General features: G+C 68.8%; 427 protein-coding genes, 7 tRNA genes, 1 other RNA gene and 7 pseudogenes (2 of these 442 cut by a window edge). 194 read left to right on the top strand and 248 right to left on the bottom strand.

The genetic code is table 11. The features are described 5' to 3' along the window. From R2J75_RS07260 to R2J75_RS07135, 26 genes are all read right to left on the bottom strand, one after another. Positions 1-1,216, bottom strand: the 5' portion of a protein-coding gene (locus R2J75_RS07260) for a hybrid sensor histidine kinase/response regulator (RefSeq protein ID WP_243333690.1). The gene continues 437 nt to the left of window position 1, outside the view; the window shows 1,216 of its 1,653 coding nt (coding positions 1-1,216); it begins with the start codon at positions 1,214-1,216; the stop codon falls past the left edge of the window. Beyond that, on the bottom strand, positions 1,217-2,383 hold the full coding sequence (gene ercA / locus R2J75_RS07255; RefSeq protein ID WP_316411422.1) for an alcohol dehydrogenase-like regulatory protein ErcA: 1,167 nt from the start codon (positions 2,381-2,383) through the stop codon (positions 1,217-1,219). 64 nt (positions 2,384-2,447) lie between these two features. Continuing rightward, entirely contained in the window at positions 2,448-2,729 is a 282-nt protein-coding gene (locus tag R2J75_RS07250) for a hypothetical protein (RefSeq protein WP_243333685.1), read from the bottom strand. A gap of 9 nt (positions 2,730-2,738) precedes the next feature. Beyond that, positions 2,739-4,280, bottom strand: coding sequence for a sensor histidine kinase (locus R2J75_RS07245; RefSeq protein WP_243333683.1), 1,542 nt, complete (start codon positions 4,278-4,280; stop codon positions 2,739-2,741). Positions 4,281-4,391: 111 nt separating this feature from the next. Further along, positions 4,392-5,525 (bottom strand): TlpA family protein disulfide reductase, encoded by a 1,134-nt coding sequence (locus R2J75_RS07240; protein ID WP_243333680.1) that lies wholly within the window; start codon positions 5,523-5,525, stop codon positions 4,392-4,394. Positions 5,526-5,588: 63 nt separating this feature from the next. After that, entirely contained in the window at positions 5,589-8,573 is a 2,985-nt protein-coding gene (locus R2J75_RS07235; RefSeq protein ID WP_316411421.1) for a TonB-dependent receptor, read from the bottom strand. Positions 8,574-8,803: 230 nt separating this feature from the next. Continuing rightward, a complete protein-coding gene (locus R2J75_RS07230) occupies positions 8,804-9,514 on the bottom strand; it encodes a response regulator transcription factor (protein WP_243333676.1) in 711 nt (236 codons plus the stop codon). A gap of 40 nt (positions 9,515-9,554) precedes the next feature. After that, positions 9,555-9,875 carry a thioredoxin gene (gene trxA, locus R2J75_RS07225; RefSeq protein ID WP_243333674.1) on the bottom strand — a complete coding sequence of 107 codons (321 nt, stop codon included), beginning with the start codon at positions 9,873-9,875 and terminating at the stop codon, positions 9,555-9,557. Continuing rightward, positions 9,859-10,791: a LysR family transcriptional regulator gene (locus R2J75_RS07220; protein WP_243333671.1), complete on the bottom strand. Its 933-nt coding sequence runs from the start codon at positions 10,789-10,791 to the stop codon at positions 9,859-9,861. The genes trxA and R2J75_RS07220 overlap by 17 nt, the downstream gene beginning before the upstream one ends. 16 nt (positions 10,792-10,807) lie before the next feature. Continuing rightward, positions 10,808-11,782 carry a thioredoxin-disulfide reductase gene (trxB, locus tag R2J75_RS07215; protein WP_243333669.1) on the bottom strand — a complete coding sequence of 325 codons (975 nt, stop codon included), beginning with the start codon at positions 11,780-11,782 and terminating at the stop codon, positions 10,808-10,810. A 13-nt stretch (positions 11,783-11,795) separates the two neighbouring features. Next, positions 11,796-13,547 carry a protein-disulfide reductase DsbD family protein gene (locus R2J75_RS07210; protein WP_316411420.1) on the bottom strand — a complete coding sequence of 584 codons (1,752 nt, stop codon included), beginning with the start codon at positions 13,545-13,547 and terminating at the stop codon, positions 11,796-11,798. 8 nt (positions 13,548-13,555) lie between these two features. After that, positions 13,556-15,028, bottom strand: a complete 1,473-nt coding sequence (locus R2J75_RS07205) for a M16 family metallopeptidase (RefSeq protein WP_316411419.1) — start codon at positions 15,026-15,028, stop codon at positions 13,556-13,558. Then, on the bottom strand, positions 15,028-16,536 hold the full coding sequence (locus R2J75_RS07200; RefSeq protein WP_316411418.1) for a M16 family metallopeptidase: 1,509 nt from the start codon (positions 16,534-16,536) through the stop codon (positions 15,028-15,030). Before R2J75_RS07200 ends, R2J75_RS07205 begins: the two co-directional genes overlap by 1 nt. A 213-nt stretch (positions 16,537-16,749) precedes the next feature. Beyond that, complete coding sequence (locus tag R2J75_RS07195; RefSeq protein ID WP_316411416.1) at positions 16,750-17,253, bottom strand: hypothetical protein; 504 nt, start codon at positions 17,251-17,253, stop codon at positions 16,750-16,752. Positions 17,254-17,311: 58 nt separating this feature from the next. Next, the gene (locus tag R2J75_RS07190; RefSeq protein WP_316411415.1) at positions 17,312-18,430 is read right to left on the bottom strand and encodes a permease; all 1,119 of its coding nucleotides are present in this window, start codon (positions 18,428-18,430) and stop codon (positions 17,312-17,314) included. 118 nt (positions 18,431-18,548) lie between these two features. Next, a complete protein-coding gene (locus R2J75_RS07185; RefSeq protein WP_316411414.1) occupies positions 18,549-18,965 on the bottom strand; it encodes a rhodanese-like domain-containing protein in 417 nt (138 codons plus the stop codon). Between the two features lie 19 nt (positions 18,966-18,984). Then, entirely contained in the window at positions 18,985-20,061 is a 1,077-nt protein-coding gene (gene arsB, locus R2J75_RS07180; protein WP_243333655.1) for an ACR3 family arsenite efflux transporter, read from the bottom strand. Between the two features lie 11 nt (positions 20,062-20,072). Further along, on the bottom strand, positions 20,073-20,909 hold the full coding sequence (gene arsM / locus R2J75_RS07175) for an arsenite methyltransferase (RefSeq protein ID WP_243333653.1): 837 nt from the start codon (positions 20,907-20,909) through the stop codon (positions 20,073-20,075). An 11-nt stretch (positions 20,910-20,920) separates the two neighbouring features. Continuing rightward, positions 20,921-21,244 carry an ArsR/SmtB family transcription factor gene (locus R2J75_RS07170; RefSeq protein ID WP_243333651.1) on the bottom strand — a complete coding sequence of 108 codons (324 nt, stop codon included), beginning with the start codon at positions 21,242-21,244 and terminating at the stop codon, positions 20,921-20,923. 71 nt (positions 21,245-21,315) lie between these two features. Next, complete coding sequence (locus tag R2J75_RS07165) at positions 21,316-22,032, bottom strand: cytochrome c biogenesis CcdA family protein (protein ID WP_316411413.1); 717 nt, start codon at positions 22,030-22,032, stop codon at positions 21,316-21,318. Next, positions 22,029-22,412 carry a thioredoxin family protein gene (locus R2J75_RS07160; RefSeq protein ID WP_243333647.1) on the bottom strand — a complete coding sequence of 128 codons (384 nt, stop codon included), beginning with the start codon at positions 22,410-22,412 and terminating at the stop codon, positions 22,029-22,031. Before R2J75_RS07160 ends, R2J75_RS07165 begins: the two co-directional genes overlap by 4 nt. A gap of 16 nt (positions 22,413-22,428) precedes the next feature. Beyond that, a complete protein-coding gene (locus tag R2J75_RS07155; protein WP_243346488.1) occupies positions 22,429-22,662 on the bottom strand; it encodes a thioredoxin family protein in 234 nt (77 codons plus the stop codon). Positions 22,663-22,671: 9 nt separating this feature from the next. Beyond that, positions 22,672-23,748 carry a permease gene (locus R2J75_RS07150; RefSeq protein ID WP_243333643.1) on the bottom strand — a complete coding sequence of 359 codons (1,077 nt, stop codon included), beginning with the start codon at positions 23,746-23,748 and terminating at the stop codon, positions 22,672-22,674. After that, positions 23,741-24,121: an ArsR/SmtB family transcription factor gene (locus tag R2J75_RS07145; RefSeq protein WP_243333642.1), complete on the bottom strand. Its 381-nt coding sequence runs from the start codon at positions 24,119-24,121 to the stop codon at positions 23,741-23,743. Before R2J75_RS07145 ends, R2J75_RS07150 begins: the two co-directional genes overlap by 8 nt. A gap of 76 nt (positions 24,122-24,197) precedes the next feature. Continuing rightward, entirely contained in the window at positions 24,198-25,829 is a 1,632-nt protein-coding gene (locus tag R2J75_RS07140) for an ATP-dependent nuclease (RefSeq protein WP_243333639.1), read from the bottom strand. 61 nt (positions 25,830-25,890) lie between these two features. Further along, positions 25,891-26,529 (bottom strand): pentapeptide repeat-containing protein, encoded by a 639-nt coding sequence (locus R2J75_RS07135; RefSeq protein ID WP_316411412.1) that lies wholly within the window; start codon positions 26,527-26,529, stop codon positions 25,891-25,893. Positions 26,530-26,652: 123 nt separating this feature from the next. On the opposite strand from R2J75_RS07135, the gene R2J75_RS07130 reads away from it, so the two are divergent. Then, on the top strand, positions 26,653-28,014 hold the full coding sequence (locus R2J75_RS07130; RefSeq protein ID WP_316411411.1) for a rhodanese-like domain-containing protein: 1,362 nt from the start codon (positions 26,653-26,655) through the stop codon (positions 28,012-28,014). A gap of 45 nt (positions 28,015-28,059) precedes the next feature. On the opposite strand, the gene R2J75_RS07125 is transcribed toward R2J75_RS07130, so the two are convergent. Genes R2J75_RS07125 through R2J75_RS07110 form a run of 4 tightly spaced genes read right to left on the bottom strand, consistent with a single transcriptional unit; the run spans position 28,060 to position 34,842 of the window. Then, complete coding sequence (locus tag R2J75_RS07125; protein WP_316411410.1) at positions 28,060-28,608, bottom strand: hypothetical protein; 549 nt, start codon at positions 28,606-28,608, stop codon at positions 28,060-28,062. Next, on the bottom strand, positions 28,605-29,738 hold the full coding sequence (locus R2J75_RS07120) for a DUF2157 domain-containing protein (protein ID WP_316411408.1): 1,134 nt from the start codon (positions 29,736-29,738) through the stop codon (positions 28,605-28,607). Before R2J75_RS07120 ends, R2J75_RS07125 begins: the two co-directional genes overlap by 4 nt. Positions 29,739-29,788: 50 nt before the next feature. Beyond that, positions 29,789-32,851 (bottom strand): patatin-like protein, encoded by a 3,063-nt coding sequence (locus tag R2J75_RS07115; protein ID WP_316411407.1) that lies wholly within the window; start codon positions 32,849-32,851, stop codon positions 29,789-29,791. 8 nt (positions 32,852-32,859) lie between these two features. Further along, positions 32,860-34,842, bottom strand: a complete 1,983-nt coding sequence (locus R2J75_RS07110) for a hypothetical protein (RefSeq protein WP_316411406.1) — start codon at positions 34,840-34,842, stop codon at positions 32,860-32,862. Between the two features lie 871 nt (positions 34,843-35,713). Between R2J75_RS07110 and R2J75_RS07105 the strand changes: the two genes are divergently transcribed. The 3 genes from R2J75_RS07105 to istB (R2J75_RS07095) are packed head-to-tail and all read left to right on the top strand — an operon-like array spanning position 35,714 to position 38,713. Beyond that, on the top strand, positions 35,714-36,664 hold the full coding sequence (locus R2J75_RS07105; RefSeq protein WP_316411405.1) for a tyrosine-type recombinase/integrase: 951 nt from the start codon (positions 35,714-35,716) through the stop codon (positions 36,662-36,664). Positions 36,665-36,689: 25 nt separating this feature from the next. After that, the gene (gene istA / locus R2J75_RS07100; RefSeq protein ID WP_316411404.1) at positions 36,690-37,943 is read left to right on the top strand and encodes an IS21 family transposase; all 1,254 of its coding nucleotides are present in this window, start codon (positions 36,690-36,692) and stop codon (positions 37,941-37,943) included. Beyond that, the gene (gene istB, locus R2J75_RS07095) at positions 37,937-38,713 is read left to right on the top strand and encodes an IS21-like element helper ATPase IstB (protein WP_316411402.1); all 777 of its coding nucleotides are present in this window, start codon (positions 37,937-37,939) and stop codon (positions 38,711-38,713) included. Before istA (R2J75_RS07100) ends, istB (R2J75_RS07095) begins: the two co-directional genes overlap by 7 nt. 583 nt (positions 38,714-39,296) lie before the next feature. On the opposite strand, the gene R2J75_RS07090 is transcribed toward istB (R2J75_RS07095), so the two are convergent. The 4 genes from R2J75_RS07090 to R2J75_RS07075 form a co-directional block, all read right to left on the bottom strand. Beyond that, the gene (locus tag R2J75_RS07090) at positions 39,297-41,222 is read right to left on the bottom strand and encodes a hypothetical protein (protein ID WP_316411400.1); all 1,926 of its coding nucleotides are present in this window, start codon (positions 41,220-41,222) and stop codon (positions 39,297-39,299) included. Beyond that, positions 41,212-45,786 (bottom strand): esterase/lipase family protein, encoded by a 4,575-nt coding sequence (locus R2J75_RS07085; RefSeq protein WP_316411603.1) that lies wholly within the window; start codon positions 45,784-45,786, stop codon positions 41,212-41,214. Before R2J75_RS07085 ends, R2J75_RS07090 begins: the two co-directional genes overlap by 11 nt. Before the next feature lie 220 nt (positions 45,787-46,006). Continuing rightward, positions 46,007-46,378, bottom strand: coding sequence for a hypothetical protein (locus R2J75_RS07080; protein WP_316411399.1), 372 nt, complete (start codon positions 46,376-46,378; stop codon positions 46,007-46,009). Between the two features lie 515 nt (positions 46,379-46,893). Then, positions 46,894-47,916: a hypothetical protein gene (locus R2J75_RS07075; protein ID WP_316411398.1), complete on the bottom strand. Its 1,023-nt coding sequence runs from the start codon at positions 47,914-47,916 to the stop codon at positions 46,894-46,896. 464 nt (positions 47,917-48,380) lie between these two features. Here R2J75_RS07075 and R2J75_RS07070 point away from each other — a divergent pair, with 464 nt between their 5' ends. Further along, positions 48,381-49,400 (top strand): potassium channel family protein, encoded by a 1,020-nt coding sequence (locus R2J75_RS07070; RefSeq protein ID WP_316411397.1) that lies wholly within the window; start codon positions 48,381-48,383, stop codon positions 49,398-49,400. Positions 49,401-50,043: 643 nt separating this feature from the next. On the opposite strand, the gene istB (R2J75_RS07065) is transcribed toward R2J75_RS07070, so the two are convergent. Together istB (R2J75_RS07065) and istA (R2J75_RS07060) are read right to left on the bottom strand one after the other, a co-directional pair. Then, on the bottom strand, positions 50,044-50,820 hold the full coding sequence (gene istB, locus R2J75_RS07065; RefSeq protein WP_316411396.1) for an IS21-like element helper ATPase IstB: 777 nt from the start codon (positions 50,818-50,820) through the stop codon (positions 50,044-50,046). Beyond that, positions 50,814-52,067 carry an IS21 family transposase gene (istA, locus tag R2J75_RS07060; RefSeq protein WP_316411394.1) on the bottom strand — a complete coding sequence of 418 codons (1,254 nt, stop codon included), beginning with the start codon at positions 52,065-52,067 and terminating at the stop codon, positions 50,814-50,816. The genes istB (R2J75_RS07065) and istA (R2J75_RS07060) overlap by 7 nt, the downstream gene beginning before the upstream one ends. Before the next feature lie 83 nt (positions 52,068-52,150). Here istA (R2J75_RS07060) and istA (R2J75_RS07055) point away from each other — a divergent pair, with 83 nt between their 5' ends. The 3 genes from istA (R2J75_RS07055) (at position 52,151) to R2J75_RS07045 (ending at position 56,009) form a co-directional block, all read left to right on the top strand. Continuing rightward, positions 52,151-53,098, top strand: a complete 948-nt coding sequence (istA, locus tag R2J75_RS07055; protein WP_316411393.1) for an IS21 family transposase — start codon at positions 52,151-52,153, stop codon at positions 53,096-53,098. After that, complete coding sequence (istB, locus tag R2J75_RS07050; RefSeq protein ID WP_243336033.1) at positions 53,092-53,868, top strand: IS21-like element helper ATPase IstB; 777 nt, start codon at positions 53,092-53,094, stop codon at positions 53,866-53,868. The genes istA (R2J75_RS07055) and istB (R2J75_RS07050) overlap by 7 nt, the downstream gene beginning before the upstream one ends. Positions 53,869-54,641: 773 nt before the next feature. Beyond that, on the top strand, positions 54,642-56,009 hold the full coding sequence (locus tag R2J75_RS07045) for a tyrosine-type recombinase/integrase (protein ID WP_316411391.1): 1,368 nt from the start codon (positions 54,642-54,644) through the stop codon (positions 56,007-56,009). A gap of 7 nt (positions 56,010-56,016) precedes the next feature. Here R2J75_RS07045 and R2J75_RS07040 read toward each other — a convergent pair whose 3' ends face one another. Then, the gene (locus tag R2J75_RS07040) at positions 56,017-56,478 is read right to left on the bottom strand and encodes a hypothetical protein (RefSeq protein WP_316411390.1); all 462 of its coding nucleotides are present in this window, start codon (positions 56,476-56,478) and stop codon (positions 56,017-56,019) included. Between the two features lie 283 nt (positions 56,479-56,761). Here R2J75_RS07040 and R2J75_RS07035 point away from each other — a divergent pair, with 283 nt between their 5' ends. The 10 genes from R2J75_RS07035 to R2J75_RS06990 all read left to right on the top strand — a co-directional run bounded on the left by R2J75_RS07035 (position 56,762) and on the right by R2J75_RS06990 (position 63,266). Further along, positions 56,762-57,034, top strand: a complete 273-nt coding sequence (locus R2J75_RS07035) for a hypothetical protein (RefSeq protein WP_316411389.1) — start codon at positions 56,762-56,764, stop codon at positions 57,032-57,034. Then, complete coding sequence (locus R2J75_RS07030; protein WP_316411387.1) at positions 57,031-57,294, top strand: hypothetical protein; 264 nt, start codon at positions 57,031-57,033, stop codon at positions 57,292-57,294. The genes R2J75_RS07035 and R2J75_RS07030 overlap by 4 nt, the downstream gene beginning before the upstream one ends. A 77-nt stretch (positions 57,295-57,371) precedes the next feature. Next, positions 57,372-57,689, top strand: a complete 318-nt coding sequence (locus tag R2J75_RS07025; RefSeq protein WP_316411386.1) for a hypothetical protein — start codon at positions 57,372-57,374, stop codon at positions 57,687-57,689. A gap of 319 nt (positions 57,690-58,008) precedes the next feature. Continuing rightward, positions 58,009-58,233 carry a helix-turn-helix transcriptional regulator gene (locus R2J75_RS07020; protein WP_316411385.1) on the top strand — a complete coding sequence of 75 codons (225 nt, stop codon included), beginning with the start codon at positions 58,009-58,011 and terminating at the stop codon, positions 58,231-58,233. Between the two features lie 63 nt (positions 58,234-58,296). Then, on the top strand, positions 58,297-58,719 hold the full coding sequence (locus R2J75_RS07015) for a hypothetical protein (protein ID WP_316411384.1): 423 nt from the start codon (positions 58,297-58,299) through the stop codon (positions 58,717-58,719). 53 nt (positions 58,720-58,772) lie between these two features. After that, positions 58,773-59,054 carry a hypothetical protein gene (locus R2J75_RS07010; RefSeq protein ID WP_316411382.1) on the top strand — a complete coding sequence of 94 codons (282 nt, stop codon included), beginning with the start codon at positions 58,773-58,775 and terminating at the stop codon, positions 59,052-59,054. Continuing rightward, entirely contained in the window at positions 59,051-59,248 is a 198-nt protein-coding gene (locus R2J75_RS07005; protein ID WP_316411381.1) for a hypothetical protein, read from the top strand. The genes R2J75_RS07010 and R2J75_RS07005 overlap by 4 nt, the downstream gene beginning before the upstream one ends. Beyond that, a complete protein-coding gene (locus R2J75_RS07000; RefSeq protein ID WP_316411380.1) occupies positions 59,241-62,048 on the top strand; it encodes a DUF927 domain-containing protein in 2,808 nt (935 codons plus the stop codon). The genes R2J75_RS07005 and R2J75_RS07000 overlap by 8 nt, the downstream gene beginning before the upstream one ends. Positions 62,049-62,327: 279 nt before the next feature. Next, the gene (locus tag R2J75_RS06995) at positions 62,328-62,600 is read left to right on the top strand and encodes a hypothetical protein (RefSeq protein WP_243347384.1); all 273 of its coding nucleotides are present in this window, start codon (positions 62,328-62,330) and stop codon (positions 62,598-62,600) included. Positions 62,601-62,954: 354 nt separating this feature from the next. Beyond that, positions 62,955-63,266, top strand: a complete 312-nt coding sequence (locus R2J75_RS06990; protein ID WP_243347383.1) for a hypothetical protein — start codon at positions 62,955-62,957, stop codon at positions 63,264-63,266. Between the two features lie 214 nt (positions 63,267-63,480). On the opposite strand, the gene R2J75_RS06985 is transcribed toward R2J75_RS06990, so the two are convergent. From R2J75_RS06985 to R2J75_RS06965, 5 genes are all read right to left on the bottom strand, one after another. After that, positions 63,481-63,603 (bottom strand): hypothetical protein, encoded by a 123-nt coding sequence (locus tag R2J75_RS06985; protein WP_316411379.1) that lies wholly within the window; start codon positions 63,601-63,603, stop codon positions 63,481-63,483. 320 nt (positions 63,604-63,923) lie between these two features. Next, positions 63,924-64,000: transfer RNA gene (locus R2J75_RS06980), tRNA-Lys, on the bottom strand. Positions 64,001-64,215: 215 nt separating this feature from the next. Next, on the bottom strand, positions 64,216-65,328 hold the full coding sequence (gene trpS, locus R2J75_RS06975) for a tryptophan--tRNA ligase (protein ID WP_243335704.1): 1,113 nt from the start codon (positions 65,326-65,328) through the stop codon (positions 64,216-64,218). A gap of 16 nt (positions 65,329-65,344) precedes the next feature. Then, positions 65,345-66,106: a site-2 protease family protein gene (locus R2J75_RS06970; protein WP_316411377.1), complete on the bottom strand. Its 762-nt coding sequence runs from the start codon at positions 66,104-66,106 to the stop codon at positions 65,345-65,347. 64 nt (positions 66,107-66,170) lie between these two features. Next, complete coding sequence (locus tag R2J75_RS06965) at positions 66,171-67,412, bottom strand: NAD(P)/FAD-dependent oxidoreductase (protein WP_243335698.1); 1,242 nt, start codon at positions 67,410-67,412, stop codon at positions 66,171-66,173. Between the two features lie 156 nt (positions 67,413-67,568). On the opposite strand from R2J75_RS06965, the gene R2J75_RS06960 reads away from it, so the two are divergent. The 6 genes from R2J75_RS06960 to R2J75_RS06935 all read left to right on the top strand — a co-directional run bounded on the left by R2J75_RS06960 (position 67,569) and on the right by R2J75_RS06935 (position 75,104). After that, positions 67,569-69,179 (top strand): aldehyde dehydrogenase family protein, encoded by a 1,611-nt coding sequence (locus tag R2J75_RS06960; protein WP_243335695.1) that lies wholly within the window; start codon positions 67,569-67,571, stop codon positions 69,177-69,179. A gap of 282 nt (positions 69,180-69,461) precedes the next feature. Then, positions 69,462-71,546, top strand: a complete 2,085-nt coding sequence (locus tag R2J75_RS06955; protein ID WP_243335692.1) for a SpoIID/LytB domain-containing protein — start codon at positions 69,462-69,464, stop codon at positions 71,544-71,546. A gap of 1 nt (position 71,547) precedes the next feature. Next, the gene (gene aat / locus R2J75_RS06950; protein WP_243335690.1) at positions 71,548-72,228 is read left to right on the top strand and encodes a leucyl/phenylalanyl-tRNA--protein transferase; all 681 of its coding nucleotides are present in this window, start codon (positions 71,548-71,550) and stop codon (positions 72,226-72,228) included. Between the two features lie 10 nt (positions 72,229-72,238). Beyond that, positions 72,239-72,919, top strand: a complete 681-nt coding sequence (locus tag R2J75_RS06945; protein WP_243335688.1) for a protein kinase family protein — start codon at positions 72,239-72,241, stop codon at positions 72,917-72,919. Between the two features lie 57 nt (positions 72,920-72,976). Continuing rightward, positions 72,977-74,416, top strand: coding sequence for a NapC/NirT family cytochrome c (locus R2J75_RS06940; protein ID WP_243347381.1), 1,440 nt, complete (start codon positions 72,977-72,979; stop codon positions 74,414-74,416). Positions 74,417-74,489: 73 nt separating this feature from the next. Beyond that, positions 74,490-75,104: a YigZ family protein gene (locus R2J75_RS06935; protein ID WP_243335685.1), complete on the top strand. Its 615-nt coding sequence runs from the start codon at positions 74,490-74,492 to the stop codon at positions 75,102-75,104. A 3-nt stretch (positions 75,105-75,107) separates the two neighbouring features. On the opposite strand, the gene R2J75_RS06930 is transcribed toward R2J75_RS06935, so the two are convergent. Further along, positions 75,108-77,405 carry a hypothetical protein gene (locus R2J75_RS06930; protein ID WP_316411374.1) on the bottom strand — a complete coding sequence of 766 codons (2,298 nt, stop codon included), beginning with the start codon at positions 77,403-77,405 and terminating at the stop codon, positions 75,108-75,110. A 335-nt stretch (positions 77,406-77,740) separates the two neighbouring features. Here R2J75_RS06930 and R2J75_RS06925 point away from each other — a divergent pair, with 335 nt between their 5' ends. The 5 genes and pseudogenes from R2J75_RS06925 to R2J75_RS19840 form a co-directional block, all read left to right on the top strand. Beyond that, a complete protein-coding gene (locus R2J75_RS06925) occupies positions 77,741-78,457 on the top strand; it encodes a LiaF transmembrane domain-containing protein (RefSeq protein WP_243335681.1) in 717 nt (238 codons plus the stop codon). 1 nt (position 78,458) lies between these two features. After that, the gene (locus tag R2J75_RS06920) at positions 78,459-79,523 is read left to right on the top strand and encodes a sensor histidine kinase (protein ID WP_243335680.1); all 1,065 of its coding nucleotides are present in this window, start codon (positions 78,459-78,461) and stop codon (positions 79,521-79,523) included. Further along, positions 79,520-80,281, top strand: a complete 762-nt coding sequence (locus tag R2J75_RS06915) for a LytR/AlgR family response regulator transcription factor (protein WP_243335678.1) — start codon at positions 79,520-79,522, stop codon at positions 80,279-80,281. The genes R2J75_RS06920 and R2J75_RS06915 overlap by 4 nt, the downstream gene beginning before the upstream one ends. An 88-nt stretch (positions 80,282-80,369) precedes the next feature. Then, positions 80,370-81,124 (top strand): IS5 family transposase gene (locus R2J75_RS06910; RefSeq protein WP_316411373.1). Its coding sequence is split into 2 segments (ribosomal slippage): positions 80,370-80,703 and positions 80,703-81,124, totalling 756 coding nucleotides; the frame shifts between segments, so codons are not numbered across the junction. Positions 81,125-81,260: 136 nt separating this feature from the next. Continuing rightward, positions 81,261-81,455 (top strand): annotated as a pseudogene (locus tag R2J75_RS19840) (GxxExxY protein); the annotation flags it as partial. A 198-nt stretch (positions 81,456-81,653) separates the two neighbouring features. On the opposite strand, the gene R2J75_RS06905 reads toward R2J75_RS19840, so the two are convergent. From R2J75_RS06905 to R2J75_RS06810, 20 genes are all read right to left on the bottom strand, one after another. Next, positions 81,654-82,346 (bottom strand): nitroreductase, encoded by a 693-nt coding sequence (locus R2J75_RS06905; protein WP_243335068.1) that lies wholly within the window; start codon positions 82,344-82,346, stop codon positions 81,654-81,656. A gap of 37 nt (positions 82,347-82,383) precedes the next feature. Further along, a complete protein-coding gene (locus R2J75_RS06900) occupies positions 82,384-83,091 on the bottom strand; it encodes a class I SAM-dependent methyltransferase (RefSeq protein WP_316411372.1) in 708 nt (235 codons plus the stop codon). A 488-nt stretch (positions 83,092-83,579) separates the two neighbouring features. Then, positions 83,580-84,278 (bottom strand): biotin--[acetyl-CoA-carboxylase] ligase, encoded by a 699-nt coding sequence (locus R2J75_RS06895; protein ID WP_243335064.1) that lies wholly within the window; start codon positions 84,276-84,278, stop codon positions 83,580-83,582. Continuing rightward, the gene (locus R2J75_RS06890; RefSeq protein WP_243335063.1) at positions 84,275-85,069 is read right to left on the bottom strand and encodes a type III pantothenate kinase; all 795 of its coding nucleotides are present in this window, start codon (positions 85,067-85,069) and stop codon (positions 84,275-84,277) included. Before R2J75_RS06890 ends, R2J75_RS06895 begins: the two co-directional genes overlap by 4 nt. Before the next feature lie 42 nt (positions 85,070-85,111). Beyond that, the gene (locus R2J75_RS06885) at positions 85,112-85,633 is read right to left on the bottom strand and encodes a hypothetical protein (RefSeq protein ID WP_316411371.1); all 522 of its coding nucleotides are present in this window, start codon (positions 85,631-85,633) and stop codon (positions 85,112-85,114) included. Between the two features lie 82 nt (positions 85,634-85,715). Beyond that, positions 85,716-86,306: a thymidine kinase gene (locus tag R2J75_RS06880; protein ID WP_316411370.1), complete on the bottom strand. Its 591-nt coding sequence runs from the start codon at positions 86,304-86,306 to the stop codon at positions 85,716-85,718. A gap of 67 nt (positions 86,307-86,373) precedes the next feature. After that, positions 86,374-88,344: an ABC-F family ATP-binding cassette domain-containing protein gene (locus R2J75_RS06875; RefSeq protein ID WP_243335060.1), complete on the bottom strand. Its 1,971-nt coding sequence runs from the start codon at positions 88,342-88,344 to the stop codon at positions 86,374-86,376. A gap of 47 nt (positions 88,345-88,391) precedes the next feature. After that, positions 88,392-88,467 (bottom strand) — tRNA-Ala (locus R2J75_RS06870). Between the two features lie 50 nt (positions 88,468-88,517). Beyond that, positions 88,518-90,479 (bottom strand): LysM peptidoglycan-binding domain-containing protein, encoded by a 1,962-nt coding sequence (locus tag R2J75_RS06865; RefSeq protein ID WP_316411369.1) that lies wholly within the window; start codon positions 90,477-90,479, stop codon positions 88,518-88,520. Continuing rightward, on the bottom strand, positions 90,480-90,866 hold the full coding sequence (gene gcvH, locus R2J75_RS06860; RefSeq protein WP_243335058.1) for a glycine cleavage system protein GcvH: 387 nt from the start codon (positions 90,864-90,866) through the stop codon (positions 90,480-90,482). It lies immediately after the preceding gene. 24 nt (positions 90,867-90,890) lie between these two features. Then, on the bottom strand, positions 90,891-91,994 hold the full coding sequence (gcvT, locus tag R2J75_RS06855; RefSeq protein ID WP_243335057.1) for a glycine cleavage system aminomethyltransferase GcvT: 1,104 nt from the start codon (positions 91,992-91,994) through the stop codon (positions 90,891-90,893). A 71-nt stretch (positions 91,995-92,065) separates the two neighbouring features. Further along, a complete protein-coding gene (gene sfsA, locus R2J75_RS06850) occupies positions 92,066-92,803 on the bottom strand; it encodes a DNA/RNA nuclease SfsA (RefSeq protein ID WP_243335056.1) in 738 nt (245 codons plus the stop codon). Between the two features lie 60 nt (positions 92,804-92,863). Beyond that, positions 92,864-93,985 carry a DUF4382 domain-containing protein gene (locus R2J75_RS06845; RefSeq protein WP_243335055.1) on the bottom strand — a complete coding sequence of 374 codons (1,122 nt, stop codon included), beginning with the start codon at positions 93,983-93,985 and terminating at the stop codon, positions 92,864-92,866. Between the two features lie 82 nt (positions 93,986-94,067). Beyond that, positions 94,068-95,228, bottom strand: a complete 1,161-nt coding sequence (locus tag R2J75_RS06840) for an MFS transporter (protein ID WP_316411367.1) — start codon at positions 95,226-95,228, stop codon at positions 94,068-94,070. Further along, complete coding sequence (locus tag R2J75_RS06835) at positions 95,225-95,806, bottom strand: D-glycero-alpha-D-manno-heptose-1,7-bisphosphate 7-phosphatase (protein ID WP_243335070.1); 582 nt, start codon at positions 95,804-95,806, stop codon at positions 95,225-95,227. Before R2J75_RS06835 ends, R2J75_RS06840 begins: the two co-directional genes overlap by 4 nt. A 49-nt stretch (positions 95,807-95,855) precedes the next feature. Next, positions 95,856-96,551, bottom strand: coding sequence for a carboxypeptidase-like regulatory domain-containing protein (locus tag R2J75_RS06830; RefSeq protein ID WP_316411365.1), 696 nt, complete (start codon positions 96,549-96,551; stop codon positions 95,856-95,858). Between the two features lie 215 nt (positions 96,552-96,766). Then, on the bottom strand, positions 96,767-97,522 hold the full coding sequence (locus R2J75_RS06825; RefSeq protein WP_316411364.1) for a hypothetical protein: 756 nt from the start codon (positions 97,520-97,522) through the stop codon (positions 96,767-96,769). A 330-nt stretch (positions 97,523-97,852) separates the two neighbouring features. Next, positions 97,853-98,329: a hypothetical protein gene (locus tag R2J75_RS06820; protein ID WP_243335051.1), complete on the bottom strand. Its 477-nt coding sequence runs from the start codon at positions 98,327-98,329 to the stop codon at positions 97,853-97,855. Positions 98,330-98,331: 2 nt separating this feature from the next. Next, positions 98,332-100,164, bottom strand: coding sequence for a proline--tRNA ligase (locus R2J75_RS06815; RefSeq protein ID WP_243335049.1), 1,833 nt, complete (start codon positions 100,162-100,164; stop codon positions 98,332-98,334). Positions 100,165-100,228: 64 nt separating this feature from the next. Next, on the bottom strand, positions 100,229-100,678 hold the full coding sequence (locus R2J75_RS06810) for a GatB/YqeY domain-containing protein (RefSeq protein WP_243335047.1): 450 nt from the start codon (positions 100,676-100,678) through the stop codon (positions 100,229-100,231). Between the two features lie 135 nt (positions 100,679-100,813). Between R2J75_RS06810 and R2J75_RS06805 the strand changes: the two genes are divergently transcribed. Beyond that, a complete protein-coding gene (locus R2J75_RS06805; RefSeq protein ID WP_243335045.1) occupies positions 100,814-101,278 on the top strand; it encodes a chemotaxis protein CheX in 465 nt (154 codons plus the stop codon). Positions 101,279-101,393: 115 nt separating this feature from the next. Here the strand turns inward: R2J75_RS06805 and R2J75_RS06800 are convergent, their stop codons facing one another. Next, on the bottom strand, positions 101,394-101,597 hold the full coding sequence (locus tag R2J75_RS06800; protein WP_243335043.1) for a ferredoxin: 204 nt from the start codon (positions 101,595-101,597) through the stop codon (positions 101,394-101,396). A 150-nt stretch (positions 101,598-101,747) separates the two neighbouring features. Between R2J75_RS06800 and R2J75_RS06795 the strand changes: the two genes are divergently transcribed. The 4 genes from R2J75_RS06795 to recR are packed head-to-tail and all read left to right on the top strand — an operon-like array spanning position 101,748 to position 104,149. Then, positions 101,748-102,683: a thiamine-phosphate kinase gene (locus tag R2J75_RS06795; RefSeq protein ID WP_316411362.1), complete on the top strand. Its 936-nt coding sequence runs from the start codon at positions 101,748-101,750 to the stop codon at positions 102,681-102,683. Then, positions 102,667-103,239 (top strand): DUF2062 domain-containing protein, encoded by a 573-nt coding sequence (locus tag R2J75_RS06790; RefSeq protein ID WP_243335040.1) that lies wholly within the window; start codon positions 102,667-102,669, stop codon positions 103,237-103,239. The genes R2J75_RS06795 and R2J75_RS06790 overlap by 17 nt, the downstream gene beginning before the upstream one ends. Before the next feature lie 9 nt (positions 103,240-103,248). Continuing rightward, complete coding sequence (locus R2J75_RS06785; protein WP_243335038.1) at positions 103,249-103,551, top strand: YbaB/EbfC family nucleoid-associated protein; 303 nt, start codon at positions 103,249-103,251, stop codon at positions 103,549-103,551. Position 103,552: 1 nt separating this feature from the next. After that, entirely contained in the window at positions 103,553-104,149 is a 597-nt protein-coding gene (gene recR / locus R2J75_RS06780; RefSeq protein ID WP_243335036.1) for a recombination mediator RecR, read from the top strand. On the opposite strand, the gene R2J75_RS06775 is transcribed toward recR, so the two are convergent. The 5 genes from R2J75_RS06775 to R2J75_RS06755 form a co-directional block, all read right to left on the bottom strand. After that, complete coding sequence (locus R2J75_RS06775) at positions 104,146-105,288, bottom strand: sensor histidine kinase (RefSeq protein WP_243335033.1); 1,143 nt, start codon at positions 105,286-105,288, stop codon at positions 104,146-104,148. The genes recR and R2J75_RS06775 overlap by 4 nt on opposite strands. A 44-nt stretch (positions 105,289-105,332) precedes the next feature. Continuing rightward, positions 105,333-106,811, bottom strand: a complete 1,479-nt coding sequence (gene pap, locus R2J75_RS06770) for a polyphosphate:AMP phosphotransferase (RefSeq protein ID WP_243335032.1) — start codon at positions 106,809-106,811, stop codon at positions 105,333-105,335. Positions 106,812-106,878: 67 nt separating this feature from the next. Next, positions 106,879-108,096, bottom strand: a complete 1,218-nt coding sequence (locus R2J75_RS06765) for an AmpG family muropeptide MFS transporter (RefSeq protein ID WP_243335029.1) — start codon at positions 108,094-108,096, stop codon at positions 106,879-106,881. A gap of 18 nt (positions 108,097-108,114) precedes the next feature. Then, positions 108,115-108,432: a flagellar basal body rod C-terminal domain-containing protein gene (locus tag R2J75_RS06760; protein ID WP_243335027.1), complete on the bottom strand. Its 318-nt coding sequence runs from the start codon at positions 108,430-108,432 to the stop codon at positions 108,115-108,117. A 48-nt stretch (positions 108,433-108,480) separates the two neighbouring features. Further along, a complete protein-coding gene (locus R2J75_RS06755; protein WP_316411359.1) occupies positions 108,481-109,575 on the bottom strand; it encodes a D-alanine--D-alanine ligase family protein in 1,095 nt (364 codons plus the stop codon). Between the two features lie 40 nt (positions 109,576-109,615). On the opposite strand from R2J75_RS06755, the gene coaD reads away from it, so the two are divergent. Continuing rightward, positions 109,616-110,113, top strand: a complete 498-nt coding sequence (coaD, locus tag R2J75_RS06750; protein WP_243335023.1) for a pantetheine-phosphate adenylyltransferase — start codon at positions 109,616-109,618, stop codon at positions 110,111-110,113. Between the two features lie 13 nt (positions 110,114-110,126). Here the strand turns inward: coaD and R2J75_RS19835 are convergent, their stop codons facing one another. The 8 genes from R2J75_RS19835 to R2J75_RS06720 form a co-directional block, all read right to left on the bottom strand. Further along, positions 110,127-110,546 (bottom strand): GxxExxY protein, encoded by a 420-nt coding sequence (locus R2J75_RS19835; RefSeq protein WP_394365886.1) that lies wholly within the window; start codon positions 110,544-110,546, stop codon positions 110,127-110,129. Between the two features lie 136 nt (positions 110,547-110,682). Continuing rightward, complete coding sequence (locus R2J75_RS06745; protein ID WP_316411358.1) at positions 110,683-111,171, bottom strand: IS5 family transposase; 489 nt, start codon at positions 111,169-111,171, stop codon at positions 110,683-110,685. A 407-nt stretch (positions 111,172-111,578) separates the two neighbouring features. Beyond that, complete coding sequence (locus R2J75_RS06740) at positions 111,579-112,703, bottom strand: IS91 family transposase (RefSeq protein ID WP_316410089.1); 1,125 nt, start codon at positions 112,701-112,703, stop codon at positions 111,579-111,581. Between the two features lie 4 nt (positions 112,704-112,707). Further along, a complete protein-coding gene (locus R2J75_RS06735) occupies positions 112,708-113,547 on the bottom strand; it encodes a tyrosine-type recombinase/integrase (protein WP_316410090.1) in 840 nt (279 codons plus the stop codon). A 111-nt stretch (positions 113,548-113,658) separates the two neighbouring features. Further along, positions 113,659-113,826 (bottom strand): transposase, encoded by a 168-nt coding sequence (locus R2J75_RS19830; RefSeq protein WP_394365911.1) that lies wholly within the window; start codon positions 113,824-113,826, stop codon positions 113,659-113,661. A 115-nt stretch (positions 113,827-113,941) separates the two neighbouring features. Then, positions 113,942-116,032: an ATP-dependent DNA helicase RecG gene (recG, locus tag R2J75_RS06730; RefSeq protein WP_316411357.1), complete on the bottom strand. Its 2,091-nt coding sequence runs from the start codon at positions 116,030-116,032 to the stop codon at positions 113,942-113,944. After that, complete coding sequence (gene dnaB / locus R2J75_RS06725; RefSeq protein WP_316411356.1) at positions 116,032-117,399, bottom strand: replicative DNA helicase; 1,368 nt, start codon at positions 117,397-117,399, stop codon at positions 116,032-116,034. Before dnaB ends, recG begins: the two co-directional genes overlap by 1 nt. Before the next feature lie 9 nt (positions 117,400-117,408). Then, positions 117,409-120,615 carry a CehA/McbA family metallohydrolase domain-containing protein gene (locus R2J75_RS06720; RefSeq protein ID WP_243335355.1) on the bottom strand — a complete coding sequence of 1,069 codons (3,207 nt, stop codon included), beginning with the start codon at positions 120,613-120,615 and terminating at the stop codon, positions 117,409-117,411. A 263-nt stretch (positions 120,616-120,878) separates the two neighbouring features. On the opposite strand from R2J75_RS06720, the gene R2J75_RS06715 reads away from it, so the two are divergent. Then, positions 120,879-121,406, top strand: a complete 528-nt coding sequence (locus R2J75_RS06715; protein WP_243335353.1) for a SanA/YdcF family protein — start codon at positions 120,879-120,881, stop codon at positions 121,404-121,406. Between the two features lie 213 nt (positions 121,407-121,619). Here R2J75_RS06715 and R2J75_RS06710 read toward each other — a convergent pair whose 3' ends face one another. The 3 genes from R2J75_RS06710 to R2J75_RS06700 all read right to left on the bottom strand — a co-directional run bounded on the left by R2J75_RS06710 (position 121,620) and on the right by R2J75_RS06700 (position 125,147). Further along, positions 121,620-122,867: an MFS transporter gene (locus tag R2J75_RS06710; RefSeq protein WP_316411355.1), complete on the bottom strand. Its 1,248-nt coding sequence runs from the start codon at positions 122,865-122,867 to the stop codon at positions 121,620-121,622. A 61-nt stretch (positions 122,868-122,928) separates the two neighbouring features. Continuing rightward, positions 122,929-123,225, bottom strand: coding sequence for a hypothetical protein (locus tag R2J75_RS06705; RefSeq protein WP_243335349.1), 297 nt, complete (start codon positions 123,223-123,225; stop codon positions 122,929-122,931). Between the two features lie 77 nt (positions 123,226-123,302). Beyond that, the gene (locus R2J75_RS06700) at positions 123,303-125,147 is read right to left on the bottom strand and encodes a serine/threonine-protein kinase (RefSeq protein WP_243335347.1); all 1,845 of its coding nucleotides are present in this window, start codon (positions 125,145-125,147) and stop codon (positions 123,303-123,305) included. Between the two features lie 166 nt (positions 125,148-125,313). Between R2J75_RS06700 and rpsU the strand changes: the two genes are divergently transcribed. From rpsU to R2J75_RS06650, 10 genes are all read left to right on the top strand, one after another. Further along, the gene (rpsU, locus tag R2J75_RS06695; protein WP_243335345.1) at positions 125,314-125,520 is read left to right on the top strand and encodes a 30S ribosomal protein S21; all 207 of its coding nucleotides are present in this window, start codon (positions 125,314-125,316) and stop codon (positions 125,518-125,520) included. Between the two features lie 203 nt (positions 125,521-125,723). Continuing rightward, positions 125,724-128,159, top strand: coding sequence for an endonuclease MutS2 (locus tag R2J75_RS06690; protein ID WP_243347232.1), 2,436 nt, complete (start codon positions 125,724-125,726; stop codon positions 128,157-128,159). A gap of 31 nt (positions 128,160-128,190) precedes the next feature. After that, positions 128,191-129,621 carry a DUF4139 domain-containing protein gene (locus tag R2J75_RS06685; protein ID WP_243335343.1) on the top strand — a complete coding sequence of 477 codons (1,431 nt, stop codon included), beginning with the start codon at positions 128,191-128,193 and terminating at the stop codon, positions 129,619-129,621. 281 nt (positions 129,622-129,902) lie between these two features. Further along, positions 129,903-132,080 (top strand): NADH-ubiquinone oxidoreductase-F iron-sulfur binding region domain-containing protein, encoded by a 2,178-nt coding sequence (locus R2J75_RS06680; protein ID WP_243335341.1) that lies wholly within the window; start codon positions 129,903-129,905, stop codon positions 132,078-132,080. Between the two features lie 25 nt (positions 132,081-132,105). Beyond that, positions 132,106-133,872 (top strand): NADH-dependent [FeFe] hydrogenase, group A6, encoded by a 1,767-nt coding sequence (locus R2J75_RS06675; RefSeq protein ID WP_243335339.1) that lies wholly within the window; start codon positions 132,106-132,108, stop codon positions 133,870-133,872. Further along, a complete protein-coding gene (gene nuoE, locus R2J75_RS06670) occupies positions 133,869-134,408 on the top strand; it encodes an NADH-quinone oxidoreductase subunit NuoE (protein WP_243335338.1) in 540 nt (179 codons plus the stop codon). The genes R2J75_RS06675 and nuoE overlap by 4 nt, the downstream gene beginning before the upstream one ends. A 114-nt stretch (positions 134,409-134,522) precedes the next feature. Further along, entirely contained in the window at positions 134,523-135,293 is a 771-nt protein-coding gene (locus R2J75_RS06665) for a DUF58 domain-containing protein (protein ID WP_243347224.1), read from the top strand. After that, positions 135,293-136,000 (top strand): hypothetical protein, encoded by a 708-nt coding sequence (locus R2J75_RS06660; RefSeq protein WP_243335334.1) that lies wholly within the window; start codon positions 135,293-135,295, stop codon positions 135,998-136,000. Before R2J75_RS06665 ends, R2J75_RS06660 begins: the two co-directional genes overlap by 1 nt. Next, positions 135,997-136,959: a VWA domain-containing protein gene (locus R2J75_RS06655; RefSeq protein ID WP_243335332.1), complete on the top strand. Its 963-nt coding sequence runs from the start codon at positions 135,997-135,999 to the stop codon at positions 136,957-136,959. The genes R2J75_RS06660 and R2J75_RS06655 overlap by 4 nt, the downstream gene beginning before the upstream one ends. Next, positions 136,956-138,440, top strand: a complete 1,485-nt coding sequence (locus tag R2J75_RS06650) for a vWA domain-containing protein (protein ID WP_316411354.1) — start codon at positions 136,956-136,958, stop codon at positions 138,438-138,440. The genes R2J75_RS06655 and R2J75_RS06650 overlap by 4 nt, the downstream gene beginning before the upstream one ends. On the opposite strand, the gene R2J75_RS06645 is transcribed toward R2J75_RS06650, so the two are convergent. The 7 genes from R2J75_RS06645 to R2J75_RS06615 form a co-directional block, all read right to left on the bottom strand. After that, positions 138,437-138,961 (bottom strand): YkgJ family cysteine cluster protein, encoded by a 525-nt coding sequence (locus R2J75_RS06645; protein WP_243347213.1) that lies wholly within the window; start codon positions 138,959-138,961, stop codon positions 138,437-138,439. The two genes, R2J75_RS06650 and R2J75_RS06645, sit on opposite strands and share 4 nt — an antisense overlap. A gap of 57 nt (positions 138,962-139,018) precedes the next feature. Beyond that, positions 139,019-139,396, bottom strand: a complete 378-nt coding sequence (locus tag R2J75_RS06640; RefSeq protein ID WP_243335993.1) for a hypothetical protein — start codon at positions 139,394-139,396, stop codon at positions 139,019-139,021. A 41-nt stretch (positions 139,397-139,437) separates the two neighbouring features. Beyond that, positions 139,438-139,755: a hypothetical protein gene (locus R2J75_RS06635; protein WP_243335992.1), complete on the bottom strand. Its 318-nt coding sequence runs from the start codon at positions 139,753-139,755 to the stop codon at positions 139,438-139,440. 127 nt (positions 139,756-139,882) lie between these two features. Continuing rightward, on the bottom strand, positions 139,883-141,118 hold the full coding sequence (locus tag R2J75_RS06630) for a hypothetical protein (protein ID WP_316411353.1): 1,236 nt from the start codon (positions 141,116-141,118) through the stop codon (positions 139,883-139,885). 87 nt (positions 141,119-141,205) lie between these two features. Next, positions 141,206-141,976, bottom strand: coding sequence for a hypothetical protein (locus tag R2J75_RS06625; RefSeq protein ID WP_243335988.1), 771 nt, complete (start codon positions 141,974-141,976; stop codon positions 141,206-141,208). Positions 141,977-141,991: 15 nt separating this feature from the next. Then, entirely contained in the window at positions 141,992-142,744 is a 753-nt protein-coding gene (locus R2J75_RS06620; protein ID WP_243335986.1) for a hypothetical protein, read from the bottom strand. 80 nt (positions 142,745-142,824) lie between these two features. Next, positions 142,825-143,238 carry a thioredoxin family protein gene (locus R2J75_RS06615; protein ID WP_243335984.1) on the bottom strand — a complete coding sequence of 138 codons (414 nt, stop codon included), beginning with the start codon at positions 143,236-143,238 and terminating at the stop codon, positions 142,825-142,827. A gap of 130 nt (positions 143,239-143,368) precedes the next feature. On the opposite strand from R2J75_RS06615, the gene R2J75_RS06610 reads away from it, so the two are divergent. The 4 genes from R2J75_RS06610 to R2J75_RS06595 all read left to right on the top strand — a co-directional run bounded on the left by R2J75_RS06610 (position 143,369) and on the right by R2J75_RS06595 (position 146,411). Next, positions 143,369-143,707: a hypothetical protein gene (locus tag R2J75_RS06610; protein WP_243335981.1), complete on the top strand. Its 339-nt coding sequence runs from the start codon at positions 143,369-143,371 to the stop codon at positions 143,705-143,707. A gap of 4 nt (positions 143,708-143,711) precedes the next feature. After that, the gene (locus tag R2J75_RS06605; RefSeq protein WP_243335977.1) at positions 143,712-144,113 is read left to right on the top strand and encodes an acyl-CoA thioesterase; all 402 of its coding nucleotides are present in this window, start codon (positions 143,712-143,714) and stop codon (positions 144,111-144,113) included. Between the two features lie 9 nt (positions 144,114-144,122). Beyond that, entirely contained in the window at positions 144,123-145,568 is a 1,446-nt protein-coding gene (cysS, locus tag R2J75_RS06600; protein ID WP_243347208.1) for a cysteine--tRNA ligase, read from the top strand. 88 nt (positions 145,569-145,656) lie between these two features. Continuing rightward, a protein-coding gene (locus R2J75_RS06595) for an IS5 family transposase (RefSeq protein ID WP_316411352.1) occupies positions 145,657-146,411 on the top strand; the annotation gives its coding sequence in 2 pieces (ribosomal slippage) (positions 145,657-145,990 and positions 145,990-146,411; 756 coding nt in all). A 227-nt stretch (positions 146,412-146,638) separates the two neighbouring features. On the opposite strand, the gene R2J75_RS06590 is transcribed toward R2J75_RS06595, so the two are convergent. Both R2J75_RS06590 and R2J75_RS06585 read right to left on the bottom strand, forming a co-directional pair. Next, positions 146,639-147,760 carry a DUF5808 domain-containing protein gene (locus R2J75_RS06590; RefSeq protein ID WP_316411351.1) on the bottom strand — a complete coding sequence of 374 codons (1,122 nt, stop codon included), beginning with the start codon at positions 147,758-147,760 and terminating at the stop codon, positions 146,639-146,641. Between the two features lie 44 nt (positions 147,761-147,804). Continuing rightward, positions 147,805-148,071 carry an autorepressor SdpR family transcription factor gene (locus tag R2J75_RS06585; RefSeq protein ID WP_243346383.1) on the bottom strand — a complete coding sequence of 89 codons (267 nt, stop codon included), beginning with the start codon at positions 148,069-148,071 and terminating at the stop codon, positions 147,805-147,807. A gap of 330 nt (positions 148,072-148,401) precedes the next feature. Between R2J75_RS06585 and R2J75_RS06580 the strand changes: the two genes are divergently transcribed. After that, a complete protein-coding gene (locus R2J75_RS06580; protein ID WP_243333241.1) occupies positions 148,402-149,379 on the top strand; it encodes a C1 family peptidase in 978 nt (325 codons plus the stop codon). On the opposite strand, the gene R2J75_RS06575 is transcribed toward R2J75_RS06580, so the two are convergent. Then, positions 149,369-150,358, bottom strand: a complete 990-nt coding sequence (locus tag R2J75_RS06575; RefSeq protein ID WP_316411350.1) for a glycosyltransferase family 9 protein — start codon at positions 150,356-150,358, stop codon at positions 149,369-149,371. The two genes, R2J75_RS06580 and R2J75_RS06575, sit on opposite strands and share 11 nt — an antisense overlap. Before the next feature lie 138 nt (positions 150,359-150,496). On the opposite strand from R2J75_RS06575, the gene R2J75_RS06570 reads away from it, so the two are divergent. The 4 genes from R2J75_RS06570 to ruvC all read left to right on the top strand — a co-directional run bounded on the left by R2J75_RS06570 (position 150,497) and on the right by ruvC (position 155,356). Continuing rightward, on the top strand, positions 150,497-151,414 hold the full coding sequence (locus tag R2J75_RS06570) for a sensor domain-containing protein (protein ID WP_308220508.1): 918 nt from the start codon (positions 150,497-150,499) through the stop codon (positions 151,412-151,414). 90 nt (positions 151,415-151,504) lie between these two features. Beyond that, positions 151,505-152,440: a hypothetical protein gene (locus R2J75_RS06565; protein ID WP_243333245.1), complete on the top strand. Its 936-nt coding sequence runs from the start codon at positions 151,505-151,507 to the stop codon at positions 152,438-152,440. Positions 152,441-152,532: 92 nt separating this feature from the next. Next, positions 152,533-154,848: a ribonuclease R family protein gene (locus R2J75_RS06560; RefSeq protein WP_243333247.1), complete on the top strand. Its 2,316-nt coding sequence runs from the start codon at positions 152,533-152,535 to the stop codon at positions 154,846-154,848. 1 nt (position 154,849) lies between these two features. Beyond that, entirely contained in the window at positions 154,850-155,356 is a 507-nt protein-coding gene (gene ruvC / locus R2J75_RS06555; RefSeq protein WP_243333249.1) for a crossover junction endodeoxyribonuclease RuvC, read from the top strand. Here ruvC and R2J75_RS06550 read toward each other — a convergent pair. Next, positions 155,347-156,624, bottom strand: a complete 1,278-nt coding sequence (locus R2J75_RS06550; protein ID WP_316411349.1) for an ABC transporter permease — start codon at positions 156,622-156,624, stop codon at positions 155,347-155,349. The two genes, ruvC and R2J75_RS06550, sit on opposite strands and share 10 nt — an antisense overlap. After that, positions 156,621-157,838, bottom strand: coding sequence for an efflux RND transporter periplasmic adaptor subunit (locus R2J75_RS06545; RefSeq protein ID WP_243333253.1), 1,218 nt, complete (start codon positions 157,836-157,838; stop codon positions 156,621-156,623). Before R2J75_RS06545 ends, R2J75_RS06550 begins: the two co-directional genes overlap by 4 nt. 129 nt (positions 157,839-157,967) lie before the next feature. Between R2J75_RS06545 and R2J75_RS06540 the strand changes: the two genes are divergently transcribed. Beyond that, a tRNA-Leu gene (locus tag R2J75_RS06540) sits at positions 157,968-158,053 on the top strand. A gap of 72 nt (positions 158,054-158,125) precedes the next feature. Here R2J75_RS06540 and R2J75_RS06535 read toward each other — a convergent pair. The 46 genes from R2J75_RS06535 to R2J75_RS06310 all read right to left on the bottom strand — a co-directional run bounded on the left by R2J75_RS06535 (position 158,126) and on the right by R2J75_RS06310 (position 192,221). Further along, entirely contained in the window at positions 158,126-158,275 is a 150-nt protein-coding gene (locus tag R2J75_RS06535; protein WP_316411348.1) for a ribbon-helix-helix protein, CopG family, read from the bottom strand. Between the two features lie 662 nt (positions 158,276-158,937). After that, positions 158,938-159,102, bottom strand: a complete 165-nt coding sequence (locus R2J75_RS06530) for a hypothetical protein (RefSeq protein ID WP_316411347.1) — start codon at positions 159,100-159,102, stop codon at positions 158,938-158,940. After that, entirely contained in the window at positions 159,102-159,665 is a 564-nt protein-coding gene (locus tag R2J75_RS06525; RefSeq protein ID WP_316411346.1) for a hypothetical protein, read from the bottom strand. Before R2J75_RS06525 ends, R2J75_RS06530 begins: the two co-directional genes overlap by 1 nt. Next, positions 159,662-160,027, bottom strand: a complete 366-nt coding sequence (locus tag R2J75_RS06520; RefSeq protein WP_316411345.1) for a hypothetical protein — start codon at positions 160,025-160,027, stop codon at positions 159,662-159,664. Before R2J75_RS06520 ends, R2J75_RS06525 begins: the two co-directional genes overlap by 4 nt. A 31-nt stretch (positions 160,028-160,058) precedes the next feature. Beyond that, a complete protein-coding gene (gene gpJ, locus R2J75_RS06515; RefSeq protein WP_316411344.1) occupies positions 160,059-164,540 on the bottom strand; it encodes a TipJ family phage tail tip protein in 4,482 nt (1,493 codons plus the stop codon). A gap of 8 nt (positions 164,541-164,548) precedes the next feature. Further along, positions 164,549-165,244, bottom strand: coding sequence for a tail assembly protein (locus R2J75_RS06510; protein WP_316411343.1), 696 nt, complete (start codon positions 165,242-165,244; stop codon positions 164,549-164,551). Then, positions 165,241-165,903 carry a C40 family peptidase gene (locus R2J75_RS06505; RefSeq protein WP_316411342.1) on the bottom strand — a complete coding sequence of 221 codons (663 nt, stop codon included), beginning with the start codon at positions 165,901-165,903 and terminating at the stop codon, positions 165,241-165,243. The genes R2J75_RS06510 and R2J75_RS06505 overlap by 4 nt, the downstream gene beginning before the upstream one ends. Then, positions 165,903-166,574, bottom strand: coding sequence for a phage minor tail protein L (locus R2J75_RS06500; RefSeq protein WP_316411341.1), 672 nt, complete (start codon positions 166,572-166,574; stop codon positions 165,903-165,905). The genes R2J75_RS06505 and R2J75_RS06500 overlap by 1 nt, the downstream gene beginning before the upstream one ends. Next, a complete protein-coding gene (locus R2J75_RS06495; protein ID WP_316411340.1) occupies positions 166,571-166,912 on the bottom strand; it encodes a phage tail protein in 342 nt (113 codons plus the stop codon). The genes R2J75_RS06500 and R2J75_RS06495 overlap by 4 nt, the downstream gene beginning before the upstream one ends. Continuing rightward, the gene (locus tag R2J75_RS06490; protein WP_316411339.1) at positions 166,912-169,398 is read right to left on the bottom strand and encodes a phage tail tape measure protein; all 2,487 of its coding nucleotides are present in this window, start codon (positions 169,396-169,398) and stop codon (positions 166,912-166,914) included. Before R2J75_RS06490 ends, R2J75_RS06495 begins: the two co-directional genes overlap by 1 nt. Continuing rightward, positions 169,395-169,739, bottom strand: a complete 345-nt coding sequence (locus R2J75_RS06485) for a phage tail assembly chaperone (protein ID WP_316411338.1) — start codon at positions 169,737-169,739, stop codon at positions 169,395-169,397. Before R2J75_RS06485 ends, R2J75_RS06490 begins: the two co-directional genes overlap by 4 nt. Positions 169,740-169,747: 8 nt before the next feature. Beyond that, entirely contained in the window at positions 169,748-170,116 is a 369-nt protein-coding gene (locus R2J75_RS06480; protein WP_316411337.1) for a hypothetical protein, read from the bottom strand. 11 nt (positions 170,117-170,127) lie between these two features. After that, on the bottom strand, positions 170,128-171,288 hold the full coding sequence (locus R2J75_RS06475; RefSeq protein ID WP_316411336.1) for a phage tail tube protein: 1,161 nt from the start codon (positions 171,286-171,288) through the stop codon (positions 170,128-170,130). A gap of 8 nt (positions 171,289-171,296) precedes the next feature. Then, positions 171,297-171,674 (bottom strand): phage tail terminator-like protein, encoded by a 378-nt coding sequence (locus R2J75_RS06470; protein WP_316411335.1) that lies wholly within the window; start codon positions 171,672-171,674, stop codon positions 171,297-171,299. Then, a complete protein-coding gene (locus R2J75_RS06465) occupies positions 171,671-172,048 on the bottom strand; it encodes a hypothetical protein (RefSeq protein WP_316411334.1) in 378 nt (125 codons plus the stop codon). Before R2J75_RS06465 ends, R2J75_RS06470 begins: the two co-directional genes overlap by 4 nt. A gap of 50 nt (positions 172,049-172,098) precedes the next feature. After that, complete coding sequence (locus R2J75_RS06460) at positions 172,099-172,482, bottom strand: hypothetical protein (protein WP_316411333.1); 384 nt, start codon at positions 172,480-172,482, stop codon at positions 172,099-172,101. Beyond that, entirely contained in the window at positions 172,479-173,003 is a 525-nt protein-coding gene (locus R2J75_RS06455) for a DnaT-like ssDNA-binding protein (RefSeq protein ID WP_316411332.1), read from the bottom strand. The genes R2J75_RS06460 and R2J75_RS06455 overlap by 4 nt, the downstream gene beginning before the upstream one ends. Positions 173,004-173,005: 2 nt before the next feature. Beyond that, positions 173,006-173,242, bottom strand: a complete 237-nt coding sequence (locus R2J75_RS06450; protein ID WP_316411331.1) for a hypothetical protein — start codon at positions 173,240-173,242, stop codon at positions 173,006-173,008. A 3-nt stretch (positions 173,243-173,245) separates the two neighbouring features. Continuing rightward, on the bottom strand, positions 173,246-173,776 hold the full coding sequence (locus tag R2J75_RS06445) for a hypothetical protein (RefSeq protein WP_316411330.1): 531 nt from the start codon (positions 173,774-173,776) through the stop codon (positions 173,246-173,248). A 1-nt stretch (position 173,777) separates the two neighbouring features. Then, positions 173,778-174,755, bottom strand: coding sequence for a major capsid protein (locus R2J75_RS06440; protein ID WP_316411329.1), 978 nt, complete (start codon positions 174,753-174,755; stop codon positions 173,778-173,780). 12 nt (positions 174,756-174,767) lie between these two features. Further along, positions 174,768-175,550, bottom strand: a complete 783-nt coding sequence (locus tag R2J75_RS06435; RefSeq protein ID WP_316411328.1) for a hypothetical protein — start codon at positions 175,548-175,550, stop codon at positions 174,768-174,770. 100 nt (positions 175,551-175,650) lie between these two features. Then, positions 175,651-176,793, bottom strand: coding sequence for a minor capsid protein (locus tag R2J75_RS06430; protein WP_316411327.1), 1,143 nt, complete (start codon positions 176,791-176,793; stop codon positions 175,651-175,653). Then, positions 176,790-177,101: a phage fiber-tail adaptor protein gene (locus R2J75_RS06425; RefSeq protein WP_316411326.1), complete on the bottom strand. Its 312-nt coding sequence runs from the start codon at positions 177,099-177,101 to the stop codon at positions 176,790-176,792. Before R2J75_RS06425 ends, R2J75_RS06430 begins: the two co-directional genes overlap by 4 nt. Further along, complete coding sequence (locus tag R2J75_RS06420; protein WP_316411325.1) at positions 177,098-178,771, bottom strand: hypothetical protein; 1,674 nt, start codon at positions 178,769-178,771, stop codon at positions 177,098-177,100. The genes R2J75_RS06425 and R2J75_RS06420 overlap by 4 nt, the downstream gene beginning before the upstream one ends. A 3-nt stretch (positions 178,772-178,774) precedes the next feature. Continuing rightward, on the bottom strand, positions 178,775-178,927 hold the full coding sequence (locus tag R2J75_RS06415) for a hypothetical protein (protein ID WP_316411324.1): 153 nt from the start codon (positions 178,925-178,927) through the stop codon (positions 178,775-178,777). After that, positions 178,927-179,892, bottom strand: coding sequence for a hypothetical protein (locus R2J75_RS06410; RefSeq protein WP_316411323.1), 966 nt, complete (start codon positions 179,890-179,892; stop codon positions 178,927-178,929). The genes R2J75_RS06415 and R2J75_RS06410 overlap by 1 nt, the downstream gene beginning before the upstream one ends. A gap of 1 nt (position 179,893) precedes the next feature. Beyond that, positions 179,894-180,352 (bottom strand): hypothetical protein, encoded by a 459-nt coding sequence (locus R2J75_RS06405; protein ID WP_316411322.1) that lies wholly within the window; start codon positions 180,350-180,352, stop codon positions 179,894-179,896. A 9-nt stretch (positions 180,353-180,361) separates the two neighbouring features. Next, positions 180,362-181,744: a DUF4055 domain-containing protein gene (locus tag R2J75_RS06400; protein ID WP_316411321.1), complete on the bottom strand. Its 1,383-nt coding sequence runs from the start codon at positions 181,742-181,744 to the stop codon at positions 180,362-180,364. Further along, the gene (locus R2J75_RS06395) at positions 181,744-181,995 is read right to left on the bottom strand and encodes a hypothetical protein (protein WP_316411320.1); all 252 of its coding nucleotides are present in this window, start codon (positions 181,993-181,995) and stop codon (positions 181,744-181,746) included. The genes R2J75_RS06400 and R2J75_RS06395 overlap by 1 nt, the downstream gene beginning before the upstream one ends. An 85-nt stretch (positions 181,996-182,080) precedes the next feature. Then, entirely contained in the window at positions 182,081-182,734 is a 654-nt protein-coding gene (locus tag R2J75_RS06390; protein WP_316411319.1) for a hypothetical protein, read from the bottom strand. Continuing rightward, entirely contained in the window at positions 182,727-182,981 is a 255-nt protein-coding gene (locus R2J75_RS06385; protein WP_316411318.1) for a hypothetical protein, read from the bottom strand. Before R2J75_RS06385 ends, R2J75_RS06390 begins: the two co-directional genes overlap by 8 nt. Beyond that, positions 182,974-183,159 (bottom strand): hypothetical protein, encoded by a 186-nt coding sequence (locus R2J75_RS06380; protein ID WP_316411317.1) that lies wholly within the window; start codon positions 183,157-183,159, stop codon positions 182,974-182,976. The genes R2J75_RS06385 and R2J75_RS06380 overlap by 8 nt, the downstream gene beginning before the upstream one ends. After that, a complete protein-coding gene (locus tag R2J75_RS06375; protein ID WP_316411316.1) occupies positions 183,152-183,607 on the bottom strand; it encodes a D-Ala-D-Ala carboxypeptidase family metallohydrolase in 456 nt (151 codons plus the stop codon). Before R2J75_RS06375 ends, R2J75_RS06380 begins: the two co-directional genes overlap by 8 nt. A gap of 179 nt (positions 183,608-183,786) precedes the next feature. Beyond that, positions 183,787-184,119 (bottom strand): Mor transcription activator family protein, encoded by a 333-nt coding sequence (locus tag R2J75_RS06370; RefSeq protein WP_316411315.1) that lies wholly within the window; start codon positions 184,117-184,119, stop codon positions 183,787-183,789. A 1-nt stretch (position 184,120) separates the two neighbouring features. Beyond that, positions 184,121-185,467 carry a phage terminase large subunit gene (locus tag R2J75_RS06365; RefSeq protein WP_316411314.1) on the bottom strand — a complete coding sequence of 449 codons (1,347 nt, stop codon included), beginning with the start codon at positions 185,465-185,467 and terminating at the stop codon, positions 184,121-184,123. After that, positions 185,464-185,979 (bottom strand): terminase small subunit, encoded by a 516-nt coding sequence (locus R2J75_RS06360; RefSeq protein WP_316411313.1) that lies wholly within the window; start codon positions 185,977-185,979, stop codon positions 185,464-185,466. Before R2J75_RS06360 ends, R2J75_RS06365 begins: the two co-directional genes overlap by 4 nt. Beyond that, positions 185,972-186,262 (bottom strand): hypothetical protein, encoded by a 291-nt coding sequence (locus R2J75_RS06355; protein WP_316411312.1) that lies wholly within the window; start codon positions 186,260-186,262, stop codon positions 185,972-185,974. The genes R2J75_RS06360 and R2J75_RS06355 overlap by 8 nt, the downstream gene beginning before the upstream one ends. After that, positions 186,259-186,708 carry a hypothetical protein gene (locus R2J75_RS06350; protein WP_316411311.1) on the bottom strand — a complete coding sequence of 150 codons (450 nt, stop codon included), beginning with the start codon at positions 186,706-186,708 and terminating at the stop codon, positions 186,259-186,261. The genes R2J75_RS06355 and R2J75_RS06350 overlap by 4 nt, the downstream gene beginning before the upstream one ends. Next, the gene (locus R2J75_RS06345; RefSeq protein WP_316411310.1) at positions 186,705-187,124 is read right to left on the bottom strand and encodes a hypothetical protein; all 420 of its coding nucleotides are present in this window, start codon (positions 187,122-187,124) and stop codon (positions 186,705-186,707) included. The genes R2J75_RS06350 and R2J75_RS06345 overlap by 4 nt, the downstream gene beginning before the upstream one ends. Next, a complete protein-coding gene (locus tag R2J75_RS06340; RefSeq protein WP_316411309.1) occupies positions 187,121-187,585 on the bottom strand; it encodes a hypothetical protein in 465 nt (154 codons plus the stop codon). The genes R2J75_RS06345 and R2J75_RS06340 overlap by 4 nt, the downstream gene beginning before the upstream one ends. Continuing rightward, positions 187,579-187,782, bottom strand: coding sequence for a hypothetical protein (locus R2J75_RS06335; protein ID WP_316411308.1), 204 nt, complete (start codon positions 187,780-187,782; stop codon positions 187,579-187,581). Before R2J75_RS06335 ends, R2J75_RS06340 begins: the two co-directional genes overlap by 7 nt. 159 nt (positions 187,783-187,941) lie before the next feature. Further along, positions 187,942-188,244: a hypothetical protein gene (locus R2J75_RS06330; RefSeq protein WP_316411307.1), complete on the bottom strand. Its 303-nt coding sequence runs from the start codon at positions 188,242-188,244 to the stop codon at positions 187,942-187,944. An 80-nt stretch (positions 188,245-188,324) separates the two neighbouring features. Then, positions 188,325-188,486 carry a hypothetical protein gene (locus tag R2J75_RS06325; RefSeq protein ID WP_316411306.1) on the bottom strand — a complete coding sequence of 54 codons (162 nt, stop codon included), beginning with the start codon at positions 188,484-188,486 and terminating at the stop codon, positions 188,325-188,327. Between the two features lie 74 nt (positions 188,487-188,560). Then, positions 188,561-189,511 carry a DUF7146 domain-containing protein gene (locus tag R2J75_RS06320; protein WP_316411305.1) on the bottom strand — a complete coding sequence of 317 codons (951 nt, stop codon included), beginning with the start codon at positions 189,509-189,511 and terminating at the stop codon, positions 188,561-188,563. Further along, a complete protein-coding gene (locus R2J75_RS06315; RefSeq protein ID WP_316411304.1) occupies positions 189,508-191,127 on the bottom strand; it encodes a DEAD/DEAH box helicase in 1,620 nt (539 codons plus the stop codon). Before R2J75_RS06315 ends, R2J75_RS06320 begins: the two co-directional genes overlap by 4 nt. Continuing rightward, positions 191,124-192,221, bottom strand: coding sequence for a ParB N-terminal domain-containing protein (locus tag R2J75_RS06310; protein WP_316411303.1), 1,098 nt, complete (start codon positions 192,219-192,221; stop codon positions 191,124-191,126). The genes R2J75_RS06315 and R2J75_RS06310 overlap by 4 nt, the downstream gene beginning before the upstream one ends. 195 nt (positions 192,222-192,416) lie before the next feature. On the opposite strand from R2J75_RS06310, the gene R2J75_RS06305 reads away from it, so the two are divergent. Beyond that, on the top strand, positions 192,417-192,668 hold the full coding sequence (locus tag R2J75_RS06305) for a hypothetical protein (protein ID WP_316411302.1): 252 nt from the start codon (positions 192,417-192,419) through the stop codon (positions 192,666-192,668). An 18-nt stretch (positions 192,669-192,686) separates the two neighbouring features. Here R2J75_RS06305 and R2J75_RS06300 read toward each other — a convergent pair whose 3' ends face one another. The 8 genes from R2J75_RS06300 to R2J75_RS06265 all read right to left on the bottom strand — a co-directional run bounded on the left by R2J75_RS06300 (position 192,687) and on the right by R2J75_RS06265 (position 196,068). Then, entirely contained in the window at positions 192,687-193,046 is a 360-nt protein-coding gene (locus R2J75_RS06300) for a hypothetical protein (protein WP_316411301.1), read from the bottom strand. Next, positions 193,043-193,222 carry a hypothetical protein gene (locus R2J75_RS06295; protein ID WP_316411300.1) on the bottom strand — a complete coding sequence of 60 codons (180 nt, stop codon included), beginning with the start codon at positions 193,220-193,222 and terminating at the stop codon, positions 193,043-193,045. Before R2J75_RS06295 ends, R2J75_RS06300 begins: the two co-directional genes overlap by 4 nt. After that, complete coding sequence (locus tag R2J75_RS06290) at positions 193,219-193,374, bottom strand: hypothetical protein (RefSeq protein ID WP_316411299.1); 156 nt, start codon at positions 193,372-193,374, stop codon at positions 193,219-193,221. The genes R2J75_RS06295 and R2J75_RS06290 overlap by 4 nt, the downstream gene beginning before the upstream one ends. Next, the gene (locus R2J75_RS06285; RefSeq protein ID WP_316411298.1) at positions 193,371-194,168 is read right to left on the bottom strand and encodes a phage antirepressor KilAC domain-containing protein; all 798 of its coding nucleotides are present in this window, start codon (positions 194,166-194,168) and stop codon (positions 193,371-193,373) included. Before R2J75_RS06285 ends, R2J75_RS06290 begins: the two co-directional genes overlap by 4 nt. Before the next feature lie 348 nt (positions 194,169-194,516). Then, positions 194,517-194,645, bottom strand: coding sequence for a hypothetical protein (locus tag R2J75_RS06280; protein ID WP_316411297.1), 129 nt, complete (start codon positions 194,643-194,645; stop codon positions 194,517-194,519). A gap of 54 nt (positions 194,646-194,699) precedes the next feature. After that, on the bottom strand, positions 194,700-194,855 hold the full coding sequence (locus R2J75_RS06275; protein WP_316411296.1) for a hypothetical protein: 156 nt from the start codon (positions 194,853-194,855) through the stop codon (positions 194,700-194,702). Positions 194,856-194,922: 67 nt separating this feature from the next. Then, on the bottom strand, positions 194,923-195,309 hold the full coding sequence (locus R2J75_RS06270) for a hypothetical protein (protein WP_316411295.1): 387 nt from the start codon (positions 195,307-195,309) through the stop codon (positions 194,923-194,925). A gap of 564 nt (positions 195,310-195,873) precedes the next feature. Next, positions 195,874-196,068: a hypothetical protein gene (locus tag R2J75_RS06265; RefSeq protein WP_316411294.1), complete on the bottom strand. Its 195-nt coding sequence runs from the start codon at positions 196,066-196,068 to the stop codon at positions 195,874-195,876. Positions 196,069-196,241: 173 nt separating this feature from the next. Between R2J75_RS06265 and R2J75_RS06260 the strand changes: the two genes are divergently transcribed. The 32 genes from R2J75_RS06260 (at position 196,242) to R2J75_RS19820 (ending at position 211,988) form a co-directional block, all read left to right on the top strand. Further along, positions 196,242-196,874, top strand: coding sequence for a hypothetical protein (locus R2J75_RS06260; RefSeq protein WP_316411293.1), 633 nt, complete (start codon positions 196,242-196,244; stop codon positions 196,872-196,874). A gap of 4 nt (positions 196,875-196,878) precedes the next feature. Beyond that, positions 196,879-197,337 carry an ImmA/IrrE family metallo-endopeptidase gene (locus tag R2J75_RS06255; RefSeq protein ID WP_316411292.1) on the top strand — a complete coding sequence of 153 codons (459 nt, stop codon included), beginning with the start codon at positions 196,879-196,881 and terminating at the stop codon, positions 197,335-197,337. A 369-nt stretch (positions 197,338-197,706) separates the two neighbouring features. Continuing rightward, entirely contained in the window at positions 197,707-197,970 is a 264-nt protein-coding gene (locus tag R2J75_RS06250; protein WP_316411291.1) for a hypothetical protein, read from the top strand. A 250-nt stretch (positions 197,971-198,220) separates the two neighbouring features. Next, positions 198,221-198,566, top strand: a transfer-messenger RNA (tmRNA) gene (gene ssrA, locus R2J75_RS06245). Positions 198,567-198,813: 247 nt separating this feature from the next. Next, positions 198,814-199,170: a hypothetical protein gene (locus R2J75_RS06240; RefSeq protein ID WP_316411290.1), complete on the top strand. Its 357-nt coding sequence runs from the start codon at positions 198,814-198,816 to the stop codon at positions 199,168-199,170. After that, a complete protein-coding gene (locus R2J75_RS06235; protein ID WP_316411289.1) occupies positions 199,170-199,412 on the top strand; it encodes a hypothetical protein in 243 nt (80 codons plus the stop codon). The genes R2J75_RS06240 and R2J75_RS06235 overlap by 1 nt, the downstream gene beginning before the upstream one ends. A gap of 80 nt (positions 199,413-199,492) precedes the next feature. Continuing rightward, entirely contained in the window at positions 199,493-200,215 is a 723-nt protein-coding gene (locus R2J75_RS06230) for an ERF family protein (protein WP_316411288.1), read from the top strand. Then, positions 200,212-200,904: a lambda exonuclease family protein gene (locus R2J75_RS06225; protein ID WP_316411287.1), complete on the top strand. Its 693-nt coding sequence runs from the start codon at positions 200,212-200,214 to the stop codon at positions 200,902-200,904. Before R2J75_RS06230 ends, R2J75_RS06225 begins: the two co-directional genes overlap by 4 nt. Continuing rightward, a complete protein-coding gene (locus R2J75_RS06220; protein ID WP_316411286.1) occupies positions 200,904-202,103 on the top strand; it encodes a hypothetical protein in 1,200 nt (399 codons plus the stop codon). Before R2J75_RS06225 ends, R2J75_RS06220 begins: the two co-directional genes overlap by 1 nt. Positions 202,104-202,429: 326 nt before the next feature. Continuing rightward, complete coding sequence (locus R2J75_RS06215) at positions 202,430-202,633, top strand: hypothetical protein (RefSeq protein ID WP_316411285.1); 204 nt, start codon at positions 202,430-202,432, stop codon at positions 202,631-202,633. A gap of 2 nt (positions 202,634-202,635) precedes the next feature. Beyond that, complete coding sequence (locus R2J75_RS06210; RefSeq protein WP_316411284.1) at positions 202,636-203,220, top strand: hypothetical protein; 585 nt, start codon at positions 202,636-202,638, stop codon at positions 203,218-203,220. Positions 203,221-203,222: 2 nt separating this feature from the next. Continuing rightward, positions 203,223-203,564, top strand: coding sequence for a hypothetical protein (locus R2J75_RS06205; RefSeq protein WP_316411283.1), 342 nt, complete (start codon positions 203,223-203,225; stop codon positions 203,562-203,564). Continuing rightward, the gene (locus tag R2J75_RS06200; RefSeq protein WP_316411282.1) at positions 203,561-203,785 is read left to right on the top strand and encodes a hypothetical protein; all 225 of its coding nucleotides are present in this window, start codon (positions 203,561-203,563) and stop codon (positions 203,783-203,785) included. The genes R2J75_RS06205 and R2J75_RS06200 overlap by 4 nt, the downstream gene beginning before the upstream one ends. Next, the gene (locus R2J75_RS06195; protein WP_316411281.1) at positions 203,782-203,928 is read left to right on the top strand and encodes a hypothetical protein; all 147 of its coding nucleotides are present in this window, start codon (positions 203,782-203,784) and stop codon (positions 203,926-203,928) included. The genes R2J75_RS06200 and R2J75_RS06195 overlap by 4 nt, the downstream gene beginning before the upstream one ends. After that, positions 203,925-204,200, top strand: coding sequence for a hypothetical protein (locus tag R2J75_RS06190; RefSeq protein WP_316411279.1), 276 nt, complete (start codon positions 203,925-203,927; stop codon positions 204,198-204,200). Before R2J75_RS06195 ends, R2J75_RS06190 begins: the two co-directional genes overlap by 4 nt. Continuing rightward, entirely contained in the window at positions 204,193-204,882 is a 690-nt protein-coding gene (locus R2J75_RS06185; protein ID WP_316411278.1) for a hypothetical protein, read from the top strand. Before R2J75_RS06190 ends, R2J75_RS06185 begins: the two co-directional genes overlap by 8 nt. Beyond that, entirely contained in the window at positions 204,875-205,318 is a 444-nt protein-coding gene (locus R2J75_RS06180; protein ID WP_316411277.1) for an HNH endonuclease signature motif containing protein, read from the top strand. Before R2J75_RS06185 ends, R2J75_RS06180 begins: the two co-directional genes overlap by 8 nt. Continuing rightward, positions 205,315-206,118 carry a hypothetical protein gene (locus R2J75_RS06175; RefSeq protein ID WP_316411275.1) on the top strand — a complete coding sequence of 268 codons (804 nt, stop codon included), beginning with the start codon at positions 205,315-205,317 and terminating at the stop codon, positions 206,116-206,118. Before R2J75_RS06180 ends, R2J75_RS06175 begins: the two co-directional genes overlap by 4 nt. Before the next feature lies 1 nt (position 206,119). Further along, complete coding sequence (locus tag R2J75_RS06170; protein WP_316411274.1) at positions 206,120-206,434, top strand: hypothetical protein; 315 nt, start codon at positions 206,120-206,122, stop codon at positions 206,432-206,434. Continuing rightward, a complete protein-coding gene (locus R2J75_RS06165; RefSeq protein WP_316411273.1) occupies positions 206,431-206,568 on the top strand; it encodes a hypothetical protein in 138 nt (45 codons plus the stop codon). Before R2J75_RS06170 ends, R2J75_RS06165 begins: the two co-directional genes overlap by 4 nt. Then, positions 206,565-207,323, top strand: a complete 759-nt coding sequence (locus R2J75_RS06160) for a DNA cytosine methyltransferase (protein WP_316411272.1) — start codon at positions 206,565-206,567, stop codon at positions 207,321-207,323. Before R2J75_RS06165 ends, R2J75_RS06160 begins: the two co-directional genes overlap by 4 nt. A 17-nt stretch (positions 207,324-207,340) precedes the next feature. Continuing rightward, a complete protein-coding gene (locus R2J75_RS06155) occupies positions 207,341-207,496 on the top strand; it encodes a hypothetical protein (RefSeq protein WP_316411271.1) in 156 nt (51 codons plus the stop codon). Next, positions 207,493-207,747, top strand: a complete 255-nt coding sequence (locus R2J75_RS06150; protein ID WP_316411270.1) for a hypothetical protein — start codon at positions 207,493-207,495, stop codon at positions 207,745-207,747. The genes R2J75_RS06155 and R2J75_RS06150 overlap by 4 nt, the downstream gene beginning before the upstream one ends. Then, positions 207,744-208,061 (top strand): hypothetical protein, encoded by a 318-nt coding sequence (locus R2J75_RS06145; RefSeq protein ID WP_316411269.1) that lies wholly within the window; start codon positions 207,744-207,746, stop codon positions 208,059-208,061. Before R2J75_RS06150 ends, R2J75_RS06145 begins: the two co-directional genes overlap by 4 nt. Next, complete coding sequence (locus R2J75_RS19825) at positions 208,061-208,228, top strand: DUF6011 domain-containing protein (protein WP_394365885.1); 168 nt, start codon at positions 208,061-208,063, stop codon at positions 208,226-208,228. Before R2J75_RS06145 ends, R2J75_RS19825 begins: the two co-directional genes overlap by 1 nt. After that, positions 208,225-208,860: a hypothetical protein gene (locus R2J75_RS06140; protein WP_316411268.1), complete on the top strand. Its 636-nt coding sequence runs from the start codon at positions 208,225-208,227 to the stop codon at positions 208,858-208,860. Before R2J75_RS19825 ends, R2J75_RS06140 begins: the two co-directional genes overlap by 4 nt. Positions 208,861-209,292: 432 nt before the next feature. Next, complete coding sequence (locus tag R2J75_RS06135; RefSeq protein WP_316411267.1) at positions 209,293-210,228, top strand: DUF5131 family protein; 936 nt, start codon at positions 209,293-209,295, stop codon at positions 210,226-210,228. A gap of 21 nt (positions 210,229-210,249) precedes the next feature. Continuing rightward, positions 210,250-210,450: a hypothetical protein gene (locus tag R2J75_RS06130; RefSeq protein WP_316411266.1), complete on the top strand. Its 201-nt coding sequence runs from the start codon at positions 210,250-210,252 to the stop codon at positions 210,448-210,450. 41 nt (positions 210,451-210,491) lie between these two features. Continuing rightward, positions 210,492-210,695 carry a hypothetical protein gene (locus tag R2J75_RS06125; RefSeq protein ID WP_316411265.1) on the top strand — a complete coding sequence of 68 codons (204 nt, stop codon included), beginning with the start codon at positions 210,492-210,494 and terminating at the stop codon, positions 210,693-210,695. An 18-nt stretch (positions 210,696-210,713) separates the two neighbouring features. Further along, positions 210,714-210,974, top strand: a complete 261-nt coding sequence (locus tag R2J75_RS06120) for a hypothetical protein (RefSeq protein WP_316411264.1) — start codon at positions 210,714-210,716, stop codon at positions 210,972-210,974. A gap of 8 nt (positions 210,975-210,982) precedes the next feature. Next, on the top strand, positions 210,983-211,162 hold the full coding sequence (locus R2J75_RS06115; RefSeq protein ID WP_316411263.1) for a hypothetical protein: 180 nt from the start codon (positions 210,983-210,985) through the stop codon (positions 211,160-211,162). Positions 211,163-211,580: 418 nt separating this feature from the next. Continuing rightward, positions 211,581-211,988, top strand: coding sequence for a helix-turn-helix transcriptional regulator (locus R2J75_RS19820; RefSeq protein WP_394365884.1), 408 nt, complete (start codon positions 211,581-211,583; stop codon positions 211,986-211,988). Here R2J75_RS19820 and R2J75_RS06110 read toward each other — a convergent pair. After that, on the bottom strand, positions 211,963-213,135 hold the full coding sequence (locus R2J75_RS06110; RefSeq protein WP_316411262.1) for a tyrosine-type recombinase/integrase: 1,173 nt from the start codon (positions 213,133-213,135) through the stop codon (positions 211,963-211,965). The two genes, R2J75_RS19820 and R2J75_RS06110, sit on opposite strands and share 26 nt — an antisense overlap. Before the next feature lie 410 nt (positions 213,136-213,545). Here R2J75_RS06110 and R2J75_RS06105 point away from each other — a divergent pair, with 410 nt between their 5' ends. Next, complete coding sequence (locus R2J75_RS06105) at positions 213,546-214,634, top strand: TonB family protein (protein WP_316411261.1); 1,089 nt, start codon at positions 213,546-213,548, stop codon at positions 214,632-214,634. Positions 214,635-214,649: 15 nt separating this feature from the next. Here the strand turns inward: R2J75_RS06105 and R2J75_RS06100 are convergent, their stop codons facing one another. The 4 genes from R2J75_RS06100 to R2J75_RS06085 all read right to left on the bottom strand — a co-directional run bounded on the left by R2J75_RS06100 (position 214,650) and on the right by R2J75_RS06085 (position 216,991). Next, the gene (locus R2J75_RS06100) at positions 214,650-215,258 is read right to left on the bottom strand and encodes a MarC family protein (RefSeq protein WP_316411260.1); all 609 of its coding nucleotides are present in this window, start codon (positions 215,256-215,258) and stop codon (positions 214,650-214,652) included. 37 nt (positions 215,259-215,295) lie between these two features. Beyond that, a complete protein-coding gene (locus R2J75_RS06095) occupies positions 215,296-216,069 on the bottom strand; it encodes a methyltransferase domain-containing protein (protein ID WP_243333257.1) in 774 nt (257 codons plus the stop codon). A gap of 62 nt (positions 216,070-216,131) precedes the next feature. Beyond that, positions 216,132-216,272 (bottom strand): hypothetical protein, encoded by a 141-nt coding sequence (locus tag R2J75_RS06090; protein ID WP_316411259.1) that lies wholly within the window; start codon positions 216,270-216,272, stop codon positions 216,132-216,134. A gap of 44 nt (positions 216,273-216,316) precedes the next feature. After that, on the bottom strand, positions 216,317-216,991 hold the full coding sequence (locus tag R2J75_RS06085; RefSeq protein WP_243333259.1) for a DUF2461 domain-containing protein: 675 nt from the start codon (positions 216,989-216,991) through the stop codon (positions 216,317-216,319). Positions 216,992-217,047: 56 nt separating this feature from the next. On the opposite strand from R2J75_RS06085, the gene pgi reads away from it, so the two are divergent. Both pgi and R2J75_RS06075 read left to right on the top strand, forming a co-directional pair. Further along, positions 217,048-218,685, top strand: a complete 1,638-nt coding sequence (gene pgi / locus R2J75_RS06080; protein WP_243346380.1) for a glucose-6-phosphate isomerase — start codon at positions 217,048-217,050, stop codon at positions 218,683-218,685. A gap of 49 nt (positions 218,686-218,734) precedes the next feature. After that, on the top strand, positions 218,735-219,178 hold the full coding sequence (locus R2J75_RS06075; RefSeq protein ID WP_243333263.1) for a CBS domain-containing protein: 444 nt from the start codon (positions 218,735-218,737) through the stop codon (positions 219,176-219,178). Between the two features lie 75 nt (positions 219,179-219,253). Here R2J75_RS06075 and R2J75_RS06070 read toward each other — a convergent pair whose 3' ends face one another. From R2J75_RS06070 to truA, 3 genes are all read right to left on the bottom strand, one after another. Beyond that, positions 219,254-220,831, bottom strand: coding sequence for a methyl-accepting chemotaxis protein (locus R2J75_RS06070; protein WP_243346379.1), 1,578 nt, complete (start codon positions 220,829-220,831; stop codon positions 219,254-219,256). A gap of 105 nt (positions 220,832-220,936) precedes the next feature. Continuing rightward, positions 220,937-222,649, bottom strand: coding sequence for an NAD(+) synthase (gene nadE, locus R2J75_RS06065; protein ID WP_316411258.1), 1,713 nt, complete (start codon positions 222,647-222,649; stop codon positions 220,937-220,939). Positions 222,650-222,653: 4 nt separating this feature from the next. Further along, positions 222,654-223,454 carry a tRNA pseudouridine(38-40) synthase TruA gene (gene truA, locus R2J75_RS06060; protein ID WP_243333268.1) on the bottom strand — a complete coding sequence of 267 codons (801 nt, stop codon included), beginning with the start codon at positions 223,452-223,454 and terminating at the stop codon, positions 222,654-222,656. 372 nt (positions 223,455-223,826) lie between these two features. On the opposite strand from truA, the gene R2J75_RS06055 reads away from it, so the two are divergent. The 5 genes from R2J75_RS06055 (at position 223,827) to R2J75_RS06035 (ending at position 227,427) form a co-directional block, all read left to right on the top strand. Then, positions 223,827-224,123, top strand: a complete 297-nt coding sequence (locus tag R2J75_RS06055; RefSeq protein WP_243333269.1) for an HU family DNA-binding protein — start codon at positions 223,827-223,829, stop codon at positions 224,121-224,123. 328 nt (positions 224,124-224,451) lie between these two features. Next, positions 224,452-225,051: a flagellar basal body-associated FliL family protein gene (locus R2J75_RS06050; RefSeq protein ID WP_243346377.1), complete on the top strand. Its 600-nt coding sequence runs from the start codon at positions 224,452-224,454 to the stop codon at positions 225,049-225,051. Positions 225,052-225,126: 75 nt separating this feature from the next. After that, positions 225,127-225,432, top strand: coding sequence for a FliM/FliN family flagellar motor switch protein (locus R2J75_RS06045; RefSeq protein ID WP_243333271.1), 306 nt, complete (start codon positions 225,127-225,129; stop codon positions 225,430-225,432). 13 nt (positions 225,433-225,445) lie between these two features. Continuing rightward, entirely contained in the window at positions 225,446-226,255 is an 810-nt protein-coding gene (locus R2J75_RS06040) for a bifunctional hydroxymethylpyrimidine kinase/phosphomethylpyrimidine kinase (RefSeq protein WP_243333273.1), read from the top strand. Then, positions 226,252-227,427, top strand: coding sequence for a hypothetical protein (locus R2J75_RS06035; protein ID WP_243333275.1), 1,176 nt, complete (start codon positions 226,252-226,254; stop codon positions 227,425-227,427). Before R2J75_RS06040 ends, R2J75_RS06035 begins: the two co-directional genes overlap by 4 nt. Here the strand turns inward: R2J75_RS06035 and R2J75_RS06030 are convergent. From R2J75_RS06030 to R2J75_RS06015, 4 genes are read right to left on the bottom strand one after another with little or no spacing between them, the layout of a single operon-like run. Further along, entirely contained in the window at positions 227,400-228,353 is a 954-nt protein-coding gene (locus R2J75_RS06030) for a YihY/virulence factor BrkB family protein (RefSeq protein WP_243333277.1), read from the bottom strand. The genes R2J75_RS06035 and R2J75_RS06030 overlap by 28 nt on opposite strands. Before the next feature lie 5 nt (positions 228,354-228,358). Beyond that, a complete protein-coding gene (locus tag R2J75_RS06025; RefSeq protein WP_243333279.1) occupies positions 228,359-228,559 on the bottom strand; it encodes a hypothetical protein in 201 nt (66 codons plus the stop codon). Then, positions 228,556-229,245, bottom strand: a complete 690-nt coding sequence (locus R2J75_RS06020) for an NUDIX hydrolase (protein WP_243333282.1) — start codon at positions 229,243-229,245, stop codon at positions 228,556-228,558. The genes R2J75_RS06025 and R2J75_RS06020 overlap by 4 nt, the downstream gene beginning before the upstream one ends. Beyond that, positions 229,229-231,355, bottom strand: coding sequence for a RelA/SpoT family protein (locus R2J75_RS06015; protein ID WP_243333284.1), 2,127 nt, complete (start codon positions 231,353-231,355; stop codon positions 229,229-229,231). The genes R2J75_RS06020 and R2J75_RS06015 overlap by 17 nt, the downstream gene beginning before the upstream one ends. A gap of 159 nt (positions 231,356-231,514) precedes the next feature. Here R2J75_RS06015 and R2J75_RS06010 point away from each other — a divergent pair, with 159 nt between their 5' ends. After that, positions 231,515-232,636, top strand: coding sequence for a molybdopterin molybdotransferase MoeA (locus tag R2J75_RS06010; protein ID WP_243333286.1), 1,122 nt, complete (start codon positions 231,515-231,517; stop codon positions 232,634-232,636). Here the strand turns inward: R2J75_RS06010 and R2J75_RS06005 are convergent. The 7 genes from R2J75_RS06005 to R2J75_RS05975 form a co-directional block, all read right to left on the bottom strand. Next, a complete protein-coding gene (locus R2J75_RS06005) occupies positions 232,633-234,657 on the bottom strand; it encodes a hybrid sensor histidine kinase/response regulator (RefSeq protein ID WP_316411257.1) in 2,025 nt (674 codons plus the stop codon). The genes R2J75_RS06010 and R2J75_RS06005 overlap by 4 nt on opposite strands. 239 nt (positions 234,658-234,896) lie before the next feature. Next, on the bottom strand, positions 234,897-235,214 hold the full coding sequence (locus tag R2J75_RS06000) for a YtxH domain-containing protein (RefSeq protein ID WP_243333290.1): 318 nt from the start codon (positions 235,212-235,214) through the stop codon (positions 234,897-234,899). Positions 235,215-235,238: 24 nt separating this feature from the next. Next, positions 235,239-235,388, bottom strand: coding sequence for a lmo0937 family membrane protein (locus R2J75_RS05995; protein ID WP_243333297.1), 150 nt, complete (start codon positions 235,386-235,388; stop codon positions 235,239-235,241). Between the two features lie 13 nt (positions 235,389-235,401). After that, complete coding sequence (locus R2J75_RS05990) at positions 235,402-236,166, bottom strand: BON domain-containing protein (protein WP_243333298.1); 765 nt, start codon at positions 236,164-236,166, stop codon at positions 235,402-235,404. 244 nt (positions 236,167-236,410) lie between these two features. After that, positions 236,411-237,574 (bottom strand): glycerate kinase, encoded by a 1,164-nt coding sequence (locus tag R2J75_RS05985; protein ID WP_243333300.1) that lies wholly within the window; start codon positions 237,572-237,574, stop codon positions 236,411-236,413. 12 nt (positions 237,575-237,586) lie between these two features. After that, positions 237,587-239,212 carry an L-lactate permease gene (locus R2J75_RS05980; protein ID WP_243333310.1) on the bottom strand — a complete coding sequence of 542 codons (1,626 nt, stop codon included), beginning with the start codon at positions 239,210-239,212 and terminating at the stop codon, positions 237,587-237,589. 294 nt (positions 239,213-239,506) lie between these two features. Further along, positions 239,507-239,599, bottom strand: a tRNA-Ser gene (locus tag R2J75_RS05975). Between the two features lie 260 nt (positions 239,600-239,859). Here R2J75_RS05975 and R2J75_RS05970 point away from each other — a divergent pair. The 3 genes from R2J75_RS05970 (at position 239,860) to R2J75_RS05960 (ending at position 243,693) form a co-directional block, all read left to right on the top strand. Beyond that, the gene (locus R2J75_RS05970) at positions 239,860-241,440 is read left to right on the top strand and encodes a M4 family metallopeptidase (protein WP_316411256.1); all 1,581 of its coding nucleotides are present in this window, start codon (positions 239,860-239,862) and stop codon (positions 241,438-241,440) included. A 159-nt stretch (positions 241,441-241,599) separates the two neighbouring features. Then, on the top strand, positions 241,600-243,375 hold the full coding sequence (locus tag R2J75_RS05965) for an AMP-dependent synthetase/ligase (protein WP_316411255.1): 1,776 nt from the start codon (positions 241,600-241,602) through the stop codon (positions 243,373-243,375). A 228-nt stretch (positions 243,376-243,603) separates the two neighbouring features. Continuing rightward, positions 243,604-243,693 (top strand) — tRNA-Ser (locus R2J75_RS05960). Between the two features lie 41 nt (positions 243,694-243,734). Here R2J75_RS05960 and R2J75_RS05955 read toward each other — a convergent pair. Together R2J75_RS05955 and R2J75_RS05950 are read right to left on the bottom strand one after the other, a co-directional pair. Continuing rightward, complete coding sequence (locus R2J75_RS05955) at positions 243,735-244,214, bottom strand: tyrosine-type recombinase/integrase (RefSeq protein WP_316411254.1); 480 nt, start codon at positions 244,212-244,214, stop codon at positions 243,735-243,737. A 96-nt stretch (positions 244,215-244,310) separates the two neighbouring features. After that, positions 244,311-244,703 (bottom strand): hypothetical protein, encoded by a 393-nt coding sequence (locus R2J75_RS05950; protein WP_316411253.1) that lies wholly within the window; start codon positions 244,701-244,703, stop codon positions 244,311-244,313. A gap of 261 nt (positions 244,704-244,964) precedes the next feature. Between R2J75_RS05950 and R2J75_RS05945 the strand changes: the two genes are divergently transcribed. Further along, positions 244,965-246,545, top strand: coding sequence for an AAA family ATPase (locus R2J75_RS05945; RefSeq protein ID WP_316411252.1), 1,581 nt, complete (start codon positions 244,965-244,967; stop codon positions 246,543-246,545). Between the two features lie 33 nt (positions 246,546-246,578). Then, positions 246,579-247,271 carry a hypothetical protein gene (locus R2J75_RS05940; RefSeq protein ID WP_316411251.1) on the top strand — a complete coding sequence of 231 codons (693 nt, stop codon included), beginning with the start codon at positions 246,579-246,581 and terminating at the stop codon, positions 247,269-247,271. A gap of 265 nt (positions 247,272-247,536) precedes the next feature. Here the strand turns inward: R2J75_RS05940 and R2J75_RS05935 are convergent, their stop codons facing one another. Next, entirely contained in the window at positions 247,537-249,411 is a 1,875-nt protein-coding gene (locus tag R2J75_RS05935) for a HEAT repeat domain-containing protein (RefSeq protein ID WP_316411250.1), read from the bottom strand. 40 nt (positions 249,412-249,451) lie between these two features. Continuing rightward, entirely contained in the window at positions 249,452-249,826 is a 375-nt protein-coding gene (locus tag R2J75_RS05930) for a PilZ domain-containing protein (RefSeq protein ID WP_243333317.1), read from the bottom strand. A 169-nt stretch (positions 249,827-249,995) separates the two neighbouring features. Here R2J75_RS05930 and R2J75_RS05925 point away from each other — a divergent pair, with 169 nt between their 5' ends. Together R2J75_RS05925 and R2J75_RS05920 are read left to right on the top strand one after the other, a co-directional pair. Beyond that, on the top strand, positions 249,996-252,506 hold the full coding sequence (locus tag R2J75_RS05925; protein WP_316411249.1) for a DEAD/DEAH box helicase: 2,511 nt from the start codon (positions 249,996-249,998) through the stop codon (positions 252,504-252,506). Positions 252,507-252,665: 159 nt separating this feature from the next. Next, positions 252,666-255,740, top strand: coding sequence for a response regulator (locus R2J75_RS05920; protein ID WP_316411248.1), 3,075 nt, complete (start codon positions 252,666-252,668; stop codon positions 255,738-255,740). 15 nt (positions 255,741-255,755) lie between these two features. Here R2J75_RS05920 and R2J75_RS05915 read toward each other — a convergent pair whose 3' ends face one another. From R2J75_RS05915 to R2J75_RS05905, 3 genes are all read right to left on the bottom strand, one after another. Then, on the bottom strand, positions 255,756-256,208 hold the full coding sequence (locus R2J75_RS05915; protein WP_316411247.1) for a bacteriohemerythrin: 453 nt from the start codon (positions 256,206-256,208) through the stop codon (positions 255,756-255,758). Positions 256,209-256,866: 658 nt separating this feature from the next. After that, on the bottom strand, positions 256,867-257,181 hold the full coding sequence (locus R2J75_RS05910; RefSeq protein WP_316411246.1) for a hypothetical protein: 315 nt from the start codon (positions 257,179-257,181) through the stop codon (positions 256,867-256,869). A gap of 228 nt (positions 257,182-257,409) precedes the next feature. Continuing rightward, the gene (locus R2J75_RS05905) at positions 257,410-257,850 is read right to left on the bottom strand and encodes a hypothetical protein (RefSeq protein ID WP_243333327.1); all 441 of its coding nucleotides are present in this window, start codon (positions 257,848-257,850) and stop codon (positions 257,410-257,412) included. Positions 257,851-258,923: 1,073 nt separating this feature from the next. Here R2J75_RS05905 and R2J75_RS05900 point away from each other — a divergent pair. Both R2J75_RS05900 and R2J75_RS05895 read left to right on the top strand, forming a co-directional pair. Continuing rightward, positions 258,924-260,144, top strand: a complete 1,221-nt coding sequence (locus R2J75_RS05900; RefSeq protein ID WP_316411245.1) for a hypothetical protein — start codon at positions 258,924-258,926, stop codon at positions 260,142-260,144. 5 nt (positions 260,145-260,149) lie between these two features. Continuing rightward, entirely contained in the window at positions 260,150-261,148 is a 999-nt protein-coding gene (locus tag R2J75_RS05895; protein WP_316411602.1) for a DUF1573 domain-containing protein, read from the top strand. 629 nt (positions 261,149-261,777) lie between these two features. Here the strand turns inward: R2J75_RS05895 and R2J75_RS05890 are convergent. Continuing rightward, positions 261,778-262,725: an IS91 family transposase gene (locus tag R2J75_RS05890; RefSeq protein ID WP_449405576.1), complete on the bottom strand. Its 948-nt coding sequence runs from the start codon at positions 262,723-262,725 to the stop codon at positions 261,778-261,780. A gap of 55 nt (positions 262,726-262,780) precedes the next feature. Between R2J75_RS05890 and R2J75_RS05880 the strand changes: the two are divergent. Beyond that, positions 262,781-263,197 (top strand): annotated as a pseudogene (locus tag R2J75_RS05880) (transposase); the annotation flags it as partial. Positions 263,198-263,679: 482 nt separating this feature from the next. Here R2J75_RS05880 and R2J75_RS05875 read toward each other — a convergent pair. Genes R2J75_RS05875 through R2J75_RS05865 form a run of 3 tightly spaced genes read right to left on the bottom strand, consistent with a single transcriptional unit; the run spans position 263,680 to position 265,107 of the window. Then, positions 263,680-264,351, bottom strand: a complete 672-nt coding sequence (locus tag R2J75_RS05875; RefSeq protein ID WP_243334129.1) for a JAB domain-containing protein — start codon at positions 264,349-264,351, stop codon at positions 263,680-263,682. A 1-nt stretch (position 264,352) separates the two neighbouring features. Beyond that, a complete protein-coding gene (locus tag R2J75_RS05870) occupies positions 264,353-264,832 on the bottom strand; it encodes a hypothetical protein (RefSeq protein WP_316411244.1) in 480 nt (159 codons plus the stop codon). Next, positions 264,829-265,107: a ComEA family DNA-binding protein gene (locus tag R2J75_RS05865; protein ID WP_243334124.1), complete on the bottom strand. Its 279-nt coding sequence runs from the start codon at positions 265,105-265,107 to the stop codon at positions 264,829-264,831. The genes R2J75_RS05870 and R2J75_RS05865 overlap by 4 nt, the downstream gene beginning before the upstream one ends. Positions 265,108-265,216: 109 nt before the next feature. Here R2J75_RS05865 and R2J75_RS05860 point away from each other — a divergent pair, with 109 nt between their 5' ends. After that, a complete protein-coding gene (locus R2J75_RS05860; protein WP_243334122.1) occupies positions 265,217-266,473 on the top strand; it encodes an HD-GYP domain-containing protein in 1,257 nt (418 codons plus the stop codon). Positions 266,474-266,524: 51 nt separating this feature from the next. Here the strand turns inward: R2J75_RS05860 and serC are convergent, their stop codons facing one another. The 6 genes from serC to R2J75_RS05830 all read right to left on the bottom strand — a co-directional run bounded on the left by serC (position 266,525) and on the right by R2J75_RS05830 (position 272,563). After that, positions 266,525-267,628, bottom strand: a complete 1,104-nt coding sequence (serC, locus tag R2J75_RS05855) for a 3-phosphoserine/phosphohydroxythreonine transaminase (protein WP_243334120.1) — start codon at positions 267,626-267,628, stop codon at positions 266,525-266,527. Positions 267,629-267,638: 10 nt separating this feature from the next. Beyond that, positions 267,639-268,511 carry a hydroxyacid dehydrogenase gene (locus tag R2J75_RS05850; protein ID WP_243334118.1) on the bottom strand — a complete coding sequence of 291 codons (873 nt, stop codon included), beginning with the start codon at positions 268,509-268,511 and terminating at the stop codon, positions 267,639-267,641. 70 nt (positions 268,512-268,581) lie between these two features. Continuing rightward, on the bottom strand, positions 268,582-269,820 hold the full coding sequence (locus tag R2J75_RS05845; protein ID WP_243334115.1) for a DUF1015 domain-containing protein: 1,239 nt from the start codon (positions 269,818-269,820) through the stop codon (positions 268,582-268,584). Between the two features lie 84 nt (positions 269,821-269,904). After that, complete coding sequence (locus tag R2J75_RS05840; RefSeq protein ID WP_316411243.1) at positions 269,905-270,549, bottom strand: histidine phosphatase family protein; 645 nt, start codon at positions 270,547-270,549, stop codon at positions 269,905-269,907. A 1-nt stretch (position 270,550) separates the two neighbouring features. Then, positions 270,551-271,291, bottom strand: a complete 741-nt coding sequence (locus R2J75_RS05835; RefSeq protein WP_243334111.1) for a response regulator — start codon at positions 271,289-271,291, stop codon at positions 270,551-270,553. A 12-nt stretch (positions 271,292-271,303) separates the two neighbouring features. Next, a complete protein-coding gene (locus R2J75_RS05830) occupies positions 271,304-272,563 on the bottom strand; it encodes a glycoside hydrolase family 113 (protein ID WP_243334109.1) in 1,260 nt (419 codons plus the stop codon). A 100-nt stretch (positions 272,564-272,663) separates the two neighbouring features. Between R2J75_RS05830 and R2J75_RS05825 the strand changes: the two genes are divergently transcribed. Next, positions 272,664-273,026, top strand: coding sequence for a response regulator (locus R2J75_RS05825; RefSeq protein ID WP_243334106.1), 363 nt, complete (start codon positions 272,664-272,666; stop codon positions 273,024-273,026). Position 273,027: 1 nt separating this feature from the next. Here the strand turns inward: R2J75_RS05825 and R2J75_RS05820 are convergent, their stop codons facing one another. From R2J75_RS05820 to R2J75_RS05805, 4 genes are all read right to left on the bottom strand, one after another. Next, a complete protein-coding gene (locus tag R2J75_RS05820) occupies positions 273,028-274,233 on the bottom strand; it encodes a hemolysin family protein (RefSeq protein WP_243334105.1) in 1,206 nt (401 codons plus the stop codon). Positions 274,234-274,273: 40 nt separating this feature from the next. Then, complete coding sequence (locus R2J75_RS05815; protein WP_243334103.1) at positions 274,274-275,674, bottom strand: heparan-alpha-glucosaminide N-acetyltransferase domain-containing protein; 1,401 nt, start codon at positions 275,672-275,674, stop codon at positions 274,274-274,276. 24 nt (positions 275,675-275,698) lie between these two features. Beyond that, positions 275,699-276,127, bottom strand: coding sequence for a universal stress protein (locus R2J75_RS05810; protein WP_243334101.1), 429 nt, complete (start codon positions 276,125-276,127; stop codon positions 275,699-275,701). Positions 276,128-276,367: 240 nt separating this feature from the next. After that, positions 276,368-276,847: a hypothetical protein gene (locus R2J75_RS05805; RefSeq protein ID WP_316411241.1), complete on the bottom strand. Its 480-nt coding sequence runs from the start codon at positions 276,845-276,847 to the stop codon at positions 276,368-276,370. Between the two features lie 149 nt (positions 276,848-276,996). Between R2J75_RS05805 and R2J75_RS05800 the strand changes: the two genes are divergently transcribed. Next, the gene (locus tag R2J75_RS05800; protein WP_243334096.1) at positions 276,997-277,695 is read left to right on the top strand and encodes a pirin family protein; all 699 of its coding nucleotides are present in this window, start codon (positions 276,997-276,999) and stop codon (positions 277,693-277,695) included. 126 nt (positions 277,696-277,821) lie between these two features. Here R2J75_RS05800 and R2J75_RS05795 read toward each other — a convergent pair whose 3' ends face one another. Further along, a complete protein-coding gene (locus tag R2J75_RS05795) occupies positions 277,822-278,367 on the bottom strand; it encodes an outer membrane beta-barrel protein (protein ID WP_243334094.1) in 546 nt (181 codons plus the stop codon). Positions 278,368-278,477: 110 nt separating this feature from the next. Continuing rightward, on the bottom strand, positions 278,478-279,881 hold the full coding sequence (locus R2J75_RS05790; RefSeq protein ID WP_243346366.1) for a replication-associated recombination protein A: 1,404 nt from the start codon (positions 279,879-279,881) through the stop codon (positions 278,478-278,480). Positions 279,882-279,978: 97 nt separating this feature from the next. Between R2J75_RS05790 and R2J75_RS05785 the strand changes: the two genes are divergently transcribed. From R2J75_RS05785 to R2J75_RS05725, 13 genes are all read left to right on the top strand, one after another. Beyond that, positions 279,979-281,709 (top strand): ArnT family glycosyltransferase, encoded by a 1,731-nt coding sequence (locus R2J75_RS05785; protein WP_316411240.1) that lies wholly within the window; start codon positions 279,979-279,981, stop codon positions 281,707-281,709. Positions 281,710-281,719: 10 nt separating this feature from the next. After that, positions 281,720-282,103: a DMT family transporter gene (locus R2J75_RS05780; protein WP_243334088.1), complete on the top strand. Its 384-nt coding sequence runs from the start codon at positions 281,720-281,722 to the stop codon at positions 282,101-282,103. Positions 282,104-282,148: 45 nt separating this feature from the next. After that, positions 282,149-283,261: an HD domain-containing phosphohydrolase gene (locus tag R2J75_RS05775; protein ID WP_243334087.1), complete on the top strand. Its 1,113-nt coding sequence runs from the start codon at positions 282,149-282,151 to the stop codon at positions 283,259-283,261. Positions 283,262-283,322: 61 nt separating this feature from the next. Then, on the top strand, positions 283,323-284,399 hold the full coding sequence (locus R2J75_RS05770) for a VanZ family protein (RefSeq protein ID WP_243334085.1): 1,077 nt from the start codon (positions 283,323-283,325) through the stop codon (positions 284,397-284,399). Between the two features lie 38 nt (positions 284,400-284,437). Further along, positions 284,438-284,998 carry a DUF4136 domain-containing protein gene (locus R2J75_RS05765; protein ID WP_243334083.1) on the top strand — a complete coding sequence of 187 codons (561 nt, stop codon included), beginning with the start codon at positions 284,438-284,440 and terminating at the stop codon, positions 284,996-284,998. A 35-nt stretch (positions 284,999-285,033) separates the two neighbouring features. Then, positions 285,034-286,467, top strand: coding sequence for an HD domain-containing phosphohydrolase (locus R2J75_RS05760; RefSeq protein WP_243334082.1), 1,434 nt, complete (start codon positions 285,034-285,036; stop codon positions 286,465-286,467). After that, positions 286,467-286,859 carry a response regulator gene (locus R2J75_RS05755; protein WP_243334081.1) on the top strand — a complete coding sequence of 131 codons (393 nt, stop codon included), beginning with the start codon at positions 286,467-286,469 and terminating at the stop codon, positions 286,857-286,859. Before R2J75_RS05760 ends, R2J75_RS05755 begins: the two co-directional genes overlap by 1 nt. A gap of 1 nt (position 286,860) precedes the next feature. After that, positions 286,861-287,874 carry a glycoside hydrolase family 3 N-terminal domain-containing protein gene (locus R2J75_RS05750; RefSeq protein WP_316411239.1) on the top strand — a complete coding sequence of 338 codons (1,014 nt, stop codon included), beginning with the start codon at positions 286,861-286,863 and terminating at the stop codon, positions 287,872-287,874. A gap of 64 nt (positions 287,875-287,938) precedes the next feature. Then, complete coding sequence (clpP, locus tag R2J75_RS05745; RefSeq protein ID WP_243334079.1) at positions 287,939-288,535, top strand: ATP-dependent Clp endopeptidase proteolytic subunit ClpP; 597 nt, start codon at positions 287,939-287,941, stop codon at positions 288,533-288,535. Between the two features lie 539 nt (positions 288,536-289,074). Further along, positions 289,075-290,208 (top strand): histidinol-phosphate transaminase, encoded by a 1,134-nt coding sequence (gene hisC / locus R2J75_RS05740; RefSeq protein ID WP_243334078.1) that lies wholly within the window; start codon positions 289,075-289,077, stop codon positions 290,206-290,208. A 46-nt stretch (positions 290,209-290,254) separates the two neighbouring features. Continuing rightward, positions 290,255-291,130, top strand: a complete 876-nt coding sequence (locus R2J75_RS05735; RefSeq protein ID WP_243334077.1) for an aldose 1-epimerase family protein — start codon at positions 290,255-290,257, stop codon at positions 291,128-291,130. Between the two features lie 61 nt (positions 291,131-291,191). Then, on the top strand, positions 291,192-292,292 hold the full coding sequence (gene ychF, locus R2J75_RS05730) for a redox-regulated ATPase YchF (RefSeq protein WP_243346364.1): 1,101 nt from the start codon (positions 291,192-291,194) through the stop codon (positions 292,290-292,292). 72 nt (positions 292,293-292,364) lie between these two features. After that, positions 292,365-293,648 carry a PilZ domain-containing protein gene (locus tag R2J75_RS05725; protein ID WP_316411238.1) on the top strand — a complete coding sequence of 428 codons (1,284 nt, stop codon included), beginning with the start codon at positions 292,365-292,367 and terminating at the stop codon, positions 293,646-293,648. Here the strand turns inward: R2J75_RS05725 and R2J75_RS05720 are convergent. Together R2J75_RS05720 and R2J75_RS05715 are read right to left on the bottom strand one after the other, a co-directional pair. Next, positions 293,635-295,803, bottom strand: coding sequence for a protein kinase domain-containing protein (locus R2J75_RS05720; protein ID WP_279341964.1), 2,169 nt, complete (start codon positions 295,801-295,803; stop codon positions 293,635-293,637). The genes R2J75_RS05725 and R2J75_RS05720 overlap by 14 nt on opposite strands. Positions 295,804-295,805: 2 nt before the next feature. Further along, positions 295,806-296,651 carry a zinc metalloprotease HtpX gene (locus R2J75_RS05715; protein WP_243334071.1) on the bottom strand — a complete coding sequence of 282 codons (846 nt, stop codon included), beginning with the start codon at positions 296,649-296,651 and terminating at the stop codon, positions 295,806-295,808. 133 nt (positions 296,652-296,784) lie between these two features. Here R2J75_RS05715 and R2J75_RS05710 point away from each other — a divergent pair, with 133 nt between their 5' ends. Continuing rightward, a complete protein-coding gene (locus R2J75_RS05710; protein ID WP_243334069.1) occupies positions 296,785-297,429 on the top strand; it encodes a hypothetical protein in 645 nt (214 codons plus the stop codon). 17 nt (positions 297,430-297,446) lie between these two features. Here R2J75_RS05710 and R2J75_RS05705 read toward each other — a convergent pair whose 3' ends face one another. Genes R2J75_RS05705 through R2J75_RS05695 form a run of 3 tightly spaced genes read right to left on the bottom strand, consistent with a single transcriptional unit; the run spans position 297,447 to position 299,818 of the window. Continuing rightward, positions 297,447-299,024, bottom strand: a complete 1,578-nt coding sequence (locus tag R2J75_RS05705; RefSeq protein WP_243334067.1) for a PP2C family protein-serine/threonine phosphatase — start codon at positions 299,022-299,024, stop codon at positions 297,447-297,449. Between the two features lie 8 nt (positions 299,025-299,032). Continuing rightward, on the bottom strand, positions 299,033-299,464 hold the full coding sequence (locus tag R2J75_RS05700; RefSeq protein ID WP_243334064.1) for an ATP-binding protein: 432 nt from the start codon (positions 299,462-299,464) through the stop codon (positions 299,033-299,035). After that, positions 299,465-299,818: an STAS domain-containing protein gene (locus R2J75_RS05695; protein ID WP_243334062.1), complete on the bottom strand. Its 354-nt coding sequence runs from the start codon at positions 299,816-299,818 to the stop codon at positions 299,465-299,467. 123 nt (positions 299,819-299,941) lie between these two features. On the opposite strand from R2J75_RS05695, the gene R2J75_RS05690 reads away from it, so the two are divergent. The 11 genes and pseudogenes from R2J75_RS05690 to R2J75_RS19805 all read left to right on the top strand — a co-directional run. Continuing rightward, positions 299,942-300,967 (top strand): hypothetical protein, encoded by a 1,026-nt coding sequence (locus R2J75_RS05690; RefSeq protein ID WP_243334060.1) that lies wholly within the window; start codon positions 299,942-299,944, stop codon positions 300,965-300,967. Between the two features lie 74 nt (positions 300,968-301,041). Next, entirely contained in the window at positions 301,042-301,335 is a 294-nt protein-coding gene (locus tag R2J75_RS05685) for an FYDLN acid domain-containing protein (protein ID WP_243334058.1), read from the top strand. Next, positions 301,332-302,303 carry an adenosine deaminase family protein gene (locus R2J75_RS05680; protein ID WP_243334056.1) on the top strand — a complete coding sequence of 324 codons (972 nt, stop codon included), beginning with the start codon at positions 301,332-301,334 and terminating at the stop codon, positions 302,301-302,303. The genes R2J75_RS05685 and R2J75_RS05680 overlap by 4 nt, the downstream gene beginning before the upstream one ends. 46 nt (positions 302,304-302,349) lie before the next feature. Further along, positions 302,350-302,426, top strand: a tRNA-Arg gene (locus tag R2J75_RS05675). A gap of 23 nt (positions 302,427-302,449) precedes the next feature. Beyond that, a tRNA-Leu gene (locus tag R2J75_RS05670) sits at positions 302,450-302,534 on the top strand. Positions 302,535-302,567: 33 nt separating this feature from the next. Next, a complete protein-coding gene (tig, locus tag R2J75_RS05665) occupies positions 302,568-304,019 on the top strand; it encodes a trigger factor (protein WP_243334054.1) in 1,452 nt (483 codons plus the stop codon). A gap of 98 nt (positions 304,020-304,117) precedes the next feature. Then, positions 304,118-304,645: a molybdopterin adenylyltransferase gene (mog, locus tag R2J75_RS05660; protein WP_243334051.1), complete on the top strand. Its 528-nt coding sequence runs from the start codon at positions 304,118-304,120 to the stop codon at positions 304,643-304,645. Between the two features lie 8 nt (positions 304,646-304,653). Beyond that, entirely contained in the window at positions 304,654-305,076 is a 423-nt protein-coding gene (locus R2J75_RS05655; RefSeq protein WP_243334049.1) for a DUF6526 family protein, read from the top strand. 127 nt (positions 305,077-305,203) lie between these two features. Beyond that, positions 305,204-305,443, top strand: a pseudogene (locus R2J75_RS19810) (transposase); the annotation flags it as partial. Then, a complete protein-coding gene (locus tag R2J75_RS05650; protein WP_316411237.1) occupies positions 305,443-305,976 on the top strand; it encodes an IS5 family transposase in 534 nt (177 codons plus the stop codon). The pseudogene R2J75_RS19810 and the gene R2J75_RS05650, both read left to right, overlap by 1 nt. A 136-nt stretch (positions 305,977-306,112) precedes the next feature. Beyond that, a pseudogene (locus tag R2J75_RS19805) lies at positions 306,113-306,307 on the top strand (GxxExxY protein); the annotation flags it as partial. Positions 306,308-306,500: 193 nt separating this feature from the next. Here R2J75_RS19805 and cmk read toward each other — a convergent pair. The 8 genes from cmk to R2J75_RS05610 form a co-directional block, all read right to left on the bottom strand. After that, complete coding sequence (gene cmk, locus R2J75_RS05645; protein ID WP_243334680.1) at positions 306,501-307,181, bottom strand: (d)CMP kinase; 681 nt, start codon at positions 307,179-307,181, stop codon at positions 306,501-306,503. Between the two features lie 56 nt (positions 307,182-307,237). Continuing rightward, positions 307,238-308,077 (bottom strand): YhjD/YihY/BrkB family envelope integrity protein, encoded by an 840-nt coding sequence (locus R2J75_RS05640; RefSeq protein WP_243334678.1) that lies wholly within the window; start codon positions 308,075-308,077, stop codon positions 307,238-307,240. 91 nt (positions 308,078-308,168) lie between these two features. Next, a complete protein-coding gene (locus tag R2J75_RS05635) occupies positions 308,169-310,286 on the bottom strand; it encodes a M3 family metallopeptidase (RefSeq protein ID WP_243334676.1) in 2,118 nt (705 codons plus the stop codon). 124 nt (positions 310,287-310,410) lie between these two features. Further along, positions 310,411-310,887, bottom strand: coding sequence for a biotin/lipoyl-containing protein (locus R2J75_RS05630; RefSeq protein ID WP_243334674.1), 477 nt, complete (start codon positions 310,885-310,887; stop codon positions 310,411-310,413). A 4-nt stretch (positions 310,888-310,891) separates the two neighbouring features. Beyond that, positions 310,892-312,364, bottom strand: coding sequence for a pyruvate carboxylase subunit B (locus R2J75_RS05625; protein ID WP_316411236.1), 1,473 nt, complete (start codon positions 312,362-312,364; stop codon positions 310,892-310,894). Between the two features lie 22 nt (positions 312,365-312,386). After that, entirely contained in the window at positions 312,387-312,719 is a 333-nt protein-coding gene (locus R2J75_RS05620) for a cupin domain-containing protein (protein ID WP_243334669.1), read from the bottom strand. Between the two features lie 10 nt (positions 312,720-312,729). Continuing rightward, positions 312,730-314,280, bottom strand: a complete 1,551-nt coding sequence (locus R2J75_RS05615) for an acyl-CoA carboxylase subunit beta (RefSeq protein WP_243334667.1) — start codon at positions 314,278-314,280, stop codon at positions 312,730-312,732. Between the two features lie 322 nt (positions 314,281-314,602). Continuing rightward, entirely contained in the window at positions 314,603-315,319 is a 717-nt protein-coding gene (locus R2J75_RS05610) for an exonuclease domain-containing protein (RefSeq protein WP_243334665.1), read from the bottom strand. Positions 315,320-315,438: 119 nt separating this feature from the next. Between R2J75_RS05610 and R2J75_RS05605 the strand changes: the two genes are divergently transcribed. After that, positions 315,439-315,717 carry a histidine kinase dimerization/phospho-acceptor domain-containing protein gene (locus R2J75_RS05605; RefSeq protein ID WP_243334663.1) on the top strand — a complete coding sequence of 93 codons (279 nt, stop codon included), beginning with the start codon at positions 315,439-315,441 and terminating at the stop codon, positions 315,715-315,717. 79 nt (positions 315,718-315,796) lie between these two features. Then, positions 315,797-316,660 (top strand): PIG-L deacetylase family protein, encoded by an 864-nt coding sequence (locus R2J75_RS05600; RefSeq protein WP_243334662.1) that lies wholly within the window; start codon positions 315,797-315,799, stop codon positions 316,658-316,660. On the opposite strand, the gene R2J75_RS05595 is transcribed toward R2J75_RS05600, so the two are convergent. After that, positions 316,650-317,312 (bottom strand): TetR/AcrR family transcriptional regulator, encoded by a 663-nt coding sequence (locus R2J75_RS05595; RefSeq protein WP_243347245.1) that lies wholly within the window; start codon positions 317,310-317,312, stop codon positions 316,650-316,652. The two genes, R2J75_RS05600 and R2J75_RS05595, sit on opposite strands and share 11 nt — an antisense overlap. Positions 317,313-317,472: 160 nt before the next feature. Here R2J75_RS05595 and R2J75_RS05590 point away from each other — a divergent pair, with 160 nt between their 5' ends. The 3 genes from R2J75_RS05590 (at position 317,473) to R2J75_RS05580 (ending at position 322,255) form a co-directional block, all read left to right on the top strand. Further along, entirely contained in the window at positions 317,473-318,972 is a 1,500-nt protein-coding gene (locus R2J75_RS05590) for an OmpP1/FadL family transporter (protein WP_243347243.1), read from the top strand. Positions 318,973-319,131: 159 nt separating this feature from the next. Next, positions 319,132-321,717, top strand: a complete 2,586-nt coding sequence (gene acnB, locus R2J75_RS05585; protein ID WP_316411235.1) for a bifunctional aconitate hydratase 2/2-methylisocitrate dehydratase — start codon at positions 319,132-319,134, stop codon at positions 321,715-321,717. An 85-nt stretch (positions 321,718-321,802) separates the two neighbouring features. Then, a complete protein-coding gene (locus R2J75_RS05580; RefSeq protein ID WP_243334658.1) occupies positions 321,803-322,255 on the top strand; it encodes a hypothetical protein in 453 nt (150 codons plus the stop codon). Positions 322,256-322,267: 12 nt separating this feature from the next. Here the strand turns inward: R2J75_RS05580 and R2J75_RS05575 are convergent, their stop codons facing one another. Further along, positions 322,268-323,443 carry an alanyl-tRNA editing protein gene (locus R2J75_RS05575; RefSeq protein ID WP_279342190.1) on the bottom strand — a complete coding sequence of 392 codons (1,176 nt, stop codon included), beginning with the start codon at positions 323,441-323,443 and terminating at the stop codon, positions 322,268-322,270. 85 nt (positions 323,444-323,528) lie between these two features. Here R2J75_RS05575 and R2J75_RS05570 point away from each other — a divergent pair, with 85 nt between their 5' ends. Genes R2J75_RS05570 through R2J75_RS05560 form a run of 3 tightly spaced genes read left to right on the top strand, consistent with a single transcriptional unit; the run spans position 323,529 to position 325,674 of the window. After that, positions 323,529-324,446 (top strand): lysine exporter LysO family protein, encoded by a 918-nt coding sequence (locus tag R2J75_RS05570; protein ID WP_316411234.1) that lies wholly within the window; start codon positions 323,529-323,531, stop codon positions 324,444-324,446. Between the two features lie 2 nt (positions 324,447-324,448). After that, positions 324,449-324,895 carry a hypothetical protein gene (locus tag R2J75_RS05565; protein ID WP_243334650.1) on the top strand — a complete coding sequence of 149 codons (447 nt, stop codon included), beginning with the start codon at positions 324,449-324,451 and terminating at the stop codon, positions 324,893-324,895. 29 nt (positions 324,896-324,924) lie between these two features. Continuing rightward, a complete protein-coding gene (locus R2J75_RS05560; protein ID WP_243334649.1) occupies positions 324,925-325,674 on the top strand; it encodes an SDR family NAD(P)-dependent oxidoreductase in 750 nt (249 codons plus the stop codon). Between the two features lie 78 nt (positions 325,675-325,752). Here R2J75_RS05560 and R2J75_RS05555 read toward each other — a convergent pair whose 3' ends face one another. Beyond that, on the bottom strand, positions 325,753-326,466 hold the full coding sequence (locus tag R2J75_RS05555) for a hypothetical protein (protein WP_316411233.1): 714 nt from the start codon (positions 326,464-326,466) through the stop codon (positions 325,753-325,755). 437 nt (positions 326,467-326,903) lie between these two features. On the opposite strand from R2J75_RS05555, the gene R2J75_RS05550 reads away from it, so the two are divergent. The 3 genes from R2J75_RS05550 to R2J75_RS05540 all read left to right on the top strand — a co-directional run bounded on the left by R2J75_RS05550 (position 326,904) and on the right by R2J75_RS05540 (position 329,364). Beyond that, complete coding sequence (locus tag R2J75_RS05550) at positions 326,904-327,992, top strand: sensor histidine kinase (RefSeq protein WP_243334647.1); 1,089 nt, start codon at positions 326,904-326,906, stop codon at positions 327,990-327,992. Next, positions 327,989-328,711, top strand: coding sequence for a LytR/AlgR family response regulator transcription factor (locus R2J75_RS05545; protein ID WP_243334645.1), 723 nt, complete (start codon positions 327,989-327,991; stop codon positions 328,709-328,711). The genes R2J75_RS05550 and R2J75_RS05545 overlap by 4 nt, the downstream gene beginning before the upstream one ends. Before the next feature lie 116 nt (positions 328,712-328,827). Next, a complete protein-coding gene (locus R2J75_RS05540) occupies positions 328,828-329,364 on the top strand; it encodes a Spy/CpxP family protein refolding chaperone (RefSeq protein WP_243334643.1) in 537 nt (178 codons plus the stop codon). Here R2J75_RS05540 and hppD read toward each other — a convergent pair. After that, positions 329,361-330,470: a 4-hydroxyphenylpyruvate dioxygenase gene (gene hppD, locus R2J75_RS05535; protein ID WP_243334642.1), complete on the bottom strand. Its 1,110-nt coding sequence runs from the start codon at positions 330,468-330,470 to the stop codon at positions 329,361-329,363. The two genes, R2J75_RS05540 and hppD, sit on opposite strands and share 4 nt — an antisense overlap. A 106-nt stretch (positions 330,471-330,576) precedes the next feature. On the opposite strand from hppD, the gene R2J75_RS05530 reads away from it, so the two are divergent. Continuing rightward, positions 330,577-331,698 (top strand): homogentisate 1,2-dioxygenase, encoded by a 1,122-nt coding sequence (locus R2J75_RS05530; RefSeq protein WP_316411232.1) that lies wholly within the window; start codon positions 330,577-330,579, stop codon positions 331,696-331,698. Between the two features lie 64 nt (positions 331,699-331,762). Continuing rightward, entirely contained in the window at positions 331,763-332,371 is a 609-nt protein-coding gene (locus tag R2J75_RS05525) for a tetratricopeptide repeat protein (RefSeq protein WP_316411231.1), read from the top strand. A gap of 77 nt (positions 332,372-332,448) precedes the next feature. Here the strand turns inward: R2J75_RS05525 and R2J75_RS05520 are convergent, their stop codons facing one another. From R2J75_RS05520 to R2J75_RS05510, 3 genes are read right to left on the bottom strand one after another with little or no spacing between them, the layout of a single operon-like run. Next, complete coding sequence (locus R2J75_RS05520; RefSeq protein ID WP_243334639.1) at positions 332,449-333,048, bottom strand: hypothetical protein; 600 nt, start codon at positions 333,046-333,048, stop codon at positions 332,449-332,451. A 59-nt stretch (positions 333,049-333,107) separates the two neighbouring features. Next, a complete protein-coding gene (locus tag R2J75_RS05515; protein ID WP_243334638.1) occupies positions 333,108-333,968 on the bottom strand; it encodes a flavin reductase family protein in 861 nt (286 codons plus the stop codon). Beyond that, complete coding sequence (locus R2J75_RS05510) at positions 333,965-334,936, bottom strand: fumarylacetoacetate hydrolase family protein (protein ID WP_243334636.1); 972 nt, start codon at positions 334,934-334,936, stop codon at positions 333,965-333,967. Before R2J75_RS05510 ends, R2J75_RS05515 begins: the two co-directional genes overlap by 4 nt. 101 nt (positions 334,937-335,037) lie before the next feature. On the opposite strand from R2J75_RS05510, the gene R2J75_RS05505 reads away from it, so the two are divergent. Both R2J75_RS05505 and R2J75_RS05500 read left to right on the top strand, forming a co-directional pair. Beyond that, positions 335,038-336,426, top strand: a complete 1,389-nt coding sequence (locus R2J75_RS05505; protein ID WP_316411228.1) for an MFS transporter — start codon at positions 335,038-335,040, stop codon at positions 336,424-336,426. A 25-nt stretch (positions 336,427-336,451) separates the two neighbouring features. Beyond that, a complete protein-coding gene (locus R2J75_RS05500) occupies positions 336,452-336,952 on the top strand; it encodes a DUF2059 domain-containing protein (RefSeq protein WP_316411227.1) in 501 nt (166 codons plus the stop codon). An 18-nt stretch (positions 336,953-336,970) separates the two neighbouring features. On the opposite strand, the gene R2J75_RS05495 is transcribed toward R2J75_RS05500, so the two are convergent. The 3 genes and pseudogenes from R2J75_RS05495 to R2J75_RS05485 all read right to left on the bottom strand — a co-directional run bounded on the left by R2J75_RS05495 (position 336,971) and on the right by R2J75_RS05485 (position 338,851). After that, positions 336,971-337,552: a YdeI/OmpD-associated family protein gene (locus R2J75_RS05495; protein WP_243334633.1), complete on the bottom strand. Its 582-nt coding sequence runs from the start codon at positions 337,550-337,552 to the stop codon at positions 336,971-336,973. Between the two features lie 267 nt (positions 337,553-337,819). Beyond that, complete coding sequence (locus R2J75_RS05490; RefSeq protein WP_316410066.1) at positions 337,820-338,044, bottom strand: GxxExxY protein; 225 nt, start codon at positions 338,042-338,044, stop codon at positions 337,820-337,822. A gap of 38 nt (positions 338,045-338,082) precedes the next feature. Continuing rightward, positions 338,083-338,851: pseudogene (locus tag R2J75_RS05485) on the bottom strand (IS5 family transposase). A 165-nt stretch (positions 338,852-339,016) separates the two neighbouring features. Here R2J75_RS05485 and R2J75_RS05480 point away from each other — a divergent pair. Further along, on the top strand, positions 339,017-339,454 hold the full coding sequence (locus R2J75_RS05480) for a hypothetical protein (RefSeq protein WP_243335364.1): 438 nt from the start codon (positions 339,017-339,019) through the stop codon (positions 339,452-339,454). Positions 339,455-339,508: 54 nt separating this feature from the next. Here R2J75_RS05480 and R2J75_RS05475 read toward each other — a convergent pair whose 3' ends face one another. Beyond that, positions 339,509-340,564 carry a bifunctional methionine sulfoxide reductase B/A protein gene (locus tag R2J75_RS05475; RefSeq protein ID WP_316411225.1) on the bottom strand — a complete coding sequence of 352 codons (1,056 nt, stop codon included), beginning with the start codon at positions 340,562-340,564 and terminating at the stop codon, positions 339,509-339,511. 212 nt (positions 340,565-340,776) lie between these two features. On the opposite strand from R2J75_RS05475, the gene R2J75_RS05470 reads away from it, so the two are divergent. The 6 genes from R2J75_RS05470 to R2J75_RS05445 all read left to right on the top strand — a co-directional run bounded on the left by R2J75_RS05470 (position 340,777) and on the right by R2J75_RS05445 (position 349,713). Continuing rightward, entirely contained in the window at positions 340,777-342,063 is a 1,287-nt protein-coding gene (locus R2J75_RS05470) for a citrate synthase (RefSeq protein ID WP_243335368.1), read from the top strand. Positions 342,064-342,295: 232 nt separating this feature from the next. Continuing rightward, positions 342,296-343,441, top strand: a complete 1,146-nt coding sequence (locus R2J75_RS05465; RefSeq protein ID WP_243335370.1) for an acyl-CoA dehydrogenase — start codon at positions 342,296-342,298, stop codon at positions 343,439-343,441. A 3-nt stretch (positions 343,442-343,444) separates the two neighbouring features. Next, positions 343,445-345,052, top strand: coding sequence for a carboxyl transferase domain-containing protein (locus tag R2J75_RS05460; RefSeq protein WP_308220520.1), 1,608 nt, complete (start codon positions 343,445-343,447; stop codon positions 345,050-345,052). A gap of 7 nt (positions 345,053-345,059) precedes the next feature. After that, positions 345,060-346,931 (top strand): acyclic terpene utilization AtuA family protein, encoded by a 1,872-nt coding sequence (locus R2J75_RS05455; protein WP_243335372.1) that lies wholly within the window; start codon positions 345,060-345,062, stop codon positions 346,929-346,931. Beyond that, positions 346,928-347,773, top strand: coding sequence for an enoyl-CoA hydratase-related protein (locus R2J75_RS05450; RefSeq protein ID WP_243335374.1), 846 nt, complete (start codon positions 346,928-346,930; stop codon positions 347,771-347,773). Before R2J75_RS05455 ends, R2J75_RS05450 begins: the two co-directional genes overlap by 4 nt. After that, positions 347,773-349,713, top strand: a complete 1,941-nt coding sequence (locus R2J75_RS05445; RefSeq protein ID WP_316411224.1) for an ATP-binding protein — start codon at positions 347,773-347,775, stop codon at positions 349,711-349,713. Before R2J75_RS05450 ends, R2J75_RS05445 begins: the two co-directional genes overlap by 1 nt. Before the next feature lie 23 nt (positions 349,714-349,736). Here the strand turns inward: R2J75_RS05445 and R2J75_RS05440 are convergent, their stop codons facing one another. Next, positions 349,737-350,510: a YdcF family protein gene (locus R2J75_RS05440; RefSeq protein WP_243335377.1), complete on the bottom strand. Its 774-nt coding sequence runs from the start codon at positions 350,508-350,510 to the stop codon at positions 349,737-349,739. Positions 350,511-350,656: 146 nt separating this feature from the next. Beyond that, positions 350,657-351,778 (bottom strand): AmmeMemoRadiSam system protein B, encoded by a 1,122-nt coding sequence (amrB, locus tag R2J75_RS05435; RefSeq protein ID WP_316411223.1) that lies wholly within the window; start codon positions 351,776-351,778, stop codon positions 350,657-350,659. Between the two features lie 92 nt (positions 351,779-351,870). On the opposite strand from amrB, the gene R2J75_RS05430 reads away from it, so the two are divergent. The 5 genes from R2J75_RS05430 to R2J75_RS05410 all read left to right on the top strand — a co-directional run bounded on the left by R2J75_RS05430 (position 351,871) and on the right by R2J75_RS05410 (position 357,182). Then, positions 351,871-352,359, top strand: coding sequence for a hypothetical protein (locus R2J75_RS05430; RefSeq protein ID WP_243335379.1), 489 nt, complete (start codon positions 351,871-351,873; stop codon positions 352,357-352,359). Next, positions 352,356-353,024, top strand: coding sequence for an ABC transporter ATP-binding protein (locus tag R2J75_RS05425; protein WP_316411222.1), 669 nt, complete (start codon positions 352,356-352,358; stop codon positions 353,022-353,024). Before R2J75_RS05430 ends, R2J75_RS05425 begins: the two co-directional genes overlap by 4 nt. Further along, on the top strand, positions 353,021-355,513 hold the full coding sequence (locus tag R2J75_RS05420; protein WP_243346941.1) for an FtsX-like permease family protein: 2,493 nt from the start codon (positions 353,021-353,023) through the stop codon (positions 355,511-355,513). Before R2J75_RS05425 ends, R2J75_RS05420 begins: the two co-directional genes overlap by 4 nt. Further along, entirely contained in the window at positions 355,510-356,565 is a 1,056-nt protein-coding gene (locus R2J75_RS05415; RefSeq protein WP_316411221.1) for a lipocalin-like domain-containing protein, read from the top strand. Before R2J75_RS05420 ends, R2J75_RS05415 begins: the two co-directional genes overlap by 4 nt. Before the next feature lie 68 nt (positions 356,566-356,633). Then, complete coding sequence (locus R2J75_RS05410) at positions 356,634-357,182, top strand: NADPH-dependent FMN reductase (protein WP_243335396.1); 549 nt, start codon at positions 356,634-356,636, stop codon at positions 357,180-357,182. Positions 357,183-357,200: 18 nt separating this feature from the next. Here the strand turns inward: R2J75_RS05410 and R2J75_RS05405 are convergent, their stop codons facing one another. Both R2J75_RS05405 and R2J75_RS05400 read right to left on the bottom strand, forming a co-directional pair. Next, positions 357,201-358,532 (bottom strand): sigma-54-dependent transcriptional regulator, encoded by a 1,332-nt coding sequence (locus R2J75_RS05405; protein WP_243335381.1) that lies wholly within the window; start codon positions 358,530-358,532, stop codon positions 357,201-357,203. Positions 358,533-358,696: 164 nt separating this feature from the next. Then, positions 358,697-359,356 carry a methyl-accepting chemotaxis protein gene (locus tag R2J75_RS05400; protein ID WP_316411220.1) on the bottom strand — a complete coding sequence of 220 codons (660 nt, stop codon included), beginning with the start codon at positions 359,354-359,356 and terminating at the stop codon, positions 358,697-358,699. 93 nt (positions 359,357-359,449) lie between these two features. Here R2J75_RS05400 and lpdD point away from each other — a divergent pair, with 93 nt between their 5' ends. Continuing rightward, the gene (lpdD, locus tag R2J75_RS05395; RefSeq protein WP_243346944.1) at positions 359,450-359,872 is read left to right on the top strand and encodes a prenylated flavin chaperone LpdD; all 423 of its coding nucleotides are present in this window, start codon (positions 359,450-359,452) and stop codon (positions 359,870-359,872) included. A gap of 22 nt (positions 359,873-359,894) precedes the next feature. Further along, a complete protein-coding gene (locus R2J75_RS05390; RefSeq protein ID WP_243335386.1) occupies positions 359,895-360,314 on the top strand; it encodes a bacteriohemerythrin in 420 nt (139 codons plus the stop codon). Here R2J75_RS05390 and R2J75_RS05385 read toward each other — a convergent pair. Next, complete coding sequence (locus R2J75_RS05385) at positions 360,308-360,814, bottom strand: hypothetical protein (protein WP_243335388.1); 507 nt, start codon at positions 360,812-360,814, stop codon at positions 360,308-360,310. The genes R2J75_RS05390 and R2J75_RS05385 overlap by 7 nt on opposite strands. A gap of 61 nt (positions 360,815-360,875) precedes the next feature. Between R2J75_RS05385 and tsaA the strand changes: the two genes are divergently transcribed. Next, positions 360,876-361,388 carry a tRNA (N6-threonylcarbamoyladenosine(37)-N6)-methyltransferase TrmO gene (gene tsaA / locus R2J75_RS05380; protein ID WP_243335389.1) on the top strand — a complete coding sequence of 171 codons (513 nt, stop codon included), beginning with the start codon at positions 360,876-360,878 and terminating at the stop codon, positions 361,386-361,388. A gap of 228 nt (positions 361,389-361,616) precedes the next feature. Here tsaA and R2J75_RS05375 read toward each other — a convergent pair whose 3' ends face one another. Both R2J75_RS05375 and R2J75_RS05370 read right to left on the bottom strand, forming a co-directional pair. Continuing rightward, on the bottom strand, positions 361,617-362,879 hold the full coding sequence (locus R2J75_RS05375; RefSeq protein WP_316411219.1) for a hypothetical protein: 1,263 nt from the start codon (positions 362,877-362,879) through the stop codon (positions 361,617-361,619). A 978-nt stretch (positions 362,880-363,857) separates the two neighbouring features. Next, positions 363,858-365,669 carry an AMP-dependent synthetase/ligase gene (locus R2J75_RS05370; protein ID WP_394365882.1) on the bottom strand — a complete coding sequence of 604 codons (1,812 nt, stop codon included), beginning with the start codon at positions 365,667-365,669 and terminating at the stop codon, positions 363,858-363,860. A gap of 123 nt (positions 365,670-365,792) precedes the next feature. Between R2J75_RS05370 and R2J75_RS05365 the strand changes: the two genes are divergently transcribed. From R2J75_RS05365 to R2J75_RS05345, 5 genes are all read left to right on the top strand, one after another. Next, the gene (locus tag R2J75_RS05365) at positions 365,793-366,173 is read left to right on the top strand and encodes a PilZ domain-containing protein (RefSeq protein ID WP_243335629.1); all 381 of its coding nucleotides are present in this window, start codon (positions 365,793-365,795) and stop codon (positions 366,171-366,173) included. Further along, the gene (locus R2J75_RS05360) at positions 366,170-366,772 is read left to right on the top strand and encodes a carbonic anhydrase (RefSeq protein ID WP_243335627.1); all 603 of its coding nucleotides are present in this window, start codon (positions 366,170-366,172) and stop codon (positions 366,770-366,772) included. Before R2J75_RS05365 ends, R2J75_RS05360 begins: the two co-directional genes overlap by 4 nt. A 25-nt stretch (positions 366,773-366,797) precedes the next feature. Beyond that, positions 366,798-367,628: an acyltransferase gene (locus tag R2J75_RS05355; protein WP_243335626.1), complete on the top strand. Its 831-nt coding sequence runs from the start codon at positions 366,798-366,800 to the stop codon at positions 367,626-367,628. A gap of 192 nt (positions 367,629-367,820) precedes the next feature. Continuing rightward, complete coding sequence (locus R2J75_RS05350) at positions 367,821-369,443, top strand: SpoIIE family protein phosphatase (protein WP_316411217.1); 1,623 nt, start codon at positions 367,821-367,823, stop codon at positions 369,441-369,443. A gap of 10 nt (positions 369,444-369,453) precedes the next feature. Next, positions 369,454-371,091 carry a serine/threonine-protein kinase gene (locus R2J75_RS05345; protein ID WP_243335623.1) on the top strand — a complete coding sequence of 546 codons (1,638 nt, stop codon included), beginning with the start codon at positions 369,454-369,456 and terminating at the stop codon, positions 371,089-371,091. A gap of 528 nt (positions 371,092-371,619) precedes the next feature. Here R2J75_RS05345 and R2J75_RS05340 read toward each other — a convergent pair. Beyond that, the gene (locus R2J75_RS05340; protein ID WP_243335622.1) at positions 371,620-372,795 is read right to left on the bottom strand and encodes a pentapeptide repeat-containing protein; all 1,176 of its coding nucleotides are present in this window, start codon (positions 372,793-372,795) and stop codon (positions 371,620-371,622) included. 82 nt (positions 372,796-372,877) lie between these two features. Continuing rightward, positions 372,878-373,984 carry a S1C family serine protease gene (locus tag R2J75_RS05335; protein WP_243335621.1) on the bottom strand — a complete coding sequence of 369 codons (1,107 nt, stop codon included), beginning with the start codon at positions 373,982-373,984 and terminating at the stop codon, positions 372,878-372,880. Positions 373,985-374,068: 84 nt separating this feature from the next. Between R2J75_RS05335 and R2J75_RS05330 the strand changes: the two genes are divergently transcribed. The 3 genes from R2J75_RS05330 to hypD are packed head-to-tail and all read left to right on the top strand — an operon-like array spanning position 374,069 to position 380,515. Further along, complete coding sequence (locus R2J75_RS05330) at positions 374,069-377,275, top strand: S41 family peptidase (protein ID WP_316411216.1); 3,207 nt, start codon at positions 374,069-374,071, stop codon at positions 377,273-377,275. Between the two features lie 25 nt (positions 377,276-377,300). Continuing rightward, positions 377,301-378,158 carry a glycyl-radical enzyme activating protein gene (locus R2J75_RS05325; RefSeq protein WP_243335619.1) on the top strand — a complete coding sequence of 286 codons (858 nt, stop codon included), beginning with the start codon at positions 377,301-377,303 and terminating at the stop codon, positions 378,156-378,158. Next, a complete protein-coding gene (gene hypD, locus R2J75_RS05320; protein ID WP_316411215.1) occupies positions 378,155-380,515 on the top strand; it encodes a trans-4-hydroxy-L-proline dehydratase in 2,361 nt (786 codons plus the stop codon). The genes R2J75_RS05325 and hypD overlap by 4 nt, the downstream gene beginning before the upstream one ends. A gap of 116 nt (positions 380,516-380,631) precedes the next feature. Here hypD and R2J75_RS05315 read toward each other — a convergent pair whose 3' ends face one another. From R2J75_RS05315 to R2J75_RS05305, 3 genes and pseudogenes are all read right to left on the bottom strand, one after another. Then, positions 380,632-380,865 carry a GxxExxY protein gene (locus R2J75_RS05315; protein WP_316411214.1) on the bottom strand — a complete coding sequence of 78 codons (234 nt, stop codon included), beginning with the start codon at positions 380,863-380,865 and terminating at the stop codon, positions 380,632-380,634. A gap of 136 nt (positions 380,866-381,001) precedes the next feature. Then, a pseudogene (locus tag R2J75_RS05310) lies at positions 381,002-381,729 on the bottom strand (IS5 family transposase). Between the two features lie 166 nt (positions 381,730-381,895). After that, entirely contained in the window at positions 381,896-383,704 is a 1,809-nt protein-coding gene (locus R2J75_RS05305) for an AMP-dependent synthetase/ligase (RefSeq protein ID WP_243347503.1), read from the bottom strand. 240 nt (positions 383,705-383,944) lie between these two features. Here R2J75_RS05305 and fadB point away from each other — a divergent pair, with 240 nt between their 5' ends. The 7 genes from fadB (at position 383,945) to R2J75_RS05270 (ending at position 394,992) form a co-directional block, all read left to right on the top strand. Continuing rightward, positions 383,945-386,101, top strand: coding sequence for a fatty acid oxidation complex subunit alpha FadB (gene fadB / locus R2J75_RS05300; protein WP_316411213.1), 2,157 nt, complete (start codon positions 383,945-383,947; stop codon positions 386,099-386,101). A gap of 3 nt (positions 386,102-386,104) precedes the next feature. Further along, entirely contained in the window at positions 386,105-387,268 is a 1,164-nt protein-coding gene (gene fadA, locus R2J75_RS05295; RefSeq protein ID WP_243335736.1) for an acetyl-CoA C-acyltransferase FadA, read from the top strand. 241 nt (positions 387,269-387,509) lie between these two features. Continuing rightward, on the top strand, positions 387,510-389,327 hold the full coding sequence (locus R2J75_RS05290) for an acyl-CoA dehydrogenase (RefSeq protein ID WP_243335738.1): 1,818 nt from the start codon (positions 387,510-387,512) through the stop codon (positions 389,325-389,327). A 13-nt stretch (positions 389,328-389,340) separates the two neighbouring features. Then, on the top strand, positions 389,341-391,365 hold the full coding sequence (locus tag R2J75_RS05285; RefSeq protein WP_243347506.1) for a (Fe-S)-binding protein: 2,025 nt from the start codon (positions 389,341-389,343) through the stop codon (positions 391,363-391,365). A 17-nt stretch (positions 391,366-391,382) separates the two neighbouring features. Beyond that, positions 391,383-392,147: an electron transfer flavoprotein subunit beta/FixA family protein gene (locus R2J75_RS05280; protein WP_243335743.1), complete on the top strand. Its 765-nt coding sequence runs from the start codon at positions 391,383-391,385 to the stop codon at positions 392,145-392,147. After that, complete coding sequence (locus R2J75_RS05275) at positions 392,147-393,103, top strand: electron transfer flavoprotein subunit alpha/FixB family protein (protein ID WP_243347507.1); 957 nt, start codon at positions 392,147-392,149, stop codon at positions 393,101-393,103. Before R2J75_RS05280 ends, R2J75_RS05275 begins: the two co-directional genes overlap by 1 nt. 140 nt (positions 393,104-393,243) lie before the next feature. Continuing rightward, the gene (locus tag R2J75_RS05270; RefSeq protein ID WP_279342252.1) at positions 393,244-394,992 is read left to right on the top strand and encodes a sensor histidine kinase; all 1,749 of its coding nucleotides are present in this window, start codon (positions 393,244-393,246) and stop codon (positions 394,990-394,992) included. A gap of 4 nt (positions 394,993-394,996) precedes the next feature. Here the strand turns inward: R2J75_RS05270 and R2J75_RS05265 are convergent, their stop codons facing one another. Further along, the gene (locus R2J75_RS05265) at positions 394,997-397,135 is read right to left on the bottom strand and encodes an FUSC family protein (RefSeq protein WP_316411212.1); all 2,139 of its coding nucleotides are present in this window, start codon (positions 397,133-397,135) and stop codon (positions 394,997-394,999) included. 9 nt (positions 397,136-397,144) lie between these two features. Further along, positions 397,145-397,735, bottom strand: coding sequence for an isochorismatase family protein (locus tag R2J75_RS05260; RefSeq protein ID WP_316411211.1), 591 nt, complete (start codon positions 397,733-397,735; stop codon positions 397,145-397,147). Positions 397,736-397,846: 111 nt separating this feature from the next. Between R2J75_RS05260 and R2J75_RS05255 the strand changes: the two genes are divergently transcribed. After that, positions 397,847-398,601 (top strand): IS5 family transposase gene (locus R2J75_RS05255; RefSeq protein WP_316411210.1). Its coding sequence is split into 2 segments (ribosomal slippage): positions 397,847-398,180 and positions 398,180-398,601, totalling 756 coding nucleotides; the frame shifts between segments, so codons are not numbered across the junction. 395 nt (positions 398,602-398,996) lie between these two features. On the opposite strand, the gene R2J75_RS05250 is transcribed toward R2J75_RS05255, so the two are convergent. After that, positions 398,997-399,599 carry a PAS domain-containing protein gene (locus R2J75_RS05250; RefSeq protein WP_243346894.1) on the bottom strand — a complete coding sequence of 201 codons (603 nt, stop codon included), beginning with the start codon at positions 399,597-399,599 and terminating at the stop codon, positions 398,997-398,999. Positions 399,600-399,654: 55 nt separating this feature from the next. Then, positions 399,655-400,554: a LysR family transcriptional regulator gene (locus R2J75_RS05245; protein WP_243333914.1), complete on the bottom strand. Its 900-nt coding sequence runs from the start codon at positions 400,552-400,554 to the stop codon at positions 399,655-399,657. Positions 400,555-400,686: 132 nt separating this feature from the next. On the opposite strand from R2J75_RS05245, the gene leuC reads away from it, so the two are divergent. The 5 genes from leuC (at position 400,687) to R2J75_RS05220 (ending at position 407,177) form a co-directional block, all read left to right on the top strand. Further along, complete coding sequence (leuC, locus tag R2J75_RS05240) at positions 400,687-402,099, top strand: 3-isopropylmalate dehydratase large subunit (RefSeq protein ID WP_243333915.1); 1,413 nt, start codon at positions 400,687-400,689, stop codon at positions 402,097-402,099. A gap of 2 nt (positions 402,100-402,101) precedes the next feature. Further along, positions 402,102-402,710: a 3-isopropylmalate dehydratase small subunit gene (gene leuD, locus R2J75_RS05235; protein ID WP_243333916.1), complete on the top strand. Its 609-nt coding sequence runs from the start codon at positions 402,102-402,104 to the stop codon at positions 402,708-402,710. Between the two features lie 31 nt (positions 402,711-402,741). Beyond that, on the top strand, positions 402,742-404,199 hold the full coding sequence (locus R2J75_RS05230) for a DASS family sodium-coupled anion symporter (RefSeq protein ID WP_243333917.1): 1,458 nt from the start codon (positions 402,742-402,744) through the stop codon (positions 404,197-404,199). A gap of 111 nt (positions 404,200-404,310) precedes the next feature. Next, positions 404,311-405,516 (top strand): PilZ domain-containing protein, encoded by a 1,206-nt coding sequence (locus tag R2J75_RS05225; protein WP_243333918.1) that lies wholly within the window; start codon positions 404,311-404,313, stop codon positions 405,514-405,516. Between the two features lie 53 nt (positions 405,517-405,569). After that, positions 405,570-407,177, top strand: coding sequence for a M20/M25/M40 family metallo-hydrolase (locus tag R2J75_RS05220; protein WP_243333919.1), 1,608 nt, complete (start codon positions 405,570-405,572; stop codon positions 407,175-407,177). Positions 407,178-407,196: 19 nt separating this feature from the next. Here the strand turns inward: R2J75_RS05220 and R2J75_RS05215 are convergent, their stop codons facing one another. Continuing rightward, entirely contained in the window at positions 407,197-408,135 is a 939-nt protein-coding gene (locus R2J75_RS05215) for a hypothetical protein (RefSeq protein ID WP_243333920.1), read from the bottom strand. Between the two features lie 561 nt (positions 408,136-408,696). Here R2J75_RS05215 and dctA point away from each other — a divergent pair. Next, the gene (gene dctA / locus R2J75_RS05210; RefSeq protein ID WP_316411209.1) at positions 408,697-409,968 is read left to right on the top strand and encodes a C4-dicarboxylate transporter DctA; all 1,272 of its coding nucleotides are present in this window, start codon (positions 408,697-408,699) and stop codon (positions 409,966-409,968) included. A gap of 385 nt (positions 409,969-410,353) precedes the next feature. Here the strand turns inward: dctA and R2J75_RS05205 are convergent, their stop codons facing one another. The 6 genes from R2J75_RS05205 to R2J75_RS05180 all read right to left on the bottom strand — a co-directional run bounded on the left by R2J75_RS05205 (position 410,354) and on the right by R2J75_RS05180 (position 424,196). Next, the gene (locus R2J75_RS05205) at positions 410,354-411,700 is read right to left on the bottom strand and encodes a GH1 family beta-glucosidase (RefSeq protein WP_316411208.1); all 1,347 of its coding nucleotides are present in this window, start codon (positions 411,698-411,700) and stop codon (positions 410,354-410,356) included. Between the two features lie 2 nt (positions 411,701-411,702). Further along, on the bottom strand, positions 411,703-415,515 hold the full coding sequence (locus R2J75_RS05200; RefSeq protein WP_243333926.1) for a GH36-type glycosyl hydrolase domain-containing protein: 3,813 nt from the start codon (positions 415,513-415,515) through the stop codon (positions 411,703-411,705). A gap of 43 nt (positions 415,516-415,558) precedes the next feature. Continuing rightward, positions 415,559-418,657, bottom strand: coding sequence for a discoidin domain-containing protein (locus tag R2J75_RS05195; protein ID WP_316411207.1), 3,099 nt, complete (start codon positions 418,655-418,657; stop codon positions 415,559-415,561). 8 nt (positions 418,658-418,665) lie between these two features. Beyond that, entirely contained in the window at positions 418,666-420,174 is a 1,509-nt protein-coding gene (locus R2J75_RS05190; RefSeq protein ID WP_243346887.1) for a glucoamylase family protein, read from the bottom strand. Positions 420,175-420,197: 23 nt separating this feature from the next. Next, positions 420,198-423,053, bottom strand: coding sequence for a TonB-dependent receptor (locus R2J75_RS05185; protein WP_316411206.1), 2,856 nt, complete (start codon positions 423,051-423,053; stop codon positions 420,198-420,200). 81 nt (positions 423,054-423,134) lie between these two features. Further along, on the bottom strand, positions 423,135-424,196 hold the full coding sequence (locus R2J75_RS05180) for a LacI family DNA-binding transcriptional regulator (RefSeq protein ID WP_243333934.1): 1,062 nt from the start codon (positions 424,194-424,196) through the stop codon (positions 423,135-423,137). Positions 424,197-424,370: 174 nt separating this feature from the next. Between R2J75_RS05180 and R2J75_RS05175 the strand changes: the two genes are divergently transcribed. Further along, positions 424,371-425,780: an MFS transporter gene (locus R2J75_RS05175; protein WP_243346885.1), complete on the top strand. Its 1,410-nt coding sequence runs from the start codon at positions 424,371-424,373 to the stop codon at positions 425,778-425,780. 206 nt (positions 425,781-425,986) lie between these two features. After that, positions 425,987-427,504: a UbiD family decarboxylase gene (locus R2J75_RS05170; RefSeq protein ID WP_316411205.1), complete on the top strand. Its 1,518-nt coding sequence runs from the start codon at positions 425,987-425,989 to the stop codon at positions 427,502-427,504. Between the two features lie 76 nt (positions 427,505-427,580). Here R2J75_RS05170 and ribD read toward each other — a convergent pair whose 3' ends face one another. The 5 genes from ribD to R2J75_RS05145 form a co-directional block, all read right to left on the bottom strand. Further along, positions 427,581-428,729, bottom strand: a complete 1,149-nt coding sequence (gene ribD, locus R2J75_RS05165; protein ID WP_316411204.1) for a bifunctional diaminohydroxyphosphoribosylaminopyrimidine deaminase/5-amino-6-(5-phosphoribosylamino)uracil reductase RibD — start codon at positions 428,727-428,729, stop codon at positions 427,581-427,583. Between the two features lie 24 nt (positions 428,730-428,753). Beyond that, complete coding sequence (locus R2J75_RS05160; protein ID WP_316411203.1) at positions 428,754-429,959, bottom strand: bifunctional 3,4-dihydroxy-2-butanone-4-phosphate synthase/GTP cyclohydrolase II; 1,206 nt, start codon at positions 429,957-429,959, stop codon at positions 428,754-428,756. A gap of 165 nt (positions 429,960-430,124) precedes the next feature. Further along, on the bottom strand, positions 430,125-430,349 hold the full coding sequence (locus R2J75_RS05155; protein ID WP_243333939.1) for a non-oxidative hydroxyarylic acid decarboxylases subunit D: 225 nt from the start codon (positions 430,347-430,349) through the stop codon (positions 430,125-430,127). A 48-nt stretch (positions 430,350-430,397) separates the two neighbouring features. Then, the gene (locus tag R2J75_RS05150; RefSeq protein ID WP_243333940.1) at positions 430,398-431,870 is read right to left on the bottom strand and encodes a non-oxidative hydroxyarylic acid decarboxylases subunit C; all 1,473 of its coding nucleotides are present in this window, start codon (positions 431,868-431,870) and stop codon (positions 430,398-430,400) included. A gap of 152 nt (positions 431,871-432,022) precedes the next feature. Continuing rightward, on the bottom strand, positions 432,023-432,946 hold the full coding sequence (locus R2J75_RS05145; RefSeq protein ID WP_243333941.1) for a LysR substrate-binding domain-containing protein: 924 nt from the start codon (positions 432,944-432,946) through the stop codon (positions 432,023-432,025). Positions 432,947-433,435: 489 nt separating this feature from the next. On the opposite strand from R2J75_RS05145, the gene R2J75_RS05140 reads away from it, so the two are divergent. The 3 genes from R2J75_RS05140 (at position 433,436) to R2J75_RS05130 (ending at position 436,853) form a co-directional block, all read left to right on the top strand. After that, positions 433,436-434,863: an SLC13 family permease gene (locus R2J75_RS05140; RefSeq protein WP_243346882.1), complete on the top strand. Its 1,428-nt coding sequence runs from the start codon at positions 433,436-433,438 to the stop codon at positions 434,861-434,863. 81 nt (positions 434,864-434,944) lie between these two features. After that, the gene (locus R2J75_RS05135; protein WP_243346879.1) at positions 434,945-435,547 is read left to right on the top strand and encodes a UbiX family flavin prenyltransferase; all 603 of its coding nucleotides are present in this window, start codon (positions 434,945-434,947) and stop codon (positions 435,545-435,547) included. Continuing rightward, positions 435,540-436,853 carry a protoporphyrinogen/coproporphyrinogen oxidase gene (locus tag R2J75_RS05130; protein WP_243346878.1) on the top strand — a complete coding sequence of 438 codons (1,314 nt, stop codon included), beginning with the start codon at positions 435,540-435,542 and terminating at the stop codon, positions 436,851-436,853. The genes R2J75_RS05135 and R2J75_RS05130 overlap by 8 nt, the downstream gene beginning before the upstream one ends. Before the next feature lie 5 nt (positions 436,854-436,858). Here the strand turns inward: R2J75_RS05130 and R2J75_RS05125 are convergent, their stop codons facing one another. The 5 genes from R2J75_RS05125 to R2J75_RS05105 all read right to left on the bottom strand — a co-directional run bounded on the left by R2J75_RS05125 (position 436,859) and on the right by R2J75_RS05105 (position 442,084). Further along, on the bottom strand, positions 436,859-437,302 hold the full coding sequence (locus tag R2J75_RS05125; RefSeq protein ID WP_243333949.1) for a Dps family protein: 444 nt from the start codon (positions 437,300-437,302) through the stop codon (positions 436,859-436,861). 226 nt (positions 437,303-437,528) lie between these two features. Beyond that, the gene (locus tag R2J75_RS05120; protein ID WP_243333951.1) at positions 437,529-438,950 is read right to left on the bottom strand and encodes an MFS transporter; all 1,422 of its coding nucleotides are present in this window, start codon (positions 438,948-438,950) and stop codon (positions 437,529-437,531) included. Positions 438,951-439,008: 58 nt separating this feature from the next. Next, positions 439,009-439,698 carry an ABC transporter ATP-binding protein gene (locus R2J75_RS05115; protein ID WP_243333952.1) on the bottom strand — a complete coding sequence of 230 codons (690 nt, stop codon included), beginning with the start codon at positions 439,696-439,698 and terminating at the stop codon, positions 439,009-439,011. Beyond that, positions 439,695-440,933, bottom strand: coding sequence for an ABC transporter permease (locus R2J75_RS05110; protein ID WP_243346876.1), 1,239 nt, complete (start codon positions 440,931-440,933; stop codon positions 439,695-439,697). The genes R2J75_RS05115 and R2J75_RS05110 overlap by 4 nt, the downstream gene beginning before the upstream one ends. Next, positions 440,930-442,084: an efflux RND transporter periplasmic adaptor subunit gene (locus R2J75_RS05105; RefSeq protein WP_316411202.1), complete on the bottom strand. Its 1,155-nt coding sequence runs from the start codon at positions 442,082-442,084 to the stop codon at positions 440,930-440,932. Before R2J75_RS05105 ends, R2J75_RS05110 begins: the two co-directional genes overlap by 4 nt. Before the next feature lie 44 nt (positions 442,085-442,128). Here R2J75_RS05105 and R2J75_RS05100 point away from each other — a divergent pair, with 44 nt between their 5' ends. Next, positions 442,129-442,719: a TetR/AcrR family transcriptional regulator gene (locus tag R2J75_RS05100; protein ID WP_243333959.1), complete on the top strand. Its 591-nt coding sequence runs from the start codon at positions 442,129-442,131 to the stop codon at positions 442,717-442,719. 25 nt (positions 442,720-442,744) lie between these two features. Here the strand turns inward: R2J75_RS05100 and R2J75_RS19800 are convergent, their stop codons facing one another. From R2J75_RS19800 to R2J75_RS05090, 3 genes and pseudogenes are all read right to left on the bottom strand, one after another. Continuing rightward, positions 442,745-443,206: a GxxExxY protein gene (locus tag R2J75_RS19800; protein WP_394365881.1), complete on the bottom strand. Its 462-nt coding sequence runs from the start codon at positions 443,204-443,206 to the stop codon at positions 442,745-442,747. Between the two features lie 136 nt (positions 443,207-443,342). Beyond that, positions 443,343-443,998, bottom strand: a pseudogene (locus R2J75_RS05095) (IS5 family transposase). 88 nt (positions 443,999-444,086) lie between these two features. Beyond that, positions 444,087-444,140, bottom strand: the 3' portion of a protein-coding gene (locus R2J75_RS05090) for a hypothetical protein (RefSeq protein WP_243331672.1). The gene runs 120 nt beyond the window's last position; the window shows 54 of its 174 coding nt (coding positions 121-174); the start codon falls outside the window, past its right edge; its stop codon occupies positions 444,087-444,089.

The raw sequence follows: 444,140 nt of genomic DNA, 5'->3' as shown, positions 1-444,140 counted from the left end.
GCCGGAACGTCGTGCCCGCCCCGGGCGCGCTGTAGACCGTGATGAAGCCCCCGTTCTGGCGCACGATGCCGTAGACCATGGCCAGGCCGAGCCCGGTGCCCTGCCCCACCTCCTTGGTGGTGAAGAACGGCTCGAAGATCCGGTCCAGGACCTCCGGCGGCATCCCGGCCCCGTTGTCGGTGACGCCTACCACGACGTAGTCGCCGGGGATCGCGTCCGGGTGGGCCCGGGCGTAGGCGGGGTCCACGGTCTGGTTGCAGGTGGCCAGGGTGATCACGCCGCCCTGGCGGGTGGCGTCCCGGGCGTTGACCACGAGGTTCACGAGGACCTGGTTCACCTGGGAGGGGTCCACCCACACGTTCCAGAGGGTGGAGGCGGGCTTCCACACCAGGGACCGGTCCTCGCCGATGAGGCGGCGCAGCATGCGCTGGAGCTCGTCCAGAAGGAGGTTCAGGTCCTCCCGGCGGGGCTGGATGGTCTGCTTCCGGGCGAAGGCCAGCAGCTGCCGGGTGAGCTCGCTGGAATGGAGCGCGGCCTGGCGGATCATCCCCAGCTGGGCCCGGGCCACCGGATCCTGGATGGCGGCGTTCTCCAGGAGGATGTCCGAATAGCCGATGATGACCCCCAGCATGTTGTTGGTGTCGTGGGCGACGCCGCCGGCGAGCTGGCCCAGGGACTCCAGCTTCTGGGCCTGGCGGAGGTCCTGCTCGGCCTGCTTGCGCTGGGTGATGTCGCGGACCACCGCCACGAGGGCCTCTTCCCCGTACCAGTGGGCGGGTCTCAGGGTCACTTCCACGTCCAGGGGCCCCTCGGCGTCGGGCCGGAGCAGCTGCCACTCGAGGACGTGGAACCCGCGGGCCGCCACCTGGGCCCAGTGACCCTCGAGCTGGGCCCGGACCTCCTCCCGCCCGGCGGGGATGTACGTGAGGTCCAGGACCGTGCTGGCCAGGAGCGCTTCCCGCGGGAGCCCGAACAGGGCCTCCGCCGCCCGGTTCGCCTCGAGGAAGCGCCCCGCCTTGTCGTGGATGACGATGCCGTCGTGGATGCTGTTGAACACGGCCACCAGGTTGGCCTCGGACGCGCGGAGGCGCTCCCGGGTCTCCTCGAGCTGGCGGAGGCGCTGCTGCAGTTCCGGGTAGAAGCTCTTCCGGGCCGAGTCCTCGCCGAGGCCGATGATCCGGTCCCGCATCTCGTTCCAGTCGCGGCGTCCGGCCATCTACAGCGCCTCCCGGAAGACCGTCTCCAGGTCCCCCTGGGCGGGGGGCCTCGGGTTGGTCGCATTGCAGGGATCCTCGATGGCCTTGGCGGCGAGCCGGGCCGTGTCCGCGACGCCCACCCCCCGCTCCGCGAGCCCGCCCCGGATGCCGCAGGCGGTGCGCAGGTCCAGCAGGTGGCGCACCAGCGCCTCGCGCACGGACGGGTCGGGCCCGTCGGCCCCGGGGCAGCCCACCAGCTCCGCCACCCGGCGGTAGCGCTCCGGCGCCGCGGGGAAGTTGAAGGCGACCACCGGGGCCAGGAGGAGGGCGTTGCACTCGCCGTGGGGGAGGTCCCGGTACCCGCCCAGGCTGTGGGCCATGGCGTGGACCGCGCCCAGGCTCGCGTTGGAGAAGGCGAGACCGGCCTGGAGGCTGGCCTGCATGACCCGGGTCCGGAGTTCCAGGTCCCCGGGCCGCTCCGACGAGGCGCGGAGGTGGGCCGCCACGAGCCGGATCGCCTCGGCGGCGTGCACGTCGGTGATGGGCGAGTGGGCGTTGGACACGAAGGCCTCGATGGCGTGCACCAGCGCGTCCATGCCCGTGCAGGCCGTCAGGTAGGGATCCAGCGTCACCAGGGTCCGGGGATCGATGAGGGCCACGTCGGGCACGACCGCCTTGCTGATGATGGCGATCTTCACCTTCTCGGCCACGTCGGTGATGATGGCGAACTGCGACACGTCCGCCGAGGAGCCCGCCGTGGTCGGCACGCAGATCAGGGGCGGCATGGGCACCCGGACGCGGTCCACGCCCTCGTAGTCCAGCACGCTCCCCCCGTTGGCCACGACGATGCCGATGCCCTTGGCGCAGTCCATGGGGCTCCCGCCGCCCACGGCGACGATGAGGTCGCTCTGGGTCGCGTGGTAGCGCTCCACCCCGGCCATGACCTGGTGGTCCCGGGGGTTGGGGCTGATGTCCAGGAAGGTCGCGACCTCGAGGCCCTCCGCCTCCAGGAGGTCGGCCGCCTCGGCGGTCCAGCCCGCGGCCGCCACGCCCGGGTCCGAGACCAGCAGGGCCCGGCCCGCCCCCAGGGTGCGGGCGTAGCGTCCCACTTGCAAACGGGCATCCAGGCCGAAGAGGAATTCGGGGGCGACGAATTTCCGCAGTTCGGTGACCACCGGCTCGAACATGGAAGGCCTCAGGATGGCCTAGACCATACCCGAAGAGGCGCCCGCATGCCCGCTGAAATTCGGGTCAGCCCCGCCCGAAGGGCAGGATGTTGGTGGGACCCTCCCGGGGCGGTTCGGCCTCGGCGAGGTCCTCCTCCCGGTAGCTGTTGCCGGCCCCGTTGTCCCAGGTCACGTAGTAGGGCCTGGGCTGGGCCCCGGGCCGGTGGGGGCGCTCCCCCGCGAAGGCCACGGTGCCGGCCGTGCCGCCCCCCTGCCCCTCGGGGACCCACCCCGGGGCGCCGCCGTAATAGAGCACCGCCTGCGGCGCGAGCCGGACCCTGTCCCCCACCTTGAATCGCAGTTCCATCCGCCCATCCTAACCGACGGGGACGTCGATCACCGCCTCGAAGCCCGCCGGAACCGCCCGGAAGGCGAGGCCCCAGCCCTCCTCCCGGGCCAGGTCCGCGAGGACGGTGAGCCCGAGGCCGCCCCCTTCGCGCCGGGCGCGGTCCGGCGCCCCGCGGCGGTGCGCCAGGTGTTCCAGGACCGGGCCGGGGATGCCGTCGCCCTCGTCCGAAACCCGGATCTCCATGTGGTCCGCCAGCCGCTGGGCGTGGACCTCGACCCTCCCGCGCCCGTGCATGAGGGCGTTCTCCACCAGGGTCGAGAGGGCGGAGTCGAGGGCCGTGGGGCTGCAGGGGAAGGCCTCCCCGGCGGCGTAGACCTCCAGGACCCGGTCCCGGGCCTCGAAGGCGGGGCTGGCCTTCTCGTCGAGGCGTTCGAAGAAGTCCGGGCCCACCAGGCCCTGGGACCGCCCCCCGCCGGGGCAGCGCATCTCCTCCAGGCAGGCCTCGATGGTCCGGGCCATGTGGTCGGCCCCGTTGCGGATCTCCAGCAGGCGCGCCTCGCGCTCGGCCTGGGCCAGGTCGGGGTTGAGGGCCGTCTCGCAGCGCAGCTGGAGCACCGCCAGGGGGGTCTTGAGGCTGTGGGTGAGGGAGGCCAGCCGGTCCGCGATCCGGCGCTCCCGCTTCCGGGTGAAGAGGACGGCGGCGAGGGCGAGGCCGGACCCCGCCACGACGAGGCCGTAGGCGGTCCAGGCCAGCCCCCGCCGGCGCAGGTCCTCGGCTCGGAAGGCCCGGAACGTCGCGGGCGACATCTGGAGGTAGACGTTCCAGGTCCCCCCGAAGGCCGTGCTGAGATCCCGGTCGACCAGGAAAGGGGCTTCGTCGGGGTTCTGGAAGGCCACCCGGCCGCTGTCGGGCGGCTGGGGCCGTCCCAGGTAGGCGGCGAGGGGCCGGGGCCGCGGGTGCCCCCCGGCGCTGCGGTGGTTCAGCGCCCCGAACCGGTAGGTGGCGGCGGAACCGAGGGTGCCCTGGAGCCAGCGCTCCACCTCGGGGCTGCCGGGCACCCACTGCTTCACCAGGCACCACTTGCCGAAGTAGGCGACGATGCTGCCCCGCTCCACGAACTGGGGATCCTGGTTGCCGGGCAGCCACCCCACGCCGGCGTCGAAGCCCCGGTCCCGCCGGATGGCCATGGGCCCCGCGACGGGGGTGCCCCGCACCGCCCAGGCCGGGCAGACCTGCATGGCCCGCCAGGCCCAGTCGGCCGGGACCCGGCGCTCCCCGGCGTTCCGGGGCTTCCGGAGGTGGTCCCCCTCCCGGATCCACACCGTGCCGGTCTCGGCATCCACCAGGGCCGTGAGGAGGGCCTCGCGGGCCAGCCAGGCCCCCACCTCGGGCTCGTCCCCGCGGGTGAAGGGGGGCACGGGGGCGGTCCAGTGCTCCCATTCCTGCGTCAAGCGGGTCGCCCGTTCATGGGAGGCGGTGTACCAGGCGTTCAGGCTTGCCTGCCGGGCGTCCCGCACGTAGCCGTGGGGAATGACGGCCAGGATGGCGCAGAGGACGGCCCAGGCCACGCCCAGGAACCAGAACGGAGCCCGCGGGCCCCTGTGGGCCCGCGGGCGGGATCCCGGCCGCAGCCAGCGCGGCCGGGGTTTGACGATCCGGACGGGTTCCATGGGAGGAAGCTACTTGTTCCCGAGGTATTTGCCCAGGGTTTTCTGCAGGTCCTCGCCCCGCAGCCCTTCGGTGGCGAGGATGGTGCCGTCGGGCCCGACGAGGACCATGTGGGGAATGCCGCGCACCTGGAAGGCCCGCATCACCGCCTCCCGGGCCTCCCCTTCGGGGAAGGCGTGGCGCCAGGGCATGGGGTGGTCCTTGTCCTTGCGGAACGCGACCACGTCCGCGGCCTTGCGGTCGCTGGAGATGCTCAGCACCTCCAGGCCCCTGGGGTGGAAGGCGGCGTAGGCCTTGTGCAGGTTGGGCAGCTCGCCCCGGCAGGGCGCGCACCAGGTGGCCCAGAAATCCAGGAGGACGTACTTGCCCTTGAAGGAGGCCGGCGTCAGGAAGGCACCCGGGTGCTCCACGTCGGGGAGCTTGAAGGCGGGCACGGGCCGGCCGGGACGGGGCACCAGGAGGTCCTCCTTCTCGGCCGTCACGAGCCAGGCCTTCCACGTCCGGATGGCCGGAGCCTGGGGGTCGAAGGCCTCGAGGCGGGCCAGGTCCGCGCGCACCTCGGCCAGCATGCGGGGCCGGCTGTGCAGGTCGATGGCGGTCTCCAGGGCGCGGCGCTTCACGGCCGGGTTGGGGTGGCGGGCGAAGACCGCGTCCAGGAACGCGAAGGCCTTCTGGGCCGCCGCGGCCTCGGTCTGGGCCACGAAGCCGCCGCCGCTGGCGTGCCAGGCGATGTAGCCCATGGCCTCGGGATCGAAGGCCTCGAAGAGGTCGAAGGCCGGCGAATCCGGCGTGATCTGGCCGGCCAGCTCCAGGCCCGTGGCGTATTCCACGGTGCTCGCGAGGGAGGCCGCCTCCTTGGGCAGGTCCTTGGGGAGGGCCTGGAGCATGGCCTTGAACATCAGGTAGCGCGCGGCGAGGAGGACCTGACGCTCAGCCGGGCGCGTCTCGTGGCCGATGGCCACCGACAGGCCCTCGGGGGTATCCGCCAGGGGGAGGCGCTGGTTGCGGGCGGACGCGTCCTGGGCCTTCTGGCCATAGGCCTTCAGGAGCAGGGTGTAGCGGGCCACCATGGCCTTGGCGTCCTCGGCGGGGGCCTGGGCCGTCAGGACCGCGGGGAGAAGAAAGAGAGGGGCAAGTGAACGCATGGGTGCTTTCGAGGGGGTGCGGCCGGGCGCCAGAGGCGCCCGGCCGGTTGGGAATGGAAGGACCTAGAACCGGAAGCCGAGGCGGACCTGGATCTTGCGGGGCGCCGTGTAGTCCCCGACCTGGCCGTCGGCCATGATGTAGGGGTTGTTGCTGGGATTGGGCGCGTTGTAGGCCACCGGCCGCAGGGCCGGGTTGGACCACCACGTGGGGTAGGCGGCGGCGATGGACGGATCGTAGGGCGCGAAGGTGCGGGTCCCGTCCGTCAGGGCCGTGGCGTGGTAGACGTACATCGGCTGCATGTGGTTGAAGAGGTTCGTCACATCCAGGGCCGCGAAGGCGCACACCTTGCGGTAGAGGGGCACCTCGTAGCCCAGGTGCAGGTCGAACCGGTACTGCTCGGGCCACCACAGCTGCTCGCCGGCGTAGACGCGGGTGACGGAATCCGAGTAGCCGTAGCTCTGGATCTCGGCGGTGGTGGGACCCGAGTACGAGCGGTAGCCGCTGAAGGACTTGGACCAGAAGTGGCCGAGGAGGGAGACGGTGGCCTTGCCGGCCTTGCCGAAATCATGGGTCCAGGCCACGTCCAGGTGGGCGGTGAAGGGCGTGGAGGAGGAGGACCACTGCCCCGGCTGGGGGCCCGAGGGATCCAGCAGGTCATTGGAGATGAAGTCGCCGTACTGGTTCCGGGTGCTGTTGCCGATGCCCTGGCCGGCGTTGGCCCGGGTGTAGGACCAGGTCAGGTTGCCCCCGGCCTGGAGGTCCGTCATGACCTGGCGCCTGTACTGGACTTCCAGCGCCTGGTAGCGGGTCTTCATGCCGCTGTCGGTGAAGTACTCCTGCCTGGCCTGGCCCGCGGCGGTGCCGGCGGCGCCCAGGTAGCGGAGACCGACGTAGTTGTCCTGGACCTTGTGGAGGAGGGTGGCGGTGAGGGACTGGACGTTGTCGGTGTAGCGGTACGAGAGGGTGGCCTCCCGGGAGCGCGGGGCCTTGGTGTCGGGATCCGCCACGACCTTGCGGTTCGTCAGGGGGTTGGTGGAGGCGAGGTAGGGATTGGCCGCGCCGAGCTGGGTGGCCGACTTGCCCCAGACGTTCCAGTTGATCGTGCCGTCGGCGTTGAGGGCGTCGCTGCCGTTGCCGGTGCCGTAGTACTTGTACAGGCGCACGGGGACGGTGTTGGACACGCTCGTGGCCGAGAAGGTGGAGACGTTGTACTGGCCCGAGTACTCCGCCAGGCCCAGGGAGAACACGTGCTTCCGGTCGCCGTTCAGGTCGAACGAGGCCGAGAGGCGGGGCGTCAGGATGGAGGCGGTGAATTTGTCGCCCTCGGGATCCAGCTTGACCTCGTTGCGGTCGAAGCGCAGGCCGGCGCTGGCGGACCAGTGGTTGTCGATCGTCCAGACGTCGTTGACGTAGAGGCCCAGGATGTGGGTGTCCGCGCCGCCCTGGAGGGGATCGAACAGGACGAGTTTGGTGGAGCTGGAGCTGTCCCGAACCAGGTTCCGGTAGAGGCGGTCCATGGAGGGCGGGGCCGCGACGGTCCAGCCGTAGAAGCGGATCTCGGCGCGGCTCGGGGTCATGGCCAGGTAGCTGCCGTCCGCGCCCGCGTAGCTGCCCATGGAGTCGATGCGGCTGTGGTAGTACTGCACGCCGGTCTCCAGGGCGTGCTGGGCGCTGTTCCAGGCCAGGTTGGCGCCCAGGGTGCGGATCTTCTCCTGGCGGCGGATCGGGGCCACGACCCCGTTGTCGTACCGGTCGCCGTTGCCGGCGCCCTTGGTGTCGATCCAGGTCACGACGTCGTCCCCGCCGGGGGAGCCGGTTCCGGGGCCGCCGGACTTGGTCAGGGTCTCGCTGGCGATCACGTCGAGCAGGAGGGAGGGGCTCAGGATGCTCGTGTACGAGACCGACTTGTAGGACTTCTCGGAGCGGCTGGGCCCCGCGCCCGTCTCGATGGTCGACATGCCGCGCCCGTTGGTGGGGCCCGTGCTGGACGATACATAGCGGCTCCAGGAGCCGGAGAGCTTGTTGGAACCGTTGATCTGCCAGTCCAGGCGGATGTCCTTCAACTCGCTCGTGGAGGTGGAGGTGAAGAGGTAGGGCTTGAAGAGCCCGCTGCCCACGGAGCCGGTCACGACGGTGGTGGTGCTCGGCGTGGTGGTCTTGTAGCCCACCGCGAAGAACAGGGTGTCCTTGATGATGGGGCCCAGGAACGTGTAGGACTGGACGTCGGTGACCCGGCGGGGCACGCGCATGCTCGTCGTGTAGGCGGACTGGCGCGGCAGGGCGTTCCAGGAGTTGCTGGTCAGGTCGTGGCGCGCGGACCCCTCGAAGGTGTTGCTGCCGCTCTTGGTGACGGTATTGACGACGCCGCCGACGAAGCGCCCGTACTTGGCGGAGATGCCGCCGGTGAGGACGTTGAACTGCTCGATGAGGTCGGGGTTCAGGGGCAGGAGCTGCGTGCCGCCGCCCGCGGAGCGGGACTCGACGCCGTTGATGGTGTAGGCGTTGCCGCCGTCCTCCGAGCCGTGGAAGTTGTACCCGCCGCTGGGGGTGCCCGGGAGGGTGACGAGGGCGGCCGCGTACGGGTCGGAGCCGATGAGGGGCAGGCTGGCGATGGTCGCCGAGTCGAAGTTGACGCCCGTGGCGGCCACGGTGGGGTCGACGCCCACTTCGCGGTTGGCCACGGCCACCACCTCCACCCGGGCCTCGGCCACGGGGCTCAGGGGCACGGCCAGGACCGTGTTCTGGTTGGCCACCACCGTCACCTGGGAGGCGAAGGTCGCCAGGCCGGGGGCCGTCACCCGCACTTTCACGGTGCCGGGCAGCAGCTGCGCGAAGAAGAACTTGCCGTCCTCGCCGGTTCGGGCTTCCCGGATGCCGCGGCCGGTGTCGACCTGGACGACCGCGCCGGCCAGGGGCTTGCGGCCGGGCCCGGCGACGGTCCCGGCGAGGTTGCCGACGGAAGCGCTCTGGGAGAGGAGGAAGGGGGATGCGGCGGCCAGGATGCAGCAAAGCTTTCCTAGGCCCGCCAGTCGGTCGGGTCGGATCATGGCATGGCTCCTTGGGAGGTGAGGTTCGGTTGAGGCCGAGGGCTTGAGGCCATGGTCACGGTCCTGTGGCAAATCCTCAAGATTATTTCAAGTGAAATGACGGCGCTGGTTTTAAGCAGGAGCCAGTCCCTCATTAAACCATGAGAAAAGAAGGTTTGCCGTCGGCACGAAGCCCGCGGCGCGCCCCACAAGCCGGGCTTTTCACGGGCCCTCCGGGACCCGCCGAAGGGTCAGCGCTTCACCGGCAGCGTCCACCGGTAGCCTTCGCGCTCCAGGGTCTGGATGGCGGGGTTCTCGTCCGAATCCCCCAGCTTCTTCCGGAGCGCGTGGATGTGGCGGTCCACCGTGCGCAGCGTGGGGCGCGCGTCGGCCTCCCAGGCCAGGTTCACCAGGTCGGCGCGGCTGTGCACGCGCCCGGGATGGGCGACGAGCACTTCCAGCAGGCGGAATTCCTTGAGGCCCAGCCCCAGGTCCGTGCGGCCGCGGAAGACCGTGAAATGCAGGTAGTCGATGCGGTAGGGGCCGCTCCGCGCCGTGCGCTGGAACGGGGCCTCCGGCTCGGAGCGGCGCAGGATCGCCTGGATCCGCGCGACCAGCTCGAGCATGGCGAAGGGCTTGGTGACGTAGTCGTCCGCCCCGGAGGAGAGGCCCCGCACGCGGTCCTCCCCGCCGGAGCGGGCCGTGAGGATGATCACCGGCACCTTGTCGGCGCGGCGCCGCAGGGTGGCCAGCACCTCGAAGCCGCCCATGCCGGGAAGGTTCAGGTCCAGGACCACCAGGTCCGCCGATTCCCGGCCATGGGCCGCGAGGCCGCCTTCCCCGCTGGTCTCCCAGGCCACGGCGAACCCTTCCGCCTCGAGGTTCGCCTTCACCATGGCGCCCATGTCGGGCTCGTCCTCGACGAGCAGGATCCTCCGGGACCGTGGCGTGGCAGGGCTCATGGGCTCCATTCAAGCACACCCCGCGGGGCGCGGGGCGGAATCAGGCCAGCGAGGCCGTCAGGAAGGCCTTCACGCCGGAGAGGCCGCCGGGATTCCCGGTGCGGGCCGCGACCTGGCCGTCCCGGAAGAGCACCAGGGCGGGAATGGACATGATCCCCAGGTCCGTGGCCGTGTCGGGGTTGGCGTCGATGTCCATCTTGACGATGCGGACCTTGTCCCCGAATTCCGCCGCGGCGGTCTCCAGGACGGGCGACAGGGCCTTGCAGGGTCCGCACCACGGGGCCCAGAAGTCCACCAGCACGCAGCCCTGGGCGGTGGCCTCCCGGAATCCGGCGTCCGTGATCTCAGCAAGCTTCGACATGGTCTCTCCTCGTGTCCTGCTCGGCGGGATGGGCCGCGAACCGGGCCAGGAGCAGGTCCTGGAAGGCCCGGGCGGCGGGGCACCACCGGGGCTGCCGGCGGTGGACGACCCGGATGTCCCGGGCGATGGGGGCGCCCGGCAGGGGGATCGCCGCGAGGCGCCCCTCGGCGCGCTCCGCCTCCAGGCAGAGGCGGGGCAGGATGGCGATGCCCGCGCCGGCGGCCACGAAGTGCTTGATGGCCTCCAGGGAGGGCAGTTCCATGGCGTTGGCCAGCCCGATTCCCGCCTGCTCCAGCTGGAACTCGAGGCGCCGGCGCGTCGGGGTGGGCCGGGAGTGGGCGATGAGGGGCCAGCACCGCAGGTGGGCCCAGGTGACGTTCGGCAGGCGTTCCAGGGGATGCCCCGGCGGAACGCAGAGCATGAGCGGGTCCACGAAGAGGGAGCGGTGGACCAGATCCCCCGAACCGGGCGCGAAGGCCAGGAACCCGAAGTCGAAGTCGTCGTCGGCCACCCCTTTCAGCACGTCGCTCGAGGGCCCCTGCACCACCTCGATGCGCACCCCCGGCGCGCGCGCGTGGAAGGCCTCCAGCAGGGGCGGCAGCAGGTAGGTGGCCAGGAGCTCCGGCGCCACGATGCGGAGCAGGCCGCGCCCGCCGCCCTCCAGGTTGCGGAGGCCCCGCTGGGTGGCCTCCCGGAGCTGGAGCACCCGCTCCGCCATGGCGAGGACGAGCCGCCCCGCCTCGGTGGGCACCACCCGGTGGGAGTTCCGCCCCAGGAGGCGCTCGCCGAACGCCGCCTCCAGGCGGCGCACGGCCATGCTCACCGCGGGCTGGGACCGGTTCAGCTTCCGGGCCGCCCAGGTGAAGCGGCCTTCCTGGGCGATGCAGAGGAGGATTTCCAGATCGGCGAAGTGCATGGCCGGCCCCCGGGGTTCAGCAGACGGCCGCTTCGCGCTCGGCGAGCCAGCGCTCGGCCTCGAGGGCCGCCATGCAGCCCCGCCCCGCGGCGGTGATGGCCTGGCGGTAGGTGGGATCCGCCACGTCGCCCGCGGCGAACACCCCCTCGACGGCGGTGCGGCAGGTCCCCGGCTCCACCTTCAGGTAGCCGCCCGCGTCCACGGGCAGCTGGCCGCCCAGGAAGGCCGTGTTGGGCTGGTGGCCGATGGCCACGAACAGCCCCTGGACCGGCAGGAGGCTGGTGGCGCCGGTGACGGTGTCCTCCAGCACCAGGGCCTCGAGCCGCTCCTGGGCCCCCCCGGCCAACTCGGCCCGGGCGGTGCGGAGGTCAGCGACCCGCTTGTTCCAGTGGAGGGTGATCTTCTCGTGGGCCAGGGCCCGCGCCTGCATGGCCTTGGAGGCCCGGAAGGCGTCCCGGCGGTGCACCAGGTGCACCCGCGTGGCGAAGCGCGTCAGGTACAGCGCCTCCTCCAGGGCCGTGTCGCCCCCGCCCACCACGGCCACCTCCCGGCCGCGGAAGAAGAAGCCGTCGCAGGTGGCGCAGGCCGAGACCCCGCCCCCGGCGCGGCTCAGGGCCTCGTCCTTGCCCAGGCCCAGCCACTTGGCCGAGGCGCCCGTGGCGAGGATGACCGTCTCGGCCAGGACCCGGCCCTGGTCCGTCTCCACGGCGAAGGGACAGGCCGAAAGATCGGCCGAGGCCACGGTGGCGGCCAGGATCTCGGTCCCGAAGCGCTCCGCCTGGGCCCGCAGGGTCGCCATCAGCTCCGGGCCGGCAATGCCGTCCCGGAAGCCGGGAAAGTTCTCGATGTCCGTGGTGATGGTGAGCTGGCCCCCGGGCTGGGGCCCCTCCAGCAGGAGGGGCTGCAGCCCCGCCCGGGAGGCGTAGATGGCGGCGGTGTACCCGGCGGGGCCTCCGCCGATGATCAGGACATTCCGGACCGGTTGGGACATGGGGACCTCGGGTTCAGGAGCGTAGCCAGGCCAGCATCTCGGCCGGCTTGCGGAAGCCCAGGCTGCGCCGGATCTCCCGGCCCTCGGCGTCCATCAGGATCACGGTGGGGAAACTGCGGATGGCGTAGGTCTTCGCCAGGTCGGGGCGCACCTTGTCGGCGTCCACCTTCACGGCGATGGCGTTGGCCTTGATCCAGGCCGTCACCTCGGGATCCGGCCAGGTCTTCTCGTCCAGCTCCCTGCACTGGGCGCACCACACGGCCCAGGTGTCCAGGAGGACCACCTTCCGGGAGGCCTTGGCCTCGGCGAGGGCCTTCTCGAAATCGGTCCCCCAGGCGGAGGCCTCGGCCTTCCCGGCCTGCGCGGCGCCTCCGGCGGGCAGGAGCTGCACGTCCAGGCCCGTCTCCACGGCCTTCAGGGCGAGGACCGCGGCGAGCACCAGGAGGACGGCGGCCAGGGCCCTGCGCGCCTGGGCGGCCAGGCCCTCCGCGGCCTCGAAGACCCCGAACACCGCCGCGCCGGCGAGGGCGGTCGCGGTCCACAGGGCGTAGTTGGCCCATCCGGGCACCACGAAGCGCACGTTCCAGGCCGCGAAGCCCAGGACCACCAGGCCCATGACGTGCTTGAGGCGGGTCAGCCAGTCGCCGCTGCGGGGCAGGCCCGCGCTGAAGGTGCCCACGGCCATGAAGAGCACGCCCATGCCCAGGGCGAAGACAAAGAGCTGCAGGCCGCCCAGGACCATGCTGCCCTTCTGGGCGATGCCCACCAGCACGGTGCCGATGATGGGGCCGACGCAGGGCGCGGCCAGGGGACCCAGGACGAGGCCCATGAAGAAGGCGCCGGCGTAGCCCTTGCGGGGGCCGCCGCCCTGGAGGCGGTTCTGGAGGCCCTGGGGCAGGCTGATCTCGAAGGCGCCGAAGAGGGACAGGGCGAAGACCGCGAAGAGCGCGGACACGGGCACGAGGAAGGCGGCCTTCTGGGCGAAGGCCCCGAAGGTGGCGCCGCTCCGGGCCGCGACGACGCCCAGCACCGTGTAGGTGACGGCCATGCCCAGGACGAGGACGAAGGAGAGGGAGAAGCCCTTCAGCCTGCCGCCGCCCTTGGCGCCGATGATGGCCATGGTGATGGGGATCATGGGGTAGACGCAGGGCGTGAGGGAGGCCCCGAGCCCCGCCAGGAAGACCACGAGGAGGCCCAGGAGGAAGCCTTTATCCTTGGCGGCCGGCGCGGGGGGCTCGGCATGGGCGGGGGCCGCGGCGGGCGCGGGCTGTGCGGCTTCAGGGGCGGGCGCGGCCTGCGGAGCCGGGGAGGCCGCGGCGGCCGGGGAGGCCTGGGCCGGAGCGGCCCCGGCCTTCGCCTTGGGCTCCGGCATCGGCTTCAGGTCCGCGGCCCTCACGGTCAACGGCACGTCGGTGGGCGGGTAGCAGTTGCCGCCCTCGCCCTCCGTGCAGGCCTGGTAGGTGACCACGAGCCGCGCCTCCCCCTGGAGGCCCTGGCCGGCCACGGGGATGCGCACGATGCCGTGGAAGACGTCGTCGCCGAGCTCGTCCTTGCCGTCGGCCCTGGGCAGGGGCCCCGCCTGGATCCGGCCGGCGCCCTCCAGGCGCACCTCGGTGAAGGATTTCTTGATGTGGGTCCCCTTGGGGACGGTGAGGACGACCTCGCCCTTCTCGAAGGCGACGCCGATCCTGGGATCGGCCGCGAGGCCCCGGCCCGCCCATGCGAAGACGAGGAGGAGGACCGGCAGGAAACGGGACAGGAGCATGGACGACCTCAGGAAAGGGGGTTCAGGGTCAGGGGGTCGCGCAGGGGCAGGCGCACCACGGGGAGCGGCGCCACGTCCGCGAGGGCGCCGGGATGGTCCCGGTCCCCGGCCAGGACCTCGTCGGCCTTGCCCACCACGAGGAGGACCAGCTTCGCGGGGTCCAGGTACGTCCGGGCCACCCGCTGCACATCCTCCGCCGTGACGGCCTGGATGCGCGCGCGGTAGTCGGCCCACCCGTCCTCGGGCCAGCCAACCAGGCGCTCGCTGGCGAAGAGGTCCACGACGCCGGCCTTCCGGCCCCACCGGGCGGGGAAGGCTTCCACGATCCCGGCCTGGATGGAGGCCAGCTCCTCGGCGGGCACGGGCTCGCGCTTGATGCGCTCCACCTCGGCCAGGAAGAGTTTCAGGGCGTAGGCGACGGAGGCGTTGCGGGTCTGGAACTGGCCGCTCCAGTTGCCCCGCCAGTAGGGACCGTCGCCGAAGGCGCCGCCGATGCCGTAGGTGAGGCCCTCGTCGCTGCGGATCTTCTTGGTGAGGCGGGCCGTGAAGTCGCCCCCGGCCAGGATGCGGTTGAGCACGGTCGCGGCGGCCCAGTCCGGGTCGGTGCGGCGCAGGCCCGGGAGGCTCCAGCGCACCAGGCTCTGGGGCACCGCCTTGTCCATCACGTAGATGCCGGGCCTGGCCCGGTAGGCCGGGGCGGGCACCGCGGGGCTCACCCGCGCGGCGGACCCGGCCGTGAGCCGGCCCAGGGTCGCGTCGAGGCGGGCCAGCATGGCTTTGCGCTGGAACTTGCCGGAGACGGAAACGACCAGGTTGGCGGGGTGGAGCAGCCGCGCGTGGAAGGCCGCCAGATCCTCCCGGGTGATGGCGTCCACGCTCGCGGCGGTGGCCCCGGCGCGGGTGAAGTGCCCCTCCCCGTAGAGGAGGCGCGGCATCTCCAGCCCCGCGATGGTGTCGAGCCGGTCGTTCCGGGAGGCCAGGCCCTGGCGGAGGGCGCGCTTGGCCTCCGCCAGCCGCTCCGGGGCGAAGGCCGGCTGGGTCAGCACCTGCATGAGCAGGTCCAGCCCTTCCGGCAGGTCCTTGTCCAGGATGTCCAGGGCGAGGGAGCCCGAGGTCTCGCCCAGCTGGGCCTGGAGGTCGGCGGCCAGGAACTCGAGCCGCTCGTCCAGGGCCGCGGCCGGGGTGCGGCGGGTGCCGCCGGCGCGCATCTGGGCCCCGGCGAGGGCGGCCAGGCCCTCCTTGCCCGCGGGATCCAGGTAGGAGCCGCCCTTGATGAAGACGCGGATCCGCACGAGGGGGAGCCCTCCGGGCTCGTCCGCGATGTAGACCGGGATGCCGTTGGAGAGGGCGGCCTTGAAGGCGCCCGCCTTGGGGACGGTGAAGGCGAGGGGCTTGAACGCGATGGCCTCGGGCCGGGGCGGGATGGCCTGGGCCTGCAGCGCCAGGCCCGCGGCCAGGGCGAGGAGGAGGGGGCGGTACATCACTTGGTCTCCTTCCGGCGGACCACCAGGGTGTTGCGGCCCTCGCGGGCGAAGTAGGTCCGGGCCACCCGCTGCACGTCCTCGCGGGTCACGGCCTGGAGGCGCTCCGGCTCGGCCAGGAAGTCCCGCCAGGTGCCGGCGGACACCGCCTCGGCGAGCTGGTCCCGCAGGTCCCCGTTCCGCTCCATGCGCCGGTACGTGTAGGCGGCGATCTGGTTCTTCACCTTCTGGAGCTCGTGGTCCGTGACGCCCTGGTCCTGGACGGCCCGGATCTCGTCGAGCAGGAGGGCCTCCAGCTCCTCCGGGCCCTTCCCGGGCACCGGGGCCGCGTAGAGGCGGAAGGTGCCGCCGTACTTCTGGCCCTCGAAGCCGCAGCCCGCCTCGATGGCGGCGCCCCGGCCCTGCACGAGGGCGCGCTTCAGGCGGCCCGAATCCCCGTTCAGGATGGCCGCGAGGATGTCCAGCGCCGCGGCGTCCCGGTGGACGGAGGGCACGGCCTTCTGGGCGATCAGCACGAAGGGGGTGGCCTCGACATCGGCGGTCAGGCGCTGCTCCCCGCCCTGGGGCGGTTCCAGCACGGTGACCGGCGGCGGCGGGACGGGGTTCGCGGGGACCCGCCCGAAGTAGCGGGTGAGGGTCGCCATGGCCTCCTCGGCCTTGAAGTCGCCCACCAGGATGAGCGTGATGTTGCCGGGGGCGTAGTACGTCGCGAAGAACGCGTCGGCCTGGTCCCGGGTCAGGCTGGAGATGTCGCTGGGCCAGCCGATGACGGGCCAGCTGTAGGGGCTGGCCTGCCACTGCATGGCCTGGAAGGTCTCCATGGCCCGGCCCGTGGGCGTCGCCTCCACGCGCATGCGGCGCTCCTCCAGGACCACGTCGCGCTCGCTGTAGAACTCCCGGAACACCGGGTCCAGGAGCCGGTCGGACTCCAGCCACGCCCAGAGCTCCAGCTTGTTGGCGGGCACATCGATGTGGAAGAAGGTGCGGTCGGTGGTGGTGTTGGCGTTCAGGCCCGTGGCCCCGGCCTGGCCGTAGACCTTGGGCAGCTCGTCCTTCACGATGAGGGCGCGCTGGGCCTTCACCAGGGCGTCCAGCTCCGCCAGGGCGGCCTGGAGGCGCGGCGTGCGCGCCGCGGGGTCCCGCAGGTCCTGGATCTCGCCGCGGCGCAGGCGCTCGCAGAGGAGGGCCTGTTCCTCCCGGACGGTCTTCATCACCTCGTCCTGCTTCCGGTTCAGCTCGCCGTCGCGGACCGCGTCCCGGGTGCCGATGGTGCGGGTGCCCTTGAACATCATGTGCTCGAAGAGGTGGGCCACGCCCGTGATGCCGGGCCGCTCATTGGCGCTTCCGGCCCGCACCACCCACCCACAGGAGATGGACGGCTCGTCATGGCGCTCCACGAGCAGCACCTGGAAGCCATTGGGCAGGGTGCGCTCCAGGATGGGGGGGGCCTGCGCCGCCAGGGAGGCGCACAGCGCTGCCGCTGCGGCCGCTTGAATGAAGCCGTTCATGCTCGCTCCGACTGTGGGATGGGGGGCCCGGAAGTCCAGGCGTGGACGGGGTCGCCGCTCCCTTGATGGTTTTCCGCTTCCGGACGGGCGGCAACGAGATCTTTGGTGAAGTTTCCGGGGTGTTTTAAGAGCGCTTCGACTGAAACGCAACCCGTTCATTCACCTCATTTAAAGACTCGGTCCGCCACGGGTCCCGGGCCGGAAAGCGCAGCCTCAGCGGCGGCCGCCCTCCGCGGGCGCGCGCCGGTAGACCAGGGTGTACACCAGGGGCCGGCGCAGCAGCAGCCCCTTGCTCTCCACGCGCACCCTCAGGACCAGGCCCTCGAGGCGGTAGGTCCAGGCGCGCATGCCGTCCTCGCCCATCAGGGTCTGGACGAGGGCCTTCCCTTCCCGGCGGACCGCGGCCAGGTAGGTCCCGCCGTCCGGCCCGGTCCAGGGCACGGCCCGGCCCGTGTCGGGCACGTCCAGGGCGGGCTCGCCCTCGGCTTCGGCGTGGAACCGGCCCCCCGCGTGGCGGAGGGTGATTCTCCGGGGGGCCGCCCGGACCACCTGAAGGCGGCGGCGCGCCCGGTCCGCTTCGGCGGGGCGCAGGCCTTTCGTCGCCGCCGCCACCTGCGCCTCCAGGTCCGGGGCCTGGACCAGGTCCCAGGTCCCCTCCACCTGGGCCAGGGCCGGCAGGGCCAACATGCAGAGCAGGCAACAGGAACGCAGGGTCAAGGCGGAGGCTCCGATTGAAGGGGAAACATCCATTATCCCCCCGTTCCCCTTCCGGCGGCTACAGGCGCGCGTTGAAGAGCCACCCCACGCCGATGATGCCCACGGTGACCACGCCGAGGAACAGCGCGATGAGGCGCGGCCGGAGCACCCGCCGGAGCAGGATCACCTCGGGCAGGGACAGGGCCGTCACCGCCATCATGAAGGCCAGGACGGTTCCCAGCGCGGCCCCCTTGGCCAGCAGGGTCTGGACGATGGGCAGCACCACGGCGGTGCTGGCGTAGAGGGGCACCCCGATGAGGACCGCCAGGGGCACCGTCCACCAGGAGCCGCGCCCCATGAACCCCGCCAGGAGGCCTTCGGGAATGTAGCCGTGGAGGAAGGCGCCGACACCGATGCCGGCCAGGGCGTAGGGCCAGACCTTCCCCACCGTCTCCCGGGCGCCCGCCAGGGCCCGGTCCAAGCGGACTGCCAGCCCCAGGGGCCCCGCGGGGGCCGTCCCGGAATCGGCCCGGCCCTCCGCCACCCAGGGCTCCACCGCCGAGGCGAGGTCGAACCGCCCGAGGATCCACCCCGACGCGGCCGCCAGGGCCACCCCGGTCCCCGCGTAGAGCAGGGCCAGCTTCCACCCGAACATGGCCAGGAGCAGCACCAGCGCGACTTCGTTGATCATGGGCGCGGCCACCAGGTAGCTGAACGTCACGCCCAGGGGCACGCCGACCCGCACGAGCCCGATGAAGAGGGGCACGGCCGAGCAGGAGCAGAAGGGGGTGAGGATGCCGAAGAGGCTGGCCAGGAGGTTGCCGGCCGCGCCCCGGCGCCGGGCCAGGAGCGCCCGGGTCCGGGCCGGGTCGAGGAAGCTCTGGAGGAAGGCCACCGCGAACGTGACCGCGCCCAGGAGGAGGAGCACCTTGGGCGCGTCGTAGAGGAAGAAGGCCACCGCCCCGCCCAGGCGCGAGGCGGGGTCCAGCCCCAGGACGCGGGCGGTGAGGAACCGGGCCAGGGGTTCCAGGCCCAGGTAGAGGGCCACGCCCGCCGCGAGGACCGGAGGCGCCCACCGGACCCAATCCGCGAGCCCCCGCCCCGCCCCGGCGGGCGGGACCGAGCAGCCGCAGCCCCCCGCCCCGCCGCAGCAGGCCTCCGTCAGGACCGCCCTGGATTCACGTCGAACGATGCGCATGGAAACTCCCTGGAAAGGACGGGCACCGGCCCATTGTTTCCATAATTCTAGTTCTATCGAAATATCTGTCAACCCCCGTGGCCGCCCCGTCGGCGGAGGGGTGCCCTGGGGGCTCCGGTCAGGGGCGGCGGTCCTTGCGGGACCGCATGACGCAGGCGCAGTCGCCGTGGAGGAGGGCGTCGGGATCGGTCACCAGGGGCAGGCCCTCCTGGTCCCAGGCCAGCATGCCCCCGTTGAGGCAGGCCACCCGGTCGAAGCCCGCCGCCAGGAGCGTCCGGGCCGCGGCCCGGGTGTAGACCCCCGAGGCGTCGGCCAGGATCAGCAGGACCGCCCGGGGCAGGTCGCCGGCGCGTTCCGCCACCTGGAGGTGGGGCACGCGCACGAGGCGGGGCACGGAGAAGGCCTTCATCTCCACCAGCGCGTCGCTGCGCAGGTCCACGAGGACCGCGCCGGCGCTGAGCTGCTCCAGGGCCTCCCGGGGCCCCAGGAACCACAGCCCCTGGATCACCATGCCCGGTCGCGCGCCGTCCGCCATGGCGGCCTCCTTTCCCCGGTCAGCCGCAGCAGCCGGCCTTCGCCACCGTCTCGTCCGAATCCGGCCACCAGCGCCTGCGCAGCCACAGGGCCACGTTCACCAGGCCGATGAGGGCGGGGACCTCCACCAGGGGGCCGATGACGGCGGCGAAGGCCGCCCCGTGGTGGATGCCGAAGGTGGCCACCGCCACCGCGATGGCCAGCTCGAAATTGTTGCTCGCGGCGGTGAAGCTGAGGGTGGCCCCCTGCGGGTAGGTGGCCCCCGCCTTCCGCGACAGCCAGAAGCTCACGAGGAACATGACGACGAAGTAGATGAGCAGCGGCACGGCGATGCGCACCACGTCCAGGGGCAGCTTCACGATCGCCTCCCCCTTGAGGCTGAACATCACCACGATGGTGAAGAGCAGCGCCACCAGGGTCAGGGGACCGATGCGCGGCACGAACGCGCGGTGGTACCAGTCGAGCCCCTTGATCCGCCCCAGGACGGTCCGGGTCAGGAAACCGGCGAGGAAGGGGATGCCCAGGTAGATGAGGACGGACCGCGCGATCTCCCCGATGGTGACGTTCACGGCGGCGCCCTGGAGCCCCAGCTTCGCCGGCAGGACCGTGGCGAAGAACCACGCGTACACGCTGAAGAAGAGCACCTGGAAGATCGAGTTGAAGGCCACCAGCCCAGCGCAGTACTCCGTGTCGCCCTTGGCCAGGTCGTTCCAGACGATGACCATGGCGATGCACCGGGCGAGGCCGATCATGATGAGGCCCAGCATGTACTCGGGCCGGTCCCGCAGGAAGATCACCGCCAGCGCGAACATGAGCACCGGGCCGATGACCCAGTTCTGGACCAGGGAGAGCAGCAGCACCCGCGGGTTCCGGAAGACCAGGTGCAGTTCCTCGTACCGCACCTTGGCCAGGGGCGGGTACATCATCAGGATCAGCCCCGCCGCCAGCGGCACGCTCGTGGTGCCCACGTTCCAGGCGTTGATGGCCCGGTTGAAGCCGGGCGCGGCGTAGCCCAGCAGGACGCCCAGGCCCATGGCCAGGAAGATCCAGAGGGTGAGGAACCGGTCCAGGAAGGAGAGACGGGGCGTGGCGGTCATGGGCACCTCGTTCAGGCGGGTCGGCGGGCGGAAAGGATGAGGCTGGCCACGAAATCGGCGGGGCGCGTCCCCTCCGGGAGGAGCGCCCGGAGCCGCGCGGCCATGGGATCGTCCTCCGGAAGCATGGCCTCCAGGGCGCCTTCCTTGGGCAGGAGCCGGACCTCCTCCAGGCCCGCCTCCCGCATCATGCGCGCCACGTCGTCCGCAAGGGAGGCCCCGGCGATGCATCCCACCAGCGCCTCCACGTCCCCGCGGACCTCGTCGGGGAGGGGCCGCAGCAGCACCATGTCCGAGATGGAGACGCGGCCCCCGGGACGGAGGACCCGGGCGATCTCCCGCCAGACCCGGGGCTGGTCCGGACTGAGGTTCAGGACGCAGTTGGAGAGGACCACGTCCACCGACGCGTCGGGAAGGGGGATCGCCTCGATCTGGCCGAGATGGAAGGTGAGGTTGGCCAGGCCGGTGCGGCGCTTGAACTCGGCGGCGTTGGCGCGGGCCCGGGCCACCATCTGCCGGGTCATGTCCACCCCGTGCACGTGGCCCGAAGCGCCGACACGCTGCGCGGCGAGGAAGGCGTCCATTCCCGCGCCGGAGCCGAGGTCGAGCACCGTCTCGCCGGGCCGGAGCTCCGCCATGGCCGTGGGATTGCCGCAGGAGAGGCCCAGGTTCGCCCCCTCGGGCAGGCGCGCCAGGTCGTCGCCGGCGTAGCCCAAGCCCAGGGCCACCTCGGAGGGCCGGGCGCCGCCGCAGCAGGAGGAGCCGGGCCCGCAGCATCCCGCGCCGGCGGACGCGATCTTCCCGTAGGCCTTGCGGACGGTCGTGTGGGTTGGATGGTCGGACAGGGGCATGGGGCCTCCTTTCACGGGCAGTCCGGGCCGCAGCGCCCGCTGCCGCAGCAGTTCTCCCAGACGTAGTCGGTGAGGGCCCGCAGATGGTCGAAGCAGGCCGCGTACCGGATCGTGGTCCCCTGGCGCGAGGGCTGCAGGAGGCCCGCCTGGGTCAGTTCCGAAAGGTGATGGCTGAGGGTGGAACCGGGGATGCCGAGCCGGGCCTGGATCTCCCCGGCCGGCGTGCCCCCCTCGGGGCCCTGGACCACCACCCGGACGATGGCAAGGCGGGCCGCGTGCCCCAGGGCCTTGAGGCGCCGCACGTGGAGGTCGAGGACGGGGTCGGAGGGTGCCATGGCCCCAGTGTATATTTCGACAAAACTAGAGCAATAGAAATCTAGGCGAAAGCCCCCGCCGGCGCGAAGGGTCAACCGGCCACAGCCGCCTGCCAAGCGAGCACCAGCACCCAGGCCGCGCAGGCCAGCAGGAGCAGGCCCATCCCCCGGGAAAAGGCCGTGGCCAGGGCCGCGGAGCGCCGGTTCCGGGTGAACCGCTGCACCCAGCCCGACGAGGTGCCGGCCAGGAAGAGGAGGAGGCCGTGGCCCAGGGCATAGGCGAACAGCAGCGCGCCCCCCCAGAGGATGCGCCGCTGCAGGGCCACCAGGGTCAGCACCGCCGCCAGGGCCGGGGTCGCGCAGGGGGCGGACAGGGTGCCCGTGAGGCCCCCCAGGGCGAAGGCCCCCAGGAGCCCCGCGCCCTGGAAGCGCCGCAGCCGCGCGGGATCCGGCGCGGGCAGCCAGCGCACCCAGCCCGCGAGGTGCAGGCCCACCAGGAGGAGCACGACCCCGAGGGCAGCCTTCCAGCCCCACCCCACATCGCCGAGGAGGGTGCCCGTCAGGGCGGCGGCCAGGCCCAACAGGGTGAAGGCGCCGGCCAGGCCCAGGACGAAGGCGCCGGACAAGAGGGCGGGATGCCGGCGGCCGGCCTCCGTGCCCCCGGCGAAGCCGACCACGAGGGGCGCCGCCACCAGGACGCAGGGATTGGCGGAGGTGAGGAGCCCCCCCGCGAAGGCGATCCCCACCTGCTGGAGGGGCGGGGCCTGGGTGACGCCCTCCGCGAGCCGCTCCAGGAAGCCGGGAATCATTCCAGCCCGGCCTTGGCCAGGGCCGCGAGGAAGTCGGCCTGCTCCCAGTAGCCCACGTGGCGAAGCACTTCCCTGCCCCCGGGGGCGAAGACGACCTGGGTGGGCATCACCATGACCTTGTGGGCGCCGGCCACCTTGGGGTGCTCGGTGAGGTAGACGTTCCGCACGACGGCCTTGGCGCCCAGCCGCGCCTGAACGGCGGCGAGGACCGGCTGCATCCGCTTGCAGGGGACGCAGGCGGGACCGCCGAACTCGATGACGGCCCAGGTTCCGCCCTTGAGGGCCTGGGCCAGGCCCGCCGGGTCCAGGGCCGGGACCTGGGCGGAAAGGGCGAGGGGCGCGATGGCGGCGAAGGCCGCCGCGGCAAGGCGGGGACGCATGGGGAACCTCCTGGTCTCAGCCGCGGATGAGGGCGGCGATCTCGTCGGCGCTGGCCACCTTCCCCTGGAATTTCACCTGGCCGTCCAGGGCCAGGGCCGGGGTGGAGAGGATCCCGCGGGCGGCCATGGCCGCGTAATCGTGGATCTTGACGACGGCGTGGTCGCCCCCGGCCTGGGCCGCGGCGGCCTGGGCGTTCCGGAGGAGGGTCTCGCACTTGGCGCAGCCGGGGCCGAAGACTTCGATGAGCATGGGGATCTCCTAGAGGATGGCGTTGAAGAGGTAGCCGACGGCGAGGATGCCCGCGGCGACGACGCCCACGAAGGCGCCGATGAGCCGGGGCTTGAGGACCTTGCGGAGGATCACCGCCTCCGGCAGCGACAGCCCGATGACGGCCATCATGAAGGCGAGGGTGGAGCCCAGGGCCGCCCCCTTGGCGAGGAGGGCCTCCACGATGGGCAGGATCCCGGCGGCGTTGCTGTAGAGGGGAACGCCCACGAGCACCGCGAGGGGAACGCTGTACCAGGCCTGGCGTCCCAGCACCCCGGCCATGAGCCCCTCCGGCACGAACCCGTGGATGAAGGCGCCCACGGCGATGCCGGCGGCGATGTAGGGCCAGACCTTGCCCACGATGTCCCGGACGCCGCGGACCGATTCGTCGACGCGCTCCGTCCATCCGGGCCGCGTCTCCTCCCCCTCGCCCAGGACCGGCGCCGCCAGGGCGGCCTGGACCCAGTCCTCGAGCTGGTGCTCCATCCGGAGGCGCCCCAGCACCAGGCCCGCGAAGACGGCGATGGCCACCCCCGTCCCCGCGTAGAGGGCGGCGATCTTCCACCCGAACATGGCCAGGAGCAGGCCAAGGGCCACCTCGTTGACCATGGGGGCGGCCACCAGGAAGCTGAAGGTCACGCCCAGGGGCACCCCCGCCCGCAGGAATCCGATGAAGAGAGGCACCGCCGAGCAGGAGCAGAAGGGCGTCACGATCCCGAAGAGGGCCGCCATCACGTTCCCCGCCCCCGCCGCCCGGCGCGCGAGCGCGTCCCGGACCCGGCGGGGGCTCACGAACGTCTGGAGGAAGGTCACGCCGAACACCACCGCCGTCAGGAGCAGCAGCACCTTGGGCAGGTCGTAGGCCAGGAAGGCCACGGCCTCGCCCAGGTGGCTGCCCGGGGCGAGCCCGAGGCCCCGGAAGGCCAGGGCGTCCGCCAAGGGTTTCAGGGCCCGGTAGGCCAGGATCCAGGCGGGAAGCGCGACGAGGAGCCAGCCGCCCCGGCGCCAGAACCCGGCGCGGGGGGCGGGATCCGGCTGGGCAGGTGCGCAGCAGGTGGGCTCAGGCATGGCTCCCCTCCGCCGCCTGGGCCTTGCAGCAGACCTCCTGAACCGGCCGGGCGTTCACCTCCACCGCGCGGCGCCGGTCCTCGGCGGCCTCGGGCGTGGCCATGGCCTCCCCCACCAGGGCCCGCTGGAGGGGGCTCAGGCCTTCGGCCGGCACGGAGACGTGGACCCAGCGGCCCGCCTTCCGTTCCACGATGTAGCCGGCCCGCCGGAGTTCGCGCAGGGCCTCGGACACGGAGGAGAGGGGCACCTGCAGGGTCTCGGCCACCTGGCACACACAGAGCTCCCCCGCCCCCACGAGGGCGAGCACCCGCAGGCGGAGGGGATTGGCGACGGCCTTGAGGCGGTCCGTCAGCGAAGGCAGGTGTCGATCCACGGCGGCTCCGGCGCCCCCATCGGGGCTCGGGGCCAGCATAATTCGGAATTTTCCGAATTACAAGTCCGAGATCCCCTCAGGGGTGGACGGCCTTCTCCCGGAGGATCCCGAAGAGCCGCCCCAGGAGGCGGGGGATGCCCGCGGGGCCCCGGCTCCCGGCCGCCTCGGCCACCTCCAGGGCCATGCCCGGCTTGGAGCAGGCCCGGAGCGCCTGGTGGATCACCGTCGACGCGTCCGCCCCGGGCGCCGCCGGTCCCGCGGCGCGCCGGTAGACGTCCTCGTACCCTTCCCGCCACAGGAAGTGCTCCAGGTCCAGGTCCGGGAGGGCCGTGATGTGGCGCGCCTCCGGGCGCCCCCGGAGGAGGCCCCGGGCCTTGGACACGTAATGGCGGCCCGCGTCGTCCCCGTCGGCCACCAGGTGCCAGGGGATCCCGAAGCGGTCCGCGAAGGCCACCAGGGGCCCGAGCCCCGCCTGGGCGAAGGGGACGCAGTGGACCCCCTCCAGGGGGAAGTGGAGCCCCCAGACCCGCGCCAGCTCGGGCAGGAGCCAGCTCTCCGTCTCCCCCTCCACCAGCAGCCACACCCGCGCGAACAGCGTGTCCGCGTGGTGCGTGCGCACGTGGAAGGCCACCCGGCGCACGTCGGTGGGGCCCAGGGCGGGCCCGTCCGGATCCGGGAAGACCGCCGTGTCCCCGCTGCGGCGCACCAGGCGCCGCAGGGCCCGCAGGGGGAAGCCGGCCATGAGCGAGGCGCTGGCGCTGGTCACCACCTTCTGCACCGAGAGCTGGGCGACCAGGTTCCAGGCCGTCGCCAGCTGGATGGGATGCAGGTGGGTCTCCGGGTCCTCCAGGACCAGCAGGGGGCTGGCGCCGTCGCCCTGCGGCGCCGAGGCCTCCGCCTCCAGCATGGCGCCCACCAGCGTCAGGAGGGCCACCTGGCGCATGCCGGCCCCCGCGTGCCGGGCCAGGTCCGCCAGGGAATTGCCTTCCTGCAGCCCCAGCGGCGCGTCCGCGATGTCCGAGGCCCGGCGCAGGGGCGCCTCCCCGTCGCCGTGGAGGGCGCGGAAGAGGTCCGGCCGGCGCTGGGCGACGCGCTTGAGGGCCTCGAGCCCCCGGGCCAGCTCCCCCGGGTGCACCTGGTGGGGCACGGCCAGCAGGCGCTGGAAGACCCGCCCCACGGCCTTCTCCGGATCCTCGTGCAGCTCCAGGTCCGTGGCCATGGCCGGCGCCAGGATCCCGTCCGCCAGGCGCAGTTCCCGGAAGACCACGAGGGGATGGGTGCGGACCACCTCCGCCGCCCGGGCAGCGACCGCCTCCTCGTCCAGGGGCAGCTCCCGCCCCAGCCGGTCCAGGAACCGCAGGCGCACCCGGCACTGGCCCCGCGCCATCCGGCGCCCCGCCCACTGGAGCACCACGTGGAAGGCGCCCTGGCCGTCCCGCCATCCGGCCTCCGCCAGGCCGGGTTCCGGCTCCCCCTGGAAGGCCAGGGTGACGCTCAGGTGCCGGGCGATGGTGGTGCGGTCGTTGGCGACCCGGTGGAAGTCGGCCTCGGTGAAGCCCCGCCCGCCCAGCGTGCTCTGCAGGGCCGCCACCAGGCTGGTCTTGCCCCAGGCGTTCTCCCCGAAGAGGACCGTGGCGTCCGGCTCCAGCTGGACCCGCAGGCGGGCGATGCCTTGGTAGTTGACGATCTCCACGTGGTCCAGGTGCATGCTGGGAGCATGAACCGGCCGGGCGTCACGATCAAGCCGCTTCGCTTGTCTGTTTCGCCGCTCAGGGCAGGATCCGGAGCCCCATCAGCCCGGCCAGGTACGCCGCCTGCACCGGATCCACGATCAGCCCCTTCAGGTCCTCGATGCGCACGCGCAGCCCCTCGATCCGGGCCCCCCGCAGATCCGCGCCGCCCAGCTTCGCGAAGGAGAGCTGGCATTCGGCCAGGTCGCAGCCCGCGAAGGAGACCCCCCGCAGGTCCGCGCCCTGGAAGGAGCTGCCGCGCAGGTCGCAGTCCTGGAAGCGCACCTCCCGGAGGGAGGCGTCCCGGAAGCACGCCAGGGAGGCGTTGCACGCCTCCAGCCGGCACCGCCGCAGCAGCGCCCCCGTGAGGTCGAGGCCCACCAGCCGGCATCCCGAGAACCGCGCCCCGGCCAGGTGGGCCCGCTCCCAGCGGGCGTTGGCCAGATCGCAGGCCTCCAGGACCGAGTCGCCGAACTCCACCCGGGACAGGGTCCCGTTGGCGAAGGAGACCCGCCCCAGGTCGCAGCCCCGGAAGGCGACCAGGTCCGACGACTGCCCCCCGAAGTCCTGCCCCTCGAAGGCCATCCCCTCGAAGGCCGTCTCCGGGACCAGGTCCTGGCCGCCCCCGTAGGGGGTCCGCGGCGCGCGGCCAGGGTGGGTCGGAGAGGGGGTCCGCATGCTCCCGCCAAGGTACCAGCATCCCCGGGGGATCGAAACCCGACCCCATCATCGACAATTAGGTATTCAAACAAATGGTTATTTGATACAACCTCTCCATCCCCATCCAGCCCCGGAGCCCCCATGCGAACCCTCACCGCCCTCCTCCTCGCCGCGTCCGCCCTCCCGGGCACCGCCCAGGCCCCGCCCCGCCCCGTGATGGCGAAGATCTGCGCCAACTGCCACACCACGGCGCCGGGCAACCTGCGCGGCAACTTCGACAACCTCATCGCCAAGAACGGCGCCTTCCAGCTCAGGATCGACGACGCCATCGAAGTGCTCCGCTACGACAAGGCCGCCCTGAAGGTGGAGGCCCGGGAGGCCGGCGCGACCGCCGAGGACACCCTCAAGCTCATCAAGAAGGGCCACGAGGTGCGCGTCGAGTACGTCGAGAAGGACGGGATCCGCACCGCCACCCGCGTGTCCGTGAAGCCGCCCGTGGCCCTCGCCGCCAACGAGACCCTCGCCTTCGCCGACCTGGAGAAGCTGGTGGCCCTCGGCCCCGAGAAGGGGAACTACCTGCTCGTGGACTGCCGGCCCCAGCCCCGGTTCCAGGAGGGCAGCATCCCCACCGCCATCAACCTCCCCTTCCCCGCCTTCGACAAGCTCACCGACCGCCTTCCCGCGGACAAGCACAAGCTGATCATCTACTATTGCAGCGGCAAGACCTGCAACATGAGCCCCGGCTCCTCCCGGAAGGCGCAGAAGCTGGGCTACACCAACGTGAAGGTGTTCGTGGACGGCATGCCGGGCTGGTACACCCGCCACGCGGGGGTCATCAGCGCCGACAGCTTCAGGGAGGCCTTCCTGGCCAAGGCCATGCCCGCCGTCATCCTGGACCTGCGCGGCGCCGCCGCCGAGCAGGGCGCGCCCGCGGGGGCGGTGGCCGCCGATCCGGCCCGGCTGGAGGCCCTCCTCCAGACCTTCCCCGCCCCCAAGGTGAAGCCCCCCGTCCTGGTCGTCGACGCCGACGGCGGCCCCGCCGCCAGGGCCCTGGCCGAGCGCATCGCCCAGGCCGGCTACCCGGGCGTGAACACCCTCCTCGGCGGCTTCGGGGCCTGGCGCGCGGCGGGCCTCCCCACCACCACCGGCAAACTGGCCCGGACCGTCGACTTCGTCCCCAAGCTCCGGCCCGGCGCCATCCCCGCCGCCGAGTTCACCCGCATCGCGGCCCTCGCCCCCGCCGACCGCAAGGCCGTCATCCTGGACGTGCGAAATCCGGACGAGGTGGCCACGGGCCGCCTCAAGGGCGCCCTCGCCATCCCCGAGCCGGAGCTGCGCGGCCGCCTCGCGGAGGTCCCCCGCGGCCAGCGCGTCCTCGTCCACTGCTCCACCGGCATGCGCGCGGAACTGGCCTACCACCTCCTTCGGGAGCAGGGCTACGACGCCGCCTTCCTGAACGGGGAGATCGCCATCCTGGACACCGGCGAGTTCATCGCCGACTGAAGCCCGGGCGGGACCCGCGGGGCCGGCCCCGCGGGCCCCGCGCGCTCAGGGCTTCCAGGGCCGCAGCTCGCCGTCCTTCTTCACGCCGAGCCGGATGGGCCGGAGGGGCCCCCGGCGGGGCAGCGTCGCCTCCACCCACAGTTCCTCCCCCGCCGGGCGGAGGGAGGGGTCCCGCGCCGTCGCGGGGAAGAAGAAGGCCATCCCCTCGGAGATCCGCACGTAGCGGCGGTCCTCGGGCAGCGCCAGGGCCGCGTCCGGGAGGGTCGCCCAGTGCAGGTCCGGCCCCCGGGAATCCGCCGGCGCGGCCACCGCGTGGATGCCCCCGTCGGCCTCCAGCCGCACCGGGAACGAACGGGACCCGAAGAGGCCGGGACGCGGGGGCGTCAGCGCCGACGCGGGCGCGGCGCCCCGCAAGGGCACCTCCAGGGCCAGGGCCACGTACCGCCCGCGCACGGGCAGCATCGGGTCCACCGGGGCCGCCCGGAACCAGCCCCGGGGCCGGGTGGCCCTGTCCACGAGCAGCTTCCCGCCCAGGCTGAGGAGCAGGGCGAGGTGGACCCCCGCCAGCAGAAGGGATCGGCCCGCGAGCCTCATGCCGCACCTCCCCCGATGCGCGCGTTGAGCCGGCGCCGGACCCGCTCCAGCCCCCAGCCCCCCGCCAGGAAGACGATCCCCAGGCCCATGAGCCCCAGGCTCCGGCCCAGCATGTCCATCACGTCCGAGAAGTAGAAGCAGAGCACCGTGAGCGCGAAGCCCGCCACCCCGAGGTTGACCCGCTCCCGCCGCCCCTCGCGGAGGCCCCAGGCCGCGAGCCCCACCGCGCCCAGGGCGCACCAGCCGTAGACGAACCAGGCATGGTTGGCGAGCCTCAGGAGCCCCAGGATCCACAGGGCCGCGACCCCGTTCAGCCAGGCCTCCCGGCCCCGGAGGGCCCAGGCCGCCGCCAGCGGAATGCCCAGGGCCCCCAGCCATCCCGCCCAGACCAGGCCGGGCGCCGGATCCGGCCCGGCCACGTAGAACAGGCGCTCCGACCCCAGGGCCGCCGCCAGGATCCCCAACGGAAGGAGGCCCAGGCCCCCGGCCCAGGCCAGGGCCTTCCGCATCAGCCCGTCGCCGGGTCCCCTGCGGGCGGAGAGGTAGGTCACCGCGAAGCCCAGGAGCCCCGCCGCCAGCACCCGCTGGGACACGTGGTGCGCGCGCACCCCGGCGTCCATGGCCTCCACCCATTCCGAGCCCAGCCACGCCGGCGCGAGGAGGGCCAGCAGGAGCCCCTGCACCCAGTCCCGGAGGATCAGCCACCCCGCGAGGGCCCCCAGGGTCCACAGGAGGAGGCCCGCGGGCCAGTGCTCCTCCAGGTTGAAGATCTGGCCCGCCAGGTAGATGCCCGCCCCCAGCACCCCGGTCCCCACCCCGTGGAGGGCCGTGGCCAGCCGCGGGAACCCCTCCCTGGCCGCCCCGCCCAGCAGGTGGAAGCCCGCCCCGAGCGCCAGCACCAGCCCGAAGCGCGTCCCCGGTGCCAGGGCGTTCCAGTGGGCCGCCACGAAAAGGAGCACCCCGGCCCCCACGAGCACGACGCCCAGCGCCAGGGCGAGGATCACCGGCCACCTGAGCCGCCCGGCCCCCTCCCCTTCCGTTTCAAACCGGCGGATGGCCTCCGCCTGGCCCGGCTCCAGGAGGCGGGCCTCCAGCCAGCGATCGAGCGCAGCTTCGAGTTGGCGATTCATGGGAGGAGTATGGCGCCGAAGCCCGCCCGGGACCAGCGCCCCATCGGGGGCTAGCGGACCAGCCCATGCACCTTGGCCTGGACCTGGGGCAGCAGGTACCAGCCCAGACCGAGGAGGACCAGGATCCCCCCGAGGGCGGCGAGGACCCGGGCCCAGGGTCGCCCGAGGAGGCGGTAGCGGACTGCGCGCGTGAGGACATGGAGGGCCACGGCGAGGACGAGGATGGCGTAGCCCGCCTGGGTCACGGGCAGGGAGAACGCCAGGCCCGTCGCGACCATCAGCGCCCCGAACAGGCAGGCCATGGCCGTGAAGTGGCGGAACACCGCCTCCGCCATGGAGCCCGGAATGGACACCTGCACAAGGCCCCAGAGGAAGCTCCCGGCCTGCGCGAGGTGCGCGCCGAGTTGGCCGTGGAGCTTATTGGCCTGCCCGATGTCCTCGAGGATCCGTCCCAGGATGCGCACCGACCGGGAGAGGTAGGCCAGCGCGTTCTTCCGGTTCGGCTCGCGGGAGGGCGCGTACTCCTGGAGCGCCCGCCGCAGCCCGGCGGGATTCAGGGCCCCCAGGAGGAACGCCATGAGCCCGGGGTTGGGATCCGGACTCCCCACGGGAAGTCCGGTCAGGCGCTTCACCAACTCCCGCTGCTCCCGCGCCGCCGGGCCGCTCTGCCGGCCCGAGGGCGCCAGGTCCTCCAGCAGGGATCCCAGGACGAGCCCGGCCGCGTCGGCCTGCGCCTGCGCGGACAGTTCCTCGGCAATGATCCTCTGATGGGCCTTGTCGATGAGCCGGTCCACCAGCGCCGGGCTCCCGATATGACCCGCGGCCAGGGTGCGGATGAGGCGCTCGGCGCCGTCGAGCCGGCCCCAGAGCAGGTCGTTCCTGCGCCAGGACCGCTCGAGGAAGGCCCCGAAATGGGCCAGGGCCGTTCCCGCAAGCTTGGGCCGGCGATCCTGGACCTCGTTCCGGATGGCGACGGCGTCCTCCGGACTGATCCTCGCGACCTCCACCGGGACCAGCTCCCCGGCGTCGGTTCCCGTGGTGATGGGGAGAATGGCGGCGTCGAAGTAGTCGAAGTTGTCGAAGAAGAGGAAGGCGGCGCGGCGCACCATCGCCCGGGGAGAGCCGCCCGTCCTGTCCGCGAGCTCCTTCCTGATGTGCTGCCGGGAGACCTCCAGAGCCGGCCTGTAGTGGTTGACGATCGCGTCCCGCACGCCGTCGAGGCCCAGCCGGATCGCCTCCTTGCGCAGGAGTTCCCGGGCCCGCTCCTCCCGGTGCGAGATCTGTTCCAGGTCGGCGGGAACGGCCGATCCCGCCAGGACCCCCCACTTCCCGGTGAGGATGTAGTACAGGTCATCCGGGGCCAATTTCAGGTCCCGGATCGCCACATGGATCCCGCCCGCGGCGTCCGACTGGGCCTTGCGGGAGCATTGGAGCAGCACAAGATACTCATGATTGAGGTGGTGCCAGAGGTCCATGGCCTCGCTCCGGAAGGCGGGGGTGCCCACCTCGGAGGCGGCCTGGCCGAAGAGTTTCGCCGCCAGGCGCAGGGCCTCCGGATCCTTCCGCAGCAGGGCCTGGATCCGGCCCTTCACGAACTGGATCCGCCGCAGCCGGTAGCTGATGTCCACCTCGATCAGGAAGGCCATGGTGTCGTGGCCATACTCCACTTCGAACCATGCCCGGACCAGGGCCTGGAGGGAGAGGACTTCCTCCGAGCGGTCCGGGTAACCCAGGACCCGGGCCACGCGACGGGCCAGGTCCTCGATCACCGTAGCCGTCTTCAGGCCCTGGTAGGCCCGGAGCGCGGGATGGGTGGCCACCTCGTCACGGAACCGCCCGGTGTCGAAGGCCCGGGCCTCGTAGTCCTCCCCCAGGTCCAAGGAACCGAGCAGGGTTTCCACCACGTCCGTGACGATCGTCCCGATCCGGCGGATCAGGGCGTTGCGGTCCTTGAGCTGGAGAAGGCTGTCGCGGATCGGCTGTTTGCTGGGCAATCCCACCAGGGCCGCGAGGGCGTTCTGCAGGGCATCGGGCCTTTTCGGCCTGCCCTCGGCGTCCTTCCCGGAGGGGTCCCATTCCGGATGTTCAGGGGAGGGTTCGATGTAGAACAGCTTCCGCTCGTGGGGCACATCGGCCTTCACCCGGTCCAGGGCCTCGAGGATGGGCGAGAAGGGCCGGTTGTTGAGCACCCCGCCGTCCGTGTAGTAGCGGTCCGCGTCCCGGACCCCGCCGCAGGGCTCCCCGAAGAAGACCTGCCAGCGCGCCAGGGATTGGTCCCAGACCGCGGGAGCGGAGAGGGGGTAGGCGCCGGGGCTCACCTTCCCGAATCCGACCAGGTTCCGGACGGTGGCCAGTTGCATGGGTTCAAAGGCCACCGGGAAGCTGGAGGTGCACCGCGCGGCGAAGGCAAGGAAGGGGGTGTCGGCCTGGCCGAAATCGTCCGCGCCGTCCTCGGACGAATAGCGGAACCTGAAGACATGCTTGTGCTTGCGCTCCCACACCAGCCCGTCCGAAAGGGAGAGGGGCACCACCCGGCCCAGGAGGTCGGTCGCGGTCACGGCCAGTTCCAGGTCCTCCACCAGCGGTCTGGCGGGGACCGCCGCCGCGTCCATCCGGGCCAGGGCCTCGAAAAGCTTCACGTACATCCGCTCCCCGCTCAGGAGGGAGCGGGGCGGGACCTGGGGGGGCACGCACGGGTCGGCGGAGAGCCCGTCGTTGAGCAGCTTGCCCAGGTCCCCCTCCTCGATCCATACGTCCTTGAGGGGGGCCAGGTCGCCACCCTTCGCCAGGGCCTTGGCCAGGAAGACCCCGTTGATGCCGCCCGCGGAGGTCCCGGAGATGAGGTCCACCACGAACCGGGCCCATCCAGGGCCGTCGTGGCCGCCGCCGAGGTGGCGGGCCAGTTCGAGGTACACCGCCTCCGTGCTCCCATCCCGGGGCGGATCCCCGCTCGTGGCCCGGACGAGGGACAGGAGTTCCTGGGTCACGCCGTTCATGTAGATGGCCAGGGAAACACCCCCGTACATCACCACCGCGATCCGGATCTCCTTCGTCGGCGGGATGTCGAACCCATGCGGCCGGGACTTCGGTACTGCCGCGATCGAGGCGTCCATGCGTCCTCCTATCGGCCCGAGGCCGGGGTCTTGCTGCTTGCGGGTGCCTTGAAGAGACTCGTGAGGCTCAGGACCATCCCCGCCCGGAGGGAGCCCACATCCTTGGTGATGTGCCCGGGGTCGCGGCGGGCGCCGCCGAAGCCGTTGTTCAGCTCGCCCTCCAGATAGAAGGAGAAGCTGCTGTCCGGAGCCCGGTAGGTCAGGCGCCCCAGGGCCGAGAAGCGCCACGGCTGAACAAAGAGCGAATCCTTCTGGCAGGTAAGTTCAGCATAGGAATCCAGGTGGGTGGAGGCCCCGTAGGCCCACTCCAGGCGCAGGCCGGCCCGGGGGATGCTGCGGATCCTGTCTTCCTGGCCCTCGCTGGAGGTGGTCTGGGGGTACGAGGCCCAGGTCACGCCAACGATCGGTCCCGCGGCGATCCCGCCGGCGTCCAGCGCGGCCGGATTCCGGGAACGATCCCTGAGCCACATGGGAGCGAACGCCAGAGAGGCCCGGAAGGCGCGCGTCGCCGAGGCGATGCCCGCCACCGTCGAGCCCGTGTCGTCCTTCCGGGTGTCGGGACCGAACGCGCCTCCCAGGCCGACGTTGAGGGCGAGCATGCAGTAGTCGGGCCTGCCCCACTTGAATCGGTGGTCCAGGTCCAGTTCGAGCATGCCGGCGCTCTTGGACAGGAACCCGTCCTTGGGATCTGTCCGGTACATGTTGCTGTATTCGGTGCCCAGCATCAGGGAACCCCGCAGCAGGGATGACCGGAGACCCATGGGCGCCGCGATCCCCGCGGCCGGGTCCGGATCGGCCCCTGCCCCCGTCTGGCCCGGGTACACCACCATGCGCCGCTCCGGGGCACCGGCGACCGGAGTGAAGGCGAGGTCCAGGACCTGGGGAAGGGTGACGAGCTTTTTCGGGGTCGCCCGGAGCTGGAGCCGGGGCGTGAGGCGCGCGGGGTCGAGGGCCGCCGGGGTGCCGGGGACGAGGTCGGCGAGCTTCACCCCCTCCTTTCCGGCCTCCGCGGTGGCCAGTTCCAGCGACACGTCCTCCAGCTTGCCGGTGACGGCAAGGCTGAGGGAGGCGGGGGGCCGGCCCTGGAACGGGTTTTCGAAGACGCAAGTCGCCGGCCCCTTGCCGTCGGCGGGAAAGGCGAGTTGCAACGCCTCCGAGCCCGATGGCTCAGGCAGGGCGGTGAACGCGACGGGGCACAGGATCACCTGGGTCGATCCCCCCGCCTCTGCCTCGAGGCGGAGCCAACCCGCCCCCGCCGTTGGTACGTTCCGCCCAGCCCGCATCCGCAGGTCCAGGTTCGCGGTCCGAAGGGCCGGGGTGACGGGCAGATCCTGGCCTTCGCCCCCAGGCAGCCCGCACAAGCGAACGGCGCCCCCAGCGTCCACCTGCCACAGGTCCGCGCGCACATCGCCCAGGGCCCCTTCCAGGGTCGCCCGGACCCGGACGAGGTCAGGCAGGGCGCCGAAGGGGGCCGGGATCGCCGCCCGGGCCTCCTGGGTCCCCGTGGCCGCAAGGGAGAAGGGGGAGCCCTGCCGGGTCGGGACGGACCGGGTCAGCACCAGGGCGCGGGCGTAGGACCAGGGTAGGACCCCGGCGCCCCCCGGGCTGTGGAAGGTCAGGACCAGGGTGCCCTCCAGGCCCGCGCCCGCCGGCGGGGTGAGGCGCAGGGCCAGGAGCGGAGCGTTCCGACAGGCCGAAAGGTCCCCCGCCGCCAAGCCCAGCGGCGGCTCCCCAGGTTTCAGCGCGCCCAGCTTCCGCGCCTCCCCCTCCTGCTGTGCCACCAGCACCAGGACCAGGCCCGGCAGCGGCGGGTCCGCCTTCAGTGCCACCGTCACCCCCGCCAAGCTCGCACGGCCGGCCATGGGGTTGGTGATCAGCACTTCTGTCACCCCCTGCCCCGCCACCCGGACCGGGAGGGGCGCCGCCTCCTCCGCAGGCAAGGGCACCCCCAGGACCCCTGCCACCAATAAGCAGTTCGCCAAACGCTTCATACGACCTCCGCGAAGGGAAGCCGTCGGGGCCCGGAGGCCCAGGCGGGCGTGGATGAGTCAGGACGGTTGAAGAACCTAACACAAAACCAGGCCTCAATCGGCAAAAAACAGCGCCCGATCCCCCGGATCCGCGCCTTTCCCCCCCCAGGAGCCTCCCCCTGGCCCCTTAACATTTATCTCGGTCCTAAACAGTGGGGACAGGCCACCTGGTCTGGCAGGAGTCAGGCCGATGGCCCTTTCTTCTTATGGTGGAGAGCGACCGTGAGAACGTCCCGTCACCATTCGGCTTACCCAGGCAAGACAACCTTAGGCCGATCCGTCAAAATGGCTGCGGCCATCGCAAGCATTCTGCCGCCACCCCCGTCAGGACCCCCAGCCTCGTCTAAATGCCTGCAACGGTCGCGACCATTCTGATGCCCTGCACAAGCAGGCGATGACGACCCGTGGAATTCATTCTGCCGCCCCTTTGCCCCGACAAACACGGCCCAAACACAGTGCCTACGCGCCTTTGAGCAAGCGGCATCACCGGGCGTCAAATCGAATCATTCTGACGGGCCACAAGGAGCGCGGATTCCCCAAGCCGCGTTACCAACTCCCGCGAAGTCTGCCCAGGTCGGTGCGTGGTCGGTGCAAATTGGAAAGGGGTCAGAGATTTTCATCTCTAACCCCTTTGTTTCTGGTGGTTCCTCAGGGACTCGAACCCTGGACCCTCTGATTAAGAGTCAAGCAAATGCCCTCTAGCCAGAAAATTCCCCATTGCATCTAAACGACTTAAAAATTCCTGCGTCTACCTGGACCACCTCTTCGAGGTAACCGCGTGGTAATCGTGCGCCCCACCAGTGCATCCAAGAGGGATCTGTGAGGCGGTTTCATGAGGGCGAACGAGAAGAACATCCTCGCCCTGGTTCCAGTGCCAGACAAGAAAGTCCAGAGATATCCCATTGATGGCTGCCCGAGCCTTTACATCCAGGTGACCGGGAAACCGGAGGCACCCATTCGATCGTGGCTATTCAAATACCGCGATGCCAGCGGGAAGCCGCAGTGCTACACGATCGGACGCTACCCAAGCGTCAACTCCATTGCAGCCAAAAGCGAAGTGGAGAGGCTTCGGCGTCGGCTTTCGGATGGCGAAGCCCTGGTCGCCCCCCGCAAGGCTAGGCAGGCGGAGAAGTTGATCAAGGAGGCCGAGAAATTGGTTCAGGCCCCTGCCCCGCCCGAGGAACCGAAGCATCCCCTTTTCAGGTCAATGGCGGAGGATTTCTATAGCAAGTACTGCCTCGTGAAGAACAAGCCATCAACCCAGCGAAACAACGGGTGGATGCTTGACCGTCACGTCCTCCCCGCTTTAGGCGCCGTAAAAATCGCCGAGTTGAACTCCTTCAAGGTGATCGCCTTTCTCGACACGCTAGCTGATCGGCCGGTGCTCATGAACCGAGTGAAATCCCTGCTGTCCAAGATGTTCAACTGGGCCGGCCTGCGCTTCCCCGAGGTCTCCGGAAACCATACGAAGGGGTTCGAGCGACACACCGAGATGGCGAGGGAGCGAAGATTGACAGAAGAGGAGATTCGAACGCTCGGTAAGTTCTTTCGGGAGAAGAAGGAACCACTCCAGACGGCCGCCATCTTTCTTTTGCTGACGGGCGCCCGCGAAGGCGTGGTCTTGCACATGACCAAGGAACACCAGTTCCCCGAGGAGGGACTTCTCCGATTCCCTGCAGGTATGGCTGGCCTCAAAGGGTGTCGGCGCGTCTATCTCTCCACAACGGCCAAGGCAATTATCGGGCGACATCCGAAACTGACCCACTTGCGACACGAATTCTGACCCACCCCCCCGAAAGGAGGAGGGCATGGAGTTCGAACCGCGGGACGCTGGTCTCCATAAGCCGGAGGCCAGGATGCTCGGAGACGGTGCAGTGGCCCAAATATTTGCTTTGCAGAACTTGGGCTGGTCGATCCGAAAGATCGCCCGGGAGGTCGGCCTCTCTCGGAATACGGTTCGGGACTGGGTTCGCGGAGGGCCGGACAGAAGCTATGGAAACGGCTCCCGGGCCGGCCTCCTGGACAGGTATTACTTCTGGATCCAGAACCAGTTCAACGCCGGGGTGCGCAACGCCGATGTCCTCCGCCAGGAACTGGAGGCCATCGGCGTTTCCGTGAGCCTGCGGACCGTCGAGAGAGCCCTCCGCCCTTTCCGGCAGAGCTACGAAAGGGCTGAGCAGGCCACGGTCCGGTTCGAGACCCCGCCTGGCAAGCAGATGCAGGTGGACTTCGGGGAGAAGTGGTTGCAGATCGGGGGCGTCCGTCAGAAGCGTTATGTGTTCGTGGCGACCCTCGGCTACAGCCGGCGGTGCTATATCGAGATCTCCGGAAGCCTCCGCCAGCGGGATTGGATCATGGGCATCGAACGGGCCTTCCAGCACTTCGAGGGCGTCCCGGAGATCCTCCTAACCGACAATGCCAAGCCACTGGTGGACAGGCGCAAGGCTGGTATCCCCGTCTTCCACCCGGAATTCGACGCCTTCTGCCGGCACTGGGGCACAGTTCCCAGGGCCTGCCAGCCGTTCCGGGCGAAAACGAAAGGCAAGGTGGAACGGAGCGTCGGCTATGCCAAAGGGAATGCCCTTGGCCGCGAGGGCTGGGAATCCGATGAGGCCCTGGACGAGCACCTGGTCTGGTGGATGCTCAACGTGGCCGACACCCGGATCCACGGGACCACCGGCGAGAGGCCGATAGATCGATTCCCGGCGGAGAAGGCGGCCTTGCGCCCGATGGGAAACCATCCCAGCTACCTCCGGGTGCGCCACCTGTCCAGGACGGTGGCCGCGGATGGGCGGATCGATGTGGATACCAACCGCTACAGCGTCCCGCCCCAGTTCATCGGGGCCACCCTGGAGGTGACCATTGAGGCCGACACCATCCAGGTGTTCTGCCAGGACCAAGTGATCGCGGAGCATCCGGTCCATCCTGGACGCCGCCAGGTCATCGAGGATCCCGGTCACGTCGTCAGCTTCACCAACGGCATCGCCCGGGTGGGCAAACCCGGCGAGATCCGGCGGCCGCTCTCCCACTATGCCGCCATCGTGGGAGGTGAGGCATGGTAGATCCCCGCCTCGAACGCCTGGAGCGTCACCTGACCCGGCTGAAGCTGGTCAGCACCCGGGAACGCCTGGACACCCTCCTGGACCGCGGAGCTCAGAACGAAATGAGTTTCCTCGACTTCCTGGACCTGGTGATCAAGGAGGAAATCGAGAGCAAGGACCAGAAGCGCGCCCGGATGCGGATCCAGATGGCCAAGTTCCCCTTGGACCGGCGCATGGAGGACTACGACTTCAGCCTGCAGCCCAGCCTGGACCGGCGCCTTGTGGCGGAGCTGGAGACGGGACGCTACGTCGCCAACGCAACGAATGTCCTGCTCCTGGGGCCGCCGGGCGTGGGAAAGACCCATCTGGCCATCGCCCTAGCCCGGAAAGCCATCGAGCAGGGCTACAGCGCCCGGTTCATCCATGCCGCGGACCTGGTCTACCAGTTGGCGGCGGCCTCGGACCACGGGGCGCTGGATGAGGCCCTCAGGGTTTTCGCCCGCCCCCATGTCCTGGTCGTCGACGAGCTCGGCTACCTGCCCATGGAGCGCAGGTCAGGGCATCTGTTCTTTCATCTGGTGAGGAAGCGATACGAGAAGGGCAGCCTGATGATCACCAGCAACCAGCCCGTGGGCTCCTGGGGGGAGATGCTGGGGGACGAGGTGGTCGCGACGGCCATCCTGGACAGGCTCCTGCACCACAGCCACATCGTGACGATCAAGGGCGAGAGCTACCGCCTCAAGGAAATGCGCCGGGCTGGCGTCGTGCCAGCCAAGGAAGTGGCCGGATGATGGTCGCGCCCGCCGGGATGTCCTCCGCTACGGCCTACGGCCTCCGCTCCGGACACCCCGGCGGCTTCAATTTCCAACTACCAGGTGGGTCAGTTTTCGTGTCGCCTGGTGGGTCGATTCTGATGTCGCTTGACACAATTCTAGGCAGCCTTCCGCCTACCGTCCTCAAACGATCCCTTTGGCGTTCCTGGACCAAGCTCAGAGATGCGTCCGCGATAGGTGAAAGCAATCCCCAGGGCGCGGTCTCCCTTCACGACCTGCGCAGAACCTTTGGTTCAATTGGCGTTGACCTCGGCCATGACGAGGCCGTCGTGGATGCCCTCTTGGGCCACTCCAGAGGCAAGATCAAAGATACCTATCTCCGACGGTCGGATCCGATTCTTGCTCAGGTGGCTGAGGAAATCGGTGAATATATTGCTGGACTTCTCGGGATTGGCTCAGAAATTAAATAATAGCCTGATCAACACCCTGGAACACAGAGATGGACGGTCCTATAACGTCAATTTCAATAACAACGAAAAATACCTAAAAACAATATATCACCCGATTGGGTTTATAATCATATAGGAAATAGCCATAAAATCTATTTTACCATCGAAAGAAGTGCAGCATCGGCCCTTCCGCAATAAGGTGACAAGCTTGCTTCAAGCTCGCACATACAGCGCAAATCCTCCAAAAGCCTTTTTGCATCATCAATTGAATTAACATTAAAGGCCAACTCGGTGAACCAGTCACCAACGAAAGTTGCCCAATTTTCTCGTTCCGAGTGAGCGGCAGCCAGAATCAACCCAATCCTCAGTTCCGGACCGACACGGTCCCTCTTACCATCACGTTTCCGAATAACTCGATTTAAAATGCTAACTTCTTCCGCAAGTTCAACACTTCTAGTAACAGCTGCAACGACTGCAAGGCCATTTAGCAGTCCAAATACCTCTTCCTCATCCCCAGCTTCATTCAACCTATATTTTGCTGCACGTAGAGCATTTACAGCAAGCCTAGCATGGTCTGCCTCCAGGCGTAGAATAAGCGCTAGATTCACTAAGCCAGCAAATGAATTGGGACCAAGGTCCTTTGAGGATAATTTTTCCTCAATTAAGGCTAGATATTCGTCAGGCATCGAAGTTTCAGACCTTACTCCACCTTCAATGGGGCCCGGCAAAAAGGGATATGGGAACTCTATTTGAGACTTTAAACCTCCTTGATTTGTGTCAGCCAGCAAGATTTCTCGGAGAGCGGAAGAAGAAATCTTTGCCTCATTGGCCACTGCGGCATTTAGAATCCTACCCAGGAATTCGGACTTTAACTGCCGGGGACTGACAAAATCCGGGAGCCACCGCGGCTCTATTCTTAGATCGATTAAAGTCTGCAAATAGAATCTCTTCCCTCCAAATTCATGAGCCCAAGCTATGAAATCAGAACGCTTAATTCCCGAGGCGATAATTGCACGCTCTATAACTGATGCTTGGGCAATCGCAGCAAGACGAATCCAAAAAGGGGGCTTTCCATACAGCAACCGAGTGCGAGCCAATTCATTACAAACAAACACAACAAGGGTAGACAACGCATAAAATCCGCCATCTTCGTCATTAATATCATCACGCAAAATACCAGAAACAATGTTCTCAATTAACGATTCGATCCGAGGGTGCTTATCTATTATACCAAGCCCTAGTTCAATCGCGCCTAATTTTGACAGAAGACAACCTTGCTTTAAAACCCACGAAAAGATTTCATCAATTTCCAGATCGCTAAATTCATGTTTCTCAATTGTTACATTTAATCCCCGATAAGAGGAAATAAGAAATGCCAACTTCAAACCGTCTATCCGGCTCCAATCGATAAGTTGATCAATGAGGTGCTTCGCCCCAGAACCAGCAAACGAGGAAAGATCCTCTTGCGCTTCGATAGAACCAACTAACCGATCGTAATACCAATGCTTATTGGGAACCAAGTCCTGAAGGCCGCAAGCCCCCGACCGCAAAAGAGAGGCCAAAAAACCGGTTTGACGGAATGGAGTCAAGCGAAATTGTTCTACCAATTTTTCATGATCCTCATTTTCAATTGGCGCCCTCAAAAGACGGTCCCGCCACTCGTTCGCGACATCGCCGATCAAATTAACGGAATGCGCGTCTCGTTCAAACCCATTACTTCTTACGGCCTGATCTTCCGAAAATGCCCAGCTTTGCGGTAGCCAAGCCCTTTTATCTTCCAAACTTAAGCAAATGCGGCAATCCCCATCGGACTTTTCAAATATAATTTGCCAACTACACCCATCTTTATCATCAACATATGTACAATCAAGTTTTTCTCGCAATGCTTCCCGAATCGCAGAGAAAAGAGCCTCTCGACTGAAAGAAGTGCCAAGATCCCTGAATTGAATATTAGCCGTCGTCTGCAGGTTATGTTTATACATAAAAGCGCTTTCTTCAATCAAAGCCGATTTAACAAGTGGTGGCATATATGCCAAAGCTGAGTTCATCAATGCGTATCGGACAAGATCATTTGTCATTTTGTGCCTCATTGGCGTATATATTTTTTAGACAGCTATCAATCAAGTTAGCTGCCCCTGTAACAATCAGACTAAACAACGGATGATCCCGCTCTTTGATTTCTTTCAATATTTCGTTTTCAAACCAATCAAAATACTCCCTTCTAACCTCATTAGATTTACATGTCGGGAGAACCATCAGAGCTGCAACCTGCAATCGATAACGGTCTTCAGCATTGGGGACAAGCCCCTTATAGCTATGAGCCCATCGTCGAAAATTCATCAGATCAAATAACCAATTCGATTTGACACGAATCGAACAATAATCCGCTCCCTCCTGCCACTGTGACTGAAGGACCCTGTGGCAAGCATGACAGAATGAATCAAGCCACGAAACCTCCAAAGGTATCTGCAAAACGTCAGCCATTCTGGCCAAAAGAATATTTTCTTTAATCGCTCTCAATTCTGCTGTTTCGATAAGCTTGCCATCCTTTACATGAGCGTTTAACAAGCAAGTTGCAAGTTCACCTTCACTAAGGGGAACATGGATCATCCCTGCCAGGCGTAGTGTTGTCTTATGGGTTAATGCCTGTTCATTATCCAGGGCCCCAGAATCAACGAGCAGGTCAATTACATCAATTGTAGTTAACAGGGGCTTTTCAACCCCATCAAATGAAACAGTTGCATGCTGATTAAAGAATCGATCATCAATAACGATGGCATCCGTTGAAACCGACAAAGGAAGCATGGCGAGCGTAGGATGTTGCCCAATCCGGAGTTCACCCTCCTTGTCATCTCCGGTTAATCGTTGGCCAACTCGGACCTTGCCACACTCGATACCCGCCCGCAAATGCAACCGCAGAGCTTCAACTACCGCCACTGCCTTTTCAGCATAGTGTTCATGACGAATTAGTGCGTCAGCTTCTGCAATTTTTGAATTTGACACAAATGCAGTCAGGCCACATCTCTCCAACGATGCAAGAAGCTTGAGATGCTGTAAGTGGGAAACAGCAATATCATCCAAATATATTTGGGCTGGCTCATTGATTTCATTTTTCTTCGGCCATGGCTGCTCTTGAAGCATCAAGTATGCTTTGCAATCCTTATAGGTGCTGGCCGTAAGTTCACCTTGATTTGCTAGCCTTTCAACAACAGCCATACACCCACACAAATAGTCTTCATATTGTGAAAGGTCAGCCTCTTCTTGCATGAGTGAGCCCGTAAAGACCGGAAACGGGTGGACAACAAACCTTGGCTTCCCGTCCAAAGAATGGTTAGTTTTTGCATCCGCCACCATTGCAGCTAGAGCGTCCCCTATCAGACCAGATAACTTGGCTTCAGGCAAAACAGAAGGTTCGAATGCTTTTAAGCATCCCGTCGATAGCAAGCGCCTCAGCTCATGTGCATCCGCAACCAGACTCGGCTGATGGAAAAGAATCTTCCGCTTCTCTTCAAGCAACAAACCGAGCGTCCCATGAGGAATAGCTATTTCTCGAAAGTGTTCTAACACTACTTCCGACAAGCCAAGGAGCTCAATGGTGAGCAAGGCCGTCGCGTCAATTGCAATACAACGAGGCGTAGCCGTATTTCGTCCCCTCGCCCCACTGAAAGAATTAATAACCACCCTTTTCCGAATATCAGCCTCGCCTTGGTTAACTAAGGCCGGAACCAGAAAAAGATTCAAAAGAGAACGATTTAACATCTGCGCAGCCGCCAAGATCGGAGCCTGACCCTTCCTAAGCACTCTAAATACCTGGTTCGTTTGCGCTTCCCAGGAAGGCTGTCGATTGATCAACTCTTCCATGGACATATGCCGAATTGGACCATCCTCTCCAGAAAGACCAGCCGCCTTTTGCAACCAGGCCGAAGCCTCCACAGAGTCCTCCCAACCCAGTTCTGTTGCTATCACGTAGCATCCAATCAAAATATTTGGATCCTCGGAACCGAGTCGGGCCGATTCAAAGACCAAGTCCCTTGACCTTGAAGAGCCAACCATTTGAGCCAATCGGGCTGCACGAAGGAGCTCCATCGGCCTTCGAGTGCTCCGGGCGGCCCACTGCTCCTCAATAAAAACATGAAGTGATTCCCAATCTCCAGATGCTATAGCTATGTTAGCGAACAATTCAGCACCAGTATCATTCAATTCACCTGCACGCGTTCCCGGCAAGGAAAGTCGGGCTTCATTAAGCCGCCCCTGCCGATAAAGCGCCCAACATCGTATAGCCCTTAAATTTTCAGATTGATCAATAATCTCAGGGAATTCATTAAACAGTTTTTCCAATGAGAGAAATTCATCATTTTCATACAGAGCTTTTGCATAACTGACCGCATCAGACAAATCCCGGGTCAATTCAAACATCTTAGAACCGAATAGAATTAACCTCTTCCAATCTTTGCCCTCTTCCAAGGCATTAACCAAGTTTCGCAGATCCGTAATTGATCCGCTTTTCTCATACAGCGCCAGAAGATGAGTTAACGGTTCTACCCCAGCTGCTTCGTCCATTATTTTGCGGATTCGCAATTCTTCTAAGCTAGTAATCCCTAGAGAAATCATTTCCTGAAAACGCAAGCTCGCCTTCTGAAGTTGCCCCGAGCGCGAAAGCATCTCAACCTCAATAAACCCAATTGCTTTTGAATCTAAATGCTGTAATAGCTGTGATCGGTGCTGATCTAGATAACTTGCCACTTCGGCAGGACTTTTTTTTGCCAAAGCTAGTGCAAACCTGGCGATTGCCGCCTCCGCAGAAGTGCCCCCACTCAATACAGTCTGCCGGTCAACCTGGATTTCCGCAGCTGCAAGATCGACATCCAAACCATACTGAATCGCCAAGGGAAGTCTACGCAAAGAGCATTCTGGATCACGCATGCTCTTTTCCAGCTCAAGCCTTGCCATTGCTTCGCGATCGACATCCCGAAGTGCAAGACATAGAGCCTTATCGCTCGAAATATTGGCCGCCCTTTGAAATCCCAAATCCATGGCAAATTGAGCTACCCTTTCATACATGTCCTGAGCAGAACGCCTGAAAGAAAGGGCCTCTGCATCACTCGCCAGAGGGAATTGGAAGATTCCATATTGAAGTTGTTGCAAGACTTTGGCCCTTAACTCAACCGGAACCGCCCTTGCAAGGAATGCATCACCAACAGCATGCATCAATATCGGAGTATGTTCAAAATCACTTTCGACCATCCCATCTGCCAACTTCAAAACCATGTCCCATGCCTCTTCCTGCATGCATCCCTGAAGGGCGATAAATCGCCCCTCGGAGTCTAATTGGTCAACAGAAATTCCCGTTTGCTCCAGCCATTCAAATGCATACTGCAGACCTTGGTGATTTCTTAGAATCATGAACGCAGCCGATCTTGCCACGCAAGAATCAATGGATGCGAGCAAGCCAAGTGCTGTCGGAATACCGCTCGTTTGCACTTCAACAAACGCACGTGCGATTATTAGTGTTTGGCTGTCTCCATAGATTGACGCACGGTTAAGGATTTCTCGCGCCCTATGCAAGTCAGTCAGGGAGAGAAAGCGCGAGCACCATCCCAGAATTTCAAGCTTTACGACATCGGAGACATTCCCCAGATCCCCGCCTTCAACGCTTGTCAGCAAAGCGTTAATCGAAGCAATTAAATTGAATTCATTAAAAAATCTTGAAATTTTTATTTTTCTGAGCCTTTTTGTTGCCTCGGAATCAATAATCTGCCTGCCATAGGCCCCCATAACCTGCGGATTCTCACAACGGGGCAGCTCATCCAGGAGAATATGCCCCAATCTATCAATAGCCTGTGCCTGTTTTTCGGATATATCTGCTAACGCTCTGACTTCCAAGGAATTTTGCTTAATTGATTCTGACAATAATATGTCCGAGTGGATTCCATTGAAAGGGCCATTAATAAATTCAATCAAATGCTTGTAGACCTCGGCCTTACGGTTCATTGGCTTTGCAATTCCGACATGATCAGCATCAATTGGGATCGGCGCGACCCCAACCCCGGGGTCCGAACTATCAGGCGTGACAATTACAAGCCCGAGCCTCTTCATCGGCCGCATTTCCACCAAAACAAGATTTTGAACTTGATTTGTAGTGCAAAAAGATCTATACCAAAGGTTTAATTCACGTAAAGCCGGATTGTTACGTTCGAGAATTGCAGCTGCTGGTGACATGCGGAGCAGAGACCCGAGCTTCCTGGCCACACCAGCCCAAGCAGACCCAAAGTGAGGGGTTCCCAAGAAGGCAACCCCTTTAACCCGGTGTAAAAACAATTCTGCGGCTTTACTAAAATTTTTTTCCCTGTCCGCACATCGTAGCAACTGTTTAATTACTAAGCCACCGAGGCTATGACCAACAAAGACTATATTTCCAGTCGATAAGCCCTTTTCATTTATAATGAGAGGAAGTAAGTTTTCTGCTCTGTCTTGGAGGGCCATACTGAAGCCATGCCACCTTGTGGGTGACGCATCGTAACCGATAGTCCAGGTGCAGGCGCTTTCAATATCTGCAGTCAACCAACATGGCCACAGCTCTGGCTGCTCGGTTTGAGTTAGCCAAGTCTTTCGCTTGTCTCCATTCAGGCCATGGATAAACACAACATGAACAGATGCCTCTCCCGGGCTTCCAGATAATGCCAAAAGGTCGGCCAGGGCTTCCTCCTATTGCTCCAAAGCGGTCTTATCAAGCATGAATTGATTAATTCTACCAAACTCTGACGCATGCCTTCCAGACGTAATGTCCAACCTTTTGATGAATCAAGCCGTTTTCCGCAGGGGGCAAGGACAGGTGGTCCTGGCGGACGCCCTCATCTTGCCGTCAGGTTCCGGTCGCCCTGAGTTGGATGCCCTGGGGCGAGCCATCCGGGCGCTGGATGAACTTGCCGAAAGGGGCGGCGCCTTGAGGGCCGGCGTGGTCCTGAACCATTTCCGGGAGACGACCCGGAATCGGGTTGTCGAGGAGGGGCTCCGGCTTGCCAAGTTGCCGCTGCTGGGTCGGCTTTCGGAGCGCGCCGCATTCCCTGAAGCCTTCGCGGACGGAAAGAGCCTGGTCCACCTGGGGGGCGCCGCCGCGCACGAGGCCAAGACCCTTTGGTCCCGGATTGAATCCTGGCTCCAAACCGTCTAGATTTTTTGATGTCAAAAATCCTAGACGCTCGGAATTTTCAATGTCCCCTTCGAAACAGATCAAGAAGGACGCCCTACTCCAGGAGGTTCTGAAGGCAGGGTCCGGAAAGGCCGCCGCAAGCGCCCTGGATACATCCAAGGATCCATCCCCAGAGCGCCGGGCTGTGGGGCGGCCAACGAAGGAGCCGACCATCCCCTTCACCCTTCGACTCCGACAGGGACCGGCCGAACTCCTTCAACTTCTGGTTGCAGACCTCCAGGCCCGAGCGATTCGCGGAGAACTCGCCCGGGGTGAAGCAACCATCGGCACCGTAGTCGAGGAAGCGCTTGCACTATATGCCGATCGCCATGGGCTGGCGGCGGGATCAGCCACGAAGAGCAGCGATGGGAAGAAGCGCTAGGCCAAGAATCTACGACATTGGCTAGGTCGAGCAGGCCGGGCTCCAACAAGTTCCTGCACGATTTTGTTCGGAGAGATCCGGGGCACACAAGCCTGCTCATCCTGCGGGCTGGGCAGGGAGGCCCCCATTGGGAAGGCCAATGTCGTTGCCATTCGCCATTTAGACGGAGATGGATGGTTCAAACGGCCACCCGAAGCAACCGGGAGACTTGGGATTCCAGGTTCTCCACCAAGGAATCCCATTCCATCCCGGAGAGCCCCTTTTTTTCAGGGCAGGCTCTCCCCGGATTGGACAGGAGAGTTTCTAAAACTTCTGCGGAAACCGCCTTAAGTAATTCCGTCCTAAGATGTTCAAAATCATAGACAACAGTCCAGGCGCGGTCCCCATTCCTGCAATATAAGTGATGGAGTTGAATGGGATTCGAGAGTCCCAATAGCGGTCGGTCAAACGTTAGCAGATGCGGGATCAGGAATTCTCCTTGGCCCAAGTGTGCAACAAGGCTCCGTTCGGCAAAGCGGGGAAGGAGAAGGTCTCTGGCAGAGCCTCGCAATTTCCTTCGAAGACCAGATTGGCGAATATTCTTAAATATGAAATCCCTCGCAGGTTGGCTGCGTCCCTCCATGTAAAGGGCTGCGAAAATTTTCTCTCGCATGAAACTTACACCAAGCACTTCAAGTTCGAACTCCCAAAGAAGTTCCATTTTTTCAACGGTTTCCTTTGCGGAATCGGCACCCAACTGTACAGCCTTAAGGAGCATCACATAGCTTGCGGATTCCCAATGTTTGAAAGTCACAGCCATACCGTTTTTCCATCGGGCGAGGAGCATATCTATATGAACCTTGGCCAAGCCCCTGAAGTCCTTCACTCCTGCTTCCTCAAAGACCTGTTTCGCAGAATTCAAATCCACGACCCTTTTCCGCTCTCTTATCCATGGCTCTTGCTGGCAATTTTGCAACTTAAACAGTTGTTCAATCGGGTCAACAAGTCGTTCAAGCACCTCTTTGGAAATACCGTTTGTCATAAATACTTCGTAAACATAGAAATCTATATTCAAGCCATACCCTGAAGCCACGATGGCGTTCTCAAGGTCCCAATTTGAACCAGCCCCGGCCTTTTCTTCATTCTCAGCCCGTGAAGGGTGGATCATGAAGTCGATGGCATTGGAATCGAACATGATGATGGGCCTGATGCGGTGTTCCATGGGCTCTGAGAGGCTCTCACGATCCAACAGAAGGCAGGTCCGTTGGCCAAACGAATCGATGAGGCGATTTGATTTTGCGATCTCTTCTGGATAGGGAGACATCCCGACAACCCGATCAGGTTCCCGGAAAAGCAGGATCCTGAGTTCACCATCCGGATTGCAGGGGTGCTCACGCCAAAAGTAAATATCTGCCTCGGTTACATCGGCGTGGACCCACCCGTCAAACGGATTCCGATTGCCAACCACCTAGGGTCCTCCATTAAAGCTTCTGTCTCCTGTGGATCCTTCACGTCACGTGCTGTTGATAGGTACGCAGTGACGGTAATCTCGATGGGTTTTCGGCAGCAATCGCTCAAAATAAGCCGACACAGCCATCCAGATTCAAGAGGAAATGTGCCAAGATATAGTATCGCACCTTCTAATACCTGCAGGGTCGGATTCGTATTGTCCGCACAATCATTCGAATGAGTCTCAATTTGCACTTTCAAGGGGAGACCGTGTTAACCAAGATAATCGACAAATCGAATACCAGAACTTGGGTTTTAAGTTTAATTTGCAACATATTATTTTTTACAGCCTATTACTACAACTTCTCATCAGGAACGAATGGAATTAGAAATGCAAGCAATCCTAACGAACCGATCACAATTTTAAACTGTTTATATTTTAGCATAACCACTATCACAACTCTTGGATATGGTGACTATATTCCCCTAGGCTATGGACGCCTCTTTGCATCCTTCGAAGTAATAAGCGGCATCATAATAATGGCGATTATTGTATCAAAGTTAGCATCTGACCGGACTTCTACCCTAATTAAATTGCTTTACACCAGCGACAATGAAAGAAGACTGAGTTCTTTCTTCATTGCTATCGAAGAATGCGGAAAGGGCCTAAAAAATGCGATGCTAAATCATGACCATATTTCAAAAATGAGATACATCGAAGAACTCGAGACAATTGTCGCCAATCTGAATCATTATTATGGATATCAACTTAGGGTTGGTGCTATCGGAGAAGGATGGGCAAAAAAAGGTTCATTAAAAGTGGCTCGCACGATTATTCGAGCTGCCGAATTTGCTTCCATGGCCGGCATGGAAGCATTTGCAACCCCAAGAGAGCAATCTCGAATCGAACGGTTGATGAGGCAGATCAAAAAGACCCTAGCCTTGCTATACCAGGAAGATCAACCAGACATCTTTATTCCAATCAATAACCGTATTCAACGAATTTTTGACCACTACAATAAATCCAAAATAAACAACGAGCAAATTCATTATTATTCTGAGATAACACCAGAACTAGTAAAATCAGTAAACAATCTATTACCACTCCAGCCCTGGCCAAAAAACATTCACAAGACCATTGCTAGTAAATTAAGAATATCTAACAGACTTTGCCACAAAATTATTGACAGTATCATCAACCCAAGCCAAGCACAAGCTTCAACGGGAGACGTAATTCTCGAGGCAGACCAAGAGTAGGTCAACCAAGCAGAGTAAGCGGAAAGCAGAATTTCAACTTGGCCGCCCTCCAGAATCAGACCACGCCTGCTCCCCACAAGCAGGCCACTCCTGGACAGAAATCGGCCACCGTGCCCTCTTGGCTTTCATAAATGTAAACCATGTATTCATTATCTTTAGATAAAGACTAGACCGCAGGCGCGCGCCAAGGATCCTCTCCTGGCACAACACTTCACTTTCTCGACATCGTCCTGTTGACCAGGAAGGCAAGACCTTCGGGTGAAGCGCCTCGGGAAGGGGGGAGAACCGGAGGGCATCGAGGATGCGCCTGCCAAAGCCTATCGACCCGGCACGGGTGCGGCTCCCGTGCCGGGCGAGCGCAGCGAAGAGCGACTGGAAAGGCGGTTGGGACCCAGGCCAGCGGACCGAAGGGAGCAGCCCTGGGTCGCCTCGAAAGGAGCGGGGCAGGTGCGCCCTGGATGCCCGAAGGCTTGGACCTCGGACCGGGGGGGGTGGGCGTGTTGCCCTCTGTCAAGCGACATCAAAATTGACCCACCAGGCGACACGAAAACTGACCCACCTGGTAGTTGGGAACTGAAGCCGCCGGGGTGTCCGGAGCGGAGGCCGTAGGCCGTAGCGCAGGACATCCCGGCGGGCGCGGCCATCATCCGGCCACTTCCTTGGCTGGCACGACGCCAGCCCGGCGCTTTTCCTTGAGGCGGTAGCTCTCTCCCTTGATCGTCACGATATGGCTGTGGTGCAGGAGCCTGTCCAGGATGGCCGTCGCGACCACCTCGTCCCCCAGCATCTCTCCCCAGGAGCCCACGGGCTGGTTGCTGGTGATCATCAGGCTGCCCTTCTCGTAGCGCTTCCGCACCAGATGAAAGAACAGATGCCCGGACCGTCGCTCCATGGGCAGGTAGCCGAGCTCGTCCACGACCAGGACATGGGGGCGGGCGAATACCCTCAGGGCCTCATCCAGCGCCCCGTGGTCCGAGGCCGCCGCCAGTTGGTGGACCAGGTCCGCGGCGTGGATGAACCTGGCGCTGTATCCCTGCTCGATGGCCTTCCGAGCCAAGGCGATGGCCAGATGGGTCTTTCCCACGCCCGGCGGCCCCAGGAGCAGGACATTCGTTGCGTTGGCGACGTAGCGTCCCGTCTCCAGTTCCGTCACAAGGCGGCGGTCCAGGCTGGGCTGCAGGCTGAAGTCGTAGTCCTCCATGCGCCGGTCCAAGGGGAACTTGGCCATCTGGATCCGCATCCGGGCGCGCTTCTGGTCCTTGCTCTCGATTTCCTCCTTGATCACCAGGTCCAGGAAGTCGAGGAAACTCATTTCGTTCTGAGCTCCGCGGTCCAGGAGGGTGTCCAGGCGTTCCCGGGTGCTGACCAGCTTCAGCCGGGTCAGGTGACGCTCCAGGCGTTCGAGGCGGGGATCTACCATGCCTCACCTCCCACGATGGCGGCGTAGTGGGAGAGCGGCCGCCGGATCTCGCTGGGTTTGCCCACCCGGGCGATGCCGTTGGTGAAGCTGACGGCGTGACCAGGATCCTCGATGACTTGGCGGCGTCCTGGATGGACCGGATGCTCCGCGATCACCTGGTCCTGGCAGAACACCTGGATGGTGTCGGCCTCGACGGTCACCTCCAGGGTGGCCCCGATGAACTGGGGCGGGACGCTGTAGCGGTTGGTATCCACATCGATCCGGCCATCCGCAGCCACCGTCCGGGACAGGTGGCGCACCAGGAGGTAGCTGGGATGGTTCCCAATCGGGCGCAAGGCCGCCTTCTCCGCCGGAAATCGATCTATCGGCCTCTCGCCGGTGGTCCCGTGGATCCGGGTGTCGGCCACGTTGAGCATCCACCAGACCAGGTGCTCGTCCAGGGCCTCATCGGATTCCCAGCCCTCGCGGCCAAGGGCATTCCCTTTGGCATAGCCGACGCTCCGTTCCACCTTGCCTTTCGTTTTCGCCCGGAACGGCTGGCAGGCCCTGGGAACTGTGCCCCAGTGCCGGCAGAAGGCGTCGAATTCCGGGTGGAAGACGGGGATACCAGCCTTGCGCCTGTCCACCAGTGGCTTGGCATTGTCGGTTAGGAGGATCTCCGGGACGCCCTCGAAGTGCTGGAAGGCCCGTTCGATGCCCATGATCCAATCCCGCTGGCGGAGGCTTCCGGAGATCTCGATATAGCACCGCCGGCTGTAGCCGAGGGTCGCCACGAACACGTAGCGCTTCTGCCGGACTCCGCCGATCTGCAGCCACTTCTCCCCGAAGTCCACCTGCATCTGCTTGCCTAGCGGGGTCTCGAACCGCACCGTGGCCTGCTCAGCCCTCTCGTAGCTCTGCCGGAAGGGGCGGAGGGCCCTCTCGACGGTCCGCAGGCTCACGGAGACTCCGATGGCCTCCAGTTCCTGGCGAAGGACATCGGCATTCCGGACCCCTGCGTTGAACTGGTTCTGGATCCAGAAGTAATACCTGTCCAGGAGGCCGGCCCGGGAGCCGTTTCCATAGCTTCTGTCCGGCCCTCCACGAAGCCAGTCCCGGACCGTATTCCGAGAGAGGCCGACCTCCCGGGCGATCTTTCGGATCGACCAGCCCAAGTTCTGCAAAGCAAATATTTGGGCCACTGCACCGTCTCCGAGCATTCTGGCCTCCGGCTTATGGAGACCAGCGTCCCGCGGTTCGAACTCCATGCCCTCCTCCTTTCGGGGGGGTGGGTCAGAATTCGTGTCGCAAGTGGGTCAGTTTCGGATGTCGCCCGATAATCGGCGTTTCCGTGAGCCTGCGGACCGTCGAGAGAGCCCTCCGCCCTTTCCGGCAGAGCTACGAAAGGGCTGAGCAGGCCACGGTCCGGTTCGAGACCCCGCCTGGCAAGCAGATGCAGGTGGACTTCGGGGAGAAGTGGTTGCAGATCGGGGGCGTCCGTCAGAAGCGTTATGTGTTCGTGGCGACCCTCGGCTACAGCCGGCGGTGCTATATCGAGATCTCCGGAAGCCTCCGCCAGCGGGATTGGATCATGGGCATCGAACGGGCCTTCCAGCACTTCGAGGGCGTCCCGGAGATCCTCCTAACCGACAATGCCAAGCCACTGGTGGACAGGCGCAAGGCTGGTATCCCCGTCTTCCACCCGGAATTCGACGCCTTCTGCCGGCACTGGGGCACAGTTCCCAGGGCCTGCCAGCCGTTCCGGGCGAAAACGAAAGGCAAGGTGGAACGGAGCGTCGGCTATGCCAAAGGGAATGCCCTTGGCCGCGAGGGCTGGGAATCCGATGAGGCCCTGGACGAGCACCTGGTCTGGTGGATGCTCAACGTGGCCGACACCCGGATCCACGGGACCACCGGCGAGAGGCCGATAGATCGATTTCCGGCGGAGAAGGCGGCCTTGCGCCCGATTGGGAACCATCCCAGCTACCTCCTGGTGCGCCACCTGTCCCGGACGGTGGCTGCGGATGGCCGGATCGATGTGGATACCAACCGCTACAGCGTCCCGCCCCAGTTCATCGGGGCCACCCTGGAGGTGACCGTCGAGGCCGACACCATCCAGGTGTTCTGCCAGGACCAGGTGATCGCGGAGCATCCGGTCCATCCAGGACGCCGCCAAGTCATCGAGGATCCTGGTCACGCCGTCAGCTTCACCAACGGCATCGCCCGGGTGGGCAAACCCAGCGAGATCCGGCGGCCACTCTCCCACTACGCCGCCATCGTGGGAGGTGAGGCATGGTAGATCCCCGGCTCGAACGTCTGGAGCGTCACCTGACCCGGCTGAAGCTGGTCAGCACCCGGGAGCGCCTGGACACCCTCCTGGACCGCGGGGCCCAGAACGAGATGAGTTTCCTGGACTTTCTCGACTTGGTGATCAGGGAGGAAATCGAAAGCAAGGACCAGAAGCGGGCCCGGATGCGGATCCAGATGGCCAAGTTCCCCTTGGACCGGCGCATGGAGGACTACGACTTCAGCCTGCAGCCCAGCCTGGACCGCCGCCTTGTGACGGAACTGGAGACGGGACGCTACGTCGCCAACGCAACGAATGTCCTGCTCCTGGGGCCGCCGGGCGTGGGAAAGACCCATCTGGCCATCGCCTTGGCTCGGAAGGCCATCGAGCAGGGATACAGCGCCAGGTTCATCCACGCCGCGGACCTGGTCCACCAACTGGCGGCGGCCTCGGACCACGGGGCGCTGGATGAGGCCCTGAGGGTATTCGCCCGCCCCCATGTCCTGGTCGTGGACGAGCTCGGCTACCTGCCCATGGAGCGACGGTCCGGGCATCTGTTCTTTCATCTGGTGCGGAAGCGCTACGAGAAGGGCAGCCTGATGATCACCAGCAACCAGCCCGTGGGCTCCTGGGGAGAGATGCTGGGGGACGAGGTGGTCGCGACGGCCATCCTGGACAGGCTCCTGCACCACAGCCATATCGTGACGATCAAGGGAGAGAGCTACCGCCTCAAGGAAAAGCGCCGGGCTGGCGTCGTGCCAGCCAAGGAAGTGGCCGGATGATGGCCGCGCCCGCCGGGATGTCCTGCGCTACGGCCTACGGCCTCCGCTCCGGACACCCCGGCGGCTTCAGTTCCCAACTACCAGGTGGGTCAGTTTTCGTGTCGCCTGGTGGGTCAATTTTGATGTCGCTTGACACCCCCCACCTCCTTCCGCATCTGCAACCGTGTTCGAGCCCGAATCCCTCTGGCATCAAACCGAGGCGAGCAATGGGCTGGCCCTAATGGGCACATAGGTGTTACGCAGCCTTCTGGAAACAGAGGAACGCCACCGGGCTGCCCGAGAACCGACCGTCCCCGGCCGGGTGGATGCATCGACCTGATATGCCATCGGAATGCCCCGGCGATCCCATGCCCGCCCTGCCCTCGACCGGAAGCCCGCCAACGCTTTTGAGAACCCCATACAAAGTTCCGGGAGTTCTCCCCAGCCAGGGAGTGCCTCTACCTAGCCGCAATCCTCACTGTGGTAACGGGGTATCGATTACCCCAGAAGGCTTGCCGGAATCGCCCCGCTATAGCCAATAGGGAAAGCCCCGAAGTTTTTAACCTTCGGGGCTTTCTTTTCTGGTGGTTCCTCAGGGACTCGAACCCTGGACCCTCTGATTAAGAGTCTCAAGGAAAGCCATTGGCCCATATTTGTGAAGAATGGAGAATACTGGCAAATAAGACATTTAGGCCAAATCATTGTTGGCACTTCTATGAATAAATAGGCTGACAATGGCCCAGGATGTGATCATATTGTGATCACGGAGCCATGATCACATCCTGGAGGACCCCATGGGCGAGAAGAAGGAAAGGCCACCCATCCGCCTTGTGAAGGCCGCTGTGGAGGACCTGGCGCCCGAAGCGGGCCCTTACTTCGTGCCGGTGGTGAACGCCAAGAGCCAGGCTGTCCAGGGGCTCAATCTGCGGGTGCTGCCCTCGGGGGTAAAGGCCTGGGTCCACCGTTACAGGTTCGCGGGCTTCCAGAAGTCACTTACCCTGGGCCGGTATCCCGCCATGGGGCCGGAGATGGCTGAGAAAGCATCCCGGGCGGCCCAGACGAAGATCGACGCCGGCACGGACCCTGGCCTGGCGAAGGCGAATGCCAGGAAGGCTGCGGAGGAAGCCCGGCGGGCTGCGGTGACGGTGAAGGACCTGGCCGAGCGATACGAGCTGGAGCACGTGCCCGAGTTGGGGGAAAGCTGGGGGGATGAGACCAAGCGCCTGGTCAAGCTCTTCATCCTGCCGGCCCTGGGGAAACTGCCGGTGGCGGCCGTGGGCCCCGCGGACGTATCTGCGATGCTCTTCAAGATCAGGCAGGCCACCCCGACACAGGCCAACCGTGTGCGGGCCGTCATGCGGACCATGTTCGGGCGGGCCGAGGAATGGGAGCTGCGCCCCCTGGGCTCCAACCCGGTGGCCGTGGTGAAGCAGAGGGCCCCGGAGGTGAAGCGGGAGCGGCGCCTGTCGGACATTGAGTTGAAGAAACTGGGGGCCACCCTCCAGAAATCCGCGGAGCCGGCCCAGCTTGTCTTGGCGGTGCGCCTCGCGCTCCTCGCGGGGATGCGGAAGGGCGAGGTTGCCGGGGCCCGCTGGGAGTGGGTGGACCTGCGGGCAGGGGAAATCCGAATCCCGAAGGAGGCCCACAAGACGGGCAGGAAGACCCAGCGGGCCCGGGTGGTCCACCTGTGCGAGGCCCTGGTGACACACATGAAGGCCGCTCCGCGGACGCTCGGATGCCCATTCGTGATCCCGGGCCGGCCGGAGCGGAACGACGAAGGCAAGGTGGCAGGCTGGGCCCCTATCCAGGGCCTCCAGAAGGCCTGGGAGCGGATCCGCGATGCCGCAGGACTGGCCCCCAGGGATGAGAAGACGGGGGAATACCTGGACCCTGAGAACAACCCGGGCCTCCATGACCTCCGGCGCACCTTCGCCAGCGTTGGAGCGGACCTGGGCCTCAAGGGCTTCGTGGGCGAGCTCCTGGGCCATGCAGAGGCCACTGTGACGGACATTTACACACGGAGCGCCGCGGATCCCCTGCACCAGGCTGCGGAGAAGATCGGCGCCCGAATCGAAGGTATTCTCACGGGCGCCATTGACCCGGAGAAGGAAGCCGAGGAGCGCCGGAGGGCGAAGGAGGGAAAAGGCAGGGGTGCCTCGTGACAGTCTTCTAATCCTGCCCCTGATTTGCTGCCGCGAATTTCAGGACCGCCTTGATCTGCTCAGAAGAGTAGTAGCCATGCGCCCGGTTCGGCTCCAGTTCCCCTTCTTGGATAGCCGCGCTGATATGGTGCCGGGCCTGCTCGTACCCCGGCACAAAGAGGCGTTTGAGCAATTCCGAAACTCTCTCAGGGTCAGCGTGGCGGGTGTTCATCATCTCCAAGAGGTCCATGATTCCATCAGGCCCAACGACACCCGAGAGGTGAAGGTCCCCAGGGACGAATCCCGCCCGCTCCACTGTATGGAAGCAGCATCGTCCTTGCCCCTGCGGGCTGTGGATGGCGTGATGAACAATTCGAATATCATGAACTTTTAGGGTGCCCAACTGGCTAAACCAAGCCAGCATCCCGTGTTCGGGCTGGTGGATCAGTTCACCGCAGACATCACAGGTGATGGGAAATGGGGTCGCCATTGGGGCTCCTGGGGGGTTCCAAAAGGCTACCCAGAACACGAACCCTTAATCCACGAAAATTCGGTGCTGAAATGACTTGGCTTAAAGCGATTCTTTGGTTACATAATGGATATTATCGAAAGTTGTTACGGCTCGAAATCTTTCTTGCCTTCCCGCGCGCGAGGGGGGATGATCCTCGGCAGGAGGTGAGCCGATGGCCGTTGCGAAGAACCCAGGCGCCGGGCGCGGAGCTGGCGGAGGCCGGCCCCGGCGGGAGGGCGAGGTTGAGGAAGTGCGTTTGCGCTTGAGCCCCCAGGTCGCGGGCCAGCTCCGAGACCTCGCGGAGGCCCGCGGGGTGCCCGCCTGGCGCCTGGTGGAGGACCTGGTGAGCCAGGCGCCGAAAGGGGTCCCTGGAATGGAGACCCCTTCCCTGCCTCCTGCCGCCCTGGAAATCGCCAAGGAGGCCGCCGCCTTCCTGGCGGCCCAGGAGGACCGCGGCGCGGCCCTGGCCGCCCTCAGGCGCGCATGGTCGCAGGCTTTGGCCTTGGCTCAAGCGAAACGGGAGATGGGAGAATGAAGCCTTTCGAAATCGAGCCCCTCCTCAGCCTGAACAAGGCCCGCGAAATCCTGGGCCAGATGAAGGGAGTAAAGCGCATTTCGTACCCGGCCCTGACCCGCCTCGTGCGCCAGGAAGGCCTGCCGGTGGTCACCAATCCATTCACAGGGGGATGGGCATTCAAGGAAAGCCTTCTCCTGGCATGGTTCGAAGAGAAGACCCAGGCCCGACAGTTGCGCGGCCCGGGGCGCCCCCGGCGCACGACTTCCCCGTCCGAATAACCCTGAGTTGTGCTCACCGAATTTGGCGAGCACCCCCCCTCGCCGGCTGCCCCCCGGCCTTTTCATGGAGGCCATCCATGGCCGTGAAAATCGCTCCCCAAACCGCGGCAACATCTCGAGTCCTAGCGGGACCCCTGCAAGAGCTGGCCCAAGGGTCCCTGGAAGTTGCGGAGTCCCTCCGGATGCTGGCGGAGATCCGGGATATTCCGCTCCACCTGGTCAAGGAAACGGACGAGGTTGAGAAACGCCTGGACTCTGCCTTCATGCTCCTCCCTTCCCTCCTTTCCCTAATCGCGGACGGGGTGGAAGCTAGGGTCCAGCCTGCGTTCTACGCTCTCCGGACCATGGAGGCCCAGGCCGGGCCCGCGCCGGTGAACATGCCCAGCCGTGTTTGAAACGCGGATCCGAGGCACCTATCCTGAAAACGGCGCGGCTAGGGTAGCTCCCGAACGCCGGTTCCCGCACCGGCCCGCCGCGCCGTCAAGTCATCACGATCCGTTCCAGTGATGTGGAACGCTTTGAGACATTGCATGAAAGTCATGTAGCTTTATTATCAACAAATGCATTTATCCTGGGAAATGACCCCCAGCCACCAACGCACCCATAAATTTCAAGAAGTACCAATAGAATCACGCGTGTCTGCCCACTGGAACGCCCCACGCGCTAGGCAGCCTCATCCTGCCCAAAGGCCACGATTGGCCCCATGGAGGCAAGATGAAATCCAATCAAGAAGTGACGCTTTCGGCTGACCTGCGGGACCCGCTCATGGATCCCCGGGCGTGTGCCGCCTATCTCAAGGTGTCCGTCCTCACCCTCGCAGACTGGCGCACCAAGGGGATCGGACCCGATTATGTCAAGCTCGGCGCCGCGGTACGCTATCGCCGCGCGGACGTGGACTCGTGGCTCAACCTCCGGAAGATCACAGCAAAGGGAGAGTGAGCGATGCGGGGACATGTGCGGGCCGAGGTGTGCGGGACCTCGGACGATCAAGCGAAAATCGATTTGGAAACCTTCGCGGCATATGAGGAGGCGGGGGCCGCGAACCTACCGAAGTGGCCGGAACCGGCAACATCCCGGTATATCGAAAAGGCCCGGGGCTGGGGGAAACCTGATTCTGCGGACGCCCTTCTCCTCCTGGAGGAGTGGACTGGCGCCGAGGAGGGGAGCGCCGCGCGGTGGATGGCGGCCCCAGCGGTCCAAGCTGTCATTGGCCGCGGGGAGCTGCTGTTCATGCCCGGGACTGGGCCTCATCCTGGGGCGTTCCTGAATCTCTTCCTCTTCGCGGTCTACATGGCCGAAGAGCCCGGAAGCACGTGGGAATCGGTGCTCCGGGATATGGAGAGCATGGCGAAGGCCTATGAAGCCCTTCCGCCTTTCGTGGCCCATCGGCTGGGCCTGACCTGGTTCCGGCGGGGTGGAGCATGACCCCCAAGCCATTGGTCCTGACAAAGGCCGACACTTTCCAAATTGACATCTGGTTGAACAAGAAAGGCGAGCCCGTGAGCCTCCGGGATCATGCCCGGTATCTCCTCGAGCGCGCTGCCCTCCCGAAGTGGGCCCGGCGGAAGTGCAAGCCCTGGGGGGGAGGCGTCGTCGTGCTCCCTTGGCATGGTGCTACCGAGCATGTGCGGGTGGCCTACATCCGGGGAAAGGTCGGCATCCACGAAACGGACGCCGGAAAGCCCTGGGGCGCCGCCCTTTTCCTGGCCCTGGAGGCGGAAGCCCCGGACCGCGTGATCCTCTGGCAGGAGGGCATGTGACCGACCATGAATCCGTGGCCGGCATGGTAGCCGCCGCGCTCGCCCTCCAAGAGCTGGACAGGATGCGGGCCATGGAATGCCTGCCCTCCCCCGAGGCCCTCCTGGATCGACTCCAGGCCCGGGCCACTGATTTCCACCTTCTGGCGGGCGTGGTGCTTGCCTACCTCAAGCGCCAGGGGGTCCCCCGTGGATGAGATCCGAACCCATGCCCTGCCGTTCCTGGCCTGCCTCCTGGGGTGCGCCCCGTCGGATGCCCTGGACCAGGCCGTGACCTGGCAGACCTTTGATGACGAGAAGCCTGGAGGGGAGCGCCGGCGGGACCTGGCCCGGACCATGCATGGATCCCTCCGGGAGCACCTGGCCGAGCTGCGGCGCCTCAATGGGGCGGGCGCCGGCATCTTCGTAACGGTGAACGGCACCGATGGCCGGGCCCGGAAGAAAGAGAACGTCCAGACCCTGCGGGCCTGGTGGGCGGACCTGGATTCCAAGGATGCCCGGGAGCCCTTCGACGCGGCCCGCCTGCCCTTGGCGCCCTCCATGACGGTGAGGACCCCGGGCGGGGCGCATCTCTACTGGCTGCCGTTGGAACCCATGCCCGGAGGAGACGCCGAGCGCCAGGCGGAGCATGAGGCGGAGCTGCGGACCATCCGGGAGGCCCTGGCACCCTTCGGTGCGGATCGCCAAGTGTGCGAGGTGGCCCGGGTCCTTCGGGTACCTGGTTTCATGCACCGGAAGGCAGGGCCGCACCTGGTGGAGCTGGTGACCGCGGACGGGCCCCGGTGGACCCGGGACCAGGTGCGGGAGGCGTTCCCGCCGCCCGTGGTCGGTGCTATCACCGCCCCCCCCCAGGGCGAGCCAGAGGAGGGGATGAAACGCGACTCCCCCGCGGGCCGCCCCGCAAACTGGCGGGAGCGGGTGGGCGCCTACCTCCGGCGGGGTGAACCCTCCATCCAAGGCCAGGATGGGAGCCGGGCCCTGCTGGATGCCTTCCTGAAGGTGATTCAAGGCTTCGACCTCTCCGAGGCGGAGGCGTTGGAGCTGGTGGCGGAGCACTACAACGTACCCGCCCTGTGCGAGCCCACCTGGTCCATGGAGGAGCTGCGCCACAAGGCCGCGAATGCCTTCCAGATCGCCGGGCATCCCCGCGGACGCCTGTGGAGGGAAGGCCCGAAGGCGTCAAACCATGGTCATGATGACCATGGTCAGGCGGGCCCGGAGGGAGGAGATTCGGAACCGACCCCACAGGACCATGCGCGGCCCCGGGTGAGAGGCTTCGAGTGGGGGCCCCGAGGCCTGTTCCACCTGAAGGCCCCCGCCGGGAAGGACGATGAAGGGAACCCCAGGCCGGCGGAGCGGGTGTGGATCGCCCCGCCCTTCACCCTGCCCGGCCTGGTCCGCGATGAACGGAGCACCGGCTGGCGCCTACTCATCGCCTGGCAGGACCCGGACCGGATTCCGCATGAGGAGGCCCTGCCCTTCGAGCTACTAACGGGCGAAGGTGCCGAGCTGGCGCGGACCATGGGCCAGGGCGGGCTCATCCTGCCCCCGGAACCCGCCCTACGCCGCCACCTGCTGCGCTACCTGTGTGGGGCTGCCCAGGCCCTCCAGCGGGGCCCCCGCGTGCGGCTGGTGGATGCCCTGGGATGGGTCCCTGGCGCCTACGTGCTCCCGGGCGGGGAGGTGATCGGGAACCCGACGGAGCCCGTGCGCTACGCGGGTGAGATGGCCGGGCCCCAGGGCCGCCAGGTGGCCGGAACCCTGGAGGGATGGCGTGAAGGTGTGGCCCGGTTCGCCGTGGGGAACCCCCGCCTAGCATTCGCCTTGGCTTGCGCCTTCGCGGGGCCCCTCCTGGACATGGTGCGACCGGACGGGGGCGGGGGGTTCAACCTCATGGGCTTCTCGTCCAAGGGGAAGTCCACCTGCCTGGAGGCTGCCGCCAGCGTGTGGGGGCGCCCGGACCCCCTTCCCACCTGGCGGGCCACGGGGAATGGCCTGGAGGGCATCGCCGCGACCCGGAATGATGGCTTCCTCGCCCTAGATGAGCTGGGCCAAGTGGACCCCCGGGAGGCCGGTTCCGTGGCCTACATGCTGGCGAACGGGAGCGCCAAGGCCCGGGCGACCAGGGAGGGCGGGGCCCGGACCATGCGTCAATGGCGCCTGGTCTTCCTGTCCAGCGGGGAACAGGGCCTTGAGGACAAGATGCAGGAGGGGGGCCAGCGGGCCCGAGCCGGCCAGGAAGTGCGCGTCCCTGACATCCCCTGCCCCGAGACGGGGATGTTCGACAAGGCCCACGAACTTCCCTCCCTGGGGCACCTGGCGGAGCACCTGAAGGCCCAGGCCCGGGCCCACTATGGGCAGCCCATCCGCGCCTTCCTCGGGCGCCTTTGTGATGCAGGCCCCGGCGCCGGCGCCCTGCAGGCCCGGCTCCAGGAGATGGAACGCGTATGGCTGGCCCAGGTGGTGCCTATGGGGGCCGATGCCCAGGTTCGACGGGTGGCGGGGCGATTCGCCCTGGTCGCCGTAGCAGGGGAGTTGGCCCAGGGAATGGGGATCCTCCCATGGCCCGAGGGCGAGGCATCCCGGGCCGCCCAGGTCTGTTTCAAAGCCTGGCTTGATCGCCGGGGATTCACCGGAGCCTCCGAGGTGCACCGGGGGATTGAGGCGGTGCTGGACTTCATTTCCAGGCACCAGCAAGCCAGGTTTCAGACCTGGGGCGTGGAGGAGACGGTGCACAACCGGGCGGGCCTGAAACGCCATGCGGAGGGCCCGGTGGAAGGGTGGGACTTCTTCTTCCTCCCCTCGGGGTGGAAGGAGGCTACCGCGGGTTTCAGCCCCGGCAGCGTGGCTCGTGCCTGCGCCGCCGCCGGGATCCTTGAACCAGGCGCGGACGGGAACCCGTCCAGGAGCCTGAAACTATGGGGCATCGGAAAGACCAGGTGCTATGTGGTCCGGGCCGCGGGCATCGCGCGGCACATCGGCGGGGATGACGAATGATCCCCGGATGGATCATCCTTCGTGTTCCCCTTGTTCCCAGGGCCGAAAGCCGCATGGGGATTGGGTTTGAAGGGAACATGTATTCGTGTTCCCTGATTTGTTCCCTTTTTGTTCCCTCTCTCGTGCCTTCCCATCGGGTGTGTGCTCTCCCTGCCCCCGGGAACAGGGAACACGGTGGGAACAATCGGGCGTGTTCCCTGCAAAGCCGCATGGCCATTGACTCTTGGACCTCGGGAACAAGGGAACAAAGGGAACACGATTCAGGAAGGCAGGGCGCCCATGACCTGGCTTGATGCCTTCCTCGCCCGGCCCGTGGTGCCCGAGGGAACGGGCCAGGAGGCGCCCCTGGTCCCGGGCCAGGAGGGTGAGGGCATGGTGCCCTCGCCTGAAGGAGGGAACGATTCATTCTCTCCTTGGGACCCGACCCTGGAGGCCCTGTGCCAGACGCAACCTGAGGATGCCCCCTACCTGCGGGCGGAGCGCGCTGCGGTGCTGACCTTCTGCGCTGGCTTGCCCCATGACCAGGCCGAGCACATGGTGGGGCTGCGGTGATGCCCGGGCCCTACCACCCCCACTCTCCCCCTACGGGTCCTTCCATGGGGCCGCCAGGAGGGCGTCGCACGAACCCGCCCCATTTTTCTAGCTGAAGGCCAAACACCCATTTCCGGGTCGCCATGGAGCGCAGCGTGCAGGAAGCACAAGGGAATCGACGCAGGCTTCGGGAATTGGGTGACGCGGTGAGCTACGGGTTTTCGCCCTTGGGCCAGGGTGGGCGCCGTGGAAAGCCTGTCCGCATCTTCGCCAAATACACGCTTTAGGCAAGGAGCAACAATGTTCGTTTTCGAGCCCAATCACCTTTCACAGGACAACTTGGCCGCCATCTTCGGCGTGACAACCAGGTGCATCATGCACTGGCGCAAATCGGGACTCCCGCAACACGGCACGGGCCCCAAGTGCTATTACGTCTGGGCGGAAGTGCTTCCCTGGTATGTGGCCTACAAGGCGGGGCTCGGGGATCCGCGGCGGGCCCTCCCGAAGGTCCAAGCGGGCCCAAGGCCAGGGCCGAACTACTTCCATGCCCTGGAGCTGGTGGAGCGCCTCCAAGAGGCCCTGGCCGCGGAGGTGGGGGGCGCCTTCAAGCGCCGGGCCAGGAAGGCACCGGCCAGGAAGCACAAGCCCCGCCCGGCCCCGGTTCCGAGGCGGGGCGAGTTGGGGTGAGGTGCCCCGGGCCCAAATGTGGCGGAGGGATGAATCCGATTCACACCCGCGGGGACGTGCAGGGCGCCGCAGGCCGGGGTATCAGGCTATCTTGGTCCCTTCGAGCGGGGCCGGTCCGCGTGGATCACCTGGGCCCGTTGGTGCCTGCCTGCCCGGCCCGTGAAACAGAAAGGGCCCCCTCGACGAGGGAGCCCTTCCGCCCTGCCCCGTTACGTTACTTGCCCTTCTTGGGGATCTTCACCTTCTGGACGATCGTGGTCTTAGGGTGCTTCTGCACCTCCTTCATGCTCACGAACTCCCCAGTGATGGCACTCCTGCCCACTTTCCTGGTCGCCATGGTTCCGCATCACCTCCCTTCTGAATAGATCATACCAAGGTTCGCCTATATTTTCAATTTGTTTCGCATCAATTCCCATTTACACCAACATGAATCCATGCTTTAAGACCCACCTGGCCCCCGGCCGCGCATGGCTACGCCCCCCCTGGCTCGCCATGGGGGCCGAGCATCGCGCCTCAACCGTCACCGGTCATGGTGAGGGGGAGATTGGTCCACGATGTGATCACATCGTGATCACGGCGCACAAAACCCATCAAAAATTGACGGACTAAAACATAAAGGGAAAGGGCTGAAACCGTTAAGTTTCAGCCCTTTCTTTCTGGTGGTTCCTCAGGGACTCGAACCCTGGACCCTCTGATTAAGAGTCAGATGCTCTAACCAGCTGAGCTAAGGAACCGACTCGGAAGTTCTAGAATACCTTGGACTCTGGAAAACGCAAGCGAAAAACCAACATCGGAATCCTTCGAGCGGCTCGGGTTGGGTTGGCCCCAAGGCAGCGGGGCGTGGGCCTGGAAAAAGCCGTTCGGGCGCGGGTCGCGGCAAGGCGGCCCGGTTTGGCGCCAGGTCGGGTTGGCGCGCAAGGGCCTCGCGCGCTGCCCCGGCTTGCCGGGCCTAGTGCAGGCCGTGATCCATGTTCATGGCCTTGCGCACCTGTTCGAGGGTGGCGACGGCCTCCTCCCGGGCCCGGGCGACGCCGCGGCGGAGGACGTCCTTGACGTAGCCGGGGTCCTTGGCGTGGCGGGCGCGGCGCTCGCGCATGGGGGCGAGGTAGGCGTTCAGGGCCTCGGTGAGGGCGGCCTTGAGGCGGCCGCCGCCGCCGTCGCCGATGGCGGCGGCCACGGCCTCGGGGGCCTCCCCGGTGCAGATGGAGATGAGGCGGAGCAGGTTGGCCACCTCGGGGCGGTTCACGGGATCGTAGGTGATGTTGCGGTCCGCGTCGGTCTTGGCGCCCTTGAGGACCTTGGCGGTCTCCTCGGGGGTCATGCGGATCATGATCGTGTTGCCGCGGCTCTTGCTCATCTTCTGGCCGTCGGTGCCCAGCACGAGGGGGATGTCGCTCAGGAGGGCGTCGGGCACGGGGAAGACGGGGTTCTCGGGGGAGAACCGGTCGTTGAAGCGGCGCGCGATCTTGCGGGTCAGCTCCAGGTGGGGCAGCTGGTCGCGGCCCACGGGCACGACGTTGCCCTTGCAGAAGAGGATGTCGGCGGCCTGGTGGATGGGGTAGGTGTACATCAGGGCGTTGACCTGCTTGAGGCCGGCGGCCCGGATCTCCTCCTTCACCGTGGGGTTGCGGTCCAGCTCGGCCGTGGTGACGAGGTTCATGAAGGGCAGGAGGAGCTGGTTCAGCTCGGGCACGTGGCTGTGGCTGAAGAAGAAGGTGCGGCCGTTCTCCGGATCGAGGCCGGCGGCGAGGTAGTCCAGGATCACCTCGTGGACGTTGGTGCCCACGGCGTCCGCGCTGTCCCGGTCGGTGAGCACCTGGTAGTCGGCGATGACGATGAACGTGGTGGCGCCCAGCTCCTGGATCTTCACGCGGTTGGACAGGGTCCCGAAGAGGTGCCCGATGTGCAGGGGGCCCGTGGGGCGCTCCCCGGTGAGGACCCGGTACTTCTGGGGGTTCTTCGGCAGGTCGGCCCAGATGGCCTGGCTCCGCCGGGAGGACTCGAGGAACGTGGCGGATTCGCGCTCGCGGTCGTCGTTGTTCAGGAGGAACTTCTCTTCCATTCGGGGACTCCGGATCTCAAACGCCCAGCAGGAGGCGGGCCAGGGGGTACAGGTACAGGTTCTCGGCCACGAAGTAGAACGGGCTCAGGATGGCCATGATCACCTGGGGCAGGATGAAGAAGCAGGCCAGCAGGACGATACCGATGATGGGCTGGGCCCGGTCGTACGACTGCAGCCACCGCCAGGGCAGGAAGCCCCGCAGGATGCTGGCCCCGTCCAGGGGCCCGAAGGGGAGCAGGTTGAAGATGGCCAGGCCGATGTTGATGGCCACGAGGCGCCCCAGGAGGGTCAGGGCCAGGGCCGTCCCGGCGGAGAGGCCCGGGATGGCCAGGAAGGCCTCCACGGAGCCGTACATGGACCGCATGAGGACCACGCCCCGCTGGGCGGGGTCCACGGGCAGGCCGAAGCGGATCAGGAGGCACAGGGCCACGAGGAACACGAGGGACTGGACGAGGTTGGAGGCGGGCCCCGCGCCGGCGACCATGGCGTAGGCGACCCGCATGCGGAAGCGGCGGGTAAGGCGGTTGGGATCCACGGGCACGGGCTTGGCCCAGCCCAGGACCCGGACGTTCCCCAGGATGCCGATGAGGGGCATCAGCACGGTGCCGATGAGGTCGATGTGGGCGATGGGGTTGAGGGTCATGCGCCCCAGCCGCCTGGCGGTGTCATCCTCCAGGAGGTACGCGGCCGTGGCGTGGGCGGCCTCGTGGACGCTCAGGGAGAAGAGCACGGCCACGTACGTGACGAGGACCGAGGCGATGTGGATGTTGTCGAACAAGGGCTGCTCCGGGGCCGGGGAACCGCCCCCGGTCCTTCGATTCTACGGTGTAAACCGCAGGGAGCTAGATGACGATGGTCTCCTTGACCAGGTCGCCCTCGCGGAAACGGCTCCAGCGCAGGGGGGTGAGGTCGATGGAGGCGTACTTGCCGGTCAGGACCAGCTCGGCCAGGGAGATGCCGACGGCGGGGCTCTCCATGGCGCCGTGGCCGCTGTAGCCCACCTGGAGAAGGAGGCCGGGGTGCTCGGCGTGCCAGCCCAGGATGGCGTTGTGGTCGGGGCCGGTGGTGTCGTAGAGGTAGGCCCAGCCGCTCTTGAGCTTGCAGGTGGCGGTGGGGGGCATGCGCTCCTGCATCACCAGGTTGATCTCCTCGACGTAGTAGTCGGGCTCGAACGTGGTCTCGAGGCTGTCCGGGGTGTCGGGCTTGGCCTTGCCGATGAGGAAGTTGCCGCTCTCGTTCTTGAAGTAGATCCCCTGGTCGATGATGGTGAGGGGGATGTCCTCCCAGCGGGGGTCCTGGTCGGGGAAGTCGGTCACGAACATCATGCGCTTCTGGCTGATGATGGGCATGAGGTCCGTGTCGGGGCACCCGGAGGCCCGGAGCAGGTTGTTCGTGTGGGGGCCGGAGCAGAGGGCGACGATGCCGGCCTCGACGGTCTCCTCGGCGCCCGAGGGGCCCTTGAGGCGCAGGCCGGTGGCGCGGCCCGCGGCGTCGAAGGTCACGGCCAGGGCCTCGGTCTTGAGCTCGAGGACGGGGCGGGCCTTGAAGTCGGCCAGGGCGCGCTCGAAGTAGCCGGCCGCGGCCTGGCTGGGATCGAAGCTGCCGCAGTCACGGCCGAGCACGCCGCCGGCGATGTCCTCCATGCCCAGGAAGTCCCGGACGTCGGGGTCCACGGCCTCCACGGAGGCGCGCAGGCCGGGGATGATGGCCTCCACCTGGGCGGGGGTGATGAGGTCGAAGTTGACGCCGTTGGCCTTCCAGATCTCGGCCGCGGCGGGGATGCGGGCCCAGGAATCCTTGTAGTAGGTGAAGAGGTACCCGCACTGGCGGAACCCGATGCTGACGCCCATGTCCTCCTGGAAGGACTTCAGCACTTCGATGCCCTTCGTGCAGAGCTGCTGGTTGATGGGGGTCGTCCACAGGTTCCGGAAGCCGCCCGCGGAATAGGCCGAGGCCCCCGTGGCCACCGCCTCGCCCCGGTCCACCACGAGGATGGAGCCCGTGAACCCCTGCTTCAGCAGGTTGTAGACGAGGGAACCGCCGCCGATGCCGGCGCCAACAACGACAAGGTCGAATCTACGCAAGGCTTCCTCCGAACCTGCAAGTATGGCCGGACCCGGGCGGAAGGACGCTAGGATCGCCGTCACAAGTTGCGGACCGGCCCGGGCCGCCGCCGGGGGGTGCCGATTCCCCGCGCCTCCCGCTATGCTTCTACCTGGATCAAAAGCCTCGGAGAGCCCATGCACCTGAAGGAGAACGCCCCCTCGGTCGCGAGCCATGGCCGGACTGTCATCGGGTTCAACTGGATCGGGGGCCGCGAGGTCGAGGGGGATCTCCCCTCCTTCGACTCCCGTTCCCCCATCGACACCCGGGATACGGTGGGCATCTTCCCCGAATGCGGGGAGCGCGACGTGGAGAAGGCCGCCAGGGCCGCCGCGGCCGCCTTCCCGGCCTGGAGCGCCACGCCGGCCCCCCTCCGGGGCGCCCTCGTGGGCCGCATCGGCGAGGGCCTGGCCCGCCACAAGGACAAACTGGCGGCCATCATCACCCGGGAAGTGGGCAAGCCGCCGAGGGAGGCCCAGGCCGAGGTGCAGGAGGCCATCGACCTCTGCGCCTACTACCAGGGCGAAGGCCGCCGGCTGCACGGACAGACGATCCCGAGCGAGCTTCCCGACCGCGCCATCACCACCTACCGCCGCCCCCTGGGCGTCGTGGCCGTCATGGCCGGCGGGGCCTTCCCCCTCTCCACCCCCGCGGCCCGGGTCATCCCCGCCATCCTCTGCGGGAACACGGTGGTCTGGAAGGCCTCCGAGGACGCCCCCACCACCGCCTATCTCCTGGCCCGTTGCATGATGGACGCGGGCCTGCCCCCCGGCGTCGTGAACATCCTCAACGGCAAGGGCCGCACCGGCTGCGGGAAGCACGTGGTGGCCGGCCTGGACAAGGGCTTCTACCAGAAGTTCTGCTTCTCGGGCGCCACCGCCGTCGGGAAGCTGGTCGCCGAGGCCGCCGGCCGCAACCTCCTGGTCCCGAGCCTGGAGCTGAGCGGCAAGAACCCCCTGCTGGTCATGCCCGGCTGCGACCTGGAGGCCGCCGTCCAGGGCGCCCTGTGGGGCGCCTTCGGCACCGCCGGCCAGCGGCGCACGTCCGTGGGCAACATCCTGGTCCACCAGGACCTGTACCCCGCCTTCCGGGAGGCCTTCCTGGCGGCGACCGACGCCCTGCCCATCGGGAACCCCATCACCCACCCGGAGGTGTTCTTCGGGCCCATGCTCAACGCCCGCTTCACCAAGGCCTTCGAGGCCCACTGGGCCATGGGCCAGGAGGACGGCGCGGCCCTCGTCCGCGGCGGCGCCCGCATCACCGAGGACAACCGCACCGCGCGCGTCCTGGGCCCGGTGGTCAAGGGCCACTTCGTGGAGCCCTGCGTGTGGGAGGGCGTGACGCCCGAGATGAAGCTCTTCCAGACGGAGATCCTGGGCCCCACCGTGAACCTCTGCCGGGTGGAGGACCTGGATCAGGCCCTGGCCTGGGCCAACGCGACGCCCTACGGCTTCTCAGCGGCCCTCTACGCCGAGGACCGGCGCACCATCGAGCGGTTCAAGCGGGAGGTCCGCGCGGGGCTGGTCTTCATCAACGCCTCCACCAGCGGCACCGAGGCCCACGTCCCCTACGGCGGCGCGGGCTGGAGCGGCAACGGCAGCCGCGAGGCCGGGGCCTGGGCCCTGGAATCCTACACGCGGTGGCAGGCCGTCATGGACGACACGTCCGGCTCCCACCGGGTCGCGCAGCTCGACACGGCGCACCACCTGCGGCACACCTACGACCCCAGCCACTGGGACAAGCTCTGAGGGGATCGAGGCTCCGCCGCCGCCGCCGGCATCGCCTGCGGCGCCAGCGGACGAGATCCTTCAGTTCCGCCCACCGCAGGCGCGGGATGCCGATGAGTTCGGTCGGACAGCAGCGCAGCATGGAGGTTCCTGGGCACGGGCGGGGTTGGACCCTCCCAGTATAAATTAACCATTCATGACCGCAACCCTCCTGGCCGACTTTTTCCGGCCCGCCCCCTGATCCCACGGCTCTGACCAAGCAGACGGTCGGAACCGACCCCGCCCCGGTAGTAAGCTGAAGCCATGCGTCCCGTAGCCGTCCTCTTCGCCGCCGCCCTCCAGGCCTCCGTCCCCCAGATCCGGGTGGGCCTCGACACCCAGGCCCTGGAATGGGTCGTGTCGCTGGAAGGGGGCGGGGAGCTGCGCAGCCTGGAGGGCCGGCCCCTGCTGACCCTGGCCCCGGGCGAGAAGGTCCGCATCTGGTGGGACAGCCGCGGAGAGGCCGACCCCACGGACGAGTACCGGGTCCAGGTGGGCGGCCCCCTGCCCCTCCGGGACGCCCAGGCCCTCATGAAGCGCCTGGAGGCCCTGGGGGAGCGCCCCGACCGGGTGGAGGTCCCGGACGGCGGCACCTGGCGGGTCCTGGCGGGCCACTACGAGCATCCGAAGCAGGCCGAGCCCCTTCTGGAGAAGCTGCGGGTGGTGGGCCTGGAGGAGCTCTGGGTGTCCACGGAAAAGCGCGCGGGGGAGCCCCGGAAGGCCCGGGCCCTGTATGCGGTGACGGAGCGCTACGAGCGCATCCCCCTGCCGGCCACGGGCGTGGCGCTGGCCCCCAAGGGGGACCTGGCCATCCTCGCGGGCAAGGGCCGCTACCGCGGCGCCACGACGATCTTCCCCAACGCCCAGGGCCGGCTCACGGTGGTGAACGCCCTCGACCTGGAGACCTACCTGCGGGGCGTGGTGCCCAGGGAGATGGGCGCCTGGGAGTACCCCGCCCTGGAGGCCCTGAAGGCCCAGGCGGTGGCTGCGCGCACCTACGCCTACGCCAACCTGGGCAAGCGCGCCAAGGACGGCTTCGACCTGCTGGACACCGTGGCCGACCAGGTCTACGGGGGCCGGGACGGGGAGCAGTCCCTCACGGACCGGGCCGTGTCCGAGACGTCGGGCCTCATCGCCACCTACGGGGGCCGGCCCATCCAGGCGCTCTTCATGGCTGACTCGGGCGGCGCCACCATCGACAACACCTTCGTCTTCGGGGGCACGGCCCCCTACCTGCAGGGGGTCTCCAACTACGCCGAGGCGCCCCGCACCCTCACCTTCCGGGGCTCGTCGGCGCCCGCGGGCGAGACGCCCTGGCTGGGCTGGGAGATCCTGCGCCTGGCGGCGTCGGGGGCCGTGCCCGCGTCCCTCCTGGAATCCCCGCGCATGGCCCGCCCCGCGGAGGCCGCCGACCTGAAGCCCGCCGTCGAGGCCGTGGCCTCCCGCCTGGGCCGCGCCCCCGCGCCCCCCGCGCGGAACCTGCTGCTGTGGATGGCCCGGAGCCTGGGCTTCGGCGAGGTGGTCGAAGGCATGGAGCGGCCCCAGGACGCGGTCTACCTCCTGGGCGACGCGGCCCCCGCCCCGGCGGACCAGCCCCTGGCGGCCTTCCTGGTGCGCCGGGGCATCGCCCCCCCGGCCCTGTGGCGCACGCCGCCCTCCCTGGCCCAGGCCCTCCAGGTGCTCGGGCGGCTCTGGCAGGAACTGGAGCCTGCGGAGATCCAGGAGGGCACCCTGCTCCTGGACGGCCAGGTGCGCGTCAAGGGCGGCGGTCCGGGCCCCCTGGCCCTGGCGCCCCGGTTCCTCCTGGCCGAGGAGGCCCCCGGCGGCAGCTTCCGCCTGGTGGCCGCCACCGACGCCCAGGTGGGGGACCGGCTCAAGTGGCTCCCCGCCCCCGGCGGCGCGCCCCTCCTGGTGCGGCGCCTGGACCCGGACGGCACGGCCCTGGACCGCTACAACCCCACGGCCCACTGGAAGGTGGAGATCAAGGAGGCCGACCTCCTGGACCGCCTCGCCCAGCGCGCCGGGGTCCGCACCATCTCGGCCCTGGAACTCACCCACAACGCCAACGGCCGGGTCACGGAGCTGGTGGTGCGGGACGCGAAGCGCCGGCCCCACCGGTTCAAGGGCATGCACATCCGGAACCTCCTGGGCCTGAAGGACAACGTCTTCCGCATGCTGACCCTGGGCGAGGCGCCCCAGCGGCGCTGGATCGTCTACGGGCGCGGCTGGGGCCACGGCGTGGGCATGGACCAGACGGGGGCCTACGGCATGGCCCTCGAGGGCCACGCCTTCGACGCCATCCTCAAGCACTACTACCAGGGCATCCAGCTGACCCCCATCGGGTACTGACATGCCGGTCTTCGCGCTGGCCGAGGCCCCGGTCTTCCCCGACCCCCGGCGGTCGGCCCCCGACGGCCTCCTGGCCGTGGGGGGGGACCTGTCCGTGGAACGGCTGGTCCAGGCCTACGCCCTGGGGATCTTCCCCTGGTACGGGGAGGGGTCGCCCATCCTCTGGTGGTCTCCGCCCGAGCGGGCGGTCTTCCTGCCCGGGGACGGGCGCCTGCCCCGCTCCGCCCGCAAGGCCCTGGCCCGCCGGCCCTTCGAGATCCGCCGGGACACCCGCTTCGCCGAGGTCATCGCCCAGTGCGCCCGGGTGCCCCGGGCCGGCCAGGACGGCACCTGGATCACGGAGGAGATGGAGGCGGCCTACGGGGCCCTCCACGCGGCGGGCTACGCCCACAGCTTCGAGGCCTACCGGGACGGCGAGCTCATGGGCGGGCTCTACGGGGTCTCCCTCGGGGCGGCCTTCTTCGGGGAGAGCATGTTCAGCCTGGAGGCCTACGCCAGTCGCGCGGCCTTCCAGGCCCTCCTGGACACCCTGGCCGCCTGGAACTTCCAGCTGGTGGACGGCCAGGTGCCCAACGCCAACCTGGAGACCCTGGGGGCCCGGACGATCTCCCGGGCGGCGTTCCTGGACCGGCTGGCCCGGGCGCTGCAGGTGCCCACCCGCCGCGGGTCCTGGGCCGAGTAGAATGGCTGCCATGCCCCCCTTCCCGCCCATCCCGGGCGCGCCGCCCCTGCCCGCCGCCTGGCCCTATGCCCTCCGGCCGGCCCTGACGCCGCTCACCCGGGTGGAGGGGGCGGACCTGCCGGGCCTCGGCCCCGGCTGGACCTTCGTGGGCGACCCCGCCCGGATGCCCGCGGGCGAGCCCGAGGGCCTGGGGGGCGCCTTCGGCCGGGGCGGCGTGTTCCGGTGCGGGGCGGCCGTGATCCGGCCGTACCGGCGCGGCGGCCTGGTCCGCCACCTGAACGGACGGGTCTACCCGGGTCCCGGCCGCTTCGCCCAGGAATTGGCCGTCCACCGGGCCCTCTGGGAAGCGGGCTTCCCCACGGTGGAACCCCTCGGCTTCGCCTTCCGGCCCCGCCTCTGGGGCTGCGAGGGCGCCTACCTGACCCGCCTGGCGCCGGGGGACCCCTGGCCCCGGACCTGGGCCCCGGAGGCCCTGCCCGCCGTCCGCGGCCTCCTGGCGGCCCTCTGCGCCTGGGGCCTCCACGCGCCGGACCTGAACGCCACCAACTTCATGGTGGGCCCGGACGGGGTGCTGGCCCTGGACTGGGACCGGGCGCGCTGGACCCAGGCCGGCGATCTGTTCGCCCGTTACAAGGCCCGCCTGGATCGGAGCCTTCGTAAACTGCACGCGCCCGACGGATTTGTGATCTAATCCTTGATTCCAACAAAGGCCAATATCGGATAATCTCATCCGAATAGGAGGACCACCATGGACTGGAAGGATCGGATGACGGACTGGTTCCGGCTCGCCTTCTTTTACGGCGACAACTGGATCAGCATCCTGGGCGGCATCCTGACCACGGGCACCGGCTTCACGCTGCTGTGGTCCTGGTTCCGGGAACTGGCCAGCCCCCACTCGGCCAGCCCCTACGTGGGCATCCTGCTCTTCATCCTGCTGCCCGTCGTCTTCCTGGTGGGCCTGGTCATGATGCCCCTGGGCATGTGGCTGCGCTTCCGGAAGATGCGCAAGGCCGGCACGGCCCCCGAGGTGACGCCCAAGGTCGACCTGACCAGCCGGCACATCCGCAAGGTGCTGACCATGGTCGCCATCGCCACCGGGCTGAACATCGCCCTCCTGGGCGTCGCCACGGTGCGCGGGGTCGAGTACATGGACTCCAGCAAGTTCTGCGGCCTCACCTGCCACACCCCCATGATCATGGAATACCGGGCCTTCGCCGACTCCCCCCACTCCCGCGTGGGCTGCGCCCAGTGCCACATCGGGCCGGGCGTCGATTCCTTCTTCGCGGCGAAGATGGCGGGCGTGCGCCAGCTCTTCGGGGTGGTGTTCAACAACTACCACCGGCCCATCCCCAGCCCGGTGGAGAGCCTCCGCCCGGCCAAGGAGACCTGCGAGGCCTGCCACTGGCCGCAGAAGTTCCACGGCAACCAGATCCTCGTGCGCAACCACTACCTGGACGACGAGGGCAACACGCCGTCCATCACGGTCCTCATGCTGAAGATCGGCGGACGCTCCGGTGAGCAGAACACGGGCATCCACGGCCGGCACATCGACACCTCCGAGCGCATCTCGTACGTCGCCACCGACGAGCGCCGGCAGAACATCGTCAAGGTCACCTACCGCGACGACAAGGGCAACCTGGTCGAGTACTTCGGCGGCGAGGCCAAGGAGGGCGAGAAGCCCCGGCCCGAGCGCAAGATGGACTGCGTGGACTGCCACAACCGGCCCACCCACGCCTTCGAGAGCCCCGAGTGGGCCATCGACCACCGCATCACGAAGGGCATGATCAGCCGCGAGCTGCCCTTCATCAAGAAGAAGGCCGTCGAGCTCCTGAAGGTCCCCTACCGCACCCAGGCCGAGGGCGCCGCCGCCATCGCCAAGGGCATCGTGGACTTCTACCAGACCTCGTACCCCGCCCTCTACCGGGACAAGAAGGCCCTCGTGGACGCGGCCGCGGCCGGGGTGCAGGACGCCTACACCCGCAACGTCTACCCTGAGATGAAGCTGACCTGGGGCACCCACCCCAACCAGATCGGCCACCAGGAGGGCGGCTGCTTCCGGTGCCACGACGGCAGCCACTCCACGAAGGACGGCTCCAAGACCATCGCCGCCGACTGCGACAGCTGCCACACCATCCTGGCGCAGGACGATCCCGATCCCAAGATCCTCAAGGACCTGGGCACCCGCTAGGCGCTCCCGCAGGAAAGGGCCCCCCGCTCCGGCGGGGGGCCCTTTTCGTGGGCCGTGGTGGCATCCTGGAACCATGCAGCGGATCCTGGCGCCATGCCTCCACAAGTTCCGGGAGAAGGCCTCGGTCTTCCTCACCGAACTCCATCCCGCCGCCGACGCGGCGGAGCGGGAGGCGGTGCTCCACCGCCTGCGCAAGCGCGACTTCGACGCCACCCACCACTGCTCGGCCTGGCGCGAGGCCGGCGGCGCCCATGGCGCGGACGACGACGGGGAGCCCTCGGGCACCGCGGGCCCGCCCATGCTCCGGGTCCTCGAGGGCGAGGACGTGGTGGATGTCCTGGCGGTGTGCATCCGGTGGTACGGGGGCACCAAGCTGGGCACCGGCGGGCTCGTGAAGGCCTACACGGAGGGCGTGCAGGGGGCGCTGGCCGCCGCCCGGGAGCAGGGCCTGCTGGAGCCCGTGCGCCTCTGGCGCGCCGGGCGCATCCAGGCGGACCCCGCCCACGCCCACCTGCCCTACGCGGTCCTGGGGGCCTTCCCCGAGGCGGAGGTGCTGGGCCAGGACTACGACGGGGACGCCGCCGTCCTCCGCTTCCGCATGCCCCTGACCGGGGACGGGGCCCGGGAGCGGGCCCTCGAGGCCCTCTGGACGGAGCGCAGCCGCGGCGGCCGGGTGGAGTGGACCTAGCTTCTATCGGCCCGAGGGCGACGCCTCCTCTTTCTTCTCGGCGGGGGCGGCTTCCTCCGGCAGGAGGGCCTCCGCGGGGAAGGGCCACAGCGGCGTCCGCTGGGGGCGGATCTGGCGCTGGGCCAGCCAGGACGTCAGGGCCGGCCGGGGCGGGCGGTAGAGGGCCAGGTCCTGGGGCGACACCAGGGCCACGGAGCCGTCGGGGGCGATCGCGAGGCCGGACAGGGTCACCCGCTTGAGGTCGCCGAGGTCCACGCCGTGGAGCGTGTCCAGGGGGCGCTCAGGGTGTTCCTCGCCGGGCTCCAGGGCGAAGAGGCCCCCCTCCCCCACCCCCAGCACGCGCCCGTCGGGGGCCTGGGCCAGCTGATTGAGGAAGTGGCTGCTCACCTGCTCCAGGCGCAGCTTCGCCGAACCGCCCCCGGTCCGCGCCCCCAGGAGCCGGAAGACCCCCTCCCCCGGGCCGGAACTGGCGTCGTTGCAGAACCACAGGGAGCCGTCCCGGTTCCAGAGGAGGGAGACGGGAACGAAGGCCGGGGTCTCCTCCCCCGCCCCGTCCAGGAAGGCCCCCTCCGCGAGCCCCTCCACGAGGACGTGCTCCTCCCAGGTTCCGGCCGTGAGCCGCGCGATGCGCCCCTCGGAGGCCGCGTACACGTGGCCCGCGGGGTCCACCGCCACCCCCGTGAAGGCGCGGCCCTCGGCGATCACCTCCAGGGTCTTGAGGTCGGCGGAGATCCGGCAGATGCGCTCCAGGCCGCCGTCGGAGACGTAGAGGGCCCCTTCGGCGTCCACGGCGATTGCGTTGGGCGCGAAGAACGCGCCGCTGAACCGGTCCGCGTGCCGCCCCCCGAGGCGGAGGACGCGGTCCTTGGCCGCCAGGGCCCCGCCGCCCACGACGAGGACCTGGCCATTCACCTGGTCCACGACCAGGAGGGTCCCATCGGGCCGCACGGCCAGGGATTCGGCGGCCTGCCCCCCCTCCCCGAGGATGGGCCAGAACGCGAGGCGGCGCGCCAGGTCCCCCTGGCCGTCCTCGTACCAGGCGGCCACCTTGAGGGGGAACCGGGGCGGGTCCCCGGCGGCCCTGCGGGGGGGCTTGGCCTTCAGGACTCGGACGGCGTGGCGGCGCGACCCGGTCCGGTCCCCGCTCGGCCAGGTCTCGTCCAGGTACACCAGGAGGCTGCCCGAGGGACCGGCCTGGAGCCCCAGGGGCACCCCCAGGCCCTCGGGGAAGGCCGCCTCCAGGGGGATGGGCGAGGCGCACCCCCCGGGGTCCACGTGGAGGAGGGTGGACCCCAGCAGCAGGGCGGTGCCCGTGGGCAGCGGGGCCAGGGCGATCCGGGCCTCGGGCAGCCCCGTGATCGCCCGGAAGGGCCGCTGGGGAACCGTCCGCGCCTTCCCCACCCGGACGATGCGGTCGTAGCCGTGGTGGCGGACCAGGACCCAGAGGTCGGCGCCCTGGGCGGCCATGGCCAGGACCTGCACGGCGCCCTCCTGGTCCGGGTCCGGCAGGAGGTCGCGGAAGCGGCACAGGCGCTCCGGCGTCGCCGGGCTCCGGTCGGTGGGGATCCGCCAGATCCAGGCCTCCCCGGCGTCGGCGGCGTACAGGAGGCCCCCCTCGCCCCAGGCGAGGGGCCCCAGGGCCTCGGTCCCGCCGCCCGGCAGGGTCACGGTGGTGAGGCCTCCCTTTTCCGTGTCCAGCACCGCCAGGGTCCGGTCGGGATCCGGCCAGGCCACCCCGGTGTCCCCCAGGACGGCCTCGGTGGTCCAGGGCGCGTCGGGGTCCGCCTCCGGCAGGCTCCGGACGGCGAGGGGGGTCCGGTCCGCGTAGACCTCCAGCCAGGGCTGGGTCCGCCCCCACATCACCCGGAGCTCGCCCCGGGGCCCCAGGGCGGCGGCCATGGGCCGGGCGGCCCCCCGGCGGCTGCGATCCGGGTGGACCTCGCCCTCGACCGTGAAGGGCCATCCTTCGGGCGCCCCCTTGGTCTCCGCCGGTCCCGGGGTGTCCGCCGGCAGACAGTCCCCCGCGGCCAGGGCCAGGCTGAGGCCCGTCTGGGCCTCCCGGTAGGGGAAGGGGCGGACCGTGGCCGTCCCGAGCTGGGTGCTCAGCCGCTCCAGGTCCTCGGCGGACCAGAGCCGGGTGTCGATCCGCTCCAGGGCCACGCGGCTCCCGTCGGTCCGGGTGAAGGCGAAGGGCGGCTCGAAGCGGATGACCTCGGCGCAGGCGGTCGGGGCGAGCAGGAGGCCCAGGAAGAGGCGCGGGGCCCAGGGGGAGGGGGGGCGCTGGCGGGAGGACCGGGGCATGGGTCGACCTCTGGTATGATCTATTAATAGATGATCCCGCCGACCCGCGGGTTCCCTCGCCCGCCAGAAAGGTCCGTCCGGTGACCTCCGGCCATTCACCGATCCCCTCCCGGCGTTCGCCGAATCGCGGCCCCCGGCGCGGGGTCTGCCCCGTAACTTGGGTGCAGGGAGAAGGATCCGATGGATGTCCTGCAAGGTATCAACCCGTGCTGCCCCGCCCTCCTGTGGTGGCTCTCGGCGCTGCTGACACCGTCCCTTTTGGCGCTCCTTCCCATGTCCAGCGCCCAAAAGAGCGGACGGTCCTGACGATCTGATAGGCTGAAAGGGAGACCTGCATGAACCTCCACGACGACCCCAACGCCCCTCCGGCCCCTACGACCCGCCTGTGGCTGGGCATCGCGATCATCGTCTTCGGGATCCTGGCCCTGCTGGACAACATGCCCTTCTTCCAGGGCCACGACTTCGTCCGCACCCTCTGGCCCCTCATCCTCATCATCATCGGCGTCGGCAAGCTGAGCCGGAGCCGGGACGACAAGGGCATCGGCGGCTACGTCCTCATCGCGGCCGGCGCCTTTTTCCTCGTTCATAACCTCACCGACGGCAACATCTCCGAGCTCTTCGGGCCCCTCGTCATCGTCGCCCTGGGCGTCTTCGTCGTCATGAAGGCCCTGCGCCGGAACCGGGGCGTCCCCCCCGAACTGGCCGCCAGCGACGCCTTCGTCTCCAGCACGGCGGTGTTCAGCGGCACCAAGCGCCGGGTGGTGGGCCAGGACTTCAAGGGCGCCGAGCTGACGGCCATCTTCGGCGGCTTCGAGCTGGACCTGCGCCAGGCGGCCCTCGAGGCCCCCCAGGTCCGGATCGACACCTTCGTCCTCTTCGGGGGCGGCGAGATCAAGGTGCCCCAGGGCTGGGCGGTCACCATGAAGGGTTCGGCCATCGTCGGCGGCTTCGACGACAAGACCCTCCACCTGCCCTCCGGGGAGGGCGCCCCCAGGGTGCACCTGGTGATCACCGGGATGGTGCTCTTCGGCGGCCTCGTCGTCTCCAACTGACGTGAACCCCATCCTCGCCAATTCCGCGCGCACGGGGACCTACCTCCTGGGGTGGGTCCCCATCGCCGCCCTCCTGGTCCTCGTCGCCAAGAGCCAGGGCTGGCCCCTCCTCGAGGCCCTGGTCCTGGTCCTGCCCCTCTGCCTCATCGGGGCCTTCCTCTTCCTGTCCTCGTGGTACCTCTGCCGCGCCCTGCCCCTGCCCGCGGAGAACATGAGCGGCCGCTGGACGGCATGGATGGCCGCCGCGGGCATCCTCGCCGCCATCTGGGCGGCCGCCGCCCAGGGCCTCGCCTGGGGCCTGGGCCACATCCACCTCCTGTCGGGCCTGTACGACCGCACCCGGGCCTCCCTGGCCACCCTCCTGGGCCTGGGGGCGGTGCTCTACCTGGCCGTGCTCACCCTCCACTACCTGATCGACGCCATGGAGCGCAACAAGGCCGCCGAGGCGCGGGAGGCGGAGATGCGCATCCTGGCCCAGGACGCGGAGCTCCGGGCCCTGCGGGCCCAGCTCAACCCCCACTTCCTGTTCAACAGCCTCAATTCCATCAGCGCCCTGACCACCCTCGACCCGGCCCGGGCGCGCACCATGTGCATCCTGCTCTCCGATTTCCTCCGGGGCAGCCTGCGCCTGGGCGAAAAGCGCCTCGTGACGCTGGCGGAGGAGGTGGGCCTCCTCAAGTCCTACCTCTCCATCGAGCAGATCCGCTTCGGCGAGCGCCTCCAGGTCGCCTGGGAGATCGGGCCCGGCACGGAGGGCGAGGAGATCCCCGCCCTGCTCCTGCAGCCGCTGGTGGAGAACGCCATCAAGCACGGCATCGCGGGCCTGCCCGAGGGCGGGATCGTGCGCGTCGCCTCCCGCCGGGAGGGGAACGCGCTGGAGCTGCGGGTCGAGAACCCCGTGGACGAGGACACCCCGCCGGCGGAAGGCCTGGGGCTGGGCCTGCGCCAGGTGCGCTCCCGGCTGCAGATGCGCTTCGGCGACCGCATGCGCTTCGAGGCCGGCGTGGCGGAAGGCGTCCACAGGGTCCTGATGGTCTTCCCGGCCAAATCGGAGGTCCAGCCATGAGCGAACGCACCTACACCGCCATCATCGTCGACGACGAGGACCTGGCCCGCGCCGTGGTCGCCGAGCACCTCGCCGTCCACCCCGAGATCCGCGTCGTCGCCAGCTGTCCCAACGGCTTCGAGGCCGTGAAGGCCTGCGCCGAGCACCGCCCCGACCTCATGTTCCTGGACATCCAGATGCCCAAGCTCACGGGCTTCGAGGTGCTGGAGATCCTGGACCCCCAGCCCACCGTCGTCTTCATCACCGCGTACGACCAGCACGCCCTCAAGGCCTTCGAGGTCCACGCCGTGGACTACCTCCTCAAGCCCTTCAGCGCCGACCGCTTCGAGGAGGCCCTCGTGCGCGCCAAGGCGCGCTGCGACCAGGGCGACGCCACCGGCCCCCAGCCCACGGTCCTCCACGACGCGGCCCGCAGCGATTGGCCCCTGGACCGCCTCGTCGTCAAGGACGGGGCCAAGGTCTCCCTCGTCCCCCTGGCCAAGCTGGACTACGTGCAGGCCCAGGACGACTACGTCCTCCTCAAGACCGCCGAGAAGAGCCACCTGAAGCAGCAGACCATCTCCAGCCTGGAGCAGCGCCTGGACCCCAAGCGCTTCCTGCGCATCCACCGCAGCTTCATCATCCAGCTGGACCGCCTCGCGCGCCTGGAGCAGACCCCCAGCGAGAGCTGGGTGGCCGTCCTCACCGACGGCAACCGCCTCCCCGTCAGCAAGAGCGGCTACGCCCGCCTCAAGACGGTGCTGGACCAGAGCCTCTAGGCTGTGTTCGGAATCTATAGATTAGATAAATAGTTAACTTGTACTCATACGTAAAGGCTCGTACACCACGAATTTTCCTGGGGTAACGATGCCGAGAAGTTTCCTGACCGATGCCATGTGGGCAAAGCTTGAACCGCTCCTTCCGCCAGAGCGTGGAGGGATGGGGCGATCCCGTCACCCCAACCGTCCCATGGTGGAGGCGATCCTGTGGAGGCACAGGACTGGGGCGCCGTGGAGGGACCTGCCGGAGGAATTTGGACCTTGGAGAAGCGTGTACACGCGATTTGAGGCCTGGACCAAGCGCGGCGTGTGGCAAAGGATCCTGGAGTTCCTGCGCAAGGAAGCCGACCTGGAGTGGGTCATGCCGGATGGCACCATCCTTCGCGCTCATCAACCTTCAGCAGGCAAAAGGGGGGGCTCTGGAACCAGGCGCTCGGACGATCTCGGGGTGGATGCTCGACCAAGATCCATTTGATCTGCGATGCCCACGGTAATCCTTTGGATTTCCTGGTCACTCCGGGGCAAGCCCATGAAAGCCGGTCTGCTGAAGGATTGCTGTGCGGTTGGCAGGCAGAGTACGTGTTCGGAGATCGGGCCTACGATGGGAACCCGGTAAGGAAGGCGATCGAGGCCATGGGTGCGACAGCCGTCATCCCACCTCATCCCCGGCGCAAGAATCCGGCGGCCTGGGACTCACACCTATACAAGGCCCGCCATGCCATCGAGCATGGGTTCGCCAAGCTCAAACAGTTCAGGGCGCTGGCCACCAGGTTCGACAAAACGGCGCGAAGTTTCTCAGCCCAGGTGGCTTTGGCCTGCATCGTGATCTGGCTGAGGCTATGAGCGGAGGGTGACAAGCGTTCCGGATCCTCATTGATCCTATGAAACGCGGAGGCGCGGAGGATCTCGCAGAGGGTCGCGGAGGAAAGCGCTCCTGGAACCTGCCACCTCCCAATGACACGTCCCAACGGGAGGCGTGATGGGAAGGCATTGGGGAGAGGTCGACGGGGAGGATCATCCGCACAAGGAGATCACCCAGGCCATCATCGGGGAGGCCATCGAGATCCAGAAGGCTCTGGGGCACGGACTCCTGGAAGATCCCTACAAGGTCTGTCTGGCGCACTCCCTGAGACTGGCCGGCCATAAGGTGAAGCGGGAGGTTTTCCTGGATATCGAGTGGAGGGGGCTTGTGGGCTTGATCCTTTCTCCGCGAGCCTCAGCGAGATCCTCCGCGCCTCCGCGTTCCAATAGGATGCTGCGAATGCGCGGCGCCATCAGGCACTGCAGCACAGACTCACTATTCCAGCTCCTCCATGCTCCGGCACGGATGGGTATTAGCCATTACTATCCTAGATTACGAACACAGCCTAGCTCATTCCAGGAAGGTGACCCAGTCCGCGAGGGGCGCGCGCTCGGTGCGCAGGCGGTTCTCGGGGGCCGCCGGATCGGCGTGGCCCAGGGACATGCCGCAGACCACGCCGTGGCCCGCGGGCAGGTCCAGTTCCTCGGCGATGACGCGGTGCCAGCGGATGAAGGCGGCCTGGGGGCAGGTGTCCAGGCCCCGGGCCTTGGCGGCGAGCATCACGTTCTGCAGGAACATGCCGTAGTCCAGGTAGCTGCCCTGGGCCATCACCCCGTCGAGGGTGAAGATCAGGCCCACCGGCGCCCCGAAGAAGCCGTAGTTGCGCTCGAACTGGGCCTGCATGCGCGCGGTGTCGCCCTTCGGGATGCCCAGGAGGGCGTAGAGGTCGAAGCCCACCTTCCGCCGGCGCTCCAGGTAGGGCGAGACCCAGGTGGTCGGGTAGTAGGCGTAGGGCTCCTGGTGGGCGGCGGCCGCCTCCGGATCCCGGACCACGGCCAGGATCCGCTCGCTCAGGCGCTTCAGGCGCGCGCCGGTCAGCACGTGCACCCTCCAGGGCTGGGTGTTGGTGCCGGAGGGGGCGCGGGAGGCCGCCGCGAGGATGGCCTCCACTTCCGCCCGGGGCACCGGGGTGTCCAGGAAGGCCCGGCAGGAATACCGGCTCGACATGATCTGGTCCAGGGCGGCCTGGAGGGGCGTGTCCATGGGGCGACTCCACGCGGGGACTCCCATCGTATCCCCATCACCCCCGCTTTCTGAGGGCGTAGATGATCACCTCGCCGTAGAAGGGCACCACCCCGCGCATGTCCCGCGGGAGCCGCCGGGTCAGCCAGGGCCGGAGCAGATCGTAGTACCAGCGCCGCTTGGCCCGATTGACCGTGATCTCCAGGACCTCCAGGTCCAGGTCCCGGATCAGGCCCCGCATGAACACCATGTCGATGGCGTGCAGGTGCCCGGAATCCCGCGCCGCGGCGCTCACGGGGTTGAAGTAGCGGTGGTACCCGTGCGTGAACATGCTCCGGCGGGAGCGGAAGCTGTCCACGTTGGGGGTGCTGAGGACGAGGGTGCCCCCCGGCCTGAGGACCCGGTGGCACTCCCGGAGGAAGAAGGAGGGGTTCTCGAAGTGCTCGATGCCCTCGATGGACACGAAGGCGTCCACGGAGGCGTCGGCGAAGGGCAGCCGCGCGTTCGCGTCGGCCTTCAGCCAGGCGCCCGGGTCCCCCAGGAAGGGCTCGTTCCGCGCGAGGTCCGCCGGGACCACGTCGGCGCCCAGGGCCAGCAGGTCCCGGGAGAAGGCCCCCGCCCCGCAGGGCAGGTCCACGATCCGGGCCCCCGCCAGCGGCCCGCAGTGCGCGCGGACCACCTCCAGGACCCGCGCGTGGGTGTTCCGGGCGGCAGCATGCACAGGCCAGCGGTGGGGGGGCGTCCGGGTTCCGGTTTCCTGCGGCACGGGACCTCCGAAAAATTAATTATTAAATAAATCCCCGCCCCTGCCCAGGGTGAAAGCGCGGCCTCCGGGCGGCCCGGAAACCCCGCTCGCGCCTCGGGCCGCGGCTGCAAGAGAACTTCAGTTACTATTATTATTAGCTATATCAACCTGGATCCGATCCATCCAAGCCTTCGGATCGGAATCCGGAGGCCTCCTTCGAACCCTAGAAACATATATGATGATTTTATCATTCCCCTTCCTCCCGATCCCGCGATCGTCAACGAAAAGCCAGGGTCGAAGGTCGCAGGTTGGCCATGAACCCTGGCCAGGGCGCCGGGTGCCTGGAACGCGATGTCAGGGACGTCCCGCAACCCGACCCACGATCCATCCCGGCGCTGGCCCTGCTGCAACAGGGATCAGCCCAGACGGAGGGGATGGAATGGGATGGCTTCGCCAACAAGCTGCCCCTTCACCCACGTCAGGGAACACCTTGGGTCCGCCGACGGCGCCTAGGCGGGCCGGCCCACGCGCCCATCGGGGCGGGCGCCCCGGACGTAGCCGGCGGTCAGACACACCCGGCCTTCGGCGGTGCGCACGGCGAGGCGGCCGTCCTCCAGCCAGGCCTCGCAGCGCCCCGCGCCCCCTTCCCAGGCGAGGGCATCCTCCGGCTCCGGCCACTGGAAGGCGGGGGGACGGACCACGTCCAGGTCCTCCCACAGGTCCAGCACCTCCCGGGCGAGGCGCGCCGGATCAGGCACCGGGCCCGGCGCCAGGTCGGCCAGGGCGGCCGGAGGGATGGCCCGGCCGGGGATGGCCGGGGCGCGGTGGAGGTTCACGCCCACGCCAAGGAGCAACCGGCCGCCCCGCACCGCCCCCAGGATGCCGCCCAGCTTGACCAGGCTGCCTTCTTTCCAGGCGACCAGGTCGTTGGGCCACTTGAGGCCCAGGGGCAGCCCGCAGGGCTCCAGGGCCTCGATCACCGCCCCCATGGCCCGCTGGAGGAGGATGCCCGGCGCCAGGGGCGCCACGGGCAGGGCGGCGCTGAGCCACAGGCCCGCCCCGGGCGCGCTTTCCCAGCCGTTCCCCCCCTGCCCCCGCCCCTGGGTCTGCTCCCCGGCGGTCACGCCGCAGAAGCCCAGCTCCGGGTGGCGCTCCAGGAAGGCCTGGGTCGAGTCCACCGTGGCGAGGCGGAGGAGGGTCAGGGTCACTTTCCGGCCTTCCGGTTCTTGAGCCAGAGGATGCGCAGGCCGTCCAGGGTGAGGTCGGGGGCCACCACGCCGATGTGCTGGCTGGACGCGGCGATGACCTTGGCCAGGCCACCGGTGGCCACCACGCGGGCGCCGGGGTACTCGGCCAGGAGGCGCGCCAGGATGCCGTCCACCTGGCCCACGTAGCCGTAGAACAGGCCCGACTGCATGGCCTGGACGGTGCTCTTGCCCACCAGCCGCTCGGGCTCGGCGATCTCCACCCGCGGCAGCCGGGAGGCCCGCTGGAAGAGGGCCTCGGCGCTGATCTTGAGGCCGGGGCAGATGATGCCGCCCAGGTACTCCCGGCGCTCGTTCACCACATCGAAGGTGGTGGCGGTGCCGAAGTCCACGGCGATGAGGGGGGTCCCGTACAGCTCCAGGCCCGCCACGGCGTTGACGATGCGGTCGGCGCCCAGCTCGGCGGGGTTGTCCAGGAGGACCTTGAGGCCCGTGCGGATGCCGGGCTCGATCCACAGGGGCTCGGCCTTGAAGTAGACCCGCGCCCAGGCGTCCAGCACCGGGTGCAGGGGCGGCACCACGCTGGAGATGACCACGTGCTTCACCTGGTCGGCTTCGATGGCGTTGTGGCGCAGGAGCGCCAGACTGGAGAGGCCGTACTCGTCCACCGTCCGCTCACGGCTGGTCGCCAGGCGCCAGCTGTGCACCAGCGGCGCGTCCTCGCCCCGGTCCAGATCGTAGATCCCCAGGACGATGTTGGTGTTGCCCACATCCACGGCCAGCAGAAGGCTCATAATCACTCCGCCTTCCAGAATGGCCCACGGGGGGGCTCCCGATCAACCTTGGCCGCCCAGGTCCCCCAGCCCCTCGAAGCGGCCCGCCTCGCCCTCCCACCGCAGGCGGAGGCCCCCGGTCCGCAGCCGCGCGAGGATCTCCCGGACCTCGGCCGCCGGCAGGGTCTGGGTCCGGTGGAAGGCCACCTCCCGGCCCCCCAGCCCGGGCACATCCACCCGGGTCTCCACGGTCACCGCCAGGCCCGCCTCGTCCCGGCGCCGCTCCAGGAGGGCCTCCAGCTCGGCGATGCGCCCGGGATGGTAGTGGGCCTCCGCGCGCGGCGCCCCGAAGGTGCAGAACCGGTAGGGTTCGCCGGGACGGGCCGCCCCCTCCAGGCCCCCCACCAGGTAGGTGGGCAACTTCTTGGTCCCCCCGGGCACGGGGATCCAGAAGGCCAGGACCAGGGTCGGCGCCCCGATCACCGCCGTCCGGGGCGGCGGCTGGGGCGCTTCCACGATGAGGACCGGCCAGGGCGCCGCGGCGGGCAGGATGCCGCCCGCCAACAGGAAAACGATGCGTCGCACGATGGCCATCCCGGCCCCCCCTGGGGACCCGGCCCCAGGGTTAAGATAAATAATTAATTCAGTCCGTCAAGGACCGCCGTCTTCAGGCCACGGGGGGCGTGTGGATCCCCTCCCGCCAGTGCTTGCGGCAGAGGGCGGTGTAGCTGTCGTTGCCGCCGATGAGGATCTGGGGCCCCTCCAGCACGACGTGGCCGTCCACGATCCGGGCGTTCATGATCGCCTTCTTGCCGCACCAGCAGATGGTCTTCAGCTCCTCGATGCGGTCCGCCAGGGCCAGCAGGGCCGCGGAACCGGGGAACAGCTCGCCGCGGAAGTCGGAGCGGAGGCCGAAGCACATGACCGGGATGCCGGTCCGGTCGGAAAGGTCGCAGAACTGCTCCACCTGCCGGCGGGTGAGGAACTGGGCCTCGTCCACCAGGATGCAGGCGGGCCGACCCTGGCGGGCCTTGGTGCGCTCGAAGAGTTCGTCGATGTCCGTGTCCGGCTTGATCAGCTCGTCCACCGGCGCGTCCAGTCCGATGCGGGCATGGATGAGGTTGGCCCCGTCCCGGGTGTCCACGCTGGGCTTGAAGAGGAAGACGCTCTGGTGGCGCTCCTGGTAGTTGTAGCGGACGGTGAGCACCTGGATGCTCTTTCCGGCGTTCATGGCGCCGTAGCGGAAGAAGACCGACACCCTCGTACCTCCCTGGCATTCGAAGGTTCAAGTATAGCGGCCGGGCCCGGTCTCCGGGACGCGGCGCCTACTTGGACGCCTCTTCCAGGGCCGTCTGGGCCTGCTCCCATTCGCTCATGGCGTAGGCCAGCTCGGTTTCCAGCTGCTTCTGGGCGTCCAGCTTGGCGCTGAAGGTCTCCCACTGGGCCGGGTCCGTGACGGCCAGCTCCTGGGCGAGGACGGCGAGCCGGCCCTCCAGGTCGGCCACCTGGGCCTCCGCCTCCTGCACCTTCCGCTCCCAGCGCCGGAGGGTCTTCTGGCGCTCGCGGTCGATGGGCTGGGGCTTGGCGGGGGGCGCGGGGGCCTTGTCCGCCGCCTTCGGCTTGGGCTCGGCCTTGCGGCGCTGGGGCGCCTCCTCGGGCTCGGCCGGCGCTTCCACGTCCTGGTCGATGTCCAGGTCCACCCACGCCTGGTTGTCCTCGTAGCCGCCCTCCTTGAACTCCGCCCGGCCCTCGTGGACCCGGAGGATGCTGTCCGCCACGCGGCCCAGCAGGTAGCGGTCGTGGGTGACCAGGACCACGGCGCCGGTGAAGCTGAGGATCGTGTCCTCCATGGCCTCCATGCTGTGGATGTCCATGTGGTTGGTGGGCTCGTCCAGGAGCAGCAGGTTGACGCCCTCGCGGATCAGGGTCGCCACGGACAGGCGGGCGCGCTCGCCCCCGGAGAGCACCGTGACCGGCTTGTCCACGTCGTCGCCCCGGAACTGGAACTTGGCGAGGAAGCCCAGGACGTCCTGCTTGGGCGCCAGGGGGATCACGGCCTGGATCTGCTGGAAGACGGTGTTGCGGGGATCCAGGTTGCGGTGGTGCTGGTCGAAGTAGCCCAGCTTCACCTGGCTCCCGAGGCGGCTGCCGCCCGTGAGGTACGGGATCTCGCCGGCGATGGCCTTCAGCAGGGTGGACTTGCCCGTCCCGTTGAGGCCCACGATGGCCAGCTTCTGGCCCCGCTTCACCTGGAAGTGGTCCAGGGGCTCGAACAGGGGCGTCCCGTCCCAGCCCACGCTGGCCTTGTCCAGGACGAGGGCGGTGTCGCCGCTGCGCTGGGTCTCGGCGAAGGTGAACTTGATGCGCCGGCGGTCCCGCAGGGGCTTCTCCAGCCGCTGCAGCTTGGCCAGGTGGGTGCGACGCCCCCTAGCCTGCTTGGTATCCTGGCCCGCGATGTTGCGCCGGATGTACTCCTCCTGGCGCTTGATGTACTCCTGCTGGCGCTCGAAGTGCCGTTCGGCGATCTCCAGCTCCTGTTCCTTCTTCTCGATGAAATCGGTGTAGTTGCCCTCGTAGACCCGGGAGCGCCCCAGCTCGATCTCCAGGATGCTGGTGGCGATGCGGTCCAGGAAGTAGCGATCGTGGCTGATGACGGCCACCGTGGCGCTGGTGCCGTTGATGAAGGACTCCAGCCAGCGCAGGCTCGGCAGGTCCAGGTGGTTCGTGGGCTCGTCCAGGAGCAGCAGGTCCTGGCCCTGGAGGATGGCCTTGGCCAGCATCACGCGGCTCTTCTGGCCGCCGGAGAGTTCGTGGACGTTCTTCTCCAGCAGGTCGGGCCCGAAGCCCAGGGCGAACAGGATGCCCTCGGCCCGCGCGCGGATGGTGAAGCCGTCCAGACGTTCGAAAGCTTCCTGGACCGCCTGGTAGCGGGCCATGATCGCCTCGAGGTCGGCCCCGGGCTCGCCCATGCGGTGCTCCAGGTCGCGCATCTCGTGCTGGAGCGCCTCCACGTCCCCGAAGGCCGCCAGGGCCTCCTCCAGGATGCTGCCATCCGTGGCGGGTTCCAGGTCCTGGGCGTAGTGGCCCATGCGGATGCCGCGCTCGGCGGTGGGACGCACCACCGTCCCCTTGTCCAGCTCCAACTGGCCCAGGAGGACCTTGAAAACGGTGGACTTGCCCGCGCCGTTGCGCCCGATGACGCCCCAGCACGCGTCCTCCTGGATCGACCAGGTGACATCCTTCAGCACCTCGTGGGGGCCGAAACTCAGAAAGGCGTGATTGAGGCTGGCGAGCATCCGGGATCAACAAGAAAAAGAGGCCACCGGGTGGTGGCCTCGTGTTTTGGTGGAGCTAAGCGGGATCGAACCGCTGACCTCTTGCATGCCATGCAAGCGCTCTCCCAGCTGAGCTATAGCCCCGGGGGAAGTATTAATCTTGCCACGGGTTGGGGAAAAAGGCAAGGGAAAAATCACGGGGCCAATCGGAGGCGCTGACCCTCCGTGATCTTGTTGCCCCGCACCTTGTTCCACTTGCGGAGCTTGTCCACGTCCAGGCCGTACCGGGTGGCGATGGCGTAGAGGGTTTCGCCGCGCTTCACCAGGTGGGTGCGGGGCCGCGGATCCTCGGCGGCGCGGGAGGCGGGCCGGGTCGCCGCGGGCTGGGGCTCCGCGGTGCGGGCCGCGGCCGGCCGCGGCCGGGTGACGGAGGCGGGAAGGGCCGGCAGCGCATCCGCATCGGCCGCCTTCTCCGCCACCCCGGGGCGGGGTTCGGGCTGGGCGGGGATGGGCTGGGGTGGCGCCTGCTGCGGCGCGGGCTGGGCGGGGACCGGCTGGGGTGGCGCCGGCTGAGGCGCGGGCGGGGCGGGAACGGCCTCGGTGGGCACCTCGGCGGGCGCGCCGGACGCGGGGGTTCCCGCGCCCACCTTGGCGGGCTCGGGCGCCGAGGCCGGAATGGCGGGCAGGGCCTCCAGGGGCCGGTCCTCGATGCGGTTCTCGCGCGCCACGTGGGTCTGCAGGTCGCGGTTGTCGATGGGCAGGGGCGACGGCGGCGGGACCTTGATGGTGCGGCCGGGCTTGAACTGGGCCTTCTTGAGGTCGTTGGCGTCCAGCAGGTCGTCCGGGGCCATGTTGAAGCGCGCGGCCACCTTCGCCAGCGTGTCGCCCTTGCGGATCTTGTAGCTCTTGAAGTCCAGGCGCTGGCTGGCGGGAATGCGCGCCAGGGCCCGCGCGGTGGCGCCGCTGAGGCCCGGCGGCACGCGCAGGGCGTAGCGCCCCGGGGGCGTCGTCGCGCGCAGCAGCTCGGGATTCAGGTCCTTGAGGGACTCCACGTCCGTGCCCGCGAAGCGCGAGAGCACGGCGAGGCTCGTCATGCGGTCCACATCCACGGTCTCGTAGGCGTAGGGGGTGAGCTGGTCCACCTTGAGGCCGTACCTGGCCGGGTCCTTGCCGATGAGGATGGCGGCGCACAGCTCGGGCACGTAGTTCTTGGTCTGGTTCCGCAGCCACCGGCTCCGGGCCATGTCCCAGAAATTGCGGGTGCCCAGGTTCTGGATGGCGCGCTCGGTGGTGAGCGGCCCCGCGTTGTAGCCCGCCAGGGCGAGGTACCAGTCGCCGCTGGTCTCGTAGAGGCGCCGCAGGTAGCGGGCCGAGGCCCGGGTCGCCTTGACCGGGTCGCGCCGCTCCTCGACCCAGGCGTTCCCGTTCAGGCCGTAGATGCGCCCCGTGGAGCGGATGAACTGCCACATGCCCACCGCCTTGGCGTAGCTGCGGGCGGTGTTGAGGAAGCCGGACTCGATGACCGCGAGGTAGGCCAGGTCCTGGGGGATGCCCTCCTCCGCGAAGATCTGCCGGGCCATCGGGAGCCACTGGGTGGCGCGGGTGAGCGTGCGCTCCATGAACCCGCGCTTCTCGTGGGTGAAGGCGTGGACCCAGGCGAGGACCTTCTCGTTGAGGTCGATGGGGAAATCGTAGGTGACGCCGCTTTCGGCCTGGCGCACCTGCTCCAGCTCCGCGCGCAGCGCCTCGCCCGACAGGGGCACCACCTCGGCGGCATCCTTGAGGCCGGGATCGGCGCCCTCGGGACCCTGCTCGCTGTCGGGCAGGTGCTGCTCCAGCTCCTGCAGGCGGGCCAGGAGGGCCGCCACCTCCGGGGAGGCGAGGTCCTCGTCGGACCAGTCGGCGACCATCACCTCGGCCTCTTCGGCCCGGTTGTAGGCGCCGTCCCAGTCCTTCTCGGCCAGGGCGTTCTCGCCCTGCTCGATGAGGGATTTCAGGCGCGCGACGTCGGGACGGCCCTTGGCGGCGGTCCGGGGCGGCGCGGACAATGCGGACGCGAAGGCGCCGGGGACGATCGTCCCCAGCGCCCCCGCGACGAGGAGGGCCGCGATCCGGTCACGGACGCGCCTGCGGCCTTCCTGGGTCAGGAACGGCACTCAGTGGCTCTCGGCGCTGACCAGGGCCTCGTAGGCCTTGGCGTCCAGGAGCTCGGGGTTGAGGTCGCCGGCGACCTTGACCTTGAGCATCCAGCCCTTGCCGTAGGGATCCTCGTTCACGAACTCGGGGTGGCCCTCGAGCTCGCCGTTGACCTCGATCACCTCGCAGGCGGTGGGGATGAAGATCTCGGAGACCGTCTTCACGGACTCGACGGTGCCGAACTCCTCGCCGGTGGCGAAGGTGGCCCCGACCTCGGGCATGTCGACGAACACCACGTCGCCCAGGGCTTCCTGCGCGTAGTGGGTGATGCCGATCAGCGCGGTCCCGTCGCCCAGGGGCTTCAGGTACTCGTGGTTCTTGGTGTACTTGACGTCGGCGGGATACATGGTTCCTCCAGGGGTGAAAAGGGCCTACTTGGCACGCTTGTAGAAGGGGGTGGGGATGACTTCGGCCTCGCAGGCCTTGCCGCGGATGTCGATGAAGATCCGGCTGCCGACGGGGGCGTGGCTCACGGGCACGTAGGCGCAGCCGAGGTTGAAGCCGCAGGTGGTGCTGGGGGCGCCGCTGGTGACGTAGCCGACCTTCTTCCCGTCCAGGACGACGTCCATGTGGTCGCGGGCGATGTCGCGCTTCTCGAGCATCCGGAAGCCCACCAGCTTGCGGCTGAAGCCCTGCTCCTTGATCTTCGCGAGGGCCTCACGGCCGATGAAGTCGCCCTTCTGGAGCTTCACGATCCAGCCCAGGTCGGCCTCGAGGGCGTTGGTGGTGTCGTCGATCTCGTGGCCGTAGAGGGCCATCTTGGCCTCCAGGCGCAGCGTGTTGCGGCAGCCGAGGCCGGTGGGGATCAGGCCGTGGGCCTTACCGCTCTCCATGAGGGCGTTCCAGACGCCCACGGTCTCCTCGGTGGGGGCGTAGACCTCGAAGCCGTCCTCCCCGGTGTAGCCGGTGCGGGCGATCATCACGGGCAGACCCTTGAATGTGGCCGTGGCGAACCAGTAGTACTTGATCTGGCTCAGGTCGATGTCCACGAGGGGCTGCAGCACGTCCAGGGAGGCGGGGCCCTGCAGGGCCACCTGGCCGGTGTGATCGCTCTCGTTGGTGACCGTGACGTCCCAGCGGGCGGCGTGCGCCTTCACCCAGGCGAAGTCCTTGTCGATGTTGGAGGCGTTGACCACGAGCAGGAAGGTGTTGTCGTGGACCTTGTGGAGGAGCAGGTCGTCCACGAAGGTGCCCTGCTCGGTCAGGAAGGCGGTGTAGTGGATCTGGCCGTCAGCCAGCTTGGTGACGGCGTTGGGCGTCAGCCAGTCCAGGAAGGCCATGGCCTGGGGACCCTTCACCCAGATCTCGCCCATGTGGCTGACGTCGAAAAGGCCGACCTTCGAACGAACAGCCTGATGCTCGGTGATGATGCCCGTGGGGTACTGGACGGGCATGTCCCAACCACCGAAATCCACCATCTTGGCGCCGAGGGCGCGGTGGACCTCGTTGAGGGGGGTCTTCTTCAGCTCTGACATGGCTGCTCCCAGGTATGTGGATAAAGAATGAACGTGCCGGAACCTTGATTGTACCCAGGGCATTGCCCGTTTCACACCCGCGGTCGCCAAGGAAGCAGACCGGGCAGGTCCCAGCCCAGGCTCCACAAGCCCCCCGTCTCCTCCCGGGCCACCAGGGCCACCGCCTGGGGCAGGATCTCCACCCCCCCCTCCCGGGCCCGCGCCAGTTCCTCGGCGTAGGCCGGGTCGATCTCCCTGGCCGCGTCGAAGCCATCCACATCCCCCCGGTGCGCGAAGAAGACGATGGCCGCCCGGTGACCCAGCGCCACGGCGGCCCGCAGTTCCCGCAAGTGCTTGGCCCCCCGGGTGCTCACCGCATCGGGGAAGCAAGCGGTCGTGCCGATCCTCAGGGTGGTGTTCTTGACCTCGATGTAGACCTGCCGGCCCTCGGCGTCCAGGGCCAAGACATCGATCCGGCTGCCCTCCAGGCCGTATTTCCGTTCCGTGAGCACGGTGTGGAGGCCCGGCAGCCCGGGCAGCCGATCCTGGCGCGCCGCCTCGGCCACCACCCGGTTGGGCATCCCCGTCTCGACCCCCACCCAGGCCCCCTCCCGCAGGCAGGCCAGCCAGGTGTAGGGCAGTTTCCGGTCCGGGTTCCGGCTTGCCTCCAGGAGCACCCGGTCCCCCGGCGCCCAGCTGGTGGCCATGGTGCCGGTGTTCGTGCAGTGGGCCACCGCCGTCCCGCCCCCCTCCAGCTCCACGTCGGCCAGGAAGCGCTTGTATCGCCTCAGGATGGTGGCGGGGATGAGCCCCTTCTTCTCGATCAGCATGTGACGCCTCCGGACCCGCGGCCCACCCCAGTGTGCCGCAGGTCCGGGGGCGCGGGAGGCCTACCGGGGGGCGCCGACCCGGATGTCCTGCTGCGGGCCGAACGCGGCCCCCTGGACGAAGCGCACCCGGTAGGTCCCCTGGGGATAGGGGCCCAGGTGGAGGGGCCGGGCCTCCAGCAGGGGGACGACTTCCACCAGCACGTGCCCGGGGAAGCCGGGGGCCTTGCCCCCCACCCGGCGCTCGACGACCCACTCATGGGAAAGGCTCTCCAGGTTCCAGGCCTCGGGGCTGGGCAGGTCCAGGAACTGGGCGGGGGAGGCCGGGGCCTCGGCCTGCAGGTCCACGGGCGGCACGGGCGAGGAGCCCAGGTCGAAGACGGCCCCCAGCACCAGGTCGTGCCTGGCGGTGGGCGGGACGACGACCCGGTAGCGCAGGCCCGGCGGCACCGCGTCCAGGCGGAAGGCGCCGTCCGGCCCCGTCACGGCGGCCCGCACGATCCGGCAATCGGTGGGGCCCCCCTCCCGGTGATCCCGGTCCCGGGCGGGGGCCTGGAGGGTCACCCGGGCGTCGGCGATGGGCAGGCCGTTGCCGGCGTCCCGCAGGGTCCCCTGCACCACCCGGTAGCGGGTGACGTCCTGGAGGGCCAGGCCTTCCGCGGCCAGGGAGACGCGGGTCCGCCCGCGCTGGAGGGCGCGCCGGGGGTCCACGACCAGCTCAAGCTGGCTGGTCTCCCGCATCTCGACCCGCCAGGCGCCCTCCACGACGAGGGTCTCCGGGGCCATCAGCTCCTCTTCGGCGCCGGGGCGCACGAGGCGGTGGGCGGGGCCCAGGCGGAGCCGGACGGCCCGGTAGTCGCCGGTGGGGAGGGGCGCCGCGGCGAGGCACGGGGTGGCCTCGGCCCCGGTCAGGTCCACCTGGTGGAGCCGCGCCGCCTCGCTCACGGGCACCCAGGTCCCCGCGGGGGTCCGCACGTCCACGCCCGTCACCCGGAGGCGCATGGCCCCGGCGGAAGGACGGGACCCCTCGGCCCGGAGGGCCAGGGAGAGGGTGCCCTGCTCGGGGGCGGGCTGGCTCAGGTTGGGCATCTGGACGCCCGGGGCGTTGTCGTGGCCCTTGCATCCCAGCCCGGGCAGGGCGAGGAGGGGCAGGAGCAGAACCAGGGAACGGGCGGTAGGGCGCATGCGGCATCTCCAGCGCCCGATAGGGCGCGGTCTTGAGGTGCGCCCCGGGCGGGAAATGTTTAACGGCCGGACGTAATCCGCCTCACGCGGCCTTCGCCCCGCGCCCCAGGACGGCCAGGTAGAGCGCGAAGCACCCCGCCAAGGCGGGCATGGCCCGGCCGAGGCCCACCGCGTCCGTCAGGACCGAGCCCAGGATCGGACCGGCCATCATCCCCAGGGAGAAGGCGATGTTGAGGAGGGAGAAGACGGACCCGTAGTCCGTGCCGCCCTGGCGCTCCACCCGGGCGGCCATGGCGGGGCCGCAGGGGGACATGAGGCAGCTGCAGGTGCTTCCCATGACCAGCATGGCGAGGTACACCGCCGCCCGGGTCGGGAGGAGGGCCACCCCCAGGAGGAGCCCGGCGCCCAGGACGAGGCCCAGGCGGATGGGCTCGCCGGGGCCCCGCCGGTCCGTCCAGTGCCCGACGAAGGGGGAGGTGAAGGTGCTGGCCAGGGCGGCGAGGGTGAAGGCCAGGCCGATGGCCCGGGCGTCCATGCCCAGGTTCCGCGCCAGGTGGAGGGGGAGCACCGCCTCCAGCACGGCGCCCAGGCCCGCCCCCAGGGCCATGACGCCCGCGAAGGCGCGCACGGTGCCGTCCCGGAGGAGTCCCAGATAGCCTCGCCCCGAGGGCTGCGGCTCCGGGTCGGGCGGCAGGAGCGCCACCCGCACGAGGGCGTCCAGCACGGCGAGGCCCGCGGTGGCGAGGAAGGCGGCCCGGATGCCCCAGGCGCCCAGCATCCACCCCGCGAAGGAGGGGCCCAGGAACATGCCCAGGTTCGCGCAGGCGAAGACGGCGCTCATGGCCTTGCCGCGCTGGTCCGCGGGGAAGTGGTCCGCGACCATGGACAGGCCCGCCACCCAGGTGGCGGCGGCCGCGATGCCCTGGAGGACGCGCGCCAGGAGGAGCACGGGGTAGGTCCCCGCGAAGGCGAAGAGGAGGGTGGCCCCGCCGAAGGCCAGGAGGCCCCCCAGGAAAGGGCCGCGCCGCCCGCGCCGGTCCGACCAGGCCCCCAGCGGCAGGCAGGACAGGAGCAGCGCCGCGGCGTAGCTCCCGAAGAGCACCCCGAGCCGGGTCTGGCTCAGGCCGTGGAGCCGGGCGTACTCCGGCAGGAGGGGCGGGAGCATCGCGTACACGAGGGTGTCCGCGAAGAAGGCGAGCCCCACCACCAGGAGGGCGGCGCGCTTGGGGGCCAGCAGGCTCACGGCGCCTCCCCGAACCCCAGGGCGAGAATGCGGTCCAGGGCCTCCGGCAGATCGGCGGCGACGAGGTCGGCCAGGGCCGGGTCCACGCCCCGGCCGTAGCCGGTGAGCACCAGGGCGGCGCGGCACCCGGCGTTGCGGGCGGCGCCCAGGTCGATGGCCTTGTCTCCGATCATCCAGGACCGGGCCAGGTCCAGGCCCAGCTCCTCGGCGGCGCGCAGGAGCATGCCCGGGTTGGGCTTGCGGTCGGGATGGTCCGGGTGGGCGTAGTCGCCCACCCCGTCGGGGTGGTGCGGCGCCGCGTAGACCGCGTCCACCCGCGCGCCCTCCTCGGCGAGGAGGGCGCCGACGCGCGCGCTGACGGCGCGGAAGGCGTCCCAGCCGTACTTGCCCTTGCCGATCCCGGCCTGGTTGGTGACCACGACGACGGGGATCCCCAGGGCGTTGACCCGGGCCAGGGCCCGGGCCGATCCCGGCACGAGCACCACATCCTCCGGCCGGTGGAGGTAGCCCACCTCCTCGTTCAGGGTGCCGTCCCGGTCGATGAAGACGGCAGGCCGGGCGGATCCGTGGGCGGGCACTGAAGTCAAGGCAACCTCCTCCCCGCATCATGCCACAGGGACGGAGGGGCTACAGGACCGTGACGACCCCCGCCAGGATGCGGAACGGCCGCCCCTGCCCCGCCAGCGGCCCGCCGCAACCGGTCACCACCGCGCGGTACGCGCCCGCCGGCAGCCGGTCCAGGAAGAGGGGCTGGCCCGGCACCAGGGTCGCGGAGCGGATCCAAAGACCTTCCTCCCCCGTCCAGTCGTCCCCCATCCAGTACACCCGCAGCTCGCCGGTGGACCAGGCCCAGGGCCCCGGCTCCAGGCGGAGACCGCCCAGCTGGATCGTGGGCCGCGCCGTGAGCGCCGCCATGACCTGGCGCGCGCTCCGGGACACGGAGAGGGTCCCGCTCGCCGCCTGCGCGTAGGCCCGCGCGGGAAGGTCCGGCTGACACACGAGCCGGAAGGGCCGGTCCAGGGGCAGGCCGGGGATCACGAAGGCGCCGTCGGGACCGGTGAGCCCGGCGCCCAGCACCTCCCCGAAGCGCACCCGCCCGTCCAGGGCCGGCGGCTCCGGGGCCAGGGCCAACACCTGCACGCCGGGCAGGCCCTGGCCCGTCATCGGGTCGCGCACGGTCCCCGAGGCCGTGCCTTCCAGGACGGAAAAGCCGCCGCCCCCCGCCATCGCGCCGGCCACGGTGACCCCCCCCGGGCCGCCGCAGGCCAGGAGGAGGAGGGCCGAAAGCCCGGCCATCATGCGCACGTTGGGGCCATTCACCATGGAAGCTCCGCGGACCAGCCGCAGGATCTACATGCGCGAACCCGGCCAAGGGTTACGACCCGCTCGGATTTCCTGGCCGCCCAGGACCGCCGGGGATACGCGCGCTTCACGCGCATTCAGCCAGGCCATGGGTCCGCCGCCGCTACGGACCGACCCATGGCCTGGCTGAAGGGGATCGGTTGCCCACGCCCCCCTGCGCGCATCCTTGACGACGTCTAGAAGATCCCCTCGGCCCGGTTGTCCAGGGACAGCGTCTGGCCGGCCGTGATCGCGCCCTTGAACCAGGTTTCCGACGCCGACTCGACGCCGTTCAGCATCTGGGTTCTCCGCACCTGGAAGACGTAATCGCCCGCGTGGAGATGGTCCAGGGTCAGGGTGGCGCCCGCCACGCCCGAGGCCCGGCGCGCCAGGATCCCCTCCTGGCCCCCCGTTGCCGAGGCGACGACGTGGTACGCGCTCAGGGTGATGCTCCAGGGACTGGTGCTCGGAATGGCCATGGAGGCGCTGCCGACCTGGTCGGTCGAGTTGGCCTCGAGGTTCTGCACCCGGATGAGCCGGCCATCGGTGAACTGCATGACCATGCTGGCGCTCAGGTCGTAGGAGGCCGCGTCCGTGAAGGGCATGGCGGCGACCCGGTAGGACCTTTCCACCGGGATTCCCGACAGCTTGTAGGCCCCCGCGGCATCGGTCGTCGCCTCGGCGAGGATGGCGCCGGTCAGGGGGATGCCGAACTGGGTGTCCGACTGGGACCCGAGCGCCCGCACGACCACGCCCGCCAGGGCCGCTCCGGTGGCCTTGTCACTGAGGACGCCCGAGGTCGTGCCCATGGGAACCGGGAGGGGAGGCGCCGGATTGGGATCGGAGGTGCCCGAACTGCTCCCTTGGGTGATGGTGCTGCTGTTGGTGCCTCCACAAGCGAGCAGGAAGAGGCTGGCAAGGCCGCCGACGAGGAGGAGGGAAGGGTGACGCATGCGGGCTCCGGGAGGTTGACTCACCCATGCATGCACCGAACGGGGCAAAGGTTCATAAATATTTTATCGAACACGTCCCCTGGGAGGCGGGCCCAGCCCCCCCGGGCCGCTGCCGCCCTTCCGGCCCCCGCCTTTCGGCGCGGCCGCCTTCACCGGCAGCCGATCCGGGAGGCGCAAGGCTTTGTCCCCGGGCCTCCGGCCTGGCCCAACCGTCCGACCCACCGGATCTCATCAACCCGGAGTCGAAGGCCTCAGCCACCGCCAGGGCGCAGAGGAAAAGCTCAAGGCAGGTTCGCCTTCAACCCCGGGTTGAGGCCGCCCGAATGGCTGCTAGGACAGTTCCTTCACCAGGGTCAGGGCGGACTGGCAGAGGCGCCGCACGCCCGGCACGAGGTCCAGGCTGGCCAGGGCCTTCTCCCCGACCCACTGGCCGCCGTCGGGAGGAATGGGCACCTGGTCCTCGGGGGCCCGGGTGCGCAGGAGGTGGGTCAGGTAGAGGCGCTGCTGCCCCTCCAGGCCCTCCAGCCGGAGGAGCCAGGGAGTGGGCAGCCGCGAGGTGCGCTCGTCGAAGACCACGGGCAGCCGGGACGGATCGTGGAAGCGGAAGGGGATCTTCCACGTGGCGTCGATCTGGGCCTGGAGCAGGGCCGGCGGCAGGAACCCAGGCGACCAGGGCACCTGGGGCGGCATGAGCAGGCCCCGGTGGGGGGTGTGGACGGAGGGCACGAGGAGCACGAAGGGCATCGCCGATCCGTGGACCAGGATGCCTTCGATGAACGTGGTCAGGTAGACCGGGCCCTCCGCCATCCTCACCTCCCGCCCTGGACGGCCAGATCCGCCAGGATGCGGTCCCGGGCCGCGATGACCTCGGCCACGAGGGCCTCGGGGGCGACCTTGCGGACCTCCTTGGTGCGGCGGTCCTTCAGTTCGACCACGCCGTCCTTGAGGCCCTTGGAGCCCACCATGACCCGGAGGGGGAAGCCCAGGAGGTCGGCGTCCTTGAACTTGGCCCCAGGGCTCATGCCCTCGCGGTCGTCGTGGAGCACCTCGAACCCGGCGGCCTCCAGCCCGGCCTCGAGCTTCTCGGCGGTGCCGCGCACCTCGGCGGAGCCGGGATCCAGGTCCAGCAGGTGGATCTGGTAGGGGGCGACGGGCCAGGGCCAGACGATGCCGTCGGCGTCGTAGTTCTGCTCGATGCAGGCGGCGATGGTGCGGGTGATGCCGATGCCGTAGCAGCCCATGACCATCGGGCGCTCCTTGCCCTGCTCATCGACGAACACGCAGTTCATGCTCTTGGAATACTTGGTGCCCAGCTTGAACACCTGGCCCACCTCGATGCCCCGGAAGGCCTGGTACCGGCCCTTGCCGCAGCGGGGGCAGAGGTCGCCCTCCTGCGCCAGGCGGAGGTCGGCGTAGCGGGCCATGGGGAGGTCGCGCTTCGGGTCGAACCCGAAGTGGTGGCCGGGGGCCTCGTTGGCCCCGCAGGTGAGGTTGACGGCCCCTTCGAGGCTGCGGTCCACCAGGTAGACCAGGCGGTCCTTGGGATCGGCGTGGAGCGCGGCGTGGCGGGTGCCGGGCCGGGGGATGGGCCCCAGGAAGCCCGCGGGGGCCCCGCAGAAGTCCTCCGCGTCGGGCATGGGCTGGAGATCGGCGGCTCCGACGGCGTTCTTCACCTTGACGGGGTTGAGCTCGTGGTCGCCGCGCAGGATGGCGGCGACGGCGATCCTGCGGCTGGGCTCGGCCTCGCCGGGGGTGAGGATCTCCGCCTCGAGCCAGTAGACCTTCGAGGTCTGGTGCAGGGGCATCCCGTCGTGCTCGGCGTCCTTGAAGGCCGCGGCCTGCTCCTCCATGGCCGTGACGCCCGGCGTCTGGAAATGGGCCGGCCGGAGGGGGAACGCGGCGCCGTGGTCGACGGGGTCGACGCGGGGGGCCTCGGTCTTCTCGACGTTGGAGGTGTATTCGCAGGCGTCGCAGCTGAGGATGCCGTCCTCGCCCGAGCCCGCCAGGACGTGGAACTCGTGGGTGAAGCTGCCGCCGATGGCGCCGCTGTCGGCCTCCACCGGGCGGAACTTGACGCCGAGGCGGCTGAAGATCCGCTTGTAGGCGTTGAACATCTCCCAGTAGCCGCGGTCCGCGTCGGCGTCGTCCACGTGGAAGGAGTAGCCGTCCTTCATGATGAACTCGCGGCCGCGCATGAGGCCGAAGCGGGGGCGGATCTCGTCGCGGAACTTGGTCTGGACCTGGAAGAGGTTCATGGGCAGCTGCTTGTAGCTGCGCACGTTGCGCCGGACGATGTCCGTGATGACCTCCTCGTGGGTGGGCCCGAGGCAGAAATCCGCGTCCTTGCGGTCCTTGAAGCGGAGCAGCTCCTTGCCGTAGAAGCTCCAGCGGGTGGACTCCTGCCAGAGTTCCGCGGGCTGCACGGTGGGCATGAGGAGTTCCTGGCACCCGTCCTTGGCCAACTCCTCGCGCACGATCTGCTCGAACTTGCGGATGCTGCGGAGGGCCAGCGGCAGGTAGTCGTAGATGCCGGCGGCGAGCTTCATGATCATGCCCGAGCGCATCATGAGCTGCTGGCTCACCACGTCGGCGTCCCGGGGCACCTCCCGGAGGGTCTGGATCAGCGCCTTGCTCTGCTTCATGGATATGTCCGATTCATGGCCGCCGGAGTGCGCCCCGGCCGGCGAAGTGGAAGGGATGGGGGGTTCAGGCCAACAGGCCGTTCACGAGCTGGCTGGCGGCCTTGCCGTCGAAGGCGCCGCCGTGCCGGGCCTGGAGCGCCTTCATCACGGCGCCCATGTCCTTGCGGCTCTGGGCGCCGGTGTCCTGGATGGCCTGGCGGACGGCGGCTTCCAGGGCGGGGCCCTCCAGCATGGCCGGGAGGAAGGTCCGGAGCACCTCGATCTCGGCGGCCTCCGCCGCGGCCCGCTCCGGGTAGCCGCCCCGGGTGAACTGCTCCACGCTGTCCTCGCGGCTCTTCACCAGGCGCTTGATCACGGCCAGCGCGTCGGCCTCGGTGAGGACCCCCTGGGGGCTCAGGCCCTTGGCGACGGCTTCGTTCTTGTAGGCGGCCAGGGCCATGCGCAGGACCCCCGTGCGGGGGGCGTCCTTGGCGAGCATGGCGGCCTTGAGTTCGGCTTGCAGGCGATCCAGCATGGGTTTGACTCCGAATCCTACATTATCCCATTCCCGGGCCGAAACCCCACCGCCCACGGGGACCGCTGGAAATAATCTGGTTGTGCCAACCTTGACAAGTGAAATAATGATGACTACCCAAGAGGCCGCCGCCCCATGAACGTCGCATTCATCAATCCTTTCATCGAGTCCACCCTTCGCAGCCTCGACATGATGGCCGGGATCCAGGCCGAAAAGACCGGGCTGGAGCTGAAGGAGGACCTGATCACCACGTACGACGTCTCGGCCATCATCGGGCTCACCGGCGAGACCTCCGGCTCCATCATCATCAGCATGCCCGCGGCCCTGGCCTGCAGGATCGCCTCCAACATGCTGATGGAGGAGATCAAGGACATGAACAAGAACGTCGAGGACGCCATCGGCGAGATCGGCAACATCGTGGTCGGCGACGCCCGGCGCAGCCTCATCCAGGACGGCCACCAGCTGAACATCTCGATCCCCACCGTCGTCATCGGCGTCGGCCACAAGATCAGCCGCAGCGGCGATGTCCCCTGCATCGCCATCCCCTTCTCCACCGAGTTCGGGGACTTCGAGGTCAACGTCGGCCTCCGGGAAAGCTAGGAGTCCGGCCGAGCCATCCGCGCGTCCCGGACGCGCGATGCCATGGCCGCCCTCCCCGGTACACGGAAAGGGCGCCCCTCGCGGGGCGCCCTTTCCGTGTCCGGCCTGGGCTGGACTACTTCTCGAACTTGATGACTTCGACGGGGCAGCCGGCGGCGGCGGCCTCGACCTGGCCTTCCAGGTCGCCCTCGATGGGGAAGGTCACATCGTCCTTGACGACGCAGGTGGTGTCGGTGACCAGGAAGACGTCGGGGCACTCGGCGTCGCAGGCGTTGCACACGATGCAGCCTTCTTCGATCCAAACCTTCGTGATGGCCATGGGTATCTCCTCAACAGGGGCCTCGGCCCCACCAGGTTGCGCTCCTTCAAACCTAGCATCTCGAAAGGCGGACGCCTAGGTCGTTTGTGACCGATTGCCTCCGGGTTGGCCCTGACCCTTCGTTGGGCTATGGTTAGCCCAGGAGGCGCCGTGTCCCTTTCGGAATTGTCCGTGATCGCCCGGATCCGCGATCGGTTTCCCGGAGGGCGGGAGCTGGTGGACGACTGCGGGGCGGTGCCCCCGCCCCTTCCGGGCCAGCGCCTGCTGGTGACCACCGACCTCATGGAGGACGGCCAGCACTTCTCCCGCGCCTGGCATCCCCCCGCCCTGCTCGGGCGCAAGCTCCTGGCCGTGAACCTGTCCGACCTGGACGCCAGCGGGGCGACCTTCCTGGGCTTCACCCTCACCCTGGCCCTGGGCCGGGACCTGGCGCCCGCCTGGGTCGAGGCCTTCCTGGACGGCCTCGCCGCGGCTTCACACGCCTGGTCGGTTCCCGTCCTGGGCGGAGACACGGTCGGGCGAGCCTCGGGCCTGGGCCTGGGCATCACGGCCTTCGGCTCCGTGGCCCGGTGGCTGCGCCGGGATACGGTGGAAGCGGACGACGGCATCTACGTGGACCAGCCCCTGGGCGCGAGCCTGCGGGGGCTCCGCAAGCTGATGGCGGGCTGGGACCCGGCCGTGCCCGATCCGGACGTGGCCGCCCACCTGGACCCCCAGCCCCGGCTCGGTCTGGGCCCCCGTCTGGCAGCCATCCCCGAGGTGCACGCCTGCATGGACATCTCGGACGGCCTGAGCCGCGACCTCGCGAACCTGGCCACCGCCTCCGGGCTTTCCGTGATCCTGGCCCCGGGCCTGGACGCGGACGCGGTGGAGGGGGGCGAGGACTACGCCCGGTGCTTCGCGGCCGCCCTGCCCCAGGCGGAGCTGGAGCGGCGCCTGGGCATCCCCCTCCTGCGGGTGGGCACGGCGGCCCCCGCTGGAGAAGCGCCGGTTCTCCATTATGATGGAGGAAGCCTGCGGCCCCTTCCGGACCGCGCCTTCGACCACTTCGCACCCGCCCAAGGATCCGATGACCGACACCCCTGACCAGGAAGCGCCCGCCGGCGCCCCGCCGCCGAAGGGCCTCTGGACCAGGCTGAAGGGCCACATCCTCCACCCGGAGATGAGCCCCGAGCAGATCGCCCTGAGCTTCGCCATCGGGCTGTCGGTGGCGTTCAATCCCCTGCTGGGCCTCCACACCGCCATCGTGCTCCTGGCCTGCTTCCTGTCGCGGCGCCTCCACCGGCCCGTGATGCTCATCGCCGCCTTCGTGAACAACCCCTGGACGATGGTCCCCATCGCCACGGCCAGCGCCCTCGCGGGCAACCTCCTGCTGGGCCGGGGCTCCCGCCTGGACCTGTCCGGGATCCGGTGGCACGAGATCACCTGGCGCAGCTTCGTGAGCCGGGAGGGCCTGGACGGCATCTTCTGCATGCTGAAGCCCATCCTCGTGCCCTACCTCACCGGGGGCTTCGCCCTGTGCCTCCTGGCGCTCCCCGTGGGCTACGTCGTCATGCTCGCCGTGGCCCGGCGCCTGCGCCGGGCGCACCTTCACATGCCCCACCTCCACCTGCCCAAGACCAGCCGGAAACCTTCCGAGTAGGAGCCCACCATGGACATGCGATTCCTCATGAAGCAGGCCCAGGCCATGCAGTCCAAGCTGCAGGAGGCCCAGGCCAATCTCAGGGCCGAAGGCACCGCCGGCGGCGCCATGGTCAAGGTCACCCTCAACGGCGCCAAGGAGCTCGTCGGCATCTCCATCGCCAAGGAGGCCATGGACCCCGAGGACCCCAGCATGCTGGAGGACCTCGTCCTCGCCGCCTTCAAGGACGCCTCCGCCAAGGCCGACGAGGCCATGGGCAAGATCACCGGCGGCCTCACCGGCGGCCTGAAGATCCCGGGCCTGGGCTTCTGACATGAAGCTCCCGGCCCCCCTGGAAGCGGTGGTCGAGGCCCTCCAGAAGCTGCCGGGGGTCGGTTCCAAGTCCGCCCAGCGCATGGCCCTCCACCTCCTCAAGGAGGGGCCGGGGGCCATGGAGCACCTGGGCGACCTGCTCCGGCACGCCGCCAGCTCCGTGGGCTTCTGCGCCACCTGCGGCTCCTTCACGGACCGCCCCGTCTGCGCCGTCTGCGAGGACCCCCAGCGCGATCCCCGCACCCTCGTTGTGGTCGCCGAAGCCAGCAACGTGCTCACCTTCGAGCGGAGCGGGCACTTCCGGGGCCGCTACCACGTGCTGGGCGGCCTCATCTCCCCCCTGAAGGGCATCGGGCCCGACCAGCTCCGGGTCCGGGAGCTCCTCCGGCGCCTGGAGGACGGCCGGGTCCAGGAGATCGTCCTGGCCACCAACCCCACCCTGGAGGGCGAGGCCACCGCCGCCTGGCTGGCCCGCATCCTGGAGCCCCTGGGCATCCGCACCACCCGCATCGGCCTCGGCCTGCCCATCGGCAGCGACCTGGAATACGCGGACGACCTCACCCTCGACCGCGCCCTGGAAGGCCGCCGGCCCCTCTAGAGGCGGACGTCGACCCGGGTTCCGCCTTCGGGGCGGAGGCTGAACACGAGGTCGGCGCCGGTGGCGTTCAGCCACTTCAGGGCCAGGGGCAGGCCCAGGCCCGTGCCCTCGGGGCGGCCGCTCTCGAAGGGGCGCAGCATGCGGGCCAGGTCGCCGGGGTCGAAGCCGGGGCCCTCGTCCAGGATGGCGATCTGCCCCGGGACCACCTGCACCCGCACCCGCCGGCCCGGCGGGGTGGCCTGGCAGGCGTTCTCCACCAGGTTCACCAGGGCCTGGTGCAGGAGCATGGGATCGGCGTCGGCGCGCCCCTCCCCTTCCACGGTCAGGGTCCGGTCCTGGAAGGCGGGGCGGCGGTGCACCTCCATGGCGGCCTGGGAGGCGATCTCCTCCAGCCGCACGGGGGCGATGCGCGGCTCCAGGGGCTTGGCCCACAGGAGGAAGCGCTGGGCGAGGCGCTCCAGGGACTGGACCTCCTCCAGGAGGTCCTGGGCCGTGTCGTGGTGGCCGGCCCGGTCCAGCAGCTGGCCGTGCCCCTTGAGGACGGCTAGGCCGTTCTTGAGCTGGTGGGCGACGCCCGCGGTCATCTCGCCCAGTTCGGCGAAGCGCTCCCGCAGCTGCTGACGGCGCTCGCCGGCCTCCCGCTCCGTGATGTCCTCGAACTGCAGGAGGGAGCCCACGATGTCGGGCACCTGGATGCGCCGGAGCTGCCAGCGCCGCCCGCCGCCATCGGCCCGCCACGCGGGGCCGGGGGGCTGGGCCAGGCCCTCCAGGATCCAGGGGAAGGGCTCCAGCACGAAGGCCGCGTCCAGGCCCACCACGCCGGCCTTGACGCCCAGGATGGCCCGGCCCTCGGCGTTGATGGCGGCCACCTGGCCCTTGAGGTCCACCCAGAGAATGCCGAAGGGGAGGGCGTCCAGGAGCCGCTCGTGGACGGTGCGCAGTTCGCCGAGGGACGCGGCGAGGCGGCCCCGCTCCTGCAGGCTCTGGGAGACGGCGCCCAGGAGGAGGCTCTCGGGGTCCTGGGCCGGGTGCCGTTTCATCCCCCGCCACCGGCGGAAGGACACGACCAGGCCCACCAGCACGAAGACCAGGGGCAGGCCGAGGATCAACCACGAGAGGGGGGGATGCGTGAGGGACACGGGGCATTCTAGCTTCATTTCCGGCCCGGGCGCAGCTCCGGAGCTCAGAGGACGGCCTCCAGGCGCGCGCAGAGGGTCCGGAGGATCTTGATGCGGCCGAAGGCCTTGTCCTCGCTTTCCACGAGGGTCCAGGGGGCGATCTCCGTGGAGGTGCGGTCGAGCATGTCGCACACCGCGGCTTCGTAGGCCGGCCACTTGTCGCGGTTCCGCCAGTCCTCGTCGGTGATCTTGAACCGCTTGAAGCGGCTCTCCTGCCGCGCCTGGAAGCGCCGGAGCTGCTCCTCCGGGCTGATGGCGAGCCAGAACTTGGCCAGGATGGCGCCGCTGCGGACGAGCTGGTCCTCGAAGTCGTTGATCTCGCCATAGGCCCGCATCCAGTCTGCCTCCGCGCAGAAGCCCTCCACCCGCTCCACCAGGACCCGGCCGTACCAGCTGCGGTCGAAGATCTGGAAGCGCCCCTTCCGGGGCACGTGGCGCCAGAAGCGCCAGAGGTAGGGCTGGGCGCGCTCCTCCTCCGTGGGGGCTGCGATGGGGGTGATCTCGCAGAGGCGCAGGTCCAGGGCCTGGGTGACGCGACGGATACCGCCCCCCTTGCCGGCGGCGTCGGACCCCTCGAAGACCAGGATGACGCTGTGGTCCCGGAAGGCCTTGTGGCGGGTCAGGAGGTTGAGCCGGCCCTGCCAGGTCTCCAGCTCCCGCTCGTAGGACTCCTTCGGCAGGCGCTGGGTGAGGTCGAGGCTCCGGAGGACATTGCGCCCGTCGAGGCCGGCGGCGACGGGCGGGGCCGCCACGGGGGCCGGCGCCGGCGCGGGCCCGTCCAGCCTCGCCCGGAGGCGCTCCAGGAGGATCCGGCCCACGGCCAGCTTCTGGTAGCGGGGGTCCGTGGCCTCGATCACCGTCCAGGGGGCGCCCGCGGTGCTGGTGCTGCGGAGGGCGCGCTCGGCGACGGCCCGGAACGTGTCGTACATGGCGAAGTGCTTCCAGTCGCGGTCCGTGACCCGCCAGCGGGTGAGGGGGTCCGCCTCCAGCTTCTTCAGGCGCTTCTTCTGGGCGTCCCGGCTCAGGTGCATCCAGAACTTCAGCACCAGGGCCCCCTCGTCGATGAGCATCTGCTCGAAGCGCCGGACCTGCTCCAGCGACTGGTCCAGGCGGGCCTCCTTGATGCGGCCGTAGGCGCGCTCGACGATGGGCCAGGTGTACCAGCTGCCGTCGAAGATGCCCATCCGCCCCTTGGGGGGCAACTGCCGCCAGAAGCGCCACATGTGGGGGCGCTCCAGCTCCTCGTCGGAGGGATCGGAGAGGCCGTGGGTCCGGATGTGCCGCGGGTCCATCCACTCGTTGAGGGCCGCCACGGTGGCGCTCTTCCCCGCCCCGTCGACGCCGCCGATGACGAGGATCACCGGGAAGGCCTTGGAGGCCACCAGGTCGTACTGGGCGTCCAGGAGGGCCTCCCGGAGCCCTGGGATCTCCTGCTCGTACGCGGCCTTGTCGATCGCGTGGCCCAGCTCGGCGGATTCGAACATGGTTCCCCCCTGGCGGCCTTCCGGGGTGCATTGTAGGCCCGGCCGGGCGCGGGCGCCCGTCTTCCCTTCAGGCCCGCTCCTCCTCGACGCCCCACCGGTCGAACCGGGAGAGCAGGAGGAGGCCCGGGATGGCCGCGAGGGCGCAGGCCAGGAAGTAGCCCGACCACCCGAACTTGTCCGCGAACCAGCCCGCGGGGGCCGTCAGGTAGCCCCGGGCGAAGGCCAGGAGGCTGGAGAGGAGGGCGTACTGGGTCGCCGTGAAGCGCCGGTCGCACAGGAGCATGATGAAGGTCGCGAAGGCCGCCGTGCCCATGCCGAAGCTGAGGTTCTCCAGGGCCAGGGCCCCGGTGAGGACCGCGAGCCGCGGCCCGAGGCGGGACAGGGCCCAGAAGGCCAGCACGGAGCCCGCCTGGAGGAGCCCGAAGACCAGGAGGGCCCGCTTCAGGCTCAGCTTCTTCATGAGGAGGCCGCCCAGGATCCCGCCCAGGATGATGCACACCATGCCCACCGTCTTCGTGGTGGCCCCGATCTGGAGCTTGGTGAAGCCCATCCCCCGCAGGAGGAAGGGGGCCGTCATGGCGTCCGCGAGCTGGTCCCCGATCTTGTAGAGGAGGCAGAAGGCCAGGACCTCGCCGATGGCGGGGCGGCCCAGGAGCTGCCGGAGCGGCTCGACCACCGCCTCCCGCAGGGTCCGGGGGGGCTGGACGCTGCCGTCCGTGGACCAGGCCAGGAAGCTCCCCAGGGAGCCCGCGGCCATGAGCCCGGCCATGGCCAGGTACGTGGCCCGCCATCCCGTCTTCTCCGCCAGGATGAGGGCGCCGGCGCCGCTGACGAGCATGGCCACCCGGTAGGCCCCGATATGGACGGCGTTGGCCAGGCCGAGGTCGGGCCCCGCGAAGGCCTCCCGCCGCCAGGCGTCGACGACGATGTCCTGGCTCGCGGAGGCGAAGGCGACGAGGAACCCCAGCAGGGCGATGCGCCCGGCCCCCGCGCGGGGGTCCGAGGCCGCCATGGCCGCCAGCAGCAGGGCCAGGGCCGCCTGGGTGATCACCATCCAGCCCCGGCGGCGCCCCAGGAACGGCGGCAGGAAGCGGTCCAGGACCGGCGCCCAGAGGAACTTGAGGGCATAGGGCTGCACGATCAGCCCGAAGAGCCCAATGGCCTTCAGGTCCAGGCCCGCGTCCGTGAGCCAGGCCTTGAGGGTGAAGCCGGTGAGGAAGAGGGGCAGGCCGGAGGCGAACCCCATCAGGGCCACCGTGACCATCGCCATTGAATTGCGCCGCATCCTCCGAGGATGAGGGCTTCAGGCCTTCATGTCCAGCGCGGTGCCCAGCATCTCCTGCTCGGCCTGGATCACCTTCAGGTTGGCCTTGTAGGCGACCCCGTCCGTCTTGAGGGCCACGGCCTCGGTGGCCAGGTCCACGTTGGAGCCCCCGGGCGCCAGGGGTTCCTGGCTCTCGGTGAGGCCCGTGGCCCGCACCCCGCCCTGGGCCAGGTCCGCCTGCTGGAGGCGCCGGGCCCGGTAGCCGTCCGAATTCAGGTTGGCGACGTTGCCGGCCGCCACGGCGACGCCCTGGCTGCCGACGCCCACGCCCGAGATCGCTGCTGAAATGGCGCTCATGACCCGTCCTTGTCCGGTCCTACCAGGATAGGCCGTTCGATGGACTTCTCAAGGCTGCTCGAACCAGGAGCTGCCGCTCTGGAAGGTCCGGACCTTGGCCGCCCGCTGCTGGAAGCGCTTGATCGCTAGGTCGATCAGCCGGGTCAGGAGCTCCGGGTAGGGCACGCCGCTGGCCTCCATCATCTTGGGATACATGGAGATGCTGGTGAACCCCGGGATGAAGTTCACCTCGTTGAGGAACAAACGCCCAGTCGGACGATCGACGAAGAAGTCCACCCGGGCCATGCCGTACGCGTCCAGCGCCCGGTAGGCCGCCGCGGCGGAGGCGCGCACCTGGTCCTGGAGCCCGGCGGGCAGGTCCGCGGGAATGCGGGTGGTGCTGCGGCCGTCCAGGTACTTGTCCTGGAAATCGTAGAATTCGCCCGCGGGCAGCACCTCGCCGACGACGCTCACGAAGGGATCGTCCCCGCCGAGCACCGCCACCTCCAGTTCCCGCACCTCCAGGCCCTGCTCCACGAGCACCCGGCGATCGAAGCGGAAGGCCCGGTCCAGGGCCGGCGCCAGGTCCTCGAAGCGCTTGACCTTCTCGATGCCGATGCTGGAGCCCAGGTTGGCGGGCTTCACGAAGAGGGGCAGGCCGAGAGGCTGGATGCTCGCCAAGGCGCCCTCCCGGTCCCGGGCCCAGCCCTCTTCCGTGAGGCCCCGGTAGGGCACCACCGGCAGGCCCTCGGATTCCCAGATGCGCTTGGTGATCCACTTGTCCAGGCCGGCGGCCATGGCCAGGAGGCCGGCGCCCGTGTAGGGGCGGCCCAGGGGTTCCAGGAAGCCCTGGAGCTGGCCGTCCTCGCCGCCGGCGCCGTGGATGGCGTTGAAGAAGACATCGGGCAGGGGCGTGGCCTCCGCGCCGCGTTCGAAGGGCAGGAAGGGGTGGGGCCCCCGCTCCGGCTGCTCCCCCGCGGCGAGGCGCGCGAAGGGGTCGCCCGTGAGCACCCACACGCCGTTGCGGGCGATGCCCATGGGAATGACGTCGTAGCGGGCGGGATCGAGGTGGGCCGCGATGCTGCGGGCGGAGACGATGCTCACCTCGTGCTCGGGGCTCTCTCCCCCGAAGAGCAAACCGACGGAAAGGCGCGCGTTATCCATGGGAGAAGTCTAAACTAGGAGGTCGCCTTCAGGAGCCCCCTTGCGCACGGCCATCTACCCTGGTTCCTTCGATCCCCCCACCCTCGGGCATCGGGACCTGATCATGCGCGCGGACAAGCTCGTGGACAGGCTCATCGTCGGGGTGCTCCACAATCCCGCCAAGCAGGCCTGCTTCACCGTGGCCGAGCGGGTCGCCATGCTCGAGGAGCTGACCCGGGACCTGCCCCACGTCGAAGTGGCCTCCTTCAACGGCCTCCTCGTGGATTTCGCCCGCCAGCAGGACGCCCACTTCATCATCCGGGGCGTCCGGGCCTTCTCCGACTTCGAGTACGAGTTCCAGATGGCCCTCATGAACCGCAAGCTCAACGCGGACCTGGAGACGGTGTTCCTCATGCCCAAGGAGGAGTACAGCGTCGTCAGCAGCCGCATGGTCCGGGAGGTGGGGAGCATGGGCGGCGACATCTCCGGCCTCGTCCCCGAGACCTTCGTGGACCGCGTCGCGGCGCGCCTCCGCAGCTCCCGGAGCCTGGCTACCTGATCGGCCAGTGTAGTCAGATCGAAGCACCGGATCCACCTGCGCTAGGGTGTGTTCGTAATCCAGGATAGTAATGGCTAATACCCATCCGTGCCGGAGCATGGAGGAGCTGGAATAGTGAGTCTGTGCTGCAGTGCCTGATGGCGCCGCGCATTCGCAGCATCCTATTGGAACGCGGAGGCGCGGAGGATCTCGCTGAGGCTCGCGGAGAAAGGATCAAGCCCACAAGCCCCCTCCAATCGATATCCAGGAAAACCTCCCGCTTCACCTTATGGCCGGCCAGTCTCAGGGAGTGCGCCAGACAGACCTTGTAGGGATCTTCCAGGAGTCCGTGCCCCAGAGCCTTCTGGATCTCGATGGCCTCCCCGATGATGGCCTGGGTGATCTCCTTGTGCGGATGATCCTCCCCGTCGACCTCTCCCCAATGCCTTCCCATCACGCCTCCCGTTGGGACGTGTCATTGGGAGGTGGCAGGTTCCAGGAGCGCTTTCCTCCGCGACCCTCTGCGAGATCCTCCGCGCCTCCGCGTTTCATAGGATCAATGAGGATCCGGAACGCTTGTCACCCTCCGCTCATAGCCTCAGCCAGATCACGATGCAGGCCAAAGCCACCTGGGCTGAGAAACTTCGCGCCGTTTTGTCGAACCTGGTGGCCAGCGCCCTGAACTGTTTGAGCTTGGCGAACCCATGCTCGATGGCATGGCGGGCCTTGTATAGGTGTGAGTCCCAGGCCGCCGGATTCTTGCGCCGGGGATGAGGTGGGATGACGGCTGTCGCACCCATGGCCTCGATCGCCTTCCTTACCGGGTTCCCATCGTAGGCCCGATCTCCGAACACGTACTCTGCCTGCCAACCGCACAGCAATCCTTCAGCAGACCGGCTTCCATGGGCTTGCCCCGGAGTGACCAGGAAATCCAAAGGATTACCGTGGGCATCGCAGATCAAATGGATCTTGGTCGAGCATCCACCCCGAGATCGTCCGAGCGCCTGGTTCCAGAGCCCCCCCTTTTGCCTGCTGAAGGTTGATGAGCGCGAAGGATGGTGCCATCCGGCATGACCCACTCCAGGTCGGCTTCCTTGCGCAGGAACTCCAGGATCCTTTGCCACACGCCGCGCTTGGTCCAGGCCTCAAATCGCGTGTACACGCTTGTCCAAGGTCCAAATAGTTAGTAAATCGGGCTCGCAGGAACACGAGCGTACGCCTTGACCGGCGCGCTGACGCGCAGCCCGATCTTACGTTCTTGGACAGGCCCGTAGCGGCAGGGGGCCGGCGCAACCGGGCTATGGGGATTTCGAAATGGGTCGGAGCCCGGGAGGGGACCCGATGGCTCCCTGGATCGTTCCGTGGGGCTCAGATCCGCCCTTCGGGATCACCGTTCCCGGCGGGATGCTGAGGTGCAGGCAGACCCCGGTCCAGCCACCCCAACCGGGCAGGCCGGGAGTTGATGTCATGGGCGTTGTGGGGACGGTCAGCATGGATCGTCCTCGGGCGGTGCGCGGATGGTGGCGGGCAGGGGTGTCCGACGGAGGGCCCCGCCGCAGACCGGGCAGGTCTGGGATTCGCGTTCCACCCGTTCCAGGTCGGATGGATCCTTCCGGGGCTTCTTGCAGGTCCCGACGATGGCCCTGGCCTTCTCCAGAAGGCCGCCAGCCTGGAGGGAGCCGTAGAGGCCGGCATGACGGATCTTGTGGAAGCCCGGGGGGAGGACGTGCTGGACCAGGCGCTCGAGGAACTCCACGGGGTGGACCGTTGCAGTGTTGCCGTTCTTGGTGGCGAACGTCACCCGGTCCTCGGTGACGTCCAGGAGCCGGGAGTTGGCGATGCCGACCCGGTGGGTGTACCGGGCCAGGTAGCCGGCCACATGGCTGGAGTGCCCGAACGGCTTCTTGGCGTGGACGCCCCAGTCCAGATCGCTGACCGTGGCCATCCGACTGGCGTAGAGTTCCTTCGGGACCTCAGGGAAGGCGCCCTTCGCCTGGAGCCGGCCCAGGGCGTTGAGCATCTTGGCCCGGAACACCTCACCCATCATGGCCACCGGGAACAGGTAATTCTTCCCGCTGGGGATGAAGCCTCCGCCGTCGAGGGCGAGGCCCCCGGCGGTGACCAGCACATGGAGGTGGGGGTGGAAGGTCAACTCCCGGGTCCAGGTGTGCAGCACCAGCAGCAGGCCGGGAATGGCCTTCAGTCGGCTCCGGAACAGCTTCAGGAGGGTCTTCGTCGCTGCCCGGAACAGGGCGCCGTAGAACTTGGCCGGATACTGCCGGGCCAGGAACCGCAGTTCCGCCGGGAGGGTGAACACCAGGTGGAAGTGGGGCACGTCCAGGAGGCGCTGGGTCTCCTTGTCGAGCCAGCGTTCCTGGGCCAGGGCCTGGCACTTGGGGCAGTGCCGGTCCCGGCAGGAGTTGTAGGCGATCCGCTCGAAGTCACCGTGCTCGCAGACCTCCTTGTGCCCGCCCAGGGCCGCGGTGCGGCATTGGCCGATGGCCGTGAGGACGCGGCGCTGCTGCCGGTTCAAGGCAACCCGGCTTTCCAGGGCGTCGCGGTGGAGGCGGACGATGTCGGCGATGTCGAAACGGGGTCGGGTGAACCCCACCGCCCTACTCCGGCAGGTCCTCCAGAGGGCTTCGCACGGCGGCGATCTGGCCTGGCGCCACCTGGGTGTAGATCTGGGTGGAGGTGATGCTGGCGTGGCCCAGGACCACCTGGATCTTGCGCAGGTCCTCGCCGCTCTCCAGCAGGTGGGTCGCGAACGCGTGGCGCAGAAGGTGGGGGTTCACGAACTTGCCGATGCCGGAGACGGCCGCTGCGCAAAGGAGGGCGCGCCGGGCGGTGTCCGCGCAGAGGGGCCCTCCCGACTTGGAGGCGAACAGCCAAGGCTTCGGGGGCTGCATGTGCTTGTAGTAGGTCCGCAGCGCCCGGTAGAGCTTGGCCCCCATGGGCACCATCCGGTCCTTGCCGCCCTTTCCATCGCGGACGTGGATCACCTGCTGCATGGCGTCGATGTCCCGGGTCTCGAGCCGGCAGGCCTCGTTGATCCGCAGGCCGGTGGCGTAGACCAGAGTGAAGAAGGTGCGGTATTTCGTGGTGGTGAACCCGTCCAGCAGCCGCGCAACCTCAGCCTGGCTCAAGGTGGAAGGCAGGTGGGCCTTGGCCTTGGGGACGGTGATCCAGGCCACCTTCTCGGGCTGGCCCAGGGTCCGGGCATAGAGGAACTTCAAGGCTGAGTAGTGGAGGGCCAGCCGGGAGGCTCCGATGGCCTGCTGCCGGAGGACGTCCACCCACCGCCGCACCGATTCCTGGCTGGCGTCGCATGGGTCGTGGCCAAGGAATTCCTCGAAACGCCTCACCGATGCGACGTACTGCTGGATCGTCTTATGGGCGCGGTTCGCCATTTGAAGGTCCCCGGCGAACCGGGACAGAGATAAACTGACCGCCATTGCAGTCCTCCATGAATGTGGGGCTGGTGCTGTAACACCGCCACATCCATGGGGACTGCAAGCTGTAGATCCCGCAAGCCTTATTGGACGATCAGGCTGGACGGACGCTGATCACCCCTGCCGCGAAGCGGCTTCGTCCAATTCCTCCGGCAGGTCCCTCCACGGCGCCCCAGTCCTGTGCCTCCACAGGATCGCCTCCACCATGGGACGGTTGGGGTGACGGGATCGCCCCATCCCTCCACGCTCTGGCGGAAGGAGCGGTTCAAGCTTTGCCCACATGGCATCGGTCAGGAAACTTCTCGGCATCGTTACCCCAGGAAAATTCGTGGTGTACGAGCCTTTACGTATGAGTACAAGTTAACTATTTATCTAATCTATAGATTCCGAACACAGCCTAGCTGATCTCCGCCAGCCGCAGGCGGGCCTGTTCCTGGCGCAGCCAGTCGCGCTGGGCCTCGCCGAGGCCGCGGGCCAGGGCCTTCTCGGCGGCCTCGCGGCACTTCTGGAGGAGGAGGCGGTCCCGCACGAGGTCGGCGGCCTGGAACCGGGGGAGGCCGGCCTGGCGCGTCCCGAAGAACTCGCCCGGCCCGCGCAGCTCCAGATCCTTCTGGGCGATCCGGAAGCCGTCCTGGGTCTCCGTGAGCACCCGCAGGCGCTCCGTCTCGCTGGCCGAGAGCATGATGAAGTGGCTGCGGTGGCTGCCCCGGCCCACCCGGCCGCGGAGCTGGTGGAGCTGGCTGAGGCCGAAGCGCTCGGCGTGGTCCACCACCATCACGGTGGCGTTGGGGACGTCCACGCCGACCTCCACCACCGTGGTGGCCAGGAGGAGGCGGGCCTCGCCCTTCACGAAGGCCTCCATGCGCGCGGCCAGTTCGTCGGCCTTGAGGCGGCCGTGGACGATGGCCAGGGGCGCGTCCGGGAAGCGGGCCCGCAGGAGGGCCTCCATGGCCTGGATGTCCCGCAGGGGCACCTTGGCCTCGTCCTGGGGATCGATGGCGGGGCTGATGACGAAGGCCTGGCGTCCGGCCTCCAGTTCCCGCTCCACCCGGTCCCAGGCCGCTTCCGCGTCGTCGGGGGCCACGAGGCGGGTCGTGATGGGCTGGCGCCCCGGCGGCAGCTCGTCGAGGACCGACTGCTCCAGGTCCCCGAACAGGGCCAGGGCCAGGCTGCGGGGGATGGGCGTGGCGCTCATGACGAGCCAGTGCGGGTCGAGGCCCTTCTCCTTGATGGCCTCCCGCTGGCGCACCCCGAAGCGGTGCTGTTCGTCGACGACCACGAGCTGGAGGCGCTGGAAGGCGACGGACTCCTGGAAGAGGGCGTGGGTCCCCACCACGTAGGAGGCCTCCCCGGAGGCGATGCGGGCCAGGGCCTTGCGCTTCTCGGCGGCCTTCATGGGGCCCAGCAGGAGCTCCATCCGGTCCGCGCCGTCCCCCAGGAGCCGGCGGAAGGTGGCCGCGTGCTGGCGGGCCAGGACCTCCGTGGGCACCAGGAGGGCCCCCTGCCCTCCCGTCTCGGCGACCATGGCCAGGGCCAGGAAGGCCACGAGGGTCTTGCCGCTGCCCACGTCCCCCTGGAGGAGGCGGTTCATCACCCGCCCGGAGGTCAGGTCGTCCACGATCTCCTTGAAGGCGGTGCGCTGGGCGCCCGTGAGCCGGAACGGGAGCAGCGCGCGCAGGCGCTCCCGCAGCTCCGGCGAGGTGGGGACGGCATGGCCGCGCCGCGCCATGCGCCCGGCCTTGCGGATGCAGACGCCCAGGGCGAAGGCGAAGAGCTCCTCGCAGGCCAGGCGCCGGTGGGCGGGGGTGGCGTGGGCCTCCAGGTCGCCGGCGTCGGCGTCGTCGGGGGGCTGGTGCAGGAGCCGCAGGGCCGAAAGGGTGTCGGGGATGCCCCGGGTGAGCTCGGGGGGAAGCCATTCGCCGGGCTCCGCGGCCCGGGCCAGGGCCTCCTGCACCAGCCGCTGCCGGAACCGGCCGCCGAGGGGTCCCAGGCGCCGGTAGAGGGGAAGGTAGCGCCGCGACCAGAGGCCGTCCTCGGGATCGCCCTTCCCGAGGTTCTCGAAGGCCGGGCCGCGCATCTCCAGGCCGGTGCGGGTGGCCGCGACCGGGCCGAAGGCCAGGATCCGGTCCCCGGGCCTCAGGGCCCTCGCCAGGTAGGACTGGTTGAACCAGACCAGCCTCAGGGTGCCCGTGCCGTCCTGGAGCAGGGCCTCCGTGAGGGCCATGCGGCGCACCCGGGTCGTGGTGGAGCGGATGTCCTTGAGGACGCCCTGGACCGTCACCACCTCCCGCTCGGCGCCCCAGGCCCCGTCCAGCTCCGCGATCTTCCGGAGGCTGCCCCGGTCCACGTAGCGGTACGGGAGGGACCAGAGGAGCTCCTTCACCGTGGTGATGCCCGCGCCCTCCAGCGCCTCGGCGAAGGCGGGCCCGACCCCCCGCATGGCGGTGACCTTGGAGGTCAGGGGGTAGAGCGGAAGGGCGCCGGACATCAGGCCGTCCCGGGATCGGTGCTGCGCTCCATCTCTCGGTAGCGGGCGAACTCGCCCTCGAAGTAGAGCCCCACGGAGCCCACGGGCCCGTTGCGGTGCTTGGCGATGATCAGCTCCGCGCTGCGGTCGTCGTCGGCCCCCTCCACCGAGGGCGCCATGCGCCGGTGGATGAACATGACCATGTCGGCGTCCTGCTCGATGGCGCCGGAGTCGCGCAGGTCGGAGAGCTGGGGGCGCCCGCCCTGGCGGTGCTCCACCTCGCGGTTGAGCTGGCTGAGCACGACGATGGGCATGCCGTGGTCCTTGGCCAGCAGCTTGAAGCCGCGGCTGATCTCGCCGATGCGCACGGCCTCGCTCTGCTTCGCGGCCCGGGAGCCCTCGGGGCTGCTCACCAGCTGCAGGTAGTCGACGATCAGCAGGTCCAGCTTGTGGTTGGCCTGGGACAGGTGGCGGTCCACCATGGCCGTGATCTCGCGGGTGGTGATGGCGGCCTGGTCGTTGATGTAGATGGGCAGGTCCAGGAGGGCGTCCCGGCTCTGGAGGATGCGGGCCTCGGTCGCCTCGTCGAAGCCTCCCGCCTGGGCGGCCTTGAGGTTGATGCCCGCGTGCTGGGACAGGAGGCGGCTGAACACCTCCTCCTTGGACATTTCGAGGGAGAAGAAGGCGGCGTGCGCCCCGTGGTACAGGGCCGAACGCAGCAGCCAGTTCAGGGCCAGGGCGGTCTTGCCGATGCCGGGGCGGGCGGCGAGGATGATCAGGTTGCCGGGCTGGAAACCCTGGGTGATCGCGTCCAGGCGGCTGAAGCCCGTCCGGAGGCCCGTGGAGCCGCGGCCCTCCAGGCGGTCCAGGATGTTCTCCATGGCGTCCCGGGCCACGTCCCCGATGTGCTCGAGGCCGCGCCGGTCCTGGCCCTGGGCCAGCCGGAAGAGGTCCGCCGCCGCCTGTTCCACGAGGGTGTCGGGGGGATCCTCCTCCTCCGCGGACTGGCGGACCAGCTGCGCGCCCAACCGGATGAGCTGACGGAACTTGCGCTTCCGGATGAGCAGGTCGGCCAGGACCTGGGGCCGGCCCACCTCCTCGGCGGACAGCAGGTCCACGAGGCCCGTGAACCCGCCCACCCGGGCGAGGTCACCGGCCTGGTCGAGGGCGTCCTTGAGGGTGAGGGAGTTGACCTCGATCTGGCCCTCCACCAGCGCCTTCAGGGCCTTGAAGACGACCCGGTGGGCGGGGTGGACGAAGTCGTCCTCCGTGAGGATGAAGGAGATCTCGGCCGCGGCCGTCTCGGCCCCGGGCGCGCAGCACGTGGCCAGGAGGGCGCGTTCGGCCTCGACATCCTCGGGAAGTCGCTGGGGGAGCCACTCGCTCATGGTCTGCGTTCAGGGATGGGTGTAGCCGGAGCCGGTCACGTCGATGAAGATCGGATTGGTGACGGCGATGGGGTAGATGCCGCGCATGATCCAGTTCCACGGGGTCCCGGCGGCGTAGGGGCCGGTCTGGCCCAGGGGCACGCCGGCCTCCACCACGATCCAGGCGCCGGTGCCCGTGGTGGGCATGGGCACGCTGAAGGTGGCGGTGAAGTGGAGCGGATTGGCGGCGTCGGCCGCGAACTCCGGCAGGGTGTGGGTGCCCACGACCTGGCCGTTCATGACGATGCGCACTTCGTCGACCGGCATCCAGTCGCTCTTGTAGAGGTCGACCTTCACACTGGCGGTGGTGACGGGCCCGGGGACGAGGCCGCCGGGGCCCTTGGAGCCGATGGTGACGTCCAGCATCGGGCCGGTGGAGGCCACGGCCGCGCCGGCCTTGAGGGCGGAGAGCACGGACGAGAGGTCCTGCTCCAGGTCCTTGGTGGGCGCCTCGGTGGGGGTCGGCGGGACCACGAGGGAGGGGGTGGCCTTCAGCCAGGTCCGCGCCAGGCCCACGGGGGTGTCGACGCTGTACTTGCCGTAGGAGAGGCCCAGGGCCTTCGTGAACTTGGCGGGGGTCTGCTGGTTCAGCAGGGCGAACCAGTCGGCCCGGACCTGCTTGAACTGCTGGAACCAGGGATCGGGATTGGCCTTGTCGAAGCCTTCGCCCCTCAGCAGCTCGATGGCGTCGAAGGCGCCGTTGAGGACGCCCTGGGCGTACGGGCCCGACGCCGTCCACCAGGCGTTGGCGCCCTGGCCCACCGGCATGGCGCGGTCGAAGCCCTTCAAGGTGAAGAGGCCCGAGGCGGCGCGGGGCTGGTGGACGATCGTGAAGCTGCCCTGGGCCTGGGTGATGAAATCGGCCAGGGACCAGTTGCGGGGCTGGACGGCGCCCTGGTAGCGGTAGCGGGTCGCCGTGGGCGTGAAGAGCGCGGTGAAGGTGCCCCAGCCCGGCAGGACCGAGGTGCGGGCCCCCACCACGTAGGGCTCGTTCCCGACGGCGGCGAGGTACTGGGCCTCGTAGCCGGCGGCGTTGAACTGCCACTTGAAGTCGTTGTAGAGGCGGTTCGCGTCCGTCGCCAGGTCCTCCTCCGTGGTGGCGACGACGCCCACGCCCTCGGCCAGGGCCGAGGCGAGCTTCTCGCCGGGGAGGTACCCCCCGGTGGTCGCCTGGGAGGGACCGGGCAGGTCGAAGGAGGTCCATCCCGACGGCAGGGTGGTGGGCCACACGAGCACGGTGTGGCTGGTGTCGTACTGGCCGTCATAGGCCAGGACGTCGAGCGAGGCGAGGTTGGACAGGGGCCCCCGGGTGCCGTAGACGCGGTAGGCGCCGCCCTGCACCGCCGGGTTCCCCTCCTGGGTCATGCCGCCGGTGAGGGTGCCGTTGGGCAGCCAGAAGTACGTGGTCTGGGCGTAGTTGTGGAAGCCCGTGCCGAACATCTCGTTGCCGCCCCGGTACTGGTCCTGGCCGGGGGCGTTGATGGAGGGGATGGCCGCGGCCTTGAGGATGGGCTCATAGTAGGTGCCCAGGACCCGCGAGCGGCGCATCCAGGGATCGGCGGTATCGCCCGTCCCCTTGAACGTCAGGCGGAGGGGCTGGATGCTGGCCGTCGGAGCATTGGCCTGGCGCGTCGTGAAGGTGTGGCCGGAGTACTTGGAGCCGACCACGGTCCCGTTCGGGCTGACCACTTCGTCCGCCTCCGGGCAGAGGTAGTCCGACCCGCCGACGACGAAGATCTGGTTGGTGCTGAGCCGGATGGGGCGGCTGATGAGGGAGCCCCCCGAATCGTTCTGGTTGGCGGCCGTGGCCTTGGTCTGCTCTCCCAGGGCGTTCCGCACCACCAGGCGGTACGTGCCCAGGGGCAGGATGCAGCTGACGGTGCTGCTGGCCAGGCCGGTCTGGCTCGTGATGTTCTCGTCCGACTCCAGCCACTCGATGCGCTCGGGCACCCAGAGCGGCGACGTCTCCGAGCCGGCGTTCCGCTCCACCCGCACCTCGGTGGGCAGGGGGCCCTGACGGACGGCAGAGCCGCTGAGCGTGAAGGTGAGGTTCGCCGCGTCCTGGGGCCAGATCCCGTCGTCCTTGTTGTACTTGGCGACGGCGATCAGATTGAAGAGGCCCGTGGTCGTGCTGGGCGTCGTGGTGGAGCCGGAGGGACCGCCGGCGATGTAGAGGCGCCGGTTGTGGGTCAGGGAGGCGCCCGCGGCGAGGCCCTCGGGGGCCAGGGGCAGGCTGCCGGCGACCATGCGCCGGGGGAAGATGGGGCGGACGGCGTTGAGGCGGGTCTGGGGGTCCGCGGCCACCGCGAGGGACGGCGCGTCCAGGGGCATGATGCCCAGGGAGGCGTGGGAGTCCATGACGGTGGCGCCGGGCTCGGTGGCCACCATGAGGGCCGAGGGGGCCTGGACGGAGGTGGCGATGGGGCTGCCGAAGTCGCTGCCGGGGATCTCGACGCCCCAGCGCTTGGCATCGCCCAGGGGGCGCCCGAAGATGTCGATCCCCGCCGGGATGGCGAGCTGGAATCCGCCGCCGCCGGTCTGGATGAGGTTGTCGCCGATGTTCCGGACCCCGATGCGGGCGCTGCCGGTGTTCGTGACGGTGGTGCTCAGGGTGAAGAACCGGTCCAGCTTGCCCAGGCTGAGGACGTGCTTGACGGTGAGGCCCTTGACCCGGCCGCTGGCGTCCCAGGAGGCGCCGGCGAGCTTGTGGGACTTGTCGACGACCCCGCCGGTCATGGTCAGGGTCGCGGGGTCCGTGTGGGTGTCGGGCGTGTAGGTGTCGATGACGATCTGGATGTCGGGATCCTGGTTCAGCACCGGCGTCAGGCGCTCCAGGTTGTCGGCGGGCATGTTCACGCGCTGGTAGCTGGTGTCCAGGCTCAGGTAGCCGGCGTCGACGATGCTGCCGCCGCCCTGGGCGCCGGCGATGGGAATCTGGGCCGTGTCGCCGAAACGGGTCCCGTCCACGGTGACCTGGATGAAATCGTTCCCCAGGTAGTAGTCGCCGGGGCCCGCGGCCGCCTTGAGCCCGGTCACGCGGTCGCCCCCGTTCTCGGGCATCGCCTCGGCGGCGACGGTGGTGCGCTGGAGGCCGGACGCCCGGAAACACCCGGTGGCGACCAGCGACAAGGCCACGGGGAGGACCGCCCCCAGACCGAGCCGGACGCCGTCGGGCAAGGTTCGGACAGAGGTAGCGGAAGAGGACCGCAGGTCGCTTCTATGATTCATTAATTCTCGCTCGCGTTGGGCCCCTGGGGGGGTAAGGGTCTATGCTATCACTCACGATGGGAAGGCTTGTCTCGATTGTTCTCCGTTCAGCATCGCGCCGGCGGGTGTGGGCGAGCTTACTTGTATTCCTTACCATTGATTTGCTTTGGATTCTCGGTTGGTTCCCGGCCACCGCGCGAACGCGGAATTTTGCCCGGGAATCGGCCCCTTCCGTGGCGGGTCCCGCCCTCGTGCTGGGGGCGGGGATCTATTCCGACAAGGAACCGACCCCCGTCCTGGAGGGGCGCCTGGAAACCGCCCTCTGGCTGTTCAGGAACGGCAAGGTCCGGTGGATCCTCGTCTCCGGGGACAACCGGGCCCACAACTACAACGAACCCCTGGCCATGCGCCGGTGGCTGATCAAGCGGGGCGTTCCCGTCGATCGCGTCGTCAGCGACTTCGCGGGCCGGCGCACCTACGACAGCCTCCGGCGCGCCCAGGCGGTCTTCGGGGTGCGCCAGGCCCTCGTCGTGACCTCCGACTTCCACATGCCGCGGGCCCTCTTCCTGGCCAGGGCCATGGGGCTGGACGCCGCCGGGGTGCCGGCGTCCACCGCGGAACTGCCCCTGCGGAGCCGCGCGGCCTGGATGTCGCGGGAGGTCGTGGCCCGGCACCTGGCCGTCCTGGACCGCTGGTTCCCTCCCGACACCCGCCTCGGGCCCCGGGAGACCACCCCCGACGATCCGGTCGAGGCGCGGTAGGCGCCCGGTACGCCCTGGACGAGCAGCCATTCGAACGGCCTCGCCCCAGGGGTGAAGGCGAGCCTGGGGCGACGATCCTCCCCATCGGGATATCACCGAAGCCATCCTTCCCGCTGCCATGAGGGTGCAGAAAAGCCTGGGGCCTGGCCTCCTGGTAAAGGCCTCCAAGGCGTGCCTTGCCCCTGCAAAGCCCTGATCTTCTGGCGGCCGTCCCTAGGAGGCCCGGCGCACCGCGGCGCCCAGGACCAGGCTGAGGACCACCGCCAGGGCCCCCACCAGCCCCATGCCGGAGGTGGGCCGCAGGTGCTCGTTGAGCAGGTTGGAGAGGGGTCCGGAGAGCAGGATGCCCCCGAAGACGGCGAAGTTGGCCGCGGCGAGGACGGCCCCGCGCCGGGCGGGATCGGGGCGGGTCTGGATGAAGCTCTCCACCGGGATCAGGAAGATGCCGCCGGCAAAGCCCACCACGCCCATCAGGAGGAAGGCCCCGGGAAGGGCGAGTCCCGCGGGGAGGAGGCGGAGGCAGGGCACCAGGAGCATGCCCACGCCCATGGCCGCCCCGGACGGGGCGAGGACCCGGTGCCACCTGGGCCCCCGGGCGAGGGCGGGACTGGCCAGGCCCCCGGCGGCGATCCCCAGGAGCTGGGCCACGATCAGGCCGGAGGTGAGCGATTTGGAGAGCCCCAGTTCCTGCAGGCCGAGGGGATTGATGAGCAGCACCTGGAGGGACCCGGAGAACCAGATGAAGACGGAGGCGCAGAGGGTGGCCGCCAGGAGGGGGTCCTTCCGGGTGGCGGCCAGGTCGCGGAGGGTCTCCGCTGGGCCCCGCCAGGGGAAGGGCGCCGAGGGGTCCGCGGCCGGATGCCGCGCGACCGCGAGGCTCACGAGGAGCCCCGCCGCCGCGACGGCCAGGACGGCGCCGGCCACCCAGAGGCGCCCCCGGTCCAGGCCCCACAGGCCGGTTCCCGGCCGGTCCAGGGCGATCCCGGCGAAGGCGATGCCGGCCAGGATCCCGATCGTCACCACCATCCGGAGGATGCCGTTGGCCCAGGTGACCCGGTCCTCCGGGTAGATCTCCGGGATGGACCCGTTCACCGCGGGGCTCATGAAGGCCGCCTGGGTCCCCATCGTGGCGAGCATGGTGAGGGTGAGGCCCCACCGGCCGAGGAGGAGGCCCAGGGCCCCGGCCACCATGGCGGCCACCTCGGCGACCTTGGCCGCCATGACCACATTGCGCTTGGGAAACCGATCGGCTGCCCAGCCAGCCGGAGCTGCGAACACCAGGTACGGCAGGGTGAAGACGGTCACCGCCAGGCCCTGCAGATCGGTCCTGCCCGCGGCGACGGCGAGCACCAGCACGGCCTGCTTGTAGAAGTTGTCGTTGAAGACCCCCAGGAAGAAGGCCCCCGCCATGGCCGCGAAGCGGCGGTTGCCGGGGCTTCCCTGGTGATCCGCGCTGGCCAACGATCCTCTCCTTGCAAAAGGACCCCGGCATGCGGGGTCCGGACCGGGGCTGCGCCCGGGACTACAGGTCGATCTCGCCGACGCCCAGTTCCTCGGCGGAGTCCTCGCCGCCGTCCTGGATGGCCGGGGAGACGTCGAGGTCGTTCTCGAGACCGAGCATCTCGCTGCTGGAGGCGTAGATCTGGGCGATGGTCTGCTTGCGGAGCTCCAGGGTCTGGATCAGCTCCTGCACGCGCTTGATCTCGTCGTTCAGCCGGGCCCACTCCACGCGGATGGTGTTGTTCATCTGCTCCACGTCCTGCCGGCAGCGCTCCCGGGCCTGCTCGTAGAACTGCTGCTGGTCTTTGCTGAGATCCATATCAACTCCGGAAGAGACATCATGTCGGCGGGGATGGTTCCAGGATACCGGGAACCCGGGCGGTTGGCGATCCGGTCTCAGCTGAAGGCGCGGAAGGCGACCCAGGCGATGCCCGCGATGAGGGCGATGACGACGGGGATGAGCCAGTAGGGCTGGCTCCGGGGCTCCGGGGCCAGGGCCGGGGGCGGGAGGACCGGGCTCGGCCTCGGCGGGGGCGCGGGCCGGGCGGGAGGGGCCGCCGGGGCCGCGGGCCGGATGGACGGGGACGATGCTCCCGGGGCCTGGGCCGCGGGGCGGAGCCCCGGGGCGGTCCCGGCGGTTCCCGCGGAGGTGGCGCCGGAGGCGGTCGGGGCGGGCTCCGGCCGCGGATAGCGGAGGGTCAGGAGGGCCTCCAGGTCGGCCCGGGAGCCCTTGAGGACCGCATTGACGTATTCGGCCACGTCGTGTTCCGTGGGCTCGCTGTCGGTGCGGGTCAGGAAGCTCTTCAGGTCCCGCTCCAGGAAGCGCGCGGAGAGGTACCGGTGGTCGGGGTCCCGCTGGAGGGCCTTGCCCACGATGGACGCCATCTCGGTGGACACGCCCGGGTTCACGGCGCGCAGCTCCTGGACCTTGCCCATGCGGACCTTCTCGAGCACCCCCAGTTCGCTGTCGGCCTGGAAGCACCGCTCCCCGGTAAGGAGCTCGAAGAGCACCAGGCCCAAGGAATAGATATCGGACCGGCCGTCCAGGGCCTGGCCCAGGGCCTGCTCGGGGCTCATGTAGAGGAGCTTGCCCTTCAGGGCGCCGGCCATGGTCTGGGTGCTCTTGGTCGCGGCCTTGGCGATGCCGAAGTCCACGAGCTTCACCGCGCCCTCATAGGAGATGAGGATGTTCTGGGGGCTGATGTCCCGGTGGACCAGCTTGAGGTCCTTGTCGTTGATGCCCCGCTTGCGGTGGGCGTAGTCCAGGGCGCTCGCCACCTTCATGGTGATGGCGGCGGCGATGGGCTCGGGCACGGGAAGGCGGTAGTCGCGGACCTTCCTCAGGAGGCTCCGCAGGTCCCGGCCGTCCACGAACTCCATGGCGATGTAGTAGAAGCCCATGGCCTTGCCCAGGTCGAAGATCTGGGCGATGTTCGGGTGCGTGAGCTGGGCCGCGAGCTTGGCCTCGTCGATGAACATCCGGACGAATTCGTCGTTGTCCGAGAGGTGGGGCAGGATCCGCTTGATGGCCACGATCTTCTCGAAGTCGTGGACGCCGCGCTGGCGGGCCTTGAACAGCTCGGCCATGCCGCCGACGGCCACCTTCTCGAGCAGGTAGTAGTTGCCGAACTCCTCCAGGCCCGGGTCCTGGGCCGACGGGGCCGGGACGGGGGGTGGCGGCGGGGGGACCGGAGGGGGCGGCGGTTCCGGGGCGGCCGGCTCCTGGCCGGGGTCGGAGACCTGGGTCGATTCCAGGAATTCCAGCTCCGGCAGGGATCCGCTCCGGACGGCGGCCGGAAGGGGGGATTCGATCTCGGCCAGGATGTCGCCGAAGATGTCCTCGGCCGTGAGTTTCGCGGCCCCCGTCCCGAATCCCTCGAGGCAGGACTGGAGCGTGGCCGGCCAGGCCTGGATGGAGGCATCCCGGCCGAGCCGGTGGAAGGGGTGGGCGCCCAGGCCCAGCCGCTCCGCCCAGCCGGCCTCGTCCCCGGCGTCGCCCAGGACCACCAGGGGCAGGCCCGGCTTGCGCGCGCACAAATCCCGCACCAGCTCCGCCCCCCGCGAGGTGAGCACCGCCGGGTCGAGCAGGACCACGTCCGGCACCAGGTCCTCGGCCCCGGGGGGGAAGCCGAAGACCCCCTGGACCCAGACCACGCGCCAGCCCTGGCCCCCCAGGACGGTGGACACGTCCGGGGTCCGGAAGGATTCGCCATCCACGATGAGGAGCAGGGAAGGATTCATAATTTCTCGTGAGACTCTGGATTATAGCCAGGGGCGGCCCGCCAGGACCACCCGCCCGAAACGAAGGCTGGCCAGGGGTGCCATCCGGTGGTAGCCTGGAAGACGGCCCTGGACTCGGCCCTGCCGATTTCCAGCGCGATTCCACGGCGAAAGGAGGTGTCCCCGCATGCCACTGGTCAAAATCAAGGAAGACGAGACGTTCGAAAATGCCCTGCGCCGCTTCAAGCGCAAGTGCGAGAAGTCCGGAATCCTCTCCGAGCTGAAGAAGCGTCAGCACTACGAGAAGCCCAGCGCGAAGCGGAAGCGGAAGATGCTCGCCGCCCGTAAGAAGACCCTCAAGCGCCTGGCCCAGGAACGGAGGCTCATGGGCTGATGCCCTTCCGAGCCACGAAGAAGGCCCGCCTCACGGCGGGCCTTTTTCGTGGCCGCTCAGGGGAGGGGTCCCGCGTATCCGCGAAGCGGATACCGGGAAGAAGACCCTCAAGCGCCTGGCCCAGGAGCGCCGCCTCATGGGCTGATGCCCTGAAACGCGGTAGACTGAGAAGGCCCGCCCCGGCGGGCCTTTTTCGTGCACCCATGAAGCCCCATCCCTTCCACTCCGAACTCGAAGCCGTCGAATTCCCCGCCCTGGCCGCCCTCGTGGCGGGGGGCGCCCGCACCCGGGCGGGGCGGCGGGAGCTCGGCCGAATGCATCCATGGGACGGCCGCTGCGGCCTGCGCCGCCTGCGGCAGATTGAACTGGGGCCCACCTGGGCCTCCGACCCCGCCGCCCTGCCGGTCTCGGCCTTCGATGAGGCCCTGGACGAGATCCTGAACCCGGCGGGCTGGCCCCTGCCCGAGCATTGGCGCCAGCTCCGGACGGGCCTCGCCTCCCTCGCCACCCTCCTGCGCACCATCCGCGCGCTGGACTGGCCCGCGGACCAGGCCGCCCCCGAAGGCACCGAACTGGGCATCGACCGCCTCCAGGTCACCGCCGACCTCCTCCCCGACCCGGGCGCGGTGGCCGATCACCTGGGGCGCTGCTTCACGGACGACGGCCAGCTGGATCCCATGCGGGTCCCGGGCCTCGCCGAGCTCCACCGGGCCCGCCAGCGCTGCTTCCAGGCCATCCAGAACCGCCTGTCCCGGATCCTGCGGGACTTCCCGGAGGCCTTCCAGGAATTCAACATCGTCGAACGGAACGGGCGATTCTGCCTGCCCGTTCGCAACGAGCGCCGGGGCATGGTGCCCGGGCTCGTGCTGGACCGGTCCAGCAGCGGGGCCACGGTCTTCGTGGAGCCCTTCGAGGCCGTGTCGATGAACAACGACCACGTGGAGGCCGACCGGGAGTACACCCAGGCGGTCCAGGCCTTCCTGCGGGACCTCCTGGAGAGCCTCCGGGCCCGGCGCTTCGACTTCGAGCGCTGGCACCAGTTCCAGGCGGAGGCCGACGAGGCCCTGGCCCTGCTCCGCTGGGCCTCCCTCTGCGACGGCACCCTGCCGGGCCTCGGCCACGACCGCCTCCACCTGGAGGACGCGCGCCATCCCCTGCTCCTCCCCAACGTCCGCGACGCCCTCGGGCTGGACGCGCTGGGGCACGAGGCCGTCCCCCTCACCCTCGCCCTGGACCGGGAGCGGCCCGGCGTCATCATCTCGGGCTCCAACACCGGCGGCAAGACGGTGGTCCTGAAGACCGTGGGCCTGCTGACCGCGCTGGCCCGGGCCGGATGCGCGATCCCCGCGCGGCCCGGCACCGAGGTGCCCGAGCTGGCCACGCTGCACGCCGACATCGGCGACCACCAGACCCTCATCGGGAGCCTGTCCACCTTCTCCAGCCACGTCCTGCACCTGAAGCGCATCGTCGGCCAGGCCAAGACGGGCGGCCTGGTGCTCCTGGACGAGCTGGGCACGGGCACGGATCCCAAGGAGGGCGCCGCCCTGGGCATCGCCCTGCTGCAGGCCCTCTCCAAGCGCCAGTGCTGGGTGCTCTGTTCCACCCACCTGGGCGAGATCAGCCAGTGGGCCCTCCGCCACCCGCGCTTCCAGAACGCCTCGGTCCAGTTCGACGAGGAGCGCCTGGCCCCCACCTACCGCCTCATGGTGGGCATGCCGGGCCAGAGCCGGGCCCTCACCATCGCCGCCAAGCTGGGCCTGCCCCGCTTCATCCTCGACCACGCCGAGAAGGTCCTGGGACGCCGGGAGCAGGACTGGCGGGAGTTCCTCCGCCAGCTGGAGGCCGACCGGGTCCGCCTCCAGGAGGAGTCCGAGGCCCTCCGCGACCTCGCCGCGCGCCTGGAGAAGGACCGCCGCATCCTGGCCGCCCGGGAGGAGACCCTCCGGGCCCAGCAGGAGAAGTTCCAACGCGACTCCGCCGAGAAGGTCCAGCGGGTGCTGGATTTCATCGACCACGAATCGAAGCGGCTGGTGCGGGAGCTGAAGGAGAAGCAGAAGGCCGCCTCCGCCGACCTCAACGCGGACCGGGTGGGCACCGAGGCCCGGGAGCGGGTGCGGACCATGGAGCAGATCGCCCGCACCGAGCTGAAGGCGGGCGCCCCGGTCCCCCGCGCCCAGGACGCGCCCGTCCTCAAGGAAGGCGGCTTCGCCCGCCACCGGGGACTCGGCGTGGAGGGGCGGGTCGCGAGCCTGAAGGGCGACCGGGTCGTCCTGGAGACCCCCCAGGGCCGGAGGCTGGAGGCCAGGGCCGGGGAGCTGGAGGCCATCCACCGCGGCAGCCTGGGCGAGGGCGCCCCCCGCAAGGGCCACGTCCGCTTCCGCGGGGGGGAGGACGCCATCCAGTCCGAGATCAATCTCATCGGCCGCGCCTCCGACGACGTGGACACCGAGATCCACCGGTTCGTGGAGGCGAGCCTGGCGGCGGGGCAGAAGTTCATCCGCATCGTCCACGGCCACGGGACCGGCCGCCTGAAGGCCGCCGTCCGGGAGGCCCTCAAGGGCCACCCCGGCATCGCCCGCGTGGAGGACGCCCCCCAGGCCCAGGGCGGCGCCGGCGCCACGGTGATCACCCTGCGCTGACGTATACTGGCCTCCCACCCCGGGAGTTCCCATGCGCCTCCTCGCCCTGGCCACCCTGCCCTGCGTCCTCGCCGCCGGGGGCGGCGAGACCGTCACGACCCGGAAGGACCGCCAGGCCCTGGCCGTGACCATCTACAACGACAACCTGGCCCTGGTGAAGGACCAGCGCGAGGTCCGGCTCCCCAAGGGCGACCTGGACCTGGCCTTCGCCGAGGTGTCGGCCCAGATCCGGCCCGAGACGGCCCTCCTCCGGAACCTCACCGAAGCCAAGGATTTCTGGATCAACGAGCAGAACTTCGACTTCGACCTGCTGACCCCGGCCAAGCTCCTGGAGAAGTACGTGGGCCGTCGCGTCACCGTCGTCTCCCAGCGTCCCAACCCGGACGGCGCCGGCGCCCGCGAGGCCCGGGAGGAGGCCGAGGTGCTGGCCACCAACAACGGGGTCGTCCTCAAGTTCGCCGACCGCATCGAGACTTCCGTCCCCGGGCGCATCGTCTTCCCCGGCGTCCCCGAGACCCTGCGGGCCCGGCCCACCCTGGTCCTGAACCTGCACTCGCCCCGGGAGCGGGCCCAGGGCCTGGAGCTGAGCTACCTGACGGGCGGCCTTTCCTGGCGGGCCGACTACGTGGCCAACCTGGCCCCGGACGAGAAGACGCTGGACCTGAGCGGCTGGGTGACCCTCACCAACCAGAGCGGCGCCGACTATCCGGACGCGACCCTGCAGCTGGTGGCCGGGGACGTCCACCGGGCACCCGTCCAGGCGCGCGCCGACATGTCCATGCGCTTTGCCGCCGCCCCGGCCGCGAAGGCGCCGGCCATGGCCGAGGAGAGCCTCTTCGAATACCACCTTTACACCTTGGACCGTCCCACCACCCTGAAGGAGAACCAGACCAAGCAGGTCGCCCTCCTCACCGCCCAGGGGGTGCCCGTGCGCAAGGAGTACGTCCTGCGGGGGGATTCGTACTGGTTCACCTCCCGGCGGGAGGACGTGGCCGATCGGCTCAAGGTGGCGGTCTTCATGGAGTTCGAGAACCGGGAGGCGGCCCGCATGGGCATGCCCCTGCCCAAGGGCGTCGTGCGCGTCTACAAGCGGGACAGCCAGGGCCGGCCCCAGTTCGTGGGCGAGGACACGATCGACCATACGCCCCGCAACGAGACGATCCGCCTCAAGCTGGGCGATGCCTTCGATGTGACGGCCACCCGCCGGCAGACCGACTTCAAGTCCCTGGGCGCCCAGGGCGCCGCCAAGCGGGTCTTCGAGGCGGCCTTCCAGGTGGACCTGAAGAACGCCAAGAAGGAGGCGGTCGCGGTGAACGTGCTGGAGAGCCTGCCCGGGGATTGGGAAATCGTTACGACCAGCCACGAGTACAAGAAAGAGAACAGCGGCCTTGCCCGCTTCTGCGTGACGGTTCCCGCCGAGGGCTCGGCCACCCTTGTGTACCGGGCGCGCATGCGCTGGTAAAAGCTGTGATATAGATCAACGCCAAAGATCGATTGAGCCGCTACCTTGATTGCGTGGTCGACCTGCCGCGCCTTTTTCACCGGCAAGGACGACGAGCCTGGCGGGCCGTGCATCCCTGGCGGCTTGACCCCATCGCGTCACGAGGGACGTGATTGTGTACCAGATGGGTCAGCTTTTCGCTCAAAAGGTGTAGTTAAATTCGATATTTTTATATCGATTTTGTTTTTCCCTAAACTAGGGCTTGGCAAACCGCATCCAGCCCAAGTCTCTCGGAGCACGCAATGGCGAACCAGGTGGCGGCCTTCTTCGAAAAGCTGAAAGCACGTGCCCACGCGGCGCTTGCTGAAAGCGGCGACGCGAACCGCATCAAAATCCAGATCGGCTCGGCCACGTGCGAACACGCGGCCGGTTCCCTCGAGGCCCTGGACGAGTTCCAGAAGCACATCCAGGCCTCGGGACGGGACGACATCATCATCCACCAGACGGGATGCACGGGCCGCTGCAGCAAGGAGCCCATCGTCGGGATCACCATGCCCGGCAAGATGCCCGTCAAGTACGAGCGGGTGGACCGGGCCCTCGTCCACAAGATCTTCAGCAGCCACATCCAGAAGGGCGAACCCCTTCCGGAGCACGCGCTGGACGGATCCCTGGACAACGTCGCCGAGCTGGAGTTCATCTTCTGCTACGGCCGCCGCTGCACCACGGGCCAGACCCTGAAGCACGCCTTCGACCGCAAGCTCAAGGAAGCCGGCCTTCCCGAGGGCCGCGTGAAGACGAGCCACGTGCGCTGCTTCGGCGCCTGCAGCGACGAGACGGAAGGCAAGTGCACCCACGTCCTCGTCAACCCCGACCAGGTCTTCTACCGCATCGCCACCGAGCAGGACCTGGACGACATGCTCGAGATGCACGCCCGCAAGGGTGAGGTCGTGGAGCGCCTGCGCGCCCCCGAGAAGCCCATCACCCAGGACTTCTACCAGACCTACGGCGACATCCACTTCTTCAACCACCAGAACCGCATCGCGATGCGCAACAGCGGCATCGTGGATCCCGAGAGCCTCGTCGAGTACGTGCGCCACGGCGGGTTCCAGGCCCTGGCCACCTCCCTCGGCAAGAACGATCCCCAGTGGGTCATCAACGAGGTCCTGAAGGCCCGGCTCCGGGGCCGCGGCGGCGGCGGCTTCCTCACCGGCAAGAAGTGGCAGATGGCCCACGACCAGGAGGAGAAGACCCGCTACCTCATCTGCAACGGCGACGAGGGCGATCCGGGCGCGTTCATGGACCGCGGGATGCTCGAGTCCGACCCCTACAACATCGTCGAGGGCATGATCATCGCCGCCTTCGCGATCGGGGCCCAGCACGGCTTCTACTACATCCGCGCCGAATACCCCCTGGCCATCAAGCGCATCCAGAAGGCCCTGGACGCCTGCCGTGAGGCCGGCCTCCTCGGCAAGAACATCATGGAGTCCGGCTGGGACTTCGACCTGGAGATCCGCCTCGGCGCCGGCGCCTTCGTCTGCGGCGAGGAGACGGCCCTCATCCGCTCCATCGAGGGCAAGCGCGGCCAGCCCAAGGTCCGGCCCCCCTACCCCGTGGTCCGCGGCCTGTGGGGCAAGCCCACCTGCATCAACAACGTCGAGACCTTCGCCAACATCAGCGCCATCATCAACTATGGCGGCGAGTGGTTCGCCAACCAGGGCACGGCCGAATCCGGCGGCACCAAGGTGTTCGCCCTGGCCGGCAACGTCAAGGAGACCGGCCTGGTGGAAGTGCCCCTCGGCACCCCCCTCTCCAAGGTCGTGTTCAACATCGGCGGCGGCGTCAAGGACGACAAGGCCCTGAAGGCCATCCAGACCGGCGGCCCCGCCGGCGGCTTCATCCCCGCGGCCCAGGCCGACATGGAAGTGGACTTCGGCCCCCTGGCCAAGGCCGGCTCCATCATGGGCTCCGGCGGCATGATCGTCCTCAGCGAGGACGACTGCATGGTCGACCTCTCCAAGTTCTACCTCTCCTTCACCCAGGAGGAGTCCTGCGGCAAGTGCACCCCCTGCCGCGAGGGCACGACCCGCATGCTGGAGATCCTGGAGAAGATCACCTCCGGCCGCGCCGAGCTCGGCGACCTCGACAAGCTCGAGCGCCTCGCCAGGCTCTGCCAGCAGACCGCCCTCTGCGGGCTCGGCCGCGCCGCGCCGAACCCGATCCTCAGCAGCCTCAAGGGGTTCAGGGACGAGTTCGTCGAGCACATCGTGGACAAGAAGTGCAAGGCCAAGAAGTGCGTCGCCCTCATCCGCTACCAGATCGACCCCGAGACCTGCATCGGATGCACCGTCTGCGCCCGCAATTGCCCGGTGGAATGCATCTCCGGCCAGCGCAAGACCGCCCACGTCATCGACCAGGAGCGCTGCGTGAAGTGCGGCCAGTGCTTCGAAGTCTGCCGCTTCGACGCCGTCGAGCGCGTCTGACCCCCGACAAGCACAGGATTCGACCATGACCGAGACCATGATCACCCTCACGATCGACAGCGAGACGGTGCAGGTGCCCAAGGGCACCACCGTGCTCAAGGCCGCCGAGAAGCTGGGCATCCACATCCCCCGCCTCTGCTACCACCCCAAACTGAGCCTTGAAGGCTCCTGCCGCATCTGCGTCGTCCAGGTGGAGGGCTTCTCCAGCTTCCTCACCGCCTGCAGCCATGAAGTCTGGGAAGGCATGAAAGTCCAGACCAACAGCCCCGAGATCCGCCAGGCCCGGCGCGACATCGTGGAACTGCTCCTGGACAACCACCCGATGGATTGCCAGACCTGCGACCGCGACGGCATCTGCGAGCTCCAGAAGCAGGCCTACCGCCTCGGCGTCCGCGAGCGGCTCTTCGAGGGCAAGCGCAAGCGCTTCCCCATCGACGACGCCAGCGAGTCCGTCGTCCGCACCCCCGAGAAGTGCATCCTCTGCGGCCGCTGCATCCGCGTCTGCAAGGAGGTCCAGGGCGTCCACAACCTCAGCCAGCACGGCCGCGGCTTCGAGACCGTCGTCGGCCCCGCCAACCTCGGGAAAATGGACGACTCCGCCTGCATCCAGTGCGGGCAGTGCATCAACGTCTGCCCCACCGCCGCCTTCCTCGAGAAGGACCACACCGAGCGCGTCTGGCAGGCCCTGGCCCTTCCCCGCGACGTCAAGCACATCGTCGTCCAGCCCGCCCCCTCCATCCGCGCGGCCATCGGCGAGTGCTTCGGGATGCCCATCGGCACCCCGGTCACCGGCAAGCTCATCACGGCCCTGCGCCGCCTGGGCTTCGACGCCGTCTTCGACACCAACTTCGGCGCCGACCTCACCATCATCGAGGAGGCCAACGAGTTCCTCCGCCGCATGAGCGGCGAGGGCCCCCTGCCCCTGCTGACGTCCTGCTCCCCGGGCTGGGTGAGCTTCCTCGAGAAGTTCTACCCCGAGATGATCCCCTTCACCTCCACCTGCAAGTCCCCCATGAGCATGCTCAGCACGCTCAGCAAGACCCACTACGCGGAGAAGAAGGGCCTGCGTCCCGACCAGGTCTACATGGTCGCCATCATGCCCTGCGTGGCCAAGAAGTTCGAGGCCGCCCGCCCCGAGCACGCCATGGAGGACGGCACCCCCTACACCGACGCGGTGCTCACCACCCGCGAACTGGCCTGGATGATCAAGAGCTACGGCATCGACTTCCAGAACCTGCCCGACGGTGAATTCGACCGTCCCCTGGGCATCTCCTCCGGCGCGGCCGATATCTTCGGCGCCACCGGCGGCGTGATGGAGGCCGCCCTGCGCACCGCCGCCGTCAAGCTGACGGGCGACGAGCTCGGCCCCCTGGTCTTCGAGGACGTCCGCGGCGTCACCGGCATCAAGGAGGCCACCCTCACCCTCGACGGCAAGGAGATCAACATCGCGGTCAGCAACGGCCTCACCAACGCCAAGACCCTCCTCGAGGCGGTGAAGTCCGGCGGCAAGCAGTACCACCTGATCGAGATCATGGCCTGCCCTGGCGGCTGCGTCGCCGGCGGCGGCCAGCCCTACCCCCCCTTCGACATGGACGTGCTGGATCCCCAGCTGCCCAAGCTCCGCGCGAAGGCCCTCTACCAGATCGACCACGACAAGCAGCTGCGCCGCTCCCATGAGAACCCCGCCATCGAGCACCTCTACCAGGAGTTCCTCGGCGAACCCAACGGGGAGAAGGCCCACGCGCTGCTCCACACCCACTACCACGCCCGGATGCCCAGGGGGATCAAGTGAGCGCCACCGTGAACACCGACAACTGGCCGGCCATCAAGGCTGCTGCCGAAGCCGCCCTGCCCGCGAAGGTCGTGGAATTCATCGCCAGCCTGAAGGGCCAGACCCACGCCGAAAGCCACCTCATCGCCATCCTGCACATGGTGCAGGCCGAGAACGGCTGGCTCAGCCCCGAGACGATGGAAGCCGTGGCCCAGCTGGCCCAGATCCCCCTGGCCAAGGTCACCGGGGTCGCGACCTTCTACCACTACTTCCGCCTCCAGCCGCGCGGCAAGCACATGATCAACGTCTGCCTCGGCACCGCCTGCTACGTGAAGGGCGCCGACAAGATCAGCCAGCGCCTCATGGACAACCTGGGCATCGCCTTCGGCGAGACCACGAAGGACGGCATGTTCAGCCTGGAGAGCACCCGCTGCCTGGGCACCTGCGGCCTGGCCCCCGTCGTGATGATCGACGACCAGGTCCACGGGCCCGTCACCCCCGGCGAGGTCGGCCTGATCCTCGAGAAGTACCTCAAGAAGGACAAGGTCAAGGCCTAGTCCGCATCCTCCCGGAGCCGGGGCGGCGCGATCTCCATGATCGCGCCGCCCCGGTCGCATGATCGGCCCAGGAAGACCAGGCCCGTCCGGCCCGGGCTCCGGTAGGATGGTGGCATGGCCCCCAAGGGTTGGCAGCGGTTCGTGTCCCGGCTGCGGCGTCTGCCGCTGCGGCTCCGCCGTGTCCTGCGCGGGGGCACCGAGGGCCTGCACGTGTCCAAGGTGAAGGGCGCGGGCCTGACCTTCGTGGAGAACCGGCCCTACGTGCCCGGCGACGACCCCCGGGCCATCAACTGGCCCCTCACCGCCCGCACCGGCGAGCCCATCATCAAGACCTTCCAGTCGAGCCGCGAACTCATCGTGTGGCTCGTGGTGGATCCCTCCCCCAGCATGTTCCTCGGGGATCCGGTCAGCCCCATCCGCTGGGCCCTGGAGATCGCGGGCGCCGCCCAGGCCACCACCGCCGCCGGCAAGGACCGCCTGGGCCTCCTGGTGCCCGGGGACGCGGACACCCCCGCGCTCCGCCTCGCCCCGCGCCGGGGCCGGGTGGCCGGCCTCCACCTCCTGGAGGCCCTGGCCCAGCGCGGTCCCGCCATCCCCACCGAAGCCTCCTGGCAGGAGGCCCTGGGGCACTGGGGCGAGCGCGGCCGCGGCCACCGCCTGTGGATCCTCAGCAACGGCGCGGGCCTCCAGGGCCTCGGGCCCCTCATCAAGCCCATCGCGGCCCGCCACCGGGTGATCTGGTTCCGGCCCGAGCAGCCCCACTACCGCCACATGCCCAACTGGCCCGACCCCGGCTTCCCGGCCACGGTGGAGCTGCAGCACTGGAACATCATGGAGGATCCGGTGACGCGCCTGGGCACCTGGCTCCGCACGGGAGGGGCCTGATGGGCGCCCCCGTCTGGAAGGCCCCCGCCGAGCTGCCCATGGGCAGGCTGAGCGTCCTCGAACTGCGCGAGGAGGACCCGGGCGCGCCGCCCCTGCCGCGCCCCGGCGAGGAGCGCCTGCGCCCCCTGGCCGTGCGCGGCATGGACCCCCTCAAGGACGGCCGCGGCTGGCGCATCACCGTGCAGCCCCTGGGACCCGGCCTGGCGGTCATCCGGCCCATGGACCTGGGCGACGGCCGGCTCACCCCCGAACTGCGGATTCCCGTGCCCCGCACCGTGCCCTTCGGCGACCCCTGGGTCGCGGTGGGCGGGGGCCGGGAGGACATCCTGCCCTACGTGCCCTTCCCCTGGGCCTGGTCGAGCCTCCTCCTCCTGCCCCTCGCCGCCGCCGTCTGGGCCGGCTGGGCCCATCACCGCAAGGGCTCTGCCGCCCGCCGCCTGCGCCAGGCGAGGCGGGCCTTCACCCACGCCTACCCGCCCCCCACCGGGGAGCGCGCCCGCCTGGACGCGGCCCACGCGGCGGGCCGGGCGCTGCTGGCCGCCCACCTGGGCGAGCAGGCCCTGGGCTGGGGGGCCGAGGACTTCGCCGCACGTCGGCTTGAGCCTTGGGCCGCCTGGGTCCGGGCCCTGGATGCTGCCCGGTTTTCCGGCACCCAACCCGCCTTCCCCGCCCTCCTGACCCTCCTCACCTCCCTGGAGGGCCGATGACCCTCGAGGTCCGCTACCCCTGGCTCCTCCTCCTGTTGCTGCCGGGGATCTGGCTGGCCGTCCGCACCAGCTACCGCTGGGGCATCCCCAGCTCCCGCCCCTCCGGCAGGTGGGCCCGCTGGGCCTCCCATACCCTGCCCGCCCTCATCGTCTCCCTGCTCGTTGTGGCGGCCGCCGTGCCCGAGCGGCGCCTGGGCGTGAAGGGCCTTGCCCCCGTGGTGGATTTCGCGGTGGTCCTGGACGGCTCCAGTTCCATGAAGGCCCTGGACGGCGGCGCCCAGGAGGACCGCTGGAACGCCGCCCGGCGCCTGCTCAAGCTCTTCATCGCGGGGCGTCCCGACGACCGCTTCGCCCTCGTGCTCTTCAGCGCCCACCCCGTCACCCTGTGCCCCCTCACCGCCGACCACGTGCGGCTCTGGACCATCCTGGAGCGCCTGGAGCTGGAGAGCCGGGACGACGGCACCGCCATCGGCAGCGCCCTCATGACCGCGGTCCGCCGCCTTTCGGACAGCCCGGCCCGCAGCCGGGTCATCCTCCTCCTCACGGACGGCGCCCAGAACCGGGGCCGGGTGGACCCGGACGAGGCCGCCCGGGAGGCCAAGCGCAACGGCATCCGCATCCACACCGTCGCCATGGGCGGCGCCACCGACGCCCTCTACCCCCTGGACGGGGGCGGCTTCGCCAGCCTGCGGGTGGACACGGACCCGGAGACCCTCAAGGCCATCGCCCAGGCCACGGGCGGCGAGGCCTTCCGGGCCGATGACCCCGCGGGCCTCGCCCGGAGCATGGCCGCCATCGACCGCCTGGAAAAGACGGCGCTCCCGGTGGACGCCCCCACGGAGGGCCGGCCCCTGTCCCGCTGGTTCCTCCTGGCCGCGGGCCTTCTGGCCCTCCCCCTGGCGCTGGACCTGGGCCGCAAGCGCGGCCGGCCCGCGCCGGCCTGGATGGCGGCCCCATGATGCCCGGCACCTTCACCCATCCCGCCCTCCTGGCCCCCGCCCTGGCCCTGGCGGCCGTCGCCCTCCTGCTGGGCGCCTGGGCCCAGACCCGGCCGGGCCTGGGGGTGCGCGTGGTGGGCCAGCACCCCCTCGCCCAGGGGCTGGGCCTGGCCCTCGTCCTGGCCGGGGCCGGCCTCGGCCTCGCGGAGCCGCGGTGGGGCACCCCGGAGGCCCCCCGCCTCACGGTGCGCATCCTCCTGGACGCCAGCCGCTCCATGGGGGTCCGGGATGCGGACGGCCCCGCGGGCGCCACCCGCACCCGCTGGGAGGCCGCCCTGGCGGACCTGGACCGCCTCTGGTCCCAGCCCAACCCCGGCATCCTCTTCAGCCTGGACCTGCTCACCGGGGACGCCCTCCCCCTCCTGCCCCCCGGCGACGACCTCAAGCTCCTGCGCGACGCCCCCCGGGCCGTGACCCCCGGCGAGATCGGCTCCCCCGGCACGAGCCTCGGGCGGGGGATCCCCCAGGCGGCAGCCCAGGCCGCCCCCCGGGCCCCGGAGATCCTCCTCCTGCTCACGGACGGCGAGGAGACGTGGGAGACCGAAGCCGCGGCCATCGCCCGCGCCTCGGCGCCCCTGCGCAAGGCCCAGGTTCCCCTCTTCGCCCGCTGCTACGGCAAGGAGGAGGCCCTGCCGGTGGGCCGGGCCCCGGGCCAGGACGAACTGCTCTTCAGCAAGGCGCACCCCGCCTTCCTGGCCGCGCTGGCCGAGGCCTGCGGCGGCCGCGCGCTCAAGCCCGGCGAGGATCTCCACGACCTGTTCCAGAGCCTGGCCGAGGGCAAGACGCCCCTGCCCATGACCCGGTCCCGCATCCCCGCCCACCCGGAGGCCGGCGCCTGGATGGCCCTGGCGGGCATCTGCATCTGGCTGGCCGCCGCCGGGCGGCCCATGCGCACCTGGCGGCCCTTCCTGGCCGTCCTGGTCCTGCTGGGGGCCCCGGCCCCCGCCCGGGCCGGCCTCCCCCAGTCCATCCAGGCCTGGCTGGCCCAGAGCGCCCTGGAGCGGGGCGACCTGCAGGCGGCTGACCGCTGGAAGCCCCGGGGTGACCGCCCCGCCCATCGTCTGCTCCGGGCTGAAATCGAACTGCGGGGCAAGGCCCCCGCGGCCGCCCTCACCTCGCTGGCCCCCCTCATCGGCCAGGGTGCGCCCCGGCCGCTGCCCCCCTGGCGCATCCCCGCCCTTCTGATGGCCGCCCGGGCCGCCATGGACCTGGATCGCCCGGACGAGGCCCGGGCCTTTCTGGAGCGGGCGCTGATCGAGCAGCCCGGCCGGGAGGAAGCCATCCACAACCTCCAGACCCTGCTCCGGGATCCCGGTCCGCCGCCCCCGCCCCCGCGCAAGCCCCCCCCGCCGCCCCCCAGCCAAGCCTCCCGCCAGGATGAGCTCGACGGCCTCAAGCAGCGCCTGCCCCCCAAGAAACCCGGGGGCGTGAAGGATCTCTAGGAATCCGCCTCCTGGTCCAGGAAATCGGGGGGCCGCTCGTACCGGATCTCCACCCCGTCCAGCCGGGCGTACTCGGCGTTGAGGGAACGGATGATCGAGCGGTACCGGTCGGCGGTGATGAGGTAGCCCTGGCCCGTCCCCTGGCAGTTCCGGTCGATCATGAGCAGATCGGTGCCCTCGGGGGTCCGGTGGGTGTTGAAGGGGTAGGTCCGGCAGGCGGACCACCGTTTGTCGTAGGCCCCGCACAGGTTGCCCACCAGGTGGGGGCAGTCGCCCCCGTCGAGGACGAGGTCGTCGATGGCGTGGATGTTCCGGCAGCAGGCCCCGCACCGGATGCAGCTGTACCGGGTCTGCCCGGGGAGCACGAACGCGAAGGACCAGAACCCCATCTCCCCCGACGCCAGGTAGACCGCGTCGGGGATGGGCCCCTGGTGGTGCTCCAGGAAGGCCCGGAGGGGATTGGGGGTGTCGTTGCAGCGCGCCAGGAGGGCGAAATCGATGCGGCTGGAGGCGTGCTTCATGGGGCGGATCCTGGCGCCGGGGCGGCGTCCCGAAAGGCTATCACGCCCTCCGGGGGTTCACACCTGGGCGCCCAGGAGCCCCACGGACACGCCGTTGGCCTTCAGGAACCGCGTGGCCTGCTGGTTGAGCACCACGAGGCAGATCAGGTTCACGAGGGGAATGAACATGGCGAGGATCCAGGCCACGGGATTCTTGTCCAGCGCCTTGCAGAGCTTGAACACGCACCAGATGGAGAAGCCCATCACGGCCAGGGCCACGGGGAGCATCAGGAGCACCGCCACGCCTCCCGTCCTGAAGAGCACATTGGAGACGAGGCTCGCGAGGATGCTGATCAGCAGCAGGCGCTGGGCCCGGGCGACCTCGGCCACCTGGAGCCCTCCCCCGGCGGGATCGGCCACGGGGGACGCTGGAGGGATGTACGGATTCTCGTTCATGGGCACTCCTGGTTCCAGGGTAGCGGAAGCGGGTCCCCGGCTCAGGGCCTGGCCGCGAGCCGAAGGAGGACGATGGCCCAGGGGAGCGCGCAGGCGATGAGGAGGGCGGGAATGCCCCGCTGGATGGCCCGCGACGGGGCCCGCAGGTAGGCGTACCGGCCCACCAGGACGGCCACAGCCACCAGGGCCAGGGTGCTGGGCATGGCCAGCTCCCAGGGCCCGGTCCCGATCCCTTCCTGGCTGGCGGCCAGGAATCCGATCCGGGCGCTGGCCGCGAGCGCGAGCGCGCCCAGGGCCATGGCCAACAGGCCCAGGCCCCAGCGGCTGGGGGAGGCATCGCGGCGGGGTGGCGTCTTCATGGGAACCTCGCGGGCACCGGGCGCGGGGTCCTGGGCGGACCCTGCTTCACGTGGGGGGGATCCCCCAGCTTAACCCGGATCCGCCGGCGCGGGGGGCCCTCCCGGGGGCCTGGCGCGCCGGGAGCGCCTACGGGGTGACCAGCTTCTTCACCTTGTCGTAGTACTTCACCTTCGCTTCCGCCGTGGCCTCGGGCTTGAACTTGAGGATGCCCAGGGTGAAGTCGAACCCGTGCTCCTGGATGGGCCTGCCCACCTTCGCCTGGGCGGGGATGAGCACGAGGAGGTTCGGGATCTGGTCCTTGGGCGCGACGGGCACGTAGTAGTTCCAGTAGACCACCGGCAGGTGGTTCATCGCCGCGAACTTGCCCCCGGGCGGCAGGGGCTCGCCGAGGGCGACGCGCAGGACCTCGCCCAGGCTCTCCGCGGCGGCCATCACCACCTGGGCCTTCTGGCCCTCCCCCGGGGCGTCCTGGGAACCGCCGCCTCCGGCCTGGGACATGCTTCCGGCAAGGCCGGCGAAGGCGCTCAGGCCCGCCACGGGCAGGCTCATCTCCGGGCCCTTGTGCCCCCCGGCGCCGGGGCCTTCGAGGCGGTCGTCGCCGGTGGCGAACCAGGTCTCCCCGGCCAGGCTGCGGACGTTGGCCCCCCTCGTGTTGTAGGCGTTGTGGTAGAAGTTCGCCATGGCCCCGGTGACGAGGGCCCCCTTCCCGGCCGCGACCTGGGCGAAGGCGTTCTGGCTCTTCTCCGCCCAGGCCACAACCGCCTTGGTCAGCTCCCGGTCCTCCATCATGTGCCCGAAGGCGAAGAGGTCCGTGAAGCTGTGGAGGGCCGCGGCCTCGAAGTGCATGGCCAGCTGGAGCGTGCCGGGGTCCTTGGCGTACTCCAGCGCCTGGCTGTGCCAGGTCGAGTAGGCCTCGACGGCCTCCGCGGAGAAGTGGGTGTAGTTGTTGGAGGCGAGCTTGACCATGTAGTCGAACTCCTCCTTCGAAGGCTCCTTCTGGCCGCTGACGATCTGCTTGAGGGAAGCGGCCCGGCTGGAGAAGGCCGCGTCGTTCACGTCCTCGGGCTTCAGGACCCAGTCCCCGTAGATGGCCACCATGTCCCCCAGGCTGAACGTCGCGAAGGGGGGCTGGTGGTCCACCTGGGCGACGATGGGCTCGTCCGGGTTCGCCTCCGCGCCGCCGGCGCGGCCCAGCAGGGCCAGGAGCCTGGCGGAGGTCCCCTCCTTCTCCTTGTCCAGGTCGGCCAGGGCCTTGGTCCAGGCGCCGTCGCCCAGGGCCTTGTGTTCGGGGCTGCCCCAGGCCGAGGCCGGCACCGCGCCGGCGGCCAGGACGAGGGCCAGGATCGGAATCATGATTTTCATAGGCGGGATCCCCTGTGGGCTCCCACCAATATCCGTCCGTATTATGAATGGTCAATAGGCTGGATCCGGCGATTCCCGCGGCCGGCCTCAGAACTTGAACACGAGCCCGAAGCCCGCGCCGTTGCGGTCGAGCTTGATGTCCAGGTCGTCCTTGATGGAGCCGTTGGGCACCTTCCAGGATTCGTTGGCCACGAAGGCGCGCACCCCGAGCCAGTCCAGGGGGAAGTACCGCACGTCCCCCCCCGCGTGATGGTAGGTGGCGCCCTTGTAGCCCACGTAGTGGTAGTAGCCCCGGAAGGAGAAGCGGCGGTCGCCGCTCATGTAGCCCAGGGACGGTCCGATCTGGGGCATGGGGAGGCCGGACTTGAAGGTCGCGTCGGCCTTCTGCCCGAAGACGTAGTTCACCGCGTGCGCCTCGGCCTCGATGGAGGTCCCCCGGGCGCCCAGGTCCACGCCGATCCAGAAGCCCGGCGCCCGCATGAACCGGATGGTCCAGTTGAAGGTGTAGTTGGTGGCCTTCACCCGGCTCTGGACGGTGGCCTGGGCCGCGAAATCCTGTCCGCTGATGGTGATGTCCCGCTGGATCTGGTTCAGGCCGGCGTACTTCTGGCTCTCCATGGAGGCCTCGAGCCCGAAACGCGGTCCCTGGTATTCCACGGCGAAGCCGGGGCCGGCTCCGTCCTTGGCCAGGGCCAGGTCCTTCACCAGGTCGAAGTTGACGGCCTTCCCGTCCTGGGTGCCGAGGTAGGCGCCCTCGAGGGTCGGACGGATCTGGTGCACGTCCAGGTACCAGGTCCCCTCTCCCCCCATCAGGGGCAGGGCGGCGGCGAGGGCGGCGGTGGCGAGGGTGGACCGCATGGGGCCTCCTGGAGGTCAGCTGCCGAGGGTGAAGGTGGCGCCGTTGATGGTCACCGTGCCGTTGGAGAAGGTGACGTTCACGGTCTCGGGATCCGTCTGCCCCGCGCGGGCGTCCTTCACCGTGAAGGCTCCGGAGACTGGGTAGCCTCCGGTGGAGCCCCAGGTGAGGGGGCTCGTGATGGTCACCCCGATGCTGTCGGCGGTCCCGGCCGCGAAGCCGTAGGTGCCCTGGAGGGTGTAGCCCGTGCTGGTGGTGGCCGCCGTCAGGTCCGCCGTGAAGGTCCAGGCCTTGGTGTTGGCGGGGTTGGCGGTGTCGGTGACGGTGAGCTTGCAGCCGGTCTGGGTCTTCAGGGTCCCGGAGGTCGCCCCGGCGACGATGTCCATCCGGCCCGTGTAGGCCCAGGAGACCGTCGGGCTGAAGGTGTTGACGAGGGTCCCGAAGTCGAGGACGTAGTTGTGGGTGGCTCCCACCGGGCTGTCCGTCACGGTGGCGGTGCCGTTGAGGGCGCCGCCCGTCGCGCTCTTGCAGCCGTTGAACGTCAGGGTCAGGACGTTGCCCGCCTGGACGTGGTTCACGCAGGCCGGGTAGCTGGCGCCGAAGAGGCCCTGGAAGGTGGCCGCGAGGTCGATGAACCCGAAGGTGGCCACCCCGCCCGGGGAGCTCTTGAGGCTGGCGTCGGTGGGGTTGGTCACCGTGGCGGTGGTCTCGGTGCTGCACCCCGCCAGCCCCAGGAGGCCGGCGGAAACGATGAGGAATTTCAGGTTCATGGGTGCTCCCGCATAAATACCTTATCGATTTCCGCAGGCGAGGGTCCCCTCAGGGGTGGGGTTGGCTCAAATATAGGCGGTCACTTCCGCTTGGCCACTTCCTGGTTGATCCAGGCCGCGAACTGATCCGGGGGGAGGTAGCCGGGCATCGCGGCCACCACGTTCCCGTCCGCGTCCAGGAGGAAGAGGCTGGGGAAGCCCTCGATCTTGAACTTCTTCTCGACCCAGGCGTCGGCGGTGGGGGTGCCGTTCTTGAGCTGGGTCTTGAGGGAGAGGGGGACGACCCGGGCCAGGGCCGCCTTGGCGACCGGGCTAGGGAACGTCTCCTTCTGGAGGCGGATGCACCAGCCGCACCACTCGGTCCAGACGTCCATGAAGATGAGCTTGTGCTCCTTGCGGGCCCGGGCCTGGGCCGCGGGGAGGGAGGTCTCCCAGCCGGGTTCCGCGGCGAAAAGCGAACCGGCGACGACGAAGGGGATCAGCAGGGCTTTCATCCAGGCTCCTTGGCGCCCCGGGACGGGGCGGGTGCAACAACCCTAGCGCCTTTGCCCGGCTAACCGGAAGGGGCCCCTGCCCGTAACCCCCACAGCCGGCCGACAAACCCCAACCCATCGGAGAACCCCCATGCGTGCCCTGCCCGCCATCCTCGCCCTCTCCACCGTCCTGGCCGCGCCCCTCAAGGCCGAAGCGCCCAAGTTCATCAAGGTGGACATCACCAGCAAGACCATGATCCAGAAGGACAATCCCGACGGCCCCTCGGAAGTCCACATCCGCGTCCCCGTGTCCCTGGCCAAGGGCGTCCTCGAGATGGCCGGCGACAAGAACGTCAAGGTGAACCACAAGCACGTCCGCGACATCAAGGTCGACGAACTGCTCCGCCTCCTGGAGAACGCCAGGCCCGGCGATCTGCTCCTCGAGATCACCACGGACAAGGGCGACCTGGTGAAGATCACCGTACAATAGGCGGATGCCGATCATCCACGAGACGCCCATCCGAGTCCGCTACGCCGAAACCGACGCCATGGGGATCGTCCACCACGCGGTCTATCCCGTGTGGATGGAACTGGGACGCTCCGACCTGCTCAGGGCCATGGGCCAGAGCTACGGCGAATGGGAGGCCCAGGGCTACATGATGGGCGTCGCCTCCATCCAGCTGACGTACCGGGCCCCGGCCCGGTACGACGAGCTGGTGACGGTCCGGACCCGGGTCCGGGAGGCGAACCGGCGCAAGATCGTCTTCGCCTACGAGATCGTCCGGGACGGGGTCCGGCTGGTGGAGGGGGAGACCGTCCACATCGTCACCGGCCCCGACGGGCGGAGCCGGACCCTGCCCGACCCGATGCTGGCCCTGGTGACCTCCGCCTTATAGAATCAAGGGATGAGCCTGAAGCGCATCTCCCTCCACAACACGCTCACCCGTCGGGTCGAACCGGTGGAGCCCCTGTCCGAAGGGGTCGTCACCATGTACACCTGCGGGCCCACGGTGTACAACTTCGCCCACATCGGCAACCTGCGGACCTTCCTGTTCCAGGACCTGCTGAAGCGGACCTTCATGGCCGCCGGCTACGAGGTCCGGCACTGCATGAACATCACCGACGTGGAGGACAAGATCATCCGGGACTCCCAGAAGGGCCTCCCCGCCGACGCCTCCAACGAGGCCCGGCACGCGGCCATGAAGGCGCTGACGGACCGCTACACGGAGGCCTTCCTGGCCGACACCGCCGCGCTGGGCATCATCCAGCCCACCTACGTCCCCCGGGCCACCCAGTACATCCCCCGGATGATCGCCCTGGTCCAGGACCTGGAGGCGAAGGGCCTCGCCTACGCCCGCGAGGGCAGCGTCTACTACCGGATCTCCGGCCTCCCCCAGTACGGCTGCCTCGCCCACCTCGACCGGGAGGGCATGCGCCTGGGCACCTCCGTCGACGCGGACGAGTACGAGCGCGACGCCGTCCAGGACTTCGTCCTCTGGAAGGCCACCCGCCCCGGCGAGCCGAGCTGGGAGAGCCCCTGGGGCCCCGGACGCCCCGGCTGGCACATCGAGTGCTCTGCCATGGGCATCGAGCTCCTCGGGGAGCGCATCGACATCCACAGCGGCGGCATCGACCTGGTGTTCCCCCACCACGAGAACGAGATCGCCCAGAGCGAGGGATGCCTGGGCCACCAGTGGGTCAACACCTGGGTCCACGGCGAGTTCCTGCTCGTGGACGGGGAGAAGATGTCCAAGAGCCTCGGCAACTTCTACACCCTGCGCGACCTGGTCGAGAAGGGGTACAGCCCCGCGAGCTTCCGCTTCGCCATCCAGAGCAACCACTACCGCAAGGTCCTCAACTTCTCCCTCGAGGGCCTGAAGGCGGCCGACAACGCCCTCAAGCGGATCCGGATCTTCCGCCGCCGCATGGAGGGGGCCGGCGCCCCCGGCGCCGGGACCTGGAAGGAGGCCGTGGATCCCTCCGCCCGCGTCGCCGAGGCCCGCGAGGCCTTCTGGAAGGCCATGGCCGACGACCTCAACGCCCCCGAGGCCCTCGCCGCGATCTTCACGCTGGTCACCGACATCAACGCCCACGACGACCGGATCGCCCTGACCCGGGAGGAGCGGGACGCCGTCCTGGCCTTCCTCGACGAGACCGACGCCATCTTCGCCGGCTGGCCCCACGAGGAGGACGCCCTGGACGCGCGGGTGGAGGCCCTCATCGAGCGCCGGAAGGCCGCCAAGGCCGCCAGGAACTGGGCCGAGGCGGACCAGGTCCGCGACGAGCTGAAGGCCATGGGCATCGTCCTCGAGGACCGGAAGGACGGCTCCGTGGGCTGGCGCCGCGCCTAGGCTGTGTTCGGAATCTATAGATTAGATAAATAGTCAACTTGTACTCATACGCAAAGGCTCGTACACCACGAATTTTCCTGGGGTAACGATGCCGAGACGTTTCCTGACCGATGCCATGTGGGCAAAGCTTGAACCGCTCCTTCCGCCAGAGCGTGGAGGGATGGGGCGATCCCGTCACCCCAACCGTCCCATGGTGGAGGCGATCCTGTGGAGGCACAGGACTGGGGCGCCGTGGAGGGACCTGCCGGAGGAATTTGGACCTTGGACAAGCGTGTACACGCGATTTGAGGCCTGGACCAAGCGCGGCGTGTGGCAAAGGATCCTGGAGTTCCTGCGCAAGGAAGCCGACCTGGAGTGGGTCATGCTGGATGGCACCATCCTTCGCGCTCATCAACATTCAGCAGGCAAAAGGGGGGGCTCTGGAACCAGGCGCTCGGACGATCTCGGGGTGGATGCTCGACCAAGATCCATTTGATCTGCGATGCCCACGGTAATCCTTTGGATTTCCTGGTCACTCCGGGGCAAGCCCATGAAAGCCGGTCTGCTGAAGGATTGCTGTGCGGTTGGCAGGCAGAGTACGGGTTCGGAGATCGGGCCTACGATGGGAACCCGGTAAGGAAGGCGATCGAGGCCATGGGTGCGACAGCCGTCATCCCACCTCATCCCCGGCGCAAGAATCCGGCGGCCTGGGACTCACACCTATACAAGGCCCGCCATGCCATCGAGCATGGGTTCGCCAAGCTCAAACAGTTCAGGGCGCTGGCCACCAGGTTCGACAAAACGGCGCGAAGTTTCTCAGCCCAGGTGGCTTTGGCCTGCATCGTGATCTGGCTGAGGCGATGAGCGGAGGGTGACAAGCGTTCCGGATCCTCATTGATCCTCCGCGCCTCCGCGTTCCAATAGGATGCTGCGAATGCGCGGCGCCATCAGGCACTGCAGCACAGACTCACTATTCCAGCTCCTCCATGCTCCGGCACGGATGGGTATTAGCCATTACTATCCTAGATTACGAACACACCCTAGACATCATGTATTGGCCCCGCAATGAATGAGGGGCCAATACATGATGTCTAGAAGAGGCCCGCCGCCAGGAAGGGGAGGCCCACGAGGCCCAGGGTGAGCGCCCAGGAGGCGGCGTGGGCGAAGTTCAGGCTCGCGCCCATCCCCATGGCCTTGGGCACCCAGATCCGGGCGTCGCGCGGATCCCAGAGGACCGGGCCCGTGCCCCAGGCGGAGCGGGCCGATTCGGGCGCCGTGCGCCGGGCCAGGACCTGGCCGCCCCCGCTCACGAGGAGCATGGCCGCGAGGCCGCCGAAGATCGCCGCCAGGGGGGGATGCCCCGGCGTTCCCGGCAGGAGCAGGGCCAGGACCAGGGCGGAGGCCACCGCGGCCGTCACGAAGCCCCGCATGAACACGCGTGCCCGGTGGAGCTCCCCGCCCTGCCGGAGCTCGGCCTCCACGAAGAGGATCCCCCAGAGGAGGGGCGGCAGGCCCGCGGCGGCCAGGGCGTGGCCTGTCCCCGGAACGCAGGCCAGCACGGTGGCCTCGCCGAGGAGGGCCAGGGCGTCGGGCGCGCCGAGGGCGGGCCCCGCGGGCCCCGCGTCCAGGGGCCGGGGCTCCGCGGCCCGGAGGCGGTCGAGGCCCCGCTGGACCCGCACGTAGGGGTACAGGCCCGCGGCCAGGGTCAGACCCGCCATGAGGGCGAAGTAGGGGACCGGGGGAAGCCAGGCGCAGGCCAGGAGCACCAGGGCCGCGCCCACCATCAGCCGCCCGCCTCGGCGGAGGGCGTCCTTCCACAGGTCCCGGCCGGGCGCGGCGGGCTCCGCGCGCGGCATCAGGTTGCCCAGGAAGAGCAGCAGCAGGGCCACCAGGAGCCGGATCGCCAGTCCCACGTGGCCCCAGCCGGCCCCCAGCGCCGGGGGCAGGTAGATGGCGCCCAGGACGCCCAGCATGAAGAGCATCATCAGGACGCGCGCCTGCCGCAGCATGGGGAGGTTCCGTTCGGTGCCCCAGCCCAGGGCGGCGATGGCCCAGAGGGCCCCGTAGACGCCGGTGGCCAGGCCCGGCAGGAGGAAGCCCGGCACCGTCGAGGGGCCCCAGCCGTCGATGTGGCCTCCGGGGCCCCAGTGGACGGGGACCACCGGCGGCAGGACCCTCCAGAGGCCGAAGCCCAGCGCCCATTGGAGCGCCACCAGGACGAGGCCGGGCCCTTCCCGGCGGAGGCCGCCGCGCGGCCCTAGGGTTTCAGGAATCCCACCATCCATTGGAGCGCCTCCTGGAAGACCGTGGTGTCGAGGGTGTAGACGAGGTTCTGCCCCTGCCGGCGCACCCGCACGAGCCCGGCCTGCTTGAGCAGGGCCAGGTGGTGGGAGACGCTGGCCCGGGTCATGGGAAGCCCCTCCGCCAGTTCCCCGGCGTTGAGGTCGCCGCTCCGGAGCCGTTCCAGCATCCGGCGCCGGGTCGGGTCGGCGAGGGCCTTGAAGGTGAGGGCGGGGGAGGTCATGGGGGGTCCGGTCCCCATCTTAAGACATTTATACAAATTTCTAAATCTTTCGCTGCCGGGCCCGGATATGAAGGGATCCTCCCCCGGGCGGAGGCGGGCAAAACCGTCGAAACGCGTGGGTTGACAGGCCCGGGGCCGAGGCCTACCTTCCGTCCGGGCCGGGCCTCCCACGGAAATCCGGCCCGTCCGCCGCGCCCTCGAGGCCCGGACCCTGTGCGCGTTGGACCGGGGCTGGGCGAATGGAGGGCATCACACGAGGTTCCCGCGCCCGCCGGCATGGGCCGGGAGGGTGCGGTCCCGGTTCCGCAACCCTTCCCCCTGGAGCCCGCCATGATCCATCGCTTCACCCGGCTCGCCACCCTCCTCCTCGCCCTGCCCGCCCTCGCGGCCGGGCCCGGTCCCCGCCGCTACGAATCCCGCCTCTACACCCAGGCCGACGCCCTCCGGCGCCAGGTGGAGGCCCACGGGTGGCACTTCACCGTCGGGGTGAACCCGGCCATGGTCCACGGCATCGAGCGGCTCTGCGGCTTCCGGCCGGAGCTGGCCCAGCCCGAATTCCAGGCCCACGCCACGGGCAGCCCGGAGGGGGAGCCCGAGCTGGATCCCACCGCCCTGCCGAGCCGCTACGTGGGCTGGTTCAGCAACGTCAAGGACCAGGGCAGCTGCGGCAGCTGCTGGGCCTTCTCCACCATCGGCGGGCTGGAGTCCGCCTACCTGATGGCCCACGGGGCGCCCCAGGGCGCCGTGGGCAGCGACGGGCGCATCCGGCCCAGCGCCACCACCCCGGCCCTGTCCGAGCAGCAGGTGCTCTCCTGCAACCCCTGGGGCTACGACTGCAACGGCGGCAACTACGCCTTCAGCATGCTCCAGCCCTCCCGGAGCGGCCGGGGCTCCGGCTACTACCCCGGGGCCGTGTCCGCCTCCGCCTACCCCTACATCGCCCAGGCCGTGGCCTGCGCGGTGCCGACCCAGGCCACCTGGACGCCGGTGCGCACCTGGGGCTACGTGGGCACCGGCTGGAGCATGCCCTCCACCGCCGCGATCAAGGCCGCCATCTACGCCCATGGCGCCGTATCGGCGACCGTGTACGCGGACAACTACTTCATGGCCTACACCGGCGGGGTCTTCGACGGCACGGACAACCGCAGCCAGGTGAACCACGCCATCCAGCTCGTGGGCTGGGACGACGCCAAGGGGGCCTGGCTCCTCAAGAACTCCTGGAGTCCCGCCTGGGGCATCAACGGGTTCATGTGGATCAGGTACGGGGCCAACAGCGTCGGCTTCGCCACGGCCTGGGTCAGCCAATAGGCGCCAGGAGGGCCGCCGCGACGGTCTCCGGGGCCAGGTCCTCCAGGCACTGCCGCCGCTGGCATTGGCGCTCGCGGCAGGGACTGCATTCGATGCCCGTCCGGAGGATCCGGCCGGCCCCCGCCGGCAACCCGGCCACGAGGGGATCGCTGCCCCCGTAGACGCCCACCACGGGCACGCCCAGCACGACGGCCAGGTGGAGGAGGCCCGTGTCCGGGGCCACCACCTGGTCCGCCTGGCGCAGGGCCGCGGCCAGGCGCCACAGGTCCAGGGCCGGCAGGGCCGGGATGCCCGTGGCCCCCGGGAGCCAGGCCCTCAGGTCCGCCTCCTCCGGGCCCAGGGACCAGCGGAGCTGGTAGCGCTCCCGGAGCAGGGCGGCCAGGGTGAGCCAGTGGCGCAGGGGCCAGCGCTTGATGGCCCCCCGGCGGGAGGCCCCGGGCACGAGCACCGCGCGGGGGCGGCCATCCTCCTGCCAGACCGGGCCCGGATCGCCCAGATCCGCGTCCCGGAGGGCGGGCCGGAACCGGTCCAGCCCGGCGATGCCCCGGTCCCGGCCGAAGGCCCCGGCCAGGGCCAGGGCCTGGTCGTACCGGGTGCAGGGCTGGAAGGCCATCGGACGGGTCTGGAGCCGGTGGGCGCCCTCCCGGGTGTGGCCGTCCCCCCACCGTTCCGGGACCTTGGCCAGCCACGGCGGCAGCGCCGACTTGAGGATGCCGTGGAAATCCAGGGTGACGTCGGCCCCCCGCAGGGCGCCGGCGATCCGCGCCAGCTCCGCCGGCGCCGCCCAGGGACGGCCCAGGGCCGAACGGCGGACCACGATGGGCTCCAGGCCCGGGGCCTTCTCCAGGAGGAAGGCGTGCCGGTCCTCGATGACGGCCTGGAGGTGGGCTTCCGGGAAGGCCGCCCGCAGGTTGGCCCACGCGGGGAGCACCCGCAGGACGTCCCCCAGGGCGGAAAGGCGGAGCAAGGCGATGCGCATGGGTCGAGTCTACTATGGCGGCGGCCCCGCCCACCGGCCCTGGCCGGGCACTCGCCGGTGCCGGCCCCCCGGCGGCCGATTGGGCCCGGGCGGCGCGCCCCCCGGCGTTACCCTGGAGGCGTCCACCCTGGAGTCCCCGTGTCCGAGATCCATCCGTACCTCCATGCCCTCCGCCAGGCCATGGCGGGCTGCGATCCCGCCCTCGTGCAGGACGCCCTCGCCGAGACGGAGGCCCGCTTCCGGGCGGAACGCGACCGCCTGGCCTGGGCCGAACCCCTCCTCTCCCCGGCGGACGCCGCCCGGCGCATCCTGGAGGGCCTGGGCGATCCCGCGGACCGGGCGGCCCAGTTCCGGACCCGGGACCAGCTCGTGGCCCAGGCCCTGGCCCGGCCCAGCGCCCTCTCGGAGGATCCCCTCCCGGACGGGCCCGAGCCGGCCCCCCGGCCCTGGCCGGGCTTCTTCGGGGTGCTGGTGGACGGCCGGGCCTACACCGCCCTGGCCTACCTCCTGCTCGCCTTCTTCACCGGGCTCTTCTACTTCATCTGGACGGTCACGGGCCTGTCCCTGTCCCTGGGCTTCCTGGTCCTGATCATCGGCCTCCCCATGGCCGCCTTCTTCCTGGGCTCCCTGCGGGCCCTGGGCCTCGGAGAGGGCCGGCTGGTGGACGCCCTCCTGGACGTGCGCATGCCCCGGCGCCCCCCCCTCCTGCCCGAGGGCAAGCGCTTGGTTGATAGGTTGGCTGGCCTTTTCAGGGATAGCTACACCTGGAAATGCTTGGTTTACTTCCTGATCCACCTCCCCCTCAGCCTGATGACCTCCACCTTCATGCTGATCGGCCTGGTCGTCTCCTTTTCCCTCCTGGCCATCCCGGTCCTCCACTGGGGCTTCCACCTGCCCCTCGTGGTCGTCGGGTGCGAGACCTTCTCGGCGCCCGTCTGGGTGGTGCTCCTCCTCCCCCTGGGCGGCCTCCTGGGGCTGATCGGCACCCTGCACCTGGGCCTGGCCTTCGGCCGGCTCCATGGGGCCCTGGCCCGGGCCCTGCTCGTGGCCCGTTGAGCTTTTGAGGCATTGGTCACCAATTACGCACTTTTCAAATTGGCCCCCCCGACCCGACAATCGAGGGGAACCATGGAAAGGCGAACCAACATGCCTAAGCACACCGCATTGGCCATCACCCTGCTGGGCGTGCCCGCCCTCATCGCCCAGGCGCCAGCCAAGACCACGGGCCAGCAGATCGCCGCGGCCCGCCCGGCCATCAAGGCCGCCAACGACGCCTTCGATTTCGAGAAGGCCCAGCAGATCGCCCTCGGCCTCCTGCCCACCACCAAACCCACCTTCGACGCCACCTCCGTGCGCGCCGCGGACCAGTCCACCAAGGCCTACGCCGACTACACCATGGCCTACTACATGGCCTACCAGGCCTGCGACAACATGGGCCAGTGGGAGAAGGGCCGGGAGTACCTCAAGACCGCCTGCGACCTGGCCAAGGAGAGCGTGGAGTCCGGCAAGGCCAAGCTGACCGAGGCCCGGGACGACTACAAGAAACTGGCCGGCCAGTTCCAGGCCCTCCTGGACCGCAACGCCGAGGCCGTGGCCGCCCTCAAGGCCAAGTCCAAGCTGGAGGACTACGAAGAGGCCTCCATGACCATGGTCAAGGACTGGGAGGCCCGCAAGGCCGAGAACGACAAGTGGGCCGCCTTCTTCCAGTACGACCTGGACTGGGCCCAGCGCCAGTACGACGACTTCAAGAAGTTCCTGGACGCCCAGGACAGCCGCATCAAGGGCCAGAACGAGGAGATCGCCAAGTTCATCCTGCAGCGGGACAAGAAGATCAAGGACATGGACGCCGAGGTGGCGAAGTTCACCGTCGAGCAGCACCACAAGTCCCAGTGGGCCGAGGGCGTGGTCACCACCCCCGCCTACATGAACGCCTTCCCCGAGAAGGCCGACAAGGTCGCCTTCGTCCGCCGCCTCATCGTGCTGGACCCCGAGAGCCCCGCCCTCCGGCAGGCCCTGAAGGACGTCCTCGACGGCAAGAGCGGCGTGCAGCCCAAGGCCGCCGCCAAGGCCCGCAAGAAGTAGGCCGCCGTGACCCCGGGGGGACCGCCGGCGCGGTCCCCCCTCGTGCGTACGGGCGCCGGGCGCGCCGGGGGGGCCGGTGCTAAGCTGGCTCCATGGGCCACCGCAAGCAACCGCCACCCCGCCACGCCAACGCTCCCCGACCGGAAAGGGGTCCCGTCCGGGGCCTGCCCCGGGAGGGCGAGACCTTCGAAGCCCTGTTCCTGGGTCACCCGGAGGGCACCGGGGGCTTCCTGCGCCCCCTCAACGCCCGCCGGAGCGACGGGCTGGACCTCCTGGTCGACTGGCGTGAGGGGCACGACGCCATCCACGGGGACCGGGTCCAGGCCGAGCTCACGGGCCTGACCCTGGACGGCCGGCCCCGGGCCAAGGTCCTCCGCATCCTCTCCCGCACCCCCGACCCCATCCCCGCCCTGCTCCAGAAGCAGGCCTGGGGCTGGCGGGCCATCCCCCTGGAGCCCCGGCTCTCCCAGATCGTCTCCGTGCCGCCCACCGACCTGGCCGGGGATGGCGACCTGGTGAGCGTCCTCCTGGATCCCGACGTGGCCGCGCGCCAGGTGAAGGGCGTCGTGAAGGCCCGGCTGGGCCGGCCCACCGACCTGCACATCGAGAACCGCCTCACCGCCGCCCTCTTCAACCTGCGCACGGACTTCCCCGACGCGGTGATGCAGGAGCTGGCCCCCTTCCCCACCGAGCTCCCCGAGGCCTGGACCCGGGACCGGGAGGACCTGCGCCAGCAGCTCACGGTGACCGTGGACCCGCCCAGCGCCAAGGACTTCGACGACGCCATCAGCCTCGAGGCCCTCCCCGAGGAGGAGGGCGGCGGCTGGATCCTGGGCGTCCACATCGCCGACGTGAGCCACTACGTGGCCGAGGAGGGCCCCCTCGACCGCGAGGCCCTGGCCCGGGGCACCTCCGTTTACTTCCCCGACCAGTGCATCCCCATGCTCCCCGAGCGCCTCTCGGGCGAACTCTGCAGCCTCCGGGAGGGCGTGGACCGCCTCACCCTGACCGCGTGGATGACCCTCTCCCCCGCCCTGGAGGTGGTGGAGACCCGCTTCTCCGAATCCGTGATCCGCTCCCGGAAGCGCCTCACCTACGACCAGGTGAAGGCCGCGTGCATGGACGGGGACCGGGCCGTGCGCGCCTGGATGGGCGAGGACGTCGCCGCCATGCTGGAGGAGGCCCTCCGGGTGAGCCGGAGCCTCACCGCCATCCGCCTGGGCCGCGGCGCCCTCAACCTGGATTCCGAGGAGACGGAGTTCGTCTTCGACGAGGAGGGCCGCGTCAAGGACGCCCGCCGCTACGCCCACCACGACGCCCACCGCATGATCGAGGAGTTCATGCTGCTGGCGAACGAGGCCGTGGCGCGGTTCTTCACCCGCCGCAAGCTGGCCACCATCTACCGGGTCCACGACGTGCCCGATCCCCTCAAGCTGGAGGCCTTCAAGGAGGTCGCCTCGGCCTTCGGCCTGATCCGGCCCTACGACCCCGCCACCCCCGAAGTCCTGAACGCCATGCTGGACAAGATCCGCGGGGGGCCGCTGGAGGCCATGCTGAACAACCTCCTGGTGCGCAGCCTCAAGAAGGCCGCCTACAGCGCCGACAACATCGGCCACTCCGGCCTGGCCCTCCAGGACTACCTGCACTTCACCAGCCCCATCCGCCGCTACCCGGACCTCATCGTCCACCGCCTCCTGCGCAAGGCCCTGCGGGGCGCGGGCTTCCCGGAAGGCCTCCACAGCCGCCTCGCCATCGTGGCCAAGCAGAGCAGCGACACCGAACAGGTGGCCACCGAGGCCGAGCGCGAGAACGACCGCTGGAAGACCTGCCTCCTCATGAAGACCCGGATCGGCAACCGCTATGAGGGCCGGATCCAGGGCTTCTCCCTGCGGGCGGCCTTCGTGCGCCTGGACAGCCCCTTCGTGGAGGTGGGCGTGCCCCTGGGCGCCCTGGGCGCGGCCTTCGAGGTGGACGCCAACCGCACCCACGCCGCCGCGGCGGGCAGCGGGGTGGTGCTCTCCATCGGCGACCCCGTGAAGGTGGAGATCACGGGGGTGGACGAGGATCTGCGCCGCGTCTCCGCCTGGGTCGTCGAGGCCCAGGGCCGGGACGGCAAGGGCAAGCCCCTCACCTTCGTGCCCAGCCTCGCGGCCCCCGCGGCCGTGCGCGAGGAGCGCTTCGTGGAGGAGCCCCCCCGGGGCCGCCCCCCCAAGGGGGTGCGCCAGGCCCGCGGCGACCGGGATTCCGACAGGCCCGGACGACCCGGCGGTCCCCGGCCCGGACCCCGGACCGGCAGCGCCCCGCGCCCCGGCCGGCCGAGCCGTCCCGGTGCGCCCGGCCGGGACAGCGGGCGTCCCAAGCCGCCCAAGGGCTCCGTCCGGGGCGGCGGCAAGCGCAGGAAGGGCTGAGGTGCCCGCCCCCGCGGCGCCCGTCCGCTGCCTGGGCGTGGACCCCGGTTCCCTGGCCTGCGGCTTCGCCGTGGTCTCGCGCTGGGGCTCCCGCCTGGAACTCGTCGAGGCGGGCGTCATCCGCTCCCCCCGGGGCGCCGACTTCGACCAGCGCATCCTGGGCATCCACCAGAAGCTCAGCGAGGTCATCGCGCGCACCGCGCCCGACTTCATGGCCGTGGAGAGTCCCTTCGTGGAGAAGAACGCCCAGTCCGCCCTCAAGCTCGGGCAGATCCGGGGCGGGATCCTCCTCACCGCCGGCCTCCACGGGCTCGCGGTCGGGGACTACAACCCCATGCAGGTGAAGAAGGCCGTCAGCGGCTACGGCTGGGCCGACAAGGGCCAGGTGGGCCGCATGGTCATGACCCTCCTCAGCCTCAAGGAGCCCCTCCCCGCCGACGCGGCCGACGCCGCCGCGGTGGCCATCGGCCACCTGATGGCGGCGCGCCCGCGCCCCGCCTACTCGTAGCGGAGCGCCTCGATCGGATCCAGCTTCGCGGCCCGGGCCGCGGGATAGAGGCCGAAGCCCAGGCCCACCGCCGCCGGCACGATCAGGGCCGACAGGAAGGCCCACACCGGCACGCCCCCCACGTGCTTCATGAGCACCTGGCTCAGCACGGAGCCGAAGGCCAGCCCCAGGAGGGTCCCGATGATCCCCCCGGAGACGCACAGCACCGTCGCCTCGATGAGGAACTGGAAGAGGATGTGGCGCCGGCGGGCGCCCAGGGCCTTGCGGACCCCGATCTCCCGGGTGCGCTCGGTGACGCTTACCAGCATGATGTTCATCACCCCGATGCCGCCCACGAGCAGGCTGATGCCCACCATCGCGCCGCTGGCGGTCATGAGGGTCTTGCCGATCTTCTCGACCTGGGCCACGGCCTTCTCGTTGCTCTCGAGCATGAAGTTGTCGGCGTCGTCCCCCTTGAGGCCGCGGATGCGCCTCAGGTTGCGGCGCAGGGATTCCTCCGCCTCCTTCACCGGCATGCGGCTGTCCACCTGGAGGCGCCAGAAGGGGCTGTCGAAGGCCCCGGGCCGGGCCAGCTCCCGCAGGCTCCCGTACGGCACGAAGAACATGCCGTCGGGCCCCCACATGGCCGAGTCCTCATCCCCCTCCTGCGTGGGCATGAAGGGGATCTCGCCATGCTTCTTGAGGATGCCTACCAGCTCCAGGGTCTGGCCGTTCACCGTCAGGTGCCGCCCCAGGGAGGCTTCCGTGACCCCGAGGTCCTCGGCGATCTGGGCGCCCAGGATGGCCAGGGGGGCGCGGGTCGCGCGGTCCGTGGCCGTGAAGTTGCGGCCGCAGGCCAGCTCCCGGTTGGAGAGGTCCAGCCCGTTCTCGTCCACGGCCGTGAGGTACGAGATCCGGCGCGTGATGCCCCCGGCCTTCACCAGCATCTGGGGCACCCAGATCGTGACCTGGGGGCTGGCCAGGGTCACCTGGGGCATGACCTCGCGGATCTCGCGGATGGTCTGCACGTCCATGGGCATGCGGCGGACCCTGGCGGTCTTGAACCGGGAGTAGGGCACCCAGGAGCTGACGAAGAAGGTGTGGGTGCCCTCCTGGCGGACGTCGGCCATGATCCGGCCCTCGAGTCCCTTCGTGAGGTTGACCACGGCGATGACGGATCCGACGCCGATGATGATGCCCAGGGTCGTGAGCGCGCTGCGCATGCGGTGCGCCCAGATGCTGGCCAGGGCCGTGCGCAGGGTCTCGGTGAAGTGGCCCCAGCCGTTCACGGCTGGCCCTTCTGCAGCTTCACGGCGGCCCCGTCCGTGAGGCCCGTGAGGAGCTTGGTCGGCCCGGTGACGACGAGTTCGCCGGCCTTGACGCCGGAAAGAACCTCCGCCGCCCGGCGGGTGGACAGGCCCGTCTGGATCTCCCGCTCCTGGACCTTGCCGTCCTTCGCGACGTAGACGACGCTGCGGGAGCCGGCGAGGAGGCCAAGGCCCCGGCCCTTCACCTCGCGGTCCTGGATGGCGGCCAGGGGCACCGTGAGCACCCCCTTGTGCTCGGAGGTGAGCACGGCGATGCGCGCGCTCATGCCCGGCTTGAGGGCCCCCAGCGCCTCGGGGGTCCCCTCGATGAGGACGCGCACCTTGTAGGTCTGGGTCTCCTGCGACGTGGAACTGGCGTTCGCGGGCCGGTCCGTGCCGGTGGCCACCGTCATGACCTTCCCCCGGAAGAGGCTGCCCGGCAGGGCGTCCACGGTGATCTCGGCGGGCTGCCCTTCCTTGACCTTCACCACCTCCAGCTCGCCCACCCGCACCTCGCCCATCATCTCGGACAGGTCGGAGATGACCATCAGGACGGCGCCCGCGAGGTTCGTCGTGCCCGCGATGGCGGTCTCCCCCTTCTCGGCCTTGAGGCCCGTGACCTGGCCCGACATGGAGGCCCGGATGACGGTCTTGCTGAGATCGTCCTGGGCGATCGCCACCTGGGCCTCGGACTGCTGCACCGCCACCCGCGCCCGCTCCAGCGAGGTCGCGGCCGTGTCCCGGGCCAGCTTCACCTGCTGGAACTCCTCGGCGGAGACCAGGCCCTGGCCATGGAGGGTCTCGTTGCGGCGGAAGGTCTGCTCCTGCTTGGTCCAGGTCGCCTGGGCGATCTCCAGGTCCTTGCGGGACATGCGCAGGCCCATCTCCGCCTGGTTCAGGGCCTGGCGGTAGCGCTCCTGGTCCAGCGTCACGAGCAGGTCGCCGGCCTTCACCCACTGGCCGTCCTTCACGTGGATCTCGCGGATGGCCGCCGTCACCTGCACGCCCACGTTCACCTTGGTGCGGGCCTGCACCTCGCCGTTCGCGGCCACGCTGTCCCGGAGATCCTGGACCCTGGCCGCCTCCACCGAATATTCGGGCGTCGCGGATGACGACCGCAGCCCCATCCATCCCAGGGAGCCCGCGAGCCCCACGGCTCCGGCGCCGGTGATGATCCATGTGCGCAGCCTTGCCATGCCGTCACTCCCGCTGTAAAAACCCGATTGTTCAGGATGCCAAGATCGTAGCACGGCCGCGCCGCGCCCACCGCCCTCGCCGCGCGGGTTGGCCCGGGGGGCCCTTTCCCGGTATCCTTACCCCCAGCCGCCGGCGTGGCGAAATGGCAGACGCGACAGACTCAAAATCTGTTTTCTGAAAGGGAGTGTCGGTTCGAGTCCGACCGCCGGCACCAAGGGTTCCAGGCTAGGCAACAGAATTTGGGCAAATTGCTGTGGGCAGTCTGTGGGCATACAAGGGGCCCACATCAATCCTGGTCCCGGGCATCTTCTTCGCCCTTCGCATCCCGCTTCTCGACCCATTCCGCGATCGCCTCACGGATGGCCTGATGCCGGCTGATCCCCCTCTCCGCCGCGATCGCTTCCAGACGTTCGAGGAGATCCAGGGGCACGCGCACGTCGATCCTCCGGCTGGGGGCTGGCGGGTCCTCGGTCCTGGGGCGTCCAGGTTCGCGGCGGAAGGGCATCCCCCAAGGGGAACGTACGCCCCGCCCAGGAAATAGCCCGACAATTATTCCGTCGAGGTCTCAAGGCCCAGAACATCCCCGAGATCTTCTGCGGCATCACGGGCCTCCAGGTGGGCAACCCAGGCCACGTCGGCAATGGATTCGTGACCACGCTCAGAGGCCATTCGATGAACCGCCAGTGCCAGGGCCGACGCTCTCTCCGCGTGGCTGAGTGCAATCACGAGCTGGTCCTGCCCTGCCATGACAACCCCCTGGTTCGCTTTTGTTTCGCCTCAAGCTTGCCCGACCGAATGCGACAGAGGGTGTTCAATCGTGGGTCCAGCCTGCCTGATCGTGTCCCCAAAGGCTAGACCCATTGAGGGGGACATTCAAGAAATTATTGCCCGTCTAATCCGAAGGTTTCTTGCACTTGTGTATGGTTGCCTAACACTTTTTCTGGTCGCTGGTAAAACCCATCTAATTGCACCTACAGCTATCTCATACCTATGGCTGGTAACTATCTATAGGCAAGGTCACATTGAAGCTTTTTGGATGGTAATTGACGCTTACCAAACAATTCTAACCTGCCGGAATCGTGTTTTTTGCCGTTATCGTCACGGCGTCTGGGGGTCGAGGCTCCATTCACCACCGGCCCTCTGCCGGGGGTCCAGGGTGGCCAGCCATTCCTGGCGCTCGCGCTCGTGCTCCGCCTGCGCCTCCCGGGTCCTGCGGTCAGCCGGACACTCGGGGCGCTCGATGGTTCGCTCCTTCTTGGGCATCAGAACCTCATAAATTGGCAGGCCGTTCCGAGACCATGGGTTCGGTAGTCCTCGGGGTCGATCCTGCGGGCATCGCGGGGGTTGATCTTCCAGCCGATCCAGAGCCCCCAGTGGGTGTTCTGCCACAGGAACCCGACGTAGGGCCCGGCCCAGGCCAGGAACCAGCCGGGATCTCCGTTCGCGGGCACGTCCTGGAGGGTGCCGACGTACTGCGTGGACGGGCTCGGGAGCGTCGAAATGATCGGCCAGAACCGCATGTTGCAGACGGGGTTGCGGAGGAACCAACCCCAGGCCGTGCCGCCTTTCTGCTCCCACCACCACGGCAGAAGGCCGTCCTCCTTGTTGCCCCAGAGAGCATCAGCCCAGTCCCAGGCGAAGGCCTCCACGAGCCCGCCGGGGTGCATGTACTCGTTGGGGATCCGCGTAGGGCGCACCGTGCGCGGAGCCCAGCGCAGGAGGATGGGCATCAGGACCAGTCCCAGGAGGTAGAGGGGCAGGAAGACCACCATCTCCACCAGGAGCCAGGCCACGAGCCCCCAGAGGGCGATCAGGGCCGTCTTCACAGGAGCCCCCTGCGGGTGAGGTCCTGCTGGATCAGGCTGTCCGCCGCATCGGCGATGGTGTCCAGCATGGTCGAGGCGGGGGTCACGGAGGCCTCCATGGCGGCCAGGGCGGGCCCGTCCAGGTAGATCCAGCCGGTGTAGGGGTCGGGCGTCACGGGCGGCACGGCGGCGCGGGAGACCTGCCCGACCTTGTTGCCGTCCGCGTCCACGAGGTAGTCCGTGCGGGCGTAGGCGATGCTGGCCGTGAAGACCGGCACGAGGTGGCCGTCCGTGTTCGGCTGCATGCCGCGGTTGAACTTGATCTCGATGGCCGCGTATTCCGGGACCACCGTGGTGTTGGATGAGGGGAGTTTGATCGACATGCTGTCTCCTGGATGGGCACGACGGCCCGGTTCACCACTTGGCGCGTCCGAACCCAGGGCCACCCGCGCCACCGGTAGCCCCGCCACCTCCGCCGGAACCCAGGGTCCCAGCCGTTCCATTCGCTCCGGTAAGCGCCCCTGCCCCGCCCGGAGCCATCGCAGAAGCGCCTCCACCTCCGCCGGAATTGGTCTTGACCGCCGTCGCGGTGGGGCCAGCCCCGCCCGCCTGGAGCCCGCAGGCCCCGCCGTTCCCGGCTTTGGCCACGCCGCTGTAGACGCCGCTGTCGCCGCCGGTCCCACCGGTCACCACCCAGCCGTATTCGGGTTGCTGGACGCAGTTGGGAGAGTCCGTGCCGTTTACGCCAGAGCTGGACCCTGCCCCGTTCGCGCCGCACGTCGCGGTGATCGTCGCGAAACCAGAGTCCGTGGTGAACCCGCTCGTGCTGTCGAACGAGAGCCACGAGAACGTGCTGTTGGACCCCACCGCGCCCACCGTGATCCGGTAGGTGTTGTGGGGCTTCACGGTGATGGTCTTGCGGATGTACTGGCCCCCGTTCCCGCCAGCCCCGTAGGAGCTGCCACCGTTGCCGCCAGCCGCCTGGAGGGTCAGTTCGACGCTCGTGATGCCCTCGGGGATCGGCACGTCGAGGGTGCCCGTCCCGCTCTGGGTGTAGGTGTTGCCCCGGATCCGGTTCGCCACCACCGCCGCTTTCATGCCGGCGATCGAGACGTTGCCCCCGAAATCCGCGATGACGCTATCCGTGGTCCCGTCCAGGTAGGTGACCGTGAACGCAGACCCGCTCAGCTTGAACCCACTGGGAGGGACGCTGGAGGTCCCCGCCGTGTAGCCTGTGGATCGGATGACCTGCCCGATGAGGGCGATGTCCGCCGCGAGGGCCTGGGCGCCTACGGCTCCAGCCGAGATGATGCCGGCGGTGATGCGCCCGATGACGGCGTTGGGATTGCCCTGGTCAACCCAGGTCGAGCCGTTCCACTGGTACAGCCTGCCCAGGAGCCCGTCCGGAGCGGTCGCGTCCGTGGCATACCAGAAGGGCGTGGTGCCTGCCGGCACGCTGTAGGCGATCATCTGGGCGTAGGTCCCCACCTTGGGCGCCATTGCAGAGGCCACAGCAGCCTGGAGGGTGGCGGAGTTGGACCCCACGTTGCCGAGGGTGAGGATCAGGGAGCCGTTGAGGTAGCCCACCCCAGCGGCTGTGATGTCGAAGACTCTCCGGTATCCGCTGAGGTCGGAGGTGTACTGGTCGATGCCCCAGCCATTGAAGGTAGACGAGTTCGGACCGACGGTCGCGATCCGCCCTCCTCCTGCGGCATCAAACCAGCAGGCGTTGGCCCCAGCAGTGACAACGGCTCCGGCGGCACAGAATCCAGGGCTTGAAACGATTCCCCCGAAGGAACCGCCCCCATTGGCAGTGACCGCCCCGTTGTTGTTAACCCCGAACCGAAAGGATCCGCCGGAATTGACGGAGAACAGGGTCCCGGTAACCGTGGCATCGGCATTGACCCACAGGACATACGGGCTCGGGGAGGTGAGGGAGAGCGATACGCCGTTGATGGCCCCCGTGAAATTGGAGGCCCCAGCCCACCCTCCGCTCGGAGCCGCCTGCGCCGCCCCGCCGCTGATGCTCCCCCACGTCGCCGTAGCCCCGCTGGCCGTGGCCGTGGTGTTCACTTTGGCGGTGATGGCGGTCATGAGCGCCGTGCGGGCCGAGACGATGTTCTGCCACCAGCCCTGGAGGCTGGTCATGATTCCGGTCTTGGCCCAGGTCGTGCCATCGGGCCAGAGGGTGGCCCAGTTGCTCGGGGCCCCGGCGGAGATGAGCCCGGACGAGAGCGCGGCGACCGCGGCATCGTAGGCCGTGGCCGAAACGCCCAGGGTGGAGGCCTGTGAGTCTAGCTGGGTCTGGGTCTGGAGCTCCGCTTTCCAGTCCTGGACCAGCGTGATCTTGTCGAGGTTCACGAGGTAGTTGACGCTGTTGATCTGGTCCACGCCGCCCTGGGCGATTTCGGCGGGGCTGCCTCCGGCGTTGCTGATCGTGTGCCCTGCCCCGACCACCCAGTCGGAAACGCCGTCCTGATACTGGGCGGCGACCCGGACGTCGTAGACCCCGACCAGGAGGTCCTGCGCGGAGGCCCCGCAGCCTGCGACGGTCATGTCGATCCAGGCCCCGGTGTCCTTGCGGTACTGGGCGATGTAGCCGTTGGGCGTTCCGGTCGGAGCGGTCCAGGAGGCCGACAGGGAGTAGGCCAGACGGTCGGATTGGGTCTGTGTGGTGTGGGTCAGGACGAGGCCGGACGGAGCCCCCAGGTTGGAGGTTGCGACAGGCGCGGCGACCAGGGAATCCGTGATGTCCGCAAGGGCGTACTTGGCCTGATAGTTGGCAAGGGCCGTGATTTCGATGGTCTGGTCCTGCACCTCCCGGACGGAGATGACGCGCCAGCGCGAGGCGGGCTGAGCGGTGGAGGACAGGAGCCACTGGGCCTTGGCGCTCGGGATCGTGGCGAATGTCCCGCTGATCGTGAGGGCGGAGACGGTCCCAGCCGCCGTGGTGACGGTCTTGGAGACCAGGGAGCCATCGGGTAGCTGCACCCAGAGCGTGTAGGTCTGGCCGCTCTGGAGGGTGACCTGCCCGTCCAGGGTGACGGTGCTGGACGTCGCGGAGTCGATGCGCCCGCCCATGCGGAACCTCAACCGGGCAGGGTCCTGGATCAGAATGATCTTTCCGGGTTTGACGTAGGTCCCCTCAATGCCCGTGGAGAACGTCACGGCCTCGGTCTCGTTGAGTTCGCTGAGTAGGGTGTAGCGCCCCGACCTTCTGGCCTGGCCCTTGGAGGTGCAGCCCACGGCGGTGTAGCTCGTGACCTGGACCCCATACCGGGAGATGTAGCTGGAATCGGCCTGGACCTGCTCCGGAACGGCTTTCCAGAGCTGCGCGGGGTCGTTCCAGGTGACCTGGGCGACGGTGTGCCGCGCCTTCCGGGCGGTGCCGCTGTAGGAGAATTTCCCGCCCACCACGTTCGAGGGCGTGAACAGGTGGACCGGCGTATCGTCCACATCCTGGACGGGCATGACCTTGCCCTTGCCGTAGTAGAGCTGGGCACGAGCGCACGAGATGATGTGCGCGAGCATGTGGAATGCTTCTTCCTGGGACTGGATGTAGCCGTTGAAGGCGAACCGCGGCTCGGTCCCTCCGAACCCATCGGAGACCATGCCGTCGCAGTACATCGCCAGCGTGTACAGGCCCCACTTGTCCACCCCGCTCTGGGACAGGTAGGTCCCCGCGCCGTAGACCTTGCTCGTGGCCATGTCCATGAAAATCCAGGCGGGATTCGAGGTCCACGCCTCCTTGAACGTGCCGTCCCAGGACCCTCCGGAGGTGCCGGTGCCCGTCGTGGCGTAGACCGCAGGGGTCCAGACCCCGGTGTCCGGATTGCGCGTGGCCGGCGTGTAGTTCGCGGGAACCAAGACCTTCCGGCCATAGGACCGGACGCTCACCTTGGGCATGCTGGAGAAGCGCTTGGCGTCCACTGTGATCGCCAGGAGCGCGGTCCCTGGGTAGCGGAGCTGCTGTTCCGTGATGGCGCTGTAGCTCTGGAGGTAGGTCCGGTTTTCCCGGTAGGTCGTGTTGTTGTCGGCGGTGACGCGCGAGACGCGCACGCTCCAGGGGCCGGAGCCGAACTGGGTCAGGTTGAGCCGGATCGAGCGCACGACAGCGCCCGTGGTCGGGCCCCCGGTGATTTTGAGCACGTCCGCCCCGATCTTGGCAGAGGCGTCCACGTACGATGCCCCGTTGTTGCTCACCTCCACCTTGAGGTTGACGGTATCCCCGCTCATGGAGCCGTCGTAGGAGGACTGCTGGTAGAGCGCGGGGAGACTGATGTTGAGCCGGACAGCGGTAGCCGCAACATTGGGAATATACACAGGCTGGGGTGTGGAGTTGAGGATCTGCGCCCCAGAAACGGTGACGGATTCCGTGTCCGAGAACCCGTTGATCGGGGTCTGGGTCAGCGTCCCCTTCGTCATCGAGACGTTGATGCCGGAGAAGTTAAAGGTTCCGTCGCTGTTCTGGATCGGGACGTCGTTGAGGTAGATGTCCCGGAGCCCGGAGGGTCCGATGTGGCGATTCGAGCCGCTGCCCTCGGTCACGAGGGTGGCCCCGGAGCACGTCAGGACGGTGGCCGATACCGAGGTGATGGTGAAGAACCCGTTGTTTGCCGCGTTGGAGAAGCCCCAACTCTGGAAGCTCTGGCCCACCGCGAAGCCGTCCGTAAGGAACGATCCGGCGTCCCGCGTGAACGTCTTGGCGGTCCCGTCCACGGCGACGTTGGGCGTGCCGGTCATGAGCCCGCATTGGCCATGGACGGGCCCCAGGATGGCCCCGCAGGACAGCGCGAACAGGAGTTTGGCCTGCTGCACCGTCTGGATGCCGAGGGATGTTGGCCGTTTGGGGTCGGTATCTCCGCCGCCGTCCACCCAGTTGATGTTCCGCGTCATGATCCCCCCTACTTGGCCGTCAGGCTCGCGCCCCAGGGCGTGGTGTCACCGTCTCCCAGCCAGGTGCCGTTGCCGTCGTAGCTTCCGTTGAACACCGTGGCGCTGTATGCCTCGGTGTCGATGGCCTCGGACACGAGAGGGGGCGTGCAGTAGAACTCCCCGCAGAGCACCGGAAGAGAAACCCCTTGGGCGACCGTGTTCTGTCCGGAACTGAATAGGCTGGAATTGCTCCCCTCCGAGCCATAGGTCTTGTTGGGAGAGCCCGTCAGCATCTGGGCGATCCCGCCAATGGCCATCGACAAGCCCATCGCCCCGACGAAGGAGTTGAACGCGGCTGCGCCAGAAGCGGACGCGCCGAAGCTGGAGGCGAGCTGGCCACCGTACCCATAGGCGGCGAGGACGATCATGGCGACACCGGAAACGAACTTCCAGAATCCGTTCTTGCTGCCCTTCACCCGAGGTACGATGCGGATCTCGCCCGTGCCCGTGGGCAGACCCATCTCCGTCTCGGGGTCGATGGGCTGTTGCCGCACGAGAATGGCGTATTCCAGGCCCGAGGTCCGCAGGTAGTCCTCGAACCCCGGGACAGTGGCGATGAGCGCCCTGATGGCCTCGGAGGGCCGGCGGACGGCCAGCATTCGCCGCGCCCCGAACTTCGCCGCCAGGGGGCCGCGCAGGATGACGGGAGTCAGGGGCTCGTTCATCGATCCCTCCGGAGAACATGGGTCGTGGCGCTCATCCAGGGTCCCCACAGCTCGCGGCAGGACATCCGCCCCCAGAGGTGATGGAGGATCCAGCCGGCGCCCAGGTAGATGGCGGCATGGTTGGGCACGACGGGGGACAGGACCCGCATGAGCAGGACGTCACCCGGAAGCGCCTCGGTGGGGTCCAGCCGGCGGAATCCCAGCCCCTCGAACTGCTCCTCGTAGGGGGAATGGCCCGCCCTCCAGAACTCGGGCTCACGCGGGAAATCAGGTAGGTCCCCGAGGTAGTCCCGCACGATGGAGTAGCAGTCGCTCCAGCCGTAGTCGAAGACCCGCCCGACCAAGGGGATGGGCTCCGGGTCGATCCGCTGGAGCCCATCGTCCCCGAGGATGAACCAGGGGATCCCCAGGGCCTTGCAGCCCTTCAGGTCCGCCTCGGTCTCGCGGCGAGACCTCCCGGGGTGAGAATGGCAGACGGCCCGGATGGTGCCGCGGTCCTCGGCGGCGTCCCAGTCCTCGGCGTGGATTTCGAAATCATCCATGTCGGGCGCGACGTTGCGGCATGGGATGTATTCCTCGCCCACGATGAGCCCGCAGGCCTCGCGCTGGCCCTCGGAATGGGCATGCGCCTTGAACGCCTCGAACGTGGAGAGCAGCATCAGGACTCCATCACCTGGATAGCTCCGGGGAACCCCCCGAACGGGAGGGGACCGGTGGGGAAATGGGCGCGGCAGCCGCCTCCTTCCGCAGGGATCTCATGGCTGCATGTCGCCAGCGCACCCGTGTAGGGGCAGAGGCCGGACCCGTCTGTGTTCTTGTAGACCGCCGTGCAGGTCGTGAGGATCTGCCGCGAGGGGAGCATGAGCCCCTGGGCGTCGGATGCGGCCACGAGGTCGAAAACGATGCTCTCCAGGGTCTCGGCCTTCTTCTGCTCCACGACCCAGACCTCATCATCGAACCCGCCGGTCGGGTCCGGGGTTGCCCCGGGGATCCCGTTCGCGGCGTCGAGGTACTTGATCAGGCACCGCTTCCGGGTCACGACAGCCCCGACGAGATCCTGGAAACTGTCCACGATGCCGGAGATGAACCCGTCCAGGTTGGCGACCGTCAGCGTGGGGTGGGGTAGCGCCCCGTTGGTGCTGGCCTCCCAACCGTCACCCTCGATCGGGATGGGCTGGTAGGTGTTGCCCTGCCACACCACCGAGGCCCCCAGCGGGTTGAGCGCGGAGGTCAGGTAGTAGACCGAGCCCCCCAGGAGCGAGGCGTCAACGACGTATCCCTCCCAGATCGCGCCGGGGTTGAGGGTCTGGACGTCAGCACGCGCCGTCATGCCACCACCTTCTTGAACTTGGCCGTGATCGTGTGCGTCGTGATCCCGTTGGTGTAGGGCGTCTCATCCCACTCCGTGCACTTGTAGAGGCCGGCGGAGCCCCGGGGCGGCGTCCAGGTGAACCGCTCGCCGTAGGCCAGGCCGCCCAGGAACGCCTTGATGGCGTCGAACTCGGCGGTGGAGCGGTTGGTGAACGCGACAGACCACTCGGGAAGGTCGATGTTGAGCCCATCCCCGGTGTCCTGCACGTAGCCGTCGCCAAAACTGACGCTGAAACCCCGGGGCCTGTGCGGAGCCTGCGGGCCCTGGTCGGGGGTCCACGTAAACGTGCCAGCCATCACCTACCTCCCTGGTTGAGCAGGCCGCGCGGGCGCATTTCCTCCTGGATGGTCGCGATCACGGCGGACTTGATGAGCCGCCCCAGGTCGGGTCCGGTCCCAGAGGTCTGCGTCTGCGCGTTGGCGTTGCCGTTTGAGTCGATGTTCACGATCACGGTGCTGTTGATGGTCTGCCCGCCCAAGGCGCTGTTGGGGGTGATGGTGCCGGACCGGCCAGGGCTGAACAGCTCCGGGCCCTGCTCGCCAACCAGGTAGTACTTCCCGGCTTCGGTCGCACCGCCACCGGCCAGAGCGCCGCCCCACCCGACGCCCAGATCGTTCGAGAAGGGGACGGAATGGTCGTAGGACATCCCGCCGCCACCGAAAATCCAATTGGATAACCCACCGGCAATGAACCCAAACAAACTCTTGAACCCTTGCTGGGCATAGAGGCGGGCTAGGTCGGCGCCCATGGACTTCACCATGTCCTTGAACCGGAGCGAAGCATTGTCCATGCCCGCTGCCCAGTTCCCAAGCGAGGTCGCGGCGCTGTCGAAGCTGTTGGCAAGCCCCTCAAGGGCGGGTCCCGTGATCGGGTTTAGGTCCGCCATCTTGCGGTTGTAGGCATCCACACTGAGCCCTCCGGCTCCAAGCAAGAGGTTAAGGTGCTCGATGTCCTTGGCCCGGCGGGCTTCAGGAGTGAGGTACTGATCCGAGACCCGCATCCCTTCTTCCATGAGCGCCTTGTCGCGCCGCTCCTGCTCCTTCGCGGCGGCCTCACGCGCGGCCTTCAGGTCCTTTTCCAGTTGGATCTGATCCTTGAGCGCCTTGTTCGCATCCCACTGGATCATCAGGGACTGGATCTGCTCCTCCGAATACCGCTCCCCATTACTGAATGTCTGGCTCCGGATGCTGTTGAAATACTGGGCCCGCTCGCCCATGGTGAGCAGAACCCACTGGTCGTAGATGGTCTTGTTCTCGGAGGCCAGCGCCTCGCGCATCTCCTTGGCCGCATCCGCAGCCTTCCTGTCGGCATCCGCCTTGTCTTGCATGGATTTCTGATATTTCTTCAGGGCCTCCGAGGCGTCGATGTATTTCTCGGCATAGAGCCTCGCGCTGGCCATGTCTTCCGCGCTGCCGCCATCGGGGAGGGCCTTCTTGACGAGGGCCTGGATGGAGTTCTCGCGGGTGGCAGGGCCTTCCTTGCCCCCGTCCGACCTCAGAGCCGCAAGCTGTTTCTCGACGCGGAGGGCATCTTCCCGGAGGGACAGCCAGCCCTTCTGGCGCTGGTTATGCTCCTCCATCCGCTTCGATTGCGCCTCGACGTCAGCCATGGAGCCATGGACGATGGTGTCGTAGAGCAGGAACGCCCCGGTGAGGGCCGTCACGCCAGCGATGATGGCGGTGATGGGGTTGGACAGGAACGCCAGCGTTCCGCCCCACGCAGCGCTCGCCGTGGACGCCAGGGTCGCGGAGGCGGTGAAATTCTGGACCGCTGAGACCACCCCAACCAGGTTGGACAGGAGCGGACCTGCGATGTTGCTGAGCATCGCCAGGCCCCTGGGCCCCCACGCGTAGGCCGATGCGATGGCGACGGCGATGAGGGCTTTTTCGAGCAATTCGAGGTTGTTGACGATGAACGACAGGGTGCCGCCGATGGCGCCGATGCCGCTCCCCGCGAGCGCTCCCAGGGTGTCGGCCAGCTTGCCGAGGCTCCCGTCCTGGCTCGCCCTGGAGATGGCCGCGGAGAGGCGCTGGATGCCCGTTGTGGACGAAGATACAAGCCCCGTCAGGGCTGGACCAAAGACCTCCCCTGCCTTGACCTTCAGGTCTTCGAGGTAGCGTTCCATGGACTTGAGCTGTTTCCCAGCCGTGGTCATGGAGGCCTCGTAGATCCCCTGGTAGGCCGCAGCTTGTTTCAGAACGACGTTGACCCGGGCCTGGGTCTTCTCCTGGTCTGTGAGGTCCTTCACGTTCTTGCCGAGGCTCTGGGCCAACTTCTTGTAGCTGTCCTCGAACTGGACGTTGAGGCCGATGGTCCGCAGGACTTCCGTTTCCCCGCTCTTGATGCCCTGCACCACGCGGGCCATGGCTTCGGAGCTGTTGATCCCGCCCACGACGGCGAGGTCCTGGGCGGCTCGCGCGAGCTGGGCGGCCTTGCCGAGATCGATGTGGGCCGTGGCCAGGGAGGTGAGGGCGTTCCGAGATTCCAGCATGGAGATGCCGGTCTTCTGGAGGGTCGATTCGAGGGCTTGCATCTGGACGGCGCTGTAGCCGGCGTTGAGGCCGGCCACCCTCATGACCACGCCCATCGTTTCGAACCGAGCCGCCAGGAGGGCGGTTTCCTTCGTGACCTCGATCACCTTGAGGGCGGCGAACCCGGCGCCGAGGGTGGCGATGGCCTTGGACGCGAACTCACCAGCCGTGCTCAGGCTGTCCAGTTCACGGGACGCGCGCGGAACGTCGCTGCTGTCCACCTTGATCGAGAGGGTCGCAAGATCCGTCATTTGTTCTCCTGCGAGGGCTTGAAGACCGAGAGCCAGAGGCGGTCAAGAGATCGGATCAGCCGGACTTCCCATGGGCGGATGGTTGTTCCGGTGAGCTGCGACCACGCCTGGATGTCGCCCCACTGGATGGGCAGGGCCCCGAATCCAGTCCCCCCCCGGGCTTCGGAGAGGTCCTGGAACCAGGAGAGGACGTGGACGGCGCTGACCGGGGGGTCGGGAATCTCAAGCTCGGGCGGGCGCTTCCCAGTGGCTTTCTCGACGTGCTGGAGCTTCTGGAGCAGAGAAACGCCGTCCTTGTCGGTGCGGGCCAGGCGGAACAGGGGCTCCGCATGGGCCAGCACATCGGCTTCTACTTCCCGAAAAAACTGTCGTTATCCCCCAGGGCGCGGGAAATCTGGTCCGCGATGAACGCCAAGTTCTTGCTGCCCAGGATCTTGATGGCGTTCTCCTGGTTGCATTCGAGGGGCTTGCCTTCCCACTCCAGGCCCTTCCAGGAGAGGATCCGGGCCGCCAGGGCTTCATTGCCGATCGCGGTCAGCTCGTCGGCATCCAGGCGCTTCCGCCGGCCCTTGGCCAGACGGTCCTGGAAATCGCGCTGGGCCTGGAGGGTGCGCGGGTGGGAGGGGCCGGCCAGCTCGAACGAGAGGTCGCCGTCCAGTTCTGGGTGGATGATGTCCACCCAGAGCGAGTCCTTGACCTTGAAGAGAGAGAGGTCCATGCGTGCTCCTATCAGGGGATGCGGGTGATCATGCAGGCCGTGTTGGTCCCGGAATCGGGGGCGTAGGACTCGTAGTCCACGGAGACGAGGCCCATCCCTTCCCTGGGATCGCCCTTCCAGTTCTTCAACTTGCACTTCGTCAGGTCGACCTGGTAGGACTTGGCCGTCCCGGAGCCGAGAATGAACTGGAGCGCCGCGTCGTTGTCGGCCCGCATGTCGGTGTAGAGCCCGTAGGCGTTCTGGTCGAAGTAGAGCTCCAGGCTCCCGGTGACCTTGGCGGCCCGGGGGGAGATGTCGTAGAGGGCGCTGGAGCCGCAGACCTTCCCGCTGTCGGAATTCCGGGCGACCTTCATGCTCCAGGAGGTCAGGCTGATCGAGTTTCCGCCCTTCTTGGCCCCGCCTTCCCAGGTCGTGAGGAGCGGGTTGGTGTTGACCGCGGTGAGGGCGGAGAACAGGCTGGCGCGGGCTTCGTCCAGGGCGGCCTTGGCCAGCAGGTCGATGCCGTATTCCACGGCGGAGTCCACCGCGCCCTTGAGTTCGAACCCGTCCACCACACAGCCCGTGTAGCCGAAGTAGAGGCCGTTGTTGCGGTGGCCCTTCTCGAACGTGAACGAGGGCCGGGTGTTGGTCACGCAGGAGCGCCCCGTCGCAGTCCCCTCATCGACCAGACCGGCGGCGTTGGAGCAGGTCATGACGGTGGCGGTCAGGGTTGTGATCTGGACGGTGATGTTGTTGGCGGAGTTGGTGAACCCCGACCAGGTGACGTAGTCGCCCACCGCGAAACCGTCCGTGAGGAAGGACCCCGCGAGGCGCGTGAAAGTCTTGCCGGAGGCGGCGACGGCAACGCTGGCCGCGCTCATGACCGACGTGCCCTTGATCTTGATGACGTTGGAGGACCAGCCGAAATTGCCGAGCGCGGCGGCGAGGAAATCATCGAGGGTGCCGTAGGAGACTTTCCCCCCGAAACTGCCCTTGCCCCGGATGGCCCCGCCCCTCCCGGCGGCGGTCTGGCCATCCGTGCGGTACTCGGGGTTGTCGATGTAGTCCCGGTCGGGCCCGAGGCTCAGGTCCGTCCAGCGGATGAGCTGGCCGGTGGGGGTGGAGGGCGTCACGCCGAACTGGCCCTCCTGGATGTAAGCGAGCTGCGTGCTGTTGGCATTCTCGACAGCCATGGGTCACCTCAGAGGCAGAGAAACGGGATGGAAACGGGGGTGTGGAGCCGGTCGGGCTGCGACATGGGCGTCCCGATCGTGGGGCGCCCGCACTGGACATCTCCCAGACGGGCCAGCCGGAAATGCTGGGCCAGGGCCTCGCAGTCCTTGAGGGCCTGCGCGATGCCTGAATCCGGGGGGCTCATCCTGGAGACCTGGTAGATCCCCTGGACGTGATCGTTTTCGGAACCCTGCTCAGGGTTGATGCCCACGAGCAGGAGAGAGACCTTCCAGTAGGCGGTGACCTTCGCGGGGTCGAACACCCGGTTGGGCCAGGCGATGGTGGACGGGTCATCGACAAAGGCGGCGAGGTGCTGGTCCAGGGCGGCGCGTGCGGTCTCGCTCATGCCTCACCCCGGTAGATAGTCATGCGCGAGGACTGGGATCCGGCCTTGACCGCCCCGTCCACGACCTGCTGCCAACGGGCCACGGTGATCCGGGCCATGCCTCCGGGCGCCTGATTCGAGGACCCGTATTCCAGGACCATGATGTAAGGCACGTTGTTGGTGATGTAGAAGACCCCGCCGGCCTTGAGGGTGGAGATGAACGTGGCCGCCCTCTGGAGAGACGGCGCCCCGCTCTTGACCTTGTCGATGCCCGTGGAGGGGTTGCGCTGGTAGTCGATGAACCAGTTGGACCGGGCGAGGCCGGTATCGACCGGAGTGAGCTTGACCAGATCGCTCGTGAGGTCGAAGGCGACCTTGCGGACAACCTGGTCCATGCGGATCCCGGTGCCCTTGGCAAAATCGCGGAGGGATGCACCAAAGCCGGTCATCGGCGCACCAGCAGGGAATACTCCGTGGGCGTCCCCCCGGGGGCGTAGCTGGGGCGGACATCCACGATGGCCCTGGACGCACCGTCAGCGTAGGAGAACCGGTCACCGGCCTCGGGCCGGAACGCCAGCTTGTAGGCAGGAATGCTGATCTGGACATCGCCTCCAAGGACCAAGTCCTCCCCGAATTTCGACCCGAGGGTCTTGAGGCTGGTCGAATCCTCGCGGTACAGGGGCGCTGCCGTGAGCGTGGTCACGCTAACGGGCTCCCCCTGGCCGGGGTCGATCTCCCCTTTGACCTTCCGGGTGATGGCCCCCTTCGGGGCTCCGGTGAGGACGTAGGCCTTGTGGACCTGGGAGACGAGGAGCGGGTCCAGGTTCATCCGCGCACCAGCTTGACGGAGATCCCGTCCGTGGTGAGCCAGAACCTGACCTTGTCCAGCGCGGAGGGCGGGATGGGCCGGCGGCGGAGGTTCGTGATCGTCGTGGTGCCGCTCTTGAGGTCATCGGGGACGAGGGCGCCCGCGTCAGCCTCCCGGTCCTCGGAGAGGAGCCGGAAGGCGTATTCGATGCAGGCCTCCTTCACGCAGGTGGGGATCTCGTCGGCGGCGACGTAGTAGCCGTCCTCGTCGCAGAGCAGGATGGACGGGGGGTTGTCCAGGTTGTAGCGAGGGACGCCATCCACCCGGGGCCAGCACATCGCCTGCGCCTTGGTGACTCTGATGCCCTTCCAGGCCCACTGGCCCATGAGCCTGGACGCCTGACGCAGCGCGGCTTCCTTGGTGGCCTCCGTGGCTGCGGTCCAGTCATCCTTGAAAATCACGGACCCCATGTAGGCCTCGGCCTCCGCGAGGGAGGCGAGGCTGTTGGCGGTGGGATCGCCGGGGGTCGTGATCAGGGTCATGATCAGGCCACCAACTGGGAGGAGGCCTTGTAGGCGGCGGCTCTCTTCCGGAACTCGGTCTCGTAGGTGTGGTCCTGGGCGAGACGTTCGAGCATGAGCAGGACGCAGGTGCCCACGAACTCGTTGACGCTGAGGGTGCCGTACTGCTTCCGGTGATCCCCGGCGGTGAGGGTGTAGTTTCCGCGGGCCGTGGTCACGGCGGTCAGGGCGGTGGAAGAAATCTCGACGTTGACGGCCATGGCTTACGCCTCCTTCTTGGCGATGGCTTCCTTGACGGCGGCGAGGATGCGGACCTGCCCCGCCTGGGGGACGAGCCCGCCGATGTCCAGGTCGTTCTTGGCGGCGTAGTCGATCAGCTCGCTGGCCTTCATGGAGTCGAGGTCCACGGGCTTCCCGGCCAGGGCGGCCTCAAGCTCCGCGATCCGGGCGTCCTTGGCGGCCAGGGCCTCCTCCAGGGACTTGATGAGGGCGGAGGCCTCCTCCAGGGCGGCCTTGACCTCGGGGGTCTCGACGGTGACCTGGATGGTCAGGCCCTCGGGCTCGGGCGGAGCCTCCAGGACGCGAACCTCGGCCTGGAGGGCTTCGAAGGCAGCCTTGATGTCGGCGGCGAAGATTGCCTCCGCGCCGACAACGACGAGGTCCGCCTTCTCGACCTCGTTGACCTTGAAGAAGGCGGGATTCCGGAAGACGGGCCGGAGGCCCTGGGCCTCCAGCTCCGCCTTGACGGCCTGGAACCTCGCGTCCTCGGGGGACCCGAAGATCAGGGGCCGCATCTTACTGCACCTTCAGGTAGATGCCCGCGTAGTCCTTGTAGGACGTCACGACGGGATCCCAGTTGGTGCCGGTGCCGAGGGCGGTGTCGTTGGGGTTCGCGCCGCCGTTGGTCACGTCCCACTGGAACCCCATGATGTTGAGGTTGTAGGCGAACTCGCCCTGGATCCGGTGGACCAGGTTCTCGAGGCCGGTGACGAGCTGGGTGGCGATCTCCTGCTGCTCGCTCTCGGTCACGACGATGCCGCCCTCGACCAGGCCCAGGATGGGGTAGGTGTTGGGGGAGCCGCTGACCAGGAGGGGGGCCGCGTCGGTGACGATGGTCGGGCGGTTGAACGTGGCCACGTTGCCGCTGTAGATCGTGACGCCGGCCACTTCCACGATCTTGTCGCCGATCGCCTGCTTGACGAGGTCGAAGTAGGGCTTGGAGTGCATGACCCAGGCCTTGATGCGGGCGCTCTGGTCGCCGAACTTGGCCATGCCGCTGACCATGGCGGTGTGGTTCAGGGTCTTGGTCGTGTCCGCGGTGGCATCGTAGAGGACGCTGGACTGGGCGCCCAGGGCGGCGGTGGCGCCGATGAGGGCCCCGTTGAGCATGTCCACGGCCTTGCGCTCGCCGACCATGCGGCCGATGCCGAAGCTGATCTCCTCGCTGCTGGACCCGATCTTGCGGAGGGAGTCCAGGGTGAGGGCGATGGGGCCGATCTTGCGGTTGAGCTTCACGCCGATGTTCTCGCCCTGCGCGAGGGCGGTATCGGCCACCGTAGCGGTGGAGGTCGTGTCCCGGCGGGAGACGAGGCCCGCGATGGTCTTGAAGAAGGTGTCCTTGTTGAAGTCGCCCTTCAGGTCCTTCGCGACCAACTTGATCGCGCCGGCGGAGGCACCGTTGAAGACGTTGACGTTCTGGGTGATAGCTTCCCAGACGCCCGCCTGGAACTGGTCCTGGTAGATGACGAAGTCGGAGGCTTTGCCGATGGCCATGGTGATGGCTCCTTATGCGGTGGCCGGAAGCGCCTTGTAGGCGTCCACGCCGTGGTCGGTGATGAACTTCGCTTTCTCCGCGTCGTTCTTGAGATCGGCGCGGCTGCGGACATTCCCGGCCACAGGCTGGCGTCCGCCTTCCCCGGGCTTGGCACCGCCGCCCTGGGAGGGGTTGAACAGGTGGGGGGCCTCGGTCGTGAGGCGACCCATCCATTCGGAAACCGGCATCGGATTGACGCCGTCCTTGCCGTAGATCACCTTCTCCCCGTCCATGGGGACGGGCTTGCCCTCCACGACCTTGAAGAGCCGCTGGCCCCGCAGGAGCACGTCCTGCATGGCGGTGGGGGCGATGCCGGCCTTGGTGGCCTCGGCGGTGATCGCGTTGTCGATCAGGAGGACCTGGAGCTGCGCCTGGGCAGCGTTGTTCTGATCGGTGAGCGCCTTGACCTGCTTCTCAGACTCGGCCTTGAAGGCGGCGACGCGCTCCGTGACGATCTTCTCCACTTCCTCCTTGCCGGCGGAGGCCTTGCCCTTGAGGGCGTTGGGCAGCTCGGCCAGGTCGGTGATCCCGAGGGCGGTCTTGACCTGATCGACAGCGGAACGGGCTTCCTCCCGCTCGGCCTTGACCTTCTTCACCTCGCCCAGGAGTTCGTCCTTCTTCTCGCGCACGGCGATGAAGGAGGGGTGCTCTCCAACTTCGGTGTCAGCCACCCACGCGCCGTCCTTCTCGACAAAGTGGGGCTGAAGCTCCGCAGGAACTTCCGCCTTGGTGGCGTATTTCATCTTGAAGGCCATGGAATCTCCACAACGCCCACACCGTGGGCATATGCAGAGGTTGGCTCCCGGACTGTCGCATGTTGGGCCATCGCATGCGCAATCGTGTCGTGGCGCGGGTTTACGCGGACTTCGCCCGGAGCTGTTCGAGGGTCAGGGGGTTCCCGGACTGGTCCACCATGTCCTGAAATTTGAGATTCCCAGATACCCAGGAATCGTACCGCTTGGGCCCCAGGATCTCCTTTTGTTTGGCCTCCGGGAGCCCGTCGAACCAGCCCTGGAACGTGAGGTCTCCGGAGACTGGGCCGCCCATGGAGGCGCGTTGCCCCGGGCCCATCTTGTCCAGCTCCTTGGCCATCCGGGAATTGCCGTGGGCCTCGCGGGCCAGTTCCTCCCAGGATTTCGTCACGGGGAGGGTAAACGACCGGCAGCCCCAATGCGCCGTAGGGCCAGGGTAGGGGAAATCGTGGCCGATGGGATTCCAGTCCATGTCCCAGCGCAATCCATCGAGCGCCCGGCAAATCGGCGTGGTCCTGGCGTCGAGGGTGGAGCACCACTGATACCCGGCCATGATGTCCGCGTTGGCCTCGTAGGCAGCCAGGTGTGCCTCGCCCGCAATGGAAATGGCCGAGGTGCGGACCAGGGCCTCCGCGTTGCGCCGGGCCTCCCAGATCACGCCCCTGCCCTGGGCGGGGACTTGCCGGAGGTCCACCTTGCCCACGGCGTCCACCCCGGGGAGGTCCATGCCGATCACGCGGTCGCGGAGCTGGTCGATCGTCTCGCCACGGAGGAGCCCCTGCCGGAGCGTGTCCGAGAACGCATTGGTGAGGATCTGGGCCTGCCGGTCCCACCAGTCGGCGGACGGCGCCCCCTCGATCAGGGTATTCCCGACGAGTTTGGCCAGTTGCTCGCTCGTCCACTTGGGCTTGATGAGCAGGTCCGCGCCCAGCGCCTCATTGATGGCCGTCACCACCCCAGCGCTGCTGACCTCGACCAGACCCTCCATTTCGCCCAGGTGCGCCTCGGAGATGGTCCCGTAGGTCTCCTTGATCTTGGCCTCCGCCTCGTCCGCGAGCGCCCGCATCCTGGCGCGTTGCCAGTCCGTGCGGGGGGTGTCCAGGCCGGCTCCGACAAGGGCGGTATTCAGGTCCCTCCCGAGCTGGACCAGCATGTCGCGGATGTCCTTGCGCAGCCCCGCCTCATAGCGGAGCAGGTCCACCTGATGGGAGATGAGGTTGGAACGGATCTTGTCCGGGACTTTCATGAATCCGCCTTGACGCTCTGCCGGACGCTGTAGGGTATCGTTTGCCCGCCCGTGGTCGTGACCGTGCAGGTGTGCTCATAGACGCATCCCGCGGTTCCGCCGGAGACCTTCTGCCAGACCTGGCCCGTCTTGGAGAGGTCCACCGCGCCCTGGAGCATGGCGGTTGTGACCTCGCTCGGGTCCGTCGTGTTGGTGATCGCCCAGGTCGCGGACTGGATCGTGTCCCCGAGCTCCGCGAGCGCTTTGGTCCAGTCAACGCCCAGCTTGATCACGGCCATGGGAGTCTTGGGGCTGAAAAACTGGCTCATACGGCCTCCACGAGGTAGTCGAGATGCGCGGTGACGAGGTGGACGAACTGGGGGACCTCGGCCAGGGTGTCCAGGACCGGCGCCTCCACCATGGAGGTCATGTACGCCGTGACCATGGAGTCGGGGACCTCGTAGGGCGAGGAGATCGTGATGGACGGGAACCCGCCGGAGATGACCAGGGACGCGGAGGTGAACGTGACCGACTGGGTGAGGGTCGGAGTCTGCCCGCCCAGGGCGAGCGCCGCCGAGCCTGGGGTGATACCCCTGGTCAACCTGGGAGCCTGACCGGCGAGAACCAGGGCGCCAGGCGCAGGGGTCAACCCACGGGTGAGGGTCGGTGCCTGGCCGGAGATGGCGAGCGCCCCAGAGGACGGCAGAAGGCCCCGCGTGAGGGCTGGGGCCTGCCCAGAGAGCGCGAGAGCCCCTGGGGTGGGGGTGACACCCCGGGTCAGAGCCGGGGCCTGCCCTGAGAGCCCCAGGGAGCCCGTCTGGGGGGTGATCCCGATGGTGATGGAGGGCGCGTTGCCGGTCAGGGTCAGGGAGCCCGTCTGCGGGGTCAGGCCGGTGGCCGCGCTGAGGGTTGGCTGCTGGCCCGTCAGGACCAGGGCGGCAGGGGTGGGCGTGACCCCGCTGGTCAGGGAGGGGGTCTGGCCGGACAGGGAAAGCGCCCCCGGGGTGGGGGTCATGCTCTGGGTGAGGGAGGGCGCCTGCCCCGTGAGGGAGACGCTGCCCGTTCCAGGAGTGATGCCCCGGGTGAGGCTGGGGGCGTTGCCCGTGATCGTGATGGCGCCCGTCCCTGGCGTCACGCCCTGGGAGATGGTCGGCTGCTGCCCTGCGATCGCAAGAGACCCGCCCTGGGGGGTGAGCCCCTTGGTCAGGCTCGGGACCATCCCCGTCAAGAGGAGCGAGGCGGCGATGGGGAGGAGGGCCTGGGTCAGGCTGGGGGTCTGTCCGTTGAGGGTGAGGGCACCCGTGGTGGGGGTCAAACCCGAGGCGGCTGGGGTGTAGAAGGCCGAATTGTCGAACGCACCGCCGTCGAATGCGGGGCCAGTGGAGAGCGCGGGCTTGAACGCGAACAAGGCCTTGCCCGTGCTGATGCTGGCGCTCGTCGTGGCGCTGCCGGTGTAGCTCCCCGCTGAGGCCGTGCCCCCGGCCAGGGCGGCGAACGGGTTGGACGAGATCTGTTGGAGGATCCCGGGGGTGCCTGCGCTGTAGGTGTTGGTGAGGGTCGCATACTGGCTCCACCACGCCACGACGTAATCTGCGCCGGTCAGAGTGATGGGTCCTACGCTGTGGGAGGTCCCCGCGCTGGTCTCGTCCGCCCCGAACACGTAGGCGTCCACCACGTTCGAGGCGTCCTGGAGCGCCCCGGAGATGACCAGGACGCCGATGACCGCCTGGCTAGCCCCGCTGGAGTCGCTGACGCTGACGGTGATGGTTCCCGAAGCTGCGGAGATGGCCTTGAACGCCTGCTGGTAGACGCTGGCGTTCGAGAATGTGGTGACGGCGCCGATCTGGGAGTAGGTGTTGCCCGCCGTGTCGCTGGCGGCCCACTGGTAGGGTCCCAGGTTGGCCGAGTAGAGCACGACGATGAGGTCCCCGGCCTGCACAGCAACGCCGGACTGCGAGAGCCCGGCGCTGATGTAGGATCCCCGCAGGCCGATGGCCATGGGCTACTCCACGATGTCGGGCTGGTTCCCCGCCTCTACCCACGCGATGTAGGCCATGAAATCCGGGTCCTCCGGGCTCTGGCAGGGCGCCACGATCTTCCCGTCCTCGTTGCGAGTGACGGTGCCTAGGCTGAGGCTGACGGTGTAGGGGCTCATCAATCGTCCGTCTGGATGTAGAAACTCACGAGGTCCAGGCCCACCGCCAGGGCCGTGGCGTTGTTGCACCTCCAGGCCCGCATGCACAAGGCCGTGGCATTGGCCGGAAGCTGCGTTCCGGGGGTCGCCGCGGTCAGGGTTCCCTCCGCGACGTGTCCGGTGTTCAGCCTCGTCACCTTGTAGCCCACCGTGTTGTTGGCGCCGGGGTTGGCGTAGAGGGCCAGTTCGTAGAGGTCAGCGCTCAGGCTGTTGGCCGGGAAATTGGATCCCAGGTCGATGGCGGTCTGGGCGGCGCTGCCCCCGTAGACGATCTGGAGGTTGCTGGACGTGCTGATCGCCGCCACGCCGACGCTGTTGGTCAGGGTGCTGGGCTCCACGTTGGTCGCGGCGGAGGTGCTGGAACTCATGCCCACGAACATCCGGGCTCCGCTCACCGCTGCGGCGTCGCTCACGGCGAAACGGATGACACACAGGAACCCGCCCACGTTGGGTGTCCCCGGGACGCCGAGCGAGAACTGGGCGACCGTCCAGTAGGCTCCAGCCAGGCTCCCCGCCGTCGAGCTGGACACATAGGCGATCCTGCGGGTGCGCGTGACCAGATTGGTCGAGGCCCAGTTCCGGGCGGTGGCGGTACCCAGATAGGTCGGGGCCACGATGCCGGTCCAGGCGATCACCGTCGTGGCGTTGCCGATGGCCGTTCCCCACGCGACCTTGTCCTGCCCGAGGTGGGTCTGGGCGAGCTTGTCCACGCCGTTGGAACCGACCCACTTGAGCCCGGTGTAGCCCCCGATCGCCTTGGTGTAGACATTGGCGAATCCGGCGCTGGGCGCGGGGTCCGTGCTGGCCACCGCCATCTGGACGCCGCCGGCATCCGCGACGTGCTCCGCATTCCAGTCGCTCGGCTGGACCTGGGTGGAGTCCGCACCGTCGCTCTTGGCGCTGGTCTTGGTGTGTTTGAGGGCCATATCAGGTCAGGGTGAAGAACCCGCTGACCGGGGTGTTGACCTGGAGCGTGTTGCCGCTGGCCGTCACCACGTCGGCGGGGGCGCTATCGAGCAGGAAATAGCCCAGGAGGGGGTTCAGGTGGCCGTTGAGGGTGCCCACGGCGTAGATGGCGCAGTAGCGGGCCGTGAGACCCGCACTCCCGGCGGTCCAGGTGGGGATCGTCCCGGTGAATTTGCCCACGCCTCCAGTCTGGGACACGGAGACACTGGTCAGGGTGTTGCCCCCGGCGGTGTAGCCGGTGTTGGTCGTGCCCACCTCGTTGGCGGAGATGTCCGCAAAGAGGCTCTGCGAGGCCATGTTGGGCGTCCAGGCGCTCGTCAGGAGGGCGGCCTTGAACGTGTTGAGGTCGAGGTCGAACGTGCCGTCCATGAGCCACTGGCGGGCGGCCTGGGTGAGAATGAACGAGCCGGGAGCAGCCATGGGGTCTCCTTATTTGGCGGGGGCCTTGCGCGCGGCGGCGCGGGCCTTGAGGTTGGCGGCGGGGTCGGAGGCCGAGGCGGCCATGGGGGGAGCCTGCGTGTCGAGCAGGTCCCGGATCTGCTCGGGGGTGCGCCCATCGGGCAGCACTTCCCCGCCCTGGAGGATGAGCAGGAACGTTTCCAGGTCGATCGTTCCGGCGGTGTAGAGGGAGAGGTAGGCGGCGATGTCCTGGGCGCTGAGGCGGGCGTCCACGAAATCGCGGTTGATCTCGACTCGGATGGACTCGACATCGGAATCACTGAGGCCGTCCCAGCGGGCCATGATCCGGGCGGCCTTGGTGAGCGTGGTTTCGATGGTGTCCACGGTCATCGAGAGCGTAGCGCCCTCCCCTCCCGCGTTGATCCGCGCCGTGGCCTCGGTCTCGGCGGTCTTTTTCTGGGCCACCAGGAGCCGCGCCCCGAGGGCGGCCATCAGGTCCTCTTTGGCCTTCTTGTTGGTCTCCAGGGCGGAGAGCGCTGCCCCGGTGACCTCCAGCATGCCCACCGTGGATCCTTGGGGGAGGATCCAGGCGTTGCTGTCCCCGATCTTGAGGGTTGTCTTGTCGCCGTCGAGGTTCGCCGCGACCCAGGGCGTGAAAATGCCGCCCCAGTGCAGGCCGTTCTCCAGGTCCGCCGAGGTCCGGTAGTGGCTCAGGTTGGCGTTGGCCAGGGGGAGCAGGGGCAGGCTGGGGAGCTGCGCCAGCACGAACGGAGGCTCCTGGATCACGGAGGTGTCGCCGCGACGGTCCAGGACAGTTTCCAGGGTGATCGTGAGCTTGCCGGAGGTATCGGGCTTCCAGAGGTTGACCTGGACACCTCCAGGGATGGGGACCAGCTCCCGGTAGTTGGTCTGCTGCGTGAGGGTGTACTTGTCCTCCGGGCTGGGTACCCACTCGGTTTCGGAGAGCACGATCGTGCCGTCCGGGAGGGAGTTGATGACGTTCTCGGCCACGTAGGAGCTGATGTAGGGGCGCTTCCCGTTGTGATCCACCAGGATGCCCACCATGCTCGTGGTCAGGGTCTCGCGGACCATTTCCCCGACCATGGAGTTGAGGCTGACCCCGGTTCCCGTCACGTCCTCGGCGTACTTCTTCACCCAGGTCTCAGGCCCGTGCAGGGTCGCGGCCTTGCGGCAGACGGCTCCGGACAGGGCCTCCAGGGTGCGCCCCGTGGCGCCGTAGAACATGGCCCGGTTGCGGTAGGCGTCGTATTCGTCCTCGCTCTGGCCGCCGATTTTGGGGAGGTATTTGGTCTTCTTGGCCTTGACGGCATCCTCGCCCTCGACCACATCGCGGACCACGCCGGCCTTGGCCACGATGGCCTGGAACGTGGGGTGTCGCGTGGAGATGCCCATCAGCGCCTCCGCTCGATCAGGCGGTCGAGCTTGGCCTGGATCTCCTTGAGGTCAGCGCGGACCTGATCCTGCGAGCGGTCCTTCTCGGCGTCCTGGCGCTTGTCGATTTCCTTCTGGGCCGCCACCGTGGACTCGACCACGGAGATGCGGGATTCGATCCGCATCCCCCACGCGACGAGGCCCCCGGCGATGGCCATGGCCGTGAGGAAATTCTGGAGGTTGAAGGACATATCCAGTTTGGGGAGGGTCATGGGAAGCCTCAGAACTGGCGGGATTCCGCCCAGTTGGTGGGGCCTCCCTCCGGGAGGCACGTTGCGATACGACCGCCACGGGCGGTCAATGGATCCTCATGCCGGCGTAGACCCCGGCGGTGCCACCCGTGAGCCCCCCGGCAAGTAGGCCGGTGCGGAACCCCCGCCAGTATTCGGCCTTGGCGAGGCCCTGGGCGGCGGCGAGGGACGCGCGAAGCTGGATGGACTCCTGGGCCCTGGCCTGCGCGGACATGCGCCAGGAGTCGCGGGACAGGGTCACAGTGTTCAGCTGGGCCTTGAGCCCCTGGATCTGCACGTCCTGGGCCTGGACTAGCTCACGTAGTACGGCCTTTTCAGGGTCTCCGGCTGGCTGAATTCCAGGTTCCCCTCCGGCGTTGTCACCCCCGGCCACCACGGGAGGCACAGTTCCCACGGGAGGAACAGGCGCCAGTGGAGCCGCCTGTAGACGGGAGAGCTGAGCCTTGAGCCGAGCGACACGGGCCTCCGCGTCCTGCAATTTGGCCTCGCGGGCCTGGGCCTCTGCGTCATGTGCGGCTCCCTGCGCGGCGGCGATCACCGCGGTCTCGTGGCTCTGGTCGGCCTGCTGGGCTGCGTTGTCCATGGAGCGCCTGGCGGTGCAGGAGCGCACGTCCAGGGCGATCCAGAGGCAGGCCAGGGCCAGGAGGACGGGTCCGATCCAGCGGTAGCGGGTGAGGGCGGTCTTCAGGCGGTCAAGCATTGGTGCCCCCCTTGGTGTCCGGCTTGCGGTAGGCCACCCCAGCCAGGGCGGCGGCGATCCCTGCGACGAGGGTTAGGACGGTCACGGCGCCAGACCCCAGGTCCCCGGTCGAGGCGATGCGGTAGGCGCAGGCGGCCCCGATGATGGCGGTAACCATGAGCAGGACGAGCGCGGCGGCCACCATGACCAGCCGTTTGGAACTCTGCGGGATCCCGGCGGTGAGGTAGGGGGTCAGCCACTCAGGCACGTCGCACCCCCACAGCGTAGGCGATGGTCAGGACGGCACCGATGGCCCCCAGGAGGCCAAGCCACCAGAGGATGCGGGCAGTCCGGTTGACGTAGGGCTGGCGCGGGAACCAGACGCGGAAACTGAGCATCGCCGCGAACGACAGGAAGGCAGCCAGAGCCAGGGCGAAATCACGCACCGCGCACCTCCTGGTATTCCCATGCGCCGGGGCCTCCGGTGGCGAGGTAGGCCTGCCGGCGGGGCTGGGCTCCCTTGGGGGCGATCTGGACATGGATCCAGGAGCCGCATTCCAGGAGCACCTTGTCGTAGGGCAGGGCCGAACGTCGGATGGCGTCGAACGCGAGCCGGATGTCCATGCCCACCGGGACGAAATCACAGGCACGCCCGTCCAGGTGCGCGGAGTTCGACGCCCCGCCCACCAGCAGGTTGACCACGTGCGACCGGAAGCCGGAGTTCACGTGCAGGGGGCAGCCCAGCATGTTCCGGATCGGCTCCAGGAGGGTCATGCAGAGGTATTCCAGGTTCTCCGCCTGGTCCTGGTTGGGGGTGTTGATGATCCCGCGACGGGACGCCACCTCACTCCGGGTCATCTCCTCCAGGGTGAAATGGGCGGTCAGGCTCGTCACGGGTCCTCCGATGGGGGGCGGTGGAGGCTCGGGACGAATGGGCGCAGGCCCTTGCACTAGGTGGGTGTGTCCTCCCCGCCGATCCAGAATCAGGCGGGGGGTGTCGCATGTTGGGCCCTACGATGCGCATTCGTGCAAATGCCAGTAGCCACAAGGTTTTTTGGGCGTCCCTAGCCCGTTCACCCCCGCCTAGCCCTCAGAATCCGGTCGATCTGGGACCGGCTGAGCCGGAACGCGCGACCGACTGCCGCCTTGGCGACACCCTGCCTGGCCATGCTCTTGATGGCCTCGTTCCTGGCCGCCCTGGCGTCAGGGGTGTAGTCGATCCCCCTGGGGAGGTAGACCTTCCCCCCGCCGATCCGCCGGAGGATCTGGTCCACGTGGTGCCTGGCCAGCGCCCTGGCACCTGCCGGGGACGCACCCAGGCTGATCAGGATGTCGGCCACGGCGTCGATCAGGATTTCGACGGTTCCGGGTAGAGATTCGTCTTGCAGCTCGCGGCAGGCGCCCATGCTATACCCCAATGACCTTGACGGTTTTGGCGATGGGCTTGACCACGGGGAACCGGTAGACGATGTAGTAGCCGCCGGCATCCACGGGATGGTCATGGCCCGTTGTCTTGTCGGGTTCGCCGTTCGTGCCCCATGCCTGCTGTTCTAGGCAATCGACGTAGGTGGGGCAGCGTTCAGGATTCACCAGGTAACGACGCTCGCCAGCGGAATTGCAAAACATGGCGTTCATGGCGTTGACCCGATCCTTGACGGCGGGGTTGGCGGCATTGGCGTAGACCTGGAACCCTGCCTGCCGGAGTAGGTCCAGATCGCTGGTTGAGGCGTTGACGCTCTTGCGGGAGGCCCCGGAGGCGTCGGGGTAGATGGAAATGGTGCGGGTCTTGAGGACCTGGCCGCCCTGGACGCGCCAGAAACGCTCCTTGATCTGCCGGATCATGTCCGGGGTGTCATCGGCCCCAATGATCTCGTCCACGGCCCGAGGGAGGTCCTGCCTGACCACGTGGGCGATGGAGGCCATCTTCCCGACGTTGAAGTCCATGCCGATGTGCACCGGCTCCCCGTCCATGGGGGCGTCATCGCACCGGTTCAGGTGTCGGTTGAACGCCTTGTAGACGTTCCCGGTCTGAAGGTTGACGAACAGGCCCTTGATGTAGGCGTCGATCAGGTTCTCAGGGTAGGAGGCCAGGAGGGACGGGATGTAATCGTCCGGCAGGTAGATCTCGTTGTCGTAGGTGGAGGCCTGGACCATGCCGTAGATCTTCCCCAGCTCGGGCCTCTTTTGAACCTGCTGGTGGAATTGCTGGTAGACGAATTTGAACCCCTCGGGCGTCGTGGTGAGGTCGATTCCATTTTTCAGCCCGTCCCTCCGATAGCGCATGCGGGCGATAATCTTGCGCCAGGCCTGCTGGGCCTTGACCATGGGCATCACGTCCATCTCATCCACGAGGGCGTGCCCGATCTTGAACCCGATGATGCTGGCTGGGTCATCCATCGAACGGCACATGATCATCCCGAGGAAGGACCGCCCTCGCCAGACTTCTACCTCGTGGTCGCCCACTTTGACGCGCGTCCGGAGGCCCCAATCAAACAGGGCTTCCTCCACCGTGGGATAGAAAATATCCCTGATCTGGGGGTATGAGGGGGCGAAGTACCCCGAATGGACTCCAGGGTGCTCGTAGTGGTGCTGGGCGGATCCTCCACACCCGACCCAGGTCTTCCCCGACCCGAACCCCGCGACGAAGGCCCGGTACTTGTGGGGCATGGCGAGGAATTGGGCCTGTGGGATATTGAGGGTAGGCGCCGGCTGATCCGGCATGTCTTGGAGGGCGAGGGACCCGACCGTCCTCATGCGGGCTTTCTCCCGTCCACGACCTGGACAACCACCGTGGCCGGCATCGGGAGGTCCCGTGTCTCGTCCTCGGGGGCGAAGATGCCCAGGTGCTCCCCGAGGTCGTGCAGGGCCGCCCGTTTGTCGTGAAACTTCACGGCCAGGGTGCCCCCGTGCTGGGTCTTGGTCTGCCGAATCTCAGAAATTGCGGCCCTGGTCCCCTCGTCCAGATCGTCCGTGTCGGTCACCTCGACCTTGCCGCGCCTGATCCTGACGGCCTTTGTGGTGTCGGCAAATCCGATCTTTGCCAACTCGCTTATTACCCTATCTGCTGTAATGCCTGTTCTTTTGGCTTGCTCTTTGCGGAGGTCATCAATTTTCGCCCGAACGTCAACATCCGCAAGCAACCGAGAGGCGGTTGTCTTGGCGGAAGTCGGCGAGTATCCGGCCCTAATCGCTGCCTGTGTTCCGTTTAGGTCCACAAGGTATTCCTCGCAGAACCGGTCTCGCTTTGGGTTGGGCTTATCAGTCACCGCTAACCTCGTGCTCTTGGACGATCACCTCCACATCACCTCCTAGGTAGGCTTCGATGAACCTCCCGATAACCGGAGCTAGGGTCTTTGCTATCCCTCCCCATCGTTTTGATGACCCGTAGGTCACGACCTGGAACCCGTCCTTGCCGTCGCAGGTGAACGTGATGACCAGGGGGACATGGTAGGCCTGTGAGATCCGCTTGCATTCGGCAATGGGGATCTTCCCGGGTTTGACCAGGAGCCGTTCTTCCAGCTTCCGGAGCCTACGTTCGATGGACCTCATGCCACGTCCTCCTGGATTTCCACGTCGTAGGCATCCACGCCGAACCCGCAGGAGGGGCAGAGTTGGGAGGCGATCTCTACTGCCTTGCGGGCGTCGGCTCCCATGGCCATGGCACCCATTGCGAACTCAGAACCGGATCCCCAGGCGTGGAATGGAGACTCTACCGGCTGGAGGACGGGAAGCTGCTCCATGGTGTAGACCTGCCCGCCCATGAGGATGACCAGCCGAGTCCAGTCCTCGCCCTTTTGGGCTTCGGGCCAGGTCTTCGGGTCGCGTCCGGCCTCCCACCAGTCCGCGAGCGTGATCCCCACCTCAAGGGTTCCTGACCATGCAATTATATCACCGTTCTGGGTCTTACGGCATTTTTTGGCGGGGAATTTTTTATCCCCGTTCGTCCCCATCCGGTCAACGGCCAGAGTCTTTCCGTCCCATGCGATCACGGTCATGCGATTCTCTCCTCAATGAAAACGACGCCCAGGTGCTGGGCCGCGAACCTTTCCACCTCGCAGGTGAAGGCGTGGAACTCCTCGACGCTCATGTCGTGGGTCCCCAGGGCGAAGGATCCGCCGAAGGGCTTGTCCATGCGGGGGGCGAAGGTGTCTTTGAAATACTCATGCCAGACCTCGGGGGTGAACTGGCGGTTCTCGACCCAGGCTTGCTCTGAGATCTGCTTGAGGGTGACACCCCAGTAGTAGGCGTTGGCCTGGATGCTGCGCTTGCTCCTGTAGGGGGCGACCGTGCAGGTCAGGGGTTTCCCTTCCAGGGCCATTGCCTTGGCGTTGGCCTTGAGGAATTGCCAGAGGGACGCGGTTGCTTTTTCGCCGTCGAGGACCCAGGTCCGGGGCTTCATGGCTTGGCTCATGGCCGCCCCCCGATGGCAGCGAACACGAGGAGGGCGTGGGAGGCAACGTACAGGATGGCCGCAAAGACCCACCATCCCCGGTGTAGAGGTTGAAACATGATCTCAGCGATCCTGGCCCTTAACGGGGTGCGGGGGGTGCAGGGATGGGGGGCCGGGGTGAACGGCGCCACCTGGGACCGGCTGGAGCCCGGCGTGCCGGGTTGGTAGAGCATCTCGAAGGGGGTCTGGGGGAACGCGTGGGCCTCGATCTGGCCTCCGGTGATTTTCTGGGGAGCCGGGGGGGTCATCCTGGAGGCCTTCCAGACGTCGGCGATGCCCCTGGCCGCGGTGTAGGCCTCGGGGGTCCAGGGGGCGTCGGGGGCGATGACGGGGATGAACTCGATCGTCCCAGAGATGGGGCCCTCGTCCTTCAGGATCAGGACGTCCGTTCCGTGGAGGTTGACGGTGGCGAGGGTCAGCATGCCGGCTCCTCGGTCACGTCCCGGATCGCCCAGGCGAGGAAATCGTCCACGGAGGTGGTGTAGAGCCGCTGCCGGGTGGCCCGGATGTCGCCCTGATCGAACGAGACGCAGCGGTATTTGATTCGGTTCCCGGCCAGGGTGACGATCCGCCGCACGCCGCAGGTCCCGGTCCTGGGGTTCCGGCCCCGGATTTCCATTCCGGGCTCCAGGTCTTCCCGGCTCAGGGGGCTATCCGTTGTTCCTACCATCGTACAGGTTCCTCATGGATGGGTTCTTTAACGTTTCGGTGATGACGTACAGTTCTGTTTCTGTTTCTGCTTCTGTATGTGCTGACTACGCTTGACCACGTTTGACTGTTATGTTTGACATTCGGGGGCGTTTTTCTTCTTCTCCCGGTGCTCGCGCTGCTTCCTCGCGTTGTAGGCCCTGCGCTCCTCCTCGTCCCGCATGGACCTGTAGATGGCGTGGCTGACCACGAAATACTGGAAGCGGCCTTCCTGGACCAGCCGGCGGCCTTCGCGCTCGGTATTCCGGCTTTCAGGGTCGGGACGGCAGAGGAATTCGATGGCCTTCTCGATCTCCTCGGGGGTAGTCCCGATGATCCCGGCCAAGGGCCGCGGGTTCAGCTCCACCCTGGAGTCCACAGTGTTAGCGATCACGTAGCCCCAGACGGCGAAGACCACAGGCCCAGAGCCATACATGGACCCTCCGTACATGGAGGAAAAGTGCTTCCCGTACATCACTCCCCCGTCTCGTAGAAACGCCGGCAGCGGCGGCATTGGATCCGCTTGGGCACCGCATGAGGCCCGATGTCGAAGACGAGTCCCTGATGGATCTGGGCGATTGCCAGGCCCACCACGGGCAGCTCGGCCTCAGCGCCGCACCCGAGGCAGGTCAGCATGGCGAATTCCAGAGTGGGGTCTGGGACGTCTCCCCGGTCCAGGATCTTCCAGGTTGGCTTACGACCTTTCCGGGTCATCCCACCCTCCCGAGCGCCTGTTGCGCCCACACGTCGTTCCAATCCGTCGCAGCATCGGGGGGGATCCTCACCTCCACGTCCAGGTGCAGCTGGAGGCAGAGCCTCCTCGCCAGGGCGTAGGCCGCGCTCTGCCCCGTGTAGTTGGGGTCGTTGTCCCCGTAGACCACGATGGACCGTGCGCCTTCAGGGGGGACCCACGAGGCCAATCCGTTGGCGCTGATACCAGCCCAGACGGTCAACCCGTCCATGTGGCCGGCGCTGATCGCGGTCTCGATGCCCTCGGCAATGCCCATCCTCTCGGCCACGGGTCCCAGCCGAACGGAGCTCCCCTCCAGTGGGAACCCCGGCATGATCTTGCGGACGGGTTCAACCGGGGCCTTTTTGCCGCCTTCGGTGAGGTAGGTCCGGTGGATCGAGGCCGTCTTGCCGTTGGGGTAGCGCATCAGCGCCAGGAGGGCCGGGTAGACGGTCCTGTCCTCCGCGCTGTGCTGGATCCCTGGGTGGGCCCGCAGGTCTTCCGTGAGCCCCGCCAGGTCCCCGCAGCGGGAGGCGAGGTAGATCCCGGCAGGTGTATCCGGCGTGACGTATTTCCCGCCCCTCCAGACCCTCCGGAGGGCGTCCCGCTTCTGTTCGTCGGTGCGTTCCTGCCGGACAACGTCCTGGCGCAGCGGCCCCCAGCCGATAAGCTTTTCGACCTCGGCCAGAGCACGGGAGATGTCCCACTGGCGGTATGCGGCCAGAAGGGCGAACCCATCCCCTGAACCACAGGATGAGCAGAAGTAGGACCCGCTCCCATCCTTGTTGTCCCAGCGGTACCGGTCCTTCCCACCGCACATCGGGCATGGCCCATGTTTGTCCACAAGGAATCGATCGGACACCCCGAAATGCGTCAGGATGTGCATCCAGTGGCCCTGGGCTGCCTCACGGGTTTTGGGGAGGGCGCTCATGACGCGGCCTGCAACTTCTCGCCCTTGGCCTTGGCCTTGGCGTAGGCAATCCGCATGCTGTGAAGCTTGGACATGGTTGTGGGCGTGGGCTGGATCAAGGGGGCCGTCTCAAAGCGGAAATTCAGGGGCGGCTTGTGCCCAACGATCCCGATGAAATGGCCAAAGGCCCACTTGTTGTCCTTCCCGTGGCTCTTGGCGTAGGTGCAGAGCTGCGCCCACATGTGAGCCTCGTCGGGGGCCAGGACCGCCCCATTTTTGCCCTGGAGCCGGATTTCCTTCATCTCCCCAGGGAGGTGTTCGTGGAGCACCGGCTTGGGGATCTCATACCCGCATCCGACACACTTCTTCCCGCCCATGGGGGTATAGCCGCACTTGGGGCAGGTAGCGGGTTCCTTGCCCTTGTCCTCCCGGACCTCGCGATCCAGCCGCTCGCCGTCATCGAGCTTGTCCAGGCCCTCGTAGTAGATCCGGCTGAAATCGTCCGCGAACCGGATGATGTTGCCCGAGAAGTCGAGGAGGCGGCATTCGGTCTTCCCTGTCTCTATGGATGCCCGCAGGCCGCGTCCCCACATCTGGATAGCCGTGGACAGGGATTTCCGGAGAGGCCGGCAGTCGCAGACCACTTCCACGTCCCGCTGGTCGAACCCTTTGGCCAGGGCATCCACGCTGATGAGGACTGTGAGCCTACCCCAGTGGAAGTCATCGAACCGCTTCTGTCGAAGATCGTCGGGGGTGTCGGCGCAGACCACGCCGGCAGGGATCCCGGCCTCGTTGAATTTCTTGGCCAACTCCTCGCAGTAGAGGATGGTTGGTCCGAAGGCGATGGTCTTCTTGCCCTGGGCGAGCCTAGCCCATTCGGTGATGACGTCTCCCACCAGGACCATTTCGGCCTTCTCCTGGGCCCGTTCGGTCCACTCCCCGTCGCTCCCGACCTCCGCCCCTTCCATGTTCGGACGGCGGCAGGAGAAGATCCGGAGCGGGACAAGAATGCCCTTCTGGACGAGATGGTCCATGGTCGCCGCGTTGATGAGCTTGGTGAAGACCGTCCCGAGCCCCTTGGTGAACGGCGTTGCGCTCAGGCCAATGACGATCGGCATTTTCCAGCGGCAACCCGTGCGGTCCTCGCAGCGCGGGAAATTGGGCCGCCCTGGGTCCGTCACAACCGACCTCCCGCAGCGCGGACATGCCTTCGGTGGCACCGAAAGCTCGTCAACCCACGTGGCATAAAGGGTGTGGGCCTCGTCCACGATCACCACGTCCAGGTCCGTGGGCCAGCCGCGCCTCCGGAGGGTCTGGCAGGACATGATCTGGAAGGGCCTGGAAAGGTCCAGGAGCGGATTGTTGGCCTGGATGATGCCGTGGTTCCCCAGCCCGACGTCCCTGGCGGCGTTGGAGGTCTGAGAGATGAGCACGCGGCGGTCGCAGACGAAACCGGCCCGGTTGCCCTTGCCGTTGGTCTCCCGGACCACGTTGAACCCCAGGATGGTCTTGCCCGACCCTGTGGGGGCCATCAGGAGAATCATCCGGTGGCCATCGCGCACGGCCTGCCGGATCTCCTCGTGGGCGGAAACCTGGAATTCCCGCAACTCTGGGAACGTGCCTTGGAAGAGGCTCACGAGGCCTCCCCGAAGAGCAGGTTGTATTCCTCTTCCTCAGTCGTGGCTTTCTTCTTGGCCTCGATCTTCCGGGCGTCACGGGATAGCGCGTCCTGGATCGCGGCACGCAGGTCATCGCCCTCCTTGGTCTCAAGGGCCTTCCGGACCCGGGCCATGAGGCTGTCGAAGTTGCGGCGCCAGAACTTCACGAAGCCGATCACCTGGGCGTTCTCGACCATCAGCCCGTTGTTGCGGACCTGGATCACCCGGGCCAGCTCGGAGTTCGTCCTTGTGCTGGCCTCGCATGCTGCCATCCGATCGTCGGCATTGAGGATCCCGTGGCACCGCTCGATTTCCTTCTGGGCCTCGGCCAGCATGTCGGCGGTCTCGCCCAGGTGCTCCCGGAGGTCCTTGATCTCAGCGTCCCTCTCCTGGAGCAGCCGTTCGAGCTGGGCCACGCGGGGGCGTTCGTCGGCGGGGGGCGGAGCCGGCGCGGGCCGAGCGGTCATGTCCACCGGGGGGCAGTCTTCTTCATCGGGCGGCTCAGGGGCGGGGGCAGGTTGAGCGGGTTCCTGAGCCTGGCCAGGGGCAGGCGCGGGGGTCGGCTCGGGCGCCGGAACAGGGGGGTGCTCGGGGGCATCAGGGGGCTGGGAACCGAACGACTGTGTGGCAACGGTTGCCACCCTCTCGTTTCTCATGTTGTTGACGAAATGATGACTTACCCCAGTGATCTCCGAGATCTGCCGGTTGCTCCACTTCGACCACTCGGGGTCATCCAGGAGCATGGAAACGGCCAGCCGCTTGTCCGCGTTGGTGCGCCTGACGCCGTGGGCGGTATTCGCGCCGATGGCGTAGAGCCGGGCATCCCGCAGGGTCCCCACCCTGACCTCGGCGGGGATCTTCTTCAGCCCCGCCTTGTCGGCGGCGGCGTGGCGGTGGAACCCATCGGCCAGCCAGTAGATGTCCTGGTCCTGGAAGACCACGATGGGCGGGAAACGAGCCCCGTCTTTCCAGAGGGCGGCGTATTCCTCGATCGCAGCCCTGTCCACGGCGGCGCGGGCCTGGGTGCCACCGTCCAGGCGGATGTGCTTGAGGAGGATCTGGCAGACGCTCATGCCGACCTCCGCATGGACTTGGGCTCGGCATCGCGCCAGGCCTGACGATCCTCCGGGGACCGGCGGGGGTCATCCCAGGGCTTGACGCGCAGGATTCCTAGGTTGAGCAGGAGGCGCCGGGATACCCTGGAAATAGCTTGGGCTGTTCTCCTGATTTGACTACCATGTCGGTCAAACCAGCAAAGGAGTTTCCCAATGGGAGAGGCGCAGCTAGAAGCCTTGGTAAAGGTTCTCGTGGGTTCCATGGTAAAAATCCTCATCCTTGAACATCAGGTTTCGGAGATGAGGAAGTGCCTTGATCCGGCCTCGCAGGAGAGGGTTGCGAAGGCACAAATGGATAATTTTGAAGGGCAGATTGAATCGCTTCTGCAACCGCTCCAAGAAACATTTTCCGAAATCTGTCCTGTTTCTGATTGGGACGAAATACGAAATCAATTTCGAGTCTGAAAAGAGAACATTCGATCTTCATTGGCAATCCTCCAGAATCAGGACGGTGTAGGGTTTCTCGCCCCGCTTGAGGGCGACATTAAGGCCGGTGATTTCGAGCAATTCGGGGGTATCGTCCACGAGCAAGCGGAGCTGGACGAGGTTGTCCACGATGCCCTTGGCGCCCCCGATGAGGTTGGGGATGTCCAGGGCCTTGTGGCCGTGGCGTTCGACGGTGAGGCGTCGTTTCCCGGAGGCGCGGGGGATGGACAGGAAGCCCTTGGCGCCCCGGATGAGGCCCGCCCAGAGTTTCTTGGAGCGGTGCCCTTCCCGCCAGTGCGAGAACGCGAACTCGTTCTGGCTGGGCGTGGCCCGCTGGATGGTGAGGGTCCAGGTCATTCCAGCCCCTCCAGAAGTAGCGGCGCCCCTTTCGCGGCTTCCTTGGCCTGGGCCATCTGCCGCTTGCGCTCGGCCTCTTCCATGGCCTTGCGTTCCTGGGGCGTGAGGAGACCCAGGCTGACGCGGATTTGCTCCGAGGTGGCCCGTCCACGGCAGGCCTTGGCATCGTGCCTCATGACGCAGCCTCCACGGGCGCCTCGAACTGCGCCTCAAGCGCCGCCTTGATCCAGGCATCGCGGGACATGCCCCTGTCGCGGGCATCGCGGTTGATCTGGATGAGGAGGGAGATGGGGATCCAGATTGAGACGGTGATCAGGGGGGCCCTCACGAGGCCTCCCGCTGATGCTGAGGCCTGATCATGAACGCGCCGCGCTCCTGGGCCAGCTTCTTGTGGAGCGCGATCAGGCCCTTGCCGGTGATGAGGATCTTGGGGTAGATCCTGTCCCGGCCATGCTGGTCCTCGTAGTGGATCACCCGGACGGTGACGTTCCCCCGGTCGATCTGGACCTGGTAGGGCGTAGGGTCGCCGCTGCCCGGGATGATCCACCCCCAGGCCCGCATCTTGTCGAAGAGGCGCTGCCGCCCGATCCCCAAGGTCTTGGCGGCCTCGGACATGGAGAGGCTGTCATCCGCGCGGGTGATGGCATCAGCCGCCGCAGCTTTCGGCTCCAAAACCTGGATTTCTTCGGCTTGGGACTCGACCTTGCACGCCAGCGCGTAGCGCTTCTCCTCCAGGTCCGCCGCCAGCCGCAGGGCCTCCGGGAGCGTCTGGGGGACCTGGAAGCCGCCCTGGATGGAATAGGCCCCGGTGCGCCTGATGGTGGGGAGAACGTCCGAGGTGACCCACTTCTTGAAGGTCCTGGCTTCGGGCTTCCGGCTGGTCAGCACCAGGGAGTAGAGGCCCGATTCGCTGATGATGGCCATCTGCTGACGACCGCCAAGGGTGTCCATAATGTGGACACCCTTTTCATCCTCGTCCAGGCGGGAGATGACCTGCCTCGGGTTGCCGTGATCCAGCACCGCACACACGTCGGAGGCCACGAACCAGGGGTCACCTTCCCGCACGATCACACGGATGGGGTTGACGCCGAAACTGAAGGTATTGATACTCTGGATGTCCATGCAATTCCTTTCAGTGACCGCCCCATTCCAGTGGGGCGTTGTTGTTCTTGGAGAGGGGATTCCTGGTAGCCTTGGCCCAACCAACCAAACAGGAGGCGGCCATGCCCATGAGCCAGGAGAAAATCCAGCGCATCCAGGAGCACGTCGTAGCCCACGCAGGGCCCTGCCCTGGGTGTGCGAACACGCACTGGGACGTGGTCGATGAACCAGCGTCCATACCCCTTGTGGAGCAAGGCAATAGCGGGCTAATCCCCACCATGTCGGTCCCTGTCGCCGTCGCTGTGTGCTCCAGGTGTGGGCGGGTCATTACGTTCCTCCAGACGAGAATCAAAGGGCTTCTCCCTTGACCTACAGGCGGATTTCCCCGGTCAGGACGTAGCGGAACGGGAATGAGAAGATGAGCCACAACCGGGCCCAGAAACCCGGTCTTCTGAGGGCGGCGCCGGCAACGGTGGCGCTGATTACGCTGGCTTTCATACAAACCTCCATGGTGTTTGGCCCACGGTCTGATCCGTGGGCTAGGGATTGTTCTTAGCGGGGGATCCGCTTGGAGAGACGCCACGCGCGGCGCTGGCGACGGTGACGGATGTAGCCGGCCATCTGGTCTCCGTAGACGGCCAGGGCGATGAGAGCCACCCATGCCAGGGCGAGCACGGCCATGAGGATGCGGGCGGCGTAGGGGGTCATGGCAGCACCGAGTAGGCCAGGGCAGCGCCAGACGCGAGGCTCAGGAGGCAGGCGATCAGGAGGGTCTTCATACGGCGTGCTCCTTCAGGCTGTCCTGGATCCCGTTCACGATCCCGTCCACGATGGACTGGACCTGGAGCCACGTGCGAAGGTCGGCGCGGCGCTCCTCGGGGTCCCAGGTCCCGCCGCTCGCGATATCCTCAATGGTCTGGCCCACCGCAGCTCCCGCCTTGCGCGAGAAGATGGCCACCAGGGACGAAGGATCCGGGACGTTCCCGTTGGGCGCTAGCTCCACCAACTCGAACCCGCACTTGCGGGCGATCCATCGCAGGAGACCGGGCCCCATGACCTTGGTCCAGCGCACGAGGCGATGGAGGGGCATGCACACCGGCTTGCTCCTGGAAGTCCAGTGGGACAGGAGGCTCACGTCCACGCACAGCTCAAGCGCGGACACCTCCCATTTCCACGGAGCATCGTCTAACTCCTGACGGATCTTGATTTTGATGCCCTCAAGCAGCGCGCTTTCATGTGAATCGCGCTGCGGAGTGGGGGTCCCGGGATCGATAATTTCGCCCATGAGGCATTCCTTTTTGGGTGAGAATTCAGACGCGACCCGCACCTACCGGCGGGTCGGGGAGGGGGAGACGGTCAAACGGGGCGGGACACTCACCCAGCCAGGGACGCCCTTCATTCCGGAGCTCATCCGGCTGGGATCCGCCGCACTCATGGCCCCAACCCCGCAGTGGCAGGACGAGGCTCAGCGGATCTACGGGCATCTCCAGGCCATCCGGCGTTTCGGACGCCCGACCATGGGACAGGTGATCGATTTCGACCGCTTCCCCGGGGAGGGCAGGTGAGAGAATGGGGGGAACCAATCCGAGGTGCAGAATGGACTTCCCCGCAATGCCTCCCATGCGGAACTTTGGCCACGAGATGGTCGAGCTGCTGTCCGCAATCGAAAAGAACGGATCGGATTCGCTCGCCCAAGGCCGGATGCTCATCGAGCAGAATTTCGTCATCATTTGCTCGATTCAGAATCCTGGTCTGGCGATGGATTCAGACGAATTCCGCACACGTCTGCGAGCGATTCGGACTTCCGTTCACGCAGTTCTCCGGTCGGAATAGGGAAATACCAGATCAAGCCAGGGACCCTCTCAACCTGCTCCTGGACGATCTGTCGGATGGCCTCGATGTCTCCCGGCGTCAGGGTCATTTCTTCTCCTTTGTGGTTGTGGAAAGGCCCGGGCTCTGCCGGGCAGACGAGGCTCATGCCGAAGCCTTTTCAGTGGAACCATGATCGAAACGGTCAGGGATCGGGGGAATCTGGCCGGGCCTCCAAAGTTTCGGCTTCAGCACCCAGCAGGGCACCGCACCCCCGGAGGCGTAATGGATCAGGACGGCCAAGTCAGCCGAGCAGGGGCCTCCGGCAAGCGCCCGGTGAATGGTGGCAACGTGGACACCACAGGAATCAGCGAGGGACCAAGCAGACGCCCCATTCGGGAGGTTGAATCTCATGCCTCCAATTATCGCACAGACTGCGATATTCGCAAGAGTGAATCTCGCACTTGTTGCGAAATTGCAATGGATGCAACAAGGCATCACCATTTGGGGATGAGCAGACCTCGGAAACAAAGGCCCGATGATATTTGGCCGCAACGGCTTTTTGTCCTAGGCCTCATCGATGCAGAGGTCTCCAGCGGAGTAGTCACCTACGAGGACCTCGCAAAAGAATTTGGCCTCGGGACGACTTACAGCCTTCTTACCGGGTGGCGCTATAATCTTGACCGCAAGCCAGAAAGGGCAGTGGTGGAAAAAATCGCCAAGCGATACCACATCAACCCTTGGGATGTATATAACCCAGCCCCTGCCCAGCCAGTAGTGAAGGACGAACTGGCGCTCGCATGTGAGGCATTGGAAGGCGCCATGGGGCAAGATGTCGTAGGACAGTTGACTGACGAGCAAAAGCTCCATGCCTATCGAGTTGCGATGGCGGCGGCGAGGGCAGTGCTGTCACAATAGGCGGATGCAAAACCCGGATTGGTTTGGCAACTCTTACCCAGATTTTCATACCATGCTTGGCCTAGCAGAAGAAAATCGGATTGGGGTCGGTTTTGCCGACGTGCCCTTTGGGCTGTACTACCCAAATATCATGGGGGTGAGGGTAATCGTCATCCCCAATGGTGTATCCCCGCTTATGAGGATTTGGGCCCTCGCCCATGAGCTCGGCCATGCCTTTCAGCACTCTGGTGCCAAAGGGTCTCTTTCATACCGGAAGGAAGAGGTTCAGGCTAGCCGATGGGCAGCGCAGGCCTTAATCCCTATTCAAAGAATCTGTATGTACCAGAACGCATCTATTGATGCATTTATTGGTGCGCTATCAGCTCATTATGAGGATATACCTTTTGAAGATTGCCCAGCACGCGACCTAGCGGCCAGTATAGCCAAATATCGACTATCTGCACTCGCCCAGGAGGTGGCATGAAAAGGATTATAGCTTCATCTACTCTTTTGCTGATTCTGATGCTGGCGTGTTTTTGGCATTTTTATTGTGTCCATGACCTTGCAAGATCTGTGAGTCTTGTTCCGTTTGAAATGTCACATTCTCAAACAGAAATCGCGAGCGGGTTAAAATATTGGCCACCAGGATGCAGGTCTTACCTGAGTGGGCTATGCATTGAAGTCCAACAAAGACTCCGCCACCAGAAGGCTTGGGGGATCGGAGACTCAGACGTATTCACCAAATACCGGCATGCCGAACTTGCGATCAGAATGAACCCCAAAGGCGTTCAGGAGGAGGCCGATGTTTATCTCATGGCCATGAGAGAAACTGTTGAAGAGATGGAGAAAAGGAATGGACACCACTAAAGGGAGAGACAAAATGCCCAAGTACGAGCACCAAGCTGTGGCTCTAAAAATCAAAGATAAAGTTCTTGCCTTCACCAGGAAGGACATCTTGAGCGGGATCTCCGAAGAGAGTTCAGAAGTCCTGGACGGGTTGGGCAACGATGGCTGGGAGATGGTGGCTGCGATACCGTTCTCCAGCGGCTCAGGCGGGCTCTTGAGCGGGCCGATGAGGACAGACTGCGTCCTGGCATTTTTCAAACGCCAGGTCTAAACGAAACCTTTCTCAATCCACAAAGCCCTGCAAACGCAGGGCTTTCTTTTTGCCTGAGAGATTTTCGCATCTTTTGCGATATTCGCCCTTGACGAGTATCGCATCTTGTGCGACATTAGGGTATCGCACCACCGATCCATCACGGATCAACCCCAACCCGGAGGCCTCATGAAGTAGCCGACAAGATCCCCCGCGCACCAAGGGCCTGGGGGATCGCGGCTGGGGGCCAGCTTCAGATCTTCGACAACACGGGCGTGAATGGTTTCGACAGGTTGATGGAACACATGAGCGCAGGCGCGGGTTGATCGGTTGGCCCGCTCATCAAGCCGATCAAAAGAAAACTGCCAAGAACGTCTTCACCTTCGTCCGCAGCTTCTTCACCCCCCATTCCGAACAGGAGTGGGCCCCCGTCGCCCTCCCGGCGGCGGCCTGATACCCAACATGCTCTGGGGATGACCCAGGCAGACCGGACCCGGCCCCGGAGAACACCAGGCCGGGTGGTGGAGGTGGCGAAAGTCACCCTTGCATGAAAAGCCTGTGAATCGCGATTGTTTCTCTCTTCTTGGACGCGGGTTCGACTCCCGCCACGTCCACCAGACGCAGGCGCACCGGACGTGCAGCAGGGTCTCATAAGCCCAGCTCGCAGGGTTCAACTCCCTGGCCTGCTACCAGTCCCCGCACTGCCGTTGATTCGGCATCGGGCTTGAGTCTCCCTTGACTGGGAGCCCTGCTTGGAAAGCTGGCAGCCGGGAAAGACCGGCACCTTCATTCCCCAATCCCAATCCCATCTTCGACCCCTGGCCGGGGTCCTTAACCAGCGCCCAACGGCGCCATGGAGGACGTGTGTCTCATGTCCACGATCATCCCGTTCCGCAGGATCCCTCCTCCCCCTCCTCCGTCCCCGCGCAGCCCCAGCCCGATCCAGGTGAGGCCCGCAGCGTGAAGTCCGTCGAGATCGGGTTCTTGGTCCTGGACAGCTACCACTTCCAGAGTCGCCCCAGGTCCTTCAAGCTCCAGGTCTCCGCGAGGCGCGGGGTCTTCTACGGGTTCTGCAAGGTCCCCCTCTATGAGGTCCCCGGCGAGGTCTGGACCATGGAGGAGGCCGAGGCCCTGGAGCACCCGTTCATCATGGGCATGGTCGAGAACGCGAAGCGCGACCTGGCCGAGAAGGTGAGGCAGGCGCTTGAGGACGTGGCCTGATGTGCGCCCCGGTCCCCACCCCCGAGATCCAGGCCCACATGGCGGCGTATTTCCTGGAGAAGAGCAAGGCCAACCCTGATCCGCTGCTCCTGGACGAATACCTCCACCGCGCCCGCGTGGCGCAGCTCCGGCAGACCACCCGCGACCGGATCATCAACGCCGCCCCGCGCGGCCAGATGGATCCCGCCCTCGCAGCCATCCTCCGACCCCAGTCCACCCACCTGAAAGGAGTCATCCAGTGATCCCCGAAACCGAGGGTACGTCTGCCCTCCAGACCCTCCCGTCCAGGGTGCCGAACACCGTCTCCATGGAGCCGACGCCCATGGGCCTACTCCAACTGGCCATGAGCCAGGGCGCCGACCTTGACCGCCTGGAACGCCTCATGCAGATGAAGCGCGACTGGGAAGCCGACGAGGCCCGCAAGGCCTTCAACAAGGCCTTGGCCGCGTTCAAGGCCAACCCGCCCACCCTCCGCAAGAACAAGGAGGTGGACTTCACCGGCAAGACCGGGATCCGCACCCACTACCGCCACGCGACCCTGGATGAGGTCGCGGCCCAGATCGGCCAGGCGCTCTCCCCCCACGGGCTCTCCTTCCGCTGGAACGTCGAGCAGAAGGGGCCGCGCGTCCACGTCACCTGCTACCTCCAGCACGAGATGGGGCACAGCGAGACCGTGACCATGGACGGGCCCGCTGATGACAGCGGCAACAAGAACGTCATCCAGCAGGTGGGCTCCACCGTGACCTACCTGGAGCGCTACACCCTCCTGGCCATCACCGGCATGGCCGTCAAGGACCAGGACAACGATGGTCGGCCCCCCACGCCGCGCCCCGAGGCCAGCGAGAAGGAACTGGACCTGGATGCCGAGGTCGCCAAGATCAAGGCCGCTCCCGACACCAAGGCCCTGGCCGCCATCGTCAACGCCGCCTATGCCACCGCCCAGAAGCACGGCGACCGTGCCGCCATGGACGCCATCAACGCCGCCAAGGATGCCCGACTCAAGGAGCTGCGGCCCCAGCCCACCCAGAAGGGAGGCCAGAAGTGAAGCCCTTCATCGAGCGCATCATCAACGTGGAGCAGGGCTCCGACGAGTGGAAGAAGGCCCGCGCCGGGCGCGTCACCGCCAGCCGGATCAGCGACATCCTCGCCAAGGGGAAGAACGGAGCCGAGCCGGCCTGTCGCAGGGACTACAAGATGCAGTTGGCCTGCGAGATCCTCACCGGGGTCCCCCAGGAGGACACGTTCTACTCCAAGGACATGCAGTGGGGCAACGAGCAGGAGCCTTATGCCCGCGCCGCCTACGCGGCTGCCGAGGGCGTCCTGGTGGACGTGGTGGGCATGACCATTCATCCCAAGTCCGACCGCTGCGCCGCCTCCCCTGATGGCTTGGTGGATTGGGATGGGAAATCCTCCCCCAAGCGCATTGTGCAGTTCAAGTGCCCCAAGACCGCCACCCACATCGGCTACATCGAGGCCGGTGTGGTTCCCAGCGACTACAGGCCCCAGATGTATTGGGAGCTTGCCTGCACCGGGGCCGAGGTCAACGACTTCGCCAGTTTCGACCCCCGCCTTCCGGAGAACATCCAGCTTTTCATCGTCCCTCTTCCCCGCGACGAGCAGGAGATCCAGAGGATCGAACGGGAAGTTGACGTGTTCCTTGACGAGGTTGACATCCTCGTCGCCAAGCTCCGCAAGCTGGGCCAGGAAGAGCCCCAGGAAGGGAGCGCCGCCTGATGGTCATCCGTGCCACCCCCAAGCCTGTCGTGCCCCTCGTGCCCGCCCAGGCGCGGCCCCTCGCGCTGGACGAGGCCGACACCCTGCGCCGCGGTATCCCCCTGGACGGTGCCGCCGCCCCTGCCCTGCCCGAGTCCGAGCCCCTGGAAGGCACCATCGAGCCCATGGACCTCGTGAAGATCGAGGAGGAGAAGGTCCAGGAGATCTTCACCACCGAAGGGGCGTTGACGCCCATGCTCAACACCCTGGCCGAGCACGTCCGCAAGGCTGCCGCCATGCTGGACGCCAGCACCCCCAAGGGGCGGGAGGCCATCAAGTCCCTGGCCTTCAAGGTGGGCAAGGTCAAGAACCACGTCGAGGAAACCGGCGTGGCCCTGAACCGCAAGCTCAAGGCCCTTCCGACCGCCGTGGACAAGAACAAGGCCGGCTACAAGGCATTCCTCCAGAACCTCCAGGACGAGACCCGCAGCCCTGTCACGCGCTGGGAGACCGACCAGGAGCGCCAGCGCACGTTCATCTCCAACATCCAGGTCACCCCCATGCAGGTCCAGGGTGCCCCCCAGGAACTGCTCAGGGAGACCCTGGCCGGGCTCAAGGCCCTGGACCTCACCCAAGCGCCGGACTTCGCCCAGGAAGCCACCCAGGCCCAGGAAACGGCCATCCAGGAGGTGGAGTCGATGCTGGCCGCCAGGGTCCAGGCCGATGCCGACGCTGCCGAGCTGGCCCGTCTGCGCCAGGAGAAGGAGGAGCGGGACCGCAAGGAGGCCGAGGAGCACCGGGTCCGCGAGGCCGCTGAACAGGCCCGCCGTGAAGCCGAGGCCAAGGCCCAGCGCGAGAAGGACGAAGCCGAGCGCAAGGCCCGCGAGGCCCAGGAGGCCGCCGCCCGCGCCGAGCAGGCCCGGAAGGATGCCGAAGCCGCCGCCGAGAAGGCCAAGGCCGAGGCTGAGGCCAAGGCTCAGGCCGCCGTGGAGGCCGAGCGCCAGCGCCAGGCTGAGGCCGAGCGCAAGGCCAAGGCGGACCAGGAGGCCCGCGAGCGGGACCAGGAGCACCGCCGGAAGTTCAACCAGGAGGCCCTGGCCGAGATCGTGACCGCCATCCGTGGCGCCGATCCCAACGCCCACGGCCTGGAAGGGATGGCCAAAGCCGTCCTCACCGCCATCGCCAAGGGGTTGATCCCCCACGTCCAGATTCACTACTGATGCTCATCCTTCTCTCCATCACCCTCCTAATCCTGGTCATGCTGTGGTCTCAGATCTCGGGACACGCCGGCCAGCCCTGGCACAACGATGTGCGGGCGCACCAGGAGGGCATCCCCGGCGGGGGCGCTGATCCCACCAGCGAGCCGGGGTTCACACAGAGGGTCGCTTCTACGTCCCTCGGGGTCTTCGATCCGCGCTTCAAGGTGGATGAACCGGTGAGGGCGCCGTCCTGACCTCCGGCACCGATCCTCTGAGGCCAAGCGCGTCCCCCCGCGCGCTTGGGTTGAGTGGATCCACCTCACCCCCAACCAACCACAAGGAGCACCATGCAGACCACGATGTACGAAGGCCAGATCGCCCAGCGGATCTTCCAGGGCAAGAGCCAGGCCGAGATCGATCAGATGATGGACGCGGCCCTGCGCCCCGGCGAGGAGGTGATCTCCCGCGTCGAGCTGGACAAGCCCACCGTCCACGCGCTGAACCGCCACGAGCGCAGGAAGGCCGCGAAGCTGGCCAGGAAGGGGCGGTAGGCATGGACCATCTCTTCGATCCCGAGGACTACACCCAAGCTATCCCCAAGAAGGAGGACCCGTTTCCTCCCGGCTACTTCAAGGGCAAGCCTCGCCCCGACCGCGACAACGAGGACATCAAGCGCCTCGTGGTGGAGGAGTGCATGGAGGACGTCCTGGAGTGGTTCAACGAGGAGAAGGACGAGGAGGAGCAGGAGGAGATCCGCGAGCAGCTCCTGGACGTCCTTGATGACTTCTCGGATGGCTACGAGATGGCCAAGACGCTGGAGGATCGCCACTTCTGGGACGCCAATTCCAGCCTGGTCGAACTCCTGGACGGGGTCTCCTCCCACGAAGTCCACGGCAAGGCCGTCCTCGCCTGGATCCGCGACAACGACGTGAAGCCCAAGCTGGCCGTGGGAGCCCAGGTCAAGGTGAAGAAGTGGAGCCACGACAAGGACACCCTGGACGGAGAAATCATCAAGATCTCCGAGGACGGGCGCTACACGGTCTTCATCCCCAGCCAGGGGCACGTTCGCTCCGGTTGCGGAACCCACGGCCAGATCTTCGACTGGGAAGAAGTCGAAGCCCTGAATCCGGCGGCCTGACCATGGCCGGCCTCCCCTACCCCAAGAGGGTCACGTACAGGAACCCCCGGATCCTCGACGCGGCCAGGGAGTGCGATACGTGCCAGAACCCTGAGTGCGGCGCCTACATGCCCAACCAGATCGTCGCCTGCCACTCCAACAACCTGGAGGACGGGAAAGGCGCAGGGCACAAGGCCCATGACGTTCCGGCGTTCCTGTGCCCGATGTGCCACCACCGCGTGGACGGGAGGCCCGAAGGCGGGCCCCTGCTCCCGAGGGCAGAGCGGGACCGGATTTTCTATCTCTCCGCTTACCACACCACGCTCTGGCTCCTCCAGAGCGGAACCATGAAGAGGGTTGCATGATCTGGACTGATTACCCCGGCGGCAGCGTCCGCAGCGACGGCGCCAAGGTGGGCGAGTTTTTCATGGCCCAGGGCGGACCTCCCGAATGGTGGGGCTACCCCGCCGGCTGGAGGCCCAGGGGCGGCATGGACGCCACCGGACCCTACCGCACGCGCCAGGAGGCTAAGGACGCGCTCTCTTCTGCGCTGCCCTTCCAGGATGACGAGGGGATCCCCGCATGAGAGACCCGCACCGGCATGACCTTTTCTGGGCGGGCGCCCTCCTCGTTGTGATGTGCGCCCTGATCCTCGCCGCCAACATCTACAGCGACGCCAAGCTCAACTCTGCCCAGGCCGAATGGAACGCCAGGAAGGCCCAGCGATGAGCACCCGCAAAACAGGATTCCTGCGCCGCGTCTGGTGCCCCGCCGATTTCGAGGCCGCCATGGTCCGGGATATTTTCTCCGCCACCCGCGACCAGCTCATTCGCCTGGTCCTGCTCCAAAAAGCCGTCCTGATCGCTGAGGAGGACCGCGTCTCCAAGTCGATCAGCCAGACCGGCGGGACCCCGCTGGAACGCACGGCCTGCCTGCACATGTCCAGGGCAATCGAAGCCTCCCCCCAGCACATCCGAGAAAGGAGCGTGGTCAATGGCTGACCGCATCGAATCGGAACCCCATGCTACTCGCGTCATCGCGGACTTCATCAACGCCCTGGCGACCGAGATCCGGCGCACCGCCAAGCCCGATCCGGTCATCACCCCCGAAACGGTAATCCCCTGGCTTGAGGGCCACGTCACCATCGATCACCTCGTCATGGGCGAGCGCAAGGCGGAAGCCTGCGCCGAACAATACGAAGCGAGAGCGGACAATTTGGCCAAGGACTTGATCGAGGCCAACAAGTGGATCGTGAAGGCCCAGGCCCGCGCCGAGAAGACCGAGGCCGAGCGCGACGCCGCCTTCCAGGAGGGGCGCACAGGGGCCGAGGGCGCCGCCGTGGAAGCCATGAACCGCATCCAGGAAGTGTTCGACGCCCATTGCCGCGCCATCAACCGGTCAGAGGGGAGGGACGCCGATGCCGTGGGGCGGATCCCCGCATCCTGGCAGCCCATCGGGGTGATCCTCTACAAGTGGCGCTCCGGGAAGCTCCTCCAGGAGCCCAACCGGGACTTCATGTCCGAATACGCCCGCCTGACGGAGCAGCTTCAGGACCGCAAGGGGACCATCGTGGCCGAGAATCGGCAGCTCCGCGCCGAGCGCGACGCCGCCCAGGCCCGGGTGCGGGAACTGACTGAGCGCCTAGCGCTCATCGAGGCCGAACTTGGGATCAGCCGTGGATAAGGTCGTCCGATTCCAGGCCAAAGTGATGGTGAATCCAGACACGGGATGCTGGGAGTGGCAAGGCTCAAAAGTAAGAGGCTATGGCCAGTTTTGGGATGAGGGGAAGCTGGTCCTGTCCCATCGATTCGCCTACGTGAACTGGGTCGGGCCTGTGCCAGAGGGGAAGGAACTCGACCACCTGTGCAGAAACCGGGCATGCTGCAACCCCTCTCATCTTGAACCCGTGACCCGCAAGGAGAACATGCAGCGGGCTCCGGTCAACCTTCCCAAGCCGTTCTGCCTCCATGGGCATCCACAGACACCCGAGAACGTGAGGTATTGCTTCCGCCGTGGCGATTACCGGCGCGTGTGCAAGGTATGCGCCTCGATTCAGGACAAGGAATACCGGAAGCACTACGTCAGGAAATCCAGGGCAAAGAACAGGAGTTCCGAATGAGCGACCCCATCATCAACGCCATCAAGGAAATGAAAGAGCGCCTGAGCCGAATCGACGCCGCCCGCGAGGGGGAGCCGCCGATGCCGGACAGGATCATCGGACCGGATGGCTCCAGGTGGGCGCACCTGCCGGATGTGGAAGCCTGGGGCCGCCAGGGCTGGGACGCCGCCGCCGCGCTGCGGGTGGAACTGGCCGAGGTGACCGAAGCCGCGCAGACCTACATCGAGCAAATCCACGAACTGGAAGCCCGCCACGAGGCCCATGAGGGCGTGGTGGAGGAGGTGCCGAAGGACGTCCCCGCCGAAGGCGATGACGTGAATTACGACATCCTCCGCAACTACGCCACCCGCCTCCGCGCCCGCCTCATCGGGACCATGGACCGCGAGAATCGCCTAAACAAGGCGTTGCTGCTCGGACAGAAGAACCTCCAGGCCGAAACTCTGCGCACCTCCAATTTGGCACGATTGCTGGTTGATGTGCGGCAGTTCGTCAGTCACAAGGACGCCTGCGCCGTCAATACAGACGGTTCCTCGGCTTGTAATTGTGGGCTGAGCGCTTGGCTGGATGAGGACAGACGGGTTCGCTGCTCCCCACTGAACGACGATTGGAAGAATGCCCTGGACAAGGCCCGCGAGGAAGGCCGCGCCGACGCCGTGCGGGTGATTCGGATGCTGGAGCCGTTCGTGGGACACGTCCAGCCGTGCGAATACGAAGCGGATGATCCCGAGCACACCTCCTGCACCTGCGGGGCGTTCCTGGCCATGGAAGCCGCCGCGCCCTTCATGCCGAAGGAGAACTGACATGAACCCCATCGAGAAGCTGAAAGCCCTGGAGGCCAACGCCAGGCCGGGACCGTGGCATCCCAGCAAATCGCCATACACCGAGAGCACAAGCTGGCTGGTCTACCGGCCCGATCCCGCCGGGGGCACGACCGCCCACACCCGGAAGGCGGACGCCGACCTGACCGCCGCCCTCCGCAACCTCGCCCCGGAGATCCTGGCCGTGCTGGAGGTGGGGAGCCTGTGGAACCACAGTCGGGCCACTGGCAATGAACTGGTCCGGGCCATTGATGCCTTCGAGGCCAAGGCCGCCGCGCTCCTGGAGGCCCAGCCATGAGCACCAACCAGAACTCCCCCGGGTGCTTCGGCTGCATCGCCTCCGTCGCCCTCTGCGCCATGCTGTTCGTGGTTCTGGGGCTGGTCCTCAAGTTGGTCGTGATCGCCTTCATGGCTGGGTGGGGGGCCCTGTGAAGGCCATCGATCTCTTCGCAGGGGCCGGGGGCTTCTCAGAGGGTGCCCGTCAGGCAGGCCTGGATGTGGTATGGGCCGCCAACCACTGGAAGTTGGCCTGCGACGTCCACGAGGCCAACCACGGGATCAAGCCCAAGTGCCAGGATCTCCACCAGGCCGACTGGACCCAGGTCCCCGCCCACGACATCATGCTCGCCTCCCCGAGCTGCAAGGGCCACTCCAAGGCCAGGGGGAAGGACCGTCCCCACCACGACGCCCAGAGGGCCACCGCCTGGGCTGTGGTGAGCGCCGCGGAGTGCCACCGCCCCCGCGCAATCGTGGTGGAGAACGTCCCCGAGATGGCGGAATGGGTGTTGTTCCCGGCTTGGTGCTCCGCCCTGGAGGCCCTGGGCTACACCCTGAGCGCGGAGATCCTGTGCGCTTCCAGGTTCCAGGTCCCCCAATTCCGGGAGCGCCTGTTCATCGTGGCCGCGCGAAAGCGGTTCGTCTTCCCCCCGGTGCCCACGACCGACGCTGTCCCCATCCGGACGGTGCTGGACCTTGATGGGGGAGAATGGCTCCCCTGGGAGGCTTCCAAGCGGATTGCGATGGGGGTTGCTCCGTTCGAGCCCAAGCCCATGGCCCGTATCCTGGCTGGGCGGAAGCGCCACGGTGACCGCCCGTTCTGGGTTCCCTACTTCGGGCCAACGTCAATGGGTGGAGCGTTGACCAGCCTATCTGGACCATCACCACGCACGACCGCTACCGGCTCGTGAAGGGTGGCCTGACCCGCATGATGAACGTCCAGGAAACCCTGGGGGCCATGGGGTTCCCGTCCGACTACCGCCTTTCCGGGAAGCACAAGGAAGACATCAATCTCCTGGGGAATGCCGTCTGCCCGCCCAAGGTGCGATGGCTCCTCCGGCACGTCATGGAGCAGGTCGCATGAACCCCATCCGCTACCCCCACCCCGCCGAGAGGGAGGATGTGATCCGCCCAGTTCCGGCCTCGCACCTCGCGAACGAGATCTCCCGCCTTGAGGCCAGGCTGCGCGACCACATGGCCATGCGCCCCGACTGGCGGCACCTCCAGGCCAGGACGGTATGGGCCCAGGACAAGGCGCTGATCGAACAGGACCTCCTGATCCTTCGGCGCCAGGAGATGAGCCGGTGGCATCCCGTGGACGGGAGGACGGCATGAAGCACCGTCACCTCCAGAAGGAAAGGGCCTACGCGAGGAGTCGCTACCGCCGTCTCGTGGAAGCGGGCCTATGCTGCCAGTGCGCCAAGGTCCCGCCCATGGAAGGGTCCAAGCGGTGTGGGACCTGCCGCTCCAAGAACCTGGAAGCCTCCAGGAACCGCGCCCGGAAGATGCGTAAGGCCTGGGCCCTCCTCAAGATCTGCGTGTGCTGCGGTCAGCGTGAAGCCATGCCCAACCGTTCCCAGTGCGGCGCCTGTGCCGATGCCAGGGATGAACTGCACGAGAAACACCGCCTCCAGAAGAAGGCCGCCTGATGCCCATCTGCATGAGGTGCCACCGCTCCCTCAAGGACCCCCAGTCCATTGACAGGGGCTTTGGCCCTCATTGCTGGGCTCTCATCCAGCAGGAAACCACGGAGCTATTCCAGGGCTGGGATGAATACCAAACGTCTGACGCGCTGTCAGAGAAAGGGATCGCATGAGCGAGGAATTCAAGATCGGGGATCGGGTGTTCCACCTTAGTGACAGCCACAACCCAGACCCCGGGGTCATCACCCACGTCCATGGAAGGTGGGCCAAGGTGGACTTCGACCGTGATGGGCCGGAGGAATGCCATCTTGAGAACCTGCGCCACTACCGCTACCCCGAAGCCACTGAGGTGGATGACACCCCTGCCACCGAGCCCACCCATGAGGAATCCCTGCGCATCGCCCTCAACGCCCCCGCCCACCTCAACTGGGCCGGCCTGATCGCGGAGGTCCAGCGGATCCGCTCCGAGGTCCCGGCGCTCCACCGCGAACTCGCCGCCGCTCACCGCAGGGTAGAGGAATTTCGGCAGTCCCTCATGGAGAGCGAACGCCAGATAGCCCAGCTCGCCAACCAGCGCGACACGGCCAAGGACGAGGCCGACCGGCTCCGGTGCGAGCTGGACGTGGAGCGGGGCAAGGTGGCCAACCTCCTGGAAGGGCAGCAGAACCTGGCCCAGCTCATCCAGGACATGGAATCCCAACTGGAGGACATCCGAGCCCTCCGAAGGGCCCAGAGGATCACCCAGACCTACCCCGATATGGCGCATGAAGACCTGATCGACGCCCGTCTCGGGTTGACCGCCTAGCTTCGCCGGCTCCCCGGGAGCGGAGCCATCAACCCCAACCAGGACGCGGCCCGGCGCTCCTGTCCAGGAGCCACGATGCCCGACTGGGTTTTGATCGCTACCTACATGGTCGCTACGACCATCTGGATCATCCGGCTTGAGAACCGGATTTTCACCCTCGAAACCAACAAGCGCAGCCGTTGAGGCTGTCCAGGCGCATCCCGCGCCAGAAAGGAGGAACCCATGGCACGCAACCCGAAGCCAATTCGAAAGCCGAGCCGGAAGCAACCCTGGCACAAATGCTTCGACTGCAAGGGCACAGGGGAAGATCCAGACTTCGGAGAGGGATGCGCCTGCTGGACCTGCGGCGGATCCGGGCTCCTGTCCCGCGAACCCAACACCACCATCACCATCCGGTAACGGATGCCCACTCGCACTACCCAAGGAGGCCGCATGGCCAAGCCCCTTCACATCGCCGTTTCCCCTTTGACCAATCGCATCTTCCCCGGGCATTGGGGGCAGGACGCGCCCCGGCGCATGCGGGTGGACGCCGCCTCCCGGGAGGCCATGCGTTACGAGCGCCAGGCCGTGGCCATGGGCACCCGGTTCCGCGTCTTCACGAACTCCATGGCCGACTTCTTCGAGGACCGCAGAGACCTGGATGCCGACCGGGCTAAGGCCCTGGAGGTGATGTTCCGGACCCCCCACTTGGACTGGTTGATCCTCACCAAACGGCCCGAGGCCATCCTGGGCCTGCTCAAACGGGCCGAGCGCGAAACCGATTCCACTGGATGCTCCGACTGGATCCGGCGCTGGCTTGGGTGGGGCCAGAATCGTCCCATCCCCCCGACCAACGTCTGGCTTGGCACAACCGTGGAGGACCAGGAACGGGCCAACCAGCGGATCCCATACCTGCTCCGGGTTCCATCCGCCGTGCGGTTCCTGTCCTGCGAACCCCTTCTGGGTCCGGTGGACCTGACGCGCCTGGGCTCTGGGCTCGACGCGCTGAAACCCCGGCTCATTACCAGCAACGGGGCTTTCCTCCAGCACCCCGATCCCAGAGTCCCCAGCTCGGGCGGAACCTGGGCCTATGGCTTGGACTGGGTGATCTGTGGTGGCGAGTCCGGACCCCACGCCCGTCCCATGCACCCAGGCTGGGCCAGGGGACTGCGCGACCAGTGCGCTGCCGCCAGAATCCCCTTCCTGTTCAAGCAGTGGGGGGAATGGGTGCCGGAGGACCAGGAACCATGGAGCGGGAAGCGATGTGAGCGTTGCTGCCCATGGCCCGAGGATAGGACCAGTGCGGCGAAGGTCGGCAAGCACCTTGCTGGTCGCGTCCTGGACGGCATCGAGCACAACGGATACCCCACCGCCCAGGCCACGGCCTGAGCCTGTCCATCTGGAGGAACCATGCCCTTCGATCCTGAAGACGCCATGCCATGCGGCGAGTGCTGCGTTTGTGGCGAATATCTGGACCACCGCGACCTTGGGGTCTGCGGCGAGTGCGGCCAAGGATTCCACTTCAACCGGTGCGGCGGCTGGGGTGCGTCCGAACACCAGTGCAACAACTGCAAGCCCGATGAGACCCGCGAATTCGGCGAGCCCTATTAACCCTCATGTCTAGGCGCAGCCGCGTCAGAAAGGATTCCATCGTGGACCCCATCACCATCGCCCTGTTCGCTGCTGATTCCCGCGAGAACCCGGGCCCTGAATACACCCGAGTTCCGGTTCCCGAAGGCCCCCACCGCCAGGCCCACATCATCTGGGTTCGAGCCGAGATCGCCGGGGACCTGGACGAGGCCGAGAACAAGACCCGGGACGGCGAAACCATGCTCAACACCATCGACATCGGCTGATGTCCACCTGGAGGAACCATGGTTGAAAAATTCTGCGCCGTCTGCCGGAGGACGCACGAATCGACCGTGCATTGCCTCGTTCCCGAGAATGACCGCCTTCGCGCCCGTGTTGTGGAACTGGAGGGAGAGATTCGCCTGCGATGCGCGGACCTGGACGATGCCGAGAAGCTGCGCAACCACTACCGCGAGGCGCTGGAGGCCATCACCCGCGAGCACGCAGGAGAACCCCAGTCCGCGGGGCGCATGAACCAGATCGACAACGTCGCGCTCAACCCGTGAGGATCCCTATGCTCCCAACCCTCGCCGTGGTCTTCCGCTGCCGCCTCTGCGGGCGCAACAAGTTCGAGCGCCCCAGCCCGCACATGTGCGCGGTGGGCTACCTGAAGCACTACGGCCGCCGAAAATATAAGGAACGCTACCCCGGAGGCATTTTCGAGGTCATCTCGCGCCCCTATTGGGGGGCGTGAGACCCCAGCGATTCTCTTCGCATGCGCTAGCCCGCGTTAGTCCCTTCAAATAGTGGCAAGCCATTAATTTTGTTCATACCATTCTGAATAAACGTCTTACAGCCCTCAAGGAGACCGAGGATTGGTTCTCTTGCGTCTGTATTATCTAATTTATCAATTCTATTAATTTCTTGAATAATGTATTTCATTTGAATTTCCAAGCTCTTCATTTTGTGTCGTTCTGCCAATAAACCCATAAGTTATTACCTCCTGAATTTATTATACCGAAGAACAACCAACCATGAAAATTGCTCCATATTGTCAACGCAACGTCAACGGCTCCTGCCCTAAGTTGCTACCCATCAAGGCCCATCCCCAGATCTTTTACCCCCGCCAGGAACCCCAGGTGCCAGGCCGTCCATAAAAGAGTCCCCTCTGGATGGGGGCAGTCAGGTGCACCTCCAGCCATCCCAACCGCGTGACCATCAGCCCATGCCTCGGCTTCAGGGGATACGAGCGATTCCATGGCAGCTCCAGAGTCACCCCGAAATCCTACTCCACAACCCAGCGGCCCAGAGCCCCGATAACCGCATCCGATACCCAGCCCCATCCAGGATCAACCATGAACCCCACCTCACAAGTCCTCAACCCCAAAGCAGCCGCTGTTTACCTTGGGGTATCGATCGACATGCTCTATGAATGGCGCCGATTCGGAAATGGGCCTCGGTACTTGATTTGGGGCCGGAGAACTATCAGATATCGCGTTTCCGATCTGGACGCATGGCTGGCCAGCCAGCCCACAGCCGGTAACATCGCAGAGGCTAACCGATTGCTTTCGGTCTCTTGATCGCAGCCGCCACCTTTTCGGCATTCGTCTTTCCCGCAGCCGCCGCAAGGTGGCTGTATTTTTGTGTCGTGGTTGGTGACGAATGCCCCAGGTTGGCCCCAACCTGCGAAAGCGTTAGGCCCTCAACCAGCCCAAGGGACGCCCATGTATGGCGCAGGCTGTGCAGAGGCACATCCGGAAGCCCAGCATCCTCCCTAATCTTCCTCCATGCATGATCAAGGCTGGACCCAATGGTTCCGTCTTTCCCTTCCCCGGCGAACACGAATTCAGACAGATGGTTTTGTGGCAATGACTTGATGATGTCCACCGCCTCCTGGGGGAGATAGAGCGTGCGATCACCCCTTGAAATGGTCTTGTGGTCGGGGAGATCGGCTACCCCCATCGTCTCGTCCACATCCTTCCAACGGATCATCCGGATTTCAGACCTCCGGGCGCCTGTCAAGAGGAGAAGACGGATGGCCGCGATGGGATAGAGTGGCCCTTTCCATTTATCCATGGCATCCAGGATCTTCCCGATTTCAGAGGGGTCCAGGAAGCGATGCCGGACAGTCACGGGGAAACGCTTGACCGCCTTGGCCGGGTTCGACCCTGGGGGGCGCAGCCCTTGTTCCTCTGCCCACCCAAGCATCACAGATACTACGGCCATGCATAGATTCGCCGTCCGGTGTTTGCCCTTGAACGACCGTTTGAAATCCTGGAGATGGACCAGCCCGATGAGCCTTACCAGAAATGTTCCAAGGCGAGGCGTGATCCACTTCTTGATGTAATACCTGTACTGGGCCTGAGTCCTAGGTTTCAGGGTCTCGATATGCTCCTCGAAACGCTCGGCCAGCTTCTCCATGGTGAGGTCAAGGGATGCTCGGGTCTTCTCCTCGCCGCGGGGGTCCTTGCCATCCCGGACGTCGATGCGGAGAGCGTCAGCCTTGGACATCGCGCCGTCACATGTCAGCTCTGGCCAGAGCCCCAGGGAAACGCGACGCGATTTCCCGAGAATCGAATATCGGTAGGACCAACTTTTCTCCCCCGATGGCATGACCCTGAGATAGAGGCCGTGGCATCCAGGGGTCGGCAATTCGTACTGCTTCTCCTTGGGGGGGAACGCCTCGACATCGTCCACCGTGAACCCGACTTTCTTCCGCTTAACCATGCGGCATCATAGGTCCGAGGTCATGGGGATTCAACCCGCGACCATGTTCCTGTGGGCAGGCTGTGGGCAGTCCAGCCCCCGCAAATCAGGCATGGGCACGGGCACCGGCATTGAAACCAGGATGGTTACCGATACCTGCAACCTTCTACATGGCCGTGGCGATAAACTCAAAATCTGTTTTCTGAAAGGGAGTGTCGGTTCGAGTCCGACCGCCGGCACCAAGGGTTCCAGGCCCGCGCAGCGCAGGGCGGGTGCCCGCCGTGGGCAGGGACGCCACCTTCAAGGCGGCGGATCGGGGCGGCGCCCCGCAGCCGGGCCCGGGGACCGCAGGTTGCGGATCCACGGGCCCCCCTGGTAGGGTCAGGACCATCCCCCCCAGGCTTCGAGACCCGACCCCGCGAGGAAGCGCCATGCTGGAATTCCGGACATCCACCCTTTGCGGGCTGCTCCTGGCCTGGCCAGGCTGGGCCGGCCCGTCGCCGGAACCGCCCGCGCGCCCGAAGGCGGTCTATTCGGCCCCCATCCCGGAAATCAAGGCCGTCGCCCTGCAGTCCTTCCACAACCTGGCCCACCCCGACAACAAGGTCAGGGCCCTGTCCAACTACATGGCGGTCCAGCCCCGGATCGAGGACGAAAAGCAGGTCTATTTCAAGGATTACGTGGAACTGATGTCCGAGAAGGGGGACATCTTCTTCTACGACATCCTGTTCGCCACCGACAAGGCGACGGGGGTCATCCGCTTCAGGATCGAGGAAGCGGTCGAATCCCGATGCCCGGACTTCGCCACGCCCAAGAACACCCGGACGAAATGCCCCAGCCACGGGAAGCACCCCGCAGTTGGGAATTTCTACAAGGTGTCCAATTCCAGGATCTTCCATCCCGGAAAAAACCCCGACTACCCCTTCCTGGCCAGGTATTTCACCGTGTCCAAGGAGGTCACCGTCAAGATCCACCTCGACGCCGCCGGGACACCGACCCGCTACGACATCGTCCAGGGCCACCCCCTGCTGAACCAGGCCGTCATGGACTACGCAAGGCAATGCCGGTTCTCGCCCGCCACGATCAACGACGCGCCCATCGCCTCCGCGCAGACCCTGGTGCTCCCGTTCCGGGTCAAGCCCCAGCCCGGTCCCGCAGCCCCCACGGCGGCGTCGGAACCCCGCGTCACCGGCGACACCAGGGACAGCGCCTACGGGAAGGCCGTCGACCTGTGGAGGCAGGGCGATCATGCGGCGGCCTCGGCCCTGTTCGGGCGCATCCACCGCCTGGACCCCGACTTCAGGCTGACCCGTTTCTACCTGGCCCTGGACGCCCTGGACCGGGACCAGCAGAAGACCGCCTGGGATCTGCTGAAGGCCTTCTCCGCCACCCAGGGCGCATCGGGCGCCTCCGAGGACCGGCTTGCCAGGGACGCGGCGAGGGTCATGCTCGAGGCGCTCGGCGACGGGTCGCGCCTGACGGATCGCGCCGGGACCGTCCAGGGGATCCCCCTGACCTGAGCGCCCCGTTCCGGCCTACCCCATCCGGAGCTGGCGGACGAATTTCTCGATGCCGTTGAGGAGCATCTCCACGGCGATGGCGGTGAGGACAAGGCCCATGAGGCGCTCGAAGGCGAGGGTGACCTTCTCGCCCAGGAAGGCGGCGATGCGCTCCGCCGAACCGAGGACCACCGCGGAGACGGACATGGCCACGACGGTGGCGGCGAGCCAATGGGGCAGGCGGTGCGGGTCCCCGGAGACCATCAGGAGCACGGTGGCGATGGCCGAGGGGCCGGCGATGAAGGGGATGGCCAGGGGCACCAGGAACGGCTCGCCGTGGTCGGGGGTGCCCTCCTGGCCCTCGGGGTGGGGGAAGACCATGCGCAGGGCCACCAGGAAGAGGATGACGCCGCCGGCGATGCCCAGGGAGGTGTCGGAGAGGTGCATGAGGCGCAGCACCCGCTGGCCGAAGAGGGCGAAGAACAGCAGGATCGCCGTGGCGAAGGCCACCTCGCGGATGATCACCCGGCGCCGGCGCGCGGGGTCCACGCGGCGCAGGAGGGGGATGACGATGGGGATGTTCCCCAGGGGATCGGTCACCAGGACGAGGACGAGGATGGCCGAGGCGAAGGAGGCGAGGTCCATGGCTCCAGCGTACAGCCCCGCCCCGCCGGTGGCGAGGTCAGTCCGCCGCCTTGCGGGCCACCAGGAAGAGGCGCTTGAACGGGAAGAGGGTGGTGCCGTCGGGCCGCTGAGGGTACGCGGAGGCCAGGCGCCAGGTGACCTGGGCCTCGAAGGCGGCCCGCTCCGCCCCTTCCAGGGCGTCCAGGTAGGGCCGCAGGGAGGTGCCCCGGACCCAGTTCATGACGGGGTCGGCGCCTTCCAGCACGTGGAGGTACTCCGTGCCCCAGATGTCCACCTCCGCCGCCAGGGGGGAGAGCACCTCGTAGTAGAAGAAGCGGGACGCGACCGGCCGGGGCCCGTGGAGGTGGGCGAGGCGCGGGGCCCAGGGGCCCAGGGCCGCCGCCTCGGCCACGCGCACGTGGGAGGAGGCCTCGTAGTTGTCGGGCATCTGGACCGCCAGGACGCCGCCGGGGGCCAGGTGGCCCATGAGCCGCTTGAGCAGGGTCCCGTGGTCCGGCAGCCACTGGAGGGCGGCGTTCGAGACGAGGAGGTCCACGGGCGCCGCGGGCTGCCAGGTGGCGAGGTCCGCGAGGACCCATTCGGGCCCCGGCCCGCCCTCCGCCGCCTTGCCGAGCATGGCCGCCGAACTGTCCACGCCCGTGACCCGGGCCTGGGGCCAGCGCTCCGCCAGGCGTCGCGTGAGGTGGCCCGTGCCGCAGCCCAGGTCCACGATGACGCCCGGATCCGTCAGGTCGGCGCGGGCCAGCAGGTCCAGGGCGGGGCGCAGGCGGGGTTCGGCGAACCGCAGGTAGGAGTCGGGGTTCCAGGACACGGCGGCCTCCGGGGGGATGCGCCCCCAGTCTACGGCAGGCCCCCGGCCGGGAATACCCCGGCTCAGTGCCGGGCGGCGTTGAACCAGATGTAGGCGACCGTATGCAGGATCGAGATGACCAGGGACAGGATGGCGATGGTTTCCACGGGGGCTTCCTCCAGGGGGGCAATATGGTGCTCCCGCGGGGGCCTGGCCAGCCCCAAATGTTACGAATCAATCATGTTATGAACCCACCCTGCCGCGTCCCTCAGAAGGGCAGGTCCAGGGCCTTGGCCAGGAACTTGAGGAGCGGGGCGTTCCCCCGGCAGGTCTCCGCATAGCGGTCCAGGAAATCCGGGGCGCAGACCTCCCGCTGGCTGAAGGGGGTCAGGGCGTAGAAGTCCTTCATTTTCAAGGCCTCCGCCAGGGGATGGGCGGGATCGAAGCCCGCGGGGACCCGGACGAGGCTGTCCCCGGCCACCTCGATGCCCGCCTTGGCCAGGGCCTTCCATTCCTGGGGTTTGGCGGCGATCCGCGCCCGGATGCGGGCCAGCGCCGCCGGATCGGGGTGCCAACTGCCGCCGCCCCCGAAACAGCCGCCGGGCTCCAGGTGGAGGTAGAAGGCCGGCGCGTGGGCGTCCCGCGGGCAGTCCCGGTGGCGGAACTGGGCCCCGATGTTGGTCTTGTAGGGGCTCTTGTCCCGGCTGAAGCGGGTGTCCCGGACGATCCGGAACATGGAGCCGCCCGCGGGCCTGGGGTCGGCCGCGAACCGCGGGCTGATCCCGGCGAGGGGTTCGCCGAAGGCGGCGATGAAGGCCAGCATGGGCTCCCGCACGTCCCGTTCGAAGCGGGCCTTGTTCGCCTGGAACCATTCCCGGCTGTTCTCGGCCCTCAGTTCCGCGAGGAACCCGAAGAGCGCCGGCGTGAAGAAGCCCTTGGCCATGATGTCCTCCCCCCCGAGTATCCCAGGGTCCGGGGCGCTTCCGGTAATCTTGTGGCATGGACAAGCGCACCGCCCCCCTCACCGAGTCGAAGGCCTGGAAGGCCCTCCAGGACCACTTCGCGGAAATCCGCGGCCTCCACCTGCGGGAACTCTTCGCCGGGGACCCCGCCCGGGGCGAGGCCTTCACCCTGGAGGCCGCCGGGCTGTTCCTGGACTACTCCAAGAACCGGGTCACCGCCCGGACCCTGGAGCTGCTCGCGGACCTGGCCCGGGAGCGGGGCGTGGGCGACCGCGTCGAGGCCATGTTCACGGGGCGGCGCATCAACGTCACGGAGGGCCGGGCCGTGCTCCACACCGCCCTCCGGGCCCCCCGGGGCGCCTCGGTCGAGGTGGACGGCCGGAACGTCGTCCCCGCCGTCCACGAGGTCCTGGACCGGATGGCCGCCTTCGCCGGGGCCGTGCGGAGCGGCGAATGGAAGGGGTTCACCGGGATGCCGATCCGCGCCGTGGTGAACATCGGCATCGGGGGCAGCGACCTGGGCCCCGCGATGGTCTGCGAGGCCCTGCGCGCCTACGCCACCCGGGACATCGAGTTCCGGTTCGTCTCGAACGTGGACGCCACCGACTTCTGCGAGGCCACCCGGGACCTGGACCCCCGGACCACCCTCTTCATCGTCAGCAGCAAGACCTTCACCACCCAGGAGACGATGGCCAACGCCCGCTCCGCCCGGGCCTGGTGCCTGCGGGCCCTGGAGGACGAGGCCGCCGTCGCGCGGCACTTCGTCGCCGTGAGCACCGACGCCGCCAAGGTGGCCGCCTTCGGCATCGATACGGCGAACATGTTCGGGTTCTGGGACTGGGTCGGGGGACGCTACTCCCTGGACTCCGCCATCGGCCTCTCCACCATGATCGCCGTGGGCCCGGACCGGTTCCGCGAGCTCCTCGAAGGCTTCCGGGCCATGGACGAGCATTTCCGCACCGCCCCCGTCGAGCGCAACATGCCCATGATCCTGGGCCTCCTCGGCATCTGGTACGCCGACTTCTTCGAGGCGCCCACCGTCGCCGTCCTCCCCTACGACCACTACCTGCGCCGGTTCCCGGCCTACCTCCAGCAGCTGATCATGGAGAGCAACGGCAAATCGGTGACCCTGGACGGGGAGGCCGTGGGCGCGCCCACCAGCCCCGTCTACTGGGGGGAGCCGGGCACCAACGGCCAGCATTCCTTCTACCAGCTCATCCACCAGGGCAGCCACCTGATCCCCTGCGACTTCATCGCCTTCGCGCGCTCCCTGAACCCGCTGGACGGCCACCACGCCATGCTCCTCTCCAACGTGCTGGCGCAGGCCGAGGCCCTGGCCTTCGGCAAGACCTCCGCCGAGGTCGCCGCCGAGGGCGCCTCCCCGGCGCTGGTGCCCCACCGGACGTTCCCGGGCAACCGCCCCTCCAACGTGATCCTGGCCGAGCGCCTCACCCCCGCCGTCCTCGGCGCCCTCGTGGCCCTCTACGAGCACATGGTCTTCGTCCAGGGCGCCGTCTGGGGCATCAATCCCTTCGACCAGTGGGGAGTGGAGCTCGGCAAGGAGCTCAGCCGCCGCATCCTGCCCGAACTGGAGGCGGGAACCGAGCCCGCCCTGGCCCACGACGGCTCCACCAATGCCCTCATCCGCCGCCTCCGGCGCCTCGCCGCCCATTGACGGGGGCCGCGGAAGGGCTAACCTAGGGCCATCCCGAGGAGAGATCGGCATGACCGACATGAAGCGCATCCTGGACGGCAAGGGCTATTCGTTCTTCTTCGTCCCGCCCGAGGCGAAGGTCATCGAGGCCATCCGCCTCATGGACCAGAAGAAGGTCGGCTTCCTCCTCGTCATGGACGGCGAGCGCACCGAGGGGGTCTTCTCCGAGCGCGACGTGGTCAAGCTCATGGGCCGCACCGGCCCCTCCGTCCTGGACCGCCCCGTCAGCGACGTCATGGTGACGGAGGTCTACCACGTCCACCTGAACACCAGCGTCGACGAGTGCATGGGCCTCATGAGCGAGCGCGGCATCCGCCACGTCCCCGTGATGGACGGCAGCATGGTTGTGGGCATCGTCTCCATCCGCGACATCGTCCGCGAGGTGGTGGCCGATCGCGAGATCGTCATCAAGGGCCTCGAGAACTACATCGAGAGCGTCGAGCACCGCAGCTAGTGCAAGTCGATCGAATCACCGGAACGGGACGCGATCGTTCCGGTGATTCGATCTACCTGCAAGCCAGGAGCCAGGCTAGAGCCGGAAGACCGCCACTTCCTTCTCCAGGCGCACCGCGATCTTCGCGAGGGCGTCCAGGTGGAGGACCGTCTCCTGGATGTTGGAGGCCAGCTGGGTCGCGCCCGCCGCGTTCTGCTCGCTGGTCGCGCGGATGTCATGGGTCTGGGTCGAGATGTCCTGGGTGGCGCTGGCCTGATCGGCGGCGGCCCGGCCGATCTCCTCCATGCGGCGGGCCAGCACGTCGATGCCGTCCCGGATGCGGCCCAGGGCCGCGGAGGTGGCTTCGACCTTCTCCACGCCCAGGCCCACGATGCCGCGGGTCTGGCCCGTGAGGGCCTCGATCTCCCGGGCCGCGGCGGCGCTGCGCTCGGCCAGCTTGCGCACCTCTTCCGCGACGACGGCGAATCCCTTGCCCAGGGCCCCGGCCTTGGCGGCCTCGATGGCGGCGTTGAGGGAGAGGAGGTTGGTCTGGCGGGCGATCTCCTGGATCACCTGCACCGCCGAGACGATGCGCTCCGTGGCCCCCTGGATGCCTTCCATGGCTTCGGCCGTCTCCCGCCCGAAGGCCACCCCGCCCTCCGCCTCCCTGCGGGCGGCTTCGGCCCGGAGGCCCACGTCGCGGACGACCTGGACCACCTGGTCCACGGAGGCCGACAGCTGGACCACGGCGCTGGAGGCGCGCTCGGTGGCCACCCGCTGGAGCTCGCTCCCCCGAGCCACCAGGTCCGTGGCGCGCCGGGTTTCCTCGGCCCCCGCCAGGAGCTCCCCGGAAAGGGCGTGCACCTGGTGAGCCTCCTGGTTGATGGACCGGACGGTGCCATTCAGGCGCTCCACCGTCAGGTTCATGGAGGCGCCCAGGCTGCCCAGTTCGTCCTGGGCGTCCACGGCGGCGCGCACCGTGAGATCCCCCGCCGCGAGGCCGGCCAGGACCCCCTGGAAGCCCGCCAGGGGCACCGTGATGCTCCGGGAGATGACCCAGGCCAACCAGGCCGCCGCCCCGATGGAGAAGAGGCCGAAGGTCACCACGAGCACCGTGCTGCGCCCCGCCAGGGCCTCGAACCGGGCGAGACTGGCGTCCATCGCCCCGTTGCGGAGCCGGGCCAGCTCCTCGAACCGCTGGTCCCAGACAGCGATGCTGGGGCACGACTTGGCCGAGAACAGGCGGAAGGCCTCGTTGGCCTTCCCCGCCTGGGCGAGGCCCATGACCTCGATGTTGGCCTGCCGCGCCGACGCGATGACCGCCTCCACGGCCAGGACCCGGTCCCGGGCCTCGGCCGTGTCGGCCTCCGCCTTCAGGGTCTCCAGGCGGGCCAGGTACCCGGTCCGGGCCTCCTGGACCTTGGCCACGTAGGCGGCGGCCAGCGCCGGGTCCCCGGCGGCGGCCGCCGCCCCGATGTAGGCCATGGCGTCCAGCGCGCCGGCGTGGGCCTCCTTGGCGAGGACGGCCTGGCGCCCCTCGCGGCGCACCGAGGCCATCGCGTCCCGCAGGCCGCGGAGCCCCAGGAGCGTGGCCACCACCGAGCCGAACAGCAAGGCCAGGACGATGCCGAAGCCCCAGGCGAGCCGGGACGTGATGGACACGCGCTTGAACATGGACCCTCCGGAAGCGGCGGCCCGGGGGCCGTCGATCGCCGGATTCTGCCATAGGTCCAGCAAGGGCCTAAATATTTTTTACAAGCATAAATCAGTCATTAGATTTCACTTGGCGGTCAGCGGGATCCGCCGGCCGCGGCCGAAGGCCCAGGGACTCACCTTCAGGCAGAAGGGCAGCTGGCGCCGCTTGAACTCGGAGTTGCGCAGGAGCGCGAAGACCCGCGGCAGGGCGTTCCGCGCCTGCTCCAGGTCGGCGCCCTCCAGGGCGCAGGCCAGGTCCTCGCGGATCTGGGCCTCCTCCCGGCGGGCCTCCAGGAGGATGCCGAGGACGGCGTCCAGCTGGCGGTAGGGCATGAGGCTGGTCTCGTCGGTCTGGTCCGGGCGGAGCTCGGCGGTGGGCTTGCGCTCCAGGATGCCCCGGGGGATGGCCGGCCCCAGCTCCCGGGCCAGGGCGAAGACCCGGGCCTTGAGGCAGTCGCCGAGGATGCCGAAGGCGCCGATGCCGTCGCCGTAGAGGGTGAAGTAGCCGGTGGCGGCCTCGCTCTTGTTGCCGGTGTTCAGCACCGCCACCCGGGGGGTCCCCAGCAGCCGGTGGACGCCGGGTTCGGAGGTGGCGCCCATGAGCAGCATGCCCCGGCACCGGCTCTGGAAGTTCTCGTCGGTGAGGCCGAAGGCGCGGTCGGGGAAGGCCGCCCCGAGGGCCCGCGCCGCGCCCTCGAAGGGCTGGCCCGCGTCCAGCTGCAGGAAGGGGATCCCGAGGGCGTCGGCCTGCTCCCGGGCCAGGGTGAGGCTCTCGGCGCTGGTGAAGCGGGTGGGGAGGGCGATGCCCAGCACCCGGTCCGGGCCCAGGGCCTCCGCCGCCACGGCCGCGACCACGGAGCTGTCGATGCCCCCGGACAGGCCCACCACGGCGGCCTCCAGGCCCTGCTTGGCCATGTTCTCCCGGAGGCCGATGGTCAGGGCCCGGCGCAGCCAGGCCTCCTCCCGGGGCTCGGCGGGCCAGGGACGGCCCTGGACGGCGGAGTCGGTCATGACCACGCCCTCCTCGAAGAAGTCGTCGCCCTGCCAGGTGCCGTCGGGCTGCACCAGCCCGGAGCCCCCGTCGAAGGTCAGCCAGCTCTCGGAACCCACCCGGCTCGCGTAGGCGATGGGCACCCCGTGCCGCGCCGCGTGGCCCTGGAGGAGGCGCCGCCGGAGGGCCAGCTTGGACGGGGCCTGCCAGGGCGCGGTCCGGCCGGGGGGCAGGTAACTGCCGAGGTGGCCGGGGCTCGCCGAGGCGTTGAGGATGAGGGTCGCCCCCTGCCCCGCCAAGTCCGCGATGGGGTCGAAGGGGTAGCGGATGGGACCGGGCGCCAGCTCCGCGCTGGCCCAGAGGTCCTCGCACACGGAAAGGCCCACCCGCTCCCCCCGGTAGTCCACCAGGGGCTGGAGCTCCAGGTCGGCGTCGAAGTAGCGGCTCTCGTCGAAGACGTCGTAGGCGGGGAGGATCCGCTTCCGGGCCCGGGCGCGGACGGCCCCCGATTCGCACCACCACAGCTCGTTCCACAGGCGCCCCGAAGGCGAGGGGGTGCAGGTCCCGAAGACCAACGGGACCGGGCCCGAGGCGGCCGCGAGGCGCTCGGATTCGGCGACGACGGCCCGGCGGAGGGCCTGCTCCCAGAGCCGGTCCTCGGCCAGGTAGCCGCCCACGGCCATTTCCGCGGAAAGGACCAGGTCGGCACCCCGGCCCACCGCCTCCCGGTACGCGGCCTCGAGGGCGCGGCCGTTGGCCTCGGGATCGCCCAGGCGGCTGTTGAGCTGGAGGAGTGCGATGCGCATCCCCCTAGGATAGCCCCTCCTCCTCCGGCCAGGGGGAGGGCTCCCCGACACCCCAGCGCGCCTGGTACCAGACCTCCTCCAGGCAGAGGCCGTGGGGCGGCGCGGTGATCCCGGCCCGCCGGCGGTCCCGGGCGGCGAGGATGGCGGGCATCTCCCCCGCGGGAATCCGGCCCTTGCCCACCTCCACCAGCGTTCCGGCCATGATCCGGACCATGTGCATGAGGAAGCGGTTGCCCTCGAAAACCAGGTCCAGGGAGGGTCCCTCCCCTTCCAGGCGCACGGCGTGCACCCGCTTCACGGTGGAGGACGCCGCGCATTCGTGGTGGCGGAAGGTGGAGAAGTCGTGGAGGCCGACCAGGGCCGAGGCCGCCCGCGCCATGGCTGCGCGGTCGAGGGGGGCCGCCCCGTGGACGTGCCACCGGAAGGGCCGGAGGAAGGGATCCTCCGCGGGCCCTTCCTGGATGCGGTAGACGTAGCGCTTGGCCACGGCGTGGGCGCGGGGGAAGAAGGCCTCCGGCGCGGCCTGGGCTTTCATGATCCGCACATCCCGCTCCAGGTGGGCGTTGAAGGCCGCCAGGAGGCGGTAGGGATCCCAGTCCCGGGCCAGCTGGACGAGGACGCCCTGGGCGCGGGCATGGACGCCCGCGTCGGTGCGCCCCGTGCCCTGGGGCATGGGCGCGTCGGGGTCGAAGGCCCGGAGGGCGCGCCACAGCTCGCCCTGCACGCTCCGCAGCGTGGTCTGGATCTGGAAGCCGGAGAAGCCCGAGCCGACGTAGGCGCACCGGAGGAAGTAGGGGCGGGTCATGCCGCCATTCTATCGCGGCCGCCGGGGGATCGCTGGTACAGGGCCTCCGGAGCCTCCGCGGCGCACCGGAGGCCCGCCCCGTGGGCATGTGCAGTCCATGCATGGGTTATAAAGCCCGCCGGGGGCCGATCCGTACGGGGGTGTGGAACGTAGATGTCCACCTGCCGCCAGTCTTCAAAAAAAAAATCTCGCAAAGCCTTGACACCAAACAATCGGAGGTCTACCTTGCTGGTAGTTTAGTTGAAGACCAGAATCCACAAGGGTTTCAGGGCAGTCATCCCTTGAAAATCAAGCGCCGGTGGGACCCCTCAAGTCCACGGCCCACCGTTTTCACTTCACCGGGGATACAAATCCCCATTTTGGAGGTTTCTCATGAACAAGGCTGAACTGATCAGCGCCGTCGCCGAGAAGGCCGACATCAACAAGTCCAAGGCCGCCGCCGCCCTGGACACCATCATCGCCAGCGTCTCCGCCGCCCTGCGCGCCGGCGACAAGGTCACCCTGGTGGGCTTCGGCACCTTCTCCGTCGCCACCCGCGGCCCCCGCACCGGCCGCAACCCCCGCGACGGCGCGAAGATCAAGATCGCCGCCAAGAAGGTCGCCAAGTTCAAGCCCGGCAAGAAGCTTGCTGACGACGTGAACGGCAAGGGCGGCAAGAAGAAGAAGTAGGACGAACGATCCCCCCCAAGCGGCCCGGATTCCGGGCCGCTTGTTTTATGTACTTCCGCCACATTCATGTGCAAAAGGAGACCGTTAATGTCTCCTACCCACGATCAGCCCCCGAGGCTTCCCACCGGCCTGTTCTGACGCATGGCCCGCCTGGAAATACCGCAGGCGCTCAACGAGGTCCATGGAAGCCCCGGCAATCCAGGTTTCCGCCCTCGGAGTCCGGAAAGCGGCCCGCGCTTCCGCGCGCGGACTCAGGCGCGCGGCGGGAGCTTCCGATAGAATGGCTGGTCCGCGCATGGAATCCCGCTGGACGGGAAAGGGGTCCTGAATGAAGAAGCTGATCATTTTCGGTGGCATCGGGCTCGTGGTGCTGCTCCTCCTGGGGGGCGGCGCCTTCTTCGCCTTCAAGACCCTGGGCGCCAAGAAGGCGGCCCCCGCCGCCGCCGAGGCCGGCGCCGCCACCGCCGAGGGCAAGGAGGAAGGCAAGGCCGCCGCCAAGGAGGACGACGACGAGGACGAGGCCCCGGCCAAGGGCGGCGAGGGCGAAGGGGCCTCGGGCCCCCCCGTGATGACCCTCAACCGGCTGATCGTGAACCTGGACGGGCGCAAGAACGCCTTCCTCAAGTGCGACATCCACATCCTCTTCCGCAACCACGAACTCGGGAAGCTGGCCGCCAGCGACAAGCCCTCCCCCGAGAACAGCGTCATCCGGTCCCTGGTCCTCGAGTCCATCTCCGGCAAGACGGTGGAGGCCGCCATGGACCTGGAGACCCGGGAGAGCATCCGCAACGAGATCAAGGAGAAGCTGAACGAGAAGTTCGCCAACAAGCACTCCAAGGAGGAGCTGGAGAAGGCGAAGAAGACCGGCAAGCCCGTCAAGCCTCCCATCAAGGACGTGCTGATCGTCGACTGGGCCATCCAGCAGTAGGTGGCACAGGCCTTGCGATGCCTCCCGCGGGCGTCCGTTTCTTGACGGACGCCCCCCTTCCCGGACGAACCCCCCATGGCCAAGCGCAGTGACCGGCTCGACACCGAACGCGTCGTCACGTTCGAGCACGTGATCGCCGATCTCATGCCGTTCATCGACACGCGGTTCAAGCTGGAGATCCAGCTCGGCACGGCCACCATGACCATCCGCGACCTGCTGGACCTGGACGTGGGCTCCCTGGTGGAGCTCAAGAAGAGCGCCGGCGAGCCCATGGAGGTCCTCTGCAAGGGGCGCCCCGTGATGCGCGGCGAGGTGACGGTGCTGGAGGACTCGCTGGGCCTGCGCATCGTGGAGATCATCGATCCCCAGCGGAAAGTCTGAGTATCCTTAGCAGGTGACCGCCTCCGCCGCTCCCGCCGCCCCCGCCGCGCTCTGCCTCGGCGGGTTCGATCCGTCCGGCGGCGCGGGCCTGCTGCGGGATGTCATGACCTTGGCGGCCCTGGGCGTGCACCCCATGGCGGTGAGCACGGGCGACACCCTCCAGAACGGCCTGGGCTGCGAGGCCATCCTGCCCCCCCGGGACCCCATGCCCGCCCTGGCGGCCCTGGCGCCGCACCTGGCCGGGACCTGGGGCGTCAAGCTGGGGCTCTGCGCCCTGGAGCCCTTGGCGCTGGGGGCCATCGCGGACTTCCTGGCGGAGCGCCGCCCCGTCGCGGCCATCTGGGATCCCGTCCAGGCGCCCACCTCGGGGGTCGGCCTCCACGGCCCCGCCGGCCTCCGGGCCCTGGCCGGCGCCCTCCTGGGGCGCGGCGACTGGGTCGTCTCCCCCAACCGGCCCGAGGCCGCGGCCCTGTCCGGCCTTCCCGCCACGGCGGAGCCCGGGGACCTCGCCCGGCCCCTGCTGGCCGCGGGGGCTTCCGCGGTGTGGATCAAGGGGGGCCACGGCGAGGGCGCCGAACTCGAGGACGTGTGGGTGACGCGCCGCGGGGCCGAGGGCCTCGGCCGCAGCCCCCGCCTGCCGGGGGACCGCAGGGGCACCGGCTGCACCCTCGCTTCCGCCTGGCTCGCCTTCCGGCTCCAGGGCGAGGCCCCGGAGGCCGCCGCCCGGGCCGCGGCCGCTTGGCTCCGCTCCCGCTGGCCCGAGGCCATCCGCCCGGGTGGCGCGGGCCGTCCCTGCTTCGCCCCCGCCGGAGGCCGGCCATGAGGCGGGCCGAAGGCCGCGGCTGGCTCCTGCACACCGGGGAGGACGCCCCCTACGCGGGCTGGGGCGGCGTGCGCGCCCTGGACCAGGCCTGGAACCTCGCCACCGCCCCCTGGGAGGGGCTGGGCGCCCTGGCCCGGCTCGCGGGCCTGCTGCCCGGCGGCTTCGCCCTTCTGTGGGACGCGCCCGTGGCCTGGCTCGACGACCTCGCCCCCGAGGTGCGGGCGGGGTACTGGAAGCTCCTCACCCAGACCCCCGGCCTCGCCCTCCACGTGCGGGACGCGGCCTTCGCCCCCCACCTGCGGGAGCCCGGACGGGTGCGCCTCCAGGCCCGCACCGCCCCCACGGGCGACCTGGGACAGGCCTGGCGGCGCGGCTGGATCGGCTGGGTCCCGGAGACCCGGGCGGGCCACTGGGAACTGCCCGGCCTGGGCACCGCCGCGGACGCCGAGCCCCCGGCCTGGCTCTGGGGCGAACTCATCCTGCCCCTCGGCGCCCTGGAGCACCTGGATCCGGTCGACCTGGCCCGCACCCTGGAGGAGGCCCAGGCCCGGTCGGAAAAGGCCATCAGCCTCCGCATGGAGGCGGGGGCCTGGCCCGGCGGCCTTCCGTTCCAGCGTCGGCGCACGGGCTGGCGGGTCTCCTTCCTGGGCGGCCGGGAATGGCAGCTCGCGGGCGCCGGCTGGGACCGGGCCGGCGAGGCCGTGCGCGCCCTCGTCGAGGCCCTGGAACACGCCCTCCGCTGCCCCATCCACCCCGGCGTCAGCACGGACCCCCTGGCCGCCGAGGCCCTGGGCCGCCAGGCCATGAACGAGGGGCTCCCCTGGCGGTCGGCCCTGCCCCTGCCCCCCGCCCCGCCCAGCTTCACCCCGGGCCTGGGCCTGGATCCCCGGGATCCCTCGCCCCTGGAGAGCCGCTGCGCCTTCCCCCGGCCCCTCTCCCAGCTCCTGGGCCCGCCCGAGGCGGCCCTGCGGGTGCCCGCGGTCCCCATGGAGGGCCCGGTGGGCGCCTTCGTCGCCGGCCTCCAGACGCCCCCCGCCCTCCGCTGGCTGCCCCCGGAGGCGGCCCTGCCCGGCCCCTTCATGCCCGATCACCCCTGGGCCGAGGCCGCGGCCTTCCCGCCCCCGCCCGACACCACCCAGGTGCTTCAGCCGGCGCTGTTCGAGGACCTCTGACCCGGACGCCGGCGGCGCCAGCGGGACGGCGGCGCCTGGCCCGACTCCCCCCCGCCGTGGCGGTAGAAGGCGGCGGTGATCTCGGCCCCCAGCATGAAGATGGCGCAGCTGTAGTAGAGGAAGATCAGGGCGGCCATCAGGCTCCCCAGGGAGCCGTAGAGGATGCCCCAGGTGGGGGTGTGGGCCAGGTAGTAGCCGAAGACGCGCTGCGCCCCCCACCACAGGCCGGTGGTGACCGCGGCCCCGAGGAGGGCGTGCCGGAACCGGATGTGGCGCCGGGGGATGTGCTGGAGCACGAGGGTGATCAGCAGCAGGGCCAGCACCGGCGGCAGGAAGGCGTAGAGGAGGATCGGGGAGAACGGCGCCCGGCGGCGCAGGCCCCACTCGAACCCCGCGGCCAGCAGGATGACCAGGAACAGGAGGCCCACGAAGACCACCCCCAGGCGCCGGAACCAGTTGAAGCGCCGGGTCTGCCGGTGCTGGCGCATGCGCAGCCCGAAGATGTGCGCGAGGCTGCGGTCGAGCTGGTTCACCCCCCAGTGGGCGCCGATGAAGAGCACCACCCAGCTGGGGCCGATGCTCCCGATCCTGCGGCTGTGGGCGATGGTGTCGAGGATGAACCCCTGCGGCAGGTAGGGGTACATCTCGCCGATGGCCTTCTGGAGCTGGGCGCTGTAGGCCCCGGACCCCAGCATGAGCACCAGCAGCTTGAAGAACAGCGTGGCCAGCGGGATCAGGGAGATGGTCAGGAAGAAGCTCAGGCTGGCCGCGTAGGTGAGACAGTCGTCGTGGTGGTACTTGCGCAGCACCTCCAGGATGAAGTCCCCGGCGGTGCCCAGGGGCGGCCAGGCCCGGGTCCACCGCCGCCAGATCCAGGCGCCCCGCGCCTGCAGGGACGCGAGGAGGCCCTGGAGCGCCTCGTCCATGCCCTTCAGAACCGGACGGGGTGCTGGGGCAGGAGGTACATCACCCAGGCCAGCACGAGGCCGATGCCCAGGAGGCCGGCAGCGTGCTTGAGGATGCTCTGGCGCGTGCGGTCCCTGCGAAGGGTGGGCGTGAGCAGGCCCAGGATCAGGGAGATCCCGGAGCCCATGATGAGGAACTGGAGCACGTGGCTGCTGAGGAATTTCACGGATCGGCCTTGGTTGGGAGGGGCGCGCGGGCCCCGTCCAGGGTATCAGCCCCCGGAGGATTGCGCACCGAGGACAGGACGTCCAGCCAGGACTTGAGGACCAGGGCCGTCGCCCCCCACAGGGGGACCGGTTCCAGCTCCAGGCGGGGCACGTGGACCACGGCGCCCCTCAGCTCCAGGCGCTGGAGGGTCCAGGGCGCCTCCAGGAGGGGGGCCAGGGGCAGCCGCAGCACGTCCTGGATCTCGGAGGAGAGGACGAACCGCGGCGCCGGTTCCTCCCAACGGAGGAAGACGGGCGTGAACCGCGTCCGCGCCTTGGCCACGCCGTCCGGGAAGCAGCCCATCTCCCAGAGCCCTTCCGAGACGCCGAGCTCCTCCATGAGCTCGCGCCGGGCCGTGGCCGGGAGATCCCGGTCCCAGGGTTCGCACATGCCGCCGGGGAAGGCCAGCTCCCCGGGATGGTGGGGGGCCGTCGCCCCCCGCTGGACGAGCACCACCTCCTCGGCCCCGAGGGCCGTCCCCCGGAGGAGCACGGCCACGGCGGCGCGCCGCGGGCTCTCCGCGACCCGGCCGGCGAGGCGGAAGGGGTCCGGCCACCGCTGGGGAAGGCGCAGACTGGCCTCGATCCGGGCCCAGGGCACGGCCACCCCCGCCGGGGGCGGCGCCCAGCTACCGGACGGTTCCAAAGTAGCTCCCCCTGACCCGCTCGACGGTGAAGACCCCCTTGATCTTGCGGATCGCCGACATGAGCTCGACGATGTGGTCCCGGTCCTTCACCCGCAGGGCGATGTAGAAGACCCCCGCGCCCTCGTCGGAGCTGGAGCCGCTGAACCGCTGCATGTTGAAGCCGGCCTTCTGCACCGCGTTGGAGATGGCGGCCACCATGCCGGGGCGGTCCTCGGTGTGGACCACGATCTCGGTGTTGTAGAGCCCCTTGGGGTTGCGGCCCCACGCGACGCTGACGAGCCGCTCGGGGTTGGGCGCGGAGGCGCTGAGGTGCGGGCAGTTGGCGCGGTGGATGGAGATCCCCCGGCCCCGGGTGGTGTACCCCACGATCTCGTCGCCCCAGATGGGCTTGCAGCACACGGCGAGGACGTAGAGGATGCCCACGTTGTCGTCCACGAGCACCGTGTCGTGGCCCAGGTCGGCGGTCTTCTCCTCCTTGGCGGCCCGGGCACCGTCCGGGACGACCACGTCCAGCAGCTTCCGGCAGCTGATCCGGTTGAAGCCGACCTGCGCGTAGAAGGCCTCCCAGGTCGGGATGCGCAGCTCCTTCAGCCGCGCGTCCAGGGCCGCGTGGACCTCGGAGGTCTCCATGCGGATCCCCAGCGTCCGCGCCTCGCGCTCCAGGCGCTCCTTGCCGACGGTGATGGCGTGGGCCCGCTCCTCCTCGCGGATGTAGGCCTGGATCTTCGCCTTGGCGCCGGCGGAGGTGACCATGGACAGCCAGTCCCGGCTCGGCTTGTGATCGGCCCGCGTGAAGATCTCCACCCGGTCCCCGTTCTGCAGGGTGTGGCGGAGGGGCACCATGCGGCCGTTGACCTTGGCGCCGACGCAGTGGTGGCCCACCTCGGTGTGGATGGAGTAGGCGAAGTCGATGGGGGTGGCGTTCTCGGGGAGGCTGCGCAGGTCGCCCTTGGGGGTGAAGACCTGGATGCGCTGGAAGCTGAGCTCCCCCTTGAGGTTGGCGACCAGGTCGCGGCTGTCCCGGGACTCCTGGTGCAGTTCGACCATGCGGCGGAGGAAGGAGGCCTGGTTGATCTCCTGTTTGTTGGCGATCCGGCCGTCCTTGTAGGTCCAGTGGGCGGCGATGCCTGCCTCGGCGTGGTCGTCCATCTCCCGCGTCCGGAACTGCACTTCGAAGCTGTCCCCGTTGGGCATCAGGACGCTGGTGTGGATGCTCTGGTAGCCGTTGTCCTTGGGGAGGCTGATGTAGTCCTTGAAACGGCCGGGGATGGGCTTGTAGAGGGCGTGGACGAGGCCGAGGGCCGTGTAGCAGGAAGCCCGGTCCTGGCAGATGATCCGGTAGGCCAGCCAATCGTGGATGTCCTCCAGGGCCTTCTCCTGGAGGCCCATCTTGCGCCAGATCCCGTAGAGGTGCTTCTCGCGGTAGAGGATCTCCGCCGGGATGCCCTGGTCCCGGAGGGCGGCGTGGAGGGTCTTGCGGATCTCGTCCACCATGGGGGCGCTCTTGGCCCGCTTCTGCTCGATGACCCTGCGCATCTCCTGGTACCGCTCGGGCTCCAGATTGGCGAAGGCCAGGTCCTCCAGTTCGGCCCGGACGGTGCCCATGCCCAGGCGGTTGGCCAGGGGCGCATAGAGCTCCAGGGTCTCCCGGGCGATGCGCCGGCGCTTCTCCTCCCGCATGGAGGCCAGGGTGCGCATGTTGTGGAGGCGGTCCGCGAGCTTGACGAGGAGCACGCGCACGTCCTTGCCCATGGCCACCAGCAGCTTGCGCACGTTCTCCGCGTTGAGGAGGGTGCGGTCGGTGAAGCTGAGCTTGGACATCTTGGTGAGGCCGTCCACGATGTCGGCCACCTCGTCCCCGAACTGCCGGCGGAGGTCCTCCATGGTCATGCCCGTGTCCTCCACCGTGTCGTGGAGGATGGCGCAGGCGATGCTGACGGCGTCCAGGCGCCACTCGGCCAGGGACTGGGCCACGGCCAGGGGGTGGAAGAAGTAGGGTTCCCCGCTCTTGCGGCGCTGGTCGGCGTGCATCTGGCGACCGACCTTGAAGGCCCGGTCCAGGAGGGCCGCGTCCCCCTGCGGATGGTGGCTCAGGAACCGCGTGCGCACCTTCTCATAGGCACCCTCGAGCGTGAGGCAGCTGCCTCCCGCGTCCGCGGATTCCCTGTCCCTCGCCGGTGCGGCTACGCGATGTTCATCCCTCCCAGCCATATAAGGAGTTTGCGGCAGGCCGATCCCAGGCGCCAGCCTCTACCTTAAAGTGGAGGCATGAGCACCCCGCCCCTCCTGCCCCTCGAAGACGCCCTGCGCATCCTCCGGGACGCCTTCCCGGCCCCCGCCACGGCCGAGGTCCGCGCGGACCGGGACGATCCGGCCCTGGACCTGTCCTCCATGGACGGGGCCGCCCTGCGGGCCTCGGACGGGGTGGCGCCCCGCCGGGTCCTGGGCACCCGCTATGCGGGGGATCCCCCGACCCTGGAGGTGGCCCCCGGAACCTGCGTGCGGATCATGACCGGGGCCGCGGTGCCCCCGGGGGCCGACGCGGTGGTGCCCGTGGAGGAGCTGGAGGTCCGGGGGGACGCCCTGGTCCCGGTCCGCCCCCCCCGGGCCGGCGAGAACATCCGACCCCGGGCGGGCCAGGCCCGGGCCGGGGACCTGCTCCTGCCCGCGGGGGAGCCCGCCCGGGCCGCCCGGGTAGGGTTGCTGGCCCAGGTGGGCATGCCCGTTCCGCCCCTGGCCCGCGTGAAGGTCGGGGTGGTCGCCACGGGCGACGAGCTGAACGCCCATCCCGCCCCCCACCAGATCCGGGACAGCAACGGCCCCATGCTGGAGGCCCTGGCCCACGCCCTGGGGGCCGACGTCCGCCGGCTGCCGGCCCTTCCGGATGAACCCGCGGCCGTACGGGCCTTCCTGGAGGATCTGGGCGATCTGGGCATCCTGCTGACCTCGGGCGGCGTATCGGCCGGCGAAAAGGACCACCTGCCCCGGGTGCTGGCCGACATGGGCGCCCGCATCCTCTTCCACAAGATCCGCCTGAAGCCGGGCAAGCCCATGCTCACAGCCCTCCTGGACGGCCGCATCATCCTCGGCCTCCCCGGGAACCCCGTGTCCAGTTACATTAACGCCTTAATGTTTCTGCCCGTGGCCCTGGCCGGCCTCCAGGGCCGGCGGGCGCCGGAACCCTGGAAGGAGGGCCTCCTCCGGGCCCCCGTCCCCAATCCCGGGGACCGCCCCCTGCTCCACCCCTGCCGTCGCCAGGGCCGGGACCTGGATCCGCTCCCCAGCCGGGGTTCCGCCGACCTCGTCCGCCTGGCCCAGGCCGAGGCCTTCGCCTGGATCCCCGAGGGGGGCCTCGCCGCCGGCCCCACCCGGTACCTGGACGTCGTCTAGACGCGCGTTTCGGCGAACGCGAGGGCCGTTTCCAAGGCGGCCTTCAGTTCGGCCAACCGGAAGGGCTTGCCCAGGAACACATGGGGCAGGTCCCGGGGGGGCGCGCCCGCCCCCTGCCCCCGGTGGTACCCGCTCATCACGATGGCCGGGAGGGCGGGATCCCGCTCCCGGAGGGCCGCCAGGGTCTGCCAGCCGTCCAGGCCCGGCATGGTCAGGTCGGTGATCACGCAGACGAACTGGTCCGGGTGGGCGGCGAAGGCGGCCACGGCCTCCCGCCCGCCCCGGGCCGGAAGGGAGGCGTACCCCAGCCAGGCCAGCAGGTCCTGGGTGGTCGCCAGCAGGCCCTCGTCATCGTCCACGAGGAGGATCTTCCCGGCCGGCCGGGGGGCCTCCGGACTGGGAGCCGGGTCAACGGCCATCGCGGCCGCCGACGCGCAGGGGAACCAGGCCCGGAAGACGCTGCCCTCGTTGGGATGGCTCTCCACGGTCATGAGCCCGCCATAGGCCTGCACGACGCCCAGGGTCACGGACAGACCCAGGCCCCGGCCCGTGAACTTGGTGGAATAGAAGGGGTCGAAGATGCGGTCCAAGTCGCCGGGATCGATGCCGCAGCCGGCGTCCGCCACTTCCAGGTAGGCGTAGCGGGCGGCCCTGGGCTGCCACCCGAGGGGATAGCGATGGGTCTCGGGGATGTCCTCCGGCTCGCAGGATCCGATGCGGGCCCGCACCACCCCACCCCCCTCGCGCAGGGACTCGGCCGCGTTGGTGACGAGGTTGGCGACCACCTGGCGCACCAGGTCCTCGCTCACCGAGACCTGGGCGGAGGCGCCGTCGGCCTCCCAGACCAGGGTGACGCCCGGCGGCAATGCGTTCCGGCTGCCCTCCAGCAGGGCGCCGCCCAGGGGCAGCCAACCCGCCAGGGCCCGGCCCGCCGGCACCTGCCCCAGGGAGATCCGCATTTTCTGGCTGACCTCGACGGCCTCCTCCAAGGCCTGCCGGGCCAGGGCCAGGCGCCGACCCGCACCCGCGTCCGCCGGCAGGCCATCCAGCCCTTCGATCCCCGCCAGGGCGACCTGCAGCTTGTTGTTGAAGTGGTGGGCGATGGAACCCGCCATCATGCCCAGGCTCTCGGCCTTGCGCAGGCGGTTCCGCCGGTCCTCCAGGTAGAGGCGCTCGGCCTCCAGCCGGCGGCGCTCCGTGATGTCCACCGCGCTGGACAACAGCCGGCTCTCCCCATCCTGTTCGAACCGCTCCGCGTGGAGGGAGATCCATTGGAAGTGCCCGTCGCCCCTCCGGATCTGGGCCTCGAAGGCCTCCACCCGGGGACCCGCATCCAGCAGGGCCGCGAGCCGGCCCGCGTCCTGGGGGTCCGCCCAGAGCGCCAGGTCCTCGGGCGTCCTGCCGGTCACCTCCCCCGCCGACCGCCCGAAGACCTGGGCGAACCGCGCGTTCACGGCCTCGATCCGGCCCTCGGGGTAGGCCTGGATCATCAGGGCCACGGGCATGTTCCGGAAGGCGGAGCGGAACCGCGCCTCGCTGGCCTGGAGGGCCCTGACCATGGCCTGGGCCTCCGCGGCCTGTCGTTCATGGAGGCCCAGCATGACGGCCACGACAAAGGTGCCGACGGGCAGGCTGAACAGCAGGCCGATGCCCAGGTCCACCAGCCGGTCCGAGGGATTGGGGAAGGGTGCCGCCCAGGTGGGGTGGGCCCCTTCCAGGACCAGCAACCCCAGCACGTTGGCCAGGAGGGCCCCCAGGGCCGCCAGCCGGCTCCAGCCCCGGAAAAAGAGGGCGATCAGCACGGCCACCAGCGAGAAGTAGAGCCCCGCGCTGCCCTGGCTGCCGCCGTTGGGGAACCAGAGGGCATCCAGGCAGACCACGGTCAAGAGGGCGAAGGTCCGCTGGAGGTGGCGTCCCCGCCGGGATAGCCAAGCCAACCCCAGACAGACGACCCCATAAGTCAGGATGCACGGGTTCACCCGGGGGTCGAGGCTCGGATAGTTGTTGAGGGGGGCGATCACCAGGATCGAGAGCCCCCCTGCGAACCAACAGAGCCCCTGAAAGAACTGCCGCTCCAGGGGCTGGGAGGGGTCGGGAAGGGCCCTGCGGACGAAACGCCTCACAAGGCGCGCGAAGCGCCCGCGACGTGGGCCCCTCCCGATTGGATTCATGCCTTTAGTTTAGAGTCTTCAACTAAACAAGAAAGCCCTGCGAACGAGAAAATAATTAATTCTAAATATTCAGTCCGCAGGCGAGCCCGTCAGCCCTGGAGGTCCTTGCCCACGCGTTCGGCCCCGCGGCCCAGGTCCGCGCCCACGCGGGTGGCGGCTTCCTTGGCATCCTCGGCGGCCCTGCCGGCACGATCGCCGAGGTCCTCCGCACATGAATCCAAGTAGTCCTCCCCGCGCTCCATCATTTCGTTCAGGCGCCCACGCAGGCGCCGGCCCTGGCGGGCCATGTCGCGGCGAAGATCCGGACCCGACCGGGGCGTCGTCAGGGCGACGATGATGCCGCCCGTGGCGAGGCCCGCCAGGAAGGCGAAGAGGGCGTTGCGGGTTTCATAGGGGTGATAATTCATGGATAACTCCTGAAAGGGGAACGCCTAGACGGGGCGGCGTCCCTGGATGATGCGGATCAGCACGGCGGCCACGGCGAGGAGGAGGAGCACGTGGATGAAGCCGTGCAAGGTGTAGGACGCGAGAAGACCCGCGGCCCAGAGCACGACGAGCAGGACGGCGAGGGTCCAGAGCATGGGGGGCCTCTGCTCAGGAAGGCCGAACGGTCATTTGGTTATCCACATGCTTGACGCCCCGGGTATCGGCGGCGAGTTTGCCCACCAGCTCCTTTTCCGCCTGGTTCTTGGCCTCTCCCCGCAGGGTGACGACCCCGTCCCGGGTCTTGACGCGGGTGTCGAGCGCATGGGTGGAATGGTGGAGGAGGAGGCTGGTCTTGATCTGGGCGGTGATGGAAGCGTCGTCCACCTTGTCCCCGAAGGTCTCCTTGCGGGCGCCCCGGTCGACGGTCATCTCGTTGCGGACGTCCTTCACGCCATCCACATCCCGGGCATAGGTGGCCGTGAGCTCCCGCTGGTCGGGGCTGTCGGCGCGCCCCCGCAGGATGACGACGCCATCCCGGGTCTCCACCTCGGTGCCCGAGGCGCTCACGTTCTTGTGGAACATGAGGTTGGCCTTGACCTTGAGGGTGATCCAGCCGTCAGACCGCTCACTCAGGGGCTCGCTCGAGACCTTCAGCTCGTTCCGAACCGACTTGACGCCCGGCGTGTCGGCCGCGGTGGCCTCCGCCAGCGACCGGTGATAGTCCTGGCCGACCTTGCCCGAGAGGGTCACAACGCCATCGTCCGCCGAGATGGAGATGTCGTCGTTGGCCAGGTAGTTCTTGAAGTTGTAGCTGCTCTTGATCCGGGAGACGAGCCGGGCGTCTCCTTCCGACGCCCGGAGGACCGTGGGCGCCGCGGCGGCGAGCAGCACCGGGACCAGCAGCGCAGCGTGAAGGCGGGGAATCTTCCTCATGGTTCACCTTCCAGAAAAAAGGGTGGAGCGTGGCATCCTGGCCCCGACACCCCCAATACGAAGGTGCAAGCCAACCCGGGCTTGGCGCGAATAGCCAAGCGGGCAACTTCGGGGGACCAGGCATGGGCTTCAGCGAAAGACGGCAGAAAAGGGGAGCGTCGAGCAAAGGTGTTCCGCGTCCGGACGGGACCCACTCCAATCTAAGGGTCCCCTCTGGACGCGCAAGGCTTCATGGGAAAAACAGTTACGAGCGACCGGCGACTCCGTGCCGAAGGTTCCGCCCCACCAGGACGAGCCGCAGGACACGGGCGGTCGCGTCCTCGATGAGCTGCTCTCCCTGGGCCATGCAGGCCTCGAGGGGCATGGGTCCCGGGACGATGGAGGCGAGGGCCCCGATGCCCTTGGCGAGCACCTCGCCGGCGCCGGCGCCGAGGCCGCCGGAAAGGCACACGACGGGAACGCCGTGGGCCTGGGCCACCGCCGCGACCCCCACAGGGGCCTTGCCCATGGCGGTCTGGGCGTCGGTCAGACCCTCGCCCGTGAGGACGAGGTCGGCTTCCCGGACGAGGTCCGCGAAGCCGGTGGCCTCCAGCACGATCTCCACCCCGGGCCGGAGGCGCGCGGGCGTGAACCAGAGCAGGCCCGCGCCGAGTCCGCCGGCGGCCCCGGCCCCCGGCAGGGCGGCGACGTCGCGGCCCGTGTCCCGGGCGGCCACCCGGGCCAGAACGGCGAGGGCCGCGTCCAGGTCGGCCACCATGGCGGGCGTCGCCCCCTTCTGGGGCCCATAGACCGCGGAGGCGCCGCGGGGACCGCACAGCGGGTTGTCCACATCGCAGGCCACCAGGATGGAGGCGCCCCGGAGGCGCGGGTCCAGGCCCGACAGGTCGATGCGGTCCAGGCCGGCCAGGGCCGCCCCGCCTTCGGGCAGGTCCCGGCCCTCCCGATCCAGGAACCGGACCCCCAGGGCCCGGGCCAGGCCCGTGCCCCCGTCGTTGGTGGCGCTGCCGCCGATGCCCACGACCAGCTTCCGGAGGCCCTGGTCCAAGGCCAGGCGCACGAGTTCCCCGGTGCCCCGGGTGGTGGTGGTCCGGGGATCGCGCCGGTCCCGCGGGACGAGGGGCAGGCCCGAGGCGGCGGCCATCTCGATCACGGCCGTGGCGCCGTCGCCCAGCACGCCCCAGGCTGCCTGGACGGGCTCCCCGAGGGGGCCGGTGACCTGGGCATGGCGGAGCGTGCCGCGGGTGGCGGCGACCAGGGCCTCCACGGTCCCCTCGCCGCCGTCGGCGATGGGCACCTTCCGGACCACCGCCCCGGGCGCGACGGCCAGGATGCCGCGCTCCATGGCGCCCGCGACGGCGAGGGCCGACACGCTGCCCTTGTAGGAATCGGGGGCGACGAGGATGCGCACGTCAGGCCTCCATCAGGGAACGAGGTGCGGGAACAGGAAGGCGAAGCCCCACACCAGCAGGCCCAGCAGGATCACGTAGGGGATGGTGTACTTGATGGTCTGGCGCATGATCTGGCCTTCCTTGCCGGAGAGCCCCACCGCCGTCGCCGCGATGACGATGCTCTGGGGGGAGATCATCTTGCCGGCGGAGGCGCCCGCGGAGCCCGCCGAGGCCATGAGGATCTCGGAGAGCTTCATGCCCTGGGCGGTGAGCTTCTGGAGGTTGCCGAAGAGCGCGTTGCTGGAGGTGTTGCTGCCGGTGAGGAAGACGCCGATCGTCCCGAAGATCGGCGCCAGGGCGGGATACACGTGCGTGCTCACCACCGCGACGATGCTGTTCGCCATCGTCGCCACCATGGAGGCCTGCTTCACGGCCAGGTCCCCCCAGATGGCCAGCTTCGTCTTCGGGTCCACGATGGGCAGGGCCAGGTTCATGACCTCGGAGATGGAGAGGATGCAGGCGACGGCGATGAAGGAGGGGATCATCTGCCGGAAGGTCCTGCCGAACTGATGGCCCATCACCGAGTACTTGATGCCCATGAAGGGCAGCGCGGCGGCGCCGGCGATGAGCATCACCGTGCCTGGGGTCTGGAGCCAGGAGAAGGTGTAGGGCTTGGCCGGGTTGTAGATCTGGATCTTGATCAGGAGGGCGGACCAGCCCGGCGCAGTGCCGGCGAAGAGGGGCTTGGTCTTCGGCAGGTTCACCGCGATGATGAACACGGCCAGCAGCAGGTAGGGCAGCCAGGACAGGAAGAGGTCCATCGGGTGGAACGCCTTGGGGGCGGAGGCCGCCATGGATTCGCCCTCGAAGAGCCAGGGCTCGACACGCTTCTGGATCTTCAGGTAGGCGGCGGTGGCCGCGAGGCAGGCCAGGGCGGCGAGAACGGAGGTCAGTTCGGGACCCACGAAGTTGGAGACGAGGAATTCCGTCACCGAGAAGCTCAGGCCGGTGACGAGGATCGTGCCCAGGGAACCGCGCATCCCCTTGCCGCGGCTCATGGCGTACACCGTGGCGAAGGCCATGATGAGGGCGAGGGGCGCCATGAGACGGCCGGTCATCATGGAGAGGCGCATCAGGTCCAGTCCCGTGGTCTTGGCCAGGGTGACCGTCGGGATCGCCAGGGATCCGAAGGGCACGGGCCCCGTGTTCGCCACGAGGCACACCAGGGCGGCCATCATCGGGTTGTAGCCCAGACCCACCAGGATCATGGCCGGGATGGCGACGGGGGCCCCGAAGCCGCAGATGCCCTCCAGGAAGGCGCTGAAGCCGAAGGCGATGAGGAGGGCCTGGGCGCGGCGGTCGATGGTGAGGTTGGCCATGGCCCCCTGCATCTTGTCCATCCAGCCCGTCGCCTTCAGCACGTTGTAGATGACGAGGGCGCCGAAGGGGATGTACATGATCGGGAAGATGCCGGTGATCGCCCCCTGCAGGGCGGCCAGGAGCACGACCTTGGCCGGGAAATGGAAATAGAGGATGGCGGCCAGCACGGTCACCAGCCATGCCAGCGGCGCCACCTTGGCCGCCGGTTTCATGAGGAGGGGGATGCCAAGCAGAAGCACAAACAGCGGCAGGGAAGCGACCAGCGCTCCAAGGAACATGTCGAACCTCCTGGGTGGTTGGTCCACCCTACCATCAGACCCTTCGACAATCCCTTGAAAAGCGTGGACTCCACCCCTCCCCCCGCCAGAAAAAAACCCCGCGGGGCGGGGTTGTTTTCTGGCGGAGAGAGGGGGATTCCCCTTCGGGCCGCACGGCTGGCTGCGCCCGGGCCTCCGCCTTCGGCGCACCGCTACGCACGCATGCGTGCTCCGCTGGCCCTTCCGGCGCGCCATCCGTGATTCGAATCCCCCTCTCTCCGCCAGAAAAAAACCCCGCGGGGCGGGGTTGTTTTCTGGCGGAGAGAGGGGGATTCGAACCCCCGGTACTGGTTTACCCAATACACTCGCTTAGCAGGCGAGCCCGATCGGCCACTCCGGCATCTCTCCAGGTGGCCTTCCATCGTAACCTCAAGCGCCCGCCGCCACAAGGACCGATGCGCGAAGGGCCGGCGGGCGGGCCTTCCAGGGTGGGGGCCCATTCCGGGGGGAAGGTTGACAGGGGGGGGTAGAAGGTTATTGTTCCCGTCAATTAACCGGCCTCCGAGGCCGATCGGCCCCCCTCGATCCGGGCGCTGGGCGTCTGGCCCGCGGGCGGGCTTGGAGCGGTCCTTCGGGGCCCTGGAGGTTCCATGCACGGATTCCCGCGAATGTTCCCCCTGTTCCTGCTCGCCCTGCCGCTGCCCGGCCAGGACGAGGCCTGGCTCGCGTCCCAGGACCGGATGGTCATGGAGACGCTCAAACCTTCCCTCGGCCTCGCTTCCGAGGACACGCTCGTGGTGGAGCGGATCATCCCCGACCCCGACCTCCAGGGGCGGAGCACGCGCTTCGCGCAGTACCACAAGGGGGTCAAGGTGATGGGCGGGGAGGGGGTCCTCCACGTGTCGGGGGCGCGCACCCGCGGCGTCACGGACGCCTTCGTGAAGGGGCTGGACCTCGACACCCGGCCCCTCCTGCCCTCCTCGGAGGCCCTGGCGGCGGCGATGGAGGCCTTCGCCCCCGTGGAACGGCGGCGGGTCTCCCCCACGACGGAGCTCCTGGTGGTGCGCCTCGCGGGCCGGGACGCGCTCGCGTTCCGGGTCCACCTGGAGGAGGAGGGGCCCGAGCCCCGCCACATGGACTACCTGGTGGACGCGCACACGGGGCGGATCCTCAAGCACTGGGCCTCCCTTCGGACCGGGCGCGCGAGCAAGGGCCAGGGGCGCTCCCAGCACAGCGGGCTCGTGGTCCTCGGCACGACCTGGAAGGATCAGGACGAGGTCTACGAGCTCCGGGACTGGACCCGGGGCCGCACGGGGAACGCGGTCTACAACCTGGACCATGGCACCCGCGGCGCCAAGGGCACCCTCTACACCAACCAGAGCGACGTGTGGGGCGACGGCCGGAACTACGACGGCGGGGACACGACGAGTCCCAATGGCGAGACGGCGGCGGTGGACGCGGCGTACGGCCTCCAGGTGACCTGGGACTACTACGCGCAAGTGCTCGGGCGCAAGGGCATCGACGGGGAGGGCCGCGCGATCGCCATGCGGGTCCACTACGGGAAGGGCTACGACAACGCCTTCTGGTCCGACGCGTGCTTCTGCGTGTCCCTGGGCGACGGCAAGGACTGGAAGGCCCTGACCACGGTCGACATCCTCGGCCACGAGCTCAGCCACGGCGTCTGCGCGACGACGGCGAAGCTGGAGTACTTCGGGGAGAGCGGCAGCCTCAACGAGGCCAATTCCGACATCAACGGATGCCTGATCGAGTACTACGCCCGGGGGGGCGCGGGCGACGTGATCGGCTCCTGGGGCGGCAACTGGACCATCGGGGAGCAGGTCTCCCAGGCGGACCCGCCCGAGCCGATCCGTTACCTCTACAAGCCGAGCAAGGACGGCTACAGCCCCGACGTCTGGTCCAAGGACCTCAAGAACATCAACGTCCACAAGGGGTCGGGCCCCATGAACCGGGCCTTCTTCTTCCTGAGCCAGGGCGCGAGCCCGAACCGCCAGAGCGACTACTACACGAACCTCCTCCCCAAGGGCATGGAGGGCATCGGGAACGACCGCGCCGCCCGGATCTGGTACCGGGCCCTCACCCACTACCTGACCTCCCTCAGCGGATACCAGGACGCCCGGAAGGCCTGCGTTTCCGCGGCCCAGGACCTGTACGGCCAGGGTGGCGCGGAGGAGAAGGCCGTCTGGAACGCCTTCCACGGGGTCGGGGTCGGCACCGCCTGGAAGGACTGAAACCAGGATTTTACCAACCGTGGCAGCGCCGCAGGGCCTTTGGGGGCCTGCAATGCATCGGGGGAATGCATCTGCTACCATGCGCTTTGCCATTTCCTTGGAGCTCCCCCGTTGGTACGGACCATTGCTGAGCTTTTCTACGAGGCTCTGAAGTACGATTTGCCCGATGCCCTGGCCGCCAAGGCCGACGGCGCCTACAAGCCCATCTCGCACCGGGAGGTCCAGGAGAAGGTGGAACGCCTGGCCCTGGCCATGGCGGCGCGGGGCCTCCGCAAGGGGGACCGCGTCGGCATCCTCTGCGAGAACCGCCCCGCCTGGGCCTTGACGGACTTCGCGTGCTCCCTCCTGGGCGTCGTGAGCGTGCCCATCTACCACACGCTGACCTCGGACCAGACCGCCTACATCCTGCAGAACAGCGGCGCCCGCTGGATCCTCACCTCCAACGGCTCCCAGTTCGCCAAGATCCGCGCCGCGGCGGCCAAACTCCCCGAACTCGAGCTGGTGATCGCCCTGGACGGGCTCCCCGCCGACCCGGGGACCCTCGAGTGCCTGGCCTGGGACACCCTCATGGCCGAGGGCGCGGCCCTGGACGGGCGCCGGGCCGAGGTCCGCGCCTGGGCCCAGGAGCGCGACCCCGAGGACCTCCTCACCCTCATCTACACCTCCGGGACGACCGGGGACCCCAAGGGCGCGATGCTGACCCAGGGGAACGTGGCCTCGAACATCGTGGGCGTGGTCGAGGTGGCCATCGTGGCCCTGCGGCCCGAACGGGGCGACCGCTGCCTGTCGGTCCTGCCCCTCTCCCACATCTTCGAGCGCACCGCGGGCCACTACACCATGTGGCACCTGGGCATCGCCATCTACTACGCCGAGAGCCTCATCTCCCTGCCCCAGAACCTCCTGGAGGTCCAGCCCGCCGTCCTCATGGCGGTGCCGCGGATCTTCGAGAAGATCTACGCGAAGGTCCGGGACGCCCTCACCTCGGGCGGCCTCCTCCACCGCATGGTCTTCAGCTGGGCCCGCACCACCTGCCACCGGGTGGTCCGCTACCTCTACTTCGACCGGCGGCCCGGGGGCCTCACCCACCTGGCCTGGCGGATCGCGGACCGCATCCTGCTGTCCAAGGTGCGCGCCAAGACCGGGGGCCGGCTCCGCTTCTGCGTCACCGGCGGCGCGGGCCTCAATCCGACGATCATGGAGTTCTTCTGGGCCATGGGCGTGCCCATCTACGAGGGCTACGGCCTGACGGAGACGAGCCCCATCCTGACCCTCAACCGCCTGGGGAAGGTGCGGCCCGGGTACGTGGGGCACCCCATCCTCAAGACCTGGAACGGCAAGCCCTTCCTGAAGATGGCCCCGGACGGGGAGATCCTCTGCCAGGGGCCCAACGTCATGAAGGGCTATTGGCAGAACGAGGCGGCCACCCGGGAGGTCTTCGACGCGGACGGCTACTTCTGCACCGGGGACGTGGGCGAGATGGACCCCCAGGGCCGGGTGAAGATCACCGACCGGAAGAAGGAGATCATCGTCACCAACGGCGGCAAGAACGTGGCCCCCCAGCCCATCGAGAACGCCCTCCGGGAGGATCCCTACATCGAGCAGGCCGTGGTCGTCGGCGACCAGCGGAACCATCTCGCGGCCCTCATCGTGCCGCACTTCCCCGCCCTCCGGGACTGGTGCCAGCGCAAGCAGATCCCCTTCGACAGCGACTCGGCCATGCTCTCCCACCCCAAGGTGGTCGCCAAGGTCATGTCCCGGGTGAACCACACCAACGCCCACCTCCCGGCCTACGAGCGCATCCGCAAGATCGCCCTCCTCGAGCGGGAGCTGACCCCCGAGAGCGGCCTCCTGACGCCCTCCCTCAAGCTCAAGCGCCGGGTGGTCAACGAGGCCTTCAAGGACGTCATCGAGGGCCTCTACCGCGGCAACGCCTGAGCCGGCCCCGGACACGGAAAAGCCCTTGGATCCAAGGGCTTTTCGGGCGTCTGGCGGAGGGTGCGAGATTCGAACTCGCGGACGCCGGAGGCGTCGACAGTTTTCAAGACTGTAGCAAGGGCGAGTTAACCGACAGCATATCAACATCGGGAAGGCTGTTTGTAACCCGTTTGCAACCCCGGATGGGATTGGACGATCTACGGGCCGCCATGGCATCATTCTCAGGATGGAGGGTTGCCGGAGCGGTTTATCGGGCTGGTCTTGAAAACCATTGAGGATGCAAGTCCTCCGAGGGTTCGAATCCCTCACCCTCCGCCATTCCCCCTTTTGTCTGCCGGCTGGGCCGGCCCGGGGCCCGGTTAGCTCCCGGCCCCCAGGGCTGCCCGCATCATCTCCCCCATGACCTTGGCAGCCTGCTCGTCCCCGCGAGGCAGGACGTGGGCATAGATCATCATCGTGATGACCGGCGTGCTGTGGCCAAGCCGGGCCGCCACGATGTGAGGGGCAACCCCGGCGGTCAGCAGGGCCGTGACGTGGGGGTGTCGCATATCGTGGAAGCGGAGGCCCGGGAACCCCGCCTGGGCAGCCTCCCGGCTGAATTCCTTGGTGGGGTAATCCGGGTTCCAGGGCCGGGTGAAGTCAACGTCCTTGACCTGGGGATTGATGGGCTGCCGGCCACGGGACCGCCAGATCATCATGGGGAACACAAGGCCGTCCACGGGGCACAGGATCCCCAATTGCTGGGCAAGGTCTTCCTGAGCCTGCCTATGGTTGCGGAGCGTGATGCACAAGCCCTCGTCAATGTTGATCGTCCTGCGGCTGTAGGCGTTCTTGGGCATCTTGATCCGGATGCCGCCCTCACCCGCCGGAGGGCGGGATCGTTACCCAGGATCCGGGCAATAGCGCCCTGCATGGACTCCAGCGCGTCCAGGGCATCACTTGAGAGCAGGTCCAAGGCGTAGGGCCGGCTCGTGGGTCGGGACGGCCTCCAGAAGAGAGAACGTGTCCACGCCATTGGTGCGGAGTTCCTCGGCAAGAAGGCCGCCAAGCTCCGCCGCTCCCTGACCAATCCCCCAGACATCCAGCCATTCGATGCGGCTGGGCTCGGAGCCCTCTGGAGCCCCCTCCACCCCCTGCAAGGTGCTCAGGCCGGCCTTCAGGTCTTCCAGGGCCTCCAGGACCGGCTCAGGCATCGCAGGGCTGTTTTGTTCGAGCCGCGCAACCAACCTGGTTGAGGTCCCGGCGATCGCCCGCAGGGTGGCCCTCGCATCAGTGGCCCTCGCATCGGCGGGGTGGGGGGTGGACGGAAGGGTTAGCAGGTTCTCCATGGGCTTGTCCTTTCCAGGAATGAACCAAAAGTAAGATCCGGTAGCTTGGCCGCCAATAGCATAACTCAAATTATTATTGTTGTTAAATTGACAACATGTTGCTGTTTTGTTGCTGTTTTGGGAATGTTCCTGGTTGGTTGCAGATGAAAAACAGGCACGGGGCGCTTCACGGGGTATGATTAACCATCCCCACCAGCGAAGCCTTTTGCAATTTCCATGTCAGCGGGGCCGCCCACTTCCTTTCGATAATTTGGAGGCTGAATGCGAGTCAGGAAGATACAACTTAAGACTTTCAAAAGATTTGATGACCTAACGATCGACCTTGGGGATGAGCCAAGAAAAATCATCGTAATGGTTGGGCCAAATGGATGCGGAAAGAGTTCAGTTTTTGACGCGTTTGAAGAAAAACAAAAAGACTTTAGGCCATGGGGGGGCGAAGATGCCTCATTCTACTCCAAAGCATTTTTCTATACTGATGAAACAAAGAAAGCATCTACTTACAATAGAAATAATTCAATTTTAATTGAATTCTATCCACCAAATGCGCAAAGCTCCAGAAAAACTTTTTATATTAGAACGGCTTATAGATTTACATCAAAACTGAATGTCCAAACATTAAGTGCAATGGCTTCCATTTTTGAAACAAGGGACGAACCTCTGAGCAGTATTGCACTTGATGGAAGACTGGACGCAAATTACAAGAGATTACTGAGTGCATCCTACTCAGCCTTTGAAGCTGGCGATAAAACCGGAAATCAGGTCAGGGCTGAATTAATAGGTTCTATTAATGTAATTTTAGAAAAAATCCTGGACATAAAAATTTCAAGCCTCGGCAACATAATGGATAGAAAAGGAGAATTTTATTTTGAAAAAGGAAATGCAACTAACTTCCCATATTCGAATCTTTCCGCAGGAGAAAAAGAAGTCGTAGATATTATTTTGGATATAATCATCAAGAAGAACGATTATGACAATACGGTATTTTGTATCGATGAACCAGAGCTGCATTTAAATACTTCGGTTCAGAAGAAATTATTAATTGAGATTGAGAAATTAATCCCGGAGAACTGTCAGCTATGGGTTGCAACGCATAGTATAGGCTTTATGAAGGCTGCACAAGATGAATTAAAAGAGAAAGTTCAGGTTTTGGATTTTTCCGAAAAAGATTATTTCACGGGTTCACATACTATTACACCGATTAGAACAACCAGAAAAAATTGGCAACGCATTTTCAAAACTGCTCTAGAAGATTTGACCGGCCTACTAAGTCCCAGGAAAATAATCTATTGCGAGGGAAGGGATCAGCCCAGACGGGATGGGACCGAAAGAGGGTTTGATGCTAATGTTCTCAATGGAATATTTTCTGAAAAATATCCTGATGTTTTGTTTGTGTCGAGCGGTGGAAACACGGAACTTGACCAAAGAAGTGAAATTGCAATTTCTATTCTTTCAAAAGTCTTTGACGGGCTTGATATCCTTGTATTGAAAGACCGTGATATGGCATCAGGAAAGAATACGACAGCACACGATAGAGATGTGTATTTAAAAAACAATCCTTCAAATCATCGGGTTTTTGTCAGATGGGAAATTGAAAATTACCTTTTTGATAAAGAAGTCTTGAAAAAGTATTGTAATTTGAACGCTCTTACGTTCGACGAAGCGTCCTATGATGGCTTCGTTGTGGATATTGAGAACCAAAACATAAAGGATGAAACGGGAAGAATTAAAAATTATTGCGGGATAGTCAGCAGCATCAATGCTGAGAAATTTAAGCAGGAGTTGGCCAAAGTGATTACGCCCGAAATGACAGTTTTTGCAGAGCTGGAATCTTGCATCTTCTGATTTTCTAAGGATCCCCCAACCTTGGAGGAGGCATTGCCGATCGAAGACCAATACCGGGAATGGGAAGAGACGGGGCGGCAGTGGGTCGGAAACCTCATGCCCACCCTGCGGGGACACGGCTGCCTCTGGCACAGGTGCACCGTCGAAGGCCTCCAGGGCATCGTGAGGGCCGGGGAGATCCGCCCGGCAGGTGAAGGAACGGAGAAGTCCTGCGTGACCGACTGCCAGGCACACCGTCTTGGCGCCGTGCCCCTGTTCGACTTCGACACACCTTCGGAGCGCGAAGTCTACCGCGCGGCCAAGATGGGCTGGGCCGGCTTCCTCAACGAAAACCGCCAGTGCATCACCATCTGGCTTCGGGTCCCCGTTGGGCACCTGGACCCCACCAAGCTGGTGATCCAGGGCACCGAAGCCACCTTGAACAACCCGCTCGTCTACCACGGGTTCAAATGGATCCCCTGGGTTGAGGCCTGGCACCCGGGGCCGATCGCCTGGGCTCACGTGGACCAGGTCTGGGCCGCCCGCAAGCCATACGGCGGCGGGGACTACAACATGACGCCCTTGGACCTGGCGGACCCGGTTCCCGAAGCACAGGCACTGCGGCGGGAATGGGATGAGGACTGGGAACGGCGACGCGCTGCCGATCGTGCGGAGGGCAAGATCGACATTGCCGAAGCTCTGGAAGCCGCACGGGCACGGCGTTTCCTAGTGGAGCCAGGGGAATGAGCATGGCCGCCGATCTCAGCCGGCCCGCCTCCGAAGATGTAACCCGATTTGTAACCGAACGCCCCATAACGGGACGGGATTGGATTGGACATCACCAATCCCTTGGCCGGCCTCTCTAATTGTCTGAAAATCCAATACCATAGCGCATCAGACCCCACCAGGTATAATGGAATGGACCGGATTTCAAGACTGTTGGTTTAAACCGCTCACCCAACCCTCCGGGGAAGGGTCATGATGCCACGGGGCGCCGCCCCAGCCAAGGCGCTCACGCGCCCGAGGCCCGCTGGGCGAATTGTTTGGCGGCGGCCTGGACTTGGTGCAGCGCGTCGGGGCTCCAGGCGCCGGCGGGGCGCTTTTCCGAGAGGGTGTCGCGGACGAGGTCCGACACGGCGCTCCAGGTTTCGGGGTGGGCGAGCTGGATCCGCACGAGGGCCTCGACCACGCGCAGGCGGAGGGACCAGGGGTTCCGGTCCATCCACGCCTTCCGGACGTGGTGCAGGAGCATGGTCCCGTTCACCGGCGGCATGGGGCGCTCCGGCTGGCCATGGGCGGCCGCCAGGGCTTCCACCGCCACGGCGTGGAGAATGGGCACCTTGATGTGGTCGGCCTTGGCGCACAGGGCCATGGCCACGTCGGGCTCGCCCAGGCCTCGGAGGGACTCGGCCACGAGGGTCTGGATGCGCAGGCTCTGGCCGGAATGCAGCATCTCCAGGAGGTTCGCCGAGGCCATCTCGCCGCCCACGGCGCCGAGGGTCTCGATGACCTGGAGGGTGACCTCCTCGCGGGTGTCGTCCTGGACCATCGCCAGCAGGTCCGGCACCAGCTCCTGGAAGCGGCGCATGCCCACGAGGCGCATGCCCAGGGCCAGCTCCTGGGGGACCTGGGACTGGATGAGCTGCCGGGCGAGGTCGAGGGCGCCCGGCAGCTGCCCCAGGTGGTGCAGGGCCCGGTCGGCGATGTCCGCGAGGGGGTCCCGGCAGGCCTGGAGGAGCACGGGCTGGAGGGCGGGCTCCGCCCGCTGCCCAAAGATCTCGACGGCGGCCGCCCGCTGGGCGGCATCGGGCCCCTGGAGGATCAGCTGGTGCACGGCGGCGGCGTCGGCGGGCACGAGGCGCGCGAGGGCCCGCGCGAGCCCCTCCCGGCCCGTTTGTTCCCGGTAGGCGTTCACCAGCAGGTCCAGGACCCGGCCGGCTTCAAGGTGGCCCTTCTGGACCTGGTCCGCCAGCCCTTCCGCGGCCGCATCCACCGCGAAGCTGAGCCGGCGGGACCGCTGGTGCATGGCTTCGGCCGCCTGGGTCAGGGCGGCGGAGAGCGCCGTCGGCTTGCCCTCCTCCGTGGCCGTCACCACGTCCCGGTGCAGGTCCTTGACCCCGGGCGGCAGGTCCAGCCCCTCTCCGGCGTTGGCGGCGCGGAGGGCCTCCTGGGCCTTTTCCCGGGCCGCGGCGGGCGGAAGGGAGCGGTAGGGGGCGATGGCCTCCTTGAGTTGGCGGTCGGCCAGGACCTCCCGGTGGCTGTCCTCGAACACGTCCGCCAGGGCATCCGCAGCCTCGGGGGTCTGGATGCGGGCCAGCAGGTGGATGGCGTGCCGGAACACCAGCAGGTCCGGGTGCATGGTCAGGGTCCGGATCGCGGTGAGGTTGGGGCCGGCGACCAGGGTGGCCAGGCGCTGGGCGGCCTCGTTGGCCACCGTCGGATTGCCGGAGCCCTCCAGGAGGCGGCTCAGGTAGTGGTCGAAGGCCTGCTGAGGGTCTGCCTGGGTGAGGACCTGGGCGACCACTTCCTTGAACTCGGCGCCCTGGCGCATGGTGTTCAGCTCGCGCAGGGCCGCCAGCGCCGAATGGGTGGCGATGCGCCCCAGGGCCCGGGTCCCGGTCTCGAAGATGGCCGGGTCGGACTCGTAGCGCAGGATGCGGGCGAGGATGGGCACCCAATCGGGCCAGGGGTAGTAGAAGCAGGCCTCCATGGCCAGGAGGCGCAGGCTGCGGGGCGCGCGGGAACCGGGCAGACGTCCGTCCAGTTCCATGACCGCCGAGGGACCGGCTGCCATCAGGCCGCGGAAGAAGGCCAGCTGGTGCTCCCGGTCCTCCCCGTCCAGATGGTCCAGGGTGCTCCGGAATTGATCGAGGGCCTTCGACGCCATGCGCGCTCCAGGGTGCCCCTCGGCCGAGGGGCCGGGGTCATCACAGGGGACAGCGGGTTTCCACGTGAGCCTGGATCAGCTCCTGGATGAAGGGCGTGATGAGGGTGAACTCCAGGCCGGCCAGGACGTAGCCGCTGGTCTTGCCGGGGACCTTCCCGAGGACGCGCACCACGGTCCCCTGGAGGGGCACGCAGGGCAGGTCCGGGTGCATGATGCAGAGGTTGTCCAGGACACTGCCGGCGTCCATGTCCCAGGCGTCCACCATCTGGACTTCCAGGCCGCAGCCGCCGGCGCTGAGGTTGGCCAGGCGGGCATTCGTGACGAGGCGGTCGTGGATCTGGAAGGCCACCTCGTACGGCTTCCCGGACGTGCTGAGGCGCGTGTACCGCCTCCGTTCGTTCTGGCCGCCGTCCACTCACCCCCCCTGCAGGTGCATCACGTGTTGAAGCATATCAGCTTGCCCTGCCATCGAGGCCCTATGACGGACAGCCGGCATTTCATCTATGAAGGAGTCGTAACAGTGGAAATGCCTGGCTGGGCGCTTGGCCATGGGACACTGGAAGGCACCGCAGGAGCCTGACCGCATGAAGCCCACCCTCGCCGACCTCCTTCCCCAGGGGACCGCCCCCGACAGCGGCGACCTCCTGGGCCGCTTCCTGGACTACGTGGAGGGCCGCGGCCTCGCGCTCTACCCCGCCCAGGAGGCCGCGGTGCTGGAGCTCTTCGAGGGCCGGAACGTCATCCTCAACACCCCCACCGGATCGGGCAAGTCCCTGGTGGCGGCGGCCCTCCACTTCAAGGCCCTCGCCGAGGGGCGCCGCTCGGTCTACACCTGCCCCATCAAGGCCCTCGTCAACGAGAAGTGGATGGCCCTCTGCCGCGACTTCGGGCCGGAGAACGTGGGGCTCTCCACCGGCGACGCCACGGTCAACCGGGACGCGCCCATCCTCTGCTGCACGGCGGAGATCCTGGCCAACATCGCCCTCCGGGAGGGACCGGAGGCCCAGGTCGACGACGTGGTGATGGACGAGTTCCACTACTACGCCGACCGCGACCGCGGGGTGGCCTGGCAGGTGCCCCTCCTCACCCTGCCCCGGACCCGCTTCCTGCTCATGTCCGCGACGCTGGGCGACACGGGGTTCTTCGAGGAGGAGCTCACGCGGCTCAACGGCCTCCCGACCGTGGCGGTCAAGAGCCGGGAGCGGCCGGTGCCCCTGGCGTTCTCGTATGCGGAGAGCCCCCTGCCCCTCACCCTCGAGCGCCTCGTGGAGGCCGGCAAGGCCCCCGTCTACCTCGTCCATTTCACCCAGCTGGAGGCGGCCTCCAGCGCCCAGGACTTCACCAGCATCAACCTGTGCGCCAAGGAGGAGAAGGCTGAGATCGCCCGCGCCCTGGAGGGGTTCCGCTTCAACAGCCCCTATGGCCCTGACCTCAAGCGCTGGCTGCGCCACGGCATCGGGCTCCACCACGCGGGCCTGCTGCCCAAGTACCGGATCCTCGTCGAGCAGCTGGCGCAGCGGGGCCTCCTCAAGGTCATCTGCGGCACCGACACGCTCGGGGTGGGCATCAACGTCCCCATCCGGACCGTGCTCTTCACCCGGCTCTGCAAGTACGACGGCCAGAAGACGGCCATCCTCAGCGCCCGGGACTTCCACCAGATCTCGGGGCGGGCCGGCCGGAAGGGCTTCGACGACGTGGGGTGGGTGGTGGCCCAGGCGCCGGAGCACGTCATCGAGAACGCCAAGCTGGCGGCAAAGGCCGCGGCCGGCGGCCGCAAGTTCGTCAAGCGCCAGCCCCCGGACCGCAATTTCGTGAGCTGGGACGAGCAGACCTTCAACCGCCTGATCGCGGCCCAGCCCGAGCGCCTCGTGTCGCGGTTCCAGGTGAGCCACGGCATGCTGCTCAACGTCCTCTCCCGCGGGGGCGACGGGTGCGGGGCCATGCGCCGCCTGATCCGGGACAGCCACGAGACGCCCCGCGCCAAGGAGGCCCATTTCCGCAGGGGCTGGCAGCTCTTCCGGAGCCTCCTCGGACGGCGGATCGTGGAGTACGCCGGGGGCGGGCTGCGGGTGAACGTGGATCTCCAGGACGACTTCTCCATGAACCAGACCCTCTCCCTCTGGCTCCTGGACACGCTGCCCAGGCTGGATCCGGAATCCCCCGAGTACGCGCTGGACCTCCTGACGCTCGTGGAGAGCATCCTGGAGGACCCGGACGTCATCCTGCGCAAGCAGCTGGATCGGCTCAAGGGCCAGCGGGTCGCGGAGATGAAGCTGGCCGGGATCGAGTACGAGGAGCGCATGGCGGAGCTGGAGAAGCTGGAGTATCCCAAGCCCCTGCGGGAGTTCGTCTACGGGACCTTCAACGCGTTCGCCGCCCTCCATCCGTGGGTGGGCGAGGAGAACATCCGCCCCAAGTCCATCGCCCGGGAGATGTTCGAGGACTACCGGTCCTTCTCGGACTACGTGCGGGAGTACGACATCCAGCGCTCCGAGGGCCTTCTCCTCCGGCACCTCAACAGCGTCTACAAGGTCCTCGCCCAGACCGTGCCCGACGGCGCCAAGACCGAGGAAGTGCGGGAGATGGAGGCCTACCTGGGCGCCATGCTCCGCCAGGTGGACTCCAGCCTGCTGGACGAATGGGAGAAGATGCGCGGCGGGGCGCCGGCCCAGGGCGGGTCCCCCGAACTGCGGCCCCCGGGCGCCGAGGAGGCTGCCCGGGACGTGACCCGGGACCGGAAGGCCTTCTCCCTGGCCGTGCGGAGCCGGATCTACGGCTTCCTCCGCAGCCTCTCCGTGGGGGACTGGGAGGAGGCCGCGGCCGCCCTCGGCGGGGAGACCGCGGGCCCCGAGGCCCTCAAGGCCCTCATGGAGGCCTACCGGGCGGACCACGACGGGCCCCGCCTGGACGCGGAGGGGCGCAACCAGCGCCACACCTACATCCTGGAGGAGGACGGCGCCTGGCGGATCCAGCAGATGCTGGTGGACGCCGAGGGCCACAACGACTGGGTGGCCGAATGCCGGGTGGACCTGGCCGCCTCCCGGGAGGCCGGGGCCCCCGTCCTGGCCCTGGAGCGCCTCGGGCCCTACCGCTGACCGGCCCCAAGGGTCTGTTGCGAACACGAATATTTGTGGTCAATATGCCCTTGCCCCGTGGAGGTCAGGTCCGCCTGCGCCCCGCACGGCGGCTCCCGTTCATCCCCCATCTGAAGCCTTTTCCACCAGGTCCCTCGCGCGGCCTTCCCGGGGCACCCCATGAAGTGGCAGTCCTCCCTCCAACTGCGGCTCTCCCTCGGGTTCGGCCTGGTCATGGGCGGGGTGTGCACCCTCCTCATCGGGTACTTCGCCCGGGTCACCCGCACCGAGTCCATGGCCACGGCCCGGGAGGTGCTGCTTTCCTCCGTCCGGCGAGAAGCGGGGATCCTGGACAGCCAGATGAACAAGGCCATGGACGTCTCCCGCGTCCTGGCCCAGACCCTCGGGGCCCTGGCCGAGCGCCCCGGCGGGGCCTCCCGGGACGAGGCCCACGCGATCATGCGCCGAATCCTGGAACGTCATTCCGAGTTCCTGGACATCTTCACCCTGTGGGAACCCGACGCCTTCGACGGGCATGACGCCCGGTACGCCGGCAAGCCCCTGCATGACGCCACGGGCCGCTTCATTCCCGTGTGGAACCGGGCCGGGGACGGCACCCTGCGATGCGAGGCGGCCCTCGGCTACGAGACGCCCGGCCTCGGCGACTACTACCTCCTCCCGAGGCGGTCGCTGCGGGAGCACGTCATCGAGCCCTATGCCTATCCCCTGCGCGGCGAGCAGACCTTCATGACCTCCCTGGTGGTGCCCATCCTGCACGAGGGCCGGTTCAAGGGGCTCGCGGGGGTGGACTACCGCCTGGAATACCTCCAGCGCCTGGCGGACCAGGTCCACCTGTACGACGGCACCGCCAGACTCTACTTCCTCTCCCAGGCGGGGGTGGTGGCCGGTGCCACGGCCCAGCCCCACCTGGTCGGGCATCCCCGGGACGCGCAGCTCGCCGCGGCCATCGGGTCCAGCCGCGAGCGCGAGAGCCTCCTGACCTCCCAGGGCCTGCTGTGCGCGACCACCACGGTCCAGGTCGGGTCGGCGGCGGAGCCGTGGCGGGTGATCCTCACGGTTCCCGTAAAGGCCGTGACCGCTGTGGCCGATCGCCGCATCGCCCTTCTGGTGGTGGGGGCCTCCGCCTTCTGCCTCCTGGGCATCCTGGCGACGCTGGCCCTGGTCCGCCTGCAGGTGGTCGGCCGGGTCCAGCGCCTGACGGAGGCCACCGAAGCGGTGGCCCGGGGCGACTACGGCACCGAGATCCACATTCCCGGGCCGGACGAGTTGCGGAGGCTGGCCGAAGCCTTCAACGCCATGACCCGGCACATCGCCGCCTCCCTCAAGGCCGTCCAGGACAGCGAGGCCCTGCGGGTGAACGCCATCGACGGTTCGCTCCAGTTCTATTCGCTCCTATCCATGGATGGCAATCTGGAATTCGCGAACCGGACCGCCCTGGACCAGATCGACGCGTCGCTGGAGGCGGTGGTGGGCCGTCCCTTCTGGACCCTGGCCTGGTGGACCCACGACGAGGCGGTCCAGGCCCAGGTCCGCCAGGGGATCGAAACGGCCCGCGATGGCGGGGTCTTCCGCGGCGAGGTCTCCTTCCGGGCCCGGGGCGGGGCCATCCGGATCACCGACCTCTCCGTTTCCCCCCTCCGGGACAGCAACGGGACCATCACCCACCTGCTGTCCGAGGGCCGGGACATCACCGACGAGCTCAGGACGAAGCGGGCCCTTGAAGTGAGCGAGGCCCGGTACCGCCAGATCGTCGAGGACTCGCCCATCGGCGTGTTCCGGGTGCGGGTGGACGGGGCCTTCGAGTTCGCCAACCAGGTGACCCTGCGCCAGTTCGACTGCAAGACCCTGGAGGAGCTCAACGCCCACTATGGCCATCCGGAGACCCGGTGGCCCTCCCTGGGCGCCTACCACGACTACGTGGCCAGGCTCAAAGCCTCCGGGCGGGTCATGGGGCAGGAGGTCGGGATCCGCCTGGTGGATGGCCGGCCGCGGTTCCACGCCCTCTACTGCTACCTCGATCCGGGGAAGGAGCTCATCAGCGGCTTCCTCGTGGACATCACCGAGCAGAAGCACCTGGCGGAGCAGCTGAACCAGTCCCAGAAACTGGAGGCCGTCGGCCAGTTGGCGAGCGGCGTCGCCCACGACTTCAACAACATCCTGGCCGGCATCCTCGGGGCCGCTGAGGTGCTGCGCAGGGATCTGGGCGGGGATCCCAGCCGGGAGCGGCTCTTCAACCTCATCATCTCCGCGGCGGAACGCGCGGGGCGGCTCACCCACAAGCTGCTGGCCTTCTCGCGCAAGGCGCCCAAGGTCAGCTCCCCGGTGAACGTCGAGACCCTCGTGAAGGACGCCACCGAGATCCTGGAGCGCACCCTGGACAAGGCCGTCCAGATCAGGATCGTCGCGGAACCCGGCACCGCCTGGGTGACGGGCGACGACGCCATGCTCCTCAACGCCTTCCTGAACCTGGGCATCAACGCCGGGCACGCCATGCCGGAGGGCGGAACCCTGACGTTCCATCTCGGGAACCGGGACCTGGACGCGGCCGCCTGCGCCCAGTCCACCTTCCCCCTGGAACCCGGCCCCCACGTGGAGGTCACGGTCCAGGACACGGGCACCGGCATCCCCCCCGAGTTCCTGGATCGCATCTTCGAGCCCTTCTTCACCACGAAGGAGCAGGGCGAAGGCACCGGCCTCGGCCTCTTCGCCGTCTACGGCACGATCCGGGACCACCGCGGCGCCATTTCGGTGGAATCCCGGGTCGGAGGCGGCACCACCTTCCGCATCCTCCTGCCCCTGGCCCCCGCCGTGAAGAAGGCCCCGGCGGAGGGCGCCTGGGACGCGCAGGGCACCGGCACCATCCTCCTCATCGACGACGAGGAGATCATCCGGGTGTCCGCCACGGCCATGCTGGAGCGGCAGGGCTACCAGGTGCTGACGGCGGAGAACGGCTCGGAGGGCCTGGCCCGGTTCCGGGAGGCGGCGGGCGGGATCGACCTGATCATCCTGGACGTGATCATGCCGGTCATGGGCGGGCGCACCGCCCTCCAGCAGATCCGCGAACTGGATCCCCGGGTGCCGGTGATCATGTGTTCCGGCTTCTCCAAGAAGGACGACCTGGCGAACCTCCATGCCCTCGGCATCTCGGCCTTCCTCCACAAGCCCTTCCGCAGCCTCGAGTTGGCCGAGGCCGTGGCCGCGGCCCTGAAGGCCGCGCGGAAGCCGGAGGCCTGACCCGCTCCCCGGGAATCAGGGGGCGGCCAGATCCCGCGTGGCCCGGGGCCGGTCCGGGCCCGCGGCGGGAGTGGCGGCCCCCTGCCCCGCCAGGAAGCGCGCCATGGGGTTGTCGTAGGCCTCGATGTGCCGGTCCACCCAGTCGCTCATGAAGGCCGCGAGGGCCTCGGGGCGCAGGCACCCCTCCCGGAAGGCGTCCACCATGGATTCGACCCGGCAGGCGATGTCGGCGTGGTCCACCCGGTGGCGCTCCAGGTCGGGACAGCCGGCCTGCTCCATGACCGCCTCCTCCATCCGGAAGTGGGCGACCACGAAGAGGGAGAGGGCGGCCAGGATGCGCTTGGCCTCCGGAAGCCCCTGCCCGCCCTCCAGCGCGACGTTCAACGCCTCCAGGAGCCGATAGATCCGCGCGTGCTGGACGTCGATGGCGTGATTGCCCGTCAAGTAGCTGGGGTGCTGGGGGTCCATGGCCTTCCTGGTGAGTCCCAACGATCGCACAGCCGGCCCCCTTCGACCATAACAATTGATATGAGTGAATATTGGATCTCGGTTTTTCCTCGGACCTTCCATGTGGCCCGGGCGCCGACGACGATGGGGTCGTACGTGGTGGCGGTTACGGGAGGTTGGCCAGGGGAAAGAAGCAGGTCATGGGGTGGCTTGGCAGTGCCATGAATCCGTGGCGCTCATGAAAGGCCCCGGCGATGGGGCCCTTTGTATCAACGACCCTGGTGCAGGACGCTGCTTCGGAATGGGCAGCCATGGCCATCGCCTCGGCAGCCAGGATGCCCCCGAACCCTTGCCCCTGGAATCGGTTATCGACAGCGCGTTTTCCATCCGTGCGACCGGCACCCGGGGATGGCGAGGCCGCCTTCGCACCTTTACGGTCCCTTCGATGGCCGGGAAATAGAGGCGTTGGGTGGGATGCCCCGAATTCTGGATGGGCCTCCGGCCTGACGCCGGGGGTTTCTGGAGGCCTCCGATCGGGAGCGTGGAGGTCCTCAGACGCTGCAGAAATGGGTTCGGCGCAGGACAAGCCGGTCGAAGGCCAGGCAGGTCCGCCCGAACGTTTAGGCCACCTGGCCCGCGTGGTGAACGACCCGTGCCGCCACGCACAGCAGTTCCTGGATCACCGTCCCCATGCGGCGGCGCTTGCCCTCGTGCCGCTGTCCCGGTAGAGAGCGATCACCTCGCCCTCCGGCAAGTCCAGGCTGGTGATCCAGGTGTCTACCTCCACCAGGGGCAGGAGCAGGGCATGGTCCTTGGCGTCTGGCATGCGCTCGGAGACCTCCAACTCCATCCGGTAGCGAACACCCATTTCCTCGCCTTTGAACGTCACCGTTCGTTCCATCCCCTCCGGGAAGCGCACCACCCGCTTCCCTTCCCGGGGGTGGCTCCAGGCGGATTCCGGCATGGCCGCGGCCTTGTCCGCCCAGACCTCCAAGTTCTCCGAGCGCCCATTGTGCTTGATCAGGCTGTCGACGCCTTCCTCGGCAGCCAGGGCGCAGTTCTCCAGGGCGTCGTTGGGTATCCATGTGGAGCAGGATCCTCCTCCCGCTCACCCGTGGCTTGGCTAGGGCGCTCACCAGGCCAGGAACGCGGGGGTCTCCTTCCGGCGCGTGCTGGGTCCCCTCCCTCCATTCGAGGCCAGGGCCCAGCCCTTCTCGCCCAGCTAGGCGGCGATGGGCGCGCAGCCCTCGAATTGCTGGTAGGTCCAGCCGAGGCCTTCCTTCTTGGTGTTGGAGTAGTCCAGGGGGGTTACGTCGACGTCCAGCGCCACCTGCCCGGTGGAGAGGGCGGTGATCGGGGACTTGCGCTTGCGCCGGAGGTCGTCGGTGGCTTTCTGGACGTAGGGCAGGTTGAGGTCCACCCCCTCGTCCAGCCGCTGCCGGACGATGTCCGGCGAGGGGAAGGCCTGAAGACCCAGGCTCTCCGAGGCGAGCACCTTGTCCTCCAGGGTCGAGACGGCCACGAAGTCGCTCCTCCCTGTGCAGGGGGAGGCGACGTAGGCCAAGGCCACGCCGCCGGTCGGCAAAGCTCCGGTCCGCGTGGGGAACTGCCGGGTGAGAGCCTTGCCCAGGGCCGTGCAGCGGTCCAGAACCCAACCCGCCAAGGCAAGCCCTGTTCTTCCAACCAGTTCCATCTTCTCTAACTTGATGAACTTGATTCCCCTTCGGGTCACCCGCTAGGTGCCACCGATCAACCGACCGCACTGGTACCAAACCCTCATGGGTATTGGGTTTTCGGAGATTCACCGCAGGCGGATTGCACGAGCTCCCGAATTGTTCATTTGAGCCAATTTAATAGCTCCAAAAAATATTGCCTCCTCAAAGCCAGTGTTTTGGCAGCTATGCGTAATACATTTTATGGCCTTGTAAATGAGTTGTCCCCCGGTACCCACCACCAGAATTGCTAATGATCTGGCCCCAGCAAGGGGGCTTAAATGCAAACTTCCTCGAACCCATTCCGTGCGCCAGGTGGTATTGTCAGAATCAACCATCAGACAGCCCTTCGGACGCCTCTATGCAGGTACTCGCCCGCTATATCCATTACTCCTTCGCCAACACAAAGTACTTCCGCAACCGCACGTCCCAGCGTTCCTATGGTTGGCGCCAGGAGAAGCTGTGGGAGCCATTGAGGACCAGCCTTCGAAGTTTGGAATTTGAGTAACTAGAAGGACGCGTGATCAAACTCCATCTAAAACCAAAATTCTTCAATGCGGTCCAGTGTGGCACCCCAATAATTGTAGACTTCCCAGACTTCTTGTCTTTTTCAATCTTCTCTTGGGGTCCAAGCCGGAAGCCCCCATCCCTTTGTCGATTTCCAATCTGTGCCTTCGAACGCCCTACTCCTTTTTGCAAATTTGAAAGCCAAGTTTTGGGCTATGATCTGCAATTTGTATATGATCGAGTCACCCACCAGTGTTTTCACTCATAGGTCAACTTCATTCACTCATTTCAACAAGGAAACATAATAAGCAGAAAGCGCATCCTTGGAATCATTGGAATCACCGCATTCATAGCTGGCACTATTCCGGCGTATGCCGGAATATACTGTCACGCATCTTCAGACGGAACGGTCCTCTGGGTCGACACTTCAACGGGAAAAAAGCAAACACTCACTTTGAAGGAGGCAGAAGAATATTGTGATCGTGTGATTGGCGGCTAGTCGAAAACAAGGGCGAAAATGAGCAAACACCAGACCCTCGCGAAAATGGTTTCAGGAACCACTGCGATAGCAGTGAGCATCCTGAATGGGCAGAACCCACCTCCTTCAAGGCCCGTTATCTGGGGCAATGGAGTTATTTATCACGACCTTTCGCGGGGGGCTGTTGCTGGCGAAGGAGGTGCAGACAGTTTATTCAAAATAGAAAGCATTAATGGCAAAATAGAGCGATCGATCATTCTGCCGGCCAAGACCATCAAGCGAGACGTTTTGGATGGAAAGGCGTTCGCACTTACCTTGGAAGGCGTTCAAGGCCAGAAATTGGCAAAGGGCGAAATCGCATCACGGTTCATGTACAGGATTTTGGAAAGATCCATTGTTGGTGAGACCGGATGGCAGGAGATTGGCAACTTCAGAAGCAGGCGCAAGGCTATTACCGGCTTTTTTAAGCTTGGCAATGGCAACTTTTTGGTGACTACTTTTCGGCCCGTCTTTAAATTCCAAGGTGGGTACTCCCCTATCGGCATCCTCGCAAAGAATGACCGAAAAGAATTTGTACAGAAAGAGGGGGTTTCAATCGGATTAGGCAAAGCATATTGGCAAGAAACCATTGATGAGGAAGGCGATGCTAAAACCAATTATCCCAATTTGATGCTCATTACGCCAGCCTTATTAAGGACTCCTGATCATGTCATAGTCGGATACGAAAGTATCGGATGGTTCCTGGTTTTCCGGGCAGAGGACGGCAAATTTGAGCGACAAATTCGGATTTTCGATTTTATTGATGAGTCTGCCTTACATCGGGAAGGCGCGTTCTCATATCCATACGTGGGTCTGGGTGCCCAAGTAAGGAAAGACGGATACATTCTTGTGGCAACCCGTTCCCAGCAAGCAGTCGAACAAGCTGGACAGGCCTTCAATGACAATTTTCCCATTGAAATTGCCACCAATTCCGAAAAAATCAAAAAATGGTATTTTGATACGGAATATATTCGCGATCAAAACCTCAAACAGTTCCCATTTATTACCTGGTGGCTGCTCGATCCAAAAACCGGTTCTGTGAAACAAGAAGCCAGGCCAGAAAACTTCCCTGACCGCATTTCATCAGCCGCAGATATGTGGAATTGGAATTGGCGCTTTAAGGCTGATGAGAATTTGATTTATTACTCAACGGAAGGGGCCACGGAAGGAAAGGGCAGGACCCTGAAACAGAAAATTCTCGGCGTCATAGGTGTAAAGTGAAGTTCATGGCGTGTGGTTTGACAATTTTAATGTGCTTCAACCAGGACATTTGCCGAGGAGATCCTCCACCCGAAATCAGCGTGAAGCATGATTTTGGCAAAACCCAGATGATCCAGGAGTGGGAGGGTGAATACTTACTCCGTAACGATTCCGAAGAGACCTGGACGGTTGCAGGAATCGAGGTAAGTTGCGGATGTTTACAAGCGCATGCCGACTCAGGGCCCGTTCTTCCTGGCGAAGAACTTCCTATCCAATTGAAATTGGATTTGCAGAACCGATACGGCCCCGTGTCGGAGACTGCAAGACTTACATTGTTGCCCTATCCGAGAAGGGGAAGTGAAGGCCTCCGAACCGTCAAAATCCATATTTTAGGAGAGATTCTACCAGAGGTCCTTTGGTCTCCACCCGTCCTTACCATCCTTGATTTGACCCATGGGGAGTCCCGCCTCGTCAAGGCGCTGGCTCGGTTCAGACAACCAGAGCAAAAGCTGATCTACAACCGCCAGAACCTTGGCCAACCGAACCCAAACGTCTCCATTCGGCAAGGCTTGGACCCGGAAATCGCCGAGGTGTTTTTTCCGTTCCTGGAGAAGGAAATCCCCGATGGCCAGCTCGAGGGGAATTTTGAAATTCCCTTCCGCCTCGCGAAAACAGCTGACGTCACCACCTCGCTCAAGGTCCACTGGACCCGCAAGTCCCCCTTCACTGTTCAACCGAGGTTTTTGATTGCCAGGCGGCAGACCGATGATTCCAGCGATTTTTTCAATTTAGATCCTCTTGAAGTTCGAAGAACGGATGGGAAGCCTTTCCGGATACTTTTCATCTCGCCACCCGAGGCCTGGCTGAAGATTGTAGGCACAAATAATGGCGAGAATGCCACCAGCCATAAATTGATAATCACCGTAGACCACACGCTGAAAATTTTCCCAAGGTGTAAGTTGCAAATTATTACTGATGATCCATGGCTTCCGATGATTGAGGTGCCATTGGTACCAGAACCGTAGGATCCAGGGATCCATCGGGGCCCACCCTTGGGTTTCCACATGTACTAACAATTGAATTCACGCTGCTTAAGTTGCGATTTCCCTTGATTACGGCGTCGCGAGGAAGTTCGCGATGAGCACTTGTACCACATGGCCAAAGGCCTAGATTGGCTGCCATGGAGGCGACAACCATGCGATCCAAAATCCGTTCCCCGGCAGGCCAGGCGGCCTACAAGTTCGGGAGGACCGACCTTGCCATCGATCGGCTGGTCCTGCTTCGAGCCCATTTCTGCTGCGCCTGACGGCCTCCACGCTCCCGATCAGATGCCTCCAGAAATAGTTAGCAAATCGGGGTGGCGGGACCCAGGCGCCGCCGTGGGTAGGCGCCCTGGCAGCCCACCCCTCGGTTGATTAGCGGTCTTGAACAGGCCCGGAGCGGTAGGGGCCGGCGCGATCGGACTGCTATGGGCAAATCGAGCTCGGCAGGCCACCGGAGAATGGCCGGAACGCCTCGATCATCATCTCCATGACCCTCGATTCCTGGCCTCTTCCGGCCAACGATGGTTCCGCTCCTGTCCATGAGCAGACCCCTCCCAACCCGTCCTGATGGCAGGTGGCGACGAGGGACTGCCTGGTCGTTGTGGGGACGGTCAGCATTGGGCCTCATCCATGGGCGGTGCCCGGGGGGCGGTGGGTTCCAGCCGGACCCGGCGGACCATGCCGCCGCAGACGGGACAAGCGCGCATTTGTTGCTCCAGCCAAGTCTCTGGGGGAGGCGAGGGAGGCAGCGTTGTCTCGCCCAGAGCTTGCCGGGCCTGGTCCAGGGGGCCCCCGGGTTTGGCAGAGGCATAGAGACCCGCATGGCGGATTTTGCGGAAGCCCTGGGGAAGCACGTGCTGGACCAGACGGTGGAGGAAGGCCACAGGTTCCAGGCTCGCGGTGCGGCCAAATTTGGTGCGGAAGGTCACCTGGTCATTCGTGACGTCCATCAGCCGGGAGTTGGCGATACCCACCCGGTGGGTGTAGCGCCCGAGATACTGGAGCACGTGGGCGGACTTGCGGAACGGCCTTTTGACGTAGGCGATCCAGCGCTTCTCCTTCACCTGCGCGATCAACTGGGCGTAGGCGGCTTCGGTCCGCTCCGGGAACTTGCCCGAATCCCGGGCGGCCCCCAACGCAGCCAGGACCTTGCCTCGGAACACGTCGCCCAGCATCTTCAGCGGGAACAGGTAACGGTGCTTGAGCCGGATGAAGCTGCTGCCATCCAGGCCCAGGCCACCGGCGCTGACCAGCACGTGGACGTGGGGATGGAAGGCCAGTTCCCGGGTCCAGGTGTGCAGGATCAGGGTCAGGCCGAAGGTCAGGCCCTTGCGGGTCCGACCCAGTTCCAGGAGGGTGTCCGCCACGGCGCGCAGCATGGCCTGATAGACCACAGCCGGGTGAAGCCGGGCCAGGGACCGCAGTTCCGCCGGCAGGGTGAACACCACGTGGAAGTGGCCGAGGGCGAGGATCCGTCGGCTCCGTGCGGCGATCCACTTCTCCTGAGCCAGGGCCTGGCACTTGGGGCAGTGCCGGTCTCTGCAGGAGTTGTAGGCGATCCGCTCAAAGTCGCCATGTTCGCAGGCCAGCTTGTGCCCGCCGAGGGCAGCGGTGCGGCGGGTCCTGAACGGTGTCTCCTGGCAGCGGTGCCGGGTTCATTTCATGCGGAATGCAGCGACGCGGTTGCCCAAGGCGGCGCAGGAGGAGCTTCTGGACCGCCTGAAGCAGGCCTACCAGGCGCCCTGCAAGGAGGATGCGCAGCGGTTGTTCGCAGCCCTGGCCCTGGATACCCAGCGCAAGCACCCCGGCTTCTCGGCCCTGCTGGACGAGGCGGTGGAGGACGTCCTGGTCTACATGGATTTCCCCAAAGCCCACTGGCGAAAGATCCACTCGACCAACGTGCTGGAACGGGAGAACCGTGAGCTTCGCCGGCGATCCGACGTGGTGGGCATCTTTCCGAACCGGGCCGCGGTGCTGCGCCTTCTGGGCTCGTTGCTCGCGGACCAGCATGCTGAGTGGGTTTCTGCCCGGTTCCCTTACTTGAAGGTGAAGGCGTGATGGCCCTGGGGCGAGGTCGCGACCCACCCGGCCGGGGCGGTGCGCGGGCATGGAAAGGCTGATGGATTGCCCGCTGGATTTCGCTGCGCGAAACGGGCCTCCGGACCGCCCTCCGGGTCCACAGGCAACGCCCCTGCGGGGCGCCCTTCGGGTCCACAACCTTCCAACACCCGCGGGCTTCGCCTGGAAAACGCTGGCGCGTTTCCCACACCGCCCCGGCCAAAGGTCCATCAGCAGCAGCATTTCATTGAAATCGGATCATACGGGTACGGCGGCGCTTCGCTGGCCGCTCTTGCTACATCACTTGACGGGACTCGGGCGGCCTGACGCTTACAAAGCAGGCTCCAGGAGATCCTGGAGGATCGCTTTGTCTCCAGCTGCGCACGTCCATCGCCACGGGCCCTGTGGCCCGCAGGCGGAAGTCGCATGTCATGTCTGTACCGGAAGGATCGATCCTAGGCCCAGCCTTCCGAGGCCCGGAAGCTGTGGAAGGTCCGGGCGCCGACGACGATGTGGTCGACGAGGGGGACGCCGAGGGCATGGCCCGCCTCGCGGAGGGCGCGGGTGAGCCGGCGGTCCTCGTGGCTGGGCTGGGGCTCGCCGCTGGGGTGGTTGTGGAAGCCGATGGCGCTCACGGCGCCGAAGCGCAGGGCCTCCCGGTAGAACTCCCGGGGGGAGACGAGGGTGGCGCTGGCGGTGCCCTGGCTGAGGATGCGATCGGCGAGGAGGACGCCCTTCACGTTCAGGGCCAGGAGGCCGAAGCGCTCCTCGGCCCACCCCGCGCACCGATCAAGGAGATAGGCGCCTGCGGCCTGGGGGGAGCCCAGGCGCAGGGGGCCCGGCCCACGGTTCAGGCGGCGCCCCAGTTCCACGGCCGCCCAGAGCTGGCCGGCCTTGGCCGGGCCCAGGCCCTCGCAGGCGGCCCACTCCCGCGGTCCGAGGCCCAGGAGGCCCTTCAGGCCGCCGTGGCGGGCCAGGAGCGCGTGGGCCAGGTCCACGGCGCCCAGCCCCCGGGTGCCCGTGCCCCACAGGAGGGCCAGCACTTCGGCGTCGCCCAGTTCGTCTCCGCGGCCGCCCAGGAGGCGTTCCCGGGGACGCTGCTCGGGGCTCAGGTCGGCGATGCGCATGTCAGTCCTCCACCCAGGTCCCGGCGGCGGACCGGTACCGGAAACGGCGGAGGACGCCCTCGTTGGCCAGGCGGAAGCACAGGGCGTCCCGCCCATCGGTGAGGAACCAGCAGCCGGCGTTGGCGGTGCCGCCGGGCCCGTAGGTGGCGAGGGGATGGGCCTCCCCGGCGAGGAGGGCCCGGGCGGGGCGTTCCATGCGGGGCGGCAGGCTCCGCAGGTTCGGCGGCGCGCCCCACCGGAGGCCGCCCGGAAGGCGCAGGGGCGCCACCTCCCCCCCGCCCCCCTTGGGCCGCGCATGGACCCCGCGGCCCCGGGCCAGGGCCAGGAGGCGGGTCTGCTCCAGCAGGCCCCGCATTTCCAGGCCGGCGGGGGCCAGGGCGGACCGGCCCGGGGAGAAGCCCGCGAGGGCGGCCAGGGCCAGCACCCCCAGGACGGCCAGGACGACGGAGGCCTCGGCCAGCGAATGGCCCCGGGCCCTCACGGCCCCACCGTCACGTGGGGGCGCAGGCGCTGGAAGACCCGGTTCCCCAGGCCCCGGACCTCCAGGAGGTCCTCGGGGCGCCGGAAGGGGCCGTGGGCCTTGCGGTGGGCCACGATGCGCGCGGCGATGCCCGGGCCCACCCCCGGGAGCTGGACCAGTTCGGTGGCCGTGGCGGCGTTGAGGTCCACGGGGGAGGCGGGCGCCTTCGGGCGCCGGGCGCCGCCGGACAGGGGCAGGAAGATGGCCAGGGCCAGGGCGGTCAGAGGGACATTCACGGCGGCTCCATCGAGGCAGTGTCTACCTCCGATGCCCCGTCAAAGTTTCATGTGACACCCTTGAAAGCCACCGCTAGATTGGAATCGGGAACGCCTGAACGGACAACCGATGATCAAGAAGGTGAAGAAGCAGGACCTGCGGCTGGGGATGTTCATCCATGACCTCAATTGCGGGTGGATGGACCACAGTTTCCTCCGCAACAGCTTCATGCTCCGCCGGGAGGCGGACCTGGAGAAGATCGCCCGCAGCGGCATCACCGAGGTGTACATCGACACCCTCAAGGGCATCGACGTGCTGGACGACGTGGTGGCGCCCACCCGGGAGCAGGTGGTCCAGGAGGTGCAGGAGAAGATCCTCCACTCGCCCGTCGCGGCCGCCCCGGCCCCCGCGCCCGCCCGCACTTCCCACCAGGAGGAGATGGTCTTCGCCAAGGAGATCCAGAAGGAGGCCAACAAGGTCATCCATTCGGTCCTGGAGGACGTCCGCCTGGGCAAGCAGATCAAGGTGGAGCGGGTGGAGCCCGTGGTCAGCCAGATCACCGAATCGATCCTCCGCAACCCGGGCACCCTGGTCAGCCTCTGCCGCATCCGGGAGGGGGACACCTACACCTTCCAGCACTCCGTCAGCGTGGCCACCCTGCTCATCTCGTTCTGCCGCGCCATGGACCTCCCCGCCGACGTCATCCACGAGGCCGGGATCGGCGGCATGCTCCACGACATCGGGAAGATGCGGGTGCCCGACCACATCCTCAACAAGCCGGGGAAGCTCACCGAGGCCGAGTTCGCGGTGATGAAGAAGCACGTGGACCTGGGTCTGGAGGTGCTGCACAAGACCCCCGGCATCAGCGAGACCGTGATCCAGGTGGCCGGCGAGCACCACGAGAAGTTCTGCGGGACCGGTTACCCCCTCCGCAAGAAGGGCCAGGAGATCAGCCTCCTGGGGCGCATGGCGGCCATCGTGGACGTGTACGACGCCATCACCAGCAACCGCATCTACCACAAGGGCATGGAGCCGCCGACGGCCCTGCGCAAGATCTACGAGTGGAGCGACAGTTCCACCACGGCCGAGCCGCACATGGACGAGGAGCTGGTGCAGCACTTCATCCACGCGCTGGGCATCTATCCCGTGGCCTCCCTCGTGCGGCTGGAGAGCGAGCAGTTGGCGGTGATCCTGGAGCAGAGCCGGGAAGGCCTGCTGACGCCCCGGGTGCGCGTGGTCTACGACTGCCGGCGCCGCGTCCAGGTGGATCCCTTCGACCTGGACCTGGCCGCCCCCGGCGCCCAGGGCGACGGCATCGTCGGCAACGAGGATCCCGACGACTGGAAGCTGAATCCTTACGACTACATGGACCTGCCGCAGCTGTGAACGGAAAAGGGACGCCCCGGAGGGCGTCCCTCTTCCGGGCGGCGGACGGGATCAGCCGTTCTTCTTGACGAAGGTCTCCATGAAGTCGACCAGGGTCTGGACGTTCTCCACGGTGACGGCGTTGTAGGTGGACACGCGGATGCCGCCGATGTCGCGGTAGCCCTTGAGGCCCACCATGCCCTCCTTCTTGGCTTCCTTCACGAAGGCGTCCGTCAGTTCCTCGGTGGGGAGGAAGAAGTCCACGTTCATGAGGGAGCGGTCGGCCTTCTCGGTCACGAAGGGCTTGAAGAACCCGGCGTGGCGGTCGATGCAGCCGTAGAGGAGGTCGCCCTTCTTGCGGTTGTTGGCCTCGATGGCCTTGAGGCCGCCGATGGACTTGTTGTAGGCCAGCACGTTCCGCAGGATGTAGATGCCGAAGGTGGGCGGGGTGTTGTAGAGGCTGTTCTTTTCGGCGTGCAGCTTGTAGCGCAGGTAGCTGGGCAGGTCAGCGGCCTGGGCCTTCTCCAGGAACTCGTCGGAGACGATGTGGAGGGTGACGCCGGAGGGGCCGAGGTTCTTCTGGGCGCCGGCGTAGATCATGCCGAACTTGGAGACGTCGAAGGGGCGCCACATGATGTCCGACGACATGTCGCACACGTAGGGGATGCCGCCGGTCTCGGGGAACGCCTGCCACTGGGTGCCCTCCACGGTGTTGTTGGAGGTGAAGTGCACGAAGAGGCTGTCCTTGTTGAGCTTCAGCTCGGAGGCCTTGGGGAGGCGGGCGAACTTCTGGTCCTTGGTGCTCCCGGCCAGGCGAACGCGGTCCTCACCGCCCACCAGCTTGGCTTCCTTGTAGGCCTTCTCGGCCCAGTTGCCGGTGACGATGTAGTCGGCCTTGTGCTCGCCCCGCAGCCAGTTGAGGGGGATCATGCCGAAGGACAGGTGGGCGCCGCCCTGCAGGAGGATGACCTTGTAGTTGGCGGGGATGTCCAGGAGCTCGCGGGTGAGGGCGAGGGCCTCCTCGTGGACGGCGTCGTACTCCTTGGAGCGGTGGCTGATCTCCATGACCGACATGCCGGTGCCGGCGAAGTCGACGAGTTCCTCCTTGGCCCTTTCCAGGGCGGGGAGGGGCAGGCCGGCGGGGCCGGCGTAGAAGTTGATGGTGCGCTTGGTCATCTCGATGCTCCTAGATCTTGAACTGGGAGAGGATCTCCACCACGATGTCGCCGATGCGGAGAAGGTTCTCCTTGCTGCTGGCGCCCAGGTGCGGGGCCATGAAGACGTTCTTGGCGGTGAGGAGAGGGCAGTCGGCCGGCGGGGGATCGCTGAACCACACGTCCGTTCCGTAGGCCCGCACCTTCCCGGCCTCCAGGGCGGCGGCCATGTCCTTCTCGACGATCACCTTGCCGCGGCCGGTGTTCACGATGATGACGCCGTCCTTCATCTTGGCGATGGTCTCGGCGTTGAACATGCCCCGGGTCTGGTCGGTGAGCGGGGTGTGGATGCTGATGACGTCGGCTTCCTTCAGCACCTCGTCCAGGCTCTTGAGCTCGGCGATGGGGTGGCCCTGGAGGAAGGGATCGTAGGCGACGACCTTCATCCCGAAGGCCTGGGCGCGCTTGGCGACCTCGGTGGCGATGGCGCCGGCGCCGATGAGGCCCAGGGTCTTGCGGAAGAGCTCGGTGCGCTTCAGCTCGTTCTTGGGGAACTTGCCCTCCTTCATGGCCATGTGGGCCTCGAGGAGCCGGGCCGGAATGGCGACCATGAAGGCCATGGCCATCTCGGCCACCGCCACGCTGCTGGCGGCGGGCGTGTTCATGACCTGGATGCCCTTGGCCTTGCAGGCCTCCTTGTCCACGTTGTCCAGCCCCACGCCGCCGCGGATGACGAGCTTGAGGTTGGGGGCCTTCTCGACGAGGTCGGCAGTGACGGTCGTCTTGGAGCGGATCAGGAGGACGTTGGCCTCGGCGAGGCGCCCCATGTCGGTGAAGACTTCGCCGAAGGGCTCGAGCCGCTTGGGGAGGGACGCGTCGAAGGCGTCCGCGATGAGAATCTTCATGAAAACCTCCTTGAATGAATGGACAAAAAAAGGGGGGCCGCCGCCGGGGGCGGAGGCGGCCCCTTTTCCGCTAGTCCTCGTAGAGCCGGACCAGGAGGCCGGAGCGGAGCTTCGGCTCGAACCAGGTCGACTTGGGCGGCATGATCTGGCCGGCGTCGGCCACGTCCATGAGCTGCTCCAGGCTGGTGGGGAACATGCTGAAGGCGACGGCCCAGCCGTTGTTCACGCGCTTCTCGAGCTCGTCCATGCCGCGGATGCCGCCGACGAAATCGATGCGGGTGTCGGTGCGCGGATCCTGGATGCCGAGGATGGGCGCGAGGAGGTTCTCCTGCAGGATGCTCACGTCCAGGCTCCTGACGGGATCCTCGGCGGGGAAGGAGCCCGGCTTGGCCTTGAGGGCGTACCACTTGCCGCCCAGGAACATGCCGAACTCGGTGGCGGCCTTGGGATTGCGGTCCGCCGCGGGGGCGACGTCGAAGGCCTCGCCGACCTTGGCCAGGAAGGCGGCCTCGGTCAGGCCGTTCAGGTCCTTCACGACGCGGTTGTAGTCCATGATCTTGAGCTGGTTGTGGGGGAAGACGACAGCCATGAAGCTCTCGTAGCTCTCCTCGCCGTTGCCCCCGGGGTTCGCGGCGCGGCGGGCCTGCCCGTAGCGGATGGCCGCGGCGGTGCGGTGGTGGCCGTCGGCGATGTACATCGCGGGGATGGCGTCGAAGAGGTGGTTCAGCGTGTAGATGTGGGTCTCCTCGCTGACGATCCACACCGTGTGCCCGATGCCGTCGGGGGTGACGACGTCGTAGATGGGCTTCTGGAGGCGGATCTTGTCGACCAGCGAGTCGATGTAGGGCACGGCGCGGTAGCAGAGGAAGACGGGCTCGGCGTTGGCCTGCTGCTCGGTGACGTGGCGGGTGCGGTCGTCCTCCTTGTCCTTCCGGGTGTACTCGTGGCGCTTGATCGCGCCCTCCTCGTACTCCTTCACGCTGCAGAGCCCGACCAGGCCGGCCTGGACGTGGTCGCCCATGCGCTGCTGGTAGATGTAGAGGCAGGGCGTGCCTTCGTGGATGAGGGTGCGGTCGCCGATCATGCGCTGGAGGTTGCGCACGCCCATGGCGTACACCTCGTCGGCGTGCACGTCGACGCCCTCGGGGAGGTCGATCTCGGGCCGGCCCACGTGGAGGAAGGAGACGGTGTTGCCAGCCGCCAGCTGGCGCGCCTCCTCCGTGTTGATGACGTCGTACGGAACGGCCGCCACCTGGGCGGCCAGTTCAGGCTTGGGACGGTAGGCCCTGAAAGGCTTGAGCTGGGACATAGATCCTTCCTGGTTGAGGGGTTCCCGGGAAAAAAAACCACCAATCGGCGATGACGAATTTTCGCAAACTTCCGCACGCGGACGCTAGAGCTTTCGGTGGACCACCTCGCCGAAAAGATCGACCAGATGGCTCGCGTCGTTGAGCCGGACGACCTGCAGTCTGTCCGGTCTATCGCCCTCCAGGAGGTTCAGGCAGGTCGCGGCCTGCCGGAAGGCCCACACGCGGCTGAGATCCAGTCCCAGGATCTTCGCCAGGAGGGCCCGGTTGACGCCGTCGTGGGTCATGATGAAGGCGATGTCCTCCCGTTCCAGGCCGGCACAGGCGTCCAGGAAGGCCGGCCACGCCCGGTCGGTCACATCCTGGAAGGATTCGCCCCCCGGCAGGCGCACCTGGTGGGGCGTTTCCCGCCAGGCCCGGCGCAGGTCCGGCTGTTCGGACTCGATCTCCGTGGCCAGGCGGCCCTCCCAGGTTCCGTGGGAGATCTCCACCAGCCGCGGATCCAGGGTCAGGCGGTCGCGGCGGTCGCCCAGGGCCAGTTCGGCAGTCTGGCGGGCCCGCAGGAGGGGGGAGCTGACGGCCCGGGCCACCGGCAGGCCCTCCAGGCGGCGGCCCAGGGCCGCGGCCTGGTCGCGGCCCACGGGGGACAGGGGGATGTCGAAGGTCTGCCCCTGGTGGCGGCCTTCCACATTCCAGGCGGTCTCCCCATGACGAGCGAGCAGGATGCGCATGTCAGCCGTGCCAGCGTTCGTCGTGGGCCTCGCCGGCCCCGGGCTGGCCCATGCGCTGGGTGTCCCGGACGAAGGCCAGGTTCATGAGGAGCTCGGGCAGGGGCAGGTCGATGGTGGGCTGCATCTTGCAGGTGAAAACAAACTCGGCCTGGACGTGCTCCCAGCCGAGGATCCGGTAGGCGGCGGGCAACCCCTCCTCCCGCCCGAACAGGGCGTGGACCAGCTCGCCCTCCTTCACGTAGAGGTGGCCCGTGCCTTCTTCCGAGCGCACGGTCAGCGTGGCCGATCGGCGCTCCCAGTTCAGCAGCTGGAGGACGCTGCCCAGGCCGATGCCCCGCACCAGGCCCTGGGGCGGCACGGACACGGCGGAACGGAGGGTCTCCATGACGGCCGAGAGCCGGGGCGGCTTGGGGATCACCCGGAGGGCCCCCAGCTGGAGGGCCTGCTCGCGCATGCCCGGTTCGGCCACGGAGGTGATGACGATGATGGGCAGGGAGGGATAGCGCTCGGCCAGGACCGCGATGAGGCTGTAGCCGTCCATGACCGGCATGTTCAGGTCCGTCACCACCACGTCCACGGGCGTGTCCCGCAGCACGTCCAGGGCCTCCTGGCCGTTGACGGCGGAGAGCAGGCGGAACTCGTGCAGGCCCTTGAGCCCCGTCATGTAGAAGCGCAGGGTGGACTGCTCGTCCTCGACGATGAGGGCGGTCTTGAGGGCGGGGCTTCCGGCGGACGGGATCATGCCTTCATGCTCCTACCGTTCCCTGCCCTTGGGGATCTTCTTCGCCGGCACCGGCTCGCCGGCGATGGCGGCCCGGGCCTCCCGGGCGTCGTCGGGATGGGCCTCCATCCAGGCCCGGGCCCAGGCGGGGAGCGCCCCGTCCTCGTAGTCCCGCTCCTTGCGGAGATCGCTGGCGAGGGTCTGGACCAGGGCCTCGTGCCGGTCCCGCGCCGTGGCCGGGATGCGCCCCTCGAAGATGGGCTGGGCGAAGTAGTCCCGGAGCGTCCGCTCCACGGGCTTGCCCCAGACAGCGTAGGTGCGGTCCTCGGGGCCGCCCACGGGCTTCTGGTTCAGGTTCTCGCCGTAGAGGTAGTAGAACACCGCGGCGCCGTCGCCCCAGTTGCGCAGGACCTTGAAGGCCCCGCCCACCAGGAGGTCCTGGAGCGCCAGGTCCCGGGGCTTGTCGCTGCGGAAGTCCCAGGGGCCCACGTGGGCGTGGGCGACGCTGGGGTAGCCCACTTCGGTGATCATGACGGGCCGGTCGAAGCGGGCATGGAGGGTCCGGGCCTTGCAGACGATCCACCACCAGGCGTCCCGGATGGCCTCGGGGCTGGGGTACTCCTCGTCCTTGGAGATGGGGTCGTAGGTGTTCATGCCGATCACGTCCAGGCAGTCGCCGAACGTGAAGGTGTCGTGGCTGTCGAAATTGACGCTGTAGGTGATCTTCCCCTTGAAGACCTTCCGCACCTCGGCCACCAGGGCGCGCCACTGGTCCGGGAAGCGGTGGGTGCTCGCCATCTCGGTGCCCACCGAGTACCACTCCACGCCCTCCTCCTGGGCGATGCGGGCGAGATGGACGTTGAAGGCCGTGTAGTTCCGCCACCAGGCGTCCCAGTCCGCGGGGCGGATGTTGCCCCGCCACCAGGTCTCGTTCTCGGCCTCGTCGCGCAGGTTGATGGTCGGGAAGAACATCATGCGGAGCTGCAGTTCCCGGGCCTGGCGGAAGGTGCGCCGCAGGGCCGCCTCGGAGGGGCTGCTGGTGGGGTGCCGGACGATCTCGTTGCTGTGCCAGGTCTCCATGCGGTAGATGGCCTGGAGGCTCACGCAGGTGGCGCCGGTGCCCTGGATGCGCTTCAGCTCCTCCCGGTAGTCGTAGTCGGGCAGGCCCGCGTAGAGGCCGAGCACCATCCCCCTGGGCTGGGGCACCAGCCGCCGGCCCTCGGCGCGGCGGATCGCGAAAAACACGGCGGGGATCGCCGCCAGCGCCGCGAAGGCGATGATTCGTCTCAGCATCTTCTCTCCGGCCTTCCAGATTGGCCCGAATTTCCTGGGCGATCAAGCGCGGGGGCGGGAGGAACCTTGCTAGACTGGGGCATGCCCTGAGGCGCACCCCATGGCCAAGATCCTGCTCGTGGAAGACAACGAGATGAACCGGGACAGCCTGTCGAGGCTGCTGGCGAGGCGTGGCTACGAGGTGGTGTTCGCCGAGGACGGCGAAGAGGCGGTGGCGCTGGCGCTGGCGGCCTCGCCCGACCTCGTCCTCATGGACATCAGCCTGCCCAAGCTGGACGGCTACGAGGCCACCCGCCGGCTCCGGGCCCGCCCCGAATGCCGGACGCTGCCCATCATCGCCCTCACCGCCCACGCCATGACGAGCGACCGGGAGAAGGCCCTGGAGGCCGGCTGCACGGACTTCGAGAGCAAGCCCGTGGAATTCGCGCGCCTGCTCGGGAAGATCCAGAAGCACCTGGGCTGATTCAGGCCTTCACGGTCACGTGGACGAGGAGGATGCGCCGCCCTTCCATGCGGGAGACGGTGAGGCGCAGGCCGGGGAGCTCCAGGGCCTCGCCCTGCTCGGGGATGCGGCCGAGGCGGGCCATGACGAGGCCCCCGAGGGTGTCGAACCCGTCCCGCTCGCAGGCCACGCCGGTGATCGCCTCCAGGTCGTCCACGTGGGTCTGCCCGGAGAGGAGGTACTCCCCGTCGCCCAGGTCCACCTGCTCCGCCTGGAGCTCGTGCTCGTCGTGGATCTCCCCGAAGACCTCCTCCAGGAGGTCCTCCAGGGTGGCGATGCCCGAGACGGCGCCGAACTCGTCGACGACGACGGCGAGCTGCTGGCGGCTGCGCTGCATCTCGCGCAGGAGCTGGCCGATGTTCTTGCTCTCCGGCACGAAGAGCGGGGGCTTGGCCAGGCTCCGCAGATCCAGGGGGCCGTCCCCCTCCACCTGCATGAGGTCCTTGAGGAGGAGGATCCCCACCACCAGGTCGATGGTGCCGTCGAAGAGCGGCAGGCGGGAATGGCGGCAGCTGCGGAAGGCCTCCCAGGCCTCGGCCCGGGTGGCCGTGAGGGGCACGCCCTGGACCTGGGTGCGGGGGGTCATCACCTCGCGGACGACGGTGTCCCCGAACTCCACCACGTTGCGGATGAGTTCCCGGTCCTCCTCCTCCAGGATGCCCTCGGCCTCGCCCTCCTCCAGGAGGGCGGTCACGGCCTCCTCGGGGACCTGGTCGTCCTCCTCCACCCGGGTGCGGTCGTGGTCGGCGCGGCGGCGCTCCACGAAACGGGCGAGAGGCTCGGCCAGGGGCGCGAGGACGGGGTGGACCGGCGCGTAGAAGCGGAAGAGGCGGGAGATCCAGGTGGCGGGCTCGCTGGCCACCACGAGGGTGGGGAGGGCCAGGTCGAGGGTCCAGATGTAGGCCAGGGCCAGGACGGCGAAGGTGAAGCCCCGGCCCGGCAGCCCCTGGGCCAGGGGCCACGCCAGGCCCAGGAGGATCACGAGCAGGGCCTGGTTCCACAGGGAGATGGCCAGGCCCAGGGCCTGGGGCTTCTCCAGAAGGCGGGCCAGCCTCGGGTCCGGGAAGGCGGCTTCCTCCAGGAGGCGGCGCCGCTGCAGGGACGGCAAGGCGTGGTGGGCCTCGAGGAGGGCCGCCACCAGGGCCCGATAGAGGATAACGGCCGCCATGAGGGCCGCCAGCCAATGCCCCGGGGTGCTACTCGCAGGTTCACTCACCCTTCGAGTCTAGCAGGCGCCGCTCCTCCGGCGTGAGCTTCCCCCGCAGCCGGGCCTTCTCCCGCGCGGCCTCGCGGGGATCGCGGCTGAGGCCGTCGGGGGTGGGGGGCAGGCCCTTCCGCGCCCGCGCCGCGGGCAGGAAGGCGTACGGCTCGGTGGCCAGTTCGGGGCTCCGGCGGAAGTGGTGGTAGGTGATCCACCCGCCCGCCACGAACCACACGCCCAGGGCCATGAGGCCCGCCCGCTGAAGGCGCCAGGCCCGGGCGGGATCCTTGCGGACCCGCTGCCAGCCGATGCCCGCCGCCAGGTTGAGGCCGATGAGGAGGGCGGTGAGGGTGAGGGTCCCCGCCCAGCCCAGGGCGTACCAGTCCCAGCCCGTGCGCAGCCGGATGGGGTCGGCCAGGAGCAGGCCGAAGATCAGGTTGAGGTGGAGCAGGTAGAGGAGGAGGGATTCGCGGCTGGCGGCCATGACCGGATTGGGGCCCGGGAGGCGGGGCCGGACGGCCTCGAACCAGCCCAGGAACGCCCCGCCCAGGCAGATGAAACCCATGCGCTGGAGGACGCTGGGGAGGGTGTGGTTGTGGAGCCGGCCCAGTTCCCAGTCCGCCCAGGGCCCGCCCCAGAGCCAGGTCTTGCCCTTCCATGTGCCCCAGGCCAGGCAGAGCAGCCCCGCCAGGGCCAGGGCGCCCAGCCACCGCGCCTCGGTCCACCGGGCCCGCCCCGCCACGGGGAGCACCCGCACGTGGCGGTAGAGCACCCCCAGGACGCTCCCGAAGGCCGCGAAGGAGAACCAGGTGAAGAGCGGGAAGAGGGCGGTCACGCCCCGGTCGGGGTTGCCGTTCACGAGGCCGCGGATGGGCATCCACCAGCCGTCGGCGACGCCCTGCTGCCAGACGTAGGGGGCCGCCAGGGCGCACCCCACGGCCAGGGTCCCGGCCACCCAGGCATAGGCCGCGGGCCGCCGGATCAGGCGGGCCAGACCCTGGAGGATGAGCAGGGAATAGACGATGCATTGGAGCACATCGATCTTGAAGAGCTCCCGGTATTTCTGGGGGGTGGCCAGCACCGTCCATTCGGCCAGGGTCAGGCCCGGGGCGTGGAGCAGGTAGGCGCAGAGGAGGATGAAACCCAGGCGCCGAGCCGTGGGGCCGAAGGGCCGGAGGGTCCCGTCCGGGCGGAAGGTGGACAGGGCCAGGCTGTAGCCCGAGGCCAGGATGAAGGAGGGGGCCACGAGCCCGTTCAGGTAGTTCAGCCACTCGGGTATGAGGCCCTTGTGAAGCCACACATTCACGCAGTGGACCTCGATCATGACGATCACCGCCCATCCGCGGATGAGGTCCAGCCAGTCGCAGCGCTTGGAGGGGGTCAGGTCATGAAGGGGTTGTGACTGCATTCAAGGAGTTTGCCGCACTTCGCCCTAGGATGCAGCCCCCTCCCGGACCACCAGGACATCGCAGGGCGCGTGCTTGACGACGCGGGCCGCGGTGCTGCCGAAGAGCAGGCGCTCGATGCGGGAGTGGCCCACCTGGGCCACCACGAGGAGGGCGTCCTTGTCGGCCATGCCCACCAGTTCCTCGGCGGGGCTGCCCCACTTCACCTCCACGGCCGCCTCGCCGAAGGGCTCCAGCCACTGGAGGAGGTGCTCCCGGGCATGGGCCTCCATGGACTGCAGCCAGGCGGGGTCCGGCAGGGCGATCTGGGCCTCGGGCAGCATGGGGGCCGGCGGCTGGAGGACATGCACCACCACGAGCGGAACCCCCAGACGGTGGGCCCAGGCGCTCGCCCTGGACAGGGCGGCCCGCGACGCGTCCGAAAAATCCACCCCCACGATCACCCGGCTGATCATTGGCGACCTCCTGATCGCCTTCAAGTTAGGTCACTTTCCATCCCGGGGCCAGGGTGCGAAACGGGGCCGGCGGCTTTGGGGCGAAGAACCCCTATTGATGAAAGGGTTAGCATCCCAGCTCCCAGACCCGGCCTCGGCCCGGTTCCCGCAGCGCGACCTGCGGGCGCGGCGCAGGGCCCGGGCAAGGCGAGGAGAGGTGGGTTGTGGGGGAAGGCCGGGCGTGCGTTGCCGGCCCCGGGGTCAGTTGAGTTCGAGGAAGGTGCCGCCGGAAGCGTTCCGGAACCCGCTCATGTGCACCGTGACCCGCTCGTTGGCGAGGCCGTCGGAGCTGCCCACCTCCAGCTTCTCGTTCCCCGCGGGGTCGATCGAGACGCGGAACTGGGTCGTACCGATCTGGAATTTGACGGCATAGCTCTTGCCTGTCGTGTCGAAGTAGACCTTGTTCGTCCCGGGCGCCAGGATCGCGTTGCCCTTGTTGTTGGTCAACTTCGTCTGGGTGCCATCCGAAGACACGACAAGGATATCCCCCACGGAGATGATCTTGTCCGTGATGTTGAGGGCGATGCCCTTGCGGGTGTTATTTTCGACGATGCACCATTTGCCTTTGTCCTGGCCCAGAACCGAGGGGACCCCGGGCGTGGCTGCTTGCAGAACGGCGGAGGAAACGCTCGCGAAGGCGACCGCGGCGAGAAGAAGGGTTTTCCGGAAAGGCGATGCCATGGGCGGCTCCTTGGTGAGGTCCCTGAGGGAAGCTGGGAACAATATTAATTAATTATTTTCCGTGTCAATGGGCACCTCCATCCAGAGGGGACGCATCCGGGGTCTTGAAAAAGATGTTTGAACACCTATATTGGAATTGGGAGGTTCCCATGATCACCCTTCGCCCCTCGAACGAACGCGGTCACTTCGATTTCGGCTGGCTCGACACCCGCCATTCCTTCGCCTTCGGCCAGTACCAGGACCCGGCCCACCTGAGCTTCCACGCCCTGCGGGTGCTCAACGAGGACGTGGTGCAGCCCGGCCAGGGTTTCGGCACCCACGGCCACCGGGACATGGAGATCCTCACGTGGGTCCTGGAGGGCGCCCTGGCCCACCGGGACAGCACCGGCAACGAGGGCGTGCTCCGGCCCGGGGACGCGCAGCGCATGTCGGCGGGGTCCGGCATCCGCCACAGCGAATACAACGCCTCGGCCTCGGAGCGGGTCCACTTCCTCCAGATCTGGCTGTTCCCCGAACGGGAGGGCCTGACGCCCGGCTACGAGCAGCGCGCCTTCCCGGAGGAGGGGCGCCGGAACCGCTGGGCCCTCCTGGCCAGCCCCGACGGGGCGGAAGGCTCCCTGGCATGGCGCACCGACGCCCGGCTCCACGTGGCCGACCTGGAGGCGGGACGCCAGGTGGCCCTGGACCTGGCCCCGGGCCGCGCCGCCTGGGTCCAGGTCGCCCGGGGGCGGGTGGAGGTGAACGGCGTGGGCCTGGGCGCCGGCGACGGGGCCGCCCTCGAAGGGGAGTCCTCCGTGCGGATCCACGCCGCCACGGGGGCCGAGGTCCTGCTCTTCGACCTGGCCTGACGGCCAAAGGCCTGTCGCCCGGTTCATCCGGCGGAGGGACCCTGCCCCTCCCCGCTCCGGGCAGCACGCGGGGTCCCGCCCGCCACGGGCGGGTCCCCGGACTGGGACTCGAAGATTCGGGCGAACCTAGAACCGGTAGGTGGCGAGGACATCCAGGAACTGGACGTTGGAGACGGCGTTGACGGTGGTGCGGTCCGTGAACTTGGAGGCGCTGGCGCGGAACTCGACGCCCCAGGCGCGGTTGAACTGGTAGCCCGCGCCGACGCTGAACACGGGCCTCTCGTCGGCCTGGGCGTATATGGGGTTGGTGCTGCAGGTGTAGCGGTTGGAAGCGATGCCGAGGCCACCGTCCACGTAGAAGCCCCGCTCGGCGCGGCCTTCGAGGAAGTAGAGGTAGTCCACGGCCAGGGCCGCCTGGCTCAGGGCGTAGTAGCCCGTGGTCTCCTGGAACCGGGTCAGGCTGATGCGGGGCCGGAGCAGGTGCCCGTCGCCCAGGTCGACCTGGAAGGCGCCGCCCAGGGCCAGGCCGGTGGTGCCGTTGTTGTATTCCTTGAGGTCGCTGGTGGGCCGGGCCAGGCCGAGTTCGAGGGAGAAGGCCCTCTCGGCCGCGCTGCCCTGGGTCGCGCCCGCGAACGCGAGGGCGCAGAGGAAAAGGGTCGAAGTCTTGCTCATGCGAAGGTCTCCTGCGGTGGAGCCCCGTCCCTGAAGCGGGGGAGGGCCATCCCAGGACAGATTAATCATTTATTAGACGCCGGCAAGACCTCCCGTTCCGGGGTCCCGGTTCAGGCCTCGTCCCTCGGCAGGGCCCGCAGGACCCGGGCGAGGCTCCAGGTGCCGGCGGTGGCCTTGGCGAGGGCGCGGGCCAGGGCCTCCCGGCTGCAGGCCAGGGTCTCGGCCCAGGCGTCCATGGGCACCTCGCCGCCCTCGGGGTGGGCCTCGGTCCAGGCCCGCCAGAGGGCGCCGAGGGCCCCGGCGTCGGGCTCGGCCTTGTCCCGCCAGTTGCGTTCCTGGGGGCGCCGGGGCTGGTGGAAGACCTGGCCCCTCAGGGGCGCGGGGAGGAAGGCCTGGGGCCGGTCATAGTCCAGGTGGGAGTAGAAGTAGCCTTCCCCCTTCCCCGCGGAGCGGCTCGTGGCGGTGTGGGCGTCGGCGATGGCCTCGGGGATGGGGGCGTCGGGCGCGGCCAGGGCCGCGTCGATGGCGGCCACGGTGGCGTTGCTCTTGGGGGCGTTGGCCACGTAGATGACGGCCTGGGCCAGGGGGATGCGGGCCTCGGGCCACCCGATCTGCTCCGCGGCGCGGCTCGCGGCCTCCGCCATGATGAAGGCCATGGGATCCGCGTTGCCCACGTCCTCGGCGGCGCAGACCATGAGGCGCCGCGCGATGAAGCGGGGATCCTCGCCGCCCCGGATCATGCGGGAGAGGTAGTAGAGGGCCGCGTCGGGATCGGAGCCCCGCAGGCTCTTCTGGAAGGCGCTGGCCAGATCGTAGTGGCCGTCGGCCCGGTCGTACATGAGGCGGCCCCCCAGGGCCTCCCGCAGGCCCTCCAGGTCCGGGGCCTCCATGGCGAGCCAGGTCTCGAGGCCGGCCAGGGCGCTGCGCAGGTCCCCGCCGGCCCAGTGGGACAGCCATTCCAGGGCCTCGGCGGGGGCCTCCAGGCCGGGCCGCTCCTGGGCCCACGCGCGGTCCAGGACCTTGCGCACGTCCTCGGGGGCGATGGGCTTGAGGGGCAGGAGCTGGCACCGGCTGCGCAGGGCCGGGTTGAGGTAGAAGGCCGGGTTCTCCGTCGTGGCGCCCACGAGGATGGCCTCGCCGCGCTCGAGGCTTGGCAGGAGGATGTCCTGCTGGGCCCGGTTGAACCGGTGGATCTCGTCCAGGAAGAGGACGGGGGGCACGCTCCGGAAGAGGGGCTGGGCCGCGTTCTCGCCGAGGAACTTCTTGAGCTCGGCCGCGGAACCGGAGGCGCCGGAGAATTCGAGGAAGGTGTGTCCCGTGGCCTGGGCCAGGAGCCGCGCCAGGGTGGTCTTGCCCGTTCCGGGGGGCCCCCAGAGCACCAGGCTGGGCAGGCGCCCCCCGGCGGTGAGCCGCCGCAGGGCCCCCCGGGGGCCCAGGAGGTGGGCCTGGCCCACCACCTCTTCCATGGTGCGGGGACGCATGCGCTCGGCGAGGGGGACGGGGATTCCGGTCATCGGTTCCAGGTTACACCGCGCGGGGCCGGCGGCGCCCGCGGCCCCGGGAAACCACGGACCAATTGCCCTTTGGGGCCGCCCCGGCGACGATGGAGGGATGTCCGGAACCTCCTTCGAAGGCCCCTCCTGCAGCCTCCCCGCGTCCCCGGCGCCGGGGCCCGTCCGGGCCTGGCTGCACCGGAACCGGGTGCCCCTCCTCTTCGCCCTCCTGCTCCTGGCCGTCTTCGCCTGCCGGGACCTGTGGTCCCCGGACGAACCCGATTTCGCCCAGTGCGTGAAGGAGATGCGGCTCCGGGGAACCTGGCTGCTGCCCTGGCTCAACGGGGAGCCCTATTCGGAAAAGCCCATCCTCTTCTACTGGCTGATGAAGGCCTCGGTGATCGCGGGCGAGAAGCTCACCGGGGGCCTCGGCTTCACCCAGGGGGTCGCGGCCTGGGCCCTGCGCCTGCCCAGCGTGGCGGCCTCGGCGATCTTCGTCTTCGGGTACCGCCGGTGGGCGGCGCGCTTCCTCCAGGCGGACCTGGGCGACCTGGCCTGCCTGATCCTGGTCTCGACGCCCATCTGGCTCTGGCAGTCCCAGCTGATCCAGATCGACATGGTCTTCGCGGCGCTGCTGGCCTGGAGCTGGCTGGCCTGGGCCGCGGGGTGGCTCCTGGTCCGGGACCACGCGCGGCCCCGGTACCCCCTGGAGGAGCGCACCTGGTTCCTCTCCGCCTACCTGTGCCTGGGCCTGGCCTTCCTCGCCAAGGGCCCCCTCGCCCTGGTCCTCTCCGCCGGCGTGGCGGGCACCTTCCTGGCCATCCAGCGGGACCTCAAGGTGCTGGGCCGGATCCACCTGGGCAAGGGCCTCCTCCTCCTGGCCGCGGTCATCGCCCCCTGGTACGTGGCCGCCGCCGTCAGCGGCGGACCGGCCTACGCCTACCAGATGATCGTCCACCAGAACTTCGAGCGGGCCCTGAAGGCCTGGGACCATATCCAGCCCTTCTACCAGTACGGGCTCTACCTGGCCGGCGACTTCTTCCCCTGGACCCTGCTCCTCCCCGCCCTGGCCCTCTTCATCGGCCGATCCGGGGCGGCCAGGAGCCCCCTGGCCCGCTTCCTTCTGGCGGCGGTGCTGGCGCCCCTCGTGCTGCTCAGCTGCTCCCAGAGCAAGCAGAGCAAGTACATCCTCATGATCTACCCCTTCCTGGCCCTGCTGATGGCGGCCCTCCTCCAGCCCCTGGCCGTGGAGGCCGTCTCCCCCGCCCGGATCCGCCGCCTGGGGGGCACCCTCGCCGCCGCCCTGGGCCTCCCCGCCCTGGCCCTGGCCGCCGTGGCCTTCGCCCATGCCGGAGGCGCCCGGCTCCAGGCGGAGGTGGCGCCCTACCTGGGCCCCCTGCGCCTCTGCGCCCTGATTCTGGTCCTGGGTTCCGTCTCCCTCGCGGCCCGCGCCTGGCTGGGCGAAGGGCGCCACCTGGTCCGGGAGACCGCCGTGACCCTGGGGCTCTGCTTCCTGGTGGCCGGCACCTGGGGCTTCCAGCGCCTGGACGCCCGCAAGGGCTACCGGGTGTGGACCGCCCAGGCGGCGCCCCTCCTCCATGGACGCAAGGTCGTCTACTGGCAGACCATCCGCAGCGGCGTCATGGTCTACACCGACCAGCTCATGCCCGAGATCCGCACCGTGGCCCAGCTGGAGGCCGTCGGCCCCGAGGACCGGGTGGTGACCATGCGCCGGGACTGGGAGGACAAGGGCACCGGCCTGGACGATGGCACCCGCGCCCGTTTTGAGATCCTGCTCCGCGTTCCCGTGGGGGGCGGCGAGGCCCTCCTGCTCCGCAAACGTTCCTGAGGACGACCCCATGAATCCCTATGTCAAGGCCCTGCCCCTCATCCTCGCCGGCGTGCTCCTGAACGCCTTCGCCCAGATCGCCATGAAGAAGGGCCTCACGGCCGTGGGGGGCATGACCTGGGACCTCCCCTCCCTCCTGCGGGTCGGCCTCCACCCCTGGACCCTCACCTGCCTCGGCTGCTACGCCCTCAGCGTGGTGCTCTGGGCCGGCGCCCTCAACCTGGTGGAAGTGAACTACGCGTACCCCTTCCTCGCCCTGGGGTTCCTGGCCAACGCCCTGCTCTGCCGCTGGCTCCTCGGGGAGGGGATCCCGCCCCTGCGCTGGGCGGCCCTGGGCCTCATCGTCTGCGGCGTCGCCCTCCAGGCGTTCACGGGCCTGGCCAAGCACCCGTGATTTGGGCGGGACCGGATGCCGGTCCCTGGCTAGAATGTCCGCAAGATGACCCAAGCCGGCCCCCGCGCCCTGCCCATCGACTGGCCCCTGCCGGGCCAGGATCCCAACGACATCAATATCCTCGTTGTGGATGACCAGGAGATCGTCCGGGTCGCGCTGCTCCGGACCCTTCGCCAGCATGGCTTCTCCTGCCACGAGGCCGCGGACGCCTTCCAGACCCTGGAGCTCCTGGACCAGCGGCCCATCGACCTGGTCCTCTCCGATATCCAGATGCCGGGCATGACGGGCCTCTCCCTGGTGAAGGCGGTGGCCCACCGCATCCCCCAGGTGGCCTTCGTCATGGTCAGTTCCCTGGACAACACGGAGATGGCCATGGAGTGCCTGCGGAACGGGGCCTACGGCTACGTCCTCAAGCCCTTCAAGACCAACGACATCCTCATCGCCGTGGCCAACGCCCTGCGCCGGCGGATGCTGGAGCTGGACTACCTGGACCGGGAGGCGGTCCTGGCCCGGCGGGTCCAGGAACAGACCCTGGAGATCAAGGCCTCCCGGGAAGAGGTGGCCCTGCGGCTCATCTCCGCGTCCGAGCACCGGGACAACGAAACGGGCGCCCACGTGCGCCGCATCGGCCTCTACGCCGCGGAAATGGGCCGGCTCCTGGGCTGGGATCCGGCGCGGCAGGAGGCCATTCGAGCGGCAGCGCCCATGCACGACATCGGCAAGATCGGCGTGCCCGACCGGATCCTCCAGAAGGAGGGCGCCCTCACGGAGGAGGAGTGGATCATCATGAAGACCCACACCGCCATGGGGGCCAACATCCTGCGGGATTCCAAGGTGCCCTTCATCCAGATGGGGGCCCGCATCGCCGCCTGCCACCACGAAAAGTGGGACGGGTCCGGCTACCCGGTGGGCTTGGCCGGGGAGGCGATCCCCATCGAGGCCCGGATCACCTGCCTGGTGGACATCTACGACGCCCTGATCCACCGGCGTGTGTACAAGCGGGCCTGGGAGGAGAAGGACGTGCTCGCCTACCTCCGGGAGAACGGCGGCAAGCTCTTCGACCCCGCACTCACCAGCCTCTTCTTCGAGCACTACGACACCTTCGCGGCCATCGCCCAGGCGCACCCCGACACCTTCGTGGAGCCGGATTTCCTCTGAGCGGGCTTCCCGCCGCACCGGGAAGGTGCGCGGGGACCGGGACCGGGCTTAGCATAGGGACATGCGCCGACCCTGGATCTGGGCCCTGCCCGCCGCCCTCCTCATCGTGAACGTCTGGCTGAGCAGCCAGAGCGCCCTGCCCCTGGGGGTGGAGCTGGCCCATCCCCTGGACTGGGTGGCCCACGCGACCGAGTTCGCCGCCCTGGCCCTGGCCCTGGAGGTGGCGATCCGCACCACGAGCCGCGGCCTCCCGGTCTACCGGCGGCACCTGCTCATCTTCGCGCTCGTCTCCCTCTATGGGGTCACCGACGAGATCCACCAGGCCTTCGTGCCGGGGCGCAGCCCCGATGTCCTGGACTGGGTGGCCGACACCCTGGGGGGCGGCCTTGGCCTCGTCCTCAGCTGCCTGCCCCTCCTCCACCGCCGCTGGCTGCTCACCCTGGGCTGGGTCCGGGGCCGGGCCCGGCGTCCCGACCCGGCGCGCCCCCTGATCCTCGTGGCCGACCCCCACTGGTCCGGGGAGCTCACGGGCCTGGCGGCCGCCACCGCGGCCCACCCGGAAGCCGATTGGCTGTTCCTGGGCGACACCTTCGAGGTGTGGGTGGGCCTGCCCGGCATGGAAACCCCCCTCCAGGAGGCCTTCCTGGCCTGGGTGGACGCGCGGCGGGCCCAGGGCCGCTGGGTGGGCCTGTGGCTGGGCAACCGGGACTACTTCCTGGACCGCCATGCCCGGCGCTTCGACCTCATGGGCGAGGGCCTCGGCGGCGGCCTGGAGGGGGAGGGCCTGGCCTTCGAGCACGGGGACCTCATCAACACCGCCGACCGGAAGTACCGGATCTGGAACCTGGTCTCCCGCAGCGGACCCATGTGGCTGCTCGCCAGGCTGCTCCCCAGGGGGGCCGCCCGGAAGCTGGCCGCCCGTCTTGAGCGGGCCCTGGCCACCACGAACCGGGCCTACAAGCTGGCCTTCCCCCGGGAGGCCTTCCGGGCCGCCGCGGCCGAGCACCCCGGCCTCACCTTCCTGACCGGGCACTTCCACACCCAGGAGGTCGAGGCCAACGGCCTCGCCCTGCCCTGGGCCCATGAAGGACGCTTCATGGTCTGGCTGGACGGCCAAGTTAAACCTCTGGCGCCCTGAGCGCATCCATTGTTCCTGACCCCCTTGCAGGAGGCTCCATGCGCCTGAAGACCCTCGCGATCCCCCTCGCCCTCGCGGCCCTGGCCGGGTGCGCGCCCTATTCCATCCGCTACGACTACGACAGCCACGCCCCCTACGCGGGCTACAAGACCTTCGACTGGTACGCCAAGAGCGCCAAGGCCAACGGCAAGTCCGACGGGGTCCAGAATCCCATCATGGACCGCCGCGTCCGCGGCGCCGTGGAGCGGGAGCTCGCGGCCAAGGGCCTGCGCATGGAAAAGACCGGCGAGCCCGATGTCCTGATCACCTACTACCCGGTCTACCGGCAGGGCACGGTGTACACCACGACGACCGTGGGCCCCCACTACGGCTGGTGGCGCCCCTGGGGCTACGGGGTGGGCGCCAGCTTCACGGAGGCCCGCACCTTCCGGGAGGGCTCGATCATCCTGGAAATCGTGGATAACAAGACCAACCAGCTCGTTTGGCAGGCGGTGGCCGAGGGGGCCCTCACCGGCCTGGACGACCCCGAGGACGCCGAGCACCAGGTGGGCAAGGCCGTCCACGAAATGCTCAGCCGGTTCCCGCCCCCGGCCCATTGACCTTCGGGTAGGATAGGGGTCCAGGTCCCCCCCCTATGGACACCCACAACATCCTGATCGTCGACGACGAATCCGATTTCCGGACCCTCCTGGTGGAAGCCCTGGAAAGCATGGGGTATCTCTGCGAGGGCGCCGAGACCGCCGAGGCGGCCCTGGAGCTGGTCGACCGCAAGCATTTCGCGATCATCTTCACGGACCTGAACATGCCCGGCGGCATGTCGGGCCTGGACCTCATGAAGCGGGTCAAGGAGCGGGACGAGAAGACGCTCTGCATCCTCATGACCGGGTACGCGTCCCTCGAGACGGCCCTCCAGGCCATGAAGCTGGGCGCCTACGACTACATCCAGAAGCCGTTCAAGCTGGCGGAGCTGGAGGCCAGCCTCGTCCGCACCCTGAACTACTACAAGGCCCTGCGGGACAACGAGCGCTACCAGGCCGAGCTGGAGGCCCGGGTCCAGGAGCGCACCCGGGAGGTCGTGAAGCTCAAGGACGACATCGAGAACCTCTTCGAGGGTTTCGTCCACGCGTCGGTGTTCGCCATTGAAGCCCGGGACCCCTCCACCAAGGGCCACAGCAAGCGCGTCGCGAAGCTCACCGTCGCCCTGGCGGAGGCCGTCAACGCCACCGAGGGCGGCGCCTACGGCCCGGTGCGGTTCACCCTGGACCAGCTGAAGGAGCTCGAGTACGCGAGCCTCCTCCACGACTTCGGCAAGGTCGGCGTCAGGGAGCAGGTGCTGACCAAGGCCCGGAAGCTGGAGCCGGAGCGCCTCGAGCGCATCCTCCAGCGCCTCCACCAGCGCGACCTCGAGGGCGTGGCGGCCAGGATCCTGGAGGCCTGGCGGCGCGGCGAGCCCTTCGAGGAGGGGGCCTTCGACGTCCTCATGGCCTCCCGCAAGGAGGAGACGCGGCGGCTCATGGACCTGATCCTCCGCTGCAACGAGCCCAAGGTCCTCCCCCAGGAGGTGAAGGAGGCCATGGGCGACCTCGAGGATCTCGCCTTCACCCACTTCCAGTCCGGCCGGGCCCGGATCCTGGAGCCCGAGGACATCGCCGCCCTGCGGATCCCCAAGGGCAGCCTCTCCGAGGACGAGCGCCGGGAGATCAACAGCCACGTCACCAAGACCTGGCAGTTCCTCCAGCAGATCCCCTGGACGGGGCCCCTGGCGGACCTGCCCGAGATCGCCTACACGCACCACGAGCGCCTCAACGGCATGGGCTACCCGCGCGGCCTCAAGGCCCCGCAGATCCCCGTCCAGGCCAAGCTGATGGCCATCTGCGACGTCTACGACGCCCTCGTCGCCGCGGACCGGCCCTACAAGGCCGCCGTGACCATCCCCAAGAGCCTGGAGATCCTCGAGGCCGAGACCCAGGCGGGCCTCCTGGACGCGGACGCCCTCCGCATCTTCCTGGACGGCGGCGTCTACCTCCTCACCAAGGACGAACTCAAGCCGGAAGCGGAGTACCGGTGATGCGCGGCCCCGTCCTGATCGTCGACGACGAGGAGGATTTCCGGGAGCTCCTCGTGGACGCCCTGGCCTCCCTGGGCTACCGCGTCTTCGGCGCGGAGACGGCCGAGGCCGCCCTCGCGGGGTGGGAGGGCTGGAAGCCCGCCGTCGTCGTCACCGACCAGAACATGCCCGGGGGCAAGTCCGGCCTGGAGCTGCTGGCCTACCTCCGGGAGCGGGCCCCCGCGGTGCCCTGCATCCTCATGACCGGGTACGCCAGCGAGGAGCTGGCCCGGAAGGCCCAGCGGCTCGGCGTCTTTGACTTCCTGCGCAAGCCCTTCAAGCTGACCGATTTCGAGACCTCCCTGGCCCGGGCCTGCCGCTGGGCGGAGGACCAGGGCGCCCCCCACGCCTGACATGCAGCACGCCCCCGCCCATCGCCTCCTCTGGACCGGGTTCAACGGCCTGGACGCCGCCGAAGTCCAGCCCGGCTTCCAGCCGGGGGGCATCGTCCTCTTCGCCCGCAACCTGGACCCCGATCCCGCCGCCGGCCCCGCCCGCTGCCACGCCCTCATCCAGGACCTCCAGGCCCGGTGGGGCCCCCTGGCCGTGGCCGTGGACCAGGAGGGGGGCCCCGTGAGCCGCCTGCGCGCCTGGGTGGGCCCCACCCCCGCCCTCCGGGCCATCTGGACCCACGGCGGGGCGGACGGCTGCCGCCGCTGGGGGGGCCTGTGGGGCCGGGGCCTCCACATGCTGGGGTTCAACGTGGACTTCGCCCCCGTGGCCGACCTCTACGATCCCGCCCCGGACGCGGCGCTGGGCAGCCGGTGCGCCGCCGACACCCCGGAGGCGGCGACGGCCGCCGCCGGCGCCTTCCTGGCGGGCCTCGAGGCCGAAGGCGTGCGCGGCTGCCTGAAGCACTTCCCCGGCCTGGGCGGCACCCGCCTGGACAGCCACGTGGGCCTGCCGGAGGTGACCGACCCGGCGCGGCTGGACGTCCACGTGGGCCCCTTCCAGGCCCTGGCCCATCCCGATCGCCTGGTGATGGTGGCCCACCTGCGGACCCCCCTGAGCGGGGGCCTGCCGGGCAGCCTCTCCTTCCGGTGCGTGGCCGGGAACCCCTGGGGCATCCAGGCCCGGTGGCTGCCCGACGACCTGGAAATGGGCGGCGCGGACGGCTTCACCTGGGAGGACAAGGCCCGGCGCTGCCTGGAGGCCGGCCACGAGGCCCTCCTGGTGTGCCAGACCCCGGCCGCCGCCGAGGCCTGCGCCGAGGCCGTCACGCGGCTTCCGGAGACCCTGTGGGCGCCGGCCGCGGCGCGCTTCCGGGCCCTCCGGCTCCGTCTCCCGCGCAGGGCCGACCCCTTCGAGGCCACGGCCTGGAAGGCCTGGGTGGATGAAATCCGGGAGGCCGCGGCCCAGGTGCCATGAAATCCCCATCCGCCATTCCCCCGCCCCCCCCAAGGCAAGTAAGCTGAATCCGGAAGGAGCATCCATGGAACGCGCCTACTATCCGCCCATCGTCATCGAGGAGACCCCCCGGGGCGAGCGGAGCTATGACATCTATTCCCGCCTGCTCAAGGACAACATCATCTTCCTGGGCACGGCCATCGACGACAACGTCGCCAACGCCATCGTGGCCCAGATGCTCTTCCTGGAGAGCGAGGACCCCGACAAGGACATCCAGATCTACATCAACAGCCCCGGCGGCAGCGTGACCGCGGGCCTGGCCATCTACGACACCATGCAGTTCGTGAAGAACGACATCGTCACCTACTGCATCGGGCAGGCCGCGTCCATGGGCGCCCACCTCCTCGCCGCGGGCACCAAGGGCAAGCGCTTCGCCCTGCCCAGCGCCCGCATCATGATCCACCAGCCCTCGGGCGGCGCCCAGGGCCAGGCCTCGGACATCGAGATCACCTTCAAGGAGATCCAGCGCCTGAAGGACAGCCTGGCCGGCGCCCTGTCCAAGCACACGGGCCAGCCCCTCAAGAAGGTCACCAAGGACATGGACCGCGACTACTTCATGAGCGCCGAGGAAGCCATGGAGTACGGGATCATCGACCGCGTCCTCTCCGAGCGCCCGGCCTAGCGCAGCGCCCGCCAAGTTGCCTGAATCATCCGAGGGGAGCGGCCGCTGCACCTCCATCGGGGGCCTGGCCCCCTAGGGCGTCGGAAAGGCCGGGCCTTCCCGACTGTCGCCCCCTGGGGGCCCCATGCCGGGCCCCCAGCCCCCCGCACGTGCCGCTCCCCTCGCGTACGGATGATCCAAGCAACTTGGCATCCTCCTCGCCCAGGCTTGGCCTGGCGCACGCCCCGTTCATCCTGCCCATCTGCGTTCATCCCCGTTTCCGCAGGGCCAGGGAAGCCGTGGGTCGGCGCGTGCAGGTCAGGCGTGCACCTGCCCGACCCATGGCTGGCCCTGCGGAAACGGTGATGGACGCAGATGGAAATGAAGTCAAAGCGGCTCCATGCGCCAGCTGGGGCCCCGCGACCCCTGGGGATTTTATATTTCTTTATGGGAAATCCAAGTTTCCCAGTTGTGATCGATGCCGCAGGGGTGGGGCGGAGTTGTGACGCAATTCCTTGGCCGGCCGGTTCAAGGTAGGTGATCACACCACGGGATCCGCCATGACCCTCCTGTCCAACCAGGCCTTCGACATCCTCCGCCAGATCCCCCTCTACGTGCCGGGCAAGCCGATCCAGGAAGTCCAGCGCGAGCTGGGCCTCGCGTCCATCGTCAAGCTGGCCAGCAACGAGAACCCCTGGGGCCCCACCGAGGCCGTGAAGGCCCGGCTCCGCAAGGCGGTGGAAGGTTCCAGCGACGAGGGGCTGGGCCTCTACCCCGTCTCCGACGGCTACTACCTGCGCACGGCCATCGCGCGCCGGCGGGGCCTGAACGTCGACCAGCTCATCCTCGGCAACGGCTCCAGCGAGATCATCGAGATGGCGGCCAAGGCGGCCCTGGTGGGCGGCGGCAGCGCCGTGGCGCCCAAGCACGCCTTCGCCATCTACGGCATCGCCACCCAGACGGCGGGCGGCCGGTTCATCGAGTGCCCCTGCAGCCCCACGGAGCTGGACGTGGACGCCATCCTGGCCGCCGTGCAGGCTGACACCCGCGTCGTCTTTCTCGGCAACCCCAACAACCCCACCGGCGTCATGCTCGGCCGGGAGGGCCTGGAGCGCCTGGTGCGCGACCTGCGCGACGACATCCTCCTCGTGGTGGACCAGGCCTACGCCGAGTACGAGGACCCCGAGACCTACCCCGACGCCAAGGCCTACCTGGAGGAGCGGAGCAACCTGCTCGTCCTGCACACCTTCAGCAAGATCCACGCCCTGGCGGCCCTGCGCATCGGCTACGGCATCGGCCACCACAAGCTCCTGGCCCTCCTGGAGCGCGTGCGCAGCCCCTTCAACACCAACATGCTGGCCCAGGCGGCCGCCGAGGTGGCCATCGAGGACTACGCCTTCGAGGCCATGTCCCGCGCCCGGAACCACGAGGCCCGCCAGGCCTTCCTCAAGGAAGCCCAGGAGCACCGGTGCCAGGTGACGGGCATGGCCGGGAACTTCATGCTGCTCGAGTCCATGCTGCCCGCGGCCGAGCTCTTCAAGGACCTGCTCCGGGCCGGCGTCATCGTCCGCCCCATGCAGGGCTACGGCCTGCCCAACCATGTGCGCGTCACCATGGGCAAGCCCGAGGAGATGGACGCCTTCTGGGCCGCCATCACCCCCATCCTGGACAACGCCGGCTGCGGTTGCCGCTAGGCGCCCGGCCACGTATCCTGGGACGGCACCCGAACCGGAGGCCGCATTGGCCGTCTACACCATCGCGAGCGACGAGCTCACCGCAGCGGTGCGAACCGCGGGCGCGGAGCTCTGCCGCCTGCGCACCCGCAAGGGGCTGAGCCTCCTCTGGGGGGGCGACGCCGCCGTGTGGGCCCGCCAGGCGCCGAACCTCTTCCCCGTCGTCGGGGGCCTGAAGGACGACACCCTCCGCCACAAGGGGCGCGCCCACTCCATGCCGAAGCACGGCTTCGCCCGGGACCGGGAATGGACCCTCAAGCGCCTCTGCGGCCACGAGGTGGTGCTCCGCCTCCGGGACGACGAGGGCACCCGGGCCATGTACCCCTTCGCCTTCGACCTCCTGGTGACCTTCCGCCTGGACGGGGAGGCCCTGCGGGTCCAGTACGACCTGACCAACCCCGGCGACGCCCCCCTCCTGGCGAGCCTGGGCGCCCATCCCGCCTTCCGCTGGCCCCTCGCCGAGGGCGCCCCCCGGGACCGCCACCGGATCCTCTTCGAGCGGCCCGAGACCCCCTTCCTGCCCGTGCTGGACGCCCGCGGCCTCTTCGGGCCGGGCAACATGCCCAGCCCCCTGAACCACCGGGAGCTCCGCCTCTCCGACGCCGTGTTCCGGGAGGACGCCCTGGTCTTCAACCCGGTGGAGAGCCGCCACGTGCGCTACTCCGGCCCCGGCACCCCCGTGGTCGAGGTGAGCTGGGAGGGCTTCCACCAGCTGGGCATCTGGTCCAAGCCCGGGGCCGGCTTCGTCTGCATCGAGCCCTGGCGCGGCTTCGCGAGCCCCGCCAGCTTCGACGGCGAGTTCGGCGAGAAGCCCGGCGTCTTCCAGGTGGCCCCGGGGGCCACCACGAGCTGCGCCTACACCATCCGGGTGCTCCCCGCCTGAACCGGCGATTGCCGCCGGGGCCCGCATCTGGGACACTGGACGGTCTGGCTTAGGAGCATCCATGGCAGTCCAGTGCGGCATCGTGGGCCTTCCCAATGTTGGCAAGTCCACGCTTTTCAATGCCTTGACCCGGGCCGGGGCGGCCTCGGCCAACTATCCCTTCTGCACCATCGAGCCCAACACGGGCGTGGTGGACGTACCGGACAGCCGGCTTGACAAGCTGGCGGCCATCGTGAACCCGGCCCGCATCATGCCGGCCAGCCAGGAATTCGTGGACATCGCCGGCCTCGTCCGGGGCGCCTCCAAGGGCGAGGGCCTGGGCAACGCCTTCCTCGCCAACATCCGCGAGACCGACGCCATCGTCCAGGTGGTCCGGTGCTTCGAGGACGGGGACATCACCCACGTGGAGGGCGGGGTCAACCCCGTCCGGGACCTGGCCATCATCGACACCGAGCTGATCGTGAAGGACCTGGACGGGGCCGAGAAGGCCCTGGACCGCCACCGCAAGGTGGCCAAGAGCGGCAACAAGGAGTCCCAGGCCCTGGTGGCCGTCCTCGAGAAGGTCCACGCCGTCCTGGACGCCGGCGCCTGGGCGAAGACGGCGGAGCTCGGCCGGGAGGACCTGGCCCTGGTGAAGTCCTTCGGCTTCATCACGCTCAAGCCCATGCTCCTGGTGGGCAACATCTCCGAGCAGGACATCCCCGCCCCCGAGGGCAACCCCCACTACGCCGCCCTGGTGGCGGCCGCCGCGGAGCGCGGCTGCCCGGTGATCCCCATCTGCAGCAAGCTGGAGGCGGAGATCCAGGAGCTGAGCCCCGAGGAACGGCCCCTCTTCCTGGAGGAGGCCGGCCTCTCCGAGCCCGGCCTCGACCGGCTGATCCAGGCCTCCTTCCGGCTGCTCAACCTCCACACCTACTTCACCGCCGGCCCCAAGGAAGTGCGCGCCTGGACCATCCCCATCGGGGCCACCGCCCCCCAGGCGGCGGGCGTGATCCACACCGACTTCGAGAAGGGGTTCATCCGCGCCCAGGTCATCGGTTATGAGGATTACATCAGCCTCAAGGGTGAACAGGGGGCCAAGGAAGCCGGCCGCATGCGGTCCGAGGGGAAGGAATACGTCGTAAAGGATGGCGACGTCATGCATTTCCTCTTCAACGTCTAAGAAAAAGTCCTTCCCACCCATGCCGATTTGAAGCAAGGTGAATGGGCGCAATCAGTTCACACGTGAAGCCCCATGGCGAAACCGAGGTCGGGAAAGCCCGAAGAGAATGAAACCCGCATCGAGGATCCGGAGGTCCTCCGGGCCACCTTCCTCGAAATCCTCAACGCCGGCGTCGAGTTCCCCATCAAGGTGGAGGGCACCCACACCCTTCCCTACTTCTCGACGGTCAAGGCCCTCGACTGGGAACAGGGCACCCTGGTGCTCAAGCTGGTGCGCCCCCTGCCCCACGAACTCCTGGTGGGGGCCGTCTTCCACTTCCTCTGCTCCGCGGGGGAGCAGCGCTTCGAAGGCTTCCTCGAGTACCGGGGACGCGAAGGCTACCTGCAGTACACCTTCCGGGTGCCCACCTTCCTGGTGCTGGCCGACCGCAGGATCCACCCCCGCTACCCCTTCCGGCCCCGGGAGAGCGCCTACGTCATCCTCCAGGACGCGGACGTGCCCGGCCTGGGCGTCGCCGGCCCCCTGGCGAACATCAGCATGGGCGGCCTGGCCATGCGGGTGGACCGCATCATCCGCCTCGACACGGGCATCCGCATCCCCCCCGCCAGCGCCGTCTTCCAGCGCGGCAAGGGCTTCCCGCGGGTGCGGGTCCAGGGGCTGCCCCGGCTCCACGTGCTGGAGGTGCGCGGCATCACGGCCCACGCCTACGAGCGGGGCACGGAGGTGATCCTGGGCCTCAGCTTCGCCGGCCTCTCCGGCGAGGAGGAGGCCGCGCTCCGGGCGGCCCTGGACATCCGCGACCGGCTGCAGCGGGGCGCCCTGGCGGGTTCCCGCCCCGAGAGCGGCCCGATCGTGCTGCGGAGCGAGAACCGGTCCGCCCCACCCGAGGCCACCGCGCCGCTGGATCCGGAGGCGCCGGCCTTCGGGGCGGACCTGCTCCGCCGCCTCCGCCGCCGCACCGCCCTGGTGGCCCTCGTCAAGGCGCCCGGCCCCGCCCGGGACAGCCTGGAGGCCCGCCTCCGGGAGGCCGGGTTCCTCCGGCTCCAGGTCGCCGGCACCCTGGAGGAGCTGGCCGCCGCCTTGGCGGATGAGCCCAGGCGCCGGGCGCCCCGGCTCTACCTGGTGGACCTCGCCACCGCCCACACCGGGGACGCGGAACCCCTGGAGGCGGTGCGCGCCATCGAGCGCGGCGTCTCCGGCGGGGCCGGGGCGCCCACGGTCATCCTCTGCGACGACGTGGACCCCACCCTCCTGCTCTCCCAGGCCGCCCAGACCCGGTATCTCTACACGAACTTCCCCCCCGAGTCCCTGGAGACCCTGGACGCGCTGCTGGAGGAGGACGTCAAGCCCGTTTGACGGGCGTCACCTTGATGGTGTCCCCCCCGGCGGTCCGGCGGAGGAGATCGTCCTGGAGGCGGTTGCCCCCCCGCAGGACGGGGTCGGAGGCGTCCTTGGCCAGGAGGATGCCGCCCCGGGCGTTCCGGTGGACCACGCACTCCTCCAGGGTCACCTCCGCGTCCTCCAGGAGGAGGATGCCGGTGTCCTTGCCGTCGCGCAGGTCGCAGCGCACCAGGAGGAGGCTGCCCCCGGGCTCCACCTTGGCGCCCGTGAGGGCGTTCCCGAAGATCTCGCAGGCTTCCAGCACGCCGCGGCCGCGCCAGGCGCAGACCACCCCGAAGGCGCGGTTGTCGTAGATCTTGCAGCCCTTCATCTGCATGGTGGCGCCATGGTGCACGAGGGCGGCGGGCTCCTGGTTGGCGCTCAGTTCGCAGGCCTCGAGGGTCATGAGTCCCTGGTCCATGATGGAGACCCCCAGGCCCAGGTTGCCCTGCACCCGGCAGCGGCGCATCTGGACGGAGGCCCCGTCGGCCCCGTGGGCGCCGCCCAGGGCGTGGCCGCCCAGTTCGCAGTCGTCCAGCACGGCCGTGCCCCGCTCCAGGGCGAGGACCCCGATGGACCCCGAATCCAGCACCCGGGTGCCCGTGAGTTCCGCCCGGGCCTCGGCCTCGATCTCCACGCCCCCGGCCCGCTGGCCGGAGACGAGGCAGCCCTCCAGGGAGGCCTGGGCCCCCGGCAGCAGGTGGATGCCCGTGCCCTCCGTGTTGCGCACCCGGCAGCCCTTCAGCAGCACCCGCGCGCCCGAAGCCGCCCGGACGCCGCACCGGAAGTCGCCGGACACGAGGCAATCCTCCATGCGGACCACCGTCTTGGGGGCCGCGGCGACCGCGGCCTCCCCCCGGCCGCGCAGGGCGCACTTGCGGAGGACGGGGTCGGCGGCGGTGCCCGACAGCAGCACCCCCACGCCGGCACCCACGTCCAGGTCGCAGTCCTCCATCTGGACCCGCCCCCGGACGACGGTGACGACGGGGCCCGGATCGTCCTGGGCCCCCTGGAGGGTGAGGCCCGCCAGGGACACCTGGCCGGCGTCCAGGACGAGGGCGGGCCCCTTGGGGCTCTCGATCACCACCTCCGAGGCGTCGCCCTGGCCCTGGATGGCCACGTCCTTGTCCACCACCAGGGCTTCCCGGTAGACCCCCGGCAGGACGAGGATCCGCGCGCCGGGCTCGGCCTGGCGCAGGGCCACCCGCAGGCTCATGCACTGGCCCTTGCCGCTGCGGCCCACCACGAGGGTGCGGGGCTCGGACGGCGCGGGCGCGGCGGCCCGGGCGGGAGCGCCGCCGCGGCGGATCCCGCCGGCCATGGCCTCCCGCACGGCGGCGGCCATCTCGTCGGCGTTGGCGAAGCGGTCCGCGGGGTCCTTGGCCAGGGCCCGCAGCGCCACGGCCACGAGGCCGGGGCCCAGGGCGGCCTGTTCCTCGGCCGTGAAGGGCGCGGGCTCCATGCGCAGGATGGCGGCGAGCACCGACATGGGGCTGTCCCCGGAAAAGGGCTTCCGGCCGCCGGTGAGGATCTCGTAGAGCACCACGCCCATGGCGAAGAGGTCCGAGGCCGGCTGGGCGCGGCCCGACTCCAGGTACTCGGGCGCCATGTAGTTGGCCGTGCCCATCCAGTTCCCGGCCTGGGTCAGCTCGCTGGTCTCCACATGGGCGACCCCGAAATCCATGAGCTTGGCCACGGGCCGCCGCCCCAGGCGGGTCACGAGGATGTTGGCGGGCTTGATGTCCCGGTGGACCACGCCGCGCTCGTGGGCGAAGGCCAGGCCCTCGCAGGCCTGGGCCAGGAGCTCCAGCAGTTCCTCCGTCCCGTAGTCGCCCCCCCGCAGGGCGGCGGCCAGGTCCTCCCCCTCCACGTACTCCATCACCAGGTAGTGGGTGCCCTCGTCCTCGCCGAAATCGAAGATCGTGACGATGTTGGGGTGGTTCATGGCCCCGGCCGCGCGCGCCTCCCGCTCGAAGCGGGCCTGGGCCTCGGCGGTGAAATGGGCGTTGGGACGGATGGTCTTGACCGCGACTTGCCGGCCCAGGACCGGGTCCCGGGCCAGGAACACCTCGCCCATGGAGCCGCTGCCCAGCAGCTTGACGATCTCGAACTTCCCGATGCGCTCCCGCATGGTCAGCGCATCTGCACGGCCATGGCGTTGAGCCGCTCGATGCGCCGGCTCAGCGGGGGATGGGTGCTGAAGAGCCCCATGAGGCCGCCGCCCCGGAGGGGGCTCACGATCATCATGTGGGCCGTCGCGGGCTGGGCGTCGCGCATGGGCACCTGCTGGTTGTAGGACTCCAGGCGCCCCAGGGCGGACGCGAGCATGTCCGGACGGCCAGTCACGTGGGCGGAATAGTCGTCGGCCAGGTACTCCCGGGAGCGGCTGATGGCCATCTGGAGCAGGATGGCCGCGATGGGACCGAGGATCATGACGAGGATGGCCACGAGGGCGTTGCCGCCGCCCTCGTCGTCATCCCGGCGCGGGCCGAACCAGAGGGCGAGGCGCGACACGAACATGATGGCCTGGGCCAGCACCGCCGCGAGGCTGCCGATGAGGATGTCCCGGTGCTTGACGTGCCCCAGCTCGTGGGCGATCACCGCCTCCAGCTCCGGGCGGGAGAGGGCCCGCAGGATCCCCTCGGTCACGGCCACCACCGCGTGCTCGGGGTTCCGGCCGGTGGCGAAGGCGTTGGGGGTCTCGTCGGGGATGATGGCCACGCGGGGCATGGGCAGGCCCGCGCGCTGGGCCAGGGTGGCCACGATGGCGTGGAGTTCAGGGGCGTCCTGGGGGCCCACGAGCTGGGCGCGGTAGGCGGCCAGGACGATGCTGTCCGAGAAGAAATAGCCGACGCCGTTCATGAGGATGGCGAAGCCCAGGGCGAGGATGATGCCCATGTCCCCGTAGAGCAGGTTCCCCACGAAGACCAGGACGCCGGTCATGACCATGATCAGGAGGAAGGTCTTCATTCCGTTCATAAGCGACTCCCGTCCCATCGTAGCCGCACCGGCGGGAGCCTTCACCTCCGCCTCCGGACGGACGGAAGGGATCCGGCGGGAACCTGCGCCCCGGCCGGGGCACACCACAGGCAGGAGTCGAAATAAATTAATTATGAATAGTTCCACCCGTCCCCGCGTCCCCGCCCTGGCGGGGGCGGCCCTCGCCGTCCTGCTGGCCTGCGGCGGCGGCGGCCGCCGCCCGCAGAATCCCGCGGCCGTCTCCACCGTGGCCCTCTCCCCCCGCCAGGTCACCGTCCAGACTGGCGGTTCCGTCGTGTTCACGGCCACGGCCAACACCACGGGCGGCGTGTCCACCGCCACCACCCTCACCGTGGTCGAACCCGGCGGCGGCCAGATCCAGGCGGACAACGCCACGTACGTGGCCCCGGCCACGGCCGGCGTCTACCACGTGCGGGCGGCCCTCGTCGCCTTTCCGACGGTGACCGACCAGGCCGAGGTGACCGTGACGGACGCGCCGCTCCTGGGCGGGGCCATGCGCATCGTGAACCCCCTGGACTCCCGGACCTCCGACCGGGTGGCGGCCAACGCCTCGCTGCGGGTGGCGGTGGCCGAGAGGCCGGGCACGTACACCCTGTCGGTCCTGGAAGCCGGCCGGGGGGCGGTGGAACAGGATCCCGCCCATCCGTCCCTGTGGACCTACCGCGCCCCCGGGACGCCCGGCACCGCCACCCTCCAGCTCGCGCGCGTGGCGACGGGCGAGGTGGAGACCCGGACGCTGGTGATCCTCGAGCCGTGAGCGGCGGGGCGCCGCCCCTACAGCCGCTTCACCACCACCAGCGTCACATCGTCCTTGAACCCGCCGCCAGCCATGTGCTGGAAGGTGCGGGTGAGCAGGGCCTCGAACAGATCGTCCGCGGTCGCGTCGGGGAGGGACCGGACGCATTCGACGAGCGGGGCCTCCCCCAGGTCCGCCCCCTGGGTGTCCTCGGCCTCCACGACCCCGTCCGTGAAGATGACCAGGGCGTCGCCGGGCCGCATCGTGGCCCGCCCCTCCGTGAAGGCCGCGCCGGGGAGGAGGCCCACCATGGGGCCCGTGGGCATCAACCGTTCCAGAGGCCGTCCGTCCCCCGGCACCAGCAGGGGCGGGTTGTGGCCGGCGTTCACGTAGCGCAGGTCCCCGGTGGCGGGGTTGAGGCTGCCCATGAAGAGGGTGGCGTAGCGGTTCCGGTCCCGCACCTCGTTCATGCGGGCGTTGAGGCGCAGGGCCAGCTTGCCCCAGTCCTCGACGCGCCGGTCCGCCATGGCCCGGAGGAAGGCGGAGAGCTGGGTCATCATGAGGGAGGCGGGCAGGCCCTTGCCCGAGATGTCCGCCACGGCCAGGTGGAGCCGGGGGCTCCGGTCCACGTCCGAGGCCATCCACAGGTCGTACAGGTCGCCGCCGACGGCCTGGTAGGGGAGGTTGGCCGCCGCGCACTGCCAGCCCTCGGGCTCGGGCAGGCGCTTGGGGAGGATGCGCCGCTGGATGTTGCGGGCCAGCTCCAGGTCCTTCTCCAGGCGCATGGCCTGGATGCGGCTCTCCCGCAGTTCGAGGGCGCTCAGCTGGCTGCTGGTGATGTTCAGCAGGGTTTGCAGGAAGAGCTCGTCCTCGTCCGTCAGGGGCCCCAGGGGCGGATCGGCGGCGTAGGCGAAGCCGTGGCTGTGGTCCTGGTCCCGCAGTTCCACGGCGTGGATGAGGCCCTTCTCCAGGAAGATGCGGTGCAGGTCGTCCCCGGTGAGGGCATCGGGCAGGGTGCCCAGGCCCCGGCTGTGGAGGACGGTGCCGTCGGCCCCCACCACGAGCAGGCGCTGGATGTGGAACTCCCCCGCCAGGGTGTTGCCCATGAGGCGGATCAGCTCCACCCGGGTCTCCACCTCCCCCAGGTTCCGGGTGAGGTCGAAGAGGGTGTTGAGGCGGCTCAGCTGGAGGGCCAGGGCCCGGTTCTGGTCGCTGCGGGTGGCCTCCAGGCGGCGCCAGGCGAGGAGGGGCGCCGAAATGGACAGGAGGAGGGTCAGGGCCACGGGCGGCTGGGGCGTGCGCACAACCAGCCAGCCATACTGCTCGTCCCCGTAGACCCAGGGCAGGCTCGTCCAGCCCTGGCCGGGGTTGGAGGGATAGGGGGTGGCGGCGCCCCGCAGGAAGAGCCAGCGGGTGCCGTTCCAGAGGCCGCCCTGGGGGGACTTGGCGATGCCCAGGGCCGTCACGCCCACCAGGTGGATGAGCGCCTCCTCCGTGACCTGCTCCGGGAAGGTCTCCAGGAAGTCCACGATGGGCAGCAGCTCCTGGGTCCCCTCGGGGATCCGCGTGCAGAGCTCCCGGAGTCGCTCGAAGGGGGAGAAGGGCTCGGGTTCCATGGGGGCCTTCAGGAGACCCGCTTGATCATGCAGCACTCCGACCGGCCGTCGAGGTTCTGGAAGTGGATCTCGTCCATGAACCGGCTCATGAGGAGAAGCCCGAGGCCGCCCTTCCGGGGGTGCTTCACGTATTCCCGGGGATCGGGCAGGACCACGTCCTCGTCATGGAGGCCCCCGCCCGTGTTCCAGATGCGGATCTCGAGGCGGTCGGGCGTGAACCGCAGCTCGATCTCCACCTGGTGGTCCGATTCGCCCCGGTAGGCGTGGATGATCACGTTGGTGACGGCCTCGTCCACCGCGATGGAGACCTTGGCCGCGGTGGCGTCGTCCATGCCGGCCACGAGGGAGGCCCGCTTGGCCATGGCCGTGACCAGGTTGAGGTAGCGGGTCTGGCTGGGGATGACCAGCCGGAAGGCTTCGGGGTCGGCCGCGGGCTTCACTCAGGCCTTCCCGCTCAGCGCCTCGAAGGCGTCGGCGTCGCTCCGGAACACCCGGTAGAGCTGGGTGAAGCCGAGGGTGTCGAAGATGGCGTAGACGTTCTCCGCGAGGTTGCAGAGCAGGATGTCCCCGCCGTTCTCGCGGACGGTCTCGATGAGGCCCATGATGGCGCCGAGGCCGGCCGAACTGATGTAGTTCAAGGCGCGGCAGTCCAGCAGGATGGTGAAGCGCCCCTGGGCCACCAGCTTCTCGAGGGCGTCCTCGAACATGCGGACGGTGTGGGCGTTGATGAAGCCCTCCGGCCGCAGCACGGCCACCCCGTCGACCTCCTTGACCTGGATTGAAAGATCCGCCATCCGCGCTCCCCACGGGCCCCGCCTGGGGCGGACCCGGACCAGGGTGAATCCTAGCGCCGGACGGGAATAATTGCCAGCCGGGGGATGCCTTGGGATACCATGCTGGAAAAGCCAGGATCCCAGATGGACGCCCAAGTTCAGGCATCGGTGAAGCACCTTCTCCAGGAATGGATGACCCGCAGGCAGCAGGCCCTGCTCGAGCAGGTGATGGTGGCGTGGAGCGAGGCCGCCTCGCACCTGACCCCGGACGACGCCCTCCTCGAGGCGCTCCGGGCCGCCATGCCCGTCCCCGCCCCCCCGCCCGTGCCCGAGGCCATCCCGGCCAGGGCCGAGGCCCTGGAGGCCGCGCTCGACCGCCTGGAGGACGCGGGCACCCAGGGCGAGGTCCTCAAGCAGCTCCTGGAGGGCCTCCACCCCTTCGCGGCCCGGAGCGCCGTCTTCGTCATCAAGCAGGGCATCGCCACCCTCTTCTCCCTGCGCGGCTTCGACGGCACCGCCCCCCGCACCCCCGTGGTGCCCCCCTCCGACCTGGAGGCCCTCCTCCACGGGCGCCTGCGCGTCCTCCAGGAGGACAGCGCCGCCTACCCCGCCCTCCTCGGCGCCCTGGCCGCGGCCCCGGCCCGCCAGGCCCTCGTCCTGCCCCTTCGCCTGCGCCGCAAGGTGGTCGCCCTCCTGCTGGCGGATGGCGGCGAGGCGGACCTCCTCGCCGGCAGCGCCCCCGTCCGGGCCCTGGCCCTGGCCGCCGAAGCCAAGCTGTCCCACCTGGCCGGCGCCAAGGAGGAGGAGCGGACCCCCGCCCCCGAGGTCCACCCCTCGAGCCTGACCCAGCGCATCCCCGAACCCATCGCCGAGGCCGCGCCGGCCCTCGATCCGAAGGTCCGCCAGAACGCCGAGCGGAGCGCCCGGGTCCTCGTCGGGGACATCGAGCTTTACTTCCCGGCCAAGGTCGCCCAGGGCCAGCAGCAGGGGAACCTGTACGCCGCCCTCCGGGACGAGCTGGACCGGAGCCGGGCCTCCTTCGTCGAACGCTACGGCGGGGACCTCGAGTCCCAGCACCAGATTTTCTACAACACGGTCGTACACCAGCTTTGCGGAGGGGACCCCTCCCGGCTCGGACCGGCCCCCTGGGCCGCCTCCACCCACCCCTGAGGGCCCCCGGTTTTCCTATACAGATTCGGCGTTTCGTGGTAAATCCTTGTCCCTTAAACGGGATTGAGGAAGCCATGGCGAATCTTGGGAAGAAATGGAGCTGCTTCGGGTGCAATGCCAAATTCTATGATTTCGGCAAACCGGAGCCCGTCTGCCCCAAGTGCGGCGCCAACCAGAAGGAGGCGCCCGCCAAGCCCAAGGCCGCCAAGAAGGAGAAGGCCGCCCTGCAGATCGATGACGACTTCATCGCCGAAGGCGAGGCCGACGTGGCCGCCGAAGACGGCCTCGAGGAGAGCCTCGGCATCTCCGGCGCGCGGGCCGAAGGGGTGGATCCCGGCGACCTGCAGATGGACGACTACGACGAATGACCGGGTCCTGCCCGACCGTTGACCGGCACGCCCATCTGGAGGGCAGCCTGGATGCGGACTGGGTCCGGACCGAGGCCGCGAAGCTCGGCCGAACGCCTCCCGCGAGCCTGGAGGCCCTCTGGCGCGGCGAGGCCGTGCCCTTCGAAGGCTTCATCGACGCCTTCTTCTTCGCGTGCGGCTTCCTCACCAGCGCCGAGGCCGTGCGGGACGCCGTGCGCGCCACGGTCAAACGGCTGCCGCCGGCCAACGGCGCGGACCGCGGCGTCGACCTGTGGGTCTCCCCGCACTTCCTCGTCCGCCAGGCCAGGTTCCTGGACCTGGACGCCCTCTGGCGGGGCCTGGACGACGGCATCCGCGAGGCCCGCGCCCAGGGCGTGAAGATCGTCGCCATCATCGACGCGGTGAACCACTTCGGCGTGGACCACGGCCACGAGGTGCTCGACCTCGTCCTGCCCGGCCTGCCGCCGTGGGTGGCCGGGTTCTCCACGGGGGGCCTGGAGCGCGTGCCCTTCCGGGCGTGGGCGCCGGTGTTCGAGCGCGCGCGCAAGGCCGGGCTGCGCCTCGCCGCCCACGCCGGCGAGAACGGGCCGGGCTCCAACGTGCGGGACGCGATCCTGGACGCGGGGGCCACCCGCATCGTCCACGGCGTGCGGGCCGCGGGCGATCCCGCCCTCGTGGAGCTCCTCGCCGAGCGGCGCATCCCCCTGGACATCTGCCCCACCTCCAACTTCGCCCTCGTCCCCGACCTGGGCGCGCACCCCCTGCCCCGCTTCCTGGCGGCGGGGGTCCGCTGCGCCCTCGGGACCGATGATCCGGGCGTCATCCCCACGACCCTGCCCGGGGAATGGGAGCAAGCGGCCAAGCTTGGCCTCGCCGACGGGGACCTCGAGAAACTCAGGACCTTCGCCGTGGAGGACGCCTGGTGCTTCCAGGCGGATCAGCCCGGGGGGGGCCTCCCGCCGTTTTGACCCGTGAAATCCTGCGCCGATCATGGCAAAATAGCGGTTTCGTTGTGCGCCCGTAGCTCAGCTGGATAGAGCATCAGGCTTCGAACCTGAGGGTCGGGCGTTCGAGTCGCTCCGGGCGCACCACGACAGATCTTTCGCAGTACCCAGCGAATGTGGCGGAACTGGTAGACGCACTGGATTTAGGTTCCAGCGGTTCGCACCGTGCGGGTTCGAGTCCCGCCATTCGCACCAAGTCAGAAACCCAAAACCGGTACAGGAGCATCCATGCCGTCCAGCCTCACCCACCACTCCCCCACGCGGAAGTCCATCGACGTCACCGTCCCGGCCTCGGAGGTCTCGGAGGAGTACGGCAAGGTCCTCGCGAAGATCGCGCCCAAGGTGCGGATCCCCGGTTTCCGTCCCGGCAAGGCCCCCAAGGACGTGCTGATGCAGCGCTACGAGCGCGAGATCCTCTCCGAGGTGGCGGAGAACCTGGTGAACCGCCACTTCATGCAGGCGGCTTCCTCCGAGGGCGTCTTCCCCATCTCCCGCCCCGCCCTCGAGAAGGTGGACCTGAAGGAGGGCGAGCCCGGCTCCTTCCGCGCCATGTTCGACGTGGCCCCCGCCGTGGACCTGCCCGACTACAAGAACCTCACCGTCACCAAGCGCAAGCGGGCCATCGATGACGAGGCCGTCGCCGAGCACCTGGAGAGCCTGCGCCAGCAGAACGCCAAGTTCATCCCCGTGGACGACGCCCCCGCCGGCCTCGGCCACTTCGCCACCCTCGACATCAAGGTCAAGCCCCAGGGCATGAAGGCCATGACCTACACCGACCAGGTGATCCAGCTCGCCGAAGGCCGCCCCTTCGACCAGGAGATCGTGGGCATGAAGGTCGAGGAGACCCGGAAGTTCTCCATCACCATCCCCGCCGAGGACCCCAACCGCGCCATGGCCGGCAAGGCCGTGGCCTACGAGGCCACCCTCAAGGACCTGCGCCGCCGCGACATCCCCGAGCTGGGCGACGAGTTCGCCAAGGACCTGGGCGAGCACGAGAGCCTCGAGGACCTGAAGGCCTTCGTCCGCAAGGACCTGGAAGAGGCCTCCGAGCGCGACGCCCTCACCCGCCTGCAGTCCGCCGTCCTGGACGCCCTGCTGGAAGCCGCCCCCTTCGAAGTGCCCGCCTCCATGGTCAGCCTGCAGCTGGATGACTACTGCCAGGAATTCGCCGAGATGGCCGCCCGTCAGGGCGTCGATCCCAAGAACATCAACTGGGGCGCCTACCGGAACAGCCGCAAGCTGGATGCCGAGCGGGCCGTCCGCAGCGGCTACCTGCTTCAGGCCATCGGCAACGCCGAGGACATCCAGGTGAGCGACGAGGAGATCGACGCCGAAGTCCGCGCCATCATGGACGAGCACAAGATCCAGCAGCCCTTCGAGGCCTTCCGGGCCAACCTGGAGCAGCGCGGCGCGACCACCGAGATCAAGGGCCGGGTCCGCACCGACAAGATCTTCGAGCTGATCCTGAAGACCGCCACCATCCAGGAGGAGCTCCTGGACAAGGCCGCCTTCGCGGCCCAGGTGGAGCTGGAGCGCCGCCGCGAGGCCGGCATCCCCCAGGCCCGCTATGACGCCGGCGGCGTCGAGGGCGGCGACCTGGAGCACCAGGAGGGCGGCGATCCCGCCGCCGTGAAGGCCGCCGAGCACGTCCACGGGCCCGACTGCGACCACGACCACTGATCGCTCCCGGCCCCCGCGCCCCCGCCTTCCTCCGGGAACGCGGGGGCGCGGTGCGTTTGGGCCGGTCCCGGCGGGCCGAAAGGGGGTAGGATGACCCCATGAACGCACGAATCGGCATCGTCACCATCTCCGACCGGGCCAGCACCGGCGTCTACGAGGACCTCTCCGGTCCCGCCATCCGGGACACCCTCCAGGCCTACCTCAGCACGCCCTGGGAGCCCGTGGTCCGCCTGATCCCGGACGAACAACCGATCATCGAGGCCACCCTCCGGGCCCTCGTGGACGAGGCGCACTGCTGCCTCGTGCTCACCACCGGCGGCACCGGACCCTCCCCCCGCGACGTGACGCCCGAGGCGACCCGGGCCGTGTGTCCCCGGATCCTGGACGGCTTCGGGGAGCGCATGCGGGCCGTCTCCCTCCAGTACGTGCCCACCGCCATCCTCTCCCGCCAGATCGCCGGCCTCCGGGGCGCCAGCCTCATCGTGAACCTCCCGGGCCGCCCGCGCGCCATCCGGGAGTGCCTGGACGCCGTCTTCCCCGCCATCCCCTACTGCATCGAACTGGCCGGCGGCCCCTTCCTGGACACCGACCCCGCCGTCATCCAGGCCTTCCGGCCGCCGCGCTAGGAGCTCCCATGAGCCAAACCTACGAAACCCACCGCCGCATGGACCCCCTGTACCACTATGGGGCCACGGTCCTCTGGCTCCTCCTCGCCGCGTCCGTCGTCCGCCACGTCCTCCAGCAGCGCCCCGGCTCCTGGACCGAGCTGGTCCTCGTGGCCTTCCTCTTCATCCTCTTCTGGAAGGTGCGCGGCAACCCCCTGCGGGTCCAGGACCGCCTGATCCGCCTCGAGGAGACCCTGCGCATGAAGGCCCTGCTGCCGGCGGAACAGCAGCCGGACATCGCCCGCCTGACCCCCGCCCAGTTCGTGGCCCTGCGCTTCGCCTCCGACGGCGAGCTGGCCGACCGGGTCCGGGAGGCCGTCGCCGAACAGCTGGGGGCCGAGGCCATCAAGAAGCGCATCCAGACCTGGCGCGCGGACGAATTCAGGGTCTAGGAGGGTTGCCAAGAAAGCGTCCGGGAGACGGACGCTTAGGCTGTGTTCGGAATCTATAGATTAGATAAATAGTTAATTTGTACTCATACGTAAAGGCTCGTACACCACGAATTTTCCTGGGGTAACGATGCCGAGACGTTTCCTGACCGATGCCATGTGGGCAAAGTTTGAACCGCTCCTTCCGCCAGAGCGTGGAGGGATGGGGCGATCCCGTCACCCCAACCGTCCCATGGTGGAGGCGATCCTGTGGAGGCACAGGACTGGGGCACCGTGGAGGGACCTTGCCCCGTGGAGGGACCTGCCGGAGGAATTTGGACCTTGGACAAGCGTGTACACGCAATTTGAGGCCTGGACCAAGCGCGGCGTGTGGCAAAGGATCCTGGAGTTCCTGCGCAAGGAAGCCGACCTGGAGTGGGTCATGCCGGATGGCACCATCCTTCGCGCTCATCAACCTTCAGCAGGCAAAAGGGGGGGCTCTGGAACCAGGCGCTCGGACGATCTCGGGGTGGATGCTCGACCAAGATCCATTTGATCTGCGATGCCCACGGTAATCCTTTGGATTTCCTGGTCACTCCGGGGCAAGCCCATGAAAGCCGGTCTGCTGAAGGATTGCTGTGCGGTTGGCAGGCAGAGTACGTGTTCGGAGATCGGGCCTACGATGGGAACCCGGTAAGGAAGGCGATCGAGGCCATGGGTGCGACAGCCGTCATCCCACCTCATCCCCGGCGCAAGAATCCGGCGGCCTGGGACTCACACCTATACAAGGCCCGCCATGCCATCGAGCATGGGTTCGCCAAGCTCAAACAGTTCAGGGCGCTGGCCGCCAGGTTCGACAAAACGGCGCGAAGTTTCTCAGCCCAGGTGGCTTTGGCCTGCATCGTGATCTGGCTGAGGCTATGAGCGGAGGGTGACAAGCGTTCCGGATCCTCATTGATCCTATGAAACGCGGAGGCGCGGAGGATCTCGCAGAGGGTCGCGGAGGAAAGCGCTCCTGGAACCTGCCACCTCCCAATGACACGTCCCAACGGGAGGCGTGATGGGAAGGCATTGGGGAGAGGTCGACGGGGAGGATCATCCGCACAAGGAGATCACCCAGGCCATCATCGGGGAGGCCATCGAGATCCAGAAGGCTCTGGGGCACGGACTCCTGGAAGATCCCTACAAGGTCTGTCTGGCGCACTCCCTGAGACTGGCCGGCCATAAGGTGAAGCGGGAGGTTTTCCTGGATATCGAGTGGAGGGGGCTTGTGGGCTTGATCCTTTCTCCGCGAGCCTCAGCGAGATCCTCCGCGCCTCCGCGTTCCAATAGGATGCTGCGAATGCGCGGCGCCATCAGGCACTGCAGCACAGACTCACTATTCCAGCTCCTCCATGCTCCGGCACGGATGGGTATTAGCCATTACTATCCTAGATTACGTACACACCCTAGTGGACCGGGTTCCCGCCGTGCCCGCGGCCCCGGTGCAGGTCCACGATCCAGGCCACCACCTGGTCCAGGTCCAGGTCGCCGCTGTCCAGTTCCACGGCGTCCTCGGCCCGGCGAAGGGGGGCGACGGCGCGGGTGGAGTCGGCGTGGTCCCGGCGCTCGATGTCGGAGGCCACCTCGGCGAAGGGCTGGGGGGTGCCCTTGGCCTCCAGCTCCAGGGTGCGGCGCCGCGCGCGGACCTCGACGCTGGCGGTGAGGAAGACCTTGCAGCAGGCGTCGGGGAAGACCACGGTGCCGATGTCCCGGCCGTCCACGACCCAGCCGCCCTCCCGGGCCAGGGCCCGCTGCTGCTCCACCAGGACCTCCCGCACGCGGGCGTCGGCGGAGACGGGGGTCACCATGCGGCTCACGTCGGGGGTGCGGATGGCGTCGCTCACGTCCTCGTCCCCGAGGAACTCCCGGGTGCCGCGCTGGGAGATGCGCAGGGCGCCCAGCACCCGCTCCACCGCCTCCCGGTCCTCCAGGGAGGCCCCGGCGCGGCGCAGGGCCAGGGCGGTGGCCCGGTACATGGCCCCCGTGTCCAGGTACTGCCAGCCGAGGGCCTTGGCGACGGCCTTGGCGGTGGTGGACTTGCCGACCCCGGAGGGGCCGTCCAGGGCGATGACGGGAAGCTTCTGCATGGGTGGGATCCGAAAGGGTTCCTGTCCATTCTGCCCGATCCGGGCCCGGGCCGGGGTCACCTCCGCCCCGCCCCCAGGGCGCGCGCGAACTCCGCCCCCAGCAGGAAGACCTGGGCCATGCCGTAGACCCACAGCAGGAAGGCCGCCAGCGACCCCGCGGCCCCGAAGGTGGACTGCAGGGCCCCGCGGGCCAGGTAGGCCTCCAGGAGCCTCGCCGCGGCCGCGGCCAGCGCCAGGGTGAGGCAGGCTCCCTTCGCGGCGTCCCCCCAGGCCGGTCCGCACGCGGGCAGGAGGCGGTAGAGGACGGCGACGAGGGTCCCGAGCAGGGCCAGGCTCAGCCCCCGCGCCAGGAACGGGGCCGCCCGGGGCGCCGCGGGGCCCAGGAGCGCCAGGCCCGCCGAGAGGGCCACGGAGGCCGCCAGGAGCAGCCCCAGCGCCCCCACCGCCGCCAGGGCCAGGAAACGGCCCCGCAGCGCCCCCAGGAGGCCCCGGGGCGCCCGGGGGCCGCAGTCCCAGACCTCGTCCAGGCAGTCCTTCAGCTCGGCGAAGACCGTCGTCGCGCCCAGGAGCAGGAGCGCCAGGGCCACGGGGGCCGCCACCGCCCCGGCCCCCGGCAGGTTCGCGTCCAGGACCACCGACTCCGCCGCGCGGGCCCCCGCGGGCCCCAGGAGCCCCTCCAGCCGCGCGAAGACCTCGCCCCGCGCGGCGTGGGGCCCCAGCACCCGGCCCGCGGCGGCCAGGAGCAGCACCAGGAGGGGCGACAGCGAGAAGAGGGCGTAGTAGGCCAGGGCCGCGCCCCGGCTCTGGGCCCGGTGCCGGAGCCAGGCGCGCCCCGCCTCCCCCAGGAGGGAGGCGAGGCGCTGGAGCGAAGGAACGGCATGGAGGCGGGGGCGCATGGGGACCTCGTCCCGCAGCTAACCCCGACCGGGGCCCCCGTTCAAGGGCCAGGGAGGGCGGGAGGGCCCGGCCCTCCAGCCTCCCGTCAGGTCAGCGGGCCGCCTTCGCTGGGGCCGGCTTCAGGCCGCGCTTGATGAGCAGCGCGTCCACCTTGGGATCCCGGCCCCGGAAGTCCCGGTAGAGCTGGGCGGGGTCCTTCGTCGAGCCCATCTCCAGGACCCGGGTGCGGAAGGCCCGGGCGGTGGCGGGGTCGTACAGGTCGCCCTTCTCCTTGAACGCCAGGAAGGCGTCGCTGTCCAGCACGGCGCTCCAGATGTAGGCGTAGTACCCGGCGCTGTAGCCGTTCCCGCCGCCCCAGATGTGGTTGAAGTAGGGGGTGCGGTAGCGGACGGGGATCTCGGGCGGCAGGCCCCACTTGGCCAGGCTCGCCTTCTCGAAGGCATTGACGTCCCGGTCCTTCACCTCGGTCAGGGTGTGCCAGTCCATGTCGAGGAGGGCGGCGGCCATGTATTCGGTGGTGGCGAAGCCCTCGCCGAAGGTGCGGGACTTCTTCACCTTGTCGCCCAGGGCGGCGGGGATGGGCTCGCCGGTCTTCCAGTGGCGCGCGTAGGTCTTGAGGACCTCCGGCTCCATGGCCCAGTTCTCCATGATCTGGCTCGGCAGCTCCACGAAGTCGCGGGAGGTGCTGCCCAGGCCGCGGTACTGGCCGTTGTAGAAGAGGCCGTGCAGGGCGTGGCCGAACTCGTGGAAGAGGGTGCGCACCTCGTCGGGGGTCAGCAGCGCCGGCGCGTCGCCCGCGGGGCGGGTGAAGTTGCAGACGTTGGTGGCCACCGGGGTGATCCTGTGGCGCTCGCGGCCGGGGCGCAGGCTCCCGCACCAGGCCCCGCCGCGCTTGCCGGGGCGGGGGTGGTAGTCGGTGTAGAGGAGGCCCAGGTGGCGTCCATCCGCCTCCTTCACCTCGAAGACCCGCACTTCCGGATGGTAGACCGGGATGTCCTTCACCTCGGTGAAGGTGACCCCGTAGAGGCGCGTCGCCAGGCCGAAGGCGCCGGAGCGCACCTGGTCCAGGCTGAAGTAGGGCTTGAGGGCCGTCTCGTCCAGGTCGAACCTGGCCTTGCGGACCTTCTCCTGGTAGTAGCGCCAGTCCCAGGCCTCCAGCTTCGCCCCGGGCAGGTCCTTGGCCATGGCCTTGCGGAGTTCGGCCCGCTCCACCTTGGCCTTGGCCAGGGCGGCCTTCCACACGGGCTTCAGGAGGCCGTAGGCGCCTTCGGGCGTCCTGGCCATGTTCTCTTCGAGGATGTAGTGGGCCCAGGTGGGATACCCCAGGAGCCTGGCCTTCTCGACGCGCAGGTTCGCGATCTGGTTGGCCAGGGCGCGGGTGTCGTTCTCCCCGGCCTGGCAGCGGTCCAGGTAGCCCTGCAGGAGCTGGCGGCGGAGGTCGCGGTTGTCGGCGTACTGGAGGAAGGGCCAGATGCTGGGGGCGTCCAGGGTGAACACCCAGGCGCCTTCCTTGCCGGCCTTCTTCGCCGCGGCGGCCGCGGCGGCCTTGGCCCCCTCAGGCAGGCCGGAGAGGTCCTTGGGGTCGGTCACGACGAGGACGAAGTCCTTGGTGGCCTTCAGGAGGCGGTCGCCGTAGGCCACGCCCGCGCGGGAGAGCTCCCCGTTGATGGCGCGCATGCGGGCCTGCTTCTCCGGCGAGAGGTCCGCCCCCGCGCGGAGGAAGCCCTTGCGGCGGTCCTCCAGGAGGCGCAGCTGCTCGCCGGTGAGGTTCTCCTTGGCGCGGTTCTCCCACACCGCCTTCACCCGGGCCCAGAGGCGGGGGTCCAGGTTGATGTCGTCGTAGTGGGCCGAGCGCAGCGGGGCCAGCTCGCGGTTGATGGCCTGGAGCTTCGGGTTGGTCTCGGCGCCGGACAGGGCCCCGAACACGATGCCGACCCGCTCCAGGAGCTGGCCGGACAGTTCCAGCGCCTCGATGGTGTTCGCGAAGGTGGGCGCGTCCTTGGACCCGGCGATGGCGGCGATCTCGGCCTTGTGGCGGGCCATGCCCTCCTTGAAGGCCGGCAGGAAGTGGGCCTCCTTGATCTGCGCGAAGGGCGGGACGCCGAAGGGCGTGTCCCAGGCCTGGAAGAAGGGGTTGTCGGCGGGGGCCGGCGTCTGGCAGACCGCGGGCAGGCAGAGGGCCGTCGCCAGGAGCAGGGGGGTGCGCATGGTTACCTCATGGGATGGGATTCAGCATCATCTTACGATGGATTTGGCCGCGCCGCCCGAACGAAGACGGATCGATGCCCGCGCCGGCGGGCGTCGATCCGTCTTCTTTCCGGCCGCGGCCGGGCTATTCGATGACGCAGAGGACCTGGCGCATCTCCACGTTCTCGCCCTGCTTGACGTTCATCTGGCGGATGGTCCCGGCGGCCTTGGCCTGGACCTCGTTCTGCATCTTCATGGCCTCGAGGATGAGGACGGTCTCGCCGGCCTCGACCTTGTCGCCCTCCTTCTTGAGGACCTTGATGATGAGGCCCGGCATGATGGCGGTGAGGGCCCCGGCCTCGTCCGCGGCCTTGGTGCTCACGGCGCGGCGGCCCCGCCCGGCGGCGGGCTCCTCGAGGCCTTCGGCCTCGATGGCGTAGGTGATGCCGTCCACCTCGGCGGTGGCGGCGCCCAGTTTCACGGCGTGGGGGGTGCCGGCCACGAGGAACTGGCCGTCCTTCTCGGCGAGGGTGAACTCGACGCCGTTGACGATGATGAGCCCGTCCCGGCGCTCGACGTCGTAGGCCTGGCCCTCCAGCTTGAGCTTGAACTTGGTCGCCATGGCCTCACCACCCCCTCTGGATGCCGGCCCTGCCGGCCATCTTCCACATGGACCCGCCGCAGGGGCCCGCCGACGGTTCCGGCTTGGCGGCCTTGGCGTCGGACTGCGCGAAGAGCGCGGCGGCGATGGCCGCGGCGGTCTCCTCCTTGCCCCCCAGGCCCTGCTTGCGCCGGGCCAGGAACGGCTTGGCGATCTGCGGGAAGAGGGCGTAGCTCATGACATCCTCCTCGCTCTGGGCGAGGTCGCCGATCTCCTTGCGGGCGGCTTCCCAGCCGGGCTCAAGCAGGTCGCCGGGCCGGCAGGTGATGGGCTTCTCGGTCCCGATGGCCAGCTTCTGGATGGCGGGATCCATGGGCGCCGGGGGCTTGCCGTAGAAGCCCCGGAAGTACTGCTTCACCTCCTCGGGGATCACCTTGTAGCGCTCGCCGAGGACCACGTTCAGGGTGGCCTGGGTGCCGACGATCTGGCTCGAGGGGGTGACCAGGGGCGGGTAGCCCATGTCCTTGCGCACGCGCGGGATCTCGTCCAGCACGTCGTAGTACTTGTCCATGGCGCCCTGCTGCCGGAGCTGGCTGACCAGGTTGCTGAGCATGCCGCCCGGGACCTGGAACTGGAGCACGTTCACGTCGACGGCGGCGACGCCGGCCTCGAAGCTCGCGTACTTCTTGCGCACCTTCTCCATCCGGCGGGCGATGTCGGCGAGCCGGGCGAGGTCCAGGCCCGTGTCCCGCTCCTGGCCGCGGAGGGCGGCCACCAGGGTCTCGGTGGGGGGCTGGGAGGTGGACATGGACATGGCGGAGATGGCCGTGTCCACGACGTCCACGCCGGCCTCGGCGGCCTTGATGAGGGCCGAGGTGCCGAAGCCCGAGGTGTAGTGGGTGTGCAGCTGGACCGGAAGGCCCACCTCCTCCTTGAGCGCCTTGACGAGGTCGTAGGCGATGTAGGGGGTGATGAGGCCGGCCATGTCCTTGATGGCGATGGAGTCGGCGCCGAGGGCCTTGAGGTCGCGGCCCATCTGGACGAAGGCCTTGTCCGTGTGGACCGGGCTGATGGTGTAGCTGATCGTCCCCTGGACGTGGCCGCCTTCGCGCTTGGCGATCTTCATGGCGAATTCCATGTTCCGGAGGTCGTTCAGGGCGTCGAAGATGCGGAAGACGTCGATGCCGTTCCTGCGGGCCAGCACGATGAACTTCTCGACGATGTCGTCGGGGTAGTGCTTGTAGCCGACCACGTTCTGGCCGCGGAGCAGCATCTGGAGGCGGGTCTTCGGCATGGCCTTGCGGAGGGCCCGCAGGCGCTCCCAGGGATTCTCGCCCAGGAAACGGATGGCGGTGTCGAAGGTGGCGCCGCCCCACACCTCGAGGCTCCAGAAGCCCATATCGTCGAGGTCGTGGCAGAACGGAAGCATGTCCTCCGTGCGCATGCGGGTGGCCAGCAGGCTCTGGTGGGCGTCCCGCAGCAGGGTTTCGCAGATCATCAATGGTTTGGCCGCCATGGGGCTACTCCACTTCCGAGGGGTGGGGGAACATCTCCTTGGGCTTGATCATCAGCACCAGGGCGCCTTCAGCGGATTCCGAGGAGTGGGTCGTGTAGGCCCGTACCACGGTGCTCTCCCCCTTCTTCAGGCGGATCGCGGGCGCGTTCTTGAAGCGGATGGTGATCTCGCCCTGCAGCACCAGGTAGAGCTCGTCCATGATGTGCCGGTGGAAGGGGTAGACGTCCTTGAAGTTCATCACGTAGGCTGCGTGATCGTTGACCTGGCCCAGCTCCAGGTGGGAGTAGGGGGCCTCGAGGTGCTTCGCCAGTTCCTTGATGCTCGTCTTGTTTCCCATGGTCAGGACCTCACAAAGGCATCGTGCTGTGCTTGCGGGGCGGATTCTGGTCGCGCTTGGCGGAGCAGATCTTCAGGGCCTCGATGAGGCGGGCGCGGGTGTCGGCGGGGTCGATCACGTCGTCCAGGTAGCCGCGGCTGGCGGCGACGAAGGGGTTGGCGAACTTGTCCTTGTAGAGCTCGATCAGCTCGGCGCGCTTGGCGGCGGGATCAGCGGCTTCGGCGATCTCCTTGCGGAAGATGATGTTCACCGCGCCGTCGGGGCCCATCACGGCGATCTCGGCCGTGGGCCAGGCGACGTTGTAGTCGCCGCGGATGTGCTTGGAGCTCATCACGTCGTAGGCGCCGCCGTAGGCCTTCCGCGTGATGACGGTCAGCTTGGGCACGGTGGCCTCGCAGTAGGCGTAGAGCAGCTTGGCGCCGTGGAGGATGATCCCGCGGTGCTCCTGGTCCACGCCCGGCATGAACCCGGGCACGTCCTCGAAGGTGACGATGGGGATGTTGAAGGCGTCGCAGAAGCGCACGAACCGGGCCCCCTTCACCGAGGCGTCGATGTCGAGCACGCCGGCGAGGACGAGCGGCTGGTTGGCGACGACGCCCACCACGTGCCCGTCGAGCCGGGCGAAGCCGACGATCATGTTGCCGGCGAAGGCCTGGTGGACCTCGAGGAACTCGCCGTTGTCCACGACCTTCGAGATGATCTCGTGCATGTCGTAGGCCTTGCGGGGATCGTCGGGCACGATGGTGTTGAGGGACTCGTCCCGGCGGGCCGGATCGTCGCCGGTGTCGACGCGCGGGGGATCCTCCATGTTGTTGAGGGGCAGGTAGGACAGCAGCTGGCGCAGGGTCGCCAGGGCGTCGTTCTCGTCCTCGGCGACGAAGTGGGCCACGCCGGACTTGGAGGCGTGGATGCCCGCGCCGCCGAGCTCGTCCATGCTCACGTCCTCGTGGGTGACCGTCTTCACGACGTCGGGACCGGTGATGAACATGTGGCTGGTCTTCTTGACCATCAGGATGAAGTCGGTGAGGGCCGGGCTGTAGACGGCGCCGCCGGCGCAGGGGCCGAGGATGGCGCTGATCTGGGGCACGACGCCCGAGGCGAGCGTGTTGCGGAGGAAGATGTCGGCGTAGGCGCCGAGGCTGACCACGCCCTCCTGGATGCGGGCGCCGCCCGAATCGTTGAGGCCGATCACGGGCACGCCGTTCTTGACAGCCAGGTCCATGACCTTGCAGATCTTCTCGGCGTGGACCTCGCCCAGGCTCCCGCCGAGGACCGTGAAGTCCTGGCTGAAGACGTAGACGGGGCGGCCGTCGACCTGGCCCCACCCGGTGACGACGCTGTCGCCCAGGAACGTCTTGCGGTCCATCTGGAAGTCATGGGTCCGGTGCGTGACGAAGGCGTCCAGCTCCCGGAAGGTGCCCTTGTCCAGGAACGCCTCCACGCGCTCGCGCGCCGTCATCTTGCCCTTGGCGTGCTGGGCGTCGATGCGGTCCTGTCCCCCGCCGAGGAGGGCCTCCTTCCTCAGCTTCTCCAGCATCTCCTTCTTGGCCTTGGTATCCATCCGCGGGCTCCCTCGAGTGGTTGTGGGTCGGCAGGGCCCGGCCGGCGAGCGGCTGGAGGCCCTTTCGCGATCTATGCAATCCCTGCGATGGTTCCATTCTAGGCATTGCCGCACCAAATACCCTGGAAAAAACAGTCGAACGCTCCACCTTTGATCGAAAGTCGATCGCCCTTCGATGGACTGGCAACATGCCTGTTTGCATCACTTGACACATGGCTTCCCGGGGACCGCGCGGGATCCGCCCCGCCAGCCCCGGGTAAACCGTGATGGAATGCACAACACGCTTGCCCCGCCTGCATTCCGGCCCTTCGGCGGGCCGGATTCAGGCCCGCTGCAGGTAGTGCTCCACGGTGTGGCGCGTGTCGGGATCCATGTCCCGCACCTCCCGCTTCATCCAGGCCAGGTAGTCCCGGGGCACCTGGGCCCAGGGCGTTCCGCGGTGCTTGGAGCCGAAGTTGCAGATCTCCAAGAGGTTGGGAGCCTCGGTCCAGGCGATGAGGTCCGCCAGGGTCTCCACCCCGGGCTGGGGGTTCTCCGCCAGCCAGGCCAGTTCGGCCAGGAGCAGCCGGCTCGTGACGAGGGCGTCGGCCAGGGCCTCGTGGGCGGGGAGCCCTTCGGCCTCGGGCACCTCCAGCCGGAGGAAGTAGCGCAGGTACTGGTTGGAATACCGCGCCAGGCGGGGCCAGACCTTGCGGGCCAGGCGCATGGTGCAGAGGACGGGCCTGCCCTGGGACGGCAGGAACCCGAAGTCGAAGGCCGCGTTGTGGGCCACGTAGGCGTGGAAATCGTCCCCCTGGAAGACGGGCAGGACCTGGGCGAGGGTCGGGGCGCCGGCCACGTGGCGGTCCACGATGTGGTGGATGGCGGAGGCCTCGGGGGGGATGGGGATGCCCGGGTCCACCAGGAAGCTCTCGCGGCGGAAGCCGCCCTCCCCCATCCGGGTCCACACCCCGGCGATGGAGACGACCTTGTCGGCCCGGGGATCGAGCCCGGTGGTCTCCGTGTCCATCACCAGGAAGGTCAAATCGGCCAGTCGCATGGGCCCTCCCTTGCCATTCAGGCAGAGAACGCGAGACGGCGCAATGCCCCGCAAAAAAGACGGCAGGTTCTGTCCCCGTCCGGCCGCAGGTTTGGAATAATGGCGCAGGTCCAACCCCCATGTCCCCCTTCCGCTATCGCCAGACCGGCGTCCGCCGCGTGTCCTTCCCCGCCTACCGGAGCGCGGCGGAGGCCCGCGGGCGGGTCCTGCGGCGGGAGGCCTTCCGCAGACTCGTCCACGATCTGCGGAACCCCATCAACGGCATCCTGCTGGCCACCCAGCTGCTGGAGGAGACCGGCGTGCCCCCCGACCTGCTGCGGATCGTCCAGCGGCTGCAGCGCCAGGCCAACCTGCTCAACGACATCCTGGAGCGGGCGTCGGCCGATTACCGGCCCTAGGGGGCTTCCAGGAAATTCGGATCCCCCCTCCGGCCGTCGTGGTATTCATGGTTGTCCCGCTGGCACAGGAGCTTGCATCGTGAGCCACCCCTACACCCACTTCATCGAAGAATTCGTCAGGCTTCAGGAGGAAGCGAAGGCCATGCCCCTGGGCGATCTCCCGCCCGAGCCCGCCCCGCGCCTCATGGACAACGCCCCCCGGGTGCTCTTCTTCGCCCCCCATCCGGACGACGAGTGCATCGCCGGCGCCCTGGCCCTCCGGCTGCGTCGTGAGTTGAACTACCGGGTCTGCGTGGTGGCCGTCACCCAGGGAAGCCGGGTCGATCGCCAGGAGGCGCGCCTCCAGGAAATGTACGGCGCCTGCCACTTCCTGGGCTTCGAGCTGATCACCACGCGGCCCAACGGCCTCGCCAGCATCAACCTGAAGACCAAGTCCTCGAACCCCGACGGCTGGGCCGCCTCCGTGGAGACGATCGCGCAGATCATCTCGTACCACCGGCCATCGGTGATCATCTTCCCCCACGACCAGGACCACCACGCCACCCACACCGGCACGCACCACCTCGTCGTGGACGCCCTCAAGACCCTCGGCCCCGCCTTCGCGTGCCGGGTCGTGGAGTGGGAGTACTGGCACCCCATGGAGACGCCCAACCTGATGGTCGAGAGCGCGCCGTCGGAGGTGGCCGACCTGGTCGCCGCGATCTCCTTCCACAAGGGCGAAGTGACCCGCAACCCCTACCACCTGACGCTGCCCTCCTGGATGTCCGACAACGTCCGCCGCGGCGCCGAGATCGTGGGCGGCACGGGCTCCGCCAGCCCCACCTTCCCCTTCGCCGCCCTCTACCGCGTCCGGAACTGGGTGCGGGGCGGCTTCGAGACGGTGATCAAGGCCGGCCGCATCGTCGCTTCCGACGGCGACCTGGCCTCCATCTTCAAGGCCTGACCAGGGCGGGCTCCAGCATGCCCGCCAGCAGTTCCCGGACGGCGGGGCGGAAGATCCCCTCGAAGTCGAAATCGAAGGCCTTCAGTTCAGGTGACCGCAAGGCCTCCCGCACGGCGGGAGGCCGGCTGGACATGAGCCGGGTGCCGATGACGAGGGCGTAGAAGCGGATCAGGAACTCGGCGCCGCGGCCGGGCCGCAGCCCAGGCAACCGGCCTTCCAGGAGCTCCGCCACGCGCGCCACGCCGGCGTGGAGGAAGCGCGCGTAGGCGAGGGCCTCGGCCGTGGGCACATTCTGCTCGAGCACGCCGTGCACCAGGGCCTGGAGGTTGGGCAGCCGCGGGTGCGCCATCATCTCGTCCACCAGCGCGTCGGCGAGGGGGCCGCTGGCGTCGGCGCCGCCGCCCTCCAGGGCCGCCAGGCGCGCCGTGGCGCCCTCGAACCAGGCGCCCATCTCGTCCTTCAGCACGGCGAGGAACAGCGCTTCCTTCGAGGGGAAGTAGAGGTAGAGCGTGCCCTTGGCGAGGTCGAGCCGGCGCGCCAGGTCCGCCATGTGGAGCTCGGCGTAGCGGCAGTCGCTGAACAGCCCCGCCGCGCCGGCGAGGATGGCCTTGCGTCGGACTTCCTTCTGGTCGGGGCGGTGGGCGCGTCGCATGGGTTCTCCAACATCATGCTACTGACTTTGGGTCAATTAAATTGCCACTCTGGATGATTTAGCAATAGGTCGCGCGGAAGGCCTCTTGCTAAGGTGAACGCTTCTGTTCGCCCGATCGGCAAAAAGGCGCGATCGGGCGATTTCACAAGGAGTTTCCAGCATGACCCATCCCTCCCGTGCCCTTCTTTCCGCCTCTGCCCTCGCGCTCCTCCTCGTGGCCGCCGCGCCGCGGGCCCAGGCTGCGGGTTTCCAGCTGCGCGAACAGGGCGCCGGCGCCCAGGGCCAGGCCTTCGCGGGCGTCGCCGCGGGCTCAGCCGACCTGACGAGCATGTTCTTCAACCCCGCCGTGCTCACCCGCTTCGAGGGCACCCAGCTGCAGCTCGGCTTCAGCAACATCCTCCCCTCCGCCAAGTTCAGCGGCGGCGCCGCCTCCCGCTCCGGGATCCCCGCCGCCTCGCCCCTCAGCGCCATCTCCGGGAGCAGCTCCCACGCCAACGCGGCGGAGAGCGCCGTCACCCCGACCCTCTACGCCATGTGGTCCGTGTCCAAGGACCTGAAGGTGGGCCTGTCCATCAACGTCCCCTACGGCCTCACCACCGAGTACGACGCCAACTGGATCGGCCGCTACCACGCCCTCCGCTCCCACCTGGAGACGCTGGACATCACGCCCACCGTGGCCTACCGCGTCAACGACCAGTGGAGCCTGGGCGCCGCCTTCGTGGCCCGCCGGTCCAAGGCCGAGCTGAGCCAGGCCCTGGACTTCGGCTACACCGCCTACGCGCTGATCCGGCAGATCCAGGCGAACCCCGCCTACACCCCCTACGACCCCACCTTCAGCAACACCAACCCGCTCACCGGGCAGCCCATCGTCACCCCCGGCGCCGCCGATGGCAGCGCCTTCATCAGCGGCGACGCCTGGGCCTACGGGTTCAAGGCCGGCGTGCTGTACGAGCCGACCAGGACCCTCCGGTTCGGCCTCGGCTTCCAGAGCGCCATCAAGCCCAAGGTCAAGGGCGACGTCACCTTCTCCATCCCCTCCACCGTCGGCGCCGGCCTGGCCGGTCTGGCCGCGGTGAACCCCACCCACACGGCCACCCTCGCCTACATCAACGGCGCCTTCACCGCCAGCACCGCCAACGGCCCCGTCTCCGCCGAGGTGGAACTGCCCGCCTGCATCACCTTCGGCGCCAACTGGGAGGTGTCCCCCACCTTCACCCTCAGCCTGGAGGCGGACCGCACCCAGTGGTCCAAGTTCCAGGAACTGCGCATCAAGTTCGCCAACCCGGCCACCCAGCCGGACAGCTACACCACCGAGAACTGGCACGACACCACGTTCGTCTCCCTGGGCGTCGCCTGCCACCCGGGCGACGGCTGGACCTACCGCGCCGGCGTGGCCTTCGACCAGGGCGCCGTGGATGACGCCTACCGCACCCCCCGCATCCCCGATGCCGACCGCACCTGGGTCTCCCTGGGCGTCAGCAAGCAGCTGACCAAGACCTTCGCCCTGGACCTCGGCTACTCCCACCTGTTCGCCAAGGACGCCGCCCTCAACCTGTCCGGTGGCACCCCCGCCGGTCCGGACTACTTCAAGGGCAACCTCAGCGGAACCTATAAGAACGCCATTGATATCTGGGCCCTCCAGGCCCGCTGGTCCTTCTAGGATCCAGGCGACTCCGGATCCCGTCCCGCCCCCCACGGTCCCCGCGGCAATCCCCGGGGACCGTGGTTCATTGGACGGGGGACCCCGCGGAGGCGCGGAGGGGCAGGGTTTTGCGCCCACGCCCGGGCCAGGGGAGGTATCTTACATCCAGGAGGACCCATGCTCGCCGCCTATCGCCAACACGTCGCCGAACGCGCCGCCCTCGGCATCCCTCCCCTGCCCCTGACCCCCGAGCAGACCCAGGCCCTGACCGCGCTCCTGCTGCAGCCCCCCGCGGGCGAAGGCCCCTTCCTGGTGGACCTGCTCACGAACCGCGTGCCCGCCGGCGTGGACGACGCCGCGGCCGTGAAGGCGGATTTCCTGGCCCGCCTGGCCTGGGGCGAGCTCCAGAGCCCGCTCCTGACCCGCGAGAAGGCGACCGAGCTTCTGGGCACCATGCTGGGCGGGTTCAACATCAAGCCGCTCATCGCCCTCCTGGAGGATCCCACGGTCGGCGCCCTCGCCGCCGAAGGCCTCAAGGGCACCCTGCTCATCTTCGACGACTTCGACGGGGTGAAGGCCAAGGCCGACGCGGGCAACGCCCATGCCCGGGCCGTGCTGGCCTCCTGGGCCGAGGCCGAGTGGTTCACCTCCCGGCCGGAAGTTCCGGCCGAGCTGTCCGTGACCGTGTTCAAGGTCCCGGGCGAGACCAACACCGACGACCTCTCCCCGGCCCCCGACGCCTGGAGCCGCCCGGACATCCCCCTCCACGCCCTCGCCATGCTGAAGAACCCGCGGCCGGGCATCTCCCCGGACGAACCCGGCAAGGTGGGCCCCATCCAGCTCCTCCGCACGCTCATGGACCAGGGCCGCCCGGTGGCCTATGTGGGCGACGTGGTGGGCACGGGCTCCAGCCGCAAGTCCGCCACCAACTCCGTGCTGTGGTGGACGGGCCAGGACGTGCCCTTCGTCCCCAACAAGCGCTTCGGCGGCGTCTGCCTCGGCGGCAAGATCGCCCCCATCTTCTACAACACCATGGAGGACAGCGGCGCCCTGCCCCTGGAGCTGGACGTCTCGGCCATGGAGACCGGCGACGTCGTCGAGCTGCGGCCCTACGAGGGCAAGGCCCTGAAGGACGGCCAGGTCATCGCCACCTTCAAGGTCAAGTCCGAGGTGCTCTTCGACGAGGTGCGCGCCGGCGGCCGCATCCCCCTCATCATCGGCCGCGCCCTCACCTCCAAGGCCCGCAAGGCCCTGGGCCTGCCGCCCTCCACCGTCTTCCGCGCCAACGCCGAGCCCCCCGCGTCCGCCAAGGGCTTCACCCTCGCCCAGAAGATGGTGGGCCGCGCCTGCGGCCTCCCCGAGGGCCAGGGCGTGCGCCCCGGCGCCTACTGCGAGCCCCGCATGACGACGGTGGGCAGCCAGGACACCACGGGCCCCATGACCCGCGACGAGCTGAAGGACCTGGCCTGCCTCAAGTTCTCCGCCGACATGGTCATGCAGAGCTTCTGCCACACGGCGGCCTATCCCAAGCCGGTGGACATCAAGGTCCACCACACCCTGCCCCCCTTCATCACCAACCGGGGCGGCGTGTCCCTCCGGCCCGGCGACGGCATCATCCACAGCTGGATGAACCGCTTCCTCCTGCCCGACACGGTCGGCACCGGCGGCGACAGCCACACCCGGTTCCCCATCGGCATCTCCTTCCCAGCCGGTTCCGGCCTGGTGGCCTTCGCCGCCGCCACGGGCGTGATGCCCCTGGACATGCCCGAGAGCGTCCTGGTGCGCTTCACCGGCGAGATGCAGCCCGGCATCACCCTCCGCGACCTGGTCAACGCGATCCCCTACCAGGCCCTCCAGATGGGCCTCCTCACGGTGGAGAAGAAGGGCAAGAAGAACGTCTTCAGCGGCCGGATCCTCGAGATCGAGGGGCTGCCCAGGCTGAAGGTGGAACAGGCCTTCGAACTCACCGACGCCTCCGCCGAGCGCAGCGCCGCGGGCTGCACCGTGCGCCTGGACCCCGAGCCCATCCTCGAGTACATGCGGTCCAACGTGACCCTGATGAAGTGGATGATCGCCAACGGGTACGACGACCGGTCCACCCTCGAGCGGCGCATCCAGGCCATGGAGGCCTGGATGGCCGAACCGCGGCTCCTGGCCCCCGATCCGGACGCGGAGTACGCGGCCGTCCTTGAGATCGACATGTCCGCCATCAAGGAGCCCCTGCTGGCCTGCCCCAACGACCCCGACGACATCAAGCCCCTGTCGGCGGTGGCCGGGGACCGCATCGACGAGGTCTTCATCGGTTCCTGCATGACCAACATCGGCCACTTCCGCGCCGCCGGCCGCGTCCTCGACGCCCAGACCGACCTGCCCACCCGCCTCTGGGTGGCCCCGCCCACCCGAATGGACGAGCTGATCCTCAAGGAGGAGGGCTATTACGGGATCCTGGGCCGCGCCGGCGCCCGCATGGAAACCCCCGGCTGCTCCCTGTGCATGGGCAACCAGGCGCAGGTGCGCAAGGGCTCCACGGCCATCTCGACCTCCACCCGCAACTTCCCCAACCGCCTGGGCATCGACACGCGGGTCTACCTGGGCTCCGCGGAACTGAGCGCGGTCTGCGCCCTCCTGGGCCGCATCCCCAGCCCGGAGGAGTACCAGGCCCAGGTGGCCGCCGTGAACGCCAAGGCCGGGGACATCTACCGGTACATGAACTTCGATCAGATCGCCACCTTCAAGGCGGTGGCCGACGAGGTGAACGTCTGACCCTCGGGGGGCTGGGGGAACGGACTCAACCTTCCCTCGTTCGGCTGCCTCCAAGGAGGCAAATCCCCCGCTGAAGGAGCCCCCCATGGCCCTTGCCCGCCTCACCCTCGTGCCGGCCGCCCTCGCCCTGCTGCTGGGAACGGGTTGTTTGCCTGCTTCCGCGCCCTTCCACCTCTATCCCATGGACCCGGGGTCCAACCCGGCCCCCCTGCCTGCCCAGTTGCGCATCGCCTTCGGGTGGCAGACGGTGGCGATCCAGGTGACCCTGCCCGGCGGGGACACCTATCAGGGAACCGTGCCCACCGACGCCCCGCCGCCGGCGGACCGCATCCTGGCGGGCAGCTGGGACCGCGTCTTCGGGACCGGCTACTTCAACGCCAAGGTCCTGGGCAGCCCCAAGTACTTCCGGGCCACCCTCCGGAACGCCGCGGGCGCCGAACTCCTCCTGGAGCTCCACACCATCCCCGGCGATGTGCACGGGGGCGTCGAGGGCGTGGCCCGGGACGCCGCCGGCCGCCTCTACAAGGCCGGCCACTGACGGGCAGGGCCCTCAGCGGTTCAGCAGCGCCACGGCCTCGGCGCGCCGGGCGAGGCTGCCCGCCTTGCCCTGGAAGAAGCCCGCGGCCCCCCCGCCCCGCCCTTCCAGCAGGGGCGCCAGGTCCCGGCCCAGGGCGGCGATGTCCAGGCCCGCGCCGGGTCCCGCCGCCAGGACGAAGGCATGCTGGCCCCCCGCCGTGGCGGTGAGGAACACCCCCTTGGCGGGGGCCAGCTCCATCAGGCGGCGGGCGGTCTTCTGGAGGAAGCCCCCGTCCCGGCCCTCGAAGTGGTGCTCGACCAGGCGCCCTTCCCGGGCAGCCAGGCTTTCCACCACGCGGTCCGCCAGTTCCTCCTCCAGGGCCTTGGCCTTGCGTTCGGCCTGACGCAGCTGCTCCAGTTTCGTCTCCACGGCCTCCCCCAGCCCCGCGTCCGGGGCGCCCAGGAGGGCCCGGAGGCCGGCGTTGCGGCGCTCATGGGCCTCCAGGCGGCGGCGGAGCCGGCCTCCCACCACGAAGAACAGCCGGGTGCCGCCCCGGAGCGCCTCGGTGCCCAGGAGCTTGAGGGCCTCCAGCTCGGCGGTGCAGGCCACGTGCGTGCCCCCGCAGGTGTTGAGGTCCAGGCCCTCGATCTCCACGAGGCGCACCTCGCCCGTGAACCCCTCCGGCAGGCCCCGGCTGCGCACGCCCAGACCGGCCACCGCCTCCGGCGCCACCCGCCGGGCCCGCACGGGCCGCGCGGCCCGGATCTCCGCGGCGACGGCCTCCTCGAGCGCCTCCAGCTGGGCCGGGGCGAGGCCCGGCACGTCCAGTTCGATGTCGCACACCTCGGGACCCAGGTGGAAGGCCGTCGTGGCCCAGCCGAACCGCGTGTCCGCGAGGGCCGTGAGCAGGTGCTGGCCGGTGTGCTGCTGCATGTGGTCCCAGCGCCGGGCCCAGTCCAGCTCGACCCGCGCGGGGCCCGGCCGCAGGGGCGCGGCCAGGCGGTGGCGGATCGCCCCGTCCCGCTTCTGCACGTCCAGGACCGCCACCCCGCCGACGGTGCCCCGGTCCGCGGGCTGGCCTCCGCCCTCCGGGTAGAGGACGGTGTCGTCCAGCACGACGAAGGGCTGGCCGTCGTCCCCCGCGTCGAGGACGCGGGCGTCGAGGGCGCGGAGGTAGGGGTCCCGTTCGTAGGCGGACAGCTGGCTCATGGGGACAGGCTAGTCCAGGTGGCGGGGGGAGGGAACCCCTCCCGCCCCGGGAAGCGCCCCCCCCGGGTGATGGTAGGCTGGAACCATGAACGTGCTCGCCCTGCTCCTGCTCCTGGCGGGGGGTGCGCTGGCGGGGTGGCTGCTGCGCCGGTACCCGAAGGCCCTGGCCTTCAACCGGATCGCCACGCGCACCGCCATCGCCGCCCTCCTGGCCGTCATGGGCTTCCGCCTGGCCCGGAGCCGGGACCTCTTCGCCCGGGACCCCGGCGTCCTGGCCTGGGCGGTCGGCAGCGCCCTGCTGCTCGTCATCGTCTTCTTCCTGGCCCAGCTCGCCTTCGGCCGGCTCACCCGCCACCGGGCCGCCGCGGTCGCCGAGGCCGGGGCGACCCCGGGGTGCCTGCACGAGGTGACGGCCGTCGCCCTCAACGTGGGCTGGATCGCCCTGGGCTGGGGCGCCTGCGCCCTCCTGCCCGGGCGGATCTCGGCCACGCTGCCGGTGGAGACCCTGGCGGACCTGGTCCTCCGCTTCCTGGCGGTGGTCATCGGCTTCGACCTCGGCGCGGAACTGGAGCGCCTCCACCTGCGGGAGCTCCCCCCCGCCCTCCTCCTGATGCCCTTCGTGAACATCCTGGGCAGCCTGGCCTGCGGCGCCGCCTTCGCCCTGATGCGCGGCATGCCGGTGCGGGAGGGCCTCCTCCTCTACGCGGGCCTGGGCTGGTACTCCCTGTCCTCGGTGCTCATCGCCCAGAAGGGGCTCCTCGTCTTCGCCGCCCTCGCCTTCATCCACAACGTCTTCCGCGAGCTGTTCGCCATCCTCACGGCGCCGCTGGCGGCCCGGATCTCCCCCTACCTCCCCATCCACATCGGCGGGGCCACCTCCATGGACGTGATGCTGCCCTTCGTGCAGCGCCACGCCGGCCGCACCTACACCCTGGTGTCCTTCTACTCGGGCATGGTGTGCAGCCTGGCGGTGATCCCCCTCGTCAAGCTGCTCCTGGGATAGCCATGGCCAAGCGGATCGAGCGCGTCACCAAGTCCGTCCGGGAGATCCTGGACGATCTCCTCGCGGGGCACCAGGAGGCCCGGCTCCGGGGCGCCGGCCAGGGCCTCAAGTACCTGGAGCGGACCCTCTCGGAGCAGGGGTCCCTGCCCAACGCCGTGAAGGGCGCGGCCTTCTCGCTCCTCGCCGAGGAGCGCGCCCTGGCCCAGGACTGGGAGGGGACGGCGGAGGCCGTCCAGGCCTTCCTGCGCCACCTGCCCAGCCTCGAGGAGGACCTGGGCCACGGCTACCGGCGCTTCCTGGAGGGCTCCACCGCCCTGGAGCGCGGGGTGCAGGCCCTCACGGAACTGGCGGACTTCCACGGAGCCCTGGAGCTGTGCGACCGGGCGATCGCCCTGGACCTGGGCGCCCACTGGGAGGCCAAGCGGGACAGCCTGGCCTGGGCGAGGTAGAATCGCCGCCTGGAAACCAGGAGGCAGCCATGTCGCTGAAGGGCAGGATCGCGCTCGTGACGGGGGCTTCGCGGGGCATCGGCGCCGCCGCGGCCCGGGAACTCGCCCGCCGGGGCGCGGCGGTCGCCGTGAACTACGCGAACAACGCGGAGGCGGCCGCGGCCGTCGTCCGGGACATCGAGGCCGCGGGCGGCAAGGCCGTCGCCATCCAGGCCGACGTGAGGGACGCCGCGCAGGTGGAGGCGCTCTTCGCGCGGGCCGAGGCGGCCCTGGGCCCCGTGGACACCCTGGTCCTCAACGCCAACATGAGCTTCCCGATGGCGCCCTTCACCGAGATGCCCTGGGAGGGCTTCCAGCAGAAGCTCCTCGGGGAGCTGGCCTCGGCCTTCCACCCCTGCAAGGCGGCCGTCCCCGGCATGATCCGCCGGGGCGGCGGCTGCATCGTGGCGGTCAGCAGCGGCCTCTCCCGGCACCCCGGCGAGGGCTTCGCGGCCCACACCACCGCCAAGTCGGGCCTGGACGGGTTCGCCAAGGCCCTGGCCCTCGAGCTGGGCCCCCACGGCATCCGCGTGAACGTCGTCGCCCCCGGGCTCACGGAGACCGACGCGACCCGCTTCATGCCCGGCGACCTCAAGGCCATGGCCGCGCGGCACGTGCCCCTGCGCCGCAACGGCACCCCCGAGGACATCGCCGGCATCATCGCCGCCGTGGTCTCCGACGGGTGCGGCTACCTCACCGGCGCCTACATCCCCGCGGGCGGCGGCGGGCTGATGCTCTGAAACCGGGCTCCGGCCCGCCCCCCTGCCGGCCATCCCCGGGCGCGATCCGGGGAGGGCGGGTCCGGAACCCTCCCGGGGTCAGCTGTTGCTGGCCACCGAGCTGTAGGCCGCAGCGGCCACGGATTCCAGGCTGCGGGCATGGGTGGAGGTCGCGGCCTGGGACTGCAGCCTGGCCAGGAGATCGGCCAGGGCGGTGCTGGCGCTGGCGGTGTCGCCGGAGGCCAGGGCGGAGGTGAGCGAGCTCACCGAGTCGCTGGTGGAACTGTCGCTGGACAGGCCCTGGGCCTTTCCGAGGATCGTGTCGAAGAGCGTCTGGGCGGAGGAGGTGTCCCCGCTTCCGAGCAGCGCGCTCAGCTGGTCCAGGTCGTTCTTCAGAGGATTGCTCCCCCCCGAGGGCGGCGGCGGAGGCGCCTGGGCCGCCATGTTCGACTTGACCGTGGACAGGGCCGAGGTGGCCGCGGCCGTATCGCCCGAATCCAGGGCGTCGCCCAGGGCCTTGAAGTCGGACGGGACGTCCCCGTGCCGCTTCATCTGCTCCAGCATGGCCGCGTAGGTGCTCTTGGCCGTGCTGAGGTCCCCGGAGGAGAGCGCGGACTCCAGCTTGTCCAGGTCCGCCTTGAACGGATCGGTGCCCTGGGCGCTGGCCGTCTGGGCCGCCGAGGAGATGGAGAGGATGTCGGTGGTGCCCGAGCTGTCGTCGGTGTCGTCATCGGACACCGTCGAGCTGCTGCCCAGCAGCCGCTGCAGGTAGAGGGCCGTCAAGCTCGACGACCCTGTGGCGGTGATGTTCATGGAGACCTCCTTGGAAGGTGGACACGGTCCAAAGGCTTCGACGCAAGGGACCCGCCAACCCGGACCCCCCTTGGATCGGCCCGGGACCCGCTCCCAGTGAGCCTTTGCGCCCAACGTCGACCCGGCCCCGCCCAACGTCGCGAAGGACCCGCCCGGCGAGGCGACCCCCCTCGGCGGCCTCGGCCCCCCCGGGACGCCGCGATCGCGTCAACCTTTATCATTGATTGACTTACACCCGGATCGGCAATTCCGGCCGCGCGCCGGCGGCCCCCAGGCCTCCCAAGGCCCTCCCGGGCCCGTCCCCGCCCCGTCACCGGACCCAGCCCCGGCGCCGGCGGGCGGTGCGCCAGCGACGTTCGGCGGTCCCTCTCCCCCTTTGGGCGGGTTTCGCGCTTTCATGGAGACGCGGCCCCGCGGCCGCCCAGGAAAAGGCGGCCATGCGGCAGGAAATGATCATCCCCTCCCTCCGGCAGCGGCTCACGGACCGCGCCAGCGTGGGCCTGCTCCTGCTGGTCGGCGGCATGTTCTGCCTTTTCCGCGTGATGCTCGGCCCCAGCCACCTGAGCGCGGCCGAGCTGGTGACCCCCTTCCTCATGCTCTTCGCCCAGCTGGTCCTGGCGCCGATCCCCTGGCAGTGGACCGGGGACGACGCGCCCATGGCGTCGGTGGGCCGCGGGTTCCTCCAATCCCTGGTCTTCGGCCTCCTGTGGGTGGGCCTCCTGGTGACCCTCCTCCATCTGCTGTCCATGGAACGCCCCCCCGACGTCGGGCCGCCCCCGGGCCTGGACCTGCCGCCGCCAGGCGGCCCCCATGGCCCCGGCCCGGGGGGCCGGCCCTTCCCCGCCCTCGGGCTGGGCGTCCTCAACCTGGCCGCGAGCATCATCTTTGGCTGGCTGTTCGCGGGCCGGGAGGCCACCCGCCTGCGGGAGCTGCGCACGGCCGGCCTGCTGCGCCAGGCCCGGTCCCAGGCCCTCCAGGGCCAGCTGGAGCCCCACGTCCTCTACAACGCCCTCAACAGCCTCTCGGAGCTGGTCCACGAGGATCCCGCCGCCGCCGAAGAGATGATCGCGCGTCTCGCGGATCTCTACCGCATGCTGACCCGCCACGGGGAGGTGGAGCTCCTGCCCTTGGCCAAGGAGCGCCAGCTGGTGGAGGCCTACCTGGCCATGGAGTCCATGCGCCTGGGTCCGCGCCTCCGCGTCCGGTGGGCGTGGCCGGCCTGGGCCGACGACCTCCGGCTGCCGCCCCTCCTCCTCCAGCCCCTGGCGGAGAACGCCATCAAGCACGGCATCAGCCCCTGCGACACGGGCGGCGAGCTCGAGCTGGGGGTGGTGCGGGAGGGTGCCCGGGTCGCGCTCTTCGCGGCCAACACCGGCCTCCCCCTGGCCCCGGGCGCCAAGGAGGGCGTGGGCCTGGGCAACCTCCGGGAGCGCCTGGAGCTCCGGCGCGAACTCGACGCCAGCCTGACCCTGGGCCAGGAGGGGGACCGCACCGTGGCCCGCGTGTCCATGAAGGAGAAGCCATGAGCCGACTCCGCGTCGCCGTCGCCGAAGACGAGGACCTGAGCGCCAAGCGCCTGGTCCGCCTCCTGGAGGAGGCCGGCTGCGAGATCGTGGCGGTCTTCCGGGAGGGGAGGGGCCTGTCCGAATGGCTCGCCAACCCCCGGACCCTGGACGCCCTGTTCCTGGACATCCACATGCCCAACCTGGACGGCCTCGCGATCCTCAAGTCCCTGGACGGGCGGATCCCCGCGGTCCTCACCACCGCCTTTCCGGAGCACGCGGTGGAGGCCTTCGACTCCGAGGCCACCGACTACCTCCTCAAGCCCATCACCGCCTCCCGGCTGGAGCGCGCCCTGAAGCGCATCGAGAGCCGCCGCGGCCCCGAGGCCGTCCCCGCGCCACCGCCCTCCCAGGGCCCGGTGCGCTACCCCGTCCACGCCGGGGAAGGCCTCGTGTTCGTGGACCTGGCCCGCACCACCCACTTCGAGGTGGAGAACGAGGTGGTCTTCGCCCACGCGGGCCAGCGCATGCGCACCAGCTGGACCTCCCTGGGCGAGGTGGAGGCCGCCTTCCCCGCGGCGGGCCTCCTGCGCATCCACCGCCACCTCCTCATCCGGCCCGAGGCCGTCGTGGGGCTGCGGCCCGCGCCCGGCGGACGCGCCTTCGTGCGGCTCACCGGCGGCGTGGAGGTGGAGGCCAGCCGGGGCGGCGCCCCCCGCCTCCGGGAGCGCCTGGGCCTCTGACGCCCGGCGGCGCGCGGGACCCGCCCGGCGGGAGGCCCACACGGTCCGGCGCGTGCGCCTGGACGCCCCTGCGCGGGGCCCCATGCTGGGACTGCGAACGACCCCCAGGAGGCCCCATGTTCCGCTCCGTTCTCCCCTGCCTCGCCCTGCTGGCGCTGCCCCTCGCGGCCCAGGCCCCCGGCTTCCCGCCCCAGGGCGGGCGCCCCGACCTGGAAGGCCCGGGCCCCGGCGGCCCCGGCGACCGGGGACCCGGCCACCCCGGCGACCCGCGCGGAGGGATGCGGCCCGGCGGATTCGATCTGCCCCTCCACGCCCTCGGCCTCACCCCGGAGCAGGCGAAGGCCGTGAAGGGCCTCCTGGACCAGGGACGCGAAGCGGACCGGCCCCTCCACCAGGCCCTGTGGGCGCAGGAAGAGGCCCTGCGGACCGCCGCCGGGGACCCCGCCGTCCCCGAGGCCCAGCTCCGGGCCCTCCACACCGCCGCCGCCGACGCCCGCTTCCGGCTGCTCCTCGCCCAGCGCGCCCGGACCCGGGACCTCCTGGCCCTCCTCACCCCCGAGCAGCGGGCCACCTGGAAGCGCATCCAGGACAAGCAGGCCCAGGCCCGGGCCGCCCAGCGCGCCCTGGCCGAGGAGCTGCCGCCGCCGCGCTAGAGCACGCCGCGACGCTGCTGGTCGAGCTCGATCGAGTCGTAGAGGGCCTGGAAGTTCCCTTCCCCGAAGCCCATGTTCCCCCGCCGCTGGATGATCTCGAAGAAGAGGGGGCCGATCTGGTCCTCGCTGAAGATCTGGAGGAGGTAGCCGGAGGCGTCGCCGTCCACCTGGACGCCCAGCGTTTCCAGCGAGCGGAGGTCCTCCCGGACGGTATAGCCCCCCGCCTGGATCCGGCCGGGCAGGAGCTCGTAGTACGTGGCCGGCACCTTCAGGAACTGGAAGCCCTGCTCCGTCAGCACCTGGAGGGTGCCCTGGATGTCGTTGGTGGACATGGCGATGTGCTGGACGCCCTGGCCGTTGTGGCGGTTGACGAATTCCTGGATCTGGCTCCGCGCGTCGGTGGGCTCGTTGATGGGGATGATCACCCGGCTGTCGGCGCTCTGGACGACCTTGGAGTTGAGGCCCGTGCCCAGCTGGCCGCGGATGGCGAAGGTGCGGGTGACGGTGAACCCGAAGACCCGCCGGTAGAAGTCCACCAGGGGCTCCATCTCGCCGGGCCCCACGTTGTTGGTGAGGTGGTCCACCCGCACGAGGCCGGGCTCGCAGAGGGGGAGGCCCGGATCCGGCTCCAGGAAGGGCCAGAAGGGCTCCACCTCGCCCCGGCGCTCCACCAGGTAGTTGAGGACGTCCCCCACCCCCTTGATGGCGGCGAAGCGCAGGGTGCCGCCGCCCAGGGCGTGCGTCTCGGGCTCCTGCATGATCTTGGCGCCGGCGGACCGGGCGTGCGCCAGGGCCGCGTCCAGGTCGGCCACCTCGAAGTTGAGGGCGCAGACGCCCTCGCCGTGGGCCTTGAAGTAGCGCCCGGCCCGGTGGGTGTCGTCGGCCTCGAGGATCAGCACGTCCATGCGGTTCTGGCGCAGATGGACGAGGCGGCCCCAGGGCGCCCGGCCGGAGGCCGCGCGGTGGAAGCCCAGGCGCCGGTACAGGGGCTCGAGCCGGTCCAGCACGCCCGTCATCTGGAAGTGGTCGATGCGCACGATCCCCAGGGGGTTCGTGGCCGCGCCCGCGTCGGGCTGGGTGGTGAGGTCGAAGGTGGTCCTGGTCATGCGCCAACTCCCGGTCGGAGGATCCAGGATCCTATCATCCTCCGGGAGATTGAGACAATGTCGCGCCTTGGAGGTATGCTGGCCGTGCCTTTTCCCAGGTGACCCCATGAAGCTCGTGAACGAAACCAGCCTCTTTCCCCTCCGGAAGGGGCGGATCACCCGCCAGGCCCACGTGGACCTGCCCGAAGGCACCTACGAGGAGGAGTTCGCCCGGCAGGGCTTCTTCGGGCGGACCACCCACCTGTACCGCGCCCACCCTCCCACCGGGTGGACGGACATCGAGGGCCCCCTCCGCCCCCGGTCGTACGACCTGAACCGCCTGGCGCCCCCGGCGGCCGGGGACCGGCCCGCCGCCTTCGCCCCCACCTGTTTCCTGCGCAACGAGGACGTCGCCCTGCACTGGGTCCGCCCCGGGGCCATGGACTTCCTCTACCGCAACGCCGACGGGGACGACGTCCACTACGTCCACCGCGGCGGGGGCCGCCTCGAGTGCACCTTCGGCGTCCTGGACTACGCCCAGGGCGACTACCTGGTGATCCCCCGGGGCACCACGTACCGTTTCCTGCCGGGCCCCGGACCCCAGGAGCACCTGCTCATCGAGAGCGCCTCCGAGGTCACCCTCCCCGACCGGAACCAGCTGGGGGCCCACGCGCTCTTCGATCCCGCGGTCATCGACACCCCCGAGCCCGAGGCGCCGGCGGAACCCGACCGGCCCTGGACCGTCCACGTGAAGCGGCGCGGGGAGATCACCCGGGTGACCTACCCCTTCAACCCCAACGACGTCGTGGGCTGGAAGGGGGACCTCACCGTGTGGCGGATCAACGTCAAGGACATCCGGCCCGTCGTCAGCCCCCGCTACCACCTGCCGCCCAGCGCCCACAGCACCTTCCTGGGCCGCAACTTCGTCATCTGCTCCTTCCTGCCCCGCCCCTTCGAGGAGGAGGCGGGCGCCATGCGCGTGCCCTTCTACCACGCGAACATCGACTACGACGAGGTGCTGTTCTACTCCGACGGACACTTCTTCAGCCGGGAGGGCATCGGCCCCGGCATGGTGACCTGGCACCCCCAGGGCATCCACCACGGTCCGCACCCCAAGGCCATCCCCGCCAGCCGCCTCAAGGACCGCACGGACGAGGTGGCCGTCATGGTGGACACCCTGCGTCCCCTGGAGGCCACGGAAGCCGCCCGGGGCGTCGAGAACGAGGCCTACTGGGCCTCCTGGAAATGAGGGAGCGGGCGGCATTTCATGAGAGAATGGCCGACCCGTTGTGACGCGACGGGTTGGAGGCATCGTGGAGAACCGCAACATCCTCATCGGCCTGGGCACTGGCTTGGTGGCTGGCCTTTTGGGAGGCTTCGGACTGGGCTATTGGATCGGCTCCAACCAGGGCCACACGCACCCGGCGGCCCCGGCCGCGGCGCCGGCCCCGGGCATGCCGGGCGGCATGCCCCCGGGCATGGGCCAGGGCCAGGTGGAGGCCTTCGGCCGCATCAACGCCACCAAGGCCGCCCTCGAGCGCGACCCCAAGAACTTCGACGCCTGGGTCCAGCTGGGCAACGACTACTTCGACACCCACCAGCCCCAGGCCTCCGTGGACGCCTACGCCAAGGCCATCGAGCTGAACCCGAAGCACCCGCGCATCGCCGACGTGCTCACGGACCAGGGCGTCATGCTCCGCGAGCTGAAGGCCTACGACAAGGCCCTCGCCAACTTCAAGAAGGCCAACGCGGCCGATCCCAAGCACCTGCCGAGCCTGCTCAACATCGGCATCGTCTACGCCAACGACCTCAAGGACACCGCCGCCGCCAGGAAGGCGTGGACCCGCCTCGTGGAGCTGGCTCCCGACAGCCCGCAGGGGCAGCAGGCCAAGGCGCTGCTCGAGGCCATCCAGGCCCAGTAGGCCCCCGACGCCGGGCGCCCCCCGCGGACCCGGGTCCGCGGGGGGCGCGCCGCGTCAGGAGGCCCGCGGGCCCCGGCTCAGAACCGGATGCCGGCGTAGAGGCCGATCTGGAACTTGGGGGCCAGCGCCTTGATCTGGTCCTCTTCCGGGGAGGTGGCGTCCACGGACTTGGAGGTGACCGGCACGGCGGCCTCCACGCCCACGAAGGGCTTGACGACGGGGCTGGGGATGGCGATGCCCGCGTTCACCCGGATCCAGGGGCGCGCGTACGTGGTGCTGGCGCTGCCCGTGTCGAGCTTCTCGAAGCGGTACTCGACGCCCGCGCCGAGGGCCACGAAGGCCTTCAGGTTGGCCATGGCGCCGATGGAGAAGTGCTGGGTCTTGTACTCGCCGGTGCCGAAGGGGGCGCCGTTGATCCGGATCGTGGCGTTGGCCCGGGACTCGGGCTGGAAGCCCGCGGTCACCTCCAGGAGCGCCGGACCGAAGTCCAGGACGGAGCGGCCCACGCGGAACCCGTAGGTCACCTTGTTGTCCACGTCCCCCGAGAAGGTGTTCCCGCCGAGGGTCACGTTCTGGGACCGGAAGGACTGCTGGCCGATGAACACACCCGCTTCCCAGGTGTTGGCGGAAAGGGGAAGGACGACGAGCAGCGGCAGGAACATGGCAGCTTTTTTCATGGTTGCCTCCTGGAACGGCGCGAGCGGACTTCCCATCGTCCGCCGGAACGGATCCCGTGTCAACGGCCCTCGGCCCCCATGCGCACGCGCCTTCCGGCCAGGCGCCAGGCCTCCCCCAGGTCCTCCCGGGCCAGGGCGGCCTGGATGGCGCGCTCGAGCCCCTCGACCTCCCCGGGATCCCCCGGCCGGGCCTCGGCGGAGGCCGGGTCCGGGATCGACCCCACACCGGCCAGCCGACCCAGGTCGTTGCCCGTGAGGATCCGGCTGTTCCTTAGGACGTCCGGCAGGGCGTCGAACCCTGCCGGGCAACCAGCCGGCTTGGCCACCTCCAGGAGCGCCGGTCCGGAGGCGCGGGTGTACCAGGCGCCCCCGTTGCGTCCCACCAGGTCCAGCTGGTCCGGGTGGGCGGAGCCCGAGAGGTCGTCCCGCAGGTGGAAGGCCACCACCTCGCCGATGAGCAGGAGGCCCGAGCCGGGCCCGGTCCCCAGCTCCACCTCCCGGACGAGGGTGCACTCCATCTGGAAGGGGCTCTCGGCCACGAGGGCCGGCGCCACGAAGCGCGCCGGCGCCGGGGTGAGGCCCGACTTGCCGAACTCGTCCACCCCTTCCGGGAACTCGGCGCTGGCCAGGTTCATCTGGTGCAGCATGGCGTGGCTCACCGCCGCGATGACGAACTCCCGGGTGGCGGTGGCGTTGAGCCAGGTGTGCTTCACCGTGCCGTCCCGGGCCCGGCGGTTGGGCGCGAAGGCCACCATGGGCGGGTTCGAGCCGAAGGCGTTGAAGAAGCTGAAGGGCGCCAGGTTCCGGATCCCGGCGGCGGAGACGGTGCTGGCCAGGGCGATGGGGCGCGGCGCCACCCCCGCGCAAAGGAGGGCGTTCGTGGCGGCCGGGGTCAGGTCCCCGGGCAGGACGGTCCTCACGGGCGCGGCCCCAGGGCCACCAGCTCGGGCGGGAGGGCGGGCCCTTCGCCGAGGACCACGGCGTTCTCCAGCCGGCCCAGGCCCTCCACCTCCATCACGACGCGGTCGCCGGGCTTCAGCCAGAGGTCCTTCACCACGCCGGAGCCGTTGAGCTCCAGGAGACAGCCGGTGCCAACGGTGCCGCTGCCGATGACCTCCCCGGGCCCCACCCGCACCCCGTAGGCCGTGCGCTGCAGGATCTGGGCGAAGGTCCAGTTCATGTCGGCGGCGTTCCCCTCGCTGAGGCGGCGCCCGTTCACGTCGCAGGTCATGCGGGCCGCCAGGACCCGGCCCCGGTCCGTGGCCGTCAGGGGCAGTTCGTCGGCGGTCACCAGCCACGGGCCGAGGCTCGTGGCGAAGTCCTTGCCCTTGCAGGGGCCCAGGGACAGCTTCATCTCCTCCATCTGCAGGGCGCGCGCGCTCCAGTCGTTCATCACCATGAATCCGAACAGGGCCGCGTCCGCCTCCGCGAGGCTGCAGTTGCGCACGGTCCGCCCCGTGACGGCGGCCACTTCAAGCTCGAAGTCGAGGCGGTCCAGGTGGTGCTCCAGCACCTCCACGGGGCCCGGGCCCGTGACCGCCTGGTGGTTGGTGAAGTACGTGACGGGAAAGCGATCGAATTCGGGGATCATGTCCAGCCCGCGGTTCCGGCGGGCGGTCGCGACGTGCTGGCGGAAGGCGTAGCCGTCCCGCATGGACACGGGCCGGGGCAGCGGCGCGAGGAGGTCCGGCGCCTGCACCCGGCAGGCCGCCGGGGCGTCCTCCAGGACCGCCCGGGCGAGGGGCATCAGCTCGTCCTGGCGCCGGATGAGGGTCAGCATGTCCACGGCCAGCCGGGGATCGGCCGCGTGGAAGTCCACGATGTCCCCGCCGGGGGCCACGGCCCCGATGCGCTCCTGGCCTTGGTGGAGGAAGGTCACCAGCTTCATGGTCGCTCCTGGACCCCCAGCATAGCGCGGATTGAGTCTCAGGCGCCCGCAAGGCGGAACCGATCCATGCTAGATTCAACCATCCCATCCCAGGAGCCGCCGTGACCGCCACCCCCCCCGCGGAGAAGCCCGCCTCGCCCCTCCGGGAGATCGTCCAGCCCTTCGTGGACCTGGTCCACGCGCCCCGGGCCCTCTGGGCCGTGAACCTCCTCAGCTTCCTCGAGGGGTTCGTCTACTTCGGCATGGTCATCTACCTGCACATGTACTTCAACCAGTACGGCGGCCTCTCGGACCCCAAGGCGGGCCTGATGGTGGGTCTCCTCACCTGGGGCATCACCATCTCCATGCTCTTCTTCGGCGGCAGGGCCGACGCCTGGGGCCTCCGGCGCACCTTCCTGACGGCCCTGGGCATCATGGCCGCGGGCCGCGGCCTCCTGGCCGCCCTGCCCTACCTGGGGCTCGCGGGGGGCGGCTTCGGCAGCCCCTTCGTCCTCGCCGGGGCCGGCGCCATCGTCCTGGTCATGACCGGCTACGGCATGTGCTACCCGGCCGGGTATGCCGCCGTCCGCAAATTCACGACGCCCGCCACCGCCTCCATGGGCTTCGCCATGCTCTACGCGGTGATGAACCTGGGCGGGTGGCTCCCCACCTTCATGACCCCGGTCCGCGAGCGCTGGGGCATCCGGGGCGCGTACGGCTTCTACGCGGGCGTCACCCTCCTCACCCTGGTGCTGGTGGCCGTGCTCCTGGACCGCCGGACCGAGGCCAAGGCGCTCGCCGAGGGCGCCGCCGCGGCCCCGGCCCGGGAGGCCCAGCCCGAGGCGGCCCCCGCCTCCGCCCCCGAAGGCCTCGCGGCGCGCGCGGCCTCGTGGTTCCGCAACCATCCGCTCGCCGACCCCAAGTTCAGCTACTTCATCTTCTGCCTCATCCCCGTCCAGACGCTGTTCGCCTACAACTGGCTGCTCTTCGCGCCCTACGTGAGCCGGGCCTACGCGGGCACCTGGATCGGCAACCATTTCGAGGCCGCCTCGAGCCTCAACACCATCCTCGTCTTCGTGCTCTGCCCCATCGTGGCCGGCCTCACGAGCCGGGTGAAGGTCTACACCATGATGATCCTCGGCACCGCCGTCATGGCCAGCCCCACCTTCCTCCTCGCCCTGGGCCCCACGACGCCGGGCCTGCTGGCCTACATCCTCCTGATGTCCGTGGGCGAGGCCATGTGGCAGCCGCGCTTCCTCCAGTACGCCGCCGAGATCGCCCCCGAGGGCCGCACGGGCGCGTACATGGGCGTGGCCCAGTTCCCCTGGTTCCTCACCAAGATGATCGTCAGCTTCTACGCCGGCAGCGCCCTGGCCAAGTGGTGCCCCGCGGGGCTCCCCGGGAACAGCGGGACCATGTGGCTCATCTTCGGCTGCGTGGCCATGCTCACCACCGTGCTCCTCATCGCGGCCCGCGGCTGGCTGGGACGCGACTTCAAGACCCAGGCCTGACCCGCAGTCCCTTCCCGGAGGCCCCATGCGCCTGATCGGATCCCCCCTCGCGTTCGCCGCGGCCCTCGCCGTGCTCGCTCCGGCCTCCGCCGGGGCCCAGGCGCCCGCCCCCTCCCCCCACGAACAGGCCGCCCGGGACCTCATCGCCCTGGTCGAAGGCCCCGCCGTGGCCAAGGCCGCCGCGGCCGCCATGCTGTCCGCCATGACGGCAAACAACCCGGAGCTGGCGGCCTACCAGGACGTCGTCCTCGCCTGGTGCGAGAAGCTGTACAGCATGGAGTCCTTCAGCCGCGACATGGCGGCCGTCTACATGAGGCACTTCTCCGAGCAGGAGCTGCGGGGCCTGGCGGCCTTCTACCGCACCCCCCTGGGCCGCAAGACCCTCGAGCAGCTGCCCGTGGTCATGCGGGAAGGGGCCCAGGTGGGCGCCCAGCTGGCCCAGGCCCACGTGGAGGAGCTGAAGACCATGCTGACCGACGCCATGAAGGCACGGCAGGCCGACCGGACCCGGAAGGCCGAATCCTGATCGGCCGACGGCCTCGCCTCACTTCCTCACTTCACCCGGCCCCAGGCCGATGCGCTTGTTCTCCAGCAGGAGGGCGACAGCCTCGGCCACGCGCTTGACCCGGGTCTCCTCCCGCTTGGCAGACCCGATCCAGCCGAGGTAGCGGCGCTGATGCGAGGGCGGCAGCGCCATGAAGTTGACCCAGGCCACCGGATGGGCCTGGAGGGCGGCTTCGAAGCCTTCGGGTGGGAGGGCTCCCTGGGGCGCCGCTGGGGGAGCGGGGGTTGACCAGGCCTCCCTCCAGGCGAGCCCCGCAGGGCGCATCCGCCCCTGGGCCTCCAGGCTGGCGGCGATCGCCTTGTTCACCTCGGACCAGCGGGAGGCCGGGGTCCGGGGGGTGAACCGCTGGGCGTAGCGGAGTTCGTCGATGCGCTGCCGTACGCCGTCGATCCAGCCGAAGCACAAGGCCTCCTCCAGGGCCTCCCGGTAGGTGAGCGCGGCCTGCCCCGTGTGCTGCTTGAGGAAGACCAGCCAGACCCCCTTGGATTCGGCGTGGCGCGCCTGGAGCCATGCGCGCCAGGCCTCGCGGGTTCCGGGTTCGAAGGTGTCCGTCAGGATCATGGCCCCCCCTTGAGGCAGGGTGCGGAAGACAGGTTTTCGGGATCGCCCCATGATACGCCCGCCAGCCCATGCGCTGGACTAGGGTGTGTTCGAAATCTAGGATAGTAATGGCTAATACCCATCCGTGCCGGAGCATGGAGGAGCTGGAATAGTGAGTCTGTGCTGCAGTGCCTGATGGCGCCGCGCATTCGCAGCATCCTATTGGAACGCGGAGGCGCGGAGGATCTCGCTGAGGCTCGCGGAGAAAGGATCAAGCCCTTGTATGTATCACCCGCTTGATTCCACCGTCTTTGAAAGGCCACTGACGGAAATTGAGGAGCAGGCCGACCTCCATTCCGCCTTAGCCTCCACGACCACGAGGTCGTCAACCAGCAAATCCAGCCGGTAGGCCCGCTCAACCACAAGCCCCCTCCACTCGATATCCAGGGGCAGGTTCCAGGAGCGCTTTCCTCCGCGACCCTCTGCGAGATCCTCCGCGCCTCCGCGTTTCATAGGATCAATGAGGATCCGGAACGCTTGTCACCCTCCGCTCATAGCCTCAGCCAGATCACGATGCAGGCCAAAGCCACCTGGGCTGAGAAACTTCGCGCCGTTTTGTCGAACCTGGTGGCCAGCGCCCTGAACTGTTTGAGCTTGGCGAACCCATGCTCGATGGCATGGCGGGCCTTGTATAGGTGTGAGTCCCAGGCCGCCGGATTCTTGCGCCGGGGATGAGGTGGGATGACGGCTGTCGCACCCATGGCCTCGATCGCCTTCCTTACCGGGTTCCCATCGTAGGCCCGATCTCCGAACACGTACTCTGCCTGCCAACCGCACAGCAATCCTTCAGCAGACCGGCTTTCATGGGCTTGCCCCGGAGTGACTGCCCCGGAGTGACCAGGAAATCCAAAGGATTACCGTGGGCATCGCAGATCAAATGGATCTTGGTCGAGCATCCACCCCGAGATCGTCCGAGCGCCTGGTTCCAGAGCCCCCCCTTTTGCCTGCTGAAGGTTGATGAGCGCGAATGATGGTGCCATCCAGCATGACCCACTCCAGGTCGGCTTCCTTGCGCAGGAACTCCAGGATCCTTTGCCACACGCCGCGCTTGGTCCAGGCCTCAAATCGCGTGTACACGCTTGTCCAAGGTCCAAATTCCTCCGGCAGGTCCCTCCACGGCGCCCCAGTCCTGTGCCTCCACAGGATCGCCTCCACCATGGGACGGTTGGGGTGACGGGATCGCCCCATCCCTCCACGCTCTGGCGGAAGGAGCGGTTCAAGCTTTGCCCACATGGCATCGGTCAGGAAACGTCTCGGCATCGTTACCCCAGGAAAATTCGTGGTGTACGAGCCTTTACGTATGAGTACAAGTTAACTATTTATCTAATCTATAGATTCCGAACACAGCCTAGGTGTTACCGCTTCTTCTGGCGGCCTGCACGAGGATGGAGATACCATTCAGTCCTACCTCCCCTTGGAGCGACCATGGCGTCCAGCAAGGTCCTGCCCTTCCTCGCCCTGGCCCTCGGCCTGGGCGTCGCCTGCGCGCCCCCCGCGGGGCCGGCCCGGATCGGGGCCTTCGTCGGCAAGCCCATCCAGGCCTTCCTGGCCGACAGCGGCCTGCGCCCCGCCCGGGTCCAGAAGGGGGCCGACGGCACGGTCTATACCTTCGACGTGACCACCTGGGAGGAAGTCGCCCTGCCCCCCGCCGGCCCCGCCCGTCCCCAGAACATCACCAACGAACCCGCGCCCCTGGGCCTGGGGGCCCCCAGCGCCTTCCAGGAGCCGCGGGTGGCGCCGGGCACGCCCGCCCCGGCCCCCCTCCTGAAGGCCCCGGCCTCCACGCACCACCTCCTCACCGTCCGGACGGATCCCGACGACCGGATCCAGGCGTATACCTGCCTGCCCCTCCCCCGGCCCTGACCTCCGGAACCCGCGGACGAAGGGGCCGCGCGTCCCGGAGGGGCGCCTTCCCGCTCAGAAGCTGAGGGGCCTCACGTAGTGGCAGGTGTAGCCGCCGGGGTGCTTCTCCAGGTACTTCTGGTGGTAGTCCTCGGCGGGCCAGAAGGTGCGGGCCTCGACGATCTCGGTGGTGAGGGGGCGGCCCCACTTGCCGGAGGCCTCCACGAGGGCCTTCACGCGCTCGGCGGTCTTCCGCTGGGCCGCGTCGTGGACGAAGATGGCGGACCGGTACTGGGTGCCGATGTCGTTGCCCTGGCGGTTCGGGGTGGTGGGGTCGTGGAGGGTGAAGAAGAACTTCAACAGGTCCTCGTAGGAGAGCTTCGCGGGATCGAAGGTCACCTCGAGGGATTCGGCGTGGCCCGTGCGGCCCGTCTTCACCTGCTCGTAGACGGGATGGTCCGTGGTGCCGCCGGTGTAGCCCACCCGCGTGGAGAGGACGCCGGGCTTCTCCCGGAACAGCTCCTCCATGCCCCAGAAGCAGCCCCCGGCGAGGGTGGCCACCTCGGTCCGGCGCGAGGGGACCAGCCCGAAGAGGGGGAGGTACTTGGCGTAGCCCTGGGCCTCCAGTTCGGAGGCGGGCACGAAGCGCAGCGCCGCGGAGTTGATGCAGTAGCGCTGGCCCGTGGGGGCCGGCCCGTCGTCGAAGACGTGGCCCAGGTGGCTGCCGGCCGTCCTGGAGCGGACCTCGGTGCGCACCATGCCGTGGGAGTCGTCGCGGCGCTCCGCGATCTCGCCGGCCTCCAGGGGCCTGGTGAAGCTGGGCCAGCCGCAGCCGGCGTCGAACTTGTCCTTGCTGGAGAACAGCGGTTCGCCCGAGACCACGTCCACGTAGATGCCGTCGGCCTTGGTGTTCCAGTACTCCCCCGTGAACGGGGCCTCCGTCCCGGCCTCCTGGGTGACCCGGTACTGCTCCGGCGTCAGCCGCTTGCGAAGCTCCTCCTTGGATTCCCTGCCTTCCACGCGTGCCTCCCGTCGTTGATCCCCGGGGCGTCCGCCGGGGAGGGCCATGGCGCCCAGGACGCCCAGGCCCAGGATCAGGAATCCCAGAATCGCCTTGCGGGGGATGGCCATGGTCCGCTCCTCGTCCCTGCCCGGGACGTTGATATTGTGACCGCTTCTCAGGCGGCCGGGGCAAGGGAATTTGCGCACCCCGCCCCGGGGGGATTTTTCCGGCACTCGATCCTGAGATCTCGATTGGGCGCAGGTTTCCGCGAAATAAACTGGAGCGCCGAAGTCATCATTGGCGTATAAAATGCTCCATCACGGCCACCTGAGGGGACTTCATGACCAACACGGCGAAACTGGAGCTGGACGGCAAGACCTACGAGCTTCCCGTCATCGAGGGCACCGAGAACGAGAAGGCCGTCGACGTGAGGGATCTCCGGGCGAAGACCGGCTACATCACCTACGACGAGTCCTACGCGAACACCGGAAGCTGCCAGAGCCGGATCACCTTCATCGACGGCGAGAAGGGCATCCTCCGCTACCGGGGCATCCCCATCGAGGAGCTGGCGGAGGGGTCCACCTTCGTGCAGGCCGCCTACCTGATCATCTTCGGCAGGCTGCCCACCGAATCCGAGCGCCTGAAGTTCTCGGGCCTGCTGACCAAGTACCAGATGATCCACGAGGACATGAAGTTCCACTTCGAGGGCTTCCCCTCCTCGGCCCACCCCATGGCCATCCTGTCGGCCATGATCAACGCCGCCGGGTGCTTCCTGCCCCAGCTGAACACCGAGTACGATCCCGAGCGGTTCGAGATCCAGGCGGCCCACCTCCTGAGCCAGGTGCGCACGCTGGCCGCCTACGCCTACCGCAAGTCCCGGGGCCTGCCCTCGATCTACCCGAAGAAGAAGTACATGTTCACCGAGAACTTCCTGCACATGATGTTCTCGGAGCCCGACGAGGACTACGAGCTCGATCCCGCCGTGGTCGACGCGCTTGACCTGATCTTCCTCCTGCACGCGGACCACGAGCAGAACTGCTCCACGGCCACGGTGCGCATGGTGGCGTCGAGCCGCGCGAACCTCTTCGCCTCGGCCTCCGCGGGCGTGTGCGCCCTCTGGGGCCCCCTCCACGGCGGCGCGAACCAGGCCGTCATCGAGATGCTCCAGGAGATCCGCGCCACCAAGGACGACGGCACCCACTTCCTGGACCGCGTCAAGAACAAGGGCCAGGGCGCCAAGCTCATGGGCTTCGGCCACCGGGTCTACAAGAACTACGACCCCCGCGCCCGCATCATCAAGCGCAAGTGCGACGAGGTGCTCAACAAGATGGGCATCAGCGATCCCCTCCTGGACATCGCCAAGAAGCTGGAGGAGACGGCCCTCAACGATCCCTACTTCATCGAGCGCCGCCTCTACCCCAACGTGGACTTCTACAGCGGCATCATCATGCAGGCCATCGGGATCCCCGTGGAGATGTTCACCGTGATCTTCGCCATCGGCCGCATGCCGGGCTGGATCGCCAACTACAAGGAAGTCGCGGAGAGCGGCGACAGCCGCATCTACCGCCCCCGCCAGATCTACCAGGGCAACAAGCTGAACCATTACGTGCCCCTCTTCGAGCGGTAGACCGGTCCCCCCGGCCCTTCCGGCGGTTCCCGCGGCGCGCCGCGGGCACCGCCGGAAGCCCTGTACGCCCAGGCGGGGGTGTTCCGTATTGTCGACCTCAAGATCCCTTGAAATAGCTGCATCCAACACTGGAAAGACTCGAACCGGCGGGTATAGTGACCTTGCTTTTTCCAAATCCGGCGGTTCTCCGGCCCGGTCATGCGGCGGCAAGAACGATCAAGCGAGGCGAGCCATGGACTTCAACCTGCCCGACCACGTGGAGGCCCTCCGGGACGAGGTGCGGCGCTTCGCCCACGAGGAGATCCTTCCCCACGTCATGACCTGGGACGAGGAGGGGACCTTCCCCGAGGACGTGATGCGCCGCCTCGGGGAGATGGGCATGCTCGGCGTGATCTTCCCGGAGGCCTACGACGGGGCCGGGATGGGGTACCTGGAGTACGCCGTGGTGGTCGAGGAACTGAGCCGGGTGGACGGGAGCGTGGGCCTCGGGGTGGCGGCCCACAACAGCCTCTGCTCCAACCACATCTACGCCATGGGCACCGAGGCGCAGCGGGAGCGCTGGCTGCGGCCCCTGGCCTCGGGGCGGATGCTGGGGGCCTGGGCCCTGACGGAACCGGAGGCGGGCAGCGACGCCGGCGCCCTCCGGACCACGGCCCGGAAGGACGGGGACCACTGGGTCCTCAACGGGTCCAAGTGCTTCGCCACCCACGGCACGGTCGGGGGGGTCTGCGTGGTGATGGCCCGGACCCGCCACGGGTCGGGGCCCGAGGGCATCAGCGCCTTCGTGGTGGAGAAGGGGACGCCCGGCTTCCGGGCCGGGAAGCAGGAGAACAAGCTGGGCATGCGCGCCAGCGACACCTCCGAGCTGATCCTCGAGGACGTGCGGGTCCCGGAGGCGAACCTCCTGGGGGAGGAGGGCGTGGGCTTCAAGCAGGCCATGAAGACGCTGGACGGCGGCCGCATCGGCATCGCCGCCCTGGCGCTGGGCATGGCCCAGGGGGCCTTCGAGGCCTCGGTCAAGTACGCGCGCATCCGCAAGGCCTTCGGCAAGACCCTCGCCGAGCACCAGGCCATCCAGTTCAAGCTCGCCGACATGCAGGTGGGCATCGAGGCCTCCCGCCTCCTGGTCTACAAGGCGGCCACCCTCAAGGACCAGGGCCGGCCCTACGCCCAGGCCGCCGCCATCGCCAAGCTCCACGCCTCGGAGACGGCCTGCCGCGTCGCGGAGGAGGCGGTCCAGATCCACGGCGGCTATGGCTTCATCAAGGACTACCCGGCGGAGAAGTACTACCGGGACGTGAAGCTCTGCACCATCGGCGAGGGCACCAGCGAGATCCAGCGCATGGTCATCGCCCGCCACCTGCTGAAGGAGTACTGACGCGTGGGCGTGATCCAGAGCCAGGCCCGGACCGCCTCGGAGGCCTTCCGCCGCAACCGGGAGCACAACCTCGCCCTCTGCGAGGAGCTCCAGGCCCTCAAGGCCGCCCTCCGGGAGGGGGGCGACGCCCGGGCCCGCGCCCGCCACGCGGCCCAGGGGAAGCTCTTCGTGCGGGACCGCATCGCGGGCCTCCTGGACCCCGGTTCCCCCTTCCTGGAGATCGGGCTGCTGGCGGCCCACGGGGTCTACGGGGAAGCCGTCCCCGCCGCGGGCCTCGTGGCCGGCGTCGGGACCGTCCAGGGACGCCCCTGCATGATCGTGGCCAACGACGCCACGGTGAAGGGGGGCACCTACTACCCCCTGACCGTGAAGAAGCACCTGCGCGCCCAGGAGATCGCCCTGGAGAACCGGCTGCCCTGCCTCTACCTGGTGGACAGCGGCGGCGCCTACCTGCCCCTGCAGGCCGAGGTCTTCCCGGACCGGGACCACTTCGGCCGCATCTTCCACAACCAGGCCCTCCTCTCCGCCGCCGGCATCCCCCAGATCGCCGCCGTCATGGGCAGCTGCACGGCAGGGGGCGCCTACGTCCCGGCCATGAGCGACCAGGCCGTCATCGTGGAGGGCACGGGGACCATCTTCCTGGGGGGCCCGCCCCTGGTGAAGGCCGCGACGGGCGAGGACGTGGACGCCGACGAGCTCGGCGGCGCCCGCGTCCACACGGAGATCTCCGGCGTCGCCGATCACTACGCCCGCGACGACGCCCACGCCCTCCGGATCCTCCGGGAGCTCGTGTCCCACCTGGGACGGGCGCCCCGCGCGGACGTGGATCTCCGGAGCCCCGAGCCCCCGGCCTACGACCCGGAGGAACTGCTCGGGGTCTGGCCCGCGGACCTGCGCAGGAAGGCCGACGTGCGCGAGGTGATCGCCCGGATCGTGGACGGAAGCCGCCTCTTCGAGTTCAAGGAGCGCTACGGCACGACCCTGGTCACCGGCTTCGCCCACATCGAGGGGATGCCCTGCGGGATCGTGGCCAGCAACGGGGTGCTCTTCTCCGCCAGCGCCCTCAAGGCCACCCACTTCATCGAGCTCTGCTGCGCCCAGAAGGTGCCCCTGCTCTTCCTCCAGAACATCACCGGCTTCATGGTGGGAGCCCAGGCGGAGCGGGCCGGCATCGCCAAGGACGGCGCCAAGATGGTCCACGCCGTCGCCACGGCCCGGGTGCCCCGCATCACCCTCCTCATGGGCGGCAGCTTCGGGGCGGGCAACTACGGCATGTGCGGCCGCGCCTACGGCCCCCGCTTCCTCTGGAGCTGGCCCAGCGCCAGGATCTCCGTCATGGGCGGGGAGCAGGCCGCCCAGGTCCTCGTGACGGTGAAGCGGGACCAGCTGGAGCGCGAGGGGCGCGCCCTCTCCCACGAGGAGGCCGAGGCCATCGCCGCCCCCATCCGGGAGAAGTACGAGCGGGAGGGGCATCCCGCCTACGCCTCGGCGCGGCTCTGGGACGACGGGGTGATGGACATGCGGGACACGCGGGGATGGCTCGCGGCGTCCCTGGCCACGAGCCTCTGCGCGCCCATCGAGGACACGCGCACGGGCGTGCTGAGGATGTGAGGGGACCATGACGGGAAGGACGCTGGTGAGGATCGGCAACGCGGGCGGCTACTGGGGCGACGACCCCCAGGCCCTGGCCCGGCAGGTCAGGGGGGCGATCCCCCTGGACGTCATCTCCATCGACTACCTGGCCGAGATCACCATGAGCATCCTGCGCAAGCAGAAGGCCCGGGACCCCGGCCTGGGCTACGCCCGGGACTTCGTCGTCCAGGCAGGCCCCCTCCTGGAGGAGATCGTCGCGAAGGGCATCCGCCTCGTCACCAACGCGGGCGGCGTCAACCCGGGCGCCTGCGCGGAGGCCCTTGCGGCGGAGGCGCGGCGGCGCGGCGTGCGCCTGCGCATCGCGGTGGTGGAGGGCGACGACCTCGCCCCCCGGATCGGGGAGCTCCTGGACGCGGGCGAGGAGCTGCGGCACATGGACACCGGCGCCCCCCTGGCGCCCCTGGCGGACCGGGTCCTGGCGGCCAACGCCTATTTCGGGGCCCTGCCCGTGGCCAAGGCCCTGGAGGGCGGCCCCCACGTGGTGGTGTGCGGCCGCGTCACGGACACCGGCATCACCCTGGGCCCCCTCATGCACGCCTTCGGCTGGGGCCCGGCGGACTACGACCGCCTGGCCTCGGGCATCGTGGCCGGCCACATCATCGAGTGCGGGGCCCAGGCCACGGGCGGGAACTTCACGGACTGGCGGAAGGTCCCCTCCTTCCTCGACATGGGCTACCCCATCGTGGAGTGCGCGCCGGACGGCTCCTTCACCGTCACCAAGCACCCGGACTCCGGGGGCCTCGTCACGTGCCAGACCGTGCGGGAACAGCTCCTCTACGAGATGGGCCACCCCCGGGCCTACCTCACCCCCGACGTCACGGCCGACTTCAGCACCATCGACCTCGCCCCGGACGGGCGCGACCGGGTGCGGGTCCGCGGCGTGACGGGCCGGCCCCCCACGGACTTCCTGAAGGTCTCCCTGGCCTACGCGGACGGGTACAAGTGCCAGGGCGCCCTCATCGTCCCCGGGCCCGACGCCCGGGCCAAGGCCGAGGTCCTCGCGGCGGTGCTCGCCGAGCGCTGCCGGCGGGAGGTGCCGGGCCTGGCCGAGACCCTCACCGAGTTCGTGGGCGACGACGCCACCCACCGCGCCCTCACCCCGCCCGGCCGGGCCCGGGAGATCCTCCTGCGCGTCTCGGCGCGGGCCGCGTCGCGGGAGCCCCTGGAGGCCTTCCGCAAGCTCCTGCCCGCCCTCATCCTCTCGGGCCCCGCGGGCATCGCCGTCGCGGGCGGGGCGCCCGGGATCTCCGAGGTGGTCAGCTACTGGCCGGCCCTCGTGCGGCGCGACCGGGCCCTGCCCCGGGTGCGCCTGCTGGAGGAGGCCGGCGACGGCCTGAAGGAGATCGCCGCCTCCGGCCCCCTGCCCTGGCCCGAAGGCCCCGGGCCCGGGGCCCCGCCCCCGGAGACGCCGGACCCCTGGACCCTGGCCGCCGGGGAGGGCCCCCTGGTCCGGGTGCCCCTGATGGCCATCGCCCACGCCCGGAGCGGCGACAAGGGGGACACCGCCAACATCGGGCTCATCGGCAGGTCGGGTCCGTGCTACGCCTGGCTCCGGGACCACGTGACCGCCGACCGGGTCAAGGCCTGGTTCGCCGCCCACGCCAGGGGCCGGGTGGAGCGCCACGCGGTGCCCCGCCTCTGGGCCCTCAACTTCCTGCTGGAGGAGGCCCTGGGCGGCGGCGGGACCGTGGGCCTCGCCATCGATCCCCAGGGCAAGACCCTGGCCCAGGCCCTCCTCCGCTGCGAGGTGGAGGTGCCCCGGGCCCTCCTCGCCACCCTCGCGCCGGAGAACCGGGCCTGCCCCGGGGAGCTGCCGGTGACCGGAGGCCGCCCATGACCGACCTGGCCGCCTTCCCCGTCGCCTCGGTGCCCTACCGGGGACAGTACGTGCGCATGGAGGCCCGCGCCTGCGGGGTGCGCCGCCTCGTGCTGGACCGTCCCGAGGTGCGCAACGCCTTCAACGCGGCCATGATCCGGGAGATCGGCCTGGCCGTGGCCGAGCTGGGCGCGGCGCCCCAGGGCCAGGAGGTCCGGCTGCTCCTGCTGGACGCGGAGGGGCCCGTGTTCTGCGCCGGGGCGGACCTGGCCACCATGAAGGAACAGGGCGCCGCCACCCCCGAGCAGAACCTGGAGGCCGCCCGCGAGGTGGCGCGCATGTTCCACCGCCTCGCCTCCTTCCCGGCGCCCGTGGTGTGCGCCGTCCGGGGCGCGGCCATCGGCGGGGGCCTGGGCCTGACCACGGTCAGCGACCTCGTCCTGGCCGAGCCCACCGCGGCCTTCGCCACCTCCGAAGTGCTCCTGGGCATCGTCCCCGCCGTCATCGGCCCCTACATCGTCCGCAAGATCGGGCTGGCCAACGCCGCCCCCCTCATGCTGACGGGCCGCCGGATCCGGGGCGCGGAGGCCCTCGCCCTCGGCCTCGTCCAGCGCCTGGCGGAGCCCCCCGGGACCTTCGACGAGGCCCTGACCCGCCTGGTGCGGGAATGCCTGGCCGCGGGGCCCAGGGCCGCGCGCGCGACGCGGGAGCTGCTGCGGCGCATCAGCCCGCTGCCGGATCCCGAGCTGATGGAGTTCACGGCCCACACCATCGCCTCGGCCCGGGGGTCCGCCGAAGGCCAGGAGGGCCTGAAGGCCTTCTTCCGCAAGGCGGCCCCGTCCTGGGTCCCCGGGGCGGAATGATGGGCCGCCTCGTCATCGCCAACCGCGGGGAGATCGCCCTGCGCATCCTGCGGGCCGCCCGGACCCGGGGCCACGCCGCCGCCGTCGTCTCCACGCCGGAGGACGCGGACGCCCTGCCCCGCCGGGAGGCCGACGCCGTGCTGGAGGTGCCCTCCTTCCTGGACGGGGACGCCATCGTCGCCGCCGCCCGGAGCTGGGGGGCCGACCTGCTCCACCCGGGCTACGGCTACCTCAGCGAGCGCCCCGCCTTCGCCCGGGCCGTGGAGGCCGCCGGCATCCGGTTCGTGGGGCCCACCCCCGAGGCAATGGAGGCCCTGGGAGGCAAGGAATCCGCCAAGGCCCTGGCCCGCGCGGCCGGGATCCCCGTCCTGGAGGCGCTGGGGTCCGAGGACCTGGCCGCGCTGCCCCCCGGGGCGTGGGCGGGGGCCCTGGCCGCGCGCGGCGTCCCCCTGCCCTGGCTCGTGAAGGCCAGCGGCGGCGGAGGCGGCCGCGGCATGCGGGCCGTGGCCTCGGCGGAGGACCTTCCCGACGCGGTGGCCCGGGCCTCCAGCGAGGCCCTGGCGGGCTTCGGGGACGGGCGGGTCTTCGTGGAGCCCCTCCTGGCGGCGCCCCGCCACGTGGAGGCGCAGGTCTTCGGGGACGGGCGCGGCGGCGGGGTCTTCCTCGGCGAGCGCGAGTGCTCCCTGCAGCGCCGCCACCAGAAGGTCGTGGAGGAGGCCCCGGCGGCGCACCTGGCGCCCGCCCTGCGGGAGGCCATGGGCCGCGCCGCCCTGGCCCTCGTGGCGGCGACGGCCTACCGGGGCGCGGGCACGGTGGAGTTCCTCGTGGAAGGGGACCGGTTCTGGTTCCTGGAGATGAACACCCGCCTGCAGGTGGAGCACCCGGTGACGGAGCTCGTCCACGGCGTGGACCTGGTGCTGGCCCAGCTGGAGCTGGCCGAGGGCGCGTGGCCCGCCCAGCTGGGGGACCCCGGCGTCTTCCGGGTGCCGGAGGCCCGGGGGGTGGCCCTGGAGGCGCGCATCCTGGCCGAGGATCCCCGGGCGGGGTTCCTGCCGACGCCGGGCCCCCTGCGGGTGTACGAGGAACCGGCGGGCGAAGGCGTCCGGGTGGACACCGGGGTCGCCCAGGGCGGCCGGGTCAACGCCGCCTTCGACCCCATGATCGCCAAGCTGGTGGTCTGGGGGCCGGACCGGCCCCAGGCCGTGGCCCGGCTCGCCCGGGCCCTCGCGGACTACACGATCCTGGGCTGCACCACCAACCTCCCCTTCCTCCAGGCCATCGCCCGCACGGAGGCGTTCCGGGAGGGGCGCACCTCCACCGCCTGGATCCCCGCGCACCTGGACCAGCTCACGGCCCCCCTCCTGCCCGAGCCCTGGAGCACCTTCCTCGGGACCCCGGCCTTCCGGGAGGCCCTGGACGCCGCCCTCCAAGGCGCGGGCGCGCCCGTGTCCGCCCCCGCCGCGCGGTTCCTGGCCCAGGCGGGGGTCCGGGACCTGACCTGCGGCAGTCCCCGGGAGCAGCCCGCCTTCCGGGTGGAGGCCGGTCCGGGGCCGGACCGGTTCCGGCTCCAGGGCCCCGCCCCGGCGCGCCTCGGCGCCCCCACCGGGCTGCCCTTCCGGGCCTGTCGGCTGCCGGGAGGCCGCATGGCCCTGGCCCTGCTGGGCGACACCCTCACCCTGGACAGCCCCTTCGTGGACCCGGACACGCCTGGCGAGGCCGCCGCCGAAGCCGGCGAGATCCTCGCCCCCATGGCCGGCAAGATCCTGGAGGTGCTCGCCGCCGAGGGCGAACCCGTGGCCAAGGGGCAGGTGCTCTTCGTGCTGGAATCCATGAAGATGCAGTTCGAGATCACCGCCCCCGCCGCGGGCAGGCTGGCCCGGGTCCTCGTGGCGCCCGGGCAGGTGCTCACCGCACCCGCGCCCCTGGCCGTGGTGGACTGACCGGTTCCGCCGCGGGGGGTGCCTCAGCGCCCCATGGCCCGGCCCAGCGCCTCCCAGGCGGCCCGGTGGATGAGCATGAAGCCGCGGTCCTGGGGCACGAGGCCGTCCAGGCGGAAGGCCCGGTCGCGGCCCCGCCAGTCCGCACCCACCGGGGTCACGTCCAGGCCCGCCTTCCCCGCCAGGACGAGGGCCCGGGGCAGGTGCCAGGCGGAGGAGAGGAGCGCGGTGCGCTTCCAGCCGTGGGCGGCCTTCAGGCGCGCGTAGGCCCGGATCTCGTCCTGGGTGATCCAGCAGGGCTCGTCCACCACGACGATGGCGGCCTCGGGCACGCCCAGGGAGCGCCAGAGGGCGCGGGTGTCCTGCCCGCCGTCGCGCGGGCCTCCCACCGTGTCCCGGAACCAGCCGCTGGCCACCAGGGTGCGGGCGCGCCCGGCGTGCCAGAGCCGGGCCGCCTGGACCACCCGGTCCCCGGCGCTGCCCAGGATCGGCGCGCCCGCGGGGTCCACCTCGGTGCCGCCCCCCAGCACGAAGACGGCGTCGAAGGGCGGGGCCTGGTCCGGCAGGGGGGGGACGCGGCGCTCCAGGCGCGCGATGAGGGCGGCGCCCACGTAGGGGTTGCCGGCGAGGCCGTAGGCCGCCCAGATGGCCAGGGCCCCCGCGAAGGGCAGGAACTGGCGACGACGGGCGAGCCAGACGGTGAGGCCCAGGAGGGCCAGCCACACGAGGCCCGCGGGCATGGCCAGGGTGCCGAGCAGCTTCTGGAACTCGAGCAGCAGGCTGGGGGCGGCACCTTGCATGAAGTCTCCGGCGGGGGCCCCCGGGGCGGCAGACAGGAACGGCCCGCGGAGGTGGCGTGGAAGGGACCAGGATGGGATCCGATCCCCCGGGAGGTCAAGGTGCGCGTCGCCGCGCGGAACCTGGAACGGCCGGGCCTGGCGGCCCTTCAGTCGTAGGCGACGGCGGGGAAGCTCACGAAGTGGTAGAGGCTGGCGGGGGCGGTGGCGCCCATGCCGAGGGCCTTCACGGGGAGTTCGGGCACGTCGACGCTGGCGCCGAAGGCCACGGGGCGGCCCGCGGGGGCGGCGGTCCCAAGGTGCCTGGAGGTGGCGTCCAGGAGGAGCAGCCCGAAGGGGATGGAGAAGCGCCCGCACCACGGCATGCGGTAGACGTCGGGATCGGCGGGGTCCACGACGGCCTCGAAGAAGGCGCGGGCCTTGGCGGGGGAGACGGGACCCGAGAGGGGGCCCGTGAGGAGGCGCCGGTCCTGGTCCATGGCCTGGAGGTAGGCCCCCGGCCCCCCCGCGCCGAAGGGGGCGTACCGGAAGTCCTCGCCGTAGTGGATGCCGTCGGAGGAGATGACGACGGCCACGTCCCGGCCGAGGGTCCAGCCCCGGCCCCGCATGGCGGCGGCGAGGGCGGCCCCCAGGTGCTCCGCCATGGACGCGAGCCGGTCGAAGGAGGCGGAGGGGAGGAGGATGGGCAGGATCTCCACCTTCGGGTCCTGGTGCTTGAGCCAGTAGGCCACGGCCTCCAGGGAATGCTCGCTGTCCTGCCACGCGGGTTCCTGGACCGCCTCGCGGGGATCCAGGCGCGCCAGCACCTCCGCGCGCAGGGGCGAGACGGGGATCTCGCCGTCCGGGCCCCGCCAGGCCCGGTAGGCGTCGAAGGCCATGACGTTCCGGGCCCCGTAGCGGCGGTACTTGTGGAAGACCCCCACCAGCACGACGGTCCGGGCCGTGACGAGCGGGATGAGGCGCCGGTAGACCCGGCCCGCGTAGAGGTAGTCGTCGTGGGGGCAGATGGCGCCCTTCACCCCCGGGGCGGGGAGGGGCCCGAAGGCCTCGGGCGCCGGCGGGGTCCCCGCCAGCTCCCACACGCGGGCCATCTGGTCCGCGCGGGAGGCGAAGCCCACGATGTCCTGCTGGCCGCGGAGGTCGCCGGCGGAGGGGATGCCCATGGCCTTCCGGGTCTGCTCCAGCGTCGGTGCCGGGGCCGGCGCGGGGGCCTGGCCGAGGGCGGCCTGGGCGAGGCCGAGGGCGGTGGCGAGGACGAGGGCTGCGGGCATGGGGGCTCCGTTGGGATATCCAACGCTATCACCCCGCCCGGGGCCCCGGAACGCCAACGCGTGTATGGTGGTTCCACGCCCCAGGAGGCCCCGTGTCCCGATTCCTGCCGCTCCTCCTCCTCGCCCCGGCCCTGGCGGCCCAGGCCCCGCTGGGGACCTGGACCCTGGCCAAGGCCCCCGACCTCGACGCCGCCGTGGAGGCCGCGGTCAAGGAGACGAGCTTCCTCATCCGCCCCATCGCCCGCGGCCGCCTGAAGAAGACCAACCCCGCGTACCAGCGGGTGGTGATCGAGCGCAAGGAGGACACCTTCGTCGTCACCTTCGACGCCCGCAAACCCCAGCGCATGCCCGCCAGCGGCGCCGTGGTGAAGTGGACCCGGGAGGACGGGGAGACCTTCGACCTGTCCATGCGCCTCCAGGGCGAGGATCTGGTGCAGACCTACCACACCCACGACGGCCAGCGCACCAACGTCTACCACGTGGACCCCGCGACGCGGACGCTGACGATCAACGTCACCGTCTCCAGCGGCAAGCTCCCCAAGCCCCTCGTGTACGCCCTGGCCTACAAGGCCGCCCCGTGAGCCTGCTCGAAGCCCGCGGCGTCGGCAGGGCCTACGGCGGGCGCTGGGTCCTGCGGGGGGTGGACCTGACGGTCGCCCCCGGCGAGCGCCTGGCCCTCCTGGGCCCCTCCGGCTGCGGCAAGACCACGCTCCTGAACCTCCTGGGCGGCCTGGACCGTCCGGACGAAGGCCGGGTCGCCCTCGCGGGGGAGGACCTGGGCGCCGCGGCCCCCGCACGCCTCGCCCAGCTGAGGCGGGAGCGGCTGGGGACCGTCTTCCAGTTCTTCCACCTGATCCCTACGCTCACCGCCCGGGAGAACGTGGAGCTCCCCCTCCAGCTCCTGGGCTGGGGACGGGAGGCTCTGGAGGCCCGGGCCGGCGACCTCCTGGAGGCCGTGGGCCTGGCGCCGCGGGCGGAGGCCTTCCCCCGGGAGCTCTCCGGCGGGGAGATGCAGCGGGTGGCCGTGGCCCGGGCCCTGGCCGGCCGGCCCGGCATCCTCCTGGCCGATGAGCCCACGGGCAACCTGGACAGCACCGCGGGAGAGCGGGTCCTGGCCCTGCTGGCGGAGCTCACCGAGCGGGAGGGCGCGGCCCTGGTCATGGTCACCCACAGCGAGGCCGCCGCGGCGGCCTGCCATCGGATCGTGCGCATGAAGGACGGGCGGATCCTGGAGGCCGGCCGGTGAAGGGTCTGGCGGGGCGCCTGGTGCTTCGGCCCCTCGCCCTGGCGCCGGCCCGGGCCGCCCTGGCCGTCCTCACCGTGGCCCTGGGGGTGGCGGCCTTCCTGGCCATTCGCCTTGCCAACCGGGCGGCGATCGCCAGCTTCGACGCCTTCACCCGGGGCGTGGGCACCGGGGCCGAATACGTGGTGCGGGCCCCCTTCGGGGACCTGGACGAGCGCCGCCTGTCCGCCCTCGCCCCCCTGCGGCGGGACCTGTGGATCCGCCCCGTGCTGGAGGGTTCCTTCAGCCGGGAGCCCGACTTCGCGGCCTTCCAGATCCTGGCGACGGACCTGGTGGGCCTCGGGGGGGAGGGCGGCGACGGGGCCGGCCTGCCGGATCTGGGGGGCGCCCTCGTGTCCCCGCGCCTCGGCCTCGCCCCGGGGGCCGCCCTGCCGGGCCTCGTGGACGGGCGGCGGGTCACCCTGCGGGTGGCCGGCCTCCTGCCCGAATCCCCCGGCCGGCCCGCGCCGCCCCCGACCCTGCTGGTGCTGGACCTGCCGGCGGGCCAAGCCCTTCTGGGCCGGCCCGGCCGGCTCGACCGCCTGGACCTGGGCCCCTGGCCGGGGCGGACGCCAAGCCGGGAGGCCATCGCGGCCCACCTTCCCGATGGCTGGGTGCTGGAGGACGCCGAGCAGCGGGCCAGCAGTGGCCGCGCCATGAGCGGCGCCTTCCGCCTGAACCTCACCGTGCTTTCGCTCATCGCCCTGGCGGTGGGGGCCTACCTGCTCTTCCAGGCCTTCGACGCCGCCGTCAACCGGCGCCGGGAGACCTGGGCCCTCCTGGCCGCCCTCGGATGTCCCCCCCGCCGGATCCTCCGGTTCGTCCTCCTGGAGGCGGCCCTGCTGGGCAGCCTGGGCAGCCTCCTGGGCATCGGCCTGGGCTGGGCGGGCGCCCAGGGCGCCGTGCGCTTCGTGGCCCGGACCCTGGAGGCCCTCTACGGCGCGGCCTCCGCGCGCCACGCGGCCCTCGGCCCCGGGGAGGCGGCCGCGGCCCTCGTCCTGGGCACCCTCACCTGCCTGGCCGCGGCCTGGATCCCGGCGCGCCGGGCGGCGGCCACACCGCCCGTGCAGCTTCTGGCCCGGGGCGCCGCCGCCCGCCCCATGGCCTGGGCCCCCCTGGCCCTGGGCGGGGCCGCCCTGCTGGCCGCGGGTCTGGCCCTGGCCTTCCTGCCCCGGCTGCCCCAGGGGACCCTCTGGCACGCCTACCTGGGCTCGGCCCTCGTGATCTTCGGGGGGAGCCTGGCCTCGGTGGCCCTCCTCCCCGCCCTTGGTGCCCTGGGGCGGCTCGTCCGGGACTGGCGCGCCCGCCTCGCCCTGCGCCCCCTGGCCCTGCCCACCGGCCGCCACGGCTTCGCGGCCGCCGCCATGGCCGTGGCCATCGGCATGACCGTGGGCATGGGCGTGATGGTCCGCAGCTTCGAGGCCACCGTGGAGGGGTGGATCGGGGACAGCCTCCGGGCGGACGTCTACGTGGCCCCCCTGGGCGCGGGCGGGGCCGGGAGCCGCCACCGCATCCCGGAGGCCGACGCCGCGGCGCTGGCGGCGGACCCCGCCGTGGCGGCCGTGGACCGCTACCAGGCGGTGCCCTTCCTCTTCCGGGGCCGCCCCACCACCCTGGCCGCCGGGGACTTCGCGGTGCTCGGCACCCGGGGGCACCTGCCCATGGTGGCCGGGGGCGCCAGCCGGGAGGTGCTCGCCCGGATCCGGCGCGATGGGCTGGCCGACCCCGGCGCCGTGGCCAGCGAGACCTTCGCCCGCCGTTTCGGGGTCCGCCCTGGCGACCGCCTGGACCTGGGCGCGGGCCGGCGGCTCACCCTCCGGGGCGTCTACGGCGACTACGGCAACGAGCGGGGCAGCCTGATCCTGGACCGCCCCGTCTTCCAGGCCTGGACGGGCGAGGCCCGCGCCGCGAGCCTGGCCCTCTACCTCCGCCCCGGGGAGGACGCCGAGGCCTTCGCGGCGCGGGAGGCCCGGGCCCGGCCCGGGCTCCTCCTCCGCTCCAACCGCGCGCTGCGGACGCAGGTGGAACGGATCTTCCACCAGACCTTCGCCATCACCTACGCCCTGGAGGTCATCGGCCTCGCCGTGGCGCTGGCGGGCCTCGTCCAGTCCATGGCGGGCCTCGCCCTGGAGCGCCGGGGCGACCTCCTCACCCTCCGGGCCCTGGGGGCGGGGGACGCCCCCGTGGCCGCGGTGCTCCTCGGGGAGGGCTGCGGCGTCGCCGCGGCCGGCGTGCTGGGTGGCCTCGGGCTCGGCCTGGCCCTGGCGCGGATCCTCGTCTCCGTCCTCAACCCCCAGGCCTTCGGGTGGACCCTGGCCTTCCGCCTCCCCTGGGGGGCCCTGGCGGGCCTTACGGGGCTCTGCCTGGCGGCGGCGGCCCTGGCCCAGTGGCCCGTGGCCCTGAGGGCGGCCCGGCTCCCCGTGGACCGCCAGGCCGAGGAGGGCGCCACATGAGGCCCGCCGCGCTCCTCCTGGCGGCCCTCGCCGCCGTCCAGCCCTTCCGCTTCGCGGAGCCGGGGCGCCGCTTCGCGTTCCCCCGCGACCACGGCGCCCACCCGGACTTCAGCACCGAGTGGTGGTACTTCACGGGCCACCTGCGCAGCGCCGACGGGCGGCGGCGCTACGGCTACCAGCTCACGTTCTTCCGCAGGGCCCTCCAGCCCGGAGGTCCCGCGGGCAGCCCCGCGTGGCGCACCGACGAGATCCACCTGGCCCACGCCGCCCTCACGGACGCCGCCGGCGGGCGGTTCACCTTCGACGAGCGCCTGGGGCGCGCCGGAATCCCCGCCGCGGCCTCCGCGGCCGGCCTGGACCTGCGCAATGCCGGCTGGACGGCCCGGATGGAGCCCGGGGGGCTCATCCGCCTTGCCTTCACGGTCCGGGACGCCACCCTCGAGCTGGAGCTGGCGGCGCCGCCGGCCCCCGTGGTCTTCGGGGAGGACGGGGTCGTGCGCAAGGGGGACGACCCGGGCGCGGCCAGCCACTACCTCACCTACCCCCGGCTCCCCACCCGGGGCACCCTCACGGGCCCGCGGGCCGAGACCCTCGCGGGCCTCTCCTGGATGGACCACGAGTTCAGCTCCGCCCAGCTCTCCCGGGGGCAGCGGGGCTGGGACTGGGCCGGGATCCAGCTCCGGGACGGCCGCAGCCTCATGGTCTACCGGATGCGCCGGGACGACGGGAGCCAGGATCCCTGGTCCCTGCTGTCGGAGGTGGACGCCTCCGGCCGTCCCGCCCGGGCCACCCGGTCCTTCCGCCTCGGGGGCGGGGCCTGGACCAGCCCCGCCTCGGGCGCGACGTACCCCCTGCCCCTGCGCCTGGAGGCGCTGGGGGAGACCTGGACGCTGCAGCCCCTCATCCCCGGCCAGGAGCTGCTCACCCGCGCCGGCACCCGGATCACCTACTGGGAAGGGGCCTGCCGGGTCCTGGACCGGGAGGGCCGCGACGCCGGGGACGCCTACGTGGAGCTGACCGGCTACGCCCACCCCATGGCCGGAAGGTTCTGAGGCCCTCTTTTCCGTGGCTTCCGCGCCGGAGGCGTTGTATATTCTCGCCGTCATCCGGGAGGTGGGCCTTGAAAATCACAGTCATCGGCGGCAGCCTCAGGCGCGAGTCGCTGAACCTCAAGCTGCTGCACCATCTCGTGCGCGCGATCGGCGCCCAGGGCCCCCACGTCCGCACCGTCACCGGGGACGAGCTGAGGATGGCCATGGTCGATCCCGAGCAGGCCCCGCCCCCCGAGGCCGTGGCCCTCCACGCCCTCGTCTCGGACGCGCAGGGGGTCGTGATCGTCTCGCCGGAGTACAACGCCGGCATCCCGCCCCACCTGAAGAACGCCATCGACTGGGTCTCCACCATGACCCCCAACCCCTTCCGGGGCATGCCGGTCCTGGTGGCCTCGGCGAGCCCCGGCGCCTTCGGCGGCGCGCGCTGCCAGGTGCAGTGGCGGGCCACGCTGGCCAACATGGGCGCCTTCGTCCACCCCCTGGGCGTCGCCGTGCCCCAGGCGGACCACACCCTGGCCGCCGACGGCACCCCCCAGGATCCCCGTACCGCCGGCGAGGTCCAGAAGGCCGTCCTGGCCTTCCTCGACTTCGCGGCGCGCAACGCGCCGAGGCCCTGATCCGGCGCCCGTCACGCCTCAGGGCCGGAGGCCCAGGGCCTTGAGCCGCTGGTAGAGGGTGCTGCGGGGAATGCCGAGGCGCCGCGCGGCGGCGTCCACCCGGCCCTCCTCGCGGAGGGCGAGGGCGATGTGGGCGCGCTCCAGCTCGCGCAGCGTCATGCGGCCCCCCTCGGCGGCCGGCGCGGGCCCGGGCCGGAGGGCCAGGGCCGAGGCGGGGATGAGGGGCCCGGGCGTCGCGAGGAGGGCCCGTTCCAGCACGTTGCGCAGCTCCCGGATGTTCCCCGGCCAGGGCTGGCGCGCCAGGAGCCCGGCCGCGGCGGGTTCCAGGGCCGGGGTTTCCCGGCCCCAGGCCGCCGCCGACCGCGCGAGGAGCTCGCCGGCCAGGAGGGGGATGTCCTCGGTCCGCTCCGCCAGGGACGGCACGGCGATCTGCAGGGCGCTGACGCGGTAGAACAGGTCGGCCCGGAAGGCGCCCGCCTCCACCAGCGCCTCCAGGTCCCGGTGGGTGGCCGAGACGAGGCGGAAGTCCACGCGGCGGTCCCGCAGGTCCCCCAGGCGCCGGAACCGCTTCTCCTCCAGGGCCTTGAGCAGCTTCGGCTGGATCAGGAGGTCCATGTCGCCCAGTTCGTCCAGGAGCACGGTGCCCCGGTTCGCGGCCTCCAGGAGGCCCATCTTGGCGGCCACGGCCCCGGTGAAGGCCCCCTTCTCGTGCCCGAAGAGCTCGGTGTCCAGGAACTCCCGGGTGAGGCCCGCGCAGTTGAGCTCCAGGAAGGGCTCGGCGGCGCGGGGGCTCTGCCGGTGGAGCCACCGCGCCAGTTCGCTCTTCCCGGTGCCGGTGGGCCCCAGCAGGAGGACCGGGGCCTCGGCGGCCGCGGCGAGGCGGGCCTCCGCTTCCAGGCGCCGGATCGCCGGGCTCGTGCCCAGGAAGAGCCGGGGCGGCCGGTCCGGTTCGGCCGCCAGGGCCGCCTGGCGTCGGCGGGCCCGCTGGGTCTCCATCACCCGGTCCAGCACCTGGGCCAGCAGGCCCAGATCCACGGGTTTCACGAGGAACTGTTCGGCCCCGAGCTTGATGGCGTCGACGGCGAGGGCAATGCTCCCCTGGCCGGTGACGAGGACGATGGGCACCCCGGGGTCCGCCGCCCGGAGCCGCCCGAGCAGATCCAGGCCGTTGCCGTCCGGAAGGCCGTAGTCGAGGAGGACGGCGTCGTAGACCTCCCGGCCGAAGCGGGCCTCCGCCTCGGCGCAGGTGGCGGCTGCGTCCACGGCCACCCCCCGGCGGGCCAGGAACTCCCCCAGGAGGCCCGCCGCCAGGGGCTCGTCGTCCACCACGAGGATGCGGGGCCGGCCCACGGGGGACTCAACCGGGGAGGGACCGGCGCGTCGCGCCGGGGGCGGGGTCGGGGCAGGCTTCGGCGGGATCCATGGGGCGCTCCGGCGGGGGCCGCCTCGGCGGGCGCCGCCGGCCCCGGGCCCATGGTAGTCCCGCTAAGTGCCCGCGGCGTAATTATTAACCGTTACTTCAACTTCTCCAGCACCGTGTCGCTCCGGTGGGAGACGTGGATGATGTTCTCGTTGACCCGGTTGATCTCCTGGGTCAGGTTCCGCACGGCCTCCACCGACTTGCCCAGGTGGTCGGCCACCACGGTGAACCCGCGGCCGTGGACGCCGGCCTTGGAGGCCTCGATGCTGGCGTTCAGGGCGAGCATCTGCATGTTGCTCATGATGGAGTTGATGCGCGCGACGATGCTGTTGCTCGCGTCGAGGCTCGTGGAGAGCTCGCTCTTGATGGTCGAGACCACTTCCGAGATCTCCTCGCGCATGCGCGCGTTGTTCTCGGTGAGGACCTCCACCATCATCCGGCTGGTGAGGGGGGTGATCAGCATCGTGGAGGTGCCGCGCAGGCGCTGGCGGATGCGGGTCTCCAGATCGGCGTCCCCGCTGGCGTCGAAGAGGAAGTCGGGAAGCTCGCCGCGCATGGCCTCCTCGTCGTCGGCGTAGGTGCGGATCCCGCGGCTGCGCGCCTCGGCGATGCCGAGCGCGGAGGGATTGGGGTCGACCATGAAGACCACCCGGGCCACGGAACTGGTGCCGAAGAACTTCAGGAGCCCGAGCCCGCCGCGGCCGCCGCCGATGATACCGATCGTGAAGACTTCCTTGCCGAACAGTTCGCCCACGTCGCCACCTGTCTAGGGATCCCTTCCATCCTTGCACATGAGGCGGTTGCCGGGGCGGGTTTTTCCAGGGATGCTGGACCGGAGGAGGAGCCCATGGAGACCCTGCGCCTGGAGGCATCCAAGGGCCGCCTGACCATCCAGCTCACCTGCGTGCCCATGGGCCGAGACCTCGTGGTGGCGATCGCCGGCGGCGGCCTGCCCCACACCGGCGCCGTGGCCCTGGCCCAGCCGCGGCCGAGCCTGGAGGACGGCGGGCGCCGGAGCGCCACGGCCTCGGTGCTGGCCCTCCTGGGGCACAAGGAGGACGAACTGGCCCGGGCCATCGCGCTGGAGCTGGCCGCGCGCCTCGGCACGACCGTCACCGTGGCCTGCGGGATCCACCTGGACGCCATCACGGCCGCGGAACGGGCGGACGTGGCCGGGCTGACCGCGGACCTGGCCCGGGAGCTGGCGGAGGCGCTGGAGCGGCCCGGCGCCATGGACACGGAGGGGGCCCCGGGCCACCATGGAGGCTGATCCCGCCCCAGGAGGAAACGGCATGCTCATCCAGTGGAGCCCGAAGTTCGCCACCGGGAACGCGCTCGTCGACCGGCAGCACCAGGCCCTCTTCGAGGCGGTGAACGCCTTCGACGAGAACCTGGAGGCGGGCATGTCCCGGGAGCGCCTGGACGAGACCCTCGACTTCCTGGCCCGCTACGTGCAGGAGCACTTCAGCACGGAGGAGTTCCTGATGCTCGGCGCGGGCTTCCCTGGCCTCGCCCGCCACAAGCAAGAGCACGACCGGCTCATCGCCCGGGTCAAGTTCATCCGGGACCTGCGGGACCAGGATCCGGCGCTGGTGCCGGCGGAGGGCCTGGCCCGGTTCCTGGGGGACTGGCTCCAGAGCCACATCCTCGGCTGGGACCTCGCCCTGTTCGACCACCTCCGGACGCATCCCCAGCCTGGAGCGCCTCAGTAGGCGCCCGCGGCCAGTCCCCGGGCGACGAGGTCGGAGGCGGTCTTGCGGACGGCCGGATCCGGCTCCCGGTCCTCCCGGGTGGAATCCAGCACCCGGGCGGCGGCCTCCGCGACCTGGAGGCTCGCCAGGATGCCCAGGGCCGCGGCCCGGACGGCGGGTTCCGGTTCATGGGCGGGATCGGCGATGCGCACGAGGCGCAGGGCCGACATGCGGTTGCGGGGTTCGGCCACGTGGCGGAGGGCCCTGACGGCGGCTTCGCGGATGACCGGATCCGGTTCGAACCGGGGGTTGCCCCGGTCCAGGAGCAGGGCGGCCCCCAGGGGGCTGACCGTCCGTGCCGCGTCCAGGCGGGCGATGGCGGCGAGCTTCTCCGCGGTGGGGGCCTCCGAATTGCGGCCGAGCACCTCGGCCATCTCCTCCAGGAACGCCTGGGTCAGCACCTGGACGTCTCCGGCCACGGCCGCGGGCGCCAGCAGCGCGAACCCGATCAGCCGGCCCATGTGACCCCCCGTGAAGGGACCATGGTATCCCCTCCCGCGCCGGCAGGATACGCTGGGCAGGATGGACGCCGTCCCGCCTTCCCTTCCGTTCCGCCCCATCGGGATCCTCCGCTCCCCCTACCGGGAGCGCATCGATGCGCCCCACCAGCCGACGGTGGAGGGGGGCGACCCGGCCGAGGCGGTGCTGGAGCTCGCGGCCGATCTGCCGGTGGAGGTCCTCCAGGACCTGGACGGGTTCGACCGGATCTGGCTGATCTTCGTGTTCCACCGGAGCGAGGGCTGGGCCCCGCGGGTCCACCCCCCCCGGGGCCCCCGCACCAAGCGGGGCCTCTTTGCCACCCGTTCGCCCCACCGCCCCAACCCCATCGGCCTATCGGCCGTGGAACTGGTGGGCATCGAGGGCCGGACCCTCCGGCTGCGGGGCGTGGACTTGCTGGACGGCACGCCCGTCCTGGACATCAAGCCGTACGTCCCCTACGCCGACGCCTTCCCGGAGGCCCGGGCCGGCTGGATCGACGGGGTGGACGCCCTCACCGGCCGCCACGCCTCCCCCGGCCTCAAGCGGCCGAGGTAGACCGGCCGCCATCGCCGTCCGCCCAGGCGTCGCTCCCCCGCAACGCCCGGGATGAATATCTGGAACAGCAGGGTTCCGGTGATTCGATCCACCCCCCTCGTGCCGCGTCCGCCAAGTCTCTTGGAGCATCCGTACGCGATGGGAGCGGCCCTTGCCGGGGGCAGAGGGGCTTCGCAGAAAGGATGGAACCAAGGTGAATGTTTAAATTGTTTTTAATCATGAAGCTTCTCATTTGGTTTTCAGATTCTTTGGCTTCATGGCTTCTGAAGCCTTCTCCTTATTTGGTTTCTCTGCGTCTTCTCCTGCTTCCGGGGGGCGCTCTTCACGACCATTAATTACAATTACTCCATTCAAATCAAATGAAAACCTGAATGGTTCATCGGGGATAAACGCCGCAGGAGCGCCTGGATAATTCAGCAAGTCGGGTTCAGTAATATTTCCGTCGCTTGGGTCAATTTCTTTCCATAAAATTTTATGAAGCTCCTTTGTTTTTTGGGCACTCTCGCTCTCGTCTTTGCAAGCAGGCACATTTTTAAATCCCTTTTCTCCTTCTTCCAGCCCCTCGTAAAGCAATACATCAGAACGAAGAGCTGCCAGAATCCGGTTATTTGGAGTGACCTGGATTCCCAGGAGTGCAGGATTGTGTCTTTTTTTACCAGAAAAAAAACCTTGATCAGAAGCGGCTAGTTTTATCGTCCTATTTGAAACAGTTGGATCGTCAGATATAATCCATATCACTCCAGCCCCCCAGGAAACAACGACAAAGCCACCCGAAAACCTAAGGGGATAATCCAAGAATGGTTCAAGCCCGAGATACCGGTTAGAGGTGGCGATGGTCGTTGCGTTTGGAGCCAAGTGCTCCGCAAGGAAAATGGGGTATTCAAGTTCTAAATGAATTAGATCATCCGGCTCCAGGGTTCCGTTGGGTCCCTGCTTCCACCATGAGCAAATGGAGGATTCTTCCCCTAGTACAAATCCAGGCATTCGGCTGTAAGAAAAAAATCGACCCTCTTTAGAAGACTCAAACAAAAGGAATGGATATCCCCGCATCCCGTTGCTACCAATGCCTCTATCCAGGATAGTAGGATAATCCCGCCAAGTTCCCTGAAGAGCCCTTCTTGAAAGTGCTGTTCGCTGATTCACGAGCCTGAATGATGTGACTACGCCGTTCCACAGGGTCTGCCCCATTGCGCCATCTGACAATTTGAGGATCGATATTTTGCCACTTAAATGATCCTTAGCTTTGATCCATGATTGCGTACTATTTGTAACAATGAATTGATCGCCCGCCCATTGAAATACAGTGGGTTGGTCCGCGACCCTTACCTCCTTCCCGCTTTCTGCTGGATTGGCCCCTGCTGCGCGTGCTGGATTCCAACAAAGGAGCAGAACAAGGATAGACTTAAAGTGCTTCATAATAGATCCTTCCAGATGATCGGCAAAGTCAAATTCATCAGCAAAGAAATATGTCAATGAGAAGGCAGGCTCCATTAAAGGCAATCAAGAGGAGCCTGAACACCATAATCCTATTCAATGACAACTACTCAGGCCAGTTCCTTTGACAATCGTTATATCGGAGTTGAGCCATGGCAGCACAAACGACCCGATCAAAACCTTCCAAGATGACGCATTCTTTAGTCACCCTGGCCCACTCATTCCAGCATTGATTCAGGCATTCCTGACGTGGGGTAATGCTTCCTGCACCGCCTGAGGTTACATTTTCGAGAGGAAATGAAGGCGTTTGGACCCCAGGATGTCCATTATTATCCTGGGCGTGAATCGGGATTACCGCAAGACCAAGGAAGATGGGAAGGATTCGTCTGGACAATCGCATGGAGCAGCTCCAAATGCATGGTCTGCAAGAAATTTGCCGGTCGACGTGAAACGTACAACCATGAATCGAAAAAACAACCCCGTTCTTTTGCTCAACGCCTGTATATTAAACATGTTTTAACTCAAATAACCTATTTTCCCCCAATGTTCCAGACCTGGACCAACTTCGGGTACGAACCCGGGCCTCCGCATGATCCCTTCAGGAGCGAATTCCCATGCTTTCTGCGATCGGGAACCCGAGCAGCGCATCCATTCGGTAGCTTGCTGACAGGTCCGCACGCATGCGTCTGGTAGGTCGGCCCTGAAATAAGTACAACCAGCAAATTTGGTCAATTCTGGGGCCACCAGACCCCCAAACTCTACTCGAATTTGCTAATGCGGAAAATCTGGACACCTGTCAATTCAAACGAACAGTTTCAGACACAGATACCAACACACACAAATTGTCGACATCAGGTATATGGAAATGTGCTACGTCCCCTGCGCCGACGCCTTCCCGGAGGCCCGGGCCGGCTGGATCGACGGGGTGGACGCCCTCACCGGCCGCCATCGCCGTCCGCCCAGGCGCCGCTCCCCCGCACCGCCCGGGATGACAATCTGGAACAGCGGGGTTCCGGTGATTCGATCCACCCCCCCCTAGCTGGAGTGTTCCTGCTTGCCCTGGATGCCCGCGTACATGGCCTCGATCTCCGCCCGGAAGGCCTGTTCGATGGACTTGCGGCGGAGCTTGAGGGTGGGCGTCAGCTCGCCCAGGTCCATGGAGAAGGGGCGGTGGAGCAGGGTGAAGCGCTTGACCTGCTCGTACTTGCTGAGGCCCTTCTGGAGTTCGGCGAGCCGGGATTCGAAGAAGTCCACGATGCGGCTGTTCTTCAGGAGCTCGGCGGGGCTGCGCCAGGTGATGCCCATGCTCCGGGCGTGCTCCTCCAAACGGTCGAAGTAGGGAACGATCAGGGCCGAGACGAAGTTCCGGCTGTCGGCGATGATGGCCACCTGCTCGATGTAGGCGTCCTTGGCCAGGGTGCCCTCCACCCGCTGGGGAGCCACGTACTGGCCGTTGGAGGTCTTCATGAGCTCCTTGATCCGCTCCGTGAAGATGAGATGTCCCTGGCCGTCCAGGGCGCCGGCGTCGCCGGTGCGGAGGAAGCCGTCGGCGGTGAAGGCCCGGGCGGTCTCTTCCGGCCGGTTGTAGTAGCCCCGCATGATGGTGGGCCCCTTCACCTGGATCTCGTTGTCCTCGCCCAGGCGGACCTCCAGGGTGTCCAGGGGGGTGCCGATGGTCCCGATGGGGGGCAGGCCGTCCTCGTAGCAGGAGACGGTCGCGCAGGTCTCGGAAAGGCCGTAGCCGTACTTGAGCTTCAGGCCGATGGCCTGGAAGAAGAGGTTCACGTCGTCCGCGAGGCTGGCGCCGGCCACAGGCAGGAAGCGGCAGCGCCCCCCGAACAGGGCCCGGAGCTTCCGGAACACGAGGCGCTCGGCGAGGCTGGCCCGCAGGCGCAGGCCGAGCCCCAGGCCCTGGCCGGCGGCGCGGCGGCGCTGGACCTCGAGGCCGGCGGCCACGGCCCAGTGGAAGAGGCCGCCCATGAGCCGCCCGGCGTTCTCCATGCGGGCGTAGATGCCCGCGTAGGCCTTCTCGTAGACCCGCGGCACCGAGCACATGAGGGTGGGGCGCACCTCGCCGATGGCCTTCACCACGGTCTGGGGATCCCGCAGGTAGACGTTCCGCGCGCCCCGGTAGAGCACGTAGAAGGTCCAGGCCCGCTCGAAGATGTGGCAGAGGGGCAGCATGCAGAGGGACGAGTCGTCCGGGCCCACCGTGAGCCGCCGGTCGTGGAGGCGCATGGCGGCCCCCAGGTTCGCGAAGTCCAGCATCACGCCCTTGGGTTCGCCCGTCGTCCCCGAGGTGTACACGAGGGTGAAGAGGTCGTCCATGGACATGCCGTCCAGGCGCTCCTGGTGGGCGGCGTCCAGGGCGGGGTCCCCGCCGAGCTTCAGCAGGTCGTGGAAGCCCAGGATCCGGGGATCCCCGGGGGCCGCGAGGGCCGGGTCGAGGAGGATGAGGTGGTCGATCTCGCCCAGGTCCAGGAGGCGGGTCCCCAGATCCAGCTGGGCGGCCTCGCCGGCGAAGAGGATCCGGATGCCCGCGTCCCGGAGGATGAAGGTGGCCTGCTCCAGCAGGCTGGTGGGGTACAGGGAGACGGTGACGCCCCTGGCCGCCAGGATGCCCAGGTCCGCCTGGGTCCATTCCGGCATGTTCCGGGCGCAGATGCCCACCTTGTCCCCGGCCCGGTGGCCGAGGGCGATGAGGCCGCGGGCCGCCAGGTCCATGCGGCGCCCCAGTTCGATCCAGGTGACCGTCTCCCCCCCGCCGTGGGCGAGGAGGGCCGGGGTCTCGCCCCTCTGCACGGCCGCTTCCCTGAAGAACCTGATCAGATGGATGTCCCGGGCCAACCTGCCCCCCACGAAAAAACCCTGGAGGGTAAGATGCTCCAGGGGTGTGCCCCATTATACCTCACGGGGGGGCCTCCTGCCGAAGCGAATGTATCCTATGGGGAGGGGGAGGGTATGGCGACCATGGCCGGAGAACATGAGCAGCGCGAGTTCACACGGGTCCCCATCTCCTTCGGCGTGGAGGTGTCGGTGGACGGCCGCGCCCTGGAGGGCTGCCTCGTCCACGACCTGAGCATGAAGGGGATGCTGGTGGTCACCCCGGAGCGCTTCCCCATCGGCACACCCTGCTCGGCCGTGATCGTCCTGGTGGAAGGGGAGGTGGAGATCCGGATGTCAGGCCGCGTGGCCGCCGATCACCCCGAGGGCTTCGGCATGGAGTTCTCCACCATCGACGGGCTGGAAAGCTACATCCATCTGCGCAACCTCGTCCTCTTCAACGCCGGCGACGTGGACCGGGTCGAGGGGGAGTTCCAGTCCCACGCCGGGATCCGAAGGAAGGCATGAAATTCCTGCCCGAGCTCTTCGAACGCAACCGCGCCTGGGCGGGGGCCAAGCTGGCCGCCGACCCCGCCTACTTCGATCGCCTGTGCGCCATCCACAAGCCCGAGCACCTGTGGCTCGGTTGCTCGGATAGCCGGGTTCCCGCCAACGAGATCGTGGGGATGGAGCCGGGCGAGCTGTTCGTCCACCGGAACCTGGCCAACATCGTCCCCCTCTCCGACGTGAACACCATGTCCGTCGTCGAGTTCGCGGTGGAGAACATCGGGATCCGCCACATCATCGTCTGCGGCCACTACCGCTGCGAGGGCGTGCGCGCCGCCCTGGCCGGGGGGCTCCGGGGGGCGCCCGGACTCTGGCTCCAGCAGGTGCGCCACGTCGCCGAGGAGGCCCAGGCGGAGCTCGCCGCCCTCACGGACCCCCAGGCCCGGTGGGACCGCCTCTGCGAGCTGAACGTGGTGGCCCAGGTGCGCAACCTGGCCTCGACCCACGTGATCCACCAGGCCTGGTCCCGGGGCGCCGTCCTGGCCATCCACGGCTGGATCTACGACCTGCGCGACGGGCTCATCCGCGACCTGGACGTGACCGTGGGCAACGCCGGATAATGGGCGGAACCCCTCCAGGCCACCCATGACCGCCTTCGGGCAAGCCAAGTCCGCACCGCCCCGGAACCTGCCGGAGCGCCTCCTGCGCCGGTTCAGCCGGGCCGCCTACGGCCTCGCCATCCTCCTGCTCTACCTCCTCGCCGCGACGGCCCTGGGCGCGGCCCTCGCCCCGGCCCTGGCCCTCGTGCACGCGGCCTTCGGCCTCGCCGCGCGCCTCCCGTCCGTGCCGGCCTGGCTCCTGCGGGGCTTCGCCGCGGCCTGCGGGTGGTTCGTCTTCGGCATGGCCCTCCTGGCCGTGGTGGCGGCCTACAACCGGATCCTCCCCACCCGGCTCCGGCCCTACCGCGGCGGCTACTACGCCCTGGAGGCCCTGCCCTGGTTCCTCCACAACGGCCTCTTCTACCTGGTCCGGTTCACCTTCCTGCCCTTCGTGACGCTCACGCCCTACGGCGTGTGGTTCCTGAAGGCCATGGGCATGCGCATCGGCCGCCACGCCTTCGTGAACACCGAGTTCATCAGCGACCCCTCCCTCATCACCATCGGCGACGACGCGGTGATCGGCGGGAGCGTCCGGATCTTCGCCCACTACGGAGGCGGGGGCAACCTCGTGATCGCCCCGGTCAAAGTCGGAAACCGGGCCACCCTGGGCCTGGCCTGCTGCGTCATGGGCGACGTGGTGATCGGCGACGACGCCGTGATCCTCCCCGAGAGCGTCCTCCTTCCCGGGAGCCGGGTGGGCGCGGGCGAGACCTGGGGCGGCGTCCCCGCCCGGCCCATCCCCCGCGAGGAGATGGAGGCCATCAAGCGCCTGATCCGGGGGGACGTGGCGGACCCCTCCGCGACCCTGGGCGCCTGACCCCCCGGGACGTTTCGGAACCTCGACTCTTCAATTGACAGCTCCTGGATCCGTGAGATAGTCCCCCCCGCCTTTCCCTCCCCGGGCCGGATCGGGTCCGGCCCTTCCCGAACCCACCCCGGCGCGAGTATTTACAAAGAGTTGTTGACAAAACAAGGAAACAATCGACCATAGGCATAGCCAGAGCCTCCCATGGAAGAGTATTGGATCCGCCTCCCGGACCGACCCCCGGTCAAGCTCGACCGGAACAAGCCGCTCCTGACCGTGGGCCGCGACCCCGGCAACGACCTCGTGCTGGAAGACCCCAGCCTCTCCCGCGCCCACGCGCGCTTCTCCCTGCGGGACGGACGGCCCTGCCTGGAGGATCTCGGCTCCCGCAACGGCACCCTGGTGAACGGCGTGCGGGTGGACGGGGTCCTGCCCATCCGGGCCGGTGACGAGATCCTCCTGGGTCGCGTGCGCGCGGACCTGGAAGGCCGCCCGGCGGCCCCCGACGACCTGGACCCCAGCGTCTCCTTCCTGATGGACGTGGACCGCCTGCGTTCCTCGGCCTCGGGCATCGAGGCCGCGGGGCCGGCGAAGCGCTGGCAGGAGGCCCTCGGGATCGTGCACGCCCTGAGCCTGGACATGCTCGGCGAGGCCACCGCGGAGGCCATGCTGTCCGACCTGGTGGAGCGGCTCTTCGGGTTCCTGAGACCGGGCCGCGCCGCCGTGCTGCTGCGCGACGCCACCGGCGCCATGACCCAGGTCGCGGCCCGCTCCCGCAGCCGCAGCGGGGACTTCAAGGTGCAGCTCTCCCGCACCACCATCGAGGCCACCGTCGAGCGCCGCGAGGCCCTGCTCATCAACGACCCCAGGCTCGACGCCCGCCTCGCCCAGGCCCAGTCCCTGATGGCCAGCGGGGTGACCTCCATCATGACGGTGCCGCTGGAGCACGGCGGCGAGGTGGTGGGCATCATCTACATGGACGCCGGCCCCACGCGCGAGCCCTTCACCGAGGAGGACCTGCAGCTCCTCGCCGTGCTGGGGCACATGGCCGCCGCCAAGATCCGGACGCTCCGGCTCCAGGAGGAGCTGGTGGTGAAGCGGGCCATGGAGAAGGAGTTCGAGGTGGCCCGCAGGATCCAGGAGCGGCTGCTCCCGGACCGCTTCCCCGACATGGCCGACTACGAGCTCTTCGGGGTCAACCAGGCCTGCCGGAACGTGTCCGGCGACCTGTACGGGTTCTGGCCGGGCCCCGGCGGCACCACGTGGCTCGCCATCGCGGACGTCTCCGGCAAGGGGATCGGGCCGGGCCTGCTGATGGCGACCTTCCAGGCCCTGATGCAGGCCTGGTGCGAGGGCGCCGCGGAGCCGGCCCCCCTGGCCCGCAAGATCTCCCAGGCCCTCAGCCGGCGCACCACCCGGAACCGGTTCATCACCGCCTTCCTGGCCCTGATCGACCCGGCCGCGGGAACGATCGCCTACACCAACGCGGGGCACAACCCCATCCCGGTGCTCCGGGCCGGGGGCGGCACCGAGTTCCTCGCCTCCCAGGGCTTCCCCCTCGCCATGTTCCCGGGAAGCGACTACGGGCAGGGCACCGTCCGCCTCGATCCGGGCGACCTCCTCTTCATGTACACCGACGGGATCACCGAGGCCGCCGACCCCGAGGGGACGGAGTTCGAGCTCGACCTCGCCTGCCGGACCCTGAGGGCCCTGGGGCCATTGCCCCTGCCGGAGCTGTTCCGCGGGCTCGACGCGGCGGTGCTCGCCCACACGCGGGGCGCCCCGTCCACCGACGACCGCACCATCGTGATGGTCAGGCGGCGCTGAAGGAGGCTTGATGGACTTCGAAGATCCCGTAGCAGTAGGCAGGTACGCCGTCCTCTCCAGGCTGGGGGCGGGCGCCATGGGCGCGGTCTACCTCTGCCAGGATCCGCTCCTCAAGCGCAAGGTGGCCGTCAAGATCGTCCTGAAGGCCCGCAGCGACAGCGAGATCATGAACGCGCGGTTCCAGCGCGAGTCCGAGATCAGCGCCCAGCTGAACCACCCCAACATCATCACGGTCTTCGACGTGGGCGTGGATCCGGTCGTCGGCCCCTTCCTCACCATGGAGTTCGTGGACGGCTGCGCCCTCTCCAAGCGCATCGCGGACGGGGGCCTGGATCCGGCCACGATCCTGGACCTGCTCTGCCAGCTTGGCCAGGCGCTCGTGGCCGCCGAGCGGGCCGGGGTCGTGCACCGGGACATCAAGCCGGAGAACGTCCTGGTCAGCAAGGACGGCCAGATCAAGCTCACGGACTTCGGCCTGGCCCGGGATGACACCAGCAGCCTGACCAACACCGGCACCATGATGGGCACCCCGACCCACACCGCGCCCGAACTCCTCGGCGGGGACCGGGCCACCCCCATCACCGACCGCTGGGCCTTCTGCGTCCTGGCCTTCCAGATGGTCCTCGGGCGCCTGCCCCACCCGGGCGAGACCCTCTCGGCCGTGCTGAACCACATCGCCCACGAGCCCCCGGCCATCCCCGAGGGCACCCCCGCCCCCCTGGCGCGGGTGTTCTTCAAGGCCCTGCACAAGGACCCGTCCCGGCGCTACGAGTCGATCCTGGCCTTCCTGACCGCCCTGAGCGAGGCCCTGGGCGTGCGCGACAAGCTCGTCACCCGGGGCCTCGGCCCCGACGCCGCGGCCTCCCATCCCGGGGCGGCCAGGACCAGCCGCCCGGACGAAACCGAGGCCTTCTCCCTGCCCGGCATGGCCCGGCCCATGCCCGCTTCCCCGGTCCCCGCCGCGTCCCCCGCGGCCGAGGCCCCGGTGAAGGGGGCGGCGCGGCTCACGGGCCCGCCCAAGGAACTCCTCAAGGGGAGCCCGGCACCGGACCGGAGCCCGGCCCCCGCGGCCCGCAGCACCGGCCCCCTGGAGCAACCCGCCGGCCCCCCCGCCTCCCCCCGGGCCATGCGGAGCACGCCCCGGGCCTGGACTCCGCCCCGGACCCCGTCGGACGATTCCCGCGGCCGCTTCCTGATCGGAGGCCTGGCCGTCGCGGCGGCCGTGGCGGGCTTCTTTCTCTTCCCGCGGACCCTCGTGGTGCACAGCACCCCCGGTGAGGCCAAGGTCCTCGTGGACGGCAAGGACGTCGGCCTCACGCCCTACTCCGGCCGCACCACGTTCGGGACCCACATGCTGGAGGTCCGCAAGGACGGCTACGACACGATCGTCCAGGAGTTCCGGGGCGGCGAGAGCCCCCTCGTCCTCTCCCTCCAGGCCGCCACCAGCTGGATCGACGTCGTGACCGACCCGCCGGGAGCCGCCGTCACCCTGGGGGGCCGTCCCCTGGGCACCTCCCCCTGCCGCGGCGTCCCCGTGCCCGACCATGCCCTGCCCCTCGTCGTGACCCTTCGCGGACACCGGCGCTGGGAGGGCGTCCTCGGCCCCGGCAAGCGTCCCCCCGGAACGATCCGGCTGGCCAGGGACTAGTGTCGGTAGATCGAATCACCGGAATCGCGTTGTTCCGATCCTTCGTGCTGGCGAGGGTGAGTAAAAAACCCGTACGCCGAGTGCGCTGAGACACCGAGTCACGCGGAGTCAGCTTCGCGACCCACCGCGCCGACCCATTCCACCCAGGCCCTGGCCCGCCACCGCCGGACGGTGTTGCAATCCACCTGGGGCTGGTCGGCGGTGGGCCGAACCCCGGTCCCGTCCGGGAGCAGCAGCAGGATCCGGCATCTTGGGCTGAACCTCATTCCCAGGCCCGTCCAAGGCTGGGGGCGCAGGGCACCCACAGGCATGCATGCGGAAGGCCCGGAGCCCCCAGCCGAGCGATGCGCAGCATCGCGGCCCGCGCCAGCGGGCCAGGGCCTGGGTGGTGTGGGGTGGCGCGGTGGATCGCGAAGCTGGCTCAGCGCAACTCGGCTTCTCGGCGCACTCGGCGTACGGGTAATTGACATTCCCTCGCCGTTACGAAGGGACGGGACACGCTCGTTCAGGTGATCCGATCTACCAGCACTAGCCTTCCCGCAGGCGCTCGTCGGAGGCGCCGACCACCGTGGCGCAGTTCACCAGGAGGAGGGGGAAGTGGCTCTCCTCCTCCACCGGGGCGTCGTGGGCCCCGAAGCGGCAGTTGCGGAGGACGACGAACCCGCTGTGGTTGGCCAGGTAGTCGGAGACCCGGATGTCCTCCTCGATGGCGAGGCTGCCGGTGACGGTGCCGCCCTCCAGGAGGAAGGAGACCCGGTGCACGTGGTACTCGGCGGTGGGCTCGGGCAGCTTCAGCAGGGCCAGGTCGCAGTCGGGCATCACGAGGAGGGCCTTGCTCCGGCGCAGGCCGAAGAACCGCAGCTCCAGGGAGAGGTAGGGCAGGATCACGTTCGTGAGCTTGAGCATCTCCCCGGACAGGTTCAGGTGCTCGACGAAGCCGTGCATGGTCGGCACGTGGAAGACGCCCCGGATCCAGCCGCCCGTGGTGAAGATCACGGAAGGGATGGAGCGGAGGGGGGGATGGTACTTGGACTTCCGGGCCGGGGCGCCCGGAACCTCCAGGGGCCTCGGGGCCTGGTAGTCCACGGGGCCCTTCTGCCCCTTGGCGCCCAGGAACCGCGACACCTTCGGCGCCGGCGCGGGCTCCTCGGCCTCGGTCTCCGCGAAGACGCCGCCCTTGAGGAGGGCGGGGTCGAGCCCCAGGGCCCCCTCGAAGACCGCCCCCTGGATGTTGGCGCCCCGGAAGAGGGCCCCCCGCAGGAAGGCCTTGCCGAAGTCGGCCCCCGCGAGGACGGCCCGGCGGAAGTCGGTGCCGCTGCACTTGGCGAAGTGGAGGTCGGCCTTGGCCAGGTCCGAGTTCGTGCAGTCCGCCTGGGTGAGGTCGGCCTGGCGCAGGCTGGAGGAGACGAGCCTCGCGTTGGCCATGTTCGCCTCGACCAGGGCGGCCTTCTGCATGTTCGCGCCCGAAAGGTCGGCCCCGGCCAGGTTGGAGCCCGAGAGGTCCGCCTCGTACAGGACCGCCCGCACCAGGTTGCTCTCCAGCAGGTGGGCGTCCTGCAGGCGGCAGCCGGTGAGGTCCGCCCCGCTCAGGTTGGCCTTGCGGAAGTCGATGCCGCGGAGGTCCAGCCCCGCCAGGTTGGCGTACTCCAGGGAGACCTTGTTCTTGACGTGCTCGATGACTTCGTCACGCGTGAGTTCCGCCATGGCGCCCGCCTCCGATCCCGTTGAACCTTGGCGGTACTATGCGACGGAGGGCATGCATCGTCAACGCCCGGATTGGGAAAAATCAGACGCGGCCGCCGCCGAGCTCCAGGGTGAGCTTGACCTTGCGGCCATCCCGCAGGACTTCCAGCTGGATGCGGGCATCCGCCGGCAGGGCCTCGGCCAGGTCCAGGAGACGGTCGATGTCCTTCACCTGGACGCCGTTGGCGGCGAGGATGACGTCGCCCAGGACATAGCCGCGCACGGTCCGGGTGAGGCCCCGGAGACCCGCCCGGTCCGCCGCGCCGCCCCGCACCACCCGGCCCACGATCACGCCGGAGGGGACGCCCATGTGGGCCGCCCAGGTGTCGGGGATGGTGTCGAAGCCCAGGTCGACGCGCACCGGCTGGCCCCGGCTGATGAGCTGGGGCACGATCCGGTTGATGGTGTCCACCGGGACGGCGAAGCCGATGCCCGCGGAGCTCCCCGAGGTGCTCTGGATGGCCGTGTTGATGCCGATGAGCCGCCCGGCGCTGTCCAGGAGGGGGCCGCCGGAATTGCCCGGGTTGATGGCCGCGTCCGTCTGGATGACCCCGGTGATCCGGCGCCGGGTGGCGCTCTGGATCTCGCGGCCCAGGGCGGACACGACGCCGGTGGTCAGGGTCTGGTCCAGGCCGAAGGGGTTGCCGATGGCGAGGACGCTCTGGCCCACCTGGAGGTCCGCGGAGGAGCCCAGGGGGATGGGCCGCAGCTTGAGGGCGCCCGCGTCCTGGAGCCTGAGCACCGCCAGGTCCTTCTCGGGGGCCACCCCGATCACCCGGGCCTTGTGGCGGGAACCGTCCGCCAGGGCCGCCTCCACCTCCTGGGCGTCCTGGATGACGTGGAAGTTGGTCACGATGTGCCCTTCGGCGTCCCAGATGAAGCCGGACCCCGTGCCCAGGGGCACCGCCTGCACGTCCAGGGACCAGAAGTCCTGCTGGTAGCCCAGGCTCGTCAGGTAGACGACGGAGGACCGGGCCTCCTTGAAGCGATCGACGACGGCCTGCTCGGCGGCGGGCAGCGGGCCCCGGGGGGTCACGGCGCGGGGGGCGGCGGCCCCCCGGCCCGAGGCCAGGGACCCGACCTGGCCCGAACACCAGCCGATGACGAGGCCTGCGGAGAGAATGAGGGTGATGGCGGCGATCTTGCGCATGGTCTCCACCTGGACGCCCCCCATCTTAGCAAGCGGACATACCTCGGGAATCGAGGTAAAGTCAGGGAACACCCTGGAGCGCCCATGACCCACCCGATCCGCTTCGCCCTCGTCCTGGCCCCCGCCATCCTGGCCGCCCAGACGCCCGCGCCGGTCCCGCCCCGCTTCGTGTCCTTCCCCGACATCCATGGGGAACGGGTGGTCTTCACCTACGACGGCGACCTGTGGGCCGGCGACGTGAAGGGCGGCCCGGCGACGCGCCTCACCTCCCATCCCGGCACCGAGTTTGCCGCCCGGTTTTCGCCCGACGGCCGCTGGATCGCCTTCAGCGCGGGGTACGACGGGGGGCAGAATGTGTACGTCATGCCCGCCCAGGGCGGCACGCCCCGCCGGCTCACTTGGCGCGGCGCATGCCAGGTGCGGGGCTGGAGCCCGGATGGGCGAAAGGTCCTGTTCAGCATGGCCGCCCGCAGCGAAAGCCGGCCGGTGAGCCAAGTGTGGGCCGTGGACCTGGAGGGCAGCGAACCCGAGGCGCTGCCCCTGGGCATCGCCGCCCAGGCCGCCTACAGCCCCGACGGCGGGCGCATCCTGTACAACCCCAAGGGCCAGGAGGAGTACTACTGGAAGCGGTACAAGGGCGGCCAGCATCCCGAGATCTGGCTCGCCGACCTCAAGGCCGGCACGCACCGGCGCGTGACGCCCTACGTGGGCAAGAATGCGCATCCCATGTGGACCGCCGAAGGCGGGGCCCTCTTCGTGAGCGACCGCGGGGACCGCGGCGTCTCCAACCTCTACCGGCTGGACCTCGCCACGGGCGGCGCGGCGGCCCTCACCTCCTTCACCGACTACGACGTGCAGTGGCCCTCCACCGACGGCCGCCGCGTCGTGTTCAGCCAGGCCGGGCAGCTCCATGTGCTGGACCTGGCCACGGGCGCCGAGCGCCGCCTGGACATCACCGCCCCCTCGGACCTCGTGCGGACCCTGCCCCGCACCGTGAACGCCAAGGACACCCTCCAGCACGTGAGCCTCGCCCCGGGCGGGAAGCGGTTCGTGGTGGAGGCCCGCGGCGACCTCTTCGTCCTCCCCGTGGAGGCCGACGCCCCCGCGCGGAACCTCACCCGCACCTCCGGGGTCCGGGAGCGCTTCCCGGCCGTGTCCCCCGACGGGAAGCAGGTGGCCTACTTCTCCGACGAGAGCGGGGAATACGACCTGTACGTGCGCCCCGCGGAGGGGGGCCCCGCCCGCCGCATCCCCACGGGCCTGGCCACCACGGTGTACCACCTGGCGTGGAGCCCCGACGGCACGAAGCTCCTCTTCGGCGACAAGACCTTCGCCCTCCACCTGGTGGACGTGGCCAGCGGCAAGGGGGAGGTCATCGCCACCAGCCGCAACCTCAAGAACGACGAATTCACCTGGGAGACGGCGGACTACGCCTGGTCCCCGGATTCGGCCTGGATCGCCTACACCCTGGTGGAGGACAACCGCAACGCCCGCGTCTGGCTGCACAACGTGAAGACCGGGAAGAAGTCGCCGGTCACCGACGGGTTCTTCGACGCCCTCAATCCGCGCTTCGACCAGGATGGGACGACCCTCTACTTCCTTTCCTACAACAACTTCCAGATCCGGCTGGATCCGGGCGAAGCCAACGCCATCGAGCAGGCGCCCACCTCCGTCATGGCCGTCCAGCTGCGCAAGGACGAGACCTCCGACGGCCCCTTCCGCATCGACCTGGAGGGGCTGGCGGGCCGGGTCACCCGCCTCGCCGCGAAGCCCGGGAACCTCTTCCACCTCCAGGCCGGCAAGGGCGTGGTGGGCTGGTCCTCCGTCGAGGGCTGGGACGACAGCGTGGTCGAGGAGGTCTACCGGCCCCGGGGCCAGGCCAAGTGGACCGTCCATTTCCTGGAGAAGGGGGCCAAGGCCGAAGTGACCCTGCCCGAGCCCGTGTCCGAATGGGGCCTGGACCCCGGCGGCACCGCCTTCTGGGCGAGGAGGCCCGACGCGCTCCACGCCGGCGGGCTCCAGCAGGTCCTGGCCTCGCGCAACCTCCCCGCACGCGTGGACCTGGACCGGCTCACGGTGACCGTGGACCCGAAGCAGGAGTGGAACCAGATCTTCAGCGACACCTGGCGCTGGTACCGCGACTTCTTCTACGACGTGAACATGCACGGGAAGGACTGGAAGGCCGTGGGCGAGGGCTTCCGCTCCTGGCTGCCCCAGGCCACGAGCCGCGCCGACGTGAACTGGCTCCTCTCCCAGCTCGTGGGCGAGCTGTGCGTGAGCCACACCTACGTGGGCGGGGGCGACCAGGGCCCGCAGCAGGCCCCGGCCCCCGTGAAGACCGCGGGGCTCCTGGGCGCCGACCTCAAGGCCGGCCCCGAGGGCTTCTACCGCTTCGAGAAGGTCTACGGCCCCACCCCCTACGCGCCGGAGCTCAAGGGTCCCCTGACGGGCAAGGCGAAGGAGGGAGACTACCTCGTGGCCATCGACGGCGAGCCCCTGAAGGCGCCCGAGGCCGTCTACCGGCGCCTCCAGGCTACGCGCGGCCAGAAGGTCCGCATCTCCGTCAACACCAGGCCCTCCCTCGAGGGCGCGCGGGTCCTGGAGGTGGAGACGGTGCCCCAGGACATGGACCTCCGGTACGCGGCGTGGGTGGCCGGCAACATCGAGACCGTGGAGCGCCTCAGCGGCGGCCAGCTGGGCTACATGCACATCACCGCCATGGCGGGCCCCAACATCGGCCAGTTCGACAAGTACTGGCGGGCCTTCAGGTACCGGAAGGGCATCGTGGTGGACGTGCGCGGCAACGGGGGCGGCTGGACGGAGTACTTCCTCGTCTCCAGGCTCGAGAACCGCCAGGTGGGCTTCAACGTCCTCCAGGGCATGAACCCCTTCCGCTACCCCAACACCGCGTCCGACGGGCGCTACGTCTTCCTCAGCAACGAGCTGAACGGCAGCGACGGCGAGGCCTTCCTGGCCCACGTCAAGGCCCGCAACCTGGGCACCCTCGTCGGCGTCCCCAGCTGGGGCGGCCTGGTGGGGATCGTCAACGCCCAGCCCACCCTCGACGGCGGGTCCGTCAACCAGCCCAACAACGCCTTCTACGGCCGCGAGGGGACCTGGTGGATCGAGAACCACGGTGCCGAGCCCGATATCCGCGTGGAGAACGACCCCGCCACCTGGATGGCGGGCCACGACCGTCAATTGGAGACCGGGGTGGAGACCCTCCTGAAACAGCTCAAGGAGAACCCCACCCCCGCCTTCCCCGCCCGGCCCCCCTACCCCGTCCGCTGACCGGCCGGATGGTACAATCCCTCCCATGGGTGCCCCAGGCAGGATCCTCCATATCCAGCGCTATTCCCTCCATGACGGCCCCGGCCTCCGGACGACCGTCTTCCTGAAGGGCTGTCCCCTGGACTGCGCCTGGTGCCACAACCCCGAGAGCCAGGATCCGGAGCCCGTCCTCGTCCGCAACGAGGCCCGCTGCGTGGGCTGCGGCGCCTGCGGGGAGGCCGTCGAGGCCGGGGACCTGGCGGGCGCCGCCGGGGCCTGCCCCACCGAGGCCCGGGCCCTGCTGGGCCGGGACCTGACCGTGGACGAGGTCGTGGAGGAGGTCCTGCGGGACCGCATCTTCTTCGACCAGTCCGGCGGCGGCGCCACCCTGTCCGGGGGCGAACCCCTGCTCCAGGCGGGGTTCACGGCGGACCTCCTGGGCGCCCTGCGGGCCCGGGGCGTGCACACGGCCCTGGACACCTGCGGCCTCGCGCCCTGGCAGGACCTGGCCCGGGCGGCGGCGGAGGCCGACCTGGTGCTGTTCGACCTCAAGCACATGGACGACGGGGAGCACCGGAAGTGGACCGGCGCGGGCAACGGCCCCATCCTCGCCAACCTGGAGGCCCTCACCCGGGCCCACCGGCACGTGCGGATCCGCATCCCCCTGGTGCCCGGGGTGAACGACGGCGACGCGAACATCGAGGCCACGGCCCGGTTCGTGGCCTCCCTCCCCGGGATCGAGGGGCTCGACCTGCTGCCCTACCACGGCACGGGCGCCGCCAAGTTCCGGCGCCTGGGCCGCACCTACCTCCTGGACGCCCTCAGGCCCCCCGACCCGGCCCGGGTGGAGGACATCGCCGGCCACTTCCGATCCCGCGGCATCCCTGCCGGAGTGAACCCATGAACGAACGAACCGCCCGCCTGCGCCAGGAGAGCCTGGACGCCGTCCCCGCCCTCACCCCGGAGCGCGCCCTGCTTGTCACGGCCTTCCACCGCGAGCACCTGGGCCGCCACCCGGTCCCGGTCCTCCGCGCCCGCTGCTTCGAGCACCTCTGCCGCCACAAGGCGGTCTGGATCGGCGAGGGCGAGCTCATCGTCGGGGAGCGGGGTCCCCGGCCCAAGGCCGTTCCCACCTTCCCCGAGCTGACCTGCCATTCCGCGGAGGACCTGCGGATCCTCGACGTCCGCCCGAAGACCAGCTACAAGGTCGACCCGGCCATGATCGAGGCCTACGAGCGGGAGGTGATCCCCTATTGGCGGGGCCGGAGCCTCCGGGACCAGATCTTCGAGGTCCTGCCCGCCGAATGGCACGCCGCCTACGCCGCCGGCGTGTTCACGGAGTTCATGGAGCAGCGTGCCCCGGGGCACACCGTCCTCGACGGGAAGATCTACGGCAAGGGCCTGCGGGACTTCCAGGCCGATATCCGCGCCAGCCTGGCCCGCCTGGACTACGCCGGGGATCCGGAGGCGGTGGACAAGCGCGCCGAGCTCGAGGCCATGCACATCTCCTGCGATGCCCTCATCCTGCTGGCCGAGCGCCACGCGGAGGAGGCGGAGCGCCAGGCCGCGGCCTGCGCGGACCCGGTCCGGCGCGGGGAGCTGGAGACCCTCGCCCGGGTCTGCCGGCGGGTGCCCGCGGAGGCCCCCCGTGACTTCCAGGAGGCCCTGCATTACTACTGGTTCTGCCACCTGGCGGTGATCACCGAGCTCAACGGCTGGGACGCCTTCAGCCCCGGCCACCTGGACCAGCACCTGCTCCCCTTCTACCGCGCCGGCCTCCGCGCGGGGACCCTCACCCGGGAATCCGCCCGGGAGCTGCTGGAGTGCTTCTTCGTCAAGTTCAACAACCACACCGCCCCGCCCAAGGTGGGCGTGACCGCGGCCGAGAGCGGCACCTACACGGACTTCGCCAACATCAACCTCGCCGGCCTCCTCCCGGACGGCAGCGACGGCAGCAACGAGGTGACGGACCTGCTCCTGGACGTCATCGACGAGATGCACCTCCTCCAGCCCAGCAGCAACGTGCAGGTCTCCCGCAAGACCCCCGACGCCGTGCTGAAGCACGCCCTGCGGGTCATCCGGAACGGCTACGGCTTCCCCTCCCTCTTCAACGCCGATTCCGTGGTCGAGGAGCAGCTCCGCCAGGGCAAGGCCCTGGAGGACGCCAGGGCCGGCGGCTGCTCGGGCTGCGTCGAGGTGGGCGCCTTCGGCAAGGAGGCCTACATCCTCACGGGCTACTTCAACCTGCCCAAGATGCTGGAACTGGCCCTCCACGACGGGCTGGATCCCCGCACCGGGGAGCAGCTCGGCCCCCGCACCGGCGCCGCCGCGGATCTGCGGACCCTCGACGACATCCTCCGCGCCTTCGAGGCCCAGACCCGCCACTTCCTGGACATCAAGATCCGGGGCAACCAGGTCATCGAGCGCCTCTATGCCACCCGGATGCCGGCCCCCTTCCTGTCCGTCCTCACCGACGACTGCATCCTCACGGGCCGGGACTACAACGCGGGCGGCGCCCGCTACAACAACACCTTCATCCAGGCCGTGGGGATCGGGAGCCTCACGGACGCCCTGGCCGCCCTCCAGTCGGAGGTCCTGGCCAAGGGCCTCGACCTGCCCGCCTTCGTGGCCGCCCTCGATGCCGACTTCCGGGACCAGGAGCCCCTCCGCCTGCGCCTGGCCAACCGGGCGCCGAAGTACGGCAATGATGATCCGGCCGCCGACGAGCTCATGGTCCGGGTCTTCCGCTTCCTCTTCGAGGCCATCGACGGCAGGCCCAACGGCAAGGGCGGCGCCTACCGCCTGGAGATGCTGCCGACCACGTGCCACGTCTACTTCGGCTCCGTGTGCCTGGCCTCCGCCGACGGGCGCCGCGCCGGGGAACCCCTGTCCGAGGGCATCTCCCCCGTCCAGGGCGCGGACCGCAGGGGCCCGACGGCCGTGCTCCGCTCCGCGGGGAAGATGGACCACGTGAAGACGGGCGGCACCCTCCTGAACATGAAATTCTCCCCCACCCTCCTGGCCGGGGACGCGGGCATCGACCGCCTCCACCACCTCGTCCGCGCCTACTTCAAGATGGACGGCCACCACGTCCAGTTCAACGTAGTCACCGCCGAGAAGCTCCGCGAAGCCCAGCGCGACCCCGGCCGCCACCGGGACCTCATCGTCCGGGTCGCCGGCTATTCCGACTACTTCTGCGACCTCAGCCCCGAGCTCCAGGAGGAGATCATCCGCCGCACGGAGCACCAGTCCTTCGACTAGGGTGTGTTCGTAATCTAGGATAGTAATGGCTAATACCCATCCGTGCCGGAGCATGGAGGAGCTGGAATAGTGAGTCTGTGCTGCAGTGCCTGATGGCGCCGCGCATTCGCAGCATCCTATTGGAACGCGGAGGCGCGGAGGATCTCGCTGGCTCCGATATCCAGGAAAACCTCCCGCTTCACCTTATGGCCGGCCAGTCTCAGGGAGTGCGCCAGACAGACCTTGTAGGGATCTTCCAGGAGTCCGTGCCCCAGAGCCTTCTGGATCTCGATGGCCTCCCCGATGATGGCCTGGGTGATCTCCTTGTGCGGATGTTCCTCCCCGTCGACCTCTCCCCAATGCCTTCCCATCACGCCTCCCGTTGGGACGTGTCATTGGGAGGTGGCAGGTTCCAGGAGCGCTTTCCTCCGCGACCCTCTGCGAGATCCTCCGCGCCTCCGCGTTTCATAGGATCAATGAGGATCCGGAACGCTTGTCACCCTCCGCTCATAGCCTCAGCCAGATCACGATGCAGGCCAAAGCCACCTGGGCTGAGAAACTTCGCGCCGTTTTGTCGAACCTGGTGGCCAGCGCCCTGAACTGTTTGAGCTTGGCGAACCCATGCTCGATGGCATGGCGGGCCTTGTATAGGTGTGAGTCCCAGGCCGCCGGATTCTTGCGCCGGGGATGAGGTGGGATGACGGCTGTCGCACCCATGGCCTCGATCGCCTTCCTTACCGGGTTCCCATCGTAGGCCCGATCTCCGGACACGTACTCTGCCTGCCAACCGCACAGCAATCCTTCAGCAGACCGGCTTTCATGGGCTTGCCCCGGAGTGACCAGGAAATCCAAAGGATTACCGTGGGCATCGCAGATCAAATGGATCTTGGTCGAGCATCCACCCCGAGATCGTCCGAGCGCCTGGTTCCAGAGCCCCCCCTTTTGCCTGCTGAAGGTTGATGAGCGCGAAGGATGGTGCCATCCAGCATGACCCACTCCAGGTCGGCTTCCTTGCGCAGGAACTCCAGGATCCTTTGCCACACGCCGCGCTTGGTCCAGGCCTCAAATCGCGTGTACACGCTTGTCCAAGGTCCAAATTCCTCCGGCAGGTCCCTCCACGGCGCCCCAGTCCTGTGCCTCCACAGGATCGCCTCCACCATGGGACGGTTGGGGTGACGGGATCGCCCCATCCCTCCACGCTCTGGCGGAAGGAGCGGTTCAAGCTTTGCCCACATGGCATCGGTCAGGAAACGTCTCGGCATCGTTACCCCAGGAAAATTCGTGGTGTACGAGCCTTTACGTATGAGTACAAGTTAACTATTTATCTAATCTATAGATTCCGAACACAGCCTAGACATCATGTGCAGACCCCGCAATGAACGAGGGGCCAATCCATGATGTCTAGCTGGAGCCTTCGTACAGGGCCTCGATGCGCTCCCCGTACCGCTCCATCACCGCCTTGCGCTTGACCTTGAGGGAGGGCGTGAGGAGCCCGGATTCCAGGGTCATCTCCTCGTGGGTGAGGACGATGCGGCGGATGCGCTCGTACTTGGAGAGGCCCTCGTTGATGCGCTCGATGCGGGCCATGACCTTGGCCACGGCCTCCGGGCGCGCGGCGAGTTCCGCGTCGGAGGCGTAGGGGATCCCGGCCTTCTCGGCCCAGCGCCTCAGGTTGGCCATGTTGGCGACGACGACAGCGGCGAGGAAGTTCCGCCGGTCGCCGACCACCACGGCCTGGGCGATGTACTTGTCCATGGCCAGCCGGCGCTCCAGGGGCTGGGGGGCGACGTTCTTGCCGCCGGAGGTGACGAGGAGCTCCTTCTTGCGGTCGGTGATGCGGAGGCGCCCCAGCTCGTCCAGGGTGCCGATGTCGCCGGTGCGGAAGTAGCCGTCGGCGTCGAAGGCCTGGCTCGTGGCGAAGGGGTCGTCCCAGTAGCCCATCGTCACGTTCGGGCCCTGGCAGAGGATCTCGCCGTCCTCGGCCAGCTTGAGGAAGGGCGCCCCGCGCCAGGTCTCCAGGAGGGGCCTGCCGACGTAGCCGGGCCTCACCTCGTTCCGCCGCGTGAGGGTCAGGATGGGGGCCGTCTCGGACAGCCCGTAGCCCTCGAAGATGGGGACCCCGGCGGCCCAGAAGAACTCCATGACCTGGGGCGCGAGGGGGGCGCCGCCGGAGGCGGAGAGCTCCAGGCGCCCGCCGAGGCGCTCCCGCACCTTGGCGAACACGATGCGGTCCGCGAGCCCGTAGAGGAGGGCCAGGACGGGTCCCGGCCGCGAGCCGCGGTACCGGTGGGCCGCCATGCGCCGGCCCGCCTCCAGGGCCAGCGCGAAGATCCGGCGGCGGACGGGGCTGGAGGCCGACACCGTCTCGCGGATGCGCGCGTACACCTTCTCGTAGACCCGGGGGACGGCCATCAGCACCTGGGGACGCACCTCCAGGAACGCGGCCGGGAGGTTCTCCAGGTTGTCCACGTAGTAGATGGAGACGCCGCAGTGGAACATGGTGTAGTGCCCGCCCATGCGCTCGAAGATGTGCGAGAGGGGCAGGAAGCTGAGGCAGCGCCGGCCGGGGCCGATCTGGAGCACCTCCAGCGCCGCCAGGATGTTGGAGACCAGGTTGCCGTGGGTGAGCATGGCGCCCTTGGGCTCCCCCGTCGTGCCGGAGGTGTAGATGAGGGTCAGGAGCTGGCCGGGGTCCCGCTCCGCGGCCAGGGCCCGCACTCGGGGCCGGTCCGCCTCCCGGGCCGCGCCTTCCGCCTGCAGTTCCTCCCACGCCAGGACGGCGCGGCCGGGGAACGGCTCGGGGACGCCCTCCATGAGCACGGCGGCCTCGAGGAGGGGGAGGCGGTGCCACACCTCGGCGACCTTGGCGAGCTGGGCCGCCGTGGAGCAGAACACCACGCGCGCGCCGCTGTGGCGGAGGATGTATTCGGTCGAGACCGGATTGAGGGTCGGGTACACCGGGGCCGTGACGATGCCCAGGATCGCGCAGGCATAGTCCGCCATGGCCCACTCGGGGCGGTTCTCCGAGAGGATCGCGATCCGGTCCCCCGCCGCCAGGCCCCGGCGCTCCAGCGCGAGGACGAGGCGCTCCACCCGCGCCTGCACCTCCCGGTGCGAATAGAGGACATACGTGCCGCCTGATTTGGCGGCCAGGGCGTCAGGCAGATCCCGTTCGAGGGCTTTGTAGAACAGCTCCGCGATTGATTTCATCAAATGGACCGCCTCCGAAACTGGGATGGCACATCCTAGATCGTTCTCCGGAAAAAACTAGGAACGATTTCTTGCATCGAAGACGATGCGGCCGCAGAATGCGGCATCTTCAAAACCGATGTCCCGTCAGGCCCCGCATCGGCATTTCTCGGGGGGCTTCCGGACGGCGAATCGATTAAATCCATCTCGATATGTCCTGATCGAAATCCTCCCCCTCCACCTCCGTAGGAGCGCCCACCCATGACATTCGAAGGCCAATCCATCCAGTGCGCCATGCTCGAGGGCGGCATTGCAGAGCTGCGGTTCGACCTCCAGGGCGAGCCGATCAACAAGTTCAACCGCGCCACCCTCGACGAGCTGAGGGAGGCCGTGGCCGCCATCAAGGCCGACCCCGCCGTGCGCGGCCTCCTCGTCACCAGCGGCAAGGACTGCTTCATCGTCGGCGCCGACGTCACTGAATTCCTCACCTACTTCCGCAACACCGAGGACCAGCTCGCGGCCTGGCTCCTGGAGGTGGACGCCCTGTTCAACACGGTGGAGGACTTCCCCTTCCCGTCCGTCGCCGCCATCAACGGCTTCGCCCTCGGCGGCGGCCTGGAGTTCGCCCTCGCCGCCACCTACCGGGTGATGGCCTCCGGCACGCGGATCGGCGTGCCCGAGACGAAGCTCGGCATCTTCCCCGGCTGGGGCGGGACGGTCCGCCTCTCCCGCCTGACCGGCGCCGACAACGCCATCGAATGGATCGCCGGCGGCGAGCAGCACGGGCCCGAGGCGGCCTTCAAGGTGGGCGCCGTGGACGCGGTGGTGGAGCCCGCCCGCGTCCGGGAGGCCGCCCTCCACCTCCTGCGCGAGGCCATGGAGGGCCGCCGGGACTGGAAGGCCCGGGTGGAGGAGAAGAAGGCCCCCCTGCAGCTCAATCCCACCGAGGCCATGATGGCCTTCGAGGGCGCCAAGGCCTTCGTCGCCGGCAAGGCCGGCCCCAACTACCCCTCGCCCGTGGCCGCCATCGAGGCCATGCAGAAGGGGGCCACCCGCAGGCGCGACGACGCCCTGCCCATCGAGGCCGCGGCCTTCGCCCGCATGGCCAAGACCGCCACGGCCCGCAACCTCGTCTCCATCTTCCTGGGCGACGCCGCCGTGAACCGCATCGCCAAGAAGCTCGCCCGCGAGGGCGTCCACGTGCGCGCCTCGGCCGTGCTGGGCGCCGGCATCATGGGGGGCGGCATCGCGTACCAGTCCGCCAGCCGAGGGGTGCGCATCGTCATGAAGGACATCGCGGAACCCGCCCTGGAGCTGGGCCTCTCCGAGGCCGCCAAGCTTCTCGGGAAGCGCATCGAGCGCGGCAAGCTGACGCCCGCCGACATGGCCGCGACCCTCGGGCGCATCCGGCCGACGCTGGGCTACGGCGACTTCGGGGAGGTGGACCTGGTCGTGGAGGCCGTGGTCGAGAAGGAGGAGGTGAAGAAGGCCGTCCTCGCGGACGTGGAGGGCCGGGTCCGGCCGGGCACGGTGCTCGCCAGCAACACCTCCACCATCTCCATCACCCGCCTCGCGGAGGGCCTCCAGCGGCCCGGCGACTTCTGCGGCATGCACTTCTTCAACCCCGTCCACAAGATGCCCCTCGTGGAGGTGATCCGCGGCGCGCTCACCTCGGACGCCGCCGTGGCCACCACCGTGGGCTACGCCCTGGCCCTGGGCAAGACCCCGGTGGTCGTCAACGACTGCCCCGGCTTCCTGGTGAACCGGATCCTCTTCCCCTACTTCGCCGCCTTCAACCTGCTCGTCGGCGAGGGGGTGGATTTCCTCCGCATCGACCGGCTCCTGGAGAAGTTCGGCTGGCCCATGGGCCCGGCCTACCTCCTGGACGTGGTTGGCATCGACACGGCGCGCCACGCCGCGGCCGTGATGGCGAAGGGCTTCCCGGACCGCATGGACGATTCGGGCCCCTCCGCCCTCAAGGCCATGTTCGAGGCCGGCCGGTTCGGCCAGAAGAACGGGAAGGGCTTCTATCGGTACGTGCCCGACCGCAAGGGGACCCCCAAGAAGGAACCGGACCCGGAGGTGGCCGGCCTGCTGCGGCCGGTCCAGGCCGCGGCCCCGGCCGAGCTTTCCGACGCGGACATCGTGGACCGCATGATGCTCCCCCTGATCATCGAGAGCGCCCGGTGCCTGGAGGACGGCATCGTCGGCACCCCCACCGAGCTCGACATCGCCCTCGTCTACGGCCTGGGCTTCCCCCCCTTCCGGGGCGGGGCCCTGCGCCACGCCGACGCCGTCGGCCTGAAGGCCCTCTGCGAGCGGGCCGAGGCCTTCCTGTCCCTGGGCCGGCTCTACGAGCCCACGGCCCGCATGCGCGAACTCGCCCAGGCGGGCGGCACCTTCCACCAGGAGAAGTGAGCCATGAAAGAAGTCGTCGTCGTCGATGCCGTCCGCACCCCCATGGGGCGCTCCAAGGGGGGCGCCTTCCGCTTCGTCCGGGCCGAGACCCTCTCCGCCGCCCTCATCGACGCCCTGCTCCGCCGCAATCCCAAGGTGGATCCGGCCGAGGTGGAGGACGTGATCTGGGGCTGCGTCCAGCAGACCCTGGAGCAGGGCTTCAACATCGCCCGGTTCGCGGCCCTCAAGACCGGCCTGCCCCATACGGTCAGCGCCCAGACCATCAACCGGCTCTGCGGCTCCTCCATGCAGGCCCTCCACGCGGCCACGATGGCCATCCAGACCGGCAACGGCGAGGTGTTCATCGTGGGCGGCGTCGAGCACATGGGCCACGTGCCCATGACCCACGGCCTGGATCCCGACCCCGCCCTGAGCAAGCACGCCGCCAAGGCCAGCGGCCTCATGGGCCTCACCGCCGAGGTCCTCGCGCGCATGCACGGCATCAACCGCGCCGCCCAGGACGCCTTCGCCCTCCGGAGCCACCAGCGGGCCGCCGAGGCCCAGGTCCAGGGGCGGTTCAAGGCCGAACTGGTGCCCATCGAGGGCCACGACGAGCAAGGCTTCCCCGTGACGGTGGACGTCGACGAGGTGGTGCGCACCGACGCGAGCCTGGAGGCCCTCGCCGCCCTCAAGCCCGCCTTCGACCCCAAGCACGGCACCGTGACGGCCGGGAACTCCTCCGCCATCTCCGACGGCGCCGCCGCCCTCCTCGTGATGTCCCTGGACCGCGCCCGGGCCCTGGGCCTGGAGCCCCTGGCCCGGGTCAAGGCCATGGCCACCGCGGGGGTGGACCCCGCCATCATGGGCTACGGACCCGTGCCCGCCGTGAAGAAGGCCCTGGGGCGCGCGGGGATGAAGCTGCAGGACATCGAACTGTGGGAGCTCAACGAGGCCTTCGCGGCCCAGTCCCTCCCCGTGCTCAAGGACCTGCAGCTCCGCGACCACATCGACCGCAAGGTCAACCTCAACGGCGGGGCCATCGCCCTGGGCCATCCCCTGGGCTGTTCCGGGGCGCGCATCACCGCCACCCTCCTCCACCAGATGAAGGCCCTGGGCCGCCGCACCGGCGTCGCCACCATGTGCATCGGCCTGGGCCAGGGCATCGCCACGGTCTTTGAGCGGGACTGAAGGTCCCCCGTCCCACCACCCGCCTCCGCGGCGCGCCCTGGCCGGCGCGCCGCGGAGGCCAGGGCGGGTACGGAGGCCAGAGCCGGGTGATCAAAAACCCAACAACCATGCCGATTAATGACAACCCCATCCTTCATTCAATCAATAAAAAATTCTCCATGGAACGAATGACCGCCAGTCATTAAACTCCCTCCAGCCTTTCCCCAGCTCCGTCCCAATTCCATCCACCCCGGAGGCATCCATGGCCCAGATCCTGGCCGACCGCAGGGACATCGACTTCGTTCTCCATGAGCAATTGAAAGTGGAGACCCTCGCCAGCCATGAGAAGTTCGCGGACTTCAATCGCAAGGCCGTGGACCTCATCGTGACGGAGGCCCGCAACCTCGCGGTGAAGGAGGTGCTCCCCACCCAGACGGACGGCGATCGCATCGGGGCCCGCTTCGACGCGGGCGCCGTGCGGGTGCCGGAATCCTTCCACAAGGCCTGGAAGGCCCTCCGCGAAGGGGAGTGGCTCGCCATGACCGAGGCGCCCGAGTGGGGCGGCCAGGGCATGCCCCGCACGGTGGCGACGGCCGCCTCGGATTACCTCATGGGCGCCAGCTTCGCGTTCCTCATGCACGCGGGGCTCACCCACGGCGCCGGCAAGCTGGTGGAGACCTTCGGCGACGACCGCCAGAAGCGCCTCTTCCTGAAGAAGCTCTACACGGGCGAATGGACCGGGACGATGCTCCTCACCGAGCCCGAGGCCGGTTCCGACGTGGGCGCCCTGACCACCACCGCCGTCCCCCAGCCCGACGGAACCTACGCCATCACGGGCAACAAGATCTTCATTTCCGGCGGCGAGCACGACCTCACGCCCAACATCGTCCACCCGGTGCTGGCGCGCATCGAGGGCGCCCCCGCGGGAACCGCCGGCATCTCCCTCTTCCTCGTCCCCAAGATCCGCGTCAACGACGACGGCTCCCTCGGCGAGCCCAACGACGTGGTCTGCACGGGCATCGAGGAGAAGATGGGCATCCACGGCAACGCCACGTGCTCCATCGCCCTGGGCGGCAAGGGCGGCTGCCGCGGGACCCTGCTCGGCGAGGCCAACAAGGGCATGCGCGCCATGTTCCAGATGATGAACGACGCGCGGCTGATGGTGGGCCACCAGGGCCTCTCCTGCGCGAGCCCCGCCTACCTCTACGCGGTCAACTACGCCCGCACCCGCCACCAGGGGCGCCACCTGTCCCGCCTGCTGGACAAGAGCGCGCCGGCCGTACCCATCATCCAGCACCCCGACGTGCGCCGGATGCTCTCGACGATGAAGCTCCACGTGGAGGCCATGCGGAGCCTGGTCTACCTCATCTCCAACTACCACGACCGCATCGCGGTGTCGGCCGACGCCGAGGAGAAGGACCGCCTCCACGGCATGATCGACTTCCTCATCCCCATCGCGAAGGCCTACGTCACCGACCGCTCCTTCGAGGTCTGCAGCCTGGGCGTCCAGGTCTACGGGGGCTACGGCTACGTCCGGGAGTACCCCATGGAGCAGCTGCTCCGGGACTGCCGCATCACGGCCATCTACGAGGGCACCAACGGCATCCAGGCCATGGACCTGCTCGGCCGCAAGCTGGGCCAGAACGGGGGCAAGCCCATCATGGACCTTGGCGAGGAGATCCGTGCGGCCATCTCCGAGGCCGCGGGGGTGGACCGCACGGCCCCCTTCGCGGAGGCGCTGGAACCGGCCCTGGTCAAGCTCGAGGAAGTGGCGCGGCACATGGGCATGACGGCGATGTACGGCGACCTGCTGACCGCCTCCGCCCACGCCTATCCCTTCATGGAGGCCTGCGGCGACGTGGTCACCGGCTGGATGCTGCTGTGGCGGGCCCGGGTCGCCGCCCAGGCCCTGGCCGCCGGCGCCCGGGAGCGCGACGCCGCCTTCTACGAAGGCCAGGTCCGCTCCTGCGAGTTCTGGACCCGCATGCTGCTGCCCCAGGCCCTCGGGAGGATGGAGGCCGTGCTCTCGGGCTGCACCGCGGCCCTGGACATGCCCGAGGACGGGTTCGGCGGCAAGTGAACCGGAGCCGCCCATGACCCCGCCCTTCTCGCCCGCGACGGCCACCCTGGGGGGCCTCCCCCTGTGGCCCCTCTTCGTCCTCATCCCCCTCGCCGGGATCGCCACCTTCGCGTGGACCCTCCGGCGGCGCCTGGAACCCCTGTTCCGGGCCGCCCCGGACCCGCGCCTGGACAAGGTCCCCGCCCGGATCCTGCTCGTGCTCCGGCTCTGGCTGGCCCAGGGGCGCCACCCCCGGTACCTCCTGGCCGGGGTGCTCCACATCGTCCTCTTCGCCGGCTTCCTCGTGCTGGGGGCGCGCTCCCTGCAGATGGTCTTCCTCGGCTTCGTCGAGGGCTTCTCCCTGCCGGGCCTCGGCCCGGCCTACGCCGTGGCTAAGGACGCGGCGGCGGCGGCCACCCTGGCGGCGGTGCTGATCCTGGCGGTGCGCCGGGCGGCCTTCATGCCGGCCCGGTACAAGGTGCCCCCCGGCCAGGGGAAGGACCACACCCCCGAGGCCCTGCTGATCCTGGGCCTGATCACCACCCTGCTCGTCAGCGAAGGGCTCTTCGAGGGCAGCCTCCTGGCCGCCACGGGGGGCTGGGCCCTGCCCCTCACCCTGCCCTGGGCCGCGTCCCACCTGCTCGCCGGGGCCTCCCGGGAGACCCTGGCGGGGCTCCACACGGCGGCCTACGCGGTCCACGACCTGGCCTTCTTCGGCTTCCTCTGCCTGCTGCCCCTGGGCAAGCACTTCCACGTGATCACGTCCCTCTTCAACGTCTTCTTCATGCGGACGGCGGCGGGGAACGTGAAGCCGGTGCGCCACGGGGTTCCGGACGACCGCCTGGACGAGGTCCCCTCCTTCGGCGTCAAGAAGCTGGAGGACTTCACCTGGAAGCACCTGCTGGACTTCTACAGCTGCGCGGACTGCGGGCGCTGCACCGATCGCTGCCCCGCCAACGCCGTGGGCCGGCCCCTGTCGCCCCGCTTCATCAGCATCAAGGGCCGGGACCTGGCCTTCGCCCAGTACCCGGTGCTGGGGGGGAACGCGCCGTCGGTCCCGCTCATCGGGGGCATCTACTCGGAGGCCGAGATCTGGTCCTGCACCACGTGCGGCGCCTGCGAGGAGGAGTGCCCGCTGGGCATCGAGTACATCGACAAGATCGTGGACCTGCGCCGCGGGATGGTGGACGAGGGCATGGTCCCCCAGTCCCTGCAGAAGCCGCTCTCGGCCCTGGAGAAGCGCGGCAACCCCTGGGGCAAGCTCGAGAAGAAGCGGGGCGAGTGGACTGCGGGGGCCGGCATCGAGGTGAAGTCCGCCGAACGGGGCGAGACGGCCCCGATGCTCTATTTCGTGGACAGCATGACCTCGTACGACGACCGGAGCCAGCGCATCGCCCAGGCCTCGGCGCGGATCCTCAGCCGCGCGGGGGCCGACTTCGCCATCCTCGGCAAGGAGGAGCGCGACAGCGGCCACGACGTCCGCCGCTTCGGGGAGGAGACCCTCTTCCAGAGCCTGCGCGACATGAACCTCGAGGCCATCGCGGCCTCCGGGGCCACGGAGATCGTGGTGAACGACCCCCACGCCCTCAACGCCCTGCGCAACGACTATCCCGGCGTGCCTCCCGTGCGCCACATCAGCGAGCTCATCGCGGAAGGCGTGAAGCGGGGGAAGCTGAAGCCCAGGCCCCTGGAGGGCCCCCAGCGCACCTACACCCTCCACGACCCCTGCTACCTGGGCCGCCACAACGGGGTGTACGACGCGCCCCGGGAGGCCCTCGACGCCATCCCCGGCCTCCGCAGGGTCGAGATGGAGGGCAACTGCCGGGACCGCTCCTTCTGCTGCGGAGGCGGCGGGCTCACGCTCTTCCAGGAGCACGAGGAGGAGCAGCGCATGGGCGTGAAGCGGGTGGAGATGGCCCGGGCCGCTGGCGCGGACGTGATCGTCACCGCCTGCCCCTACTGCCTCACGAACATCGAGGACGCGATCAAGGTGTCCGGCCTCGAGGGCCGGATGGAGGCCGTCGACCTGGCCGAACTCGTCGACGGGCAGCTGGACTGAACCTACGGAGGAGCCGAATGGAGATCCTGGTCTGCGTGAAACGCGTTCCCGATCCCGCCGAGAACGAGATCGCCGTGGAGGGCGGGGGCATCCGGCGCGACGACCTCGTCTACGCCGTCAACGAATGGGACAACTACGCCGTGGAGGAGGCCCTGCGCATCGTGGAGCGGGAGGGCGGGAGCGTCACGGTCGCCACCGTGGGCGGGCCCGAAGCCGACGAGACCCTCCGCCGGGAGATGGCCATGGGGGCCGAGAAGGCCCTGCTCCTGTCGGATCCGGCCTTCGCGGACGCGGACGGGCTCGGCGTCGCCCGGATCCTGGCCGCCGCGGTGCGGAAGGGCGCCTACGACCTGGTCCTCACGGGGGCCATGGCCGACGACGGCGCGGCCCAGGTGGGCGGCATGCTCGCCGAACTGCTGGATTGGCCCTTCGCGTCCCTGGTCAATCGCGTGGAGGGCGCCGGCCCCCTGCGCATCGGACGGGAGATCGAGGGCGGGGCCCAGGAGGTCTCCGACATCGACCTGCCCTGCGTCCTCTCCGTCCAGACGGGCATCAACGAGCCCCGTTACGTGGGCCTCCGGGGCATCCGCAAGGTGGCCTCGGCCGAGATCCCCGTGCTGGACGCCGCGGCCCTGGGTGTCGAGCCAGCCGCCCCCCGGGTGCGCCGCCTCGCCTACTTCGTCCCGGAGACGGGCCCCGGGGCCGAACTGCTCGAGGGCGGCATCCCGGAGGTCGCGGCCCGCCTCGCCGGAATCCTCAAGGCCAAGGGAGGGATCAAGTGATGGACCAGGTCTTCGTGTTCGTACCCGGCGCCGACGACAGCGCCGCCGAGCTCTCCGCCGCCGCCGCCGCCCTCTTCCCGGGCGCCGCGCCCACGGCCCTCGTGGCGGGCCACGGCGAGGCCCTGGCCGCCGCCGCCCGCGACGCCGCCCGCGCCTTCCCCCAGGTCTGGAGCTTCGACGCGCCGGACCTGGCCCATCCCGACGCCGAGCGCCTCCGCCCCCTGCTGGCCAAGGTCCTCCCGGCCGGCGCCTGCCTGCTCTTGCCCCACGGCACCCTGGCCATGGACCTGGCGCCCGGCCTTTCCGTGCGCCTGGGCGCGGCCTACGCCCCCGACGTGGTGGGGGCCGAGGGCGCGGACGGGTCCTGGCTGCGCCTGGTGCGCCAGGAGTTCGGGGGCCAGGTCCACGCCCGGGTCGCCTGCGACGCCGCCCAGGGGGCCGTCATCACCGTGCGGTCCGGCGCCTTCGTGCCGGCCCCGGCCGGACCCGGCGGCACGGTCGTCGACCGCTCCGCCGACATCCCGGCCGTCCAGCCCCGCCGGCGCTTCCGGGAGGTGGTGGCGGCGCCCGCGGGCGACGTGGACATCGCCCGGGAGGAGGTGCTCGTCTCCGTGGGCCGGGGGATTGGCGACCAGGAGAACATCGCGCTGGCGGAGGAACTGGCGGAGGCCATGGGCGCCGCCCTGTCCTGCTCCAGGCCCATCGTGGACGCCAAGTGGCTGGACAAGGGCCGGCAGGTGGGCACCTCCGGCCAGACGGTCCGCCCCAAGGTCTACCTGGCCCTGGGCATCAGCGGCTCCTTCCAGCACCTGGGCGGCATCAAGGGGAGTCCCTTCCTCGTGGCCGTCAACAAGAACCCCAAGGCGCCCATCTTCCAGGCCGCCTCCGTCGGGGTGGTGGCCGACCTGCTCGAGCTGCTGCCGGAACTCACCGATGCGGTCCGGAAGGTGAAGTAGGCGCCCGCGGCCTTGAGTTCGGGGCGGACTCCGAGGATCCTAGGACCCGAGATGAGATCTTCAATGGCCACCCTGCCTCCTCCGGCGGAGACCCCCGGGCCCCGCCGGGGGATGGGGCGTGTCCCCGGCCCGATCCCGGCATGACGGACGCCGCCCCCCCCTCCCCGGCGCCGGCCACCGCCCCCTGGACGCGGATCACCCTGCTGGCGGGGCTCTGGCTGGCCTCGGCGACCGGGGTGGAGGCCCTGACGCACCACCCGGAGTGGGGCCGCGCCGCGGTCCTCGTGGACGACGGCACCCGGGCCGTCCTGGCCTGGGCCGCCTTCCAGGGCCTGTCGGCCCGGGCCCGGCTGGCCCCGAGGGCCTTCGGCCCCTTCCTGCGCGCCTTCGCCTGGGCCATGGCGATCCTGGGGGCCACGACGGTCTACCTCATCGTCACCCACGATCTCCTGCGCCTGCCGGCGCCCATCCCCACGCTCCGGCACGGGGGCTACATGGCCGCCACCTGCGTGCTGGCCCTGGGGCTGCTGCGCCTGCCCGTGGTCTCCCTCCTGGCCACCCACCGCCTCCAGGCCTTCCTGGACGGGCTCCTGATCAGCGCGTCCATCTTCTTCATCGCCTGGGCCACCTGCCTGCACCGCCTCGTGGCGGAGCACGGGGCCACCGGGAGCCTCTACGCCCTCACCCTCGTCCACCCCTTCCTGTCCACGGCCCTGGGCGCCATCTGGGTCGTCCAGGAACACCGCATCCACGACGGGCGCCTGGGCCTGCCGGGCTCCTTCGTGCGCTGGGGGCTGGCCATCCTCGTCGCCTGGTGGCCCCTCTACGCCGTGGGCAACATCCAGGGGTGGTACCGCACCCTGGGCCCCTCGGAGCGCATGGACGCCTTTTTCGGCCTGGGCCTGCTGTGCTTCGCCTTCGCCGGGCTCTGGCCCCTCCGGCCCCAGGTGGAGGAGGCGCCCTCCCGGAACCGGCGGCACGCCACCCTCCTGCCCTACGCCCTCGCCGCGGTGGCCATGGGGTTCGCCGCGTGGCTGTACGTGTCCGGCCACCCCTACGACCCGGTGATGGTGGCGACGGGGGCCCTGATGGCCCTGGTGCTCACCTTCCGGCAGTTCCTGGCCGTGCGGGACCTGAACGCCCTCTCCCGCACCCTGGAGACCCGCGTGGCGGAGCGGACCGCGGAGCTCGCCCACAGCCAGCAGGAGCTGCTGCGCTCCCAGCGGGCCCGCCTCGTCGCGGCCATGGCGGCCGGGTTCTCCCACGATTTCAAGAACCTCCTGGGCATCATCCGGAACTGGGCGGAGCGCCTCAGCGAAGAGGCCACCACCCCCGACCAGGAGCGCGGCCTCCGGACCATCCAGGACGCCACGGACCGGGCCCTGGGGCTCGTCCAGGACATCCTCGCCGCGGGCCGGGTCCAGGACCTCGCCCCCCGGACCTTCGACCTGGGCGACTTCCTGCGGGAGCGCTCCGGCCGCCTCGAGGGCATGCTCGGGGGCCGGGGCCGCCTCGCCCTGGACCTGGAGGCCGGGGAGCTCCCCGTCCACATGGATCCGGACAAGCTGGACCTGGCCCTGGCCAACCTGGCCTCCAACGCCGCCGACGCCATGGCGTCCCGGGGCACCCTCACCCTGCGGGCCCGCAGGGACCCGGTGGAGGCCTTCAGCATCCTGGAGGTGGCCGACGACGGCTCCGGCATCCCCGCCGGGGACCTGGAGCGGATCTTCGAGCCCTTCTTCACCACCAAGGCCATCGGCAAGGGCACGGGGCTGGGCCTCTCCAGCGTCCAGGGCACCGTGCTCCAGAGCGGCGGCACCATGACCGTGCGCAGCGTCGTGGGGGCGGGCACCGTCTTCACCCTCCGGCTGCCCCAGGTCCCCGCCTGACCCCTCAGACCCCGGCCACCAGCATGGCGTCCAGCTCGTTGACGGCCAGGGCGATCTGGGCGGCGGCCCAGGCGGCATGGGGATCGGCGGGACGGGGCAGGTCCAGGACGGCCACAGCCGTGCGTGCGTCTTCCAGGCGGCTGGGATCCCCCTCCACGGCGGCGGCCAGGGCCTCCAGGGCCCCCGAGATCGCCCGGGCGGTAGCCTCCAGCCCGGGGATGGGCGGCACCCCGGGGGCGAAGTGGACGGCGGCCACGCTGAGGGCCCGGGCCAGCCGCTGGGTGTGGTTGGCGAGGGCGGCGGCCCGTTCGATGCCCTCCTGCTTCACCTCCGGATCGCCGGCCATGCGGTTCAGGCTGGAGAACACGAGGCTGTTGGCCCGCTGACACCGCCGCTTCACCTTCAGCACCGTGGCCGGTGCGATGTCGGGCGTCCCCGCCAGCCCCCGGCAGAGCAGGTCCGCGAAGAAGGCGTGGGTTCGCAGGGCCTCCGCCAGGAGGGGCGGGAAGCGGTCGCGCTCCCACATGGGCCAGAAGGCCAGGGCGCCCACGAGGGCCATGAGACAGCCGGCCATGGTGAGGCCGATGCGCTGGAGGGTCAGGGTGAGGGTCACGGGACCGGCGGCCTGGAACTGGAGCACCACCAGGAGGGTGATGAAGAAGACGGCCGTCTTGTAGTCGCGCTTGAGGAAGAAGGTGAAGGCCCAGCAAGTGAGGGCCGTGGCCGCCAGGAGGAGCGGCAGGGGCAGGCGCAGCCAAAGCAGGAGGCTGCCGGTCGCACACCCGGCGAGGGTCCCCACGGCGCGCTGAGTCGCCCGCATCCGCGTGGCGCCGTAGTCGGGCTGGATGACCACCATGACGCACAGGGGCATCCAGAATCCGTGGGGAAGGTTCCAGTGCTGCCAGGCGAAGGTCATGGGCATCATCAGGGCCGCCAGGCGGAAGGTGTAGCGCACGAGGGCCGGATCCACCTGGAGGCTGAAGTTGAGGGCGGAGGCCAGGGGGCGCAGGGCCCAGGCCTTGAGGTCGAAGAGTTCGAAGGAGATGGGGCCCCGCTCCTGGGCGCGCTCCATGGCCGAGCGCAGGCGCGTCCGGGTCTCGGGAAGGAGGTCCAGGATGTCCCCCAGGACCCGGTCCAGGTGGGCCCCCTCGGGGGTCCCGCCCAGCCGGGCCGCGGCCCGCTTCCGCAGCACCTGGGTGAGTCGCTCGAGCCGCATGAGGCGGACCTCGAACCGGGAGAGGTGGCCGCTCTGATGGGAGACGGTGGCCAGGCCCACGGAGCGGCCGAGGTTCACCAGGGAGCCCAGGAAGGCGGAGAACCCCGCCGCGAGGGGGCCCGGGCCGGGGGGTTCCAGGAGCCGGTCGAGGGTGGGGTGGAGGGCCACGAGCCGGACGGCCAATTCAGCCGCCGTCCGCCGGAGGGCCTCCAGTTCCTTGACCATGGGCCGGGCCGAGCCGCCCCTGGCCCCCTCCAGCACCTGCTTCGCCTGGTCCAGGGCCTCCCGGAGCCCGTGCTCCGCCGCCTGGATCTTGACCTGCCGCTGGACGGGGTCGCCCCCCTCCACGGGCGGGAGCGCCTCGGCCAGGGCGCTGAGGGCCGTCCAGCAGAGGGCCACGGGGCGTCGGAGGGGATGCTGGGCGAGGAAGGGCCAGGAGGCGGCCAGGACGGCGATCCCGCCCACACACCCGGCCAGGGTGGCCGCCGCCAGGCGCAGGGGGGGATCGGCGGGGCCGGCCGATCCGAGGCCCAGGAAGAAGAGCAGGGCCGAGGTGGAGGCGGCCGGGGGCCCGTATTCGCCCAGGCCGTGGCGCCAGGCCCCCGCTCCCAGGGCGATGAGGCCCGTGGCCAGGACCGCCAGGCGCACGTCCGGCGCCACCATCGCCCCCAGCCAGGTGGAGCCCGTGAACACCACGGACAGGCCGCCCAGGAGCAGGAGGCGCAAGGCATAGGCGCCCTTCACGTCCAGGCAGAGGACCGCATGGCCGGCGAAGGAGGCCATCACGGCGTCGTTCACCCGGAGGAGGCCCAGGGGCACCAGGACCAGGGGCAGCATGAAGGCAGCGGTCGCCCTCAGCGCCCGGGTCGCCGACGGATCCATCCACTCCCGGGCCGCGAAGCGCCCGGCCTGACTGCCCATGTCCATGGGTAGATCTTACTCGGGCTGGCCTTCCTTCAGGAGGGCGGACAGGGCCTTGAAGGCGGGGTGATCCTTGGTCCGGGCCCACTCGAAGGCCACGGATTCATGGTTGGTGAGGGTGGCGCCGGCGGTGGCCATGCGCTCCAGGGCGTGGCGCCGGTGCTCCTCGCCGCGGCCGCTGACCGCGTCCCAGCACACGTGGACCTCATGGCCGGAAGCCAGCAGCTCCAGCACCGTCTGGAGCACGCACACATGGGCCTCGATGCCCGCGATGACCACCTGCCTGCGGGCGGGCTCCAGCCCGGGCCGGGCCTGGGCGAGGAGGCTTTCGAAGGACGGATCCCCGCAGCACCCGAAGGCCGTCTTCTCCAGGTGGAACCGGGGCGTCGTCAGGCCCTCGAACAGGTCGCGGAGGCCCGCCTCCGTGGGCCCGATCCCCTTGGGATACTGCTCCGTGAGGATCACTGGCACCTGGAAGAGGTCGGCCAGCTTCAGCAGGCGGCGCGAGGTCTCCAGCACCCGCGAGGGGCGGTGGACCATGTGGACGAGCTTCCCCTGGAGGTCGATGACGACGAGGATGCTGCGGGCGGGATCGAGCAGGGACATGGCGGCCTCCCCCCCCATTCTAGGCTGTGTTCGGAATCTATAGATTAGATAAATAGTTAACTTGTACTCATACGTAAAGGCTCGTACACCACGAATTTTCCTGGGGTAACGATGCCGAGAAGTTTCCTGACCGATGCCATGTGGGCAAAGCTTGAACCGCTCCTTCCGCCAGAGCGTGGAGGGATGGGGCGATCCCGTCACCCCAACCGTCCCATGGTGGAGGCGATCCTGTGGAGGCACAGGACTGGGGCGCCGTGGAGGGACCTGCCGGAGGAATTTGGACCTTGGACAAGCGTGTACACGCGATTTGAGGCCTGGACCAAGCGCGGCGTGTGGCAAAGGATCCTGGAGTTCCTGCGCAAGGAAGCCGACCTGGAGTGGGTCATGCTGGATGGCACCATCCTTCGCGCTCATCAACCTTCAGCAGGCAAAAGGGGGGGCTCTGGAACCAGGCGCTCGGACGATCTCGGGGTGGATGCTCGACCAAGATCCATTTGATCTGCGATGCCCACGGTAATCCTTTGGATTTCCTGGTCACTCCGGGGCAAGCCCATGAAAGCCGGTCTGCTGAAGGATTGCTGTGCGGTTGGCAGGCAGAGTACGTGTTCGGAGATCGGGCCTACGATGGGAACCCGGTAAGGAAGGCGATCGAGGCCATGGGTGCGACAGCCGTCATCCCACCTCATCCCCGGCGCAAGAATCCGGCGGCCTGGGACTCACACCTATACAAGGCCCGCCATGCCATCGAGCATGGGTTCGCCAAGCTCAAACAGTTCAGGGCGCTGGCCACCAGGTTCGACAAAACGGCGCGAAGTTTCTCAGCCCAGGTGGCTTTGGCCTGCATCGTGATCTGGCTGAGGCTATGAGCGGAGGGTGACAAGCGTTCCGGATCCTCATTGATCCTCCGCGCCTCCGCGTACCAATAGGATGCTGCGAATGCGCGGCGCCATCAGGCACTGCAGCACAGACTCACTATTCCAGCTCCTCCATGCTCCGGCACGGATGGGCATTAGCCATTACTATCCTAGATTACGAACACACCCTAGTGCCGCGTCCGCCAAGCCTCTTGGATAATCCATACGCAATGGGCGCGGCACTTGCCGGGGGTCTGGGGGCCCGGCATGGGGCCCCCAGGGGGCGACAGTCGGGAAGGCACTGCCTTCCCGACGCCATAGGGGGCTATGCCCCCGATGGAAGTGCAGCGGCCGCTCCCCCCGGATGATTCAGGCAACTTTGCGGACGCTGCACGGGTGCAGCCCGCTCAGCCTCCGATCTCCCGGAGGGCCAGGTCCAGGTACTTCGGGTAGCACTCCGGGCAGAGGCCGTGGCTGAAGTCGGCGGCGGAATGGTCCGAAATGTAGGTCTCCAGGACCTCCCAGGTCCCGTCCTCGTCCTTGATCCGCTTGCACATCATGCAGATGGGCAGCAGGCCCTGGAGGGTGCGGATCTGCTGCTCCTTGGCCCGGAGGAGGGCCTCCTGGGCCTCGACCCGCTCGGTCACGTCCACGCAGGAGCCGATGTAGCCGAGGAAGGCCCCCGTGGCCGGGTCGAAGACCGGGGCGCCGCGGTCGAAGATCCACCGCCAGGCCCCGTCGTGCCGGCGCAGGCGGTACTCCATTTCGAAGACCTCCCGCCGCCCGAAGTGGTCCAGGTAGTACGCCACGCAGCGCTCCAGGTCGTCGGGATGGACGCCTTCCGCCCAGCCGTTGCCGCGTTCCTGGTCCATCGTCCGGCCGGTGAAGGCCAGCCAGCGGGCGTTGAAGTAGTCGCAGAGGCCGTCCTGTCCGGCCCGCCAGATGAGGATGGGCGACTGCTCCACCAGGAGCCGGTACTCGTCGGGGCTGGGCTGGGGACGGCGATCCATGGCGCACCTGGTCTGGAGAAGGGTCCCTGCCAGGATAGAGCCGCGCCCGGGAAGTTCAAGCCGGAGGCTGGGCCGTCCCCCCGATACGGGCCCAGAAGGCCGCCGCGGCGGGGGACACGTGGGGGGCCCGGTGGATGCGGATTTCCATGGGGACGTCCCAGGAGGTGTCGCCCGCCCGAACAAGGCGCCTGGCCTCCAGGTGCTCCCGCGCCAGGGAGAGGGGGAGCCAGGCGAGGCCGCGGCCATCCAGGGCCGCCGTGACCAGCACGGTGGCGACCCGGGAGGTGAACACGGGTTCCAGGGCCGCGGGCAGCGCCGCGGCAGCCAGGATGCGCCCCATGCCCGATTCGGGGCCGTAGGCCAGGTGGGGTGCGGGCGTGGACCCGACCGGAACCGCCGGGAAGCGCGGGGCGCCGCCGGGCCCCGGGGCGCAGACCGGGATCAGGACATCGGTCCCCAGCGCCCGGAAGGGGCATTCAACCGGGTCGAGCCGGGAGGGCGCGCGATCGTGGTGGTGGCAGAGGAGGAAGTGGGCCTGGCCGGCCAGGAGGATCCGCTCGCAGGCCTCCATGCTGTCGGCCATGAGGCGCACCGGCCCCAGGGGGACTTCGGCCTCGAGGGTGTGAAGCCAGGCCGGCAGGAAGGTGAGGCTCAGGGCGTGGGTGGCGGCGAAGCGGAGGGTGGCCGCGGCGGCGCCCCCCGCCTCCCGGGCCTCGGTCCGCCCCCGGGCCAGGGCGCCCAGCGCCTCCTCCGCGGCGGGCCGGAAGCGCTCCCCGGCCTCCGTGAGGGCCACGGGGCGCGCATCCCGATGGAAGAGGGGCGCGCCCACCCAGTCCTCCAGCGCCTGGATCCGTCGGCTGAAGGCCGGCTGGGTGAGGTTCCTGCGCTCGGCGGCCCGGGAGAAGTGGCCCGTTTCCGCCAGGGCGAGGAAATCGTCGAGCCAGGTGAATTCCATGGGGGATCCGAAATGGGTGTTAAAACGTCGGCTTCCATGTGGATTCCGCATGCCGCCATGCGGAATCCGCATTGGCCCGGGCCGGGCCTGGGCCAGGATACTGGATCGACCGACGCTCCCGAAAGGCCCGCCATGACCCCCAGGACCCTCTACGACAAGCTCGTCGATTCGCACACGGTGCGCGCTCTCGACGACGACGGCCTCGTGCTGCTCTACGTCGACCGCACCGTCCTCAACGAGTACACGAGTCCCCAGGCCTTCAGCGGCCTCCGGGAGGCGGGACGGAAGGTGTGGTCGCCCTCCTCCGCCCTGATGGTGGTGGACCACGTCAACCCCACGGCCCCGGCGCGGGTGCCGGAGATGGCCGACGCCGGGGCCGCCCTCCAGACCTCCTATTTCGCACGGAACGCCGCCGACTTCGGCATCGAGCTCTTCGACCAGATGAGCCCGGACCAGGGCATCGAGCACGTGGTGATGGCGGAGCAGGGCCGGGTCCTGCCCGGCATGGTGGTGGCCGCGGGCGACAGCCACACCACCACGTACGGCGCCCTGGGGGCCCTCGGCTACGGGATCGGGACCTCCGACATCGAGCACTACCTGGCGACCCAGACCCTGCCCTACCGGCGGCTGAGGACCCTCCGCATCGTCCTCGACGGGGTTCCGGGGCCCGGGGTGACGCCCAAGGACATCATCATGGGCGTCGTCCGGGCCATCGGCGCGGACGGGGCCACGGGCGCGGCGGTGGAGTTCCAGGGCCCGGCCGTGGAGGCCATGAGCGTGGAAGGGCGCATGACCCTCTGCAACATGATCGTGGAGGCCGGGGCGCGGGGCGCCCTGGTGGCCCCGGACGCCCAGGTGCTGGACTACCTGCGGGGCCGTCCCGGCGCGCCCACGGGCGCCCTGTGGGAGGCGGCGGCGGAAGCCTGGCTGGGCCTGCGGTCGGACCCGGACGCCCCCTTCGACCGGGAGGCCCGCCTGGACGTCTCTACCCTCGTCCCCCTGGTCACCTGGGGCACGAGCCCGGACCAGGCGGAGGCCGTGGACGGGGCCGTCCCCGATCCCGCCACGGAACCGGATCCCGTGAAGCGGCGGGGCATGGAGCGGGCCCTGGCCTACATGGGCCTGGCCCCCGGCACGCCGCTGGCCGCCATCCCGGTGTCCCACGCCTTCATCGGCTCCTGCACCAACGCGCGCATCGAGGACCTGCGCTCCGCCGCCCAGGTCCTGCGGGGGCGCCGGGTGGCCCCGGGCGTCCAGGCCATCGTGGTGCCGGGCTCCACCCGGGTCCGGGCCCAGGCCGAGGCGGAAGGGCTGGCGGATATCTTCCGGGCGGCGGGCTTTTCATGGCGCCAGTCCGGCTGTTCCATGTGCCTGGCCATGAACGACGATGTCCTCGGTCCCGGGGACCGCTGCGCCTCCAGCACCAACCGCAATTTCGAGGGGCGCCAGGGACCCGGCGCCCGCACCCACCTCATGAGCCCCGCCATGGTGGCGGCGGCAGCCGTGGCCGGCCGCATCTGCGACGTCCGCGCCCTGGAGGCCTGAGCATGGAACCCCTCATCCGCCTCACCGGCATCGCCGCCCCCCTTCCCGCGGCCAACGTCGACACCGACGTCATCATGCCCAAGCAGTTCCTCAAGGGCATCGACCGGGAGGGCCTCCGCGACGGCGTCTTCCACTTCCTACGCTTCGCCGGGGACGGCTCGCCCCGGCCCGACTTCATCCTCAATCGCGGACCCTGGCGCGGGGCCAGCATCCTCGTGACGGGGCCCAACTTCGGATGCGGCTCCAGCCGCGAGCACGCCGTATGGGGGCTCCGCCAGCTGGGGATCCGCGCCATCCTGGGCACGACGTTCGGCGGCATCTTCTTCGACAACTGCCTGAACAACGGCATCCTCGCCCTCGGCCTGCCCCCGGACGACCTCGCCGTCCTCCTGCGCCTGGCGGAGGACCCCGCCCACAACCGCCTGACCATCGACCTCCCCGCCCAGACCCTCCTCGGGGACGATGGAACCTGCGTCGCATTCGCGCTGGACGCCCGGAGGAAGGAGGCCCTCCTCCGGGGCCACGACGCGATTGCGGCTACACTTGAAGAAGCCAACGCCATCCAGTCCTTCGAGAAGGCCCATCACCAGGCGAATCCCTGGTTGGCCTGAGGCCCGAATCCATCCGCCCCAAGGAGGCACCATGAAAGGCAACGCTTGGAAGATCGCGGGACCACTGCTGCTGTGGCTCCTGCTCGCCCTCATCCCCACGCCCGCCGGCCTGACGCCCGCGGCCTGGCACTACTTCGCGGTGTTCGCCGGCGTCATCCTGGCGCTGATCCTCGAGCCCATCCCCGCCGCGGCCATCGGCATGATCGGCATCGCCGTCGCCGGGTGCCTGCGCTACGTGGATCCGGATCCCTCCAAGTCGATCAGCTGGGCCCTGGCGGGCTTTTCCGACCGCACCGTGTGGCTGATCTTCGGAGCCTTCGTCTTCTCCATCGGCTACGCCAAGAGCGGCCTCGGCAGGCGCATCGCCCTGCAGCTGGTGAAGCTCCTGGGCCGCCGCACCCTGGGCCTGGGCTACGCCGTCATGCTGGCCGACCTGGTGCTGGCCCCCGGCACCCCCAGCAACACCGCCCGCAGCGGCGGCACGATCTTCCCGGTCATCCGCAACATCCCCGACCTGTACGGCTCCGCCCCCGGCCCCACGGCCCGGAAGATCGGTTCGTACATCATGTGGGTGGCCTTCGCCACCACGTGCATCACCTCCTCCATGTTCGTCACGTCCCTGGCCCCCAACGCCGCGGCCCTGGCGATCGTGAAGCAGACCGCGAAGCTGGACATCACCTGGACCCAGTGGTTCCTGGGCTTCCTCCCGGTGGCCCTGCCCCTGCTCGCGCTGCTCCCCCTCCTCGTCTACTGGATCTATCCCCCCGAGATCAAGGCCTCCGAGGAAGTGCCCGCCTGGGCCGGCGAGGAGATCCGCAAGATGGGCCCCATGAAGATCCAGGAGATCGTCATGGCCGCCCTGGTGGTCCTGGCCGTGCTGCTGTGGATCGTGGGCTCCAACAAGAACATCCGCCTCCCCTTCCTCGGCACCAACTTCATCGACGCCACCGGCGTCGTGCTCGTGGTCATCGCGGGCATGATCATCTTCAAGGTGGTGGAGTGGGACGACATCCTGGGCAGCAAGGGCGCCTGGAACGTCCTGGTCTGGTTCGCCACCCTCGTGGCGCTGGCCGACGGCCTCAACAAGGTGGGCTTCGTGACCTGGGTCGCCAAGTACGTGTCCAGCCACCTCATGGGCTACGCGCCCCTGACGGTCATGGCCGTCCTCGTCGCCTTCTTCTTCTTCGTCCACTACTTCTTCGCGAGCCTCGCGGCCCATACCGCCGCCGTGCTCCCGGTCGTGCTCGCCACCGGTATCGCGATCCCCAACATGCCGGTGCGCGCCTTCGCCATGCTGCTGGTCTTCTCCCTGGGCATCATGGGCGTCATCACGCCCTACGCCACGGGCCCCGCCCCGGTCTACTACGCGGGCGGCTTCATCAGCCGCAGGGCCTTCTGGTCCCTGGGCCTGGTCTTCGGCCTGATCTTCATCGCCGCCCTCATGGCCATCGGCATGCCCTGGCTGACGGTGATCCACCCCGTCGGCTGAACCGGCCTCACCTCGCGGGCCCGGCGGATCGAAGGATCCGCCGGGCCTTCCCGCGCAGGGTGATCCCGGACGCGAGGGCCGTTATCCTCAAAGGAAGGAGGCAGCTTCGCCATGATGCAGGCCGGCAGACCGGAACTCAGGGACGCGCGGGTCATCCGGGCCTACCTGGACGAGGCCGTCCGCCTGAAGCTGCCGGTGCGCCTGTCCCGGGGGGAGCCCGATCCCCTGCCCTTCCAGACCACCCTGGAGCACCTGGGGGCCGACACCTTCACCGTCACCGCCACCCCGCCCCTGGAGCCCGGCCAATCCGTCCACCTGGGCTTCCTCCTGGAGGGCCGGTGGTTGACCACGGCGGTGCAGGTGCTGGGCACCGGGATCTTCTCCTTCCCCACCTTCATCACCCATGGCGAACGGCGCGCCGCCCCCCGGGGGGCCTTCCAGGAGGCCGAGGGGGTCCGGGTCCTGGCCGTCGAGCAGGTGGAGGACACCGTCCTCGGCGGCCGGGTCCTTTCCGGGCGGGTGCTGGACCTGAGCCTCCAGGGGCTGCGCCTGGCCCTGGATGCGGGCCAGCGACCCCGGCCCGGAGACCGGTTCGCCCTGCTCTGTCTGGATGGACTGCCCCACACGCCCCCGGTGCTCTGCGCGGGCCGGGTGGCCAACGTCCAGGGCGGCGAGGCCGGCCTCGCCCTCGAAGCCCTGCGCCCCCTGGACCGCCTCGCCCTGGAGCGGATCCTGGCCCGGCGCATGCCCGCCTCCTTCGGCCGGGCCTTCCCCTCCCGCAAGCTCAAGACGGACGTGGGGGAGCGGCCCGGGGCCCCCACGCCGGTCAAGGAGGCCCCCCGCGCGCCGGAGGTGGTCCAGCCCCTGGCCCCCGAGCCCCCCGGGGAGCCGGAGCGGGCGGCGGAGGCCCTGCGCCTGCCCGCCGTCCTGCGCCTGCGCCGCATGGGCCGGCGGATCCTCCTCCTGGCCTCCGAACCGGCCGACGCCCACCCCCTCGCCCAGTTCCTGTGGCAGGAGGGCTACCGCAACATCCTTTCCGCCCACGACCCCGCCGGCGTGCAGCGCCTGGCGGCGGCCCACCGGTTCGACCTCGTGCTCGTGGAGCTGAAGGTGGGCGGGTACTGGGGCCATGGCCTCCTGGCCGGGGCCCGGAACCGGGGCCTCCTCGCGGAGGCGCCGGCCATCCTCCTGGCGGACCGGGAAAACGAGATCAGCCGGGACGCGGCCCGCAATGCCGAGGCCCTCCACCTCCACCTGCGGCCCGCGCCCCCCGAGGCCCTCCTCCAGGCGGTGGACCTGGTGCTCTCGGGGGCCTGAGCCCGCCCGAGAACGCCCTTGCCAGGATCGGCCCCCAGGAGCATCCTATTGCGATGCATCCCCGTACAGCCCTCCGCCTGGTTCTCCCCTGCCTGACCGTGGCCCTGGCCTCGGCCCAGGAGCCCATCGACCGGGACCTGAACGCCCGGATCCGGGAGGAGGCCTTCCAGCGCTCGCAGATCATGGCCACCCTGCACCAACTCACCGATGTGCACAGCCCCCGCCTGACGGGATCCCCCAGCTACCGCGCCGCGGCCCAGTGGGCCGCCGACCAGCTCAAGGCCTGGGGCCTGTCGGACGCCCATCTGGAAGCCTGGGACTGGGGCCACCCGGGCTGGACCAACCTCCGCTGCGCCGCCCACGCCGAGGCCCCCTGGACGGGCCGCCTCGAGGTGGAGCCCCTGGCCTGGGGACCGTCCACGGAAGGAACGGTCCGGGGCGCCGCCCTGCTCCTGCCGGTCCCGGAGGAGCCCACGGAGGCCGAACTGACGGCGATCCTGGCCGCGGCGGGGGACGCCGTGAAGGGCCGCCTCGTCCTGGCCGGCGCCCTCCGGGACCTCCCCGCCCTGAACCCCGCCCCCATGCCCCTGCGCCACGCGGACGAGGCCCTGGCGAAGCGCTTCGACCCCGCCCACCCGACCCCCATGGGCCCGCGCCCCCAGGCTCCCCGCCGGCCCGGCGCTCTCGAGCCCCGCGCCGTGAACGAGCGCGTCGACGCCTTCCTCCTGGCCCACAAGGCCCTCGCGCGGATCAACGACGCGGGCCTTCGGCACGGGCAGATCCGCGCCTTCTCCAACCGCACCTACGACCCGGCCCGCATCGTCCCCACCGTCGTCATGCGCCACGAGGACTACGGACGCATCGCCCGGCTCCTCCAGGACGGCGTGGAGGTCCGCCTCGCCCTGGAGGTCGCGAACCGCCTCCATCCGGAGGGGACGAAGGGGCTGAACGTGGTCGCGGACCTGCCCGGCTCCGACAAGGCGGGGGAGGTCGTCCTCCTCGGCGCGCACCTCGACGCCTGGCACACCGCCACGGGGGCCACGGACAACGGGACCGGGGCCGCGGTGATGATGGAGGCCGGGCGCATCCTCGCCGCCGCCGGCGCGAAACCCCGCCGCACCATCCGCATCGCCCTCTGGGACGCGGAGGAGCACGGCCTGCTGGGCTCCGCCGCCTACGTGAAGGCCCACTTCGGGGACGCCGAGCAGCCCCTGCCCGGGCACGGCAGCCTCGTGGCCGCCTTCAATGTCGACAGCGGGGCCGGCCAGGTCCGCGGCCTCGGACTCTTCGGGCCTCCCGCGGGCGCCCAGGTCCTGCGCGAACTGCTGGCCCCCTTCGCCGACCTCGCCGTGAAGGGCGCCTCCGCCAGCGCCAACCGGCCCTCGCGGAAGCGCCCCGGCCCCTCCTCGGACAGCGCCTCCTTCAGCGCCGCCGGCCTCCCGGTGATCAACGTCGTGCAGGACGGCCTCGAATACTTCGAATACACCTGGCATACCGCCATCGACACCCTGGAGCGCGTGCCCCCCGAGGACGTGAAGCGCACCGCCGCCGTCCTCGCGTCCGTGGCCTGGCACCTGGCCAATCGCGAGGAGCGCCTGCCCTTCTTCGGCAAGGACACCCTCCCCCCCAGCCCGGATGCCGCCCCCCAGCCCCTGAAGTGAGGCGGGGCCCCGGGCCGGGTCACGGGCCTCCCCCCTGCGCGTCGGAAGGCGGGGCCGACAGGCGTTGCCGCAGGTGCGCGATCAGGCGATCCTTCTCCGCCAAGGCCTGGTCCTTCTCCACCAGGGCCTGGTCCTTCTCTACCAGGGCCTGGTCCTTCTCCACCAGGGCCTGGTCCTTCTCGGCGAGGGTCTGGCGCAGGTCCGACGACTCGCGGGCCTGGTCCCGGAAGACGGCCAGCATGTCGTCCTCCACGTCCATCCGGTCCCGCACCTCCTTTTCAGCGCTCGCGCGCAGGAGGCGACGGAGCACCTCGCGGTAGCGCTCCGGGAAATGCTCCTCCAGGATGTCCAGCAGGTGTGGATCCGTCCGGGACGCCAGCCCCTGGTCGAACACCTCCAGGAGGCGCTCCAGTTCGGTGCGCCGGCGGTTCTTGAGGCGGTTGATCTGGACCACGATGGCGTCGTGGGTGAGCGCCTCGACGAAGGGGTCCGTGACCCGCACCTCGTCGCCCGTGGCCACGTCCAGGTAGTGGCGGTTGACCTTGAGGACCGGCACGTCGACGCGCTCCAGGCCCTCGCCCAGGAAGTAGATGGTAACGAGGGGCAGCGGGTGCGTCCTGCCGTCGGCATCCAGGTGGACGTTCTCCGGACTGGCGTAGTTGGTGCCCAGGTAGCGCCGGAACCGCTGCACATCCCAGGCGCTGCGCGCCTTCTGGATCTCGATCAGGACCAGCTTGCGGCTTCCATCCTCCAGCCGCACCATGGCCGCGAAGTCCATGCGCAGGACCAGGAGCTGGGCGCCCCCGGAGCCGGAGGCCTCCTGATGCACCTCGGTGGGGCGGAACTGGAGATCGAGCACCTCCTTGCCCAGGAGGGCGGAGAGCAGGATCCGGGCCACCTTCTCGTCGTCGAGGAGGTATTTGAACACCACGTCGTAGATGGGATTCGCGATGTGCATCGGCCCGGCATCTCCCCGCGCAGCCTAGCGTTCCCTGGCCGGAGGAGGCCACGGAACGGCTCATGACCGCCGTGACCCCGCGCCTCCGGGTCCGGCCTCTCCCCGGTGCCTGGCGCCCGGGGAGCTTCCTCGCTGCCCCTCCGGGTCGCCAGGGCCCTGGCCGGGCGCCGGGAACCCGGCTTCCGGATCCCCCTACCGCGCCTAAAGATGTCTTTATTTCAGCCGAGGCCCCAAATCCAACCGACACGCGTCTCCGATCCAGGGGCCCGCGGCCAGGGCGTGCCAGGCATCCAGGCCCCTGTCCCCCGGCGCGGCCCCCTGGGTTTCACTCCTTGTAGGAATTTACCGTTCAAGAAATATCGTGAAAAATGTACTGGTTGACACCCCTTCGGTCGCCGTCTACTTTTCGTCTATTCAATTCTTTAACAGCTCCCCAGTTTTGAGGAGGTTGAGGTCGCTTTTACCGCCTCGCCCTCCCCGCCGGATCCCGGGTTTACGCTTCGGAAAGGCCCTGCCCTTCCGGGGATGTTTATTGTCATGTCCACCGCCAGGAGAGGACGCATGCTGAAACGCTTCGGTTCCAAGCTCTACAACTGGGTCGCCCTGATGATCATCCTCGGGACGCTGCTCGGGCACTTCTACCCGAAGGCGGGCGTGGCGCTCCAGCCGGTAGCTGAAGGATTCATCAATCTCATCAAGATGCTGATCCCCCCGGTGATCATGGTGACCATCGTCATCGGCATCGCCGGCAGCGGCAGCATGAAGAAGGCCGGGCGGGTCGGCGGCAAGGCCATCCTCTACTTCGAGGTGGTCTCCACCTTCGCCCTCGTGGTGGGCCTGGCGATGGCCAACCTCTTCAAGCCGGGCGCCAGTTTCCACGTGGATCCCGCCAAGCTGGACCCCAAGCTCGTGGCCACCTACGTGGACAAGGCCGCCCACATGACCGTCGCCGATCATTTCATGAAGATGATCCCCAAGACGCTCTTCAGCGCGTTCACCGAGGGCGACATCCTCCAGGTCCTGCTCGTGTCCGTCCTGCTCGGCTTCGCGCTGGCCCACCTGAAGGACGACATCCGCCAGCCCCTCGTCGCGGGCTTCGAGAAGGTCAGCAAGTGGCTCTTCGGCGTCATGCGCCTGATCCTCTACACCGCCCCCCTGGGCGCCGGCGCGGCCATCGCCTTCACCATCGGCAAGTTCGGCCTCCGTTCCCTGCTGCCCATGGGCACCCTGATCCTGCTCTTCTACGCCACCTGCGCGGTCTTCGTGGTGCTCGTCCTCGGCACCATCTGCGCCTTCGCGGGCTTCAACATCCTGCGGCTCCTGAGCTACATCAAGAGCGAGCTCCTCCTCGTCCTCGCCACCAGCTCCTCGGAATCCGCCCTCATCCCGCTGATGGAGAAGCTGGAGCGTATCGGCCTCTCGAAGAGCGTCGTGGGCCTCGTGGTCCCCACGGGCTACAGCTTCAACCTGGACGGGACCAACATCTACATGACGCTGGCCTCCCTCTTCATCGCGCAGGCCCTGGGCATCCACCTCACCCTCGGCCAGCAGATGAGCATCCTCGTGGTGGCCATGATCACCTCGAAGGGCGCGACGGGCGTCACCGGCTCCGGCTTCATCACCCTCGCGGCGACCCTGGCGGTGGTTCCGGGCATCCCGGTCACTGGCATGGTGCTGATCCTCGGCATCGACAAGTTCATGAGCGAGGCCCGGGCCATCACCAATCACATCGGCAACTGCGTGGCGGCGGTACTCATGGCGATCTGGGAGAAGGAACTCGACTGGGACACCTTCAAGGCCGAGCTCGCGCGCGGCAGCCAGTCCACGATCTAGCCCAATTTTCCGACCCACACGATCGATCACTACCGATTACAGCGGATAGCTCCACAGCCAGCACGACACTGGCCGATTGAGCGCGTAGAGGCGAGGGTCAGGGCGAGGAAGCAGGGGCAGCATCCCAGGCATCCTCGTCCATCCCCTTTATCCCCGGCGAATGAAATCGCAGGGATGGGACGGCGCAATCGGGTAACGGATGCGCCGCCCCATCCCGGCTGTATTTCCAGCGGGGATAAAGGGGATGCACGGGGAGGCTTGGGATAATTCCAGGGCTGCGGCCGGTTTCATGTACCGCCCATCCGGCCGGCAGGACGACTTTTCGACTTTTCGGATTTCGGGGCCACATCGACACGCCAGGCTCCTGCTCCTCCGCGCCCTGGTCCTACGCCAGGCACGCCCCCCGCGTCGCGATCACCTCGGCCAGGAAGCGGGCGCTCGCCTTGGGGGTCCGATTCTGGGTGGCGTAGTCCACGTGGACGATGCCGAACCGCTTGGAGAACCCGAAGGCCCACTCGAAGTTGTCCAGGAGGCTCCAGGCGCTGTAGCCCCGGACGTCGGCGCCCTGGGCCATGGCCTCGGCCACGGCGAGGAGGTGGGTGCGGAAGTAGTCCACCCGCAGCGGGTCCCGCACGCCTTCGGGGGGCGCGGTGTCCGGGTCGGCGAAGGCCGCCCCGTTCTCGTTCACGTAGAGGGGGATCGCCCCGTAGCGCCGCCGGAGCCAGAGCAGGGTCTCGGTGAGGCCCTCGGGGTAGACCTCCCAGTCCATCTCCGTCCTCGGGTGGGTGGGGTGAGGCACGGCCCGCCACTGGCCGAAGGGGGCCTCGGGATCGTGGACGTTGAGGCTGCGGCTGTAGTAGTTGAGGCCCAGGTGGTCCAGGGGCTGGCGGATGAGATCGTAGTCGGCGGCGGGGAACGTCGGCCACGCGGCGCCGTAGATCTCTGGCATCTCCTCCGGGTCCCGGCCCAGGACGAGGGGGTCCAGGAAGGCGCGGTTCATGTAGGCGTCGGCGCGCCGCGCCGCCGCCACGTCCTCGGGGCGGTAGGAGAAGGGGTGCTTGGGCTCGATGTTGATGACGATGCCCACGTCGCGGGCGCCCGCGGCGCGGCAGGCCTGGGCGCCCATGCCGTGGGCGCGCAGGAGGTTGTGGGCCACGTGCGGCATCTCGGCGGGGTTCCGGTGCCCCGGGGGATGGTCCCCGTGCAGGTAGCCCGCGTCCGTGACCACCCAGGGCTCGTTGAGGGTGGACCACAGGGCGACGCCGGGCAGGGCCTGGACGACGGTGTGGGCGTAGTCGGCGAACCAGCCCGCGGTGTCCCGGTTCACCCAGCCGCCCTGGTCCTCGAGGGCCGCGGGGAGGTCCCAGTGGAAGAGCGTGGTCATCGGGCGGATGCCGGCCTCGAGGAGGCCGTCCACGAGGCGCCGGTAGAAGTCCAGGCCCGCCGGGTTCACCCGGCCCCGGCCCTCGGGCATCACCCGGCTCCAGCTCACGCTGAACCGGTACGAGGTGAAGCCCAGGGACCGGATGAGGGCCAGGTCCTCGCGCCAGCGGCGGTAGTGGTCGCAGGCCACCGCGCCGCCGGGAGCCAGATGGGCGCCCTTGCCGCCGGGCTGGGTGAACCGATGCCAGTTGCTGGGTCCGGCCCCGTCGGCGAGGGGCGAGCCCTCGATCTGGTAGGCGGACGTGGAGGCCCCCCAGAGGAAGCCTTCAGGGAAGCGCGGCTCGCCCATGGTCAGGCCCCCACGCGGACGCGGACGGTCCGGACGGCGCCAGCGGGACCGAAGGGGAGGAAGAACGCGCCGCCCGTGGGCGTCAGGGGCGCGCCGTCGATCCAGGCCTCCAGCACGCCCGTCGGCATCGCGGCCTCCCGGGTCACCTGGATGTCCAGAACGCTCCCCGAGCGGGGATCGCGGTAGCGGATGGACGCCGAGGGCCAACGCTCCGGCAGACGAGGATCGAGGCGGGCGCCCAGGCCCCCCTCCAGGGTGAAGCCCAGCACGTCCTCCACGGCCACCCGGTAGAACCACCCGGCCGAGCCGGTGTACCAGGTCCACCCGCCGCGCCCGGTGTGGGGCGCCACACCGTAGACGTCGGCGGCCACCACGTAGGGTTCGGTCTGGTAGACGGCGACCCGCTCGGGCGTGGCCGTGTGGCTGACCGGACTCATCATGGTGAGGAGTTGGGCGGCCCGGTCCCTGCGGCCGGAAGCGGCGATGGCCTTGACGGCCCAGAGGGCCCCGTGGGTGTACTGGCCACCGTTCTCCCGGACTCCGGGCAGGTAGCCCTTGATGTAGCCGGGGTCGTGGGGGCAGCGATCGAAGGCCGGGGTGAGGAGGCGGATGAGGTGAGCCTGCTCGTCCACCAGCTGTTCCTCCATGGCGGCCAGGGCCTGCTCCGCGCGGGCGGGGGGCACGGCCCCGGAGAGGGTCGCCCAGGCCTGGGCCAGGCAGTCGATGCGGCACTCGGTGTTGGCGGCCCCGCCCAGGGGGGTGCCGTCGTCGAAGTAGGCCCGGCGGTACCAGCCGCCGTCCCAGGCCGACGCCTCCAGGGCCTCGGTGAGCGCCTCCCGGCGCGCCCGGTGGCGGAGGACCCGGGCCTCGTCCCCCCGGCGCAGGCAGAGGGGCTCGAAGGCCTCGAGGATGGCGTAGAGGAAGAAGGCCATCCAGACACTCTCCCCCCGCCCTTCCCGGCCGACCCGGTTCATGCCGTCGTTCCAGTCGCCCGTGCCCATGAGCGGCAGGCCGTGGACGCCCTCGCGGCTGAGGGCGAGGTCGAGGGCCCGGCAGCAGTGGTCGTAGAGGTCCCCGCGCTGGCCCGAATCGACGGGCGCCAGGTAGGCCTCGTCCTGGCCGGGGGCCAGGGCGGGCGCCGTGAGGTAGGGGGCGACTTCGTCCAGCACCGCCCAGTCGCCGGTGCTCCGGAGGTAGGTGGCGGTGAGGAGGGGCAGCCACAGCAGGTCGTCGGAGAAACGGGTCCGGATGCCCTCCTCCACGGGGGGGTGCCACCAGTGGAGGACGTCGCCCTCCACGAACTGGTGGGCCGCATGGAGCAGGAGCTGGCGCCGGGTGAGGTCCGGCCGCAGGAAGAGGAGGCCGGCGGAATCCTGGAGCTGGTCGCGGTAGCCGAAGGCGCCGCCGGACTGGTAGTAGGCCGTGCGGCCCCACATGCGGCAGGCCAGGTTCTGGTAGGCCAGCCACCCGTTCACCATCACATCCAGGGCCGGTTCGGGGGTGGTGATCCGCAGGCCGGAGAGGGTGTCTTCCCAGAAGGCGCGGACCTCGGCCAGGACCGCCTCGGCCCGGGGGGCGGTGGCCGCCAGGCGGCGGGCCTCCCGCAGGTCCGGGGCCTCGCCGAAGACGAAGACGCAGGTGGCCGTCTGCCCCGGGGCCAGGGTGAGGGCGGACTGGAGGGCGAAGCCGGGCTCGGCGGGCACATCGGCGCCCGGCACCAGGCCCGCGGCGGAGAAGGCCGCGGCCGGGGCCGCGGGATCCCCGTCGGGCCCCAGGTAGGCGGCCCGGTCTCCCGAGGCCCGCACCGTGCCGCCCAGGGCGGTGGCGAAGGCCACCTGGCCGTGGAAGGGCCCGGGGGCCGTGTGCCAGGCGTAGAGTTCGGCCCCTTCCCGGCGCACGTCCAGGAGGCCCTTGCTGCGCTCCGGGCTCTCGGCCAGTACCAGTTCGGCGCCCCACACGAGGCCCAGCCGGCGCGTGCGGCCGCCCCGGTTCTCAAGGCGGACGGTCAGGTAGCGCACGGGCGCCTGGGGGTCCACGAAGACGGTGACGGTCTGGGCCAGGTCCTCCACCTGGCTTTCCCACACGGTGGCGCCGAAGCCGTGGCGGACCGTGAAGGCCAGGTGCCGGCCGGCGGGGCCCGGCATGGGGGACCACACGGTGCGCTCCGCCTCATCCCGGATGAAGAGGGCCTCGGGCAGCGGATCGCCGATGGGATCGTTCAGCCAGGGCGTGAGCCGGCGCAGGCGGCTGTTCAGGTTCCAGGTGCAGGTGAGGCCCCGTTCGGTGGCGATGAGGCCGAAGGTCTCGTTGGCCAGCACGTTGGACCAGGGCATGGGGGGCAGGACGGGCAGCCCGTCCGGACCCGGCAGGATGCGCAGGCGGTACTCCCGCCCATCGGGGGAGAAGCCGCCAAGGCCGTTGTCCAGGACGGTCTCCGCCGGCGGCGGGACCTGGGGCCCGGCCGGACGCAAGGGCGCGTAGACCCGCTCGGACGCGGCGACGGGGGGTCGGGTTCCGGGCACGACGGCCCGGGCATGGCGGTGAACGGCGCGCAGCCCGGCGGCGCCCAGGGATTCCACAGCCAGATAGGCGGCACGGCCGGGATCGGGGAGGGCGGCCAGTTTCGGCGCCCAGAGGCCGGCCTGGGCCGCGGGGCCCACGAGGGCCACCCGCGCGTCCAGCCCCTGGCGGTGCCAGAGGGCCAGGGCGGCCAGGGCGGCCTCGCCCCGGGCGGGGCCCTCGGCCCCATCCAGGTCGACGACGAGCCGGGGCGCGCCACCCAGGCCGGGCAAGGCCGGCAGGGGCTGGGCGGGATCCTGGGGCGCCGCCGGCAGGGGCGCCCCGTAGGCCAGGTCCACGGCGAGGCGGGCGGCTTCCAGGGCCGCCGGGGCGTCGAGCCCGCAGGCCTCCCGGTCCGCCCGGGCCTGGCGTTCGGCGGCTTCGAAGGCCGCGTCCACGGCCTCGGCGCCGGCCAGGGCCGCGCAGGTGGCCAGGGCGCCGGCCTCATCCAGCGCGGCGGCGAGGCCCACGGTGACGGTGCGGCGCGCCCCGGGGGCCAGGGTCAGGGCCGTGCGGAGGGCGAGGACCGGATCCAGCACCGCGCCGGTGCCGCCGGTGAGGGGGCCTGGGGCCGCCAGGGCCGCCGCCTCGGCGAGGGTGCGGCCCCGCCCCAGGAAGGCGGCCCGTTCGGAGGCGTGGGAGACTTCGCCCTCGGCGCCCGCGGCGATCCAGTGGACCATCCATTGGGGCGCCTCGTCCGCGCCCCGGGGGCGCCGCCGGGCCAGGAGGGCCCGGGCCTCCGGCCGCCAGAAGGTTTCCACGAACAGCTTGGAGAAGCCCGGGTGGGCCCGGTCCGCCTCCCGGTGGTTCAGCACCGCCTCCAGGCAGGAGGTGAGGTCCACGGTCCGGGCGGCGCCGGACCGGTTCTCGAGGGTCAGGCGGCGGAGTTCCGCATCCCGGCCGGGGACGACGGCCACCTCCAGGGTGGTGACGAGGCCCGCGTCCTCCCGGACGAAGGTCGCGCGGCCGTCCGTGAAGTGCGCGGCATACGTGTCCGGCTGGCGCAAGGCGGGCCGAAGGCCGGCGGACCAACTGGTCCCCACGGCGGGTTCCCGCAGGATCAGGAAGAAGCCGTCGGCATCGGTGAGCCGGTCCCCGGCCCACCGGGTCAGGGCCAGGTCGCCGCAGGCGGAGGTGCCGGTGCCCCGGTCGGTGATCAGGACCCGGTAGCGCCCATCGCTCAGGATGTGGCCGCGCCGTTCGCCCGGGACGGGCGTCGCGGCCGGGCGTCCGGCGTTGTCCTTGGAGTGAGTCATGCCTACGTCTTCCTTTCCAGGCCGGCCCGTGGGCCGTCCTCCTTCATGGTTCCATGACCACCCGGGCGGGGAGCCGCCTGATGATCATTTCCTTGCCGGCAACCTCGACAGGTTGGCCGTCCACCGTGGCGCGCCGGAAGCCCCCGGGCAGGGGCCAGCGCAGGACCAGCCCCCCCTGGGGCGGCTCCACGCCGCCGCCGAGTTCCCAGACCACCCGGCCCCCCTCCGCGCGGACCTGGTAGGTCAGGGCGCCCCCGGGCATCCGCAGGTTCCGGATGCCGACGCCGCCCGGACGGGAGACCCAGGACGCCGGCAGGCCGCCGCCCAGGACCCAGGCGCCGTCCGATTCCCGGTCCACCACCAGCAGGGCCAGGAGGGAGCGCAGGTAGTCCGAGCCCACCCAGGCGTGGGGCAGGTCGCCCAGGAAGGTGGATTCCCGGGGGTTCCGCACGATCACCTCGGGCCACTGGTTCCAGGCCAGGGGCCTCCGGTCCGCCAGGTAGCCCTCCAGGAGTTCCGCCGCCCGGTCGCCCCAGCCCAGGAAGGCATAGGCACCGATGGCCCGCAATTCATAGGGGGTGTAGCGGCCGTCCCCCTCGCCCCGGCGCCGGCCGGACACTTCGGCGTGGAAGCGCTCGAAGGTGGCCAGGAGGGCCTCGGCGGGCAGGTGAGCCTGTTCCCCGCCCGGCAGGAGCGCGATGGTGGTGGACGTGGCGTCGAAGTCGCCCAGTTCCACGCACCCGGGCAGGTAGGGGATGCCGTGCCGGGCCCGGGACCCGTCCAGGGCCCGCAGGACGGACGCCCGGAAGTCGGCGGCCTCCCCCGCCCAGCGCGCCGCCTCGGCCTGCTCGCCCAGGAAGCCGGCGATCCAGGCCGCGTCCTTCAGGCCGCGCAGGGCCCAGAAATCGTCCCAGAAGCTGTGCATGGGCTTGGCGGAATAGCCCTCATGGCTGATGCTGCGGGGCATGAGGCCCCGCCAGGGCTCGCCCTGGTGCCCGTCCGAGGGCTCGCGATGCCGGGCCATCCAGGCGGCAGCGGCCCGGGCCTGGGGCCACCAGGCGGCCACAAAGGTCCGGTCGCCCGTGAAGCGGCCGATCTCGGCCAGGAGGTGGATGAATTCCCCGTGGCTGTCGTTCTCGGGCACCGGGTCGGACCCGCGGCCGTCCACCACACAGGGCACCTTGCCGTCCTCGAAGAGGTTCGGGGCGTACCAGGCCAGGTAGTCCTTGGCGGCCTGGGCATGGCCCAGGCGCAGGAGGGCGGCCCCCATCATGGCCCCGTCCCGGATCCAGGAGCGGGCGTAGGCGCGGGTTCCGGGCCGCAGGGCCGGGCCCTGGCGGCTGATGAGGATGTGGGCCAGGCAGGTGCGGAGGGTGGCGGAGGCGCCGGGCTCGGGCAGGTCCAGGCCCACGCGCCCCAGGCGCTCCGCCCAGGCCTCGGCCTCGGCCCGCAGGCCGTCCTCGAAGGCCGGCAGCGGACCGGGATCCCCGGCCAGGGGCAGATCCACGTACAGGTCCCGGGTCTCGCCGGGCCCCAGGTCCAGGTCGTACCGCAGGGCCCCGGAAGCCCAGCCGTCCGGGTCCTCCACCGAGGCTGCGGCGGGGAGGCGGCCCCGCCCCAGGTCCTCCAGGAGGGGGCCCGCGGCGAAGGGCTTGGCCCCGGCCCCGCTGGGCGGCGTCAGGGTGGTCAGGTAGCGGCGGCCGTCGAGCTGGACGCCCCGGGCGTCGAAGGTCAGGCGCCGCACGGGGGCGACGCCCCCGGAGGTGCCCAGGAACTGGGCCGGGGGGTTCACCTGGAAGGGCCGCAGGGCCAGGAAGAGGGCGCCCTTCCAGGGCCGGCCCCCCTCCCGGGAGACGCGGTAGCGGCAGCGCACCACGGGGGCCCCGGGGCGTCCGGCCCCGTAGGCGGTGACGCGCAGGACCAGGTCGCCCATGCGGCGCGTGACGGTGGGGATGGGCAGGCCCTCCCCCTCCAGGGTCTGGGTGCTGTCGGCCTGGGCCCAGCCCAGGAGCCGGGTCCCGTCCCAGAGGAAGGGTTCCAGGGCCGGCCGGGCCCGGCCGGGCTCCACGGCGCCGTCCTCGGACAGCAGGGCGCTGTCGACGCCCCCGTCCACGCCCACGAGGGTCCAGTAGCCCTGCTCGCCCAGGAAGCCGCGGGGATAGTCGCCCCGGGGGGCGGCCTTGGCGGCCGCCTCGAAGAGGGCGTTCGCGGACGCCCCGAAGGCCAGGGGCTGCGCGGTCAGGGCCCGCACGCCCCAGGGTCCCCCGCCCCGGGTCCGCCGGCAGACCACGCGCAGGAAGCGCGCCTCGGTCTCCGGCGTCTGAAGGAGGCTGGCGGCGCCCCCAGCGCCGCGCACCTCCTTGAGGGTGGTCCACCTCCGGCCGTCGTCCGAGGCCTGGAGGTCGAAGTCCAAGGGCGCCTCGCCGTCCCAGTCCACGCGCACGCCGCCGAAGACGCGGGATTCGCCGAAGGCCTGCTGGAACCAGCCCCCCTCCCGGGGAGCCCGCCAGGCCTTGGCCGGCGGTCCCGAGGGCCCGAACCCAGGCTGCGAAGCCGAGGCCGACGCCACCGGTGTGCCGGCGTAGGGATGCTCGGGGGGCAGTTCCCGGAGGGTGAGGCCGCTGAACTCCGCGAAGCCCTTCCCGCCCTGCCCGGCGGTGACGCACCACTCCAGGGCGCCGATGACCGAGGGGTCCGCCCCCCCGGGCCCCCAGGCGAAGCTCACATGGCGCTTCTTGAGGACGATCCGGGTCCAGCCCCCCGGCAGCGTGAAGTCCGGCTTGCGGACCCACCAGACGTTGTCGCCGGAGGGATCCACCAGCTTGAACTCCAGGGCGTTGGGCAGGCCTTCGCCGCGGATCCAGAAGGACAGCTCGTAGTTGGCCGGGAGCTTCACCGGCAGGGTCCTGCGGGCGGCCGCGTACCCGGCCCGCCCGTTGAAATCGAAGTCCAGGCGCAGGGCGCCCTGGCCCCCGGGGCCCCGGGCGTGCCCCAGGCGGAGGGAGACCCCGTCCGAGGGCGCCGCGGTCCAGGCCCGGATATCCGGGAAGGCGTCCAGGACCCTGGGAGGTGCTTCGCCCAGGAGGGCGGCGCAAGCCAGGCCAAGGGCCAACCGGGAAGGCGTGCGCGGGAAAGGGGCCATGCTGCCTCCTAGCGGACCGGACGCTTCAGGGCCGCGGGGGCCGCGTCCACCCAACCGCCCTTGAAGCCCGCCAGGGCGAGGCCCCGGAGGAGGGTGGGATCCCGCTTCATCAGGTTCCACACGAGCCCGGACCGGTGGTTCTCGATCATGGTCAGGATCAGGCCCTGGTCGATGCCCAGGTAGTCCGTGTCGAACCAGCCCAGGCCGGACACGGTGCGGCCGTGGTAGGTCTTCTGGCCGACCGGGAAGGTGGGGTTGTAGGCGTCGAGGAACCCGTAGGTGGAGAAGAGCGCGTCGCCGTACGTGGTCCGCATGGCCTGCAGCGCGGGGAGGGAGATCTCCGGCGTGAAGGGCATGGATCCGGCCGCGGCGTTGGGCGTCAGGGTCCCGTCGTCCAGGATCCCTTCCCCGCCGGCGCCCCGGGCGGCGTAGGTGAGGAAGGTGCGCTTCGTCCCGTCCACCGTGAGGGTGCCGTCCACGGGTCCGTCGCAGGCGGAGATGCCCCAGCCGTTGGCGCCGTAGCCCTTCCATCCGCCAGGGTTGCGCAGGGCATAGGCCCGCTGGGCGTAGGTGGCGCGCCGGGTGTTCTCGGCGTAGTCGAGGTCCCGGGCGGCGGAGGCCGCGTCGCGGATGCCCCGGAAATCCACCCAGATGTGGCTGAACTGGTGCCCGAAGAGGGGCCCGAACTGGAAGAACGACTGGCCCTCGAAGGTGCCCCATTTCTGGGTCGCGGTGTAGGCGGGCCACGCGGCGGGGCTGACGGGGTGGGCCGGGGAGCCCATGGCCAGCAGCACCAGGAGCATGCCTTCCATGTAGCCGTGCCAGTCGTAGGTGTTGAAGCCCTCTTCCGGCGTCCAGCCCATGCTCACCAGGTTGGGCCGGGCCGAGAACCAGGCCCAGTCGGCGCGGGCGTTGAGGCGGACCGCGATGTCGCGGATCTCCGTCTCGGCCGCGGAGGGCTGGTCGAAGTAGGCCCGGCAGGTGAGGGCGCCGGCCAGGAGGAGGGCGGTGTCGATGCTGCTGAGCTCCACCTTCTGGTAGCGGAGCCCGGTCTTCATGTCGAGGAAGTGGTAGTAGAAGCCCTTGTACCCGGCGATGCCGGTGGCGGCGTCACCCTGGGGGGCCTTGTCCAGGAAGCGCAGCGTGAGGAGCACGCGCTGCGCCGCCTGGTCGCGGGTCACATAGCCCCGCTCCGCGCCGATCACGTAGGCCGTGAGGCCGAAGCCCACGGCGGAAATGCTGGCGAAGGAGGGGGTGGGGTAGCGGTCCGGCACGAGGCCGGTCGTGGGATCCGCCGTGTCCCAGAAAAACTGGAAGGTGCGCCTTTCCAGGAGATCCAGGAACGCCTGATCGGTCAGGACGGGGGCGGAGGGTGCGGGGGTTGCGGCCTGGCAGCCGGTGGAGAACAGGAGCAGGGCCGGCAGGACGCAGCCACCGAGCAGGCCCCGCAGGGGGGAGGGCCGGCGGCCCTCCTTCCTGCGGTTCCCGGCGGCGCCGTTCAGGTTCGATTCAGGCATTCCCATGATCTTCCGGACTCCGATCAGAACTGGAGGGTCGCGCCGAACTGGACGCGGCGGCCGCGCAGGACGTCCACGGGCTGGCCGAACCGCGCCTTGGCGCCGTCGGACCCGTCGATGTAGCCCGAATCCCAGCCGTAGATCCAGTTGTTGTAGTTGAACACGTTGATGCACTCGGCGTTGACGCCCAGCTTGGCCTTGCCGATCTTGAAGTCCTTCTGGAGCTTCAGGTCGACGGAGCGGTAGCCCCAGGCGTTGGGGATGATGAAGCTGTACTTGATGGGCCGGCCCGCGTTGTACTGGAAGTGGCGCTTGCTGTAGTCCCAGCCGTTGGTCACGTCCCAGATGGTGTAGGGCAGGCCGGTGCTGAGGGTGATGAGGCCGCTCAGCTTGAAGCCCCAGGGCAGCTTCACGATGCCGTCGAAGATGAGGCGGTTGCGCTCGTCGTCGGCGGTGGGGTGCTTGCCGTAGGCGTCGGCGTTCACGTAGTCGAGGCTGAACAGGTCGTTGCCGGTCTGCTTGGCGCTCGACAGGGTGTAGCGGACCCCGAAGCCCCAGCCGGAAGCCTCGCTGTAGGGCTTCTCGAAGGTCACGTACATCGCCTGGTACCAGGTCTTCTTGGTGTCGCTGAGGAGCACGTTGGAGAAGCCGGGGACGGAGATGTAGTTGAGGTTGGCGTCGCGGTTGCCCCACTTCCAGGTGAGGGAGTTCTTGCTCTCGACGTCGGTCAGGGTCACGGACCAGTTCCAGGCCCCCAGCACGCCGCGGGCGCCCAGGCTGACCTGGTCGGAGTAGGCCGGCTTGGCGTTGTTGTCGAGGAGGAAGACTTCGGGATTGGGCGCCACGCCCTTGGCGATCAGGGTGTCCAGGCCGGCCTTGGTCAGGTAGCTGGGATCCCACTTGATGGCGGGCGTGCCGTTGACGGGGGACCCGTCGGCGCTGAACGTGAAGGTGCGGACGCCCCACTGCAGGCGGAAGCGCTCGTCCAGGACGTTGTTGAAGGACTCGCGGTCGTAGTAGCGGCCGACGCCGCCGAAGACGACCAGGGTGTTGTTGCCCTTGACGTCATAGGTGAAGCCGATGCGGGGCTGGAAGGCGCCGTAGTAGGGCTTGCGCTGGCTGCCGTCGCTGAAGTAGTTGGACGGGTACAGGGAGCTGAGGGTGGACACCACGTTCGCGGGCGTGACGTAGTCCTCGTTGAACATGTGGGACTCGTAGTCCCAGCGGACGCCCAGGTTCACCTGCAGGCGCGGGGTGACGTTCCAGTCGTCCTGCACGTAGATGCCGAACTGCTTGTTGTCGGCGCTCATGTCGGGGTTGCCGACGCCGTACTGGGCCTGGAAGGGGATGGTGAGGGTCGGGTCGTACGAGGTGTTGAACCGGTAGACGGGGTTGCCCACCTGCCACTTCTGGACCTTGTAGTCCAGGAAGTCGAGGGTCAGGCCGGTCTTGATGGTGTGCCCGGAGACGCCCAGGTAGGTGAAGTCGTCGCGCAGGGAGGTGCGCTTCTGGACGAAGTCCTGCGTGGTCTCGTTGCCGCCGATGACGATGATGCCCTGGTAGTCCTTGCCGACGAGGTCGGAGTGCAGGGGCTTGGGGTTCCACTCGGCGCGCTGGAAGCTGACCATGGCCTCGTTGACCCAGGACGCCGTGGTGAACTTGTGCTTCAGGGTGCTGGTCAGCACGTTGTTCGCCATGTCCGTTCCGCGCTCGTACGAGGTCTGCGCGCCGAAGTCGCGCTTCTCGTGCTCGTTGCGCCAGTTGATGGTCCACTCGAGGATCTGCTGGGGGTTGATCTGGTAGTCGACCTTGCCGAAGACCAGGTCGCTGCGGAACGGCGAGGGGTAGCTGCCGGCGTAGCTGTTCAGCTTGTCCTTCAGGGCCTGGGAGGCCCCGGCCATGCTGGTGCCGCCCAGGTAGACCAGGTTGTCGCGGTTCTGGTTCTGGCCCTCGTAGGACAGGAAGAAGTGCATCCGGTCCTTGAGGATGGGGCCGCCGACGCTGAGGCCGTACTGGGTGCGGGAGTACTCGGGGTTGGGCTGGCCGCGGTGGGCCGCGAACCAGTTGTTCGCCACCAGGTTCTTGTTCTGGTAGTAGGTGAACATGTCGCCGTGGAACTCGTTGGTGCCGGACTTGGTCACCGCGGTGATGACGGCGCCGGAGGCCTTCTGGTACTCGGCCTTGTAGTTCTCGGTCAGGACGCGGAACTCCTGCACGGCGGTGAGGGGGAACGGGTTGCCGCGGCTGCTGTCCTGGCCGACGGAGCCGCCGGAGAGGAGGTCGCTCTTGTAGCTGGCGCCGTCGATGAAGATGTTGGTGCGCTGGTTGGTCTGGCCACCCGAGGAGAAGGACTGGTTCATCTCGTCATTGCTGATCTTGATGCCAGGCGCCAGGGCGGCGTAGTTGAGGAAGTTGCGGTTGCCCTGGGGCAGGGATTCCAGCTGCTCCGTGGTGATGTTGGTGGCCACCTCGGCGGTGCGGATCTCGCTGAGGGTCCCGGTCACCTCCACGGTGGCGGAGGCCTCGGCCATGGGGGCCAGGTTGAAGTCCAGGTCGAGGGCCTGGCCCACCTGCACGCGGATGGTCTTGGCGGCCCGGGCCTGACCCTGGGCGGTGACGGTCAGGTTGTAGGTGGCGGGGTCGAGGCTGAGGAAGTAGGTGCCGTCGGGGCGAACCACGGTGCTGGTGCTGTAGCCGTTGGCCTTGTTCACGGCCATGACGACGGCGCCGGGGATGGCGCGGCCATCCTTGGCGCGCACGCGGCCGCGCAGGACCGCGTTGGTGGTCTGGGCCTGGAGGACGGCCGGCATCGCCGCGGCGGCGAGCAGGACGGCCAGGGCCGGGATCGAACCGGACCGGGTTCGGAGGAGGTTGGACATGGGTGGCTCCATGGAAGGTTTGGGAAGGGAAGGGTGAAGAAACGGCGGAACGGGCCATCCCGTCCCGGAATGGATGCGGAATCAGGGGGTCAGGCGGGGGGGACAGGTGGAGGCCCGCGTCACCAGCACGACGTCGAGGGTCTCCTGGCGGGCCTGGCTGGCGCCGCCGGCCTCGATGATGTTGAGCAACCGCTCGGCGGCGCGGGCCCCGAGCTCGGGAATGGGCGCCCGCACCGACGTGAGCGCCGGGGAGAGGTAACGCACGATGGGCACGTCGTCGAAGCCCGCCAGGCTGATGTCCTCGGGCACCTTGACCCCCTGGTCCCGAAGGGCGGCCAGGGCGCCCAGCGCCATGTCGTCGTTGGCGGCGAAGATGGCCGTGGGCCGGGTCGGCAGTTTGAGCAGGCGGCACGCGGCCCGGTATCCCGAGGCCTCGCTGAAATCGCCCGGCACCTCCAGGGCGGGGTCGGGCTCGGCGGCCAGGGAGGCCATGGCCTCCCGCCAGCCCTCCAGGCGCTGCCGCGCGTCCATGTTGTGCTCGGGCCCGCCGATGAAGGCGATGCGGCGGTGGCCCAGCCCCAGCAGGTAGCGCGTCATGGAGAGGGCGCCCCCGTGGTTGTCCACGCTGATGGCGTCGTAGCTGGCGGCCTGCGGCCCGTCCGGCTGGTTCAGGAAGACGGTTGGCGTACGGCCAAGAAGCCGGCATAGGCCCGCGTCGAGGTCCAGGTCGGAGCTGAGGATCACCATGCCGTCCACCTTCCCGTGCATGGTGCGGAGCATGGTTTCGGCGGCGCTGGCCTCGCCGTGGGTGCAGGTCACGAGGAGGGCGAAGCCCCGGCGGCGGGCCACCAGGTCCAGGCCGCGGATCAGCTCGCTGAAGAACTCGCCGAACATGTCCGGCAGCAGGACGCCCAGGGTCCGGGTCTCCCGCTTGATGAGGCTCCGGGCGCCGCTGTGGGGGATGTAGCCCAGGCGCTCCACGGCGGCCATCACCCGCTCACTCGTTGCGCCCTTCACCGGGTTGGTGCCATTGAGGACCCGCGACACCGTGGCGATGGAGACCCGCGCTTCCCGCGCCACGTCGTGGATGGTGACGTCGGCGGTTTCGCTACGGACGGGCGCTTCTCGGCTGGGCTCGCTCATGGGATTTCGTCCGCGGAAGACTCGGGGGGGGAAATGAAAACGTTTACATCGTGGGAGCAGAAAAGTAATATACCCATGCCATCCCTCCCGCAAGTGAAAAAGTCAAAGACCTCCACCTACGCGCCTAAGATCCAAGCAAACCAAACCCTTGTATCCCCTCCCCCGGCAGGTCCCATGTCCGAATCCCGCCCCCCGCTCGCCATCGACCGCATCCCGATCAGCCAGAAGCTCGCCTACGGGATGGGGTCCATCGTCACCATCGTCGCCGTGAATTCGGTCATCCAGCTAACGGGCCTGGTGTACGTGGTCGGCCTGGGCATCAGCGCCGTCTGGATCGGCTACGCGCAGGCCCTTCCCCGCCTCTGGGACGCCCTCGTGGACCCCTTCCTCGGCAACCTCTCCGACAACACCCGGACGCGCTACGGGCGCCGGATCCCCTACCTCGTCGTCGGGGGCGTCCTCCTGGGCATCGCCTTCTTCCTGCTCTGGACCGTCCCCCGGAACTGGAGCCACGGCGCCATGTTCGCCTACTTCCTGGCGGCCTCGGTGTTCTTCTACACCGTGGTCCCCATCTATGCGATCCCCCACGGCGCCCTGGGCCTCGAGATGACCGAGGATCCCCACGAGAAGACCTCCCTCTTCGCCTTCGCCAGCTTCATCGGCAACGTGGGCGCCTTCTGCCTCCCCTGGGTCTACTACCTGGCCAACCGGCCCGTCTTCAAGGGCGACACGGTGGCCGGGATCCGCTGGGTCTGCCTGGGCATGAGCGCCTTCCTCACCATTTCGGCCCTGGTGTGCGCCTTCGTGTGCAAGGAGGGCAAGTTCTCCCAGGCCCGCGAGCAGGCCCGCATCCCCGTGATGGAGGGCTTCAAGGCCACCTACCGCAACCGCGCCTTCCTGCGCCTCGTGGCGGCCTTCAGCCTCCTCATCGTCGGCTTCCAGGTCGTCATGGGCTTCAGCAACTTCACGACGATCTTCTACCTCTTCGGCGGCGACAAGGACGCCGCCAGCGCCCTGATGGCCCAGAACGGGACGCTGTGGGCGGCGGTCGGCATCGCCGGCGCGATTCCCATGGTCTGGGTCTCCAAGGCCCTCGGCAAGAAGGGGACGGTGATCCTCTCCTTCGCCCTCATCGCCGCCGCCAACCTCCTCAAGATCGTCTGCTACGATCCCGCCCGCCCCTGGCTCACCTACATCCCCACGGTGGGCCTCTCCCTGGGCATGGTCTTCTGCTTCTCCCTCGTGAACTCCATGATCGCGGACATCTGCGACGAGGAGGAGGTCCGCGAAGGCGTCCGCAAGGAGGGCGTCTACTTCGCCGTCTACAACTGGTGGTGGAAGGCGGGCGTCTCCGTGGCCTCCGTGGCCGGGGGCTACCTCCTGCAGGGCACGGGCTTCGTGGAGGGCCTGGCCACCCAGAGCGCCGCGGCCCTCTGGCGCCTCCGCCTCTGGGAGATCGGCCTGCCCACGGCCCTCTGCGGCGCCGGCATCCTCATCCTGCTGGGTTACCCACTGACGGAGGCCCGGTCCTACGAGGTGAAGGAGATCCTCCAGAAGCGCCGGGCCGCGGCGGAGCCGGCCTGAGGGTATGGAAAGGTTTACATTCGTCTGACTTCTCGACTCATTCGCAGATCCAGGGCCCGATCCCGCGCGCGCGGGTGATCACAGGCGGGCCTCTGATAACGCCAGGGCATGCATGCCTTGCGCGCATCACCCGGCCCCCAAAAAGCGATTGGACGGGCCCTCGGACGCAGGCGGACAGTGGAGCCATCCACCTTCCAGGAGTCTCCATGAGCCCCGCCCCCCTTGCGCCAGCACCGTCCGCCGCGACCGCCGTCACGGATCTCCGCAGCGCCCTCCGCCTCCTGTCGGAGATGCCAGGCCAGCTCCTGGTCACCGACACCCCCGTCGATCCCATCGCCGAGCTGAGCGGGGTCTATCGCCATGTGGGCGCGGGCGGCACCGTGATGCGCCCCACCAAGGCCGGGCCCGCCATGATCTTCAACACCATCAAAGGCTACGAAGGCCACCGGATCTCCATCGGCATGCTGGCCGACCGCCGCCGCGTGGCGGCCCTCCTGGGCACGACGCCCCAGCGCCTCGGTTTCCACATGTGCGAGGCCCTGAACAATCCCATCCAGCCCATCCCCGTCAAGGGCGCGGCCCCCTGCCAGGAAGTGGTGCACCGGGCCTCCGATCCGGGCTTCGATCTCCGCAAGCTCCTGCCCACCCCCACCAACACCCCCGAGGACGCCGGTCCCTACATCACCATGGGCCTCTGCTACGGCCGCGATCCCGAGACGGGGGAAGAGGACGTCACCATCCACCGGCTCTGCGTCCAGGGGCCCGACACCATCTCGATGTACTTCGTCCCGGGCCGCCACCTGGACAGCTTCCGCATGAAGGCCGAGAAGGCGGGCAAGCCCCAGCCCATCTCCATCAGCATCGGCCTGGACCCCGCCGTCTACATCGCGGCCTGCTTCGAGGCGCCCAGCACGCCCCTCGGCTTCAACGAGCTGGGCATCGCCGGCGCGCTCCGCGGCCGCCCCGTGGAGATGGCCTCCTGCCTCACGGTGGACGCCAAGGCCATCGCCGCGGCCGAATTCGTCATCGAGGGCGAGCTCCTCCCCGACCTGCGCATGGTCGAGGACCAGAGCAGCGGCACCGGCAAGGCCATGCCGGAATTCCCCGGCTACAACGGGCCCGCGAACCCCTCCCTGCCCGTCATCCGCGTCACGGCGGTCACCCACCGCATCCGGCCCATCATGCAGACCTGCATCGGCCCCTCGGAGGAGCATGTCAACCTGGCCGGCATCCCCACCGAGGCCAGCATCATCACCATGGTCAACCGCGCCCTGCCGGGCCTCCTCCAGAACGTGTACGCCCACCCATGCGGCGGCGGCAAGTACGTGGCCGTGCTCCAGGTCCGCAAGAGCGCGCCCCCGGACGAGGGCCGCCACCGCCAGGCCGCGCTTCTCGCCTTCTCCTCCTTCTCCGAACTCAAGCACGTGATCCTGGTGGACGACGACGTCGACCTCTTCGACTCCAACGACGTCATGTGGGCCATGACCACCCGTTTCCAGGCCGACGTCGACATCATCCCCATCCCCGGCGTGCGCTGCCACCCCCTCGATCCCAGCCAGATGCCTGAAATGAGCCCCAGCATCCGCGCGAAGGGGATCACCTGCAAGGCCATCTTCGACTGCACGGTGCCCTTCGACCAGAAGGGCCGGTTCCACCGCGCCCCCTTCCTGGACGTGGATCCGGCCCCCTTCCTCGTGCCCTCCAGCCGGCCCCTGGACCTCTGAGCCGCGGGGGACCCGGCCCGGGCCCGGTCCGAGGGGCGCGCGCAGGATGGGCGCGCCCCATGGACCGGGCCCGGCGTCAGATCCGGTAGATCTCCCAGGCCCCGCCCTCCACGGCGAAGCGGTGGCGGTGAGTCCCCTCGCAAGGCAGGCCGCAACCCTGGGGTCCGGCCGGCGCGCCGGCGCTGCGGAAGGCCACCACCTCGTCCAGGAGGCCCCGGCGCAGGAGGCTCCGGCCCAGGGCCTCGCCGCCCTCGAACAGGATCCGCCCCACGCCCTGGTCGGCCAGGGCGCCCAGGAGGGCCCCCAGGTCCAGATCCCCCGACCGGCCCCCGCAGGGGAGGTCGCCGACGCCGGGCAGGGGCGCCCGGAGGCCGGCCACGGCCCGGAGGCAGGGGCCGTGTTCCCAGATGGGGTGGGCCGCCTCCAGGTGGCCCTCCGGGTCGAGGATGACCCGCCGGAGCCGGCGATGGGCGGGCGGGTCCACCCAGGGGTCGCCCAGGCGAAGGGCATGGATGCGGAGCGTCGGCAGATCGGTGGCCACCGCGTCCGCGGCGCACCGGAAGGCGGCCTGGACCCGCCGGAACACCGGATCCGGCCCCGCCAGGGACGGGGCCGGGTGGCCGAGGAAGGTGACCCAGGGCAGGCCCGTGCGGACGCGCTTGAAGAAGGGGGCGTGGAAGGCCTCGCAGGCCTCGGCCAGGACCCTACGCCCGACCTCCACGCCAGCGGCCCGCAGCCGCCGGAGACCGCCGCCATCCACCCGGGGATTGGGATCGATGGCGCCGGCGACCACCCGGCGGATGCCGGCGGCCACGAGGGCGTCCGCGCAGGGCGGCGTACGGCCCTGGTGGCAACAGGGCTCCAGGGTGACGTAGGCGGTGGCCCCGGCCGGGTCCCGGCCCTGCCGGCGGGCCTCGGTCAGCGCCACGATTTCCGCGTGGGGGCCGCCGGTCCGGGTGTGCGCGCCCGCGCCGATGACCTCACCCGCCTGGACGAGCACGCAGCCTACCGGGGGGTTGGGACTGGCCAGCCCCACGCCCCCCAGCGCTTCCCGCAGGGCCATGGCCATGAAGCGGGCATCCCCCTGGAGATGGGAGGGCCGGGGCCACGGCCCGCCCGTGGCCGCCTCGAAGGTCCCCAGGTCCTCCGGTCCCCCCGCCACGGCCCGGGCTGGGTCGGGCAGCCACCCGGCCCCGGCGCCGGTCTGGACGGGTTCCTGGTACATCAACGCCTCCCAGCCCGTCCGTCGTTACACGCAGTTCAGGAGGTGGCCGAGCTTCAGCTTCTTGGTGGCGAGGTAGCGCCGGTTCTCGGCCCCGGAGGGCATCTCCAGCGGCACCCGCTCCTCGACGTGGAGGCCGTAGCCCTCCAGGCCGATGATCTTCTTGGGATTGTTCGTGAGGAGGCGCATCCTCCGCACCCCGAGGTCGCGCAGGATCTGGGCCCCGATGCCGTAGTCCCGGAGGTCGGCCTGGAAGCCCAGGCGCTCATTGGCCTCGACGGTGTCGCAGCCCTTGTCCTGGAGCGCGTAGGCGCGGATCTTGTTGCCCAGCCCGATGCCCCTGCCCTCCTGGCGCATGTAGAGCAGCACGCCGGCGCCCTCGGCCTCGATGCGGCGCAGGGCGGTCTTCAGCTGCTCCCCGCAATCGCAGCGCAGGGAACCGAACGCGTCTCCGGTGAGGCACTCGCTGTGGACGCGCACCAGGACCGGCGCGTCCGGATCGATCTCCCCTTTGACGAGGGCGATGTGTGTGAGGCCGGTGATGCCGTCCTCGTAGGCGACGGCCCGGAAGGCGCCGCCCTCCCGGAGGGGCATGGCGGCCTCGCCGGCGCGGGTGATGTGGCGCTCCCACCGGACGCGGTGGGCGATGAGGTCGCGGACGGAGACGATCTTCAGGCCGTGCTCCGCGGCGAAGACCTCCAGGTCCGGCATGCGGGCCATGGTGCCGTCGTCCTTCATGATTTCGCAGATGACGCCGGCCGGGCGGCACCCGGCCAGCCGCGCCAGGTCCACCGAGCCTTCGGTCTGGCCCGTCCGCACCAGCACCCCGCCCTCCCGGGCGATGAGCGGGAAGACGTGGCCCGGCCGGACCAGGTCCCCGGGGCCGGACCCGTCGCGCACGGCGGTGCGGATCGTGGTGGACCGGTCGTGCGCGGAAATGCCCGTCGTGACACCCTTCCGGGCCTCGATGGAGACCGTGAAGGCCGTCCCGAAGGGCGAATCGTTCTCCCGCACCATGGGTTCGAGGCCCAGGGCGGCGGCCTTGTCGCCGGTCAGGCTCAGGCAGATGAGGCCGCGGCCGTGGGTGGCCATGAAATTGATGGCCTCGGGGGTCACGTGGTCGGCGGCCAGCGTGAGGTCACCCTCGTTCTCCCGGTTCTCGTCATCCACCAGGATCACCATCCGCCCCTGGCGGATGTCCTCGATGGCCTCGTTGATGGTTGCCAGCGGCATGTCGGCTCCTTCCAGCGGTCCTGAGGCCCCCGGGGCCGGTGGAGCCGGCCCCGGGGATTCCAGTCGAGGGTGCCGCATCCGCCCAGTCTCCTGAATCATCCGGACGCGATGGGAGTGCAGCGGCCGCTCCCCTCGGATGATTCAGGCGACTTTGCGGACGCTGCACTAGCCCTTGAGGGGCGGGATCGGCGGGATCATCAGCATCTTGTCGATGTGCGCCGGGTTGATCTTGAACTTGGCGTTGTAGTGCTTGGGATCGGTCTTGTCCGGGGTCTCGGTGGACCGCCAGGAGTAGGTGCAGGTGCCGCAGATGTACATCTCCCACACGTTGCCGACGGGGGACTTCACCAGCAGCTCGACCTTTTCGGATTCGCAGCGGGGGCAGATCATGTTGGGTTCCTTTCGATCAGGGTTCAAGGTTGGCGGGATGGCGCGGGATCAGCCGCGGGCCTTCTTGACGAGGTTGGCGATGATGCCTTCCCAGCGCTCGGTCCCGGCGGGGGCCACGAGCAGCTCGGTCTCGCGGCACACGGCTTCGGGCGGCTTGGGCGTGGTCGCGTCGATGATGAGCTTGTTGTGCATGCCCGGAGGGTTGCTGGAGGGATCGAGGGGCATTCCGGGGCAGTTCTTGATGATGCTGACGTCCTTGTCGGGGTCGACGCGGGTGGTCATGGCCCACATGACCTGCTCGAGGTTGAAGGGGTCCACGTACTCGTCCACCACGATGATGACCTTGTTGTAGGCCATGCCGTGGGGGGTGGTGAGCAGGCGCATGGCCACGGCCTTGCCGAAGCCGCCGAAGCGGACCTTGGTGCTGACGATGACGCCGATGCCGTGGGTGTACATCGCGTTCACGGCCTGGACCTCGGGGAAGGTGTCCTTCAGCATCTGGTAGAGGGGCACCGACGTGTTCAGGGCCATGAGGTAGTCGATCTCGGACCAGGGAATGCCCAGGTAGAGGTTCTCGAAGATCGGGTTGTCGCGGAAGCTGACGGAGGTCACCCGCACGACGCCCTGGAGGCGGGCGCCGGAGTAGGAGCCGGGGAACTCGCCGAAGGGGCCTTCGCACTCGCGGACGCGGGGCTCGATGTAGCCCTCGATGCAGACCTCGCAGCCGGCGGGGATCATCATGCCCGTCTGGGGGGCCTTGGTGATCTGCATGGGCACGCCGTTGTTGAGGGCGCCGACGTAGTCGTACTCGGACTGGTCGTACCGGATGGGCGTGGAGGCCATGAACGTGGTGATGGGGTCGCAGCCCAGGCAGATGGCGACGGGCAGCGGCTTGTTCATGGACTCGGCCTTGGCCAGCTGGAGCCCGATGTCATGGAACGGCAGGGCCTGGATGCCCAGCTTGTCCTTGCCCTTGACCTGCATGCGGTAGGTGCCGAGGTTGGTCTTGCCGTGGCTTTCGGGCTCGTCGAGGTCGGGGGAGACGATGCAGGCCTTGGACAGGAAGCAGCCGGCGTCGTAGGTGTTGATGCGGTAGAGGCTGAGGATCTCGAACAGGTTGATGTTCTCGGTGACGCGGTTCTTCTTCACCGGGGCGTCGTCGACGACGACGGGCGGGACCGGATACATGCTCCAGCGCCGGTTCAGCTCGTGGAACTGGTCCTTGACGGAGGTGTCCTTGTCCATGCCCATCATGAGGGCGTGGTTGGCCCAGGAACCGTGGACCATGGTGACGACGGGATTGCGGTAGCCGCGCACCTTCTCGAAGAGGACGGCGGGGCCGTTCTTGAGGTTGGCGGAGGCGCGGCCGGCGGCGCCGATCTCCTCGGGATCGACCTCGTCCTTGACGCGCACGAGCTGGCCGTTGGCCTCGAGCTCGGTCAGGAAGTCGCGGAGGTTGTGGTAGACCTTGGAATCGGCAGCCGAGGGGATGACGATGCCGTTCGCTGTGGACGTGGGCATGGGTTCTCGCTCCATTCTGGAATGGGTTGGTTGTCCTCGCGGCGGGCCGCGGGGACGTGGGTTGAGGAAAGCGTGGGAGCTTCCGTCAGGCGGATCGGCTCATGGATGCATGATCAGGATTCGGCGCCCCTGTCAACCTGTCCAATGAATCTTTATCGCCGAAGTGATGCCTCTGCGTTATCGGCGCCCGGAGCGCCGCAGCCCTGGCTCGTCAGCGCCCGGATGAACTCCCGCAGCAGGGGGGAGCAATTGTCGTGGCGCCAGGTGGCGACGACGGCGATCTCCTGGTGCACGTCCGCCAGGGGACGGAAGATCACGCCGCTGGGTTGGCTGCAGTTGAAGGCCTCGGGCACGAGGGAGATGCCCAGGCCCGCGCCCACCAGCTGGATGCCCGTGTGGATCATGCGCACCACCTGGATGCGCTCCGGCTTCACCCGCGCCTTCTGGTAGGCCTCCATCACCATCTCGTAGAAGCCGTGGCGGCTGTGGCGGGCCGGGACGATCGAGGTGTAGCTGGCCAGGTCCTTCAGCGACACCTCGGACATGGCCCGGAACTCGGGCGTGTCCGGAAGGGCCGCCACCAGACGGGTGCGGAGGAGTTCCGCGACTTCGAAGCCCTCGTCCAGGATCTCGGCGATGAGGATGCCGACATCCAGGAATCCCTTCTGGAGGTGGTCCATCTGCTCCTCGGGGCTCAGCTCCCAGAGATCCACCTCGGCCGTGGGGATGGCCGCCCTGAATCGGGCGAGCGCCTGGGGCAGCACCTTCATGGCGGCCGTGCTGAGGAAGCCGATGCGCACCGTCCCCACCAGGCCCCGGCCCACCCCGCGGGCCTCGTGGAGGGCCTTGTTGGCGCTGTCGAGGATGACCCGGGCCCGTTCATAAAAGACCCGCCCGGCCGGCGTAAGCTCGACCTTCCGCTTGGTCCGGTCGAAGAGGGGGACGCCGATCTCCTCTTCCAGTTCGTGGATCTGCTTGCTGAGCGCCGGCTGCGTGACATTCACGAGGTCCGCGGCCTTGCGGAAGTGGAGCTCCTCCGCGGTGGCGATGAAGTATTTCAGCTTGCGAAGTTCCATGGCGCCTCCCCAGCGCAGGATCCTAGGCGGTCCCAGACCTGGGAGGGCCGCCTGCGGACGGCTGGAGCGAAGCGGGTCCGCGGCTCCCAGGTTCCCGGTCCCCCGGGCTTAATCGAGAATACAACATCGAATACCACGGCTCCGGGAGGCCCGATTGATGAACTTTTATTATCAGATCCCCTACTTCTTTGCATTGGACGGCATTTGAATACCGGATCAGGTTATCAGGAGATCTTTGAGCCCCCTCGACCGGCGGTGTCCTGCCCGCCCGAGGACGCTTAAGCGAGCTACCGCGGGGCCCCGGGGCCTCCGCGGCCCTTTGTATTCACCGCAGCTGGATCGCGCTCATGGATGCGACCTGTCGTGATCTTCCTGCGCCCGCCCCGGCCCGGGCCTCCCTGGAGGCCCACGCGCCCGCGCGCGCCCTTCCCCTCTTCAGACTTCCTTAGGAGTTGCTTCATGGCCAATGGAACAGCATCGGCCGGAACCTTGACGACCCCCTCGGAGATGGGCCTCGGCGCCCTTTTCTCCAAGTACAAGCGCGAAATCGGCGCCATCCTGGGGATCGTTGTTTGTCTGCTGGTATGGTTCGCCCTGCCCGCCGGTTCCGGACTCACCCCCCAGGGCCGCCACTGCCTGGCGCTTAGTCTCCTCGCAGTCATCTGGTGGGCCACCAGCGTGACCCACCCCGGCTTCACGGCCGTCCTCCTCCTGCTGTCCTGGGTCCTCACCAAGACCGCGGAGCCGGCGGTGGTCTTCCGCCTCTGGACGACCCCCCTCATCTACATCGTGCTGGGCGGGTACATGATCGCCACCGCCGTGGAGAACTCCGGCCTCGGCAAGCGCATCGCCTACTACTTCATCCTCCACTACGTGAACAGCTTCACGAGCATCGTGGCCGCGGGCTATGTCCTCGGGCTCATCCTGAGCTTCATGATCCCCCACCCCTGGCCCCGGTCGTTCATGATCATGGCCGTCATGGGGATGATCATCAAGGCGACGAACCTGCCGCCGAAGCAGGCCGCGTCCATCGGCCTGTCGGTCTTCGCGGGCTCCGTGCCCGTGTCCATGATCCTGCTCACCGGCGACTCCGCCATCAACGTGGTGGCCATGAACTTCGCCGGCATGGAGGCCTCCTGGCTCAAGTGGGCCCTGTACATGGGCGTCCCCGGCATCATCGCCAGCCTCCTGACCTTCTTCATGCACATCACCCTCTTCAAGCCCCCCGCGGACTTCAAGATCGAGAAGGACGAGATCGCCACCCAGCTGAAGGGCCTGGGCGCCATGAGCCGTTCCGAGAAGACCGTGCTCTCCTGGGTGGTCCTCGCGATCGCCTTCTGGGCCACGGACTTCCTGCACCACATCCACCCCGGCTGGATCGCCCTGGCCGCCGGCATCGGCCTCAGCCTCCCCCGCGTGGGCGACGTGCTCAAGGCTCCGGACTGGAACAAGTTCGGCCTCGGCACCCTGTTCTTCCTCACCGCCGCCCTCGGCATCGGGTCGGTGGGCGCCGTCACCGGCATGAACAAGTGGCTGGCCTCCGTGCTGCTTCCCGGCAGCGTGCCCAGCAACATCTACGTCTTGGCGCTCATGGTCACGGCCTTCTCCGTGCTCATCCACATGTGCCTGGGTTCCGTGCTGGCCGTCATGGGCATCGTGACGCCGACCATCGTCGCCTTCACCGCCGCCTCGGGCCTGAACCCGATCGTGCCCTCCCTCCTCGTCTACACCGCCGTCGGCATGCACTTCGTGCTGCCCTTCCACCACATGAACGTGCTGGTGGGATCCGGCGAGACGGGAGGCCGCTACACGGACGCGGACGTCATCAAGTTCGGCCTGCCCCTGACCCTCGTCGTCCTGGTCACCACCGTCCTGGTGGAGATCACCTGGTGGAAGATCATCGGCCTGATCCACTGAGGCCGCCTGAACCGCGCGCCCTCCCCGGAGCCCATCCCCGGGGGGGGCGCACCCCCATCCTCCGACCACGGGAGCACCCCCATGAGCACCCAGAACGCCAGGCGCATCGTCGTCGGCATCAGCGGCGCCAGCGGCGCCATCCTCGGGATCGAGCTGCTCAAGGCGATCCGGGAATTCCCCGAGTGGGAATCGCACCTCGTCATCTCCTCCGGGGCGCGGCGCACCATCGAGCACGAGACCCCCTACGCCGCCGCCGAGGTGGAAGCCCTGGCCACCCGCTGCCACGCCCTCGAGGACGTGGGCGCCAGCATCGCCAGCGGCACCTTCAAGACCCAGGGCATGATCATCGCTCCCTGCAGCATGAAGACCCTGGCCGGCGTGGCCTCGGGCTATTCCGACAACCTGCTCCTCCGGGCCGCGGACGTGGTCATCAAGGAGCGGCGGAAGCTGGTGCTCGTCGCCCGCGAGAGCCCCCTGAGCCCCCTGCACATCCGCAACATGCAGACCTGCTCCGAACTCGGCGCGGTGATCCTGCCCCCCGTCCTCACCTTCTACAACATGCCCCAGTCCATCGAGGACATGACCCGCCACATGGTCGGCAAGATGCTGGACATCTTCGGGCTGGAGCTCCCCCGGTTCAAGCGCTGGGGCGCCGATGGCGACGAGGCCGAACGCGTTGGATAAGGAAGCGCCGGGCGCCAGCGTCCTCGTCCTGGGCGGCGGGGTGACCGGTCTCCTGGCGGCCCTGCGCCTGAAGCGGGCCGGCCGGGCCGTGGAGGTCTGGGAGGCCAGCGCCGAATCCGGCGGCTGGGCCCGCACCCTGGCCTGGCCAGGCCCCGATGGCACCCCCGGCTACCTGGAGCGGGGGCCCCAGGGTCTGCTGGTGGGCCGGGACGGCCCCCTGGAGCGCCTCGTGCGGGACCTGGGCCTCACCCTGCGCCGGCAAGAGATCAAGGGTCCCCGCTGGCTCGGCAAGGACGGCCGCCTCCACCCGAACCCCGCCAGCCTCCGGGGCCTCCTGGCGGCCCCGGGCCTGGGGCCGCTGGACAAGCTGCGCCTCCTGGGCGAGCCCTTCATCCCCTGCCGGCCGAACACCACCGAGGACCTGGAGGCCTACATCACCCGCCGCCTCGGCCCGGCCTTCGCCCGGGAGATCCTGCCGGCCCTGGTGGCCGGAGTGCTCGCCGCCCCCCCGGATCGCATCGGCGTCGAGGCCCTGCCCCGGCTCCTGCGCATGGAAGCCGCGGGAGGCCTGCTGCGGGGCGGCCTCGCCCAGGGCCCCCTGCGCACCCGCTACCCCCAGGACGGGCCCTATCCGGGCACCGGCGCCCTCACCCGGGCCCTGGCCCGCCACCTCGGCTGCGTGCGCACCGACCGGGCCGCCGAATCCCTGGAGCCCGCCGAGGGCGGCCGTTGGCGGGTCCGGACCCGGGGCTTCGCCCGGGAGGTGGACACGGTCGTCCTGGCCGTGCCCGCCGCGGCCGCCTCCCGCCTCCTCCAGCCCGTGGCCCCCCGGGCGGCCACCGCCCTCCTGGCCATCCCCCACGCGGACCTCCGGGTCTGGCACAGCCGCCACGCGCCGGTGCGGGGCTGGGAGCACGGCGTCGGGCTCCTGATCCATCCCCCGCAAGGCCGGGGCGTCCTCGGCCTCGTGTCCATGGCCCGGGAGGATCCCCGGGCCGTGCCCGGGCTGCTCCAGGTCCGGACCTACCTGGGCGGCGCCTGGCCCGTGGACCCGGCCCTGGACGCCTGGCCCGGCGTCCACGCCGAACTGCGCCGCTGGCTCCCCGACCTCGGCCCCGCCGTCCAGGTCCGGGAGGAGCGGGCCCCCGCGGCCTTCCCCATCCTGGGCCGGGGCCACGCGGCCCGGACCGGGCGGATCCTCGCCGACCTGCCCCGGGGCCTCCACTGGCTGGGCTCGGCCCGCTTCGGGCCCGGACTCCCGGACCTCGCCGAGGGCGTCGAGGCCTGGGCCTCGAGCTGGGCCTGACCGGGTCAGCCCCGCATCGCCCGCAGGAACCAGGCCTCCTTCTGGAACACCTGGATGAAGCCGGTGAGCAGGTCCGCCGTCCCCGCGTCGCCCGCGGCGGTGGCCACGTCGATCCCGGAGGCCTGGGCGGCGACGACCGCCTCCACGGAGGCCAGGGCCTCGGCCACCATCTCCTGGGCCTTCAGGGGCCGGGAGGGGTCGGAGGCCGGCACCACCGAGGCGGCGGTGATCTGCTGGGGCGTCGTGACGGGAATCCCGTCCAGGGCGCGGACGCGCTCCCCCAGTTCGTCGACCATGGGCAGCACGGCCTGGTAGAGCTCCTCGAAGCGCAGGTGGTAGTCCCGGAAGTTCGGGCCGGAGACGGTCCAGTGGTACCGCTTGGCGTTGAGGAGGAGCATCTGCGCGGAAGCGAGCTGGACGTTGAGCAGGTCGATGACGGCTGGGTTCATGGGGTTCTCCTTCGGGGTCGCCCGGATCCGGCGGGCGGGGCGCGACCGTCGCGCCGTGCCCCAGGATCCCGCCGGGCGAACGATAGGTCCAAAAGATCGTTTTTATGTATTTGATCGTTTTTTATTATCAACATCTCCGGAAGCCGTCTACGGACGATGCCTTCCAGGAGCGCGATCTTCGCGACAGCGTTGAGGTTCAGCAGGGCCGAGGCGGGGATGCGCGTTCTCAATTCGGATGGGGAAGGCCCGCCCCGTGGCCGGTCATGACGGCGCCGGCGTCCCGGGGGAGCCGGGCGCAGATGGGGGAAGCGAGGAGGGAGATGAAGGTGACGACGAGGAAGGCCGCGGAGAAGTCCCCGAGGTGGGGGGCGTCGTGGCCCTGCAGCCGGGTCGAGGCCGCCAGGACCAGCGTCGAGACGCAGATGCCCATGCTCAGCATCAGCTGCTGGACGGTGGAATAGAGGCTGGTGGCGAGGCTCATGCGGTCCTGGGCCACGTCGGCGTAGGCCACCGTGTTGAGGGCCGTGTACTGCAGGGACTGGAAGAACCCGCCCACCAGGAGGAGGCCATTGATCAGGAGCATGGGCCAGCCCGGCCTGAAGGCGGCGCACACCGCCAGCAGGGCGCTGGCGATGAGGGCGTTGTAGACCAGGGTCGACCGGAAGCCGAAGCGCCGGAGGATGGGCGGGGCGGTGAGCTTCATGAGGAAGGAGCCGACGGCGGTGCTGAAGGTGATGAGGCCGCTCCGCGCGGCCGAGACCCCGAAGCCCACCTGCAGCATCAGGGGCAGCAGGAAGGGCAGCGCGCCGCCCGTGATCCGGGTGAGGGCCCCGCTGGCCACCGAGATCCCGAAGGTGGGGAGGCGCAGGAGGGTCAGGTCCAGCAGGGGGTGGGCGGTGCGCCGCGCGTGGCGCAGGTAGGCCAGGGCCATGGCGGCCCCGAAGGCGAGGGTGCCCAGGGTCCAGGCCGGGGAGACCCCCTCCCGCCGCGCGCCGATCTCGAGGCCGAACACCAGGCAGGACAGGGCGAGGCTGGAGAGGACGAAGCCCCGCAGGTCGAAGGGCCCCGCCGGAGGTTCCTTGAAATTGGCGATGTAGCGGGTGACGAGGACCATGCCCAGGAGGCCGATGGGCACGTTCAGGTAGAAGATCCAGCGCCAGGAGGCGAAAGTGACGATCCACCCGCCCAGGGGCGGCCCCACCACGGGTCCCAGCAGGGCCGGCACCATGAACCAGGACATGGCGCTCACCATGTCGGCCTTCGCGACGCTCCGCAGGAGGACGAGGCGGCCAACGGGCACCATCATGGCCCCGCCCGTGCCCTGGAGGAACCGGGCAACCACCAGGAAGGGAAGCGTCCGAGCCTGCCCGCAGGCGATGGATCCCAGGGTGAAGATCAGGATGGCCAGGCGGAAGGTCTTCTTGGCGCCAAAGCGGTCGGCCACGTAGCCGCTGGCGGGGATGAACATGGCCAGGGCCAGGAGGTACGAGGTCAGGGCCGCGCTCATGTGCAGGGGCGAGACCCCGAAGGTGCGGGCCATGGTGGGGAGGGCCGTGGCCAGCACAGTCCCGTCCAGCTGCTCCATGAAGAGGGCGCTGGCGACGATGATGGCGGTGGTCCGGTAACTGGGCGTGCGGGGTGCTTCCATGCCTCTTCCACCATGCCCGCTCCGGCGCGGGAGGGGAATGCCCCTTTCGCCCGGCCGCTCAAAGGTGAACGCGGCCATCCACCAATTCGATCGTCCGTTCGCATAGGGCCGCCAGGCCCGGATCGTGGGTCACGACCAGGAAGGCGGTCCCCCGTTCCCGGTTGAGGTCCCGCATGAGGTCGAACACCTCCCGGCCCGTGACCGTGTCCAGGTTCCCGGTGGGTTCGTCCGCCAGGACGAGGCCCGGATCGTGGAGGAGGGCCCGGGCGATGGCCACCCGCTGCTGCTGGCCCCCCGACAGCTGCGAGGCCAGGCGGTCGATCTCGCCCCGGAGCCCCATGCGGCCCAGCAGGGCCCCGGCCCGGTCCCACAGCGCGCGGTCCAGGCGGCCCCGGCGCGCGTGGAGGGGGAGGAGGACGTTCTCCCGCGCCGTGAAGGCCGGGAGGAGGTGGTGGAACTGGAAGACGAAGCCCAGGGACCGGCCCCGCAGCTCCGTCAGGGCCGCGTCGTCCAGGTCCGTCGTCTCCCGGCCCTGGAGCTGGATGGAGCCCGCCGTGGGCCGGTCGAGGAGGCCCAGCAGGTTGAGGAGGGTGCTCTTGCCGCTGCCGGAGGGGCCCACGAGGGCCGTCATGGCGCCGGCCGCGATGTCCAGGTCGATGCCGTGGAGGACCTCGGTGACGACGGTGTCGCCGTAGGACTTCCGCACGCCCCGGAGGCGGAGGACGGGGGTCGGGGAGGCGCCGCTCATGTGTGCCGGATGGCGGCGGCGGGGTCCATGCGGGCCGCGCGCCGCGCGGGAAGCCACGCCCCGACCAGACCCGTGCCCACGGCGATGGCCACGGTGCGCAGGAAGAGGGCGGTGTCGAGGGCGACGGGGAACGTGGGGCTCCCGTCGGGGTTGGTGGCGAGGGTCTGGAAGAAGAGGCCGAGGACCATGCCCAGGAGGCAGCCTCCGGCCGCGCCGGCCAGGCCCAGGAGGCCCCCCTGGAGGAGGAAGATGCCCATGACCTGGCGCCGGCTGGTGCCGAAGGCCCGGAGAATGCCGATCTCCCGCGACTTCTGGACCACGGAGACGACGAGCACCGAGGCGATGCCCAGCACCACGGCCACGATGATGAAGACCTGGATCATGATCGAGCTGCTGTTCTGGCTCCGGAGGCCGACGAGGAGCTGGGCGTTGAGCTTCATCCAGCTGTCGGCCTGGAGCCCCGTGGCCGCCCCCAGGCGCTGGGCGAGCGCCTCCGCCTCGAAGATGCGGTCGACCTTCACCTCCAGGGTGCTCACCCCGCCCGCGAGGTCCAGCAGCGTCTGGGCGTTGCGCAGGCTCACGAAGACCCAGCGCTGGTTCAGGTCCTTGTTCCCCACGTCGAAGACCCCCGCGACCGTGAAGACCGCGTCCTGCCCCCCCGGAGCCTGGATCCGGACCCGGTCCCCCGCGGAGAGGCCCAGGTCGTGGGCGAGCTCGGTGCCGACCAGGGCCCGGGTCGCGCCCAGGTCCCCGTCCCCCTCCACGAGCCGGGGCCCCAGGTCGAGGATGGCCGGGAAGGTCTCCGGGTCCACCCCGCGGAGGGCCACGCTGCGGTTGGCGTTCCCCCGGAAGGCGAAGGCGCTCCCGGCAACGGTGGGGCTGGCGGCGGTCACGCCCGGGGTCGCGCGCAGGGCGGCCAGGGCCTTCGGCCAGTCGAGGATGGTGCGCAGGCGCTGCTCCGGGGGCTGGACGCGGCCGGCCACCGCCGCCCCGGCGCGGTCCAGCTGGGGCCGGGCCACGTCCTCCGGGGGCCGGAGGACGATGTGGGCCTGGGTGCCCAGGGTCTTCTCGACCAGGCTCCCCTGGAGCCCCGTGATGAGGGCGGAGAGGAAGACGATCACCCCCACGCCCGTGCCGATGCCGAGCAGGATGAGCTGGGTCTGTGTGCGGCCCTCCCGCAGGAAGCGCAGCGCAACGGCCCAGATGAAGGGCAGGCCCGGGGGCTCCGGCGTCACGGTTCCACCGAGGCGCGGCACCGGCGCCCGTCCCGGGCCTGGGGGGCCGTCAGGACCGTCTCGCCCTCGGCCAGGCCCTGGGTGATCTCCACCGTGCCGTCGCCCCGGAACCCGATGCCGACCGGAACCCGGACGGCGCGGCCGCCGCGATGGGCGAGCACGTGGGGCGCCCCGGCGATGTCGCGCACCGCGGCCAGGGGGACCACGAGGGCGCCGGGACGGCGCCCCAGGCGGATCTCCACCGAGACGGTCATGTCGGGCAGCAGGTGGGGCGGCGGCGCGGGGACGCGCAGCTTGAGATCCACCGTGCCGCGGGTGGCGTCCACCCCCGGCGCCAGGTAGACCACCTCGGCCTCGAACCGGTCCAGGGGACGCGCGTCGGTGCTCGCCAGGGCCCGCTGCCCCAGGGCCAGGAGCCCCAGGTTCTTCTCGTCGGGCTGCACCAGGAGCTGCAGGGGCTCGTCCAGGGCGAGGGTGTACAGGACCTTCCCCGGCTGGACCAGGTCCCCCTGCTCCAGGGCGCGGGTGAGCACCACCCCCGCCGCGGGGGCGAGCACCCGCATCTGCCGGAGCTTGACCTCGGCCAGGTCCACGGCCGCCTGGGCCGCCCGGAGATCGGGGCCGCCCTCGGCGCTCCGGGCCTGGGCCAGGGCCGCCTCCCGGGCGGCGAGGGCCGTTTCGTGGGCCTTGCGCAGGTCATCGAGCTGGCTGTCGCTGAGGATGCCATCGGCCGCCAGGCGCTGGCCCCGCTCCCAGGCCAGCCGGGCCTGCCGCAGGGCGCTGTCCGCCTGGGCGAGGGCCGCCCGGGCGGTGGGCGCGGCGCTCTCCAGGAGCTGGGCGAGCTTGGCGCGGGCCTGGGCCAGACTGGCCCGCTGTTCGGAAGCCTCCAGGTCGGCCAGGACCTGCCCGGCCTTCACCCGGTCCCCCTCCTCCGCCAGACGCCGGGCGACCACCGCCGTGGTGAGGGCGCCCACGGACACCTTCCGGGGGGCCAGCACCCGGCCGTTCAGGACCAGGGTCCGCTCCAGGTCCACCCGGCGGACCCGGGCCGCCGGCAGCACCGGGCCGCGCAGGACCCGGGGTCCGGCCAGTCCTACGAGGAGCAGGGCGGCCATTGCGGCGGCACCCCCCAACAGCTTGGTTCGATTCATGGTCCCACCCATCGGCCATGCTAAAGTAACACTGGAGTTCAAAATTGAACACCCGTGTTCAAACAAGCCCCCCCCGGGTCCAGCGCCGGCGCGAGCAGCGGCGGGAAGCCATCCTGCGCCTTGCGGCCCAGGCCCTGGCCGAGCACGGGCCCGACGGCATGCGCATGGAGGACCTCGCCGAGGCCGCCGACGCGGCCCGGGGCACGCTCTACAGCCACTTCCCCACCAAGGAGGCGCTGATCGACGCGGTGGTGCGGCCCCTCTTCGCGCGGAGCCTGGAGGCCGCCGCCCCGCTCCACGCCCTCCCCCCCCGGGAGGCCGTGCGCGGCCTCATCGCCCTCTACTGGACCCTCTGGTCCCTGTCCCCGGACGCCCTCCGGGCCAGCTACCGCCTCCGCAAGGAACGCCTGGGCACCCTGGCCGAGATCCACGGGGTCTTCCTCGGCCAGGTCATGGCCATCCTGGGCCGGGCCCAGGCCGCCGGCATCCTGCGGGTGGGGGACCCCGTGCTCACCGGCCGCATCGTGGCGACCCTGGCCATCCCCCTCCTGGAACTGGTGGGCGCCCGCCCCGACGGCGAGCGCCTCTTCACGGCGATGCTCGAGGACGTGCTCCTGAACCCGGTGTCGACCTAGGGCCGCGTCCGCCAAGGCTCTTGGATCATCCGTACGCGATGGACGTGCAGCGGCCGCTCCCCTCGGATGATTCAGGCAACGTTGCGGACGCTGCGCCAGGGTGTGTTCGTAATCTAGGATAGTAATGGCTAATACCCATCCGTGCCGGAGCATGGAGGAGCTGGAATAGTGAGTCTGTGCTGCAGTGCCTGATGGCGCCGCGCATTCGCAGCATCCTATTGGAACGCGGAGGCGCGGAGGATCTCGCTGAGGCTCGCGGAGAAAGGATCAAGCCCACAAGCCCCCTCCACTCGATATCCAGGAAAACCTCCCGCTTCACCTTATGGCCGGCCAGTCTCAGGGAGTGCGCCAGACAGACCTTGTAGGGATCTTCCAGGAGTCCGTGCCCCAGAGCCTTCTGGATCTCGATGGCCTCCCCGATGATGGCCTGGGTGATCTCCTTGTGCGGATGATCCTCCCCGTCGACCTCTCCCCAATGCCTTCCCATCACGCCTCCCGTTGGGACGTGTCATTGGGAGGTGGCAGGTTCCAGGAGCGCTTTCCTCCGCGACCCTCTGCGAGATCCTCCGCGCCTCCGCGTTTCATAGGATCAATGAGGATCCGGAACGCTTGTCACCCTCCGCTCATAGCCTCAGCCAGATCACGATGCAGGCCAAAGCCACCTGGGCTGAGAAACTTCGCGCCGTTTTGTCGAACCTGGTGGCCAGCGCCCTGAACTGTTTGAGCTTGGCGAACCCATGCTCGATGGCATGGCGGGCCTTGTATAGGTGTGAGTCCCAGGCCGCCGGATTCTTGCGCCGGGGATGAGGTGGGATGACGGCTGTCGCACCCATGGCCTCGATCGCCTTCCTTACCGGGTTCCCATCGTAGGCCCGATCTCCGAACACGTACTCTGCCTGCCAACCGCACAGCAATCCTTCAGCAGACCGGCTTTCATGGGCTTGCCCCGGAGTGACCAGGAAATCCAAAGGATTACCGTGGGCATCGCAGATCAAATGGATCTTGGTCGAGCATCCACCCCGAGATCGTCCGAGCGCCTGGTTCCAGAGCCCCCCCTTTTGCCTGCTGAAGGTTGATGAGCGCGAATGATGGTGCCATCCAGCATGACCCACTCCAGGTCGGCTTCCTTGCGCAGGAACTCCAGGATCCTTTGCCACACGCCGCGCTTGGTCCAGGCCTCAAATCGCGTGTACACGCTTGTCCAAGGTCCAAATTCCTCCGGCGGAAGGAGCGGTTCAAGCTTTGCCCACATGGCATCGGTCAGGAAACCTCTCGGCATCGTTACCCCAGGAAAATTCGTGGTGTACGAGCCTTTACGTATGAGTACAAGTTAACTATTTATCTAATATATAGATTCCGAACACAGCCTAGACGAGGAGCCGGAAGTTCCAGCCGTCGGCCTGGAGGCACATCTCGGCCTG

Origin of the sequence: Mesoterricola sediminis (assembly GCF_030295425.1) — a bacterium.
GTDB lineage: Bacteria > Acidobacteriota > Holophagae > Holophagales > Holophagaceae > Mesoterricola > Mesoterricola sediminis.
Note: the sequence above shows the minus strand (reverse complement) of the source record. Positions and strands in the feature narration are given on the sequence as shown.

Excerpts from the sequence above, each read along its gene's own strand:
- R2J75_RS05270 (WP_279342252.1), top strand. The coding sequence starts at position 393,244 with ATGACGGACGCCGCCCCCCCCTCCCCGGCGCCGGCCACCGCCCCCTGG.
- R2J75_RS05390 (WP_243335386.1), top strand. The coding sequence starts at position 359,895 with ATGCTCATCCAGTGGAGCCCGAAGTTCGCCACCGGGAACGCGCTCGTC.
- R2J75_RS05330 (WP_316411216.1), top strand. The coding sequence starts at position 374,069 with ATGACCCACCCGATCCGCTTCGCCCTCGTCCTGGCCCCCGCCATCCTG.
- R2J75_RS05570 (WP_316411234.1), top strand. The coding sequence starts at position 323,529 with ATGAACGTGCTCGCCCTGCTCCTGCTCCTGGCGGGGGGTGCGCTGGCG.
- R2J75_RS05230 (WP_243333917.1), top strand. The coding sequence starts at position 402,742 with ATGAAAGGCAACGCTTGGAAGATCGCGGGACCACTGCTGCTGTGGCTC.
- R2J75_RS05125 (WP_243333949.1), bottom strand. The coding sequence starts at position 437,302 with ATGAACCCAGCCGTCATCGACCTGCTCAACGTCCAGCTCGCTTCCGCG.
- cmk (WP_243334680.1), bottom strand. The coding sequence starts at position 307,181 with ATGCAGAAGCTTCCCGTCATCGCCCTGGACGGCCCCTCCGGGGTCGGC.
- R2J75_RS05360 (WP_243335627.1), top strand. The coding sequence starts at position 366,170 with ATGAAATTCCTGCCCGAGCTCTTCGAACGCAACCGCGCCTGGGCGGGG.
- R2J75_RS05800 (WP_243334096.1), top strand. The coding sequence starts at position 276,997 with ATGATCACCCTTCGCCCCTCGAACGAACGCGGTCACTTCGATTTCGGC.
- R2J75_RS06585 (WP_243346383.1), bottom strand. The coding sequence starts at position 148,071 with ATGACCTCCCCCGCCCTCACCTTCAAGGCCCTCGCCGACCCGACCCGG.
- R2J75_RS05615 (WP_243334667.1), bottom strand. The coding sequence starts at position 314,280 with ATGGATACCAAGGCCAAGAAGGAGATGCTGGAGAAGCTGAGGAAGGAG.
- R2J75_RS06940 (WP_243347381.1), top strand. The coding sequence starts at position 72,977 with ATGGACTGGAAGGATCGGATGACGGACTGGTTCCGGCTCGCCTTCTTT.
- R2J75_RS06295 (WP_316411300.1), bottom strand. The coding sequence starts at position 193,222 with ATGAGGCACGATGCCAAGGCCTGCCGTGGACGGGCCACCTCGGAGCAA.
- R2J75_RS05530 (WP_316411232.1), top strand. The coding sequence starts at position 330,577 with ATGAAGCTCGTGAACGAAACCAGCCTCTTTCCCCTCCGGAAGGGGCGG.
- R2J75_RS06265 (WP_316411294.1), bottom strand. The coding sequence starts at position 196,068 with ATGACCCTGACGCCGGGAGACATCGAGGCCATCCGACAGATCGTCCAG.
- truA (WP_243333268.1), bottom strand. The coding sequence starts at position 223,454 with ATGACCCGCCCCTACTTCCTCCGGTGCGCCTACGTCGGCTCGGGCTTC.
- R2J75_RS06875 (WP_243335060.1), bottom strand. The coding sequence starts at position 88,344 with ATGCTCGCCAGCCTCAATCACGCCTTTCTGAGTTTCGGCCCCCACGAG.
- R2J75_RS07170 (WP_243333651.1), bottom strand. The coding sequence starts at position 21,244 with ATGGCACCCTCCGACCCCGTCCTCGACCTCCACGTGCGGCGCCTCAAG.
- R2J75_RS05120 (WP_243333951.1), bottom strand. The coding sequence starts at position 438,950 with ATGGAAGCACCCCGCACGCCCAGTTACCGGACCACCGCCATCATCGTC.
- R2J75_RS05470 (WP_243335368.1), top strand. The coding sequence starts at position 340,777 with ATGACCAACACGGCGAAACTGGAGCTGGACGGCAAGACCTACGAGCTT.
- R2J75_RS06575 (WP_316411350.1), bottom strand. The coding sequence starts at position 150,358 with ATGCGCATCGCCTTGCTCCGCCTTTCCGCCCTGGGGGACGTCCTGCGG.
- R2J75_RS05815 (WP_243334103.1), bottom strand. The coding sequence starts at position 275,674 with ATGCAGTCACAACCCCTTCATGACCTGACCCCCTCCAAGCGCTGCGAC.
- R2J75_RS06425 (WP_316411326.1), bottom strand. The coding sequence starts at position 177,101 with ATGAGCCAGTTTTTCAGCCCCAAGACTCCCATGGCCGTGATCAAGCTG.
- R2J75_RS06545 (WP_243333253.1), bottom strand. The coding sequence starts at position 157,838 with ATGGCAAGGCTGCGCACATGGATCATCACCGGCGCCGGAGCCGTGGGG.
- R2J75_RS06305 (WP_316411302.1), top strand. The coding sequence starts at position 192,417 with ATGGGAGAGGCGCAGCTAGAAGCCTTGGTAAAGGTTCTCGTGGGTTCC.
- R2J75_RS06285 (WP_316411298.1), bottom strand. The coding sequence starts at position 194,168 with ATGGACATCCAGAGTATCAATACCTTCAGTTTCGGCGTCAACCCCATC.
- R2J75_RS05180 (WP_243333934.1), bottom strand. The coding sequence starts at position 424,196 with ATGAGCGAGCCCAGCCGAGAAGCGCCCGTCCGTAGCGAAACCGCCGAC.
- R2J75_RS06135 (WP_316411267.1), top strand. The coding sequence starts at position 209,293 with ATGGCCAAGCCCCTTCACATCGCCGTTTCCCCTTTGACCAATCGCATC.
- R2J75_RS05290 (WP_243335738.1), top strand. The coding sequence starts at position 387,510 with ATGGCCCAGATCCTGGCCGACCGCAGGGACATCGACTTCGTTCTCCAT.
- pap (WP_243335032.1), bottom strand. The coding sequence starts at position 106,811 with ATGTTCGAATCCGCCGAGCTGGGCCACGCGATCGACAAGGCCGCGTAC.
- R2J75_RS05190 (WP_243346887.1), bottom strand. The coding sequence starts at position 420,174 with ATGCCTGAATCGAACCTGAACGGCGCCGCCGGGAACCGCAGGAAGGAG.
- istB (WP_243336033.1), top strand. The coding sequence starts at position 53,092 with ATGGTAGATCCCCGGCTCGAACGTCTGGAGCGTCACCTGACCCGGCTG.
- R2J75_RS19800 (WP_394365881.1), bottom strand. The coding sequence starts at position 443,206 with ATGGGAAGGCATTGGGGAGAGGTCGACGGGGAGGATCATCCGCACAAG.
- R2J75_RS06435 (WP_316411328.1), bottom strand. The coding sequence starts at position 175,550 with ATGGCCTTCAAGATGAAATACGCCACCAAGGCGGAAGTTCCTGCGGAG.
- R2J75_RS06890 (WP_243335063.1), bottom strand. The coding sequence starts at position 85,069 with ATGAGCCTTCTGCTGGCCGTGGATGTGGGCAACACCAACATCGTCCTG.
- R2J75_RS05340 (WP_243335622.1), bottom strand. The coding sequence starts at position 372,795 with ATGGCGGAACTCACGCGTGACGAAGTCATCGAGCACGTCAAGAACAAG.
- R2J75_RS06035 (WP_243333275.1), top strand. The coding sequence starts at position 226,252 with ATGAGGCGGGCCGAAGGCCGCGGCTGGCTCCTGCACACCGGGGAGGAC.
- hppD (WP_243334642.1), bottom strand. The coding sequence starts at position 330,470 with ATGACCAGGACCACCTTCGACCTCACCACCCAGCCCGACGCGGGCGCG.
- R2J75_RS06915 (WP_243335678.1), top strand. The coding sequence starts at position 79,520 with ATGAGCGAACGCACCTACACCGCCATCATCGTCGACGACGAGGACCTG.
- mog (WP_243334051.1), top strand. The coding sequence starts at position 304,118 with ATGAACGCACGAATCGGCATCGTCACCATCTCCGACCGGGCCAGCACC.
- R2J75_RS07155 (WP_243346488.1), bottom strand. The coding sequence starts at position 22,662 with ATGCTCATCGAAGTCTTCGGCCCCGGCTGCGCCAAGTGCGAGACCCTC.
- R2J75_RS05995 (WP_243333297.1), bottom strand. The coding sequence starts at position 235,388 with ATGCTCTGGACCCTCGCCGTCCTGCTCGTCGTGCTCTGGGCCGCGGGT.
- R2J75_RS05195 (WP_316411207.1), bottom strand. The coding sequence starts at position 418,657 with ATGGCCCCTTTCCCGCGCACGCCTTCCCGGTTGGCCCTTGGCCTGGCT.
- R2J75_RS06310 (WP_316411303.1), bottom strand. The coding sequence starts at position 192,221 with ATGAGCGTCTGCCAGATCCTCCTCAAGCACATCCGCCTGGACGGTGGC.
- ercA (WP_316411422.1), bottom strand. The coding sequence starts at position 2,383 with ATGTTCGAGCCGGTGGTCACCGAACTGCGGAAATTCGTCGCCCCCGAA.
- R2J75_RS07130 (WP_316411411.1), top strand. The coding sequence starts at position 26,653 with ATGCGAACCCTCACCGCCCTCCTCCTCGCCGCGTCCGCCCTCCCGGGC.
- R2J75_RS05775 (WP_243334087.1), top strand. The coding sequence starts at position 282,149 with ATGACCCAAGCCGGCCCCCGCGCCCTGCCCATCGACTGGCCCCTGCCG.
- R2J75_RS07165 (WP_316411413.1), bottom strand. The coding sequence starts at position 22,032 with ATGATTCCCGGCTTCCTGGAGCGGCTCGCGGAGGGCGTCACCCAGGCC.
- R2J75_RS05490 (WP_316410066.1), bottom strand. The coding sequence starts at position 338,044 with ATGAAACGCGGAGGCGCGGAGGATCTCGCAGAGGGTCGCGGAGGAAAG.
- R2J75_RS05720 (WP_279341964.1), bottom strand. The coding sequence starts at position 295,803 with ATGCGGGAGCGCATCGGGAAGTTCGAGATCGTCAAGCTGCTGGGCAGC.
- R2J75_RS05915 (WP_316411247.1), bottom strand. The coding sequence starts at position 256,208 with ATGGACCCCCAGCACCCCAGCTACTTGACGGGCAATCACGCCATCGAC.
- R2J75_RS06480 (WP_316411337.1), bottom strand. The coding sequence starts at position 170,116 with ATGGACCTCTCTCTCTTCAAGGTCAAGGACTCGCTCTGGGTGGACATC.
- R2J75_RS06350 (WP_316411311.1), bottom strand. The coding sequence starts at position 186,708 with ATGACCGTGATCGCATGGGACGGAAAGACTCTGGCCGTTGACCGGATG.
- R2J75_RS06660 (WP_243335334.1), top strand. The coding sequence starts at position 135,293 with ATGGGCGCCCCCGTCTGGAAGGCCCCCGCCGAGCTGCCCATGGGCAGG.
- R2J75_RS07125 (WP_316411410.1), bottom strand. The coding sequence starts at position 28,608 with ATGAGGCTCGCGGGCCGATCCCTTCTGCTGGCGGGGGTCCACCTCGCC.
- R2J75_RS05355 (WP_243335626.1), top strand. The coding sequence starts at position 366,798 with ATGACCGCCTTCGGGCAAGCCAAGTCCGCACCGCCCCGGAACCTGCCG.
- R2J75_RS05545 (WP_243334645.1), top strand. The coding sequence starts at position 327,989 with ATGAGCCGACTCCGCGTCGCCGTCGCCGAAGACGAGGACCTGAGCGCC.
- R2J75_RS06495 (WP_316411340.1), bottom strand. The coding sequence starts at position 166,912 with ATGGCTGGCACGTTTACGTGGACCCCCGACCAGGGCCCGCAGGCTCCG.
- aat (WP_243335690.1), top strand. The coding sequence starts at position 71,548 with ATGCCGGTCTTCGCGCTGGCCGAGGCCCCGGTCTTCCCCGACCCCCGG.
- trxB (WP_243333669.1), bottom strand. The coding sequence starts at position 11,782 with ATGTCCCAACCGGTCCGGAATGTCCTGATCATCGGCGGAGGCCCCGCC.
- arsM (WP_243333653.1), bottom strand. The coding sequence starts at position 20,909 with ATGCCCCTGTCCGACCATCCAACCCACACGACCGTCCGCAAGGCCTAC.
- R2J75_RS06075 (WP_243333263.1), top strand. The coding sequence starts at position 218,735 with ATGACCGACATGAAGCGCATCCTGGACGGCAAGGGCTATTCGTTCTTC.
- R2J75_RS05305 (WP_243347503.1), bottom strand. The coding sequence starts at position 383,704 with ATGAAATCAATCGCGGAGCTGTTCTACAAAGCCCTCGAACGGGATCTG.
- R2J75_RS05475 (WP_316411225.1), bottom strand. The coding sequence starts at position 340,564 with ATGGCCATCCCCCGCAAGGCGATTCTGGGATTCCTGATCCTGGGCCTG.
- leuC (WP_243333915.1), top strand. The coding sequence starts at position 400,687 with ATGACCCCCAGGACCCTCTACGACAAGCTCGTCGATTCGCACACGGTG.
- R2J75_RS05245 (WP_243333914.1), bottom strand. The coding sequence starts at position 400,554 with ATGGAATTCACCTGGCTCGACGATTTCCTCGCCCTGGCGGAAACGGGC.
- R2J75_RS06505 (WP_316411342.1), bottom strand. The coding sequence starts at position 165,903 with ATGCTGCTCTCCACGTTCGAGGCGTTCAAGGCGCATGCCCATTCCGAG.
- lpdD (WP_243346944.1), top strand. The coding sequence starts at position 359,450 with ATGGAGACCCTGCGCCTGGAGGCATCCAAGGGCCGCCTGACCATCCAG.
- R2J75_RS06520 (WP_316411345.1), bottom strand. The coding sequence starts at position 160,027 with ATGTCGATCAAACTCCCCTCATCCAACACCACGGTGGTCCCGGAATAC.
- R2J75_RS05795 (WP_243334094.1), bottom strand. The coding sequence starts at position 278,367 with ATGAGCAAGACTTCGACCCTTTTCCTCTGCGCCCTCGCGTTCGCGGGC.
- R2J75_RS05690 (WP_243334060.1), top strand. The coding sequence starts at position 299,942 with ATGGACGCCCAAGTTCAGGCATCGGTGAAGCACCTTCTCCAGGAATGG.
- R2J75_RS05810 (WP_243334101.1), bottom strand. The coding sequence starts at position 276,127 with ATGATCAGCCGGGTGATCGTGGGGGTGGATTTTTCGGACGCGTCGCGG.
- R2J75_RS05565 (WP_243334650.1), top strand. The coding sequence starts at position 324,449 with ATGGCCAAGCGGATCGAGCGCGTCACCAAGTCCGTCCGGGAGATCCTG.
- R2J75_RS06130 (WP_316411266.1), top strand. The coding sequence starts at position 210,250 with ATGCCCTTCGATCCTGAAGACGCCATGCCATGCGGCGAGTGCTGCGTT.
- R2J75_RS06250 (WP_316411291.1), top strand. The coding sequence starts at position 197,707 with ATGGACACCACTAAAGGGAGAGACAAAATGCCCAAGTACGAGCACCAA.
- fadA (WP_243335736.1), top strand. The coding sequence starts at position 386,105 with ATGAAAGAAGTCGTCGTCGTCGATGCCGTCCGCACCCCCATGGGGCGC.
- R2J75_RS06680 (WP_243335341.1), top strand. The coding sequence starts at position 129,903 with ATGGCGAACCAGGTGGCGGCCTTCTTCGAAAAGCTGAAAGCACGTGCC.
- R2J75_RS06790 (WP_243335040.1), top strand. The coding sequence starts at position 102,667 with ATGACCGACACCCCTGACCAGGAAGCGCCCGCCGGCGCCCCGCCGCCG.
- R2J75_RS06635 (WP_243335992.1), bottom strand. The coding sequence starts at position 139,755 with ATGAAGACGCCACCCCGCCGCGATGCCTCCCCCAGCCGCTGGGGCCTG.
- R2J75_RS05695 (WP_243334062.1), bottom strand. The coding sequence starts at position 299,818 with ATGGCGGATCTTTCAATCCAGGTCAAGGAGGTCGACGGGGTGGCCGTG.
- R2J75_RS06960 (WP_243335695.1), top strand. The coding sequence starts at position 67,569 with ATGCACCTGAAGGAGAACGCCCCCTCGGTCGCGAGCCATGGCCGGACT.
- R2J75_RS05440 (WP_243335377.1), bottom strand. The coding sequence starts at position 350,510 with ATGCAAGGTGCCGCCCCCAGCCTGCTGCTCGAGTTCCAGAAGCTGCTC.
- R2J75_RS05520 (WP_243334639.1), bottom strand. The coding sequence starts at position 333,048 with ATGAAAAAAGCTGCCATGTTCCTGCCGCTGCTCGTCGTCCTTCCCCTT.
- R2J75_RS06320 (WP_316411305.1), bottom strand. The coding sequence starts at position 189,511 with ATGAGCGCCCTCCCCAAAACCCGTGAGGCAGCCCAGGGCCACTGGATG.
- R2J75_RS05375 (WP_316411219.1), bottom strand. The coding sequence starts at position 362,879 with ATGGAGCCTGCCTTCTCATTGACATATTTCTTTGCTGATGAATTTGAC.
- R2J75_RS06565 (WP_243333245.1), top strand. The coding sequence starts at position 151,505 with ATGCCTAAGCACACCGCATTGGCCATCACCCTGCTGGGCGTGCCCGCC.
- R2J75_RS07090 (WP_316411400.1), bottom strand. The coding sequence starts at position 41,222 with ATGACAAATGATCTTGTCCGATACGCATTGATGAACTCAGCTTTGGCA.
- R2J75_RS05705 (WP_243334067.1), bottom strand. The coding sequence starts at position 299,024 with ATGGAACCCGAGCCCTTCTCCCCCTTCGAGCGACTCCGGGAGCTCTGC.
- R2J75_RS07150 (WP_243333643.1), bottom strand. The coding sequence starts at position 23,748 with ATGCCTGAGCCCACCTGCTGCGCACCTGCCCAGCCGGATCCCGCCCCC.
- R2J75_RS05335 (WP_243335621.1), bottom strand. The coding sequence starts at position 373,984 with ATGCGCAAGATCGCCGCCATCACCCTCATTCTCTCCGCAGGCCTCGTC.
- R2J75_RS05625 (WP_316411236.1), bottom strand. The coding sequence starts at position 312,364 with ATGATCTGCGAAACCCTGCTGCGGGACGCCCACCAGAGCCTGCTGGCC.
- R2J75_RS06845 (WP_243335055.1), bottom strand. The coding sequence starts at position 93,985 with ATGCGCCCTACCGCCCGTTCCCTGGTTCTGCTCCTGCCCCTCCTCGCC.
- R2J75_RS06820 (WP_243335051.1), bottom strand. The coding sequence starts at position 98,329 with ATGGCGGAGGGCCCGGTCTACCTGACCACGTTCATCGAAGGCATCCTG.
- R2J75_RS05385 (WP_243335388.1), bottom strand. The coding sequence starts at position 360,814 with ATGGGCCGGCTGATCGGGTTCGCGCTGCTGGCGCCCGCGGCCGTGGCC.
- R2J75_RS05350 (WP_316411217.1), top strand. The coding sequence starts at position 367,821 with ATGGAAGAGTATTGGATCCGCCTCCCGGACCGACCCCCGGTCAAGCTC.
- hypD (WP_316411215.1), top strand. The coding sequence starts at position 378,155 with ATGAACGAACGAACCGCCCGCCTGCGCCAGGAGAGCCTGGACGCCGTC.
- R2J75_RS06610 (WP_243335981.1), top strand. The coding sequence starts at position 143,369 with ATGCGTGCCCTGCCCGCCATCCTCGCCCTCTCCACCGTCCTGGCCGCG.
- R2J75_RS06805 (WP_243335045.1), top strand. The coding sequence starts at position 100,814 with ATGAACGTCGCATTCATCAATCCTTTCATCGAGTCCACCCTTCGCAGC.
- trxA (WP_243333674.1), bottom strand. The coding sequence starts at position 9,875 with ATGTCGAAGCTTGCTGAGATCACGGACGCCGGATTCCGGGAGGCCACC.
- recR (WP_243335036.1), top strand. The coding sequence starts at position 103,553 with ATGAAGCTCCCGGCCCCCCTGGAAGCGGTGGTCGAGGCCCTCCAGAAG.
- R2J75_RS06800 (WP_243335043.1), bottom strand. The coding sequence starts at position 101,597 with ATGGCCATCACGAAGGTTTGGATCGAAGAAGGCTGCATCGTGTGCAAC.
- R2J75_RS06220 (WP_316411286.1), top strand. The coding sequence starts at position 200,904 with ATGGTCATCCGTGCCACCCCCAAGCCTGTCGTGCCCCTCGTGCCCGCC.
- R2J75_RS06000 (WP_243333290.1), bottom strand. The coding sequence starts at position 235,214 with ATGAATTATCACCCCTATGAAACCCGCAACGCCCTCTTCGCCTTCCTG.
- R2J75_RS07020 (WP_316411385.1), top strand. The coding sequence starts at position 58,009 with ATGAAATCCAATCAAGAAGTGACGCTTTCGGCTGACCTGCGGGACCCG.
- R2J75_RS05260 (WP_316411211.1), bottom strand. The coding sequence starts at position 397,735 with ATGTCCCTGCTCGATCCCGCCCGCAGCATCCTCGTCGTCATCGACCTC.
- R2J75_RS05710 (WP_243334069.1), top strand. The coding sequence starts at position 296,785 with ATGAATAGTTCCACCCGTCCCCGCGTCCCCGCCCTGGCGGGGGCGGCC.
- R2J75_RS05275 (WP_243347507.1), top strand. The coding sequence starts at position 392,147 with ATGGACCAGGTCTTCGTGTTCGTACCCGGCGCCGACGACAGCGCCGCC.
- R2J75_RS06645 (WP_243347213.1), bottom strand. The coding sequence starts at position 138,961 with ATGAAGCACGCCTCCAGCCGCATCGATTTCGCCCTCCTGGCGCGCTGC.
- R2J75_RS05450 (WP_243335374.1), top strand. The coding sequence starts at position 346,928 with ATGACCGACCTGGCCGCCTTCCCCGTCGCCTCGGTGCCCTACCGGGGA.
- R2J75_RS07135 (WP_316411412.1), bottom strand. The coding sequence starts at position 26,529 with ATGCGGACCCCCTCTCCGACCCACCCTGGCCGCGCGCCGCGGACCCCC.
- R2J75_RS05945 (WP_316411252.1), top strand. The coding sequence starts at position 244,965 with ATGCGAGTCAGGAAGATACAACTTAAGACTTTCAAAAGATTTGATGAC.
- R2J75_RS06625 (WP_243335988.1), bottom strand. The coding sequence starts at position 141,976 with ATGCGGTCCACCCTCGCCACCGCCGCCCTCGCCGCCGCCCTGCCCCTG.
- R2J75_RS06345 (WP_316411310.1), bottom strand. The coding sequence starts at position 187,124 with ATGAGCCAAGCCATGAAGCCCCGGACCTGGGTCCTCGACGGCGAAAAA.
- R2J75_RS05970 (WP_316411256.1), top strand. The coding sequence starts at position 239,860 with ATGTTCCCCCTGTTCCTGCTCGCCCTGCCGCTGCCCGGCCAGGACGAG.
- R2J75_RS07075 (WP_316411398.1), bottom strand. The coding sequence starts at position 47,916 with ATGGAACACCGCATCAGGCCCATCATCATGTTCGATTCCAATGCCATC.
- pgi (WP_243346380.1), top strand. The coding sequence starts at position 217,048 with ATGGACAAGCGCACCGCCCCCCTCACCGAGTCGAAGGCCTGGAAGGCC.
- R2J75_RS06935 (WP_243335685.1), top strand. The coding sequence starts at position 74,490 with ATGCAGCGGATCCTGGCGCCATGCCTCCACAAGTTCCGGGAGAAGGCC.
- R2J75_RS06455 (WP_316411332.1), bottom strand. The coding sequence starts at position 173,003 with ATGACCCTGATCACGACCCCCGGCGATCCCACCGCCAACAGCCTCGCC.
- R2J75_RS05790 (WP_243346366.1), bottom strand. The coding sequence starts at position 279,881 with ATGACCGGAATCCCCGTCCCCCTCGCCGAGCGCATGCGTCCCCGCACC.
- R2J75_RS07040 (WP_316411390.1), bottom strand. The coding sequence starts at position 56,478 with ATGGCGACCCCATTTCCCATCACCTGTGATGTCTGCGGTGAACTGATC.
- R2J75_RS06475 (WP_316411336.1), bottom strand. The coding sequence starts at position 171,288 with ATGGCTGTCGAGAATGCCAACAGCACGCAGCTCGCTTACATCCAGGAG.
- R2J75_RS05715 (WP_243334071.1), bottom strand. The coding sequence starts at position 296,651 with ATGAACGGAATGAAGACCTTCCTCCTGATCATGGTCATGACCGGCGTC.
- R2J75_RS06400 (WP_316411321.1), bottom strand. The coding sequence starts at position 181,744 with ATGGGCATCTCCACGCGACACCCCACGTTCCAGGCCATCGTGGCCAAG.
- R2J75_RS06110 (WP_316411262.1), bottom strand. The coding sequence starts at position 213,135 with ATGGTTAAGCGGAAGAAAGTCGGGTTCACGGTGGACGATGTCGAGGCG.
- R2J75_RS06675 (WP_243335339.1), top strand. The coding sequence starts at position 132,106 with ATGACCGAGACCATGATCACCCTCACGATCGACAGCGAGACGGTGCAG.
- R2J75_RS07025 (WP_316411386.1), top strand. The coding sequence starts at position 57,372 with ATGGCCGTGAAAATCGCTCCCCAAACCGCGGCAACATCTCGAGTCCTA.
- R2J75_RS06445 (WP_316411330.1), bottom strand. The coding sequence starts at position 173,776 with ATGCGGCCCCTGATCTTCGGGTCCCCCGAGGACGCGAGGTTCCAGGCC.
- R2J75_RS05215 (WP_243333920.1), bottom strand. The coding sequence starts at position 408,135 with ATGCACATCGCGAATCCCATCTACGACGTGGTGTTCAAATACCTCCTC.
- R2J75_RS05280 (WP_243335743.1), top strand. The coding sequence starts at position 391,383 with ATGGAGATCCTGGTCTGCGTGAAACGCGTTCCCGATCCCGCCGAGAAC.
- sfsA (WP_243335056.1), bottom strand. The coding sequence starts at position 92,803 with ATGCTGATCGAGAAGAAGGGGCTCATCCCCGCCACCATCCTGAGGCGA.
- R2J75_RS06205 (WP_316411283.1), top strand. The coding sequence starts at position 203,223 with ATGGCCGGCCTCCCCTACCCCAAGAGGGTCACGTACAGGAACCCCCGG.
- R2J75_RS05365 (WP_243335629.1), top strand. The coding sequence starts at position 365,793 with ATGGCCGGAGAACATGAGCAGCGCGAGTTCACACGGGTCCCCATCTCC.
- gpJ (WP_316411344.1), bottom strand. The coding sequence starts at position 164,540 with ATGACGCGGAACATCAACTGGGTGGACGGCGGCGGAGATACCGACCCC.
- R2J75_RS06650 (WP_316411354.1), top strand. The coding sequence starts at position 136,956 with ATGATGCCCGGCACCTTCACCCATCCCGCCCTCCTGGCCCCCGCCCTG.
- R2J75_RS06230 (WP_316411288.1), top strand. The coding sequence starts at position 199,493 with ATGGGCCTACTCCAACTGGCCATGAGCCAGGGCGCCGACCTTGACCGC.
- R2J75_RS06105 (WP_316411261.1), top strand. The coding sequence starts at position 213,546 with ATGCTGGAATTCCGGACATCCACCCTTTGCGGGCTGCTCCTGGCCTGG.
- R2J75_RS06530 (WP_316411347.1), bottom strand. The coding sequence starts at position 159,102 with ATGCCCAAGAAGGAGCGAACCATCGAGCGCCCCGAGTGTCCGGCTGAC.
- R2J75_RS05325 (WP_243335619.1), top strand. The coding sequence starts at position 377,301 with ATGGGTGCCCCAGGCAGGATCCTCCATATCCAGCGCTATTCCCTCCAT.
- R2J75_RS06335 (WP_316411308.1), bottom strand. The coding sequence starts at position 187,782 with ATGGAAATCCGGGGCCGGAACCCCAGGACCGGGACCTGCGGCGTGCGG.
- R2J75_RS06440 (WP_316411329.1), bottom strand. The coding sequence starts at position 174,755 with ATGGCCATCGGCAAAGCCTCCGACTTCGTCATCTACCAGGACCAGTTC.
- R2J75_RS06815 (WP_243335049.1), bottom strand. The coding sequence starts at position 100,164 with ATGAAGCAGAGCAAGGCGCTGATCCAGACCCTCCGGGAGGTGCCCCGG.
- R2J75_RS07070 (WP_316411397.1), top strand. The coding sequence starts at position 48,381 with ATGAGTCTCAATTTGCACTTTCAAGGGGAGACCGTGTTAACCAAGATA.
- R2J75_RS07210 (WP_316411420.1), bottom strand. The coding sequence starts at position 13,547 with ATGCTCCTGTCCCGTTTCCTGCCGGTCCTCCTCCTCGTCTTCGCATGG.
- R2J75_RS07110 (WP_316411406.1), bottom strand. The coding sequence starts at position 34,842 with ATGAAGCGTTTGGCGAACTGCTTATTGGTGGCAGGGGTCCTGGGGGTG.
- R2J75_RS06325 (WP_316411306.1), bottom strand. The coding sequence starts at position 188,486 with ATGCTGACCTGCCTCGGGTGCGGCGCTGAGGCCGAGCTGCCCGTGGTG.
- R2J75_RS06260 (WP_316411293.1), top strand. The coding sequence starts at position 196,242 with ATGGATCAGGACGGCCAAGTCAGCCGAGCAGGGGCCTCCGGCAAGCGC.
- R2J75_RS05955 (WP_316411254.1), bottom strand. The coding sequence starts at position 244,214 with ATGCCCAAGAACGCCTACAGCCGCAGGACGATCAACATTGACGAGGGC.
- R2J75_RS05935 (WP_316411250.1), bottom strand. The coding sequence starts at position 249,411 with ATGGCGTCGAAGGCCCTCGATCAATTCCGGAGCACCCTGGACCATCTG.
- arsB (WP_243333655.1), bottom strand. The coding sequence starts at position 20,061 with ATGACCGCCACGCCCCGTCTCTCCTTCCTGGACCGGTTCCTCACCCTC.
- rpsU (WP_243335345.1), top strand. The coding sequence starts at position 125,314 with ATGCCACTGGTCAAAATCAAGGAAGACGAGACGTTCGAAAATGCCCTG.
- R2J75_RS19835 (WP_394365886.1), bottom strand. The coding sequence starts at position 110,546 with ATGGGAAGGCATTGGGGAGAGGTCGACGGGGAGGATCATCCGCACAAG.
- R2J75_RS06415 (WP_316411324.1), bottom strand. The coding sequence starts at position 178,927 with ATGAGCCCCTACACCGTCAGCCTCAGCCTAGGCACCGTCACTCGCAAC.
- R2J75_RS06925 (WP_243335681.1), top strand. The coding sequence starts at position 77,741 with ATGAACCTCCACGACGACCCCAACGCCCCTCCGGCCCCTACGACCCGC.
- R2J75_RS06370 (WP_316411315.1), bottom strand. The coding sequence starts at position 184,119 with ATGGGCGCCTGCCGCGAGCTGCAAGACGAATCTCTACCCGGAACCGTC.
- R2J75_RS05445 (WP_316411224.1), top strand. The coding sequence starts at position 347,773 with ATGGGCCGCCTCGTCATCGCCAACCGCGGGGAGATCGCCCTGCGCATC.
- R2J75_RS05250 (WP_243346894.1), bottom strand. The coding sequence starts at position 399,599 with ATGGATCGCCGTCCCCAGCCCAGCCCCGACGAGTACCGGCTCCTGGTG.
- R2J75_RS05555 (WP_316411233.1), bottom strand. The coding sequence starts at position 326,466 with ATGAACATCACCGCCACAGGGTCGTCGAGCTTGACGGCCCTCTACCTG.
- R2J75_RS06630 (WP_316411353.1), bottom strand. The coding sequence starts at position 141,118 with ATGAAAATCATGATTCCGATCCTGGCCCTCGTCCTGGCCGCCGGCGCG.
- R2J75_RS07190 (WP_316411415.1), bottom strand. The coding sequence starts at position 18,430 with ATGCGCATCGTTCGACGTGAATCCAGGGCGGTCCTGACGGAGGCCTGC.
- R2J75_RS06905 (WP_243335068.1), bottom strand. The coding sequence starts at position 82,346 with ATGGACACGCCCCTCCAGGCCGCCCTGGACCAGATCATGTCGAGCCGG.
- R2J75_RS05900 (WP_316411245.1), top strand. The coding sequence starts at position 258,924 with ATGAGCAAACACCAGACCCTCGCGAAAATGGTTTCAGGAACCACTGCG.
- R2J75_RS05500 (WP_316411227.1), top strand. The coding sequence starts at position 336,452 with ATGCGCCTGATCGGATCCCCCCTCGCGTTCGCCGCGGCCCTCGCCGTG.
- R2J75_RS05595 (WP_243347245.1), bottom strand. The coding sequence starts at position 317,312 with ATGCGACGCGCCCACCGCCCCGACCAGAAGGAAGTCCGACGCAAGGCC.
- R2J75_RS07220 (WP_243333671.1), bottom strand. The coding sequence starts at position 10,791 with ATGCACTTCGCCGATCTGGAAATCCTCCTCTGCATCGCCCAGGAAGGC.
- serC (WP_243334120.1), bottom strand. The coding sequence starts at position 267,628 with ATGACCAAGCGCACCATCAACTTCTACGCCGGCCCCGCCGGCCTGCCC.
- R2J75_RS06990 (WP_243347383.1), top strand. The coding sequence starts at position 62,955 with ATGCACTGGCGCAAATCGGGACTCCCGCAACACGGCACGGGCCCCAAG.
- R2J75_RS05835 (WP_243334111.1), bottom strand. The coding sequence starts at position 271,291 with ATGATCCCGTCCGCCGGAAGCCCCGCCCTCAAGACCGCCCTCATCGTC.
- R2J75_RS06450 (WP_316411331.1), bottom strand. The coding sequence starts at position 173,242 with ATGGCCGTCAACGTCGAGATTTCTTCCACCGCCCTGACCGCCGTGACC.
- R2J75_RS06945 (WP_243335688.1), top strand. The coding sequence starts at position 72,239 with ATGCCCCCCTTCCCGCCCATCCCGGGCGCGCCGCCCCTGCCCGCCGCC.
- R2J75_RS19830 (WP_394365911.1), bottom strand. The coding sequence starts at position 113,826 with ATGTGGGCAAAGCTTGAACCGCTCCTTCCGCCAGAGCGTGGAGGGATG.
- R2J75_RS07250 (WP_243333685.1), bottom strand. The coding sequence starts at position 2,729 with ATGGAACTGCGATTCAAGGTGGGGGACAGGGTCCGGCTCGCGCCGCAG.
- R2J75_RS06655 (WP_243335332.1), top strand. The coding sequence starts at position 135,997 with ATGACCCTCGAGGTCCGCTACCCCTGGCTCCTCCTCCTGTTGCTGCCG.
- R2J75_RS06460 (WP_316411333.1), bottom strand. The coding sequence starts at position 172,482 with ATGAACCTGGACCCGCTCCTCGTCTCCCAGGTCCACAAGGCCTACGTC.
- R2J75_RS05185 (WP_316411206.1), bottom strand. The coding sequence starts at position 423,053 with ATGTCCAACCTCCTCCGAACCCGGTCCGGTTCGATCCCGGCCCTGGCC.
- R2J75_RS05770 (WP_243334085.1), top strand. The coding sequence starts at position 283,323 with ATGCGCCGACCCTGGATCTGGGCCCTGCCCGCCGCCCTCCTCATCGTG.
- R2J75_RS05135 (WP_243346879.1), top strand. The coding sequence starts at position 434,945 with ATGAGCACCCAGAACGCCAGGCGCATCGTCGTCGGCATCAGCGGCGCC.
- R2J75_RS06165 (WP_316411273.1), top strand. The coding sequence starts at position 206,431 with ATGAGCACCAACCAGAACTCCCCCGGGTGCTTCGGCTGCATCGCCTCC.
- R2J75_RS05760 (WP_243334082.1), top strand. The coding sequence starts at position 285,034 with ATGGACACCCACAACATCCTGATCGTCGACGACGAATCCGATTTCCGG.
- R2J75_RS06765 (WP_243335029.1), bottom strand. The coding sequence starts at position 108,096 with ATGCGGCGCAATTCAATGGCGATGGTCACGGTGGCCCTGATGGGGTTC.
- R2J75_RS06930 (WP_316411374.1), bottom strand. The coding sequence starts at position 77,405 with ATGCCCCGGTCCTCCCGCCAGCGCCCCCCCTCCCCCTGGGCCCCGCGC.
- cysS (WP_243347208.1), top strand. The coding sequence starts at position 144,123 with ATGAGCCTGAAGCGCATCTCCCTCCACAACACGCTCACCCGTCGGGTC.
- istB (WP_316411396.1), bottom strand. The coding sequence starts at position 50,820 with ATGGTAGATCCCCGCCTCGAACGCCTGGAGCGTCACCTGACCCGGCTG.
- R2J75_RS06185 (WP_316411278.1), top strand. The coding sequence starts at position 204,193 with ATGGCTGACCGCATCGAATCGGAACCCCATGCTACTCGCGTCATCGCG.
- fadB (WP_316411213.1), top strand. The coding sequence starts at position 383,945 with ATGACATTCGAAGGCCAATCCATCCAGTGCGCCATGCTCGAGGGCGGC.
- R2J75_RS05840 (WP_316411243.1), bottom strand. The coding sequence starts at position 270,549 with ATGCGCATCCTGCTCGCTCGTCATGGGGAGACCGCCTGGAATGTGGAA.
- istA (WP_316411404.1), top strand. The coding sequence starts at position 36,690 with ATGGAGTTCGAACCGCGGGACGCTGGTCTCCATAAGCCGGAGGCCAGG.
- R2J75_RS07120 (WP_316411408.1), bottom strand. The coding sequence starts at position 29,738 with ATGAATCGCCAACTCGAAGCTGCGCTCGATCGCTGGCTGGAGGCCCGC.
- R2J75_RS05725 (WP_316411238.1), top strand. The coding sequence starts at position 292,365 with ATGGCGAAACCGAGGTCGGGAAAGCCCGAAGAGAATGAAACCCGCATC.
- dctA (WP_316411209.1), top strand. The coding sequence starts at position 408,697 with ATGCTGAAACGCTTCGGTTCCAAGCTCTACAACTGGGTCGCCCTGATG.
- R2J75_RS06030 (WP_243333277.1), bottom strand. The coding sequence starts at position 228,353 with ATGGACGAGGCGCTCCAGGGCCTCCTCGCGTCCCTGCAGGCGCGGGGC.
- R2J75_RS06510 (WP_316411343.1), bottom strand. The coding sequence starts at position 165,244 with ATGAACGAGCCCCTGACTCCCGTCATCCTGCGCGGCCCCCTGGCGGCG.
- R2J75_RS05200 (WP_243333926.1), bottom strand. The coding sequence starts at position 415,515 with ATGACTCACTCCAAGGACAACGCCGGACGCCCGGCCGCGACGCCCGTC.
- R2J75_RS07105 (WP_316411405.1), top strand. The coding sequence starts at position 35,714 with ATGAGGGCGAACGAGAAGAACATCCTCGCCCTGGTTCCAGTGCCAGAC.
- R2J75_RS05145 (WP_243333941.1), bottom strand. The coding sequence starts at position 432,946 with ATGGAACTTCGCAAGCTGAAATACTTCATCGCCACCGCGGAGGAGCTC.
- gcvT (WP_243335057.1), bottom strand. The coding sequence starts at position 91,994 with ATGTCAGAGCTGAAGAAGACCCCCCTCAACGAGGTCCACCGCGCCCTC.
- nadE (WP_316411258.1), bottom strand. The coding sequence starts at position 222,649 with ATGCGCATCGCACTCCTCCAGCTCAACAGCCGCCTGGGCGATCCCGAG.
- R2J75_RS05780 (WP_243334088.1), top strand. The coding sequence starts at position 281,720 with ATGAATCCCTATGTCAAGGCCCTGCCCCTCATCCTCGCCGGCGTGCTC.
- R2J75_RS07185 (WP_316411414.1), bottom strand. The coding sequence starts at position 18,965 with ATGGCGGACGGCGCGCGACCGGGCATGGTGATCCAGGGGCTGTGGTTC.
- tig (WP_243334054.1), top strand. The coding sequence starts at position 302,568 with ATGCCGTCCAGCCTCACCCACCACTCCCCCACGCGGAAGTCCATCGAC.
- R2J75_RS06830 (WP_316411365.1), bottom strand. The coding sequence starts at position 96,551 with ATGGTGAATGGCCCCAACGTGCGCATGATGGCCGGGCTTTCGGCCCTC.
- R2J75_RS06055 (WP_243333269.1), top strand. The coding sequence starts at position 223,827 with ATGAACAAGGCTGAACTGATCAGCGCCGTCGCCGAGAAGGCCGACATC.
- R2J75_RS05980 (WP_243333310.1), bottom strand. The coding sequence starts at position 239,212 with ATGTTCCTTGGAGCGCTGGTCGCTTCCCTGCCGCTGTTTGTGCTTCTG.
- R2J75_RS05950 (WP_316411253.1), bottom strand. The coding sequence starts at position 244,703 with ATGGAGAACCTGCTAACCCTTCCGTCCACCCCCCACCCCGCCGATGCG.
- R2J75_RS06010 (WP_243333286.1), top strand. The coding sequence starts at position 231,515 with ATGAGCACCCCGCCCCTCCTGCCCCTCGAAGACGCCCTGCGCATCCTC.
- R2J75_RS06405 (WP_316411322.1), bottom strand. The coding sequence starts at position 180,352 with ATGGCTGCTCCCGGCTCGTTCATTCTCACCCAGGCCGCCCGCCAGTGG.
- R2J75_RS06420 (WP_316411325.1), bottom strand. The coding sequence starts at position 178,771 with ATGGCCATCGGCCTGCGGGGATCCTACATCAGCGCCGGGCTCTCGCAG.
- R2J75_RS06120 (WP_316411264.1), top strand. The coding sequence starts at position 210,714 with ATGGTTGAAAAATTCTGCGCCGTCTGCCGGAGGACGCACGAATCGACC.
- tsaA (WP_243335389.1), top strand. The coding sequence starts at position 360,876 with ATGGACGCCGTCCCGCCTTCCCTTCCGTTCCGCCCCATCGGGATCCTC.
- R2J75_RS05805 (WP_316411241.1), bottom strand. The coding sequence starts at position 276,847 with ATGGCATCGCCTTTCCGGAAAACCCTTCTTCTCGCCGCGGTCGCCTTC.
- R2J75_RS05175 (WP_243346885.1), top strand. The coding sequence starts at position 424,371 with ATGTCCGAATCCCGCCCCCCGCTCGCCATCGACCGCATCCCGATCAGC.
- R2J75_RS05990 (WP_243333298.1), bottom strand. The coding sequence starts at position 236,166 with ATGAGGAAGATTCCCCGCCTTCACGCTGCGCTGCTGGTCCCGGTGCTG.
- R2J75_RS06070 (WP_243346379.1), bottom strand. The coding sequence starts at position 220,831 with ATGTTCAAGCGCGTGTCCATCACGTCCCGGCTCGCCTGGGGCTTCGGC.
- R2J75_RS06140 (WP_316411268.1), top strand. The coding sequence starts at position 208,225 with ATGAGCGAGGAATTCAAGATCGGGGATCGGGTGTTCCACCTTAGTGAC.
- leuD (WP_243333916.1), top strand. The coding sequence starts at position 402,102 with ATGGAACCCCTCATCCGCCTCACCGGCATCGCCGCCCCCCTTCCCGCG.
- R2J75_RS05895 (WP_316411602.1), top strand. The coding sequence starts at position 260,150 with ATGGCGTGTGGTTTGACAATTTTAATGTGCTTCAACCAGGACATTTGC.
- R2J75_RS05620 (WP_243334669.1), bottom strand. The coding sequence starts at position 312,719 with ATGGGAAACAAGACGAGCATCAAGGAACTGGCGAAGCACCTCGAGGCC.
- R2J75_RS05680 (WP_243334056.1), top strand. The coding sequence starts at position 301,332 with ATGACCGGGTCCTGCCCGACCGTTGACCGGCACGCCCATCTGGAGGGC.
- R2J75_RS05560 (WP_243334649.1), top strand. The coding sequence starts at position 324,925 with ATGTCGCTGAAGGGCAGGATCGCGCTCGTGACGGGGGCTTCGCGGGGC.
- R2J75_RS06995 (WP_243347384.1), top strand. The coding sequence starts at position 62,328 with ATGACCTGGCTTGATGCCTTCCTCGCCCGGCCCGTGGTGCCCGAGGGA.
- R2J75_RS06690 (WP_243347232.1), top strand. The coding sequence starts at position 125,724 with ATGAAGCCCCATCCCTTCCACTCCGAACTCGAAGCCGTCGAATTCCCC.
- R2J75_RS06395 (WP_316411320.1), bottom strand. The coding sequence starts at position 181,995 with ATGACCCTCCCCAAACTGGATATGTCCTTCAACCTCCAGAATTTCCTC.
- R2J75_RS06810 (WP_243335047.1), bottom strand. The coding sequence starts at position 100,678 with ATGCTGGATCGCCTGCAAGCCGAACTCAAGGCCGCCATGCTCGCCAAG.
- acnB (WP_316411235.1), top strand. The coding sequence starts at position 319,132 with ATGCTCGCCGCCTATCGCCAACACGTCGCCGAACGCGCCGCCCTCGGC.
- R2J75_RS05150 (WP_243333940.1), bottom strand. The coding sequence starts at position 431,870 with ATGCCCACGTCCACAGCGAACGGCATCGTCATCCCCTCGGCTGCCGAT.
- R2J75_RS07240 (WP_243333680.1), bottom strand. The coding sequence starts at position 5,525 with ATGCGTTCACTTGCCCCTCTCTTTCTTCTCCCCGCGGTCCTGACGGCC.
- R2J75_RS06255 (WP_316411292.1), top strand. The coding sequence starts at position 196,879 with ATGCAAAACCCGGATTGGTTTGGCAACTCTTACCCAGATTTTCATACC.
- R2J75_RS06215 (WP_316411285.1), top strand. The coding sequence starts at position 202,430 with ATGCAGACCACGATGTACGAAGGCCAGATCGCCCAGCGGATCTTCCAG.
- R2J75_RS06200 (WP_316411282.1), top strand. The coding sequence starts at position 203,561 with ATGATCTGGACTGATTACCCCGGCGGCAGCGTCCGCAGCGACGGCGCC.
- R2J75_RS07200 (WP_316411418.1), bottom strand. The coding sequence starts at position 16,536 with ATGAACGGCTTCATTCAAGCGGCCGCAGCGGCAGCGCTGTGCGCCTCC.
- R2J75_RS06150 (WP_316411270.1), top strand. The coding sequence starts at position 207,493 with ATGAACCCCATCCGCTACCCCCACCCCGCCGAGAGGGAGGATGTGATC.
- R2J75_RS06280 (WP_316411297.1), bottom strand. The coding sequence starts at position 194,645 with ATGAAAGCCAGCGTAATCAGCGCCACCGTTGCCGGCGCCGCCCTCAGA.
- R2J75_RS06340 (WP_316411309.1), bottom strand. The coding sequence starts at position 187,585 with ATGCTGACCCTCGCCACCGTCAACCTCCACGGAACGGACGTCCTGATC.
- istB (WP_316411402.1), top strand. The coding sequence starts at position 37,937 with ATGGTAGATCCCCGCCTCGAACGCCTGGAGCGTCACCTGACCCGGCTG.
- R2J75_RS19825 (WP_394365885.1), top strand. The coding sequence starts at position 208,061 with ATGCCCATCTGCATGAGGTGCCACCGCTCCCTCAAGGACCCCCAGTCC.
- R2J75_RS06145 (WP_316411269.1), top strand. The coding sequence starts at position 207,744 with ATGAAGCACCGTCACCTCCAGAAGGAAAGGGCCTACGCGAGGAGTCGC.
- R2J75_RS05580 (WP_243334658.1), top strand. The coding sequence starts at position 321,803 with ATGGCCCTTGCCCGCCTCACCCTCGTGCCGGCCGCCCTCGCCCTGCTG.
- R2J75_RS06390 (WP_316411319.1), bottom strand. The coding sequence starts at position 182,734 with ATGCTTGACCGCCTGAAGACCGCCCTCACCCGCTACCGCTGGATCGGA.
- R2J75_RS06300 (WP_316411301.1), bottom strand. The coding sequence starts at position 193,046 with ATGACCTGGACCCTCACCATCCAGCGGGCCACGCCCAGCCAGAACGAG.
- R2J75_RS06465 (WP_316411334.1), bottom strand. The coding sequence starts at position 172,048 with ATGGACCAGGTTGTCCGCAAGGTCGCCTTCGACCTCACGAGCGATCTG.
- R2J75_RS05315 (WP_316411214.1), bottom strand. The coding sequence starts at position 380,865 with ATGGGAAGGCATTGGGGAGAGGTCGACGGGGAGGAACATCCGCACAAG.
- R2J75_RS05495 (WP_243334633.1), bottom strand. The coding sequence starts at position 337,552 with ATGATCCTGACGGACACCTTCGAACCCGGAACCCGCGAGGCCTGGCGC.
- R2J75_RS06700 (WP_243335347.1), bottom strand. The coding sequence starts at position 125,147 with ATGAATCCTTCCCTGCTCCTCATCGTGGATGGCGAATCCTTCCGGACC.
- R2J75_RS06985 (WP_316411379.1), bottom strand. The coding sequence starts at position 63,603 with ATGGCGACCAGGAAAGTGGGCAGGAGTGCCATCACTGGGGAGTTCGTG.
- R2J75_RS06210 (WP_316411284.1), top strand. The coding sequence starts at position 202,636 with ATGGACCATCTCTTCGATCCCGAGGACTACACCCAAGCTATCCCCAAG.
- R2J75_RS06685 (WP_243335343.1), top strand. The coding sequence starts at position 128,191 with ATGCGCCTCCTCGCCCTGGCCACCCTGCCCTGCGTCCTCGCCGCCGGG.
- R2J75_RS05480 (WP_243335364.1), top strand. The coding sequence starts at position 339,017 with ATGGCGTCCAGCAAGGTCCTGCCCTTCCTCGCCCTGGCCCTCGGCCTG.
- amrB (WP_316411223.1), bottom strand. The coding sequence starts at position 351,778 with ATGCCCGCAGCCCTCGTCCTCGCCACCGCCCTCGGCCTCGCCCAGGCC.
- R2J75_RS05655 (WP_243334049.1), top strand. The coding sequence starts at position 304,654 with ATGAGCCAAACCTACGAAACCCACCGCCGCATGGACCCCCTGTACCAC.
- istA (WP_316411394.1), bottom strand. The coding sequence starts at position 52,067 with ATGGAGTTCGAACCGCGGGACGCTGGTCTCCATAAGCCGGAGGCCAGA.
- R2J75_RS05845 (WP_243334115.1), bottom strand. The coding sequence starts at position 269,820 with ATGTCCCAGCTCAAGCCTTTCAGGGCCTACCGTCCCAAGCCTGAACTG.
- R2J75_RS05755 (WP_243334081.1), top strand. The coding sequence starts at position 286,467 with ATGCGCGGCCCCGTCCTGATCGTCGACGACGAGGAGGATTTCCGGGAG.
- R2J75_RS05630 (WP_243334674.1), bottom strand. The coding sequence starts at position 310,887 with ATGGCGACCAAGTTCAAGCTCAAGCTGGAGGGCCAGGCCTACGACGTC.
- R2J75_RS06100 (WP_316411260.1), bottom strand. The coding sequence starts at position 215,258 with ATGGACCTCGCCTCCTTCGCCTCGGCCATCCTCGTCCTCGTCCTGGTG.
- R2J75_RS05115 (WP_243333952.1), bottom strand. The coding sequence starts at position 439,698 with ATGAGCGGCGCCTCCCCGACCCCCGTCCTCCGCCTCCGGGGCGTGCGG.
- R2J75_RS05415 (WP_316411221.1), top strand. The coding sequence starts at position 355,510 with ATGAGGCCCGCCGCGCTCCTCCTGGCGGCCCTCGCCGCCGTCCAGCCC.
- R2J75_RS07230 (WP_243333676.1), bottom strand. The coding sequence starts at position 9,514 with ATGAGCCCTGCCACGCCACGGTCCCGGAGGATCCTGCTCGTCGAGGAC.
- R2J75_RS05685 (WP_243334058.1), top strand. The coding sequence starts at position 301,042 with ATGGCGAATCTTGGGAAGAAATGGAGCTGCTTCGGGTGCAATGCCAAA.
- gcvH (WP_243335058.1), bottom strand. The coding sequence starts at position 90,866 with ATGTATCCCGCCGACGTCAAGTACACCAAGAACCACGAGTACCTGAAG.
- R2J75_RS05820 (WP_243334105.1), bottom strand. The coding sequence starts at position 274,233 with ATGGCGGCCGTTATCCTCTATCGGGCCCTGGTGGCGGCCCTCCTCGAG.
- R2J75_RS05540 (WP_243334643.1), top strand. The coding sequence starts at position 328,828 with ATGTTCCGCTCCGTTCTCCCCTGCCTCGCCCTGCTGGCGCTGCCCCTC.
- R2J75_RS06235 (WP_316411289.1), top strand. The coding sequence starts at position 199,170 with ATGTGCGCCCCGGTCCCCACCCCCGAGATCCAGGCCCACATGGCGGCG.
- R2J75_RS06620 (WP_243335986.1), bottom strand. The coding sequence starts at position 142,744 with ATGAACCTGAAATTCCTCATCGTTTCCGCCGGCCTCCTGGGGCTGGCG.
- R2J75_RS05750 (WP_316411239.1), top strand. The coding sequence starts at position 286,861 with ATGCAGCACGCCCCCGCCCATCGCCTCCTCTGGACCGGGTTCAACGGC.
- R2J75_RS06365 (WP_316411314.1), bottom strand. The coding sequence starts at position 185,467 with ATGAGGACGGTCGGGTCCCTCGCCCTCCAAGACATGCCGGATCAGCCG.
- R2J75_RS19820 (WP_394365884.1), top strand. The coding sequence starts at position 211,581 with ATGGGGGCAGTCAGGTGCACCTCCAGCCATCCCAACCGCGTGACCATC.
- R2J75_RS06170 (WP_316411274.1), top strand. The coding sequence starts at position 206,120 with ATGAACCCCATCGAGAAGCTGAAAGCCCTGGAGGCCAACGCCAGGCCG.
- dnaB (WP_316411356.1), bottom strand. The coding sequence starts at position 117,399 with ATGAGCGAGTGGCTCCCCCAGCGACTTCCCGAGGATGTCGAGGCCGAA.
- R2J75_RS06640 (WP_243335993.1), bottom strand. The coding sequence starts at position 139,396 with ATGAACGAGAATCCGTACATCCCTCCAGCGTCCCCCGTGGCCGATCCC.
- R2J75_RS05640 (WP_243334678.1), bottom strand. The coding sequence starts at position 308,077 with ATGCGCCCCCGCCTCCATGCCGTTCCTTCGCTCCAGCGCCTCGCCTCC.
- R2J75_RS06410 (WP_316411323.1), bottom strand. The coding sequence starts at position 179,892 with ATGGCCCTCAAACACACCAAGACCAGCGCCAAGAGCGACGGTGCGGAC.
- R2J75_RS05345 (WP_243335623.1), top strand. The coding sequence starts at position 369,454 with ATGGACTTCGAAGATCCCGTAGCAGTAGGCAGGTACGCCGTCCTCTCC.
- R2J75_RS05205 (WP_316411208.1), bottom strand. The coding sequence starts at position 411,700 with ATGGGCGAGCCGCGCTTCCCTGAAGGCTTCCTCTGGGGGGCCTCCACG.
- R2J75_RS07115 (WP_316411407.1), bottom strand. The coding sequence starts at position 32,851 with ATGGACGCCTCGATCGCGGCAGTACCGAAGTCCCGGCCGCATGGGTTC.
- R2J75_RS06175 (WP_316411275.1), top strand. The coding sequence starts at position 205,315 with ATGAGCGACCCCATCATCAACGCCATCAAGGAAATGAAAGAGCGCCTG.
- R2J75_RS05225 (WP_243333918.1), top strand. The coding sequence starts at position 404,311 with ATGATGCAGGCCGGCAGACCGGAACTCAGGGACGCGCGGGTCATCCGG.
- R2J75_RS07030 (WP_316411387.1), top strand. The coding sequence starts at position 57,031 with ATGAAGCCTTTCGAAATCGAGCCCCTCCTCAGCCTGAACAAGGCCCGC.
- R2J75_RS06500 (WP_316411341.1), bottom strand. The coding sequence starts at position 166,574 with ATGACGGCGCGTGCTGACGTCCAGACCCTCAACCCCGGCGCGATCTGG.
- R2J75_RS06045 (WP_243333271.1), top strand. The coding sequence starts at position 225,127 with ATGGCCAAGCGCAGTGACCGGCTCGACACCGAACGCGTCGTCACGTTC.
- R2J75_RS06085 (WP_243333259.1), bottom strand. The coding sequence starts at position 216,991 with ATGGCCAAGGGCTTCTTCACGCCGGCGCTCTTCGGGTTCCTCGCGGAA.
- R2J75_RS06430 (WP_316411327.1), bottom strand. The coding sequence starts at position 176,793 with ATGAAAGTCCCGGACAAGATCCGTTCCAACCTCATCTCCCATCAGGTG.
- R2J75_RS06735 (WP_316410090.1), bottom strand. The coding sequence starts at position 113,547 with ATGGCGGTCAGTTTATCTCTGTCCCGGTTCGCCGGGGACCTTCAAATG.
- R2J75_RS06955 (WP_243335692.1), top strand. The coding sequence starts at position 69,462 with ATGCGTCCCGTAGCCGTCCTCTTCGCCGCCGCCCTCCAGGCCTCCGTC.
- R2J75_RS05265 (WP_316411212.1), bottom strand. The coding sequence starts at position 397,135 with ATGGACATGGGCAGTCAGGCCGGGCGCTTCGCGGCCCGGGAGTGGATG.
- R2J75_RS06580 (WP_243333241.1), top strand. The coding sequence starts at position 148,402 with ATGATCCATCGCTTCACCCGGCTCGCCACCCTCCTCCTCGCCCTGCCC.
- R2J75_RS05510 (WP_243334636.1), bottom strand. The coding sequence starts at position 334,936 with ATGAAGCTGGTGACCTTCCTCCACCAAGGCCAGGAGCGCATCGGGGCC.
- R2J75_RS06115 (WP_316411263.1), top strand. The coding sequence starts at position 210,983 with ATGCTCCCAACCCTCGCCGTGGTCTTCCGCTGCCGCCTCTGCGGGCGC.
- R2J75_RS05765 (WP_243334083.1), top strand. The coding sequence starts at position 284,438 with ATGCGCCTGAAGACCCTCGCGATCCCCCTCGCCCTCGCGGCCCTGGCC.
- R2J75_RS06760 (WP_243335027.1), bottom strand. The coding sequence starts at position 108,432 with ATGAGCGCCATTTCAGCAGCGATCTCGGGCGTGGGCGTCGGCAGCCAG.
- R2J75_RS05160 (WP_316411203.1), bottom strand. The coding sequence starts at position 429,959 with ATGCCGCTGGCAACCATCAACGAGGCCATCGAGGACATCCGCCAGGGG.
- R2J75_RS05575 (WP_279342190.1), bottom strand. The coding sequence starts at position 323,443 with ATGAGCCAGCTGTCCGCCTACGAACGGGACCCCTACCTCCGCGCCCTC.
- R2J75_RS05875 (WP_243334129.1), bottom strand. The coding sequence starts at position 264,351 with ATGCGCATCGCCGACCTGAGCCCCGAGCAGCGTCCCCGGGAACGCCTC.
- clpP (WP_243334079.1), top strand. The coding sequence starts at position 287,939 with ATGGAACGCGCCTACTATCCGCCCATCGTCATCGAGGAGACCCCCCGG.
- R2J75_RS05925 (WP_316411249.1), top strand. The coding sequence starts at position 249,996 with ATGAAGCCCACCCTCGCCGACCTCCTTCCCCAGGGGACCGCCCCCGAC.
- R2J75_RS06755 (WP_316411359.1), bottom strand. The coding sequence starts at position 109,575 with ATGGATAACGCGCGCCTTTCCGTCGGTTTGCTCTTCGGGGGAGAGAGC.
- R2J75_RS06605 (WP_243335977.1), top strand. The coding sequence starts at position 143,712 with ATGCCGATCATCCACGAGACGCCCATCCGAGTCCGCTACGCCGAAACC.
- R2J75_RS05860 (WP_243334122.1), top strand. The coding sequence starts at position 265,217 with ATGATCAAGAAGGTGAAGAAGCAGGACCTGCGGCTGGGGATGTTCATC.
- R2J75_RS07205 (WP_316411419.1), bottom strand. The coding sequence starts at position 15,028 with ATGTACCGCCCCCTCCTCCTCGCCCTGGCCGCGGGCCTGGCGCTGCAG.
- R2J75_RS05605 (WP_243334663.1), top strand. The coding sequence starts at position 315,439 with ATGTCCCCCTTCCGCTATCGCCAGACCGGCGTCCGCCGCGTGTCCTTC.
- R2J75_RS05220 (WP_243333919.1), top strand. The coding sequence starts at position 405,570 with ATGCATCCCCGTACAGCCCTCCGCCTGGTTCTCCCCTGCCTGACCGTG.
- R2J75_RS07140 (WP_243333639.1), bottom strand. The coding sequence starts at position 25,829 with ATGCACCTGGACCACGTGGAGATCGTCAACTACCAAGGCATCGCCCGC.
- R2J75_RS06825 (WP_316411364.1), bottom strand. The coding sequence starts at position 97,522 with ATGCGTCACCCTTCCCTCCTCCTCGTCGGCGGCCTTGCCAGCCTCTTC.
- R2J75_RS06275 (WP_316411296.1), bottom strand. The coding sequence starts at position 194,855 with ATGACCCCCTACGCCGCCCGCATCCTCATGGCCGTGCTCGCCCTGGCA.
- R2J75_RS06490 (WP_316411339.1), bottom strand. The coding sequence starts at position 169,398 with ATGACGGATCTTGCGACCCTCTCGATCAAGGTGGACAGCAGCGACGTT.
- R2J75_RS06615 (WP_243335984.1), bottom strand. The coding sequence starts at position 143,238 with ATGAAAGCCCTGCTGATCCCCTTCGTCGTCGCCGGTTCGCTTTTCGCC.
- R2J75_RS05830 (WP_243334109.1), bottom strand. The coding sequence starts at position 272,563 with ATGCTGAGACGAATCATCGCCTTCGCGGCGCTGGCGGCGATCCCCGCC.
- R2J75_RS05465 (WP_243335370.1), top strand. The coding sequence starts at position 342,296 with ATGGACTTCAACCTGCCCGACCACGTGGAGGCCCTCCGGGACGAGGTG.
- R2J75_RS06195 (WP_316411281.1), top strand. The coding sequence starts at position 203,782 with ATGAGAGACCCGCACCGGCATGACCTTTTCTGGGCGGGCGCCCTCCTC.
- R2J75_RS07235 (WP_316411421.1), bottom strand. The coding sequence starts at position 8,573 with ATGATCCGACCCGACCGACTGGCGGGCCTAGGAAAGCTTTGCTGCATC.
- R2J75_RS05920 (WP_316411248.1), top strand. The coding sequence starts at position 252,666 with ATGAAGTGGCAGTCCTCCCTCCAACTGCGGCTCTCCCTCGGGTTCGGC.
- trpS (WP_243335704.1), bottom strand. The coding sequence starts at position 65,328 with ATGGAAGAGAAGTTCCTCCTGAACAACGACGACCGCGAGCGCGAATCC.
- R2J75_RS05550 (WP_243334647.1), top strand. The coding sequence starts at position 326,904 with ATGCGGCAGGAAATGATCATCCCCTCCCTCCGGCAGCGGCTCACGGAC.
- R2J75_RS06050 (WP_243346377.1), top strand. The coding sequence starts at position 224,452 with ATGAAGAAGCTGATCATTTTCGGTGGCATCGGGCTCGTGGTGCTGCTC.
- R2J75_RS06785 (WP_243335038.1), top strand. The coding sequence starts at position 103,249 with ATGGACATGCGATTCCTCATGAAGCAGGCCCAGGCCATGCAGTCCAAG.
- R2J75_RS07160 (WP_243333647.1), bottom strand. The coding sequence starts at position 22,412 with ATGCGTCCCCGCCTTGCCGCGGCGGCCTTCGCCGCCATCGCGCCCCTC.
- ychF (WP_243346364.1), top strand. The coding sequence starts at position 291,192 with ATGGCAGTCCAGTGCGGCATCGTGGGCCTTCCCAATGTTGGCAAGTCC.
- R2J75_RS05825 (WP_243334106.1), top strand. The coding sequence starts at position 272,664 with ATGGCCAAGATCCTGCTCGTGGAAGACAACGAGATGAACCGGGACAGC.
- R2J75_RS06190 (WP_316411279.1), top strand. The coding sequence starts at position 203,925 with ATGAGCACCCGCAAAACAGGATTCCTGCGCCGCGTCTGGTGCCCCGCC.
- R2J75_RS06470 (WP_316411335.1), bottom strand. The coding sequence starts at position 171,674 with ATGAGCGAGACCGCACGCGCCGCCCTGGACCAGCACCTCGCCGCCTTT.
- R2J75_RS05285 (WP_243347506.1), top strand. The coding sequence starts at position 389,341 with ATGACCCCGCCCTTCTCGCCCGCGACGGCCACCCTGGGGGGCCTCCCC.
- R2J75_RS05170 (WP_316411205.1), top strand. The coding sequence starts at position 425,987 with ATGAGCCCCGCCCCCCTTGCGCCAGCACCGTCCGCCGCGACCGCCGTC.
- R2J75_RS05785 (WP_316411240.1), top strand. The coding sequence starts at position 279,979 with ATGTCCGGAACCTCCTTCGAAGGCCCCTCCTGCAGCCTCCCCGCGTCC.
- R2J75_RS05610 (WP_243334665.1), bottom strand. The coding sequence starts at position 315,319 with ATGCGACTGGCCGATTTGACCTTCCTGGTGATGGACACGGAGACCACC.
- R2J75_RS06155 (WP_316411271.1), top strand. The coding sequence starts at position 207,341 with ATGATGAACGTCCAGGAAACCCTGGGGGCCATGGGGTTCCCGTCCGAC.
- R2J75_RS05590 (WP_243347243.1), top strand. The coding sequence starts at position 317,473 with ATGACCCATCCCTCCCGTGCCCTTCTTTCCGCCTCTGCCCTCGCGCTC.
- R2J75_RS05455 (WP_243335372.1), top strand. The coding sequence starts at position 345,060 with ATGACGGGAAGGACGCTGGTGAGGATCGGCAACGCGGGCGGCTACTGG.
- ribD (WP_316411204.1), bottom strand. The coding sequence starts at position 428,729 with ATGTACCAGGAACCCGTCCAGACCGGCGCCGGGGCCGGGTGGCTGCCC.
- hisC (WP_243334078.1), top strand. The coding sequence starts at position 289,075 with ATGACCCTCCTGTCCAACCAGGCCTTCGACATCCTCCGCCAGATCCCC.
- R2J75_RS06705 (WP_243335349.1), bottom strand. The coding sequence starts at position 123,225 with ATGGATCTCAGCAAAGACCAGCAGCAGTTCTACGAGCAGGCCCGGGAG.
- R2J75_RS06665 (WP_243347224.1), top strand. The coding sequence starts at position 134,523 with ATGGCCCCCAAGGGTTGGCAGCGGTTCGTGTCCCGGCTGCGGCGTCTG.
- R2J75_RS06560 (WP_243333247.1), top strand. The coding sequence starts at position 152,533 with ATGGGCCACCGCAAGCAACCGCCACCCCGCCACGCCAACGCTCCCCGA.
- recG (WP_316411357.1), bottom strand. The coding sequence starts at position 116,032 with ATGTCCGGCGCCCTTCCGCTCTACCCCCTGACCTCCAAGGTCACCGCC.
- R2J75_RS05155 (WP_243333939.1), bottom strand. The coding sequence starts at position 430,349 with ATGATCTGCCCCCGCTGCGAATCCGAAAAGGTCGAGCTGCTGGTGAAG.
- R2J75_RS05635 (WP_243334676.1), bottom strand. The coding sequence starts at position 310,286 with ATGCGCACCCCCCTGCTCCTGGCGACGGCCCTCTGCCTGCCCGCGGTC.
- R2J75_RS05105 (WP_316411202.1), bottom strand. The coding sequence starts at position 442,084 with ATGAATCGAACCAAGCTGTTGGGGGGTGCCGCCGCAATGGCCGCCCTG.
- R2J75_RS07045 (WP_316411391.1), top strand. The coding sequence starts at position 54,642 with ATGGGCGAGAAGAAGGAAAGGCCACCCATCCGCCTTGTGAAGGCCGCT.
- R2J75_RS05850 (WP_243334118.1), bottom strand. The coding sequence starts at position 268,511 with ATGAAGATTCTCATCGCGGACGCCTTCGACGCGTCCCTCCCCAAGCGG.
- R2J75_RS06355 (WP_316411312.1), bottom strand. The coding sequence starts at position 186,262 with ATGAGGTCCATCGAACGTAGGCTCCGGAAGCTGGAAGAACGGCTCCTG.